The 334,453-nt window shown below is 55.3% G+C and carries 315 protein-coding genes, 4 tRNA genes, 1 rRNA gene, 1 other RNA gene, 3 pseudogenes and 1 other annotated feature; of the genes and pseudogenes, 193 read left to right on the forward strand and 131 right to left on the reverse strand.

The window, feature by feature from the left end:
• From rrf to dkgB, 3 genes are all read left to right on the forward strand, one after another.
• Positions 1 to 99 (forward strand): 5S ribosomal RNA (rrf, locus tag ACTJJA_RS00005); the annotation flags it as partial.
• Positions 100 to 155: 56 nt separating this feature from the next.
• Positions 156 to 232, forward strand: a tRNA-Asp gene (locus ACTJJA_RS00010).
• Positions 233 to 395: 163 nt separating this feature from the next.
• On the forward strand, positions 396 to 1,199 hold the full coding sequence (gene dkgB / locus ACTJJA_RS00015) for a 2,5-didehydrogluconate reductase DkgB (RefSeq protein ID WP_440665480.1): 804 nt from the start codon (positions 396 to 398) through the stop codon (positions 1,197 to 1,199).
• A gap of 22 nt (positions 1,200 to 1,221) precedes the next feature.
• On the opposite strand, the gene yafC is transcribed toward dkgB, so the two are convergent.
• The gene (yafC, locus tag ACTJJA_RS00020; protein WP_089600674.1) at positions 1,222 to 2,136 is read right to left on the reverse strand and encodes a DNA-binding transcriptional regulator YafC; all 915 of its coding nucleotides are present in this window, start codon (positions 2,134 to 2,136) and stop codon (positions 1,222 to 1,224) included.
• A gap of 104 nt (positions 2,137 to 2,240) precedes the next feature.
• Here yafC and ACTJJA_RS00025 point away from each other — a divergent pair, with 104 nt between their 5' ends.
• The 3 genes from ACTJJA_RS00025 to ACTJJA_RS00035 all read left to right on the forward strand — a co-directional run bounded on the left by ACTJJA_RS00025 (position 2,241) and on the right by ACTJJA_RS00035 (position 5,209).
• Positions 2,241 to 3,416: an MFS transporter gene (locus ACTJJA_RS00025; RefSeq protein ID WP_089600675.1), complete on the forward strand. Its 1,176-nt coding sequence runs from the start codon at positions 2,241 to 2,243 to the stop codon at positions 3,414 to 3,416.
• Between the two features lie 138 nt (positions 3,417 to 3,554).
• A complete protein-coding gene (locus tag ACTJJA_RS00030; RefSeq protein WP_042717509.1) occupies positions 3,555 to 4,355 on the forward strand; it encodes an endonuclease/exonuclease/phosphatase family protein in 801 nt (266 codons plus the stop codon).
• 77 nt (positions 4,356 to 4,432) lie between these two features.
• Positions 4,433 to 5,209: a class I SAM-dependent methyltransferase gene (locus tag ACTJJA_RS00035; RefSeq protein WP_440665483.1), complete on the forward strand. Its 777-nt coding sequence runs from the start codon at positions 4,433 to 4,435 to the stop codon at positions 5,207 to 5,209.
• A 53-nt stretch (positions 5,210 to 5,262) separates the two neighbouring features.
• Here the strand turns inward: ACTJJA_RS00035 and mltD are convergent, their stop codons facing one another.
• Complete coding sequence (gene mltD, locus ACTJJA_RS00040) at positions 5,263 to 6,627, reverse strand: murein transglycosylase D (RefSeq protein WP_089600679.1); 1,365 nt, start codon at positions 6,625 to 6,627, stop codon at positions 5,263 to 5,265.
• A 68-nt stretch (positions 6,628 to 6,695) separates the two neighbouring features.
• Positions 6,696 to 7,454 (reverse strand): hydroxyacylglutathione hydrolase, encoded by a 759-nt coding sequence (gloB, locus tag ACTJJA_RS00045; RefSeq protein WP_440665485.1) that lies wholly within the window; start codon positions 7,452 to 7,454, stop codon positions 6,696 to 6,698.
• A gap of 32 nt (positions 7,455 to 7,486) precedes the next feature.
• Between gloB and ACTJJA_RS00050 the strand changes: the two genes are divergently transcribed.
• Entirely contained in the window at positions 7,487 to 8,203 is a 717-nt protein-coding gene (locus ACTJJA_RS00050) for a class I SAM-dependent methyltransferase (protein WP_010426636.1), read from the forward strand.
• Here the strand turns inward: ACTJJA_RS00050 and rnhA are convergent, their stop codons facing one another.
• Complete coding sequence (gene rnhA / locus ACTJJA_RS00055; RefSeq protein WP_010426635.1) at positions 8,204 to 8,671, reverse strand: ribonuclease HI; 468 nt, start codon at positions 8,669 to 8,671, stop codon at positions 8,204 to 8,206.
• A gap of 64 nt (positions 8,672 to 8,735) precedes the next feature.
• Here rnhA and dnaQ point away from each other — a divergent pair, with 64 nt between their 5' ends.
• The 9 genes from dnaQ (at position 8,736) to ACTJJA_RS00100 (ending at position 17,831) form a co-directional block, all read left to right on the forward strand.
• Complete coding sequence (gene dnaQ / locus ACTJJA_RS00060; RefSeq protein WP_172411142.1) at positions 8,736 to 9,467, forward strand: DNA polymerase III subunit epsilon; 732 nt, start codon at positions 8,736 to 8,738, stop codon at positions 9,465 to 9,467.
• 132 nt (positions 9,468 to 9,599) lie between these two features.
• A tRNA-Asp gene (locus tag ACTJJA_RS00065) sits at positions 9,600 to 9,676 on the forward strand.
• 380 nt (positions 9,677 to 10,056) lie between these two features.
• A complete protein-coding gene (locus tag ACTJJA_RS00070; RefSeq protein ID WP_010427872.1) occupies positions 10,057 to 10,776 on the forward strand; it encodes a FadR/GntR family transcriptional regulator in 720 nt (239 codons plus the stop codon).
• The gene (locus ACTJJA_RS00075) at positions 10,773 to 11,786 is read left to right on the forward strand and encodes an ABC transporter ATP-binding protein (protein ID WP_440665488.1); all 1,014 of its coding nucleotides are present in this window, start codon (positions 10,773 to 10,775) and stop codon (positions 11,784 to 11,786) included. Before ACTJJA_RS00070 ends, ACTJJA_RS00075 begins: the two co-directional genes overlap by 4 nt.
• Entirely contained in the window at positions 11,783 to 12,865 is a 1,083-nt protein-coding gene (locus ACTJJA_RS00080) for an ABC transporter ATP-binding protein (protein WP_440665490.1), read from the forward strand. The genes ACTJJA_RS00075 and ACTJJA_RS00080 overlap by 4 nt, the downstream gene beginning before the upstream one ends.
• Before the next feature lie 2 nt (positions 12,866 to 12,867).
• Positions 12,868 to 14,382, forward strand: coding sequence for an ABC transporter substrate-binding protein (locus ACTJJA_RS00085; RefSeq protein ID WP_440665492.1), 1,515 nt, complete (start codon positions 12,868 to 12,870; stop codon positions 14,380 to 14,382).
• A gap of 18 nt (positions 14,383 to 14,400) precedes the next feature.
• Complete coding sequence (locus ACTJJA_RS00090; RefSeq protein WP_008500268.1) at positions 14,401 to 15,342, forward strand: ABC transporter permease; 942 nt, start codon at positions 14,401 to 14,403, stop codon at positions 15,340 to 15,342.
• Positions 15,343 to 15,344: 2 nt separating this feature from the next.
• Positions 15,345 to 16,220 (forward strand): ABC transporter permease, encoded by an 876-nt coding sequence (locus tag ACTJJA_RS00095; RefSeq protein WP_440665494.1) that lies wholly within the window; start codon positions 15,345 to 15,347, stop codon positions 16,218 to 16,220.
• A 9-nt stretch (positions 16,221 to 16,229) separates the two neighbouring features.
• Positions 16,230 to 17,831, forward strand: coding sequence for a gamma-glutamyltransferase family protein (locus tag ACTJJA_RS00100; protein ID WP_440665496.1), 1,602 nt, complete (start codon positions 16,230 to 16,232; stop codon positions 17,829 to 17,831).
• A gap of 474 nt (positions 17,832 to 18,305) precedes the next feature.
• On the opposite strand, the gene ACTJJA_RS00105 is transcribed toward ACTJJA_RS00100, so the two are convergent.
• Together ACTJJA_RS00105 and fadE are read right to left on the reverse strand one after the other, a co-directional pair.
• Positions 18,306 to 19,076, reverse strand: coding sequence for an amidohydrolase (locus ACTJJA_RS00105; protein ID WP_010427882.1), 771 nt, complete (start codon positions 19,074 to 19,076; stop codon positions 18,306 to 18,308).
• Between the two features lie 108 nt (positions 19,077 to 19,184).
• The gene (gene fadE, locus ACTJJA_RS00110) at positions 19,185 to 21,629 is read right to left on the reverse strand and encodes an acyl-CoA dehydrogenase FadE (protein WP_440665499.1); all 2,445 of its coding nucleotides are present in this window, start codon (positions 21,627 to 21,629) and stop codon (positions 19,185 to 19,187) included.
• 239 nt (positions 21,630 to 21,868) lie between these two features.
• Here fadE and lpcA point away from each other — a divergent pair, with 239 nt between their 5' ends.
• Positions 21,869 to 22,447, forward strand: a complete 579-nt coding sequence (lpcA, locus tag ACTJJA_RS00115; RefSeq protein WP_010427884.1) for a D-sedoheptulose 7-phosphate isomerase — start codon at positions 21,869 to 21,871, stop codon at positions 22,445 to 22,447.
• Positions 22,448 to 22,493: 46 nt separating this feature from the next.
• Entirely contained in the window at positions 22,494 to 23,261 is a 768-nt protein-coding gene (locus tag ACTJJA_RS00120; RefSeq protein WP_010427885.1) for a class II glutamine amidotransferase, read from the forward strand.
• Here ACTJJA_RS00120 and dpaA read toward each other — a convergent pair.
• Positions 23,232 to 23,972, reverse strand: a complete 741-nt coding sequence (gene dpaA, locus ACTJJA_RS00125; protein ID WP_174340776.1) for a peptidoglycan meso-diaminopimelic acid protein amidase — start codon at positions 23,970 to 23,972, stop codon at positions 23,232 to 23,234. The genes ACTJJA_RS00120 and dpaA overlap by 30 nt on opposite strands.
• 299 nt (positions 23,973 to 24,271) lie before the next feature.
• On the opposite strand from dpaA, the gene ACTJJA_RS00130 reads away from it, so the two are divergent.
• The 8 genes from ACTJJA_RS00130 (at position 24,272) to dinB (ending at position 31,478) form a co-directional block, all read left to right on the forward strand.
• Positions 24,272 to 25,615, forward strand: a complete 1,344-nt coding sequence (locus ACTJJA_RS00130; RefSeq protein WP_440665502.1) for a Na(+)-translocating NADH-quinone reductase subunit A — start codon at positions 24,272 to 24,274, stop codon at positions 25,613 to 25,615.
• A 2-nt stretch (positions 25,616 to 25,617) separates the two neighbouring features.
• Complete coding sequence (locus tag ACTJJA_RS00135; RefSeq protein WP_440665504.1) at positions 25,618 to 26,853, forward strand: NADH:ubiquinone reductase (Na(+)-transporting) subunit B; 1,236 nt, start codon at positions 25,618 to 25,620, stop codon at positions 26,851 to 26,853.
• Positions 26,846 to 27,640, forward strand: a complete 795-nt coding sequence (locus ACTJJA_RS00140) for a Na(+)-translocating NADH-quinone reductase subunit C (RefSeq protein WP_440665506.1) — start codon at positions 26,846 to 26,848, stop codon at positions 27,638 to 27,640. The genes ACTJJA_RS00135 and ACTJJA_RS00140 overlap by 8 nt, the downstream gene beginning before the upstream one ends.
• Positions 27,633 to 28,271 (forward strand): NADH:ubiquinone reductase (Na(+)-transporting) subunit D, encoded by a 639-nt coding sequence (locus ACTJJA_RS00145; RefSeq protein ID WP_014882676.1) that lies wholly within the window; start codon positions 27,633 to 27,635, stop codon positions 28,269 to 28,271. Before ACTJJA_RS00140 ends, ACTJJA_RS00145 begins: the two co-directional genes overlap by 8 nt.
• Positions 28,272 to 28,277: 6 nt before the next feature.
• A complete protein-coding gene (gene nqrE, locus ACTJJA_RS00150) occupies positions 28,278 to 28,874 on the forward strand; it encodes an NADH:ubiquinone reductase (Na(+)-transporting) subunit E (protein WP_003863217.1) in 597 nt (198 codons plus the stop codon).
• A gap of 10 nt (positions 28,875 to 28,884) precedes the next feature.
• Positions 28,885 to 30,108, forward strand: a complete 1,224-nt coding sequence (nqrF, locus tag ACTJJA_RS00155) for an NADH:ubiquinone reductase (Na(+)-transporting) subunit F (protein ID WP_440665508.1) — start codon at positions 28,885 to 28,887, stop codon at positions 30,106 to 30,108.
• 2 nt (positions 30,109 to 30,110) lie between these two features.
• Complete coding sequence (gene nqrM, locus ACTJJA_RS00160; protein ID WP_029484987.1) at positions 30,111 to 30,311, forward strand: (Na+)-NQR maturation NqrM; 201 nt, start codon at positions 30,111 to 30,113, stop codon at positions 30,309 to 30,311.
• A 108-nt stretch (positions 30,312 to 30,419) separates the two neighbouring features.
• Complete coding sequence (dinB, locus tag ACTJJA_RS00165) at positions 30,420 to 31,478, forward strand: DNA polymerase IV (RefSeq protein ID WP_440665510.1); 1,059 nt, start codon at positions 30,420 to 30,422, stop codon at positions 31,476 to 31,478.
• A gap of 60 nt (positions 31,479 to 31,538) precedes the next feature.
• Here dinB and pepD read toward each other — a convergent pair whose 3' ends face one another.
• Positions 31,539 to 32,996 carry a cytosol nonspecific dipeptidase gene (pepD, locus tag ACTJJA_RS00170; RefSeq protein ID WP_440665512.1) on the reverse strand — a complete coding sequence of 486 codons (1,458 nt, stop codon included), beginning with the start codon at positions 32,994 to 32,996 and terminating at the stop codon, positions 31,539 to 31,541.
• Positions 32,997 to 33,256: 260 nt separating this feature from the next.
• On the opposite strand from pepD, the gene gpt reads away from it, so the two are divergent.
• The 3 genes from gpt to crl all read left to right on the forward strand — a co-directional run bounded on the left by gpt (position 33,257) and on the right by crl (position 35,523).
• Positions 33,257 to 33,715, forward strand: coding sequence for a xanthine phosphoribosyltransferase (gene gpt / locus ACTJJA_RS00175; RefSeq protein ID WP_010427903.1), 459 nt, complete (start codon positions 33,257 to 33,259; stop codon positions 33,713 to 33,715).
• A 104-nt stretch (positions 33,716 to 33,819) separates the two neighbouring features.
• Positions 33,820 to 35,064 (forward strand): esterase FrsA, encoded by a 1,245-nt coding sequence (gene frsA, locus ACTJJA_RS00180; protein WP_212474074.1) that lies wholly within the window; start codon positions 33,820 to 33,822, stop codon positions 35,062 to 35,064.
• Positions 35,065 to 35,121: 57 nt separating this feature from the next.
• Positions 35,122 to 35,523 (forward strand): sigma factor-binding protein Crl, encoded by a 402-nt coding sequence (crl, locus tag ACTJJA_RS00185; RefSeq protein ID WP_010427905.1) that lies wholly within the window; start codon positions 35,122 to 35,124, stop codon positions 35,521 to 35,523.
• Positions 35,524 to 35,620: 97 nt separating this feature from the next.
• Here crl and phoE read toward each other — a convergent pair whose 3' ends face one another.
• Complete coding sequence (gene phoE, locus ACTJJA_RS00190) at positions 35,621 to 36,673, reverse strand: phosphoporin PhoE (protein ID WP_010427906.1); 1,053 nt, start codon at positions 36,671 to 36,673, stop codon at positions 35,621 to 35,623.
• 304 nt (positions 36,674 to 36,977) lie between these two features.
• Between phoE and proB the strand changes: the two genes are divergently transcribed.
• From proB to ACTJJA_RS00225, 7 genes are all read left to right on the forward strand, one after another.
• On the forward strand, positions 36,978 to 38,081 hold the full coding sequence (gene proB, locus ACTJJA_RS00195) for a glutamate 5-kinase (RefSeq protein WP_089598125.1): 1,104 nt from the start codon (positions 36,978 to 36,980) through the stop codon (positions 38,079 to 38,081).
• A gap of 11 nt (positions 38,082 to 38,092) precedes the next feature.
• Positions 38,093 to 39,346 (forward strand): glutamate-5-semialdehyde dehydrogenase, encoded by a 1,254-nt coding sequence (gene proA, locus ACTJJA_RS00200; RefSeq protein WP_237845826.1) that lies wholly within the window; start codon positions 38,093 to 38,095, stop codon positions 39,344 to 39,346.
• 111 nt (positions 39,347 to 39,457) lie between these two features.
• A tRNA-Thr gene (locus tag ACTJJA_RS00205) sits at positions 39,458 to 39,533 on the forward strand.
• Between the two features lie 166 nt (positions 39,534 to 39,699).
• Positions 39,700 to 40,914, forward strand: a complete 1,215-nt coding sequence (locus ACTJJA_RS00210; RefSeq protein WP_440665516.1) for a tyrosine-type recombinase/integrase — start codon at positions 39,700 to 39,702, stop codon at positions 40,912 to 40,914.
• 146 nt (positions 40,915 to 41,060) lie between these two features.
• Entirely contained in the window at positions 41,061 to 41,726 is a 666-nt protein-coding gene (locus ACTJJA_RS00215; protein ID WP_320723117.1) for a hypothetical protein, read from the forward strand.
• Between the two features lie 180 nt (positions 41,727 to 41,906).
• A complete protein-coding gene (locus ACTJJA_RS00220; RefSeq protein ID WP_071891605.1) occupies positions 41,907 to 42,119 on the forward strand; it encodes a helix-turn-helix transcriptional regulator in 213 nt (70 codons plus the stop codon).
• A 20-nt stretch (positions 42,120 to 42,139) separates the two neighbouring features.
• On the forward strand, positions 42,140 to 42,712 hold the full coding sequence (locus ACTJJA_RS00225; RefSeq protein ID WP_047363604.1) for a BRO-N domain-containing protein: 573 nt from the start codon (positions 42,140 to 42,142) through the stop codon (positions 42,710 to 42,712).
• A gap of 48 nt (positions 42,713 to 42,760) precedes the next feature.
• Here ACTJJA_RS00225 and ACTJJA_RS00230 read toward each other — a convergent pair whose 3' ends face one another.
• Positions 42,761 to 42,940, reverse strand: coding sequence for a hypothetical protein (locus ACTJJA_RS00230; protein WP_086519776.1), 180 nt, complete (start codon positions 42,938 to 42,940; stop codon positions 42,761 to 42,763).
• A 129-nt stretch (positions 42,941 to 43,069) separates the two neighbouring features.
• Between ACTJJA_RS00230 and ACTJJA_RS00235 the strand changes: the two genes are divergently transcribed.
• From ACTJJA_RS00235 to ACTJJA_RS00280, 10 genes are all read left to right on the forward strand, one after another.
• Positions 43,070 to 43,258, forward strand: a complete 189-nt coding sequence (locus tag ACTJJA_RS00235; RefSeq protein ID WP_071531908.1) for a host cell division inhibitor Icd-like protein — start codon at positions 43,070 to 43,072, stop codon at positions 43,256 to 43,258.
• The gene (locus ACTJJA_RS00240) at positions 43,251 to 44,126 is read left to right on the forward strand and encodes a tyrosine-type recombinase/integrase (protein ID WP_440665520.1); all 876 of its coding nucleotides are present in this window, start codon (positions 43,251 to 43,253) and stop codon (positions 44,124 to 44,126) included. Before ACTJJA_RS00235 ends, ACTJJA_RS00240 begins: the two co-directional genes overlap by 8 nt.
• Positions 44,127 to 44,241: 115 nt before the next feature.
• The gene (locus ACTJJA_RS00245) at positions 44,242 to 44,445 is read left to right on the forward strand and encodes a hypothetical protein (protein ID WP_014830796.1); all 204 of its coding nucleotides are present in this window, start codon (positions 44,242 to 44,244) and stop codon (positions 44,443 to 44,445) included.
• An 11-nt stretch (positions 44,446 to 44,456) separates the two neighbouring features.
• The gene (locus ACTJJA_RS00250) at positions 44,457 to 44,771 is read left to right on the forward strand and encodes a DUF4222 domain-containing protein (protein WP_023325055.1); all 315 of its coding nucleotides are present in this window, start codon (positions 44,457 to 44,459) and stop codon (positions 44,769 to 44,771) included.
• Positions 44,768 to 46,531, forward strand: coding sequence for a DNA primase family protein (locus tag ACTJJA_RS00255; RefSeq protein WP_440665522.1), 1,764 nt, complete (start codon positions 44,768 to 44,770; stop codon positions 46,529 to 46,531). Before ACTJJA_RS00250 ends, ACTJJA_RS00255 begins: the two co-directional genes overlap by 4 nt.
• Before the next feature lie 411 nt (positions 46,532 to 46,942).
• Positions 46,943 to 47,116: a hypothetical protein gene (locus ACTJJA_RS00260; RefSeq protein WP_214598054.1), complete on the forward strand. Its 174-nt coding sequence runs from the start codon at positions 46,943 to 46,945 to the stop codon at positions 47,114 to 47,116.
• Positions 47,113 to 47,898 (forward strand): hypothetical protein, encoded by a 786-nt coding sequence (locus ACTJJA_RS00265; protein WP_440665524.1) that lies wholly within the window; start codon positions 47,113 to 47,115, stop codon positions 47,896 to 47,898. The genes ACTJJA_RS00260 and ACTJJA_RS00265 overlap by 4 nt, the downstream gene beginning before the upstream one ends.
• A gap of 35 nt (positions 47,899 to 47,933) precedes the next feature.
• Complete coding sequence (locus tag ACTJJA_RS00270; RefSeq protein ID WP_440665526.1) at positions 47,934 to 48,425, forward strand: DNA-binding protein; 492 nt, start codon at positions 47,934 to 47,936, stop codon at positions 48,423 to 48,425.
• Positions 48,426 to 48,940: 515 nt separating this feature from the next.
• Entirely contained in the window at positions 48,941 to 50,416 is a 1,476-nt protein-coding gene (locus tag ACTJJA_RS00275; protein ID WP_252000261.1) for a hypothetical protein, read from the forward strand.
• 99 nt (positions 50,417 to 50,515) lie between these two features.
• On the forward strand, positions 50,516 to 51,511 hold the full coding sequence (locus ACTJJA_RS00280) for a hypothetical protein (RefSeq protein WP_440665528.1): 996 nt from the start codon (positions 50,516 to 50,518) through the stop codon (positions 51,509 to 51,511).
• A 319-nt stretch (positions 51,512 to 51,830) separates the two neighbouring features.
• On the opposite strand, the gene catA is transcribed toward ACTJJA_RS00280, so the two are convergent.
• The 5 genes from catA to ACTJJA_RS00305 form a co-directional block, all read right to left on the reverse strand.
• A complete protein-coding gene (gene catA / locus ACTJJA_RS00285) occupies positions 51,831 to 52,490 on the reverse strand; it encodes a type A chloramphenicol O-acetyltransferase (protein WP_440665530.1) in 660 nt (219 codons plus the stop codon).
• Between the two features lie 55 nt (positions 52,491 to 52,545).
• A complete protein-coding gene (locus tag ACTJJA_RS00290; RefSeq protein WP_440665532.1) occupies positions 52,546 to 54,477 on the reverse strand; it encodes a putative bifunctional diguanylate cyclase/phosphodiesterase in 1,932 nt (643 codons plus the stop codon).
• Between the two features lie 17 nt (positions 54,478 to 54,494).
• Complete coding sequence (locus ACTJJA_RS00295; protein WP_440665534.1) at positions 54,495 to 54,989, reverse strand: molybdopterin-dependent oxidoreductase; 495 nt, start codon at positions 54,987 to 54,989, stop codon at positions 54,495 to 54,497.
• 409 nt (positions 54,990 to 55,398) lie between these two features.
• Positions 55,399 to 55,980: a cytochrome b gene (locus tag ACTJJA_RS00300; RefSeq protein ID WP_440665535.1), complete on the reverse strand. Its 582-nt coding sequence runs from the start codon at positions 55,978 to 55,980 to the stop codon at positions 55,399 to 55,401.
• Entirely contained in the window at positions 55,977 to 57,050 is a 1,074-nt protein-coding gene (locus tag ACTJJA_RS00305; RefSeq protein WP_440665536.1) for a catalase family peroxidase, read from the reverse strand. Before ACTJJA_RS00305 ends, ACTJJA_RS00300 begins: the two co-directional genes overlap by 4 nt.
• A 304-nt stretch (positions 57,051 to 57,354) precedes the next feature.
• Here ACTJJA_RS00305 and ACTJJA_RS00310 point away from each other — a divergent pair, with 304 nt between their 5' ends.
• Positions 57,355 to 57,648: a hypothetical protein gene (locus tag ACTJJA_RS00310; protein ID WP_320386257.1), complete on the forward strand. Its 294-nt coding sequence runs from the start codon at positions 57,355 to 57,357 to the stop codon at positions 57,646 to 57,648.
• Here ACTJJA_RS00310 and ACTJJA_RS00315 read toward each other — a convergent pair.
• Positions 57,645 to 59,429: a diguanylate cyclase gene (locus tag ACTJJA_RS00315; RefSeq protein WP_440665538.1), complete on the reverse strand. Its 1,785-nt coding sequence runs from the start codon at positions 59,427 to 59,429 to the stop codon at positions 57,645 to 57,647. The two genes, ACTJJA_RS00310 and ACTJJA_RS00315, sit on opposite strands and share 4 nt — an antisense overlap.
• A 111-nt stretch (positions 59,430 to 59,540) precedes the next feature.
• Positions 59,541 to 60,650, reverse strand: a complete 1,110-nt coding sequence (locus ACTJJA_RS00320) for an AI-2E family transporter (protein ID WP_010427927.1) — start codon at positions 60,648 to 60,650, stop codon at positions 59,541 to 59,543.
• A 167-nt stretch (positions 60,651 to 60,817) separates the two neighbouring features.
• Between ACTJJA_RS00320 and ACTJJA_RS00325 the strand changes: the two genes are divergently transcribed.
• The 3 genes from ACTJJA_RS00325 to mmuM all read left to right on the forward strand — a co-directional run bounded on the left by ACTJJA_RS00325 (position 60,818) and on the right by mmuM (position 63,774).
• A complete protein-coding gene (locus ACTJJA_RS00325; protein ID WP_440665541.1) occupies positions 60,818 to 61,201 on the forward strand; it encodes a GFA family protein in 384 nt (127 codons plus the stop codon).
• A gap of 253 nt (positions 61,202 to 61,454) precedes the next feature.
• Positions 61,455 to 62,855, forward strand: a complete 1,401-nt coding sequence (mmuP, locus tag ACTJJA_RS00330) for an S-methylmethionine permease (protein ID WP_440665542.1) — start codon at positions 61,455 to 61,457, stop codon at positions 62,853 to 62,855.
• Positions 62,842 to 63,774 (forward strand): homocysteine S-methyltransferase, encoded by a 933-nt coding sequence (gene mmuM, locus ACTJJA_RS00335; RefSeq protein ID WP_440665544.1) that lies wholly within the window; start codon positions 62,842 to 62,844, stop codon positions 63,772 to 63,774. The genes mmuP and mmuM overlap by 14 nt, the downstream gene beginning before the upstream one ends.
• A 40-nt stretch (positions 63,775 to 63,814) precedes the next feature.
• Here mmuM and fbpC read toward each other — a convergent pair whose 3' ends face one another.
• The 6 genes from fbpC to ACTJJA_RS00365 all read right to left on the reverse strand — a co-directional run bounded on the left by fbpC (position 63,815) and on the right by ACTJJA_RS00365 (position 71,612).
• The gene (gene fbpC / locus ACTJJA_RS00340; RefSeq protein ID WP_100167153.1) at positions 63,815 to 64,861 is read right to left on the reverse strand and encodes a ferric ABC transporter ATP-binding protein; all 1,047 of its coding nucleotides are present in this window, start codon (positions 64,859 to 64,861) and stop codon (positions 63,815 to 63,817) included.
• A 4-nt stretch (positions 64,862 to 64,865) separates the two neighbouring features.
• The gene (locus tag ACTJJA_RS00345; protein WP_440665547.1) at positions 64,866 to 66,944 is read right to left on the reverse strand and encodes an ABC transporter permease; all 2,079 of its coding nucleotides are present in this window, start codon (positions 66,942 to 66,944) and stop codon (positions 64,866 to 64,868) included.
• A 65-nt stretch (positions 66,945 to 67,009) separates the two neighbouring features.
• On the reverse strand, positions 67,010 to 68,041 hold the full coding sequence (locus ACTJJA_RS00350; protein ID WP_033487712.1) for an ABC transporter substrate-binding protein: 1,032 nt from the start codon (positions 68,039 to 68,041) through the stop codon (positions 67,010 to 67,012).
• 13 nt (positions 68,042 to 68,054) lie between these two features.
• Entirely contained in the window at positions 68,055 to 69,356 is a 1,302-nt protein-coding gene (gene uhpC / locus ACTJJA_RS00355; RefSeq protein WP_089598093.1) for an MFS transporter family glucose-6-phosphate receptor UhpC, read from the reverse strand.
• An 85-nt stretch (positions 69,357 to 69,441) separates the two neighbouring features.
• Entirely contained in the window at positions 69,442 to 70,983 is a 1,542-nt protein-coding gene (locus ACTJJA_RS00360) for an MASE1 domain-containing sensor histidine kinase (RefSeq protein ID WP_089598092.1), read from the reverse strand.
• Positions 70,983 to 71,612: a response regulator gene (locus ACTJJA_RS00365; protein WP_440665550.1), complete on the reverse strand. Its 630-nt coding sequence runs from the start codon at positions 71,610 to 71,612 to the stop codon at positions 70,983 to 70,985. Before ACTJJA_RS00365 ends, ACTJJA_RS00360 begins: the two co-directional genes overlap by 1 nt.
• Before the next feature lie 240 nt (positions 71,613 to 71,852).
• On the opposite strand from ACTJJA_RS00365, the gene tauA reads away from it, so the two are divergent.
• The 4 genes from tauA to tauD are packed head-to-tail and all read left to right on the forward strand — an operon-like array spanning position 71,853 to position 75,262.
• The gene (gene tauA, locus ACTJJA_RS00370; protein ID WP_042716721.1) at positions 71,853 to 72,815 is read left to right on the forward strand and encodes a taurine ABC transporter substrate-binding protein; all 963 of its coding nucleotides are present in this window, start codon (positions 71,853 to 71,855) and stop codon (positions 72,813 to 72,815) included.
• 10 nt (positions 72,816 to 72,825) lie between these two features.
• Positions 72,826 to 73,593 (forward strand): taurine ABC transporter ATP-binding subunit, encoded by a 768-nt coding sequence (gene tauB, locus ACTJJA_RS00375; protein ID WP_440665552.1) that lies wholly within the window; start codon positions 72,826 to 72,828, stop codon positions 73,591 to 73,593.
• A complete protein-coding gene (gene tauC, locus ACTJJA_RS00380; RefSeq protein WP_010427972.1) occupies positions 73,590 to 74,417 on the forward strand; it encodes a taurine ABC transporter permease TauC in 828 nt (275 codons plus the stop codon). Before tauB ends, tauC begins: the two co-directional genes overlap by 4 nt.
• Entirely contained in the window at positions 74,414 to 75,262 is an 849-nt protein-coding gene (gene tauD / locus ACTJJA_RS00385; RefSeq protein ID WP_219323616.1) for a taurine dioxygenase, read from the forward strand. Before tauC ends, tauD begins: the two co-directional genes overlap by 4 nt.
• Positions 75,263 to 75,368: 106 nt before the next feature.
• Here tauD and ACTJJA_RS00390 read toward each other — a convergent pair whose 3' ends face one another.
• Positions 75,369 to 77,069, reverse strand: a complete 1,701-nt coding sequence (locus ACTJJA_RS00390; protein WP_440665555.1) for a lysophospholipid acyltransferase family protein — start codon at positions 77,067 to 77,069, stop codon at positions 75,369 to 75,371.
• Positions 77,070 to 77,141: 72 nt separating this feature from the next.
• Complete coding sequence (hemB, locus tag ACTJJA_RS00395) at positions 77,142 to 78,116, reverse strand: porphobilinogen synthase (protein WP_010427978.1); 975 nt, start codon at positions 78,114 to 78,116, stop codon at positions 77,142 to 77,144.
• A 452-nt stretch (positions 78,117 to 78,568) separates the two neighbouring features.
• Between hemB and ACTJJA_RS00400 the strand changes: the two genes are divergently transcribed.
• Entirely contained in the window at positions 78,569 to 81,343 is a 2,775-nt protein-coding gene (locus ACTJJA_RS00400; protein ID WP_440665557.1) for an autotransporter outer membrane beta-barrel domain-containing protein, read from the forward strand.
• 92 nt (positions 81,344 to 81,435) lie between these two features.
• Positions 81,436 to 82,065: a helix-turn-helix domain-containing protein gene (locus tag ACTJJA_RS00405; protein ID WP_440665559.1), complete on the forward strand. Its 630-nt coding sequence runs from the start codon at positions 81,436 to 81,438 to the stop codon at positions 82,063 to 82,065.
• Between the two features lies 1 nt (position 82,066).
• Here ACTJJA_RS00405 and ampH read toward each other — a convergent pair whose 3' ends face one another.
• Positions 82,067 to 83,227 carry a D-alanyl-D-alanine-carboxypeptidase/endopeptidase AmpH gene (gene ampH, locus ACTJJA_RS00410; RefSeq protein ID WP_089599247.1) on the reverse strand — a complete coding sequence of 387 codons (1,161 nt, stop codon included), beginning with the start codon at positions 83,225 to 83,227 and terminating at the stop codon, positions 82,067 to 82,069.
• Positions 83,228 to 83,431: 204 nt separating this feature from the next.
• On the opposite strand from ampH, the gene ACTJJA_RS00415 reads away from it, so the two are divergent.
• The 3 genes from ACTJJA_RS00415 (at position 83,432) to ACTJJA_RS00425 (ending at position 86,412) form a co-directional block, all read left to right on the forward strand.
• A complete protein-coding gene (locus ACTJJA_RS00415; RefSeq protein ID WP_440665561.1) occupies positions 83,432 to 83,965 on the forward strand; it encodes an isochorismatase family protein in 534 nt (177 codons plus the stop codon).
• A 114-nt stretch (positions 83,966 to 84,079) separates the two neighbouring features.
• A complete protein-coding gene (gene sbmA, locus ACTJJA_RS00420; RefSeq protein WP_089599248.1) occupies positions 84,080 to 85,300 on the forward strand; it encodes a peptide antibiotic transporter SbmA in 1,221 nt (406 codons plus the stop codon).
• Between the two features lie 14 nt (positions 85,301 to 85,314).
• Positions 85,315 to 86,412: a DUF1615 domain-containing protein gene (locus tag ACTJJA_RS00425; RefSeq protein ID WP_042716710.1), complete on the forward strand. Its 1,098-nt coding sequence runs from the start codon at positions 85,315 to 85,317 to the stop codon at positions 86,410 to 86,412.
• Here the strand turns inward: ACTJJA_RS00425 and ACTJJA_RS00430 are convergent.
• The gene (locus ACTJJA_RS00430) at positions 86,409 to 86,711 is read right to left on the reverse strand and encodes a DUF2755 family protein (protein ID WP_108415685.1); all 303 of its coding nucleotides are present in this window, start codon (positions 86,709 to 86,711) and stop codon (positions 86,409 to 86,411) included. The genes ACTJJA_RS00425 and ACTJJA_RS00430 overlap by 4 nt on opposite strands.
• 248 nt (positions 86,712 to 86,959) lie before the next feature.
• Between ACTJJA_RS00430 and ACTJJA_RS00435 the strand changes: the two genes are divergently transcribed.
• Entirely contained in the window at positions 86,960 to 87,196 is a 237-nt protein-coding gene (locus tag ACTJJA_RS00435; protein ID WP_010427988.1) for a DUF2754 family protein, read from the forward strand.
• Here the strand turns inward: ACTJJA_RS00435 and ddlA are convergent.
• A complete protein-coding gene (gene ddlA / locus ACTJJA_RS00440; RefSeq protein ID WP_440665564.1) occupies positions 87,193 to 88,293 on the reverse strand; it encodes a D-alanine--D-alanine ligase in 1,101 nt (366 codons plus the stop codon). The genes ACTJJA_RS00435 and ddlA overlap by 4 nt on opposite strands.
• Before the next feature lie 102 nt (positions 88,294 to 88,395).
• Between ddlA and ACTJJA_RS00445 the strand changes: the two genes are divergently transcribed.
• The 6 genes from ACTJJA_RS00445 to adrA all read left to right on the forward strand — a co-directional run bounded on the left by ACTJJA_RS00445 (position 88,396) and on the right by adrA (position 94,064).
• A complete protein-coding gene (locus ACTJJA_RS00445) occupies positions 88,396 to 89,079 on the forward strand; it encodes an extensin-like domain-containing protein (RefSeq protein ID WP_440665566.1) in 684 nt (227 codons plus the stop codon).
• Between the two features lie 169 nt (positions 89,080 to 89,248).
• On the forward strand, positions 89,249 to 90,463 hold the full coding sequence (locus ACTJJA_RS00450; RefSeq protein WP_440665568.1) for a multidrug efflux MFS transporter: 1,215 nt from the start codon (positions 89,249 to 89,251) through the stop codon (positions 90,461 to 90,463).
• Between the two features lie 206 nt (positions 90,464 to 90,669).
• On the forward strand, positions 90,670 to 90,930 hold the full coding sequence (gene iraP / locus ACTJJA_RS00455) for an anti-adapter protein IraP (RefSeq protein WP_042716702.1): 261 nt from the start codon (positions 90,670 to 90,672) through the stop codon (positions 90,928 to 90,930).
• A gap of 99 nt (positions 90,931 to 91,029) precedes the next feature.
• Positions 91,030 to 92,445: an alkaline phosphatase gene (gene phoA, locus ACTJJA_RS00460; protein ID WP_440665571.1), complete on the forward strand. Its 1,416-nt coding sequence runs from the start codon at positions 91,030 to 91,032 to the stop codon at positions 92,443 to 92,445.
• A 92-nt stretch (positions 92,446 to 92,537) separates the two neighbouring features.
• Complete coding sequence (gene psiF, locus ACTJJA_RS00465; protein WP_010427999.1) at positions 92,538 to 92,858, forward strand: phosphate starvation-inducible protein PsiF; 321 nt, start codon at positions 92,538 to 92,540, stop codon at positions 92,856 to 92,858.
• A 102-nt stretch (positions 92,859 to 92,960) separates the two neighbouring features.
• Positions 92,961 to 94,064, forward strand: a complete 1,104-nt coding sequence (gene adrA, locus ACTJJA_RS00470) for a diguanylate cyclase AdrA (RefSeq protein WP_108415690.1) — start codon at positions 92,961 to 92,963, stop codon at positions 94,062 to 94,064.
• A gap of 16 nt (positions 94,065 to 94,080) precedes the next feature.
• On the opposite strand, the gene proC is transcribed toward adrA, so the two are convergent.
• Positions 94,081 to 94,890 (reverse strand): pyrroline-5-carboxylate reductase, encoded by an 810-nt coding sequence (proC, locus tag ACTJJA_RS00475; protein WP_440665573.1) that lies wholly within the window; start codon positions 94,888 to 94,890, stop codon positions 94,081 to 94,083.
• 105 nt (positions 94,891 to 94,995) lie between these two features.
• Between proC and ACTJJA_RS00480 the strand changes: the two genes are divergently transcribed.
• The 5 genes from ACTJJA_RS00480 to ppnP all read left to right on the forward strand — a co-directional run bounded on the left by ACTJJA_RS00480 (position 94,996) and on the right by ppnP (position 97,634).
• The gene (locus ACTJJA_RS00480; RefSeq protein ID WP_010428006.1) at positions 94,996 to 95,454 is read left to right on the forward strand and encodes a YaiI/YqxD family protein; all 459 of its coding nucleotides are present in this window, start codon (positions 94,996 to 94,998) and stop codon (positions 95,452 to 95,454) included.
• Positions 95,455 to 95,599: 145 nt separating this feature from the next.
• Positions 95,600 to 96,124, forward strand: coding sequence for a shikimate kinase AroL (aroL, locus tag ACTJJA_RS00485; protein ID WP_100167140.1), 525 nt, complete (start codon positions 95,600 to 95,602; stop codon positions 96,122 to 96,124).
• A gap of 44 nt (positions 96,125 to 96,168) precedes the next feature.
• Positions 96,169 to 96,360 (forward strand): protein YaiA, encoded by a 192-nt coding sequence (yaiA, locus tag ACTJJA_RS00490; protein ID WP_010428011.1) that lies wholly within the window; start codon positions 96,169 to 96,171, stop codon positions 96,358 to 96,360.
• 237 nt (positions 96,361 to 96,597) lie between these two features.
• Positions 96,598 to 97,275 carry an AroM family protein gene (locus ACTJJA_RS00495; protein ID WP_440665576.1) on the forward strand — a complete coding sequence of 226 codons (678 nt, stop codon included), beginning with the start codon at positions 96,598 to 96,600 and terminating at the stop codon, positions 97,273 to 97,275.
• Positions 97,276 to 97,346: 71 nt separating this feature from the next.
• Positions 97,347 to 97,634 (forward strand): pyrimidine/purine nucleoside phosphorylase, encoded by a 288-nt coding sequence (gene ppnP / locus ACTJJA_RS00500; protein WP_042716688.1) that lies wholly within the window; start codon positions 97,347 to 97,349, stop codon positions 97,632 to 97,634.
• Between the two features lie 48 nt (positions 97,635 to 97,682).
• Here ppnP and rdgC read toward each other — a convergent pair whose 3' ends face one another.
• Complete coding sequence (rdgC, locus tag ACTJJA_RS00505) at positions 97,683 to 98,597, reverse strand: recombination-associated protein RdgC (protein ID WP_010428018.1); 915 nt, start codon at positions 98,595 to 98,597, stop codon at positions 97,683 to 97,685.
• Between the two features lie 123 nt (positions 98,598 to 98,720).
• Between rdgC and mak the strand changes: the two genes are divergently transcribed.
• A complete protein-coding gene (mak, locus tag ACTJJA_RS00510) occupies positions 98,721 to 99,626 on the forward strand; it encodes a fructokinase (RefSeq protein WP_440665578.1) in 906 nt (301 codons plus the stop codon).
• A gap of 66 nt (positions 99,627 to 99,692) precedes the next feature.
• Here the strand turns inward: mak and sbcC are convergent, their stop codons facing one another.
• Together sbcC and sbcD are read right to left on the reverse strand one after the other, a co-directional pair.
• Positions 99,693 to 102,824, reverse strand: a complete 3,132-nt coding sequence (gene sbcC, locus ACTJJA_RS00515; protein ID WP_440665580.1) for an exonuclease subunit SbcC — start codon at positions 102,822 to 102,824, stop codon at positions 99,693 to 99,695.
• Positions 102,821 to 104,026 carry an exonuclease subunit SbcD gene (sbcD, locus tag ACTJJA_RS00520; RefSeq protein WP_440665581.1) on the reverse strand — a complete coding sequence of 402 codons (1,206 nt, stop codon included), beginning with the start codon at positions 104,024 to 104,026 and terminating at the stop codon, positions 102,821 to 102,823. Before sbcD ends, sbcC begins: the two co-directional genes overlap by 4 nt.
• Positions 104,027 to 104,212: 186 nt before the next feature.
• Here sbcD and phoB point away from each other — a divergent pair, with 186 nt between their 5' ends.
• From phoB to ACTJJA_RS00555, 7 genes are all read left to right on the forward strand, one after another.
• The gene (gene phoB, locus ACTJJA_RS00525) at positions 104,213 to 104,902 is read left to right on the forward strand and encodes a phosphate response regulator transcription factor PhoB (RefSeq protein WP_010428026.1); all 690 of its coding nucleotides are present in this window, start codon (positions 104,213 to 104,215) and stop codon (positions 104,900 to 104,902) included.
• Between the two features lie 21 nt (positions 104,903 to 104,923).
• On the forward strand, positions 104,924 to 106,219 hold the full coding sequence (gene phoR, locus ACTJJA_RS00530; protein WP_440665584.1) for a phosphate regulon sensor histidine kinase PhoR: 1,296 nt from the start codon (positions 104,924 to 104,926) through the stop codon (positions 106,217 to 106,219).
• Between the two features lie 409 nt (positions 106,220 to 106,628).
• Positions 106,629 to 107,948: a branched-chain amino acid transporter carrier protein BrnQ gene (brnQ, locus tag ACTJJA_RS00535; RefSeq protein ID WP_010428030.1), complete on the forward strand. Its 1,320-nt coding sequence runs from the start codon at positions 106,629 to 106,631 to the stop codon at positions 107,946 to 107,948.
• Positions 107,949 to 108,029: 81 nt separating this feature from the next.
• Positions 108,030 to 109,403, forward strand: a complete 1,374-nt coding sequence (gene proY, locus ACTJJA_RS00540; protein WP_440665586.1) for a proline-specific permease ProY — start codon at positions 108,030 to 108,032, stop codon at positions 109,401 to 109,403.
• A gap of 164 nt (positions 109,404 to 109,567) precedes the next feature.
• Entirely contained in the window at positions 109,568 to 111,385 is a 1,818-nt protein-coding gene (malZ, locus tag ACTJJA_RS00545; protein ID WP_440665588.1) for a maltodextrin glucosidase, read from the forward strand.
• An 88-nt stretch (positions 111,386 to 111,473) separates the two neighbouring features.
• On the forward strand, positions 111,474 to 114,089 hold the full coding sequence (locus ACTJJA_RS00550; RefSeq protein WP_440665590.1) for a DUF2339 domain-containing protein: 2,616 nt from the start codon (positions 111,474 to 111,476) through the stop codon (positions 114,087 to 114,089).
• Entirely contained in the window at positions 114,086 to 115,471 is a 1,386-nt protein-coding gene (locus tag ACTJJA_RS00555; protein ID WP_440665592.1) for a DUF3999 domain-containing protein, read from the forward strand. Before ACTJJA_RS00550 ends, ACTJJA_RS00555 begins: the two co-directional genes overlap by 4 nt.
• A gap of 42 nt (positions 115,472 to 115,513) precedes the next feature.
• Here the strand turns inward: ACTJJA_RS00555 and ACTJJA_RS00560 are convergent, their stop codons facing one another.
• Together ACTJJA_RS00560 and acpH are read right to left on the reverse strand one after the other, a co-directional pair.
• Positions 115,514 to 116,116 (reverse strand): peroxiredoxin C, encoded by a 603-nt coding sequence (locus tag ACTJJA_RS00560; protein WP_010428037.1) that lies wholly within the window; start codon positions 116,114 to 116,116, stop codon positions 115,514 to 115,516.
• A 127-nt stretch (positions 116,117 to 116,243) separates the two neighbouring features.
• Positions 116,244 to 116,825, reverse strand: coding sequence for an ACP phosphodiesterase (acpH, locus tag ACTJJA_RS00565; RefSeq protein ID WP_337280090.1), 582 nt, complete (start codon positions 116,823 to 116,825; stop codon positions 116,244 to 116,246).
• Between the two features lie 92 nt (positions 116,826 to 116,917).
• Between acpH and queA the strand changes: the two genes are divergently transcribed.
• The 7 genes from queA (at position 116,918) to ACTJJA_RS00600 (ending at position 123,585) form a co-directional block, all read left to right on the forward strand.
• On the forward strand, positions 116,918 to 117,988 hold the full coding sequence (queA, locus tag ACTJJA_RS00570) for a tRNA preQ1(34) S-adenosylmethionine ribosyltransferase-isomerase QueA (RefSeq protein WP_089599265.1): 1,071 nt from the start codon (positions 116,918 to 116,920) through the stop codon (positions 117,986 to 117,988).
• Between the two features lie 55 nt (positions 117,989 to 118,043).
• Positions 118,044 to 119,171, forward strand: coding sequence for a tRNA guanosine(34) transglycosylase Tgt (tgt, locus tag ACTJJA_RS00575; RefSeq protein WP_089599266.1), 1,128 nt, complete (start codon positions 118,044 to 118,046; stop codon positions 119,169 to 119,171).
• Between the two features lie 22 nt (positions 119,172 to 119,193).
• Positions 119,194 to 119,526 carry a preprotein translocase subunit YajC gene (gene yajC, locus ACTJJA_RS00580; protein ID WP_003021544.1) on the forward strand — a complete coding sequence of 111 codons (333 nt, stop codon included), beginning with the start codon at positions 119,194 to 119,196 and terminating at the stop codon, positions 119,524 to 119,526.
• Between the two features lie 27 nt (positions 119,527 to 119,553).
• Complete coding sequence (gene secD, locus ACTJJA_RS00585; protein WP_126816837.1) at positions 119,554 to 121,401, forward strand: protein translocase subunit SecD; 1,848 nt, start codon at positions 119,554 to 119,556, stop codon at positions 121,399 to 121,401.
• A gap of 10 nt (positions 121,402 to 121,411) precedes the next feature.
• The gene (gene secF / locus ACTJJA_RS00590; protein ID WP_042713670.1) at positions 121,412 to 122,383 is read left to right on the forward strand and encodes a protein translocase subunit SecF; all 972 of its coding nucleotides are present in this window, start codon (positions 121,412 to 121,414) and stop codon (positions 122,381 to 122,383) included.
• A gap of 141 nt (positions 122,384 to 122,524) precedes the next feature.
• Entirely contained in the window at positions 122,525 to 122,890 is a 366-nt protein-coding gene (locus tag ACTJJA_RS00595) for a VOC family protein (RefSeq protein ID WP_440665596.1), read from the forward strand.
• Positions 122,891 to 122,904: 14 nt separating this feature from the next.
• Positions 122,905 to 123,585, forward strand: coding sequence for a helix-turn-helix transcriptional regulator (locus tag ACTJJA_RS00600; RefSeq protein WP_440665597.1), 681 nt, complete (start codon positions 122,905 to 122,907; stop codon positions 123,583 to 123,585).
• Between the two features lie 110 nt (positions 123,586 to 123,695).
• On the opposite strand, the gene ACTJJA_RS00605 is transcribed toward ACTJJA_RS00600, so the two are convergent.
• The gene (locus ACTJJA_RS00605) at positions 123,696 to 124,580 is read right to left on the reverse strand and encodes a nucleoside-specific channel-forming protein Tsx (protein ID WP_440665598.1); all 885 of its coding nucleotides are present in this window, start codon (positions 124,578 to 124,580) and stop codon (positions 123,696 to 123,698) included.
• 268 nt (positions 124,581 to 124,848) lie between these two features.
• Complete coding sequence (locus ACTJJA_RS00610) at positions 124,849 to 125,388, reverse strand: DUF3251 domain-containing protein (RefSeq protein ID WP_010428067.1); 540 nt, start codon at positions 125,386 to 125,388, stop codon at positions 124,849 to 124,851.
• 152 nt (positions 125,389 to 125,540) lie between these two features.
• Here ACTJJA_RS00610 and nrdR point away from each other — a divergent pair, with 152 nt between their 5' ends.
• The 5 genes from nrdR to thiL all read left to right on the forward strand — a co-directional run bounded on the left by nrdR (position 125,541) and on the right by thiL (position 129,146).
• Positions 125,541 to 125,990 (forward strand): transcriptional regulator NrdR, encoded by a 450-nt coding sequence (nrdR, locus tag ACTJJA_RS00615; protein WP_006176872.1) that lies wholly within the window; start codon positions 125,541 to 125,543, stop codon positions 125,988 to 125,990.
• Between the two features lie 4 nt (positions 125,991 to 125,994).
• Positions 125,995 to 127,098, forward strand: a complete 1,104-nt coding sequence (gene ribD / locus ACTJJA_RS00620; RefSeq protein ID WP_440665601.1) for a bifunctional diaminohydroxyphosphoribosylaminopyrimidine deaminase/5-amino-6-(5-phosphoribosylamino)uracil reductase RibD — start codon at positions 125,995 to 125,997, stop codon at positions 127,096 to 127,098.
• Positions 127,099 to 127,185: 87 nt separating this feature from the next.
• A complete protein-coding gene (ribH, locus tag ACTJJA_RS00625) occupies positions 127,186 to 127,656 on the forward strand; it encodes a 6,7-dimethyl-8-ribityllumazine synthase (RefSeq protein WP_006176874.1) in 471 nt (156 codons plus the stop codon).
• A 21-nt stretch (positions 127,657 to 127,677) separates the two neighbouring features.
• On the forward strand, positions 127,678 to 128,097 hold the full coding sequence (nusB, locus tag ACTJJA_RS00630; protein ID WP_006809908.1) for a transcription antitermination factor NusB: 420 nt from the start codon (positions 127,678 to 127,680) through the stop codon (positions 128,095 to 128,097).
• A gap of 77 nt (positions 128,098 to 128,174) precedes the next feature.
• Complete coding sequence (thiL, locus tag ACTJJA_RS00635; protein ID WP_148400299.1) at positions 128,175 to 129,146, forward strand: thiamine-phosphate kinase; 972 nt, start codon at positions 128,175 to 128,177, stop codon at positions 129,144 to 129,146.
• Positions 129,147 to 129,247: 101 nt separating this feature from the next.
• Here the strand turns inward: thiL and ACTJJA_RS00640 are convergent, their stop codons facing one another.
• The 4 genes from ACTJJA_RS00640 to xseB all read right to left on the reverse strand — a co-directional run bounded on the left by ACTJJA_RS00640 (position 129,248) and on the right by xseB (position 133,315).
• The gene (locus ACTJJA_RS00640) at positions 129,248 to 130,222 is read right to left on the reverse strand and encodes an aldo/keto reductase (RefSeq protein WP_089600900.1); all 975 of its coding nucleotides are present in this window, start codon (positions 130,220 to 130,222) and stop codon (positions 129,248 to 129,250) included.
• A 63-nt stretch (positions 130,223 to 130,285) separates the two neighbouring features.
• Positions 130,286 to 132,148, reverse strand: a complete 1,863-nt coding sequence (dxs, locus tag ACTJJA_RS00645) for a 1-deoxy-D-xylulose-5-phosphate synthase (RefSeq protein ID WP_440665603.1) — start codon at positions 132,146 to 132,148, stop codon at positions 130,286 to 130,288.
• A 24-nt stretch (positions 132,149 to 132,172) separates the two neighbouring features.
• Positions 132,173 to 133,072: a (2E,6E)-farnesyl diphosphate synthase gene (gene ispA / locus ACTJJA_RS00650; RefSeq protein ID WP_440665604.1), complete on the reverse strand. Its 900-nt coding sequence runs from the start codon at positions 133,070 to 133,072 to the stop codon at positions 132,173 to 132,175.
• A complete protein-coding gene (gene xseB / locus ACTJJA_RS00655; protein WP_003859094.1) occupies positions 133,073 to 133,315 on the reverse strand; it encodes an exodeoxyribonuclease VII small subunit in 243 nt (80 codons plus the stop codon).
• Between the two features lie 178 nt (positions 133,316 to 133,493).
• Between xseB and thiI the strand changes: the two genes are divergently transcribed.
• Positions 133,494 to 134,942, forward strand: a complete 1,449-nt coding sequence (gene thiI / locus ACTJJA_RS00660) for a tRNA uracil 4-sulfurtransferase ThiI (protein ID WP_089600902.1) — start codon at positions 133,494 to 133,496, stop codon at positions 134,940 to 134,942.
• 116 nt (positions 134,943 to 135,058) lie between these two features.
• Here thiI and yajL read toward each other — a convergent pair whose 3' ends face one another.
• The gene (gene yajL, locus ACTJJA_RS00665) at positions 135,059 to 135,649 is read right to left on the reverse strand and encodes a protein deglycase YajL (RefSeq protein ID WP_440665606.1); all 591 of its coding nucleotides are present in this window, start codon (positions 135,647 to 135,649) and stop codon (positions 135,059 to 135,061) included.
• A complete protein-coding gene (gene panE / locus ACTJJA_RS00670) occupies positions 135,612 to 136,523 on the reverse strand; it encodes a 2-dehydropantoate 2-reductase (protein WP_411778604.1) in 912 nt (303 codons plus the stop codon). The genes yajL and panE overlap by 38 nt, the downstream gene beginning before the upstream one ends.
• Positions 136,524 to 136,648: 125 nt before the next feature.
• Between panE and ACTJJA_RS00675 the strand changes: the two genes are divergently transcribed.
• On the forward strand, positions 136,649 to 137,140 hold the full coding sequence (locus tag ACTJJA_RS00675; RefSeq protein WP_042320808.1) for a YajQ family cyclic di-GMP-binding protein: 492 nt from the start codon (positions 136,649 to 136,651) through the stop codon (positions 137,138 to 137,140).
• A gap of 32 nt (positions 137,141 to 137,172) precedes the next feature.
• On the opposite strand, the gene ACTJJA_RS00680 is transcribed toward ACTJJA_RS00675, so the two are convergent.
• The 8 genes from ACTJJA_RS00680 to ACTJJA_RS00715 form a co-directional block, all read right to left on the reverse strand.
• The gene (locus ACTJJA_RS00680; protein WP_440665609.1) at positions 137,173 to 138,534 is read right to left on the reverse strand and encodes an MFS transporter; all 1,362 of its coding nucleotides are present in this window, start codon (positions 138,532 to 138,534) and stop codon (positions 137,173 to 137,175) included.
• Between the two features lie 213 nt (positions 138,535 to 138,747).
• Positions 138,748 to 139,635, reverse strand: coding sequence for a heme o synthase (gene cyoE, locus ACTJJA_RS00685; RefSeq protein WP_010428092.1), 888 nt, complete (start codon positions 139,633 to 139,635; stop codon positions 138,748 to 138,750).
• 11 nt (positions 139,636 to 139,646) lie between these two features.
• Positions 139,647 to 139,973 (reverse strand): cytochrome o ubiquinol oxidase subunit IV, encoded by a 327-nt coding sequence (locus ACTJJA_RS00690; RefSeq protein ID WP_006809888.1) that lies wholly within the window; start codon positions 139,971 to 139,973, stop codon positions 139,647 to 139,649.
• Positions 139,973 to 140,590 (reverse strand): cytochrome o ubiquinol oxidase subunit III, encoded by a 618-nt coding sequence (locus ACTJJA_RS00695; RefSeq protein ID WP_100167123.1) that lies wholly within the window; start codon positions 140,588 to 140,590, stop codon positions 139,973 to 139,975. The genes ACTJJA_RS00690 and ACTJJA_RS00695 overlap by 1 nt, the downstream gene beginning before the upstream one ends.
• Positions 140,580 to 142,571, reverse strand: a complete 1,992-nt coding sequence (gene cyoB, locus ACTJJA_RS00700) for a cytochrome o ubiquinol oxidase subunit I (protein WP_089600909.1) — start codon at positions 142,569 to 142,571, stop codon at positions 140,580 to 140,582. Before cyoB ends, ACTJJA_RS00695 begins: the two co-directional genes overlap by 11 nt.
• 16 nt (positions 142,572 to 142,587) lie before the next feature.
• The gene (gene cyoA / locus ACTJJA_RS00705; protein ID WP_089600911.1) at positions 142,588 to 143,535 is read right to left on the reverse strand and encodes a cytochrome o ubiquinol oxidase subunit II; all 948 of its coding nucleotides are present in this window, start codon (positions 143,533 to 143,535) and stop codon (positions 142,588 to 142,590) included.
• A gap of 478 nt (positions 143,536 to 144,013) precedes the next feature.
• A complete protein-coding gene (gene ampG / locus ACTJJA_RS00710; protein ID WP_440665613.1) occupies positions 144,014 to 145,489 on the reverse strand; it encodes a muropeptide MFS transporter AmpG in 1,476 nt (491 codons plus the stop codon).
• Between the two features lie 47 nt (positions 145,490 to 145,536).
• Positions 145,537 to 146,115, reverse strand: coding sequence for a lipoprotein (locus tag ACTJJA_RS00715; RefSeq protein WP_010428101.1), 579 nt, complete (start codon positions 146,113 to 146,115; stop codon positions 145,537 to 145,539).
• 305 nt (positions 146,116 to 146,420) lie between these two features.
• Here ACTJJA_RS00715 and bolA point away from each other — a divergent pair, with 305 nt between their 5' ends.
• From bolA to ACTJJA_RS00770, 11 genes are all read left to right on the forward strand, one after another.
• A complete protein-coding gene (gene bolA / locus ACTJJA_RS00720; RefSeq protein WP_010428102.1) occupies positions 146,421 to 146,738 on the forward strand; it encodes a transcriptional regulator BolA in 318 nt (105 codons plus the stop codon).
• Between the two features lie 330 nt (positions 146,739 to 147,068).
• A complete protein-coding gene (gene tig, locus ACTJJA_RS00725; RefSeq protein ID WP_211446192.1) occupies positions 147,069 to 148,367 on the forward strand; it encodes a trigger factor in 1,299 nt (432 codons plus the stop codon).
• Between the two features lie 259 nt (positions 148,368 to 148,626).
• Complete coding sequence (gene clpP / locus ACTJJA_RS00730) at positions 148,627 to 149,250, forward strand: ATP-dependent Clp endopeptidase proteolytic subunit ClpP (protein WP_440665616.1); 624 nt, start codon at positions 148,627 to 148,629, stop codon at positions 149,248 to 149,250.
• 126 nt (positions 149,251 to 149,376) lie between these two features.
• Positions 149,377 to 150,651 (forward strand): ATP-dependent protease ATP-binding subunit ClpX, encoded by a 1,275-nt coding sequence (clpX, locus tag ACTJJA_RS00735; protein WP_010428107.1) that lies wholly within the window; start codon positions 149,377 to 149,379, stop codon positions 150,649 to 150,651.
• Between the two features lie 183 nt (positions 150,652 to 150,834).
• Positions 150,835 to 153,189, forward strand: a complete 2,355-nt coding sequence (gene lon, locus ACTJJA_RS00740) for an endopeptidase La (RefSeq protein ID WP_089599338.1) — start codon at positions 150,835 to 150,837, stop codon at positions 153,187 to 153,189.
• A 211-nt stretch (positions 153,190 to 153,400) separates the two neighbouring features.
• Positions 153,401 to 153,673 carry a nucleoid-associated protein HU-beta gene (hupB, locus tag ACTJJA_RS00745; RefSeq protein WP_010428111.1) on the forward strand — a complete coding sequence of 91 codons (273 nt, stop codon included), beginning with the start codon at positions 153,401 to 153,403 and terminating at the stop codon, positions 153,671 to 153,673.
• Between the two features lie 212 nt (positions 153,674 to 153,885).
• Entirely contained in the window at positions 153,886 to 155,757 is a 1,872-nt protein-coding gene (gene ppiD, locus ACTJJA_RS00750) for a peptidylprolyl isomerase (RefSeq protein WP_440665618.1), read from the forward strand.
• Between the two features lie 148 nt (positions 155,758 to 155,905).
• Positions 155,906 to 156,286 carry a helix-hairpin-helix domain-containing protein gene (locus ACTJJA_RS00755; protein ID WP_108415716.1) on the forward strand — a complete coding sequence of 127 codons (381 nt, stop codon included), beginning with the start codon at positions 155,906 to 155,908 and terminating at the stop codon, positions 156,284 to 156,286.
• A 99-nt stretch (positions 156,287 to 156,385) separates the two neighbouring features.
• Positions 156,386 to 156,784, forward strand: a complete 399-nt coding sequence (locus ACTJJA_RS00760) for a YbgC/FadM family acyl-CoA thioesterase (protein ID WP_025756175.1) — start codon at positions 156,386 to 156,388, stop codon at positions 156,782 to 156,784.
• A gap of 48 nt (positions 156,785 to 156,832) precedes the next feature.
• Complete coding sequence (locus tag ACTJJA_RS00765; RefSeq protein ID WP_440665621.1) at positions 156,833 to 157,198, forward strand: type II toxin-antitoxin system RelE/ParE family toxin; 366 nt, start codon at positions 156,833 to 156,835, stop codon at positions 157,196 to 157,198.
• Positions 157,170 to 157,499, forward strand: a complete 330-nt coding sequence (locus tag ACTJJA_RS00770; protein ID WP_063144765.1) for an addiction module antidote protein — start codon at positions 157,170 to 157,172, stop codon at positions 157,497 to 157,499. Before ACTJJA_RS00765 ends, ACTJJA_RS00770 begins: the two co-directional genes overlap by 29 nt.
• A 2-nt stretch (positions 157,500 to 157,501) precedes the next feature.
• Here the strand turns inward: ACTJJA_RS00770 and queC are convergent, their stop codons facing one another.
• Complete coding sequence (gene queC / locus ACTJJA_RS00775) at positions 157,502 to 158,197, reverse strand: 7-cyano-7-deazaguanine synthase QueC (protein ID WP_089599334.1); 696 nt, start codon at positions 158,195 to 158,197, stop codon at positions 157,502 to 157,504.
• Positions 158,198 to 158,263: 66 nt separating this feature from the next.
• Positions 158,264 to 159,964: an SgrR family transcriptional regulator gene (locus tag ACTJJA_RS00780; RefSeq protein ID WP_440665623.1), complete on the reverse strand. Its 1,701-nt coding sequence runs from the start codon at positions 159,962 to 159,964 to the stop codon at positions 158,264 to 158,266.
• A gap of 102 nt (positions 159,965 to 160,066) precedes the next feature.
• Between ACTJJA_RS00780 and cof the strand changes: the two genes are divergently transcribed.
• Positions 160,067 to 160,885: an HMP-PP phosphatase gene (gene cof / locus ACTJJA_RS00785; RefSeq protein ID WP_440665625.1), complete on the forward strand. Its 819-nt coding sequence runs from the start codon at positions 160,067 to 160,069 to the stop codon at positions 160,883 to 160,885.
• Positions 160,886 to 160,925: 40 nt separating this feature from the next.
• On the opposite strand, the gene ACTJJA_RS00790 is transcribed toward cof, so the two are convergent.
• The gene (locus tag ACTJJA_RS00790; protein ID WP_440665627.1) at positions 160,926 to 161,972 is read right to left on the reverse strand and encodes a PLP-dependent cysteine synthase family protein; all 1,047 of its coding nucleotides are present in this window, start codon (positions 161,970 to 161,972) and stop codon (positions 160,926 to 160,928) included.
• A gap of 115 nt (positions 161,973 to 162,087) precedes the next feature.
• Here ACTJJA_RS00790 and ACTJJA_RS00795 point away from each other — a divergent pair, with 115 nt between their 5' ends.
• The 5 genes from ACTJJA_RS00795 to amtB all read left to right on the forward strand — a co-directional run bounded on the left by ACTJJA_RS00795 (position 162,088) and on the right by amtB (position 167,988).
• Entirely contained in the window at positions 162,088 to 162,546 is a 459-nt protein-coding gene (locus tag ACTJJA_RS00795) for an Lrp/AsnC family transcriptional regulator (protein WP_010428130.1), read from the forward strand.
• Between the two features lie 30 nt (positions 162,547 to 162,576).
• A complete protein-coding gene (locus tag ACTJJA_RS00800) occupies positions 162,577 to 164,331 on the forward strand; it encodes a SmdA family multidrug ABC transporter permease/ATP-binding protein (RefSeq protein WP_440665630.1) in 1,755 nt (584 codons plus the stop codon).
• On the forward strand, positions 164,324 to 166,105 hold the full coding sequence (locus tag ACTJJA_RS00805; protein ID WP_212474110.1) for a SmdB family multidrug efflux ABC transporter permease/ATP-binding protein: 1,782 nt from the start codon (positions 164,324 to 164,326) through the stop codon (positions 166,103 to 166,105). The genes ACTJJA_RS00800 and ACTJJA_RS00805 overlap by 8 nt, the downstream gene beginning before the upstream one ends.
• A 222-nt stretch (positions 166,106 to 166,327) precedes the next feature.
• The gene (gene glnK, locus ACTJJA_RS00810) at positions 166,328 to 166,666 is read left to right on the forward strand and encodes a P-II family nitrogen regulator (protein ID WP_008503304.1); all 339 of its coding nucleotides are present in this window, start codon (positions 166,328 to 166,330) and stop codon (positions 166,664 to 166,666) included.
• 35 nt (positions 166,667 to 166,701) lie between these two features.
• Positions 166,702 to 167,988, forward strand: a complete 1,287-nt coding sequence (amtB, locus tag ACTJJA_RS00815; RefSeq protein WP_042714776.1) for an ammonium transporter AmtB — start codon at positions 166,702 to 166,704, stop codon at positions 167,986 to 167,988.
• A 189-nt stretch (positions 167,989 to 168,177) separates the two neighbouring features.
• On the opposite strand, the gene tesB is transcribed toward amtB, so the two are convergent.
• Positions 168,178 to 169,038 carry an acyl-CoA thioesterase II gene (gene tesB / locus ACTJJA_RS00820; protein ID WP_089599328.1) on the reverse strand — a complete coding sequence of 287 codons (861 nt, stop codon included), beginning with the start codon at positions 169,036 to 169,038 and terminating at the stop codon, positions 168,178 to 168,180.
• Positions 169,039 to 169,241: 203 nt separating this feature from the next.
• On the opposite strand from tesB, the gene ACTJJA_RS00825 reads away from it, so the two are divergent.
• Positions 169,242 to 169,769 (forward strand): YbaY family lipoprotein, encoded by a 528-nt coding sequence (locus tag ACTJJA_RS00825; RefSeq protein WP_010428141.1) that lies wholly within the window; start codon positions 169,242 to 169,244, stop codon positions 169,767 to 169,769.
• A gap of 33 nt (positions 169,770 to 169,802) precedes the next feature.
• On the opposite strand, the gene ACTJJA_RS00830 is transcribed toward ACTJJA_RS00825, so the two are convergent.
• Positions 169,803 to 170,114, reverse strand: a complete 312-nt coding sequence (locus ACTJJA_RS00830) for an MGMT family protein (RefSeq protein WP_010428142.1) — start codon at positions 170,112 to 170,114, stop codon at positions 169,803 to 169,805.
• Between the two features lie 170 nt (positions 170,115 to 170,284).
• On the opposite strand from ACTJJA_RS00830, the gene ffs reads away from it, so the two are divergent.
• From ffs to ACTJJA_RS00845, 3 genes are all read left to right on the forward strand, one after another.
• Positions 170,285 to 170,381, forward strand: an RNA gene (ffs, locus tag ACTJJA_RS00835) — signal recognition particle sRNA small type.
• Positions 170,382 to 170,648: 267 nt separating this feature from the next.
• The gene (locus ACTJJA_RS00840; protein ID WP_006176926.1) at positions 170,649 to 170,900 is read left to right on the forward strand and encodes a hypothetical protein; all 252 of its coding nucleotides are present in this window, start codon (positions 170,649 to 170,651) and stop codon (positions 170,898 to 170,900) included.
• Entirely contained in the window at positions 170,897 to 171,112 is a 216-nt protein-coding gene (locus tag ACTJJA_RS00845) for a hypothetical protein (RefSeq protein WP_010428144.1), read from the forward strand. The genes ACTJJA_RS00840 and ACTJJA_RS00845 overlap by 4 nt, the downstream gene beginning before the upstream one ends.
• Positions 171,113 to 171,181: 69 nt before the next feature.
• Here the strand turns inward: ACTJJA_RS00845 and yczR are convergent, their stop codons facing one another.
• On the reverse strand, positions 171,182 to 172,603 hold the full coding sequence (gene yczR, locus ACTJJA_RS00850) for a MocR-like transcription factor YczR (protein ID WP_440665634.1): 1,422 nt from the start codon (positions 172,601 to 172,603) through the stop codon (positions 171,182 to 171,184).
• An 87-nt stretch (positions 172,604 to 172,690) separates the two neighbouring features.
• On the opposite strand from yczR, the gene yczE reads away from it, so the two are divergent.
• The 3 genes from yczE (at position 172,691) to ACTJJA_RS00865 (ending at position 177,646) form a co-directional block, all read left to right on the forward strand.
• Positions 172,691 to 173,302, forward strand: coding sequence for a membrane protein YczE (yczE, locus tag ACTJJA_RS00855; protein ID WP_010428145.1), 612 nt, complete (start codon positions 172,691 to 172,693; stop codon positions 173,300 to 173,302).
• A 77-nt stretch (positions 173,303 to 173,379) separates the two neighbouring features.
• Positions 173,380 to 174,450 carry a LacI family DNA-binding transcriptional regulator gene (locus ACTJJA_RS00860; protein ID WP_421511675.1) on the forward strand — a complete coding sequence of 357 codons (1,071 nt, stop codon included), beginning with the start codon at positions 173,380 to 173,382 and terminating at the stop codon, positions 174,448 to 174,450.
• 103 nt (positions 174,451 to 174,553) lie between these two features.
• On the forward strand, positions 174,554 to 177,646 hold the full coding sequence (locus tag ACTJJA_RS00865) for a beta-galactosidase (protein ID WP_440665637.1): 3,093 nt from the start codon (positions 174,554 to 174,556) through the stop codon (positions 177,644 to 177,646).
• 36 nt (positions 177,647 to 177,682) lie between these two features.
• Here ACTJJA_RS00865 and ACTJJA_RS00870 read toward each other — a convergent pair whose 3' ends face one another.
• Positions 177,683 to 178,528 carry a nickel/cobalt efflux protein RcnA gene (locus ACTJJA_RS00870; RefSeq protein ID WP_440665639.1) on the reverse strand — a complete coding sequence of 282 codons (846 nt, stop codon included), beginning with the start codon at positions 178,526 to 178,528 and terminating at the stop codon, positions 177,683 to 177,685.
• A gap of 132 nt (positions 178,529 to 178,660) precedes the next feature.
• Here ACTJJA_RS00870 and ACTJJA_RS00875 point away from each other — a divergent pair, with 132 nt between their 5' ends.
• Entirely contained in the window at positions 178,661 to 178,933 is a 273-nt protein-coding gene (locus ACTJJA_RS00875) for a metal/formaldehyde-sensitive transcriptional repressor (protein WP_010428149.1), read from the forward strand.
• Here the strand turns inward: ACTJJA_RS00875 and ACTJJA_RS00880 are convergent.
• Entirely contained in the window at positions 178,926 to 180,491 is a 1,566-nt protein-coding gene (locus tag ACTJJA_RS00880) for an EAL domain-containing protein (protein ID WP_421511678.1), read from the reverse strand. The genes ACTJJA_RS00875 and ACTJJA_RS00880 overlap by 8 nt on opposite strands.
• 231 nt (positions 180,492 to 180,722) lie before the next feature.
• Between ACTJJA_RS00880 and ACTJJA_RS00885 the strand changes: the two genes are divergently transcribed.
• Both ACTJJA_RS00885 and ykgO read left to right on the forward strand, forming a co-directional pair.
• Positions 180,723 to 180,983 (forward strand): type B 50S ribosomal protein L31, encoded by a 261-nt coding sequence (locus ACTJJA_RS00885; RefSeq protein WP_010428154.1) that lies wholly within the window; start codon positions 180,723 to 180,725, stop codon positions 180,981 to 180,983.
• A 2-nt stretch (positions 180,984 to 180,985) separates the two neighbouring features.
• On the forward strand, positions 180,986 to 181,126 hold the full coding sequence (ykgO, locus tag ACTJJA_RS00890) for a type B 50S ribosomal protein L36 (RefSeq protein WP_003859006.1): 141 nt from the start codon (positions 180,986 to 180,988) through the stop codon (positions 181,124 to 181,126).
• Here ykgO and ACTJJA_RS00895 read toward each other — a convergent pair.
• Entirely contained in the window at positions 181,123 to 181,833 is a 711-nt protein-coding gene (locus tag ACTJJA_RS00895; protein ID WP_440665641.1) for a GNAT family N-acetyltransferase, read from the reverse strand. The two genes, ykgO and ACTJJA_RS00895, sit on opposite strands and share 4 nt — an antisense overlap.
• A 101-nt stretch (positions 181,834 to 181,934) precedes the next feature.
• Between ACTJJA_RS00895 and pdxR the strand changes: the two genes are divergently transcribed.
• On the forward strand, positions 181,935 to 183,395 hold the full coding sequence (gene pdxR, locus ACTJJA_RS00900; protein WP_440665643.1) for a MocR-like pyridoxine biosynthesis transcription factor PdxR: 1,461 nt from the start codon (positions 181,935 to 181,937) through the stop codon (positions 183,393 to 183,395).
• Here pdxR and ACTJJA_RS00905 read toward each other — a convergent pair.
• From ACTJJA_RS00905 to acrA, 6 genes are all read right to left on the reverse strand, one after another.
• Complete coding sequence (locus ACTJJA_RS00905) at positions 183,367 to 183,834, reverse strand: YlaC family protein (RefSeq protein ID WP_042714806.1); 468 nt, start codon at positions 183,832 to 183,834, stop codon at positions 183,367 to 183,369. The genes pdxR and ACTJJA_RS00905 overlap by 29 nt on opposite strands.
• Positions 183,835 to 183,951: 117 nt before the next feature.
• Positions 183,952 to 184,503 (reverse strand): maltose O-acetyltransferase, encoded by a 552-nt coding sequence (gene maa, locus ACTJJA_RS00910; protein ID WP_010428173.1) that lies wholly within the window; start codon positions 184,501 to 184,503, stop codon positions 183,952 to 183,954.
• Between the two features lie 209 nt (positions 184,504 to 184,712).
• Positions 184,713 to 184,931: an HHA domain-containing protein gene (locus ACTJJA_RS00915; protein ID WP_010428174.1), complete on the reverse strand. Its 219-nt coding sequence runs from the start codon at positions 184,929 to 184,931 to the stop codon at positions 184,713 to 184,715.
• A 27-nt stretch (positions 184,932 to 184,958) separates the two neighbouring features.
• The gene (gene tomB / locus ACTJJA_RS00920) at positions 184,959 to 185,333 is read right to left on the reverse strand and encodes an Hha toxicity modulator TomB (RefSeq protein ID WP_008499288.1); all 375 of its coding nucleotides are present in this window, start codon (positions 185,331 to 185,333) and stop codon (positions 184,959 to 184,961) included.
• A gap of 509 nt (positions 185,334 to 185,842) precedes the next feature.
• Positions 185,843 to 188,989 carry a multidrug efflux RND transporter permease subunit AcrB gene (gene acrB, locus ACTJJA_RS00925; RefSeq protein WP_172701375.1) on the reverse strand — a complete coding sequence of 1,049 codons (3,147 nt, stop codon included), beginning with the start codon at positions 188,987 to 188,989 and terminating at the stop codon, positions 185,843 to 185,845.
• Between the two features lie 22 nt (positions 188,990 to 189,011).
• Positions 189,012 to 190,205, reverse strand: coding sequence for a multidrug efflux RND transporter periplasmic adaptor subunit AcrA (gene acrA / locus ACTJJA_RS00930; protein WP_042716154.1), 1,194 nt, complete (start codon positions 190,203 to 190,205; stop codon positions 189,012 to 189,014).
• Positions 190,206 to 190,346: 141 nt separating this feature from the next.
• Here acrA and acrR point away from each other — a divergent pair, with 141 nt between their 5' ends.
• Entirely contained in the window at positions 190,347 to 191,000 is a 654-nt protein-coding gene (gene acrR / locus ACTJJA_RS00935; RefSeq protein ID WP_010428179.1) for a multidrug efflux transporter transcriptional repressor AcrR, read from the forward strand.
• 113 nt (positions 191,001 to 191,113) lie between these two features.
• On the forward strand, positions 191,114 to 194,461 hold the full coding sequence (gene mscK, locus ACTJJA_RS00940) for a mechanosensitive channel MscK (RefSeq protein ID WP_440665646.1): 3,348 nt from the start codon (positions 191,114 to 191,116) through the stop codon (positions 194,459 to 194,461).
• Between the two features lies 1 nt (position 194,462).
• On the opposite strand, the gene rsmS is transcribed toward mscK, so the two are convergent.
• Both rsmS and priC read right to left on the reverse strand, forming a co-directional pair.
• The gene (gene rsmS, locus ACTJJA_RS00945; protein WP_058841189.1) at positions 194,463 to 194,648 is read right to left on the reverse strand and encodes a pleiotropic regulatory protein RsmS; all 186 of its coding nucleotides are present in this window, start codon (positions 194,646 to 194,648) and stop codon (positions 194,463 to 194,465) included.
• 14 nt (positions 194,649 to 194,662) lie between these two features.
• Complete coding sequence (priC, locus tag ACTJJA_RS00950) at positions 194,663 to 195,190, reverse strand: primosomal replication protein N'' (RefSeq protein ID WP_172701377.1); 528 nt, start codon at positions 195,188 to 195,190, stop codon at positions 194,663 to 194,665.
• 50 nt (positions 195,191 to 195,240) lie between these two features.
• Between priC and ACTJJA_RS00955 the strand changes: the two genes are divergently transcribed.
• The 9 genes from ACTJJA_RS00955 (at position 195,241) to ACTJJA_RS00995 (ending at position 204,630) form a co-directional block, all read left to right on the forward strand.
• On the forward strand, positions 195,241 to 195,618 hold the full coding sequence (locus tag ACTJJA_RS00955; protein ID WP_010428184.1) for a DUF454 family protein: 378 nt from the start codon (positions 195,241 to 195,243) through the stop codon (positions 195,616 to 195,618).
• Between the two features lie 151 nt (positions 195,619 to 195,769).
• Positions 195,770 to 196,321, forward strand: a complete 552-nt coding sequence (gene apt / locus ACTJJA_RS00960; protein ID WP_010428187.1) for an adenine phosphoribosyltransferase — start codon at positions 195,770 to 195,772, stop codon at positions 196,319 to 196,321.
• A gap of 88 nt (positions 196,322 to 196,409) precedes the next feature.
• A complete protein-coding gene (gene dnaX / locus ACTJJA_RS00965) occupies positions 196,410 to 198,326 on the forward strand; it encodes a DNA polymerase III subunit gamma/tau (protein WP_440665649.1) in 1,917 nt (638 codons plus the stop codon).
• Positions 197,656 to 197,720 (forward strand) — a sequence feature (DnaX frameshifting element). (Overlaps the previous gene by 65 nt.)
• Positions 198,327 to 198,379: 53 nt before the next feature.
• Positions 198,380 to 198,712, forward strand: coding sequence for a YbaB/EbfC family nucleoid-associated protein (locus ACTJJA_RS00970; protein ID WP_010428194.1), 333 nt, complete (start codon positions 198,380 to 198,382; stop codon positions 198,710 to 198,712).
• The gene (gene recR / locus ACTJJA_RS00975; RefSeq protein WP_008499298.1) at positions 198,712 to 199,317 is read left to right on the forward strand and encodes a recombination mediator RecR; all 606 of its coding nucleotides are present in this window, start codon (positions 198,712 to 198,714) and stop codon (positions 199,315 to 199,317) included. Before ACTJJA_RS00970 ends, recR begins: the two co-directional genes overlap by 1 nt.
• Positions 199,318 to 199,427: 110 nt before the next feature.
• Positions 199,428 to 201,302 carry a molecular chaperone HtpG gene (gene htpG / locus ACTJJA_RS00980; protein WP_010428198.1) on the forward strand — a complete coding sequence of 625 codons (1,875 nt, stop codon included), beginning with the start codon at positions 199,428 to 199,430 and terminating at the stop codon, positions 201,300 to 201,302.
• A gap of 229 nt (positions 201,303 to 201,531) precedes the next feature.
• Positions 201,532 to 202,176, forward strand: a complete 645-nt coding sequence (gene adk, locus ACTJJA_RS00985; RefSeq protein ID WP_010428200.1) for an adenylate kinase — start codon at positions 201,532 to 201,534, stop codon at positions 202,174 to 202,176.
• A 124-nt stretch (positions 202,177 to 202,300) separates the two neighbouring features.
• Positions 202,301 to 203,263: a ferrochelatase gene (gene hemH / locus ACTJJA_RS00990; RefSeq protein WP_010428201.1), complete on the forward strand. Its 963-nt coding sequence runs from the start codon at positions 202,301 to 202,303 to the stop codon at positions 203,261 to 203,263.
• 62 nt (positions 203,264 to 203,325) lie between these two features.
• Positions 203,326 to 204,630 carry an inosine/guanosine kinase gene (locus ACTJJA_RS00995; RefSeq protein WP_089598006.1) on the forward strand — a complete coding sequence of 435 codons (1,305 nt, stop codon included), beginning with the start codon at positions 203,326 to 203,328 and terminating at the stop codon, positions 204,628 to 204,630.
• A 184-nt stretch (positions 204,631 to 204,814) separates the two neighbouring features.
• Here ACTJJA_RS00995 and ybaL read toward each other — a convergent pair whose 3' ends face one another.
• Positions 204,815 to 206,491 (reverse strand): YbaL family putative K(+) efflux transporter, encoded by a 1,677-nt coding sequence (gene ybaL, locus ACTJJA_RS01000; RefSeq protein ID WP_010428204.1) that lies wholly within the window; start codon positions 206,489 to 206,491, stop codon positions 204,815 to 204,817.
• A gap of 232 nt (positions 206,492 to 206,723) precedes the next feature.
• Entirely contained in the window at positions 206,724 to 207,944 is a 1,221-nt protein-coding gene (locus tag ACTJJA_RS01005; protein ID WP_440665653.1) for an MFS transporter, read from the reverse strand.
• 164 nt (positions 207,945 to 208,108) lie between these two features.
• Here ACTJJA_RS01005 and ushA point away from each other — a divergent pair, with 164 nt between their 5' ends.
• Positions 208,109 to 209,761 carry a bifunctional UDP-sugar hydrolase/5'-nucleotidase UshA gene (gene ushA, locus ACTJJA_RS01010; RefSeq protein ID WP_440666552.1) on the forward strand — a complete coding sequence of 551 codons (1,653 nt, stop codon included), beginning with the start codon at positions 208,109 to 208,111 and terminating at the stop codon, positions 209,759 to 209,761.
• 94 nt (positions 209,762 to 209,855) lie between these two features.
• Here ushA and ybaK read toward each other — a convergent pair whose 3' ends face one another.
• The 3 genes from ybaK to copA form a co-directional block, all read right to left on the reverse strand.
• A complete protein-coding gene (gene ybaK / locus ACTJJA_RS01015; protein ID WP_440665655.1) occupies positions 209,856 to 210,335 on the reverse strand; it encodes a Cys-tRNA(Pro)/Cys-tRNA(Cys) deacylase YbaK in 480 nt (159 codons plus the stop codon).
• 199 nt (positions 210,336 to 210,534) lie between these two features.
• Positions 210,535 to 211,329 carry a TraB/GumN family protein gene (locus ACTJJA_RS01020; protein WP_010428208.1) on the reverse strand — a complete coding sequence of 265 codons (795 nt, stop codon included), beginning with the start codon at positions 211,327 to 211,329 and terminating at the stop codon, positions 210,535 to 210,537.
• Between the two features lie 49 nt (positions 211,330 to 211,378).
• Positions 211,379 to 213,877, reverse strand: coding sequence for a copper-exporting P-type ATPase CopA (copA, locus tag ACTJJA_RS01025; protein WP_440665658.1), 2,499 nt, complete (start codon positions 213,875 to 213,877; stop codon positions 211,379 to 211,381).
• Between the two features lie 108 nt (positions 213,878 to 213,985).
• On the opposite strand from copA, the gene cueR reads away from it, so the two are divergent.
• Complete coding sequence (gene cueR, locus ACTJJA_RS01030; RefSeq protein ID WP_010428217.1) at positions 213,986 to 214,396, forward strand: Cu(I)-responsive transcriptional regulator; 411 nt, start codon at positions 213,986 to 213,988, stop codon at positions 214,394 to 214,396.
• On the opposite strand, the gene ACTJJA_RS01035 is transcribed toward cueR, so the two are convergent.
• From ACTJJA_RS01035 to ACTJJA_RS01045, 3 genes are read right to left on the reverse strand one after another with little or no spacing between them, the layout of a single operon-like run.
• Entirely contained in the window at positions 214,393 to 214,845 is a 453-nt protein-coding gene (locus ACTJJA_RS01035; protein ID WP_042715721.1) for an NfeD family protein, read from the reverse strand. The two genes, cueR and ACTJJA_RS01035, sit on opposite strands and share 4 nt — an antisense overlap.
• Positions 214,842 to 215,756 (reverse strand): SPFH domain-containing protein, encoded by a 915-nt coding sequence (locus ACTJJA_RS01040; RefSeq protein WP_042715719.1) that lies wholly within the window; start codon positions 215,754 to 215,756, stop codon positions 214,842 to 214,844. Before ACTJJA_RS01040 ends, ACTJJA_RS01035 begins: the two co-directional genes overlap by 4 nt.
• A 42-nt stretch (positions 215,757 to 215,798) precedes the next feature.
• Positions 215,799 to 216,650 carry a hypothetical protein gene (locus ACTJJA_RS01045; protein ID WP_010428223.1) on the reverse strand — a complete coding sequence of 284 codons (852 nt, stop codon included), beginning with the start codon at positions 216,648 to 216,650 and terminating at the stop codon, positions 215,799 to 215,801.
• 142 nt (positions 216,651 to 216,792) lie between these two features.
• On the opposite strand from ACTJJA_RS01045, the gene fetA reads away from it, so the two are divergent.
• Both fetA and fetB read left to right on the forward strand, forming a co-directional pair.
• Positions 216,793 to 217,464, forward strand: coding sequence for an iron efflux ABC transporter ATP-binding subunit FetA (gene fetA, locus ACTJJA_RS01050; protein WP_440665661.1), 672 nt, complete (start codon positions 216,793 to 216,795; stop codon positions 217,462 to 217,464).
• Complete coding sequence (gene fetB, locus ACTJJA_RS01055; protein ID WP_010428226.1) at positions 217,457 to 218,239, forward strand: iron efflux ABC transporter permease subunit FetB; 783 nt, start codon at positions 217,457 to 217,459, stop codon at positions 218,237 to 218,239. The genes fetA and fetB overlap by 8 nt, the downstream gene beginning before the upstream one ends.
• Before the next feature lie 50 nt (positions 218,240 to 218,289).
• On the opposite strand, the gene ACTJJA_RS01060 is transcribed toward fetB, so the two are convergent.
• The 3 genes from ACTJJA_RS01060 to tesA are packed head-to-tail and all read right to left on the reverse strand — an operon-like array spanning position 218,290 to position 220,625.
• The gene (locus ACTJJA_RS01060; RefSeq protein ID WP_440665663.1) at positions 218,290 to 219,144 is read right to left on the reverse strand and encodes a co-chaperone YbbN; all 855 of its coding nucleotides are present in this window, start codon (positions 219,142 to 219,144) and stop codon (positions 218,290 to 218,292) included.
• A 58-nt stretch (positions 219,145 to 219,202) separates the two neighbouring features.
• Positions 219,203 to 220,012 (reverse strand): SDR family oxidoreductase, encoded by an 810-nt coding sequence (locus tag ACTJJA_RS01065; RefSeq protein ID WP_085928900.1) that lies wholly within the window; start codon positions 220,010 to 220,012, stop codon positions 219,203 to 219,205.
• On the reverse strand, positions 220,002 to 220,625 hold the full coding sequence (gene tesA, locus ACTJJA_RS01070; RefSeq protein WP_440665666.1) for a multifunctional acyl-CoA thioesterase I/protease I/lysophospholipase L1: 624 nt from the start codon (positions 220,623 to 220,625) through the stop codon (positions 220,002 to 220,004). Before tesA ends, ACTJJA_RS01065 begins: the two co-directional genes overlap by 11 nt.
• Between tesA and ybbA the strand changes: the two genes are divergently transcribed.
• From ybbA to ACTJJA_RS01085, 3 genes are all read left to right on the forward strand, one after another.
• Positions 220,596 to 221,282, forward strand: coding sequence for a putative ABC transporter ATP-binding protein YbbA (ybbA, locus tag ACTJJA_RS01075; protein WP_440665668.1), 687 nt, complete (start codon positions 220,596 to 220,598; stop codon positions 221,280 to 221,282). The genes tesA and ybbA overlap by 30 nt on opposite strands.
• Positions 221,279 to 223,693, forward strand: a complete 2,415-nt coding sequence (gene ybbP, locus ACTJJA_RS01080) for a putative ABC transporter permease subunit YbbP (RefSeq protein ID WP_440665670.1) — start codon at positions 221,279 to 221,281, stop codon at positions 223,691 to 223,693. Before ybbA ends, ybbP begins: the two co-directional genes overlap by 4 nt.
• A gap of 182 nt (positions 223,694 to 223,875) precedes the next feature.
• Positions 223,876 to 225,021 carry a porin gene (locus ACTJJA_RS01085; RefSeq protein ID WP_440665672.1) on the forward strand — a complete coding sequence of 382 codons (1,146 nt, stop codon included), beginning with the start codon at positions 223,876 to 223,878 and terminating at the stop codon, positions 225,019 to 225,021.
• A gap of 93 nt (positions 225,022 to 225,114) precedes the next feature.
• Here the strand turns inward: ACTJJA_RS01085 and mnmH are convergent, their stop codons facing one another.
• The 6 genes from mnmH to ppiB all read right to left on the reverse strand — a co-directional run bounded on the left by mnmH (position 225,115) and on the right by ppiB (position 229,583).
• Entirely contained in the window at positions 225,115 to 226,185 is a 1,071-nt protein-coding gene (mnmH, locus tag ACTJJA_RS01090) for a tRNA 2-selenouridine(34) synthase MnmH (RefSeq protein WP_440665674.1), read from the reverse strand.
• 84 nt (positions 226,186 to 226,269) lie between these two features.
• Positions 226,270 to 227,337 carry a 5-(carboxyamino)imidazole ribonucleotide synthase gene (gene purK, locus ACTJJA_RS01095; RefSeq protein ID WP_440665676.1) on the reverse strand — a complete coding sequence of 356 codons (1,068 nt, stop codon included), beginning with the start codon at positions 227,335 to 227,337 and terminating at the stop codon, positions 226,270 to 226,272.
• Positions 227,334 to 227,843, reverse strand: coding sequence for a 5-(carboxyamino)imidazole ribonucleotide mutase (purE, locus tag ACTJJA_RS01100; protein WP_006809824.1), 510 nt, complete (start codon positions 227,841 to 227,843; stop codon positions 227,334 to 227,336). The genes purK and purE overlap by 4 nt, the downstream gene beginning before the upstream one ends.
• Before the next feature lie 171 nt (positions 227,844 to 228,014).
• On the reverse strand, positions 228,015 to 228,224 hold the full coding sequence (locus tag ACTJJA_RS01105; RefSeq protein ID WP_010428245.1) for a YdgH/BhsA/McbA-like domain containing protein: 210 nt from the start codon (positions 228,222 to 228,224) through the stop codon (positions 228,015 to 228,017).
• A gap of 138 nt (positions 228,225 to 228,362) precedes the next feature.
• Positions 228,363 to 229,085, reverse strand: a complete 723-nt coding sequence (gene lpxH, locus ACTJJA_RS01110) for a UDP-2,3-diacylglucosamine diphosphatase (protein WP_440665678.1) — start codon at positions 229,083 to 229,085, stop codon at positions 228,363 to 228,365.
• A gap of 3 nt (positions 229,086 to 229,088) precedes the next feature.
• Positions 229,089 to 229,583, reverse strand: coding sequence for a peptidylprolyl isomerase B (ppiB, locus tag ACTJJA_RS01115; RefSeq protein ID WP_010428247.1), 495 nt, complete (start codon positions 229,581 to 229,583; stop codon positions 229,089 to 229,091).
• A gap of 174 nt (positions 229,584 to 229,757) precedes the next feature.
• Here ppiB and cysS point away from each other — a divergent pair, with 174 nt between their 5' ends.
• Entirely contained in the window at positions 229,758 to 231,143 is a 1,386-nt protein-coding gene (gene cysS, locus ACTJJA_RS01120) for a cysteine--tRNA ligase (protein WP_010428248.1), read from the forward strand.
• A gap of 90 nt (positions 231,144 to 231,233) precedes the next feature.
• On the opposite strand, the gene ACTJJA_RS01125 is transcribed toward cysS, so the two are convergent.
• The 5 genes from ACTJJA_RS01125 to folD form a co-directional block, all read right to left on the reverse strand.
• Positions 231,234 to 231,755 (reverse strand): metal-dependent hydrolase, encoded by a 522-nt coding sequence (locus tag ACTJJA_RS01125; RefSeq protein ID WP_109492443.1) that lies wholly within the window; start codon positions 231,753 to 231,755, stop codon positions 231,234 to 231,236.
• A 73-nt stretch (positions 231,756 to 231,828) separates the two neighbouring features.
• Entirely contained in the window at positions 231,829 to 232,845 is a 1,017-nt protein-coding gene (gene malI / locus ACTJJA_RS01130) for a Mal regulon transcriptional regulator MalI (RefSeq protein WP_010428250.1), read from the reverse strand.
• A gap of 83 nt (positions 232,846 to 232,928) precedes the next feature.
• Complete coding sequence (locus ACTJJA_RS01135; protein ID WP_089599406.1) at positions 232,929 to 234,428, reverse strand: PTS transporter subunit EIIC; 1,500 nt, start codon at positions 234,426 to 234,428, stop codon at positions 232,929 to 232,931.
• 282 nt (positions 234,429 to 234,710) lie between these two features.
• Positions 234,711 to 234,923, reverse strand: coding sequence for a ribosome-associated protein YbcJ (gene ybcJ, locus ACTJJA_RS01140; RefSeq protein ID WP_010428256.1), 213 nt, complete (start codon positions 234,921 to 234,923; stop codon positions 234,711 to 234,713).
• Position 234,924: 1 nt separating this feature from the next.
• Entirely contained in the window at positions 234,925 to 235,791 is an 867-nt protein-coding gene (gene folD / locus ACTJJA_RS01145) for a bifunctional methylenetetrahydrofolate dehydrogenase/methenyltetrahydrofolate cyclohydrolase FolD (protein ID WP_010428257.1), read from the reverse strand.
• Between the two features lie 309 nt (positions 235,792 to 236,100).
• On the opposite strand from folD, the gene fimA reads away from it, so the two are divergent.
• From fimA to sfmF, 6 genes are all read left to right on the forward strand, one after another.
• Complete coding sequence (gene fimA, locus ACTJJA_RS01150) at positions 236,101 to 236,664, forward strand: type 1 fimbrial major subunit FimA (protein ID WP_089599404.1); 564 nt, start codon at positions 236,101 to 236,103, stop codon at positions 236,662 to 236,664.
• Positions 236,665 to 236,733: 69 nt separating this feature from the next.
• The gene (gene fimI / locus ACTJJA_RS01155; RefSeq protein WP_440665683.1) at positions 236,734 to 237,276 is read left to right on the forward strand and encodes a type 1 fimbrial protein subunit FimI; all 543 of its coding nucleotides are present in this window, start codon (positions 236,734 to 236,736) and stop codon (positions 237,274 to 237,276) included.
• A gap of 34 nt (positions 237,277 to 237,310) precedes the next feature.
• Positions 237,311 to 238,003 (forward strand): type 1 fimbria chaperone FimC, encoded by a 693-nt coding sequence (gene fimC / locus ACTJJA_RS01160; protein WP_440665685.1) that lies wholly within the window; start codon positions 237,311 to 237,313, stop codon positions 238,001 to 238,003.
• A 14-nt stretch (positions 238,004 to 238,017) separates the two neighbouring features.
• Positions 238,018 to 240,579, forward strand: a complete 2,562-nt coding sequence (locus ACTJJA_RS01165) for a fimbrial biogenesis usher protein (protein ID WP_440665687.1) — start codon at positions 238,018 to 238,020, stop codon at positions 240,577 to 240,579.
• Between the two features lie 13 nt (positions 240,580 to 240,592).
• Entirely contained in the window at positions 240,593 to 241,597 is a 1,005-nt protein-coding gene (gene fimH / locus ACTJJA_RS01170) for a type 1 fimbria D-mannose specific adhesin FimH (protein ID WP_440665689.1), read from the forward strand.
• 9 nt (positions 241,598 to 241,606) lie between these two features.
• Complete coding sequence (sfmF, locus tag ACTJJA_RS01175; RefSeq protein ID WP_010428269.1) at positions 241,607 to 242,131, forward strand: fimbria assembly protein; 525 nt, start codon at positions 241,607 to 241,609, stop codon at positions 242,129 to 242,131.
• Positions 242,132 to 242,182: 51 nt separating this feature from the next.
• Here sfmF and fimZ read toward each other — a convergent pair whose 3' ends face one another.
• From fimZ to ACTJJA_RS01190, 3 genes are all read right to left on the reverse strand, one after another.
• On the reverse strand, positions 242,183 to 242,815 hold the full coding sequence (gene fimZ, locus ACTJJA_RS01180; RefSeq protein ID WP_010428271.1) for a fimbria biosynthesis transcriptional regulator FimZ: 633 nt from the start codon (positions 242,813 to 242,815) through the stop codon (positions 242,183 to 242,185).
• A gap of 809 nt (positions 242,816 to 243,624) precedes the next feature.
• A complete protein-coding gene (locus ACTJJA_RS01185; RefSeq protein WP_440665691.1) occupies positions 243,625 to 244,341 on the reverse strand; it encodes a helix-turn-helix transcriptional regulator in 717 nt (238 codons plus the stop codon).
• Positions 244,342 to 244,365: 24 nt separating this feature from the next.
• Positions 244,366 to 245,064 carry an EAL domain-containing protein gene (locus ACTJJA_RS01190; RefSeq protein WP_042718708.1) on the reverse strand — a complete coding sequence of 233 codons (699 nt, stop codon included), beginning with the start codon at positions 245,062 to 245,064 and terminating at the stop codon, positions 244,366 to 244,368.
• A gap of 278 nt (positions 245,065 to 245,342) precedes the next feature.
• Between ACTJJA_RS01190 and ACTJJA_RS01195 the strand changes: the two genes are divergently transcribed.
• The 8 genes from ACTJJA_RS01195 (at position 245,343) to pheP (ending at position 255,845) form a co-directional block, all read left to right on the forward strand.
• Positions 245,343 to 245,419 (forward strand) — tRNA-Arg (locus ACTJJA_RS01195).
• A 359-nt stretch (positions 245,420 to 245,778) separates the two neighbouring features.
• Positions 245,779 to 246,795: an iron ABC transporter substrate-binding protein gene (locus ACTJJA_RS01200; protein WP_440665693.1), complete on the forward strand. Its 1,017-nt coding sequence runs from the start codon at positions 245,779 to 245,781 to the stop codon at positions 246,793 to 246,795.
• A 24-nt stretch (positions 246,796 to 246,819) separates the two neighbouring features.
• The gene (locus ACTJJA_RS01205) at positions 246,820 to 248,394 is read left to right on the forward strand and encodes an ABC transporter permease (protein ID WP_440665695.1); all 1,575 of its coding nucleotides are present in this window, start codon (positions 246,820 to 246,822) and stop codon (positions 248,392 to 248,394) included.
• 1 nt (position 248,395) lies between these two features.
• Positions 248,396 to 249,427, forward strand: coding sequence for an ABC transporter ATP-binding protein (locus ACTJJA_RS01210; protein ID WP_440665697.1), 1,032 nt, complete (start codon positions 248,396 to 248,398; stop codon positions 249,425 to 249,427).
• Between the two features lie 150 nt (positions 249,428 to 249,577).
• Positions 249,578 to 249,853: a DUF1471 family periplasmic protein YahO gene (gene yahO, locus ACTJJA_RS01215; RefSeq protein ID WP_440665699.1), complete on the forward strand. Its 276-nt coding sequence runs from the start codon at positions 249,578 to 249,580 to the stop codon at positions 249,851 to 249,853.
• Positions 249,854 to 250,070: 217 nt separating this feature from the next.
• Positions 250,071 to 252,254: a TonB-dependent receptor gene (locus ACTJJA_RS01220; protein ID WP_421511733.1), complete on the forward strand. Its 2,184-nt coding sequence runs from the start codon at positions 250,071 to 250,073 to the stop codon at positions 252,252 to 252,254.
• A 126-nt stretch (positions 252,255 to 252,380) separates the two neighbouring features.
• Positions 252,381 to 254,354, forward strand: coding sequence for a PhoX family protein (locus tag ACTJJA_RS01225; protein ID WP_440665702.1), 1,974 nt, complete (start codon positions 252,381 to 252,383; stop codon positions 254,352 to 254,354).
• A gap of 102 nt (positions 254,355 to 254,456) precedes the next feature.
• A complete protein-coding gene (gene pheP, locus ACTJJA_RS01230; protein ID WP_089599394.1) occupies positions 254,457 to 255,845 on the forward strand; it encodes a phenylalanine transporter in 1,389 nt (462 codons plus the stop codon).
• A gap of 156 nt (positions 255,846 to 256,001) precedes the next feature.
• Here pheP and ACTJJA_RS01235 read toward each other — a convergent pair whose 3' ends face one another.
• Both ACTJJA_RS01235 and ACTJJA_RS01240 read right to left on the reverse strand, forming a co-directional pair.
• Positions 256,002 to 256,301 carry a helix-turn-helix domain-containing protein gene (locus tag ACTJJA_RS01235; protein ID WP_211446115.1) on the reverse strand — a complete coding sequence of 100 codons (300 nt, stop codon included), beginning with the start codon at positions 256,299 to 256,301 and terminating at the stop codon, positions 256,002 to 256,004.
• Entirely contained in the window at positions 256,289 to 256,651 is a 363-nt protein-coding gene (locus tag ACTJJA_RS01240) for a type II toxin-antitoxin system RelE/ParE family toxin (protein ID WP_320386180.1), read from the reverse strand. Before ACTJJA_RS01240 ends, ACTJJA_RS01235 begins: the two co-directional genes overlap by 13 nt.
• 206 nt (positions 256,652 to 256,857) lie before the next feature.
• Here ACTJJA_RS01240 and ACTJJA_RS01245 point away from each other — a divergent pair, with 206 nt between their 5' ends.
• The 4 genes from ACTJJA_RS01245 to ACTJJA_RS01260 all read left to right on the forward strand — a co-directional run bounded on the left by ACTJJA_RS01245 (position 256,858) and on the right by ACTJJA_RS01260 (position 261,320).
• Positions 256,858 to 258,096: an MFS transporter gene (locus ACTJJA_RS01245; RefSeq protein WP_440665705.1), complete on the forward strand. Its 1,239-nt coding sequence runs from the start codon at positions 256,858 to 256,860 to the stop codon at positions 258,094 to 258,096.
• Between the two features lie 16 nt (positions 258,097 to 258,112).
• Positions 258,113 to 259,138 carry a sugar phosphate isomerase/epimerase family protein gene (locus ACTJJA_RS01250; protein ID WP_440665707.1) on the forward strand — a complete coding sequence of 342 codons (1,026 nt, stop codon included), beginning with the start codon at positions 258,113 to 258,115 and terminating at the stop codon, positions 259,136 to 259,138.
• Positions 259,131 to 260,273 (forward strand): Gfo/Idh/MocA family protein, encoded by a 1,143-nt coding sequence (locus ACTJJA_RS01255; protein WP_440665709.1) that lies wholly within the window; start codon positions 259,131 to 259,133, stop codon positions 260,271 to 260,273. The genes ACTJJA_RS01250 and ACTJJA_RS01255 overlap by 8 nt, the downstream gene beginning before the upstream one ends.
• A gap of 75 nt (positions 260,274 to 260,348) precedes the next feature.
• The gene (locus ACTJJA_RS01260; RefSeq protein ID WP_440665711.1) at positions 260,349 to 261,320 is read left to right on the forward strand and encodes a LacI family DNA-binding transcriptional regulator; all 972 of its coding nucleotides are present in this window, start codon (positions 260,349 to 260,351) and stop codon (positions 261,318 to 261,320) included.
• Here ACTJJA_RS01260 and ACTJJA_RS01265 read toward each other — a convergent pair whose 3' ends face one another.
• Positions 261,321 to 262,565, reverse strand: a complete 1,245-nt coding sequence (locus ACTJJA_RS01265; protein ID WP_260660726.1) for a mechanosensitive ion channel family protein — start codon at positions 262,563 to 262,565, stop codon at positions 261,321 to 261,323.
• A gap of 65 nt (positions 262,566 to 262,630) precedes the next feature.
• Positions 262,631 to 264,067 (reverse strand): MFS transporter, encoded by a 1,437-nt coding sequence (locus ACTJJA_RS01270; protein WP_440665714.1) that lies wholly within the window; start codon positions 264,065 to 264,067, stop codon positions 262,631 to 262,633.
• A 107-nt stretch (positions 264,068 to 264,174) separates the two neighbouring features.
• On the opposite strand from ACTJJA_RS01270, the gene ACTJJA_RS01275 reads away from it, so the two are divergent.
• On the forward strand, positions 264,175 to 265,044 hold the full coding sequence (locus ACTJJA_RS01275) for a helix-turn-helix transcriptional regulator (RefSeq protein WP_440665716.1): 870 nt from the start codon (positions 264,175 to 264,177) through the stop codon (positions 265,042 to 265,044).
• A 16-nt stretch (positions 265,045 to 265,060) separates the two neighbouring features.
• Here ACTJJA_RS01275 and ACTJJA_RS01280 read toward each other — a convergent pair whose 3' ends face one another.
• The 3 genes from ACTJJA_RS01280 to ACTJJA_RS01290 all read right to left on the reverse strand — a co-directional run bounded on the left by ACTJJA_RS01280 (position 265,061) and on the right by ACTJJA_RS01290 (position 267,185).
• Positions 265,061 to 265,669, reverse strand: a complete 609-nt coding sequence (locus tag ACTJJA_RS01280; RefSeq protein ID WP_440665718.1) for a helix-turn-helix domain-containing protein — start codon at positions 265,667 to 265,669, stop codon at positions 265,061 to 265,063.
• A gap of 275 nt (positions 265,670 to 265,944) precedes the next feature.
• The gene (locus ACTJJA_RS01285) at positions 265,945 to 266,499 is read right to left on the reverse strand and encodes a fimbrial protein (protein ID WP_440665720.1); all 555 of its coding nucleotides are present in this window, start codon (positions 266,497 to 266,499) and stop codon (positions 265,945 to 265,947) included.
• An 86-nt stretch (positions 266,500 to 266,585) separates the two neighbouring features.
• The gene (locus ACTJJA_RS01290) at positions 266,586 to 267,185 is read right to left on the reverse strand and encodes a fimbrial biogenesis chaperone (protein WP_440665722.1); all 600 of its coding nucleotides are present in this window, start codon (positions 267,183 to 267,185) and stop codon (positions 266,586 to 266,588) included.
• Positions 267,186 to 267,440: 255 nt separating this feature from the next.
• Between ACTJJA_RS01290 and ACTJJA_RS01295 the strand changes: the two genes are divergently transcribed.
• From ACTJJA_RS01295 to ACTJJA_RS01330, 8 genes are all read left to right on the forward strand, one after another.
• Entirely contained in the window at positions 267,441 to 267,986 is a 546-nt protein-coding gene (locus tag ACTJJA_RS01295; protein ID WP_440665724.1) for a fimbrial protein, read from the forward strand.
• A 64-nt stretch (positions 267,987 to 268,050) separates the two neighbouring features.
• Positions 268,051 to 268,587, forward strand: a complete 537-nt coding sequence (locus ACTJJA_RS01300; RefSeq protein WP_440665726.1) for a fimbrial protein — start codon at positions 268,051 to 268,053, stop codon at positions 268,585 to 268,587.
• Positions 268,588 to 268,648: 61 nt separating this feature from the next.
• Positions 268,649 to 269,353, forward strand: coding sequence for a fimbria/pilus periplasmic chaperone (locus tag ACTJJA_RS01305; RefSeq protein WP_440665727.1), 705 nt, complete (start codon positions 268,649 to 268,651; stop codon positions 269,351 to 269,353).
• Positions 269,354 to 269,371: 18 nt separating this feature from the next.
• Positions 269,372 to 272,005: a fimbrial biogenesis usher protein gene (locus ACTJJA_RS01310; protein ID WP_440665729.1), complete on the forward strand. Its 2,634-nt coding sequence runs from the start codon at positions 269,372 to 269,374 to the stop codon at positions 272,003 to 272,005.
• A gap of 15 nt (positions 272,006 to 272,020) precedes the next feature.
• Complete coding sequence (locus tag ACTJJA_RS01315; RefSeq protein WP_440665731.1) at positions 272,021 to 272,539, forward strand: fimbrial protein; 519 nt, start codon at positions 272,021 to 272,023, stop codon at positions 272,537 to 272,539.
• 17 nt (positions 272,540 to 272,556) lie between these two features.
• Positions 272,557 to 273,081 carry a fimbrial protein gene (locus tag ACTJJA_RS01320; RefSeq protein ID WP_440665733.1) on the forward strand — a complete coding sequence of 175 codons (525 nt, stop codon included), beginning with the start codon at positions 272,557 to 272,559 and terminating at the stop codon, positions 273,079 to 273,081.
• Positions 273,082 to 273,138: 57 nt separating this feature from the next.
• Entirely contained in the window at positions 273,139 to 273,441 is a 303-nt protein-coding gene (locus ACTJJA_RS01325) for a fimbrial protein (RefSeq protein ID WP_440666554.1), read from the forward strand.
• 113 nt (positions 273,442 to 273,554) lie between these two features.
• Positions 273,555 to 274,541, forward strand: a complete 987-nt coding sequence (locus ACTJJA_RS01330) for a fimbrial protein (protein ID WP_440665735.1) — start codon at positions 273,555 to 273,557, stop codon at positions 274,539 to 274,541.
• Between the two features lie 43 nt (positions 274,542 to 274,584).
• Here the strand turns inward: ACTJJA_RS01330 and ACTJJA_RS01335 are convergent, their stop codons facing one another.
• From ACTJJA_RS01335 to ACTJJA_RS01350, 4 genes are all read right to left on the reverse strand, one after another.
• Positions 274,585 to 274,908: a SymE family type I addiction module toxin gene (locus ACTJJA_RS01335; protein WP_440665737.1), complete on the reverse strand. Its 324-nt coding sequence runs from the start codon at positions 274,906 to 274,908 to the stop codon at positions 274,585 to 274,587.
• A 209-nt stretch (positions 274,909 to 275,117) separates the two neighbouring features.
• Positions 275,118 to 276,725 (reverse strand): Wzy polymerase domain-containing protein, encoded by a 1,608-nt coding sequence (locus tag ACTJJA_RS01340; protein WP_440665739.1) that lies wholly within the window; start codon positions 276,723 to 276,725, stop codon positions 275,118 to 275,120.
• 181 nt (positions 276,726 to 276,906) lie between these two features.
• Complete coding sequence (locus ACTJJA_RS01345) at positions 276,907 to 278,571, reverse strand: ShlB/FhaC/HecB family hemolysin secretion/activation protein (RefSeq protein ID WP_440665741.1); 1,665 nt, start codon at positions 278,569 to 278,571, stop codon at positions 276,907 to 276,909.
• A 90-nt stretch (positions 278,572 to 278,661) separates the two neighbouring features.
• Positions 278,662 to 281,280, reverse strand: a complete 2,619-nt coding sequence (locus ACTJJA_RS01350; protein ID WP_440665743.1) for a two-partner secretion domain-containing protein — start codon at positions 281,278 to 281,280, stop codon at positions 278,662 to 278,664.
• A gap of 419 nt (positions 281,281 to 281,699) precedes the next feature.
• On the opposite strand from ACTJJA_RS01350, the pseudogene ACTJJA_RS01355 reads away from it, so the two are divergent.
• Positions 281,700 to 281,855 (forward strand): annotated as a pseudogene (locus tag ACTJJA_RS01355) (helix-turn-helix domain-containing protein); the annotation flags it as partial.
• Positions 281,856 to 281,891: 36 nt separating this feature from the next.
• Here ACTJJA_RS01355 and nfsB read toward each other — a convergent pair.
• The 3 genes from nfsB to ACTJJA_RS01370 form a co-directional block, all read right to left on the reverse strand.
• Positions 281,892 to 282,545: an oxygen-insensitive NAD(P)H nitroreductase gene (gene nfsB, locus ACTJJA_RS01360; RefSeq protein ID WP_108415769.1), complete on the reverse strand. Its 654-nt coding sequence runs from the start codon at positions 282,543 to 282,545 to the stop codon at positions 281,892 to 281,894.
• A 120-nt stretch (positions 282,546 to 282,665) separates the two neighbouring features.
• Entirely contained in the window at positions 282,666 to 283,034 is a 369-nt protein-coding gene (locus ACTJJA_RS01365; protein WP_440665746.1) for an MmcQ/YjbR family DNA-binding protein, read from the reverse strand.
• The gene (locus ACTJJA_RS01370; protein WP_421511744.1) at positions 283,024 to 283,614 is read right to left on the reverse strand and encodes a TetR/AcrR family transcriptional regulator; all 591 of its coding nucleotides are present in this window, start codon (positions 283,612 to 283,614) and stop codon (positions 283,024 to 283,026) included. The genes ACTJJA_RS01365 and ACTJJA_RS01370 overlap by 11 nt, the downstream gene beginning before the upstream one ends.
• A gap of 191 nt (positions 283,615 to 283,805) precedes the next feature.
• On the opposite strand from ACTJJA_RS01370, the gene ACTJJA_RS01375 reads away from it, so the two are divergent.
• Together ACTJJA_RS01375 and ACTJJA_RS01380 are read left to right on the forward strand one after the other, a co-directional pair.
• Positions 283,806 to 284,909, forward strand: coding sequence for an MBL fold metallo-hydrolase (locus ACTJJA_RS01375; RefSeq protein ID WP_440665748.1), 1,104 nt, complete (start codon positions 283,806 to 283,808; stop codon positions 284,907 to 284,909).
• 32 nt (positions 284,910 to 284,941) lie between these two features.
• A complete protein-coding gene (locus ACTJJA_RS01380) occupies positions 284,942 to 285,283 on the forward strand; it encodes a RamA family antibiotic efflux transcriptional regulator (RefSeq protein WP_010428317.1) in 342 nt (113 codons plus the stop codon).
• A gap of 89 nt (positions 285,284 to 285,372) precedes the next feature.
• Here the strand turns inward: ACTJJA_RS01380 and ACTJJA_RS01385 are convergent, their stop codons facing one another.
• The gene (locus tag ACTJJA_RS01385; protein WP_440665751.1) at positions 285,373 to 287,517 is read right to left on the reverse strand and encodes a TonB-dependent siderophore receptor; all 2,145 of its coding nucleotides are present in this window, start codon (positions 287,515 to 287,517) and stop codon (positions 285,373 to 285,375) included.
• Positions 287,518 to 287,640: 123 nt separating this feature from the next.
• Between ACTJJA_RS01385 and ACTJJA_RS01390 the strand changes: the two genes are divergently transcribed.
• The gene (locus tag ACTJJA_RS01390) at positions 287,641 to 289,209 is read left to right on the forward strand and encodes an alpha/beta hydrolase-fold protein (protein ID WP_440665753.1); all 1,569 of its coding nucleotides are present in this window, start codon (positions 287,641 to 287,643) and stop codon (positions 289,207 to 289,209) included.
• Here the strand turns inward: ACTJJA_RS01390 and ACTJJA_RS01395 are convergent.
• Positions 289,195 to 289,443 carry a DUF1158 domain-containing protein gene (locus ACTJJA_RS01395; RefSeq protein WP_010428319.1) on the reverse strand — a complete coding sequence of 83 codons (249 nt, stop codon included), beginning with the start codon at positions 289,441 to 289,443 and terminating at the stop codon, positions 289,195 to 289,197. The two genes, ACTJJA_RS01390 and ACTJJA_RS01395, sit on opposite strands and share 15 nt — an antisense overlap.
• Positions 289,444 to 289,922: 479 nt before the next feature.
• Here ACTJJA_RS01395 and ACTJJA_RS01400 point away from each other — a divergent pair, with 479 nt between their 5' ends.
• The 3 genes from ACTJJA_RS01400 (at position 289,923) to ACTJJA_RS01410 (ending at position 296,924) form a co-directional block, all read left to right on the forward strand.
• Positions 289,923 to 292,631, forward strand: coding sequence for a cation-transporting P-type ATPase (locus tag ACTJJA_RS01400; RefSeq protein ID WP_440665755.1), 2,709 nt, complete (start codon positions 289,923 to 289,925; stop codon positions 292,629 to 292,631).
• Between the two features lie 111 nt (positions 292,632 to 292,742).
• Entirely contained in the window at positions 292,743 to 293,807 is a 1,065-nt protein-coding gene (locus ACTJJA_RS01405; protein WP_440665757.1) for an efflux RND transporter periplasmic adaptor subunit, read from the forward strand.
• Between the two features lie 9 nt (positions 293,808 to 293,816).
• Positions 293,817 to 296,924, forward strand: coding sequence for an efflux RND transporter permease subunit (locus tag ACTJJA_RS01410; RefSeq protein ID WP_440665759.1), 3,108 nt, complete (start codon positions 293,817 to 293,819; stop codon positions 296,922 to 296,924).
• Here the strand turns inward: ACTJJA_RS01410 and ACTJJA_RS01415 are convergent.
• Positions 296,875 to 297,996, reverse strand: coding sequence for a YbdK family carboxylate-amine ligase (locus tag ACTJJA_RS01415; RefSeq protein WP_440665761.1), 1,122 nt, complete (start codon positions 297,994 to 297,996; stop codon positions 296,875 to 296,877). The two genes, ACTJJA_RS01410 and ACTJJA_RS01415, sit on opposite strands and share 50 nt — an antisense overlap.
• Before the next feature lie 105 nt (positions 297,997 to 298,101).
• On the opposite strand from ACTJJA_RS01415, the gene ACTJJA_RS01420 reads away from it, so the two are divergent.
• Positions 298,102 to 298,992, forward strand: a complete 891-nt coding sequence (locus tag ACTJJA_RS01420) for an oxidoreductase (protein ID WP_440665763.1) — start codon at positions 298,102 to 298,104, stop codon at positions 298,990 to 298,992.
• Between the two features lie 53 nt (positions 298,993 to 299,045).
• Here ACTJJA_RS01420 and ACTJJA_RS01425 read toward each other — a convergent pair whose 3' ends face one another.
• The 4 genes from ACTJJA_RS01425 to ACTJJA_RS01440 all read right to left on the reverse strand — a co-directional run bounded on the left by ACTJJA_RS01425 (position 299,046) and on the right by ACTJJA_RS01440 (position 301,586).
• Complete coding sequence (locus tag ACTJJA_RS01425) at positions 299,046 to 299,480, reverse strand: hypothetical protein (protein ID WP_440665765.1); 435 nt, start codon at positions 299,478 to 299,480, stop codon at positions 299,046 to 299,048.
• A complete protein-coding gene (locus ACTJJA_RS01430) occupies positions 299,477 to 299,833 on the reverse strand; it encodes a tlde1 domain-containing protein (protein ID WP_440665767.1) in 357 nt (118 codons plus the stop codon). Before ACTJJA_RS01430 ends, ACTJJA_RS01425 begins: the two co-directional genes overlap by 4 nt.
• A 10-nt stretch (positions 299,834 to 299,843) precedes the next feature.
• Positions 299,844 to 300,335: an Hcp family type VI secretion system effector gene (locus ACTJJA_RS01435; protein ID WP_440665769.1), complete on the reverse strand. Its 492-nt coding sequence runs from the start codon at positions 300,333 to 300,335 to the stop codon at positions 299,844 to 299,846.
• Positions 300,336 to 300,791: 456 nt separating this feature from the next.
• The gene (locus ACTJJA_RS01440) at positions 300,792 to 301,586 is read right to left on the reverse strand and encodes an AraC family transcriptional regulator (RefSeq protein ID WP_440665771.1); all 795 of its coding nucleotides are present in this window, start codon (positions 301,584 to 301,586) and stop codon (positions 300,792 to 300,794) included.
• Positions 301,587 to 301,662: 76 nt separating this feature from the next.
• Here ACTJJA_RS01440 and ACTJJA_RS01445 point away from each other — a divergent pair, with 76 nt between their 5' ends.
• The 13 genes from ACTJJA_RS01445 to ACTJJA_RS01505 all read left to right on the forward strand — a co-directional run bounded on the left by ACTJJA_RS01445 (position 301,663) and on the right by ACTJJA_RS01505 (position 314,827).
• Entirely contained in the window at positions 301,663 to 303,633 is a 1,971-nt protein-coding gene (locus tag ACTJJA_RS01445) for an FUSC family protein (RefSeq protein WP_440665773.1), read from the forward strand.
• The gene (locus tag ACTJJA_RS01450) at positions 303,623 to 303,838 is read left to right on the forward strand and encodes a DUF1656 domain-containing protein (protein WP_134348530.1); all 216 of its coding nucleotides are present in this window, start codon (positions 303,623 to 303,625) and stop codon (positions 303,836 to 303,838) included. Before ACTJJA_RS01445 ends, ACTJJA_RS01450 begins: the two co-directional genes overlap by 11 nt.
• On the forward strand, positions 303,835 to 304,698 hold the full coding sequence (locus ACTJJA_RS01455; protein WP_440665775.1) for an efflux RND transporter periplasmic adaptor subunit: 864 nt from the start codon (positions 303,835 to 303,837) through the stop codon (positions 304,696 to 304,698). Before ACTJJA_RS01450 ends, ACTJJA_RS01455 begins: the two co-directional genes overlap by 4 nt.
• Before the next feature lie 72 nt (positions 304,699 to 304,770).
• Entirely contained in the window at positions 304,771 to 305,208 is a 438-nt protein-coding gene (locus tag ACTJJA_RS01460; protein WP_440665777.1) for a DcrB-related protein, read from the forward strand.
• A 17-nt stretch (positions 305,209 to 305,225) separates the two neighbouring features.
• Positions 305,226 to 309,341 (forward strand): RHS repeat-associated core domain-containing protein, encoded by a 4,116-nt coding sequence (locus ACTJJA_RS01465; protein ID WP_440665779.1) that lies wholly within the window; start codon positions 305,226 to 305,228, stop codon positions 309,339 to 309,341.
• Between the two features lie 87 nt (positions 309,342 to 309,428).
• The gene (locus ACTJJA_RS01470; protein ID WP_440665781.1) at positions 309,429 to 309,872 is read left to right on the forward strand and encodes an SMI1/KNR4 family protein; all 444 of its coding nucleotides are present in this window, start codon (positions 309,429 to 309,431) and stop codon (positions 309,870 to 309,872) included.
• 612 nt (positions 309,873 to 310,484) lie between these two features.
• Positions 310,485 to 310,991 carry a hypothetical protein gene (locus ACTJJA_RS01475; RefSeq protein WP_440665783.1) on the forward strand — a complete coding sequence of 169 codons (507 nt, stop codon included), beginning with the start codon at positions 310,485 to 310,487 and terminating at the stop codon, positions 310,989 to 310,991.
• Positions 310,992 to 311,178: 187 nt separating this feature from the next.
• Positions 311,179 to 311,745 carry a hypothetical protein gene (locus ACTJJA_RS01480; protein ID WP_063429392.1) on the forward strand — a complete coding sequence of 189 codons (567 nt, stop codon included), beginning with the start codon at positions 311,179 to 311,181 and terminating at the stop codon, positions 311,743 to 311,745.
• A gap of 294 nt (positions 311,746 to 312,039) precedes the next feature.
• Positions 312,040 to 312,396 carry a hypothetical protein gene (locus ACTJJA_RS01485; RefSeq protein WP_440665785.1) on the forward strand — a complete coding sequence of 119 codons (357 nt, stop codon included), beginning with the start codon at positions 312,040 to 312,042 and terminating at the stop codon, positions 312,394 to 312,396.
• Between the two features lie 134 nt (positions 312,397 to 312,530).
• A complete protein-coding gene (locus tag ACTJJA_RS01490; RefSeq protein WP_440665787.1) occupies positions 312,531 to 313,088 on the forward strand; it encodes an imm11 family protein in 558 nt (185 codons plus the stop codon).
• Positions 313,089 to 313,240: 152 nt separating this feature from the next.
• On the forward strand, positions 313,241 to 313,585 hold the full coding sequence (locus ACTJJA_RS01495) for a DUF7716 domain-containing protein (RefSeq protein ID WP_440665789.1): 345 nt from the start codon (positions 313,241 to 313,243) through the stop codon (positions 313,583 to 313,585).
• 109 nt (positions 313,586 to 313,694) lie between these two features.
• Entirely contained in the window at positions 313,695 to 314,279 is a 585-nt protein-coding gene (locus tag ACTJJA_RS01500) for a hypothetical protein (RefSeq protein WP_440665791.1), read from the forward strand.
• A gap of 161 nt (positions 314,280 to 314,440) precedes the next feature.
• Positions 314,441 to 314,827, forward strand: coding sequence for a hypothetical protein (locus tag ACTJJA_RS01505; protein WP_440665793.1), 387 nt, complete (start codon positions 314,441 to 314,443; stop codon positions 314,825 to 314,827).
• Positions 314,828 to 315,118: 291 nt separating this feature from the next.
• Here ACTJJA_RS01505 and ACTJJA_RS01510 read toward each other — a convergent pair whose 3' ends face one another.
• From ACTJJA_RS01510 to ACTJJA_RS01525, 4 genes and pseudogenes are all read right to left on the reverse strand, one after another.
• Positions 315,119 to 315,355 (reverse strand): hypothetical protein, encoded by a 237-nt coding sequence (locus ACTJJA_RS01510; protein WP_440665795.1) that lies wholly within the window; start codon positions 315,353 to 315,355, stop codon positions 315,119 to 315,121.
• Positions 315,356 to 315,437: 82 nt separating this feature from the next.
• Positions 315,438 to 316,028, reverse strand: a pseudogene (locus ACTJJA_RS01515) (hypothetical protein).
• A 139-nt stretch (positions 316,029 to 316,167) separates the two neighbouring features.
• On the reverse strand, positions 316,168 to 316,623 hold the full coding sequence (locus ACTJJA_RS01520) for a hypothetical protein (protein WP_440665797.1): 456 nt from the start codon (positions 316,621 to 316,623) through the stop codon (positions 316,168 to 316,170).
• Positions 316,624 to 316,887: 264 nt separating this feature from the next.
• The gene (locus tag ACTJJA_RS01525; RefSeq protein WP_440665799.1) at positions 316,888 to 317,772 is read right to left on the reverse strand and encodes a LysR family transcriptional regulator; all 885 of its coding nucleotides are present in this window, start codon (positions 317,770 to 317,772) and stop codon (positions 316,888 to 316,890) included.
• Positions 317,773 to 317,892: 120 nt separating this feature from the next.
• Between ACTJJA_RS01525 and gstA the strand changes: the two genes are divergently transcribed.
• On the forward strand, positions 317,893 to 318,498 hold the full coding sequence (gstA, locus tag ACTJJA_RS01530; protein WP_440665801.1) for a glutathione transferase GstA: 606 nt from the start codon (positions 317,893 to 317,895) through the stop codon (positions 318,496 to 318,498).
• On the opposite strand, the gene ACTJJA_RS01535 is transcribed toward gstA, so the two are convergent.
• From ACTJJA_RS01535 to ACTJJA_RS01580, 10 genes and pseudogenes are all read right to left on the reverse strand, one after another.
• Positions 318,492 to 319,505, reverse strand: a complete 1,014-nt coding sequence (locus ACTJJA_RS01535) for a C45 family autoproteolytic acyltransferase/hydolase (protein ID WP_440665803.1) — start codon at positions 319,503 to 319,505, stop codon at positions 318,492 to 318,494. The genes gstA and ACTJJA_RS01535 overlap by 7 nt on opposite strands.
• Before the next feature lie 21 nt (positions 319,506 to 319,526).
• Positions 319,527 to 320,249, reverse strand: a complete 723-nt coding sequence (glnQ, locus tag ACTJJA_RS01540) for a glutamine ABC transporter ATP-binding protein GlnQ (protein WP_126797013.1) — start codon at positions 320,247 to 320,249, stop codon at positions 319,527 to 319,529.
• A gap of 2 nt (positions 320,250 to 320,251) precedes the next feature.
• Positions 320,252 to 320,908, reverse strand: coding sequence for a glutamine ABC transporter permease GlnP (gene glnP, locus ACTJJA_RS01545; protein ID WP_125364836.1), 657 nt, complete (start codon positions 320,906 to 320,908; stop codon positions 320,252 to 320,254).
• 51 nt (positions 320,909 to 320,959) lie between these two features.
• A pseudogene (gene glnH, locus ACTJJA_RS01550) lies at positions 320,960 to 321,713 on the reverse strand (glutamine ABC transporter substrate-binding protein GlnH).
• 123 nt (positions 321,714 to 321,836) lie between these two features.
• Entirely contained in the window at positions 321,837 to 322,391 is a 555-nt protein-coding gene (locus ACTJJA_RS01555; RefSeq protein WP_440665805.1) for a carboxymuconolactone decarboxylase family protein, read from the reverse strand.
• Positions 322,388 to 323,716 carry an aspartate aminotransferase family protein gene (locus tag ACTJJA_RS01560; RefSeq protein ID WP_440665807.1) on the reverse strand — a complete coding sequence of 443 codons (1,329 nt, stop codon included), beginning with the start codon at positions 323,714 to 323,716 and terminating at the stop codon, positions 322,388 to 322,390. The genes ACTJJA_RS01555 and ACTJJA_RS01560 overlap by 4 nt, the downstream gene beginning before the upstream one ends.
• Positions 323,717 to 323,843: 127 nt before the next feature.
• On the reverse strand, positions 323,844 to 324,701 hold the full coding sequence (locus ACTJJA_RS01565; RefSeq protein WP_440665809.1) for a MurR/RpiR family transcriptional regulator: 858 nt from the start codon (positions 324,699 to 324,701) through the stop codon (positions 323,844 to 323,846).
• 153 nt (positions 324,702 to 324,854) lie between these two features.
• A complete protein-coding gene (locus tag ACTJJA_RS01570; protein ID WP_440665811.1) occupies positions 324,855 to 325,331 on the reverse strand; it encodes a GNAT family N-acetyltransferase in 477 nt (158 codons plus the stop codon).
• A 15-nt stretch (positions 325,332 to 325,346) separates the two neighbouring features.
• Positions 325,347 to 325,937, reverse strand: a complete 591-nt coding sequence (locus ACTJJA_RS01575) for a hypothetical protein (RefSeq protein WP_440665813.1) — start codon at positions 325,935 to 325,937, stop codon at positions 325,347 to 325,349.
• Between the two features lie 197 nt (positions 325,938 to 326,134).
• Positions 326,135 to 327,016, reverse strand: coding sequence for a LysR family transcriptional regulator (locus tag ACTJJA_RS01580; RefSeq protein ID WP_440665815.1), 882 nt, complete (start codon positions 327,014 to 327,016; stop codon positions 326,135 to 326,137).
• 105 nt (positions 327,017 to 327,121) lie between these two features.
• Here ACTJJA_RS01580 and budA point away from each other — a divergent pair, with 105 nt between their 5' ends.
• The 4 genes from budA (at position 327,122) to ACTJJA_RS01600 (ending at position 330,990) form a co-directional block, all read left to right on the forward strand.
• Positions 327,122 to 327,901 carry an acetolactate decarboxylase gene (gene budA / locus ACTJJA_RS01585; protein WP_440665817.1) on the forward strand — a complete coding sequence of 260 codons (780 nt, stop codon included), beginning with the start codon at positions 327,122 to 327,124 and terminating at the stop codon, positions 327,899 to 327,901.
• Positions 327,873 to 329,594 (forward strand): acetolactate synthase AlsS, encoded by a 1,722-nt coding sequence (gene alsS / locus ACTJJA_RS01590; protein ID WP_440665819.1) that lies wholly within the window; start codon positions 327,873 to 327,875, stop codon positions 329,592 to 329,594. The genes budA and alsS overlap by 29 nt, the downstream gene beginning before the upstream one ends.
• A 20-nt stretch (positions 329,595 to 329,614) precedes the next feature.
• Positions 329,615 to 330,385 (forward strand): (S)-acetoin forming diacetyl reductase, encoded by a 771-nt coding sequence (locus ACTJJA_RS01595; protein WP_440665821.1) that lies wholly within the window; start codon positions 329,615 to 329,617, stop codon positions 330,383 to 330,385.
• A gap of 131 nt (positions 330,386 to 330,516) precedes the next feature.
• On the forward strand, positions 330,517 to 330,990 hold the full coding sequence (locus ACTJJA_RS01600; RefSeq protein ID WP_010428355.1) for a cold-shock protein: 474 nt from the start codon (positions 330,517 to 330,519) through the stop codon (positions 330,988 to 330,990).
• Between the two features lie 69 nt (positions 330,991 to 331,059).
• On the opposite strand, the gene ACTJJA_RS01605 is transcribed toward ACTJJA_RS01600, so the two are convergent.
• Genes ACTJJA_RS01605 through ACTJJA_RS01620 form a run of 4 tightly spaced genes read right to left on the reverse strand, consistent with a single transcriptional unit; the run spans position 331,060 to position 334,426 of the window.
• Entirely contained in the window at positions 331,060 to 331,764 is a 705-nt protein-coding gene (locus ACTJJA_RS01605) for an ABC transporter ATP-binding protein (RefSeq protein ID WP_440665823.1), read from the reverse strand.
• Positions 331,751 to 332,587, reverse strand: a complete 837-nt coding sequence (locus tag ACTJJA_RS01610; protein WP_440665825.1) for an ABC transporter ATP-binding protein — start codon at positions 332,585 to 332,587, stop codon at positions 331,751 to 331,753. Before ACTJJA_RS01610 ends, ACTJJA_RS01605 begins: the two co-directional genes overlap by 14 nt.
• Positions 332,580 to 333,413, reverse strand: coding sequence for an ABC transporter permease (locus ACTJJA_RS01615; RefSeq protein ID WP_440665827.1), 834 nt, complete (start codon positions 333,411 to 333,413; stop codon positions 332,580 to 332,582). Before ACTJJA_RS01615 ends, ACTJJA_RS01610 begins: the two co-directional genes overlap by 8 nt.
• Complete coding sequence (locus tag ACTJJA_RS01620; RefSeq protein ID WP_440665829.1) at positions 333,413 to 334,426, reverse strand: ABC transporter permease; 1,014 nt, start codon at positions 334,424 to 334,426, stop codon at positions 333,413 to 333,415. Before ACTJJA_RS01620 ends, ACTJJA_RS01615 begins: the two co-directional genes overlap by 1 nt.
• Positions 334,427 to 334,453: the final 27 nt, after the last annotated feature.

The following is a 334,453-nucleotide window of genomic DNA, read 5'->3' on the forward strand; positions in this document are numbered from 1 at the left end:
GGTGGTCCCACCTGACCCCATGCCGAACTCAGAAGTGAAACGCCGTAGCGCCGATGGTAGTGTGGGGTCTCCCCATGTGAGAGTAGGGAACTGCCAGGCATCAAATTTAGTAGTAAGCCGGTGCATTAATCCGGTGGTTACAAGCAGTCTTCGGTGGAGCGGTAGTTCAGTCGGTTAGAATACCTGCCTGTCACGCAGGGGGTCGCGGGTTCGAGTCCCGTCCGTTCCGCCACTTATTAAAAGCCCTGAGCTAACGCTCAGAGCTTTTTTCTTATCTGCCGTTTAATTATTGCGGAATTAGCAAAAATCCTCTGCTTTCTGCGCTCTTTTTCTTCATAACACGACCCGCCATAATCTTCCTCAGTTTACGAACATAATGATTAACGAGGAATAAGATGACTATCCCTGCATTTGGTCTGGGCACTTTCCGCCTGAAAGACGACGTAGTAATTGCATCTGTAAAAACTGCACTTGAACTTGGCTATCGTACCGTTGATACGGCGCAGATTTATGAAAACGAAGCGGCTGTAGGCCAGGCGCTCGAAGAGAGCGGCGTACCGCGCAGCGACCTTTTCATCACCACCAAAATCTGGATTGAGAATCTCAGTAAAGATAAGCTGATCCCAAGCCTGAAAGAGAGCCTGAAAAAACTGCGTACTGACTATGTGGACCTGACGCTGGTTCACTGGCCATCACCGAATGATGCCGTCTCGGTGGAAGAATTCATGCAGGCGCTGCTGGAAGCGAAAAAGCAGCGCTTAACGCGTGAAATTGGTATCTCCAACTTTACTATCCCGCTGATGGAAAAAGCGATTGCTGCTGTTGGCGCAGAAAATATTGCGACCAACCAAATTGAACTGTCCCCATACCTGCAAAACCGCAAAGTGGTGGACTGGGCAAAACAGCACGATATCCATATTACTTCTTACATGACGCTGGCCTACGGTAAAGCGCTGAAAGATGAGGTGATTACCCGTATCGCGGAGAAACACAACGCGACAGCGGCCCAGGTGATCCTGGCATGGGCAATGGGTGAAGGTTATGCCGTGATCCCGTCCTCAACCAAGCGTGAAAACCTGGCAAGCAACCTGTTAGCACTGGATCTCAAGCTGGACGAAGATGATAAAAAAGCGATCGCGGCACTGGATTGCAACGATCGTCTGGTGAGCCCGGAAGGGTTAGCGCCGAACTGGGATTAATATTGACCCAACCCTCTGTATTCTAAAACCCTCGCACAGCTCCTTCGGGAGCTGTTTTTATATGTTCGCTCAGGAAGTCGATAAAGGCACGAATACGTGTACTGACGGCTCTGTCGCTGTAATAAACCGCGCTAAAAGGCATCTCTACCGGCAGACGTTTATCTGCCATCAGCTCCACAAGCTCTCCGCGTGCGATCTCTTTATCAATCATGTAATCAGACAAACAGGCGATACCATTTCCGGTAAGGCACAGCTGTTTTAGCGTTTCCCCACTGTTTGAGGATAATCCGCAGGTAATTTCATGAAGCTGACCATCATGACAGGCGACAGGCCAGGTATTTAGCGACACCGGTTCCGTAAAGCCCAGACACAGGTGTTGCGCCAGCTCTTCTACCGTTTCGGGCTTTCCATGCTCAGCAATATACTGCGGCGACGCGATGATTTTACGGTAGCTGGCAAAGAGGGGGCGAGCACGTAAGCTTGAATCAGTCAGGGTTCCCGCCCGGATCGCGACATCAACTTTGCGTTCAATAAGATTGATAAAGGTTTCGGAGGAGACCAGCGATAACGTCATCTCTGGATAACGTTCGCGGAAGGGCTTAATCAGCGGCATCAGAAAATGCAGAACCACAGGTGTTGCCGCATCGATACGCAGCAATCCACGCGGTGTGCTGCGCGATTCCATAATCTCTGTCTCCGCTGCGGCCATCTCCTGCAGGACGGACTGCACGCGGCGGAAATAACGCTCACCTTCTTCCGTGAGGCTCAGCTGTCGTGTTGTTCGGTTGAGCAAGCTCACCCCAAGCTTCATCTCCAGCTTTTTCACCGAGCGACTGATCGCGGAATTTGCCTGACCCAGCTGTTCCGCTGCGCGGCTAAAGCTACCGCTCTCGACGACGGCGACAAAGATTGTCAGCTCTTCCGAGGTTGCTTTCATTGTTGCACCACCTGCAAAATTCAATTGATATTTTGACCATTTTTGTTATTTAAGCACTGGCGCATACTTCCTGTCATCTTAATCCTGTAAAGACGGAGTATTTTATGCCACTGGCGCTACTTGCCCTCACGATCAGTGCCTTTGCGATAGGCACGACCGAGTTCGTTATTGTCGGACTGGTTCCTACCATCGCTAATCAACTTGCCATCTCGCTCCCTTCAGCGGGCTTGCTGGTGTCAATCTATGCGTTGGGTGTTGCTGTTGGTGCACCTGTACTGACCGCGCTGACAGGGCGTTTTCCGCGTAAACAGCTGTTAGTTGCCCTGATGGTGCTCTTCACCGCTGGCAACCTGCTGGCCTGGCAGGCGCCGGACTACACCACGCTGGTGATTGCCCGCCTTCTGACCGGCCTCGCGCATGGCGTGTTCTTCTCCATCGGTTCAACCATTGCAACCAGCCTGGTGCCTAAAGAGAAAGCCGCATCCGCTATCGCCATCATGTTTGGTGGATTAACCGTTGCGTTGGTCACTGGGGTGCCGTTAGGTACCTTTATTGGCCAACATTTTGGCTGGCGTGAAACTTTCCTGGCCGTATCACTGCTGGGCGTGATTGCCCTGGTCGCCAGTATGCTGTTGGTGCCATCTAATATCCCTGGCCGGGCGAGCGCAAGCCTGAGCGATCAGTTGAAGGTGCTCACGCATCCGCGTTTGCTGATCATTTACGCCGTTACGGCTCTTGGCTATGGCGGCGTGTTCACTGCTTTCACTTTCCTGGCACCCATGATGCAGGATCTAGCGGGCTTCTCCCCAACGGCGGTAAGCTGGATTTTGCTGGGCTACGGTATTTCTGTCGCGATTGGTAACATCTGGGGCGGCAAACTTGCGGATAAGCATGGTGCGGTACCGGCTCTTAAATTTATCTTCGCAGCGTTGGTTGTTCTGCTGATGATTTTCCAGTTCACCGCATCGATTCAGTACGCCGCGCTGATCACCGTGCTGGTTATGGGGATCTTCGCCTTTGGTAACGTGCCGGGCCTGCAGGTGTACGTGGTGCAAAAGGCCGAACTGTATACGCCAAATGCGGTAGATGTTGCATCGGGCCTGAATATTGCCGCATTCAATATTGGTATCGCGATCGGTTCCATCGTAGGCGGACAAACCGTAGAACACTTCGGGTTAACCCAAACGCCGTGGATTGGTGCGGTCATTGTACTTGTCGCTTTCCTGCTGATTGGCCTCAGTGGACGGCTTGATAAACCGGCTCGCGTGGCGCTTGGGTAAGTAGCAGTAAGTGCTTGCTTACAAAACTGGAAAGCGGTTTCTCAGTAATTGCGTTGAAAGTATGACCTAAAATCCCTATAACATTAGAACCAGTCCGTTTTTCCGGGCTGGTTCACGTTATAGAGGCCGTTTCCAAAAGTGCGAAAAAATACCTATGCCATGCGTTATGTTGCCGGAATGCCCGCGGAGAGGATCTTGCCTCCGGGGTCGTTTGCGAGCCTTAGCCAGGCATTGCCAGCCGGTACACCCTTAAGCAGTGACGAAAAAATCCGGGTACTGGTCTGGAACATCTTCAAGCAGCAGCGCGCGGAGTGGTTGTCCGTCCTGAAGAATTTCGGTAAAGATGCGCATCTGGTTCTCTTGCAAGAGGCACAAACCACGCCGGAGCTGGTCAGGTTTGCAACGACTAACTATCTTGCCGCCGATCAGGTCCCTGCGTTCGTCTTACCGCAGCACCCCTCTGGGGTGATGACTCTGTCAGCCGCGCATCCGGTCTATTGCTGCCCGCTGCGTGAACGTGAGCCGATTTTGCGCCTGGCCAAGTCGGCGCTGGTGACGGTCTATCCGTTACCGGATACGCGCCTGTTGATGGTGGTAAACATCCATGCGGTAAACTTTAGCCTGGGGGTGGATGTGTATAGTAAGCAGTTACTCCCAATTGGTGATCAGATAGCTCATCACAGCGGGCCGATCATTATGGCCGGGGACTTTAATGCCTGGAGCCGCCCGCGCATGAATGCGTTGTACCGCTTTGCGCGCGAAATGTCGCTGCGTGAGGTCCGTTTTAGCGACGATCAGCGCAAGAAAGCGTTTGGTCGTCCTCTCGATTTTGTCTTCTATCGTGGTTTGAATGTGCATGATGCCTCCGTTCTGGTGACGCGCGCTTCCGATCACAATCCTCTACTCGTTGAATTCAGTCCCGGCAAACCTGATAAATAATGGTGCGTCAGGTCTGCCGTGGGGCAGGCCTCTGCGGGTACTGCCCTTTATTTTTTAACCAACAAAAGGACAGTACGATGACAACAACAACACACACCCATCATGACCACGTAGAAAAACAGTTTGGTTCTCAGGCAAGTGCTTATCTGAGCAGCGCCGTGCATGCGTCTGGGCGCGATCTGGTGCGTCTCGGGGAGCGTCTGGCAGCATTCCCACAGGCACACGTGCTGGATTTAGGGTGTGGAGCAGGGCATGCCAGCTTTACGGCCGCACAGCAGGTGGCACAGGTGACCGCGTATGATTTATCCAGCCAGATGCTCGAGGTGGTCGCAGAAGCTGCAAAAGCCAAAGGGCTGAACAACGTGGCTACGCGCCAGGGCTACGCCGAATCTTTGCCTTTCGACGATGCGTCGTTTGATGTGGTCATTAGCCGCTACTCCGCCCACCACTGGCATGATGTCGGCCAGGCCTTACGGGAAGTGAAGCGTGTATTGAAGCCGGGAGGCGTCTTCATCATTATGGACGTCATGTCCCCGGGTCATCCGGTGCGGGATATCTGGCTGCAAACGGTTGAAGCGCTGCGCGACACTTCCCACGTGCAGAACTACTCCAGCGGTCAATGGTTATCGCTGATAACGGAGGCCGGGTTGATTTCCCGCTCACTGATAACAGACCGCTTGCCGCTGGAATACAGCTCCTGGATCGCTCGTATGCGCACGCCTGAAGCGCTGAGCCGGGCGATTCGTATATATCAGGAAAGCGCATCTGCGGAAGTGAAGGCTTACTTTGAACTGCAGGAAGATGGCTCGTTCACCAGCGACACCATTATGGCTGAAGCGCAAAAGGCGGGTTAAAACAAAAAAGGCACCGAGGGGAATCGGTGCCTTTTTATCTCAGGAATGTCTCATCAGGAATCTGGCGTCGCGCTGTTTTTCACAAACAGCGTTAGCTGGTCACCCGGTTGCAGATTGTCAGTATCATTATTCCAGCGCATCACATCTTTGATGTTCACGCCGTGACGTTTTGCGATACTGGACAGCGAATCACCCTTACGAACGCGATAGGTAATACTGTCGCTGTTCCTGGCAAGACGCTGTGCGCTGCTACCCGCACCCACCGTCAGAGTTTGGCCCACTTTCAGACCGGAGCTGCGCAGGTTATTCCACTGCTGCAGATCTTTCGCATTCACGCCAAGACGTGATGCAATGCCCGAAAGCGTATCACCTGAACGCACCTTATAGCTGCGGCTGGAAACGGGAGACGTATCGGCGATCAGCGTAGACTGAACGGCGGCAATCTCACCAGAAGCCAGAGACTCACGTAATTGTTCAGCATGCTTCTGCGGAACCATCACATACCGTGGGCCATTTGCTCCCAGGGTTGAGCCTTTAACGCCTGCGTTAAAGGTTTTCAGTTTACTGACCGACATACCCGTCATATCGGCAACCTGTTGAATATCAACCGGGCTGCTGAGGCGAACGCGCGCCAGTGCACGACTTTCGTCTGGTGTTGGCAGTTGCACACCGTAACGCTTGCTGTTCTTGAGAATATCGCTCAGGGCCAGCATCTTCGGTACGTAAACCTTGGTTTCCTGTGGCAGTGAGAGCGACCAGAAATCGGTAGATTTACCACGCGCTCTGTTCGCTTTCATTGCCTTCAGTACACGACCTTCGCCGCTGTTATACGCTGCGACCGTTAACAACCAGTCACCGTCAAACATCTTGTTCAGACGTTCCATCATGTCGAGAGCGGCTGTCGTTGAAGCGACAACATCACGACGCGCATCATAGCTGCGGGTCTGTTTCAAACCATAATTGCGCCCAGTGCTCGGAATGATCTGCCAAATGCCTGCGGCATTGGCGCCAGACGTTGCGTGTGGGTCAAAAGCGCTCTCCACTATGGGTAGGAGTACCAGCTCCATAGGCATGTTACGTTTCTTAACTTGCCCGGCTATCCAGTACATATACGGCTCTGCCCGTAACGTTACATCGTGGAGATAGCTCTTATTTCTTAAATACTTCTGCTTCTGTTCGCGAATCCGGCTGTTTTCCGGAATTCCCATCTTTAGCTCGTCGCCAATAGAGGCCCACAAGTCTTGTTCCTGCGCGAAAGTTGTCCCATCGTCCAACCAGCGCGCCTGACTTGTAAACTTCCCTGCTTCCCCTTGACCAGCTGCAGAAAGGCTCTGTGCGTGCTGTTGTACGTTGCTGCCATTTTGCGACTGGCAACCTACAAGCAGGACAGAGGCGAGTAATATCGCTTTTGCCTTCATGTGTGTGTCAATAGTTGCTTAAAAGACGAGCGATGATAACGGCGAAATTTTGAAAAGGCAACCCGCAATTATCTGAAGTTATCTTTCTTTGACCTTAACCATGCAAAACGCTGCTCTGGTTGTTGCAACTTTGTTTCTTGGTTAATTTTATTAATTAAATCAATATCATCAGTTCGTAAAAATAAATTTATTTCTCGCTCGTTTTTCAGAATAACGGGTAGTGTTTTTTGGTTTTTTGCACGTAACTCCTTCACTTTCTGGTAATAATCTAAAATCGCCAGATCGTCCGGCAAAACGCTCGCGGCAAACTTCATATTTCCTAATGTATACTCATGCGCACAACAAATGAGGGTATCGTCAGGCAATGCGTTAATCTTCTGTAATGACTGATACATCTGGGCTGGCGTCCCTTCGAACAGCCTTCCACAGCCGCCTGAAAAGAGTGTGTCACCGCAAAATAGATAAGGTTTGCTGTAGAAACACAGATGTCCAGAAGTGTGACCTGGCGTAGCAAATACGGAAAATTCGTATCCCAGTATGAGGATATTTTCGCCTTCTTCGACTACTTGCGTCGTACCTTTATCTTGTGTTTCAACCGGTCCATACACCACAAGATGCGGGAAGGTCGCCACAAGATCGGGAACGCCGCCCACGTGATCGTTATGGTGATGAGTAAGAAGGATGGCCTGGGGATGCCAGCCATTTTCTTCGATTGCCTGCAAAACCGGCGCGGATTCACCCGGATCGACAATGATACATCTGCGATCGTCATCGACTAATACCCAGATGTAATTGTCCTGAAAGGCTGGAATACTGATAAGATTCATACATTACCTCTAACTGCGTGGCGGATGTGTTGATGAAACCGGCAAGGATACCTCAGACTGTCGCAGCACCGGAACGTTGGGCTGACCTGCCCTGGGGTGAGTACTATCGCGAGGCGTTAGAACAGCAGCTTAAGCCGTGGCTCGCGAAAATGTATGGCTTTCACCTGCTTAAGATTGGCAATCTCAGCGCGGAAATCAATACCGAAAGCTGCGCTATCTCGCATCAGGTCAACGTTTCGCTCGCGGGATTGCCTGTTCAGGTGAAAGCAGACCCGCTGCATTTACCCTTTGCCGAAAAATCCGTTGATGCTTGTCTGCTGGCGCATACGTTGCCCTGGTGCAGCGATCCCCATCGCCTGCTGCGCGAAGCTGACCGTGTGCTGATTGATGATGGCTGGCTAATACTCAGCGGTTTCAATCCACTGAGCCTGATGGGGCTGCGCAAGCTCGTCCCGGTTTTACGTCGCACCCCGCCGTATAACAGCCGCATGTTCACGATGATGCGCCAGCTGGACTGGCTTTCACTGCTTAACTTTGAGGTGCTCGGCTACGGGGGGTTTCAGGTACTGCCCTGGTCACGGCAGGGGGGCGTTGTGCTGAGTACCCATTTGCCCGCCCTGGGCTGTATGCAGTTTATCGTGGCGCGTAAGCGAACAATCCCTTTGACGCTGAATCCGATGAAGCAAAGCAAATCGAAAACGCAAATTCGTCAGACCGTCGGCGCAACGCGGCAGTACCGGAAGCCCTGATCAGGATTCAGGCTGGTAGCCCGCATCCTCATGTGCGGGATTGGACGCAGCCGCACGAGCCAGTTCGTCGCAGCGTTCGTTCTCTGGGTGACCTGCGTGGCCTTTTACCCATTCCCACTTGATTTGGTGCTGGCCTAAGGCCGCATCCAGACGCTTCCAGAGGTCGACATTCTTGACCGGTTTTTTATCTGCCGTTTTCCAGCCGCGCTTTTTCCAGTTATGGATCCACTGGGTGATGCCCTGGCGCACGTATTGGCTGTCGGTGCTCAGCACCACGTCGCAATGTTCCTTTAAGGCTTCCAGCGCCACAATGGCCGCCATCAACTCCATGCGGTTGTTGGTGGTGAGAAAATAGCCTTCACTAAAAGTTTTTTCGTGCTGGCGATAACGCATAATCGCGCCATAACCGCCCGGGCCCGGATTGCCGAGACAAGATCCATCGGTGAAAATTTCTACCTGTTTACGCATCTCTGGTAGACTTCCTGTATTCGAAACGTTCAGTTAAACGATAAGTCTGACATAAATGACCGCTATGAGCACTGCAATTACTCGCCAGATTGTTCTTGATACCGAAACCACCGGTATGAACCAGATCGGCGCACACTATGAAGGGCACAAGATCATCGAGATCGGTGCTGTTGAAGTGGTGAACCGTCGTCTAACGGGCAACAACTTTCATGTTTACCTCAAACCTGACCGGCTGGTGGACCCGGAAGCGTTCGGCGTTCACGGTATTGCGGATGAGTTCTTGCTGGATAAACCGACCTTTGCAGACGTCGCGGATGAATTCCTTGAGTACATCAAAGGTGCAGAACTCGTCATCCATAACGCATCGTTCGATATAGGCTTTATGGATTATGAATTCAGCAAGCTTAATCGTGATATTCCGAAGACCAACACGTTCTGTAAAGTGACGGACAGTCTGGCGCTGGCGAGGAAGATGTTTCCCGGCAAGCGTAACAGCCTCGATGCACTCTGCTCGCGCTATGAAATAGACAACACTAAGCGAACGCTGCACGGCGCATTGCTCGATGCCCAGATCCTGGCGGATGTTTATCTGACGATGACCGGCGGTCAGACGTCGATGAAATTCAGTATGGAAAATGAGTCCCAGCAGACGCGGGACGCAGGGGGCATTCAGCGCGTTGTGCGTCAGGCGAGTCGTTTGCGGGTTGTTTTAGCCAGCGATGAAGAGCTGCTTAACCATGAATCCCGTCTCGATCTTGTGCAGAAGAAGGGCGGAAGCTGCATGTGGCGCGCCTGAAAAGGGGCCGGAACGTTTGTTAAATCACCGTTTGGGTGATTTTTGCAGCAAACGATTCAAAACGTGAGAAAAAGCGTTGACGAGTCCAGAGGCAAACCGTAATATGCGCCTCGTTCCCCAAGCGGGAACAGTGGAGCGGTAGTTCAGTCGGTTAGAATACCTGCCTGTCACGCAGGGGGTCGCGGGTTCGAGTCCCGTCCGTTCCGCCACTATTCAGAAGGCCTGAATCAGAAATGATTCAGGCCTTCGTCGTTTCAGCTTTTTAAATTCCCCCCCCCCCTCATTTTTATTAACGAAAAGTTAAATTACATTGTGCAATTAATTAACATATGCACAACATTAGTGCGTTATCTGCACTGTTCTTGTGCATTTAATCTGCTTGTGCCGCTTCTGACGTCAGTCAGGGTGTTTCTTTTTGTAAATATAAATCACGAAAAATCATCCTCTTACCTCCTGCTTTCTAAAAACTTTTCGAACCAATTATGTATTGGTTCGTTTGTTGCTTAATCATTAGCACGATAAGCGTCATTTCATATCAATAACTTATCGTTAATAAAAATAAAGTCATGATGAAAGCGAGCGAACCAATATGGAAAAACCGTCACGGTTTCTGGCCAATTCCAGCACCGCGCTTGAGCAGCTGCGCGGGCTGATCAACCAGCACGAGTCAACACCAGGCATTCCGCTGCCCACGGAACGTGAGCTGTCGGATACTCTCGGCGTAGGGCGACGTGAAGTCCGTCGTGCGCTGGACGTGCTGGAAGAAGAGGGGCGTATCTGGCGAAAGCAGGGGAAAGGGACCTTTATTGGCCCGGCAGCCCCTGTAGAACCTCTGGCCCTTCAGGGATTGGTTCAGCAGACTAACCTGCTGGAAGTGATGGAAGCTCGTCTACAGCTTGAACCCGGCTTAGCCCGGCTTGCGGCACTGCGTGCCACCAGGGAAAACCTCGCGCTCATGCAGCGCATGCTGGAACGCATTGATAAGGTCAGCCCGGATGACCGCGATCTCAACGAACTGTGGGATAGCGCCTTTCATCGCGCCATTGCCGAAGCCGCAGGCAACCGCCTGATGCTCGGGCTTTTTGATGCGATTGATGCCGTCCGCCGGGAACCCGGCTGGCAGCATCTGCGTGAACTTGCCCGCACGCCTGAACGTGTCGACAGCTACAACGACCACCATCACAAGATCATGTCCGCGATTATCCATCGTCAGCCTAATGAAGCAGCCGCCGCGATGCGCGAGCACCTGCTCAGCCTGCAGGCCGCGCTAATTCAGGCGATCCACCTTGAGGACGATTTCACGCTATGACGACCATACCCTTTAAGGACGCCACGCCCGTACTACGGCTGAATGATCTCAACGTCAGGTTTTCCGGCTCGCCGGTGAGCGTGCTTGACGGCATTTCCCTGACGGTCAAAGCGGGCGAAACGCTGGCGCTGGTAGGGGAGTCCGGCTGCGGAAAAAGTATCACCTCATTAGCGCTGATGGGGTTACTGCCCGCCAGCGCGCAGATTGTCAGCGGTGAGATGCAGTTTCGCCGTCATGACCTGCGCAAGCTCTCGCCGCGGGAATATGCCGATCTGCGCGGCAGCGAGCTGGCGATGATTTTCCAGGAGCCCATGACCTCGCTCAATCCGGCGTTTACGCTGGGCGATCAGCTCAGCGAAGCGGTCATACGCCACCAGAACGTTTCGCGCGCCGAGGCGATGAAGGTCGCGCTGCAGATCCTCGAGAAGGTGCAGATCCCGGCGGCAGAGATGCGCCTCAGAGCCTATCCGCATCAGCTCTCCGGCGGCATGCGCCAGCGGGTGATGATTGCGATGGCGCTGATCAACCACCCTAAACTGCTGATTGCTGATGAACCCACCACTGCGCTCGACGTCACCATCCAGGCGCAAATCCTCGCCTTGCTCAACACCCTGAAAGCGGAAACCGGCACGGCGGTGCTGATGATCACCCACGATTTAGGCGTGGTGGCGGAAGTCGCCCAGCAGGTCGCGGTGATGTATGCCGGGCAGGTGGTGGAGCAGGGCAGCGTTGAGGCGATATTCGCCGACCCGCAGCATCCGTACACCATCGGCCTGATGGGCTCGATTCCTTCTCTTGGGGCGCGTAAAGGGCAACTCTCCACCATTCCCGGCGCGGTACCGCTGCCGGAATCCATGCCTGAAGGCTGCCGTTTCGCAACGCGCTGCCCGTTTGCACAGACGCGCTGCCACGCTGAAAAACCGCAGCTTACTACGCTCGGCGCGGGCCACCAGGTTGCCTGCTTCCGCGTGCCGCTCGAACAGCACATTGCCCTGGGAGAAATCGCATGACCATCCCCATTCTTGAAGCCCGCGACCTGAGTAAACGCTTTCCCGGTCCGAAAAAGCTCTTTACCCCGGCACGCTTTGTCACGGCGGTCGATCGCGTCTCACTTTCGGTGATGCCGGGCGAAACGCTGGCGATTGTCGGCGAGTCCGGCTCCGGGAAATCTACCCTCGGACGTCTGCTGCTGCGCCTGCTGGCCGCCAGCGAAGGGCGCGTGTTTTATCAAGGGGAGGAGATCACCGACGCCTCCGGTGCCCGTCTTAACCAGCTCCGGCGCGAGCTGCAGATTATCTTTCAGGATCCTTTCGCCTCGCTGAACCCGCGCATGACGGTGGAGCAGATTGTCGGTGAGCCGCTGTGGCTGCATCAGAACATGATAAAAGCGGACCGCCAGTACCGCGTCGCCGAACTGCTTAAAACCGTTGGTCTGCCTGCCGCCTGGGCCGGGCGCTACCCGCACGAGTTTTCCGGCGGGCAGCGCCAGCGTATCGGCATTGCGCGCGCGCTGGCCTCGGGACCGAAGCTGCTGCTGGGCGATGAGCCGGTATCCGCGCTGGACGTCTCCGTTCAGGCGCAGGTGGTCAACCTGCTGGAAAGCCTGAAGCACCAGCTGGGGCTGACGATGGTGATTGTCGCCCACGGTCTGGCGGTGATCCGCCATATGAGCGATCGCGTGGCGGTCATGTACCTTGGGCAAATCGTCGAGCTTGCCAGCGTCGATGAGATCTTCGACGCACCGCTGCACCCCTATACCCAGGCGCTGATTGCCTCTGCACCGCAAATGCAGCCGGGCGTTGAGCGCGATGCGCCGCTGCTGCAGGGGGATCTGCCCAACCCGGCCAGTCCGCCGTCCGGCTGCCGTTTCCACACCCGCTGCCCGTACGTTACCGATGAATGCCGCCAGGTCGAGCCGATTAATCAGGTGCTCGACGGGGGGCGTCAGGTTGCCTGCCACCGCTGGCAGGAGATCAACCGCGATCGCAGCGTTATCCAGATTGCTCCGCCATCCGCCGCTTTCCTGCGCCGCCGCGCGCTGTTTGAACACGCGGCCACTCACTCGTCCCTTCCTTCAAGGAACTCATGATAATGACAATGCCTAATTCTCTTTTGACCGTACTGGGAAGTGTTATGTTGCTTGGCGCGGCGCTGCCCGCCCATTCTGAAAGCGTGCTGCGAATCGGTCTGGGCGCTGACCCGGACATGCTCGACCCGCACCTGGCGCGCACCTACTATGGCCGCTTCGTGTTTGCCTCCCTGTGCGACAGGCTGGTGGACGTGGATGAAAACCTGAAGGTCGTCCCCGGTCTGGCTAAAGACTGGGCGTGGAGTGAGGACGGTAAAACCCTGACGCTCAATCTGCGCGACGGGGTCACCTTCCACGACGGTGAGAAATTCGATGCCGCCGCTGCAAAATACAACCTCGACCGCGCCCTGACCCTGAAAGGCTCCCTGCGTAAAAGCGAGATCTCCTCCGTTGAATCTGTCGAGGTCACCGGCCCGATGCAGATTGCGCTGCACCTGAAAACGCCGGATGCCGCGCTGCTGATGCAGCTCACCGACCGCGCCGGGGCAATGATGGCACCTGAAGCGGCGAAAAAGCCTGACTTTGCCGCCCACCCGGTCTGCTCCGGCCCGTATAAATTCGACAGCCGTGTGTCCCAGGACCGCATCGTTCTGACCCGCTTCGACAACTACTGGAACAAAGGCGCTTACCACTTCGACAAAATTATCTATCTGCCGATCCCGGATGCCTCCGTGCGCCTCGCGAACCTCCGCGCGGGCGATCTTGATCTGACCGAAGGCATCGCCGCCAGCGACGTTAAAACCGTCGAAGCCGACAGCAAGCTGGCGCTGGCGAAGGTGACCGGTCTGGGCTATCAGGGCATCACCTTTAACATCAACAACGGCAAGGTACCGGCGAACGATCCGTTCAAGGACGCTCGCGTGCGCGAGGCGTTTTCTCAGGCCATCGACCGCGATGCGTTAAACCAGGTGGTCTTTGAGGGGCTCTACACCCCGGCCAACCAGGCGTTTTCACCGGTCAGCCCATATCACGTTAACCTGCCGGTCCCGCCGCGTGACGTCGACAAAGCCAAAGCGCTGCTGAAAGCTGCAGGCGTCACCACGCCGCTGACCGTCAACCTGCTGGTGCCGAACAACCCAACCTCGCAGCAGGTGGGTCAGGTATTGCAGGCGATGGTCGCCGAGGCCGGTTTCACCCTGAACCTGCAAATGACCGAATTTGCCACGCTGCTGGATCGCCAGCAGAGCGGTGACTATCAGCTGAGCTTCTCCGGCTGGTCGGGACGCCCGGATCCGGACGGCAGCATCTACGGCTTTATCAACAGCAAAGGCACCCTGAACGACGGCCGCTACAGCAATGCGCAGGTGGATGAGTGGCTGACCCAGGCGCGCCAGAGCACCGACCAGGCCGCACGCCAGCCGCTGTACGACAAGGTGGTTAAGCAGCTGCAGACCGATATGCCGATTGCCTACCTCTACTTCGAGCCGCGCATTTTTGGCCTGAACAAAAGCGTGCAGGGCTTTAAGCCGTACCCGGACGGCATCGTGCGTCTGGCCGGTTTGACGCTGGCGAAATAAACGTCCTGAGGAGAACCCATGCTGGAACTGATTTGCAAACGTCTGCTGCTGGCCGTCCCGACGCTATTGCTGGTGAGCATGATGGTGTTCGGGCTGCAAAAGCTGCTGCCCGGCGACCCGCTGATCGCCATGGCCGGGGAGGAGCGCGATCCGGCCGTCATCGCCCAGCTGCGCGCGGAACTGAACCTCGATGCGCCGATCCCCGTGCAGTATTTCCACTGGCTGACGCGGGCGCTGCAGGGCGATCTGGGCGTCTCCTTACGCACGCATGAACCGGTGACGCAGCTCATCGCCAGCAAGCTGCCGGTTACGCTGGAGCTGTCGCTGCTGGCGATGATTATCGCGCTGGTGTTTGGCATCAGCATGGGGATCCTTGCGGCGGTGAACAAAAACAGCTGGGTCGATCACGGGGCGAACTTCGTGGCGATCTCGGGGATCTCGATCCCGCACTTCTGGCTGGGGATCCTGCTGATTCTGGTCTTTTCGGTAAACCTGCAGTGGCTACCCGCGTCCGGCTACGTGCCGTTCAGTGAAGATCCGCTCCAGAACCTGCGCACGCTGCTGCTGCCCGCGTCAGTGCTCGGAACGGGGCTCGCGGCAACGCTGATGCGCCACACCCGCGCCTCGATGATTGCGGTACTGAAGGCGGACTACATCCGCACCGCGCGGGCGAAAGGGCTGCTGCCGAAGGCGGTGATCCTGAAGCACGCGTTCCGCAACGCGCTGGTGCCGGTGATCACCCTCACCACGCTGCTGTTCGGCGAGCTGCTGGGCGGCGCGGTGCTGACCGAGCAGGTCTTCACCATTCCGGGCTTTGGCAAGATGATCGTCGACTCGGTTTTCAACCGTGACTACGCGGTGGTGCAGGGCGTGGTGCTGATCGTGGCGATTGGCTTCCTGATGCTCAACCTGCTGGCCGACGTGCTCTACGTCCTTATCAACCCGAAAATGCGAGGTTAACCATGGCGGAACTGACAACGCAAACCGTTGCCCCCGCGCTGCCGCGCGCGCAGAACCGGGTGCTGAAGAAATTCCTCGGCAATAAAAGCGCGGTCATTGGCGCGGTGGTGGTGGGGTTCTTTGTGCTGCTGGCGCTGCTGGCGCCGTGGATTGCCCCGTTCGACCCGGTTAAAGCCAATTTCCTGGCGGTGCGCAAAGCGCCGTCGGCGATGTACTGGTTCGGCACCGACGAGCTGGGGCGCGACATTTTATCCCGCATTATCTGGGGGGCGCGCACCTCGCTGATGGCGGGCTGTATGTCGGTGGTGATTGCGGTGGTTATTGGCGTGCCGCTGGGGCTGGTGGCGGGCTACTTCCAGAAGATGTGGGACGGGGTGATCTCGCGCTTTATCGAGGCGCTGCTGGCCTGTCCGTTCCTGATCATGGCGATCGCGCTGGGGGCATTTTTGGGCCCGAGCCTGACCAACGCGATGATCGCCATCGGTCTTTCGGCGATGCCGATCTTCGCCCGCCTGACGCGCGGACAGGTGATCGCCATTCGCAACGAAGAGTACATCGACGGCGCGCGGGCGATTGGCCTGCCGGATCGCTGGATCATCATTAAATACGTCCTGCCAAACGTGATGTCGCCGATCCTGGTGCAGGCCACGCTGGCGATTGCCTCGGCGATTATCGCCGAAGCCAGCCTGTCGTTTTTAGGGCTGGGACAGCAGCCGCCCAATCCGTCCTGGGGCTCCATGCTCAACACCGCGAAAGGGTTTCTTGAGCAGGCGCCGTGGATGTCCGTGTTCCCCGGCGTGGCGATTTTCCTTGCCGTGCAGGGCTTTAATTTACTCGGCGACGGGCTGCGCGATGCGCTCGATCCGCGCCACGACTAAGGAGTCATGATGACCAAAGCGCTTGATTTTACGTCCGGTTACGCTTCACGACGCCCGCCGATGCTGGGCCATAACGCGGTTGCGACATCGCAGCCGCTGGCGGCACAGGCAGGCATGAAGATGCTGCAGCTGGGCGGGAATGCCGTCGATGCGGCCATTGCCACCGCGATGGCGCTGACGGTGGTTGAGCCGACCGGCAACGGGATCGGCAGCGACGCCTTTGCCATCGTCTGGGACGGTGAAAAGCTGCACGGTCTGAACGCGTCCGGTCGTTCGCCTGCGAGCTGGCATGCGGATCTGTTTGCCGGTAAAACCGCGGTGCCGGAAATCGGCTGGGACGCGGTGACCGTGCCGGGTGCGGTATCCGGCTGGGTCGCGCTGGCGGAACGCTTCGGCACGCTGCCGCTGACTACGCTGGCGCAGCCCGCCATTGACTATGCGCGCAACGGCTTCCCGGTCTCCCCGCTGATTGGCCATCTCTGGCAGCGTGGCTATAACAAGCTGAAAGATCAGCCGGGCTTCAGCGCCTGCTTCGCGCCGGAGGGCCGCGCCCCGCGCGTGGGGGAAATCTTCCGTAACCCGGCGCAGGCGAACTCGCTGGAGCTGATTGCGAAAACCAACGGCGACGCCTTTTACCGCGGCGAGTTGGCGCAGAAAATCGCCGCTTTTGCCAAAGAGCACGGCGCGCACCTGACGGCTGAGGATCTGGCAAACCATCGCGTGGACTGGGTTGAGCTGCTGTCGCGCGACTTCGCGGGCGGCTCGGTGCAGGAGCTGCCGCCAAACGGCCAGGGGATCGCCACGCTGATTGCGCTCGGCATTCTGGAGCAATGCGGCATTGAGAAGCATCATCCGGATTCCGTGCAGTCTCTGCATCTCTCCATCGAGGCGATGAAGCTCGCGCTGGCGGATCTCGACCGCTACGTGGCGGATGAAGAACACATGGCGTTCGCGGCAAAAGAGCTGCTGAGCGACCATTATCTGAAGTCGCGCGCGGCGCTTATCGACCACGATAAAGCCTCTGATTTTGTCTACGGTTCCCCGACGCAGAGCGGCACGGTCTACATCAGCACCGCCGACGCCAGCGGGATGATGGTCTCGTTTATTCAGTCCAACTATATGGGCTTTGGATCAGGCATCGTGGTGCCGGACACCGGGATCAGCCTGCAAAACCGGGGCTGCGGGTTTGTGCTGGATCCAAATCACCCGAACGCGCTGGCGGGCTGCAAGCGTCCGTTCCACACCATCATTCCGGGCTTTGCGATGGACGGCAACGGCCAGCCGCTGATGTCCTTTGGCGTGATGGGCGGCCCGATGCAGGCGCAAGGGCATATGCAGATGGCGCTGCGCATTATGCTGCACGGACAAAACCCGCAGGCGGCGATTGACGCTCCGCGCTGGCGCGTGGTGCAGGGCAGGGAGGTGATCGTTGAATCAACGTTCGATCGCAATACGATTGCCGCGCTGCGCGAACGCGGGCATCAGATCGTGGTGGAAGATCCGCTGCAGGATTACAACTTTGGCGGGGCGCAGGTGATCTATCGCCTGCCGGAAGGGCACTACGTGGCCGCGACGGAAAGCCGTAAAGACGGGCAGGCGTTGGTGAGTTAATGTTTTATTCTCCCTCTCCTTTAGGCTGAGGGATCCCCGGTAATTTTTTAACCGGAAGCGGTTAATGTTGCTTCTGGAAAATTAATGACTTACAGCGACTCCCTGGTCCGGCTGTAAATCGCTGAGGCGTTTCCTGCAGGCCGGGGCGAGGCGCAGGGATGCGCCGAGAGGGCGGGCTTTACAGGGATGTTACCTCCGCCCGTACCCGATAAGCCGGAAGGAATAAGCCGAGGGCACCGCGAAGCGGCGATTTACCGCCGGGAGCCCGGGTCGCCAGGGTGGTGGCGACTGAGCCACCCTGGCACGTTCACCGGTTATGTCCTTGCAGAGTAGCAAGGAACATAAAGTGAACGGAATAACCTCCACAGCCGTATGTTCCCCCTCACCCCAGCCCTCTCCCTCAAGGGAGAGGGAGTCGTCTTTGCTGGCATTATTTTATGGGGATCCCTCAACCCTTTGGGTAAGGGGAAAATTTCACCCAATGCTAAACGGATCCGCATCCTGCCACGCCGGAAACTTCTCGCGATACTCCTTCAGCGCCGTCAACGACAGCTCCGCATCAATCCGCGTCGCCTGATGCGGCTCGGCGGTGGCAATAATTTCTCCCTGCGGATTGACCACCCGGCTGTCGCCGCGATAGTGATGCCCGTTGCCGTCCGTGCCCACGCGGTTACAGCCCACCACGTACGCCTGGTTCTCAATCGCGCGCGCCGCCAGCAGCGTTTGCCAGTGCAGGGAGCGCGGCGCAGGCCAGTTGGCGACATACAGCGCCAGGTCGTAATCGTTGCGGTTGCGCGACCACACCGGGAAACGCAGGTCGTAGCAGACCAGCGGCAGAATACGCCAGCCGCGCCACTCGAACACCACGCGTTCGTTACCCGCTTCATAGTGATGGTGCTCATCCGCCATGCGGAACAGGTGGCGCTTATCGTAGAAGTGCACCTTTCCTTCCGGCTCAACCAGCAGGAAGCGGTTCACCGGTCCGCGTTCGGTTTGTAGCGCGGCGCTACCGGCAATGAGCGCGTTGGTCTCCTGCGCTTTGGTCTGCATCCAGGCGACCACCTCGTCCTGAGGCATCGACTGTTTCGCCGCTTCCATGGCAAAACCCGTAGTGAACATCTCCGGCAGGACAATCACATCACGCCCGGTAATCTCTTCCAGTTGACGATCAAAGTGGCGCAGGTTGGCGGGGCCATCCATCCACACTAAAGGTTGCTGCAAAATCGAAATCTTCAAACCAGGCACGATACAGACTCCTCAAAAGACCGCTTTTTGACACTGTAGCACGTCATTACGAGAAAATGTGGCAATAAAAAACCCCGCGCGAGGCGGGGTTTGTACAAGCGAAACGCGTTACGCCGCTTCAGGTTTGCGGTGCTTCTCCGGGAGCTTTACCGGCTGCGTCGCCAGCTCGTCCGGTTCGAAATCATCCACGTTAATACTGCGCAGACGGCTCTCTTCGGCTTTCACCAGCAGAGCGGCTTCATCTTTATTGATAATGCCACCGGCAAGAGCCTGTTTTGCGAGTTCGTCCAGACGGGTAAACGGCAGGTTTTTGCCCAGCTGTTTACAGATCTTCTGGTGAATCGGATCGGCGGCCATCACGTCCAGCAGCGCCTCTTCCAGCAGCCCCACCGGGTTATGCGGCGTCGGCTCAAGATACTGACCACGACCGATACGGGAGCGGGTTGCGCTCGGTACCTGCAGGATCTTCGCCACCTTGTGGTCCAGCTTGTCGGACGGTGCCAGATGGTGACGACCGGTCGGGAAGATCACCGCGCGCAGGGCGCCCGCCACGAAGCGGTTAGGGAAGTTCGCCAGCAGGTCGTCAATCGCCTGTTCAGCCTGATACATCGCATCCTGCACGCCCCAGTGCACCAGCGGCAGATCCGCTTCCTGACGGCCTTCGTCGTCGTAGCGCTTCAGGACCGCCGAGGCCAGGAAGATCTGGCTCAGCACATCCCCCAGACGAGCGGAGATACGTTCGCGACGCTTCAGGCTACCGCCCAGCACCGCCATGGAGACGTCAGACAGCAGAGCCAGGTTGGCACTCAGTCGGTTCAGATGCTGGTAGTAACGTTTGGTCGCATCGCCGGTTGGCGTTGCGCTGGTGAGGCCGCGCGTCAGGCCCAGCCAGAAGCTGCGTACCTTGTTGCTGCCCACGTGACCGATATGTTTGAACAGCAGCTTATCGAAGGCATCCACGTCGTTGTTCTGCGCGGCAGCCATCTCTTCCAGCACGTACGGATGGCAGCGAATTGCGCCCTGACCGAAGATCATCATGCTGCGGGTCAGGATGTTTGCCCCTTCCACGGTGATGGCAATCGGTGCGCCCTGATAGCCGCGCGCCAGGAAGTTGCCTTCGCCGAGCATAATGCCTTTACCGCCTGCAATATCCATCGCGTCAATGATCGACTGCTGCGCGCGGTGGGTACAGTGGTACTTCACAATCGCGGACAGCACGGCCGGTTTTTCACCCAGCATAATGCCGTAGGTAATCAGAGAAGCAGCGGCATCCATCACGTAGGCGTTGCCTGCAATACGCGCCAGCGGCTCTTCGATACCTTCCATCTTGCCGATAGAGATTTTGAACTGACGGCGGATGTGCGCGTACGCACCAATCCCCATCGCGACCGACTTCAGACCGCCGGTTGAGTTCGACGGCAGGGTAATGCCGCGACCCACAGACAGACATTCCACCAGCATACGCCAGCCCTGACCGGCCATTTTCGGACCGCCGATGATGAAGTCAATCGGCACAAAGATGTCCTGACCGCGGGTTGGACCGTTCTGGAACGGCACGTTCAGCGGGAAGTGACGACGACCAATTTCAACGCCTGGGGTAGAGGTTGGGATCAGCGCACAGGTAATGCCCAGATCTTCTTCACCGCCCAGCAGTTTTTCCGGGTCTGAGAGCTTAAAGGCCAGACCCAGCACGGTGGCGATAGGCGCCAGGGTGATATAACGCTTGTTCCAGGTCAGGCGCATGCCCAGCACCTGCTCGCCCTGCCACTCGCCCATGCAGACCACGCCGGTATCCGGGATCGCGCCTGCATCGGAGCCCGCTTCCGGGCTGGTCAGCGCGAAGCAAGGGATTTCCTGACCGCGTGCCAGACGCGGCAGGTAGTGATCTTTCTGCTCTTCAGTACCGTAGTGCTGCAGCAGTTCGCCCGGGCCTAAGGAGTTAGGCACGCCAACGGTAATCGCCAGGATCCCGGAAACGCCCGCCAGCTTTTGCAGGACGCGAGCCTGAGCGTAAGCGGAAAACTCCAGACCGCCGTACTCTTTCTTGATAATCATCGCGAAGAAGCGGTGTTCTTTCAGATATGCCCACAGCTCTGGCGGTAGATCGGCCATTTCATGGGTGATGGCAAAGTCGTTTGCCATGCGGCACGCTTCTTCCACCGGCCCGTCAATAAAGGCCTGCTCTTCAGCGGTCAGACGCGGCTGCGGATAGTTGTGCAGCTTTTTCCAGTCAGGATTGCCCTGGAACAGATCGCCTTCCCACCAGGTGGTGCCCGCATCAATCGCTTCTTTCTCAGTGCGTGACATTGGCGGCATCACTTTGCGGAAGCCTTTAAACACCGGCGCGGAGATCATCGACTTACGCATCGGTGCCAGGTTAAACGGCAGAAGAATGATGGCAAGAGGGACTAAAAGCCAGATATTCCAGAGGCCTGCGACGCCAAGCGCAGCCGTCCAGGCCAGAAGAATCAGGCTGCTCAGGAATAAACTTACGCGGTGATAGAACAGCACACCGAGCAGTACAACGGTTGCGAGAATGCTCAAAATCATCATAAAGAAAAGCTCCCTTGCTTGTAGGAGGTCTGACCACTTGTGATGATATGGTTGTAGTTGATGTAAATTCCTTTAGCAATGTGTTTACAAAATAATTACAACCTGGTTCACATTGTTCGCGTTTTCGTCGGCACGAAAAAACAAAACGCCGGACGATTCGCATGGCTTTAGCTTCTCGCTTTTGACGCTATCCGGTACACTCCACTGTGTTATTTCATCAATACTGAAGGATTATCCTCATGTACCAGGATCTTATTCGTAACGAACTGAACGAAGCGGCGGAAACGCTGGCGAACTTTCTGAAAGATGATGCCAATATTCACGCTATTCAGCGCGCAGCGGTCCTGCTGGCCGACAGCTTTAAAGCCGGTGGCAAAGTGCTCTCCTGCGGTAACGGTGGCTCCCACTGTGACGCCATGCACTTCGCCGAAGAGCTGACCGGACGCTATCGCGAAAACCGTCCGGGCTACCCGGCGATTGCGATTTCCGACGTGAGCCACATCTCCTGCGTAGGCAACGACTTCGGTTACGACCACATCTTCTCCCGCTACGTTGAAGCGGTAGGCCGTGAAGGCGACGTGCTGCTGGGGATTTCGACCTCTGGCAACTCCGGCAACGTGATCAAAGCGATCGCCGCCGCGCGTGAAAAAGGGATGAAAGTCATCACCCTGACGGGTAAAGATGGCGGTAAGATGGACGGTACAGCGGACGTTGAAATCCGCGTTCCGCACTTCGGTTATGCTGACCGTATTCAGGAAATTCACATCAAAGTGATCCATATCCTGATTCAACTGATCGAAAAAGAGATGGTTAAGTAAGACTTCGCTGGGGGCACCGGTGCCCCCGCTGTTGTGGAGGTGTTGTATGTGCGAACTGCTCGGGATGAGCGCCAATGTGCCAACCGATATCTGCTTTAGTTTCACCGGGCTGGTTCAGCGCGGTGGAGGAACCGGGCCGCATAAAGACGGCTGGGGCATCACCTTCTACGAAGGCAAAGGATGTCGCACGTTCAAAGATCCACAGCCCAGCTTTAACTCACCGATTGCCAAACTGGTGCAGGACTACCCCATCAAGTCCCGCTCGGTGATCGCCCACATCCGTCAGGCAAACCGCGGCGAAGTGGCGCTGGAAAATACCCATCCGTTTACCCGTGAACTGTGGGGCCGTAACTGGACCTACGCGCACAACGGGCAGCTTACGGGCTATAAGTCGCTGGAGACGGGCAACTTCCGCCCGGTCGGCGAAACGGACAGCGAAAAAGCCTTCTGCTGGCTGCTGCACAAGCTGACGGAGCGCTATCCCCGCACCCCCGGCAACATGGCCGCCGTATTCAAATACATCGCGACGCTGGCGTCTGAACTGCGTGAAAAAGGCGTGTTCAACATGCTGCTCTCTGACGGGCGCTACGTGATGGCGTTCTGCTCAACGAATCTGTTCTGGATCACCCGCCGCGCGCCGTTTGGCGTTGCGACGCTGCTCGATCAGGATGTGGAGATAGACTTTCAGAAGGAGACCACACCGAACGATGTGGTCACCGTCATTGCTACGCAGCCGCTCACGGGCAACGAAACCTGGCAAAAGATTATGCCAGGCGAGTGGGTACTATTTTGTCTCGGGGACCGTGTAATTTGACGCCAGCTGCGGGTGGACGACTTCGTGGCTCAGCGGCTTGCTGACCACGTAACGGCCATCGACGATAGAGACTACCGGTGGCTTGCGGGTCTGCTCAAAGTAGTCGTAGCCTGGCTTCAGCTGTTTCCAGAAATCCGCGTAGTATGAGTACTTGTGACGCGCCATGTTGGCGTCCGTCATGCGGAACGGATAGATGCTGACCTGTACGTTAGGCTGCCCAAAGACCAGCGCGCCCGTGACGAACTGGAAAATCTCATCAATGCCGGAGTCGGTCATCGCATAACAGCCGACAGACACGCAGGCACCGTGGATCATCAGGTATTTACCTTCATAACCGTGTGCACGGTCATAGGCATTCGGGAAGCCGATGTTAATGGCCTTATAGAAGCGGCTGTCAGGTTTTAGCTGACTACGCTGAACGTTGTAAAACCCTTCCGGACTTTTGAAATCGCCCTGACGCTGTTTTGGCCCCAGACCGCCGGAGTAGTTACAAATTTTGTAACTATCAAGCAGTTGATATGTCTCGCCCATTTTCACAAACAGATCGAGAGTGCGTTCTTCCTTGAAGATTTGAATATAAACCGGGGATCCCATCAGCTGTTGTTTATATTCTTTGCTAACCGGTGTCGTTGAGCTATTACTGCTGAGCAGTCCGGCAAACGACATGCACGGCATCAGAAGCATCGCAATGAACAATGCGATTTTACGCATACTACTAGTTCCTTGATAAAACCATGACCAAATTGCCAGGACGGCAAAAGAGACCCGAAATCAGATTAATCTGGACAGGAGCGCTCACATTAGCACCGATAAAGATTTTCGCAAGAGCCAACCTTTGTGTTTACAAATTAGTTTTACTTTATAACCCATTCAAATCGCCCTGACTCCAGGAACTTTGCGTAATAGCTCGCATTTTGGCGCGTCAGGAGGCGGATCCTCTGCCCCCTTTGGGACGAAAATGGTACACTTCACCCCCTCTGGATTGTTGTTCATGGATACCTGCTAACTACATGTTTAGAATAAGAAAAGGACTTGATCTGCCTATTTCCGGTGTGCCCGATCAGCACGTCGCGCAAGGGGCCAGCATTCGTCATGTCGCTATTTTGGGCGACGATTATGTGGGGATGCGCCCGGCGATGCTGGTGCAAGAGGGCGATCGCGTCATCAAAGGCCAGGCGCTCTTCGAGGATAAAAAAAATCCGGGCGTCTTGTTTACGGCCCCGGCCAGCGGCACGGTTGTGGCGATTCATCGCGGTGAACGCCGCGTGCTGCAATCCGTTGTGATCCGTCTTGAAGGTGATGAGCAGCGCGAGTTTGCGCGTTTTGATGTGGCCGACCTCGCGACACTCAGCCGCGAATCCGTGCAGGCGCAGCTGCTGGCGTCGGGGTTGTGGACGTCACTTCGCACCCGCCCTTTTAGCAAGTCACCGGTTCCGGGAACCGTACCGGCGGCTATTTTCGTTACCGCCATCGACACCAATCCGCTCAGTGCGGATCCGCAGCCTATTATCCTGGCGCAGCGCAAGGCGTTTGATGCCGGGTTGACCCTTTTAACGCGCCTGACGCCCGGGAAGGTTCATGTCTGCCAGGCGAGCGGCGGCAAGCTTGGCGGCCATCCGCAGGGGCAGGTAACGTTTAATGAATTTGCTGGCCCGCATCCGGCGGGGCTGGTTGGCACACACATCCATTTCCTTGAACCGGTGAGTCTGGCAAAACAGGTCTGGCATCTGAATTATCAGGACGTGATTGCCATAGGTACGCTCTTTACCACGGGTGAGCTGTGTGCAGAACGCACGATCGCCATTGGTGGACCGCAGGCGACAAACCCACGTCTGGTGAAGACGCTACAAGGTGCAGATATCAATGAACTGCTGACCGATGAAACAAAAGCGGGTGAAAACCGCCTGATTTCCGGTTCGGTACTCAGTGGCCGTCATGCCGTTGGCGCGCAGGCTTATCTGGGGCGCTTCCATCTGCAGGTGAGCATCGTTCAGGAAGGGCGTGAGAAAGAGCTGTTCGGCTGGGTTCTGCCTGGTGCAGAAAAATACTCCGTAACCCGCACCACGCTGGGTCACTTCCTGCGCCATAAGCTTTTCAACTTCTCCACCAGCACCCACGGCGGTGAGCGTGCGATGGTACCCATTGGTAACTACGAGCGCGTGATGCCGCTGGATATTCTGCCTACCGTGCTGCTGCGCGATCTCCTTGCTGGCGATACCGACGGCGCGCAGGCGCTGGGCTGCCTGGAGCTGGACGAAGAAGATCTGGCGCTCTGTACCTATGTGTGTCCAGGCAAATACGAATACGGACCCGTATTGCGCGAGGTGTTAACCCGCATTGAGCAGGAAGGATAACGATGGGCTTAAAACACCTCTTTGAAAAAATTGAGCCGCACTTTACCGAAGGGAAGCTCAAAAAGTACTACCCGCTGTATGAAGCGACAACGACCATTTTCTACACGCCGGGGCTGGTGACGAAAGGGGCGGCGCACGTGCGCGATGCCATCGATCTCAAGCGAATGATGATCCTGGTCTGGTTTGCCGTCTTCCCGGCCATGTTCTGGGGCATGTACAACGTCGGCTTGCAGACCATTCCGGCACTGCACCACATGTACGATGCACAGCAGCTGGCGCAGGTGATCCAGTCCGACTGGCATTACCGTCTGGCGCAGTCGCTGGGGGTAAGCTTTGCGGCCGACGCGGGCTGGCTGAGTATGATGACGCTGGGGGCGGTCTTCTTCCTGCCAATCTATATCACGGTCTTTATCGTGGGCGGCTTCTGGGAAGTGCTGTTTGCCATTATTCGCAAACATGAGATCAACGAAGGCTTCTTTGTTACTTCCATTCTGTTTGCTCTGATTGTTCCGCCAACGCTGCCGCTCTGGCAGGCGGCGATGGGGATCACCTTTGGCGTGGTGATTGCCAAAGAGATCTTCGGCGGGACCGGACGCAACTTCCTCAACCCGGCGCTGGCGGGGCGTGCGTTCCTGTTCTTTGCTTACCCGGCGCAGATCTCCGGAGACCTGGTGTGGACGGCAGCCGACGGTTTCTCCGGCGCGACGCCACTTTCACAGTGGGCGGCAGGCGGCGGCGAAACGTTGGTTAACAATGCTACCGGCCAGCCGGTCACCTGGTTCGATGCCTTTATAGGCAACATTCCGGGTTCCATCGGGGAAGTCTCTACGCTGATGATTTTGCTTGGTGGCGCGATCATTCTGTTTGGGCGCGTGGCCTCCTGGCGCATCGTCGCAGGCGTCATGCTCGGCATGGTGCTTACCGCAACGCTGTTCAATCTCATTGGTTCAAGCACTAACCCGATGTTCTCCATGCCGTGGTACTGGCACCTTGTGCTGGGAGGCTTTGCGTTTGGCATGATGTTCATGGCGACCGATCCCGTCTCTGCATCGTTTACCGATAAGGGTAAATGGAGCTACGGCGTGCTGATCGGCGTGATGTGTGTCCTGATTCGCGTGGTCAACCCGGCCTATCCGGAAGGGATGATGTTGGCCATTCTGTTTGCCAACCTGTTTGCACCGCTGTTCGACTATCTGGTCGTGCGTGCCAACATTAAGCGGAGGAAGGCGCGTGGCTGAGGTTAAAAATAACGACAGCATCAGCAAAACGCTGCTGGTGGTGCTGGTACTGTGTCTGGTCTGTTCCATTGTGGTTGCGGGGTCTGCCGTGGGGTTAAAACCGCTACAGCAGGAGCAACGCGCGCTGGATAAACAGCGTAACATTCTCGCCGTGGCCGGGCTGATGCAGGAAGGCATGACCAAGGACGACGTCGCAGACGTGTTTGCCGAACGTATTACCGCGCGGCTAGTGGATTTAAAAACCGGTGAGCTGATGGATAAAGACCCGGCGAAGTATAACCAGGCGCTGGCGTTGAAAGATCCGCAGATGAGCACCGTGCTTGACGCATCGCAGGATCCGGCAGGTATAAAGCGCCGCAGCAACATCGCGGAGATCTACCTGGTGCGTGACGAGCAAAAACGCGTACAGGAAGTGGTTTTGCCAATCTACGGCAACGGGCTGTGGTCAATGATGTACGCCTTTGTAGCACTGGATACCGATGGCCGCACGGTCAAAGGCATTACCTATTACGATCAGGGCGAAACGCCGGGGTTGGGCGGTGAGGTTGAAAACCCTAACTGGCGCGCACAGTTTATTGGCAAGAAAGTGCTCGACGATAGCGGTCAGCCCGCGCTGAAGGTGATGAAAGGGGCGGCACGTCCGGGTGACGACTACGCCGTTGACGGCCTTTCAGGGGCGACGCTCACCTCTAACGGGGTGCAGCACAGTTTTGATTTCTGGATGGGCGAGCTTGGCTTTGGTCCTTTCCTGAAAAACGTACGTGAAGGAGCGCTGAATAATGGCTGATACGGGTGAACTGAAAGAAGTCAAAAAGGTGCTCATTGGCCCGCTGCTCGCCAATAACCCGATCACGCTGCAGGTGCTGGGTGTCTGCTCAGCCCTGGCGGTGACGACCAAGCTGGAAACGGCGGTGGTGATGACGCTGGCGGTCACGCTGGTTACGGCGTTTTCCAGCATGTTTATCTCGATGATCCGCCACCACATTCCCAACAGCGTGAGGATCATCGTGCAGATGGCGATCATCGCCTCGCTGGTGATCGTGGTCGATCAGCTGCTGCGCGCTTTTGCCTACGAAACATCAAAACAGCTTTCGGTGTTTGTCGGGTTGATTATCACCAACTGTATCGTGATGGGCCGCGCAGAGGCTTACGCCATGAAGATGCCGCCGCTCGCGAGCTTTATGGACGGTATCGGCAACGGCCTCGGCTACGGCGTGATCCTCCTGACGGTAGGGTTCCTGCGTGAGCTGATTGGCAGCGGCAAGCTGTTTGGCATCACGGTGCTGGACACCGTGCAGAACGGCGGCTGGTATCTGCCGAACGGCCTGTTCCTGCTCGCGCCAAGCGCATTTTTCATTATCGGTTTGCTGATCTGGCTGATTCGTACGTTGAAGCCTGAACAGCAGGAAAAGGAGTAACCGACAATGGCTCATTACCTGAGTTTATTTGTGCGCGCGGTGTTTGTTGAAAACATGGCGCTCGCGTTTTTCCTCGGCATGTGTACATTTCTTGCCGTGTCTAAAAAGGTCTCCACGGCATTTGGCCTGGGCGTGGCGGTCACCGTTGTGTTGGGGCTTTCGGTTCCGATTAACAACCTGGTGTTCAACTTCGTGCTGCGGGACGGCGCGCTGGTGGAAGGGGTCGATCTCAGCTTCCTCAACTTCATCACCTTTATCGGTGTGATCGCGGCGCTGGTGCAAATCCTTGAGATGATCCTCGATAAGTATTTCCCGTCGCTGTACAACGCGCTGGGGATCTTCCTGCCGCTGATCGCGGTGAACTGTGCCATCTTCGGTGGCGTCTCGTTTATGGTTCAGCGCGATTATAACTTCAGCGAATCCGTGGTCTATGGCTTCGGTTCCGGCATCGGCTGGATGCTGGCGATTGTGACCATGGCGGGGATCCGCGAAAAAATGAAATATGCCAACGTGCCTGCGGGTCTGCGCGGCTTAGGGATCACCTTTATCACCACCGGCCTGATGGCGTTGGGCTTTATGTCCTTCTCCGGTGTGCAGCTATAAGGGCTAACAGATGGAAATTATTCTTGGCGTGGTAATGTTCACGCTGATTGTTCTGGTGCTGTCAGGGCTGATTCTGGCGGCGCGTGCGAAGCTGGTGAACGCCGGTGATGTCATTATTGATATCAACGATGACCCGCAAAATCAGATCCGTACCCCGGCAGGGGACAAACTGCTCAATACGCTCTCGGGCAATGGGATCTTTGTCTCGTCAGCCTGCGGCGGCGGTGGCTCATGCGGGCAGTGCCGTGTGACGGTGAAAGAGGGCGGCGGTGATATCCTGCCTACTGAACTGTCGCATATCACGAAGCGTGAAGCGAAAGAGGGCTGCCGTCTGGCCTGCCAGGTCGCGGTGCGCCAGAACATGAAGATTGAGCTGCCGGAAGAGATCTTCGGCGTCAAAAAATGGGAGTGCGAAGTTATCTCTAACGATAACAAAGCCACCTTTATTAAAGAGCTTAAGCTGCGTGTTCCTGAAGGGGAGAGCGTTCCGTTCCGCGCGGGCGGGTATATCCAGATTGAATGCCCGGCGCACACCGTGGCGTATGCCGACTTCGACGTGCCCGAGGAGTATCGGACCGACTGGGACAAATTCAATCTCTTCCGCTTTGTTTCCGAAGTAAAAGAGCCGACGTTGCGCGCTTACTCCATGGCTAACTATCCGGAAGAGAAGGGCATTATCATGCTCAACGTGCGTATCGCCACGCCGCCGCCGAATGTGCCGAATGCACCGCCGGGCGTGATGTCGTCGTATATCTGGTCCCTTAAGCCAGGCGACAAAGTGACGATCTCCGGTCCGTTTGGGGAGTTTTTCGCCAAAGATACCGACGCGGAAATGGTCTTTATCGGCGGCGGTGCCGGTATGGCCCCGATGCGCTCGCACATCTTTGACCAGCTCAAACGCCTGGGCAGCAAGCGTAAAATCAGCTTCTGGTACGGGGCACGCTCCCTGCGCGAGATGTTCTACGACGACGAGTTTGAACAGCTGGCGCGTGAGAACCCTAACTTTACCTTCCACGTGGCGCTTTCCGATCCCCAGCCGGAAGATAACTGGACGGGCTATACGGGCTTCATCCACAACGTGCTGTACGAAAACTACCTCAAACAGCACCCGGCACCGGAAGACTGCGAGTTCTATATGTGTGGTCCGCCGATGATGAACGCCGCCGTGATTAAGATGCTTAAAGATCTTGGCGTCGAAGATGAGAACATCATGCTTGATGATTTTGGAGGCTGATGATGCTGACGTTTCTGGCAACATTCGCGGTGTTTGTGCTGGTGGTGCTCGGCATGTCGTTAGGCTGGATCATTAAGCGTAAAAGCATTCAGGGCAGCTGTGGCGGTATTTCATCCCTTGGGATGGAAAAGGTGTGCGACTGCCCGGAACCGTGCGATGCGCGGAAAAAAAGAATGGCCCGCGAGCAGCAGCGCATCATTTAAGTGTATGCAGGCCGGGTAAGGCAAAGCCGCCACCCTGCGTTTTCACATCTGCTTCTCAATCCTCATTTGTTTACTGTATACTTATCCAGTAATGAGTGAGGGCTTACTATGCGCAAAATAATCCATGTCGATATGGACTGCTTTTTTGCCGCAGTGGAGATGCGTGACAACCCGGCGCTGCGGGATATTCCCATCGCCATTGGCGGCAGCCGCGTGCAGCGCGGTGTGATCAGCACCGCCAACTATCCCGCGCGCAAATTTGGCGTGCGCAGCGCCATGCCGACTGCGATGGCCTTAAAGCTTTGCCCTCATCTCACGCTCCTGCCCGGTCGGTTTGATGCTTATAAAGAGGCCTCAATTCATATTCGTGAAATCTTCTCCCGCTACACCTCACTGATAGAACCGCTGTCGCTGGACGAAGCCTATCTGGATGTGACCGACAGCGTGCATTGCCACGGCTCCGCCACGCTGATGGCCCAGGAGATCCGCCAGACGATATTCAACGAACTGAACCTGACCGCATCGGCGGGCGTGGCACCCGTGAAATTCCTCGCTAAAATCGCTTCCGATTTAAATAAACCCAACGGTCAGTACGTCATCACCCCTGAAGAGGTGCCTGCGTTTTTGAAAACCCTACCGCTTGGCAAAATACCCGGCGTGGGGAAAGTCTCCGCCGCAAAGCTTGAAAGCATGGGGCTACGGACCTGCGAAGATGTACAGCGAAGCGATCTCGCCTTGCTGCTGAAGCGCTTTGGGAAGTTTGGTCGCGTGCTGTGGGAGCGCAGTCAGGGCATTGACGATCGCGATGTGAACAGCGAACGGCTACGGAAATCCGTCGGCGTTGAGCGCACCCTCATTGAAGATATTCATGACTGGTCCGAGTGCGAGGCCATTATCACGGAACAGCTTTACCCTGAGCTGGAGCGACGTTTAACCAAGGTGAAGCCGGACCTGCTGATCGCCCGTCAGGGCATCAAGCTAAAATTCAACGATTTCCAGCAGACCACGCAGGAACACGTTTGGCCGCGTCTGAATAAAGACGATCTGATTGCGACCGCAAAAAAGGCATGGGAAGAGCGCCGGGGCGGGCGAGGGGTGAGGCTGGTGGGATTGCACGCCACGCTGCTGGACCCGCAGCTGGAACGACAGCTGGTATTGGGACTGTAAAAAAAACGGTGGCTCGACGTTGTTCACCCTCTCCCTTTGGGAGAGGGCTGGGGTGGGGTATTACTTAGCAGGAATCGCTTTCAGCAGCTCAGTCAGCAGCGTCCAGTAATGGCCGACGCTTTCGATATGAACCTGCTCATCCGGTGAATGCGGACCGGTGATGGTTGGCCCGATAGACACCATGTCCATGTCCGGATACGGCTTCTTGAACAGACCGCATTCCAGACCGGCGTGGATAACCTGAATGTTCGGGGTGCTGTTGAACAGACGCTGGTATGTTTCACGCACCAGTGCCATGACCGGAGAGCTTGCGTCCGGCTGCCAGCCCGGGTAGCTGCCTTTCGCGGAGGTTTTTGCGCCCGCCAGCGTGCCCAGAGACTCCAGCATGCTCACCACGTACTCTTTACCGCTGTCGATCAGGGAACGGATCAGGCAGATGATCTCTGCGCTGTCGTCGCCCATGGTCACCACGCCCACGTTCAGGGAGGTTTCTACCACGCCTTTCGCGACGTCAGAGTTGCGGATCACGCCGTTTGGCGTCGCATTCAGCAGCTGAACGAAGGTGTCACGAGACTGTACGGTCAGCGCGGCTTTATCCGTGGTCACGGATTCCAGCACTACGGTCAGGTTCTTCTCTTTCTCAGAAAGTTCGTTTTTCAGGATATCAAGATAAACGCTGGAGAGTTTTTTCAGCTCGTCTGCTTTTGCCGCAGGTACTGCTACGGTGGCGAAGGCTTCACGTGGGATCGCGTTACGCAGCGTACCGCCGTTGAAATCGACCAGACGCAGATCCAGCTCAGCCGCGTGACCCGCCAGGAAGCGTGCCAGCAGTTTATTGGCATTACCGAGACCCAGGTGAATATCGCCACCGGAGTGGCCGCCTTTCAGCCCTTTCAGCGTCAGCTTGAAGGTCTGGTAGCCCGCAGGAATCGCTTCACGAGACAGCGGCAGGGTAGAAATGAAATCAATCCCGCCCGCGCAGCCCATGTAGATCTCGCCTTCTTCTTCGGAGTCGGTGTTGATCAGTATGTCCGCCTGCAGCCAGTTGGCCTGCAGACCGAACGCGCCGTCCATGCCTGCTTCTTCGGTCATGGTCAGCAGCACTTCCAGCGGGCCGTGCTCAACGCTGTCGTCAGCCAGCACCGCCAGCGCAGAGGCCATACCGATGCCGTTATCCGCGCCCAGGGTGGTGCCGCGCGCTTTCACCCACTCGCCGTCGATGTACGGTTGAATCGGGTCTTTAGTGAAGTCGTGAACGGTGTCGTTGTTTTTCTGCGGAACCATGTCCAGGTGCGCCTGCAGCACAACCGGTTTACGGTTTTCCATGCCTGCAGTGGCGGGCTTGCGGATCAGAATGTTGCCAACCTGGTCGCGCTCGGCGTGCAGACCTTTTTCCTTCGCCCAGCCCATAATGTGTTCGGCAAGCTGTTCTTCATGGTAGGAAGGGTGTGGAATGGAACAGATTTTGGCAAAAATATCCCACAGCGGTTGTGGAGATAATTGAGACAGTTCAGACACGATAAGTCTCCTTGTCGATGCGCTGCAAACGGGGTTGCAGGTCACAGGGTTAGCAGGTTAATAGTTACCACAAGACAGGCTTGCGAGATGCATCTGAGAATACCACTTTCTCCGACGGCGGGTAGCATAAAGCATGTAAAAACTCAGGCTCGGGGCGCTAAACACTGGTTTTTAGTGCGTCAGATCTCTATAATCTCGCGCAACCTATTTCCCCCTCGAACACTTTTTAAGCCGTATATAAACAGGCTGGGACACTTCACATGAGCGAAAAATACGTCGTCACCTGGGACATGTTGCAGATTCACGCACGCAAACTGGCTGCGCGTCTGATGCCTTCCGAGCAGTGGAAAGGCATTATTGCCGTTAGCCGCGGCGGTCTGGTACCGGGGGCGCTGTTGGCACGTGAGCTGGGTATTCGTCATGTCGATACCGTATGTATCTCCAGCTATGACCACGACAACCAGCGCGAGCTGACCGTGCTGAAACGCGCGGAAGGCGACGGTGAAGGCTTCATCGTTATTGACGATCTGGTCGATACCGGTGGTACCGCGGTGGCTATCCGTGAAATGTATCCAAAAGCGCACTTCGTCACGATCTTCGCAAAACCGGCGGGTCGCCCACTGGTTGACGATTACGTGATTGATATCCCGCAGGATACCTGGATTGAACAGCCATGGGATATGGGCGTGGTATTCGTACCGCCTATTTCAGGCCGTTAATCCCAGTACGTAACTTTACACGCCCGGCAATGCCGGGCGTTGTTCTTTTTATCCTGCCACGCGTTACAATGGACGTTATATGACGTATCCATGGAGGCAACGCAATGACGCAGGCGAATCTCACCGAAACTCTCTTTAAACCCCGTTTCAAACACCCTGAAACGTCGACGCTGGTGCGTCGGTTTAATCCGGGGACCATGCCTGCCGTCCAGTCTGCGTTAGACGGTAAAAACGTGCCCCACTGGTATCGCATGATTAACCGCCTGATGTGGATCTGGCGTGGTATCGATCCGCGTGAAATCCTTGACGTGCAGGCGCGTATCGTCATGAGCGAATCTGAACGGACCGACAGCGAGCTTTACGATACGGTGGTGGGCTATCGCGGCGGCAACTGGATCTATGAATGGTCGAAGCAGGCGATGCTCTGGCAGCAAAAAGCCAGCCAGGAAGAGGATGCCACGCGCAGCGGCAAGCACTGGCTACATGCGGCCAATCTTTATGCCATTGCCGCGTATCCACATCTGAAAGGTGATGAACTGGCGGAGCAGGCCCAGGCGCTGGCGAACCGTGCTTATGAAGAGGCGGCGCAGCGTTTGCCGGGCCAGATGCGCGAGCTTGAGTTCAGCATTCCTGGTGGCGCACCCGTCACCGGGTTCCTGCATATGCCGGAAGGCGAAGGCCCGTTCCCGACCGTACTGATGTGCGGTGGGCTGGATTCCCTGCAAATCGATTATTACAGCCTGTTTGAGCGCTACTTTGCACCAAAAGGGATTGCGATGCTGACGCTCGACATGCCTTCTATTGGCTTCTCGTCGAAGTGGAAATTGACTCAGGATTCGAGCCTGTTGCACCAGCATGCGCTTAAAGCACTGGAGAATATTCCCTGGGTTGACCATACCCGCGTGGCGGCTTTTGGCTTCAGATTTGGGGCGAACGTTGCGGTGCGTCTGGCCTACCTTGAATCTTCGCGCCTGAAGGCTGTGGCCTGTCTGGGCCCGGTGGTTCACGCGTTGCTCAGCGATCCTGCCCGTCAGGGCAGCGTGCCGGAGATGTACCTTGATGTGCTGGCCAGTCGACTTGGCATGCATGATGCATCAGACGAAGCGCTGCGCATTGAGCTCAATCGTTACTCGTTAAAAACGCAGGGGTTGCTGGGACGCCGCTGCCCAACGCCGATGCTGTCAGGTTTCTGGAAAAACGATCCGTTCAGTCCGGAAGAAGAGTCGCGCTTAATCACGTCGTCATCTTCGGATGGCAAGTTGCTTGAAGTGCCATTCAGCCCGGTGTATCAGAATTTTGACAAGGCGTTAAAAGAGATTACACGCTGGATCGCGCAGAGATTGTGTTAATAGATTGCTAAATTTTGATGGTTTGGTAAAACAGTGGCTTCACAAAAGGAGATCGCAATGACGTTACCGAGTGGACATCCGAAAAGTAGACTGATCAAGAAGTTCATGGCTCTTGGCCCGTATATTCGAGAAGAGCAGTGTGAAGAGAATCGCTTTTTTTTCGACTGCCTGGCTGTTTGCGTCAACGTGAAGCCTGCACCCGAAAAACGTGAATTCTGGGGCTGGTGGATGGAAATGGAAGCAGAGGAAAAACGCTTTACCTACAGCTACCAGTTTGGCCTGTTTAACAAAGACGGTTACTGGCAAGCGGCACCTATTAAAGATCAGGAAGTGATCGACCGCCTGGAGCATACGCTGAAAGAGTATCTCGGCAAGGCTAGCGCGCTGCTGGCAACGCTGGATCTGAAGCTGGAGCCTGCGGATGATTTTTCCAGCGAGGCGGTTAAGCTGACTGCCTGATAGTCTTCTCCCTCTCCCTGTGGGAGAGGGCACCAGACCGCATTAATCCCCGACAAAAAAAAACCGGCATCAAGCCGGTTTTTTTATTTCCACAAAATCAGAACTGGTAGGTCATACCCAGGGCGACGATATCATCGCTGCTTACACCCAGTTTATTGTCGTCATCAATCTGGTTGATTTTATAATCAACAAACGCGGACATGTTTTTGTTGAAATAATAGGTTGCGCCCACGTCGATATATTTCACGATATCTTCGTCACCAATGCCTTCGATGTCTTTGCCTTTAGATTGAACATAGCCAACGGATGGACGCAGACCAAAATCAAACTGATATTGCGCAACCACTTCGAAGTTTTGCGCTTTATTCGCGAAACCACCGGAGATTGGGGCCATATTGCGGGTTTCGGAATAGATAGTAGCCAGATAAATATCATTGGCATCATATTTCAGACCGGTTGCCCAGCCTTCGGCTTTTTTACCTTCACCGCGCGTCAGCAGGTTCTGCTCGTTGGTGCGATCGGAGTTAGCATAAGCACCAATGACAGAGAAATCGCTGCCGCCGAAGTCATAGCTCAGAGACGTACCGAAGCCATCCCCGTTCTGCTTTTTCACGTCGCGGTTTTCATTTTTGCCCTGGTATTGCAGGGTCATATCCAGACCGTCCACCACGCCAAAGAAGTCAGTGTTACGATAGGTGGCGAGACCGGAGGCACGCTTGGTCATGAAGTTGTCGGTTTGCGCCAGACCGTCGCCGCCGAACTCAGGGAACATATCGGTGTAGGATGCGACGTCATACAGCGCCCCGAGGTTACGACCGTAATCCAGAGAACCAAAGTCTTTTAATTTAAGACCGGCAAACGCCAGACGCGTTTTCTGAGAAGAGTCGCTCTCTGCTTTGTTTCCGGCAAATTCTGCTTCCCAACGGCCATAGCCTGTCAGCTGATCGTTAATCTGCGTTTCACCTTTAAAGCCGAAACGCACGTACGTCTGGTCACCGTCTTTAGCGTCATCATCACTGAGGTAGTGCATTGCTTTTACTTTGCCGTACACGTCCAGTTTATTACCGTTCTTATTATAAACCTCTGCTGCGTGAACAGATGCGGAAGCCACAACGCCCATAACCACTAATGCCAGAGTGCTCTTTTTCATTTTCAATCCTGAGTTTTATATACGCGCTAATATTCGCTGAACGATAAGCCGACGCTTATGTTCCGTGAAAAAACAGGAAGGGTTTTATCGTCCGCGGGTGAACGTTTTATGACAATTTAAGAATATGTTTAAAAAAGTATGTTTTAATTTTTCAGTAATAAATTTGTCAAAATCAGCCGCTACGCTTCCTGATCCCGCGCAACAAAGTGTTTTGCTTTGTGCTAAGGCAGTTGGCAACGGGGCTGAGTCCTGTTAAAACGTTCGTTCGACATCATTTTCCCTTATCGTTGAACGGCAGAGAATCATGAGTGACAGCCAGACGCTGGTGGTAAAACTCGGTACCAGTGTGTTAACAGGCGGATCGCGCCGCCTTAATCGCGCCCACATTGTTGAGCTTGTACGTCAGTGCGCTCAGCTGCATGCCGCAGGGCATCGTATTGTTATCGTGACCTCCGGGGCGATTGCCGCCGGGCGTGAACATCTGGGTTACCCCGAACTCCCCGCGACGATAGCCTCTAAACAGCTGCTGGCCGCCGTGGGACAAAGCCGACTCATTCAACTCTGGGAACAGTTGTTCTCTATCTACGGTATTCACGTCGGGCAGATGCTGCTGACGCGTGCGGATATGGAAGACAGAGAGCGTTTCCTGAACGCGCGCGATACGCTGCGTGCGCTGCTGGACAACAATATTGTTCCGGTCATTAATGAAAACGACGCCGTGGCCACCGCAGAAATTAAAGTGGGTGATAACGATAACCTCTCTGCGCTGGCGGCGATTCTGGCCGGTGCCGATAAACTCCTGCTTCTGACCGATCAGCAGGGGCTGTTCACCGCCGACCCGCGTTCTAACCCGGAAGCCGAACTGATTACCGATGTTCACGGCATTGACGATGCCCTGCGCGCCATCGCCGGTGACAGCGTTTCAGGCCTCGGAACCGGCGGAATGGGCACCAAGCTGCAGGCCGCCGACGTCGCGTGCCGTGCCGGTATCGATACCATCATTGCTGCGGGCAGCCGCCCGGGCGTGATTGGCGACGTGATGGAAGGCATCTCTGTCGGCACCCGCTTCCACGCTCAGGAATCCCCGCTGGAAAACCGCAAACGCTGGATATTTGGCGCGCCTCCTGCGGGTGAACTCGTCGTCGATGAAGGGGCCACTGCCGCGATTCTGGAACGAGGGAGTTCATTACTTCCTAAAGGAATTAAAAGCGTGACAGGCAACTTCTCCCGTGGTGAAGTGATCCGCATCCGTAGCCTTGAAGGCCGCGACATCGCCCACGGCGTAAGCCGCTATAACAGCGACGCGCTGCGCCGTATTGCGGGCCACCATTCGCAGCAAATCGATGCCATTCTGGGCTACGAGTATGGTCCGGTTGCCGTACATCGCGATGACATGATTATTCGTTAAGGAGCCAGAATATGCTGGAACAAATGGGCGCAGCCGCGAAGGCCGCCTCTTACAAACTGGCGCTCCTTTCCAGCCGCGAGAAAAACCGTGTGCTGGAAAAAATCGCTGATTATCTGGAATCACAGTCCCAGGAAATTTTGCTCGCCAACGAGCAGGATCTGCTGGAAGCCCGTCGCAACGGTTTGAGCGAAGCGATGCTTGACCGTCTGGCGCTGACGCCGGCACGCCTGAAAGGCATCGCCGACGATGTCCGTCAGGTCTGTAATCTGGCCGATCCGGTAGGGCAGGTCATTGATGGTGGGCTGCTCGACAGCGGTTTACGTCTTGAGCGCCGCCGCGTGCCGCTCGGCGTTATCGGCGTCATTTACGAAGCCCGCCCAAACGTCACCGTTGACGTCGCCTCTCTGTGCCTGAAAACCGGTAACGCCGCTATTCTGCGCGGTGGAAAAGAGACCTGGCGCACCAATGCCGCGACGGTGAAAGTCATTCAGCAGGCGCTGGAAGAGTGTGGCTTACCGGCGGGGGCCGTACAGGCAATCGAGAGCCCAGACCGCGCGCTGGTCAACGAAATGCTGCGCATGGACAAATACATCGACATGCTGATCCCACGCGGTGGCGCAGGCCTGCACAAACTCTGCCGCGAGCAGTCGACGATTCCGGTGATCACTGGCGGTATCGGCGTGTGCCATATCGTGGTCGACGACAGCGCTGAGATTGAACCGGCGCTGAAGATTATCGTTAACGCGAAAACCCAGCGTCCAAGCACCTGTAACACCGTAGAAACGCTGCTGGTGCATCAGGATATTGCGAACACCTTCCTGCCGGCCCTGAGCAAACAGATGGCAGAGAGTGGCGTGACGCTGCATGCTGACGCCAGCGCGCTCGCCCTGCTTAAGGATGGCCCGGCTAACGTCGTTCCCGTCAACGCGGAGCAGTACGACGACGAATTTCTGTCGCTGGATCTGAACGTGAAAGTGGTTGCGGATCTCGACGACGCCATTGCGCACATTCGTGAACACGGCACGCAGCATTCTGACGCCATCCTGACGCGCACCCTGCGCAATGCCGATCGCTTTGTGAACGAAGTGGATTCATCCGCGGTGTATGTGAATGCCTCCACCCGCTTCACCGACGGTGGACAGTTTGGTTTGGGCGCAGAAGTGGCGGTCAGTACGCAAAAACTGCACGCGCGCGGTCCGATGGGGCTGGAAGCGCTGACCACCTACAAGTGGATCGGCTTCGGTGACGATACGATTCGTGCGTAAATAATCACGGGTGATGCAAAAGTAGCCGTTTGATTCAAAAGGGCATTGACGCATCACCCGGATAGATCTAACCTTTTGCCCCGTGGTTACGCTCGTAACCGGCCTCTCAGGGCCGATATAGCTCAGTTGGTAGAGCAGCGCATTCGTAATGCGAAGGTCGTAGGTTCGACTCCTATTATCGGCACCATTCTAACGTCTCCCCAAGTCTACTAAAGTTCACTGAAACCCCTTATACTCTGCGACTTGCAGCCCCTTTTAGTATTTCTACGTCTACTAAAGTTCCCTGAAATCTACGGTCGTTTGGGGGTACTTATGGGGGTATTTGCTGTTCGGTCTAGAGGAGGTACCCCCAAGTGAAACTAAACGCCCGGCAGGTGGACACCGCCAAACCTAAAGATAAGCCTTACAAGCTGGCTGATGGTGGTGGTTTGTATCTCCTGATTAAACCTAATGGCGGCAAATACTGGCGGCTCAAGTATCGTGTAGCCGGCAAAGAGAAGCTGTTAGCGCTGGGTGTGTATCCGGAAGTCACATTGGCCGATGCTCGGGCAAAACGTGTAGAAGCCAAAAGGGGTATCGCTGGGGGTATCGATCCTATGGAAGCGAAACGGGAAGAGAAGATCGCCCGTGAAACGCAGTTAAACAACACCTTCAAAGATATTGCTCTTGAGTGGCACAGCAGCAAACTAAAAAAATGGTCTGCTGGGTATGCTTCAGACATCCTGGAGGCTTTCAACAAAGATGTGTTCCCTTACATCGGCAAAAAACCAATAGCCGATATCAAACCGCTTGAACTGTTGAATGTGCTGCGGCGCATTGAGGGGCGTGGCGCTACAGAAAAGGCCAAAAAAGTTAGGCAGCGCTGCGGGGAAGTTTTCCGTTACGCAATAGTCACCGGTCGTGCTGAGTATAACCCCGCTCCGGATCTCACCAGCGCCATGCAAGGGCATGAGTCCAATCATTATCCTTTCCTCACACCGAAAGAATTGCCTGATTTCTTTAAGGCCTTGTCAGGATATACAGGGAGCGCGTTAGTAGTTTTGGCAGCTCGTCTGCTGATTATCACCGGCTTGCGAACCGGCGAACTCCGCGGGGCTTTTTGGGATGAAATCAAAATAAGTAAGGCGGTCTGGGAAATACCAGCCTCACGCATGAAAATGCGTCGTCCTCACGTGGTGCCGTTGTCCAGGCAAGCTCTTACGCTTATTGGCCAGCTCCAAGAGCTAACAGGCAATTATCCGCTTATGTTCCCTGGCCGTAACGATCCGCGAAAAACAATGAGTGAAGCCAGCATAAACCAAGTCTTTAAGCGGATTGGCTATGACGGAAAAGTCACCGGGCACGGTTTCAGGCACACCATGAGTACCATCCTGCACGAACAGGGCTACAACACCGCGTGGATAGAAACGCAGCTGGCACACGTCGACAAAAACTCTATTCGAGGAACGTACAACCACGCCCAGTATCTGGATGGCCGCCGCGAAATGCTCCAGTGGTATGCCGACTATATGGAGGCGTTGGAAAACGGCGAAAATGTAGTGCATGGAACGTTTGGGAAAAGCGCTTAACTGTATGTATAGACAGTGCTAATTGACAGTAGTAGACTTCGGTAGACGAACAAAGAATAGGCTATGTCTAGGCTGATCCCCGAAAACCCGTACACCTCTGCGGGCTGGCATAGCCGCTCAATTAATAGAGGGCGTGAGGTGACGTAATGTTCGATTTACCGGTGCATATTGGACGCTTGCGAATTGTATCTTTGGATCAGGCAGCCTTAGTTATGGCTGGAATATCTGAAAAGGTTGATAGCGTCCAAAAAGCAGTAGAAGGGAATTATATAGGACATGAACAGGCATCTATTTACAAGGAAACCATCATACAAGCCATTCAGCTAAAGGAATTAAAGCCACTTCAAGCTTTCAAGTTAGCTGATTATAAATATGGTCTACCTGAGGCCGTCAGATTAAAAGTAGATGTTGAATCTATAACTCTGGATACTCCGATTGTTAATGCAACCTTCCTCGCAAAGGATATCTGGCCTTGGGTTGCTAACGAAATTGAGAGTGGTTTAAGGATGATTGATAGCCACTCCCCTGATTTAGATTCCGAGCAGTGCAATGAAGATTTACACGAACCCACCCAGTGGGGCAACTTCGCTGGCAAAGACACAGCACTCAAATTGATAGCCGGAATGGCAATTGCTCTTGAGAAAAGCCAGGGGAAATATCTGCGTGGTGGCAAATTAAACAAATCTGAGGTGGCAAGGACTGCGACTAAACTGATTAATGACCATGGAGACGGTATCGAAGTAACTAGTAAGGCACTGATTATGTTGATAGATGAAGCTCTTGAGCTTCACGCTTCCAAAATTTCGAAGTAAAGACTTCCAAAACTGACGCCGCACTTCCAAACCTTGTTTTACAGGTTCTAAAAAAACCTGTAAAACTGATCCATTCTCGCAGTTGTCACTTCCAATTAAAATCATACCGACTTCCACACAGCTAATCTGATATCTGGTTGAATTTATCTCGTACACCACAATAGACGTTATGAGGTAAATATGTCCCACTCTTTAATCAGATTGGCTGAAGTACAAAAACGCACTGGATATAGCAAGGCCTGGATCTATCGTCTTCTTAAAGACAATCGCTTTCCTAAATCGGTCAAGATTGGTTCTCGAGCCATAGCATTTGTTGAAAGTGAAGTTGATGATTGGATAAGCCAGCGTATCGAAGAACGTGATGCATTAATTTCCACAAAACCTCAACTGTAACTTAGCCCGGGAAATTTATTATGACTAACAAAAATGCCCTAGCCGGGCAGGGTTTCGCTCAACCTGAAAACAGCAGCGATGATATTTCGGTCATTAAATTTGAGGCCGCGAAAGTCCGTATTGTTAAGATCAACGGTGAACCGTGGTTCGTTGCAAAAGATGTTTGCGCGGCGCTGGAACTATCCAATTCACGCATGGCGTTGCAGGCTCTGGATGATGACGAGAGAAATACCGTAACTTTAACTTACGGTATTCGCGGGAACCCAAATCATAGCGCTGTCTCTGAATCTGGTTTCTACAAGCTGATCGCCCGCAGCCGTAAAGCTATTACGCCGGGCACATTCGCCCATCGTTTCAGTAATTGGGTATTTCGCGAGGTTATCCCTTCTATCCGCAAGACTGGCTCTTATGGTGTGCCGTTCGCGTTCCTGAACGACTTTAGCCGGCGCATGGCGGCTTATCAGCAGGAGGCCAGCAAACGCGGGTATAAGTTGCAGCAGTGTAAGGGGGCAAAAGAAGCTCTTGAACAAGAGGAGATTCAGCTGTGGCGTAAGTATCAACCCGAGTTACTGAAGGAAAATAGCGATGATTAAAAAGGCAGGAAGAAGCCGGGATTATTACCCGGCAGAGAGCATGCTTAATCAGCCCTTTGGCTCGATACCACGCTGCTGGAGTTCCTTGCGAATAATTCTCTTAAGCCATGCGGCTAGAGACTCATCACCATCTTGCTGTTGCGCTCGTTCCATCATCTCTCGAAGCTCTGGATCAAGCCGAAATTGGAATGGAGGATTGCCTCGTCTCTCGTTTTTGTGTGTTGACACGTCAATTACACCCGATGTAATGTGTTTATGTGTAATGACACATTACACACAGGAATTGAAAAAGACAACGCCCCGAAGTGCGGGAACACTTTCAGGGCGTCTAACCAAAACGTTAGTTGAGGTAACATTATGGCTTGCACTAAGTCTACCCAAACACGCCCTGAATTTACATGGCGTTTTCTCACCTTGGGTGAATTCACAAATCAGATCGTCAATGTTACTGCTTCCACCGAGCGCGAAGCCCGCGAAAAAACGCCAGAAGGATGTGTCTGTATCCTGGCGTGTAGATTTCGTGTTGAGGAGGTGCAGCATGTTTAACCTCCAGACCCTTACAGCTAAAGCCCGCGAGCTGCGCGGTAACGTGGTAAAAGCCACTACCACGAAGGGCACCCGCACCATGACCCCTGTTTACGAACGGGAAGAGCAGCGCAAACTGCGTGAACGCATACAGCAGACCCAGCCGGACTGGATATTACTCTGGTGGGATATTGCGACCGTTACCGGCTGGCGTACCAGCGACGTGTGCAACTTCCGTTACTCCTGCATCAACTGGGAAACCGGCATTGCCACAATCATCGTAGCGAAGCAGACCAAAGCAGCAGAAGCCAGGGCGACCCGGAAGGGGCTTGAGATTGTTCGCCAGCAGCGCAAGGACGCTGCCCGGCTTGCTGGCGATCACATTGGGTACATGCACTGGGATAGCGTGAGCTGCGACGAACTGGCCGCCGGCATGACGGAAGAAGAACAGGCGATCGTGTTTGAGCTGGTGGCAAAGGCTGAAGTGAAGCACGACACCAAACAGCTGCCGCCGGGCATCATCAAACGACTGCGCGAACGCATGGAGCGCAATCTTATCGGTGACGACCTGGTATTTTCCCGCAGCCAGATTGAAAGTAACCGTTGCCAGTCTCTGGAAGGTAGCGTGAGCCGCCAGACAATCTGGAAGAAACTGCACAATGTAATGCTGTGGTTTACCCGCGTGGTAAACACACGTCTGCGCCTGAGCGCCTATTCCAGCCGCAAAATTGCCGCCTTTAATCTCATGTCAGCCGGCGGCGAACAGGGATTGCTGGTCGCCTCTGAAATGCTCGGGCACAGTAACCCGGCAATCACCCGAACTTACCTCCAGTTGGGCAGTAAGGCCTCCGCCATTCAATCCCGTCTGGCCATGGAGGTATCTGTATGAAAATGGTTATCCAATTTTGCCGTCTCGGCGCTTTTGCCGCTCGCGTATCGGAGCAATTAAATAGCGCGCGATATTGTTTTGCCAGCCAGTCATTAAGGGACGGGGAGGGGAAATTATGACTCCTGTTTACGATCTGGTTCGCCGGGCCGACGGCAAAAACGTTTTCAGTTTTCCGGCTGGCGGCCGCTATCTGGTGGACACGTCAAATGGTCTTCAGTCGATGCGCCCCCTTATGGACGACGAAATCATTTTCACGGTGGAGAGTGCCGCGCGCTTTCTGAAGAAAATTGGTTATCAGGTAATCCCGCCAGCGGCGTGAGGTAAAAAATTATGACGATTAAAAATTCCGGCTTAGCTGCTGGTGGCCGCGCTCACCCTGAAATCAGGCCGGGCGATAAATGGAAGGACGGTCGGGGCAACATCGTAATTATCGAAAGTTACCGATTCGACAGAGTGACATATTGCCGCGAGGGGTACAGCTCACCGTGTTTTTGCACGCCAGAAAGACTGGTGCGGGAATTTGAATTTGTTTCTTCCGCACCGGTCGCCGGCGAAAAAGATATCGATCGGATTATGCGGGTACAGGGCATCGAGCGAATTCGTGTCATGCGGGAAATCATCAGGGAGCGAGGGAACAGAAAATGAAGAATGCACCAAACCTTAAAAAGCAGCCGGCGGATCTCATGGAGGAGTCAATCATCTTTGCCGGCGCCGATGCCTGGACGTTCGCCAAAGCATGGCAGGAAATGAACCCGATTGGCGATACGGTACCGCCGGTTGTGCTGGATAAAAAGCAGCTGGCGGAGCTGGAGAATATCCGCATTGTTGATGATGGCCGTGTCTATGCCCGGGTTTGCCGCGGCGGGCATCTGACCGAACGGCAGATAACCATTCTCGCGACAAAGCTGGCGGTGGCCGGCGTGGAGCGCGCGCAATTCTACTCTGAGGGTTATCAGCTTCTGGAGGACTGGACGCCACAGCTGCCGCGCCTGAAAGCCGATGCGGAAGCTGGCAAAAGCATGGTGATTGGCAAACCGCTGACGGATGTAAACCTTCGCGACCTGGCTGATAACGAAAAGGCGCTCATACTGGCCGCGCGTTACACCGGCATTGCGATCCATGAAAACAGCGAAGGCGTGTACGTCTACCGTGCCGGCATCTGGGAGAAAACGTCTTTGCTCGAGCTGAGCCGCGAAATGGTGGCTATCTACAACGAGAACAAAACTAACTTCAGCAAGCGCGCGATCAACAACGTTATCGACGCCCTGAAAATCGTTATCCCGGTAATGGGGGAGCCGCGGCGCAGCCTGATCCCCTTTGCAAACGGCGTCTACGATATGGAAACCGGCGTTTTCTCCGAACACAGCCAGGATAACTGGCTGACCAACCATAACGGCGTGACCTACACGCCGGCGGTGCCGGGCGAAAACCTCCGCGACCACGCGCCGAACTTCCATAAATGGCTAAGTTACGCATCAGATAGAGACGCAATTAAGATGCAGCGCATCGCTGCAGCGCTCTTTATGGTGCTGGCGAACCGGTACGACTGGCAACTGTTCCTCGAGATAACCGGGGAGGGCGGCAGCGGGAAAAGCGTCTTTACCCATATCGCCACGATGCTGGCCGGCGCGCATAACACCGCCAGCGGGAATATGGCGGCGCTCGATAGCGCGCGCGGGCGGGCGCAGTTCGTCGGCAAGAGCATGATAACGCTTCCTGACCAGCCTAAATATTCAGGAGAGGGCACCGGGATAAAAGCGATAACCGGCGGGGATGCCGTGGAGATAGACCCGAAACACGAGCATCAGTACACCGCCGTTCTGCGGGCGGTGGTTGTGGCCACGAACAACACGCCGATGATTTTCACCGAACGTGCCGGCGGCGTTTCCCGGCGCCGCGTAATTTTCCAGTTTAACCGGCGCGTCAGCGAAGAGGATAAAGATCCCGACCTGGCAGAAAAGATATCCGCTGAAATTCCGGTAGTTGTTCGCCGGCTGCTGGCGAACTTTGCGAACCCGGAAAAAGCGCGGGCGCTTCTGCTGGAGCAACGGAACAGCGAAGAGGCATTAGAGGTGAAACAGAAAACGGATCCGCTGTACGCCTTCTGTGCGCATCTGGAGCGCCTGGCTGATTGTGCGGGAATGATGGTAGGAAACCGCAATCCGCCTCACTATCCGCGGATTTATCTCTATCACGCTTATCTGGCATTCCTGGAGGCCAACGGTTTCGACAAGCCGCTGACGCTGAATAAATTCGCAGAGGGGATGGAAAGTGCGATGAGGGAGTTTAATCACGAGTACCGTAAGGAACGTAGAGCCCGTGGCATGGTGACTAACGTTGAACTTTCGGAAAGTGCGGAAGACTGGTTACCTCAGACGCATCCTGTAGCCGGTCATAAAGAATGAAGTTCAGATAGATATGGATAAAGGTATACATGGTATACATCGAGAAAATAATCTATTTATAAATCAGTGAAATAAGCCATGTATACCTTGTTTTCAGGTATACACAGGGTGTACATGGTGTTCATTCTCTCACTAATCATCTGATGGTTTATTAAACAGAATGATGTATACCGTGTAGACCTGAAATCCCAAAATGTAGGCTGGTATTCATAGGTTAATATCATGTTTTATAAGCAATTTATTGCCTTTATGAACACCATGTATACCTTGAGGACAAATTCTTTAAAACGCATCCACTCTTTTCACGTTGTAGACCCCTGCTATTTCATTAATATCGTTTCATAAATCGCAATTCATTATTGTATTGTTGCGATTAATGAAACTTTAACGATCGCTATAACAGAGGGCATCATGAGCAAGGTTAACGTTAAGCCCGTTCTGCTGAACGGGGAGCAGATTCAGGCTCTGAAAACCATCCAGGAGAGGGAGCGCCAGAAGTCGGGCATAGGGATCGCGCCGTCAATCCATGCTGTTGCGCGCAAGGTATTTGATGCGGGGCTATCAAAAATGGAGGCAGGGCAATGAGCTACTCAATCAAAATTGGGAAACACAGCATCGAGCTGGCGGGTTATGCCGGTAAGGTTGTTGCGCCAAATACTCAGATGGCCGCTTTATTCCGTGGTATGGCGGGCGAACTCACCACCCTGAGGACAACGGCGCAGCAGGCCGAAGCTGAGGCGGATTTGCTGGACGTTATCCGCAACGATCCAGATCTGAACGAACAGGCAAAAAATCGCAGGGCAGGTGAAGCCCGGAACCCGGACACGCTCAAAGACTTTACCCGCGGGGTGGCAGCCGTAAGCGAGCAGGCCGCAAACATTCTCGATTACCTGAAGAACAGGCTCGCTCCGGTTAATCCACTGGCATCTGATGATGTTCAGGGATTCATGCGTGACAGTGAAATGCGCCAGGCATTCGCCCGGCTGGATCGCCGCAGCCAGGAAAAAATGCTGCTGTCGATGCACAGTGGAAAGCATCAGGAGCTGGCGGACGCCTTACTGAGGGCGCACGCTGTGTGTTCGGGACTCGATACGGAACAGCTAAAACGTCTCGGCTTCTCCCGTATTGCATCAGAGAACGGGCAGGTGATTAACGCGGTTGCCGATCTGGTCGACGCGGTAAGGAAGGACGTCGCACAAATTACAGCTGTCCGAACCTGGTATAACAATCTCGTTTACGGGAAGAACGACGATCCATCAGAAGTTCTGCCCCGCATGACCGGCCTTGATCAGTTAAGCGAACATGTCAGCGCGATGCTCAAAGGCAGCCAGCGGCAGACACATTCAGAAGAGAAGCAGGCCGCCTGAGGGCGGCTTTTTTCTGCCCGGAGGGAAACATCACGATGCTATTAAGTAAATCAGCCTACGCCAGGCATATGGGCGTCAGCCGGCAAACTGTTTACGGCTGGATAGCCCGCGGTGAAATTGTAATTTCAGGCGATAAAGTGGATGTCGAAGCATCGCAGGCTAAACAAAATTCTGCTGGTGCTGGCGAACACCTGACTGAAATGACGTGGGTGCAGGCCGCCGCATGGGTATGGAAGCATGACAGCGGTAAAGAGCTGCCGGCTGATATTGATGCTGGTCAGCGGATAGAGGCAGCAGCCGCTGAGCTGGGTTTTGATGTTCAGCACGAACCCGAAGAGCAACTGCTGATTCTCTTCCGGCTGGATGAAGAAACCCACAGCTTCTATGGCAAAGACCGTGCAGCAGGCGCTTTACGGTTTCTTCGTTCTGAGCTGGCTTACGTTGCCACAATGCACCCCGATACGCTGGATGACTGGAGCAAAACAGGATTAAGTGCACTGTGTCTGCTGGCAGGTGAAAAACTGTAACCCCCCCAGCCCCTCAAACTTGACACTTTTTCGCGAGAAACTGGGAAAAGTGTCAACCCAACCTAACGGATCCTGACGCCTACGAACAGCAGCTACAGCAGAAGTGTAAAGGGCTGGCGTTGAGATTTGTTGAGCCTTGGCTGTTAACTTTTGTTAATCCTGATGCGAAGCAGGGCAGGTGTCAGCCTGTTATGGTTTGTTATGCCTTACCAGGGAAAACTAGGGGTAAAGTGTCAACCGCTACCGCTTCAGAAAACTTCAGGTACACGAACTCGGGAAGGGGAGGTGCTAAGCACTCCCCCTTTGCAACCATCCTCGAGCTTCTTTCAGATCGCTGTTCTGGTTTGCCCGGACGCTGGCGTTCAGATTGAGTTGTCAAAAGTTGTCACCCACCGCCAGCGCCAGTGGGGATTTTTGGCAGAACGCGCTCTAAGTTACAGTTGCTTCATAGAGTCACTATTGCCGAAAAAAATAAAAAACAATAAACTTATTGTATAACCCAAAGAGAAAAAATCATGAATGACTGCTATTTGGTAGAAAATAAAATAATAAGAAATGCAGAAGATATTTTTGCAGGGCTAACCACAGAATCTAAAATTTTAATTGTTAATTGTACAATATTAACTGAAGAGCTACGATTTTCGCCGCAGTTGTCTACTATCTTTTTTGTCTCTTGCTCTAGTAATTCGGAATTGTTAATTCATTCCTACAATAAAAAAGCTGTGCTTGGGTTTGAATATGGTAATTCGTTTAAGAGTATCAAGCTTTCAGGGTATTACGAAAATATTCATTTTAATTCATCCCCAGTGTTTAGTAGGGTTCCATATCCTGAAGAGTTCAAGCAAAGTCTATTCGGTGTTATTTATTTCCTTAAAGAGGTTAATGCTAAAGTTGTCTATTTCTCAACTGTTTCATGTGGTTCAGTAAAATATGTTGGTAGTGCAACTAATTTCTACATTGATGATGTAAATATTAGCAATGATATGACTTTTATATCTAATGGAGATGTATCTGTATCCATTATATCTACCGAATGCAAGGAGCTAAACTTTGAAGGAGGATTCAAATATGTAAATCTTAACTCTGAGTTCAAAATAGGTACTGTTTATTTTAATCTTAGAGAAGGGACGATGAAGAATGTTAGCATCGACCTGCAAAATTCAACTATATATGAAAAGTTGATGTTTGCTAATGCTTCAGATAGTAAAGCATGTCAATTTATTTTAAAAAATGCGAGTTTTGCATCCATCAAACGCCTCGTACTTCACCAATCAGTTTTAAGCTGTTTTGTAATGTCAAATTGTGATTTGACGAAAACAGAAGTGGAGTTTATCAATTGTAGAATAGACGATCTATTAACAGAAGGCGTGACTTGGCCATTCGATATAGAAGTAAGTCATAGTAATTATAGGAAAGTACCTCCATTAGAATTTGAGCAAAAACAATCAGTATATAGACAGCTCAAAAGTATCAGCCAAAAAAATAAAGATGTAGATAATTTTCTGTTCTTCAGGAGGAAAGAGTACGATATTACCCTATGTGTTTTGAGTTTAAGATTGACCGCATACATAAGCTATTTTTTGACTGTGTTATGTGATTTATTAGGGGTTTGTAGGTCCAGAAATTTACCAGTAATTGAAAAAATGAATCACAATAATAAATTCGCTGGTTTCGTAATGACTCTTTCTAATTGGTTTGTTTTGAAATTATCATCTTTAGTATCTGTACATGGAACCAGTCTTTTCAGACCCATTGCTATTCTCATTCTCGGCATTCCTTTTCTGCTTTGCATTTTTGGATATTATGAATCAATCGAACAACTTGTTTCATTAAGTGCATATGTTATTGATCCTACGCATAAGTTAGAGGCAACAATTTTAGGCTCTAAATTAATAATTAATCCTGTACATAGTTTGATTTTTAAGATTTTCTCATCAACTCTACTATTTAAGATTGTAATGGTATTCCGCAAGTACAGTTTGTCTATTTAAAAAACCACTAAAAATTAACGATTGTGGTATCGTTAAAAGCAACTCTAATTATGCTATATGTAAGTTTAGATACGTAGTTTATCCATATTGGAGAACGTTATGGTAGGAAAAAGAAAGTTTGTCTCAGAGTTTTCTGTGGGATTAACGTCAAATGGTTGGTTAATGTTTACCCCTGACCAACTGCATTCTGATGGTAAAATGAAAGCGGCTCAGCAAGATATAGCAGATAATAGCCACATATACATCATATGTAAAAAACCAAAAGCTAACTGTAGCAGTGAAGAACCGATTATAAGGGAAGAACAAGCTACTGGTAAGGTTATTAGCCGTATAGATGGAGTGGAGGTAGTATCGGAGTACTCATTTCCATTTGATTTTATTGATGATGAGATTGATTTAAGAGTTTCCAGTTATCCGCATAGAAAAATTGAAACTGTTGATGCTGAAGGAAAATGGAACAGATATTGGCCAAGCGAACTTCTAGCGTTGTTTACAAGAAATCCAATATATTATGATTTAGAAGTATTATATGTCGGTCAAGCATATGCGGATGGAAAGAGAACAGCAATTGATCGTTTAAGAAGTCACTCAACACTTCAGAAAATCCTAGCTGATACAATGAATGAATTTCCTGATGATCAAATATATATTATTACTCTAGTATACAATGAATATAATCTTATAAGTTCATTTAATGGAGTAGACAAAACATGTATAAGTGGTCAGGAAGATGATGCCCGTCTTAATAGCATAATAGGAAACCCTCTTTCGAAGAAAGAAATTGTCTGCCTTGCTGAGGCCAGCCTTATTCGTTACTTCAATCCTAGATATAACATAACTTATAAAAGTAGTTTCCCTGCATCTGATCAAAAAATACTTTCAGGCTGCTTTGACTTGGATTTTTCTGGTTTATCGGTAGAAATAGAATTAGATGACTCAAGTTTTAGACTATATTCTAAAGATGTCAGTGTAAAACACCATCATTTAGCGATGTTTAACTTAGTAGATGAAGAAGAAAGGTTGGGCTTCTTTTCGTTAAGTGACGGAGACTCTGATCCAATTACGATGACAGGAGTAATTCCTCTGACAAAGTGACATTCTAGGCTATAGAATCTCTTACTCAACCCAAGCACGAATGCTGTTCTGTCCGCGTTTAGAACAGCATTGTTCATTTTCAGTGCTGATTGTAATTACTTTCTGAAACTATCCAAACATGAAGAGCAGATAGTGGGGGTACTTATGGGGGTATCTAAGAAAATAGAATCAAGCAAAATTCAATATAATCATGTGGTTATGATTATTAGTTTTGTTCCTATTATCGCACCATCTTTTTAACGCAGCCTTCTGACAATCAAATAAGCAACATCTACTCGTTGTTAATGAAGCTTTTCGCACATCAGCCATTACATCCCTCTTACAGCTCCGGCAAACCATCACACATCTCCTGCAACTCATTAAACATCCTTGCCACATGGAAACCATCGCACACGGAATGATGGACCTGCACCGCCATAGGCAACAACACTTTCCCATCCTGCTCGTAGTATTTTCCAAACGTGAACATAGGGGAGAAGAAGTTCTTCATGTGCGCAATGTTCATCGTAAAGTTAGTAAACGTTACCCAGGGAATCGACGATACGAAAAAGACATTTTCCCGCGACTCTTCTTTCGGCCAGTAAGAAAAGTTATTGCCATAGCGTGCAACATCTTCTGCATAGGTGTTCTGGAAGTGATGCATATTGCCGTCGAAGTGGCTCCACAGTGACGAAAAGGTCTCCGTTTCGGGATGGAAAATGGTATAGCTTGGATGGATTTCATTCCATATAACCAGCTCATTGTCCTTCATGGCCATACGGAATTCCGTATGCCGGTTCATAATTTTAGAAAGGAGGAAAATAATCGTCGGGTAAAACTTCCAGCCGACCTCTTTGATATGTTTTCGCAGCACGGTAATATCGATCAGAACCGTTTGGTTAATTGTACATTCGGCAAATGACTGGAATACTTCAAAATGTTCTCTCCTTGCCCAACGAGATAAATCAACAGGCGTATATTCCGGCATTGTCTTTTTCATTTTTAAACCTTTGATTATCAAAATGGTGTTAGATCATAATAGTTCTAACACCCATTCAACTGCACCTGATTACCTTGTTTACCTCAGGCTGAGGTTTTCCGAACAGGTATCCCTGCACGAGATCGCAGCCAAGCAACTGAAGACGCTCAAGCTGCTCTTCGGTTTCAACGCCTTCAGCAATGACCCGCATATTGAGGCTCTTGGCCATGCCGGTAATCAATTTAACGATATTCAGTGCTTCATTTTGCGTGGATATAGAATTCACAAAGGATTTGTCTATTTTGATTTTGTCAAAATTCAGTTCACTCAGTCTTGAGAGTGAAGAATATCCCGTCCCGAAATCATCGATAGAAATTTTTACGCCCAACGATCTCAGCTTTTTAAGAATGCTGATCGGCATGTTGCTGTCACTGAAGAGCGAAGACTCGGTAACCTCTAGCTCAAGGCGGTTAGCCGGTAGTCCTGTCTCTTTTAGAATGGACTGCACCATCGTCGTAAACGATTTGCTGCCCAGCTGAATCGGTGAGACATTCACAGAAATTCTCGCCGGAACGGCCCAGGAAACCGCTTCACGGCAGGCAATCTCAAGCACAATTTTGCCAATTTCATTGATCTTGCCGGTTTTTTCGGCGACAGAGATGAAGCTATCCGGCGATAGAATTCCCCTCACAGGGTGTTTCCAGCGAATAAGCGCTTCATAGCCGTAAATTTCATTACTGAAAGAATCGACAATCGGCTGGTAATAAACAACAAATTCATTGTTATCGAGCGCCAGCGCCATATCATGCTCAAGGGTTCTGCTTTCCTGTAATTTTTGCAGCATCCACTGACGGAAGACTTTTATCTGCTGTGAACCCTCTTTTTTGGCCTCGTAGAGTGCCAGATCGGCAAATTTATAAAGATAATCAGAGCGTCGTTCATTATCAGATAAAACGATACCCACGCAGGTGGCAATTTTTATCAGTTGGTTATTAATGGTATAGGGCTGGCTAATATGATTACTGATTTCTTTTGCGCGCGAAACGGCTGCCGTTTCGGTGAGGCCACTCGACAGAAGGGCAAATTCGTCTCCGCCCAAACGGTAAAACGTATCAGTGGCGCTGCTCATTGAGGTGAGCCGTCTGGATACCTGATTCAACAGTAAATCACCGGCATCATGGCCATAGGTATCGTTGACCTCTTTGAACCGATCTAAATCAAATAACATCACCGTGACAGGGATGTGGTTTTTGTCTGCCTGAAGATTAATTTTGCTGAGATCGTCCCAGAAGAAAAGGCGGTTTTTCATGCCGGTCAGGGAGTCATGATAAACATCATACTCCAGCTTCGCGTTCTGAATTTGCAGCTTTTCTTTTGATATCTGAAGTTCGTCAGCAAGGCTTTTAACCTGCATGTGTGCTTTGAGAATGTTTTTATTCTGGTAGATCATTAAGAACCCCAAAATAAAGCTTAATATCACCAGAAGTAACGAAAGTGCGGAATAGATATAATAGAGTATTTGTATTTTTCTATTGGATTCATTAATCGTATTAATATCTTTTGTTAACGCACTTGAAGAGAGTTGGCTTAGTGGTGCGTCGAGCAGATGCATATCAGTCAAATATTTTTTTAACTCTGCATGGCTCATTTTTTCCAGATGACTATCCAGATAAGAAAGCATTTCTTCCAGGCGTGCAGCGAGCGCCTGATGCGTTTTATCGCTTTCAATATAGCGACCTAAATCTCCCCCCTTCATTAACTCAGCCTGGCTGAGCATAATTTCGAGGCGCATGCGGGCCTGGTCTATCGTAACCTCATCGGTATCGGTTGCGTACAGACCAAGCCATGATTCAAATCGGTAATACTCTGATACCAGTTGAGCCACGGACCAGGACTCAGTGTAGTGAGTCAGTTTTTGCAACTCTTGCTGACGATCGTAAACAAGAAATGCAATATATCCTGTCGTGATAAAAAGAGAAAAAATGATACCAACCAGTATCCTGTTCATTATGTTCTCCTGAACTGCTATTCAATCTTCATTTTGCTAACCTGCCATGCCGAGCGCGAGTAATAAATCTGATTATTCAATTCAGGAAGACTGTCATAAGGGTAAACAATGAATGATGGGCCTTTATCGCGAATGCGCATATATTCGCCATTGATCTTTAAGGCAAGTATGGCGTTGTATTTTTTAAAGTCGCTGAGAGGGATCTCGGTAGCGTAATCATTGAGCGCAATAACATTAACGACAGAACCCTTCGCGCCAACATAATCCATGAGTTTGCCCATTGGGACACCCTCAAATTTTGTACGGCCAGTGTACCAGGGAGATGTCGTCTCAAAACTCACCATACCCAGTTTTTCAAGGCTGGCGAGATCAAACACTGCTTTTCCCTCTTCATTGGTATTTTCTATATTACCGTAAATCGTCAAAATGGGTTTTCCAACGGGTTTTGGCAGTTCGCCAGCCCAGGTTACACTTTGTACCAGACAGCATAACAGCAGTAGGGTTAATCGCATTTTGGCCTCTACTTTTTTTCACAGAAGTATAAGAATTATAATTTAGATATCACACGAGTTGATATATTTTGTTGTGGAGCAAGGATTTTTATCGTTTTTATTGATGTAATATGATTTTTATCAATGGGTTAGGTGTTTTTAGTGGCAGGGTGTTTGATGGTCGAACGACGCTTAACTTTTTGATAAAAGCTAAAATTGCGGGCATAAATGCACTTGTGTTTAAAAAATGTGCGCTTTAATTGATTGATATTATCTTCCACCACCATAGTGGGGCTTCCGTGGCTTTTTGGGGGGCGCGAGTTTTAAGACAAATTACGCGCCCCGGCTGTGTCCGTTGTTTCAGGATGACGACGATAAGCGAGGCCACGAACATTCCTATTACGGTATACCCAATACCGCTATCCTGACTTCAGCTTCTCTTGGGCGCTGACGTCGACTTACCCCCTTTCGCCATACTGGCAAAAACAGCGTCCCGGTAGATCCACGCATGAACTAATGCAGCAGAGAGATGGACCAGCACCACCGCAAAAAGTAACTTTGCCAGAAGGCTGTGGGCGTCGTGGCACCATGCATACAGTGCCGGGCTGGTAGGGGCAATCGGAGGCAGGTTGATACCGTCAAACATCACAATCGGCACGCCCGCCGCCGACAGCTGTGCCCAGCCCAACAATGGCATTGCCAGCATTAACGCATACAGCACCCAGTGTGATGCCTTTGCAGCAAGCACCTGCCAGACGGGCAAGTCGGCAGGAAGAGGGGCCGTTCGGCTAATGAGCCGGTTGGCCAGACGAACCAGTGCCAGCAGTAAAATGGCGATACCCAATGGCCGGTGCAGGTCGATTAACCAAATCCGGTGATGTAATGACGTCATCATGGCGGCGCCGATGAACAGCATGGCCAGGATCATCACCGCCATCAGCCAGTGAAGGCTTCGTGCCAGGGTATTGAAATGCTGAGGAGCGTGCTCACGCATGCGTTTATTCGAGCTCATTTTACCTCCTGCTTTTGCACGGCTTCGGTGGCCTTGCCGTAACCGATTTCCCGCTCGCGGCGACTGAAGGAGTGCGAGTAAGCTGCAGAACGGGCATTTAAGATGGGATCACCCGATACCGCAACGCCCGCCGGAACGATTGAGGGATCGAAGTTAACGTCGCGGCACGCGCCCACGGATTGCGCTTCGACACGCGTCACTTCCAGCGTGCCGGCCACCAATTGCTTGCGATCTTCCGGCCAGGGCTGTGAAGGGTCATCCACCGGATCGCCCGGCTGTGCGAGCTGCAAAACGTAATCCCAGTAGAGTGGCTTCTGTTCGAGACGCTGGCGCAGGTTTTCGAACAGGAAATTATCATCCGCTTTCTGGCGTTGTTCATCGCTCAGCGAGAAGAAAGGATCGTGCGGATGCATCATCCAGCGAACGGGTTGTCGATCCCCCTGCGCGTTCACAAGGTAGAAGGCGTTGATGCTGTAAAACGTCGCGCCGGCGAAGCTGCCGGGTACGGGTTTTTGCGCCGCCCATTTAAGGTATTTCCCTGCCTCCGGGTACGCTTTCAAAAAGTCTGCGATACGCTGCGGATCCGGCTTGCCGGTGGCTGCATCAACAGCAGTGGCTTTGCGCAAGGCCAGAAACCCTTCCGGGTTGTGTGTGGCGAAGTAAGGCTCGCTGTTCATCGCCATCCGCCATTGTTGCTTGTCATCCGTCTTCAGCAACAGTGCCATGCTCAGGGTTTTGGTCGTGCTATCCGGGGCATGTGGATCGCCAGTACCAATAGAGAATCGGCCCACCACGGGGATTTCCGGCTGCGAGAAGAGGCGGGAGGTTGACAGAGAAACCGCTGAGCCGTTTGGCACAAAGGTTCCGGTAAAGCAGATGCCTTTACCATGCGCACGGCGAAAGCCAGGCGGGAAAGGTTTTGGTGTTTCACCTACCAGCGTCTGGCTGACGGTGCGTGACCCAAGCCAGCCCGCCGTCCACGCAAAAGCGGATGCCAACGTACCCGCGATCACAGCGATCGACGCCAGGGCGCCCCAGGTTTTTTTGGACCTCAAATCCAGTTTCGACATAGACGTTTTTCCATAAAAAATATCATCACATGCCGGGCACAACGTATTGTGTGCGGTACGTGTTAATACAGTAGCGAATATGACTCGATTATATGAGGCCTGGGAAATAAAGAGAGAATATCACGAAAAGTTTAACACTCTCCGTCGTCACGAAGGCGGGGCTACTTATCACAACGGGAATTGTGACCGGGACAGGTCCCCACTGAGAAATAGTGACGAAATAGATCCATTGACTTAAATCATGATATTTCTTTCATTCGCCACTTATCGTGTGCATATCCCTTCCGTAAAACGAGTCAAGAAAATGAAAAAAAGGCCATCCTTGATGGTGCTTTGCGCTGTGTGCTGCTTATTTGCTGCGGACATTGCTATGGCAAAAAACAGTTCAGTTTCCAGTGAACAGGTTAAAGAGAACGTTATTGCAGAGTCGATTGCATCTTATCCCGGAGTATGCGCCTGCCCTTTTAACCAGGCCAGAAACGGAAGCGCCTGTGGAAGACGCAGCGCATGGAGCAAAGCAGGAGGCTATGCTCCGATTTGTTATAAAAACGAAGTGACGGATGAGATGGTAAAGCAGTGGCGTGAAAATAATAGCTAGCCCGCCTCCAGCATCCCAAAGCTCACAATCCGCGAGCGGCCCAGCTCTTTCGCCCGATACAAGGCCACGTCCGCGGCGCGCAGCAGGCTGTCACTTTGGGCATGTTGCGGGTAGCTGGCGATACCAATGGATACATCCACCGGACCAATCTCGGTCAGCCCATAGCGAAGCGACAGCTCATGCACGCCGTTGTAAATTTTCTGCGCACAGGCATGCGCTTCTTCTTCATCGGCACCGGAAAGCAGAACCAGGAACTCTTCGCCACCGTAGCGGAAGGCCATACCCGTATTATGCGTGGCGCGCTGTACAATTGACGCCACGCTTTTAATGACCTGGTCACCCGCTTCATGACCAAAGCGGTCATTAATGCTCTTGAAGTGATCGATGTCGATCATCAGACAGCTTACCGGTTGCTCGCTTCGCATGGCCTGCGCCATTTGCGTCCGCAACGTATCTTCCAGGTGATGACGGTTACGCAGACCCGTGAGCGGATCGAACAGCGCTTTTTCCAGTAAAGCATCGCGTAGCTTCTGGTTGGCCAGTGCCAGCCCCAGCGCTTCAGCCATAAGTTCAAGATAAGCGCGGGAGGGCGCGGTTTCAGGCGTGATGTTCTGGAAAGAGAGCAGGCCGATGGCTTCGCCCTGCGCAATGAGCGGAACGCACAGGGACGAGTGTGCTTGCGATTCTGGCAGGTGATAACAACCAATGTCAGGTTCACCGTTCACCGGGGGATGGCTCTGCCCGCGCCGGACGGCCCAGCATTCATCCGGATGGAATGCGGGTGTGTCACCCTCCGGGGACAACCATTCTGCTGCGCAGCGCATCTGCCAGGGTTCGCGATCAAAAATATATAACCGCCCGGAAACACCCGGCGCAATATTGGGCGCAAACAGCTCTGCCACATTAATAACGTCGGCGAGGTTTTCACAGCCCTGCAACCGCTGGGTCATACGAGCCAGCAGCTCGCGGATCGCCCAGTCGGCATCGCGCTCTTTTTCCAGCTGCTGTCGCACCAGCCCGTTCTCGCGGAAGATGCGGATGGCCTGGGCCATATCGCCTATTTCATCAATCTGGGTAAAGTTTGGCGTTTCAACGGCATAGTCCTGCGAAGCCAGCCGGTGTACGACGTCGCTCAGCCGAACCACCGGGTGAAGCACACGACGCTTGAGAATAAAGCCCATCACGAACAGGAAGAGCAGGGCCGTGAGGCCGACCATCACTTCCGACGCCGTGCGCAGTGCTTTCGATGTTTTGGTGGCCGCCTGTACGTCGGCAATGATGCGCTTATCCAGTATCTGGCGGAAATGATCAATCTGGCTCTGCGCGCGCTCCATCTCTTGTTCGTAGACAGGGCCATAAAGCAGGGCAACGGCCTGCTGTTGCTCGCCACGGGCTATGCTGTCGAGTGCGGTCTGCTGCTCGTCCTGCAGTTCATCAATGATTTTTAATCCTTCCTGAAGCAGCATGAGCTCTTCGCCGGAGGCGCCGTTATCTTTTAACTGCACCAAATGATGCTCTATGCTTTTTAATTCGCTCTCTTTTTGCCGATATTCTTCCCGAATAGAGGGTTCTTTTTTGATGACGAACAGGCGCGCTAAATCAGAGAGCATCCAGGTATTTGTCTCGATCTCTTCCGTAAGCCGATCAAACACCTGCCGTTGCTTAACGGCCTGACGTTCAACGTTATCAGCGTTGGATGCCATGAGCATAACGATGCCAGAAGCGAGGGTCAGGCACACCGTGGCACCGTAGGCCCAGTTTGTGATCGTGGCGATTCGCACCTGTGGGATCCTTCTACGACAAGAGTGGGGAAGCGTTTTTCAAATTATAGAAAATGTTTGATTTAGCGTGAAAAGAAAGGCGGCAAAGAGCCGCCTGGAATGAAGGAAACATCATAAATCTGGCCGGTTTTTTCCTTCTTCGATGAAGTCTGCGTCCAGCTCTTCGGCGTTACCTTCGTGATCGCGCCCTGAGAACAGGTTCCAGCAGGCGATAAACAGCGCGGCAATCAGCGGCCCGATGACAAAGCCGTTAATACCGTACAGCTCCATGCCGCCGAGGGTGGAGATCAGGATCAGGTAGTCCGGCATTTTGGTGTCTTTGCCTACCAGCAGCGGGCGCAGAATATTGTCCACCAGCCCGACGATAATCACGAAGAAGCCGACAATAAACAGCCCTTGCCACAGCTGGTGGGTGGCGAACAGGAAGATGGCCGCAGGCACCCAGACAATCGCCGAGCCGACGGCTGGCACCAGCGAGAGGAAGGCCATCAGCGCGCCCCAAAGTATGCTGCCATCAATGCCTGCAATGGCAAACGCAATCCCGCCGAGCGTACCCTGCACCACGGCGACCACCGCCGTGCCTTTTACCGTTGCCCGCGAGACGCCGACGAATTTGGCGAACAGGTGCTGTTTAGCGAAATCAGACAGCGGCAGGGAATCAAGGATTTGGCGCACCAGATAGGGGCCGTCTTTCAGCAGGAAGAACAGCAGATAGAGCATGATGCCGAAGCTGATGGCAAAACCGAACGTCCCCTTACCGATCAGGAACGCGCTGCCTGCCAGATACTGACCACCCTGCAACGCCACGTCAGAGAGTTTTTTCTGAATTTGCGCGGCGTTAGTCAGGTTGTGGTCCGCCAGAAAACCGCTGGCCCAGTCCGGCAGGCGGTTAAAGATGCTCGCGATAACTTCCGGGAATTGCGTGTTGTTCGCTTGCAGCTTGGTGTACACCACGTTCAGCTCAATGGCGAGCGAGGAGAGGATCACCATCAGCGGGATAAAGACGATCAGGCAGATAATGCACAGCGTCAGGAACGAAGCCAGCCCGTTGCGATCGCCAAGCGCAGCGCGCAGTTTGTTTTTCACCGGGTTAAAGATGATGGTCAGGATGGCGGCCCACAAAATCGCGGAGAAGTAGGGCGACAGCACGTCGAAGAAGGCCCAGGTGACGAGGGCGAGAATAAAAATGAAGAAACCTTTGGTCAGTCCATTAAAGCGCATAGTGATTCCTGGTAACGAATAAGCAGTGTCGACTATAGAACTGATTTGAGGATTTACCAATAATTCTGCGGCTGGCGTGTCGGGCGATGGCTTCGCCTGACCCGGCCTATCAAACCTCAATAATGTGTTATGTTTTGACGAGATTTTAAACAGCTCAGGACGACAGCATGGAAAAGATCTTATCAGGCGGGTGCTTATGCGGCGCGGTTCGCTTTACCGCTGCCAACGGCGGGAATGTGCATACCTGTTCGTGCGATATTTGTCAGAAACACACTGGCGCACAAACCGTCGTATGGATTGAGTTCCCGGCGGAAAACGTGCAGTGGACCGGTCCGGGCGGACGTCCGGCGACATGGCGATCGTCGGACTACTCCAGCCGGGCGTTTTGCCCCACCTGCGGCAGTTCAATCGGCGCGATTGATGATTCACCCACCGTTGCCTTATTTACTGGCGTGTTTGACGATCCGGACCAGCCGGAATTTGCCCCGGAAAATCACGCCTTCGACGACATGATGCCTGCCTGGTGGCGACATACCATGAGGGAAGCGTAAAAGTATGATCCGAGGGTGCGTCGATACCACTTTCGCCTGACCGAGAATCTCAGTTATTCACGCCATGCTGTAAGCATCTGCTTGCGGAGGTGCTTATGGCCTGGCGTCCGATTCTCTATGTGATCCTCACAACCCATCCCCGACTCAGCGCGCGGCGTGCCCGTCTGCGTCTGGTCATCTAGCTTTTTAGTAACAATCGCGGTATAACACACCTTCTTTGGGTGTTTAGATGTCCATACGTTTAGAAGGTAATATGCAAACACAACAAGAAAATGGGCAGCTTAAGCGCACCATGAAAACACGCCACCTGATTATGCTTTCGCTGGGTGGCGTGATTGGCACAGGGTTATTTTTCAATACGGGTTATATCATTTCGACGACCGGGGCGGCGGGGACGCTGCTGGCGTACCTGATTGGCGCGCTGGTGGTCTGGCTGGTGATGCAGTGTCTGGGTGAGCTTTCCGTGGCGATGCCGGAAACCGGCGCGTTCCACGTCTACGCCGCCCGCTACCTTGGCCCGGCGACCGGCTACACCGTGGCGTGGCTCTACTGGCTCACCTGGACGGTGGCGCTTGGGTCGAGCTTTACCGCCGCCGGGTTCTGCATGCAGTACTGGTTCCCGCAGGTGCCCGTCTGGGCCTGGTGCATGGTCTTTTGCGCGGTGATTTTCGGCCTTAACGTCATCTCGACGCGCTTCTTTGCTGAAGGTGAGTTCTGGTTCTCGCTGGTGAAAGTGATTACTATCATCGCCTTTATTATCCTCGGCGGCGCGGCGATCTTCGGGTTTATTCCGATGCAGGACGGCTCACCCGCGCCGGGCCTGAGTAATATCACTGCCGAGGGCTGGTTCCCGCACGGCGGCCTGCCGATCCTGATGACCATGGTGGCGGTGAACTTTGCCTTCTCCGGCACCGAGCTTATCGGCATCGCGGCGGGTGAAACCGAAAACCCGCACAAGGTGATTCCGGTGGCGATCCGCACGACCATAGCGCGCCTGATTATCTTCTTTATCGGTACCGTGTTTGTGCTGGCAGCGCTAATCCCGATGCAGCAGGCAGGGGTAGAAAAAAGCCCGTTCGTGCTGGTGTTCGAAAAGGTCGGTATTCCTTATGCGGCTGATATCTTTAACTTTGTGATCCTGACGGCGATCCTCTCGGCGGCGAACTCCGGTCTGTACGCGTCTGGACGCATGCTGTGGTCGCTCTCGAATGAGAAAACGCTGCCGCGCTGCTTTGCCCGCGTCAACAAAAACGGCGTGCCGCTGACGGCGCTGTCGGTTTCCATGCTCGGCGGCGTGCTGGCGCTGTTCTCAAGCGTGATTGCGCCGGACACGGTGTTTGTGGCGCTGTCTGCAATTTCCGGATTTGCGGTGGTGGCGGTGTGGATCAGCATCTGCGCGTCGCACTTCGTTTTCCGTCGTCGTCATTTGCAGTCCGGTCAGCCGCTCTCTGCGCTGCAGTACCGTGCGCCGTGGTATCCACTGGTGCCGGTGCTCGGCTTTGTCCTCTGCGTGGTGGCCTGTGTCGGCCTGTGGTTTGATCCGAGCCAGCGCATTGCGCTTTACTGCGGGCTGCCGTTTGTCGCCCTGTGTTATGGTGCGTACTATCTGACCCGAAATCTGACATCGCAGGAGCCTGAACATGTCGCAGAATAATCCGCTTACCGCCCTCCTTGAAAAGCAGCCCTTCGTGGTGCTGGATGGCGCGATGGCAACGGAGCTGGAAGCGCGCGGCTGTAACCTGGCAGACAGCCTCTGGTCTGCCAAAGTGTTGGTTGAAAACCCGGATCTTATCCGCGAAGTGCATCTTGATTACTACCGCGCGGGTGCGCAGGTGGCGATCACCGCCAGCTATCAGGCCACGCCTGCGGGCTTTTCCGCGCGCGGTCTGGACGAGGCACAGTCCCGCGCGCTGATTGGTAAAAGCGTGGAGCTGGCGCGTAAGGCGCGCGAAGCGTATCTGGCCGAAAATCCGCATGCGGGCACGCTGCTGGTGGCGGGATCTGTCGGGCCATACGGAGCCTATCTGGCGGATGGCTCAGAGTATCGCGGCGACTACGTGCGCAGTGCGGAAGAATTCACCACCTTCCATCGTCCTCGAGTGGAAGCGCTGCTGGATGCGGGTGCCGATCTGCTGGCGTGTGAAACGCTGCCGTCCTTTGCGGAAATCAAGGCGCTGGCGGCACTTCTGGCCGAGTATCCTCGCGCCCGGGCGTGGTTCTCGTTTACCCTGCGAGACAGTGAACACCTGAGCGACGGCACGCCGCTGCGTGAGGTGGTCAGCGTACTGGCGAATTCTCCGCACATTGTTGCCCTGGGCATTAACTGCATCGCTCTGGAAAACACCACCGCGGCGCTGAAGCATCTGCAAGGCCTGACCGCGCTGCCGCTGGTGGTCTATCCGAATTCGGGCGAGCATTATGATGCGGTAACCAAAACCTGGCACCACCACGGTGAAGCGTGCGAGACGCTGGCAGGGTATCTGCCGCAGTGGCTGGCTGCCGGGGCGAAGCTGATTGGCGGATGCTGTCGCACCACGCCGAAAGATATTGCTGAGCTGAACGCGCAGCGCTGAGTCTTTTGCCGGGTGGCGGCTACGCCCCACCCGGCACACATCATGCCGCCTCCGCCAATACAAACATCCCGTACGGGTGGATCTCAAGATAGTACGCATCGCCCACGTCCGGCTGCAGGCGCGTGGCGTTCACCTGCAGTAAAATCTCCTGTCCGTGCCAGTCGACAATCACCTCATACTGCGGACCCATATAGGCGACGTGGCGGATAGTGCAGCGCTGGCTCGCCTCGCCGTGCTGGCTGAGCGTAATCGCCTCCGGACGCACGCCGACGGTGCCTTCGCCCTGGGTAGCAAAGTGCAGCGGACGCGGCAGACGATAGCCGTGGATTTCCACGACATCCTCGCTGAAGCGGGCCGGGAAGAGGTTGGCATCACCCATAAAGCTCGCCATAAAGCGAGACGCCGGTTGTCGATAGAGATCCTGAGGCGAGCCAATCTGCATAATGTTGCCCTTGTTCATCACCAGCACGGTGTCGGAGACCGCAAACGCCTCGCTTTGATCGTGCGTCACGTACAGCGAGGTGATGTTGAACTGCTTTTGCAGCTCGCGGATTTTGTCCCGCATGCTGCGCCTGAGATTCGCATCGAGGTTGCTCAGCGGTTCATCGAAAAGCAACACTTTAGGTTTGAGGATCAGAGCGCGGGCCAGCGCCACGCGCTGCTGCTGGCCGCCGGAAATCTGATCCACGTAACGATCTTCAAACCCCTCCAGATCAACCATCGCCAGGGCTTCTTTGACCCGCGTTTTTATCTCTGCGCGCGAAACGCCCAGCATCTTCAGACCGTAGCCCACGTTCTCGCCCAGCGACATATGCGGGAAGAGCGCGTAGGACTGGAACACCATACAGATATCGCGCTGCTGAATGGAGCGGTGGGTCACATCCTCACCATCGATGTAAATCTGCCCTTCGGTCGGTTTTTCCAGCCCGGCAACCAGGCGCAGCACGGTGGTTTTACCGCAGCCGGACGGGCCGAGCAGCGTTACCATTTGTCCCTGCGGGATCGCCAGGTTGATGTTTTCAATTACCGTGTTTGCGCCAAAGCGTTTGGTCACGTTGCGCAGTTCAACAAAATGTTTCTCAGTCATAGTGTTACGCCTGGTTTTTGGCTTTTGAACGGGAGATACGCGCCTCGCCGATCAGCCAGTCAAAGAGGAAAATGATCGCCAGCATGACCACAATCAGGATCGAGCCGTAGGCAATCGCCACGCCGTATTCGCCGTCTTCCACGCGGTTCAGAATGTAGGCCGTTGCCACGCGGGTGTCCGGCGTGACGAGGAACACAATGGCGCTGACGGTGGTAATGGCGCGCACAAAGCTGTAAATCAGCGCTGATAAAATGGCCGGACGCAGCAGCGGCAGCAGGATGTGGGTGATGGTGCGCAGGCTTCCGGCACGCAGGCTCAGCGAGGCCTCGTCCAGCGACTTGTCGATCTGCCCTAATCCCGCGATCCCGGCGCGAATCCCCACCGGCACGTTACGCATCACCATGGAGATGATCACGATGGCGGCGGTGCCCGTGAGGTACACCGGCGCGCTGTTAAAGGCCAGAATGTACGACACGCCCGCCACGGTACCCGGCACGGCAAAGCACAGCATGGTGGTGAACTCGATGGTCTTTTTACCCCGGAACTGCTGGCGTACCACAACCCAGGCAATCAGCAGTCCGAAGGCGGCGGTGATCGGCGCGGCAATCCCGGCGTAGAGCAGAGTATCGAGCAGCGAAGGCCACGCGCCGTCGCTCATCCCCTGGCCGAACAGCTTGATAAAGTTATCCAGCGTCAGGGTGTAATCCACGCCCCAGTTGACGGTAAAGCTGCCGTAGAAAATGCTGCCGTAGAGCAGGGCGTTAAAGGCGATCCACACCGTCAGCAGGGCGATCACGCTCCACACCAGCGTCACCGGCAGCGGCTGCACGTCGCCGCGGTACGATTTACCGGACACGGTGACGTAGGAGCGCTTGCCGATCCACATGTACTGGATGCAGAAAACCAGCAGCGAGAACAGCAGCAGGAAGGCCCCAAGGGTACTCGCTGCCTGATAATCCAGCTGTGAGCCGGTAATGTAGAAGTAGATCTGCGTGGCCAGCACGTCGAAGTTCCCGCCCAGCACCAGCGGGTTACTGAAGTCGGCCAGCGACTGCACAATCACGATTAAGAACGCATTCGCCAGCGCCGGTTTCAGCAGCGGCACGAAGACGCCGTTAAAGGTCTGCCAGCGGCTGGCGCGCAGGGTGTACGAGGCCTCTTCCAGCGACGGGTGGATGGTTTTGATCGCGCCGTCGAGGATCATAAAGGCCATCGGCGTGAAGGCCAGCACCTGCGCCAGCCAGATGCCGGTGAAGCCGTACAGCCAGTTGGTATTGGTTAACCCAAACCAGTCCACCATCAGCTCCGTCATATAGCCAGAGCGCCCCATCATCAGCGTAACGCCCAACCCCACCACAAACGGCGGGGTCACGATGGGGAGAATCGAGAAGATACGTCCAATGATGGCGCTGCGTTTAGCGATGCGCGTGGTGTAGATCGCCAGCACCAGGCCAAAGAAGGTGCAGCCGACCCCGACGGCTATCGACAGCAGAATCGAGTTGATGATGACCTGGATAATGTGCGCCTGCGACAGCACGTTCATAAAGGCCAGCGGGGCGAATTCACCTGCGTCGTTGGTGAACATCGGAATGAAAATGGCGATGCTCGGCCAGACGATAAAAATGCCGATCAGCGCCACGATGGTAATCAGCGAGCCGATGACAAAGCGATCGCCGCCCAGCCACTCCAGGCGGGTAAGGGCCAGCGTCATGATGGCGCCCAGGGCAACAAACAGCACGATGGTGGCATAGCCTAAACCGCGTCCTTCCACGGTGGCGCTAATGACCACGAACGCCATACACAGCAGTGCCCAGCCCGCGTCAAGATAGTGGCGGCTGCGCTGCTCACGCTTTGCTTCGTTAAACGGGCGCACCAGCAGCAGGCTCGGCAGCAGGTACCACAGCCAGCTGACGTTGACATGGGACCAGCCGTAGGCGTCGAGGATCTCATCCCCGGTAGACTCCAGCAGGCCGTAATCAAGGCTCCAGCTCGGCAGCAGGGCAAAGGCCAGCCAGCCGAGTAAAACCCACAGGAATACCGCATCCCGCTTTGTGGCGGAATGAAGAGCAAGTGTTTGTGACATAAGTTTTCCGGGTGTTGGATGCCCGGCAAAGGAATGCTGCCGGGCGATGACCACTGTTCGCGGGCTTATTTACCCATCTTCACGTCGCTGACCCATTTATTGATCAGCGCTTTACGCACGTCCGTGGAGCCGTACTTGTCCATGTCATAGCTGATGAGCTTCAAATCATCGAGTTTGAGCGAGTTCGGCGAGGTTTCCGCCGTGGTGTTGGTCAGGATTTGGTAGGACTTGCCCTTTTTCCACGCCAGCTCCTGCGCTTCTTTGGAGAGCACCCAGTCCACGAACAGCTTCGCGTTCTCTTCGTTGCGCGCGCCCTTCAGAATGCTCACGCCGCCAATTTCATACCCGGTGCCTTCGCACGGAGAGATCAGCTCCAGCGGCGCACCCTGCTCTTTTTCCAGGGAGTAGTCGTGCAGGAAGCCGATGCCGATGGCGGTTTCACCGCGCGCGGCGTTACGTGCCGGGGCAATGCCGGATTTGGTGTACTGAGACACGTTGCCGTTCAGCTGTTTCAGGTAGTCGAAGGCCTGGTCTTCCCCCCACAGCTGGACGAAGGTTGCCAGCGCGGTATAGGCGGTGCCGGAGCTTTGCGGATCGGCGATCTGGATCTCGCCCTTGTATTCCGGTTTGGTCAGATCCTTCCAGCATTTGGGGACCGGCAGGTTTTTCTCTTTCAGGCGCTGGGTGTTGACGCCAAAGCCTAAGATCCCGACGTAGACCGCCGAGGAGAGGTTGCCCTTCACCTTGGCCGGATCGCGGAATTTCTCCATGATCTGTTCCAGGTTTTTCGATTTATAGGGCTGGAGTAGCCCCATTTCACCGGCCTGGGACTGCGGATCCAGCGTGCCGCCGTACCAGACATCGGCCTGCGGGTTTTTCTTCTCGGCATCCACCTTCGCCAGCGTGCTGCCGGAGCCGTTGCGGATAAACGAGGTTTTAACATCGTACTTTTCACCGAACGCTTTGGTTTCGACTTCGCACATTTCGTTGGTGGCGCTGCAGTACACCACCAGACGGCCTTTGGCCTGTGCGGCACCGGTTAAGGTAGCCAGCGCGATCCCGGAAGCAATGAGGGTAGAGAGAAGCGTTGTTTTCATTATTCAGCCCTTTTTATGACGTTATGTGACTGCGAGAAGCGGTGATGCCCGCCATCAGCAAGGGCATCAGTAATAAACCCATCAGGACGGCGGCAATCGAGAGCAAACTGAACATCCCCGACCAGCCGTAGCGTTCAATCACCTGCGACAGCGGCCATCCGGCCAGCGAGGCGCCCAGATAGGCAAATACGCCGAGAAAGCCGGTAATCGAGCCTGCCGCCTGTTTATGTCCACACTCAACGGCGGCAAGGCCAATGAGCATCTGCGGACCGAAGACGAAAAATCCGACCGTAAAAAAGCACATCGCCAGCAGGGCGTAGTGATGCACCGGTGCCAGCCACAGTGCGGCGACAGACACCATCAGCCCCAGCGTGAACAGCAAAATCATCGGTGCACGCTGGCCGCTGAACAGCAGGTCTGACCCCCATCCGGCAAACAATGCGCCCAGTAAGCCGCCCACTTCGAAGAGCATCACCGTGGCGTTGGCGCTGAGCAGGTTCACGCCGTGGCTTTCTGCCAGCCAGATGTTGCCCCAGTCGTTCAGGGCGATACGGATGAGATACACCAGCACATACGACGCCCCGAGCAGCCAGATCATCGGATTTTGCAGCATGGTGGTGCGCAACATCTGCCATAGCCCCATCGGCGGGCTTTGCTGCTGCTGGCGCAGCTCCAGCGGATCGCTCCGCCACTCCCCGACCGTGGGCAGACCCTCTTCCTGCGGTGTGCCCCGCAGCTGTGTGGTCAGCCACAGGCCGAGCACGATGCTGATGATCCCCGGTGTCAGCATCGCCGCCTGCCAGCCCCATCGGTGGGCGGCAACGGCGCAAATCAACGGAATAATCGCGCCACCGATATTGATGGAGGTATTCCAGCAGCCCCACCAGAAGCCGCGCTCGTTACGCGAATACCAGTGGGTCAGCAGCCTGGCGCAGGGCGGCCAGCCCCAGCCCTGAAAGAAGCCGTTCAGCGTCCAGATAAACAGCAGCAGCGGGAACGCATCGCTAAAGCTGAACAGCACGTTCAGCACGCCCGTTGCCAGCAGTCCGATGCCCATAAAGGCGCGCTGTCCGTGGCTGTCGTGCCAGAGCCCGGCGGCGAATTTGGACAGCCCGTAGCTGAGATAAAACAGCGAGCCGATAAGCCCGATATCGCCCTTGCTGAGCCCCAAATCCAGCTGCAGCGCGGGTAAAACATAATTCAGACTTTTTCGCGTCAGGTAAAACGCGGCGTAGCCAATCACCATACAAAGGAGCAGCCTGGGGCGCAGCGCCCGGTAACGTTGTGAAACCTCTTCAGCAGACAGTGCGTGCATGGCGTTCTCCGTTTGAGATGACTGTAGGGAAGTGCGGCATAAATGGGATGAGACAAAGTCTGGAGTGACTAAGACTTTTTCCTGGTCAGAGCGGCGTTTGTTGCAAATTTGTGGGCAGGTTAACAATTACGCGCGTCCCGAGACGGGATTCCAGCGTCAGTTCGCCGCCGAGCGCCGAGACGCGTTCGCGCATGCCCTGAATGCCGAAGCCGGGCTGCTGCTGCGGGCTGATGCCGCTGCCGTTATCGTGCACCTCGAGGTAGAGCCGCGCGTGACGCTGGCAGAGCAGAATCGTGACTTCGCTGGCGTTGGCGTGTTTGCAGACGTTGTTGAGCAGCTCCTGGAGCAGGCGATACAGGGTAAAGACCAGCGTTTCGCTTTCCGGCGGCGTGGGAAGCCGGTAGTCAAAACGGCAGCGGATCCCGCGTTCAGCAAAGGCGAACTCGTTGACCAGATGGTGCAGAGCCTCCTGGAGCGACAGCTCGTCCAGCACGGGTGGGCGGAGCTGGCGCAGCAGCTGGCGCGTAGAGTGGTGAATACGCCGCGCGAGGTCGTTGATCTGTCCGGCGGCCTCAATGGCGAGCGGCGTATCGCTCGCCCGCTTCACCAGCTGAGACTGGATCTGGATAGCGGTGATGTTCTGGCCGATTTCGTCGTGAAGCTCGCGCGCCAGCTGCTTGCGGGTGTCCTCTTCGGAATGGATCAGTTTTTCCGCCAGCGCCCGTCTGGCCTGAAGTTCACTCTCAAGCCGATGGCGATAGCGTTCGAGGTTCATCGCCAAATGCTGCTGGCGGCTGATGGCGATGCCCAGGCCAATCCCCAGCAGCGACTGGGTTGAGAGAAAAATTTCCAGTTCGAGAAGGTCGCTAAACCCGACGCCCACCTGGCGGGCAATGGTGATCATCATGCTGCCGAGCAGCCCGGAAAGGACACCGCCCTGCCAGCCGAATTTCCACGCCATCACCACGTTGGGCAGGAACACGACAATCAGCAGCAGTCGCTCCAGCGCCGGGGAGAGCACCATCTGCGTGCCGATGCCGATAATGAAAAACAGGCTGCACCAGATAATCAGCGAGGTGCGCAGCGGCGGATTGCTGGTGTCCAGCCCCAGCAGATGGTAACGATGCTGCTGGCGTAAAAATTCGAAGACCAGATAGACGAACGGCGTAAGCAGTACGCCACCGGTAAAGGAGCCGAGCAAAAGCAGCGTGGCTGGGCTGTCCAGAAAGGGCGACAGGAGTAAGGTTTGCAGCAGGGCATTCACCGTCACCGCCGCAATCAGCGTCGACAGCCGCTGCCAGTAGAGCGGGAAACGGTGCCAGTACCGCTGCGCCAGCCAGGCGCTGACGATGCCGATAAGCGGCACGGCCAGCATCAGATAACGCGTGAGGAGCTGCTCACCGTGCAGCCACAGAATGGCGGCAAGGGGCGGAAGAATTAATGCAGGCCAGTAGCGGCGTGAAAGTAAAATCATCAGCGCCAGCCACACGCCCTGCGGCAGAAACAGCACCGCCTGCTGGCCGTTGTGGGTAAGGTAGAAGCTCAGCGTCCACAGCATCAGCCAGCCGGTTCCCCAGGCCAGCATAATGAACAGGGACAGGATCAGATGCCGGACAGCGCGCCGCATCAGTGGCCCGTGAGCAGTTGGTTATCAAGCGCGAAGTGCACCAGGTCGATGGTGCTGCTGCACTGAAGCTTGCCCAGCACGTTGGCACGATGGACATGAACGGTTTTATGGCTCAGCGAAAGCGTATAGGCAATCTCCTTGACGCTTTCGCCTTTCACCAGCAGCTCAAACACTTCGCGCTCGCGCGGAGTGAGCGCCTCAAGCGCTTTTGGCATCGGCTCGCCGCCGCGTAGCGCTTTTATCGCATCGGCGCACAGGTAATGCCCGCCCATGCCGACGGCGCGTACGGCCTGCACCAGCTCCTCCGGACCGCAGCGCTTGGTCAGGTAGCCGTTTGCACCCGCGTCGAGGGCGCTTTGCACAAAGGCCGGAGTGTCGTAGATACTCAGGATGATGGCGCGAAACGTCGGCCGCTGCTGGCGCAGGCGCTTGAGCAGGCTAAGGCCGTTTTCGTCCGGCATCGCGACGTCCATCACCGCCACGTCGATATCGTTGCGCGACAGGGCGGGCCACGCCTCCGCCGCGCTGCTAAACTGGCCCTCAACGATCACATCCTCTTCCAGATTTAACAGTTGGGCGAAACCGGAACGCACCACCACGTGATCGTCCACCAGCACCACTTTAATCATCTCGACACCTTTTGCTCATTCGTTGACCTATGATGCCCGTTGCCGGCAGGCTGGCAATCCTGCGGCTGCGGTTATGTAACCGATGTAACAAAATTGCAATAAAGCCACCGCCCACTTTTTAACTATCCTTTGCCGGTTTTTTTCTAAAAACGATTCGGAATGAGCGATATCTTTTTATTCCTTTATCAAAATTCCCGTGCCGGAAATACTGCCCTCATAACAACAAGGGGAGCAGGCACTATGGCAATTTCATCGCGAATCACATTACTCGGCGCATTGGCGCTGTGGGCTTTTCAGGCGCAGGCGGTGGACGTCACCGTTGCGTATCAGACCTCTGCGGAACCGGCGAAAGTCGCGCAGGCGGACAACACCTTTGCCAAAGAGAGCGGCGCGAAAGTCGACTGGCGCAAGTTCGACAGTGGGGCATCCGTCGTACGTGCGTTAGCCTCCGGCGACGTGCAGATCGGCAATATTGGATCCAGCCCGCTGGCGGTGGCGGCCAGCCAGCAGGTACCGATTGAGGTGTTCCTGCTTGCCTCACAGCTCGGTAACTCTGAAGCGCTGGTGGTAAAGAAAAACATCACCAAACCGGAAGATCTGATCGGCAAACGCATCGCCGTGCCGTTCATTTCAACTACGCACTACAGCCTGCTGGCGGCGCTGAAACACTGGGGCATCAAGCCGGGCCAGGTACAAATTCTCAACCTGCAGCCGCCGGCGATTATCGCCGCCTGGCAGCGCGGCGATATTGACGGTGCCTACGTCTGGGCACCGGCGGTGAACGAACTGGAAAAAGACGGCACCGTGCTGACCGACTCTGAAAAAGTGGGCCAGTGGGGCGCGCCAACCCTCGACGTGTGGGTCGTGCGCAAAGACTTTGCCGAGAAACATCCTGAGGTGGTGAAAGCCTTTGCGAAAAGCGCGATTGACGCCCAGCAGCCGTACATCAGTAACCCGGATGAATGGCTGAAGCAGCCCGCCAACCTGGAAAAACTCTCCCGCCTGAGCGGCGTGCCGGAAGCGGACGTGCCGGGACTGGTGAAAGGCAATACCTATCTGACCCCCGCGCAGCAGGTGCAGCAGCTGACCGGGCCGGTGAACAAAGCGATTGTGGATACCGCCACCTTCCTGAAAGAGCAGGGCAAAGTGCCTGCGGTGGCAGCGGATTACAGCCAGTACGTGACCGATCGTTTTGTGAAATAAGGAGTTTGCCATGCTGAATATTACGAACCTGTATGCCGATTACGGTGGTAAACCCGCGCTGGAGGAGATCAACCTGACGCTGGACAGCGGTGAGCTGCTGGTGGTGCTGGGCCCGTCAGGGTGCGGAAAAACCACGCTGCTGAATCTGATCGCCGGGTTTGTCCCTTATCAGCATGGCACCATTCAACTGGAAGGCAAAAAGGTGGAAGGCCCGGGTGCCGAGCGCGGCGTGGTCTTCCAGAACGAAGGGCTGCTCCCCTGGCGCAACGTGCAGGAAAACGTGGCGTTTGGGCTACAGCTGGCGGGTGTTAATCGTGAATTGCGGCTGGAAACGGCGCGGGTGATGCTGAAAAAAGTGGGGCTGGAAGGGGCGGAAAAACGCTTTATCTGGCAGCTTTCCGGCGGCCAGCGGCAGCGCGTAGGTATTGCCCGCGCGCTGGCCGCAAATCCGCAGCTGTTGCTGCTGGACGAGCCGTTCGGGGCGCTGGATGCCTTCACCCGCGAACAGATGCAAACCCTGCTGCTGCGCCTGTGGCATGAGACGGGCAAGCAGGTGCTGTTGATTACCCACGATATCGAAGAGGCGGTGTTTATGGCGACCGAGCTGGTGCTGCTCTCGCCGGGGCCGGGCCGCGTGCTGGAGCGTTTGCCGCTGGATTTCGCCCGCCGCTACGTCGCGGGAGAACCCGTGCGCAGCATCAAATCCGATCCGCTGTTTATCGAACAGCGTGAATACGTCTTAAGCCGCGTGTTTGAACAACGGGAGGCTTTCTCATGAGCATCGTCTTCAGTGAAAAAACGCGCCGCACGCGTCTGGCGCTGCGCTGGCCTTTCTCGCGCCAAATCACCTTGAGCGTCGGTACGCTGCTGGTCTTACTGGCGGTGTGGTGGGCGGTTGCTGCCCAGCAGTGGGTTAGCCCGCTGTTTCTGCCGCCGCCGGGACAGGTGCTGGCCAAACTCATTACCATCGCCGGGCCGCAGGGCTTTATGGATGCCACGCTCTGGCAGCACCTGGGTGCAAGTCTGGCGCGTATTCTGGTGGCGCTGCTGGCGGCGGTAATTATCGGGATACCGGTCGGGATCGCGATGGGCTTAAGCCCGACGGTGCGCGGCATCCTCGACCCGCTGATTGAGCTTTACCGTCCGGTGCCGCCGCTGGCCTATCTGCCGCTGATGGTGATCTGGTTCGGCATCGGTGAAACGTCAAAAATCCTGCTGATTTATCTGGCGATTTTCGCCCCGGTCGCCATGTCGGCGCTGGCGGGCGTGAAGAGCGCCCAGCAGGTGCGGATCCGCGCGGCGCAGTCGCTGGGAGCCAGCCGCACGCAGGTGCTGCTGTTCGTGATTTTACCGGGCGCACTGCCGGAGATTTTAACCGGGCTGCGCATCGGCCTCGGCGTGGGCTGGTCCACGCTGGTGGCGGCAGAGCTGATTGCAGCCACGCGCGGCCTTGGGTTTATGGTGCAGTCGGCGGGAGAGTTCCTGGCGACTGACGTGGTACTGGCAGGGATCGCGGTGATCGCCGCAATCGCCTTTGGATTAGAACTGGGGCTGCGCGCGTTACAGCGCCGCCTGACGCCCTGGCATGGAGAAATACAATGAGTGAACGTCTGACCATTACCCCGCTGGGGCCGTACATTGGCGCGCAGGTGTCGGGCCTGGATGTGACCCGTCCGCTGAGCGATAACCAGTTTGAGCAGCTGTACCACGCGGTTCTGCGCCATCAGGTGGTGTTCCTGCGCGAACAGGCGATCACCCCGCAGCAGCAGCGCGCGCTGGCCCTGCGCTTCGGCGATCTGCATATCCATCCCGTCTATCCGCATGCGGAAGGCGTGGAGGAGATTATCGTTCTGGACACCCACAACGATAACCCGCCGGATAACGACAATTGGCACACCGACGTGACCTTTATCGAGACGCCGCCCGCCGGGGCGATTCTGGCGGCGAAGCTGCTGCCAGAAACCGGCGGCGATACCCTGTGGACCAGCGGCATTGCGGCGTATGAGGCGCTCTCCGCGCCGTTCCGGACGCTGCTGAGCGGGCTGCGTGCGGAGCACGACTTCAAAAAATCGTTCCAGGAGTACAAGTACCGCAAGAGTGAAGAGGAGCATCAGCGATGGCAGGAGGCGGTTGCGAAGCATCCTCCGCTGCTGCATCCGGTGGTGCGTACCCATCCGGTCACGGGCAAGCAGGCGCTGTTCGTGAACGAAGGGTTCACAACGCGCATTGTGGACGTATCCGAGAAAGAGAGTGAGGCGCTGCTGGGGTTCCTGTTCGCGCATATTACTAAGCCGGAGTTTCAGGTGCGCTGGCGCTGGCAGGAGAACGACCTGGCGATCTGGGATAACCGCGTAACGCAGCACTATGCCAATGCGGACTATCTTCCGCAGCGCAGGATTATGCAGCGGGCGACGATTTTGGGGGATAAGCCGTTTTACCGTCCTTGAACCGTCGCACCCGTAGGCCGGGTAAGGCGTAGCCGCCACCCGGCAATTGTGCACCGTTCTTGCCGGGTGGCGCTGCGCTTGCCCGGCCTACTAAAAAACCGCACATTTAAAGGTGCGCCTCAATGTACCGTTGATAGCGGTTCGCCTTCAGGTAACACAAATCCACCAGCACCAGCCCGTCGACGCAGTCGTTAAATGCCGGGTCGCTGCCAAAATCAATAAACTGCACGCCGCCGGGTTCGCAGAGCTCGGAATATTGCTTGTAGAGCGGCGGAATGCCGCAGCCCAGATTGCCGAGCAGGGATTTCAGCTTCGTCAGATCGTCCACATAATCCACGCCGCCAAACTGCGCGAGCACGTCCGGCAGCGAGGCGGGATACGGCTGACGTGAGGCGGCTAGCGGATGGCTTGCCGGGAACCACAGGCGGTAAAATGCCACCAGCAGATCCCGCGCAGCAGGCGGTAAGCCGCCGGAGATGGAGACCGGGCCAAACAGGTAGCGGTAGTGCGGATAACGCGCCAGATAAGCCCCAATCCCGGACCATAAATAATCCAGGCCGCGGCGTCCCCAGTAGCGCGGCTGAATGAAGCTGCGCCCCAGTTCAATACCGTGTTCCAGCACGTCCTGCATTTTGTCGTCGTAGTGGAACAGGCTATAGCTGTACAACCCTTCCAGACCGCGACGTTCAACCTGTTTTGCGGTCGGCATAAAGCGATACGCGCCGACGATCTCCAGATCCTCTTCATCCCAGAGGATCAGGTGCAGATAATCGTCATCATAGCTGTCCGTGTCCCGGCGTTTGCCGCTCCCTTCCTCCACGGCGCGAAAGGCAATCTCGCGCAGGCGGCCCAGCTCGCGCAGCAGAGGAGCCTCTTCTTGCCCGTTGCGCTGCCACAGGTAGATGGTTTTGCCGTCGCTGGTTTTCCCCAGGCACTCGGCCTGCGCCAGTTCACGCCTCAGCGTAGCCCGGTCTTCAGGACGGGCAATGGCGCACTGGGTTTTAAAGACGCCAGGCACTCCCTTGCCAAGACGCATCACGTGCTGACGACACTGCTCGGCCATCTCACGCGACGAAAGGGTGGCGCTATGCCAGTGATGCCACGCAATCTGCTGGCCGATTTTAATCGGCAGCTGGCTATGGCGTCGGCGGAACATCTGCTGCATCAGCAGCAGCAAGGACAGCGTTGGCGACACCAGCGTGCTGGCATAAAAGAGCAGGCTGTTATGCGCCTGAATATGCACCGGCAGCAGCGGGGCGCGCAGCTTGCTGGCGAGTTTGATAAAGCCTGAGTGCCACTTTTTATCGCGAACGCCTTTTCGCGTCGGGCGGGAAACTTCTCCCGCCGGGAAGAAGATCAGCACGCCTGCGTTTTGCAGATGCTGTTCCATCTGAACCAGGGATGTTTTCGCCGTCCTGCCGCCCATATTGTCCACCGGAATAAACAGCGAACTGAGGGGCTCAAGGTGAGTCAGCATCCGGTTGGTCACGACTTTAACATCGCGTCGCACGCGGGAGACGGCGTACATCAGCGCCAGCCCGTCCAGCGTACCCGTCGGGTGGTTGGCAATAATGACCAGCGGGCCATGTTCGGGGATTTGTTCGAGATCGCGGGCGGAAACGGTGCAGAGAATATCAAGGTGTTCCAGAACTTGCTCCACCATATCCAGCCCTTTCAGGTGGCGGTGGGATGCGGCAAATTGCTGAAATTCGTCTTCGTAAAACAGTCTTTTTAACAGACTTTTTTGCCAGGGTGCTGGCCTCGCCTGAGGCCAAAGATCGTCGAGAACGTTATCGAGGCTAAACATGGTTACTCCTCCTGCCGTCTTGCGAAGACAGTAGAAGGAGCAGATGTCGGTTGTATTGCAGTTTGGTGAAGATTAGCGGAGGATTTTCTTCTCAGCCAGATCCAGCGCGAAGTAGCTGAAGATCAGGTCCGCACCCGCGCGTTTGATCGCGCCCAGGCTTTCGAGGACCACTTTCTCTTCGTCAATCGCACCTGCCCGCGCGGCGAATTTGATCATCGCGTACTCGCCGCTCACCTGGTAAGCGCCCAGCGGCAGCTCGGTGCGCTCGCGGATGTCGCGCAGGATGTCGAGGTACGCGCCAGCGGGTTTCACCATCAGGCAGTCTGCGCCCTGGGCTTCATCCAGCAGGGATTCACGAATCGCTTCGCGGCGGTTCAGCGGGTTCATCTGATAGGTTTTACGATCGCCTTTCAGCGCCGTGCCCGCCGCTTCACGGAACGGGCCGTAGAAGGAGGAGGCGAATTTGGTGGAGTAAGACATGATGGCGGTATCGGTAAAGCCCGCCGCGTCCAGTGCCTGACGAATCGCCTGTACCTGTCCGTCCATCGCTGCAGATGGCGCGATGAAGTCAGCACCAGCAGCGGCAGCGACGACCGCCTGTTTGCCAAGATTCAGCAGGGTGGCATCGTTGTCCACGCCGTGATCGCACAGCACGCCGCAGTGGCCGTGAGACGTGTATTCGCAGAAGCAGGTGTCGGACATTACCACCATTTCCGGCACGGTCTCTTTGCAGATGCGGGACATGCGGGCGACGAGGCCATCTTCTTTCCATGCATCGCTGCCGGTGGCGTCGGTATGGTGAGAGATGCCGAAGGTCATCACCGAGCGGATCCCCGCGTTGGCGATGCGTTCAATCTCACGCGCCAGATGTTTTTCCGGAATGCGCATCACGCCCGGCATCGCCTCGATGGCTTTGTAGTCATCGATCTCTTCTTCGACAAAAATCGGCAACACCAGATCGTTTAAGGTCAGGGTTGTCTCTTCAAACATAGCGCGCAGTGCAGGTGACTTGCGCAGGCGGCGGGGACGTGCAATTAAATCGGTCATGGTATGCCTGATGTTTGTGGAACAAAGAAGACTAGTGTACATGAAAGTGAAGAGGGGTGTTTTACGAAATTGGGCATTTTGATTTTGCGAAATGCGCCAAAACAAGCCGCATCAAATGTCTATATTATAGAATGAATGATGGTTTTGTAGGGGGCGTGAAATATTGGCGGCAGTTTTGAATTGAATCGAAGGTATAATTATAAATGATCTATTATTTTTTATTATATTATCACAATCAATAAAATAAGTTTGTAATTTGCTGATTTTATAATATTTATTCACAATAATTGTTATTGTTCCGTTTTTTTAGATGTGAGTTGTCTGGATACGGACTTAATTGAATCATTCATTGAACCTTTTAGAAATGAAATTGCATAATTCCCTCCGCAATTAAACATTGCAAAATGATTTGACGGACAAACTTGCTTACGTCCCTGAGGAGGGATGACCCAATGCAAACATGGAAAAAGAAACTGGTTGTATCTCAACTTGCATTAGCCTGCACCCTGGCTATCGCTTCTCAGGCTAATGCGAAGGATATTTCCGGCACGACGTATAATACGTTTGGATATGATAATACCGCCTCTACCCCCTGGTATTATGGTTATGCAGACTGGGATTACTCGGATGCCACCCATGATGGTGATATTTATCCGGTGATTAACAAATCCACGGTAAACGGTGTTATTTCAACATACTATCTGGATGATGGCGTTAATGGCCGGGCGAATGCGTTAAGTATTTCCAACAGCACCATCAACGGCATGATCACGTCTGAGTGTATGACCACGACGTGTGCCGATGGCACGGAGACGGATGGTACTGCACATACGCAGTATGACCGTTTCAGCCTGACGGTAGATAACAGCACCATCAATGACACCTACGAGCATTATGCTTATGACGTTGTGAATGGTGACACCACCGAAACCCATTATCTGGACACCTACGGTCTGGGTAACGCCATTACGCTGGATGTAGAGTCTGATATTGTTATTCAGAATAACTCCCACGTTGCCGGTATCACGCTGACGCAGGGTTACCAGGAGCTGGATAATACCCCGTATGACGGTGTGGAAGGCGTTGCCAATAGCAGCAACATCTTTACCGATACCCTGGTGGTGAAAGACTCCGTGCTGACCTCCGGCGCATACAGCGATCTGGGCACCAGCGGTTTCTATGGTCAAACGGCCAAGCCGAGCGACTACGGTGAAACCAACGCGACGGCGGCGGATGACGCGGCGTTGATCGTGGCTGCCAGCGCGTCTGACAACGCGATGCAGACGACAGCGACGTTCGATCACTCCACCGTTACAGGTGACATCCTGTTCTCCAGTACCTTCGATAACAACTTCTACGAGAATGGCGACCCGGCAACCGATACCACCGATGACGGTGTGTATAACCCAACCACCAACGGCTGGGATGGCACCGATACACTGGATGTCACTCTGACTAACGGCAGTAAGTGGGTGGGTGCAGCGCAGTCCAGCGTTGAAGCCATCGGCACCGCGCAAATGTACGGTCAGGGCTATAGCGATGTCGACTGGCATACGCTCTCGCCAAACAGCATCTGGCCTGATTCTACCTTCGACACCAACGGTCACGTTGCGGGTGAAGAGGTTTATCAAAGCGGTCTGTTCAACGTGGCGCTGGATAACGGTTCCGAGTGGGATACCCGTAAAGTCTCCAACATCGACGGGCTGACAGTGAATAATCAGTCGCAGGTCAATGTTGAAAACTCTGGCCTGCTGGCGGACACCATCACGCTGACCAATGCTTCAACGCTGAATATCGGCGACAGCGGCGCCGTCGCGACCGACAGCCTGTACCTGGACAGCTACAGCCGTGCAGCGCTGACTGAAGAGACCGCTGAGCTGTATGCCAACACCATTACCGTAGACAACGGTGCCGAGCTGGCGCTGGGTATGGGTCAGGTTGATACGCACAACATGGTGCTGACCGACGGCGGCGTGCTGAACGTGGCCAGCCGCGATTATGTGCTGAACAGCGATCTGAACAACGCGCGCTATATCACCAATGACAATAGCAAAGCGGACTACGACTATGGTGTCGTCGCACTGAACTCTGACGGTCATCTGTCGGTAAACGGTGATGTGGCGGGTAACTACAAAGTGCGCATCGATGATGCGACCGGTGCCGGTTCCGTTGCCGATTACAAAAATAAAGAGATCGTCCGCATCTATGACAATAACGCGGATACCACAGCCAGCTTTACTGCCGCGAACAAAGCTGATTTAGGTGCCTACACCTATCAGGCGCAGCAGAAAGGTGACACCGTTGTTCTGCAGCAGAAAGAGCTGACTGACTATGCCAACATGGCGCTGAGCATTCCGTCTGCTAACAGCAACATCTGGAACCTGCAGCAGGATACCGTCGGCACGCGTCTGACCAACAGCCGCCACGGCCTGGCGGATAACGGCGGAGCGTGGGTGAGCTACTTCGGTGGTAACTTCGACGCTGATAATGGCAACGTTAGCTACGATCAGGACGTGAGCGGCATTATGGTCGGTCTGGATACCCAGATTGACGGTAACAATGCGAAATGGATCGTCGGTGGTGCTGCAGGCTTCGCGAAGGGCGATATCAGCGATCGTACCGGTCAGGTTGATCAGGACAGTCAGACTGCGATGGTCTACGCGTCAGCGAAGTTCATGAACGATCTGTTCCTCGACAGCTCCCTGAGCTACACCCGCTTCAACAACGATCTCTCCGCTACCATGAGCAACGGTCAGTATGTTGACGGTGACACCACGACCGATGCGGTCGGCTTTGGGATGAAACTGGGCTACGACTGGAAGCCAAACCTGTCTGGCTATATCACGCCTTACGCGGCGGTATCCGGCCTGTTCCAGTCTGGGGATGACTACCAGCTGAGCAACGACATGCGAATTGATGGGCAGTCATACGACAGCCTGCGTTATGAGCTTGGCGTAGATGCGGGTTATACCTTCAATTACGGCGGAGAGCAGGCGTTGACGCCTTACTTCAAGCTGGCTTACGTGTATGACGATGCCGACAACAATGCTGATGTGAACGACGACAGCATCGACAACGGTGTTGAAGGTTCCGCGGTTCGTGTGGGTCTGGGCACGCAGTTCAGCTTCACAAAGAACTTCAGTGCATATACTGATGCAACTTATCTCGGTGGCGGCGACGTTGACCAGAACTGGGGTGCAAATCTGGGTGTGAAATATACCTGGTAAAATATAAAAAGCGGGGGAATATTTCCCCCGCTTTTTTATATAACAATTAAAAATAATCGAGAACCGACAGATACAGATGACTTGAGGTCTGCATGAATGTTAATGCGAAGCCACTTTCTGAATTAAGCCGGATCGTACAGTGCCTGGAAGTCGCCAGCACCCCTTTTAAGACCGCGCCACAGAAATTAATTTCAACCGCTAATAATGAGGATGATGTTCCATACACATTTGTAATACAAACCGGCGTCGTTGCCATCCACAGAAAATCAGATGAACTTCTCGTGGGTATTGCAAAGGCACCTTATATTTATGGTTTAAGCGCGTGGGTAAATGATAGCCATCAAGAATATGTGATGATGGCGCATTCACATTGCTCAGGTTTTTATTTACCGGCCTCTTCACTGTACCAACGGCTTCAGCAAGCCTCACTCTGGCAAGACGCATTTTGTTGGCTGTCGTGGATCAACCATCATCTGGGTAAACGTGACATGCAACTGGTGGGGAATAACTCTTACAGCCAGATCCGGGCCATGCTCATTAATATGGCCGAGTGGGATGAAACGCTGCGCTCAAAAATTGGCGTTATGAATCATATTCAGCGTAGCACAGGGATCTCACGCTCTGTGGTCGCGGAAGTTCTGGCAGCGCTGCGGCAGGGTAATTATATTACGATGAGCCGGGGCAAACTGGTTAGCATCAACCGTCTGCCCGCGGACTATTAGGTCAGTTAGACGCCGTCAGCACCTGCGCTTTATTCGCGCTCAGCTCAGCAACCAGATTATTGATGCCATCGCTCATGTTAACGAAGCGCGTGTTTGGCGAGCGGGTGACGACCACAAACGCCCCTACGTTGGACTGCGGGATCATCGCCATATAGGTGATGAATCCGCCACCGCCGCCGGTTTTCTGAATAATGCCCGGGCGGCCGTCTTTCGGCGCCATATACACCCAGCCCAAACCGAGGGCGTCGGCTTTACCCGGTACGTCCATGCCGATAACGCGGGTCAGTTGGGTACGCTGATAAATCAGCGTTTGCATGCGGTCGGCCTGGTGGGTGCGAGAGTAGAAATCCGAAGAGAGGAACTGTTGCATCCAGCGCATCATGTCGCCAGGCGTTGAATACACACCACCGCTGCCGATCGCCGCCAGGGTGTTATTGCACGGGCTGGCACCTTTTTCAGCGACCATCAGGCGACGGCACTGGTCCGGGGAGGGGGTAAAGGTGGTGTCCTTCATCCCCAACGGACGGGTAATCTGCTCTTCAAACAGCTGAGGATAGGGTTTACCCGAAGCGGTCGATAACGCATCGGCCAGCAGATCAAACGCGAGGTTTGAATAGGCGGCCTGCGAACCCGGCGTGGTTTTCAGCGTCGCAGTGCTCAGGTAATTCCAGCGCTGTTCGCGCGTCGGCCAGACAAAGACGGGACGATGTGCCGCGCCGCCAGGTTGCTCTCGTGGCAGGGCACTGGTGTGGGTCGCCAGGTTGACCAGTCTGATGGGTGCACCCTGATAAGTCGGGACGCGAGCGCCGGGTGGTGCGTATTTGCTGAGCGGGTCGTCGAGTTTAACCACGCCCTGGTCGAGAAGCTTCACCAGCATTTCGCTGGTCATCAGCTTGGTGATGGAGGCAATACGGATCACCGAATCCAGCTGCGGGTGAATGTTATTCCCCGGGCGCGTTTCACCAAAGCTGCGAAACACGCGCTGGTTACCGTCAATGACCACCAGCGCCATTCCCGTCCCGCCGCTACCGTAATAGATCAGGTTCGCGTAGCGATCGGCGATATCAGAGGCTAAAACCGGGGCCGTCAGCGGCTGCGCTGCCTGGGCGGTGGAAAAGCTCACCGCACATAGCGCGGCGAAAGAGAGCAGACAACGTTTCAACGAAAAGCATCCATCAAGTAAATAAGGAAAGTTAGGGGTATTTATACTACTAATCGGTAAGCTGCAAAGGCCCGAATTGCATAACGATAGCGAGAAAAACGTAACCATGGGTAAATATGAACAATTTACTTGCGGCCTGGATCCCATTTTGTGACATCGGGCTTATGATAGGCACCAGTGCGACTCAATCTTGCGGAGAACGGTATGTCTGATAAGCGTGTGGTTATGGTGGTTGATATGCAGAACGGGGTATTCGAGACGCCGCGTCATCAGCGCGAGAAATGTGTCTCTCTGATCAACCAGCTTACGCAGGCAGCCGACAGGGTGGTTTTTATCCAGCATGCCGAAGCCGGGGGACTGGAAGAGGGAAGTGAAGGGTTTGCGTTGCTTCCTGAGCTCAATCAGCCAGCAGGTGCGTTGTACGTCACCAAAACCGCCTGTGATGCCTTCTATAACACCGCGCTTGAGACGCTGCTGCGTGAACAGGGCATTCGCGAGTTTGTCATTTGCGGCTGTGCCACCGATTACTGTGTCGATGCCACCCTCAAAAACGGCGTCAGCCGGGGCTACCACATCACGGTTGCTGAAGATGCCCACACTACGGCCAATCGCCCGGCGGCGGAAGCCCAGGTTCTGATTGCGCACTACAACGATGTCTGGCGTAACTTCATCGCCCCTGCCAATCCACCTTCGGTGAAACGCACCGAAACAATTCTCGAAAACTGGAAAGCGAACTAATAATAAACCCACGGGTCTGACCTTTTTGCCTGCGCCGCTGGTGGGCTCAGGTCAGATTTTCGTGTGGCGATGTGTTGAGCACAGCAACAGCCAGAACAACAAAAAGGAAGCACAATGTTTAAGTCTTTTTTCCCAAAGCCGGGGCCTTTTTTCCTGTCGGCATTTATTTGGGCACTGATTGCTGTCATTTTCTGGCAGGCGGGCGGCGGCGCATGGCTGACGCGTATCACGGGGGCAACGGGTGAGGTGCCAATTAGCGCCGCGCGCTTCTGGTCGCTCAGCTACCTGCTGTTTTACGCCTACTACACGGTCTGCGTGGGGCTGTTTGCGGTTTTCTGGTTTATCTACTCTCCACACCGCTGGCAATACTGGTCGATTCTGGGCACCTCGCTGATCATCTTTGTGACCTGGTTCCTGGTCGAAGTCGGCGTGGCGGTCAACGCCTGGTATGCCCCCTTCTACGATCTGATCCAGACGGCGCTGAGTTCCCCGCATAAGGTGACGATTAACCAGTTTTACCATGAGGTGGGTATCTTCCTCGGCATCGCCCTGATTGCGGTCATCATTGGCGTGATGAACAATTTCTTCGTTAGCCACTATGTCTTCCGCTGGCGTACCGCCATGAACGAACACTATATGGCGCACTGGCAGCACCTGCGTCATATCGAAGGTGCCGCGCAGCGTGTGCAGGAAGACACCATGCGTTTTGCCTCTACGCTTGAAGACATGGGTGTCAGTTTTATCAACGCCATTATGACGCTGATCGCCTTCCTGCCGGTGCTGGTGACGCTTTCCGCGCACGTGCCGGAGCTGCCGATTATTGGTCACCTGCCGTATGGTCTGGTTATCGCCGCGATTGTCTGGTCGTTGATGGGCACGGGGCTGCTGGCGGTGGTCGGCATCAAGCTGCCGGGTCTGGAGTTTAAAAATCAGCGTGTCGAAGCGGCCTACCGTAAAGAACTGGTTTACGGCGAAGATGATGCTAACCGCGCCTCGCCACCGACCGTTCGCGAGCTGTTTGGCGCCGTGCGTCGCAACTATTTCCGCCTCTATTTCCACTATATGTATTTCAACATTGCGCGCATTCTTTATCTGCAGGTTGATAACGTTTTCGGTTTGTTCCTGCTGTTCCCGTCGATTGTTGCGGGTACGATTACGCTGGGCCTGATGACGCAGATCACCAACGTCTTTGGTCAGGTGCGCGGTTCGTTCCAGTATCTGATCAGCTCCTGGACCACGCTGGTGGAACTGATGTCCATCTATAAACGTTTACGCAGTTTCGAGCGCGAGCTGGACGATAAAGATCTGCAGGAAGTCACCAACACATTGAGCTAATACAGGGAGTTGCTATGTCTTTTGCCGTACCGCGTACGTTATCGCTGTCCTTACTTGCTGCCCTGGTACTGGCGGGGTGTGCCGAGAAAGGGGCCACGCCACTCAAAAAAGGGGAAAAGCCCGTGGACGTGGCGAGCGTTGTCCGGCAAAAAATGCCCTCCAGCGTGAAGGATCGCAATGCGTGGGCGGACGCGCTGGCAAAGACCTTTGAAAGCCAGAAAATTGCCCCTACCGAGGAGAATATCTGCTCGGTACTGGCGGTGGCGCAGCAGGAATCCATGTACCAGTCAGACCCGGTCGTGCCGGGTCTGAACAAAATTGCCTGGAAAGAGATCGACCGCCGCGCGGAATCGATGCATATCCCGGTGTTCCTGGTCCATACCGCGCTTAAAATCACCTCGCCAAACGGCAAAAGCTATAGCGATAGGCTGGATACGGTGAAAACTGAGAAACAGCTAAGCGCCATTTTTGATGACTTCATCAACATGGTGCCGATGGGGCAAAAACTGTTTGGCTCGCTTAACCCGGTACACACCGGCGGTCCGATGCAGGTCAGCATCGCGTTTGCAGAAAAACATACCGACGGTTATCCGTGGAAAATTGACGGAACGGTGCGTCAGGAGGTCTTCTCCCTGCGCGGCGGGCTCTGGTTTGGCACTTATCACCTTCTTAACTACCCGGCGAATTACAGCGAGCCGCTGTACCGCTTTGCAGACTTTAACGCGGGCTGGTATGCCAGCAGGAATGCAGCGTTCCAGAATGCCGTGAGCCGGGCATCCGGGGTGAAGCTGGCGCTGGATGGCGATCTGATTGCCTACGGCAGCAGCGAAGCGGGTACGACCGAACGTGCAGTGCGCAAACTGGCGACAAAGCTGGATATGAGCAACAGCGATATTCGCCGTCAGCTGGAGAAGGGTGACAGTCTGGCGTTTGAGAAAACGGATTTGTATCAGCAGGTCTTTGCGCTGGCAGAGAAGAAAAGTGGAAAAGCGTTACCGAGGGCTATCCTGCCCGGTATTCAGCTCGAGAGCCCGAAGATCACGCGTAACCTGACTACTGCATGGTTTGCGAAACGCGTCGATGACCGCCGGGCTCGCTGTATGGGGCTTTAGAAACGACGGCGCAGGCGAAGCACTAAGGCAATGACGCCAAGAATCATGCACCCGACGAGGAACGGGACCAGGCCAAACAGGGTGCTTACCCCGAAACCGATCTCAACGCGTGGGCGCCCGCTATCCTGAACCTGCATCAGATGTTCATAAACGCCAGGTGCATGCACCAGCATGTTGAGAAGCTGTGAGCCTGCCCAGAAGCAGAACAGCACAAACAGGGCATAGGCGATATTACCCGCCGTAGAGGTTTTTGGTTGTTTGCCGCCAAAAATCGGTTTCGACAATGTAAAATCAGCCATAAAGACCTCCCGAAATGTCACTCTGTTTTATACGTTTCGTATAGGGTGAGTTTGACAGGTCATCGCATTTGTCAATATCAGAATCGTGGTAATTTACCCTCAGGAATGCTCCTGGATTGATGATTTCTGCATCACATCACAATTTGATCACTTAAGTGAAATTGCGTCGCGTTTCAGAATTTCCGCATTCGCCACAGACCCGGTCATAAAACTGTGAGAGGATGTCTTTTTTTCCTGCCGGAGTTGTTATGAAGCTCACGTCCAAACTACGCCGTGACTGGCATTACTACGCCTTTGCTATTGGGCTGATCTTTATTCTTAACGGTGTTGTGGGGCTATTGGGGTTTGAGGCAAAAGGCTGGCAAACCTATGCCGTGGGGCTGGTCACCTGGGTCATCAGTTTCTGGCTGGCGGGGTTGATTATCCGCCGCCGCCCTGAAGAGACGACAGCGGAAGAGACGGAAACGGTGAAGAAAACCGATTAACCGTTTACGGAGCTTTTAAGGGCGCTGTCAGCGGCGTGACGCTCCAGCGCCAGTTCGATCAGGCGAGTGATGAGTTCCGGATAGCTCATTCCGCTGGCCTGCCACAGTTTCGGATACATGCTGATGTTGGTGAAGCCTGGCAGCGTGTTGATCTCGTTGATGACCACGTCGTTTTCCGGCGTCAGGAACACATCAACGCGAGCCATACCGCAGCAGCCCAGCGCCTGATAAGCTTCTACGGCGATCGCGCGGATCTTATCGTTGATGACCGGATCGATAACCGCAGGTACCACAACTTTCGCGCCTTTATCATCAATGTATTTGGTATCGTAAGAGTAGAAATCGCTGTTCAACACCACTTCACCGCAGGTGCTCGCCTGTGGGAAATCATTCCCCAGCACGGCGCACTCAATTTCGCGGCCTTTGATACCCTGTTCAACCACCACTTTGTGGTCAAACTCAAACGCCAGACGCACGGCGTCGGTAAATTGCGCTTCGGTGGTGACTTTGCTGACGCCAACGGAGGAGCCCTGATTCGCCGGTTTGACGAACAGCGGCAGGCCGAGCTGGCTGGAAAGCTGCGCGAAATCGAATTTCTCGCGGTTGGCGCGGGTGAGCGTGACGAACGGCGCAATATTCAGCCCGGCATCGCGCAGCAGACGCTTGGTGACGTCTTTGTCCATACAGGCGGCGGAGCCCAGCACGTCGGAGCCGACAAACGGCAGGTTCGCCATGCGCAACATCCCCTGCAAAGAGCCGTCTTCGCCCAGCGTGCCGTGCACGATAGGGAAAATAACGTCAATCTGAGCCAGCGCCTGCGCATTACCGGCGTTGATAAATTGCCCCTGAACCAGGCCTGGTACGGTCGCGACGCTGGTTTCTGAAGGATTAAGGGCGATGTGCGCCGGATCGTTAGCATTGATCAGATACTGGCTGGCATCGTTAACATGCCACTGACCCTGTTTATCAATACCCAGCAGCACCACGTCGAAACGGCTTTTATCGATCGCATCGACAATATTTTTGGCCGATTGCAATGACACCTCGTGCTCTGCTGATTTTCCCCCAAAGACAATCCCTACGCGCTGCTTTGCCATCTCACTCTCTTCCAGTCTGTCGAAAAGCCAATAACATACCACGATGCCCTGCGGGTTTCGCGGCCTTCTGCCATAATGTTTTGGGGTTATCGTGGGGGGCGCGTGAAAGGAAAAAGTCTGCTAACCGTTTTGATTATTGTGGCTGTCGCAACGGCGGGTTACCGCTGGTTGCCGTCTCATTACAACCCTTTTTCGCCGCTTACCCTTGACGATCCTCCCGGAAAAATCACCCAGTTTAAGCTTCGGCGCTTAACGCCGGAGGCCTGCGAAAGCCTGTTAACCGAGGCAAATCAAAGAGCGCTTATTCGCACGCAGCCGGTGGCTGACAGCGCGGGAGCATGCCCGCTCAATAACGTGGTGCGCGTGAGTAACTTCGGTCCGGTCAGCCTGAACAGCAGTTTTCTGGCCAGCTGTCCTCTGGCATTAAGCTCTGCGCTGTTTGTCAGTCAGCAGGCCCGGCCGCTGACGAAAAGCTGGATGGGCAGCGAGCTTACGCGCATCGACCATCTGGGAAGTTATGCCTGTCGTAATATTTACGGCCGCCCGGATGCGCGTCGCAGTGAACATGCCACGGCAGAGGCGCTGGACATCAGCGCATTTCGGCTGGCAAACGGTGAGCGGATCACCATTCTGAGGGGCTGGACGTCGGCTAAAACCCAGCCATGGCTTCAGGCTCTGCTGGCAGCGAGCTGTGGGTATTACGGTAACGGTCTGGGGCCTGAATATAACGCGGCCCACGCTAATCATTTCCATCTTGGGATGCGTGGCTTTGGCCTGTGTCGCTGAAGCATAATCTTTCGTCAGAAAGTGGATAATTTGTGACTTATTTCACAAATATGATGACTGGGAAGATAAAACACCAAAGTCAGCAAGGCCGCATCTCTGGTGCGACGTCAACGCGCGTAACTTGCTAATCTGTCGGCGAATTCGCCTAAAAATGAAGACTATTTCTGTTATGGAATCCTGGAAAGTTAACCTCATCTCGGTCTGGTTCGGCTGTTTCTTTACCGGACTGGCCATTAGCCAGATTTTACCCTTTCTGCCGCTCTACGTGTCTCAGCTGGGGGTGACCTCCCATGAAGCGCTCTCTATGTGGTCAGGGTTGACGTTCAGCGTCACGTTTCTGGTTTCGGCCATCGTCTCGCCGATGTGGGGGAGCCTGGCGGACAGAAAAGGCCGCAAGCTGATGCTGTTGCGTGCATCCCTCGGCATGGCGATCGCCATTTTGCTTCAGGCCTTTGCCACCAACGTCTGGCAGCTGTTTATCCTGCGGGCCATCATGGGGCTGACTTCCGGGTATATTCCCAACGCGATGGCGCTGGTGGCCTCGCAGGTGCCGCGTGAACGTAGCGGCTGGGCGCTGAGTACGCTCTCTACCGCGCAGATCAGCGGGGTCATCGGCGGTCCGCTGCTGGGGGGCTTCCTCGCGGATCACGTGGGGCTGCGAGCGGTATTTTTCATCACCGCGATACTGCTGGTGATCAGTTTTCTGGTGACGCTTTTCCTGATTAAAGAAGGGGGCCGCCCCGCTGTCAGCAAATCAGAACGGCTGAGCGGCAGGGCGGTCTTTGCCTCGCTGCCTTATCCCGGCCTGATGATCAGCCTTTTTGTCACCACCATGGTGATCCAGCTGTGTAATGGTTCCGTCGGGCCTATTCTGGCGCTGTTTATCAAGTCGATGGAGCCAGACAGCAACAATATCGCCTTTCTCGCGGGGTTGATTGCGGCGGTGCCTGGCGTGTCGGCGCTGATCTCTGCACCGCGGCTTGGCAAACTGGGCGACAGGATTGGCACGGCGCGCATCCTGATGGCCACGCTGATATTTGCGGTCATACTCTTTTTCGCTATGTCGTTCGTAACGACCCCGTTTCAGCTTGGCGTTCTGCGCTTCTTGCTTGGTTTTGCCGATGGAGCCATGTTGCCCGCCGTGCAAACACTGCTGGTGAAATATTCCAGTGACCAGGTCACCGGACGTATTTTTGGTTATAACCAGTCGTTTATGTATTTGGGCAACGTCGCCGGTCCGCTTATTGGTGCATCCGTTTCCGCGATGGCCGGTTTCCGTTGGGTATTCGCCGCGACGGCAGTAGTGGTGTTGATAAATATTATCCAGCTGGCTATTGCACTGCGTCGTCGCCGACAATTAGCGGAGGCAAAAGGAGCCCGTTAACCCTGGGGATGTATTATATATTTTTATGGCTGCCGCTTTTTTATATAACAAAAAGCGGCCTGTTGTTATAGAAAAACGTTTCGCTGCGGTGCGCGCTACGCTATTTTTGACGTAACGTCACTTTTGCATAAGATAATACTTTTCTCCTCTTTGCATAAATCATTGAGAGTGCTAATTTCAGGAAAAACCCATAAGGAAATAGCACCATGAAGAATCTCATTACTGAGTTGTTGGTTAAGCTTGCACAAAAGGAAGAAGAGTCGAAAGAATTGGTCGCCCAGGTTGAGGCGCTGGAAATAGTCGTCACCGCGCTACTCAGACATATGGCTGCCCAGGATCAACAGGCGTTAATTGACAGCATTGAAAGCGCGCTGGACAACGCCAAACCGGATTCACAGGTTCCACCTGAGGACGCCGAGATGCTCCATCAATACATAAAAAAGCTGTTAAGGCATCCGCGCAGCTAAACTGTCACAATGCGTGACGGGCTGTCATAGAAATGTCATGCCGGTTGCCTATAGTCGCTCTGTTTTTATTTTTATGTATTTGTACATGGAGAAAATAAAGTGAAACAGAGCGCGCTTTTTATCGCATTAATCCCACTGTTATTTGCCCCCGCTATTCACGCTGAAACCGCGAATATGAACGTCCTCGAACATCGTGCTGCGCAGGGGGATATCACCCAGCCCGGTGGTGCGCGCCGTCTCTCAGAAGATCAGACTGCCGCCATTCGAGCTTCTCTGAATGAAAACCCCGCTAAAAATATTATTTTGCTGATTGGCGACGGAATGGGTGATTCCGAAATTACGGCGGCGAGAAATTATGCCGAAGGGGCGGGCGGCTATTTTAAAGGCATCGATGCGCTGCCTCTGACGGGACAATATACCCATTACTCGCTGGATAAAAAAACCGGTAAACCGGATTACGTCACGGATTCAGCCGCATCAGCAACGGCGTGGGCAACCGGTGTGAAAACCTATAATGGCGCGCTGGGCGTCGATATTCACGAGAAAGATCATCAAACTATTCTGGAAATGGCGAAAGCGGCGGGGCTGGCAACCGGCAACGTCTCTACCGCTGAGCTTCAGGATGCCACACCGGCCGCGTTGATGTCGCACGTGACCTCGCGTAAATGCTATGGCCCGTCGGTGACCAGTGAAAAATGTCCGACCAATGCGCTGGAAAAAGGCGGTAAAGGCTCGATTACAGAACAGATGCTGAACGCGCGCCCTGACGTGACGCTGGGCGGTGGGGCGAAAACCTTTGCCGAAACGGCGACAGCCGGCGAGTGGCAGGGTAAAACGCTGCGCGAGCAGGCGCAGGCGCGCGGCTATGAGCTGGTAAGCGATGCGGCTTCTCTGGCGGCGATTACCGAAGCAAACCAGGATAAACCGCTGCTGGGATTGTTCTCTGACGGCAACATGCCGGTGCGCTGGGAAGGGCCAAAAGCCTCGTACCACGGCAATATCGATAAACCAGCGGTGACCTGTACGCCAAACCCGAAACGCAATGACAGCGTTCCTACGCTGGCGGCGATGACGGACAAAGCCATCTCTCTGCTGAGCAAGAGCGAAAAAGGCTTCTTCCTGCAGGTAGAAGGGGCGTCAATCGATAAGCAAGACCACGCGGCGAACCCGTGCGGGCAGATTGGCGAAACGGTGGATCTCGACGAAGCGGTGCAAAAAGCGCTCGAGTTTGCGAAGAAAGACGGTAACACGCTGGTGGTGGTCACCGCTGACCACGCGCATTCCAGCCAGATTATCCCTCCCGATACCAAAGCTCCGGGTCTGACGCAGGCGCTGACGACCAAAGACGGTGCTGTGATGGTAATGAGCTATGGCAATTCTGAAGAAGAGTCTATGGAACATACCGGCACACAGCTGCGCATCGCGGCGTACGGTCCACATGCTGCGAACGTGGTGGGTTTGACTGACCAGACCGATCTGTTCTACACCATGAAGTCCGCGCTGGGGCTGAAATAAGTTCGTCACCCGGCGGAAATCGTGGCTGCCGGGTGGTATTTTCCCCGTCACGAACCAGACTTAGAGTGGAAATTCACATAAAGGATAGTGCAATGAAAACGACAATACTGGTTACCTTACTCTCAGGCGTGTTCTTAATGGCTTCTGCGAATGCGGAAGAAAAGACCTTAACGCCCCAGCAGCAGCGTATGACAACCTGTAATCAGCAGGCGACCTCGCAATCTCTGAAGGGCGATGCCCGTAAGACCTACATGAGCGACTGCCTTAAAAACGGTGCCTCAAAACCGGATGAAAAAAGCCTGACGCCGCAGCAGCAAAAAATGCGCGAGTGTAATGCGAAGGCAACCGAGCAGTCCCTGAAAGGGGATGACCGCAGTAAGTTCATGAGCGCCTGTCTGAAGAAAAAAGTGTAGTTCTAACGGGTGAGTTGCCGTCGCGGCTCACCCGAAATTTCATACTTTCCCCGAAATCCCCCTCTCTATAATTTGGGAAAATGTTTCAGAATATTCCCAAAAATGATGAATGATGAAATCTATTACAACAAAGAGAGCATTCAGGAAGAGTGGAATAAACATCTTTCTCAGGATGACTCACACCGCTCCGGGATACGATTCTGCCGGCGGATCCGGCTGGCGCGCGTGGTGGGGCTGGCAGCCATGTTTTTCCCGATTGCGGGTGTGCTGGTTACCCATTTTCTCCCAGGCGGCTGGTGGTTATTACTGGTAGGGTGGGCCTTCGTCTGGCCACATCTCGCCTGGCAACTTGCCTGCCGCTCATCCAAACCATTTTGCAGTGAAATCGTTAACCTGAAGGTAGACGCAATCATCGCCGGTGTCTGGATTGGCCTGATGGGCCTGAATGCGCTGCCCACGGCGGCGCTGATCATGATGATCGGCATGAATATGATGGGATCAGGCGGTTTTCGGCTGTTTATTGCCGGTATTATCATTATCCTGTTTTCCGCTTTGGTCACGCTGCAGCTGAACGGCAGCATGATTACGCTTTATTCTGAGCCGCTGGAGTGGTGGCTGACGCTACCGGTTCTGATGCTGTACCCGATGCTGTTTGCCTGGGTCAGTCACCGGACGGCGGTTCGGCTGGCTGAGCATAAACGGCGGCTTGAGCTGATGAGCACGCGCGACGGGATGACGGGGGTGTTCAATCGCCGCCACTGGGAAACGCTATTGCGCAATGAATATGAGCAATGCCGTCGCAGCCATCAAACGGCGACAATATTGCTCATCGACATTGATCACTTTAAGAGCATTAACGATACATGGGGCCATGACGTCGGCGATGAAGCGATAGTGGCTATCACCCGCCAGCTGCAGTTGACGCTACGCTCGTGTGATTTTATTGGCCGTTTTGGTGGGGATGAATTTGCCGTGATTATGTCCGGCACGCCTGCGGAAAGTGCGATTGCCGCGATGTCCCGCGTACACGAACGTCTGGTCAACATGCCGCTACCCGGAGCACCTTCAGAAAGGATCCGTATTAGCGTCGGGGTTGCCCCCTGGGGACCGCAATTCGGACACTACCGCGAATGGTTAAAAGCAGCAGATGTTGCCCTCTATAAAGCTAAAAATGCCGGACGGGGTCGCACCGAAGTGGCAGCCTGACGCCCGGCTCTGTTTATCAGGATTTACTCAGCTTCTCTGATTTTTCCATGCATTTTGCCATCGCCTCGATGACGGCAGCACGGAATCCGCGCTCTTCCAGCACGCGTACGGCTTCAATCGTTGTGCCGCCCGGAGAGCAGACCATATCCTTCAGTTCACCCGGATGTTTACCCGTCTCCAGCACCATTTTGGCAGAGCCCATGACGGCCTGCGCGGCAAATTTATACGCCTGCGCGCGCGGCATACCGCCCAGCACCGCAGCATCCGCCATCGCTTCAATAAACATAAAGACATACGCGGGGGCCGAACCGCTTACGCCGACAACCGGATGGATCATCGCTTCAGAAATGACTTCTGCCTCACCGAAGCAGCGGAAAATGTTCAGGACATCCGCCACGTCTTCGGCGGTGACCAGTGCGTTAGGGGTGATAGATGTCATCCCGGCGTTGACCAGAGAAGGGGTATTTGGCATTGCGCGGACGATTTTACGGTCGTGACCGAGCGCGCGAGCCAGCTGGTCGAGCGTCACACCGGCGGCAATGGACACCACCAGCGTCTCTTTATTCAGACTGGAGGTGATATCGCTCAGCACTTTGATCATGATGTTCGGCTTCACGGCACCAAAGACGATATCCGCGATCTGGGCGACGTCCTGTGCGCTTTCGGCGGCGTTGATACCGTACTCATCACGCAACGCCGCGACTTTATCCGGTGACGGGGTGTAGACCCAAATCTGTCCCGGCAGTACCTGCCCGCTGGCGATCAGGCCACCCAGGATGGCTTTGCCCATGTTACCGCAGCCGATAAACCCGATTTTCTTGTCCATCACGTCTCTCCGTTATTATGCGTTGTTATCTCTGATTGATAGGCTTATAGCTTAACAACGAAAAGCAGGCGACAATAGCCGTCAATGCGATACAAGGGTGACAATATGGCGATTTGGGTTGATGCGGATGCCTGTCCGAATGTGATTAAAGAGATTTTGTTCCGCGCCGCCGAGCGCGTACAGATGCCATTAACGCTGGTGGCGAACCAGAATATCCGCGTGCCGCCTTCCCGGTTCATCCGCTCTTTGCGCGTACCGGCCGGGTTCGATGTGGCGGATAACGAGATTGTGCGTCTGTGCAGCGCCGAGGATTTAGTGATCACGGCGGATATTCCCCTGGCCGCAGAAGTGCTGGAGAAAGGGGCGGCAGCGCTGAACCCGCGTGGTGAACGTTATTCGCCGTCGACCATTCGCGAAAAGCTCACCATGCGCGATTTTATGGACACCATGCGCGCCAGCGGCGTGCAGACTGGCGGGCCTGATAGCCTGTCTCAGCGTGACCGTCAGCAGTTTGCTGCCGAGCTGGATAAATGGCTGCTGGAAGTGAAGCGCCGCACGGCGTAATGATAACCATTGTCAAAATGTGGTACAGTGTGGCCTCCACAGGGTTGTCATCCCGTACCGCTTTGCAGTAAAGTAAACGCAACATCTTCTGCAATCATTTCTTTACAGTCTTCAGCCTTCCGGCATCAAGGGGAAACACCTGGTTATGAACCCACCCATCTTTTTAGTTGGCCCTCGCGGCTGTGGGAAAACCACCGTTGGCCTGGAACTGGCGCGCGTGTGCCAGAGTCAATTTGTTGATACCGATCACTGGCTTCAGGAACATGCTGCTCAAACCATCGCAGAGATTGTCGAAAAAGAGGGCTGGGAGAGCTTTCGCGCGCGTGAAACCGCCGCGCTGGAAGCGGTAACGTCACCTGCGACTATCATTGCAACCGGCGGGGGCATTATTCTGGCGGAGTACAACCGGCAGTTTATGCGCGATAAAGGGATTGTGATTTATCTCTGCGCGGCGGTCTCTACCCTGGTTGGACGTCTTGAAGCGTTTCCGGAAGAGGGGCAGCGTCCTGCGCTGACCGCGAAGCCACTCAGCGAAGAAGTGAGTGAGGTACTTGCGGAACGCGATGCGTTATACCGCGAGGCGGCACACCACGTTGTGGATGCCTCAGCTTCACCTGAAGAGGTTGTTATTCAGATTATTACCGCCCTTCGTTTGGCCTGCGCCAGCTAACTGCCGTCTATACTCATAGCTCAGACATAAAAAAAGGATGAGCTATGCCAACCAGACCTCCCTATCCGCGTGAAGCACGCATTGTCACCGTCGAAAAAGGTCATGCCGACCATACCGTGACCTGGTATCAGCTGCGTGCCGATCACCCCAAACCCGATTCGCTGATCAGCGAACATGAAACTGAACAAGAAGCGCTGGATGCGAAACGGCGCTACGAAGATCCCGATAAGTCCTGATTAAATTCCTAAACCACGCAAAACCGTGCCTGAATCACACTTTTAACGCATCGTGAATGTTAAGCACGGGTTAATATTTAGTTATTACAGGGTGATTCGGCATGGGCCTGGGATCTTTACATTTCGGTGCAGAGATCCCCTGCTACGCTTGGTGCTGTTTTGTTGAAAAAACGAACGGTGCAGCGTAGTGAGCCTGTACCTGTGTAACGGTTGTGGTAGTAATGGAAGGCGATCAAAATGAAGGCGACATTGGCGATCCTCACTATTGGTGTGGTCCCTGTAAGCGAAGTATTACCGCTCTTAACCGAGCATGTCTCTGAGCAACAGATCGCTCATCTTAGCCTGTTGGGTAAGATGAGTCGTGAAGAGGTCATGGAAGACTACGCGGTGGAGGAAGGGGAAGATCCCCTCGCGACGTTATTAAGTGACGGTAAACTGGCGCATGTGTCACGCCAGAAAATCGAGCGCGCGCTTCAGGGTGTTATTGAAGTGCTCGATAATCAGGGTTATGACGTCATTTTATTAATGAGCACCGCACCGATAACAGGACTGGTTGCGCGTAATGCGATTTTGCTGGAACCGATGAGAATTATTCCGCCGCTGGTGGCCTCGATTGTCGACGGTCACCAGGTGGGGGTCATTGTTCCCATCGAGGAACTGATGGATAACCAGGAGGCAAAATGGCACGTGCTGGAAAAAGTCCCGCTCTATGCGCTGGCTAATCCGTTCTGGGACAGTGAAGCGGCGCTCATTGCCGCAGGGCGAGAGCTTATGGAAAGAGGCGCGGATGTGTTGATTCTGGACTGTCTCGGCTTCCATCAGCACCATCGCGATTTACTGCAAAAAGCACTCGATATACCGGTGCTGTTGTCCAATGTTCTGATGGCGCGTCTGGCGTCCGAATTACTGGTGTAATGATTTTGCGTGACAGGCCATGAGCATGGCCCCTATAGTGGATTTTTATCTATAAATATAAGGGCCAGTTCATGCTTCAAAGTAACGAATACTTTTCCGGTAAAGTGAAATCCATCGGTTTTACCAGCAGCAGCACTGGCCGCGCCAGTGTTGGCGTTATGGCGGAAGGGGAATATACCTTTGGCACTGCGGAAGCAGAAGAGATGACGGTTGTTAGCGGCGCGCTGAACGTCTTACTGCCGGGTGAAACGGAATGGAAAGTTTACGCTGCCGGGCAAGTGTTCAACGTCCCTGCCCACAGTGAATTCCATCTGCAGGTTGCTGAGCCTACCTCTTATCTGTGCCGCTATCTGAAATAAAAAATAAGCCGGGTGGCGCTAACGCTTACCCGGCCTACGTTTTGTCTGTTATCTTTGCGCTTCGCCGCCGAGACCTTCCACCAGATTCTGAATCAACGCGGCCAGCTCGCCGGTCATCAGGATGAAGTCCGCGTCAAAACGCTGGGCATAATCTTCCCGGTCGATATCTTCGTTCTGATCGCGCAGCTCGTCGCAGAATTTCAAACGCTTCACCGAGCCGTCATCGCACATCATGAACTGAATGCGCTGCTGCCAGTCGAGTGCCAGCTTGGTCACGACTTTGCCCGCTTCAATGTGTACGGCGATCTCGTCGCTCACCAGATCCTGCTTCTTCGCGCGGATCACTCCGCCATCTTCCAGCAGGGCTTTCAGCTCTGCTTCATCCAGGATCTGGAAACCTTGCGCGGCAGTCCCGCTGCGTACCCACTCGGTCAGGGTCAGCTCAATCGGCGTTTCCAGCGCCAGCGGAACGACCGGTAAAGAGCCGATGCTTTTGCGCAGCAGGGCCAGCGTGTCTTCTGCTTTCTTGGCGCTGGCGCAGTCCACCATGATCAGCCCGTTTACGGTGTCGATCCACATCATGGTCTGGCTGAAGCGGCTGAACGCGCGAGGCAGCAGGGAATGCAGCACTTCGTCTTTCAGCGAATCTTTTTCGGTCTTTTTCAGCTTGCGGCCCTGTTCGGCTTCCAGCTTGAAAATTTTCGCTTCGAGCGCCTGCTTGACGACCGGCGTAGGGAGGATTTTTTCCTCTTTACGCGCACAAACGATGATTTGACCGGTGCTGCTGGCGTGGGTCAGGGCATCGCTTTGCGAACCCATTGGCGGAACCCAACCGGTTTTTGCCATATCCTGGCTACCGCAAGGGGAAAAGGTGTAAGCGGCTAACTGTTTTTCCATCTCTTCTGCACGCAGCGAAACGTCGCGGCTGAGACGGTAAACCATCAAATTTTTGAACCACAGCATGATAATTTCCACGGCCTTGTCGTTAAATCAGCGGGCATGATAACGAATTGTCGCATCGCTTGCATTGCTAATCGGGTAGGCGGCTTCTACTCTGTTGATAATCAAAATAATGAGGAGTCTCTTGTGCGTATTGGGATCGATTTAGGCGGCACCAAAACTGAAGTGATAGCGTTGAGCGAGCAGGGGGAACAGCTGTTTCGCCACCGCTTGCCTACGCCGCGTGATGATTATCACCAGACTATCGAGACGATTGCCCGGCTGGTCGAGATGGCCGAGCAGGCAACAGGGCAGACGGGCAGCGTGGGAATGGGGATCCCCGGGTCGATCTCGCCATACACCGGCGTGGTGAAAAACGCCAACTCTACGTGGCTCAACGGCCAGCCGTTTGATAAAGATTTGAGCGCGCGTCTTAAACGCGATGTTCGTCTGGCTAACGATGCCAACTGTCTGGCGGTATCGGAAGCTATCGACGGTGCAGCTGCAGGCGCCCAGACCGTTTTTGCGGTCATTATCGGTACCGGCTGCGGCGCGGGTGTGGCCTTCGGCGGTCGCGCCCACATTGGTGGCAACGGCACGGCGGGCGAGTGGGGGCATAATCCGTTGCCGTGGATGGACGAAGACGAACTTAAATATCGCGCGGAAGTGCCGTGCTACTGCGGAAAGCAGGGCTGTATCGAGACCTTTATTTCCGGTACGGGGTTTGCTACGGACTACCATCGCCTGAGCGGGCAGCCGCTGAAGGGGAATGAGATTATGCGTCTGGTTGAAGAACAGGATCCGGTCGCGGAACTGGCGCTTAGCCGCTATGAAATGCGGCTGGCGAAATCGCTGGCGCACGTGGTTAACATTCTCGACCCGGATGTGATTGTGCTTGGCGGTGGGATGAGCAACATTGACCGGCTGTACGCCACGGTGCCAAATCTGGTCAGGCAATGGGTCTTCGGCGGCGAGTGTGAAACCCCGATCCGCAAAGCGGTGCACGGGGATTCCAGCGGCGTGCGCGGTGCGGCGTGGCTGTGGCCAGAATAAACGTTTTTTCCCCTCTCCCTATGGGAGAGGGCCAGGGTGAGGGCACCAGACCGCACCATCCCCCATTTATTCCACCGCAAACACCTTATCCAGCCTGCTATACCCCAACCCGTTAATCTTCTTCACCTTGATCTGCACCGGAATGCGCTCCTTCATCGCCTCAACGTGGCTGATCACGCCGATGGTTTTGCCGGTGGCGTTCAGCGCGTCGAGCGCATCCAGCGCGGTATCCAGCGTTTCGCTGTCCAGCGTGCCGAATCCTTCGTCGAGGAACAGGGAATCGATCCGCGTCTTGTGACTCACTAAATCCGACAGTGCCAGGGCCAGCGCCAGGCTCACCAGAAAGCTTTCGCCGCCCGAGAGCGTACGGGTATCGCGCACCGCGTCCGCCTGCCAGGTATCGACCACTTCCAGCTCCAGCGCATCGCTGACTTTCCGCTGAAGCAGATAGCGTCCGTGCAGGCGATTAAGCTGTTGATTAGCGAGCCAGACCAGATTATCCAGCGTCAGCCCCTGAGCGAATTTACGGAATCGGTCGCCGGTGCTGGAGCCAATCAGGGAATTCAGATAGCCCCAGTCGTCCGCCAGGCGCGCGGCCTCTTCTATTTGCTGCATAAGCGCCTGCTGGTGCAGACGGTTATCGCTGTCCTGCTTGAGCTGCTGGCGGATCTCACCCTGATGCGTGGTGTTCTCACGAAGTTGATGTGCCAGTTGCTGCAATTGCGTTTGTAATGTTTGAACATCGGCGTCCAGCCCTTCCGGGCGCAGCGCCTGATGGTCCTCTCGCTGTCGGGTCGCTTGCGCGGAGAGCGCGGTCGCCTGCTGTACCTGGTTTTCCAGCGTCTGCTTTAGCTGCTCCAGGCGTCGAACGGTGTCGGCATCCAGCAGCGCAGAAAGGAACGCGTCTTGATCCTCAAAACAACTTGCCGCCAGTGCCGCGGCGAATTGCGCCTGTGACTGCTGCAAACGTTCGTTCTCCAGCGCCTCCTGCTGTTGCTGCGCGGTAAGCTGACTTTGCAGCGACACGCATTCGTCGTGAATTTCGCGCCAGTTCGCGGGGATCGCCGTTTCGGCTTCAGTGGCTTCCGTTGCCGGAAGGGTGTCGAGCAGCGGCGTCAGGGCGTTAATACGTTCCAGCATCGCGCCATGCCGGGTCTGTTTCTCCTGCCACTGCGCGTATTCGCTTTCACGTGAGGCGAGCCAGACGGATTCAGTGCCTGCATCCGGAATACCCAGCGACAGCGTATGCAGGGACGTTTCCACTGCCTGATGCGTTGCCGCCAGCTGTTGCTGGTACTGACGTTCCTGTTCTTCCTGCTCGCTAAGCTGGCTTTGTAGGGTCAAACGCTGGCTGAGCTGATAAAGCTGCTGCTCGTAGTGCTCCTGCTCGCTCATCCACGGGGCAATATCCTCCTGAATATTCAGCGTAATATTCAGAGAAGCACACACTTCCAGCCACTCTTTAGTGAGCGCTTGCTCTTCCTGAGAGAGCGCCTGCGCTTCGTCTGTCTCGCGTTGGATCTGCTGTGACAGGGCGTTAACCTGGCCGAGAACTAACAAACCTTCGTCTTTAAGTGCGGCGACCTCTTTAGCTAATTGATCGCGGCGGCGTTGATTTTCACTGAGTTCCAGAGCCTGGTATGCCGTCACGGCCGGATGGGTCGTGGAGCCGCACAGCGGGCAAGGTAGCCCGGCCTGGAGTTGAGCACGCTCCGCCTCAAGGCTTTTGATTTTCTCTTCCTGCCTGCAGAGTGTTTCAACGTCCAGATAGTGCTGGTTTTTTTCTTTATACTGCTGGCGGCGCTGTGCCAGCGTTTCGTTAAGCGCGACCAGCCCGGTCTGTGCTTTTTGCACGCTTTCGGCGTTCTGACGCTGACGTTTTTGCAGCGGTTGATAGCGGGCATGGAGAGCGGTCAGGCGCTGGCGCGCAGACCGGGTTTGCGCCCGTTGCTCCATCGCCATTGCGACCTCGTCAGCCGTCAGCGTGAGGGAACTTTCTGGCAGACCCGTCAGCTTATGGCGTAATTCAGTGATGCGCGCAGCAAGCGTAGTGAGCTGATTTTTATCGCGATTGAGCTGAGAGAAGTGAGCCCGCCAGCCTGCAATCTCCTGGCCCCACAGGCGGTACCGATCGTGATCTGTCAGCCATTGTGCCAGTGCTGCCAGTTCTGTCTGTAGCTGCGTATGAGTATGTAAAGCGCCGTTGCGGATCCGCGAGCGCAAGGCGGTTTTTTCCAGTAAGCGAGTATTTACTTCAACAATATGCTGCTTCGTTTGCGCCAGGCGTGATGCCTGTTCTTGCTGATGTTCCCACAGCGGGCGGAGCTGGGACGCGGGTTGCGCGAGCTGGAGCTTTGCCAGATCGGACGCTGCATCCGTCAGCGCCTGTTGCGTCTGCTGCTGTAAGGTCGCGGTGCGCTGCTGTTCGCGGATAAGCTCTTCGCTGCGCGTAAGCCACTGAAATTCTTTCTGATGGTTCTGCTGCTGCGCCAGCAGGGTTTTCTCTTCGTCAGTAAGTGCCTGCAAACTTTGCTGCAACTGCTGCTGCTGTTCTTCACTCAACAGGACAACGCCCGCCGCTTGCGCTTCGCACATCTCAAGCGCATTGCGCGCGGCTTTGTGTTTTTCAAACACCATGGCGGAAATCTGGCCGTAAATCTCGGTGCCGGTAAGTTCCTCCAGCAGCTCCGCGCGATCGCTCGGTTTGGCGTTCAGGAAGGCGGCAAACTGTCCCTGAGAGAGCAGCATCGAGCGGGTAAAACGGCCGTAGTCCAGCCCGGTAAGTGCTGCCGTTTGTTCCAGTTTATCCGTCACCTTGTCGGCGAGGATTTTTCCGTCCTCGCAGCGTGCCAGTTCCACGCGCGGGGCCTGCAGGTTCCCGTCAGGCTGATTGCGCGCACGGTTCTGGCTCCAGAACGCGCGATAGGCGATTCCCTTTACCTCGAACTCCACTTCCGCCAGACACTCGGCGGTGTCGCGCGTCATCAGGTCGTTTTGCGCCTGAGAGACCTTTTGCAGTCGTGGCGTTTCGTGGTAAAGCGCCAGGCAGATGGCGTCAAGCAGGGTGGTTTTCCCGGCACCGGTGGCACCGGTAATGGCAAACAGCCCGTTGCTGGCAAACGGCTCAGCGGTAAAGTCGATTTTCCACTCGCCCTTGAGCGAGTTCAGGTTTTTCAGGCGCAGGCTGAGAATTTTCATGCGTTTTCTCCCTCATCGTTAAGCGCATGCAGGGTATGCATGAACAGCTCGTTGAGCCTTACTCGCTTCGCGTCGTCAATCTCTTCCTGAGACAACCGGCGCTCAAACACCTCTTCGACCCGCAGTTCACTGAGTGTTTCACGCTGCGCACCTGACAGAATTTTCTCGCGCTGCTCCCGGCTGCGGCGAACCAGTAAGACCTCGACGGGCAGCTCTTCCGTTAGCACCTGAATTTTTCTTTGCATATCATGCAGGTAGTCATCGGTGGTGATTTCGATATCCAGCCAGACGGGCGGAACCTGCTCGACACCACGCCACTGCTCAAGCCGTTCAGTGATGGCCGCCAGATCGCCTTTTAGCACCGCCAGCGGCTGGGTGACGGGCACGTCCAGCGTCTCGACAGCGCTAAGTTTACCGTCGGTAAAACTGACCAGATGCACGGATTTGGCTTTGCCTGTTTCATCGAAGCTGAGCGAAATGGGCGAGCCGCAATAGCAGATATGCTCGCAGCCGCCGACGATCTGCGCGCGGTGAATGTGCCCGAGCGCGATGTAGTCGGCAGGGGGGAAGTTCTGCGCCGGGAAGGCATCCAGCGTGCCGATATAGATGTCACGTACGGCGTCACTTTTACTGGCGCCAACGGTGGTGAGATGCCCGGTCGCAATCACCGGGATTGCCGCTTCGCCGCGCAGTGCGCAGGCATCGGTATGCTGCTGGTGATAATAATCAGTGATAGCCTGTAATAAATGCTGTTGCTTTTCGCCGCCGGAAAGTCCCGCCTGGCTTTGTACGATATCGCGCGGACGCAAAAACGGAATGGGACACAGCACCGCTCCCGGCGTGCCGTCACGTTTTTTCAGGATCTGCGGGGCATGTCCGGCACTGGCCACCACGGTGGTATTGAGAAACGCCAGAATATCGCGGGATTCATTCAGCGTGGCCACAGAATCGTGGTTTCCGGCGACAATCACCAGATGACAGCCGGTCTGCTGCAGATTCACCACGAAACGGTTATAGAGCTCACGCGCATAGCTCGGTGGGGAACCGGTATCGAAGATGTCACCCGCGACAATAATCGCATCGACGTCATGCGATTGTGCCGTCTCCAGCAGCCAGTTCAGGAAGGCTTCGTGCTCCGCCGCCCGGCTTTTGCTGTAAAAGTTTTGACCCAGATGCCAGTCTGAAGTGTGAAGTATGCGCATAGCTGATCCGTGGCGAAAAGAGTTGATGGCGATTATAAACTCTCAGGGGATGAAAATAACCGCTGTAATAAAACAACAGTTTGCCATTTATGGTGGTAATGTTTTTCATAAATCTGTCATAAATCTGACGCATAATGACGCCGCATTACAAACTTGTAACTTAAATAAGATAAGACAGGGCAAAGTATGGCGAGACGTATTCTGGTCGTAGAAGATGAAGCTCCAATTCGTGAAATGGTGTGCTTCGTGCTCGAACAAAATGGCTTCCAGCCGGTTGAAGCGGAGGATTATGACAGCGCGGTGAACCAGCTGAATGAACCCTGGCCCGATCTGATTCTGCTTGACTGGATGTTGCCTGGCGGCTCTGGACTGCAGTTTATCAAACATCTTAAACGTGAAGCGATGACCCGCGATATTCCGGTGGTCATGCTGACTGCGCGCGGTGAAGAAGAGGATCGCGTGCGCGGTCTGGAAACTGGCGCGGACGATTACATCACCAAGCCTTTCTCCCCCAAAGAGCTGGTTGCTCGCATCAAAGCTGTGATGCGCCGCATTTCGCCGATGGCGGTAGAAGAGGTGATTGAGATGCAGGGCCTGAGCCTTGACCCTACCTCACACCGCGTGATGACGGGCGAAAACCCCCTCGACATGGGGCCTACCGAATTCAAACTCCTGCACTTCTTTATGACCCACCCGGAACGTGTCTACAGCCGCGAGCAGTTGCTGAATAACGTCTGGGGAACTAACGTGTATGTGGAAGACCGGACGGTTGATGTGCATATTCGCCGCCTGCGTAAAGCGCTGGAGTTGAGCGGTCACGATCGCATGGTGCAGACGGTCCGCGGTACGGGTTATCGTTTTTCGACCCGTTTCTGAACAGTGACAGGAGTGTGACGCGTGCTGGAACGTCTGTCATGGAAAAGGCTCGTCTTTGAACTGATCTTATGCTGTATTCCGGCCTTCATTCTGGGGGCCATCGTTGGGCATCTGCCGTGGTTTTTGCTGGCGGCAGTGACCGGGTTACTCGTCTGGCATTTCTGGAACTTACTGCGCCTCTCCTGGTGGCTGTGGGTGGACAGAAGCATGACCCCTCCGCCGGGAAGCGGTAGCTGGGAACCGCTGCTGTATGGCCTGCACCAGATGCAGATGCGTAATAAAAAACGTCGTCGCGAGCTGGGAAGCTTAATCAAACGCTTTCGCAGCGGCGCAGAGTCGCTGCCGGATGCCGTCATTCTGACCACTGAAGAAGGCACAATTTTCTGGTGTAACGGCCTGGCGCAACAGCTGCTGGGCCTGCGCTGGCCGGACGATAATGGGCAAAATATCCTTAACCTGCTGCGTTACCCGGAGTTCACGCTGTATCTGAAAAAGCGTGATTTTACAGGGCCGCACAATCTGAGGCTCAACAACGGGCGTCATCTGGAAATCCGCGTGATGCCTTACAGCGATCGGCAGTGGCTGATGGTGGCGCGGGATGTCACCCAGATGCACCAGCTGGAAGGGGCGAGACGCAACTTCTTCGCGAACGTGAGCCACGAATTACGCACCCCGTTGACCGTGCTTCAGGGCTACCTGGAGATGATGCAGGAGCAAACGCTCGAAGGTGCGCCGCGTGAAAAAGCGCTGCACACCATGCGCGAGCAAACGCACCGTATGGAAGGCCTGGTCAAGCAGCTGCTGACGCTCTCGAAAATTGAAGCCGCGCCTTCACTGGCACTGAATGACACCATCGATGTGCCGATGATGCTGCGGGTGGTGGAGCGGGAAGCGCAAACGTTAAGCCACAAAAAACATCAAATTAGCTTCGAGGTCGACAGCACCCTGAAGGTGCTCGGCAGTGAAGATGAACTGCGCAGCGCCATCTCCAACCTGGTGTATAACGCGGTGAATCATACGCCGGAAGGGACCCATATCGTGGTGCACTGGCAGCGTGTTACCGCGGGCGCTGAGTTTAGCGTTGAGGACAACGGGCCGGGGATTGCCCCTGAGCACATACCGCGTCTGACCGAGCGATTCTACCGTGTGGATAAAGCGCGCTCGCGGCAGACCGGGGGAAGCGGCCTGGGGCTGGCGATTGTGAAACACGCGGTGAATCACCATGAAAGCCGTCTCGATATCCAGAGTACGCTGGGTAAAGGAACCCGCTTCAGCTTTGTTATTCCGGAACGATTAATTGCCAAAAAGATCGCCTGACGGCAGGCGTGTCATTTTACCTTTCCACGGGCCGGCATTTGCTGGCCCATTTGCTTTGCAGTCAAGCGAAACGCGTGTGAATATTATACGGTTGATGCTTTTTTGTTCGCATGATTAGCCATGGGTTTTTCTTATAATTAGTGCATTGTGCTGGTCTGTTTTTTCATACTGGCATATTGTTCTGGTTTTACGATCCCTCCTTGCCTTTAAACGTTATAAGCGTTTAAATTGCCCCCCAGATACTGTCAGACCGACTGTATTTGCGTGGTAAATCGAAAAACTATTCTTCTCCACGCCAGGACGGGAGCATTTCCCGCTGAAATTGAGCAAATTTTCCGCTGTATCGTCCCGTCAGGGATAGCGAAAATCTCAACGTTTTCAACACCACATCCACAGGCAGTAAGGTTTTATGACCCATCACTTAAAATCGCGTGACATCATCGCGCTGGGCTTTATGACATTTGCGCTGTTCGTTGGCGCAGGTAACATCATTTTCCCTCCAATGGTTGGCTTACAGGCGGGTGAACACGTCTGGACAGCTGCGTTTGGTTTCCTGATTACTGCCGTGGGTCTACCGGTCCTCACCGTTGTCGCGCTGGCGAAAGTCGGTGGCGGCGTGGACAGCCTCAGCACCCCGATTGGCAAAGTGGCTGGCGTTCTGCTGGCGACCGTCTGCTATCTGGCCGTTGGTCCGCTGTTTGCGACCCCGCGTACGGCGACCGTTTCCTTTGAAGTGGGGATTGCTCCGCTGACGGGTGACGGCGCGATGCCGCTGTTTATCTACAGCCTGATCTACTTCGCGATTGTGATTCTGGTTTCCCTCTATCCGGGCAAATTGCTGGATACCGTGGGTAACTTCCTGGCGCCGCTGAAAATTGTGGCCCTGATCGTGCTGGCGGTAGCCGCTATCGTCTGGCCTGCAGGCCCGATTAGCGACGCGATGGACGCCTATAAAAATGCTGCGTTCTCCAACGGCTTTGTGAACGGCTATCTGACGATGGATACGCTGGGCGCGATGGTGTTTGGTATAGTTATCGTCAATGCCGCGCGTTCCCGCGGCGTGACTGAAGCGCGCCTGCTGACTCGCTATACCATCTGGGCTGGCCTGATGGCGGGTGTGGGTCTGACGCTGCTGTATCTGGCACTGTTCCGCCTGGGTTCCGACAGCGCCATGCTGGTCGATCAGAACGCCAACGGTGCAGCTATCCTGCACGCTTACGTTCAGCACACCTTCGGTGGTGCGGGCAGCATGCTGCTGGCGGCGCTGATTTTCCTGGCGTGTCTGGTGACGGCGGTTGGCCTGACCTGTGCCTGCGCAGAGTTCTTTGCACAGTATCTGCCGCTCTCTTACCGCACCCTGGTGTTTATCCTCGGCATCTTCTCTATGGCGGTGTCCAACCTCGGTCTGAGCCACCTGATTCAGGTCTCTATTCCGGTACTGACGGCGATTTATCCGCCGTGTATCGTGCTGGTGGTGCTGAGCTTTACTCGCCCGTGGTGGAACAACTCGTCGCGAATTATCGCGCCAGCCATGTTTATCAGCCTGATTTTTGGTATCCTTGACGGGATTAAAGCATCAGCTTTCGCAGACATTCTGCCTGCGTGGACACAGCGTCTGCCGCTGTCTGAGCAAGGCCTGGCCTGGCTGATGCCTACCGTTGTTGCACTGGTTCTGGCGATTATCTGGGACCGTGCTGCAGGGCGTCAGGTCGCATCGAACGCCCATTAATCAACGGCAACAAACTGTTTAACCACGGGGCTTAAGGCCCCGTGGTTTTTTGTTTTTTTCGTGTTGAATGGCAAGATTTAAATGGAAAGCACTAACAAACTTAAACGTGGATTGAGCACGCGCCACATCCGCTTTATGGCGCTGGGCTCGGCTATCGGCACCGGTCTTTTTTATGGCTCGGCAGATGCCATCAAAATGGCCGGTCCAAGCGTTCTGCTGGCGTACATCATCGGCGGCGTGGCGGCCTATATCATCATGCGCGCGCTGGGTGAGATGTCGGTTCACAACCCGTCTGCCAGCTCCTTCTCGCGCTACGCGCAGGAAAACTTAGGCCCGCTGGCCGGGTTTATCACCGGCTGGACCTACTGCTTTGAAATCCTGATAGTGGCGATTGCCGACGTGACCGCGTTTGGCATTTATATGGGCGTCTGGTTCCCGGCGGTGCCGCACTGGATATGGGTGCTGAGCGTGGTGCTGATTATCTGCGCCGTCAACCTGATGAGCGTGAAGGTGTTTGGTGAGCTGGAGTTCTGGTTCTCCTTCTTTAAAGTCGCGACCATTATCATCATGATCCTCGCCGGTTTCGGCATCATCATCTGGGGTATTGGTAACGGCGGCCAGCCGACCGGCATCCATAACCTGTGGAGCAACGGCGGCTTCTTCAGTAACGGCTGGCTCGGCATGGTGATGTCGCTCCAGATGGTCATGTTTGCCTACGGCGGTATCGAGATTATCGGTATTACCGCTGGTGAAGCGAAAGACCCGGAGAAATCCATTCCGCGCGCCATCAACTCGGTGCCGATGCGTATTCTGGTGTTCTATGTGGGTACGCTGTTCGTGATCATGTCCATCTACCCATGGAACCAGGTGGGCACCAACGGCAGCCCATTTGTACTGACCTTCCAGCACATGGGCATCGCCTTTGCCGCCAGCATTCTCAACTTTGTGGTGCTGACCGCGTCGCTGTCGGCAATCAACAGTGACGTCTTTGGTGTGGGCCGTATGCTGCACGGCATGGCGGAGCAGGGCAGCGCGCCGAAGGTGTTCGCCAAAACCTCACGCCGCGGCACGCCGTGGGTGACCGTCGTGGTCATGACCGTGGCGCTGCTGTTCTCGGTTTACCTGAACTACATCATGCCGGAAAACGTCTTCCTGGTGATTGCATCGCTGGCGACCTTCGCGACGGTGTGGGTGTGGATCATGATCCTGCTGTCGCAGATTGCGTTCCGCCGTCGTCTGTCGCCGGATGAGGCGAAAGCGCTGAAGTTCAAAGTACCGGGCGGCGTCGCAACCACCGTCGTTGGGCTGATCTTCCTGGTGTTCATTATTGCCCTGATTGGCTACCACCCGGATACCCGTATTTCCCTCTACGTGGGCTGTGCGTGGATCGTGCTGCTGCTGGTGGGCTGGATGTTCAAATGCCGCCGCGACCGTCAGCTGGCGGAAGCACAGTAAGGTAAAAATGCCGGGTGGCGCTGCGCTTACCCGGCCTACACTCCCTTTTGCCCCGGAAAAAAATCTCCTCCTCCTTTCTCCTCCCCCAATAATCCCGATCGTGATGAGCTATCCTTAACCACCCTGTGGCAAGGTGACGTCAATTTCATCAAAGGGGATTCGTGATGTTAAACGCCTGGCACCTACCGGTTGCCCCATTTGTTAAGCAAAACAAAGACAACCTTGTGATTACGCTCTGGCTGGCGGGGGAAAACCAGCCTGAACGCGTGACGCTCCGCGCCGAAATAGATAACGAAGAGACCGCGCTGAAAATGCACAAGCAGCGCAGCCAGCCGCAGCCGGGGATCACGGCGTGGCGAGCGAATATTGACCTGAATACTGGGCAGCCGCGTCGCCGTTACAGCTTCAAGCTGCTGTGGAACAACCGTCAGCTGTGGTTTACCCCGCAGGGGTTTAGCCGTTTCCCGCCCGCACGGCTGGAGCAGTTTGCGGTCGATTATCCGGATAACGGCCCGCAGTGGGTTAACGATCAGGTCTTTTACCAGATCTTCCCGGACCGCTTTGCGCGCAGCGAAAAGCGCACCGCGCAGCAGGATAAGGTTTATTACCACCACGCGGCGGGTCACGACGTCATTATGAAAGCGTGGGATGACCCGGTGACGGCGCAGGCTGGCGGCTCGACCTTTTACGGCGGCGATCTGGACGGTATCAGCGAGAAGCTTCCGTATCTGAAAAAACTGGGCGTGACGGCGCTGTATCTGAATCCGGTGTTTAACGCGCCTAGCGTACACAAATACGATACTGAAGATTATCGCCACGTTGACGAACAGTTTGGCGGTGACGAGGCGCTGCTGCGTCTGCGTCACAACACGCAAAAAGAAGGCATGCGCCTGATTCTGGACGGCGTGTTCAACCACAGCGGAGATTCGCACGCCTGGTTTGACCGTCATAACCAGTCGATGGGCGGGGCATGCCATAACCCGGATTCGCCCCAGCGCGACTGGTATAGCTTTAGCGAAGATGGACGCGCCCTGGACTGGCTGGGTTACGCCAGCCTGCCGAAGCTCGATTTCCAGTCGCCAACGCTCGTGAATGAAATCTACGGCGGCGAAGACAGCATCGTGCGCCACTGGCTGAAAGCGCCGTGGAACATGGATGGCTGGCGTCTGGACGTGGTGCATATGCTCGGTGAAGCGGGCGGGGCGCGGAATAACCTTCAGCACGTCGCGGGGATCACGCGCTCGGCGAAAGCGGCCCAGCCTGAAGCGTTTGTCTTCGGTGAGCATTTTGGCGACGCGCGCCAGTGGCTGCAGAACGATGCGGAAGATGCGGCGATGAACTATCGCGGCTTTACCTTCCCGCTGTGGGGATTCCTCGCTAACACCGATATCTCCTACGATCCGAACCATATCGACGCGGAAACCTGCATGGCGTGGATGGAGAACTATCGCGCCGGTCTGTCTCATCAGCAGCAGCTACGGATGTTTAACCAGCTCGATAGCCACGACACAGCGCGCTTTAAATCCCTGCTCGGCAAGGATGTGGCGCGTCTGCCGCTGGCGGTGACCTGGCTCTTCACCTGGCCTGGGGTGCCGTGTATTTATTACGGCGACGAAGTAGGGCTGGACGGCAACAACGATCCGTTCTGCCGCAAAACCTTCCCGTGGGAGCCGGCGAAACAGGACAAGGTGCTGTTCAGCCTGTATCAGCGGCTGGCGAAGCTGCGTAAACAGAATCAGGCTCTGCGCTACGGTGGCTGTCAGGTGGTTTATGCGCACGATAACGTGGTGGTGTTTGCCCGCGTCTATAACCAGCAACGCGTGCTGATCGCCATCAACCGGGGCGAGGCCTGCGAAGTGGTGCTGGATGATTCACCGCTGCTGAAGGTGGCGACGTGGAAGATTAAAGAGGGCAAGGCGACGATACAGGACGGCGTGCTGGCGCTGCCTGCGGTATCCGCGACTATCTGGTTCGGCAGCTAAGACCTGTTAATGTTTCCACCTTTTAAGATGGCGCAAATGCAACTATTTGTGTCAATCTTAACGGATCGTTTACGGTGAAGGTGGAAACATGGACGAGCTTTACATCCTTGGCTGTTTGTTCCTGGTTTTTGCGCTGGTGGTGGCACCCGTACTGGCGGTTATAGGCTTTAATCGCAGCACGGCGGCGCGCCAGGAGATCGCCCGGCTACGCCAGCGCATTGAGGCGCTTGAGCAGCGCGGCGTGCCTGAAAGCGCGCCGGAGCCGGTGCAAGTCACCGCACCGGTGGCTTCGACCGCGCCGGTGGTTGAGGACGCGCCCGCGCCTGTCGACCCCTGGCGCCCCGATACTCCCGCTGCCGTGGCAAAACCCGCGCCGGCCCCGGCGCCTGCGGCAAAACAGCCTTCTGCCTTTGGCGGCATACTGACGTCGCTGGTGCGCTGGTTCATGCAGGGTAATCCGCTGGCGAAGCTTGGGATCCTGCTGCTCTTCCTCGGTCTTTCATTCCTGCTGCGCTATACCGTTGAACATTCCCTGTTCCCGCTTGAGCTGCGCCTCGTGGCAACGGCGCTGTTTGCCATCGTTCTGCTGGCGATTGGGTGGCGGCTGCGGCACAGGCAGCGTGTCTATGCGCTGATCCTCCAGGGCGGGGCAACCGGCGTGCTCTACCTGACGGTGTTTGGCGCATTCCGGCTCTGGCAAATGCTGCCGATGACGCTGGCCTTTGCGCTTCTGGTGGTGATATGCGCCGCGAGCGTCGGGCTGGCGGTGCTGCAGAAGGCGCTGAGCCTCGCCATGCTGGCGAGCCTCGGCGGGTATCTTGCGCCGCTGCTGTTGTCCACCGGGGGCGGCAGCTTTGTCGCGCTGTTCTCTTTCTATCTTCTGCTTTCTATCGGCATTCTCGTTATCAGCATCTGGCAGCACTGGCGCGAGCTGAATCTGCTCGGGCTGCTGTTTACGTTCGGCGTGGGCGGCCTGTGGGGGCTGAATGACTACCAGCCTGAAAACTACTGGGTCTGCCAGCTGTTCCTGATTGCCAATACGCTGATATTCGGCGTCCTGAGCGTGGCGCTGTCGCTGCGGGCGCAGGAGAAAGGGAAGCAAATTATTGACGGCGTGCTGCTGTTTGCCCCGCCGCTCATCGGTTTTGGAATGCAGTACGGCATGACCCGGCACTGGGAATATGGCCCGGCCCTGAGCGCGCTGGGATACGGCGCATTTTATCTTACCCTCGCGTTCCTTGCGCTGCGGCGCTATCCCGCCATCGGACGACCGCTGGTCATGGCGGCGCTGGCCATCGGCGGCGGGTTCGCGACGCTCGCGATTCCGCTGGCGCTGTCGGCGCGCTGGACGGCGATGGCCTGGGCGCTGGAAGGGCTGGGTATCCTCTGGCTGGGCGTGCAGCAGCATCAGCGTCGCATGAGCTATAGCGGGACGGCGCTGTTGGTGCTGGCGCTCGGCAGCGCGCTGTGGGCGCAAACGAACGGCGTTTCGTCGCTGAGCCTGCTGCTGATCTTCACCATCCTCAGCCTTTGCTGGCTGGCTGCGGCCTGGCTGTGGCGGACTCTCTTTATGCCGGTCAGCTGGGGGCTGCTGGCCGGTGGGCTGCTGTTCTGGCTCGTGGCGCTATTGGGCGCATCGGGGCTGGTGATGACGCAGGAATTACCGATTCTGGCGGGCGTGCTGGCGCTGACGGCGGCGTCGGTCTGGGGATGGCGGCAGGTGGCTGCGCGTTTAGCGTGGCGGGAGCTGGATGCCAGCAAATGGCTGCTGTGGCCGGTTATGCTGCTGATGGTGGGGTATCAGCTCTGGCACCAGCAGATCGTTGCCGCCGGTTGGTCGAATCTCGCCTGGTGCGTTGCGCTTCCTGCCGCGCTGATGCTGTTGAGGCGCGACGGTAAAAGACTCCTGCCGCGCATCGCGATGGGGCTGCATTTGTCGCTGTTCTGGATGATTTTGCTGGCGCTGGCCGCTGAGCTTTACTGGTTTGCCCGGTCGTTGCCGTGGGGCACGGCGGCCTGGGGCAGCGGATTAGCGATGGCTGCAGGCGGCGGGGTGATTATGGGGCTCTCTGCAGCCGTAAGGCGTCGCGGGTGGCCGTTCCGGGAGTGGCCTGCGCTCTATGCCTGCCTGGCACCGATCCCCGTGGTTGTGGCGCTGCTGGTCTTACTGGTGGTGACCAATTTCCAGGACGGTGTGGTCTATCGTCAGACCTGGCTGCCGCTGATAAACCCACTTGAGGAAGGCGCGGCGTTCGCGTTGCTGGGGCTGGTGGTCTTTTATCGGGCTGTGGATCGCTACTACCCGGCGTGGCTCTCGCAGGCCCGCCCGTGGCCTGCCGTCGCGATGATGGCCTTTGGTTTCTGGTGGCTGAACGGTGCCCTGATGCGCGCGCTGGCCTGGTACGGCGATGTGGCCTGGAATATGGCATCGCTGTGGGATTCGCGGCTTATCCAGACCAGTTTTGCCCTGTTCTGGATGCTGAGCGCGCTGGTGGTCATGATCCATGCCACCCGTCGGGCTTCCCGGCAGGAGTGGCTTTGCGGTGCCGCGCTGCTGGGTGTGGTAATGGTTAAACTGATGCTGGTGGACAGCGCGGGCGGAGGCGGTTTGTCGCGTGCGGTGGCGTTTATCGGCGTGGCGATACTGGTTCTGATTGTGGGGTATTTCTCACCGCTACCGCCCAAAACAGGAGATGAAAAATGAAATGGATGAAAGCGGTAGCCTGTACCGCGCTGCTGGCGCTTTCCGGCCCGGCGTTCTGCGACGAGGGACAAACGGAAGCGCCCCGGGACTATGCCTTCGGTCTTTCACTCGATACGTCTGTTCCTTCCCAGTGGTATCGGGTGATGCTGCCGCTGGCCGTCTATGAGCAAAGCACGTCGCCGGATCTGCAGGATGTCCGCGTCTTTAACCAGTCGGGTGAGCCGGTTCCCTTCAGCCTGGTCAGCGCGACGCGTCCGCAGTCGCCAGTGCAATCCACGGCGCTGCGCCTCTTCCCGCTGGACGCCTCGCCGCTTGCGGCTTCGCGAGGTTCCGGTGATAGCGATAAGATCCTGCTTCGTTCCGGAAGCGGCGTTGAGATTGTGCTGGAGGGGCAAAAAGCCGCCGCTGCCGGGCAACATTATCTGCTGACCCTGCCGGAGCAGGCGACGGGGGAGATGACCTTATCCCAGCTGCAGCTGCTCTGGAATTCCCCTCAGACGCCGTGGCAGGGAACGGCGTCGGTCTATTACAGCGAGGATCTTAAGCGCTGGTATACCCTGCGCGAGGATATGCCCTTGCTGGACGTCGTCAGCGGCCAGGATCGTCTTAAACTCGATCGGATCGATACCGATACGGTTTTATCTCCCGATGCGAATCGCTATCTCATGGTGGTGCTGAACGCGCAGAGCCAGGGGATAACCCTGACCGGCGTAAACGCAATTAGCGCACCTGCTCAGGCGGCCCCGGAAGCGGTCGACCTGCAGGGGGAAGGGGAGATGTTATCGACAAGCGAAGCGATGTGGCACTGGGCGCGCCCGCAGCCGCTGAGTGCTGTGAGCATCTCACTGAATGGCGATGGCGTCCTTCCCGTGGAAATCGCGTGGCGGAGTACGGAAAAAGACACATGGCACCCCCTGAAGAAAGAGGTCCTGTACCGTCTGGAGGGGAAAACGTCGCCACCGGTTTCGCTTCACGGGGGCCTGGTGCAGGCAGTGAAAATCACGACGCTGAACGCTCGTCTGCCAGAATACCTGCCGAGCGTGACGGGACATCGCGACCGCTACGATCTGGTGTTCAACGCGCAGGGGAAAGCGCCGTACGTCCTCGCCTGGGGCAACGGCGCCGCGAAGCCTGCCAGCGTGGAGCCCGGCATGCTGATCCCAGCCGATCTGCGCAAGACCTACGATATGGCGAACCTGCCGCAGGCTGACATTCGAGATGATGTCGCGTTAGGCGGCGAGGGGCGTCTGACCGCCACCTCTGCGGCCGAGCGGGAGAGCAGGATGAACACGCTGCTGGTATGGGGCGTGCTGATTGCAGGGGTGATTCTGCTGGCGGGCATGGCCTGGCGCATCTGGCGAGAGACGCAGCGTAAGGCATAAAAAAGGCCCGCATAAGCGGGCCTTCGTCGTAAACCGTGCCGATTACAGGCTGGATACGTTCTCGGACAGGTATTTAGCCACGCCGTCTGGAGACGCGTTCATACCTTCTTTTCCTTTTTCCCACTGAGCCGGGCACACTTCACCGTGCTCTTCGTGGAACTGCAGCGCGTCAACCATGCGCAGCATTTCGTCGATGTTACGACCCAGCGGCAGATCGTTCACAACCTGGTGACGAACGATGCCGTTTGCGTCGATCAGGAAAGAACCACGCAGAGCAACGCCAGCGTCCGGATGTTCGATACCGTAAGCCTGCTGGATTTCGCGTTTGATGTCCGCAACCATTGCGTATTTCACCGCACCGATGCCGCCATTTTCGACAGGGGTGTTACGCCATGCGTTGTGTACAAATTCAGAGTCGAAGGAGACGCCAACCACTTCCACGCCACGCTTCTGGAATTCTTCATAACGTTTGTCGAACGCGATCAGCTCAGACGGGCAAACGAAAGTGAAGTCCATTGGCCAGAAGAACAGAACGGTCGCTTTACCGTTGGTGTGCTGTTTGAAGTTGAAGTTTTCAACGATTTCACCGTTGCCCAGAACTGCTGCAGCTGTAAAATCCGGAGCCGGACGAGTTACCAGAACCATATGATTCTCCTGTAGATACTAAGGTTATTTGGAACGCAACGCGGGCCAGTATAGAGAGTGTTCATGGATAAGACAAAGAGGTGGTGACAATCGTTCCGCCAGCTTTTACCTATCAATGTGAATTCTGTTACAGCTGTTTGTTTTTCGCCTGCGCCATCATGCGCGGGTAAAACTGCCAGAAACGCGTTTCCAGCGCGTCGTAATGTTCGTCCAGGTCATACCAGGAGTCGCGGAGCGCATCCAGACGCGGGCGGCGGCTCGCCATCCCATTCAGCACATTCTGGATGAAATCCATCTCGCGATAGCGCTCCAGCCAGCGTTCCGACCACAGATAGTTATTCAGATTCACAAAGCGCGGCGGTGAGTCCGGTAAAATAATCGACACCTGCTGGTGGGCATAGCGCACAAATTCGGGCAGCGGCATCTCCGGCGACAGCTGTTCCCAGTGGCGCGACAGGAAGTGATCCCACATCACATCAAGCGTGATCGGCGCAACGCGGCGCGTCTCAGGGCGAAACCACGCTTTGGCTTCCGTCACTTCCGGCAGGTTATCGGTCAGCACGTCGATGCGGCGGTGCATAAAAATTCCGTCGACAACCTCAGGGGAATACGCTTCTGCGGGGTTGCCGCGCACGAAATCGGCCAGCAAATTGCCGGAAAGGGAGCTGTCAGCGAGGTGTGCCAGATGCAGGTGAGCGAGAAAATTCATGCGTTTTATTTTTCCGGGGGCGGCTAGTTGTTGCAGCAAAAGGGTGTGAGCACTAGACTATGCCGCCTGTTTTTAAGTCACGAGTATACGTCATGCGCGTCGCCGATTTCTCCTTTGAACTACCTGAATCCCTGATTGCTCACTATCCCATGCCTGAGCGCAGCAGCTGTCGTTTGCTGTCACTGGATGGGCCAACGGGCGAGCTGACGCACGGTACTTTCACCGATTTGCTCGACAAGCTCAACCCTGGCGATCTGCTGGTCTTTAACAACACCCGCGTGATCCCGGCGCGCCTGTTTGGCCGTAAAGCCAGCGGCGGCAAGATTGAAGTGCTGGTCGAACGTATGCTCGATGATAAACGTATTCTGGCACATATTCGCGCCTCCAAAGCGCCGAAGCCGGGCGCTGAACTGCTGCTGGGCGATGACGAGAGCATCAAAGCGACCATGACCGCGCGTCACGATGCGTTGTTTGAGGTGGCGTTTGACGACGAGCGCACGGTGCTCGATATCCTGAACGCCATCGGCCATATGCCGCTGCCGCCGTACATTGAGCGTCCGGACGAAGAGGCCGACCGCGAGCTGTATCAGACCGTCTACAGCCAGAAGCCGGGTGCCGTAGCCGCACCAACCGCGGGCCTGCACTTTGATGAGCCGCTGCTGGAGAAACTGCGCGCGAAGGGCGTAGAGATGGCGTTCGTGACGCTGCACGTCGGTGCAGGCACCTTCCAGCCAGTGCGCGTGGACAGCATTGAAGACCACATCATGCACTCTGAATACGCCGAAGTACCGCAAGAGGTTGTGGATGCGGTGCTGGCGGCGAAAGGCCGCGGTAGCCGCGTGATTGCTGTGGGCACAACTTCCGTGCGTTCGCTTGAGAGCGCCGCGCAGGCCGCGAAAAGCGATCTTATCGAGCCGTTCTTTGGCGATACGCAGATCTTTATCTACCCGGGCTATCAGTACAAAGTGATTGATGCGCTGGTGACCAACTTCCATCTGCCTGAATCGACGCTGATTATGCTGGTTTCCGCGTTTGCCGGTTATCAGCACACGATGAACGCCTACAAGTCTGCGGTAGAACAAAAATATCGCTTTTTTAGCTACGGGGACGCGATGTTTATCACGTACAATCCGCTGGCTTTGAATGAGCGTGTCGGGGAATAAGTCCGCGGCACCAGAATAATGTGTTGGACTGTTTTTCTGGCACAGAGGAATAAAAATGAAATTTGAACTCGATACCACCGATGGCCGCGCGCGTCGCGGTCGCCTGGTGTTTGATCGCGGCGTGGTGGAAACCCCCGCGTTTATGCCTGTGGGCACGTACGGCACCGTAAAAGGGATGACGCCGGAAGAAGTTGAAGCCACTGGCGCACAGATTATCCTCGGTAACACCTTCCACCTGTGGCTGCGTCCTGGTCAGGAGATCATGAAGCTGCACGGCGACCTGCATGACTTCATGCAGTGGAAAGGCCCAATCCTGACCGACTCCGGCGGCTTCCAGGTATTCAGCCTGGGCGATATCCGCAAGATCACCGAAAAGGGCGTTCACTTCCGTAACCCAATCAACGGCGATCCGATTTTCCTCGATCCCGAAAAATCGATGGAGATTCAGTACGATCTCGGCTCCGACATCGTAATGATCTTCGACGAATGTACGCCGTACCCGGCGGACTGGGACTACGCCAAGCGCTCCATGGAAATGTCTCTGCGCTGGGCGCAGCGCAGCCGCGACCGTTTTGACTCCTTACAGAACAAAAATGCGCTGTTCGGCATCATCCAGGGCAGCGTTTACGAAGATTTACGCGATATCTCCGTTAAAGGTCTGGTAGAGATAGGTTTTGATGGCTACGCTGTCGGCGGTTTGGCTGTGGGTGAGCCGAAGGAAGACATGCACCGCATTCTGGAACATGTCTGCCCGCAAATCCCGGCGGATAAACCACGATACCTGATGGGTGTGGGTAAACCAGAAGACCTGGTTGAAGGCGTTCGTCGCGGCATTGATATGTTCGACTGCGTCATGCCAACCCGCAACGCGCGTAACGGCCATCTGTTCGTGACCGATGGCGTGGTGAAAATCCGTAACGCGAAGCATAAGAGTGACACCAGCCCGCTCGATTCCGAGTGCGATTGCTATACCTGTCGCAATTATTCTCGCGCGTATCTGCATCATCTCGATCGTTGTAACGAGATTTTGGGCGCGCGTCTCAATACCATTCATAATCTTCGTTATTATCAGCGCTTAATGGCTGGTTTACGTAAGGCTATCGAAGAGGGTAAATTAGAGAGCTTCGTGACCGATTTCTACCAACGTCAGGGCCGGGATGTCCCACCTTTGAACGTTGATTAATTTTAATAATGAGGGAATTTGAATGAGCTTTTTTATTTCTGATGCGGTAGCAGCAACAGGTGCTCCAGCGCAGGGCAGCCCGATGTCTCTGATTCTGATGCTGGTTGTGTTTGGTCTGATCTTCTACTTCATGATCCTGCGTCCACAGCAGAAGCGCACCAAAGAGCACAAAAATCTGATGAACTCCATTGCGAAAGGCGATGAAGTGCTGACCAACGGTGGCCTGGTCGGTCGTGTGACCAAAGTAGCGGAAAGCGGCTACATTGCAATCGCGCTGAACGACACCACTGAAGTGGTTATCAAACGTGACTTCGTAGCTGCCGTTCTGCCGAAAGGCACCATGAAGGCGCTGTAATCCCAACTTTTCCCAAAGGGAACTGCCGTGTTAAACCGTTATCCTTTGTGGAAGTACATCATGCTGGTCGTCGTGATTATCGTCGGCCTGCTGTACGCGCTTCCCAACCTGTATGGTGAGGATCCGGCCGTTCAAATCACTGGCGCGCGCGGTGTCGCCGCCAGTGAGCAAACGCTGATCCAGGTCCAGAAAACGTTACAAGAAGAAAAAATTACCGCTAAGTCTGTGGCACTGGAAGAGGGCGCAATTCTTGCTCGCTTCGACACCACCGACACGCAGCTCCGCGCCCGTGAAGCGCTGATGGGCGTGCTGGGTGATAAGTATGTCGTGGCGCTTAACCTTGCTCCTGCAACCCCGCGTTGGCTGGCTGCGCTGAACGCAGAGCCAATGAAACTCGGTCTTGACCTGCGTGGCGGCGTTCACTTCCTGATGGAAGTGGATATGGATACCGCGCTTGGCAAGCTGCAGGAACAGAACATCGACAGCCTGCGCAGCGATCTGCGTGAGAAAGGCATTGCGTACACTACCGTGCGTAAAGAAGATAACTACGGCATGAGCATCACGTTCCGCGACAGCGCGGCGCGCGACCAGGCTGTAACTTACCTGTCTCAACGTCACCGCGATCTGGTCATCACCTCTCAGGGCAGCAACCAGCTGCGTGCGGTGATGACGGATGCGCGTCTGAGCGAAGCGCGTGAATACGCCGTTCAGCAGAACATCAACATTCTGCGTAACCGTGTAAACCAACTGGGCGTGGCCGAGCCGCTGGTACAGCGTCAGGGTGCTGACCGTATCGTGGTGGAACTGCCGGGTATCCAGGATACCGCGCGTGCGAAAGAGATTCTGGGTGCGACTGCAACCCTGGAATTCCGCCTGGTTAACTCCAACGTCGATCAGTCTGCTGCCGCCTCTGGCCGTATCCCTGGCGACTCCGAAGTGAAAGAGACCCGCGAAGGTCAGCCGGTTGTGCTGTACAAACGCGTGATCCTGACCGGTGACCACATCACCGACTCCACTTCAAGCCAGGATGAATACAACCAGCCGCAGGTTAACATCTCGCTGGATAGCGCGGGTGGTAACATCATGTCTAACTTCACCAAGGACAACATCGGTAAACCGATGGCGACCCTGTTCGTGGAGTACAAAGACAGCGGTAAGAAAGACGCCAACGGTCGTGCGGTGCTGGTGAAAGAGGAAGAGGTGATTAACATCGCCAACATCCAGTCTCGCCTGGGTAACAGCTTCCGTATCACCGGTATCAACAACCCGAACGAAGCTCGCCAGCTGTCACTGCTGCTGCGTGCCGGTGCGCTGATTGCGCCAATTCAGATTGTTGAAGAACGTACCATTGGTCCAACCCTGGGTATGCAGAACATCAAACAGGGTCTGGAAGCGTGTCTGGCCGGTCTGGTGGTCTCTATTCTCTTCATGATCTTCTTCTATAAGAAGTTTGGTCTGATCGCGACGTCCGCGCTGCTGGCAAACCTTGTGATGATCATCGGCATTATGTCCCTGCTGCCGGGGGCGACGCTGACCATGCCGGGTATTGCAGGTATCGTTCTGACTCTTGCGGTGGCGGTCGACGCCAACGTACTGATAAACGAACGTATCAAAGAAGAGTTGAGTAACGGTCGCTCTGTGCAACAGGCGATTGAAGAAGGCTATAAAGGGGCGTTCAGCTCCATCTTCGATGCGAACGTAACAACACTGATTAAGGTTCTTATCCTGTATGCAGTGGGTACTGGCGCGATCAAAGGCTTTGCTATTACAACCGGTATCGGTGTTGCAACGTCGATGTTTACCGCTATTGTCGGCACCCGTGCCATCGTGAACCTGCTGTACGGCGGCAAGCGCGTCAAAAAGCTGTCTATCTGAGGAGTGCGTTGTGGCACAGGAATATACTGTTGAACAATTGAACCACGGCCGTAAAGTCTGGGACTTTATGCGCTGGGACTACTGGGCCTTCGGCATTTCAGGTTTTCTGCTGATTCTGTCCATCGTCATTATGGGCGTGAAAGGCTTTAACTGGGGTCTCGATTTTACCGGTGGTACGGTAATTGAGATCTCCCTGGAAAAACCGGTCGATATGGACCAGATGCGCGAATCGTTGCAGAAAGCGGGCTTTGAAGAGCCGCTGCTGCAGAACTTCGGCAGCAGCCGCGACATCATGGTGCGTATGCCTCCGGTACACGACGCCAACGGCAGCCAGGAGCTGGGCAGCAAGGTTCTGAACGTAATCAACGAATCGACCAGCCAGAATGCGGCGGTGAAGCGTATTGAGTTCGTTGGCCCGAGCGTGGGTGCGGACCTGGCGCAAACTGGCGCGATGGCGCTGATGGTGGCGCTGATTTCCATCCTGATCTACGTTGGCTTCCGCTTCGAGTGGCGACTGGCGGCAGGTGTGGTTATCGCGCTGGCGCACGACGTGGTCATCACCATGGGCGTACTGTCTCTGTTCCACATTGAGATTGACCTGACGATTGTGGCATCCCTGATGTCCGTTATCGGTTACTCACTGAACGACAGTATCGTGGTATCTGACCGTATTCGTGAAAACTTCCGTAAGATCCGTCGCGGTACGCCGTACGAAATCTTCAACGTGTCGTTGACCCAGACGCTGCACCGTACCTTGATCACATCCGGAACGACCTTAATGGTTATCCTGATGCTGTATCTCTTCGGTGGTCCGGTGCTGGAAGGCTTCTCGCTGACCATGCTGATCGGTGTGTCTATCGGTACGGCGTCGTCTATCTACGTCGCGTCCGCACTGGCACTGAAACTCGGCATGAAGCGCGAGCACCTGCTCCAGCAGAAAGTCGAAAAAGAAGGGGCGGATCAGCCGTCAATTCTACCGTAAGACAGTGTCTTAAGCGTTATCGAAATCCCGGTCTGTTGGCCGGGATTTTTTTTATCTGCTCCTGACAAACACTCCTGACAGTATGCTGTCAGGAGCCCTGTCGTAGACTCCTTCTGAACCCAACAACAGTCAGGAGGAAGTATGAAAAGTGTGATTAACTGGTTTGAAATTCCGGTCGCCGATATGGATCGCGCCATCAAATTTTATGAACCGGTAATGCAGGTTACGCTGAAGCGCGAGAAAATGGACGTGGCAGAGCTGGCGATTTTCCCGCACGATGACCCGGCAACCGGCGGCGCGCTGGCGAAATTTGACGGCGTTACGCCGTCGCAGCAGGGCGCTATTATTTATCTGCATACTGACAATCTGGCGGCCACGCTCGATCGTATTGCCTCTGCGGGCGGTGCGTGCGTCTTTGGTCCGCTGGAATTGCCGCGAGGCATTGGCAGCATTGCCTTGTTCACCGACAGCGAAGGTAACCGCGTCGGCCTTCATCAACCGGCCTGAGAGCAAAAGAGACGATGACCCGACGCGCTGACCGTTTGTTTCAGATTGTGCAGATCCTGCGGGGCAGGCGTCTGACAACGGCAGCGCATCTGGCGGAGAGGCTCGGCGTCTCCGAGCGCACGGTTTATCGCGATATCCGCGACCTGTCGCTCTCTGGCGTGCCGGTAGAGGGAGAGGCGGGAAGCGGATACCGGCTTCTGTCGGGCTTTGACCTGCCTCCGCTGATGCTGACCAATAAAGAGTCCGAGGCGCTGATGGTGGCAATTCGCCTGCTGAAAACCTGGGGCGGAGAGTCGTTGTCTCGCGAGCTGGAGTCGGCTCAGGAGAAGGTGCTGGCGATCCTGCCCGAGGAGAGCCGACGCAAGGCGGAGCAGACGCGTATATATGCGCCGGATATTGCGCTTCAGCCCCATTCCCGCAGCGGATTTGATGTGATTCATCAGGCGATATCTGCGCAGCGCGTGCTGGCGCTGCATTACCGTGATGAGGCCGGGCAGTTAACCTGGCGTGAGGTGCAGCCGCTTGGGCTGTTCTTCTGGGGGGAGCACTGGCTGTTGGCTGCGTGGTGCGAGCGGCGCGATGACTACCGCTGTTTCCGGCTCGACCGATGTCTCAATATTGTGCAGACGGAGAGGCGGTTTAGCGAGAGTACGGACAGGTCTCTGGCGGATTTTTTGCGCAAGGTGAGGCAGTAAAAAGCCAGCTCTTGAGCTGGCTTTTTTGCCCGGCGGCGCTGCGCTTGCACGGGCCTACAGGTTTTGTAGGCCGGGTAAGGCGTAGCCGCCACCCGGCACCAACCACCAGGTTAGAAGTTATAACCTACAACCAGGTAACCACCCCAACCGGTAGAACGGACGCTGAAATCGCCGTTACCGAAGTTCAGGCTCGCGTCGTCGTTCCACTGACCACCGTTATGCCAGTAACGCGCAACAACAGAGTAGTGCCAGTGATCGTAGTTCAGCGCCAGGATGTGGCTGGAAGCGATGGAGTCGTTGGTGCGCGCTTTCTTACCGTTCAGATCGCGGAAGTCGTTGTCGCCCAGGTCTGAGCCCCAGTCAAAGTTGGTGAAGCCGATGTAGCTCAGGTTGCCGCCCCACAGTTGGGTGATTGGCACAAAGTATTTCACTTTGAAGCGGTAGCCGTCCCACTCGTTTTCGTTCGCGGCGCCGTAGTTCTGCCACTGGTACTTCGCGTACACGTTCATGGACAGGCTCATTGGCAGACCGGTATCGATGTCCGTACCCAGACCCATGTACCAGGTGCTCTGACGACCGGACTTGTTACGGCCCATGTCGTAGATATAGTTGTTTGCGAAGTACCACTCTTTGAACGGGCCAAACGCCAGGCTGGTGCCAGTTAGCTTATCAATAGAGAAGCGTGGTTCGATCTCCATGAACAGCGGGGAACCGTGGTTCCAGATACCTTTCGCGTCGGTGTTACCACCGAAGAATACCGGTGCATCCATATAACCATAGAAATCAAACCAGTCTTTCTTGGCGAACGCTTCGTATTCCAGGTAGGTATCGTTGCGGATCTGAGGTCCGAAACGGGTGTGGTAGCTGCCAACCACGTTAACGCTCTGGTGCCACCAGTCGGAGAGGTATTGTGGTGTATCGTTTTCCGCTGCGTTAACAGTGAAAGAGGAGGAGAGTGCCAGTACAGCACCGGCTGCGAGTAATGTTTTTTTCATAATCATGCCACTGATTGAAATTCCCTTCCGGGAGTGAAAAATGCGCGATTTGCGTATCAAAATATTTCGTGTTTCTGCGGAGCCTATTATAGGAATCCTTGCTCACAAAAATATGTGTTGTTTCACATATCTCTCACATGCGTAATCGATTGCGTTCACGTTTGCGTACTTTAAACGGCCGGGATTGTAACGGCAAACATTTATGTTGCCAATCCATACGAAATGTAAATGTTAGCGGAGTGACATTTCACTCCGCTAAAAGAGGAGGTTATTGCGCGGCAGGTTGAATGTCGTGAATGCGGATAAAGCCCAGCTGTTCTGGGGTGAGCCCACTCAGCTGTAGCGGGATATCAACATCGCTCGGGGCCAGCGTGCTGGCGGGGGCGGTGAAGAGCTGGTTCTTCACGTTCACTTCCTGGTAGCTTTCCGTGGTGCCCTGAATCTGGCCCCACTCTACGGTGCCGCTGAACGCGGGAAGCGGATCGTTGGATTCACCCTGAATGCGTAATGTTGCGCGAGTACCATCGGCATTCGCTGCAACATTCACCAGAGACATCTTTAACGTACCAATCTGGCTGTTCAGGCGGGCAGGCGTGTTGGCACCCGGCAGCAGATAAACGCCGCTGCTGGACTTCGCATTCAGCGCATTTTGCTGGGTGATCTTCACGGTCTCTTTGTTCAGCTTGTCCATGGCCGCATTGAGCGTGTTCACGCTTTGTTTCATTTCGCGGACTTCAGTTTGCTGTGCACAGGCGCTAAGGGTAAAGAGGCTCCCCACTAGCAGAATTCTCAGGTAACGTCTTGTCATTGCGTTTATTTCCTTGAAATAACGGATCTCCTTTATGGTAGCCAGCTTCATTGTGTCTGACATAGATCCTTTGTCTCAAAAAGCTCTTCCTTTGTTGTCAGGCCAGATCAGGGTAAAATGAAAATCAGTTAACCGGATTACAGGGATACCGTATGCATTGCCCATTCTGCTCCGCTGTGGATACCAAAGTCATCGACTCTCGCCTGGTGGGCGAAGGGTCTTCCGTACGCCGTCGCCGACAGTGTCTGGTGTGCAACGAGCGTTTCACGACCTTTGAAGTTGCAGAGCTGGTAATGCCGCGCGTGGTGAAAAGTAACGATGTGCGCGAGCCGTTCAATGAAGAAAAGCTGCGCAGCGGAATGCTGAAAGCCCTCGAAAAACGGCCCGTCAGCGCAGACGATGTCGAAATGGCGTTAAACCACATCAAGTCTCATCTCCGTGGCTTGGGTGAGCGCGAGGTGCCGAGCAAAATGATCGGCAACCTGGTGATGGAACAGCTGAAAAAGCTCGATAAAGTCGCCTATATCCGCTTCGCCTCTGTCTACCGCAGTTTCGAAGATATCAAAGAGTTCGGCGAAGAGATCGCCCGCCTACAGGATTAAGCCCATGCAGGACGAGATGTACATGGCACGAGCCATGAAGTTGGCGCAGCGTGGTCGTTTTACTACCCACCCGAACCCAAACGTGGGGTGCGTGATTGTCAAAGAGGGCGAGATCGTGGGCGAAGGTTATCATCTTCGCGCGGGCGAGCCCCACGCCGAGGTGCATGCATTGCGCATGGCGGGCGAGAAGGCGCGCGGCGCAACGGCCTACGTTACGCTCGAGCCCTGCAGCCATCACGGGCGTACGCCGCCGTGCTGTGAGGCGCTGATTGCAGCGGGTGTGTCGCGCGTGGTTGCATCAATGCAGGATCCGAATCCGCAGGTGGCCGGACGCGGGCTGTATCGACTCCAGCAGGAAGGCATTGACGTCAGCCACGGGCTGATGATGCAGGACGCGGAAGCGATTAACAAAGGCTTCCTGAAGCGTATGCGTACCGGGTTCCCGTACATTCAGCTCAAGCTGGGCGCCTCGCTGGACGGTCGTACGGCGATGGCAAACGGCGAAAGCCAGTGGATCACCTCGCCGCAGGCAAGGCGCGATGTGCAACGTCTGCGTGCGCAAAGCCATGCTATTCTCACCAGCAGTGAAACCGTTTTGGCTGACGATCCGGCCATGACCGTGCGCTGGGAGGAACTGAGTGCCGATACCCAGGCGCTTTACCCGCAGGAGAACCTGCGTCAGCCGCTGCGCATTATTATTGATAGCCAGAACCGCGTGACGCCGGATCACCGCATCGTGCAGCAGCCGGGTGAAACCTGGATTGCCCGCACGAAGGAAGATACGCGTGAATGGCCAGAAGGCGTGCGCAGCATCATGGTGCCGGAGCATAACGGGCATCTGGATTTAGTCGTGCTGATGATGTTGCTCGGCAAGCAGCAGGTCAACAGCATCTGGGTCGAAGCCGGGCCTACGCTCGCCGGTGCGCTCTTACAGGCTGGACTGGTAGATGAACTGATTGTCTACGTTGCGCCTAAACTGTTAGGGCACGACGCGCGCGGCCTGTTTGTGCTGCCTGGCCTTGAAAAACTGGCCGACGCACCACAACTCAGATTCAGCGAGATTCGTCCGGTGGGTCCGGATGTCTGCCTCCATTTAACGACAGCGTAATTGCTCCCGAAATAGGGAAGCAGTGCGCAAAGTATTATGATAAAATCCGCCCCCCTGCGGGGCCAAATGAACCCGTAAAGGAAGAGTATGAACATTATTGAAGCTGCTGTAGCTACCCCGGACGCTCGCGTCGCCATCACCATTGCGCGTTTCAACAACTTCATCAACGACAGCCTGCTGGAAGGTGCGATTGACGCCCTGAAACGTATCGGCCAGGTTAAAGATGACAACATTACCGTTGTTTGGGTTCCAGGCGCTTACGAACTGCCACTGGCGGCGGGCGCGCTGGCGAAAACCGGTAAATACGATGCGGTGATTGCGCTGGGTACTGTTATTCGTGGCGGCACTGCGCACTTCGAATACGTTGCAGGCGGTGCAAGCAATGGTCTGGCTCACGTTGCACAGGATGCTGAAATTCCTGTCGCATTCGGCGTGCTGACTACCGAAAGTATTGAACAAGCCATCGAACGTGCTGGCACCAAAGCCGGTAACAAAGGTGCAGAAGCTGCACTGACCGCGCTTGAAATGATCAATGTATTGAAAGCCATCAAGGCCTGATTTTTTTGTAAGGGGAATTCCGTGAAACCTGCTGCTCGTCGCCGCGCCCGTGAATGTGCCGTTCAGGCGCTTTACTCCTGGCAGTTGTCCCAGAACGACATCGCTGATGTTGAATACCAGTTCCTGTCAGAACAGGACGTGAAAGATGTTGACGTTCTGTACTTCCGTGAACTGCTGTCGGGAGTGGCGACTAATAGCGCGTATCTCGATGGCCTGATGAAGCCATACCTGTCTCGCCTGCTCGAAGAGCTGGGCCAGGTGGAAAAAGCAGTGTTGCGTATCGCGCTGTTTGAGCTGTCTAAACGTGATGATGTGCCGTACAAAGTGGCCATCAACGAAGCGATCGAACTGGCGAAAACCTTCGGCGCTGAAGACAGCCACAAGTTTGTAAACGGCGTACTTGATAAAGCAGCACCTGCGATCCGTCCCCACAAAAAGTGATCCGCAAACCGGAGTTCTGCATTGCCTGACGGGCAGTGCGGCTCCGGTTTTTTCTTTTATTTGCTGAGGCATAACGTATGGCATGCGGCGAATTCTCCCTGATTGCCCGTTATTTCGACCGTGTCAGAACCTCTCGTCTTGATGTTGAAACCGGCATTGGCGATGACTGTGCACTTCTCAATATTCCCGAAAAACAGACGCTGGCAATCAGCACCGACACCCTGGTGTGCGGGCGTCATTTCCTGCCCGATATCGATCCTGCCGATCTGGCGTATAAAGCGCTGGCGGTGAACGTTAGCGATCTGGCGGCGATGGGTGCCGATCCAGCCTGGCTGACGCTGGCTCTGACGCTGCCAGAGGTCGATGAAGCCTGGCTGGAAGCGTTTAGCGACGCGCTGTTTGAACAGCTGAATTATTACGATATGCAGTTGATTGGCGGTGATACCACTGCCGGGCCGCTGTCGATGACGCTGGCGATCCACGGCTATGTGCCGCTCGGCCGTGCACTGAAGCGCTCGGGCGCAAAACCAGGCGACTGGATCTACGTGACCGGTACGCCGGGTGACAGCGCGGCAGGGCTGGCGATCCTGCAGAACCGTTTAACGGTTGGAGATGCTGACGATGCGGCGTATCTGGTGAAGCGCCATCTGCGGCCAACGCCGCGTATTCTGCATGGCCAGGCGCTGCGCGAGCGAGCAAGCTCGGCTATCGATCTCTCTGACGGGCTGATCTCGGACCTCGGGCATATCCTGAAGGCCAGCGGCGTGGGTGCGCGCGTTGACCTGGATCTGTTCCCGCTGTCGGAGCAACTGCTTCGCCATGTCGAACCTGAACAGGCGCTGCGCTGGGCGCTGTCCGGGGGTGAAGACTACGAACTGTGCTTCACCGTGCCGGAGCTGAACCGCGGAACGCTGGACGTGGCGTTAGCGCATCTCGGCGCGAAATTTACCTGCATCGGGCAGATTATGCCGGAGAGCGAAGGGCTGAAGTTTGTGAAAGACGGTGCGCCCGTTACGCTGGACTGGAAAGGGTACGATCACTTCGCGTAAGTTTGTGCGCTCTGTATTGTCGGGTGGCGCTGTGCTTACCCGGCCTACAAATAGGGTGCGATCGTAAGCCGGGTAAGGCGAAGCCGCCACCCGGCAAGTGTTTACTTAAACCCCACCACCGGATGCTGCTGATACGGCGTCTCAAGCTCGGCAATCTGCTCCGGCGTCAGCGTAATGTCCACCGCATTCAGCAGTTCATCCAGCTGTTCTTCCCGCGACGTGCCGATAATCGGTGCCGCAACCCCGCGTTTGCTCAGCAGCCATGCAAGCGCCACCTGGGCGCGGGTTGCACCGGTATCGTCGGCAATGCCTGCCAGACGCTCGGCAATCAGCGCATCGCTGGCTTCTGTACCGCCATAGAGATTTTTTCCCACTTCATCCGATACCAGGCGAGCCGTGGTTTCGCCCCACGGACGGGTCAGTCGACCGCGCGCCAGCGGGCTCCACGGGATCACCGCCACGCCCTCCTGATGGCACAGCGGCAACATCTCGCGCTCTTCTTCACGATAGATCAGGTTGTAGTGATCCTGCATGGTGACAAAGCGTGCCCAGCCGTGCTGTGCCTGGAGATCCAGCGCCTGGGCAAACTGCGACGCGTGCATAGACGATGCGCCGATGTAGCGTGCTTTACCGGCTTTCACCACGTCGTTCAGCGCTTCAAGGGTCTCTTCAATGGGGGTGTTGTAATCCCAGCGGTGGATCTGCAGCAGGTCGACGTAATCCATGTTCAGGCGTCTGAGACTGTCATCAATGGAGCGAAGGATTTGCGCGCGAGAAAGGCCTTCGGGCAGATCGCCTGTCTGGTGATAAACCTTGGTGGCGACGACGATCTCATCCCGCCGGGAAAAGTCGCGCAGAGCGCGGCCAACGATCTCCTCGCTGCTGCCGTCGGAGTAGCTGTTGGCGGTGTCAAAGAAGTTAATGCCGCCTTCAATGGCGCGTTTGATAATCGGACGACTACTCTCTTCCGGCAGCGTCCAGGCGTGGTTTCCCCGATCCGGCTCGCCAAAGGTCATGCAGCCCAGGCAAAGTCGGGAAACCTTAAGGTCCGTTTTTCCTAACGTAGTGTATTGCACGGTTCCGCTCCTGCTGTTTTAAACATGAGGTTTAAGCATAGCAGGAGCAGAAAAGGGGAGGGGTTATGCCAGCCAGCTGCGGATTTTGGCTTCGATACCTGCGGCATCCAGACCAATCGCCGCGCGGGCTTCGTCCTGAGTACCTTGCGGAATGAAATGATCCGGCAGGCCGAGGTTCAGCACCGGAGCGGCTTTACGGTTTGCCATCAGCACCTCGTTTACGCCGCTGCCCGCGCCGCCCATGATGGCGTTTTCTTCCAGCGTCACCAGCACGTCGTGGCTTTCCGCCATGCTCAGGATCAGGGACTCATCAAGCGGCTTAACGAAGCGCATATCCACCAGCGTGGCATTCAGCGTTTCGGCTACTTTTGACGCTTCCGGCATCAGCGTGCCGAAGTTCAGGATCGCCACTTTCTCACCGCGACGCTTCACCAGGCCTTTACCGATCGCCAGTTTTTCCAGCGGCTGAAGTTCAACGCCCAGGGCATTGCCGCGCGGGTAGCGAACCGCGCTCGGACCGTCCTGATAGTGGTAGCCGGTAAACAGCATCTGGCGACATTCGTTCTCGTCGCTCGGCGTCATGATCACCATGTCCGGGATGCAGCGCAGGAAAGAGAGATCAAATGCGCCCTGGTGCGTCTGACCGTCGGCACCCACGATGCCCGCGCGGTCGATAGCAAACAGCACCGGCAGCTTCTGGATGGCAACGTCGTGAATAACCTGATCGTAGGCGCGTTGCAGGAAGGTGGAGTAAATTGCCACCACCGGCTTGTAGCCACCGATCGCCAGACCCGCCGCAAACGTCACCGCATGTTGCTCGGCGATGGCGACGTCAAAATACTGGTCAGGGTATTTTTTGGAAAACTCGACCATGCCGGAGCCTTCACGCATGGCGGGCGTCACAGCCATCAGCTTGTTGTCTTTGGCCGCGGTTTCACACAGCCAGTCGCCGAAGATTTTCGAATAGCTCGGCATACCGCCGCTGCTTTTTGGCAGACAGCCGCTGGTATGGTCAAATTTTGGCACCGCGTGGAAGGTGATCGGATCTTTTTCCGCCGGTTCGTAGCCACGCCCTTTTTTGGTCATGATGTGCAGGAACTGCGGGCCTTTCAGGTCGCGCATGTTCTTGAGCGTGGTCACCAGCCCCAGTACGTCGTGACCGTCAACCGGGCCGATGTAGTTAAAGCCCAGCTCCTCAAACAGCGTGCCCGGCACCACCATACCTTTGATGTGTTCTTCGGTACGCTTGAGCAGCTCTTTAATCGGCGGTACGCCGGAAAAGACTTTTTTGCCGCCTTCGCGCAGCGAGGAGTAAAGCTTGCCGGAAAGCAGCTGTGCCAGATGGTTATTCAGCGCACCCACGTTCTCGGAGATCGACATTTCGTTATCGTTAAGGATAACCAGCATGTCCGGCTTGATATCACCCGCGTGGTTCATTGCCTCGAAGGCCATACCCGCAGTGATCGCCCCGTCGCCAATCACGCAGACGGTACGGCGCTGTTTGTTCTCTTTTTCTGCGGCAACGGCAATACCGATACCCGCTGAAATGGAGGTGGAGGAGTGACCGACGCTCAGCACGTCATACTCGCTCTCGCCGCGCCACGGGAACGGGTGCAGGCCGCCTTTCTGGCGAATAGTGCCAATTTTATCACGACGACCGGTCAGAATTTTGTGCGGATAGGCCTGATGGCCTACATCCCAGATGAGCTGATCGAACGGCGTGTTATAGACGTAATGCAGCGCCACGGTCAGCTCAACCGTGCCAAGCCCGGAGGCGAAATGGCCGCTGGAGCGGCTAACGCTGTCGAGCAGGTAGCGACGCAGTTCGTCGCACAGCTTCGGCAGGCTCTCTTTCGGCAACAGGCGTAACTCCTGGGTGGAGTCAACTAACGCCAGTGTCGGGTATTTGGCAATATCAAAACTCATCAAAGGCTCATCGAGATAGGTTGTTTATTTATCACGCTGGATTATGTAGTCCGCTAGCGCTTCCAGTGCCGAGGTATCCAGCGATTGCGCGGCCAGCTGATTCAGCGACTGGCGGGCATCCTCTATCAGGTCCCGGGCTTTACGTTGGGCTTGCTCAAGACCCAGCAGGGCGGGGTAGGTACTTTTGCCAAGCTGCTGGTCCGCACCCTGACGTTTACCCAATGTTGCAGTATCGCCCACCACATCCAGAATGTCATCCTGAACCTGGAATGCCAGACCGATACTTTCTGCGTATCTGTCCAGAATCGGCAGGGCTTTGCGCCCGCGTTCACCCGCGCTCAGCGCGCCCAGGCGAACGGCTGCACGAATGAGCGCACCCGTCTTATGACGGTGAATGCGCTCCAGCTGTTCCAGATTAACCTGACGACCTTCCGCCTCTAAATCCAGCGCCTGACCGCCGCACATCCCGGCGACGCCGCTGGCCATTGCCAGTTCGGAGACCATCGCCAGACGGTCGCGATCGGCCACTTCCGCCATGGGGGCATCGCTTAAAATCGAGAATGCCAGCGTTTGCAGGGCATCCCCCGCCAGAATGGCATTCGCCTCGCCAAACTTAATGTGGCAGGTTGGCTGACCGCGACGCAGATCGTCGTCGTCCATGGCCGGGAGATCGTCGTGGATCAGCGAATAGGCGTGGATGCACTCCACGGCGGCTGCCGGGGCGTCCAGCATGTTATCGCTGATACCGAACATATTCCCCGTGGCGTACACCAGGAACGGGCGCAGGCGCTTTCCACCCAAGAGTGCGCCATAGTGCATGGCTTCAACCAGTGGAGTGTTCTGAAAAGGCTGCGGTTCAATGAAACGGCGCAGGGCATCATTGGCGCGAACAACGCGCGCCTGAAGCGCGTTAGCAAAATCCATTTACTCGGCGTCCGGTGTGAAAGGCGTGGTTTTCGCGTCTTCGCTGTCGGAAAGCAGGATCTGCACGCGCTGCTCGGCCTGCTGCAGTTTAACCTGCCCCTGGCGCGCCAGCTGCACGCCGCGTTCGAATTCGTTGAGCGCGTCTTCCAGCGGTAAATCACCGCTCTCAAGACGGGTAACGATCTGCTCCAGCTCACTCAGCGCAGTTTCAAAACTGGCCGGTGCGTCGTTCTTCTTCGGCATAGTGAATTGACTCTTATATTCTTCGCCCCATCATGGTAACGGACTCGGGGCAATTATCAAATAACGCGAGCGGCGCGATGGTGGTATACTTGCGCGCCTGGATGCAGCCACGGGTGTGGGCTGCTGTATCATTTTCCATTACAAGCCGTAATACGCTTGCCTAAGAAACATTGCCGCCATGAAGTTTATCATTAAATTGTTCCCTGAAATCACCATCAAAAGCCAATCTGTGCGTTTGCGCTTTATTAAAATTCTCACCGGGAACATTCGTAACGTATTAAAGCACTACGACGAAACCCTCGCCGTGGTGCGTCACTGGGACCACGTGGAAGTGCGCGCCAAAGACGAAAACAAACGTCTTGATATCCGCGACGCGCTGACCCGTATTCCGGGTATTCACCATATTCTGGAAGTGGAAGACGTCCCTTTCACCTCTATGCACGACATCTTCGAAAAAGCGCTGGTGCAGTATCGCGATCAGATCGAAGGCAAAACCTTCTGCGTGCGCGTGAAGCGTCGCGGCAAGCACGAGTTTAGCTCTATTGAAGTTGAACGCTACGTGGGCGGCGGTCTGAACCAGCATGTCGAAACGGCGCGCGTGCGTCTGACCAACCCGGACGTGACCGTGAACCTGGAGATCGAAAACGATCGCCTGCTGCTGGTAAAAGGGCGCTATGAAGGCATCGGCGGCTTCCCAATCGGCACTCAGGAAGACGTATTGTCGCTGATCTCCGGCGGCTTCGACTCCGGCGTCTCCAGCTATATGCTGATGCGTCGCGGCTGTCGCGTACATTATTGTTTCTTCAACCTGGGCGGCGCGGCGCATGAAATCGGCGTTCGTCAGGTGGCGCATTACCTGTGGAACCGCTTCGGCAGCTCCCACCGCGTGCGTTTTGTGGCGATCAACTTCGAACCCGTGGTCGGCGAAATCCTCGAAAAAGTGGACGACGGCCAGATGGGCGTGGTGCTGAAGCGCATGATGGTACGTGCGGCGTCTAAAGTGGCTGAACGCTACGGCGTGCAGGCGCTGGTGACCGGTGAAGCGCTGGGCCAGGTTTCCAGCCAGACGCTGACCAACCTGCGTCTGATCGACAACGTGTCTGATACGCTGATCCTGCGTCCGCTGATCTCCCATGATAAAGAGCACATCATCGATCTGGCGCGCGAAATCGGCACCGAAGATTTTGCCCGCACCATGCCGGAATACTGCGGCGTGATCTCAAAAAGCCCAACCGTGAAAGCGGTGAAGGCGAAGATCGAAGCGGAAGAAGAGCACTTCGATTTCAGCATTCTGGAAAAAGTGGTGGCGGAAGCGTCCAACATTGATATCCGCGAGATTGCCCAGCAGACCGAGCAGGAAGTGGTTGAAGTTGAAACCGTGAGCGGTTTCGGTGCTAACGATGCGATTCTGGATATCCGCTCTATCGACGAGCAGGATGACAAGCCGTTGAAGGTTGAAGGCGTGGACGTGGTTTCTCTGCCGTTCTACAAGCTGAGCACCAAGTTTGGCGATCTCGACCAGAGCAAAACGTATCTGCTGTGGTGTGAGCGCGGGGTGATGAGCCGCCTGCAGGCGCTGTATCTGCGCGAGCAGGGCTTTGCCAATGTGAAGGTGTATCGCCCGTAGTTTCTCGCCGGGGAGTGCGGCCTGATGCCCTCACCCCGACCCTCTCCCACGGGAGAGGGAGAAAAGATAGATGAGCACGTGTAGGCCGGGTAAGGCGCAGCCGCCACCCGGCTTTTTTATTCGTAATAATTATAAATCCCCGCCGGCATCACCAGCGACGATGCCACTTCGTACGCTTTCTCGCGTCCGACAAGCAGGTCAATAATCTTCAGTGCAAAATCAATCGCGGTGCCTGGCCCCTGGCTGGTGAGCAGGTTGACGCGCGGATCCCAGACCACGCGTTTATCTACCCAATGCTCTTCCGGGATCGTATCCTTAAGCCCCGGGAAGCCGGTCATGTTGCCGATGGGAAAGATATCGTGCGACACCAGAACCGTTCCTGCTGCGGCACAGATAGCCGCGACGATACGGCCGGATAAATGAAACTGACGCACGGTTTCAACCAGCAGCGGGCTGTCGCGAAAACATTCCGCGCCTTTCAGACCACCAGGCAGCACAATGATGTCGTAATCTCCGTCAGCCACCTGTACCAGCGGTGCATCCGCCAGGATTTTCACCCCGCGTGAACAGGTGATTGCCAGATTACCGTCGCTGGCGACGCTGGCGGTGGTGACCTTAATGCCGCCACGCACCATCAAATCGATAGTGGTGACGGCTTCCATCTCTTCGCTACCAGGGGCGAGGCAAATCAGTGCCGACGCGCTCATATTCACTCTCCTTACGTTTAACCAGGTCATACAGTCGGGCATTTTCCGGCACCGCGATGCCGTGCGCGCGGGCGCGTTTTAGCAGATAGCCAGTGATGTAGTCGATCTCCGTGTGGCGTAACGCCCGAACATCCTGCAGCATCGAGGAGATATTTTCTGCCGTACTATCAATAACCTGCTCGACATAATAGCGTAAATCATCCGCCGAGGTATGCAGGCCTTCACGTTCAATCACCGAGGCGACTTCTTCACACAGCGCGGCAATCTCCTGAGGATGGTTTTTCAGCTCACCGTTCGGGCAGTCCCACAGCGCCGTCAGCGGGTTGATCACGCAATTCACCGCCAGTTTGCGCCACAGCTGAGGGCGGATGTTGTTGTGCCAGGCGACGTCTGGCAGTACTTTCTGTAACACGTCCGCCAGATAACTGTAGTCGCCGTCCTGCTCGCGGGCCGGACCGATATGGGTCACGCCGCTCGCAACATGCACGATGATATTGCCATCGCGCCGCGCCGCCTGAGTCGTGGTAGCCATTAGCAGCGGCTGCGTGATGCTCTTGAGTTCATCAATGGTTCCCATGCCATTATGCAGCAGCAAAATGGGTGCTGTGGGGGGGAGCTGCGCGGCCAGCGCTTTTACCGCATCGGAAACCTGCCACGCCTTGAGCGTCACCAGCAGCAGGTCGCTTTGCGCAAGGAAATCAGGATCATTGGCGGTAAGGGATTCGTTAAAGATACTTCCGTCTTCATCAATCAGGTTTACACTGCAATAGGGCTGAGGCACGCGCAGCCAGCCCTGTACCTCATGTCCGTGCTTACATAGCGCGGTCAGCCATAGCTGACCCAGGGCTCCGCAACCGAGCACTGTAATTTTCATTGTTCCTCCTCACCTGCAACTGCGCCAGGTGCTACGGCCTAAGTATAGCGCCGTCGACTATGCTTTTGAGTTATGCCTTGTTGCGGGTATTATGCAACGCAACAAAAATGAAGGGAGAAGAAAAGATGCCATCTTTCGATATTGTTTCCGAAGTTGATATCCAGGAAGTGCGTAACGGCGTGGATAACGCAAGCCGTGAAGTTGAGTCACGTTTCGATTTCCGTGGCGTTGAGGCGACGTTTGAACTGAACGACGCAAATAAGACCATTAAGGTGCTGAGCGAGTCTGATTTCCAGGTCAATCAGCTGCTCGACATTCTGCGCGCCAAGCTGTTAAAGCGCGGCATTGAAGGTACCTCGCTGGACGTGCCGGAAGAGTTTGTCCACAGCGGCAAAACCTGGTTCGTGGAAGCGAAGCTGAAGCAGGGCATTGAGAGCGCGGTGCAGAAGAAGATCGTGAAGCTCATCAAAGACAGCAAGCTGAAGGTGCAGGCGCAAATCCAGGGCGAAGAGATTCGCGTGACCGGGAAATCTCGCGACGACCTGCAGGGCGTGATGGCGCTGATCCGCGGCGGCGATCTGGGACAGCCGTTCCAGTTCAAAAACTTCCGCGATTAAGACAAAAATGCCCGGTTCAACCGGGCATTTTTTTAAGCTTTCAGGGCCTGCTCCACCTCGAAGCGGTTGGTCACCTTGCTGTCTATTTTAACGTAAGCGCTACGTTCCTCCGGGACTATCAGCACTTCAGTCACGCCTTCTTTTGCTTCCAGACGCTGTTTGAGCGCATCACCGACGTCGACCTCTTCCGGAATTTCCACGCGCAGGCTGCTCACGTAGCGCGGCTCTTTCATGGTGCTGGCAACCAGCAGCCAGACCATCGCCAGCAGTGCACCGGCGAGAAACACGGTTTGCGAATCAAACAGGCCGTCCACCCAGCCGCCAAGCGAGCCGCCAATGGCCACCCCGAGGAACTGGCTGGTGGAGTAAATGCCCATTGCCGTACCCTTATAGCCCGCCGGAGATTCTTTACTGATAAGCGACGGCAGCAGCGCTTCCATCAGGTTAAACGCCAGGAAGAACAGCTGTACGCCAGCAACCAGTTCCCAGAAGTGCGGGCCGGAGCCCCAGAGCACGATCTCGGCAACCAGCAGCAACGCCACGCAGCCCACGAAAACGCGCTTCATCTTGCGCTTCACTTCGGCGTAGATAATAAACGGCACCACGGAGACAAATGAGATCAGCATCGTCACCAGATAGATTTTCCAGTGCTCGGCGGCAGGGAAGCCCGCAGCGGCAAGCTGGCCGGGCAGGGCGACGAAGGTGGACATCAGCAGAATGTGCAGGCACATAATACCGAAGTTCAGCTTGAGCAGGCGCGGCTCGACAATCACCTTGCTGAAGCAGCCTTTCACCATTCCGGATTCACGGTTCAGAACGTGGTTTTTGCTGTCCGGCACCACCCACAGCGTAAGCGCGATCCCGATGGTCGCCAGCAAGGCAATCATCCAGAACAGCGCGTGCAGCCCCAGTTTGTGGGTGATGATAGGGCCGAGCACCATCGCAATCGCAAACGTCACGCCAAAGCTGACGCCGATAAAGGCCATTGCCTTGGTGCGGTTCTGCTCGCGGGTGAGATCTGACAGCAGCGCCATCACGGCGGCGGCAATCGCGCCGGAGCCCTGCAGGGCGCGGCCAAGAATAATTCCCCAGATAGAGTGGGAGAGGGCGGCAATTACGCTACCGAGTACAAAGACTAGCAGACCGCCGACAATCAGTGGTTTACGACCAACGCGGTCTGAGAGCAGACCAAAGGGGATCTGAAATACCGCCTGCGCCAGTCCGTAGATGCCAATGGCCAGACCAATCAGCGCTTCGCTGGCTCCCTGCAGCGCCATGCCGTACGTGGTCAGAACAGGCAGGACCATAAACATGCCAAGCATCCGTAGCGAGAAAACAGTCCCTAAACCCCAGGTCGCGCGTAGCTCGCCCGGCGTCATTTTATAATCGTTCATTGCCACCTCAATTCAAAAGCAGGCACTAGTTTAGGCGGGGTGTTAATTGCGGTAAATAGGTGTTTGTTTAAGAGATATTACCATCGTGCAAAACCGCGTCGGGTGGCGGCGATGCTTTACCCGACCTACCTATCCCGTAGGCCCGTGCAAGCGTAGCGCCGCCGGGCAAAAAAAAAGCCAGGTGATTAACCTGGCTTTTTCAATTCAGCACACTTACCAGACGTAAGTGAGCAGGTTGTGTGAATCCGGCACCATAAAATCTACGGACATCATCACGGAAAGCGAGGTGATGGCCACAATCGAGAACACAAACAGCTTGCGCGCCCAGACTTTGTCATCTTCTACTTTGTAACCGCGCAGCGCCATGCCGAGCCACCAGACGCTCACCGCAGCCGCCACCACCAGATATTTATACCCGGCGTAGCCGCCCAGAGAAAGCATCAGCGTTGCCACAGCAAAGGCGATGATGTAGAGCGTGATGTGGTTCTTGGCAACGGAAATGCCCTTCACGACCGGCAGAACCGGAATGTTCGCTGCCTGATAATCCTTAAAGCGGAAAATCGCGATGGCATAGGAGTGCGGCATCTGCCACAGGCTAAAGATAGCCAGCAGGATCAGCGCACCGCTGTCGAACTCGTTCGTGACTGCGCAGTAGCCAATCACCGGCGGCGCAGCGCCGGAGAGAGAACCAATCAGCGTGCCGTAGACGGAGTGACGCTTCATATACAGGCTGTAGACGCCCACATAGACCACGAACCCCATCACCCCCAGCCAGCAGGCCAGCGGGTTAGCACCAAACCACAGCAGCATAAAGCCAGCAATACCCAGCAAGGTGGCGTACACCAGCGAGACGGAAGGGGCGATCAGGCCTTTCACCAGCACCCGATTTTTGGTCCTTTCCATCTTCTTGTCGATATCCATGTCGATGTAGTTGTTAAATACACAACCGGACGCAACAACCAGTGACACACCGACCAGCGTGTAGATAAAGAGGGTGTAATCAATGCTGCCCTTAGAGGCCAGCAGGAACCCTCCGATCACGGAGATCAGGTTGCCAAAGATGATGCCTGGTTTCGTTACTTGCAGGTATTGCTTAAACATACTCGCCGCTCTTAGTGAACCATCATGTTGTAGTTAAGGTTCCACATAATCCAGATGGAACCGACTACCAGGATAGCGATGATAATCACGGTAAAGATAAAGGCCGTCATATTCCAGCCTTCATCGGACTTGGTGTTCATGTGCAGGAAGCAAACCAGATGCACCAGAATCTGAATCACAGCGGTTACCAGGATTGCGCCCAGGATAACCGGCTTAGACGCAGAACCGTTCATCACCATCCAGAACGGGATCACCGTCAGGATGATCGACAGGATGAAACCTGTCATGTAGGTTTTTACGCTGCCGTGGGAAGCGCCATGATCGTTTGAATGACTCATTACATCGCCCCCATCAGATAGACAACAGAGAACACACAGATCCATACCACGTCCAGGAAGTGCCAGAACAGGCTCAGGCACATGATACGGGTACGGTTAGTGCTGGTCAGGCCGCGACGGGATACCTGGAACATCAGTACCGCCATCCAGATCAGACCAGAGGTCACGTGCAGACCGTGAGTACCGACCAGCGCGAAGAACGCGGACAGGAAGCCACTGCGATCCGGACCGAAACCTTCCATGATCAGGTGATGGAATTCATAGATTTCCATCCCGATAAATCCAGCACCAAACAACCAGGTCAACGCCAGCCAGGAGACAACCTGGCTCTTGTTGTTTTTGTACATGGCGATAGCCGCCATGCCGTAGGTGATGGAGCTGAATAACAGCAGTGCGGTTTCAACCAGAACGAACGGCAGTTCAAAGATGTCCTTACCGGTCGGGCCGCCCGCTGTGCCGTTCACCAGAACGGCATAGGTTGCGAACAGACAGCAGAACAGAATGCAGTCGCTCATCAGGTAGATCCAGAAACCGAAGACTTTCATCGGTCCTGTATCGTGGTGCGCATGGTCAGCATGCGCGTGGGCAGTTGAGTGCGCCAGAGTATCAGTTGCCATTTTTCAGCCCCGCTTTAGAAATCTCGTCGAAATGCTGATTTTCCAGCTTTTCAACTTCACGGACTGGTACGTAGTAGTCCACGTCCTCGTCAAAGCTCTTCACAATCCAGCTGATTACGATGCCGGCGAAGCCAACAATCGCCATCCACCAGATGTGCCAGATCATTGCGAAACCAAATACCGTTGCGAATGCGGCAATCACGATGCCCGCGCCGCTGTTTTTCGGCATGTGGATCTCTTCGTAATGAGCAGGTTGCTTGTACGCTTCACCTTTTTCTTTCATTTCCCAGAATGCGTCGCGTTCATGGATCTGCGGCACAACGGCAAAGTTATAGAACGGCGGTGGAGAAGAGGTCGCCCACTCCAGCGTACGGCCACCCCATGGGTCACCGGTCAGGTCACGGTTCTGGTCGCGGTCGCGAATAGACACGTAGAACTGAATCAGCTGAGACGCGATACCACAGGCAATCAGCACTGCGCCGCCCGCTGCAACCATCAGCATTGGGTGGAACTGCGGATCGATCTGCTGGCTCAGACGACGGGTCATACCCATGAAGCCCAGCACGTACAGCGGCATAAATGCTACGAAGAAGCCGATGATCCAGAACCAGAACGCACGTTTACCCCATTTTTCGTTCAGCGTGAAGCCGAACGCTTTTGGCCACCAGTAGGTTACGCCAGCGAAGCAGCCGAAGACCACGCCACCGATGATAACGTTATGGAAGTGCGCAATCAGGAACAGACTGTTGTGCAGCACGAAGTCAGCACCCGGTACCGCCAGCAGTACGCCGGTCATCCCACCTACGGAGAAGGTCACGATGAAGCCGATGGTCCACAGCATTGCTGAGTGGAACACGATACGGCCCTGGTACATGGTGAACAGCCAGTTGAAGATCTTCACCCCGGTAGGGATGGCGATAATCATGGTCGTAATACCGAAGAAGGCGTTTACGTTCGCGCCCGCACCCATGGTGAAGAAGTGGTGCAGCCAAACGATGAACGACAGAACGGTAATACAGACGGTTGCCCACACCAGAGAGGTGTAACCAAACAGACGTTTACGCGAGAAGGTTGCAGCGATTTCGGAGAACACACCGAAGACCGGCAGAACCAGGATGTACACTTCCGGGTGACCCCAGGCCCAAATCAGGTTGATGTACATCATCATGTTGCCACCCATATCATTCGTGAAGAAATGGGTGCCCAGGTAGCGGTCCAGGGTCAGCAGCGCGATGGTGACGGTCAGGATTGGGAAGGACGCAATGATCAGGATGTTGGCGCACAGAGATGCCCAGGTAAATACCGGCATCTTGAACATGGTCATGCCAGGGGCACGCATCTTGATAATGGTCACGAAGAAGTTGATACCGGTCAGGGTCGTACCGACACCGGAGAGCTGAAGCGCCCAAATCCAGTAGTCGACGCCAACGCCCGGACTGTACTCAATTCCCGACAGCGGCGGGTACGCCAGCCAGCCGGTCTGAGCAAATTCGCCCACACCCAGTGACAGGTTAACCAGGATAACGCCGACAACCGTGAACCAGAAGCTCAGGTTGTTCAGGAACGGGAACGCCACGTCGCGCGCGCCGATTTGCAGCGGAACGACAACGTTCATCAGACCGATAACCAGCGGCATCGCCACGAAGAAGATCATGATAACGCCGTGGGCGGTAAAGATCTGATCGTAGTGGTGCGGCGGCAGGAAGCCGGCTTCACCCGCCGAGGCGAGTGCCTGCTGGCTACGCATCATGATCGCATCCGCAAAGCCACGAATTAACATGACGATACCGACGATGCAGTACATGATGCCGAGTTTTTTGTGGTCAACCGAAGTCAGCCACTCATTCCACAGGTAGCTCCACTTACCGAAGTAAGTGATCAAGCCCAGTAAGGCTGCGCCACCGATGATAATTGCAGCCACCGTAACCACGATAATGGGTTCGTGGTAGGGCACTGCATCCAGTGTCAATTTTCCGAACATTTTCTTCCTCGGCCCCTTAGTGAGCGGTTTCCGCGTGGCTCATGTCCATGCCTTCCATACCTTCGTGCGCGCTGTGCTCGCCTTCAGGCTGGGTCATGTCCATGCTCTTGCCGTGATCCATAAATTTGCCAATGACGTCTTTAAACAAATCAGGTTTCACGTTAGAGAAGTACTCCACCTTGTTGTATTCGCTAGGCGTAGCCACTTTTTCGAACGCCGCCATGTCAGACATGGTGTTAGTAGACTGCTTCGCTTTTTCAACCCACTGGTCGAAAGCGGCACGGTCTGGCGTTGCGATAGCTTTGAACTTCATACCTGAGAAGCCCGGGCCGCTATAGCTGGCGGAGATACCATCATAGGTGCCTGCTTCATTCGCGATCAGGTGCAGGTTAGTCTGCATACCGGCCATCGCGTAAATCTGGCTACCCAGACGCGGGATGAAGAAGGAGTTCATTACGGAGTTGGAGGTCACTTTGAACTGAACCGGAGTGTTCGCCGGGAAGGCGATTTCATTCACGGTAGCAATGCCCTGCTCTGGATAGATGAAGAACCATTTCCAGTCCATGGAGACCACTTCAATGGTAATAGGTTTCTCATCGTGAACCAGCGGTTTGCTTGGCTCAAGTGCGTGAGTGGTTTTCCAGGTCAGAACGGCAAGGAACAGGATGATCAGAATAGGTACCGTCCAGACCACAGCTTCCACTTTATTGGAGTGTGACCAGTTAGGGCTATACTTCGCATCTTTATTGCTCGCACGATACTTCCAGGCGAAACCAACTGCCATCAAAATGGCTGGAATAACCACAATCATCATCAGGCCAAATGCCGTCAGAATCAGTGAACGTTGTTCCAGTCCAATCTGTCCTTTGGGGTCTAGTAGTGCAGAATCGCAGCCACTGAGTAATACAGTGCCCGCGAATAATGACAACCATCCCAAACTTTTATTGTATTTCCCGAGTCTCATTTAACGACCTCAATTCCACGGAGTCTGGTGGCGTTTAAAGTGTGGGGGCATTTTACGGGAAGGTTACATTACTGTAAACATCATTAGGCCTGTGTCAGGAAGGTGTTACTGGGTTCTGCCGCACATGTCACAAGTGTTGCAAATTATGTCGCTTTTTAAGACATAAGCCGCATGGCGCGGGCTTTATAACGAAAGGACCCCCAAGCATACCCTAAAAGGGGCAATTGGTATAACCATTGTTAAAAATACACAAAAAATTAACAATTAATTATCAATAAAAAGACAACTAAAAAACGAAAATTCAATGTTTCAAATGCTGAATCGTTTAATGAGAAAATAGAGTTTGGAATTGACTCCAATAATTTCCAGAAGCTATCCCGCACAAAACAACAAATATTTTTTTTCGCGATTGTCGGTTATTTCACCGTTATAATTTCACTTCGTGATTACAACGGGAAATAACCTTTCGTTTTTTTCTTCAGCTCATCTGCGTTTTGCGCAATGCCAGAAAATCGAGAAGTCCCCCGATCAGGATCCCGGCGATGGCGAGCAGGGCACCCACATCCAGCAGGAGCGTTTCGAGCGGGAGCGTCAGAGAGGTGGTTGCATTAATGATGAGTACGACAAGCCACAATCCCAGCGCAAGGCACCCCACCGTTAACAACCGTAAGGCAAAACGGTAGGCGCGGTGATACTCGGTACGCGGCATAAAGTGTTCAGTACGCTGGGTATATTCCAGCGTCTGACGACACACCAGCAGCAATAAAATCCCCGGCACGGCGGCAACCACCGAGAAGAGATAGAATGTCGGCCAGCCGTGGGCTTCAACGAACCAGCCTGCAATGGGGCCGACGTATACGCGGCCCACGGCGGAAAGTGCTGAAAGCAGGGCAAACTGCGTGGCGGAAAATGATTTGTTGCACAGGGTCATCAGCAGGGCGACAAAGGCTGCCGTCCCCATTCCGCCGCAGAGGTTTTCAAAGAACACGGCTGCCGCCATGCTGATCGTATGCTTATCGGTAATCGACAGCAGCCAGTAGCCCGCGTTCGATGCCCCTTGCAGGATGCCGAAGATCAGCAGGGCGCGAAACAGCGTCAGCCGCTGCATCAACACGCCGCCGTACAAGGCGCCGACGATAGTTGCAAACAGTCCCAGCGTTTTATTCACCACGCCAACTTCCCCGGCATCAAAACCGACGCCGCGTATGAGGAAGGTGGTGGTCAGACTCATGGCAAAGGCATCGCCGAGCTTATACAGGACAATCAGCAGCAAAATCAGCCAGGCATTGTTGCGGCCAAAAAAATCACGCAATGGTTCAGCGACGGCCTGCTCCAGCGAGCGTGGAACCGGGATCACATCGCTCGGTTCAGGCGCGAACAGGGTGGCAATAATGCAGGGGATCAGCAGTGCGGCCATCAGCCAGTACATGCCCTGCCAGCCGAGATAGCGGTCAGCAAGCCACAGTGCGAGTCCACCGGAAACCAGCATGCCCAGTCGATAGCCCAGCACGCTGATGGCGGCACCCGCACCACGCTCTTCCGCTGGCAACACGTCCGTTTTCCAGGCATCGAACACGATATCCTGCGACGCGGAACAGAAGGCAATCACCACCGCAAGCGCTGCCATCCAGCGCAATTGCGTGGAAGGTTCGAGGAAGCCCATGGCGGCAATGGCCAGCAGTAACAGCACCTGCGTCATGACCAGCCAACCGCGACGCCGCCCGAGGAACGGCGGCGTATAACGGTCCATCACCGGAGACCAGAGGAACTTAAAGACGTAAGCCTGGCCGACAAGCGAGAAGAAGCCGATGGTTTTGAGATCGATATTCTCGACGGTCATCCACGCCTGTAAGGTGCCGGAGGTGAGCGCGAGGGGTAAACCGGAGGCGAAACCGAGGATCAGCAGAATGGCTGATTTCGGTTGCTGGAAAATGCGTAAGTAGTGACTGGACATGTTTTTATTGAAACTGACCCGGCTAAGCGCCGGGTCAGTGCGCAGAATTAACGAGCGTTCTGCTTGATGAAGTCATGAATGCTGGTGTCCTGCGCCATATCGGCGATGGTATCAGTCAGCACGCTGTTTACCGCGTTAGCAATGTTCTGGTTGGATGCCTGGAACGCACCTTCAACAGAGTAGCTGGCGCGGTAATTTTTGGTCATCTTGTTGCCGTTTTTCGCGGTAGCAATGATGGCGATATCCGCTTTGGTCGCGATGTTATAGCGCACGTTACCCTGGGAGACGTCAGCGTACAGGTTGTTCACGATGATCTGCAGATCAACCGCGCCGCTTGGCCCAATCATATAACCGCGTGAGGTCATCTGCTTCTCGAGCACTTCCTGCAGCAGGAAGCGCAGGTCGCGGGAGGCGGTCAGCGTAACCTGCTGGTTATCGCGGGTCACTTTTGCCAGCGCCTGGTCCTGACGCTGATCGGCACCGTTAATGCTCACGGTCACACCCATCAGGCTTGGATCCTGCTGAGGCAGGGTAATTTTTGGTGACACATCAATAGTCGTTGGCGGGGTTGCGCAGCCTGCCAGCATAAAAAGTGCTACCAACGGAAAGAAGAGTTTTTTTAACATTTTCAGGTTCTCAACGAATCGTAAGCATATAAAGAGAAAAATTGTCGCCATCATAACATCGCTAACGGCGAGGGGAAGTGGTCAACGCATGTAAATTCATCGCCTTGTCCGAAAACTGACCAGTTCACCGTTTTTCTCAATCCGTGTATGACAAAACGTATGAGCCTCACAGTGAACTTCATTCGTTTGAATGAGAAAATCAGACGAAAGCTAAATATTTGTTGTCAAGGTGTAATGGAAACGGTAAAAGCGGCTAACATTTAAAGGGATGGGTGACATCCTGGCGTTGTCGGAGGAGTAATTTCATGATGATACGTGAGCAGATAGAAGATAAATTAAGGGCAGCTTTTAACCCTGTGTTTCTCGAAGTTGTCGACGAAAGCTATCGTCATAACGTACCGGCGGGTTCTGAAAGCCACTTTAAAGTGGTTCTGGTCAGCGATCGTTTCCTGGGAGAGCGTTTCCTGAACCGACATCGCTTGATCTACAGTACCCTGACGGAAGAACTCTCCACAACCGTACATGCCCTGGCGCTGCATACCTACACCATTAAGGAATGGGAAGGCTTGCAGGATACGGTATTCGCATCACCGCCTTGCCGCGGTGCAGGCACCATAGCCTGATAAATCGGATTTGCAACCGCTGGAGCTTTTCCAGTATGTTGCTTGCAGATTTCCTCAAAACGGCCTCCGGGCCGTTTTGTTTTGTCTGAGTTTTGAGCGGATGGTGCGTTTTTAAGGCTAAAAATAGCCTTAAAGTGTGAAAAAAGCCGCAGCAACATGCCCCAACCGTTCTCGACTCACCTAAGTGATGCCGCTATAATGCCGCGTCTTATTGAATGTCTTCGGGATGATTCTGGCGACAGGGAATGTGAATCTGCACTAAGAGAGCATCCCGGTAAAACAGACAGATTCAGAGTTGACCGAGCACTGTGATTTTTTTGAGGTAACAAGATGCAAGTTTCAGTTGAAACCACTCAAGGCCTTGGCCGCCGTGTAACGATTACTATCGCTGCTGACAGCATCGAAACTGCTGTGAAAAGCGAGCTGGTCAACGTAGCAAAAAAAGTACGTATTGACGGCTTCCGCAAGGGCAAAGTACCAATGAATGTTGTTGCTCAGCGTTATGGCGCTTCCGTGCGTCAGGATGTGCTGGGTGAACTGATGAGCCGTAACTTTATTGATGCGATCATCAAAGAAAAAATCAATCCAGCCGGCGCGCCGAACTACGTTCCAGGCGAATACAAACAGGGCGAAGACTTCACCTACTCCGTAGAGTTCGAAGTGTACCCAGAAGTTGAGCTGAAAGGTCTGGAGTCTATCGAAGTTGAGAAACCTGTTGTTTCCGTGACTGACGAAGACGTTGACGGCATGCTGGACACCCTGCGCAAGCAGCAGGCGAACTGGAAAGAGAAAGAAGGCGCTGTTGACGCTGAAGACCGCGTTACCATCGACTTCACCGGTTCTGTAGACGGCGAAGAGTTCGAAGGCGGCAAAGCGTCTGACTTCGTACTGGCAATGGGCCAGGGCCGTATGATCCCAGGCTTCGAAGACGGTATCAAAGGCCACAAGGCTGGCGAAGAGTTCACCATCGACGTGACCTTCCCGGAAGAATACCACGCTGAAAACCTGAAAGGTAAAGCAGCGAAGTTCGTCATCAACCTGAAGAAAGTGGAAGAGCGCGAACTGCCAGAACTGACTGAAGAATTCATCAAGCGTTTCGGCGTGGAAGATGGTTCTGTTGCTGGCCTGCGTACCGAAGTGCGTAAGAACATGGAGCGCGAGCTGAACGGCGCTGTGCGTAACCGTGTGAAATCTCAGGCGATTGACGGTCTGGTGAAAGCGAACGACATCGACGTTCCTGCTGCCCTGATCGACAGCGAAATCGACGTACTGCGCCGTCAGGCTGCACAGCGTTTCGGTGGCAACCAGCAGCAAGCGATGGAACTGCCACGCGAGCTGTTCGAAGAGCAAGCGAAACGTCGCGTTGTTGTTGGCCTGCTGCTGGGCGAAGTCATTCGTACCCACGAGCTGAAAGCTGACGAAGAGCGTGTGAAAGGCCTGATCGAAGAGATGGCTTCTGCATACGAAGATCCATCAGAAGTGATCGAGTTCTACGGTAAGAACAAAGAGCTGATGGACAACATGCGCAACGTCGCACTGGAAGAGCAGGCTGTTGAAGCGGTACTGGCGAAAGCTAAAGTGTCCGAAAAAGCGACCTCTTTCAACGAACTGATGAACCAGCAGGCGTAATTTCGCCCCAACGGTTTAAAGTTTGAACAAAAACCCGTTGCCTTTTGGCGACGGGTTTTTTTTATCACACCAATAGCCCAGGAAGAGTGCTAAAACGCCCTTTCAGTGTTAGCGTAACAACAAAAGGTTGTTATGCTTGAAATAGGGCAATGTGAACCCCATAAGTATGGAATCACGATGAATGAGACTGGCTGATAATCCGTCCATAAGGTTACAATCAGTACAGCAGGTGTTTTCAATTTAGATCCAGGAGACGGAAATGTCATACAGTGGCGAACGAGATAACTTTGCACCCCATATGGCTCTGGTGCCAATGGTTATTGAACAGACCTCACGTGGTGAGCGTTCTTTTGATATCTATTCCCGTCTGCTCAAGGAACGCGTTATCTTTCTGACCGGCCAGGTGGAAGACCACATGGCTAACCTGATCGTGGCGCAGATGCTGTTTCTGGAAGCGGAAAACCCGGAAAAAGACATTTACCTGTACATTAACTCCCCTGGTGGCGTGATTACCGCAGGTATGTCCATTTATGACACCATGCAATTCATCAAGCCTAATGTAAGCACTATCTGTATGGGTCAGGCTGCATCTATGGGCGCGTTCCTGTTAACTGCAGGGGCGAAGGGTAAGCGTTTCTGCCTGCCTAATTCCCGCGTGATGATTCACCAGCCACTGGGTGGTTACCAGGGCCAGGCGACGGATATCGAAATCCACGCCCGAGAAATTCTGAAAGTTAAAGCGCGCATGAATGAACTTATGGCGCAGCATACGGGTCAACCCCTCGAGCAGATCGAGCGCGATACCGAGCGCGATCGCTTCCTCTCTGCTCCAGAGGCAGTTGAGTACGGCTTAGTCGACTCCGTGTTAACCCATCGTAATTGATGCCCGCGACGCGAGTGTGCCGCTATACTAAAGTAGGGCGGCACGCTGCTTTAAGCAGCTTGCGTCTGAGATTGGCATTTGCGTCGTCATGTGCGGCACAAAGAACTTAAAAAGAGGTTTGGACTCATGACAGATAAACGCAAAGATGGTTCGGGCAAACTGCTGTACTGCTCTTTTTGCGGCAAAAGCCAGCATGAAGTGCGTAAACTGATTGCCGGGCCGTCCGTGTATATCTGCGATGAATGTGTCGACTTATGTAACGACATCATTCGCGAAGAGATTAAAGAAGTTGCGCCACACCGTGAGCGTAGCGCGTTGCCAACGCCGCATGAAATTCGTCATCACCTTGACGACTACGTCATCGGGCAGGAGCAGGCCAAGAAAGTGCTGGCAGTGGCGGTATACAACCACTACAAACGTCTGCGTAACGGCGATACCAGTAACGGTGTGGAACTGGGCAAAAGTAACATTCTGCTGATTGGCCCAACAGGCTCCGGTAAAACGCTGCTGGCCGAAACGCTGGCGCGTCTGCTGGATGTTCCGTTTACTATGGCTGATGCCACCACCCTGACCGAAGCCGGTTATGTGGGTGAAGACGTTGAAAACATCATCCAGAAACTGCTGCAGAAGTGCGACTACGACGTACAGAAAGCGCAGCGCGGGATTGTCTACATCGATGAGATTGACAAGATCTCCCGTAAGTCTGACAACCCGTCCATCACCCGTGACGTGTCGGGCGAAGGCGTGCAGCAGGCGCTGTTGAAATTGATCGAAGGTACGGTTGCCGCCGTTCCACCGCAGGGCGGTCGTAAACATCCGCAGCAGGAGTTCCTGCAGGTTGATACTTCCAAAATTCTGTTTATCTGCGGCGGTGCGTTTGCAGGCCTTGATAAAGTGATCTCTCACCGTGTTGAAACCGGCTCCGGCATTGGTTTTGGCGCGACGGTGAAATCCACCTCCGAAAAACCAAACGAAGGTGAGCTGCTGTCACAGGTTGAGCCGGAAGATCTGATCAAATTTGGTCTGATCCCTGAGTTCATTGGTCGTCTGCCGGTTGTGGCAACGCTGAATGAACTGAGCGAAGACGCGCTGATCCAGATCCTGAAAGAGCCGAAAAACGCGCTGACCAAGCAGTATCAGGCGCTGTTCAATCTGGAAGGCGTTGAGCTGGAATTCCGTGACGAAGCGCTGGACGCGATCGCCAAGAAAGCAATGGTCCGTAAAACCGGCGCGCGTGGTCTGCGTTCTATCGTTGAAGCAGCACTGCTCGACACCATGTACGATCTGCCGTCCATGGAAGATGTCGAAAAAGTGGTTATCGACGAGTCCGTTATCGGCGGGCAGACCAAGCCGCTGCTGATTTATGGCAAACCGGAAGCTCAGCAGGCATCTGGCGAATAATTCACCAAATCATACAAGCAGTTATTCAAAAAGGGGGGATTTTATCTCCCCTTTACTTTTTCCGTATTCATGGCGTTGAATGTGTGGGAAACATCCCCATATACTGGTTACATGTTAATGGTTGTGTGAAGCACAGTGACATAACCAGTTTACCTGGCGGACACTAAACTAAGAGAGAGCTCTATGAATCCTGAGCGTTCTGAACGCATTGAAATCCCCGTATTGCCGTTGCGCGATGTGGTGGTTTATCCGCACATGGTCATACCCTTATTTGTAGGGCGGGAAAAATCTATCCGTTGCCTCGAAGCCGCCATGGATCATGATAAAAAAATCATGCTGGTGGCGCAGAAAGAAGCATCAACGGATGAGCCGGGTGTAAACGATCTTTTCACCGTCGGGACCGTGGCCTCTATTTTGCAGATGCTGAAGCTGCCTGACGGCACCGTGAAGGTGCTGGTAGAAGGCCTGCAGCGTGCGCGTATTACCACTTTGTCAGACGATGGCGAACACTTCTCTGCCAAGGCAGAGTATCTTGATTCGCCTGAGCTTGATGAGCGCGAGCAGGAAGTGCTGGTGCGCACCGCGATTAGCCAGTTTGAAGGCTATATCAAGCTGAACAAGAAAATCCCACCAGAAGTGCTAACGTCGCTGAACAGCATCGACGATCCTGCGCGTCTGGCGGACACCATCGCTGCACACATGCCGCTGAAGCTGGCTGACAAACAGTCCGTGCTGGAAATGTCCGACGTTAATGAACGTCTGGAATACCTGATGGCGATGATGGAATCTGAAATCGATCTGCTGCAGGTTGAGAAGCGTATTCGCAACCGCGTGAAAAAGCAGATGGAAAAATCTCAGCGTGAGTACTATCTGAATGAGCAAATGAAGGCCATTCAGAAAGAACTGGGCGAGATGGACGACGCGCCGGACGAAAACGAAGCGCTGAAGCGTAAGATCGACGCGGCGAAGATGCCGAAAGAGGCGAAAGAGAAAGCGGAAGCCGAGCTGCAGAAGCTGAAAATGATGTCTCCAATGTCGGCTGAAGCGACCGTCGTGCGCGGCTACATTGAGTGGATGGTGCAGGTTCCGTGGAACGCCCGCAGCAAGGTCAAAAAAGATCTGCGTCAGGCTCAGGAGATCCTGGATACCGACCACTACGGCCTGGAGCGCGTGAAAGACCGCATTCTTGAGTACCTCGCGGTACAAAGCCGTGTGAACAAAATCAAAGGCCCAATTCTGTGTCTGGTAGGGCCGCCAGGGGTAGGTAAAACCTCTCTGGGTCAGTCCATCGCCAAAGCGACCGGACGTAAGTATATCCGCATGGCGCTGGGTGGCGTACGCGATGAAGCGGAAATCCGCGGTCACCGCCGTACCTACATCGGTTCAATGCCGGGTAAACTGATCCAGAAGATGGCGAAAGTGGGCGTTAAAAACCCGCTGTTCCTGCTCGATGAGATCGACAAAATGTCGTCAGACATGCGTGGCGATCCGGCGTCTGCGCTGCTGGAAGTGCTTGATCCAGAACAGAACGTGGCGTTCAGCGATCACTACCTGGAAGTGGACTACGATCTGAGCGATGTGATGTTCGTGGCGACGTCCAACTCCATGAACATTCCGGCCCCGCTGCTGGACCGTATGGAAGTGATCCGTCTCTCCGGCTATACCGAAGACGAGAAGCTGAACATTGCGAAACAGCACCTGTTGCCGAAGCAGATTGAGCGTAACGCGCTGAAAGCGAACGAGCTGACCGTTGAGGACAGCGCGATTGTTGGCATCATCCGCTACTACACCCGTGAAGCGGGCGTGCGTAGCCTTGAGCGTGAAATTTCTAAACTGTGCCGTAAGGCGGTGAAACAGCTGCTGCTGGATAAGAGCCTGAAACACATCGTGATTAACGGCGACAATCTGCACGCCTACCTGGGCGTACAGCGCTTTGATTACGGTCGCGCAGACAATGAAAACCGCGTTGGTCAGGTGACCGGTCTGGCATGGACGGAAGTGGGTGGCGATCTGCTGACCATCGAAACCGCCTGCGTGCCGGGCAAAGGCAAGCTGACCTACACCGGCTCGCTGGGTGAAGTGATGCAGGAGTCCATTCAGGCGGCATTGACCGTGGTGCGCGCGCGCGCGGAAAAACTGGGCATTAACGCGGATTTCTACGAAAAACGCGACATCCACGTTCACGTTCCGGAAGGGGCGACGCCGAAAGATGGCCCAAGTGCGGGTATTGCTATGTGTACCGCGCTGGTTTCCTGTCTGACGGGCAACCCGGTGCGTGCCGACGTGGCGATGACCGGTGAAATTACCCTGCGTGGTCAGGTACTGCCAATCGGTGGATTGAAAGAAAAACTGCTGGCGGCACATCGCGGTGGGATCAAAACCGTATTGATTCCTTATGAAAATAAACGCGATCTGGAAGAGATTCCGGACAACGTGATTGCCGATCTGCAGATCCATCCGGTGAAACGCATTGAGGAAGTTCTTAGTCTCGCACTGCAGAATGAACCCTCCGGAATGCAGGTTGTAACCGCAAAATAGTGACCTCGCGCAAAGAGCGTCAATAAAAACAAGGCTGGTAAGTCATTTCGCACTTGCCAGCCTTTTTTTGTATAGCTAATTTAGATTGCTGATTGGGTTAGCCATCAACAACGGGTGTTGTAAGGTCATGGCAGGCCTGATATAACTGCTGCGCGGTCGCGCTGTGAAGGATTCAGGTGCGATATAAATTATAAAAGAGAGGAAGAGAACAGTGAATAAATCTCAACTGATTGACAAAATTGCTGCTGGTGCTGATATTTCTAAAGCTGCAGCTGGACGTGCGTTAGATGCATTAATTGCTTCTGTTACTGAATCTCTGCAGTCTGGGGACGACGTTGCGCTGGTAGGCTTCGGTACTTTTGCTGTTAAAGAGCGTGCTGCCCGTACTGGCCGCAACCCTCAAACCGGTAAAGAGATCACCATTGCTGCCGCTAAAGTGCCGGGTTTCCGTGCAGGTAAAGCGCTGAAAGACGCAGTAAACTGATTGCTTTCCCGCTTCAGGGAAGCCGAAAAGTACAAGGGCGCATCAATTGATGTGCCTTTTTTGTTTGTCCAGACCTGGTTTGTGCGAGTTTATGCGAGTTGTGGGCTGACAATCGCACCGTTTTCTTGTCACAATACGCCTTTACGCGCGACGGTAAGGATTTTCCGTCAGCGTCAGGTAACCAGTCACCTACAGCGGAGTGTTGTTACACCATGATGGACAGCTTACGCACGGCTGCTAACAGTCTCGTGCTCAAGATTATTTTCGGTATCATTATCGTGTCGTTCATTTTGACCGGCGTGAGCAGTTACCTTATCGGCGGTGGCGCGAACTATGCCGCAAAAGTGAACGGCCAGGAGATCAGCCGTGGGCAGTTCGAGAACGCTTTCGCCGGTGAACGTAACCGTATGCAGCAACAGCTGGGCGATCAATTCTCTGAACTGGCAGCGAACGAAGGCTATATGAAAACCTTGCGTCAGCAGACGCTTAATCGCCTTATCGATGAAGCGTTGCTGGACCAGTATGCGAAGGGACTGGGTCTTGGCATTAGCGATGAGCAGGTCAAAAAAGCCATCTTCTCAACTCCGGCATTCCAGTCTAACGGCAAATTCGACAACGCCCGTTACAACAGCATCGTAAACCAGATGGGAATGACTGCCGATCAGTACGCGCAGGCGCTGCGTAACCAGCTGACCACTCAGCAACTCATCAATGCCGTTGTAGGCACCGATTTCATGCTCAAAGGTGAAACCGACGAACTGGCTGCGCTGGTGGCTCAGCAGCGTGTCGTGCGTGAAGCGACAATTGATGTGAATGCACTGGCGGCAAAGCAGCAGGTGAGCGACGCAGAAGTTAACGCTTACTACGAGCAGAACAAGAACACTTTCGTTGCGCCTGAGCAGTTCCGCGTGAGCTACATCAAACTGGATGCGGCTGCGCTGCAGGAAACCGCGTCTGACGCGGAAATCCAGTCTTACTACGACCAGCATCAGGATCAGTTCACTCAGCCGCAGCGTAACCGCTACAGCGTGATTCAGACTAAGACCGAGGCAGATGCCAAAGCCGTGCTGGATGAGCTGAACAAAGGCGCTGATTTCGCGACCGTCGCGAAAGCAAAATCCACCGACATTATCTCTGCGAAAAACGGCGGTGATATGGGCTGGCTGGAAGACGCGACCACGCCGGACGAGCTGAAAAATGCCGGCCTGAAAGAGAAAGGCCAGCTGTCAGGCGTCGTTAAGTCTTCCGTTGGTTTCCTGGTCGTGCGTCTGGACGACATCACCGCGGCAAAAACCAAGCCGCTGGCTGACGTTCGCGATGATATCGCGGCGAAAGTGAAACAGGAAAAAGCGCTGGATGCTTATTACGCACTGCAGCAGAAAGTGAGCGATGCGGCGAGCAACGACAATGAATCTCTGGCGGGTGCAGAGCAGGCGGCGGGTGTCAAAGCGGTTGAAACAGGCTGGTTTGGACGCGACAACCTGCCGGAAGAGCTGAACTTCAAGCCGGTTTCTGACGCCATCTTCAACGGTGGTCTGGTAGGCGAGAACGGCACGCCGGGCAGCAACTCTGACATCATTACCGTTGACGGTGACCGTGCATTCGTTCTGCGTGTCAGTGAGCACAAAGCGGAAGCCGTTAAGCCGCTGGCGGAAGTGAAAGATCAGGTTATTGCGCAGGTTAAGCACAACAAAGCTGAGCAGCAGGCAAAACTGGATGCTGAGAAGATCCTGGTTGACCTGAAAGCAGGTAAAGAGGACGCGCTGAAAGCCGCTGGCCTGAGCTTCGGTGAGGCGAAAACGCTGAGCCGTACCGGTCAGGACCCAATCAGCCAGGCCGCGTTTGGTCTGACGCTGCCAGCGAAGGATAAACCAAGCTTCGGCACCACAACCGATATGCAGGGTAACGTTGTTCTGCTGGCGCTGGATGAAGTGAAAGCGGGCACGCTGCCAGAAGCACAGAAGAAAGCGATGGTTCAGGGGATTACCCAGAACAATGCCCAGATTGCCTTCGAAGCCATGATGAGCAACCTGCGTAAAGAAGCAAAAATCAAGCTGGGTGATGTGATGACTCAGCAGCAGTAATTACGAGTCTGCTCGCAGATTTTCGTAACGCTCTGCAAAAACTAAAGGCCGCTTTCGCGGCCTTTTCCATTTCTGCAATCTGCTGTTTGTGCCCGTTTTACCCGGCGGCTATCGTGACGTGGCTGTCAACAAACAAGGAGAAAACAGCATGAAACGTGGAATCAAAGCACTGTTAATTACGCTGGCTATTGCCACCACCGGGATGAGCGCGGGCGCGCTGGCGGTGACGCCCGCCGCTAAACCACAGGCTACGCAGAGCAAGTCTGACGCGGCAGCGCCGGTGCAGGGGCAAACCAAAGCGACTGATGTCGGTAAAAATACCGATGATGACGGTACGCGGGTCAGCATCAATTCGGCCTCTGCGGAAGATCTCGCTCGCGTCATGAATGGCGTTGGCCTGAAAAAAGCGCAGGCTATCGTCAGCTACCGCGAAGAATATGGTCCTTTCAAAACGGTCGACGATCTCAAGCAGGTACCGGGAATGGGGAGTGCGCTGGTTGAGCGCAACCTCTCACACCTGACGTTGTAATTACGCAATTTCTTGCACTGCGGCCAAATTTTGCCAGGATAAAGAGGTCATACCAGTTATGACCTCTCATCCTACAATAACAGTAAAGGCTATTGCGCTATGCAGACAAAAATCAAAGTACGCGGTTTCCATCTCGACGTTTACCAGCACGTGAACAACGCCCGCTATCTTGAGTTTCTTGAAGAGGCGCGCTGGGACGGGCTGGAAAACAGCGAAAGCTTTCAGTGGCTGACCGCGCACAACATCGCGTTCGTGGTCGTCAATATCAACATCAACTACCGCCGTCCGGCCGTGCTGGGGGATGTGCTGACCGTCACCAGTCAGGTTCAGCAGCTAAACGGTAAAAGCGGGGTGTTGAGCCAGGTGGTGACGCTGGATCCTGAAGGGCAGGTCGTGGCTGATGCTCTGATCACCTTTGTCTGTATCGATCTGAAAACGCAGAAAGCGCTGCCGCTGGAAGGGGAGTTGCGAGAAAAGCTGGAGCTGATGATCGCGTAGAAAGTTTGTCTTTTATAAAAGACAAAAGGAATTTTCAGGGATAGAATAATGGACAGGGACTACGTTGTTGAACGTTACCGGACCCGTGACGGAAAAGTGCCGTTTGAAGAGTGGGTAGCGAAGATGAAGCGAAAGGATCCGGAGTTAGCGTTTCGGATCCTTCTGCGAATTGACCGTGCTGAGAAAGGGAATTTCGGCGATTACCGATATCTCAGAGAGGGGATCTGGGAACTGAAAATTGATTGTGGTCCCGGCTATCGAATCTATTTTTCGGTACAACATCGCAAGATCCTGTTGTTGCTGATCGGCGGTGACAAAAAGAGTCAAAAGACTGATGTGAAACTGGCAATAGATTACTGGAGAGAACATCAAAAGGATAAACCGGATGAGCAAGAGCCAACGAAAATTTTCTAGTTCCGTCAGCCACGATGAAGCCGTCGTAAAAATGCTTCGTGAAAACCCTTCCTACGCTCAGCTATATCTGCAGGTTGCATTGGATGAGATTTATGAAGACCAGGGGATCCCAGCATACTTAATCGCGTTAAGACGTGTTATCGAATCCCGCGGCGGCATAGGTGAAATCGCTGCCAAAGCAGGTCTGTCCCGTCAGCAGCTATACCGAACCCTGTCAGACAACGGCAACCCAACGCTGACAACGCTGATGAAGGTTACCCGTGCTGCCGGTGTGAAACTGTTCGACAGCACGGTCAAGTAGGCCTATTTAAGCCCGGTTTTTTTCTGCATCGCGGTCATCACGCCGACTTTATCGGCAAGATAATGGTTCAACCCATTCGCACGCAGATTACAGGCCGCGCACTGGCCACAACCGTCGCCTTTGATGCCGTTATAGCAGGTGAGCGTCTCGCTGCGAACCAGGTCCAGCTTGCCCCAGTAGTCGGCCAGCGCCCAGGTTTCGGCCTTATCCAGCCACATCAGCGGAGTTTCAAAGCGCGTCTCTTTTGCCATGCCAAGATTAACGGCGTGGTTGAGCGCTTTCACGAACTCATCACGACAGTCCGGGTAGCCGGAGAAGTCGGTCTCGCACACGCCCGTGATCACCGCTTCGGCTTGCACCTGGTAGGCGTAGATTGCGGTCAGCGTCAGGAACAGAATATTGCGGCCCGGCACAAAGGTATTCGGAATACCGCTGGCATCGGGTTCGTAGTCAGGTACCGGGATACTGTCCCGGGTGAGGCTACTGACGGCCAGTTCATTTAACAGCGTAACGTCCAGCACCTTGTGCGCGCGTGCGCCCAGTTTCAAAGCCAGTTCACGGGCCACGTCGATTTCAGCGCGGTGGCGCTGACCATAATCGAAAGTCACGCAGTGAACTTCATCGTACTGATGAAGAGCCTGAACCAGGCAGGTAGTGGAATCTTGTCCTCCGCTGAACACGACGACGGCACGTTTCATAAATCATCTCGACAGTTACGGTAAAAACAGTATGTTAACGCCTGACTTCAGCGCCGACCAGCTTCTTCACGATTTGGGGGCAGGAAGCCAGGCTTCGGTGAAATCAAACCAGCCACGGGTATTAAGCCGGATACCGTTAACGCCCGGTGGGGCGCTGATTTGATACTGGTAGTTAAATAGCGGTGTAATCACCGCATTTTCCATAAGCTGGCTAAAAATGGCTTTCAGGCCTGCATGCCGCGCCAGTTCGTCGGCCTGGGTCTGAACCGCATCCAGCGTGGCTTGTAGATGAGCAAACTGCGGCGCGCTTAACAGGTGCGGCCAAAGCGCATCACAGCGTAGCCACTGCTCAAGCGTGTACTCTGGCGCTTCCCCAATCAGCCTGTCACCCATCATGATATCCGCCTCTGCCAGTCGCTGGCATCCGTCCCATGTTTTGGCATTGTGAAAAATGACCCTAAGCTCACAGCCTTGTTGGGCAAGGTACTGTTTCAGCTGGTTTGCCATGGTGTGGAGTTCAACCGGCAGATGATAAATCAGCGTCAATGTTTCAGGCAGACGAACATCCGTTAAATCAGGCCACTGCGGTATATCCCAGCCGGGCAGGAGTTCTTCCGTAGGCGTGATTAAACCCTCATTCAACGGCAGCGTGTGCAGCAGCGTCGAGAGATGGATGATATTGATCAGCCGTCGTGCCTGCATTTTGTTCAGGCGTGGGCTGTGCTTCAGCGTGAGATAACAAAACCCCAGGCTGGTACTGCTGCTTACCAGCCGCAGGTTTTCCAGTTCATCAAGCTCGCCAATGGCGATTTGTACCGGATGACGACAGCTGGTGCCAAGCCCGTAGTCAAACAGCGTCGGCGTGATCCAGTATTCAATCGCTTTCAGTAGCGGGTGGCTAAGATGGTACTGCTCGTGGCTTTCCAGACGAACCAATTCAGGATCGAACACGCTCAGTTTGAAAGGACCGCTGCCCGTCATGGGCTGGTCGGGATGGGCGAGGCGACTGCAGTATGTCGCCAGGCGGTGCGCAAGCCAGTGGTCCGGCTGATGGAGGGTAAATGTCAGACACTGCGGGTGGGTGACGTCAATGCGTAATACGCTCTGAAACAGCTTACGCAGGGCTGGCAGCGCCAGCAGCGCCGTCAGGCTTCGCTGAAGCTGTGCCGTCTCGATTTTATCGCCGTTATGCCAGTGCAGGGTGGAACGGATGTAAAAGTGCCACCGCAGGCCGTCCGCCGAGACCTCCCAATGGTGCGCCAGATCCCCCGTTGGTTCGCTGCCGCTGCCGTGAAAGCGCGTCAGCCCGGAGAAAACGTGCCCGGCCAGATGTTGCTCCGCCCGACCGGGCAAAAATCCGGGATGAAGGGGATCCAGCGAGCGGTAGTAGGGGATACGCAGCGTCGGCGTATCGTTTTGCCAGTGGCCGCCCAGAAATGGATGCAGCAGCGCACGTAAATCCTCAGGCGCAAGCTGTGCCAGTTCGAGGGCGTTATGTTGCTGCCCGCTTTTCAGCGCCTCTTCCATCATCACATTGCGCAGCGATTCCGGGGTGACGTGAAACGTCAGCTCACCTCGCTTTCCGCGACCAGACTGCGCTTGCCAGCTGAGCCACCCAGCCTCCTGAGCCTGACGCAGCAGCGTTCGGACATGCCGCTCGCTACAAAAACAGCGGGCGGCCAACTCGCTGATAGTGACCTGCTGCGTTGCACCCTCGGAAGGTTGCCACAGTCGCTGATACTGATTAAGACGATTAAGCTGGCGCATAAGAAACCCGGAACAATAATTATCATCTATTCACTATTACTTCCGTATATCTCACACGATACTGATACACAAGTTAATCGCATCACATTTTCAGGAGTAATCATGGCCAGGCTTGCGGCATTTGATATGGACGGCACGCTGTTAATGCCGGATCACCGTCTGGGGAAGAAAACCCTGAGTACCCTGAAGCGCCTGCGCGAGCGAGATGTCACCCTGACGTTTGCCACCGGTCGTCATGTGCTGGAAATGCGCCATTTGCTGGGCGCGTTTTCCCTCGACGCCTTTCTGATCACCGGCAACGGGACGCGAATTCACTCCGTGGAAGGCGATGTGCTGCACCGACAGGATCTCAACCCGGAAGTGGCGGATATCGTGCTGCACAGTACCTGGGACACGCAGGCCAGCATCCACGTCTTTAACGATGGGGGCTGGTTTACCGGCAGCGAAATCCCGGAATTATTGCATGCGCATGTTTACAGCGGCTTTAAATATCAGCTGATCGATCTGCGGCGGATCCCCGCCCATGCGGTCACCAAGATCTGCTTTTGCGGCGATCATGACGATCTCTGTCGCTTACGGATTCAGCTGAATGAGGCGCTGGGCGACCGGGCGCACCTGACCTTCTCGGCGGTGGATTGTCTGGAAGTGCTGCCGGTGGGCTGTAACAAAGGTTCAGCCCTGGCGGTTCTGAGCGACCACCTGGGCTTAACGATGCAGGATTGTATGGCGTTTGGCGACGCCATGAACGACCGCGAGATGCTGGGCAGCGTCGGTCGCGGTCTGATTATGGGGAACGCGATGGCGCAGCTAAAAGCGGAACTTCCCCATCTGCCGGTTATCGGACACTGCGGCAATGAAGCGGTGTCCCATTTTTTGACGCATTGGCTGGACAACAACAACCTCCCGTATTCCCCCGAATAGTGAGACCCTTCCAGCAAGCCAGACTTCGGTCTGGCTTTTTTTATTTCACCAGCTCTGCAATCTGCGCTTTCCACGGGGCGATATTGCCGATGTTGGCCTGCACCCACTCCGCGTTGTAGTAGGTCTCGAGATAACGCTCGCCGCTGTCGCAGAGCAGCGTGACGATGGAACCGGTGCGGCCCTCTTCGCGCATGCGTGCGGCAAGCTGCAGTGCGCCCCACATGTTAGTGCCCGTTGAGGCGCCCACTTTGCGGCCAAGCTGCGTCTCCAGCCAGTGCGCCGTTGCCACGCTTGCGGCATCCGGCACGCGCATCATCTCATCCACGACGTCGGGAATGAAAGAGGGCTCCACGCGCGGGCGACCAATCCCTTCAATTTTACTGCCTACCGGGCTACGCAGTTCGGCGTTACGGTTTTGCCAGTAGTCGAGGAACACGGAGTTCTGGGGGTCAACCACCATCAGCTGGGTATCGTAGCCCTGACAGCGGATGTAGCGGCCGATAGTGGCAGACGTGCCCCCCGTACCGGCGCTCATTACAATGTACGACGGAACCGGGTGCGGCTCGTGGGTCATCTGGCGGAAAATACTGTCGGCAATGTTGTTATTGCCGCGCCAGTCGGTGGCTCGCTCGGCGAAGGTGAACTGGTCCATATAGTGGCCGTTCAGCTCGCGCGCCAGCATTTCAGAGGCGGCGTAGATTTCGCAGGCGCTTTCCACAAAGTGGCAGCGTCCGCCGTAAAATTCGATCTGTTCGATTTTGCGTTTTGCAGTGCAGGACGGCATGACGGCGATAAACGGCAGGCCCAGCAGTCGGGCGAAATAGGCTTCGGACACCGCTGTGGAACCGGACGAGGATTCAATAATCGTCGTGCCTTCTTTAATCCAGCCGTTACATAAACCGTATAAAAACAGGGAACGTGCCAGACGATGCTTCAGGCTACCGGTAGGATGAGTGCTTTCGTCTTTCAGATAGAGCTGAATGCCGTCAAATCCCGGCAGGGAAAGGCGAATCAGGTGCGTATCCGCCGAGCGCTGATAGTCGGCATTGATTTCGCTGATCGCATGTTTAACCCAGGTGCTATTCATCGTAGTTATCCGTTTGTCATTTTGTGCCTAGCATAGCGAAAAGCACAGAAAAAATTGTTGCTATCTGGCCTTTAAAATAGAATGTAGGGAGAAAAATTTTCTCTGCGAGGTGGGTATGCTAGATAAAATTGACCGCAAGCTGCTTTCATTGTTGCAAACGGACTGCACCCTCTCTTTGCAGGCGTTAGCAGATGCCGTTAATCTGACCACCACACCGTGCTGGAAACGCCTCAAGAAGCTGGAAGATGACGGCGTGCTGCTGGGCCGTGTGGCGTTATTAGATCCCGAAAAACTGGGGCTTGGACTGACGGCCTTTGTCCTGATAAAAACGCAGCACCACAGCAGCGAATGGTATTGCCGCTTTGTCACTCAGGTTTCTGAGATGCCTGAGGTGCTCGGCTTCTGGCGTATGGCGGGAGAATACGATTACCTGATGCGCGTCCAGGTGGCCGACATGAAGCGCTATGATGATTTCTACAAGCGGCTGGTCAACAGCGTACCGGGCTTGTCGGATGTCACCTCAAGCTTCGCGATGGAACAGATAAAATACACCACAGCATTACCCATTGAATAACTTCGAAAAATACCTTCAGGAACAAACCGCGTGCGATTATTTGCCCAATTAAGCTGGTACTTTCGTCGGGAGTGGCAACGCTACCTCGGCGCGGTATGCCTGCTTATTATCATTGCCATTCTGCAGCTGATCCCGCCAAAAGTGGTGGGGTACGTCGTGGATGGCGTCACCGAACAGCATTACACCACCGCACGGGTGTTGATGTGGGTCGGCACGCTGGTGCTGACCGCGGTGATTGTATACCTGCTGCGCTACGTCTGGCGCGTGCTCTTATTCGGTGCGTCCTATCAGCTGGCCGTTGAGCTGCGTGAAGATTTTTACCGCCAGCTGAGCCGCCAGCATCCTGAATTTTATCTCCGCCACCGGACCGGTGACCTCATTGCCCGCGCCACCAACGACGTGGACCGCGTGGTCTTTGCCGCCGGGGAAGGGGTGCTGACGCTGGTGGATTCACTGGTCATGGGCTGCGCGGTGTTGATTGTGATGTCGACCCAGATTAGCTGGCAACTGACCCTGCTGGCGCTGCTGCCAATGCCGCTGATGGCGCTGGCGATCAACCGCTACGGTGAAAAGCTCCACGAGCGTTTCAAGCTGGCGCAGGCGGCGTTTTCATCGCTCAACGATCGCACCCAGGAGAGTATGACCAGCATCCGCATGATCAAAGCGTTTGGCCTGGAAGACAGACAATCTGCTCTGTTTGCAGCCGATGCCGCAGACACGGGGGCGAAGAACATGCGCGTCGCGCGTATTGACGCCCGTTTTGACCCGACAATTTATATCGCGATTGGCATGGCGAATATGCTGGCGATTGGCGGCGGGAGCTGGATGGTGGTGCAGGGTTCCATGACCCTCGGTCAGTTGACCAGCTTTGCCATGTATTTGGGGCTGATGATCTGGCCGATGCTGGCGCTGGCGTGGATGTTTAACATCGTTGAGCGCGGCAGCGCCGCGTACAGCCGTATTCGCGCGATGCTGGCGGAAGCGCCGGTGGTGAAGGACGGCAGCGAAGCCGTTCCCGATGGGCGCGGGACCGTGAAAGTCGATATTCAATCATTTAGCTATCCGCAGACGACGCATCCGGTGCTCGAAAACGTAAACTTCACCCTGCAGCCCGGACAGATGCTGGGAATTTGCGGCCCAACGGGAGCCGGAAAAAGCACCGTTCTCTCTCTGCTGCAGCGCCACTTCGACGTGACGCAGGGCGATATTCGTTTTCATGACATTCCCTTGTCGAACCTGCTGCTGGACGGCTGGCGTAGCCGCCTGGCGGTGGTGAGTCAGACGCCGTTTTTATTCTCCGATACCATCGCGAACAATATCGCCCTCGGTCATCCTTCGGCAACACAGGACGAGATTGAACATGTGGCGCGCTTAGCCAGCGTTCATGACGATATTTTGCGTCTGCCGCAGGGCTATGAAACGGAAGTCGGCGAGCGCGGGGTGATGCTCTCCGGCGGACAAAAGCAGCGAATTTCGATCGCGCGTGCGCTGCTGCTGAATGCTGAAATCCTGATCCTGGACGATGCGCTTTCCGCCGTTGATGGCCGTACTGAGCATCAGATCCTGCACAATCTTCGTCAGTGGGGAGAAGGACGCACGGTGATCATCAGCGCCCACCGCCTGTCGGCGCTGACGGAAGCCAGTGAAATTCTGGTGTTGCAGCACGGGCATATCGCCCAGCGCGGGCAGCACGAGCAGTTGGCGGAACAGCCGGGCTGGTATCGCGACATGTATCGTTATCAGCAGCTGGAAGCGGCGCTGGATGAGGAGGCGACCCATGCGTAAGCTCGGAACAATGTGGCCGACGCTCAAACGCCTTCTGGCCTACGGTTCGCCATGGCGTAAACCGCTTTCGGTTGCCGTGCTTCTGCTGTGGATTGCGGCGATTGCCGAAGTCAGCGGCCCACTGCTTATCAGCTATTTCATCGACAATATGGTGGCGAAAAGCTATCTGCCGTGGGGGCTGGTCGCAGGCTTAGGCGTGGCCTACGTTGGGCTACAGTTAACGGCGGCAGGGCTGCACTATGCCCAGTCGCTGCTCTTTAACCGGGCAGCCGTGGGCGTGGTACAGCAGCTGCGTACGGATGTCATGGATGCCGCGCTGCGCCAGCCGCTGAGCGAGTTTGACACCCAGCCGGTCGGGCAGGTGATTTCGCGCGTGACCAACGATACTGAAGTGATCCGCGATCTCTACGTCACCGTAGTGGCAACCGTGTTGCGCAGCGCCGCGCTGATCGGTGCGATGCTGGTCGCCATGTTCAGCCTCGACTGGCGTATGGCGCTGGTGGCGATCACTATCTTCCCGGCGGTGCTGATCGTGATGGTGATCTACCAGCGCTACAGCACGCCGATTGTTCGCCGGGTGCGCGCTTATCTGGCCGACATCAATGATGGCTTCAACGAAGTGATCAACGGCATGAGCGTCATCCAGCAGTTCCGCCAGCAGGCGCGCTTTGGTGAGCGCATGGGCGAAGCCAGCCGTTCGCACTATATGGCGCGTATGCAGACGTTGCGTCTGGACGGCTTCCTGCTGCGTCCATTGCTTAGCCTGTTCTCGGCGCTGGTCCTCTGTGGCCTGCTGATGCTGTTTGGGCTGACAACGCGTGGAACCATTGAGGTGGGGGTGCTATATGCCTTCATCAGCTATCTGGGGCGCCTTAACGAACCCCTGATTGAGCTCACTACCCAGCAATCGATGCTGCAACAGGCGGTGGTCGCCGGTGAGCGCGTGTTCGAGCTGATGGACAGACCGCGTCAGACCTATGGCGATGATGAACGTCCTCTGCAAAGCGGTTCGATTACCTTTGATAAGGTCTCGTTTGCTTACCGCGATGACCAGCTTGTCTTACAGGACATTAATCTTGAGGTACCGTCGCGCGGCTTCGTGGCGCTGGTGGGGCATACCGGCAGCGGCAAGAGTACGCTCGCCAGTCTGTTAATGGGCTACTATCCGTTAACGCAAGGTGAGATCCGCCTCGATGGACGCCCGCTTGCATCACTCAGCCACAATGTGCTGCGTAAGGGCGTCGCCATGGTGCAACAGGACCCGGTCGTACTGGCCGATACCTTCTACGCTAACGTCACGCTGGGTCGGCCTTTTACCCAGGAACAGGTCTGGGAGGTGCTGGAGAAAGTGCAGCTGGCCGATCTGGCGCGCGGGTTCAGTGAGGGTATCAATACGAAACTAGGCGAGCAGGGGAATAACCTCTCCGTAGGGCAGAAACAGCTGCTGGCCCTGGCGCGCGTGCTGATTGAAACGCCGCAGGTGCTGATTCTTGATGAAGCGACGGCCAGCATTGACTCCGGTACCGAGCAGGCCATCCAGCAGGCGCTGGCCGCTGTTCGGGATCACACCACGCTGGTGGTCATCGCGCATCGCCTCTCAACCATTGTCGATGCCGATACCATCCTGGTGCTGCATCGTGGACAGGCCGTTGAACGAGGTACGCACAGACAACTGCTGGAAGAGAAAGGACGCTACTGGCAGATGTACCAGCTGCAGCTGGCAGGTGAAGAGCTGGCAGCCAGCGCGCGCGAAGAAGAGTCGCTGAGCGCCTGATGCACCAAAAACAGGCAAGCTGCTAACAGTCATTCCTGTTGGTGCAAAACTGAAACGCACTGTGCACTGCCATGGTGCGTTTTTTTTCACCCATTCGGTATTGAACCCCATTCCTGGCTCATCGCCCGCCGTTTTCTCGCTGTTTTCAATTCTGGCACACCCCTTGCAATGTCCCTTACGTGTTAGCTGCGGCCATTACCGAATTCTGACTGGAGGGGATTTATGAAGCTGGTTACGGTTGTAATCAAACCATTCAAACTCGAAGACGTACGTGAAGCGTTGTCTTCAATGGGTATTCAGGGACTGACTGTCACCGAAGTGAAAGGCTTTGGTCGTCAGAAGGGTCATGCCGAGCTTTATCGCGGTGCGGAATACAGCGTGAATTTCCTGCCAAAAGTAAAAATCGATGTCGCGATTGCGGATGACCAGCTTGATGAGGTCATTGATGTCATCAGCAAAGCGGCCTACACCGGCAAAATTGGCGACGGCAAAATTTTCGTTGCCGAACTGCAGCGCGTCATTCGCATTCGTACCGGCGAATCTGACGAAGCGGCTCTGTAAGTAACTCCTGGCACACAGTGATAGGGATCGAGAAAATGAAGATAGCAACACTCAAAACGGCTCTGGGGTCGCTGGCACTGCTGCCGGGCCTGGCACTGGCTGCGCCTGCCGTGGCAGACAAAGCCGATAACGCCTTTATGATGATTAGCACCGCGCTGGTGCTGTTCATGTCAATTCCGGGCATTGCGCTGTTCTATGGCGGCCTGATCCGCGGCAAGAACGTGCTCTCCATGCTGACGCAGGTTGCGGTAACGTTCGCGCTGGTCTGCGTGCTGTGGGTAGTTTACGGATACTCGCTGGCGTTCGGCACCGGCAATGCGTTCTTTGGTAACTTCGACTGGGTGATGCTGAAAAATATCGAGCTGACCGCGCTGATGGGCAGCTTCTATCAGTACATCCACGTTGCTTTCCAGGGATCGTTTGCCTGCATCACCGTCGGGCTGATTGTGGGTGCGCTTGCTGAGCGTATTCGTTTCTCTGCCGTCCTGATCTTCGTGGTGGTCTGGCTGACGCTCTCCTATGTGCCTATCGCGCATATGGTATGGGGCGGTGGTCTGCTGGCGAGCCATGGTGCGCTGGACTTTGCGGGCGGCACCGTTGTACACATCAACGCCGCAGTCGCGGGCCTGGTGGGTGCCTACCTGATTGGCAAACGTGTGGGCTTCGGGAAAGAAGCGTTCAAGCCGCACAACCTGCCGATGGTGTTTACCGGTACGGCGATTCTCTACTTTGGCTGGTTTGGCTTCAACGCAGGCTCTGCAAGTGCCGCTAACGAAATCGCCGCGCTGGCCTTCGTGAACACCGTTGTCGCAACGGCGGGTGCAATCCTCTCCTGGGTCTTTGGCGAGTGGGCCGTTCGCGGTAAACCGTCTCTGCTGGGTGCCTGTTCGGGTGCTATTGCCGGTCTGGTCGGTATCACGCCAGCCTGTGGTTACGTGGGGGTAGGTGGTGCGCTGCTGGTGGGTTTGGTTGCAGGCCTTGCGGGTCTGTGGGGCGTTACCGCTCTGAAACGTGTTCTGCGCGTTGACGACCCTTGCGATGTATTTGGCGTCCACGGCGTCTGCGGCATCGTCGGCTGTATCATGACCGGGATCTTTGCTGCCAAATCACTGGGCGGCGTGGGTTATGCGGAAGGCGTCACCATGGTTCACCAGGTGCTGGTACAGCTGGAAAGTATTGCCATCACCGTTGTGTGGTCTGCTGTAGTGGCCTTTATTGGCTATAAGCTGGCGGACATGACTGTCGGCCTGCGCGTACCGGAAGAGCAGGAACGCGAGGGTCTGGACGTCAACAGCCACGGCGAGAATGCGTATAACGCATAATAAACAGCAAAACGGCAACTTCGGTTGCCGTTTTTAGTATGTATTCCCTCTCCCTGTGGGAGAGGGTCAGGGTGAGGGCATCAGGCCGCATAAGGTTAAAGCAAAACGGCAACTTCGGTTGCCGTTTTTAGTGTGTATTCCCTCTCCCTGTGGGAGAGGGTCAGGGTGAGGGCATCAGGCCCCACAACATCACCCTCTGTTACGCATCACCCCTTCCTGCACCGTCGAGGCGACCAGCACGCCATCCTGCGTATAAAACTCTCCACGCACAAAGCCGCGCGCGCTTGATGCCGACGTACTTTCCACGCTGTAGAGCAACCACTCATTCATGTTGAATGGACGGTGGAACCACATCGAGTGGTCGATGGTGGCGACCTGCATCCCTTTTTCCAGGAATCCCACGCCGTGCGGCTGCAGCGCCACAGGCAGGAAGTTAAAGTCAGACGCATAGCCCAGCAGGTACTGATGAACGCGGAGATCTTCCGGCACTGTACCGTTGGCACGCATCCAGACCTGACGTTTCGGTTCTGCAGTGTGGCCTTTCATCGGGTTATGGAATTCAACGGGGCGGATCTCAAGCGGCTTATCGCAGAGGAACTTCTCCTTTACCTGCGGCGGAAGCAGATGCGCCAGCGCGCGGGCGATATCGGTTTCCGATTTGAGATCGTCAGGCGAAGGGGCTGGCGGCATCACTTTTTGATGCTCATAGCCCGGTTCAGGCGCCTGGAAAGAGGCGGTCATGTAAAAGATCGGTTTGCCATGTTGAATGGCTGCCACGCGGCGAGCACTAAAACTGTTGCCATCTCTCAGCACTTCAACGTCATAGACAATGGGTTTTGCGCTATCGCCAGGGCGCAGGAAGTAACTGTGAAAGGAGTGCACCAGACGGTCGGTCGGGACGGTTTCCTTGGCTGCGTACAGCGCTTGTCCCACGACCTGCCCACCGAAGACCTGGCGTAAACCCAAATCTTCGCTCTGTCCGCGAAAGAGTCCTTCCTCAATTTTTTCCAGATTCAGTAATGTCAGCAGATTGTTCAGTGCCTGACTCATAGTCGTCCTCAATAAACGCCGTGGCGAAAGATACGCAGAGTATAACGCAGAAATGAAAGTGGTCCGATGGGTAGATTAGTCTGAATATCGGGGAGAATTCAGGCGTTAATCATTGATTTGTGCCACACTTGAATACGTTATGTGAATGAAACGACATCGGATGGGATCGATCCCGCTGGTGCATTGATGATAAGGAGACTTCAATGAAACTCGTGCCTATGCTAAGTGGTATAGCTATTGCGGTGGCGTTGTCCGCCTGTGCAGGTAAGAGCGCTCAGGTGCCGGTGCCAGCAGCTGACCCGAACGGGATTAATACACTTTCACAGCAGTCAATTCAGCAGCCAAATGTATCCGGTACAATCTGGATCAAGCAAAGAGTGGCTCTGCCGCCGGATGCGGTATTAACGGTAACGCTGTCTGATGCTTCACTGGCCGATGCACCGTCGAAAGTGCTGGCGCAGCGTGCGGTTCGTACCGAGGGTAAACAGGCGCCATTTAGCTTCGTACTGCCTTACAATCCAGCAGATGTGCAGCCAAATGCGCGTATCCTGCTGAGTGCGGCGGTAACGATCAACGATAAACTGGTCTTTATTACCGACACGGTGCACGAAGCGATTAACAACGGTGGAACAAAAGTTGACCTGAATCTGGTCCCGGTGCAGCAAACGGAAGTTCCGCTTGCGCCTCAGACTAACCAGCCGGCTGTCGCAACCCCGCCTACGCAGCTGTAATTCCTGCCTTTACCCTCTCCTGCGGGAGAGGGTTCAGTACACCCAACGGTATTTCTGCAAATCGATCTGTCCCGAACCTGACACCTGCACACCTTCTGACAATAACGCCTGACGCTGGCGCTGCAAATCCGGCCCGGTAAGCGAAATGGCACCGTGACGATTCACCACACGATGCCACGGCAAAGCACTTCCTTCCGGAAGCCGCTTCAGAACGCCACCCACCTGACGCGCCGCGCGCGGAGAGCCTGCAAGACGCGCTACCTCACCGTAGGTGGTGACAACCCCTTCCGGGATGGAGGCCACGATTTGCCACACGCGTTGCGGAAAAGAGTCATGTTCGTCCATTTATCACTCCAGTGGGTCGTAATGAAGTGTGATGGTAAACGAAGATGAAGGCGATTGCCGCTTAAGTTTGCGCAATAAACCAGCATCCAGATGCCCATGGCTTGCAATTGACGGGCGGCATAGGGATAATGCGCCAGCGCGTTGGTTAACAACGCTCTCAATGGGGGCTCTGTTGGTTCTCCCGCAACGCTACTCTGTTCACCAGGTCAGGTCCGGAAGGAAGCAGCCAGGGCAGACGACGTGTGTGCCGGGATGTAGCTGGCAGGGCCCCCACCCATTTCTCCCCCTAAAAAATCTTCTTCTTTAGATACCCTTGCTCTCAGGCTATTAATCCTTATAGATAAAGTGGTCTTTATAAGCCCGGAAATATATCTTTCATTTAACTGAAATAATATTGTCATAAACCTGTAATAATAGACTGTCATTTTATTATCGGGTGTCTTTTTTCCGTCATAAGCAAAAAATATATATCTGGATTAGAAAGTTAACTTCGTGTATTAAATTAAACACGTATTCCGAAGGGAAGTGACAATTATGGCTACTGCGGTTTTAAATGTTAAAATTGATGAAGCGCTAAAAGAAAGACTTCGCCACTATGCCGAAGTTAATAATGAGAATTTAAGCGTGACCACAGAGAAACTGCTGCTGCTGGCGTTTGAAGCAGTAGAAGAGGCGGGAGTATCGGAAGAGGATATTGATAATCAGCATACGGAAGAAGAGAGTGTTTCTCCATTTACTCCTAAAGAAATCAAAGCACTACGTAAACTTCTGAAGAAGAGAAAATGAAACAACAACTGTCGACCGCCCACGACTACAAAGAGGCCTGCGATCTGTTGCGCTCAGGCTATGTTAAACATGTACGTCTTGGCTGGAATGTAGGAAGTGATGAGTTCTTTCGTATTGCGTCTGACTGGTGTGATACCGGCGCAAAAATAAAGAAAGAGGGTGAAGATTTTGTTATTTCACTGAAAGGTTTCCCGATTCCTCCTCAGCACTAATTCCTGATCGGTGAAAACAGCTGACTGCCTCTAAGACAGTCAGCTGTTTTTATTATTTACGAAAAAATTTTACACCAGGCTCCGTTTAATCGAGGGCGTGGTGTTGTTCAGGGCGAGCCACAACGGCTTGATTCTCAATAACGCTTGCTCGAGTTCTTCCGGTTCAAGTGAGAAAGGCATACGCAAATAGCGATCAAATGCCCCTGAAAGACCGAACCGCGTACCGGCCCCCATGTTGATCCCAATCGTCTCAGCCCGTGCGGCGAGCTGCGTTGCCAGCATCCCAGGCAGTTCAATCCAGTACGAAAGCCCGCCTTCGGCTTCATGGAAGGTCCAGTCCGGGAAATGCTCGCGCAGGAGTTCCCCGCATCTGTTCCGTCGTTCCACCAGCATTTTCCGGCGAGCGGGCAAAAATGTGTCGCTGTTTTCGATAAGCCACAGCGTTGCCAGCTGTTCCAGCAGAGGGGAACCGAGATCCAGCGTATCGCGCGCCTGAGCGAGCGCTGCGATGGTGCGTGAAGAGGCGCGGATCCAGCCGAGGCGTAGTCCACCCCAGAAGCTTTTCCCGGCAGAGCCCAGCGTTATCACCGCCGCACCAGGATTAAACGCTGCCAGAGGGGGAGGCGGCGGCGCATCAAACCAGAGATCGAGCATGGTTTCGTCCACGACCAGCGTGGTACGAGTCCGCGCGGCGATGTCGGCTATCGTCTGACGCGTTGCAGCGTCCATACAGCGTCCCGTTGGATTATGAAAATCCGGCATCAGGTAGGCCAGGCGCGGGGCCGTTTGGGCAAGCGTTGCCGCGAAACCGTCGGTATCCCAGCCGCTTTCAGGCAGTGATACGCCTACCGGTCGGCAGAGTGCCCCCTGAATAGCGGCGATCGCCAGCGGGTAGGTTGGATGATCGACGACGATACGATCGCCTGGCCCGGTCATCATGCGTAATACCAGCGCAAAGCCGCTGACGGCACCATTTACGACCATCACTTCGTCTGCCCGCGTGGGCAGCCCGCGCGCGGTATAGCGTGCGGCAATGGCTTCCCGCAGCGCAGGCAACCCGAGCTGGTCATAGCCCGTCAGCGCAAGGTGCTGGGTAATCGCCGTCAGCGCATGGGTATACGCCTGATGGATTTCGGGCCCGGCGTTGAGTGCGGCGGTGGACAGGTCCAGCGCCGCGCTGGCCGCAGAAAGCGTCGGTATCGCGCGGGTATCCGGCAGAATCACGCGTGAGCCGCTGCCGTGGCGACTTTCCAGATAACCCTCTTCCCGCAGATGGGCGAGCGCGCTGCCAACGGTGGTGCGGCTGACGTTTAGCGTACTGGCTAATTCCCTCTCACCCGGTAGCCGCGTATTCAGCGCCAGTCTGCCATCCAGAATAAGCAGACGTAACGCATCGGCCAGCTGACGCCAGAGCGGCGTACGCGACGAGGATTGTTGCCAGTGGCCTAAAAGGCGTGCCAGAGACTGGCTTCCGAAACGACGAGATGACATATGCAGTCCACTATTTAGAAACTGGACATTAATCATAGAGCCATTTTGACCCAATATAAAACTCTGGTTCACTGGAGAAGATAAAAAATGGTACGTCGTCTGCTACAGCTTTATGTCGGTTTAGGGCTTTATGGCCTTTCCACCGCAATGTTTATTCGTGCGGATCTGGGCGTCGATCCGTGGGACGTCTTTCACCTTGGGGTGGCCTTACAAACGGGGATGACCATTGGTACGGTCATCATTGTGACCGGTGCGGCGGTGCTTCTGCTGTGGATCCCGCTGCGTCAGATGCCCGGGCTGGGCACCCTCAGTAACGTTATTTGTATTGGGCTGGCGGCAGATGCTTCAATGGCCTTAATCCCTGAGTTGAGTTCGTTGCCTGTCCGTATCGCGCTGCTGGTGTCCGGGATCGTCGCGAACGCCATAGCAACCGGGATGTACATCGGTGCAGGTTTTGGGTCAGGTCCGCGCGACGGCCTGATGACCGGGATCCACGCCCGGCTAGGCTGGTCAATCCGCAGCGTGCGCACCTCCATTGAAGTCTCCGTCCTGATTATCGGTTGCCTGCTTGGCGGTTCATTTGGTGTGGGGACAGTGATTTACGCCCTCACCATCGGCCCGCTTATCCAGCTCTGTTTGCCGTGGTTCCGTCAAAAGCCGCGTATCGAGACGGTTCCTCAGCCAGAGCGGGTTGTTTAATTTTGCGAAGCGCTCACATGTTTTAATGGCGTCGCTGTGCCAGAATAGCGGCTTGTTATCAAGCGATGCCGGACTGCATGAAAGCGATCACACTCTATGACGTTGCCCTCCTCGCGGGGGTGTCTTACCAGACCGTGTCCCGCGTGATTAATGACGCGGAGCACGTCTCCACCCGTACGCGGGAAAAGGTGCAGCAGGCGATGGCCGAACTGCACTACGTGCCTAATCGGGGCGCACAGCAGCTGGCGGGGAAACGGACCCGCACCTTGGGGCTGATCACCACCGATCTGGCTCTGCATGCGCCCTCGCAAATTGTCTCAGCGGTAAAATCCCGGGCGGCAGAGCAGGGGGCGAGCGTCTTAATTTCAATGGTGGAGCATGCTCAGCAATGCCAGGCTGCGGTGCAGGAACTGCTGGCTCAGCGTGTGGAAGCCTTACTGGTCAATGTCCCGCTGGACGATCCTGACGCAGAGCAGCTTCAGAAAATGGCTTTGCCTGTGCCTGTTCTGTTCCTCGATGTTTCCCCTTCGGCGCAGGTCAACAGTCTGGTATTTAATGCCGGGCAGGGGGCCGCGCTGGGCGCGGAACATCTGATTTCTCTGGGGCATCAGCGCATCGCTCTTCTCAGTGGACCAGAGAGTTCCGTTTCAGCGCGTGCGCGTCTGACGGGATGGAAAACGACCCTGGCACAAGCCGGTCTTGAAGCCGCTGACGAGGTTCATGGCGACTGGAGCGCCGCCTCCGGATATGAAAAAGGCCACCAGCTTTTATCCGGGTCGCAACTACCTGACGCCATTCTGGTCGCGAACGATCAAATGGCACTGGGCGTGATGCGCGCCTGCGTTGAGAAGGGCATTGCTATACCGGGCCAGATATCGATTGTCGGGTTTGATGACACGGCTGACAGCGCCTGGTTTTCACCACCGCTGACCACCGTTCGGCAGGCTTTTCGTGAGGCGGGCGAGCGCAGCGTGGAATGGCTGCTGACGCCGACGAGGAGTGAAAAATGCTGGCAAGAGCAGCTTCCCGTCACGCTGATCGCGCGTCATTCGAGCGCCCCTCGCGCAGCCGATCGGGTTGATCGGGAAGAGCTTGCCCATCAACTGAGAAATCTGGCATTGCTGGCTGAAAAAATCGCGCGGGGATAAATCTTTTGTGATCCGGCTCGCTACGTGAGGATCGCACACTTTACCCTTCTCTGTTGCCAGGGCATGTTGACTAAAATTGTGAGCGCTTCGCAAAGAGGTTATTATGTCTGACACATCATCGCTGACCCTCAGCGCACTTCTGGCTCGTCGGGACTGGGAAAACCCCGGGGTGACGCAGTGGAATCGCCTGGCGGCCCACGCGCCGTTTCACGGCTGGCGTGACGAAGCCTCTGCCAGAGAAGAGGCGAAAACCCCGAATAAACGTTCTCTCAACGGGGTGTGGCAGTTTAGCTTTTTTGCTGCGCCAGAACAGGTTACGCAGGCATGGGTAGAAGAGGATTATACCGATGCCGTCGCTATGCCCGTTCCTTCGAACTGGCAAATGCAGGGCTTTGATACGCCGATCTATACCAATGTGACCTATCCGATCCCCGTCAATCCGCCCTGTGTTCCGACAGAGAATCCTACCGCTTGTTACTCGCTCACATTTGAGATGGACGACGCCTGGCTGCACGGCGGGCAAACCCGCATTATCTTCGACGGGGTAAACTCAGCATTCCACCTCTGGTGCAACGGCCAGTGGATTGGCTATTCCCAGGACAGCCGCCTGCCCGCCGAGTTTGATCTCACTGCAGCGCTGCGTTCAGGCCAGAACCGTCTGGCGGTCATGGTGCTGCGCTGGTGCGACGGGAGCTATCTTGAAGATCAGGATATGTGGCGCATGAGCGGTATTTTCCGTGACGTATCGCTGCTGCATAAGCCTGAGACGCAGATTGCGGATTACCACGTTGTGACCGATCTCAACGCGGAGTGTGACCGCGCAATGCTTAACGTCGACGTCGCGCTGGCCGGGTCCTGCTATTCAGCCTGCGAAGTGGCCATCACCCTGTGGCGAAACGGCGAAAAATGTGCCAGCGTCACGCAACGCCCCGGCTCTGCGGTGGTTGACGAGCGAGGGCGTTGGGCGGAGCGGTTAGCGGTGGCGATCCCCGTCAAAGAGCCCGCACTGTGGAGTGCGGAAACGCCAGAACTTTACCGGCTGACAATTGCGCTTAGGGACGCACAGGGTAATGTGCTGGACGTCGAGGCATGCGACGTCGGCTTTCGCCGGGTTGAAATCAGCAATGGCCTGCTGAAGCTCAACGGTAAACCGCTGCTGATTCGGGGCGTGAACCGCCATGAGCATCATCCGGAAAACGGGCAGGTAATGGATGAAGCGACGATGCGCCGCGATATCGAGCTGATGAAGCAGCACAACTTTAACGCCGTCCGTTGCTCGCATTATCCGAATCATCCGCTGTGGTACAGGCTTTGCGATCGCTACGGTCTGTACGTTGTGGACGAGGCCAATATCGAAACCCACGGCATGGTGCCAATGAGCCGTCTTGCTGACGATCCCCGCTGGCTGCCAGCCATGAGTGAACGCGTGACCCGCATGGTGCAGCGCGATCGTAACCATCCGTCCATTATCATCTGGTCGCTGGGGAATGAGTCCGGACACGGTGCTAACCATGATGCGCTTTACCGCTGGCTGAAAACCACCGATCCAACGCGCCCTGTGCAGTACGAAGGCGGTGGGGCGAATACGGCGGCAACCGATATTGTCTGTCCGATGTATGCTCGTGTTGATCAGGACCAGCCGTTCCCGGCGGTGCCAAAATGGGCGATCAAAAAATGGATCGGCATGCCGGATGAAACTCGCCCGCTGATCCTCTGTGAATATGCCCACGCGATGGGCAACAGCTTTGGCGGGTTCGCCAGGTACTGGCAGGCATTTCGCAGTCATCCGCGCCTGCAGGGCGGGTTCGTCTGGGACTGGGTCGACCAGGCGCTGACGAAGAAAGACGAAAACGGCAAACCCTTCTGGGCTTACGGCGGTGACTTCGGCGATAAACCGAATGACCGACAGTTCTGCCTGAATGGTCTGGTATTCCCGGATCGCACGCCGCATCCGGCGCTGTATGAAGCGCAGCGCGCGCAGCAGTTTTTCACCTTTACGTGCGTGAGTACCTCTCCGCTGGTGGTTGAGGTGAAAAGTGATTACCTGTTCCGCCATACCGACAACGACGTGGCAAGATGGTCGGTTACCCGCGACGGGGAGGTGCTGGCTCAGGGTGAGGTAGCGCTTTCCATTGCCCCTCAGCGGCAGCAGCGTCTGGAAATCGCGCTGCCGACGCTGACGGCCGAGCCGGGGAAGGTCTGGCTTAATGTGGAGGTTATCCAGCCGCAGGCAACAGCCTGGTCACCGGCGAATCATCGCTGCGCGTGGGATCAGTGGCTGCTTCCGACGCCGTTGTACGTTTCGCCACCGCGGGCAGTCGGGAGCCCACCGGCATTCACAGAGCGGGATGATGTGCTGGACATTACCCATGGAGAGCAACGCTGGCGGTTCGATCGCGCCTCGGGAAATCTGACGCAGTGGTGGAACAAGGGTGTTGAAACGCTGCGCTCGCCGCTGACGGATAACTTTACCCGTGCGCCGCTGGATAATGACATTGGCGTGAGCGAAGCCACGCAAATCGATCCGAATGCCTGGGTTGAACGCTGGAAAGCGGCCGGAATGATTGAGATGTCTGCGCGCCTGCTTATGTGTGAAGCGGAACCGCATGCCAATGACGTGGTCGTGACCACGCGACACGTCTGGGAGTATCGCGGTAAGGCGCTGTTTTTGAGCCACAAGGTCTGGCGGATTGACGATTGCGGCGTGCTGCATGGCGATGTGCAGGTGCAGGTGGCGTCCGATATTCCCGAGCCCGCGCGTATCGGCCTGAGCGTCCAGTTTGCTCAGGTACCGGATACGGTGCGCTGGCTGGGGCTAGGGCCGTTCGAGAACTATCCGGACAGGAAGCTGGCGGCGCAGCAGGGGCGCTGGACTTTGCCGCTCGATGCGATGCAGACCCCCTACATTTTCCCGACAGAAAATGGTCTGCGCTGTGACACCCGAGAACTCGTCTGCGGGGCGCACGTGCTACAGGGAAATTTCCATTTCTCTGTCAGCCGCCACAGCCAACAGCAGCTTCGTGAGACAACGCATCAGCACTTGCTGCGCGATGAGCCGGGCTGCTGGCTCAATCTGGATGCATTCCATATGGGCGTTGGCGGTGATGATTCCTGGAGCCCAAGCGTTTCACCTGAATTTATCCTGCAACATCGTCAGCTTCGCTACACCTTTAGCTGGCATCAGAACGCACTGTAGCGCGCGAGTCGCGGCCACCGCGGGTGGCCGCGTCGCTCAGGATAAAATTCCGCTCAGCCCGTGAAGACTCATAGCGATCCCGACGAGGGTAATCAGTGCCGCAGATATCCAGGGGGCTTTTCGCGAAAACTCGCTGAAACCCGGCCAGCGCTTCGTCGCGTGCTTAAGGCTTAAGGCGGCAATCGCGCCTGAAGCGACCAGCGTCAGTGCGAGGCCAATACTGAAGCTGAACACCAGCGTTGCGCCGAGCGCGAAGTGTTTGAGCTGCAGGCAAATCAGCAGTACCGTGATGGACGCCGGGCAGGGAATAAGCCCGCCCGTCAGGCCAAACAGGGCGATCTGCCCGGTAGTGACGTTTTGTCCGTTGAAACGACGGTTAATATCCTGGGCATGCGCGCGCTGGTGGGCGTCTTGCCACTCTTCTTCAACCAGTTGATGACCAGGGTTGTGATGATCATGATGATGGTCGTGGTCGTGGTCGTGGTCGTGGTCGTGGTCGTGGTCGTGGTCATGAGCATGGTGATGATGATGCTCGTGCGGCTGGCTCTCTTTCCAGGTGCGCCAGGCCATCCAGAGCGCGATCGCAATGATCAACACGCCAGAGAACAGCTGGAACCAGGGTTCAGACGTATGTGCATCCCAGCCTCGACCAAACCATAATCCCGCCATCGCCACGATCCAGACCACCGCAGTATGAGACAGGGTTGCGGCAAGCCCGAGAAGGATCGCCTGCTTAAGCGTCCCGCGGATCGCCACGATAAAAGCGGCCATCATCGTTTTTGAGTGGCCCGGCTCAAGCCCATGCAGCGCACCGAGCAAAATAGCGCTGGGCACAAACAGCCAGGCGTTGCCCTGTTGAAGGAGAGAAGCAAAATCGTTCATTGAACATTCCGGGAGAAAAATTGTGCTCTGATACTACTCCCCCCCAGTAGCCTAATACTACCCCCCAGTAGAAAAATACTCAGGGGGAGTAGGGCGTGATATGCTTAAAACGTCAAAATTAGGGGGAAAGAGATGTCACATACGGTTCGCGACAAGAAGATGTTATTAACCCGCCTGAAAAAAATTCAGGGGCAGAGCAACGCGCTGGAAAAAATGCTTAATAGCGACCACGAATGCGCCGATGTTCTCCAGCAGCTGGCAGCGATCCGCGGGGCGGTCAACGGCATGATGATGCAGGTGATCGAGGGCCATTTAACCGATCACGTGGTGAAAGAGCCCGAAGAAGAGCAGCGTGAAGCCGATCTTGGCGTGGTTTTAAAGGTGATCAAATCCTACCTTAAGTAGAATGTGTCTTGAGGTTTATTTCCGCCCAGAGAATAAATTCCTCCCTTGGCAGCGCCTTACTGTAGTACCACCCCTGGCCATACTGCACCCCGTGAAGGTGCAGCCAGCGGAGCTGCCCGTCGGTCTCTATACCCTCCGCCACCATGGCCAGATTCAGCGATTTCGCCATTTCTATAATGTGCGGGGTGACGTTTTTATACTCCAGCGCGTCCACAAACGACTTATCAATCTTTAACGTGTCGACGTCCAGATCCTGAAGGTAGCTCAGACTGGAATAACCGGTACCAAAATCATCGATATAGATGGCATGACCCGAACGGCGGAATGCCGCGATGGCCGGTGCGCTAATTTTAGGATCGGCAAAGCCGCGCTCGGTTAACTCAAGGGCGATCTGCCTGGGATGGACTTTCCACTTATTGAGCAACTGGCTCAGCAGAGGCGGCAATTTGCCGGAGAGTAAATCGGCAGGCGCAAGGTTAATGGAAATATGCTGATCGCCATGCAGATGTAGCCAGTGACCCATATCCTCAAACAGTTTTTCGATGACTAGCTGCGTCAGTTGCGAAATAAGGCCCGTCTGTTCCGCTAGCGGAACGAAAATTTCCGGTGAGAGATAGCTCCCGTCAGGCTGAGGCCAGCGGGCAAGCGCCTCTGCACCGACAATTTTCCCACTGCAGAGCGCCACAATGGGCTGGTAGTTAACCACAAATTCGCGGTTATTAATCGCATCAAGCAGCCTGTAGCGTGGGGATTGTATACGCCGCAGGATGCGCAGAACAAAAAGCGCGGCAAGCAGGCTTATCAACACGCCAAACGGCAGCCAGAAAAGAAGTTGCCGATGCCAGGTTTCAGCCAGCGGTTTTAACGCCGCCCAGGCGACGATATTAAACCCCAGTTCAGGAACAGGCTTAATAATATACATTGAGCCGTTGTACTGAACGCGGGTCATTTCCCGATCGACAATCATGTTGCGGATATGAGGAGCAAGCGCGTTGCTGCTGGCAAAAACGAGGTGTGTTGAGCTGCCTACCAGCGCGGCATCAATTGCGATCTCACCGAAAGGGATCACATCCACCAACGAGGCTGGATCGATCAGCACAAGGTAATGGCCTTTGCCCAGAGCGGCCATATAGCGGTTAAAACCAAGATCGTTTTGCGTGGTCAGCCAGGCACTGTAACCATCTGCAGTAATACGCATCGGGGGCGGGAAAGCGGCTGCGTCGCTGTCTTGTTCCAGCGAGGAGCAGAGGGGCTTCAGGCTGTCGATGTAGATCACTTCCTGAACATAACGCCATGAGAAAGCAACCCGACGCATTTCCCGTAAATGCAGATAACTACAGGGAGGCCCCTCAAAGGCCTGAAGCCGGGTCAGCGCTTCTTTTGCCTGATCAACAACCCTGTCTGTACGAAGCAGCACGCGGGAGGCGTAACTATCAAGCATATCGACAAATTTATCCTCCGCCTGGCGATGCGCCAGCCAGATACTCAGGCAAATCGGTACCAGCACAGAGATGATCAGTATGCCTGTGACCAGGCTGACCAGATGTCGGGTTTTCATGCTGCTGTTTCCTTTCTCATATGCCCATTTCCGGGCACAGAGTCGCTTGTCGGAGGCGAAAGATTTTACCGCGAAATGATATAGTTATAGCACGCAGGTGTCATGATTTTCATTTTGTCGCAGACCTTTAAGGAAGTTTTGCGAGGAAGGGGGGGAATTTTCAGGGGTTGTTTTTTCAACTGAGCCTGGATATTATTTTGTTATGTTATAACAAAACATGAAGAGCGTATGATGAAACCTGATATCCATCCAGCCTATCGCACCGTGGTGTTTCACGACACCAGTGCCAACGAATACTTTAAAGTCGGATCGACCATCAAGACCGACCGTGAAATTGAGCTCGACGGTGAAACGTATCCGTACATCACCATCGAAGTCTCTTCAAAATCACACCCGTTTTATACCGGCAAGCAGAAAACGTTCTCGACGGATGGCAGCGCTGCGCGCTTCCGCAAACGTTTTGGCGGCTTTCTTAATGCGAAGCGGGGTTAACCATGCAGGTACTTAACTCGCTGCGCAGTGCGAAACAGCGTCACCCGGATTGCCAGATCGTAAAACGCAAGGGACGCTTGTACGTCATTTGCAAATCGAACCCGCGCTTTAAAGCCGTTCAGGGACGTAAAAAAAGACGCTAAACGCGCGTTTCACGCCAGCTTTCCAGGGATCTGATCTGTTTGCCATCGACGGTAAAATTGTCGGTGGCAAGCCAGTTTTCAAACGCTTTCGCCAGCATCGGCCACTCGCTGTCGATGATTGAGAACCAGTCCGTATCCCGGTTGTGTCCTTTCGTCACCAGAGCCTGACGAAAGCGCCCCTCAAACTGAAATCCCAGACGGAGCGCCGCCTTGCGGGAAGGTTCGTTCAGGCTGTTACATTTCCATTCATAGCGGCGGTATCCCAGCACGTCGAACGCATACTGCATCAGAAGATATTGCGCTTCTGTGGACATCGGCGTGCGGCTAAGAAGGGGGGAGAAATGAACGTGTCCCACCTCCATAACACCGTTTGTCGGATCGATACGCATCAGCGCCAGCGTACCGACCGGTGCCTGAGTCTGATTATCAATGACGGTGAAATGTACCGGATCCGGTAATTCGCACACGCTTGCCACCCACGCGGCAAATTCGCCTGCGGTGGCATCAGGTTCACGCAGCAGCCATGTCCAGCTGCGGGTATCTTCTGCCAGTAGATAGGCGGAAAAGAGGGCATCGGCATGTTCCACACGCAGCGGCTCCAGCCGACAGTAGCGGCCATGAAGATGCACGCGGGAGGGAGGCTGGCGGGGTTGCCAGTCGATAAGTTCATCGCCAACAGGTTGTCCAAACTGATTGAATGTGCTCATGTTATTTTCCGCTCTGCTGTAAGTGATCCCAGAGTAAATAAATGCTGGTTCCTTAAAAAGTACCAGTGAGGTATGTTCTGGTGGTACCACGGAGAGAGAAAATGAATATACCTGGCGATGAATTTTATACCCTGATTACTGCTGCGCTGAAAAAGCGCGGTGAAGAGACCTTGCAGCGCACGCTGTATCTTGCCATGCGTGAAGCTGTCCTGCAGGGAAGGCTACAGGCTGAAAGCCGCTTACCGGGCTCCCGGGTGATTGCGCAGCAGCTTTCCGTGTCCCGTAACACCGTCAATGCGGCGCTTGAGCAACTCTCGCTTGAAGGGTATCTGCTGCGCAGTCGTCAGGGTACACGCGTGGCGCAACTGGCGCAGCGCGGAAATCGACAGGATTTTCCCGAGCCGACCGTCACGCTGGCTAAGCGGGCGACGCAGCTGCCAGAGCCGACGCCGCGGGAGACGCCGGTACTCGCTTTTACGCCCGGCACGCCAGCCATCAATTATTTTCCTCTTCCGCTCTGGCGGCGCTTGTACGATCGCGTTTTACGCGAGGAAGGGAGTGCATTGCTTGGCTATGGCGATCCGGCTGGGGAATCCTCATTACGTGAGGCGATTGCCCGCCATCTTGCCCTGTCGCGGGGGATTGATTGCGATGCCAGCCAGATTGTTATTACCGAGGGGGCTTTGGAAGGGGTGAATCTCTGCACGCAGCTATTGAGCGAGCCGGGAGATGTCGCGTGGATTGAAGATCCCGGCTATGCGGGGGCAAAAAGCGCGTTTGCGAAATCGGGATTAACGATGACAGGCATGCCCGTGGACGACGAGGGAATGGACTGGGAAGGGCAACATGCAGCGCGTCCTACACTTATCTTTACTTCGCCTTCACATCAGTTTCCCTACGGGAGCGTGCTGAGCGCGCGTCGGCGCTTGTCATTGCTGGCTTTGGCGCTCCAGCATAAGGCCTGGATTATCGAGGACGACTACGACAGCGAGTTTCGGTATTCCGGAGAGCCGGTGCCAGCAATGCTGGGAATGGTCAACAACGCGCCGGTGGTTTATCTGGGAACATTCAGTAAAACGCTGTTCCCGTCGCTCAGAATCGGTTTTATGGTCATCCCACCGTCGCTGGCAGACGCGGCGCGTCCGGCCATTGCTGCGTTATTGCGTGGGGGGCATCGTGCGGAACAGCGTACGCTGGCGCTGTTTATTGAAGAGGGCCATTACGCTCGTCATCTTGCCGCCATGCGTCGGCTCTATCGGAAACGCTACCGGCAGCTGCGCGACGTGCTCAACGCTGAGCTACATGTCGCGCATCGTGTGCTGGCGGCGGAGGGCGGCATGCACCTGACGGTGGCAATTGACGGGATTAATGACAAGGCGATTGTTCAGCAGGCGAGGGCATTTCAGTTGGCCCCCGCGGCGTTAAGCGGGTACTACCTGACGCCGAAGCAGGGGCAAACCGGTCTGGTACTGGGGTACGGTAATACCTCTGCTTCTCAGTTTGCGTCAGGTATCCGACGCCTACAGACGCTGATTACGCAGCAGCAGGGCGGGAAAGCGTAAAGACGTCATAGAAAGAGAGCTGGCCTTTGGTTGAAACCATTTTCTGCAGCTTCTCTTTCTGCCCGGTCTCCACAGCAGGGGAGTGTAAAATGCTGTCGATTAATTCTGTCGGCACAAAGCGCGTGTTGTACCACTCGCCGTTATAGCAGACCCGGAAATCAAGCACGTCGATATCTTCGTAGCGGTAGCGGGGATTAACGTCGAAAAAGAAGAACGCGTTAAATACCACAAACAGCACAACGAGCAGCCAGACGGAGTCCACCAGGGTTTCGGATGTCAGCATCACCACAAGCGTTGCCAGCCAGGCAGCGTACATGGCGACAAACAGTCCAGGATGCTTGCGGATGAAGCTAATGCTAAAACGCGGGCGATTGTCGCGCTTTTCGCGGTGGTTAAGATCGTCGATGGTGGCGGTGAGCAGGCGCTGTATCTCGGTCATTTTCTGCCTTCATGATTGTTGAAAATACAGGGGATCTGCCTATTTTAGGGGAGCAACCAGGCTGAAAAAAGTAACAGTCAGGCGCTAAAAGACCATAACAGTTGGCTCCCCGATACCTTAGAGCATCTTGATGATTTTTGCCGGATTGCCGCCAACGACAGCATTGGCCGGTACATCTTTTGTCACAACCGCGCCGGAAGCCACCACCACATTATCACCCAGCGTGACGCCAGGATTAATGACGGCGCGCCCGCCAATCCAGACGTTATTGCCAATGGTCACGGGCTTGCCAAACTCGACGCCGCTGTTGCGTTCATCGGGATCCAGCGGATGAGTTGCCGTATAGATATGCACACCCGGTGCCAGCATGCAGTTGTCGCCAATATGAATAGGGCAGACATCCAGCATCACGCAATCGAAGTTAGCGTAAAATTCTTTACCCAGGTAAATGTTGTAGCCGTAGTCACACCGGAAACTCGGCTCGATATACGCGCCTGCGCTTTGTCCTAAAAGTTCCGCCAGAATGTTCTGGCGTTCAGTTTTCGCGTCGGGGGCGGTGTGGTTATAGCGGTGAATCAGATGGCGGGCTCGCAGTCGATCGCCCCGTAACGTCTCATCACCAGGGCAGTAATGTTCACCTGCAATCATCTTCTGTTTTTCTGTGCTCATTTAGGAACCTCTCTGGATATCATTACTGCAGAGTAATAGGGATAAGCCAGTAAGGGAACGTTCCCGGAAAGCCTGTGTGATAAGAGTCACAACAATGTTGCGGATGAGCGCGTTTTACACGGAGACCTGCTTTCGCACAGGGGGCGTAAGTCGAAAGGTGTATACAAACCAGAACGTGACGTAGAACCTCTACAGACACACGTAAAAGATTAACGAACAAACTTCCATACGGACGTTGGGATTTTGTCATACAGCTTATTCATGGTCAGCTCAGCAAGCCGATGGTCAGCGGCTGAATAAAATACAGCCAGTTCATTATCAGACAGCTCGTATTTATTTTTTTCGATGACACGTTCGAGCGTGTCTATTGACTGACAACGTCGCAAGCGCATCAAATAATCGACTTTTGTTAATGGTTTATCAGACATAAATTCACCTTAGTAATTGTAATAATTTTAACAGGAAAGACTAACCGGGTTTGCTCTGCTCACGTTGACGAAGCAGCGGAATAGCCGATTTCCCGATTTACGCCATTTTTGCAAATCCTGGGCGTTAATGCCGTAGCTACTGAACAACATAAAGGTGTCGTCCAGGTATTCGTCAATTTGCTCAATGAGCTTATTATCTTCATTGTACTTAATTTTATAATTAAGTGCGAAGGTTGCAATATGCTCTATCAGCTCGTTCAACTGTAAATTGATCGCAGACGTTGGGTCATTCACCCAGCCATGGTTACTTTCATCAAGATTGGCAAGGCAGTCATGGTACAAGGATTCGCAGAGAAATTTCAACTGCGCGATATCATGCCTTTTTGGCGAGTACTCGTCCATAGCGCATCCCCTTCTGAGTGATTTCTTACTCACCGAACATCATGTCGGGATGGATACAACATACTTAGCCGCACGGGTGCTGTGTTCCTGATAACTCTAACTATAAGCCACTCTGATCGAGATTTCACCGCGCTATTACGAAAAATTACAATTAAAACCTGATACTGCGAGCGTTTACGCAATTGCCCGGCCTGAACAGAACGATTTTATCCGAATTAACACTGATTTTTTATCGCGTCCTTACGTTTCATTGATTTAGCGTAAACTGTCAAACGAAGACCAGATTCGGACTTTTCTTTGTTCGATAGTGGTGCTAGGAATATTCCTAATAATTTACGCGGCGAAATGAAATTAAAAAAATCATGAATTCGCCGATTAAGTTTTCAGTTAATTATGATATGTCTTATTAAGATGACAGAAAATAAATAGCACCACAATAAGCGTAATTTATGATTTTTTTGAAATGAAAAAGGCCGCAAATGCGGCCTTTTTATCATATGAAACCGGTATCAGTGAGGTTCTACCGAATGACTATGCTCAACGTCTTCATTCTTACGGCTGAAGCGGCGGCGAACCACCACGAAGAACACCGGTACGAAGAAGATCGCAAGAACGGTCGCGGTTACCATCCCACCCATTACGCCGGTACCTACTGCGTTCTGCGCGCCGGAGCCCGCACCGGAGCTGATAACCAGCGGCATTACACCGAGGATAAATGCCAGAGACGTCATCAGGATTGGACGCAGACGCATACGAACGGCTTCGAGCGTCGCCTCAATCAGACCTTTGCCTTCTTTCTCCATCAGATCTTTGGCGAATTCCACGATAAGTATCGCGTTCTTCGCCGACAAGCCAATGGTTGTCAGCAGGCCCACCTGGAAGTAAACGTCGTTGGTCAACCCACGGAACGTTGCGGCAAGCAGTGCACCGATAACCCCCAGTGGAACAACCAGCATAACGGAGAACGGAATCGACCAGCTCTCATACAGTGCCGCCAGACACAGGAAGACCACGATCAGTGAAATGGCGTACAGGGCAGGGGCCTGGTTCCCGGACAGACGTTCCTGATAGGACATACCGGTCCAGTCATAGCCGATACCTGCAGGCAGTTTACTGGCGAGTTCTTCCATCAGGTTCATCGCTTCACCGGTGCTTCGACCCGGCGCAGCCTGACCCAGGATTTCCATCGATGGCAAGCCGTTATAGCGTTCCAGACGCGGTGAACCGTATTCCCAACGCGAGGTTGAGAAGGCGGAGAACGGTACCATCTGTCCATCGCTGCCGCGAACGTACCAGTTGTTGATGTCGTTCGGCAACATACGGTACTGCGCCTCTGACATCACGTACACTTTCTTCACACGACCGCGGTCGATGAAGTCGTTGACGTAGCTACCGCCCCAGGCCGCGCCCAGTGTGGTATTGATGTCGCTGATGGACACACCCAGCGCCTGGGCTTTTTCCTGGTCGATGTCGATTTTATACTGCGGTGTATCTTCCAGACCGTTTGGACGCACGCCGACCAGCAGGTCAGGGTGTTTAGCCACTTCACCAAACAGCTGGTTACGCGCCTGAGTCAGTTTCTCGTGACCCAAACCACCCTGGTCAATCAGCTGGAAGTCGAAACCGGTCGCCGTACCCAGTTCAACAATCGCTGGCAGGTTAAAGGCGAAGACCATCGCATCTTTAATCTGCGAGAAGGTGCCCATGGCGCGGCCGGTGATCGCTTCAACTTTGTTCTCTTCGCCCGGACGTTCAGACCAGTCTTTCAGAGAAACGAAGGCGATACCGGTGTTCTGACCACGACCCGCAAAGCCAAAGCCGTTAACCGCAAACACGGATTCAACGTTGTCTTTCTCTTTGGTGAGATAGTAGTCCGTCACTTCGTCCAGCACTTTCTGGGTACGCTCTTGCGATGCACCCGCCGGGAGCTGTGCCATCGTCAGGAACACGCCCTGGTCTTCATCCGGCAGGAACGAGCTTGGCAGACGAACGAACAGGAAAGCCATGCCCACCACGATGATGATATAGAGCAGCAGATAACGACCGGTGCTGCGCAGGATGTTGCCCACGCTGTCGGTGTAATGGTGCGTGCTCTTATCAAACATGCGGTTAAACCAGCCGAAGAACCCTTTGTGCTCGCCGTGACCGCCTTTCTGAATCGGCTTCAGCATGGTGGCACACAGGGCAGGCGTCAGGATCAACGCCACCAGCACGGACAGCGCCATCGCAGAAACGATGGTAATAGAGAACTGGCGGTAAATCGCACCGGTTGAACCCCCGAAGAAGGCCATCGGGATAAATACCGCAGACAGCACCATCGCAATACCGACCAGCGCGCCCTGGATTTGCCCCATCGATTTACGGGTGGCTTCCTTCGGCGGCAGGCCTTCCTCCGCCATCACACGCTCGACGTTCTCTACCACAACGATGGCGTCATCCACCAGCAGGCCGATAGCGAGCACCATCCCGAACATTGTCAGGGTGTTTATCGAGTAGCCGAATATCGACAGGATTGCGAAGGTCCCGAGCAGTACGACCGGAACGGCGATGGTTGGGATCAACGTCGCACGGAAGTTTTGCAGGAACAGGTACATGACCAGGAAGACGAGGATGATCGCCTCAACCAGGGTTTTTACCACTTCGTGAATCGAGATTTTAACGAACGGCGTGGTGTCATACGGATATACGATTTTCAGACCTGACGGGAAGAAAGGTTCCATCTTCTTCAGCTCTGCACGGATAGCCGTGGCGGTGTCCAGGGCGTTAGCGCCTGTCGCCAGTTTGATACCCAGACCGGAAGCCGGTTTGCCGTTGAACTTCGCGATGATGTCGTAGTTCTCACCGCCCAGCTCAACTTTCGCCACGTCGCGCAGGCGAACCTGAGAACCGTCCTGATTCACTTTCAGCAGAATTTTGCTGAACTCATCGGCGGAGGTCAGACGCGTCTGTGCGATGATCGAGGCGTTAAGCTGCTGGCCTTTCACCGGCGGCGTACCGCCTAGCTGACCGGCTGCCACCTGGGCGTTCTGTGCTTTGATCGCGCTGATTACGTCAACCGGCGTCAGCTGGAAGTTGTTCAGCTTGTTCGGATCCATCCAGATACGCATCGCGTACTGGGAACCAAACAGCTGAACGTCACCCACACCGGAAGTACGGCTGATGGCGTCCTTCATGTTGGCGCCCACGTAGTCGGAAATATCCTCCTGCGTCATGGTACCGTTGGTGTTGATAACGCCGACAACCATCAGGAAGCTGCTGGACGATTTCTCGACGCTCACACCCTGCTGTTGTACTTCCTGCGGCAGCAGCGGCATCGCCAGCTGCAGTTTGTTCTGCACCTGAACCTGCGCGATGTCAGCATCGGTACCTGACTCGAAGGTCAGGGTGATCTGAACTGTACCGGTTGAGTCACTGTTAGAGGACATGTACATCAGGTTATCGATACCGTTCATGTTCTGTTCGATAACCTGAGTCACGGTGTCCTGCACCGTTTTTGCATCAGCCCCTGGGTAGGTTGCGGAGATCGTCACCGCCGGTGGCGCAATCGTTGGATATTGCGCGACGGGCAGCTTCAGGATCGCAAGTCCCCCAGCTAGCATGATGATTATGGCGATCACCCACGCAAATATGGGGCGATCGATAAAGAAATTAGGCATGTCTTAACGGCTCCTGTTTAAGTTAAGACTTGGTTTGTTCTGACTGACCAGCGGCTGAAGCTTGTTGTTTATCGTCAGACTTCACTTCCTGTGCTTTAACCTGCGCGCCAGGACGAACTTTTTGCAAACCAGTGATAATCACGCGATCGCCATCTTTCAGACCTTCCGTCACCAGCCATTTATCGCCAATCGCCTGCGTAGCAGTGATATTGCGGGTTTCGACTTTGTCATCAGCCCCGACAACCAGTGCGCTCGCATCGCCGCGTGGCGTACGGGTCACACCCTGCTGTGGAACCAGAAGTGCGGTAGGATTCGTCCCTTCTTCCAGACGCGCGCGAACGAACATACCAGGCAACAGCGTGTTGTCCGGGTTCGGGAAAATCGCACGTAAGGTGATGGAACCGGTGGTCTGGTCGACCGTCACATCAGAGAATTCCAGTGTGCCTGACTGTGGGTATTTGATACCGTCATTGGTCACAAGCTCCACTTTGGCTTTGCCGTTTTCCTGTTGCAGCTTGCCGCTTGCGAGCTCTTGCTTCAGACGCAGGAAATCATTGCTGGACTGTGTGACGTCAACGTAGATCGGATCAAGCTGCTGCACGGTGGCCAGCGCCGTGGCCTGACCGTTCTGCACCAGCGCCCCTTCCGTCACGGAAGATTTACCAATACGACCGCTGATAGGGGAGGTCACTTTGGTGTAGGCCAGGTTAATACGCGCGGTTTCGACGGCGGCTTTCGCGGCAACGACGGCAGCGTTGGTCTGCTGTGCATCCGCCAGCGCAGTATCGTAATCCTGTTGACTGATGTACTGCGTACCGAGCAGTTTTTTATAGCGGCTCAGCGTGAGCTGGGAGATTTTGGCTGCAGCTTCAGCTTTCGCCAGATCGCCTTTCGCGCTTTCATAAGACGCCTGATAGGTTGCTGGATCAATCTGATACAGAGACTCACCGGCTTTCACATCACCGCCTTCCGTGAAGTTACGTTTCAGGATAATACCGCTCACCTGAGGACGCACTTCCGCAATGCGGTAAGCACTCGTACGGCCTGGTAATTCTGTGGTGATTTGTAGAGGTTCAGATTTGAGCGTCACAACGCCTACTTCTGGCGCCTGCTGAGCTCCTTGTTGAGCCGGTTTGTCGTCACATCCTGTTAGCGCTAAGCTGCCTGAGAGCATCAGAACGACCGCCAGAGGCGTTAACCCTCTGTTTTTGTTCATATGTAAACCTCGAGTGTCCGATTTCAAATTGATCAAGGGTCCTGAGTCTAAAAACCCATTGCTGCGTTTATATTATCGTCATGCTATGGTACATACATTCACAAATGTATGTAAATCTGACTCCTGTAAATTCACTGACATATGGCACGAAAAACCAAACAACAAGCGCTGGAAACCCGACAACACATTCTGGATGTGGCGATTCGTTTGTTCTCTCAGCAGGGTGTGTCATCAACCTCGCTGGCGCAGATTGCTCAGGCCGCGGGCGTCACGCGGGGAGCGATTTACTGGCATTTTAAAGACAAGTCAGATCTGTTTGGTGAAATCTGGGAGCTTTCAGAATCCAACATTAGCGATCTAGAGACTGAGTATCGGGCAAAATTCCCCGACGATCCACTCTCAGTATTAAGAGAAATTCTAGTATATATCCTTGAAGCAACGGTAGTTGAAGAACGTCGCAGGCTAATGATGGAAATTATTTTTCATAAATGCGAGTTCGTGGGCGAAATGGCGGTCGTCCAGCAGGCGCAGCGTAGCCTGTGTCTGGAGAGTTATGACCGTATCGAACAGACGCTAACGCAATGTATTCAGGCAAAAACGTTACCGGCCAACCTGCTGACGCGACGCGCCGCCATCCTGTTACGTAGCTATGTCTCCGGGCTGATGGAGAACTGGCTATTTGCGCCACAATCTTTTGATCTTAAAAACGAAGCTCGTAGCTACGTCGCCATTTTGCTGGAGATGTTGCAATTTTGCCCGACGCTGCGTGACGAAACCCACTCCGTTCCTGCCTGACCGACGCCAGGATTTATCCTGGAGGTTCATGTTCTTGCTATTCTGCTTTCAGCGGGCGTGATATTCTTCACGCCGGACTATTTTCGGTCATTTCTCACATCATACTCACGACTATGCTGCACACCAAACGCTCGCAACATCCTGTTCTTGCATTATTTTTTGCTATGCTGTTTTTCCTGGCTTCCGCGCCGCTTTCGTTTGCTCGCGCAGATAACGCCAGCGATATCCCTTCGCGTGCCGATGTTCAGGCGCAGCTGGATACGCTGAATAAACAAAAAGAGCTGTCGCCTCAGGAGAAACTCGTCCAACAGGATCTGACGGAAACGCTGGAAACGCTGGATAAAATTGAACGCGTAAAAGCAGAAACGGCTCAGCTTCGCCAGAAGGTCGCGCAGGCCCCGGACAACATGCGCAAGGCGACCGAGGCGCTGAGCGCGCTGAGCGACGTCGATAACGATGACGAAACCCGCAAAACGCTTGCGACGCTCTCGCTGCGTCAGCTGGAGTCGCGTGTGGCGCAGTTGCTGGACGATCTCCAGACCGCGCAGTCCGATCTCGCCACCTATAACAGCCAGCTTGTCTCGCTGCAAACGCAGCCTGAGCGCGTGCAAAACGCAATGTACACCGCGTCTCAGCAGCTTCAGCAGATCCGCAACCGCCTGAATGGGACGGCTGTGGGAGATGGCGCGTTACGCGCTACGCAGCAAACGTTGTTGTTGATTCAGCAAACGTTGCTTAATGCGGAAATTGAACAGCAGCGCAAGAGCCTTGAAGGCAATACGGTGCTGCAGGATACGCTGCAAAAACAGCGTGATTACGTCACCGCCAACATTAATCGTCTTGAGCACCAGCTCCAGCTGCTGCAGGAGGCGGTAAACAGTAAACGCCTGACGCTGACGGAAAAAACCGCTCAGGAAGCCGTATCGCCAGACGAAACCGCCCGCATTCAGGCCAACCCGCTGGTGAAGCAGGAGCTCGAGCTTAACCATCAGTTAAGTGAGCGTCTGATTCAGGCCACCGAAAGCGGTAACTCGCTGGTGCAGCAGAATATTAAAGTTAAAAACTGGCTGGATCGCGCGCTGCAGGCGGAACGTAACATTAAAGAGCAGATTGCGGTTCTGAAAGGGAGCCTTCTGCTGTCGCGAATTTTGTACCAGCAACAGCAGACGCTGCCGTCCGCCGACGAGCTGGAGGACATGACCAACCGCATTGCGGATTTACGTCTGGAGCAGTTTGACATCAACCAGCAGCGCGATGCGCTTTTCCAGAGCGATAACTTTGTCGCGAAAGTGGAAGAGGGCCATTCCAGCGAGGTGAACCCGGAGGTTCACGACGCGTTGCTGCAGGTCGTCGATATGCGTCGCGAGCTGCTCGACCAGCTCAACAAACAGCTGGGCAATCAGCTGATGATGGCCATTAACCTGCAGATCAACCAGCAGCAGCTGGTGAGCGTCTCGAAAAGCCTGCAGGAGATTTTGACCCAGCAGATTTTCTGGGTGAACAGCAACAAGCCGATGGACTGGGACTGGGTCAAATCCTTCCCTGAGACGCTGAAATCGCAAATCAAGAGCATGAAAATCACCGTCAACTGGGAAAAGGCCTGGCCTGCGGTGATGATTGCCTTCCTCGCAGGCCTGCCGCTGTTGCTGATTGCGGGCCTGATCCGCTGGCGTTTGAAATGGCTGAAACAGTATCAGGCCAGGCTGGCGTCGGAAGTGGGACAACTGCGTAACGACAGCCAGCTGCACACGCCGAAAGCGATCCTGATTGACCTGATCCGCGCGCTGCCGGTCTGCCTGCTGATTCTGGCCGCGGGGCTGATTCTGCTCACGATGCAGCTCAACATCAGCGACCTGCTCTGGGCATTCAGCAAAAAGCTGGCGCTGTTCTGGCTGGTGTTTGGTCTCTGTTGGAAAGTGCTGGAAAAAGACGGGGTGGCGGTGCGCCACTTCAACATGCCTGAACAACTTACCAGCCACTGGCGTCGCCAGATTGTGCGCATCAGCCTCGCGCTGCTGCCGCTGCACTTCTGGTCTGTCGTGTCTGAACTCTCACCGCTGCATTTGATGGACGACGTGCTGGGGCAGCTGGTTATTCTGCTGAACCTGCTGCTGATTGCCGTTCTGATGTGGCCGATGTGCCGCGACAGCTGGCGTGATAAAGAGTCCCACAACCTTCGTCTGGCGACCGTAACGGTGCTGGCGATCATTCCGCTGGCGCTGATGGTGCTGACGGCAACGGGCTACTTCTATACCACGCTGCGCCTGTCAGGCCGCTGGATCGAAACGGTTTATCTGGTGATTGTCTGGAATCTGCTGTTCCAGACCGTGCTGCGCGGGTTGAGCGTGGCGGCGCGACGTATCGCCTATCGCCGCGCGATTGCGCGCCGTCAGCATCAGGTGAAAGAGGGGGCAGAAGGCGCGGAGCCGCAGGAAGAGCCAACCATCGCGCTGGAGCAGGTCAACCAGCAAACCATGCGTATCACGATGCTGGTGATGGTGGCGCTGTTTGGGGTGATGTTCTGGGCCATCTGGTCTGATTTAATCACCGTCTTTGCGTACCTCGACAGCGTCAAGCTCTGGCAGTACAGCGGCACCGAGGCAGGTGTGACGGTGATGAAAAGCGTGACCATGGGCAGCCTGCTCTTTGCGCTGGTGTCGCTGGTGGTCGCCTGGGCGCTTATCCGCAACCTGCCGGGCCTGCTGGAAGTGCTGGTTCTGTCCCGCCTGAACCTGCGTCAGGGGGCGTCTTACGCCATCACCACTATCCTGAACTACGTGATCATTATCGCGGGTGCGATGACGGTCTTTGGTTCGCTGGGTGTTTCATGGGACAAACTGCAGTGGCTGGCGGCAGCGCTCTCGGTCGGTCTTGGTTTCGGCCTGCAGGAGATCTTCGGGAACTTCGTATCCGGCCTGATCATCCTGTTCGAACGTCCGGTGCGTATCGGCGATACCGTCACCATCGGCACCTTCTCCGGCACCGTCAGCAAGATCCGTATCCGTGCGACCACCATTACCGACTTTGACCGTAAAGAGGTGATCATCCCGAACAAAGCGTTCGTGACCGAGCGCCTGATCAACTGGTCGCTCTCCGATACGACCACTCGCGTGGTGATCCGCCTCGGCGTGGCCTACGGTTCCGATCTGGACAAGGTGAAAGAGGTGCTGTTAAAGGCGGCGTCTGAACATCCGAAAGTCATGCACGACCCGGCTCCTGCGGTGTTCTTCACCACTTTCGGTCCGAGTACGCTGGATCACGAGCTGCGCCTGTACGTGCGTGAGCTGCGCGATCGCAGCTACACCGTCGACGAACTGAACCGCGCGATCGACCGCCTGTGCCGTGAAAATGACATTAACATCGCCTTCAACCAGCTTGAGGTTCACCTGCGTAACGAAAAAGGTGAAGAGCATACGGAAGTGAAGCGCGAGATTAAGGGTGACGATCCGACTCCGGCATAATCTATTTTCCCTCTCCCTGTGGGAGAGGGTTAGGGTGAGGGCAACAGGCCTTCACCTTTCCTTCAAAATCCCGCCGCACAATCTCCAGCGCTTTCAGCACCGTCTCCGCCGGGATCTCATGATTCTCCAGCAGCATAATCAAATCGACGGCCAGCTTGACCTCGTCGGGTGCATTTTCCAGTGACATCTTTGTGGCTCCTGTTAACGGGTCAAACGTTCAATGACGCGCTCGATCTCATCCAGCGCCTGTCGGCAGCGGGCAATACGGCCTTCGAGGGCGCTTATCTCGCGCATCAATAGCTGCTGCTCTTCCAGCGTTTCGCTGTTGTTCAGTCGGGCTTCGCGTTCGCGTTTCATCTCAAACAGCCGGCGTTCAAACTCCTGGTTCTCCAGCCGCTTGCGCTGCCATTTACCGAGTCCCGGCGAGGCGCTGTCCCAGGCGCGCAGCGGCCAGGCGGCGATTTCGCGATGTAAAGCAGTAATCTGCTCGGCGAGATGCTCCGCCAGCCAGGCCACCTGTTCCTGCTGTTCGTTCTCTACCGCATGGCGCAACTCATCAAGATTCGTTTGCGCCTCCGCAAGATAATCCTGAATTAACGTGCTGCGGGTACGAAAAAGCTGTCGGTCAAAGCGCGGCTTCAGCGTGGCGTGTCCCATCAGCGGCGTGGCCTGCGCGCGCAAGGCGATCAGTTGATTTTGTAGCGTCTCAAGAAGCAAGGCTGTTTTCAAAACGCTCTCCAGTGGTAAAGTAGCCGTTCAGTTTGATAACGATTCGCATTATGCAGCGTACTATTTTAATCATCATTGGCTGGCTCGCGGTAGTACTGGGCACGCTGGGCGTTGTTTTACCCCTATTACCGACCACGCCGTTTATTCTGCTGGCGGCCTGGTGCTTCGCCCGTTCATCGCCGCGCTTTCACCACTGGCTGCTCTACCGCTCATGGTTTGGCGGCTATCTGCGGTACTGGCAAAAACACCGGGCCATGCCGCCCGGCGCGAAGCCGCGCGCGATCGCGGTGATCCTCATCACCTTCGCCATTTCATTATGGCTGGTGAAAATGATGTGGGTACGCATTCTGCTGCTGGCGATCCTGACCTGTCTGCTTATCTTTATGTGGCGGATCCCCGTGGTTGATGAAAAGCAACAAAAGCACTGAAGCCTCATCATGGCTGTTGCAATTATTGCGTACAGCCAGTAAATTCGACCGTTTTCGAGCACAGGTGCGCTTGGTTAAAGGTTAAGCAATTGTTACCTTTACCGACTCGTTGCGCGCCGTGAGTAACACTGTTTCACTTAGGCACAAACCGATGACCGCAACTGCACAGCAGCTTGAATTTCTGAAAAACAGCATCAAAAGCATCCAGGACTATCCAAAGCCTGGCATTCTTTTCCGTGATGTCACCAGCTTGCTGGAAGACCCGAAAGCGTACGCGCTCAGCATTGAACTGCTGGTGGAGCGTTATAAAAACGCAGGGATCACCAAAGTAGTAGGTACCGAAGCCCGTGGCTTCCTGTTTGGCGCACCGGTTGCGCTGGCAATGGGCGTGGGTTTTGTGCCGGTGCGTAAGCCGCGCAAGCTGCCGCGTGAAACCATTGCTGAGAGCTACGAGCTGGAGTACGGCACCGATCAGCTGGAAATCCACGTGGATGCCATCAAGCCAGGCGACAAAGTGCTGGTGGTGGACGATCTGCTGGCAACCGGCGGCACCATCGAAGCGACCGTGAAGCTGATCCGCCGTCTGGGTGGAGAAGTGACCGACGCGGCATTCATCATCAACCTGTTCGATCTGGGCGGCGAACAGCGCCTGGAAAAACAAGGTATTACCAGCTACAGCCTGGTGCCATTCCCGGGTCATTAATCCCGTTCCTCACAACCTCGCTCAATGAGTGAGGTTGTGATAGCATTCCCCTCCATAAATTCACCTTCCAGCGTTGCAGAGCCTGCCCATGAGTTATCAGGTGTTAGCCCGTAAATGGCGACCACAAACCTTTGCTGACGTTGTCGGTCAGGAACATGTGCTGACGGCCCTGGCGAACGGCTTGTCGCTAGGTCGCATCCATCACGCCTATCTTTTTTCCGGCACCCGCGGCGTCGGTAAGACATCTATTGCCCGTCTGCTGGCGAAAGGTCTCAACTGTGAAACCGGGATCACCGCCACCCCGTGCGGCGTGTGCGATAACTGCAGGGAAATCGAGCAGGGGCGTTTTGTCGATCTGATTGAGATTGACGCCGCCTCGCGCACCAAAGTGGAAGACACCCGCGATCTGCTCGATAACGTGCAGTACGCCCCGGCGCGCGGTCGCTTCAAGGTCTACCTGATCGATGAAGTGCACATGCTGTCGCGCCACAGCTTCAACGCCCTGCTGAAAACGCTGGAAGAGCCGCCCGCGCACGTGAAGTTCCTGCTGGCGACCACCGATCCGCAAAAGTTGCCGGTTACCATTCTGTCGCGCTGCCTGCAGTTCCACCTGAAGGCGCTGGACGTTGAGCAGATCCGCGCGCAGCTTGAACACATTCTCGATGAAGAGAAAATTGTCCACGAACCGCGCGCCCTGCAACTGCTGGCCCGCGCGGCGGACGGTAGCCTGCGTGATGCGTTAAGCCTGACCGATCAGGCGATTGCCAGCGGTGACGGCAAGCTCTCGACCGACGCGGTCAGCACCATGCTCGGTACGCTGGATGACGATCAGGCGCTCTCGCTTATCGAAGCGATGATTGCCGCCAACGGCGAACGCGTGATGTCGCTGGTAAACGCGGCTGCCGCCCGAGGCGTGGAGTGGGAAGGTCTGCTGGTTGAAATGCTCAGCCTGCTGCACCGCGTGGCGATGCTGCAGCTCTCTCCATCGGCAATCGGCGCGGATATGGCCGCCATTGAGCAGCGGATGCGTGAACTCGCCCGCACCGTGCCGCCTGCCGACGTTCAGCTTTACTACCAGACGCTGCTAATTGGCCGCAAAGAGCTGCCGTTCGCGCCGGATCGCCGGATGGGCGTTGAAATGACGCTGCTGCGCGCGCTGGCGTTCCAGCCGCGCATGCCATTGCCGGAGCCGGAAGTGCCGCGAGAGTCCTTCGCGCCGGTCGCCCCGACCGCGGTGATGTCGCCGCAGCAGGTGCCGCCGCAGCCGACACAAAACGTGCCGCTGTCGGATGCCACCAGTTCGGTACTTGCCGCACGCAGTCAGTTGCAGCGTGCGCAGGGAGTAACCAAACCAAAAAAGAGTGAACCGGCAGCGCCAGCAAGAGCGCGGCCGGTGAACAACGCCGCGCTTGAACGACTGGCCTCGGTAACGGAGCGCGTTCAGTCGCGTCCGGCACCGTCCGCGCTCGAGCAGAAAGCCCCGGCGAAAGAAGAGGCTTACCGCTGGAAGGCGACCACCATCACCGAAACGGTGAAGGAAGAGGTCGCCACGCCAAAAGCGCTGAAGAAAGCGCTGGAGCATGAGAAAACCCCGGAGCTTGCCGCGAAGCTCGCCGAAGAGTCAATCGAGCGGGACGCCTGGGCCGCTGAGGTCAGCAAACTGCAGCTGCCGAAGCTGGTAGAGCAGGTCGCGCTCAACGCCTGGAAAGAGCAAGAGGGCAACCAGGTGCGTCTGCACCTGCGTCCGGGCCAGCGACATCTGAATTCCCCTGGTGCGCAAAAGGCGCTGGCGGAGGCGCTCACCGCATTGCAGGGTGCGCCGGTTGAATTGACTATCATTGAAGATGATAATCCCGCAGTGCGAACGCCGCTGGAGTGGCGCCAGGCCATTTATGAAGAGAAGCTCGCGCAGGCGCGCGAGTCAATTATCGCGGATAACAACATTCAGACCCTGCGCCGGTTCTTCGACGCCGATCTGGATGAAGAGAGTATTCGCCCCATTTGATCGTGAGTCTGACTTACGGTTGTAATCCTTAAACGTGAAAGAGAGAGAAGCCTATGTTCGGTGGAAAAGGCGGTCTGGGTGGCCTGATGAAGCAGGCTCAGCAGATGCAGGAAAAAATGCAGAAGATGCAGGAAGAGATCGCTCAGCTGGAAGTCACGGGTGAATCCGGTGCCGGTCTGGTAAAAGTGACCATCAACGGTGCGCACAACTGCCGCCGCGTGGAAATCGACCCAAGCCTGCTCGAAGACGACAAAGATATGCTGGAAGATCTGGTTGCCGCCGCGTTTAACGATGCCGCGCGCCGTATCGACGAAACCCAGAAAGAGAAAATGGCCTCTGTTTCCAGCGGTATGCAACTGCCGCCGGGCTTCAAGATGCCATTCTGATGCAAACCAGTCCGCTGCTCACGCAGTTAATGGAAGCACTGCGCTGCCTGCCGGGCGTTGGCCCGAAGTCGGCGCAGCGCATGGCGTTCACGCTTTTGCAGCGCGACCGCAGCGGCGGGATGCGCCTGGCGCAGGCTCTGACCCGCGCCATGTCAGAAATTGGTCACTGTGCGGATTGTCGCACCTTTACCGAGCAGGACGTGTGTAACATCTGTACGAACCCGCGTCGTCAGGAAAACGGTCAGATTTGCGTGGTGGAGAGTCCGGCGGACATCTACGCCATCGAACAAACCGGGCAGTTTTCTGGTCGCTACTTCGTGCTGATGGGGCATCTCTCCCCGCTTGACGGTATTGGCCCGGATGATATCGGTCTCGACCGCCTTGAACAGCGTCTTGAGTCCGAAACCATCAAAGAGGTGATCCTCGCCACCAACCCGACGGTGGAAGGGGAGGCAACCGCTAACTACATCGCCGAACTGTGCTCGCAGTACGGCGTTGACGCCAGCCGCATCGCCCACGGCGTGCCGGTGGGTGGCGAGCTGGAAATGGTCGACGGCACCACGCTGTCGCACTCTCTGGCCGGGCGTCACAAGATTATTTTCTGACCAAACGGAGGCTGCGCGCGTGGCCTCCGCTTGAAATTTTCCTCCCTTATCCCCATCTCTCACTCAACGTTTTACAACCCCATTAAATGGCATTGTTGAGGTCGACTTAGATGAAAGGACAAGAAACCCGTGGTTTCCAGTCAGAAGTAAAACAGCTTCTGCACCTGATGATCCATTCCCTGTATTCCAACAAAGAAATCTTCCTGCGTGAGCTGATTTCCAACGCATCCGATGCGGCGGACAAGCTGCGCTTCCGCGCGCTGTCCAACCCGGACCTGTACGAAGGCGACGGCGAGCTGCGCGTGCGCGTCTCTTTCAATAAAGAGAACCGCACCCTGACCATTGCCGATAACGGCATCGGGATGAATCGCGACGAGGTGATCGACCATCTCGGCACCATTGCCAAATCCGGCACCAAAGCGTTCCTCGAGTCCATGGGCTCTGACCAGGCGAAAGACAGCCAGCTGATCGGCCAGTTCGGTGTGGGCTTCTACTCGGCGTTTATCGTTGCCGACAAAGTCACCGTGCGCACCCGCGCGGCAGGCGAAAGCGCAGAAAATGGTGTGTTCTGGGAATCCAAAGGGGAAGGCGAATACACCGTTGATGACATCACCAAAGCGGATCGCGGCACCGAAATCACCCTCCACCTGCGTGAAGGCGAAGACGATTTCCTGAACGACTGGCGTGTACGCTCCATCATCAGCAAATATTCCGACCACATCGCGCTGCCGGTTGAGATTGAGAAACAGGAAGAGCAGGACGGTGAAACCGTTGTCTCCTGGGAGAAGATCAACAAGGCGCAGGCGCTGTGGACGCGCAACAAGTCTGAAATTAAAGACGACGAGTACAACGAGTTCTACAAGCACATCGCTCACGACTTTACCGACCCGCTGACCTGGAGCCACAACCGCGTGGAAGGTAAGCAGGAGTACACCAGCCTGCTGTACATTCCGGCGCAGGCACCGTGGGACATGTGGAACCGCGATCACAAGCACGGCCTGAAGCTCTACGTGCAGCGCGTGTTCATCATGGACGACGCCGAGCAGTTCATGCCGAACTACCTGCGCTTTACGCGCGGCCTGATTGACTCCAACGATCTGCCGCTGAACGTCTCCCGTGAAATCCTGCAGGACAGCACCGTCACCCGCAACCTGCGTAACGCGCTGACCAAACGTACGCTGCAGATGCTGGAAAAACTGGCGAAAGACGATGCGGAAAAATATCAGACCTTCTGGAAACAGTTCGGTCTGGTGCTGAAAGAAGGCCCGGCGGAAGACACCGCGAACGTCGAAACGATCGCCAAACTGCTGCGCTTCGCCTCTACGCATACCGACTCCTCCGCACAGACCGTGTCGCTGGAAGAGTACGTCTCCCGCATGAAAGAAGGGCAGGAGAAGATCTACTACATCACCGCCGACAGCTACGCAGCGGCGAAGAGCAGCCCGCACCTGGAGCTGCTGCGCAAGAAAGGCATCGAAGTGCTGCTGCTTTCTGACCGCATCGACGAGTGGATGATGAACTACCTGACCGAGTTCGACGGTAAATCCTTCCAGTCCGTGGCCAAAGCCGACGAGTCCATCGACAAGCTGGCGGATGAAGTGGACGAAAGTGCGAAAGAAGCCGAGAAGGCGCTGGAGCCGTTCGTTGAGCGCGTGAAAACGCTGCTGGGCGATCGCGTGAAAGAGGTGCGCTTCACGCACCGTCTGACTGATACTCCGGCGATTGTTACCACCGATGCCGACGAAATGGGCACCCAGATGGCGAAGCTGTTCGCTGCGGCGGGCCAGGCGATGCCGGAAGTGAAATATATCTTTGAGCTTAATCCGGATCACCCGCTGGTGAAACGCGCGGCAGACACCCAGGACGACGCCCGCTTTGCCGAGTGGGTTGAACTGCTGCTGGATCAGTCCCTGCTGGCCGAGCGCGGCACGCTGGAAGATCCTAACCTGTTCATTAAACGTGTGAATGCGCTGCTGCTGGCGTAATTAAACACCTACCCCTCACCCTGCCCTCTCCCCAAAGGGGAGAGGGTGTTCAAGTTCCCTCTCCCCTTTGGGGAGAGGGCTAGGGTGAGGGGGAATCAATCGCACGAACCCAAATAATCTCCCCCCGTTAACCGTTTCAGCCTTCCCGCCTTCCTTGAGCCACGCCCGTTCTGGTGGTATTGTTTAGCGCTTTTGAAAAATTGAAACGACATTTGAGGGGATTTTCGCAATGCGTATTATTCTGCTTGGCGCTCCGGGCGCGGGTAAAGGAACTCAGGCTCAGTTCATCATGGAGAAATACGGTATTCCGCAAATCTCCACCGGTGACATGCTGCGCGCCGCTGTTAAATCTGGCTCCGAGCTGGGTAAACAAGCGAAAGACATCATGGACGCAGGCAAGCTGGTGACCGACGAGCTGGTTATTGCTCTGGTCAAAGAGCGCATTGCTCAGGAAGACTGCCGTAACGGTTTCCTGCTGGACGGCTTCCCACGCACCATTCCTCAGGCTGACGCCATGAAGGAAGCGGGCATCAATGTAGACTACGTTCTGGAGTTCGACGTACCGGACGAGCTGATCGTTGACCGTATCGTTGGCCGTCGCGTACACGCTGCTTCTGGCCGCGTTTACCACATCAAATTCAACCCACCTAAGGTTGAAGGCAAAGACGACGTGACCGGCGAAGAGCTGACCACCCGTAAAGACGATCAGGAAGAGACCGTGCGTAAACGCCTGGTGGAATACCATCAGATGACTGCACCGCTGATCGGCTACTACACCAAAGAAGCGCAGGCGGGTAACACCCAATACGCCAAAGTCGACGGTACCAAAGCCGTGGCTGACGTACGTGCAGAGCTGGAAAAAATCCTCGGCTAATTGCCTGTCTCTCACCCGGATCCCCGGGTGAGAAAAATTCTCATCTCACCTATTACAGCAATGGGTTTCGTTTAAACGCATTTCCGCTACAATTGACAACCTATCAAATGGTTAAGAGGCGTGAATGAGTCAGGCGAAAACCGGCATCCTGCTTGCCAATCTGGGCACCCCAGAAGCACCCACTCCAGCAGCGGTAAAACGCTATCTGCGACAGTTTTTAAGCGACACGCGCGTCGTGGATACCCCAAGATTGCTGTGGTGGCCCCTGCTGCGTGGCGTCATTCTGCCGATTCGTTCTCCGCGCGTGGCAAAGCTTTATCAGTCCGTCTGGATGGAAGAGGGCTCGCCGCTGATGGTGTACAGCCGCCGTCAGGAGAAAGCGCTGGCCGCCCGCCTGCCGGATATGCCCGTCGCGCTCGGCATGAGCTATGGAACACCTTCGCTGGAAAGCGCAGTGGAAAACCTGCTCGCGCAGGGCGTTGACCATATCGTCGTGCTGGCGCTCTATCCACAGTATTCATGTTCGACGGTAGCTGCCGTCTGGGACGAGCTGGCGCGCATTCTGAAGACGCGTCGTCGCATTCCTGCGGTGACCTTTATTCGCGACTACGCGGATAACGATCTGTACATCAAGGCGCTTGCCAGCAGCGCGCGCGCGTCGTTTGAAAAGCACGGCGAGCCGGATCTGCTGCTGCTTTCCTATCACGGCATTCCGCAGCGTTTCGCCAATGAAGGGGATGATTATCCGCAGCGCTGCCGCGATACCACCCGCGAGCTGGTCTCCGCCCTTGGCCTGCCGCCGGAGAAGGTGATGATGACCTTCCAGTCGCGCTTCGGCCGCGAGCCGTGGCTGACGCCGTACACCGATGAAACCCTCAAAATGCTGGGCGAGAAGGGCGTGAAGCACATTCAGGTGATGTCGCCGGGCTTCTCGGCCGACTGTCTGGAAACGCTGGAGGAGATTGCGGTACAAAACCGGGAATTTTTCCTTGAAGCTGGCGGTGTGAAGTACGAGTACATTCCGGCACTTAACGACTCTCCTGAGCATATCGACATGATGGTCTCGCTGGTGACGAACAGCCGCTGATCGCGCTTGAGGCCGGGTTTGTGCTACCATTCCCGGCTTCTATTCCTTGCACAGTTCAGACCATGAAATTTCCCGGTAAACGTAAATCAAAACACTACTTCCCCGTTAACGCTCGCGATCCGCTCCTGCAGCAAATCCAGCCTGAAAATGAAACCAGCGCCGCATGGGTGGTGGGTATCGATCAGACGCTGGTGGATATTGAAGCCAAAGTGGATGATGCGTTTGTTGCGCGTTACGGTCTGAGCGCCGGGCATTCGCTGGTGATCGAGGACGACGTTGCCGAAGCGTTGTACCAGGAGCTGGTGCGTGAAAATCTGATCACCCATCAGTTTGCCGGTGGCACCATTGGCAACACCATGCACAACTACTCCGTGCTGGCGGACGACCGTTCGGTGCTGCTCGGCGTGATGTGCAGCAATATCGAAATCGGCGGCTACGCCTATCGCTACCTGTGCAACACCTCCAGCCGTACCGACCTGAACTATTTGCAGGGCGTAGACGGCCCGATTGGCCGCTGCTTTACCCTCATTGGTGAGTCCGGCGAGCGTACCTTTGCCATCAGCCCTGGCCACATGAACAAGCTGCGCGCAGAGAGTATTCCTGAAGAGGTCATTGCGGGCGCCTCTGCGCTGGTGCTCACGTCGTATCTGGTGCGCTGCAAGCCGGGCGAGCCGATGCCGGACGCGACCATGAAGGCGATCGAGTACGCGAAGAAGTACGATGTCCCGGTCGTCCTGACGCTGGGGACCAAATTCGTTATCGCCGACAACCCAGAGTGGTGGCAGGCCTTCCTGAAAGAACACGTTTCGATTCTGGCGATGAACGAAGAAGAGGCCGAAGCGCTGACCGGCGAAAGCGATCCGCTGCTGGCGTCTGACAAAGCGCTGGACTGGGTAGATCTGGTGCTCTGCACCGCCGGACCTGTCGGGCTGTACATGGCGGGCTTCACGGAAGAAGAGAGCAAACGCAAAACCCAGCATCCGCTGCTGCCTGGCGCGATTGCCGAATTCAACCAGTTCGAATTCAGCCGCGGTATGCGCCATAAAGACTGCACCAACCCGCTGCGTATCTACTCCCACATCGCGCCGTACATGGGCGGGCCAGAGAAGATCATGAACACCAACGGCGCGGGCGATGGCGCGCTGGCCGCGCTGCTGCACGACATCACCGCTAACGCTTACCACAAAACCAACGTGCCGAACTCCAGCAAGCATAAGTTTAGCTGGCTGACCTATTCGTCGCTGGCGCAGGTGTGTAAATACGCGAACCGCGTGAGCTATCAGGTGCTGAATCAGCACTCCCCACGCTTAACGCGTGGCCTCCCGGAACGGGAAGACAGCCTCGAAGAGGCGTATTGGGATCGGTAAAAGCAAAACGGCAACCAGGTTGCCGTTTTTAGTGTTTATTCCCTCTCCCTGTGGGAGAGGGCCAGGGTGAGGGCATCAGGCCGCACAAGGTAAAAGCAAAACGGCAACCAGGTTGCCGTTTTTAGTGTTTATTCCCTCTCCTTGTGGGAGAGGGCTAGGGTGAGGGCATCAGGCCGCACAACACTCAGCCCGTAACAGCCTCTTCAACCGGCGCTTTCTCAAGCAGCGTCAGCATCGTGTTCGCAATCTCACGCTCACCCATGACGACCTTATTCGCGCCGCGCTCGGTGATGTATTCCACCTCATCGTCATAATGTGCGCGGGCAATAATCTCGATAGTCGGACACTTCGCGCGCGCGGACGCGACAATCTCACCTGCCTCGTAGCCGTTCGGAATGGTCAGCAGCAGCCAGCGGGCGCAGTCCAGATGCGCCAGATTCATGATCTCTTCGTTTGCCGCATTACCCAGCACCGCGCGAATGCCGCGCTCGCGCAGTTCGTCAACGCGTGTGCGTGAGGTTTCAATCACCACCAGCGGAATGCCCTGCGCCATCAGCTTCTCACCGAGCAGGCTGCCCACGCGGCCAAAGCCAACCAGCAGCGCGTGATTGCAGATATCCACCGGGATCTGCTTCTCTTCTTCGATAGCCTCTTCCAGCGTCTGCTCTTCCAGGGTTTCCGTTTTATCGAGGTATTTTTCCAGCAGGGCAAACAGCACCGGGTTCAGCATGATGGAGAGGATCGCCCCCGCCAGCACCAGATTCTGACCGGCCTGCGGGAGAAGATTAAGCGCCATGCCGAGACCGGCCAGAATAAACGCGAACTCACCAATCTGCGCCAGGCTGGCGGCAATGGTCAGCGCCGTACGCGGCGAGTGGCCAAACATCCGCACCAGGAAGAAGGCGGCAACGGACTTACCAAAGATAATGATCGCCAGCGTGCCCAGCACCGCCAGCGGCTGCTGGATCAGAACCAACGGGTCAAACAGCATCCCGACGGAGACGAAGAACAGCACGGCGAAAGCATCACGCAGCGGCAGCGTGTCGTGCGCCGCGCGGTGGCTTAATTCAGATTCGTTCAACACCATCCCGGCGAAGAACGCGCCCAGCGCAAACGAGACGTCGAACAGCTCAACGGCACCAAAGGCGATACCCAGCGCCAGAGCGAGTACCGAAAGGGTGAACAGCTCGCGGGAACCTGTCGCCGCAGTGCGGGACATGATCCACGGTACCAGACGGCGGCCCACCAGCATCATGATGGCGATAAAGGCCACAACCTTACCGATGGTGATACTCATATCCAACGCCAGCGAGGCGAAGCCGACGTTGTCTTTTTCCATCATCCCGGCGACGGCGGGCAGCAGCACCAGCGTTAACACCATCACCAGATCTTCAACGATCAGCCAGCCTATTGCGATTTGCCCGCGCTGGCTGTCTATCAGCTGTCTCTCTTCAAGCGCGCGCAGCAGCACCACGGTACTGGCGGTTGAAAGACACAGCCCAAACACGATGCCGGTCATCAGCGACCAGCCCAGTACCGCTGAAAGCGCCATTCCCAGCAGCGTCGCCACCCCTATCTGGGCGATCGCTCCCGGTATGGCGATAGACTTTACCGCCATCAGGTCCTTCAGTGAAAAATGCAGACCGACGCCAAACATCAGCAGAATCACGCCTAATTCCGCCAGTTCAGGAGCCAGTTTGGTATCCGCCACGAAACCCGGCGTAAAAGGACCCGCCAGTACACCCGCTAACAGATAGCCGACAAGAGGAGAAATACGCAGTTTATTGGCAATCATGCCAAGGATAAAAGCGAGCACAAGTCCACCAACAATGGTGGTGATAAGCGGTGTGGCGTGGTGCATTCCGTCTCCTTTCGTGGTGAGTGTTCCATTTTTGGCATGAATACCAAAAGACCAGGTAATAGTTTATGACAATTTTTACCCTTATGTTTATGAATAATTGTTGAAGTTTGAATAAAAGAGCAATAAGCGTGAAAAAAAGCCCTTTTGGACAAGTTTGATAGGGAAGGTGAGAAGAAACCCTTATGGCATAAGGGGGAAAGGTCGCCAGAGTTTAACTTTGGCGACCCATAAATTACGCTTTATGACGGTTATCAGGCAGGAATATGGTCAATATCCCCAGAAGTGGCAGGAAAGCACAGATTTTGTAGACCAGGAAGATGCTGGTGTGATCTGCAACCATGCCCAACACCGCCGCACCAAGGCCGCCCATGCCGAAGGCAAATCCGAAAAAGAGCCCGGAAACCATACCGATACGCCCCGGTAACAGCTCCTGTGCGTAGACCAGAATGGCCGAGAAGGCAGAGGCCAGAATAAAACCAATAATGACGGTCAAAATCCCCGTCCACTCCAGGCATGCGTAGGGCAAAATAAGCGTGAAGGGTGCAACACCGAGGATTGAGCCCCAAATCACATATTTACGCCCGATTTTGTCGCCTACAGGCCCGCCAATCACCGTTCCTGCTGCCACCGCAAACAGGAAGGCAAACAGGTGGAACTGCGCGTTTTGTACCGATAATCCGAATTTTTGCATCAGATAAAAGGTGTAATAGCTGCTGATGCTCGCCATATAGAAGTATTTCGAGAAAATCAGCACCAGCAGCACGCTTACGGCCAGGATAACCTTGTTACGGGGAAGGGGATTGATAACCTTTGCTACAGGTTTGCCCTTGTTCACGCGATGCTGAGCGGCATACCAGCGGCTGATTTGCGCCAGTACCACAATCGCCAGCAGCGCGGCCAGCACAAACCACGCCACGTTGCCTTTGCCGTACGGGGCGATGATCACCGCGGCCAGCAGCGGGCCGAGGGAACTGCCAAAGTTACCGCCTACCTGGAACAGGGACTGCGCCAGCCCGTGACGACCACCGGAGGCCATACGCGCCACGCGGGAGGATTCCGGATGGAAGACGGACGAGCCTGTCCCCACCAGCGCGGCGGCGATAAGCACCGCTTCAAAGCTGCCCGCCATTGCCAGCAGCACCAGCCCGCTCAAGGTAAAGCACATGCCAATGGGGAGCGACCACGGCATTGGGTATTTATCCGTCCAGTAACCGACCACCGGCTGCAGCAGCGAGGAGGCCATCTGGAAGGTGAGGGTAATCATCCCGATCTGTACGAAGGTTAACGAGAACTCGGACTGCAGCAGCGGGTAGATTGCCAGGATCAGCGACTGGATCATGTCGTTGAGCAGGTGCGAGAGACTGATTGCGCCTAAAACTTTAAAGGAAGTGCGCGATTTTGGCGGCGACGCCGGAGCGCCCGGGACGGGCTGGGTTGATTCACTGATTGCCATAAATACCACGTCGATTTGTTGTGAGAAATGCAGGGTGTAATTATTATCCGACTAACATACCCGTCCGTGACATTTGAAGAAAGTCGCAATTCTGAAAACTTATTTGTCTATTCTTGTGAGTCACTGTAATTTTTGCGTTTGTCTATTGGTCAGGGAGAGAGATGATGAAGTTAATGAAGCGTGGCGTCGCGCTGGCGTTGATAGCGGCCTGGGGGCTGACAAGCCTGCCCGCACAGGCATATGAAAAAGACAAAACCTATAAAATTACCATTCTGCATACCAACGATCACCACGGTCATTTCTGGCGCAGTGAATACGGGGAATATGGCCTGTCGGCGCAAAAAACACTGGTTGACGGTATTCGTAAAGAGGTCGCCGCAGAAGGCGGTAGCGTGCTGCTGCTCTCGGGCGGGGATATTAATACCGGCGTGCCGGAATCTGATTTACAGGATGCCGAGCCTGACTTTCGCGGCATGAATCTGATTGGCTACGACGCGATGGCCGTGGGTAACCATGAATTCGATAACCCGCTGAGCGTGCTGCGCCAGCAGGAGAAGTGGTCTAAATTCCCGTTCCTCTCTGCCAATATTTATCAGAAAAGCACCGGCGAACGCCTGTTTAAACCCTGGGCGCTGTTTAAGCGTCAAGACTTAAAAATTGCGGTCATTGGCCTCACTACCGACGACACGGCCAAAATTGGTAACCCTGAGTTCTTCACCGATATCGAATTCCGTAAACCGGCAGACGAAGCGAAGCTGGTGATTCAGGAATTGCAGCAGAACGAAAAACCGGACGTGATTATCGCCACCACTCACATGGGTCACTACGACAACGGCGCGCACGGCTCCAATGCGCCGGGCGACGTCGAGATGGCGCGCAGCCTGCCTGCGGGCTCGCTGGCAATGATTGTGGGCGGTCACTCACAGGATCCGGTGTGTATGGCGTCCGAGAATAAAAAGCAGGTGGACTACGTGCCGGGCACGCCGTGCGCGCCGGACCGTCAGAACGGTATCTGGATCGTACAGGCGCACGAGTGGGGTAAATACGTAGGGCGTGCAGATTTCGAGTTCCGTAACGGCGAGATGAAGCTGGTCCACTATCAGCTCATTCCGGTCAACCTGAAGAAGAAGGTGACCTACCCGGACGGGAAAAGTGAGCGCGTACTTTACACGCCTGAAATTGCAGAAAACCAGCAGATGCTCTCCCTGCTGACGCCGTTCCAGAACAAAGGCAAGGCGCAGCTGGAGGTGAAGATTGGTACGCTCAATGGCCGCCTGGAAGGGGACCGCAGCAAAGTCCGCTTCGTGCAGACCAACATGGGCCATCTGGTGCTGGCGGCGCAAATAGCGCGCACTGGCGCTGACTTTGGCGTAATGAGCGGCGGCGGCATTCGTGATTCCATCGAAGGTGGAAACATCACCTATAAAGATGTGCTGAAGGTACAGCCGTTCGGCAACGTGGTGGTGTATGCGGATATGAGCGGGAAAGAGGTGATTGACTACCTCACCGCCGTGGCGCAGATGAAGCCGGACTCGGGTGCCTACCCGCAGTTTGCTAACGTGAGTTTCGTCGCGAAAGACGGCAAGCTTAACGATCTGAAGATCAAGGGCGAACCGGTTGACCCGGCGAAAACGTACCGTCTGGCAACGTTAAGCTTTAACGCCACGGGCGGCGACGGCTATCCGCATATTGATAATAAACCGGGCTATGTGAATACCGGCTTTATCGACGCGGAAGTGCTGAAGCAGTTCATCGAGCAGAATTCACCGATTGACGTGAATGCGTATGAGCCGAAAGGTGAGGTGAGCTGGCAGTAGTGCGGGGCGTTTTTGCCCGGTGGCGCTGCGCTTACCGGGCCTACGGGCGCAAAATGTAGGCCGGGTAAGGCGTAGCCGCCACCCGGCTTTTCTTTTAATCCCGGCGCGCTATATCGGCAAACTTCGCGTCCAGCATTTTCGCCAGATCGCTCGCGGCCAGTTCGATATCCAGCCCGCGCTTGCCGCCCGAAATATAGATCGTCTCAAATTCCTGCGAAGGTGCATCGATCAGCGTCGGCAGCCGTTTTTTCTGCCCGAGCGGGCTGATCCCGCCCACCAGATAGCCGGTAGTGCGTTGCGCAACCATCGGATCCGCCATATCGACCTTTTTTGCCCCCAGCGCTTTGGCGACCTTTTTCAGATCCAGCTGCCCGGCGACGGGCGTTACCGCCACGGCGAGATGTTTCATATCGCCGTTCACCGCGACCAGCAGCGTTTTATAGACCTGGTCAGCGTTCAGCCCCAGCTTGCGCACCACTTCATCACCAAAATTGGTTTCATTCGGATCGTGATCGTAAGTATGGATCCGGAAAGAGATTTTGTTTTTTTCGAGTAATTTAACGGCGGGAGTCATAGCTATCCTTCTTACGACAGACATTTTATGCCAACAGCATACGCCTGACGTTTGTCTAAAAAATAGCACCATCTTGCGCAATAGTATTGGCAGTGATGGTCACTTTGAGCGACAATCGGCTCAGCCGAAGGTCTCCTTCGGTATAATAAAAACGATGAAATTCCTCTTTGACGGGCCAATAGAAATATTGGCCATTTTTTTATTTCAGCAGCGACGGCAGGTTCCCTTCCCCATACAAATGCAGCGCGCCGACCGCGACGACATATCGCCCGGCAGGCAGGGCATGCAGCGTTTCTCGCCACGCCTGATTGCGCGCGTTCATCAGCACATCATACAGCGATTCACTGAAGGTAGACGGCAGCACTAGCTTACTGTCCGTCGGCGGCGCATCCAGCCACCAGCCAATCATGGTTTGCAGCAGACGGGCATTGGTGTGCCAGTGGGTCAGGGTGTCATCCAGCAGGATCAGACCGTCATCGGGAAGCTGCCGCAGCAGCCCGATCTGGCTGTCCGTGCCTTCCAGTTCAATGATCGGGAGATTGCGCGCTCTTGCCGTATTCAGCAGCTGATAATCAATGCCGTAATCACCGCGCAAGCCCAGACGCTGCGCCTGCGTCGCCTGCAGCACCATGGCAATCTGCCAGAGTGGAAGGGTGTCCAGCATGGCGAGCGATACACCGGTTTCATCCGCGAGCCGCGTCAGTTCGGTAAGCTGGGCTTCGCTGAGACGTTCCGCAAGAGGACGATCGCTCTCCAGACCCGCAAAGGGGGATTCATGGCCCGAAATATCCGCCTCGACGACCAGCGCGTCGGCATTCTTCAGCAGTTTTATCAGGCCAGCGGGCAGCGGGGACATATCCTGCGTGCCCATATGGATGCTTCCTACAAGGTGCAGGTGTTGCCCGCCCGGAAGTGAGATATCCATACCGGGCCAGGCATAACGTCGGGGAAAGAGGGCGCGAAACGATGCTTTTATACGATTAAACAGACTCATACGCGCTCCATGACCGAAAGGATCATGCTAGCGCGTACGAGAACAAGGTTCAATCTTTCGGTTTAAACCGCAGCAGACGGTTGGCGTTGCTCACCACGGTAATGGAGGAGAGCGCCATTGCCGCCCCGGCAACCACCGGGTTCAGCAGCGCGCCCGTCAGCGGCCATAAAATCCCGGCGGCAATCGGAATGCCGAAGACGTTATAAATAAATGCCCCGAGCAGGTTCTGCTTCATGTTGCGCAACGTGGCTTTCGAAATCGCCAGCGCATCCGCAACGCCCATCAGGCTGTGGCGCATCAGGGTAATGGCCGCCGTTTCAATCGCGACATCGCTCCCGCCGCCCATGGCAATACCCACTTCTGCCTGCGCCAGCGCCGGTGCGTCGTTAATACCGTCACCGATCATGGCCACCTGACGGCCCTGACTTTGCAGGTTCTTGATGGCATCCGCTTTACCATCCGGCAGTACGCCCGCAATGACGTCATCAATACCCGCCTCTTTGGCGATGGCGTTGGCCGTTGTTGGGTTATCCCCGGTCAGCATCACCAGACGATAGCCCGCACGGTGCAGACGTTTTAATGCATCCACGCTGTCCTGGCGCAGGGGATCGCGCACCGACAACATGGCGACGGCTTTACCGTCTACAGCGAGCAGTACGGGCGTTGCGCCCTGTGATGCCTGAGCAATCAGTTCGCCTTCCAGCGATGAAGTATCAATACCGTTTTCATTGAGCAGCGCCTGATTCCCCAGCAGCAGCGTGTGGCCGTCGGCTTCGCCGCTCACCCCGAGCCCGCGCAGGGTGCGGAAGTTACTAACCTGCGGCAGGGTAGCGTCACTGGCTTTATCGAGAATGGCGCGGGCCAGCGGATGGCTGGACCCTTGCTCCAGCGCGGCGGCGAGACGCAGTGCGTCAGCCTCTGAGAAGCCAGGAGTATGCACCGCCACGACCTGCGGTTTCCCTTCGGTCAGCGTACCGGTTTTGTCAAAGACCAGCGTGTCCAGGGTGCTTGCACGCTGCAGGGCATCGGCATCACGCACCAGCACGCCAAACTCGGCGGCACGTCCGACGCCGGAGATGATCGACATCGGCGTCGCCAGGCCAAGGGCACACGGACAGGCGATGATCAGCACCGTGGTGGCAATCACCAGGGTATAGACGATTTGCGGTGCTGGCCCAAAGAAATACCAGATTGCCGCGCTCAGCAGGGCAATACAGACCACCACCGGAACAAAAACGGCGGAGATCCTGTCGGCAAGTTTGCCGATTTCGGGCTTACTGCTCTGTGCCTGGCGCACCATGCGGATAATACGCGACAGCGTGGTGTGGCTGCCGACCGCGCTGGCGCGGAACAGCACGCTACCGTCCTGGACGACCGTGCCTGCGTGCACGTTATCGTCCTGGGATTTTTGCTGCGGGATCGGTTCCCCGGTCAGCATGGCTTCATCGAACCAGGCTTCGCCCTGGAGAATTGCGCCGTCAACCGGAACGCGATCGCCCGTCGTCAGGCGCAGCGTCATGCCGGGCTGCACGTCAGCCAGCGGGACGCTTTTTTCACCCTCGTCGGTCACCACGCGTGCCGTCGGCGGGGTTAAATCAAGCAATCTTTCCAGCGCCTTCGAGGAGCGCTGACGGGCGCGGGCTTCGAGCATATGGCCTAAGTTAATCAGGCCGATAATCATCGCGCTCGCTTCATAATAGAGATGCCGCGCTTCCATCGGGAACCACTGTGGCCAGACGTTCACGCTCATGGAATAGAGCCACGCTGCGCCGGTCCCGAGCGCTACCAGCGTATCCATCGTCGCGGTGCGGTTTTTCAGGCTCTTCCAGGCGCTGGTATAGAAATGTCCGCCTGCAAAGACCATCACGGCGAGCGTGATCGCACCAACCCCCAGCCACAGCGTGCGGTTGTCGTCAGTGACCATCATGTTGTCACCGATCATGCCCCACACCATCACCGGGATACCCACCAGCAGCGCAACGATGGCCTGCCAGCGGAAGCGTTTCATGGTGGCGACAGCCGTTTCCTGCTGGCGCTCGCGGCGTTTGATGTCATCTTCAATCGCTTCCGCGCCGTAGCCCGCTTTCTCTACGGCCTGGACTAAATCTGCGGCGGAGGCGCTGCCCATCACCAGCGCAGTGCGCTCCGCGAGGTTTACCCGTGCCTGCGCGACGCCCGGTACGGCCTGCAATGCATTTTGTACCCGGGAGACGCAGCTGGCGCAGCTCATGCCGTTGATCAGCAGCTGTTGGCTGTCATCAATATCATCCGCTACCGGAAGCTCAGGAGTGGCCGCTGTCAGTGCTTCCGACGGGGATGATGACTCTGCCAGCGGTTTAGCCTTTGGGTGGCTTAACTCCGCCCCGTACCCGGCCTGCTTGATGGTATCGATCAGCGCATCCGCGCTGGCGCTGCCGATCACGGCGGCATGATCGATAGTCACGTCAGCGCTTTCAACGTCAGGACGCTGTTCCAGGCTTTCTTTAACGCGTTTGACACAGTGGCCGCAGGAGAGGCCGTCCAGCGTCAGGTCGATAGTGTGAGACATAACAAAACTCCCGTATAATGTTCTGGTCAATTGTTGACCTTCACTCTGCTTTTCGCTAACTGTTATGAAGGTTAAACCTTCCATCAAGGGGAAGGTCAAGGGGGAAATGTGAATATCAGTGACGTTGCGAAAAAAACCGGCTTAACCAGCAAAGCGATTCGCTTTTACGAAGAGAAAGGGCTGGTCACGCCGCCGCTGCGCAGTGAAAACGGCTACCGCAGCTACACGCAGCTGCATCTTGATGAACTGACGCTGCTGCGCCAGGCAAGACAGGTGGGGTTTAATCTGGAAGAGTGCGGCGAGCTGGTTAACCTGTTTAACGATCCGAAGCGCCACAGCGCCGATGTGAAAAAGCGCACGCTGGAAAAAGTGGCGGAGATTGAACGCCACATTGTAGAACTGCAGGCGATGCGCGAACAGCTTCTGGGGCTGGCGGACTCATGCCCGGGCGATGACAGCGCCGATTGCCCGATTATCGACAACCTTGCTGGCTGCTGTCACCGTAAGGCGCATGCTTAACAGGCTTTCACCCGCAGGGTAATGCCTTCCACCGCAATGACCTCGACCTGGGTACCGGCGCTGAGGTCATCGTCGGCCACCACCGGCCACGAGCTGTCGCCCACCCGCATGTGCCCGCGCCCGTTCACCAGTGCGCTGTCGAGCGTAAAACGCTTGCCGACAATCTGCTGTCCGCGCTGATTAAGGTGGGCGTCTGCCGGTTTCTGATCTTTCACCTGTCGGTTCAGCCAGCGCCACCACAGCCACGCGGCCACCAGCGTGAGTACCGCAAACAGTGCACCCTGCCACTCCCAGCCGACAGGCAGCAGCCAGACGACCAGCCCGGTAATGACTGCGGCAACGCCGCTCCAGAGCAGGTAGCCGTTGCCGCCCAGCATCTCCGCCGCCAGCAGTAAGCCACCGAGGCTTAGCCAGAAGGCATGGGGATGTGCAACGATCAGCTCAATCATTTTTTACGCTCGTTTCCACTGTCTTTGATCAGCTCGGCTATACCGGCAATCGACCCCATCAGGCTGCTGGCATCCAGCGGCATCATCACCACTTTACTGTTGTTCGCGGAGCCGATCTCTTTCAGCGCATCGGTATATTTTTGCGCGACGAAGTAGTTCACGGCCTGGATATCACCGGCGGCAATCGCCTCGGATACCATCTGCGTCGCACGGGCTTCCGCTTCTGCCGAACGTTCGCGCGCTTCCGCCTGTAAAAATGCGGACTGACGATCGCCCTCGGCTTTCAGGATCTGCGACTGTTTTTCCCCTTCCGCTTTGAGGATCTCGGCCTGACGCACCCCTTCTGCTTCCAGAATGTAGGCTCGCTTGGTTCGTTCGGCTTTCATCTGGGCGTTCATGGAGGCGATCAGTTCAGCCGGTGGGCGCACGTCGCGGATCTCAATACGGGTGACTTTGATCCCCCACGGATTCGTCGCTTCATCGACAATATGCAGCAGGCGGGTATTGATGCTGTCGCGCTGGGAGAGCATTTCGTCCAGCTCCATGGAGCCGAGTACGGTACGGATGTTGGTCATCGTCAGGTTGACGATCGCCAGCTCCAGGTTGCTCACTTCATAGGCCGCTTTAGGCGCATCAATCACCTGAATAAAGCAGACGGCATCAATGGTGACGTTGGCGTTGTCTTTAGAGATGATCTCCTGAGAAGGAATATCCAGCACCTGCTCCATCATGTTGATCTTACGACCAATGCGATCCATGAAGGGGACAATCAGGCTCAGGCCCGGCTGCAGCGTGTTGGTATAGCGGCCGAAGCGCTCTACGGTCCACTGATAACCCTGAGGAACAATTTTGACGCCTGCGCCCACAATGACCAGCGCAACAAAAATAAGGACGGGAACAACGATGAGCATAAAACCTCCTGTTTTGAATGCTGTGATGAGTAAACTGCGTGTTTATTGTTCGTAAGTATAGGTAAAGTCAGAAATGAAGCCATCACCCGCAGCGGCAATCGCTTTGGATAATCCCTGGTAGTAATTCGCCAGCCCAACCGTCTCTATCTGCTGAATGTGTTCGCGGATCGGGGCGCAGAATAAAACCGCATTTCCCGCTTCAACACGCTTGTTGTTTGGCGGGAGATCCCCGGTAATTGCTTTAAACCAGGTTCGGATACCTTGCTTTAAGTTATGTGGCGCTTTTGCCATGTTATCCATTCCGGTCAGAACCTGCAGGGTTGGGAACTCATCGGCCAGTACGGCGGTTTTCATCCGCGCAAAGAACTGGCTAAACAATTCAAACGATCCCAGGTCGGTCACGCGCGGTTTGGTGGTTTTGCCGTTTTTATTACCGATTTTACCCGCCTTTGACGCTGCTGCCGGAACCGCATTCACCTTTTCCAGTTCCAGCCCGAATAACAAATTACAGTGTGCGCGGCGCTCTTTCAGCGGGTAGGACATCAGCACGTCAATAAACTGGGTTGCCTTTACATCAGCAAGATCGTGGTTAATAAGCCACTGGGTTCGAGAAAATTCAGCCGGAGAGACGAACCAGCTCGGCACGTCGTTGAAGCGTTTCGATTTTCCCTTGCCATCAAATTCAAGGAAGTGGGTGCCATTGTCGAAGGCGAAATAGCAATTTTTGAAACTGCCAATCGTGGTATTCACGATGAGAGCCTTTTTAACAAAATCGACAACCTCTGCACCGATGACAAAACTTGTGAGTTCCGAAGATTTGATGACTTCCATTAATGTTTCGACATCGGGAACACCAGGCTTCAGGGAAGGGAACTCATAAAAGATATGTGTCATGCTGCTTACTTCCTGTAGTGATGGGGTGACAATTAGCGTGCGAAAAGTTTAACACTCGCCATAGATTAAGGCTATTCGCACTGTGCAGGTGAAAGGATTATGCTACAGGCAGTGATGACAAAAATCTGTTAACGGAAGCGAAATGAACGATCAAAAAAAACTTTTGCATATCAGGGATGTTGGGTTCGGCGTGGGGGGAAATACGATCCTTCGACATGTCGATTTTTGTCTTTCACCAGGCGAATTCAAACTGATCGCCGGTCCGTCAGGCTGTGGTAAAAGTACGTTGCTGAAAATAGTGGCTTCGCTGTTGAGCCCAACGGAGGGAGCAATACTTTTTGAAGGGAAGGATATTGCCACACTTTCACCAGAACGCTATCGCCAGCAAGTCTCTTATTGCGTGCAAACGCCAACGCTGTTTGGCGATACGGTTTACGATAACCTGATTTTCCCGTGGCAAATCCGCAGCAAAACCCCAGAGCCTGAAAAATTTATCGCCGATTTGGCGCAATTTGGGCTGCCGCAGGACACCCTGACGAAATCCATTAGCACCTTGTCCGGCGGGGAAAAGCAGCGCGTGTCGCTGATCCGCAATCTGCAGTTCTTGCCGAAGGTGTTGCTGCTCGACGAGATCACCAGCGCGCTGGATGACGCGAACAAACGCAACGTCAACGACATTATTCATCGCTACGCCCGCGAGCAGAATATTGCCGTGCTGTGGGTAACGCATGATTCAAACGAAATAACCCATGCGGATGATGTCATTACCCTTCAACCACAGGGCGGAAAAATGCAGGAGGCAAACCGTGGGTGAACATAATATTACCAATGAATCCCTGGCGTTTTCGATGGTGCTGGTATTGATTGCGATTGTGGTCAGCTACCGGGAAAAGCTAGGGCTGGAAAAAGACATTCTGTGGAGTATCTGCCGCGCGGTGATTCAGCTCATCATCGTTGGCTATGTGCTGAAGTACATTTTCAACGTCAACCATGCGGTACTGACCCTGCTGATGGTGCTGTTTATCTGCTTCAATGCCGCGTGGAATGCGCAAAAGCGCAGCAAGTATATCGATAAAGCGTTCGTCTCTTCGTTTATCGCCATCACGACCGGTACGGCGCTCACGCTGGCGGTTCTGGTGCTGTCGGGTTCCATTGAATTCACTCCAATGCAGGTGATCCCGATTTCCGGCATGATCGCGGGGAACGCCATGGTTGCCGTGGGGCTGTGTTACAACAACCTCGGACAGCGTTTCAGCAGTGAACAGCAGCAGCTACAGGAGAAATTAAGCCTGGGGGCGACGCCTAAAGTCGCCTCGGCGCGGCTGATTCGTGAGAGCATTCGCTCATCGCTGATCCCAACGGTAGATTCAGCCAAAACCGTGGGGCTGGTGAGTCTGCCGGGGATGATGTCGGGGCTGATATTTGCGGGGATCGATCCGGTAAAAGCGATTAAGTATCAGATTATGGTGACTTTTATGCTGCTCTCTACGGCAAGCCTGTCGACCATTATTGCCTGCTATTTAACCTACCGGAAGTTTTACAACTCGCGTCACCAGCTGGTGGTGACGCAGTTGAAAAGGTCGGAATAAACCGTCTTTTGTAGGCCCGGTAAGCGTTAGCGCCACCGGGCATTTTTTTGTTAGTAGAGCAACGCGTACAGCTGACGACGATACTTCGACGCCAGTGCGTCACCGGTGCCGAGCGCGGACAGGATCTCCTGGAACATCTTACGCGCCTGACCGTCTGCGGCGGCCAGATCTTTTTGCAGATGGCTGAACAGCAGCTCCAGCGCCTCTTCGTTACGCCCCACCTGGTGCAGCTGCAGCGCCAGCTGGCTTGCCAGCGCGGCATCGGCCGGGTTGTCGGCAACCTGCTGCTGCAGCTGCTGAATTTCCGGGGTGTCCGCCGCCTGTTTCAGCAGTTCGATCTGCGCAACCAGTCCCTGATAGCGGGTGTCCTGATCCTGCATCGGGATAGTCTTCAGCACGGCTTCCGCGTCTTCTGAACGGTGCAGGGCAATCTGCGTTTCCGCCAGCAGCAGGCCGATCTGGCTGTTCTGATTCGACAGCTGCCACGCGTCTTTGAGCAGCGGCAGCGCCTCGTCGTATTTGCCTTCCTGCATCAGCGCCATACCTTCCTGCGCTTTCAGCTCTTCTTCGCGCGGCAGCACTTTATCCAGCAGGGCGCGGATCGCCTCTTCCGGCTGCGGCCCCTGGAAGCCATCAACAGGCTGTCCGTTCTGGAACAGATAGACGGTTGGAATGGCGCGCAGGCCAAACTGAGACGCCACCATCGGCTCGGCGTCACAGTCCAGCTTAGCGAGAATGAACTGACCATTGTATTGCGCGGCAAGGCTCTCCAGTACCGGCGTCAGCTGCAGGCAGTGTTGGCTGCGTTCAGACCAGAAGTAGAACAGCACCGGTTTGGTCATCGACTGTTCCAGCGTCTGTTGCAGGTTTGCTTCAGTAATATTGACGATATTCTGTACGGACATGCGGCTTTCTCTTTTGTCGGTTTGTTCTTTACATGGGGATGAGCGGCGACGCTTCAACTCAGCCGTGTAAAATTTTGTCCATCATCCGGCCCGGCAGAAGGCGTTTTAGCCAGCCAACGGCATGGGTCACCAGCGTGACCGGATAACGCAGTTTGGGATTATCGCTCTCAAAAGCATGGCGCACTTTGGCGACAACCGCTTCAGGACCTAACGTAAAGCGTGCGGCAATGCCGGGGTTTTCGACCGGTTTGTCCGACTGGGTCTGGTTGACGTTTTCGGTGAAGCGGGTGCGGATCGGGCCGGGTTCAATCAGGCTGACCTTGATGCCGCTGTGGCGCAGCTCCATGCGCAGGGCATCGGACCAGGCCTCCAGCGCATATTTGCTGGCAGCGTAGGCACCCCGGCCCGGGGTGGAAATCAGCCCCATTACCGAGGAGGTCATGACGATGCGTCCTTCACCGTGCGGTAGCATGGCGGGAAGCAGGCGCATGGTGAGCTGATGTACGCCGAAAAAGTTCGCGGAAAACTGTTGTTCAAGCTGTTCGCGCGTGATGGTCTCCAGCGGGCCGTACACGCCGAAGCCAGCATTATTGAACAGGCCGAACAGACGGTTATCGGTCAGGGCGATGACCTCATCCGCCGCGCGTTCAACGCTTTCCGGTGAGTCCAGATCCAGCAACACGCCGGTGAAGCCCATGCCGTTCATGCGTTCAACATCTTCAGGTTTGCGGCAGGCCGCCAGCACCCGAAATCCCTGACGCTTCAACTCGAGCGCGCTTTCAAAGCCAATTCCGCTGGAACATCCTGTTATTAAGACCGATTTTTGCATAACTTTACCTGTCAGGAACTCCGCTGAATTACGAGTCATGTTTAACTAAAGGAGCCAGCCGGGTTGCCATCCAGTCGGCAATAAACGGCTGTGCATCGCGATTGGGATGAATACCGTCGTCTTGCATCCATTGGGGTTTCAGATAGACCTCTTCCATGAAAAATGGCAGCAGGGGAATATCAAACTCTTTGGCAAGCTTAGGGTAGATCGCGCTAAAGGCTTCATTATACCGACGGCCGTAGTTAGCCGGCAGGCGAATTTGCATCAGCAGCGGCTGGGCGTTCGCTGCTTTGATCTCCTGCAAAATGGTACGCAGGGTTTGCTCGGTTTGCTGAGGCTGGAAGCCGCGCAGGCCATCATTACCCCCCAGTTCGACCAGCACCCAGCGCGGCTGATGCTGTTTGAGCAGTGCGGGAAGGCGCGAAAGCCCCTGCTGTGAGGTATCACCGCTGATGCTGCCGTTGACGACGGACGTTTGGGTCTGCCATTTGTCATTGAGTAATGCAGGCCAGGCCGCGCCGGCCGCCATGCGATAGCCTGCGCTCAGGCTGTCGCCCAGAATCAGTAACGTGTCCGCAGCCGCCGCGCGGAAGGTCATCAGAATCAAAAAAAGGAAGGGCAAATGCCAGCGGAAAAGAGTGTTGAAGTTCATCGTCTTAAGAAGTCCGTCGGTCAAGGAGAACACGAGTTGTCCATCCTCACCGGAGTTGAACTCGTTGTCAAACGCGCCGAAACCATCGCGCTGATCGGTGAATCCGGCTCCGGGAAGTCCACGCTGCTGGCGATTCTGGCCGGGCTGGACGACGGCAGCAGTGGGGAGGTCCACCTGGTCGGGCAGCCGCTGCACCAGCTGGATGAAGAGGCGCGTGCCGCGCTGCGCGCTCGCCATATCGGCTTTGTCTTCCAGTCCTTCATGCTGATCCCGACGCTGAACGCACTGGAAAACGTGGAACTGCCGGGGCTGCTACGCGGTGAAAATACGCGTGAAAGTCGCGAACACGCCAAAGCCCTGCTGGAACAGCTGGGGCTGGGCAAACGCCTTGACCACCTTCCGGCGCAGCTTTCGGGCGGCGAGCAGCAGCGCGTGGCGCTGGCGCGCGCGTTTAACGGTCGCCCGGAAGTGCTGTTTGCCGATGAACCCACCGGTAACCTTGACCGTAAAACCGGGGACAAGATTGCCGATCTGCTGTTTTCGCTCAACCGCGAGCACGGCACCACGCTGATTCTGGTGACGCACGATCCGCAGCTGGCCGCCCGCTGCGACCGCCGCCTGCGCCTGGTGAACGGTATTCTTCAGGAGGAAGCATGATTGCCCGCTGGTTCTGGCGCGAGTGGCGCTCACCCTCGCTGCTGATTGTCTGGCTGGCGTTAAGCCTGGCGGTGGCCTGCGTGCTGGCGCTCGGCAGCGTCAGTGACCGGATGGAAAAAGGGCTCAGCCAGCAAAGCCGGGAATTTATGGCGGGGGACAGGGCGTTGCAAAGTTCGCGTGCCGTTCCGCCCGGCTGGATTGAGGAAGCACGCAAGACCGGGCTGAAGGTGGGCGAGCAGATAAGCTTCCAGACCATGACCTTCGCAGGCGACACGCCGCAGCTGGCCAGCGTTAAAGCCGTCGATGATATCTACCCGATGTACGGTGAACTGGAGACCCGCCCGGCGGGATTAAAACCCGCGCCTGGCACGGTCCTGCTGGCACCGCGTCTGATGGCGCTGCTGAACCTGAAAACGGGTGACAGCATCGACGTCGGCGACGCGACGTTCAGGATTGCGGGAGAAGTGGTGCAGGAGCCGGACTCCGGCTTTAACCCGTTCCAGCTTGCGCCACGTTTGATGATGAATACCGCTGACGTGGCGAAAACCAACGCCGTGCAGCCGGGCAGCCGCGTCACCTGGCGCTACAAGTTTGGCGGCACGCCTGCGCAGCTTGATACGTATGAAAAATGGCTCCTGCCGCAGCTCAAGCCGGAGCATCGCTGGTACGGGCTGGAGCAGGACGAAGGGGCGCTCGGCAAATCTCTTGAACGTTCTCAGCAGTTCCTGTTGCTCTCGGCGCTGTTAACCCTGCTGCTGGCCATTGCCGCGGTTGCCGTGGCGATGGGGCACTACTGCCGCAGCCGCTACGACCTGGTGGCGATCCTCAAAACCCTCGGCGCAGGCCGGGCGCAGCTGCGCAAGCTGATCGTCGGCCAGTGGCTGATGGTGCTGGCGCTGTCGGCCATCACCGGCGGGGCCATCGGGCTACTGTTTGAGAAGCTGCTGATGGTGCTGCTAAAGCCGGTACTCCCTGCCGCGCTGCCGCCCGCCAGCCTCTGGCCGTGGCTATGGGCAGTCGGCGCGATGACGGTGATTTCGCTGCTGGTAGGGCTACGCCCGTACCGGCTGCTGCTCGCGACGCAGCCGCTGCGGGTGCTGCGTCAGGACGTGGTTGCCAGCGTCTGGCCGCTGAAGTTTTATCTGCCGATCATTTTTGCCGTGGCGGTTGGGCTGCTGGCCTGGCTGATGGGGGGCAGCACGCTGCTGTGGGCCGTACTGGCGGGGGCCGTGGTGCTGGCGCTACTGTGCGGCGTGCTCGGCTGGCTGTTGCTCAACGTGCTGAGAAAGCTGACGGTGAAATCGCTGCCCGTGCGGCTGGCGGTCAACCGTCTGCTGCATCAGCCGTGGTCCACGCTCAGCCAGCTGTCGGCGTTTTCGCTGTCGTTTATGCTTCTTGCGCTGCTTTTAGTGCTGCGTGGCGATCTGCTGGATCGCTGGCAGCAGCAGCTTCCGCCAGAAAGCCCGAACTATTTCCTGATCAACATTGCCCCGGAACAGGTGACGCCGCTGAAGGGCTTCCTGTCGGAGCACCACATTATTCCTGAGTCGTTCTATCCCATCGTTCGCGCGCGCCTGACGCAGATCAACGGCCAGCCGACGGAGGGAAATAAAGATGAGTCGCTTAACCGCGAGCTGAACCTAACCTGGCAGGATAAACGTCCTGATCATAACCCGATTACCGCCGGAACCTGGCCGCCAAAAGCGGGGGAGGTATCGATGGAAGAGGGGCTGGCGACGCGCCTGAACGTGAAGCTCGGGGACCGCGTGACGTTTACCGGCGATACGCAGGACTTCAGCGCCAAAGTCACCAGCCTGCGCAAGGTGGACTGGGAGAGCCTGCGGCCAAACTTCTTCTTCATCTTCCCGGCAGGTGCGCTGGACGGCCAGCCGCAGAGCTGGCTCACCAGCTTCCGCTGGGAGAACGGTAACGGCATGCTGACCCAGCTTAACCGGGAATTCCCGACGGTCAGCCTGCTGGATATCGGCGCGATCCTGAAGCAAGTGGGGCAGGTGCTGGAGCAGGTGAGCCGCGCGCTTGAGGTGATGGTGGTGCTGGTGACGATCTGCGGCGTGCTGCTGTTGCTGGCGCAGGTGCAGGTGGGCATGCGCCAGCGGCATCAGGAGCTGGTGGTTTACCGCACGCTGGGGGCAAGCAAGCGGCTGCTGCGCGCCACGCTCTGGAGTGAATTTGCTCTGCTGGGGCTGGTGGCCGGTCTGGTGGCGGCAATAGGCGCGGAGACCGCGCTGGCGATGCTGCAGACAAAGGTGTTCGACTTCCCGTGGGAGCCTGACTGGCGGCTGTGGCTGACGCTGCCCCTCTGCGGCGCGGTGCTGCTTTCACTTTGTGGCGGCTGGCTTGGCACGCGGTTATTAAAAGGCAAGGCGCTGTTCCGCCAGTTTGCCAGTTAGTTCACTTCCGTGATGATTGCGCACCGGTTTATATGCTGGTGCGTAATCACTTAATAGCACAAAGCGATAATAACTATCTGTTTAGTAGCACAAAACATTAAAAACCCGCCGACACAGCCCGTTTATTTCCAGTTAATATTCACCCGCTAAATATTTAGCAGCGTGTCTATTAAGGAAAAATAATGACTATAAAAAAATCAGCACTGGCGGCAACGATCGGCGCGGCAGTGGCATTGACTACCTTCGCTTCTCAGGCGGAAATCACCGTTCTTAAGCAAGACCCACAGGCAGGCAATCCGCTGAGCCGTCTGAACTTCACCGTTGGCGGCAGTATTCGTCCTCAGTTCCAGAACATGACCGGCGACGACGGTAAAAACAGCTACAAGCGTAACGGTTTTGACGGCGGCACCCGTTTCCGTTTCGCAACAGATTACTATCTGTTTGATGACATCAGCTGGATCAGCTACTACGAGCTGGGTGTGAACATTCCAGCGCAGTTCAACTGGGATAACCACTACGCCGAGGGTGCGCACGACACGTCCCGTCGTATGCTCTATACCGGTCTGAAGAGCGACACCTGGGGTACGCTGACCTTCGGTCAACAGAACAGCGTTTACTATGATGTGGTGGGCGCGAAAACCGATATCTGGGACTACGACATGATCGGCCAGGCACCGGGTAACGGTATCAACGGCGATTACGACGGTTCTTATCGTTCACGCCAGATGCTGAAATATAAGAAAACCGTGGGCGATGCCGACATCTACGCATCTTACCTGTTTGAAGACAGCGAATACCTGCCGGGTAACGGCCTGCGCTACAAGCGTAAAGGCGGCGGCTCGCTCGGTCTGGATTATCACCTGACTACCGATCTGACCTGGGGCGCCGCGTGGAACTACACCCGCGCGGACATGCGTAACCCGGACAACGGCGACAGCAAAACCTACGACCAGAACATTCTCGGTACCGCGCTGAGCTGGACGCCGGACAACTGGACCTTCTCCGCAGGCGGCGGCTGGTATCAGAACTTCCTGACCACCAAAAAAGTATCTGTTAACGATTACTTTGCGGGCGACGCGTGGGGTATTGAATACTTCGCAGGGTACAAATTCCCAATCGGTCAGTACGCGGTTAAATCCATCCAGCCTTACTTCATGGGCGACCGCATTGAGTACGTGAACGGTCGTAACTACCAGCGCATCGATAACGGCGTGGGTATCAGCTTCCAGCTGGACTACGGTTTCCGCGTGGATTACGAACACGTGTTCACCTCCAGCACCGACAACCTGGGCGACATGAACCTGGTGCGTCTGCGTTACGACTTCTAACCCTCACCCTAACCCTCTCCCTGAAAGGGAGAGGGAACAGACGGGTAGAACACGTAGGCCGGGTAAGGCGTAGCCGCCACCCGGCTTTATTATTCAGCGATCAAGCCACTCAGCAATTTCTTCGTACGTCCCGCGATAGACAATCTTCTCCGCTTTCTTCTCCAGCTGATAGCCGTACATCGGGTCGTAATAGTCCTTCAGCAGCGGCGCAAGCCAGCTGAAGTGCGCGTCCGTGCTGCCAGAGCGTTGCTGTTCCAACAGCGCGGAATCTAACAGCGCGGTGAATTCTGCATACCGCTGCAGCCCCAGACGGCGGCGAATAGCGAACAGGCCGTGATGCAGATACTCGCTGTACTCTTTCCAGCCCGCTTCTTCACCGTAGGCAGCAGAAAAATCCGCCCACATATGGTCGAAATACTCTTCGCGCAGGCGTTCAAGACGAATTTCAAACGGGTCTTCGACGACAACGATAGGGGCTTCAACCATGCGGTCGCGCAGGCACTCCGGCAGGTGGTTGGAGCCAATCATCCGGCCCTCGTCTTCCAGCACCCAGCGAGAGGCGTCTTTTTTCAACAGCTCAACCGCAAGGTGGTTTTCAAAGCTGGCCTGGGAAAGCTGCGGCGTGAGCGTGCGGCCAAACGACGAACCGCGGTGGTGCGCCAGCCCTTCCAGATCGATACCCTGCGCGTGCTGCTTCACCAGCAGGGTTTTACCGTTTCCGGTGCAGCCGCCGATAAGCACCATCGGCTTTTGTGACTGCTCGATGGTCACCCGAATTGCCGTCTGGCGCAGGGCCTTATAGCCGCCGCGGATCAGCGGGTAGTCGACACCCGCCTCTTTCAGCCAGGCCTGCGAGATATGCGAGCGCTGGCCGCCGCGCGCGCAGCAGAGAAAGCCCTCTGGATGGGCAAGGCTGGCCTCGCGCCAGGCGTTGATACGTGCCTCACGCGTCTCGCCGTTCACCAGGCTATGGCCGAGCGCCAGTGCGGCGTCCGGTCCCTGACGTTTATAACAGGTGCCGACGGCGGCGCGCTCGTCATCGTTCATTAAAGGCAGGTTAAACGCCGCAGGCATCGCGCCCTGGGCGAATTCGATCGGCGCGCGAACGTCGATTAAAGGGGTATCAGACGCGAGGATCGCGCGATAGTCCGTTTCATCGTTCATGGTTATTCCAGAAGAAAACTCAGCAGCAATGGGCGGGGATTGTACGCCGGGGAAGGGGAAGGTCAACTCCCCGGCGTAGATGTCTTACTTGAGCTTTGACTGTGCCCAGACAATTCCGCTCGCGTATTCCGGCGGCAGGAGAGGGATCATCGCTTCCAGCGTGGCGCTCAGGCGATCGGTATCACTGTCGTTCAGGTTCAGGTGACCGACCTTACGACCCGCGCGAACCTCTTTGTCATACCAGTGCAGATGCACCAGCGGCAGCTTCAGCCAGTCGTAGTTCAGATCGGTGCCGATCAGGTTGATCATCACCGACGGGTTGTTCACCACCGGCTGCGGCAGCGGCAGGTCGGTGATCGCGCGCAGGTGCAGCTCGAACTGGCTGATGGACGCGCCGTTTTGCGTCCAGTGGCCGCTGTTGTGCACGCGCGGTGCCAGCTCGTTAATCAGCAGGCCGGATGGGGTGATAAAGCACTCCATCGCCATCACGCCGACATAGCCCAGTTCGTGCATGATGGCTGAGAGCATCTCTTCCGCCTGCGCCTGCTGGTCAGCATTGGCGTGCGGGAAGGCGACGCTGGTGCGCAGAATGCCGTCCTGATGCAGGTTATGCGTTAGCGGGTAAAAAACGGTGTGCCCGTCATGCCCGCGCGCGCCCACCAGGGACACTTCACCGCTGAAGTTAATGCCCTGCTCAACGATGCACTCGCCGTAGCAGTCGTCCGGCAGCTCGGCGGTGTCGTCTGCGCGTAAACGCCACTGGCCGCGGCCGTCGTAACCGCCCACGCGGCGCTTCACGATTGCCAGCTCGCCCAGCATCGCGAAGACGTCATTCCACTCGCTTTTATCTGACAGGAGCTGCCACGGTGCGGTTGCCAGACCGAGCTTGTCGAACAGCTGCTTTTGCGTCAGACGGTCGGCGATGACAGGGAACACGTCGCGGTTAACGAAGGCGTTATGACGCGCCAGCTCGCGGGTCAGCGCGGTTTCCGGCCAGCGTTCGATCTCGGCGGTGATCACGCTCTGGTGGAACGGTACGGCTTCAGGTTCAGCATCCAGCCCGACGGGCCAGACGGCAATACCCAGCGGTTCACCGGCCTGACGCAGCATGCGGCCTAACTGGCCGTTACCGAGGACGCAAACCTGCTTCATGCCGCACCCCGCGGGTCCGGGTTATCCAGCACCTCGTCGGTCTGGGCTTTACGCCATTCGGCCAGACGCTGGTGCAGGTCTTTATCGTGAGTCGCCAGGATTTGGGCTGCAAGCAGGGCTGCGTTTGCCGCACCCGCTTTGCCAATTGCCAGCGTGCCGACCGGAATACCGCGCGGCATCTGGACGATGGAGTAGAGGCTATCCACGCCGCTTAACGCGGCGCTTTGTACCGGGACGCCCAGAACCGGCACCAGGGTTTTGGCGGCAATCATGCCCGGCAGATGTGCTGCGCCGCCCGCACCGGCAATAATCACCTCGTAGCCGTTCTCTTCGGCGCTTTCGGCGAAGCTGAACAGTTTATCCGGGGTACGGTGCGCGGAGACCACTTCGACGTGGTGCGGAACATTCAGGATTTCAAAGATTTCGGCGGCGAACTGCATGGTAGCCCAGTCGCTTTTGGACCCCATCACGATGGCGACACGCGCCGGATTATTGCGGGAAGACATGCGTCTTAAAACTCCTGTGGTGCGAAACACACTGCTTTCGAGGGCACAGAGAATAGCATGTTATACGGGCAAGGAAAACGGTTGCGCGGTTAAATCTTGAGCCGTTGTTGCCATCAATTCATAACAAAACAGACCGCGTTCTGGCGGTCTGTTTTCATCAATCGGCAATGATTATTTAGTCAGTTGTGCGGTCATGTAAACGCGGTTGTCGACCTTCGCGCTCGTAATTTTATATGAGGCACCCTGTTCGGCGGCCTGCGCGGCAATTTTCGCTTCTGCGCGGTCAAGGGTAGAGGCGGTTGCGCTCACGCTCTGCGCGAAAGAACCGAAAGAAACCAGGGAGAGGGCAGCAACTGCAACGAAAGTTTTGATGGATTTCATGGTCGTATTCCTTAAGTAATTTATCTGGGATAGGGCGTTTTGCCCTGATGTGATAAATAATAGGCCGACCACGGGCTGATTAAAATCGAAACAATTTGCCAATATTGTTCAAAAAAATAGAATGAATTGTGAGGGGGATTAAAACGGAAACGCGATCAGCTCTACGCCCTCAGGCGTGACTTTGACCATGGATCCTTCGCTGTGCCAGGCACCCAATACCACGCGGTGGGCAGGTTCGCCGTTGGCGACCAGCGTGTGGACATCAGGACGATGGGTATGGCCGTGGATAAGCCACTGGACGCGATGCTTCTCCATCACGTTCACGACCGCCTGCGGGTTCACGTCCATGATGGTCATGGATTTGCTGCTGTTGGCGGCCTTGCTGCCCGCGCGCATTCTTGCGGCGATGCGGTTGCGGATAAACAGCGGCAGGGCGAGGAACAACGTCTGGATCCACGGGGTGTGGACCTTAGCGCGAAACGCCAGGTAACCGGTATCGTCAGTGCAGAGCGTGTCGCCGTGCATGATCAGGACGTTGCGGCCATAGAGGTCGAGCACCTGCTCTTCCGGCAGCAGCGTCATGCCGCTTTCGCGGGCGTAGCGCTGGCCTATCAGGAAATCACGGTTGCCGTGAATGAAGTAGCAGGGGACGCCGGAATCCACCAGCGTTTTAATGGCGGAAGCCATTTCACGGTGCAGCGGGTTCGGATCGTCGTCGCCAATCCAGGCTTCAAACAGATCGCCCAGGATGTACAGCGCGTCTGCGCTTTTCGCTTCACCGCGTAAAAAACGCAGAAAACCGGCGGTGATCGCCGGTTCTTCCGTTTGCAGATGCAGATCCGCAATAAAGAGTGTCGCCACGAATTACTCGCTGACGGTCACGCTTGTAATCACAACGTCTTCTTTAGGAACGTCCTGGTGCATACCGCTGCGGCCAGTAGAGACGGCTTTGATCTTGTCAACCACGTCCATACCTTCAACCACTTCTGCGAAGACGCAGTAGCCCCAACCCTGCAGGCTTTCGCCGGAGAAGTTCAGGAAGTCGTTGTCAGCCACGTTGATGAAGAACTGCGCGGTTGCAGAGTGTGGTGCCTGAGTACGGGCCATCGCCAGCGTACCGCGGGTGTTTTTCAGACCGTTGTTCGCTTCGTTTTTGATCGCTTCTTTGGTCTCTTTCTGGTTCATGCCAGGTTCAAAACCGCCGCCCTGGATCATAAAGCCGTTGATCACGCGGTGGAAAATGGTGTTGTTGTAGAAACCTTCGCGGCAGTAGTCCAGGAAGTTTTTAACTGTTTCAGGCGCTTTGTCATCAAAGGTCTTGATTACGATATCGCCATGATTAGTGTGGAAAGTAACCATTTTTGCATCCTGTTCCGTTATTGTGGTACGTCGACCCGCGTTCGGGTCATCTATAGGGGCTTGTTATAGCATAACCACAGGATGCGATCACCTTGCATTGTGTGCTGCTTCGGGTTTGAATTACGGGTAGAATACCCGGTTTTCGTCCACACACGTGTTTACATGGAATCTTCGATGTTAAAAATCTTTAATACAATGACGCGCCAAAAAGAGGAATTTAAACCTATCCATGCCGGGGAAGTCGGCATGTACGTGTGTGGTATTACGGTTTACGATCTCTGTCACATTGGCCATGGCCGTACCTTTGTCTCTTTCGACGTGGTTTCGCGCTACCTGCGCTTTCTGGGCTATACCCTGAAGTACGTGCGTAACATTACCGATATAGACGACAAAATCATCAAGCGCGCTAATGAAAACGGCGAAAGCTTTGTGGCGCTGGTGGACCGTATGATCGTTGAAATGCACAAAGATTTCGACGCCTTAAACATTCTGCGTCCGGACAGCGAGCCGCGCGCGACCCACCATATTCATGAAATTATCGACATCACCGAGAAGCTGATCGCGCGCGGTCACGCCTATGTGGCAGAAAACGGCGACGTGATGTTCTCCGTGCCGACGGATCCAACCTACGGCGCGCTTTCCCGTCAGGATCTGGACCAGCTCCAGGCCGGCGCGCGCGTTGACGTGGTTGACGTGAAGCGTAACCCGATGGACTTCGTACTGTGGAAAATGTCCAAAGAGGGTGAACCAAGCTGGCCATCCCCGTGGGGCGAAGGCCGTCCGGGCTGGCACATTGAATGTTCGGCAATGAACTGTAAACAGCTGGGCAAACATTTCGACATTCACGGCGGCGGTTCAGACCTGATGTTCCCGCACCACGAAAACGAAATCGCGCAGTCCACCTGCGCCCACGGCGGCGAGTACGTTAACTACTGGATGCACTCCGGGATGGTCATGGTTGACCGCGAGAAGATGTCGAAATCGCTGGGCAACTTCTTCACCGTGCGCGACGTGCTGAAGTATTACGACGCGGAAACCGTGCGCTACTTCCTGATGTCCGGCCACTATCGCAGCCAGCTGAACTACAGCGAAGAGAACCTGAAGCAGGCGCGCTCGGCGCTGGAGCGTCTGTACACCGCACTGCGCGGTACCGACAGATCTGTTCCTGCGGCAGGCGGTGAGGCGTTCGAAGCACGCTTCGTTGAGGTGATGAACGACGACTTCAACACCCCGGAAGCCTACTCCGTGCTGTTCGACATGGCGCGCGAAGTGAACCGCCTGAAGTCAGAAGACATGGCTGCGGCGAATGCGCTGGCGTCCCATCTGCGTAAGCTCTCTTCCGTGCTCGGCCTGCTGGAGCAGGAGCCGGACGCGTTCCTGCAGAGCGGCGCGCAGGCGGACGACGGCGAAGTGGCGGAGATTGAAGCGTTGATCAAAGCGCGTCTGGAAGCGCGTCAGGCGAAAGACTGGGCGGCGGCGGATGCGGCGCGCAACCGTCTGACCGAGATGGGCATCATTCTGGAAGATGGCCCGCAGGGCACGACCTGGCGCCGTAAGTAAGTCTGTCATGCCCGGTGGCGCTTCGCTTACCGGGCCTACAAAAGCACGACCGTAGGCCGGGTAAGGCGAAGCCGCCACCCGGCTTTTCTTTTATCTCCGTTTCCACCATAGCAACCCCATCAGCACCACACCCGGTAGCCACACCCACAGCAGTTCCGAGATAATGACCTGATGCCCGTACGGCGTGGTGTAGCGAGACAGCGCAAACGGCGCGACCTTGATCACCTGCCACGGCGCAAAGAAACGTTCATCCGACCACGGCCACAGCCAGCCGACGCCTTTCCCGCCGGTGGTGATCGAATCCAGCAGGCTGTGCGACAGCAATGACACCGTTAAAAACAGCCAGCAGCGCGTCAGGCTGGCCCGGAACCATCGTCGGCCAATCAGCACGCAAAGTATTGGCACCACAAAGGCGAACAGCAGGGAGTGGGTAAAGCCGCGATGGCCAAAAATATTCCCGTAGGCGACGCCGAATTTAAACGCCAGCACGTCAGCGTCGGGCAGCATGGCGAGCACGATACCGGCAAACAGCAGGCGGGGAGGGATGACTTTAGTTCCCAGACCTAAGCCCAGGCAAAGCGGAACAGCGGCGTGCGTAATAACGGTAGGCATTGCGATTATCCATGGTAAATCATGGAAATATAGCAGCGAATTCGCTTTTGCAAACCTGTGCTACATTCTGATTTTACGCCGATTCGCGCGCGATAAGCTGCCCGGAGAGGGTAATGCGCTGGGTTTGCAAGTCCGGCTCTTTCAGCTTGCGGATTATCAGCCCCGCTGCCTGACGCCCGGTTTCGTCACTGGCCGAGGAGACGTAGGTGAATGACGGTGATGTGAGGTTAACGTGAAGCATATCTTCAAAACCAATCAGCGCCACCTGCTGAGTTAAGAACACATCTTTCCCCACGGTGCGACCCACCTGATGAATGCCGGAGATAGAGCCGATCATGGCATCTGGCGAATGGCAGAGCAGGGCGGTGATGGCGTTATTTTTTTCCAGCAGTTGGCGAGTCGCCATCGCGGCGGCCTGCGTGTCGTCGCTGCAGGCCGGAGAATAGTCATCGCGCCAGACCAGTCCGCTTTGCGTCATCGCGCTGCGAAAACCGAGCAGGCGCTGCTCGCGGATAAGGCAGCCCTCGCGCCCGCCAATATAGGCGATCGTGCGGTGTCCGCGCTCGATAAGATAGCGCGCGGCCAGGTTTGCCGCCTGGCGGTTGTCGCGCATCACCAGATTGCATTTTTCATCGAGCAGGGACTGCGAGACCACCACCAGCGGCAGCGGACACTGGCGGATCTGCTCCGGCAGAGCAGAGGTGCGGGTGTCAGACGCGAGATAAATGACGCCTGCGACACCCTGCTGCTTAAACGACAGCAGGGTACGTTCCAGATGTTCCCGGTCGTTCAGCGGCTGACCGAGAAAAACCATGTATCCCTGCTTCTCCAGTTCCTGAACAATGCTTGCCATCACCTTGATGGAAAAGCTGTCGCTGAAGTCGCGCAGGATCAGGCCGATAAGATTAGAGGTGTTGGCGCGAAGGTTGGCAGCGGCGACGTTATGAACATAGCCGAGCGTCGTGATGGCGGCATTGACCTTCCCGATCGTCGCCTCTGAGATTTTCCCTTTCTGGCGTAGCACCAGCGAGACGGTAGAGACCGACACGCCTGCGTGCTTTGCGACATCAATGATGCTGACTTTCTTCAAAACCGCTCCCTGAAATTTACCGATAATCAGCCAGATAAGACACGTCTCCCAGCGTACAGGAGACGTGTCTTTCAGGCATCTTATTATTTGCCGATCATGGTGGACATGGTCTGGGCGATAAACTGTGCTCTGGCACCGAAAATCACCTGTATACCGTTGTCGCCGACGAAGACCACGCCGCGCGCACCGAGACCGTTGAGACCATCTTTATCTACCGCGTCGCTTTTTGCCACTTCCAGACGCAGGCGGGTGATACAGGAGCCAACCGAATCGATATTCTGCGCGCCTCCGAGCAGGCTGATGATTTCGGTGGCAAGTTCGGAATCGGACTTGTCATTCGCACTGGCGGTCACTTCGGTACGGCCCGGCGTTTTCACGTCGAAACGGCGGATCACAAAGCGGAAGGTAAAGTAGTAAATCAGCCCCATTGGGATACCGATGATAACGGCGCTCAGGAAGTTGGTCTGGTAGCCGTTAAACGACGGCAGGATCCCGAAAGACAGGTAGTCGATAAAGCCTGCCGAGAACGACTTGGCGATGTGCGCATGCAGCAGGTACATGGTCATGTACGCCAGGCCCGCCATGATGGCGTTGAAGACGTACAGGATCGGTGCCACGAAGATAAAGGTGAACTCAACCGGTTCGGTAATACCCGTCAGGAAGCAGGTCAGCGCCGCAGAGAACAGAATACCGGCCGCGATTTTCTTATTCTTCGTGTGCGCTTCGTGGTACATCGCCAGGCACGCCGCAGGCAGCGCAAACAGCATCAGCGGGAACTCGCCCTGCATGAACTTACCGGCGTTCTGGTAGGTGTCGCTGCTGAAGGATTTCACCCCTTCTTCCAGCATCTTGAACCAGATGGTCTGGTCGCCGTGGATCACCTGGCCCGCCTGAGTGGTGTAATCCCCGAACGAATACCAGAAGGACGGGTACCAGATGTGGTGCAGGCCGAGCGGGATCAGCGCGCGCTCTACCAGACCGAAGATAAAGGTCGAGGCCGCCTGGTTGTCGCCGTTCACCACCACGGAAAGGGCGTCGATACCGGCCTGAATATGCTGCCAGACGTACGGCAGCAGCAGACCGAGCAGGAACGACAGTAACGCTGTCGCAATTGCCACAAAACGCTTACCGGAGAAGAAGCCGAGGAACTCCGGCAGCTGCATGGTGTGGAAGCGGTTATAGCACCAGGCCGCGAGAATACCGCAGATCAGGCCGCCGAAGACGCCCATCTGCAGCGTCGGGATCCCGACCACCATGGCGTATTTCCCGCCCTGAGAGGCCATTTCCGGCGTGATGCTTAGCACGGTGCTGATGGTGATATTGGTGACAAACACCGAGACCGCCGCAGAGAGCGCCGCGATGCCGGACTCCGACGCCAGACCCACGGCAGAGCCGATAGCAAACAGCATCGGCAGGTTATCAAAGATAACCCCGCCCGCGTTCATCATCAGCGGCAGGTGGAACTTATCGCCGAAGGCCAGCAGCAGGCCCGCAGCGGGAAGCAGTGAAATTGGCAGCATTAAGGCGCGACCAATCATCGATAACTTAGACAACGATTTAACAAACCCTGATATCAGACTCATGCTGATTTCCCCCGAGTAGCGCTTTTTTGGCGCTGTTATTGTAAGTAGAACGTTTTAGTAGAACGTTCTACTTATCGTGGGGAAAGAGTGAAAAACGCGCAACTGAAATCTCACCTTTCAACAGATGAAATAGTGATTATTTGAAGTTGATCGATAAATAACCGTGATGGGTGTGAGGGGATTGTGAGAGAAATTGCCGGGTGGCGGCTTCGCCTTACCCGGCCTACAAACGGAGACAGTATGTAGGCCCGGTAAGCGCAGCGCCACCGGGCATCAAACGGCTCAGGCCGTCACGGTCACGCTCTGACCTTCAAAGCTCACGGTCTGACCCGCGACAATCTTGCAGCGCTTGCGGGTTTCCACCGCACCGTCGACTTTCACTCGCCCGTCGGCGATAACGATTTTGGCCTGCGCACCGCTTTCGCTCCAGCCTTCCAGCTTGAGCAGATCGCACAGCTCTACGTGCGGGTGTTTGCCTAATGAAAATGTGGCCATCTTATGCTTCCTCTACGTCGTGGTACTCTTCGCATGCCTGCAAAGTATTCTGAATCAGTGTTGCAACGGTCATCGGGCCCACGCCGCCCGGAACCGGCGTAATGTATGAGGCACGCGCCGCGGCATCTTCGTACACCACGTCGCCGACCACTTTGCCGCTTTCCAGACGGTTGATGCCCACGTCCACAACAATCGCACCCTCTTTAATCCACTCGCCCGGAATAAAGCCCGGCTTGCCGACCGCGACGATCAGCAGATCGGCATTTTCGACGTGGTGACGCAGGTTTTTGGTGAAGCGGTGGGTCACGGTGGTGGTGCAGCCCGCCAGCAGCAGCTCCATGCTCATCGGACGGCCCACGATGTTAGAGGCGCCAATCACCACGGCGTTCAGGCCGTAGGTGTCGATGTTATAGCGCTCCAGCAGCGTCACAATGCCGCGTGGCGTGCACGGGCGCAGACGCGGCGCGCGCTGGCACAGGCGGCCCACGTTGTACGGATGGAAACCGTCCACGTCTTTGTCCGGTGCGATACGTTCCAGCACCTTCACGTTGTCGATGCCCGCAGGCAGCGGCAGCTGTACCAAAATGCCGTCGATCTCGTTATCGGCATTCAGGGTGTCAATAAGTTCCAGCAGTTCCGCTTCGCTGGTGGTTTCAGGCAAATCGTAAGAGCGGGAGACGAACCCCACCTCTTCACACGCTTTGCGTTTGCTGCCGACATAAATCTGCGATGCCGGGTTGCTGCCAACCAGCACAACGGCCAGCCCGGGGGCGCGTTTTCCGGCGGCTTTACGCGCCTTCACTTTTTCAGCGACCTCAGAGCGCACCTGCTGCGCAATCGTTTTACCGTCAATAATCTTTGCTGCCATCAGAGAGAAGATTCCGTCTGTAACGTTTGAAAGGGGGGATTGCCTATATTTTGTCAGAAGCGAGCGCCGCTGTCAGTCACCCTTTGCGAGATTTCATCACGGGGTCGCAAAACCTTGTGGAAGGTATGGTCAATTTCCTAGGCGGGAATAGGATGTGACCTGGTAAAATGGCAGTGTTTTGACATATTTTAAAATAGTTTCCTGAGCTACTTTGTCTCCTCCGAAATAAGCTTTCAATTAATCAATTGAACGTATTTCTTATTCCCGATTATCCGCGGGAAGGGTTATTTACATTTTAAAGGAATAGACATGAAACTCAGCAACATTGCTTCTACTGTTATTGCAACTTTGGCCCTGGTCGCGGGTGCCGCTCATGCAGAAGATACCACAACGCCTGTTTCCGTTAATGGCGGTACCGTGCATTTCAAAGGTGAATTAGTGAATGCTGCGTGTTCAGTAAATACTGATTCTTCCGAGCAGACGGTTAATCTCGGTCAGTACCGTACCGCGAAATTCACCAAAGTGGGTGACACCACCTCCAATATTCCGTTCACCATCGAACTGAACGATTGCGATCCGCTGGTTGCGAAAACCGCTGCGGTGGCATTCACCGGTCAGATCGACGCGACGGATAAAACCCTGCTGGCGGTCACCTCTGGCAACAACGACAACACCGCGAAAGGCGTGGGTATCGAGATCCTCGACAGCAAATCCAGCGTCCTGACCCCAGACGGTGCCACCTTCTCTGCCGCGCAGAACCTGATTGAAGGCACGAACACCCTGAACTTCACCGCGCGTTATAAAGCCACTGCTGCGACCACCGAGCCAGGCCAGGCGAACGCTGACGCAACCTTCGTGATGAAATACGAGTAATGCCTGAGTACAGGGATGTGGTCGACCTCAGGGAGGAGGTCTTTTAATCGCTAATGCCGGGAACGAAGGATGACAAGGACTGGGATACTGTTTTTTGCCCTTGCGATTGCCCCAGCGGTAAACGCACATACCGTGGTAATCGACGGCGGCAAGGTTCACCTCAGAGGGGAACTGGTCAACGGCGGCTGCGCCGTGGCGCCTGATAGCCAGAATATGCGAGTGGATATGGGGCAGTACCGCACCAACTCATTTTCCGGCGTCGGCAGTTTTTCCACGGTAAACGTGCCTTTCACCGTACGGCTGCTCGACTGCAGCGTGGACGTTTCTCGTACCGTGGGGATCCAGTTTCAGGGCGCTACCCCTGCAGAAGATCCGCAGGTTTTTCTGGCGACATCGCGGCCAGGTGAAGCTCCTGTCAGCAGCGGCGTTGGGCTGGCGCTTTTCGACGAACAACAACGTCAGATTATCCCGAACGCCACGGCGGTCAGCTGGTTGCCCATTGATACCCGCGAGCTGGCGTTTCATTTCAGCGCTCGCTACCGGGCGATTTCCGAACACCTCGTGCCAGGCAATATTCAGTCGGATGTCTGGTTTACGTTGATTTATCCCTGACGCCTGCGAACACATTATTAAAGGTACGGTTGTGATGAACACCCTGATTAAACCCGGACTGTTTTTATCTTTTATTTTGATGATGGTTTCTGCCTGTGCAAATGCATCCGGCGGAATTGCGCTGGGCGCGACGCGCGTGATTTATCCGGCAGATGCAAAACAGACATCGCTGGCGATCACCAACAGTAACAAGCAGGAGCGTTATTTAATTAACGCGTGGATTGAAAACGCCAGCGGGCAAAAAGAAAAAACCTTTGCCGTCACGCCGCCGCTGTTTGTGAGCGAGCCGGACAGCGAAAACACGCTGCGCATTATTTATGCCGGGCCGACCCTGCCCGCCGATCGCGAATCGCTTTTTTACATGAACGTGAAGGCTATCCCGTCAGTGAGTAAGGCGAAAACAGAGAACAATAACGTGCTGCAGCTCGCCATTCTGTCACGCATCAAGCTGTTTGTGCGCCCGGCTAACCTGTCGATGCCGCCGGAAGAGGCGCTCTCCCAACTGCGCTTTGAACGCGTCGGGAACCACCTGAAGGTGAGCAATGCTTCACCCTACTACGTCACGCTGGTCAACCTGAAGCTTGGCGGTCAGACGCTGGAAAACCTGATGGTCGCGCCGAAAAACTCCGCACAGCAGGTGTTGCCAACCGCAGCCGGCGGCACGCTCTCCTGGCAGAGCGTCAATGATTACGGCGCTATTACTCCGGCGCGTAGCGTTAATCTGTGAGCAGAGTCAGGGCGATGAACACTCAATGGCGTTACTGCCCGGTTGCACTGGCATTGATGACAACGCTCTGGCCGCACACCGGCTGGAGCGAAAGCTACTTCAACCCGGCCTTTTTGTCCGACGACGCCGCCAGCGTGGCGGATTTGTCGCGTTTTGAACAAGGACACCAGCAGGCGACGGGCGTCTATCGCGTGGACATCTGGCGCAACGATGAGTTTATCGGCACGCAGGACGTGCGTTTTGAACAAGCCGAAAACACGCCACCCGTCGCGGGCGGGTTAGCGCCGTGCATTACGCGCGCGATGCTCGACCGTTTCGGCGTCAACATCGCGGCGTTCCCGGATCTGGCAAACGTGCAGGGAGAGACCTGCGTTCCGCTGACGACGGCTATTCCCGGCAGCGAAACGGCCTTCAACTTTACGTCACTGCGCCTGAACGTGAGCCTGCCGCAGGTAGCCATGCAAAACAGCGCCCGGGGCTACATTCCGCCTGAACAGTGGGATGAAGGCATTCCCGCCGCCCTGTTGAATTACAGCTTTACCGGCAACCGCGGCAGCGATGACGACAGCTATTACCTGAACCTGCAGAGCGGGCTGAACTATGGTGCCTGGCGATTACGCAATAACGGCGCGTGGCGTTACACCCAAAGTAACGGTCAGCGTCACAGCAACTGGCAGAATATTGGCACCTGGGCTCAGCGCACCGTCATTCCGCTGAAAAGCGAGCTGGTGCTGGGCGACAGCAATACCGGTAACGATGTTTTCGACAGCGTCGGCTTTCGGGGCGGGCGGCTCTTTTCCTCCGACAGCATGTACCCGGACAGCATGCAGGGCTACGCGCCAACCGTGCGCGGTATTGCCCGCACGCCAGCCAAGGTAGCGATCCGCCAGAACGGTTATGTCATTTACCAGAGCTATGTCCAGCCTGGGGCGTTTGCCATTACCGACCTTAACCCAACCTCATCAAGCGGCGATCTTGAGGTAACGGTAGAAGAGAAGGACGGTAGCCAGCAGCGTTACACCGTGCCTTACTCCACCGTGCCGTTGCTGCAGCGTGAAGGACGCTGGAAATATGACCTGGTGGCGGGGGATTACCGCAGCGGCAACAGCGAGCAGGACACGCCGTTCTTCGCTCAGGGAACGCTCATTACCGGCCTGGCCGACGGCTATACGCTGTACGGCGGCACGCAGCTGGCGTCACGCTATACCGCGATTGCCCTCGGGGCCGGGAAAAACCTCGGGGACTGGGGGGCGGTCTCGCTCGATCTCACCCATGCCCGCAGCCAGCTCGCGGATGACAGCCGCCATGAAGGGCAGTCCCTGCGCTTCCTCTACGCAAAATCCCTTAACGGCTTCGGCACCAACTTCCAGCTGCTGGGCTATCGCTACTCGACCAAAGGGTTCTACACACTGGACGATGTGGCGTGGCGCTCAATGGAAGGCTATCAGTATGGCGAAGGCCAGGACGATGACGGCGTGCCGGATGTGCAGAGTTATCACAACCTGACGTGGAACAAAAAGGGGCGCTTCCAGCTCAACATTTCCCAGTCGCTGGGGGATTACGGCTCGGTTTACCTCTCCGGTAGCCAGCAGAGCTATTGGGGCACCAGTGAATCTAACGTCTGGTATCAGCTGGGCTATGCGGGCGGCGTGAAGGGGATCAACTACTCCGTGTCCTGGTCGTGGAACAAGGCCGTTGGGATCGACGGTACCGACCGGATTGCGTCGTTTAACGTCTCCGTGCCGTTCAGCCTGTTTACCCGTCACGGCTATCGCCGCGATAGCGCCATCGACAGAGCCTACGCTACCGCTTCTGCCAGCCGTAACAGCGACGGCGATACCAGCTGGCAGACCGGCGTGAGCGGAACACTGCTCGAAGACCGTAACCTGAACTACAGCGTCACGCAGGGGCACGCCAGCAATAACGGTGCAAGCGGCAGCGCCAGCGCCAACTGGCAGGCGACCTACGGCACGCTGGGCGTGGGCTACAACTACGCCCGCGACCAGCACGATCTCAACTGGCAGCTTTCCGGCGGCGTGGTGGGGCATTCAGACGGGGTGACCTTCAGCCAGCCGCTGGGCGACACCAACGTGCTGATCAAAGCGCCGGGAGCATCAGGCGTCAGTATTGAAAACCAGACCGGGGTGAAAACCGACTGGCGAGGCTACGCGGTGATGCCGTATGCCACCGTCTACCGCTACAACCGCGTGGCGTTGGACACCAATACCATGAGCAACAACACCGACATCGAAAATAACGTGAGCAGCGTGGTGCCGACCAAAGGGGCGCTGGTGCGCGCCAGCTTCGATACCCGTATTGGCGTGCGCGCTCTGCTGACCGTCAAGCTCGGCGACCAGCCCGTGCCGTTTGGTGCGGTAGTGCGTGAAACGCAAAGCGGCGTCACCAGCATGGTGGGGGATGACGGGCAGATTTACCTCAGCGGGCTGCCGCTGGAAGGTGAGCTGCTTATCCAGTGGGGCGACGGAAAACAGTCCCAGTGCCGTGCAAGCTATCACTTACCACCGGAAAGCCTGAACCAGGCCATTACGCTGGCGGGGGCACGCTGTGAACGCTAACAGGAACCCAATCATGACCCTTATCCGTAGCATATTTGGCGCGGCAGTGTTGTGCAGCGCACTGCCCGCATGGGCCACGGTGTGCCAGAACTCCACCGGCGTGGCGAAGGATATTTCTTACGATCTCTCCAACGTGTTTAACAGCTCTAACAACAGGCCGGGGGAGATTGTCACCCTGGCGCAAAAATCTGGACTGGTGGGGGTGAATGCCATTTGTCCCCGCGGGACAACCGGTAAATCCACCATGCGCAGCTATGTCACCGACTTGCCCATTACCACGGTGATCGACAGCTATAAATATGTGAAGCTGAATGAGTACCTCGACGGCGCCATGCAGATCCACGATGACTTTGCGGGCACGTTCTACCCTCCCGCGAACTATATCCAGATGGGGCAGCACCCCAACGTACCGAATAACAAGGCTTTTCCGGTGACCGATTCCAAGCTGGTTTTCCGTCTGAGGGTAACGCGGCGCTTTATCAATATGGTGGTGATCCCGCAGCAGACCATGTTCAGGGTCTATGTCACGACGACAACCGCCGATCCGCTTAATACGCCGGTCTATACCATCAGCTACAGCGGAACGATTCAGGTGCCGCAAAGCTGTGCGATCAACGCAGGCCAGGTCGTGGAGTTTGATTTTGGCGATATTGGTGCGTCGTTGTTTAGCCAGGCCGGTGCCGGCAATCGACCGCAGAAGGTTACGCCTCAAAGCAAAACCATTGCCATTAAATGCACAAACGTTGAAGCCAATGCGTATCTGACGATGCGTATCGAAGCGGAGAAAGTGTCCGGTAATGCGCTGGTTTCTAATAATCCCGATCTGGGGTTTGTGGTCGCTAACGAAAGCGGCACGCCGCTGACGCCTAACACGCTCACCAGCAAAATTCCGTTCCGCCTGGATGACAGCGCTCAGGCACAGGTCGGCATTCGTGTCTGGCCTGTGAGCGTGACGGGCAACAAGCCTGCCGAGGGCCGTTTCACCTCGCGCGGCTATCTTCGCGTGGATTACGATTAAGGAGGAGCAATGGGACACTGGAGCAGGTACATTGCTGCGGGAGTACTGATGATGCTTCACGCTGGCGCTCAGGCGGCCACGGCGCTGGGGGAAATCAATATTGAGATGTCCGGCAACATCGTCGATTTCACCTGCGTGGCCGAAGGCAATGACAGCGATAAGGTCGTCACGCTCGGCACCTGGCCGACGAAACAGCTTAGAACTACGGGGAGCCGCACGCAGCCCATGCCGTTTACGCTGAAGCTGACCGGCTGTCCTCCTGGCGCAGCCTCCATTACGTTTTCAGGAAAAGCAGACGGCAGCGACAGCGGTTTGCTGGCGCTCAATGATGGCAGTACGGCGGGTCAGGTTGCCGTGGAGATCCGCGATGCGGATAAAACACGGCTGGATCTTCAGCAGGCCAGCCAGCCGGTGACGGTCGATGCAGAAGGTAATGCGGTACTGTCGTTTTATGCCAATTATATTGCCACAGCGGATAACCCTCAGCCGGGACGGGCCGATGCGGATGCCACGTTTATGATCAATTATAATTAGCGCTGACCGCACTCCCTGCAACTCACTTAAGTTGCGGGGAGTGAATTCAGTTTATAGCAGTTCGTGTGCTTTCGCGTAATCTATTAATTCCACAATGCTCTGTACGCCGAGCTTGGAATAAATATTGGATTTGTGCGCGCTAATGGTTTTGTTGCTTAATAGCAACTGCTCCGCAATCTCCTTATTGGATAATCCATTCGCCAGATAGCGTAACACCGTGACTTCGCGATTCGATAATGGCATATCCGGCGTGATACCTTTCCCGGAGCCCAGATGATTTATAAAGTTCAGCGTTTCTGACGGGAAAAAAGAATAGCCCATCAGTATCATTTCCACCGCGTTGTAGATCTCACCCAAATCTTTTCGCTTGCTGACAAAGCCATTGGCCCCTGCGCGAATGGCACGTCCCGCGTAAAACGACTCTGATTTTGACGAGAGGAACAGAACCTTGATGTCTTTGTTTAGGTTTCTGATTCTCTTAAGTAATGAAAACCCATCGGTTCCCGTCAGTTCGATGTCCAGGATAACCAGATCGATGGGGTGGTTGCGAATACAATCAAGCACTTCATGGCTATCGCCAGACTTGAGTTTGACTATGATATTTTTATTTTTCTGTAGCAGGACTTCTATCGACATTCTGACAATAGGGTGTTCGTCCATAATGATAACGGATGCCGGTTTCATTTTTAATGCCTCAGATTGTTAAAAGCGTTATGCGGAGTTTTGTTCAAACTCTCGAAATGCCGGAAGGATATAGATGGTGATCCTTATACGGTAGTAATTCCCTGGAAAGAGCGAAAGCATCCTTGTTAACGTAGCGAGTAATTAATGCCTCAGCGCGGTTATCTCATTTGGCTGGTGTGGCAAAAAGGTTTTTCTTATTCATATTTGCAACGCATCTTATTATACCGTGTAAGTTTTCTCCGAAAACCCTGTAAATTAATCCTGGTCCATTGCTTTGTATTATCTTCTGGATCTGAATCACTATTATTTTAAATTTAGCGCAAATGTCCTGCTATTCCATTTACCACATTTTTTCATCTTTATGTAATAACAAAAAATGACATATATCACTTTGTGTTAATTGATTGTTAACAAAACGAGGTGGGGAAAGTGATGTGGTGCTTTCACGGCAAGCGCAAAAAAACGGCGCAACAGGGGGTAAAACCTTCATCTGAAAGCGCGTGACGACCGGCGGAAAAAAGCGAAACTGAACAGCAGGATATGCTGCAGTATGCTGCTCTCGCGACTGGCCGGTACAGATAAACTGCTTGTTTTTACATCATTATCATATTTTTAACGGACTCCTGGAGAGCTTAACGGATGGAGGAAAGTGCTGCTATTACCGTTTTCTGTAATATTTCGCGTGGTTTAAGTGGATGAATTAGGAATAGTTGTAATTTTGAACGAAATGTTAAATTGAAACGAAAATTTAACACAAATAGTAGGTTGTTTCTTAAAGGTCTTTAGGAATGAACGGGTTAATGCCTAAGTCAAAACGTGCAGTCTGAGAGATTATTAAGAAGGTGCAGCAATTCCTGGCGGTGGTTTAACCCCAGCTTGGTCAAAATGCAGCCGAGACGATAGATAATGCGGCTATAGGGGTGGTTTTGAATCAGGGCAATCTGACGCAGCGTTTTGCCGCGAGAAAGTTCCTGCAGTATGGGCCATTCGCTGCGCGTGAACCATTCTTTCGACGATCCCTGCGGCGGCCTTGTCTCCAGCAGGCAATGCTGCAGGGCTGTAGCCGTCAGCTGGCGTTCAAGTACATGAAAGGGTCCTGCCGCTTTGCAGAACAGGCGAGTATCGTAATCATCTGCTCTGATAAGGAGGTGGGGGATCAAGAAGGGCGGGTAGAGACAATAGCGTCTCAACCTGTCCAGCTTTTCGATGAGCGGCGTCGCGCGGCTGTCGATATCTACCACCAGACGGGCGGAGGGCCACTGATTGACGGCGGCTAAGGCGTCTTCCAGCAACGGATAGTCGGCGCAGCAGTTCAGCGGAAAACTCCCTTTCATCAATCCGGTGCGCAGGTAATGATCTTCCGTGACCAGAATAATAAACGGGGCGTCAGTTTTATGGGTCAGGTTGGTGGGCTGGCTCAAAAATTCGAGTCGGTCAAAGAAGGGGGGAGCAAAAGGCGAGCGTGTAAATCCCAGTGCGTCACTTCCTGTACGACGCCGACGGTAACGGCGCACTGTCATTCCCATGGCCTCCCTCCTGGAGATGGCTGTTTAATCCTCCGGCCATGTCCAGGATGGCCAGTAATACCCCTGGCCGAGTTGTGCCCCTGCCTGGCGTGCGCAGGAACGATCCCGTTCAGTCTCAATACCTTCGATAAGCACCTTCCCGGCAAGCCGAAAACAGCGGGAAACCAGTTCCCCCAGCGCAGGGGTGGCGCGCATACGCCAGAAGGTTTCTTTGTCGATTTTTATGCCGCTGAGTGGCAGTGGCCAGGATAAGAAGGGCTGGACAACGCTATCGTCAACGTCATCCAGCCAGATGCGGTGACCCTTTATGGTCAGCTGCTTCAGGCGCTGGGCCACGACTTGCCGCTGTGTATCGGAGAGTGTGAAAAAGTCGACAGGGTCGACAATTTCAATATTCAGCGGCGGGCTTCGCAGTTGCAGCAGACGCTGAAAAAGTTCTGGCACCATGAGTACGGTTATCGGCAGATTGATGAAAATATTGTTACAGGCGAGCGCGTTTTTTAGCACACGGAGCTGCACTTCCAGCAGCATAAGCGACTGTTCTGCCGATTGTTCGCGGAAAAAATCTTCACTTTGCAGCGTGGGTGACAGAACGCTGAGCACCTCAACGCCGATCCTGTGCGAAGAGGCGAGGGCAACGATGGGCTCAAGTTTGATACCGGTGATATCATGAGAAATGTGCTTTAGCCGGGGAGGCGTATAGGTCAGGTTTTGCGCTGTCACTCCATTGTCCTGTTGTCTGTCAGCCTCCAGGCGGCCGGGATACCTTGCACCAGTGTGACGAGGTGGCCTACAGGAAAACAGCAGGCGTTACTTAAAAGCAGCTAAGCCTTTTCGCAGCGGTAAATTCTACGTGGGATGTAGTGAAAATGTTGAAAAAACAGCCGTATTTACAATCAGCTAGCCGTTATCGATACAGATCGGGGAAAAGGCATTGACTCACCTGCCATTGACCGTATAATTCCACGCGTTTCACCACCGCGAAGTTCACGCTTCTCCGTGCGCCCTTAGCTCAGTTGGATAGAGCAACGGCCTTCTAAGCCGTAGGTCGTAGGTTCGAATCCTACAGGGCGTACCATTCCGCATTACTGTCTTTCCAGCATGTTCATTTTCGTCTGTTTTCGCGCTCAACCCTCTTCTCTTTCCTGAGCCCTGTACCTATTGTTTCTTACCCCTGATGCGTTCCTTTAAATAACGGAATAATAAATAGAAGGCTAATTAAAACCTGATATTTCTCGTCTTAAGGTTTTCTTAATCTTATAACCAGCTCACTTTCTAAATTAGGTTTTTATCACCTTAAACCCCGGCGTGAAGATATTTTCCACTTTTACGACTAAACTGGATTGATACTAATTATCATTAGCGTTTTTGTATGCTTTAATCCTGTCGCACAACCCCTTCAGGGGTGAATCTCGTCGGTCTATTAAGGATATGTTCATGAATTCTCGCCTGCTGTCATGCTTCTCGCTTGCCTTGTTGTCTTCATCACTTTTCCTTTCTACACAATCATTTGCTGCTGATAATAATCAGGGTATCGTTGTGTATAACGCACAGCATGAAAACCTGGTGCAGTCATGGGTTGATGGCTTTACGAAAGAAACGGGAATTAAGGTCACTCTGCGAAACGGCGGTGACAGCGAGCTGGGCAACCAGCTGGTTCAGGAAGGCAGCGCATCGCCTGCGGACGTATTTCTGACGGAAAACTCGCCGTCCATGGTATTGGTTGATAACGCTAAATTATTTGCGCCTTTAGATGCCGATACGTTAAAGCAGGTACCAGCGGAATTTCGTCCAGCGCACGGTCGCTGGATAGGCATCGCCGCGCGTAGCACCGTGTTTGTCTATAACCCGCAAAAATTAAATGAGACACAGCTGCCAGCATCGCTGATGGATCTGGCGAAACCTGAGTGGAAAGGGCGCTGGGCCGCGTCTCCGTCAGGCGCGGATTTCCAGGCGATCGTTAGCGCAATGCTGGCGCTGAAGGGCGAGCAGGCCACGCTGGACTGGCTCAAGGCGATGAAAACCAATTTCGTTGCTTACAAAGGTAACAGCACCGTGATGAAAGCGGTTAACGCGGGCCAGATTGATGGCGGCGTGATCTATCACTACTACCGTTTCGTCGATCAGTCCAAAACGGGTGAAAACAGCAAAAATACCCAGCTCTACTATTTCAAACACCAGGATCCGGGCGCATTTGTCAGCCTCTCTGGCGGTGGCGTGCTGGCATCCAGCAAGCATAAAGCGCAGGCGCAGGCCTTCATCAAATACATCACCGGCAAAGAAGGTCAGGAAAGCCTGCGTACCAACAACGCCTTTGAATATGCCGTCGGCGTGAATGCCGCGTCCAACCCGAAACTGGTTCCGCTGAAGGATCTGGATGCGCCAAAAGTGGAACCTTCCACGCTCAACAGTAAGAAAGTTATCGAGCTGATGACGCAAGCTGGCCTGCTGTGATCCTGAACGCAAAGTGAATGTCTTATGTCTGGTTTGAGTCTCGACATCGGTAAAAACCGCGTGCGGAAGCCTGTTCGCAGGCGTCCCGCGCTGCCGATGGTTGCGTTAGCTGTTTTGTTTTCATTACTGGCGCTGCTGCCTTTGGGCTTTATCATTGCCATCGGCATTGAGACCGGCTGGGAAACGATTAAGGCGCTGGTGTTCCGCCCGCGGGTGGCTGAGCTCCTCAGCAACACGCTGTGGCTCATGGCGTTAGCGGTTCCGCTGTGTATTGTGTTGGGCGTGGCGATAGCCTGGCTGACGGAGCGCACAATGCTTGCGGGACGAGGCGTATGGTCGGCGCTGGCGGTGGCACCGCTGGCGATCCCCGCGTTTGTGCAAAGCTACGCCTGGGTAAGCGTGGTACCGGGCATGCACGGCCTTTCTGCGGGGGTGTTCCTCTCTGTACTGGCCTACTATCCGTTTATCTACATGCCGGTTGCGGCGGTGCTGCGCCGTCTCGATCCCACGCTTGAAGATGTCGCCGCTTCGCTCGGATCGCCTCCCTGGCGGGTCTTTTTCCGCGTGGTGCTGCCTCAGCTTAAACTGGCGATCTGCGGCGGCGCGCTGCTGGTGGCGCTGCACCTGCTGGCGGAGTATGGCCTGTACGTCATGATCCGCTTCGACACCTTCACCACGGCCATTTATGACCAGTTCCAGTCTACGTTCAGCGGCCCGGCCGCGAACATGCTGGCGGGCGTACTGGCCTTATGCTGTCTGGCTATCCTGATGCTTGAAGGGGTCACGCGCGGAAAAACACGCTATGCGCGGATTGGTGCAGGCGCCGCGCGCGAGCAGAAGCGCTGGCCGCTTGAGCCTGCTATGGCGTGGCTGGGACAGCTGCTTTTTCTGACGCTGGTGCTGCTGGCGCTGGGCGTACCCTTAATCGTGTTGTGTCGCTGGATCTGGCTGGGCGGCGTGGAAAACTGGATGAGCGCGGATCTCTGGCACTCGCTGCGCCAGACGCTGATGCTCGGCGTGGGCGGCGCGCTGCTGACGACGGCGTGCGTGATCCCCATCGCGTGGCTTGGGATCCGTTATCCACACCGTATTTTCCGTATGCTGGAAGGATGCATTTATATCACCAGCTCGCTGCCGGGTATTGTGACCGCGCTGGCGCTGGTCACGGTGACTATCCACTATGCCCGTCCGATTTATCAGACGGAAGTGACGCTGTTCCTCGCCTACCTGCTGCTGTTTATGCCCCGCGCGCTCATTAACCTCCGGGCTGGCATTGCGCAGGCGCCGGTTGAGCTGGAAAACGTGGCGCGCAGCCTTGGCAGCACGCCCGCTGAAGCATTATGGCGCGTCACCCTGCGGCTGGCCGCACCGGGCGCGGCGGCGGGCGCGGCGCTGGTTTTCCTCGGCGTCAGCAATGAACTGACCGCGACGCTGCTGCTGTCGCCATTGGGAACGCGTACGCTCTCCACCGGCTTCTGGGCTCTCACCAGCGAGATTGATTATGTGGCTGCGGCCCCTTACGCCATGCTGATGATCCTTATCTCACTGCCGCTAACCGCCATTCTTTATATGCAGTCTAAAAAAATTGCAGGGCTATGACATGCTTGAATTAACGTCCATTTCGAAATCGTTTTCTGATGCGCGGGTGCTTGATAATGTGAATCTGAGCGTTTCACCGGGGAGCCGAACGGCGATTGTCGGGCCGTCAGGGTCGGGAAAAACCACGCTGCTGCGTATTCTTGCCGGATTCGAAACCCCGGACAGCGGGCGCATTGTCATGCAGGGACGCACGCTGTTTGATGAACACAATTTTGTGCCCGCCCATCTGCGTGGGATCGGTTTTGTCCCGCAGGAAGGGGCGCTGTTCCCGCACCTTAATGTGGCTGACAACATCGCCTGGGGGTTGGACGGCACGCGGGATGAAAAACGTCAGCGGGTGGACGCGCTGATGGAGAAAGTCTCTCTGGACAGGCAGCTGGCAACGCACTGGCCGCATGAGATTTCAGGTGGACAGCAGCAGCGCGTTGCGCTGGCCCGCGCGCTGGCCCAGCGTCCGTCAGTCATGCTGCTCGACGAACCCTTTTCGGCGCTGGATACCGGGCTGCGCGCCATGACGCGCAAAGCGACCGCCGACCTGCTGGCGGAAGCTGGCGTGGCTTCGATTCTGGTGACGCACGACCAAAACGAAGCCTTGTCCTTTGCCACCCAGGTTGCTGTGATGCGCGGCGGACGCTTCAGTCAGGTGGGTACGCCTTACGAGGTCTACTCCCGGCCCGTTGATGAAGAGACGGCTCTGTTTCTTGGCGATGCGGTGATCCTGCCTGCTCAGCTCTCCAGCGGGTACGCGATGTGCGCGCTGGGTGAAGTGCCCACGGACAATGCCCGTGCGACAGGAGAGGGCAGAGTGATGATGCGCCCGGAACAGCTGCGCGTAACGGCATGCGCCCCGCATGAAAGCCCGGTCTCGATTATTGAGGTCGATTTCACGGGCCATTTGTCCACGCTCACCCTTGCCTTAGGCGGGCAACAGGAGCATGTTGTTCTGAAAACGGTCAGTCAGGCCGCCTGGAACCCCGGCACGGCGGTGCGCATTGATATCGCGGGTGTCGCACGCGTTTTTGAATATTCTTAATATTCGTTAGTTATTTCATGCAATGGGTTGTTATAGAAGAATTTTCCTGAACGTGTGGAATTTCCTGAGATTCTCTACCATGCTCAATACACCTCATCATCGTGTGTGAGGCTTTTCGTAGTTGCTGATTAATCTCAAGGAAAAAAGGTTATGAAAAAAACGACTGCTATTTTGTTGGGATCCGCGTTTCTGTTTACCACTAATGCCTTTGCTGCAGAACTGCTGACGAAAAATGAATTTGAGAAAGTAGAATCACAGTATGAAAAAATCGGTACTGTTAATACTTCAAATGAAGTATCGATTGATGATGCGAAAAAAGAGCTGATTGAGAAAGCAGACAAACAAGGCGCTGATGTGCTGGTACTGACGTCCGGTAATACCAACAACAAAATTCACGGCACCGCCGATATCTACAAGAAAAAATAATGTTATTGCGGCCACCCCCATAATGCGGGGTGGCTGTTCTCGTCCTGCTCCTCGTCATCATCCCTCCATTCTGATTAACCTCTTTTCGCGACCAGAAATGCGCGGTTACACTTGATAACGCATAGATAATGCGTATAGTTCTCATTTGCATTGCATTTACACCATTCTAAGGCCCGACCACGGGTCATTTTTGCGCGCACATTTAAACGAGTTAATTATGAACAACACCACAATGCATAAAACGCTGCTGGCGCTTGCCATTGGCGCAGTGACGCATTCCGCTCTGGCGGCGGATGAGAAAAAAGAGGACACCCTCGTCGTCCAGGCTGCGGCGGAGAGTGATTTCACCCCCGGCGGTGACCAGCTGGTACCCGCCTTCCTCGACGGGCAGGTGGCAAATGGCGGTCGCATGGGGATGCTCGGTCAGCAGAACGCCATGGACGTGCCGTTCAATATCATCAGCTATACCTCGAAGCTGGTGGAAGATCAGCAGGCGAAAACCATTGCCGATGTCGTCGCTAACGACGCGGGCGTGCAGTATGTACAGGGTTACGGCAACAGCGCTGAAACGTTCCGTATTCGTGGCCTGAAGTTCGACGGCGATGACATGACCTTTGGCGGCCTGTCCGGCGTGCTGCCGCGTCAGGTGGTGGATGCCCAGATGGTCGACCGCATTGAGATCTTCAAAGGGGCCAACTCGCTGATGAACGGTGCGGCAAGCTCCGGCGTGGGCGGGATGATCAACCTTGAGCCGAAACATGCGGGCGAAACACCGCAGGCAAAAGTGGGCGTCGACTACACCTCGGATTCCCAGATTGGCACCACGCTGGACGCGGGCCGTCGCTTTGGTGATAACGACCAGTTTGGCGCGCGAGTGAACCTCGTCCATCGGGAAGGGGAAACCGGCGTACCGAATGACCGCCGCCGCACCACGCTGCTTTCCACCGGCCTGGACTACAAAGGCGACCGCTTCCGCACCTCGCTTGACATGGGCTATCAGAAGAAAACCTTCCACGGCAGCCCTACCAGCGTCAATATTTCAGCGGTGGATTTCGTCCCTGAGCCGCCGAAAAATGACCGCAATTTCTCGCAGAAGTGGGCCTACAGCAATATCGAAAACGAATTCGGGATGTGGCGCAGCGAGTACGACATCACCGATGGCTGGACTGCCTATACCGGTCTGGGCGCGCAGCACGCGCATGAGGAAGGGATCTACAGCGCGCCGAAGCTGGTGGACAAGAGCGGCAAGGCCACGGTCAGCCGCCTCGACACCAACCGCATCAGCGATTCCGTCAGCGGGATGGCGGGCATTCGCGGTAACTTTGACACCGGTTTTGTCTCGCACAAGGTCAACGTCGGGTATTCAGCGATGACCAAAAACGAAAAAATCGCGTGGAAAATGTCGGCGGCGGCGGATAACCCGACCACCAACATCTACCACAACACCGGCGTCGATATGCCGGACAGCACTAACTTCAACGGCTCTGGCGGGAAATACAGCGATCCGCTGACCAGCGGGCGTACCCGTACCCAGGGCTGGCTGCTGAGCGATACCCTTGGCGTACTGGATGATAAGCTGCTGTTCACCGCCGGGGCGCGCCATCAGAAGGTGGTCATCCGCGGCTACAACAAAATCACCGGTGCGGAAAACGCGGCGGACGGTTTCGACGGCAGCCGCTGGATGCCCACCTATGGTGTGGTCTACAAGCCGTGGGAGGAAATTTCCCTCTACGCCAACCACACCGAAGCGCTGCAGCCGGGCGAAACCGCACCTAACACCGCCACCAACTACGGCCAGAGCACCGGTATCATTCACTCTAAACAGAACGAAGTGGGCGTGAAGGCGGACTTCGGCCGCGTGGGCGGATCGCTTGCGCTGTTCGAAATCAAAATGCCGTCGGCAATCCTCGATGACAGCGGCCACTACGGCCTGGACGCCGAGCAGCGTAACCGTGGCGTTGAGCTGAACGTCTTCGGCGAGCCGATGCTGGGTATGCGTCTGAACGCCAGCGCCACCTGGCTGCAGGCCGAGCTGACCAAAACCAAAAACGGCGTCAATCAGGGTAACGATGCGATCGGTATTCCGAATTTCTACGCCGTTCTGGGTGCGGAATATGACATCAAGCCCGTTGACGGTTTGACGGCGACCGCCCGCGTGAACCACTCCGGCACGCAGTACGCTGATCTGGCAAACACCAAAAAGCTGGACAGCTACACCACGCTGGATCTGGGCATGCGCTATCGCTTCGCGGTGAACCACAATGCAAACCAGATGACCGTGCGCGCAGGCATCGACAACGTGACCAACGAGAACTACTGGGCCAGCGTAGACGATTCCGGCACCTACATCACTCAGGGCGAACCGCGGACTTTTAAGGTCTCGGTTGGCTACGAGTTCTAAGCGTTCCACCTCGTTATCCGGGGCAGGGATGCCCCATCCTTCCGTTATCGTGTTATAAAATTGTAACAAAAGCTTCTTACACTGGTCGCCACATTCTTACCTCTTGGCCAATGACAGGAAGCCGCTATGGGCAGACCCCTCAAATCCGTTTTCAAAAAAGAACATCGCGACGAGATCGCTAACCGCAGCGCCAACCCGGTTTTCTCCGAGGTTGCCGAGGTGTTCCTTTCCCGCCGCCGTTTTCTGCAGATGGGCGCCGTCGCGGGGGCTGCCGTTTCATTCCCCTTTCTGATCAAACCCGAAAGCGCCATTGCCGCGGTATCGAAGCCTTCCACGCTGGCGAAAGCGGTGTCGCTTGGGTTTAGCAGCATCCCTGTTTCCACGGAAGATACGGTAAGGGTGCCGGAAGGCTATATTGCTCGCCCGTTTTATCGCTGGGGTGACCCGACGGGAATTAAAAACAATATGCCAGCCTTTAAGCCGGACGCCAGCAACACCACGGACGAGCAGGCGGTGCAGGCGGGCATGCACCACGACGGTATGGCGTGGTTTAGCCTGCCGCAGGGAGCGCAAAACCCGGAGCATGGGCTGCTGGCGCTGAACCATGAATACATCGACAACGGAATGCTGTTTACGGACGGCACCGCGAACTGGAGCCTCGACAAAGTCCGCAAGGGGCAGAACGCGATGGGCGTGTCGGTGGTGGAAGTGAAAAAAACGGGCAGTGAGTGGCAGGTGGTTCGCCCGTCCTCTCTCGCCCGCCGTATAACCGTCAATACGCCGATGCAGCTTACCGGCCCGGCGCGGCATCAGCCCTTAGTCAAAACCGCCGCCGACCCGCAGGGGGAACGCGTGCTGGGCACCATGCAGAACTGCGCTAACGGCCATACGCCGTGGGGCACCTATCTCACCTGCGAGGAGAACTGGTCGGATATTTTTGTCAAAAAAGCCGATCTTAACCCGCTGGAAAAACGCTACGGCATCAGCGACAGCGACGAGTCCTACCGCTGGAACGAAGTGGATGACCGGTTCAGCGTCGATAAAACCCCTAACGAACCTAACCGCTTTGGCTGGGTCGTGGAGATTGATCCCTACGACCCGACCTCCACGCCACGCAAACACACCGCTCTTGGCCGCTTCAAGCATGAGGGGGCGGCCGTCACGCTCGCCGCCGATAAACGCGTGGTGGTGTATATGGGTGACGATCAGAAGTTTGAGTACATCTACAAATTTGTCTCGGAAAACAAATACGATCCTGAGAACCGTGAAGCCAATATGCAGCTGCTGACGTCCGGCACGCTGTACGTCGCCAGGTTCAACGAGGAGGGGAGCGGCGACTGGCTGCCGCTGATCTTCGGGCAAAACGGCCTGGATAAAAGCAACGGATTTGAAAGCCAGGGCGACCTGCTGATTAAAACCCGCCTGGCGGCTGATGTGGTGGGGGCGACGAAAATGGATCGCCCCGAGTGGATAGCCGTCGATCCGCACGCCAGCGGCAGCGTCTACTGTACGCTTACCAACAACAGCGATCGCGGCAAGGAGGGCAAGGCGCCGGTCGATGCTGCCAACCCGCGCGCCAACAACGTGTTTGGTCATATTATGCACTGGCATGAAGACGGGGCCGATCCTGCCGCCGCACGCTTTAAATGGGATATTCTGGTCATGGCCGGGCGTACCGACGGCGACGATCCTAAGGCCAAAGGCTCCATGCAGGGTGCGGAATTCGGCAGCCCGGATGGCCTGTCGTTCGATCACCAGGGCGTACTGTGGATCCAAACCGACGTCTCTTCCAGCACCATCAATAAGAAAGCGTACGAGGGGATGGGCAATAACCAGATGGTCGCCACCATTCCGGGCACCAATGAATACCGCCGTTTCCTGACCGGACCGCGCGGGTGTGAAATCACCGGCATTGCGTTTACGCCGGACAACCGAACGCTGTTTATCAATATCCAGCATCCGGGGGAGGGCGGGGATGATATTACCGATCCGGCCAATCCGCGCGCCGTCTCCAACTGGCCAGACGCCAGCCCGAACGGACGTCCGCGATCGTCAACGGTGGTGATCGTCAAAGCGGACGGTGGGATCATCGGGTCGTGACCTTTATCTGCCGGGTGCATGCAGTGGCCCGGCGTTAAACTTGCTACCTCCAGCATGAAGTGTTAAAACGTGCCCCTTCTAAAAAAGAGACAGGGGTAGGGCGTGAAAGACGCGTCATCCGCTTCAGGCCATGGTAGCGCTGAAGCTTCGTCGGATCAGAATCCGACGCTGCAACGTGGTTTGCAAAATCGACATATTCAGTTAATTGCCCTTGGCGGCGCGATCGGTACCGGGCTGTTTCTCGGCATCGGCCCCGCCATTCAGATGGCTGGCCCGGCGGTTCTGCTGGGTTACGCTATCGCCGGGATTATCGCCTTCCTGATCATGCGCCAGCTTGGCGAGATGGTCGTTGAAGAGCCGGTTTCAGGCTCCTTCGCGCACTTTGCTTATAAATACTGGGGCCCGTTTGCAGGCTTCCTGTCCGGCTGGAACTACTGGGTCATGTTCGTGCTGGTCGGGATGGCAGAGCTGACCGCCGCGGGCATCTACATGCAGTACTGGCTGCCGGACGTGCCGACGTGGATCTGGGCAGCAGCCTTCTTCATCATTATCAACGCCGTTAACCTCGTCAACGTGCGCCTGTATGGCGAAACCGAGTTCTGGTTTGCGCTGATCAAGGTGCTGGCGATTATCGGCATGATCGGCTTTGGCCTGTGGCTGCTGTTCTCCGGTCACGGCGGCGAGCGGGCCACAATCGACAACCTGTGGCAGCACGGCGGCTTCCTGGCAACCGGCTGGAAAGGGCTGATCCTCTCGCTGGCGGTGATCATGTTCTCCTTCGGCGGGCTGGAGCTGATTGGCATCACCGCGGCTGAAGCGCGCGACCCGCAAAAAAGCATTCCGAAAGCGGTCAACCAGGTGGTGTACCGTATTCTCCTGTTCTATATCGGTTCGCTGGTGGTGTTGCTGGCGCTCTATCCGTGGGTGGAGGTGAAATCCGATAGCAGTCCGTTCGTGATGATTTTCCACGATCTGAACAGCAACGTGGTGGCTTCGGCGCTGAACTTCGTCATTCTCGTGGCGTCGCTGTCGGTCTATAACAGCGGGGTTTACTCCAACAGCCGTATGCTGTTTGGCCTCTCGGTGCAGGGCAACGCGCCGAAATTCCTCACCCGCGTCAGCCGTCGCGGCGTGCCGGTCAACTCGCTGTTCCTTTCCGGCGCGATTACCTCTCTGGTGGTGCTGATCAACTACCTGTTGCCGAAACAGGCCTTTGGCCTGCTGATGGCGCTGGTGGTCGCGACGCTGTTGCTGAACTGGATCATGATCTGCCTGGCGCACCTGCGCTTCCGCGCGGCGATGCGCCGTAAGGGACGCGAGACGCAGTTTAAAGCGCTGCTCTACCCGGCGGGGAACTACATCTGCATCGCGTTCCTGGGGCTGATTCTGGTGCTGATGTGCACCATGGATGAGATGCGCCTGTCAGCGATGCTGCTGCCGGTGTGGGTGGTGTTTCTGTTTATCGCGTTTAAGCTTTCGCGCAAAAAGTAGCACGGTTTTCTCCCTCTCCCTGTGGGAGAGGGCCGGGGTGAGGGCACCAGACCGCACCAAACCAGACCGCACCTGCCCTCACGCCCGGTGGCGCTACGCTTACCGGGCCTACAAAACCAGAGTAGGCCGGGTCAGGCGAAGCAACCACCTGCAGTATCAAATCTGAAACGCTATCCGTTTCCCATTCGGTAACGTCACATCAATGCTCATTTCACCGCCGAGCGCACTAACGTAGCGTTTGAGCGTTGAAAGCCGGGGATCGTTTCCCGGTTGTTCGATTTTCGCTACAGTGGGTTGTTTTACCCCCATTGCCTCGGCGAGTTCTGTCTGAGAAACCTTGAGCTCTTCCCGCAGTTGGTTCAGGGCAACAATTCTGCGCATCACGTCAACTTTAGCCGCAATACGCTCCTGACTTTCCGCGCTCTGTTGCGCCATGAGTTCTTTTAGCGTTGCCATATGGCCTCCTTATCCGCCAGATGTCTGCTGTACTCAACGTCAGCCAGCGTAATCATTTCTTTATAAAACCGTTTTTGATTGCAACCGGTTTTGTCTCCAGCACAGAGCACAATTGCTTTACGTTCAGGATCAAAAGCAAAAAAGGCTCTGATGGGATTTCCCGCATGCTGAATACGTAACTCTTTCATGTTCGCATAGGCTGAAGCCTTCACGGTGTCTACGAATGGCCGCCCAAGCGTTGGGCCAAACTCGGCAAGGATATGCATCGCCGCCAGCACATCTTCTTTCAATGCCGTTGTTTGTTCAAAGAACCATTTGTCAAATTTGTCCGTTGTCTCGACGTTCCACATCGTTTCTCCTGTCGCTTCCTCGCAGCTTTAATTTATAGCCTATTGGCTATAATGACAATCAGAACATCTCGTTTTGTCATCCAGCGATCTTTATCGTGACCCCCCTCCCAAATCTGTTTCGATCCACAGGATCTTTATTTTGTAATCGATTACTTTTTATTTTGAACGGTTTTGTAATCGATTACTTTTTCTGGGTGAGGCTCATCATGGTGTCAACAACTGAAAGTAGTGGAAAGGCGATAGCGCAGCACCGGCTGCTGGTGCCGCGTCTGTCGTTAATGATGTTTCTGCAGTTTTTTATCTGGGGTAGCTGGTCGGTCACGCTCGGCCTGGTGATGACCCAGCACAACATGTCTTTGCTGATTGGCGATGCGTTCTCCGCCGGGCCAATTGCGTCTATTCTCTCGCCGTTCGTGCTCGGGATGCTGGTGGACCGTTTCTTCGCCTCGCAGAAGGTGATGGCGGTGATGCATCTGGCGGGGGCGGCCATCCTCTGGTTCGTGCCGGGCGCGCTGATTGCCGAGAACGGCGCACTGCTGATCGGCCTGCTGTTTGGCTACACGCTCTGCTACATGCCGACGCTGGCGTTGACCAACAACATCGCGTTTCACAGCCTGGCGAACGTGGATAAAACCTTCCCGGTGGTGCGCGTGTTCGGCACCATCGGCTGGATCGTCGCGGGCATTTTCATCGGCGTGACCGGCGTGGCATCCAGCGTGACCATCTTCCAGGTGGCGGCGGCAAGTTCCGTCCTGCTGGCGCTTTACAGCCTGACGCTGCCGCACACGCCAGCCCCGGCGAAAGGCCTGCCGGTTAAGGTGCGCGACCTCTTCTGCGCGGATGCCTTTGCGCTGCTCAAAACCCGCCACTTCTTCGTCTTCTCCGTCTGCGCGATGCTGATCTCCGTCCCGTTGGGCACCTACTACGCCTATACCGCCTCATACCTGGCGGATGCCGGGATTGCCGACGTCAGCACCGCCATGTCCTTCGGGCAGATGTCCGAGATCTTCTTCATGCTGGTGATCCCGCTGCTGTTCCGCCGACTGGGTGTGAAATATATGCTGCTGATCGGCATGCTGGCGTGGTTTGTGCGTTACGCCATGTTCGCGCTGGGCGTGAGCGAGGAGGGGCGCTTCCTGCTCTATATTGGCATCCTGCTCCACGGCGTGTGCTATGACTTTTTCTTTGTGGTGGGCTTTATCTATACCGACCGCGTGGCGGGCGAGAAGGTAAAAGGCCAGGCGCAGAGCATGATTGTAATGTTCACCTACGGCATCGGCATGCTGCTCGGCTCGCAGATTTCCGGCGCGCTCTATAACCGTCTGGTGGCGGGGCAAACCGTGCCGCAGGCGTGGGTAACATTCTGGTGGATCCCGGCGGTGGCAGCCGCGGCGATCGCGATGATTTTCCTTCTCACGTTTAAGTATGACGATGACAAGGCGTAACGTTCAGGAGGGGAGTATGAGGACGATGAAAGGACCCGGCATTTTTCTGTCGCAGTTTATTGGCGGGGAAGCGCCGTTCAACTCGCTCGACGGGCTGGCCGGGTGGGCAGCCGGGAAGGGCTATAAAGCGGTGCAGATCCCCTGCAATCATCCGCACATTTTTGATGTCGAAAAAGCGGCAAAGAGCCAGATCTACTGCGATGACATTACCGGCAAGCTGGCCGCGCACGGGCTGGTCATCAGCGAGCTGTCGACCCATCTTGAAGGGCAGCTTGTGGCGGTAAACCCGGCTTACAGCGACGCGTTTGACCATTTCGCGCCCGCGTCAGTGCGCGGTAACGATGCGGCCCGCCGGGCGTGGGCGACGGAGAAGCTGAAGCAGGCGGCGGTGGCCTCGGCCAGGTTAGGCCTGAACGCGCACGCGACCTTCTCAGGCTCGCTGGCATGGCCGTTTTTCTATCCGTGGCCGCCGCATAACGAGCAGCGTTTTCAGGATGCGTTCGAGGCGCTGGCAAACCGCTGGCGGCCGATTCTGGATGCGTTCGACGAGCAGGGCGTGGACGTTTGCTTTGAGCTGCATCCGGGGGAAGATCTGCACGATGGTGTGACCTTTGAGCGTTTTCTGGCGCTGGTGGATAACCACCCGCGCTGCAACATTCTCTACGACCCGAGCCATATGCTGCTGCAGCAGATGGACTACCTGGCTTTTATCGACATCTATCATTCGCGCATCAAGGCGTTTCACGTGAAGGATGCCGAGTTCCGCCCCAGCGGACGCAGCGGCATCTACGGCGGCTACCAGCCGTGGATCAACCGTGCCGGTCGCTTCCGCTCGCTCGGTGACGGGCAGATCGACTTTAAGGGCATTTTCAGCAAGCTGACCCAGTACGACTATGACGGCTGGGCGGTGCTGGAGTGGGAGTGCTGCCTGAAGGACGGCGAAACCGGCGCGAGGGAAGGCAGCGAGTTTATCCGCCGCCACATTATCCCGGTCTCCGGGCGCGCGTTTGATGATTTCGCGGCAGGAGGCAAGCATGATTAACGTCGGGATTATCGGCAGCGGGTTTATCGGCCCGGCGCATATCGAGGCGCTCAGGCGGCTGGGGTTTGTGCAGGTGGTTGCCCTGTGCGACGGCACGCCTGCGCAGGCGCAGGAAAAGGCGCGAGCCTTGAATGTGCCGCATGCCTACGGCAGCGTTGAGGAACTGCTCGCGCACCCCGATCTGCACGTGGTGCACAACTGCACGCCGAACCACCTGCACGCGGAGATTAACCGCCAGATCCTGCGGGCGGGCAAGCACGTGTTTTCCGAAAAGCCGCTGTGCATGACCCCGGACGAGGCGCGCGAGCTGGTGGCGCTGGCGGAGCAGGCGGGCGTGGTGCACGGCGTGAGCTTTGTCTATCGCCAGTTTGCGATGGTGCGCCAGGCGGCGAGCATGATGCACGCGGGCGATATCGGACGGCTGTTCGCCGCGCACGGCAGCTATCTGCAGGACTGGATGCTGCTGGAAACCGACTACAACTGGCGGGTGGATGCGGCGCTCGGCGGCGCATCGCGCGCGGTGGCGGACATCGGCTCCCACTGGTGCGACACGGTGCAGTTCGTCACCGGGCGACGCATCACCGAGGTGATGGCCGATCTCGCCATCGTCTGGCCGACGCGCAAAGCCAGTGTGTCGGGCAATCAGACCTTTACCCACGATGCGCACGCGCAGTATGAAGACAAACCGGTCACCACCGAAGACTTCGGCTCGGTGCTGTTCCGCTTCGACGACGGCAGCAAGGGCAGCTTCAGCGTCTCGCAGGTGAGCGCGGGGCGCAAAAATCGCCTGACGTTTGAGATCAACGGCAGCGAGCGGTCGGTGGCGTGGGATCAGGAGAACCCGCAGCGGCTGTGGGTCGGCCATCGCGCACAGGCTAACCAGACGCTCACCGACGATCCGGGCCTGATGAACCCTGACGTGGCCGACAGCGCCCACTTCCCCGGCGGGCATATCGAAGGCTGGCCGGACGCCTTCAAAAATATGATGGCGCAGTTCTACCGTGCCGTGCAGGCGGGCGCGATGCCGGATCGGCCCGCGTTTGCAACCTTCTACGACGGCGCAAACGTGATGTATATCATTGATGCGATAGTGAAAAGCCATCAGCAGCAGCGCTGGGTGCGCGTGGCGCAGTAACGCGTTGCCCGGTTCGCCGGGCAACGGTTTTATGGTAGCCTGCACAAAACGCTAACCGCAGGATGTGTCGTCGCTATGTCAATTCAGAAAATCGCTCAGCTCGCCGGGGTCTCCGTGGCGACGGTCTCCCGCGTGCTCAACAACAGCGATACCGTGAAGGCGAAAAACCGCGAGCGCGTTCTGCAGGCGATCCAGGAGAGCAACTACCAGCCGAACCTGCTGGCGCGCCAGCTGCGCACTGCCCGCAGCTATATGATCCTGGTGATGGTATCGAACATCGCCAACCCGTTCTGCGCCGAGGTGGTGAAGGGCATTGAAGAAGAGGCGGAGAAAAACGGCTACCGCATTCTGCTGTGCAATTCCGGCTCGGACATCGAACGTTCCCGCTCGGGCTTAAGCCTGCTCTCCGGCAAAATTGTCGACGGCATTATCACCATGGACGCCTTCTCGAAGCTGCCGGAACTTGCCGCGCTGATTGGTGCCGCGCCGTGGGTGCAGTGCGCCGAATACGCCGATGCGGGCGCGGTCTCCTGCGTGGGAATTAACGACGTCGATGCCTCCCAGCATGCCGTAAGCCAGCTGGCCGAGAGCGGCCGTACGCGTATCGCGATGATCAACCACGACCTCAGCTATAAATATGCCCGCCTGCGCGAGCGCGGCTACAAGAGCGTGATCCACCTGAAAAATCTGGACTATCAGGCGGTGGAATACGCCAGCGATCTCAGCTCTCACGCCGGGATGGCCGCGATGCAAAACCTGCTGAAGGAAAACCCGCCGGACGCGGTGTTTGCGGTATCGGACACCCTGGCCGCAGGCGCGCTGCGCGCGATTCAGCAGGCGGGGCTGCGGGTGCCGGAGGATATCGCGGTCGTGGGTTTTGACGGCACAGAGCTGGCGGACATGATTTCGCTCACCACCATCGAGCAGCCGTCGCGGGATATCGGGCGCAAGGCGGTCGATCTGTTACTGAACAAAATCGACAACCCGGATGCGCCCACGGAAAGGGTGATGATGGACTGGCGCTTTATTTCCCGCGCCAGTACCTGATTATTTCGCGATAACGCCCGCCAGGGAGCGAATATCGTTCCCGGTTGGCGACTGGTGAATACGCAGACCGAATTCATCCACCACCGCAAAAATATGGTCGAAGATGTCGGCCTGAATTTCCTCATATTCTGCCCAGATCACCGTGTTGGTGAAGGCGTATATTTCAATCGGCAGGCCGTTGGCATCCGGCGCGAGCTGGCGCACCATCAGCGTCATATCTTTGCGAATGCGCGGGTGGTTGCGCAGATATTCATTCAGGTAGGCGCGGAAGGTGCCGATATTGGTCATCTTGCGCAGGTTTAATACCGATTCCCCTTCACCGTTCTGCTGATTCCACAGGTTAATCTCCTCATGACGCGCGGCCAGATAAGGCTTCAGCAGCTTCGCCTGAATCAGCTTCTGCTGCTCCTGCTCGTCGAGAAAATGAATGCTGGTAGTATCGATATTCAGGCTGCGCTTAATGCGTCGACCGCCGGACGCCGACATGCCGCTCCAGTTGATAAAGGCGTCGGAGACCAGCGCCCACGTCGGAATGGTGGTGATGGTGTTATCAAAATTGCGCACTTTTACGGTGGTCAGGCCGATGTCCGTCACCGTGCCGTTGGCACCGTATTTCGGCATTTCCAGCCAGTCGCCGAGCTTCAGCATGTCGTTGGCGGAAAGCTGAATGCCCGCCACCAGTCCGAGTATCGGGTCTTTAAATACCAGCATCAGAACGGCGGCCATGGCACCCAGACCGCTGATCAGAATCGCCGGAGACTGGCCGATCAGCAGGGAGATAATCAAAATCCCCACCAGGATAGCGCTCACCAACTTGATGCCCTGGAAAATCCCTTTCAGCGGCAGCTGCGACGCGGTGGCCATTTTCTGGGACAGATTGAAAATCACGTCCAGCAGCGAGAAGAAGGAGAGCAGGGCATACACCATCACCCACAGCTTCGCGCAGGTGGTGAGCATTTCCGCCGCTTCGCTGCCTTTTTGCAGCCACAGTACCGCCTGAACGTTGACGATTATCCCCTGTAGGGTAAAGGCCAGACGGTGAAATAACTTATTCTGGGTAATGATCTGCAGCCACAAATGGCTGCTGGCCTGCGCGCGTTTTTCGAAAGCGCGAAGCACCAGCTTGTGCAGAATAAAATGAACCACGATGGCGGTAAGAAAAATAATACCAAAGATAATCACTAACGAGGTGGTGTGATTAATTTCAATCCCTAACTCTTCAACCTGAGCAATTAATTCCTGCATAACGTCTCCTGTATTGATGCAGCCCCATAATGGCGGCTGCGGATCTATTATGCAAATTCACAGGCTTATTTGGCGGCCTGACAGACCTTCACCACGGGTAAGCAGAGGCGATGGCGCATGCGCAGCGTCGCCAGCGCCAGCACCACCATCATGGCGGTTTCTACCGTCAGGAAGACGTTAACCGCCTGGGTGTAGTCCCCGTGATGGTTTTGCAGCGCATGCAGCAAGATTGCGCCAAAAATGGCCGGACCCAGCCCCAGCGCGGCCTGCTGCAGCGTGCTGAGAATGGCGCTCGCGGCACCTGCGTCGTCGGGCTGAATATCACGCATCCCGATGCGATAGAAGCTGTTCACGATCAGCGCCTGCCCGTAGCCCACCAGCCCGGTCGCGGGTGCCAGCGTCAGGGCGGTGTTATCCATTCCCCACACCCGGAACGTAACAATCAGCGCCAGCAGACCGGTAATCTGGATCGCCAGACCTGTCAGCAGAATGGTGCTGGTGCTGTAGCGGGCGATCAGCCGAGGGGCAAACCACGCGGAGATAAAGTAGGTCACCCCAAGGGCAATAAAGCTGTTACCGGACTGCCACGGCGCCATGCCAAGGCCGGTCTGCATGGTCAGCGCCATGCAGAACATAAACCCGGACCAGACGCTGAAAAAGAGCAGCGCGATCAGCACGCCAAAACGGATGCTGCTGAGCTGCATCAGACGCGGCGGGATCAGCGGGTGCGCATCCTCACGCTCTTTTTTACGCGCGTTCAGCACCATTAAATATGCCAGTGGAATAATGGCTATCAGCGCGGCCTTCAGCGGCCACGACCAGTGCCACTGCGGGCCGAGCGCCATCGGGAACAGGAGGCAGCAGAGGATCATCGCCAGCAGCACGGTGCCGGTCCAGTCAATGCGGGACGGCGTCTCACGACGGGTTTCCGGCACGTAGCGGCGGCTCAGCGCCAGCACTATCAGACAAATCGGCACGTTGATGAAGAAGGCATTACGCCAGCCCAGCCCGGCGATATCCGCCGACACCAGCCAGCCGCCGCCCATCTGGCCGACGATAAACGCAATCCCGCCGATGCCGCCGAACAGGCTAATCGCTTTCGCGTGGGCGGTGCCTTTTAGCGTCACGTGCAGCGTCGCAAGAATTTGCGGCATGATCAGCGCCGCACCTGCGCCCTGAACGATGCGCGCGGCCAGCAGCTGTTCGATGTTTCCCGCCATGCCGCAAAGCAGCGAGGCCAGGCCAAAGCTCGCCACGCCCCACATAAACAGGCGACGGCGGCCAAGGTTATCCCCCAGCTTGCTGCCGAGTGCCAGGCAGACGGCGAAGGCCACGCCGTAGAGCGCGACGATCAGCTCCAGTTCGGTAGCGGTGGCGTGCAGTGAGTGAGTGATGGAGTCCAGCGCGACGTTGGTGATTGAGGTATCAATCAGCGGCAGCATCTGGCCGGTTAACAGCAATATCAGGCCAGCGCGGCCCGGTGAAACAACTGACGTATTCATGGGATCTCCATTGCGTCATTCATCAGATGGTCGTAGCATCTACCATCTGATAAACGGGTACCAGTTCTTGCTTATACTGGTACTGGCACTACCATGCAGAGGGATTTATGGCCTTGATGTCTGAACCCGTCGTCTCACTTCAGGATGACACCCGAAAACAGCTGGGTGCTTTTTTACGCGCACGACGCGAAAGCCTCGATCCGCAGCGTCTCGGCTTGCCGCGCAGCGGTCGTCGCCGCACGCCGGGCCTGCGCCGGGAAGAGGTGGCGATGCTCGCGGATGTGGGCGTGACCTGGTACACCTGGCTTGAGCAGGGCAGGGACGTCAACCCGTCGAGCGCGGTGATGGCCGCTGTCGCAAAAGCACTGCAGTGCACGCCGACCGAAGCCCGGCACCTGTTTGTTTTAGCTGGTTTGCCGCCGGGCGAAGCGCCGCAGGCGGTGTGCTGCGAGGGGATCAGCGAAGGCACGCGCCGCCTGCTGGATACGCTGATGCCAAAACCTGCCAGCATTCAGAAACCTAACTTCGATATCGTGGCGTGGAACGACAGCTTTGGGCACCTGATGGGCGTGGATTTCAATGAAATTCCACCCGAAGACCGCAACTGTATTTACCTGTTCCTCACCCATCCGGCGTGGCGAGCGCGTCTCGGCAGACGCGACGATGTGCTGCCGATCTTTGTCTCCTATTTCCGGGCGGCGATGGCCGAGCACCGGGGCGACCCGCTGTGGGAAGCGAAGCTGGCGCGTTTCTTTGCGGTGTCTGAGGAGTTTAAGACCCTGTGGCATCAGCGCAACGACGTGCGCGGCGTGGAGAACCAGCTCAAGCTGTTTACCCATCCCGAGCTGGGGGATTTTACGCTGCAGCAGATGTACTGGTACTCCGCGCCGCGAAACGGCTCGCGGCTGCTGGTCTATTTACCGGTGGATGAAGCGGGGGAAAAGGCGCTGGAATGGCTGGCGGACAGACATGAATAAACCCAGGCTCGTTGGGTCAGTAGTTTTCCGGGAGCCTGTGTATTTTAGTCAAGACCCCTCTGTGAATTTCAATGTAATCACCAGTCTTTAGATCGCTCAGGATCTTCATCACCCGACTGCGTGACAGGTGGGTTTTTTCCTGAATATAGTCACAGGCATTAACGTTCAGACGTATATCTTCCTTCTCGGTCATCAATGCTACCAGGTTGAGGCGAATCAACTCATACGTGGATAAACCGACAGAGGTCTCATGTGCTTCCAGTAATCTCTTGATGGCATACATATACGAGTATGCCGCTTCCTGCCATAAATTCCGCGTGTCGATTATTTCCAGAGTGGACGCTAATGGCCGTATCTCATATTTTATCTCACCGCATGCAAGCATATAAATGCCAGCGTTGGTGTCGATGAGATCGTTCATACCGATAATCATCGGGGCTTGAATAAACTTCAGCAGGAGCTGATCCCGCGTCCGGTAGACTGCAACAATGCCCGAATGCAGAAGGAATGTCATAGGTTCATCATAGTTATCCAATGAGATAAGCTGTCTTTCCCGCCCTGTACGTATACGTGCCGTGTCAGAGAGTTCTTTCATTAATTTTGTTATGTAATTTTCAGGTTTCATAGCGCACAACATTCCCAGAGAAATATCACTACGAGTATATCAGAGGCTGATAAAAGTGTTGGTAGTCCGAAAGGGGTTATAACCGAAGCCATGGAATGTGTTCAACAGATAAAATGTTGTTAAACACACACAAGAAGGATTAACAGGGTTTTACGTAGAGGTTGTCGCAACCACAGCCATCAGACGAGACAACATCGTCGATGTTGAACACGGTAAAATGCCCAGAAACAGCCATCCTTGACTGTTTCTGAGCGTCTAACGCAATAAAAAATAGGTTAGTTATAAGTGAAAGACATTGTGATGACAGAGCTTATTTTACCGGGCGTTGCACCACCGTCCTTGCTGAATGCGCGTGTTTGCAACTTAAACGTTGGCGTTGTGCCAGCGGAGGCAATATCAATGGTCGCTGTTTTACCGTCACCGTAAGGTTCTCCGGCAAGACCTTCAAGCTGAACAGCAATGTGGGTTGCGGCTTTGTCTGGTCCCTCATCTACCGCTGTATTGCTATACAGTGTGGCAACATCTCCGGCATCAGATGTGCCGTGGAAAGTTGCGGTGATACTTGATGTCCCCGCCGGGCAACTTTCGAATTTAACGCTAATCGGAACCCACGCGGAGCTGCTACCCGCTGCGTTCAGGTCAGCGCTTTGCAGGTCGCCCAGAGGAACAGTAAATACCTCATTATTTGTATCAATGACACAAGGTGATGCGACAATGTTGCCCGTTACGGTAATTTGCACCGGGTCAGCCGCAAATGCAGAGTGAACCATACCAGCAGCGATAAAGAGACACGCGGCTGATGACAAAACAATTTTATTCAGATTAAACATAGTGATTACCATTTATGCAGATTTTGTATGCAGTTTGCCTACAGCACCGAAGTCGCTGATGACGCTAAACTGGATGTTTCCTGAGTTCACGCCAGCCGGAAGCGTGAAAGACGTCGTTTTGCCTGGGGGGCATAGGAAACGTTTGTCAATTTTTTACCGGCAACAATGATCTCATTGAAATTTATAAAGCAAGGCGTTGGGTTATTAATTTCCAGGTTATTCCCGGAGATATGCCAGCTAAGCTTGTCGCTCTCTTTTTCAACGTCGATATTTTCCAGTGACTCCGGGCGGTAAATAAGTTTTATGCTGGTAGATACCGCAATTTGCAGCGTATTCTTTTCACGCGGTGCGGAAGGGATTGCTTTAACGCGCAGCCAGTACATTGACTCTTTATCCTGCGGCAGCGTGCCTGCAAGGATAATGCGCATCAGATTCTCCTTGCCCCCATTCAGACGATAAAGCGGCGGAGTGATGACAAAAGGCGGTTTTTGCACATCGTCGTTGAGGTTACTCACCGCCGTCTGGATTAAATAGGGCGTGCTATCCGGGTTGCGCACGCTCAACGATACTTCTTTTTTTGCACCGTCGTATAAAACCCGGGTGCCGCCAATACTCACCGTAGCGCAGGCATTATGGACAACGGCAAGCGCAATGCAGCCGGTTAACAGGCGTAATAAGGTATTCAATTGTTAACTCCAAAATAATGTAAGAGGTTCACACTCCGTAATATTTATTTCTCAGAGTTCCTTGCTGATGTGCTTAATTTATCGGCAGGGGCAGGAGATGTCTTTCTTTATATTGTCCTGTTTAATGTCCTGGATAGGATCGCATTTTAATTGTTACTTCAGATGTGGATTGTAAAAATAAACACAGCAATAAAACGCTGTATCGCGGTTTTGTTGGACTTTGGCAAGGAACATTTCTTTTATCAGGAGTTATTAATGAACAAGCACATTCTTTCCGTTGTGGTCGCATCCGTTATGGCAAGCGCCGCATTTACCGCTCAGGCGGCAAGCACTACCGTTAGCGGTGGCACCATTCAGTTTATCGGTTCTGTTGCTGATGCACCGTGTTCCGTGAGTGCGGATTCCGAAAACGGCATCGTTATGCTGGATCAGGTTACCCTGGAGAGTTTGGGTGACCCAGGCGAAGCATCTGGCCAGGCCAAGGCGTTCAATATTGAGTTGGAAGATTGCGCAGTAACCACAACGTTAAATGCGACGGTGACATTTAACGGTCAATCGACTACTGACCAGCCGGGTGCACTGGCAAACAACGCAGGGTCGGGCGCAGCGACCGGCGTCGCGCTGCAGTTGTACGGGCCGGATGGCAAAGCAATGGCACTGGGTGACGCATCTGCGCCTCAGGAACTGTCGAACGGTACGAATAAGATCCCTCTGAGTGTGGATTACGTGAGAACAAGCGCAACAACTGCGACTGCCGGTGCGGTTGAATCTGTAGCGACCTTCCAGATCACCTATTCCTGATGTACCGGTTCACGCCAGGCAATGCCTGGCGTGACGTTGAATTCACATGATGAGCAATTAAAAAATGCGTTTACGTTCAACAGTTTTTATATTGCAGTGTTTAATTATTGCCCAGGCGTCAGCTGAGACGGATAAAACCGTGAGTGGTGGTAGCGTTCATTTTTATGGTGCTGCGGTAAATGCTTCCTGCGCGATTGATGCACAAAGCCTTCATCAGAGCGTCATGATGGACCAGGTCAAAGTCGCGGCTTTTTCTGCCCCAGGCACCTGGGCGTCACCCACAGCATTCTGGATAAAGCTTGAAAACTGCAATGACACGATCAGTCAGTTCGTCAGCGTTGCGTTTACCGGCGAAACCGACCCGCACGATCCTCAGGTATTTCAGGCTGGATTTGGTGCCGATGCCGCAAAAGGCATTGGGATTGGTATTTTTGATGACAAAGATAACGTCATTATTCCAAATACTACTCCGTTAGCGAAGGCGACATTAAACAGCGGGGAAAATACGCTGATTTTTAATGCGAAATATCGCTCTGTATCCTCAATCGTCAAAGCGGGCGATGCCAGCGCTGCCGTAAACTTTGCTGTTATTTATCAGTAAATACTACTGAAAAGGAAATTTTTTCATAAAGGAATCTTATCTGTTAATCTGGAAATCTTAAATGAAATCTGTAATGACTTTTTCTATTTCTCGTCTCTCTTTAGTGATGTTTACTTTTTTATCTGTGGGAGGTATTAACGGTTCGTTTGCTGCAGGTGTAGCGCTTAGTTCAACGCGCATTATTTATCCTGAGGGTGCAAAGCAAGCTAACATCAACGTCACGAATTCTGATAATAAACAGTCGTTCCTGGTTCAGTCCTGGATATCGGGTCTTAACGGTGGAAAAGTATCGAGCTTTATTGTTACACCGCCATTGTTTGTGCTTAAGCCGGGCAAAACGAATGTCTTGCGCATAATGTACACCGGTCCGGAATTGCCAACGGACAAAGAGAGCGTTTTTTATCTCAATAACAAAGCGATCCCTTCCGTTGAGAAAACGACGCAACAGGCAAATACCCTGCAGATTGCCACCCAGTCGGTGATTAAACTTTTTGTGCGCCCACAGCATCTGTCCATTAAACCGGTTGATGCCCCGGCAATGCTGCGCTGCCAGTTTGAGAATAACGGACTGATGCTCTCTAACCCGTCCCCTTATTACCTCACCTTGGTCAATTTCACCGTCGGGGGTAAAAAGCAGCCTAATACCATGGTTCCGCCACTTGGCAGTGAGACGGTGCATCTGGTGAGTGCTTCTGCAGGCGCCATTTCATATCAGACGTTGAATGATTACGGAGCAATAACGCCTGCTCTGGCCTGTAAAGCCTGAGCGCTGTAGGGGAACGTGATGAAATTCAGAAAAAATATGCGTGCTGTATCCGCGGTGACATGGCGTTTGTCACCGCTGGCGTTGACCATCGCCACCTGCCTGTTCAGCAGCACTGTGCTGGCGGACGAGTATTTTAACCCGGCATTTTTGACCGATGGTAAAGGCCAGGTGGCCGATCTGTCGAGCTTCGAAAGCAATGGTGGACAGGCACCCGGCACCTATCGTGTCGATATTTTTCTGAACAATGATTTTGTCACCAGTCACGATGTGGAATTCAAAACCCTCAATGCAGGGGATGTAAAAGCAACCGCCCCGGATGATACGGGGCTGGTGGCCTGCCTGTCCGCAAAAACGCTGAGCGATCTGGGTATCGACCTCAGCATTCCGGAAGAGAAAAAACAGACGGCTGACGGGGCGTGCATCAACATCGCCTCGCTGATTGACGGGGCCAAAGCCAGCTTTGATTTTAGTCACCAGCGGCTGGATATCAGCGTGCCGCAGGTAGCGCTGAAAAATACTGCGCGCGGCTATATCCCGCCGGAAAAATGGGACGAAGGGATTAATGCCCTCCTGCTGAACTACAGCTTTAACGGGTCTAACAGCAAAGACAGCGGCGGAAAAAGCAGCAGCAACTTTCTGGGACTCAACAGCGGAGTTAACCTGGGACCGTGGCGGTATCGCGACTACTCCACGTTTAACCGTACCACCAGCAGCAGCGGTACGACCGCTAACCAGTGGCAGCACGTCAGTGGTTTTATTGAGCGCACCATTATTCCGCTAAAAGCCGAGCTGACGGTGGGCGACAGCTACACCTCTGGCGAGATTTTTGACAGCGTCAGCTTTCGCGGCGTTCAGCTGGCCTCGGATGACAATATGCTGCCGGACAGCCTGAAAGGCTTTGCTCCGACGGTGCGCGGTATCGCGAAGAGCAATGCACAGGTGACCATCAAGCAGAACGGCTACGTGGTCTATCAGACCTACGTTGCGCCGGGCGCGTTTGCGATTGACGACCTCTTTCCTACGTCTTCCAGTGGCGATCTGGTGGTTGAAATCAAAGAGCAGGATGGCTCAGTGAATACCTACTCTGTGCCCTATTCAGCGGTGCCTCTGTTGCAGCGTGAAGGTCGGGTGAAGTACGCGCTTACTGCTGCCAACTACCGTACCAGTAACGACCAGCAGGATGAGACGGCGTTTGGCCAGGGTACCCTGACGTTAGGTTTAGCCCATGGCGTTACGCTCTATGGCGGCACGCAGTTTTCTGACAATTATCGCGCGCTGGCGATGGGGGCCGGGCTGAATATGGGGAACTGGGGCGCCGTCTCTGCTGACATCACCCATGCCCGCAGCACCCTTATTGATGACACTGAACATGCCGGGCAATCCCTGCGTATGCTGTACGCAAAATCGCTCAACGATTTAGGTACCAACTTCCAGCTGCTGGGCTACCGTTACTCCACGTCCGGGTATTACACCTTTGCGGATACCACCTATAAGCATATGGATGGGTATAACAGTGACCCGGAAAATGAGGATAACGATCCGAATAACGACCACCCGCACTGGTTTGATTATTACAACCTGTACTACACCAAACGCGGCAAGATGCAGGTCAACATCTCCCAACAGTTGGGCAGTCTGGGGTCGATGTACGTGAGCGGAAGCCAGCAAACTTACTGGCACACCGACGGGAAGGACACGCTGGTACAGGTGGGGTACAACACCACCTGGCACGATATCAATATGGGCGTGAGCTACAACTACAGTAAATCCTCCGGTCAACCGCAGGCCGACCAGGTAATCGCCTTCAACGTGTCGTTGCCGCTGGGCAAATGGCTCTCGCCGGAAGGAAGCGCGTCTTCACACAACGCGTTTGCGACATGGAGCATGAGTAAAGATAACCATGGCAGCACCAACCAGAATGCCGGCGTCAGCGGCACGCTGCTTGAAGACAACAACCTGAGCTACAGCGTTCAGCAGGGGTATGCGAATCAGGGCACAGGCAACAGCGGCAGCGCCAGCCTGGCGCATCAGGGCGGCTACGGCAGCGCAAACCTTGGTTACAACTACAGCGATAACGGGGATTCTCAGCAGGTGACCTATGGCGTGTCGGGCGGTGTGGTCGCACATCGCCACGGCATTACCTTCAGCCAGCCTCTGGGCGAAACCAACGTGCTGGTTGAGGCACCGGGAGCGGATCGCGTCAAAGTGGATAACGCAACAGGTGTGAAGACTGACTGGCGTGGTTACGCGGTCGTGCCCTATGCCACCACCTACCGTAAAAATCGTATCGCACTTGATACCACGTCACTTGGTGACAAGGTTGACCTTGAAAATGCCGTGGTTGATGTGGTGCCCACCAAAGGGGCGCTGGTACGGGCAAAATTTGACGCACATGTCGGGATCCGCGCGTTGCTGACGCTGCTGCACAACAACGAGCCGGTACCGTTTGGGGCAACCGTCACGCGTGATGACGAAGGTACGAGCAGTATTGTGGGCGATGAGGGGCAGGTCTATCTTTCCGGCCTCGCACCCAAAGGTACGCTGAAAGTGCAGTGGGGCGAGGGGGCCGATCAGAACTGTAGCGCAGATTATCAGCTGCCAGCAGATGCAGAGAATGCGCCAATTACTCAGGTCAAAGTGATCTGCCGTTAATAAGGAGAGTGACGAATGAAATTCTGGACGCTATGGCCGATTGTTGCGGGAGGAATGTTTGCTTCTGGCGTATCGCTAGCCGACACGTCTCTTTCCGTGTCGGGCACTTTGGTCGCAAGCACCTGTACGGTTAATTACCCCCCGAAAATCACGATTGGTACATTCTCAGGCAAGGACTTTCCCTCGGTTGGCAGTACCTCGTCGTTTAAGGCGATAAGTATCAATTTAATGGATTGCTACAGCAGATTAAGGGCGGTGACCGTCACCTTTAGCGGTATGGCAGATGCAGATAATCCCGTGCTCCTGGCCGTAACAGACCCGGGAACGGGCAGCGAAATAGCGACGGGGGTCGGCATTGAGCTGATGGATAACGGGGGAAGAACAATTCCGTTTGATACCGTCAAACCCCTCAATTTTACGCTGGATGAAGGTATGACAACGCTCTCTTTTTTGCTCCGTTATAAGTCAACTCAATATCCGGTGACCTCCGGGGAAGCTCCCGCCGTCCTGAATTTTGATTTGACCTATCAGTGAGTGATGTGGTGACAGTTATGAAAATAGTTCTACCGCTGATGTTGACAGTAATGTTCAACATCTCTTTTTCTGAAGCGCATGATGGCTCGGTAATTATTACCGGCACCATTCAGGACAACACCTGTGAAGTGGCTCCGGACTCACAGAATAAAAAGGTTGAAATGGGCGATTATGCACGAGGGCAGTTCAGACAAAAAGGGCACAGTTCCCCGATGAAACCCTTTACCATCAATCTTGACAACTGTGGGCCTGCCGCCAATGGGGCGAAAGTCACCTTTTCGGGTACCCCTGATACCACTGACAATACCCTTTTTGCCCTTGAGAGCGGTGCGGAAGATGAGGCGGCTTCCGGCCTGGCGCTGGGGATATATGAGAATAACGGGCAAAAGATTCCGCCAAACAGCACGAGTAGTGGCGTGCCTCTTAAGTCCGGGCAGGCATCCGTCGCATTAGATTTTATGGCACGTTACGTCGCTGTAAATGACAGTGTAACGGTCGGTAGCGCACTGACGATTGTGACATTTTCCGTATTGTACGATTAATAATCCCTGAAAGGACTTGATATCTTTTGGTCATGTAGAAGAGGGGGGGGGAATAATATTAACTACTGTGGTCCTGCAGCAAGTGAGGCGACGGTGACATTTTCAGGAACACCAGACAAAGCAAATAATCATTTCTTTGCAATAGAAAGTGGAGGGGAAGCCGCCAGTGGAATCGCGTTAGGGATTTATGACATCAATGATAAAAATCTGCAGCCCGATCAAAGTAGTGAAGGTTATGAGTTAGAGCCGGGGAAGAAGTTGAAGGAACTGCAATTTTTTGCACGCTACGTATCAGTTTTAAATAACGTTACTGAAGGTAGCTCTGATGCGTTCATCACTTTCGAAATTAACTATAGTTGATTGTTTAGATTCGGATTTTTATCTTTGTCCTGTTCAGGATTTTAAAGGTTTTGCATAGCTTAATGGTATGCAGCAAAATAATTGTAATGTTTTTATATTGAGAACGAGGTGTCATGAGATTTCTTTATTCTATACTGCTTTTCATTTTACTTCAGGTTACTTTTCAATGTGTCGCAAGTTGTCAGGCTTACGATACGTATGGTTCGGATAATACAGTAACGCTAAATAATGCTACTGTTCAACGTGACGCCCCTGTAGGAACTGTCATAGCAACAGCAAAAGGTACCATGCTTAACGGTGGGTACTGGTATATGGTCTACGGCGAATGTGATATTTACGCTAACATGCTTTACGGTGGTATGGTCCCATCAGGGGTCGAACATGTATACAACACCAATGTTCCGGGAGTAGGTATCAGGGCTTATGTGAGTACCTGGAGTCATGGTGCGGTTTACGCTTCAGCTTCACCGGGAACCCTGGTTGATCATTATGCTTCAAGCGGTGGTTTTTATGGCAATTCTTTTAACGCACCTGAGATTGCTTTAGTTAAGACCGGTAACATTACACCAGGGGTGGTTACTCCCGGACCCGTATTGTCTATTAAGGCAGCTAATAATATATATACCGGTTCGGAGCCGCCGTATTCCACCTGGACGCTGAACTCTTCTGTTACTATAACGCAAGTTGCCTGTTCCGTGACATCAGGAGAGGGCTTGTCATTTCCAATCGGAAATGTGCCCGCGGATCAGTTCAAAGGCAAAGGGAGTGTATCAAGTCAAACCAGTGCCGTTAATTTGAAATTAGATTGTGATCCTGCTGCGAATATTAACGTTACGCTGAGCGGAACACAAAACCCAGACAGTTCAGATGATAGTGTTTTAACGCTGACGGGTCAGGGGGAAGACGGTATTGCTGAAGGCGTGGGCGTACAGCTTGTTTATAATGACAAGCCTCTTGAAATAAATAAAATGCTCAACTTGAAAACGTCCGCAGGAGGGATGGAATCGTTTACTCTCGTTGCTCGCTATATTCAGACCAAAGATAACGTTGTCGCGGGTACAGCCAATGCTACCGCTACGCTAAATTTGACCTATCAGTAAGCTCTTATGAGATCGACCGGGCCTTTGGCCCGGCCTCATTAATTCATCCAAGCTTCATTTCAATTCGTCCCTTAAAGCGTTGTAAATCGCGAGATTTCCGTTTGGCTAATGCAGAAATTTCAACGACTTTTTCTGGTTTTTCCTCCACTGCCAGTGCCGTCACCACCATTCGACCGTCTTCCACCACCACCTCCACCGGCGTGCCGATGGGAAAACCTGCTGCCTCCAGCCACTTTCCTTTGATGCGCAATGACGCAAACGCCTTATATTCTGGATAGTCCATCGCAGAACTCACCGTTAATCGACGGGTTTTATGCTTCTTCACTTCCGCTGCACAACGCGCTGCTTTACACTTCTGCTCAGCCATAATAACTACTCCGATTAGTTGTTTGGTTAGCGGTGCGGAGGTGCTGGTTACACTTCCGTACCGCGCTCAATACTGATTTAATCTACAGGTGTAATTATATTCAGGTGGATGGGTTGGGTCTGTTTAAAAATACTTAAACCTGCATTTAGAACTTATCTGAAGATATAAAAAAGCCGCGTCAGAAAACGCGGCTTTAATATTGGTAAGAGTTACGGATTAAATCGTTCATCCCACGGCATTAACCGGTGCGCTCGCGCCTGTAGCGCGGCTGCTTCTTCAGCACGATGTAAGAAAGTCAGAATGTTGATTTGATCGAAATACGCATTTTCCTCCATATGCAACGCTATCCACTGCCTATTTTCCTGAGCGTAGATCGCAAGCGCCGCAATATCACCCTGCTGGTTAAAGGCATTTAAATGCAGCAACGAGATATCTCGCTGGTAACGCATCTGCATCAGCCAGGGAACCGACAGCTGGCGAATGCTTTCCAGACGTACAAGCGAGCCCGTTTCAAATCTCCCCAGCGTCAGGCTGGCATAAAACAGCTGTGCTGAAAGAATGACGCCATAGAGCGCAACGGCCGCCAGCGCGAAACCCAGTTTTTTAGACGACAGTGTCAGCACGCGTCTTTCCCCTTCTGACGCAGCCATCAGTAGCAGCAGGGCGAAGAAGTGCGCCACGGAATAATAGAGCGGAAACTCAAGCTGGGTGTGCAGCAGAATGGGCAGGGTGGTCAGCAGCGCCGCCCACTGCCACAGGCTTTTACGCCGCAACACTAATACGACCCAGCCTGAGAGCAAACACAGCCCGCCAGCCAGCGCCAGCGCACCGCCTTCCGCCCAGATAAACAGCGTTTCGTTGTGCGGGTGCTGCATCATCTCCCGGCTCGGATTATCGTACGGCAGCGCGGCCATAAAATTCTGAAAGGCAGGCTCAAACATCCCCAGCCCCCAGCCCTGCCAGGGGTGGGCGAGGATCATGCGAAACGTGTAATAAAGCGTTAGCCATCGCTGATGGCTGGAGCTTTCATGCGCCAGCGACGCGGCCACAGACCTGTCGAGCAGCAGCGCGCCGATCGTCCCGCCGAGAACAGGGAGCACAACAATCATCATGCGGCGAAGGCGCGTGGTTCTAAGGCGAAACCGTGGCTGGCTGAACAGCAGCGATACGCACAACATACCGATAATCGCCCCGAGCCAGCCCGTACGCGACTGGAAAAGCACCAGCGTCGCGGACACCATCATGATGCTCAGGCCGATAAATACCCGACGCCAGGTTTCAGCGCGCGCGCGGCGGCTGGCACAGCGAACATCCGCCATCAAAAAAAGCAGGGCGGTAAGCCCCGTTGCAAGGAACGACGCCGCCACGTTCACCTGCTGGAAATTACCCGGCGCGCGGCCAGAATAGCGTTCGGAGAGGATATCGAGCGGGAAGGGCAAATAGTCAGGGCAGAAAATACCCACCAGCGACATCCCGCACTCTACCACGGTGGCGACTGCCAGCAGGTTAAACAGCCCGACGGTTTCGCGCTCCTGGATCCGGCACTGCAGAAGCGTGAAATAGCACAGCACGCCGCCCCAAATCCCGACCAGCCTTGGCAGGGCTCCCGGCAGACCTTCCCGTGGGGACCATAACAACGGCAGCGTGAACAGCACGGCGCTGACCAGCATCAGCAGAGCGGTGCGGGTGAGGCGCAAAGTACCCGTCCGCAGCGAGAGCCAGACGATCAGCATCATCAGGGAGATAACGGCCCAGCTCAGCAGGTTAGACGGCAGGTTCATGCCGTAATCACCGCTGTTCGGCCAGGGAATATGCATCAATACTAGCCAGTAAAGGCCCAGCAGGAATAACACCGATAAACGGGCAGGGCGCGCGGCACTTGCCGGAAGCGATAAGGAGTAAGCAAAAAGGTTCATGGTATATAGAGGGTAAATCACGATTGTATTTGCCCTCTACAGGTGGCGCTAACGTTCTCGGATCCGTTATGAGACTGACGCTTTAATACTGCCACTGAACTGAAAATCCCAGCGTCACAGGGCTACTGTGCATATCGCTCGGTTTAGCAAGGGACGTACCCGCAAAAATATCATAACCCAGTTGACCCTTTACCCCGCGAACGCCAATAACGGCACCCGCGATATGCGCTCCGCTCCAGTAATCATTCTCAGACCCGCTGACCTCGCCATAATCCGCGCCAATGTAAGGCTGCATGCCCCATTTGGGCAGGTTGAGGTTCACGTCGTTACGCAGGTACCAGCCCTTGTCGGCATAAATGGACGATTCGCCGTCGAAGCCGCGTACCGTCCAGCGGTTGCCAAGGGTGAATTTATCGGGCTGGGTCAGGCGGTCAGGTGAGGTTTGCTGCTTAAAATGCGGCTCGTAGCTCAGGGACTGCGTGCCCACGCTGAAGGGAAACGTTCCGTCGATGCTCAGGGTGATAATACGCGCCTGCGCGTCAGCAGTGCCCACCATTTCCTCGGCATCTGCCTGTTCGCCAAACCACGGCGCGGCATGCTGATAACCGAGGCTGGAGGTGAGCTGCCCCAGGGGGAAGTACGCCACGTTGTCCAGGCTCAGCTGCCAGCTGCTGGTATCCCGGTGCTGGACTTCAACCTCCACGTCGTTCAGGTCATAGCGTGAATCACGTTTGATCCCTTTAAAGCCGAGCGTGGTTTTCTGGCTGGCGCTGCGGTAGACCACGTGCTTCAGGGCGGCGGTCATCAACTTTTCATCACTGCTGTAGTGATACTGAAAATCGCCACTATGGATGGTCTGGGTGGTACGGTATTGGCTGGCATAAAGTTCAAACGCCCAGTACCCCCAGGGAACGGAGTAAAATGCCGAGCTATTATCGTTGCGGTGCCCGTTCTCATTTTTGAAGCCACCGCCATAGGCGACATAAAACATATCGTTTAACGAGGTGGGGTTATCCAGATATAACGCCAGACCGCCCTGATAGCGCCCGGTGTATTTACTGCCAGAATCATCAAGCCAGGAGCCCAGACGCCAGGCTTTTCGCTGATGACGTGTTACCTCAACGCGGGTATCGCCAGGATTTCTCCCCGGCACCAGGTGGATCGTGGCCTGCGTTCCCGGTATGCGCTGAAGGTTTTCCAGCCCCTGTTCCAGCCCGCGTAAATCGAGAATATCGTCCTGCGCTTCGGGGAAATTATTCCACTGCTGGACCGGATGCCCGTTTTCATCCCGAATAGTCATCTCACTGATACGGCCAGGCAGAATGCGCAGAGTCAGCGTTTGCGTATGTAAATTCTGCTCCGGTATTAACACCCGGGTGGTAATAAATCCATGGGAAATTAAACGGTTCTGCACAGCCGTGTGTAGGGCTTTAATTCCTTTTACACCAATGCAATGTTTCTCAGCCTGACGAATAAAATCGCGAAACGTGAGCCAGTGAGGAAGCGACTGCACGTTGTCAATTTTTACCTGTTGAATATCGTAGCACGCAGACTCTTTTGGCAGGATAAGTGCGTCATCGGCCGGCGCGCTTTCTGCTGCGAGTAATGTCTTCCCCGGCGGCGCAAGCTGGTCGTGCCTGGCCTGATCCTGCTGTTGGGTGGGGCCGGGTTCGGCGTTTACGCAGGTCGGTTGCGCCACCAGTGTGAAAAATAGAATGAGACAGAGGCGAATGCGATAAATAATCATGTTTTGGCTTTAGAAAATACGGGGATCCGGAATGTCAAAAAACGCAGAAAAGCCCCATTTCAGAATGGGGCTTTGGTATGTGGCAAAATATCAGGCGGTGTAAATGGAATATCCGCCAGGATAATAAACGATATCCTGAATCACATAGCCGTAATAAATATCGCCCGGATAATAGACGACACCATTTTCCCAGACGCCATTGCCTTCAGGTGTACCGTTTGCTTTGATCGTGGTATTTCCACTATTATCCGCCGTGGTATCGGCGTCTGTATTGGTATTGCTGTTATCAGGCGTGTTTGCACCATTGTCCTGCGCGGCAGCCCCCGTCTCATTAATCACGCCCATGTTATTGACATACCCGGTCGTGTAAACGTGGTTGCCAGAGATATTACCGCTGGCTTCGTTGTTAATCCCGTTAGCGGTATTCAGCGTGATATCACTTGCACTGGTAATGTTACCGTCGTTGATCAGGTAGTTACCGACCAGGGTAATACCGTTATCTGCGGACAGTGTGCCGCCATTGGTGAAGGTGACGCGATCCATCTGAACGTTCAGCTTGTTACCCGCTACCATTCTGCCGTAGTTATACGCGTTGCTCTGTGACCAGCCGTAGCTACCCTCCATATTGAGATTAATATCATGGGCTGCACGGATATCACCGCTGTTGTCCAGATTGGTCATCACATACAGCATGGCATCAGAACCCGCGGTAATCTGGCTACCCGCGTCCGTCATCAGATAAGATGCGGTGATGTTGATGTTATGGGCAGCATTGATCGTGCCGTTACCCCGGTTTTCCAGGTTATTGGTATTCAGACTGAGATCATTTTGACTGGTGATTAAACCGCTGTTTGACAGGTCTGCCAGCTGAAGATCCATCTGGTGAGCGGTGATGATTCCACTGTTGTTCAGCATACTGCTGTTCATCTGCACCGCCAGATGACCGTTGGCCGTGATAGATCCGCTGTTCTCCGCCGGGCCGCCATAGCTGTTCCAGCCATTAGAACCCAGCGTTAACGCCATATCCTGACCAGCAGTCATCGCGCCTGCGTTCTGGAAGGTACCGGTCACGGACATGTCGATATTGTTGCCCGCCTCTACCTTACTGGCGAGATCTGAATAGTAGGCAGTGCCATACATAAAGAGATCGGTGCCAGCAGAAACCGTGCCTGACATATTGTCCAGCGCACCATTGATGGAAACAGAGCCGTTGCTATGAATCAGTCCATTATGGTTAGACAGCATGTTGGTGCCGCTCACCTGCAGCTGGCTGTCATGCCCCAGGGACTGGATGACTCCGTTATCGTTACTTAGCATGGAGGCGTTGATCATGTTCCAGCCATTTCCAGCGGAAATAAGGCCCATGTTGTTCGTCAACGTATCGACGTTAACGCTCATTGAGCCGGTGCTTTCAAGGATACCGGAAGTGTTAGTCAGGTTGGCAGCGTCAACGTTCAGGGTACCTTTAGCGCTAATATGGCCATGGGTGTTATTCACACCCTGTGCATCCCAGGTGTTATAACCGTAGGTTGCACGGCTAATATTCACATCGCCATTGCTGAGGATTTCACCGTTGGTATTATCCAGTGAGTCTGCCATCACAAAGGTGCTCTGGTTACCCAGAATGGTACCCTGGGCGTTGACGGTATTTTTGCCGGAAAGGTTAACCATATCGCCTTTAATAACACCGTGAGTATTATCGAACGTATCGGCTGCCGCAACGGACACCATTCTTTCAGAGGTAATCTGACCGTTATTGTTCAGGACATTGCTACCCATCACGGTTGCCGCATTTTTACCACTAATACGCCCGCCGTTGTTTTCGACTACCCCGTCAACATCAATTGACAGGGTATCATTTGCCGTCAGATCGGCATGGTCGATACGTACGCCAACACCGGAGTCGGTACCTTCCATGTAGATTTTATTAGCGTACATGGAACCCAGCGCAGACACATCCAGCGCCACGTCCGGGGTTGCGCTGTTGTCATATTTCTTCTGCACGCGACCATTTTTATCAATATGGTTATTGCCGGTCACGATCTTGAGCTCGTTAGCCTGAAGCTTCGCGTTAACCTTCACGGAGCGGGCAATAATGTCGGTGTACTGGCTGGAACGGGTATCCATTCCTTTACCGGTGATGGTCACCTGGCCTTTGCTGACATCCAGACCGGTCACATTACCCTGACCGTTGAACGTTGCGGTGCCGGTGGTCAGCGTCGCGTGGTTGGTATTAATAAAACCGCAGCCGTCACAGGTGATGCCTGACGGGTTAGCGATAATCACCTGGGCAGATTGACCCGCCACTTCAACCATACCGTTCAGCTGGCTGGGATCGGAAGAACGCACTTCGTTCAGGATCACTTTGGCGCTACCGCTGGCCATGTTGGCGTTACCGTCGATCTGGCCTGCTAACTGGGTGTTGGTTGCGGTGCCGCTGTTATTCAGGATCACACCGTTGCTGTCGACGTTGAACTCGGAATAGACGTTGTGAGACACACCGCCTGCGCTGGCTTTGTTGATATCGACAATGGTTGCGCCGTTGGTATTGGTGTGAATGGCTGGGCTGTTGGTATTCCCGCCCACAACCGCGGCCTGAACGGGGATAACCATTCCCAGCGCCAGCATGGTGGCAAAGCAGGTTGGGGCTAGTTTTGCGTGCAGGACCTGACGGTTACGCTGAGTGCCGACTGCTGTTTTATTTTTCATTAATCTATCCTTGTATTTCCTTGAAAGTGTTAAACCCCATTTAGGTTCTGAAAATGGGGCGCATATAAAAACACGCAGATCGCTTTATCCTGGAAAAGACTTGTAACGATATTTTAGAATTATTTCTGAAATGGAATTTTGCATACTTAAGTGATATTCACATCACCCAGTAGAATGTCTTGCATTTATTGTTAGGGTGTATGGATTTGAATGAATTACACCCCACTTAACGACGTGACAGAAAAAGAAGAAATAATCATTAAAAATACGTATGCGAAATGTCTGAATGAAATATTTCTGTGTTGTTACAAATTCTACGGCGGACACAATATAATTCGTACATATTGTTTAACTCGGGGAGCGAACATGAACGTCACATGCAAACAAAAATGCCTTCTGGACGCCGCTGGCGGTGACAGGCTGGTCTGACGCGCGCACAGGTGGCGGAGCGAATGGGCGTCAGCGCACCCACCGTATCAAGAATGGAAGCGAATATAACCCGGGCGAGTCTTGATACCTTAACGCGTTTTGCACTGGTGTGTGGGGTTAAACACCCGCAGATTACGCTCTATTGAAAACAGGCACGCCGGTAACGGGCGCGCCTGTAGCGATCAGCACTCGGTCACAATCGTGCTCAGCGGCAGACGGGACTTCGGCAGCGTGGCGTTGAAATCTTCCACGCTGTGATGCCCAACCGGCACCACCACCAGGCTGGTGAAGCCTTTCTCTTTCAGACCAAACTCTTCGTCGAGGATCGCCGCGTCAAAGCCTTCAATCGGCACCGCGTCCAGACCCAGCGCGCCCACGCCCAGCAGGAAGTTGCCGACGTTCAGGTAAACCTGTTTCGCCATCCACTGGTCGTCATCTTTCAGATCCACGCGGTGCATGTCGGCGAAGTAGTGACGGCCTTTATTGTTGGCGGCTTTGGCTTCCGGCGTGTTGAAACGGCCATCGGCCTCTTCCTGATCGACAACGCGCTCAAGCCAGGCATCGTCCATCGCGGTTTTCGCGCAGAACACCACCACGTGAGAAGCATCCAGCATTTTACGTTCGTTGAACACATAGGTGCCCGCAGCGGATTTCGCCACGCGCGCTTTACCTTCCTCGGTGCTGGCAACAATAAAGTGCCACGGCTGGGAGTTGGTGCTGGAAGGGCTGTACTGCAGCAGGGTTTTGATTTTTTCCGCTTCTTCAGCGGTCAGTTTTTTGGCTGGGTCGAACGCCTTGGTGGAGTGGCGTTTCAGGGCGACAGAAATGATATCCATAACAACTCCTGGTGATGAAATTCGCCCGCGTGCGGGCGCGAAAGAGGAGCAGATTACAGCGGGACGCGGAAAAAGATAAGTGCAATTCGAGCGTTTACTCTGTTCGTCTCAGACGAACAATCAGACCGGCCTGATCCACTTCTGGTCTTTTTTGGGCAGTTTATCCACCACCAGATTCCAGGAATCATTGATGAGGTCGGTCACCAGTTCCGGCGTTACATCGTCAGTGCCGTAGAGTGAGATCCAGTGCTTTTTATTCAGGTGATAGCCCGGTTCAACGCCGCGATAAATTTGCTGATTCAACAGCGATTTTTCCGGATCGGATTTCAGGCTGACGTGAGGGCGTCCGCGTACAACCGCCATCAGCATAAAAATCTTTCCACCTACTTTAAACACGTCGTACTCAGGGCCGAACGGCCAGCAGTGTTCGGTGAAAGGCATCTCCAGCGCCACGCGTTTCGCGTGCTCCTGCAAGGACTTACCGTCCATCGCTATCCTCCTGAGCCAGCCCGCGCCACATGGCCTCAAAACCGAGCGCTTTAAAATCGGCAGCGCGGGACGGATCGCGGGTAGCAAATTCCATGGTGGTTTCGGCCAACGACAGGAACATCGCATCGCCGAACGTTTTAAATTCATCCGACATAAACACCTGACGAACCGAACGGCGGCAGAGTTCATGCAGCTCGGGGAACATCTCTTTCACGGCCTGCTCGGTCTCGGCGTTGATCTTCTCACTGACGCCAAGCTGGCGAATCGCGGCGTGCGAGAGAGGGTTTTTGATCCCCCAGTCCACATAGCTGTTCCAGATGTTTCGCGTATGCTCTTTCGGCGTGGTGAGGCTGCGATCCAGGTTGGACAACATCGCCTGGCAGAGATCCTGCTTCAGGTGCAGGTAGAGGGCATTCAGCAGATCGTCTTTCGTAGCAAAGTAGCGAAACAGAGTCCCTTCGGCGACGCCCGCGTTACGGGCGATTAACGCCGTTGAGGCGGCAATACCTGACTGTGCAAATGCCACCGTTGCGGCTTCCAGTAAGGCCTGTTTTTTATCTTCACTCTTCGGACGTGCCACTCAATTCTCCCCTTTGTCAAATGTAAAAAAACGTATTGAAGCATGCGGTTCATACCGCTGCAACGCGGAATGTCAAAGATCGAAAACGTCTTGACGATATATTCATCATATCTAATAATGAGTGCTTACTCACTCATAATCAAGCTTAACCCGCGTAAACCATCGGATGGGGCGCGTATTCGGGTCAGGAAATGAAAAAGCCTCTATTCATCTGCGTGGTGTTTGTCATGATTGTTGCTTCAGCTGCGAGTTTACCTTTTGTTCTGAACGCCGGATTCGGCCAGCCACCGCAGGGTGAGCAGCTCTCCGAAGTGGAAGCCTCCCCGCAGTATCGCGAGGGGAAATTCCACAATACGCTGCCGACGCCGGGTTATAACGGCGACAAAAACATGCTGGTTGCGACGTGGGAATTTCTGACCAAAAAAACCGAAAACGCACGACCGGCGCAGCCGCTGCCGCTGGTGAAAACCGAGCTTGCGAGCCTGCCGCTGGAGCAGGACACCCTGGTGTGGCTCGGTCACTCCTCGTGGTACCTGCAGCTTGCGGGTAAACGCATCCTGATCGATCCGGTCCTCGGTAACTATGCCGCGCCGTTCTCGTTCCTCAATAAGGCCTTTGCCGGTGAGTATCCGTGGCGCGCTGAAAGCATGCCGGAGATCGACCTGCTGATTATCTCGCACGATCACTACGATCATCTGGATTACGCCACCATCAGGGCGCTACTGCCAAAGGTGAAGCGCGTGGTGACGCCGCTGGGCGTGGGATCCCACCTGCGCTACTGGGGAATGAAGCCTGAGATTATTGACGAGCGCGACTGGAACCAGTCGGTGCGCATCAGCGATGAATTGACGGTGCATGTTCTTCCGGCGCGTCACTTCTCCGGGCGCGGCATCAAGCGCGACCAGACCTTGTGGGGCAGCTTTATGTTCGTCACGCCAGAGCAGAAGGTTTATTACAGCGGGGATTCCGGCTACGGCCCGCACTTTAAGGCCATCGGCGAGCAGTTTGGCGAGGTGGATTTAGCCATTATGGAAAATGGCCAGTACGACCAGGACTGGAAGTACATCCACATGCTGCCGGATGAAACGGCGCAGGCCTCGGCGGATCTCAACGCCAAAGCGGTGGTGCCGGGGCATAACGGACGCTTCGTGCTGGCGAAACACACGTGGAACGATCCGCTGATCCAGCTGGCGCGCGCCAGCAAGGACAAAAATTATCGGCTGCTGACGCCGGAACTGGGTGAGCCCGTGCGGGTGAGTGATACCACTCAGGCATTTCGCGAGTGGTGGGAATAATGTTTAAGCGAGAAGCAGAGGGGGAGAGCAGCATGACGATTTCCGCTCAGGTCATTGATACGATTGTTGAATGGATCGATGACAACCTACACCAGCCGTTACGTATCGAAGAGATCGCCCGCCACGCGGGGTATTCGAAGTGGCACCTGCAGCGGCTGTTTATGCAGTATAAAGGGGAGAGCCTTGGGCGCTATATTCGCGAGCGCAAGCTGCTGCTGGCGGCGCGCGACCTGCGTGAATCCGACGCTCGCGTGTATGATATCTGCCTGCGCTACGGGTTTGACTCGCAGCAGACGTTTACCCGTATATTTACCCGCACCTTCAACCAGCCGCCGGGTGCGTACCGTAAAGAGAACCATAGCCAGACACATTAACATGTCGCGTGTAGGCCGGGTAAGGCGTAGCCGCCACCCGGCTTTTTTGTGGGCCCGGTGGCGCTACGCTTACCGGACCTACAAATCACTTACCAGCGATAATTCACCGTTGCTGTCACCGTACGGCCAATCCCGTAGAAGCACGCCGTATCACTTGCGCACGACGCCACATATTTCGTGTCCGCCACGTTATTGACGTTGAACTGCACGCTCGCTCCTTTCAGGCTGCGGTTCATCTCGCCCAGATCGTAGCTCAGCATCGCGTCATACAGATCCACCGACGGCACCTTGAAGGTATTCTTCGCATCGCCGTAGCTGGTACCGATGTAGCGCATCCCCACGCCAGCGGTCAGACTTTTCAGCGCGCCGCCCGGAACGGTATAGCTGGCAAACGCCGATGCCATATGCGCCGGAATGCGCGCCGGCGTTTTGCCTTCTGTTCCCGCCACCGTCGTGCTTTTGGTTTTCGCGTCGGTGTAGGTGTATGAGCCAATCAGGTTGATGTTGTCCATCAGCGTGGAGTGGATTTCCGCCTCAACGCCTTTCGAACGCACTTTACCCGCGTTCTCGAACCAGCCTTCGGCGCTGTTGTAGGTCGCCACGTTGTCCTGGGTTAAATCGTACAGCGCGAGGGTCATCAGCGTGCTGTCGACCGGCTGATACTTAAGGCCAATCTCGGTCTGCTCCCCGGTGGTTGGCTTGAAGGGGGCAACGCCCGGCGCGCGGTTGGTTTGCAGGTTCGGTTCAAACGAGGTGCTGTAGCTGACGTACGGCGACAGGCCAGAATCGAACGCGTACAGCAGGCCGGTTCGCCAGGTGAACTTGCTGTCGTTCTGCTGGGTTAAGCTGCCGTCGGTGAAGTCGTGAGTTCGCACTTCGCTCCAGTCGTAGCGCCCGGAGACCAGCCATTCCCAACTGTTCCAGCTCATTTGATCCTGCAAATACAGCCCCATCTGGTCGAGATTTTGCTGCTCGTCGCTGGCGGTTTTGAAGGTGCTTTCATCCACGTTCACGCCGTACACCGGGTTCGTCCAGTCGAGGTCATACTGTGAACCGCTCCCGCGTTCCAGCAGCTGTTTATCTTTGCTGGTCTTGTAGTCGAATCCGCCGAGCAGGGTGTGGCTGACGCTGCCGGTCTCCAGCAGATACTCAAGCTGGTTATCCAGGCCAAATTCGTTGGTGGTGCGCTCTTCATGCTGCGCGCGTCGCGTCAATACCGTGCTGTTGGCCGCGCTGCTGGCGTAAACGAGGTAACGGTATTTTTGTTTGATGCTCGCGTAACGCGCGTTCTGGCGGAAGGTGAGGTCGTCGGCGAACTGATGTTCCAGCTCGTAGCCGATCGTCGTCTGCTCGCGCCAGGACTGATTGTAATTCGGATCGCTGACGTTAAAGTCGCGCGGGATGTATTTCCCGTCGACGCTTTTGACCGTGCCGTAGGCGGGCAGGAAGTTGCGGTAGCCTGCATCCGGATCCTTCTGGTAGCTGGTCAACAGCGTAAAGCGGGTCTGGTCGTTCGGGTACCAGGTGATGGCAGGCGCGATCGCCATCCGCGTCTCTTTATAATCATCCACCTGATTATGCTGGGTACGGGCGATACCGTTGACGCGATACAGCACGCGGCCGTCGTCGCTCAGCTTGCCGCCGAAATCAAACGCGCCTTCTGCCAGATCGTTATTGCCGGTGCGGAACTGCACGTTATGGATGGATTCCGCGGTCGGCCGTTTGCTGGTCATGCTGATTAACCCGCCAGGGTTGACCTGACCAAACAGCACCGATGCCGGGCCACGCACCAGCTCCACGCGCTCCAGTAACCACGGGTCAATCGTACCCGTCTGGGACGAGGCTGTCGCGCCGAAGCTCAGGCCGTCGAGGAATTTCGGCACATAGCTAAAGCCGCGCACGAACACCTCGTCGTTACGGTTCGACGAGCCGCGGTACTCGGTAAACACGCCCGCCGAGTAGCGCAGCGCCTGCGATACGGACGTCACGTCCTGCATGTTCATCTGATCGCGGGTGATCACCGATACCGACTGTGGCGTTTTCACGATCTCCGCGCGGGTCTTGGTTGCGGAGAGCGTTTGGGTTGCCACAATCCCTTTTACCGGGGCGGTGGGTTCTTCACTCACGCTCTGCGTCACCGTTATGGTTTCTTCTCTATTTTCAGCCTGAGCCGCCACGCTGGTCGTCGCCAGACTCAGCAGCCACAGTTGCATTATCTTATTATTGTTAAACATTTTTTTTACTCATCCTTGGTTGCTATCGCCATAAAAACACCGTTAAAACGCGTTAGATGATATTGCAAATTATTACCATTTGCATTAGCGTTGATAGCAAATTTCGTCAGGGAACAAGCGGTAATGAAGAGGGTATGGAGCGGATTATTACTCGGGGTAGGTGTGCTGCCTGCGGTGGCGGCAACCTGCGAACACTCTTCCCGGCAGGGAGACGTCCAGGGGAAGTTTGATGCCAGCGGTGAAGTCTGTTTTATGCTGCCAGAGCTTGCTGAAAATTATGTCTCCGCCACGCTGCATGGCGTAACGGATGCCCGCCTGCTGGACGGGCAAAACCGCCGCATTCGTACGCTGGTTGAAAATGGGCCCGCCGATGGCGAACACACGCTGCTTTTTGCCCTGCCGGTAAAGCAGAGCACCTCGCTGGTCCTGCACGGCGAAGCGGGTAAGCCCTGGCGTTTTCAGTGGCGGATGAAAGAGACATCTGCGCTACCGCGCGTACAGATGCTGGCACCTGAAAGCCCGACGCTTCAGGCGCTGGCAAAAGAGATTGCTGCCGGAGGGAGCACCGACGCGTTCTGGCAGACGCAGATTCGGCAGGGAACGCCGATGGTGGAGCCGGTAGACGCAGAACATAAGCGCGTCACCTTCCTGTGGCGCGGCGCGCGGGATAACGTCTTTATTCTCGGCTCACCGGCGGGGGATCACGACCCGCTGTTCCGCCTGGGCAACAGCGACGTCTGGTTCCGCAGCTATGTGGTGCCCGCCGACACGGTGATGCAGTACAAGCTCGCGCCCGATGTGCCGATCGTCGAGGGTTCCTCACGCGATCAACGTCGCGCGATCCTGGTGAGCGCCCAGGCCGATCCGCTCAACCCGAATACCTTTGGTGAACAAAAGACGGATCGCTGGAACCGCTATTCGCTTCTCGATCTCAGCCCGGCACGCTATTGCTCCGTGCAGGCCACGGCCCAGCCGCTGGTCCACGGGTCATTAAGCCGCCAGAGCATCACGAGCAATATCCTCGGTAATTCCCGCGAGGTGATGATCTATAAACCGCGCGGCGCGCAGCCTGCACGCTGGACGCTCATCCTCTTCGACGGGCAGATTTATCAGGACGAGTACCATTTCACTAACGTGCTGGACGGTCTGTTCGCCCGCCATCATCTTCCGCCGATTAACGTGGTGTTTATCGACAGCCTCGATCACGCCCGACGCGGCAACGAGCTGCCGCCGAACCCGGACTTCGCCGACTTTATGGCGCACGAGCTGTTGCCCTGGCTGCGCGGGCAGGGCATCGCGATGCAGCGGCAGAAAACGGTGCTGGCGGGGTCGAGCTACGGGGGAATCGCGTCGTCATGGGTAGCGCTGCGCTATCCGCGCCTGTTTGGGAACGTGCTGAGTCTTTCAGGCTCGTACTGGTGGGCACCGAAAGGGGAGGCTCCCGGCTGGCTGACGCGGCAATATCAGCAGTCGCCGCCGTATCCGGTGCGCTTCTGGCTGCAGGCCGGAAAGTTTGAAACCACGGGGCCGGGCGGGGGAATTTATCGCACTACGCAGGATTTCGAACAGGCGTTGAGGGAGAAAGGGTATCGCGTCAGCTTCCACTCCTCATCCAGCGGCCACGACTACGCGGCCTGGTGTGAAGCGCTGATCCACGGCATGCGCGATTTCACCGGCTTACGACGCCAGTGAAAACCAGCGGCGCCAGACGAAACGCAGGATGAAGAATTCGATGGCGCCGAGCGCTAAAAACCACAGGCAGAACAGAATGGTGTAGAGCTGGTTCAGATCGACCATATGGAAGGTCGTCATCAGCTTCTGCGCCAGCACCAGACCCAGCGACGGCGCGGGTAACAGCAGGCAGGAGATCAGGGCCAGCAATAAAATGCCTCCCGCCGTAAGCAGCGATTCTAACGGGTGTTTCATCGTAATGTTAATCGTCAGTTAAAAATGTCATTGTCCGGCATTCTGTAACGTAAAGCAATATCAGCCCCGCTGGCCTTTTTGAATAAAATAAAGACATTATTACTGCGAATAAATAACACTATACGACCCGGTGTTCATATTAATATCGCGTTATGTAAATAAATGTCCGTATCAGGAAAGTAATTTTACAAATGTATAGGTGCTATAACCAATTAACGTGGCAATAACAATGGCTGCGACAATGTATAACGCCAGGCGTCGTCCGCGATAAATACCAAACATGGTTCCCCCTCGTTTAGCGTTGGTTTAGAAATATTTTGTAAAAATCAGGTCATCGAAATAGTTTTAATCAGTTTTGAATAACCGAGAAGTCATTATATTGCGGTAGATCAATTTTACCCGCAAGACTTAAAAATGAATTTATTTAAGCCAGAAAGGAATTCAGGCTTCTGTTCACCGGATATTGAAGGAAAAATACGATGACCGAAAAAAAATTGTCCCCAAACATGCCGCCTTCCGGCGGGCTGGCATACCAGCAGACCGCAGAGCAGGTGCTTGCGCACCTGCAGAGCCAGGCCAGCGGTCTGGATCGTGCAGAGGCGCAGGCGCGTCTGCAAAAATCAGGTCCGAACGCGCTGCCGGAGAAAAAAGGTAAACCCGCCTGGCTGCGTTTTTTGGCCCATTTTAATGATGTGCTGATTTATGTCCTGCTGGCCGCCGCCGTATTAACGGCAGTAATGGGCCACTGGGTTGATACGCTGGTTATTCTGGGCGTCGCGGTAATCAATGCCTTAATTGGCCATATTCAGGAAAGCAACGCGGAAAAATCCCTGAAGAGTATTCGCAATATGCTCTCCAGCGAGGCGCGCGTTATTCGTAACGGCAACCACGAAACGATACCCACAACTGAAATAGTTCCGGGCGATATTATCGTATTACGCGCGGGGGATCGTATTCCGGCGGATATGCGTTTAATCGAAGCGCATAATTTACGTGTGGAAGAGGCGATTCTGACCGGTGAATCCACCGTGGTGGATAAGCACACGAATCCGCTGAGCGGCGAACTGCCGCTGGGCGACCGCACCAATATGGTCTTCTCCGGGACGACCGTAAGCGCGGGTGGCGGCGTCGGCCTGGTCACCGCGACCGGCAAGGATACCGAACTCGGCCACATCAACCAGATGATGGCGGGCATCGAAAAGCACCGCACGCCGCTGCTGGTGCAGATGGACAAGCTGGGTAAAGCGATCTTCGCCATTATCCTGGCGATGATGGCGGCGCTGTTTGTCTTCAGCCTGGTGTTCCGCGAGATCCCGATGGGCGAGCTGCTGCTCTCCCTGATTAGCCTGGCGGTGGCCTCCGTGCCGGAAGGTCTGCCAGCGATTATCTCCATCATCCTCTCGCTGGGCGTGCAGGCGATGGCGCGAAAGCGGGCGATTATCCGCAAGCTGCCAACGGTTGAAACCCTGGGCGCGATGACCGTGGTCTGCTCGGATAAAACCGGCACCCTGACCATGAACGAGATGACGGTCAAAGCCATCATCACCGCTGACGCCTGCTACCGCGTGGACGGCAACAGCTACGAACCGGTGGGCAACATCTACCTGGAAGGCAGCGACGAGCCGGTCCACATCCAGCCGGGCACCGTGCTGGAGCAGTACCTGCGCACCATCGACCTGTGCAACGACAGCCAGATGATTCAGGACGAGCGCGGCCTGTGGGGCATCACCGGTGGGCCGACCGAGGGCGCGCTGAAGGTGCTGGCGGCGAAGGCCAGCCTTGAGCCGGTCATGACCACGCTGGTTAACAAGATCCCGTTCGACTCGCAGTACAAGTACATGAGCACCCACTACCAGATTGGCGGTGAGGAGCAGATCCTGATCACCGGTGCGCCGGACGTGATTTTCGCCCTGTGCGCCGAGCAGCAGACCCGTCACGGGGCGGAAGCCTTCAACCGCGCGTACTGGGAAACCGAGATGGAGCGCTATGCGCGTCAGGGGCTGCGTATGGTCGCCGCGGCGTTTAAGCCAGCGAACGGCGAGCAGGAGCTGACGCACGACGACCTGAGCCACGGTCTGATCTTCCTCGGCATCGCCGGGATGATGGATCCGCCGCGTCCGGAAGCGATTGATGCGATTCACGCCTGCCAGCAGGCGGGGATCCGCGTGAAGATGATCACCGGGGATCACCCGCAGACGGCGATGAGCATCGGCCAGATGCTGGGGATCACCAACAGCGAGCAGGCGGTCACCGGCTACCAGCTGGAGAAAATGGACGACGCCGAGCTGGCGGAAGCCGCTGTGAAATATGACATCTTCGCCCGTACCAGCCCGGAGCATAAGCTGCGCCTGGTGAAAGCGCTGCAGGATAAAGGTGAAATCGTCGGCATGACCGGTGACGGCGTGAACGACGCCCCGGCGCTGCGTCAGGCTGACGTGGGCATCGCGATGGGCATCAAAGGCACGGAAGTGACCAAAGAGGCGGCGGACATGGTCCTGACGGACGATAACTTCGCCACCATCGCCAGCGCGGTGAAAGAGGGGCGTCGCGTTTACGACAACCTGAAGAAGACCATCCTGTTCATCATGCCGACCAACCTCGCGCAGGGGCTGCTGATTGTGATTGCGCTGCTGGCGGGGAACATCATTCCGCTGACGCCGGTGCTGATTTTGTGGATGAACATGGCCACCTCCGCCACGCTCTCCTTTGGTCTGGCCTTTGAGGCCGCCGAGCGCAACATCATGCGCCGTCCGCCGCGCCAGACCGGGCAGCACGTGATGGACGCCTACGCCGTCTGGCGCGTGGCCTTCGTCGGCACCATGATTGCCATCGCCGCCTTTGCGCTGGAAGCCTGGCTGGCCCCGCGCGGCCACAGCGCGGAGTTCATCCGCACCGTGCTGCTGCAGATGCTGGTCTGCGCCCAGTGGGTGTACATGATTAACTGCCGCAACACCGAAGGGTTCTCCCTGAACCGTGGCCTGCTGGCAAACAAAGGGATCTGGCTGGTGACGGGCGTGCTGTTCCTGCTGCAGGCGGCGATTATCTACCTGCCGTTTATGCAGATGCTGTTCGGCACCGAAGCGCTGCCGCTGCGCTACTGGTTCGTGACTCTGGCGGTGGCGGGCGTGATGTTCTTCGTCGTCGAAATCGAGAAGCGACTGACCCGCAGGTTCCGTAAGGCTGCATAACGAAAACCTTACCCCTCACCCTGCCCTCTCCCCAAAGGGGAGAGGGTGTTCAAGTTCCCTCTCCCCTTTGGGGAGAGGGTTAGGGTGAGGGGAAAATACTGAGGTACTCCCATGAAACTCCCACTCCTGTTCGCGCTCCTCGTCTGCACCCTGCAACCCGCATTCGCTGCCGCCATTCCCGTTCGCGTCGCCGCCGTTGAGCAGACCGCCCACGCCGCCGAGCGCCAGATCCCGGGCCGCATCGAAGCTATCCACACCGTTGAGCTGCGCGCCCGCACGGAAGGCGTGATAACGAAAATCCACTTCCGCGACGGGCAGTACGTGAAAAAAGGCGACGTGCTGTTCGAGCTGGACGACGCCGAGCCGCGCGCCGCCCTGCGCCTGGCGCAGGCCGAAGTGAGAAGCGCCGAAGCCACGCTGCGTCAGGCGCAGCAGCAGCTTTCCCGCTTTGAAAGCCTGGGCAGCAGTAACGCCATCAGCCGTCACGACGTGGATAACGCCCGCATGCAGCGGGACGTCGCCAGCGCCGCGCTGGAGCAGGCGAAAGCCCGGCTCGACACCCGCAGCGTCACCCTGAACTACACCCGCATCGCCTCGCCGATTGACGGACGCGTGGGGCACAGCCAGTTCCACGTCGGCAGCCTGGTCAACCCTGCCAGCGGCGTGCTGGTGGAGGTCGTGCAGCTCGATCCCATCCGCATCGCCTTTGCGCTGGAAGAGGGCGCATTTGCCACCAAAGCCGGTCAGCATGCGGATATCAGCGCCATGAAGCAGGCCTGGCAGGCGTTAATCGACAGCAACGGCCAGCGCGTCAGCGGCGAGCTGACCTCCGTGGACAATCGCATCGACCCGCGCACCGCCAGCGTGATGCTACGCGCCGAATTTGCCAACCCGCGCCATCAGCTCTTGCCCGGCGGCAACGTGAACGTGACCCTGCGTCCGGCCAGCGAGCAGACTGTCCTGACCCTGCCAGCCGCCGCGGTACAGCAGAACGGCGACGGGTTCTTTGCCTGGGTGGTTAACGCCGACGGCAAAGCCGAAATGCGCCCGCTGAAGGTCGCCGGACAGATTGGCCAGCAGTTCCAGATTTCATCTGGCGTGAAGCCCGGTGAGCGAGCAATCACTGACGGCGCGCAGCGCGTGCAGCCCGGCGCTGCCGTCCAGATACTGAATTAAGGAGCCATCATGCTGACGTTTTTCATCAAACGCCCGCGCTTTGCGATGGTGATTGCGCTGGTCATCACCCTGCTCGGGGCCATCGCGCTGAGGATTATTCCGGTAGAGCAGTACCCGCAGATCACGCCGCCGGTCGTGAATGTGTCAGCGTCATGGCCGGGCGCGAGCTCGGCTGACGTGGCGGAAGCTATCGCCACGCCGCTGGAGACCCAGCTGAACGGCGTGGATCACATGCTCTATATGGAGTCCACCAGCTCGGACGAAGGCACGTATAGCCTGAACATCACCTTTGCGGCGGGCACCGATCCGGACCTCGCCGCCATCGACGTGCAGAACCGCGTGGCGCAGGCCGTGGCGCAGCTTCCCGCCGAGGCGCAGCAAAACGGCGTGCAGGTGCGCAAGCGGGCCACCAACCTGATGATGGGGGTAAGTCTTTACTCACCGAATAACACCCACACGCCGCTGTTCGTCAGCAACTACGCCAGTACCCAGGTGCGCGAGGCGCTGTCTCGCCTGCCGGGCGTCGGGCAGGTGCAGATGTTTGGCGCGCGCGACTACAGCATGCGCATCTGGCTGCGTCCGGACCGTATGAGCGCTCTGAACGTGACGACCGACGACGTGGCGCAGGCGCTGCGCGAGCAGAACGTGCAGGGGGCGGCAGGCCAGGTCGGCACGCCGCCGGTGTTTAACGGCCAGCAGCAGACCCTGACCATCAACGGGCTGGGACGTTTAAACCAGGCCGACGACTTTGCCAACATCATTATTCGCGCCGGGGAGATGGGCCAGCTGGTGCGCCTGAAGGACGTCGCCACCATCGAGCTTGGCTCGCGCAGCTACAGCTCCGGCGCGCAGCTGAACGGGCACGACTCCGCCTACCTCGGCATCTACCCGACGCCGTCCGCCAACGCTCTGCGCGTGGCCGACGCGGTGCGCGCGGAGCTGGAGCGCCTCTCGACGCGCTTCCCGGACGACCTGGTCTATGAGGTGAAATTCGACACCACCTCCTTTGTTGCCGCCACCATCAAGGAGATCGGCGTTTCGCTGGCGCTGACCATGCTGGCGGTAGTGGTGGTCGTTTCCCTGTTCCTGCAAAGCTGGCGTGCGACGCTGATTGTCGCGCTTGCCATTCCGGTGTCGCTGGTGGGCACCTTCGCGGTGCTCTACACGCTCGGCTACTCCGCCAACACCCTCAGCCTGTTCGCCATTATTCTGGCGCTGACCATGGTGGTGGATGATGCCATCGTGGTGGTGGAGAGCGTCGAAACGCTGATGGCGGAAGGGCAGAGCCGCACGGCGGCGACCGCGCTTGCGCTGCGCCAGATTGCCGGGCCGGTGATTGCGACGACGCTGGTGCTGCTGGCGGTGTTTGTGCCGGTGGCGCTGCTGCCGGGGATTGTCGGCGAGCTTTATCGCCAGTTCGCGGTGACGCTCTCCACCGCCGTGACGCTTTCAAGCCTGGTGGCACTGACCCTGACGCCCGCGCTGTGCGCGATGCTGCTGCGTCCGCGCCCGGAGAAACCTGCGGCACTCTATCGCGCCTTTAATCGCGGGCTGGACGCTACGCGCGGTTTCTACACCCGCATCGTGAACGTTTTAAACCTACGCCCGTGGCTGGCGCTGCTGGCTACCGCGGGTGCTGCGGCCGTGGTGGCATTCAGCTTTACGTCGATGCCAAAAGGCTTCCTGCCGCAGGAGGATCAGGGCTACTTCTTCGCCAGCGTCCAGCTGCCGGAAGCGGCATCGCTGGAGCGGACCGAAGCGGTGATGACCACCGCGCGCGCGCTGATCGCCAAAAACCCGGCGGTGGAGGACGTGATTCAGGTCTCCGGGTTTAACATTCTCAACGGCACCAGCGCCTCCAACGGCGGGTTTATCTCCATCATGCTCAAAGACTGGAGCGAACGGCCGCCGCTGGATGAGGTGATGGGCACCCTGCAGCGCCAGCTGCTGGCCCTGCCGGAAGCGACCATTATGACCTTCGCGCCGCCGACGCTGCCGGGGCTGGGCAACGCCTCCGGCTTCGACCTGCGCATTCAGGCGCAGGCGGGGCAGAGCCCGGCGGAGCTGGAGCGCGTGACGCGTGAGGTGCTGGCGAAAGCCAACCAGCACCCGCAGCTGAGCCGCGTGTTTACCACCTGGAGCAGCAACGTGCCGCAGCTGACGCTGACCGTTGACCGCGAGCGCGCCGCCCGTCTTGACGTGCCGGTGTCGCGCATCTTCAGCAGCCTGCAAACCGCCTTCGGCGGCACGCGCGCCGGGGATTTCAGCGTGAATAATCGCGTTTACCACGTGGTCATGCAGAACGAGATGCAGTGGCGCGAGCGCGCCGGGCAGATCAGCGAGCTGTTCGTGCGCAGCAACAGCGGCGAGCGGGTGCGCCTGAGCAACCTCGTGACCATTACGCCGACCGTCGGCGCGCCGTTCCTGCAGCAGTACAACCAGTTCCCGTCGGTCTCGGTGAGCGGCTCGGCGGCGGACGGTGTGAGCAGCAGCACCGCGATGGCGGCGATGGGCGAGATTCTGGCGGAAAACCTGCCAGCCGGGTACGACTATGCCTGGAGCGGCATGTCATATCAGGAGCAGCAGACCGGCAACCAGGCGATGTGGATCGTGCTGGCGGCGGTGGTCATGGCGTGGCTGTTCCTCGTCGCCCAGTACGAGAGCTGGACGCTCCCGGCGAGCGTGATGCTCTCGGTGCTGTTCGCCATCGGTGGGGCGCTGGTCTGGCTGTGGTTGGCGGGATACGCCAACGACGTGTACGTGCAGATAGGTCTGGTGCTATTGATAGCCCTCGCCGCCAAGAACGCGATCCTGATCGTGGAGTTTGCCCGCGCGCGGCGCATGGACGGGATGGCGATTGTCGATGCCGCGCGCGAAGGGGCCTCGCGCCGCTTCCGCGCGGTGATGATGACCGCCGTGTCGTTCATTATCGGCGTATTGCCGATGATGCTGGCGACCGGGNGCACCACGGTGTTCAGCGGCATGCTGGTGGCGACCGTGGTAGGGATCCTGTTTATCCCGGCGCTGTTCGTGCTCTTCCAGCGCCTGCGCGAGTGGGGCCACGGCCTTACGGACTCGTCGCCCACAGCTCGCAGTGCTTCTGAACCAGAGAAATAAGCGAGCCGCCGTCGGCAATAAAGTCCCGCATGCGCTGCGCCTCGCTCTTGCCCTGCTTTAACAGCAGGGCAATTTCATTGATTGCGCTCGTCGCGCCGAGCTTCTCGGCCGACGGCGCAACCTGCTCCAGCAGCCAGGTGATATCCTCCGCCACGGTCTTGTGCTCACCGGTATGCACGTCCGTCAGAATGCCCTCTAATCCATAGCGACACGCCTGAAAACGGTTAAAGCGGTACAGCAGAAAATCCTTTTCCTGATGCTTATACGGCCGCGTGGTCAGCAGCCAGTGCGACGTCGCCTGGATCAGCCCGGCGATGTTTATTGCGTGGCCGAGCGTTAGCGGCGTATCCATCACCCGCACCTCCACGGTGCCGAAGTGCGGGCTGGGGCGGATGTCCCAGTGCAGATCTTTAATGCTGTCGATCATGCTGGTCGAACTCAGGCGGCGGAACAGCCCCTCGAACTCCTGCCAGCTGTTGACCCACGGCATCTGGCCGTTATCCGGGAACCCTGAAAAAATGTTAAGCCGTGACGAGGAGAACTTCGTGTCCGTACCCTGCATGTACGGCGATGCCGCCGCCAGGGCGATAAAGTGCGGGACAAAGCGCGACAGGCCGTGCAGCAGGTAGATGGCGTCATCCCCGGTCCGACAGCCGACGTGGACGTGTTGGCCGAACACCGTTGCCTGCAAAATCAGATAGCCAAAGCGCTCCAGCGTGACGTTATAGCGCTCGTCGTCACACACCTCCTGACGCTGCCACTTCTGGAACGGGTGCGTCCCGCCGCCGCAGATCTGGATATGCTGCTCCGCCGCTGCGCGCAGGATGCTCTGCTGCATCACCGAGAACTGCGCGGCCGCCTGGTCGATGTTCTGGCACACGCCGGTGGCGATTTCGAGCATGCTTTCGGTGATGTCGTGTTTGACCTCGCCGCCTTTGATGTCGTCCTTGACGGCGGCGATAAGCGCGGAGGAGTCCTGGCTGAGATCGTACCCCGGCGGGTTAACCACCTGCAGTTCGAGTTCGATGCCGAGGGTAAAAGGTTCAGAGGATTTGAAATCAGGTAAAGGCATGGCGCACTCCGTTGTCTGTTGTGTGTTGAGTATAGACAACGACGTGGCGCTCACTTTTCAGGGTGGTATAACTGTTAGCAGGCTTAGCGAAAAGGGGAGTTAACCATGTCTGACAATCCAGTGATTGCGCTGATTGGGCCTGGCGCAATTGGAACCACCATTGCCGCGGTGCTGCACGACGCGGGCCGCACGCCGCAGTTGTGCGGACGCACCGCGCATCCTGAACTGCGTTTGCGCCACGATGAGGGTGAAACGGTGGTGCCGGGTCCGGTATTAACCGATCCGGGCGTCATCACGCGCCCCGCCGATCTGGTTTTTGTGGCGGTAAAAACGACGCAAAATGCCGATAGCGCCGGGTGGCTGCGCGCGCTGTGCGATGAAAACACGGTGGTCTGCGCCCTGCAAAACGGCGTGGAGCAGAAAGCCCAGCTGGAGCCGTGGGTCAACGGCGCGACGGTGCTGCCGTCGGTGGTCTGGTTCCCGGCGCAGCGCGAGCCGGATGCCTCCGTGTGGCTGCGCGCCAAACCGCGCCTGACGCTGCCGGACGTGCCGCAGGCGCAGCGGGTGGTTGAGGCGCTTCGCGGCACGCGCTGCGCGGTTGAGCTCTCGGCAGATTTCGCGAGCGTCGCCTGGCGCAAGCTGCTGCAAAACGCGGTTGCCGGGCTGATGGTGCTGGCCAACCGCCGCGCCGGGATGTTCAGGCGCGAGGATATCAGCGAGCTTGCGCTGGCCTATCTGCGCGAGGGGCTTGCCGTCGCACGCGCCGAAGGGGCGAAGCTGGACGATGCTGTGGCCCAGGAGATTCTGGCGAACTTCCAGCGCGCACCTGAGGACCTGGGCACGTCGATCCTTGCCGACCGTCAGGCCGATCGCCCGATGGAGTGGGATATCCGCAACGGCGTGATCCAGCGCTACGGCCGCAAACACGGTATTGCGGTGCCCATCAGCGACGTGGTGGTACCGCTGCTGGCGGCGGGGAGCGAAGGGCCGGGGTGAGATACGGTCTGGAACAAGTGAAATACCCGGCCGTAGTGCGCCGGGTTACTCTCTTACTTAGCCCGACTGGCTTTCTCTGCTTTTAACTCTTCCATTGTTGCCTCCAGGATCCAGAGGCAATGAGCACCGTCTATGTTTTCCAGTAGCGCCTGGCGTGTGAGTTGATAGAACGCGTCGATTTCTGCGGATGATTTCTCTAAAGGTGGGGTGCAGACGATATCGCTACCTACCATGTGCGGCCATTTTCCAGCGTCAATGGTGCGGAGCGCTTTCAGCGTGGCGTCCGTATTTGTTGTGAGCGCAGCGGCCAGGGCATCCTCTAGCCGCTGCGCCTGATTACCATCAGCCACGGCAGCCAGCGCTGGGGCTTGCTCAATCCAGTGTGCATCACCCGAGGCGATTCCCTTAAGTGCAGAAGACCAGTCAGTTACGCCAGCGAATGCCGGGGCTATAAAAGCAGATAGCAGCAGTACGATCGGGTATTTCATCGTACAACCTCTAGCTCGCCGCCGTCGCGAAGGATCTTACGCCTCGTTGACGGTGAGAGAATGATGCATCCCTCGGATGCAAAACCGGCGGGACCATACTTGTGGTCACCATGAATGCGAAATTCTGAGCGACCAAAACTTTCGCCCGAGGTTTGCTCAAGAATGATGGTTATCGGTCCTTTAGAATTCGAATGACCCGCGATTTTATACGTACCGCGAGGCAGTGGCCCCAGTCCCTTCACATGCTGACGGTCCGGGTTGTTTGTATTTGTAAGAGCACCGGAATATCCGGTCTCAATTAATTTACCGTCTTTATACATCTTGCCGGTAGACTGCTCATACTTCCATCCCATAACACTCTCCTTATGCCGTCTTGCGGTCGTTCCAACTGTCTGAATGCATGATGTTACCGTCCACATAGCGCCAGGTAATTTTTTCATACAGCAGTTCTACCAGCTCAAGATGGTTATGTTTCTCATAGTCAAGATCTTTGACGTCAAGCATCATTGGACAGACGCTGACGATTGACACGCCTTCCATGCAGGTGGAAAAATATTCTACTTCCTGTCCTGCATCATTGATGTGATAAAATTTTACCTCTGCAGATTTAAACTTCTGGCCTGTGCTGACAGCCTTGTACAAATAGGGGCTGGAGGCATCAATCTCTTTATCGAAAGAATAGGGGGAATGGACGCGAAGACTGGTTGCCTTGCCGTTATGCTTATCGGTTGGTTGCGCCACGCCGTGATTCAGTCCGATTATCTCGATACTTCCTTCACGACCATATATATCGACAGAGCCTTTGATATCGGCACCGCCGTCATCTTTAAGCCATAAATAAGCGGGAATAGCCATTTGTATAAACTCCATTTAAGGAAATTCTGAAAAATCCTTTTGGTTTAGTGGGTTATGTAACTATGGCAACGCTAGCGCTTACAAGATGACCAGTCAATTTTTGTACGGCATGGATATAAGACGATCTGCGGTTTCGTTGATGAAAATTAAGAAATGATGGGATCTTACGGTTTGGATCTGGATAAAGGGTTAATGATTAATATCGTTGTTTAACTTAAAATTTAATTAAGTGAATAATGATTGTAAGTGTAATAAATAGTTGATCTGTTATTAGTGTGACATCAATTTGACGATTTATGTATTGATCAATAGTTCCTGATTGCTCGTCAGAATACCCGCCAGCCAGTAGGGACAGGTCTGAAAACGGTTAAAGCGGGAGAGCAGAAATACTTTTCCTGGTGTTTAAATGGCCACAATAAGCGCGGAGGAATCCTGGCTCAGATCGTACCCGCCGGGCTAACGGCCGCTGTTTTTCCGTTCGGCAAAGTAATGCGCGGGCGTGCTGCCCATCGCTTTTCTGAACATGGTGATAAACGCATGCACGGATTCGTACCCGAGCGTTGTCGCCACGTTCTGGACGGGCACGCCGCTTGCCAGCTCCCGCAGGGCAATAATCAAATGCAGCTGCTGACGCCATCGCCCGAAGCTCAGCCCGGTCTCGCGCTGCATCAGGCGGGCAAACGAGCGTTCGCTGAGGGCCAGCCGTTTCGCCCACGCCTTCAGGGTGCTTCTGTCCTCCGGGCGGCTGACCAGCGCGTCAGCCATGGCGCGAATTTTCGGGTCGGATGAGACCGGCAGGCTCAGCTTCTGCTGCGGCATGCTGGCGAGCTCGTCCAGCGTCACCCGGGTCAGCCTGGCGACATGTCCGTCGGGCGGATAATTAACGTCCTCGTGCGTAAGACGATCCACTAATTCCTTAATCAACGGCGAGATTGCCAGCGTGCAACACTTCTCCGGCAGCGCCGCCGCGCCGGGCTCAATAAACAGATAGTTCAGGTGCGCGTTCCATGTCGCTTTCGCGCTGTGCGGGATCCCGCCAGGGATCCAGACGGCGCAGTCCGGCGGCACGATCCAGATATCGTTTTCCGCATAACAGCTGACCGCGCCGTAGCGGGCAATAATCAGCTGCCCCTTGCGGTGGGTGTGTACCGGCACTTCCGCGGCGTAATCCACGAAGTCCAGATGACGCGCCACGGCAGGGGAGGCGCTAGAGTCAGGGTCGTACAGCGTATGAGCGAGTTGAGGCTTCACGATTCTGGCAGCTTTTAGGTATTTTTTGACAGAATAGAGTATTTAAGCGCATCTGCAAGCCGGTAATAATCCCGGCATGAAAAACATTTTCTCTCATCCCGCGCTGCGAAACGACGCGGGGGCGCTGATCTACGCCGCGAAGAGTTTTGCCGCGGCGATGCTCGCGTATTACCTCGCGCTGTCTATCGGCCTCGAGCGTCCCTCATGGGCGATTATTACGGTTTACATCGTATCGCAGACGTCGGTGGGGGCATCGCTCAGCAGAAGCCTCTATCGGCTGGCCGGTACGGTTGTCGGAGCCTGCGCGACCGTTCTGATTGTGCCCACCTTCGCCAATACGCCGATCCTGTGCAGCGCGGTGCTGACGGGCTGGATCGCGTTCTGCCTGTGGCTCTCCCTGCTGGAGCGCACGCCGCGGGCGTACGCCTTCGTGCTGGCGGGCTATACCGCGAGCCTGATTGGCTTTCCGGCGGTGTCCGATCCCGGCGGCATCTTCAACGTCGCCATTGTCCGCGTGCAGGAGATCGCGATTGGGATTCTCTGCGCGGCGCTGATCCACCGCTACGTGCTGCCCACGCGGGTATCGGGCCAGTTCAACGCTAAGCTATCCCAGACGCTACGGGCCGCGGGCGGGCGTGTGGCGGATACCTTAGCGGGCAAACCCGACGCCGCTTCCGGCCCCCTGCATCTGGCCCTGGCGCTGCAGTTCCTGCAGGGCATCAGCCACCATATTCCGTACGATTTTGCCCTCTCAGCCCCGGTGCGGCAGGCCAGAAAAGCGATTCACGATCGGCTGGCGCGGCTGGTTATCGTCAACTGTGAATTACACGACCGCCTGCCGGCTATCGGAACCCTGCCCGCCGACGTGCAGGCATTGCTGGAGGACGTTCAGGCCTGGCTTGCCGCTGAAGACGCCAGCCGCAGCGGCACGGCGGAGGCGTTGCGACACCGCAGCGCGCATCTTATCGCGCGGTATGCTGTGCAGGCGCAGACGTTTGAAGACGCGCTGCAGGTTAGTTTTATCCGCTATCTCTCGGAGGCAGTCACCCTTCTGCAACAGTGCGAGCGCCTTTCAGGGGCCATCCACCATGCGAAGCCTGTCTTCGGGGAGATACAAACCCGTGCGGCAACAGGCTACGTGTTCCACCGAGACCCCTTTACCGCAGCCCGCACGGCGCTGGGGGCTTTCGCCATTATCCTGAGCGGCTGCCTGGCCTGGATCTTCTCAGCGTGGCCGGACGGCGGAACGGCGGTGTCGATACTCGGCGTCTGCTGCACGCTGTTTGGCAGCTTCGACACCCCGGCGCCGCACATCGTGAAGTACATCGTTGGCTCGTTCTGGGGCGTGGTGATGAGCCTGCTCTACAGCTTTGCGCTGCTGCCGCAGGTGAGCGATTTCCCGGTGCTGGTGGCGGTGCTTGCCCCGGCGTATCTGCTGGCCGGGTCGCTTCAGGCGCGCCCGCCCACCACGTTTATGGCGATGGGGATCACCCTGACGCTGCCCATTCTGTGCGAGCTGGGCGCGCGCTACAGCGGAGACTTCGCCGTCGCGGCCAACACCGCCATTGCGCTCTTTGCCGCCACCGGTTTTGCCGTCGTCACTATGAGCCTGCTGCAAACCGTGCAGGCGGACGCCGCCATCGCGCGCCTGCTGAGCCTGTGCCAGCGCGACATTCGTCGTAGCGTGAAAGGTACGCTGCGGGTTGATGAAACGCACTGGATCAACCTGATGATGGACCGCACCGCCCTGTTGCTGCCGCGTTTGCAGCGGAGTGAACATGCGCCAGATCTGGCGCTCGATCGGCTGCTGCACGCGCTGCGCCTGGGGCTTTCGGTTATGCATTTACGCCGCGGTGACATACCGCCTGGCGGCGAAATGGACGGGCTTTTTCATCAGATCAATACCGCAGACCGCAGTCCCTTACGCGAACGCATCGCCGACATCATCGAACACCATCTGCCTGCGGCAGATGAACGCTCGCGCGAGTTTGTCGGCAGGCTGCTGGATCTGCACTGTGCATTAGAGGGGCCAGAACGTGGTGAATGATTTCAATATTGGGGGGGTATTTATCCCCGGACTGCTGACGGTCGCCCTCGCGGCGCTGGTCTGCACGCTGGGCCTCGTGGCGCTTTTCTCTCTCAGCAGGGTTTACCGGCGCTTGCCGTATCGCCCGCTGCTGGATGTTTCAACCTGGATTGTCACTTTTTTCCTGCTGATGCAGGGCCTGACCGCGTTGGGGTTATTGTCATGAAATCACTGCTCTCTTTACTGGCTCGCTATGCGTTGACGCTCGGTTCCGCCGCCGCCGCAGCGCTACTGGCGTTTATGATGTGGAAACACTATGCCCAAACGCCGTGGACCCGCGACGGCCGCGTGCGGGCGGACGTGGTGCAGATTGCGCCGGACGTCTCCGGGCCGGTCATCAGCGTGGCCGTGCGGGATAATCAGTGGGTGAACCGGGGTGATGTGCTCTACGCCATCGATCCGCGCTGGCTCAAGCTGGCGGTGGTCAGCGCGCAGGCTGACGTGGAGTCGAAACGCCATGAGATGCTGATGCGCCAGGATGCGGCCCACCGACGCACGCTGATTAAAAACGCCATCTCCAGCGAAGATCTGCAGCAAACTGGCAGCGCGGCGAACGTCGCGGCGGCCAACTATCACGGTGCACTGGCCGCGCTGGCGCTGGCCGAGCTTAATCTGGCGCACGCCACCGTTCGCTCGCCGGTCTCGGGGTACGTCACGCACCTGCGGCTTCGCCCCGGAGACTATGCGACGGCGGGGGAGACAAAGGTCGCCATCGTTGATGCCCACAGCTTCTGGGTGGTGGGGTATTTCGAGGAGACCAAACTGCGCCATATTCGCGTTGGGGATCGCGCGCGGGTCTCGCTGATGGGCTTCGGGCCTGAGATTGCCGGGCACGTGGAGAGCATCGGGCATGGGATCGGGGACAGCAACGATGAGACGGGCGGGCTGGGTCTGCCCGACGTCGAGCCTACCTTCAGCTGGGTGCGGCTGGCGCAGCGCGTGCCGGTGCGCATTCATATCGACACGCTGCCGCAGGGGATTGAGCTGGTGGCGGGGCTGTCGGCGAGCGTGGCGGTGGGGCAATAATCTGGGGATAGTCAGCCTTAAACACATATGCGAAACTTACCGCTTCTGAAAATATGTGGTGGGACCCGCTCAATGTCAGAACAACATTCGCAGTGCCTGTTCAGTGAAGGACTGATCAACGTTCCTGAGGGTTATCAGGACCGTACCGTCAACGTATTCGCGCCGCCCGCTGCGGATGCGCCGGCGTTCAACATCTCCCGCGATGCCCTCAACCCCGGCGAAGCGCTTGCCGCGTATATCGATCGCCAGCTCGCCCTGATGGCAAAACACATCAAGGGCTGGAAGCAGGGTGAGCGCAGCGCCGCGACGCTGGGCGATGGCCTTTCACAGGGTGAAACCGTCCATGCCAGCTACCTGCGCGACGGGAAACGCATCTGGCAGCAGCAGGCCGTGTTTAACGTCGACGGCGATAACATTCTGGTATTCACCATGACCTGCACCCGCGCGCTGGGCGATGCCGACGGCGCGCTGTTTGGCGAACTTCTCAGGAGCTTCCGCTTCCACCATTAACTTCAGGGACCGTTGTTATGTTTGAAGCAGCACGCGTTGGTGATGATATCGGCCACTCCGGTGCGCTGGCCGGGATGATTGCCGGAACGATTGTCGGTGGCCTGATTGCCGCCGCCGGGGGCATTCTGGCGGGGGCCATGTTTATAGCGGGCCTCGGCGCATCCTGTCTTGGTGTGGGCGTCCTGCTCGTCGGCGCCAGCCTGGCCGTGGGGTATTACACCGGGGAGCTGGCAACCGCCGCCCGGGATAGCATCGCGGACGCCGGGGCATCCAGCATGACGAAGAAAGGCGTCATCACCTCCGGCTCGCCCAACGTGTTTATCAACGGTAAACCCGCCGCGCTTGCCACCGATAGCACCGTCGATTGTTCTGACGACGGCTCGCAGCAGATGGCCGAAGGCTCTAAGCGCGTCTCCATTAACAGCCAGCCTGCCTCCCGCATCGGGGATCGCACCACCTGCGACGCGAAGGTGATGACCGGTTCGGACAACGTCATTATCGGCGGCGACCCGCAGCAAACCCTGCCCATTCAGTCTGAAGTGCCCGAGTGGCTCTATAAGGTTTCCGATCTTACCCTGCTGTTTGCCGGTCTGCTCGGCGGGTGGGGCGGTGCCGCTGGCAAAGTTGGGGCGCTGTCTAAGCTGCTGGGCAAAATTCCCGGGATCAACAAGCTGGCCCGTATCGCGTGCCGCGCCGGCACGCTGATGACCGGCGTGGCGGCCGCGGGGATCATCGCCCGCCCGGTGGATATCGTCAGCGGACAGAAGTTTCTCAGCGGGGATGATGAGCTGGACTTCGTCCTGCCTTCCCGTCTGCCGGTGCGCTGGCAGCGCTACTGGCGCAGCGGCAACCCCGGCGACAGCGTGCTGGGCCGCGGCTGGAGCCTGTTCTGGGAAAGCCGCCTGGAATCTTATCAGGATGGCCTGGTATGGCGCGCGCCGTCCGGTGATTTCGTCGCCTTCCCGAAAGTGCCGAAAGGGCTGCGTACCTACTGCGAAAGCGAAAAAAACTGGCTTGAACATCACCAGGACGACAGCTGGTCGGTGTATGACGTCAGCGGCGAGCGCTGGCACTATGCGCCGCTGCGGGATGATGCCCCGTCGCTGCTCCAGCGCATCTCTGAACCCTGCGGCAACGATATTTTCTTCGAGTGGAATGCGGATAATACCCTGCATGCCCTGACCGACAGCGCGGGCCAGCGGGTAGTCTGCCGCTACGACCGTGACAGGCTCGTCGGCGCCTGGCTGGATGACGAGATCTGCCTGGTCAGTTACGCTTATGATGAACAGCGCCAGCTGGTCTCCGTGACCGGCCGGGGCGGTAGCGTGCGCCGACGCTTCAGCTGGCAGGACGGGCTGATGAGCGCCCACGAGGACGCCAACGGCCTGCTGAGCGAATACCGCTGGCGGGAGATTGACGGCCTGCCGCGCGTGGTCGGCTTCCGCCACAGCGGCGGCGAACAGCTGACGTTCGAATACGATTTTGATAACGGCCTTCGCCGCGCGACCCGAGAAGACGGCGCACAGGCGCACTGGCTGGTGGATGACGACGACAACGTCGCGCGCTTCACGGATTACGACGGTCGCCAGACGACGTTTGTTTACCGCGACGGCGAGCTCTGCGACGTCATCCTGCCCGGCGGCGCAATGCGCCGCAGCACGTGGGACAAATACGGCCGCATGACCAGCGAGACGGACCCGGCGGGCCGCCGCACGGAGTATCACTGGCATCGCCTGACCGACCGCATTACCCGCACGGTGTACCCGGACGGCACCTCAGCGCAGGCCATGTATGACCTTCGCGGTCGCCTGCTGTCGGAAACGGATCCAGCCGGTAGCACCACCGCGTATCGCTATCCCGACGATGAAGAAAACCTGCCGGAGAGCATTACCGACGCCATTGGCGGCGTGGTGCGTCTGGTCTGGAACCACCAGGGGCTGCTGACGCAGCGCACCGACTGCTCCGGCAGCGTCACCCGCTTTACCTACGACCGATTCGGGCAGCTGATTGCCAGCGAGGATGCGGAAGGGAATATCACGCGGCGGGAGTGGAGCCGTGCCGGGCTGCTGAGCGTCGTGATCCATCCGGACGGCAGCCGCGAGTCGCTGGTGTGGAACGAACGCGGCCAGCTCACGGGCTGGCGCGACCCGCTGGAAAGCGAGGTGAGCTGGGCCTATAACGCGCTCGGCCTCCCGGTCAGCCTTACCGACCGTATTGGCCGCGTGCGCCAGTGGCGCTACGACCCGCGCGGTAACCTGCTGCGACTCGATAACGGCAACGGGGCGGAATACCGCTTCACCTACGACGCCGTGGGTCGCCCGCTCAGCGAAACGCGCCCGGACGAGACCGTGCGCCATATGGAATGGGACGCGCGAGGGTTCCTCTGCGCGCTCGAAGAAAACGGACGGCCTGCCGCCGACGGCGGTATCGCCCGTCGCGTCCAGCAGTTCAGCTATGACGACAGCGGGCTGCTGATCGGGCGCACTCAGCGCCACGCGGAGTACCGCTACTTCCGCGACCTGAGCGGCCAGATTACCCGCATCCGCCGCACGCCAACCGCCGAAGGCGTTGCCCTGGGTATCGAAAGCGATGAGATCGCTTACCGCCACGACGCCGCCGGGCGCGTGCTGAGCGAGTCCGGCATTAACGGCGCGGTGGGCTACGAATGGGATGCCCTGAGCAACCTGACCGGCCTGACGCTGCCCGGCGAGCAAAAGCTGGCCTGGCTGCACTACGGCTCCGGCCACGTCAGCGCCATCCGCTTCGGGCAGCAGCTGGTGACCGAGTTCACCCGCGACCGCCTGCACCGCGAGGTGCGCCGCACCCAGGGCGAGCGCGAGCAGCTCCGCCAGTATGACAGCCTCGGCAGACGCACCCTGCAGCGCAGCGAGCTGAGTATGGACGTGACCCTGCCGGAGCAGGCGCTACTGGAACGCCTGTATCGCTACACCGCGCGCGGTGAGCTTTCCGGCGTCAGCGACACTCTGCGCGGTGAGGTGGACTACGGCTACGACGCCGAAGGGCGCCTGCTGAAGCACTACGAGGCCCGGCAGGGGCACAGCCGCGCGCAGTTCAGCTACGACGCCGCGGATAACCTCGCCGCCAATGACGATCCGGTACCGGTCACGGATAACCGCCTGCAGCACTGGCAGGCGCTGTTCATGAAATACGACCACTGGGGCAACCTGGTCAGCCGTCGCAACGGGCTGTATGAGCAGCATTATGCGTATGACGCCGAGAACCGTCTGGTGTCCGCTCGGGGAACCGGGCCGGAAGGGCGGTTTGAGGCGCGCTATCACTACGACGCGCTGGGCCGCCGCACGCGTAAAATCGTCACCACGACGCACGGCACCACCGACACCCGCTTCCTGTGGCAGGGCTACCGGCTGCTGCAGGAGCAGCAGGAGAGCGGGCTGTGCAGCACGTATATTTACGACCCGAATGAAGCCTGGAGCCCGCTGGCGCGGGTGGATCACCTTCGTGACCAGAGCAGCGGTGAGATTTACTGGTTCAACACCGACCTGAACGGCGCGCCGCTGGAAGTGACCGACGAGCGCGGCGCGGTGCGCTGGAGCGGCCAGTACGGCAGCTTTGGCGAGGTACGCCACCAGAGCGAAGGGTTCTCAAGGCTTGTGCATCGCTCGGCAATGGCACACCAGCCGCTTCGCTATGCCGGGCAGTACGCTGACGGTGAAACGGGGCTGCACTATAACCTGTTCCGCTACTACGACCCGCAGGTCGGGCGGTTTATTGTGCAGGATCCGATTGGTCTAGCTGGTGGAAACTTAAATTTATATAACTATGCCCCTAACCCACTGTTATGGATAGACCCTATGGGTCTGGCATTGAGCGGCGTTGACTTTAGTGGAAGCCCATCACTTTATCCTGTTACTGGGACACAACGAAATATCGTTGAAATTACCCTTCAAGGATCAAGGGGGAGGGATTTCACAGAAGCCTACAAACTTGCAGGCATAAGTGAAGCTGATGCAAGCGAATATACATGGCATCACCTTGATGATTTTGATCCAAAAACAGGTAAGTCAACTATGCAGTTGGTCACGACTGAGGCGCACAAAGCATCTTTCCCACATAGAGGGTCTGTATCTCAGTTCGTAAACATTTTGGAGTGAAGTATGGCTCTCCTGAAGCTATAAAAATATCTCATAGTAAAGGATGGCTGAGAGGTCGTATTCCTAAACATTGTCAATAGGAGAGAAATGATGATTAAACTTATAGATTCTTCCCCTGCTGTATCTGCTGATGAGCTAGGCAAGATCGAAGTTTCGCTGGGCGTAACTTTTCCTAATGCCTTAAAATCTTTATGGCTTATAAGTAATGGTGGCATACTGGACGAAGGTCGCCGTGTTTATCAAAGTGAACACTACGAGAATGATATAAAATATTTCTTACCAATATTACATACTAAAAGATCGGGCATATTAACTGTTGATGATTACTATAAGGATTTAGTAGTTAACAAAAAAATTCTTGCAGAAAATTTTATACCATTCGCCATTGATGGAGGTGGGTTCCCCTATTGTGTTGGGATAAATGATGGTGCAGTATATTTTTGTGATTTGGAAAATCAGGAGGAGATCTATCTTGAGCCAAATTTTGAAAGTTTTATTGGAAAAATAATTCCTGAAGATGAAGCATGGTGATACAGGCTCTTACCCTCGTAAGAGGGGGGCTTTGTTGATCACTACTTTTTACAGGGGGCTTCATTGATGCAATGATGAAGTGCCCAATTATTTCATTAATAACATATTTCCTTTTCTGCTATACGCAGATCTGTAAGGTTATTGTGCAGGCTTCGAGAGGGTTAAATGGTGGGTTAAACTTATACTCATATGTTCCCAACCAACTTACTTGAATAAATCTGTTAGGGTTAATGCCATGGGCATTGAACCCAAATTGAATCGAATGCCATTTAATGCCACGAAAAATAGCCAACAGCATTGGACCAACCGATCTTGGTACTATGAAAATACACCAACGTTTTTCCCGGATCCTTATAGCGCTGGAATGCATGAAGAGCTACATAGAGCTATTAAAAATGATACCGGAAAAAATCAGGGGCCGTGGCAAGGATCCGCGGACGATCCATTCAATGTGACTAGCCGTAATTTAGATTCCGTTTCACATATTACAAACGATTTAAGGATTCCTTCGACGGCTGGAATCTTAGTCAAAATGTCACTCCTAAAGAAGCACATTGAAAATTGCTTGCGTTGTTCATAATAAAGAAACAGGTAAGGCATCAGGAGGTAGATGTGGTTAAAACAATTGACATTGATGTGGATTTTAACGGGATAATAATTTTCGATTATCCAGGAATACTGGCCCCATTTGGTGGAAAGATAGATGATGGAGATAACATTCTCCAGGAATTCACTACCACAGACAAAGGGGATCTTGTTCTTAATGAAGGTATTGCCTTACCTATTATGGGCCTTGATGATGGTGGCTATGTTGTTAGGCTTTTTTTAAATGAATTTCCCGACAATAAAGATAGGAAAGTTATATTCACAGATAAATATTTCTATCTTAATGTAACTGGTGATTTATACGTTGCTGATATGGCCGTATTTTGGGAATGGGAAGATTATACTGGTTGGATTAACGCTGATATTCCTAAAGGAATATATAAAGTGAGCCTTGAAGGGGTTCATTTGTTAAAGGGTGGGGAGACTGTTTATTGCTATGATTTAATTTTTGAAAAAACGAATCAACTTGGGATAAGAGATGTTGAACCACGCTCAGACTCCAGGCTTTATTAAATCCATTAGCCGGCGAAGAAAATAAACTTTTCCGGCTTTTACTAATGTATTTTTCAATTATACCTAAAGAGACGTATATTGAAGTTAATCATAAATGTGACTTAAAGATGCTAAGAATTTGTTCGTTGAAATGGTTATGGGGATTAGGAAAGAGAAAATGTATTTTTTATGGGTTCGAGTTTAAGAAATGATTAAATATAATCTGATCTCTAAAATAAGTATCTTTTCTGATGGTAATGTAATTGGGCGGATTGGTGGAAATATCCCTGAATTATTTTTAGATAAACTAGATGAGATTCAGGGGTATAAGTTTTATTTGACAGTTCAGAATCCTGATGATGGACATGAGTATATTACGATACTTACTCCTGAACGATATGATGATATGATTGATAAAAAAATCTACCCTAATTGTTCAGTAAAAGTTTTTACGCACACGCATTCTGATGAAAGCAATAATGATGCATTTACGATAAAACACATTAACAAGGCAGTTATTGTTGGTTATGATAAGGTTGAAGATGAAGAGTTTGATTTTATCACTAAAACCGAAGAAGCAAGGTTAATACAAACGGAAGCTTATTATTTTGATGCTTTGCAGAAGGATGATTATAAATTTTTCATGCAGATAGATGAAGATTATTATCCAGATGCATTGCTTGATGGTGATTACATCTTTGGTTATGGTGCTTTGTATTTGTATAAAAATATATCCGACGGAAATATTATAGCTGGTTTTTGGCAGTGCTCGTAAAGATAAGTGATTAATAAAGGCTGGATTAATATTAATTATTCAGGCTTATATAATACAGATGATGTTTTTATTCATGATGCATTTACTTTCTTATTTTTTTAATTGCTTTTATAAAATTTTTCTAATTGATTATGGTATTAATACCAGGCCTCAGAAAATATATGTTTGTATAATTTAATAATAATTATTCACCCGTGTTGAAACTCTATCTCCGCCAAAATGTTAGTGTTTTAAAATGCATAATTTCAACTGGTTAAGATTGTAATTCGATAAGCACGACAGGATATCGTTGACATGAATGTAAAGGCACTAGAAACAAAATATGGTCTGATTTACGGTCGTGATGCTTTAATAGTATCTGGCACCGAGCTAAAACTTTACCCCTTTAATTTTTTGGTAAAAGCTTCTTTAAGTTTATCTTCTTGTGAGCCAAGTATAAAAGATGCTCCTGATGTTCGTATTGAGTTTTCATTCAGTAATATCGAAATGATGTCTGTATATAAAATAGATGATTATCCTTATGATGGGAATTTACAGTCGAGCTTTGATTTAATCGAAACTGAAAGGGAAGATGATCTGCAACGACTAGTGCTAAGCACATACGACCACGTTTTCGATATTATTGGAAAATGTGAGGTTAATTATCTTTAAATAAAGTCGCGGGGTGTATCATACTCACCCCGCTTAGTAAAGTGAGTGCAAAAGCTATACAGTTATAATTAAAGAAATTCCAATAAATTAATATAGCATTCATAATATATGTTTTGAAACACAGGGTGTTAAATATGTATTGGTTAAGAATTGCTTCAGATTACCCCAATAGTTATTGGTTTGAATACCAGCACCCTGACATATCTAGAAGTGCTTTTTCTCAATGTAAATCAATTGAAACTAACGAGGGGTATTTTTTTACATTAAAATCTAAGGTGAGTGAGAAGGCACTGCTTACATATGATTTCTATTATAGTGATGGGCCTATATTCATATCACCCAGACTAGCATCGCTAATTTCTTGTCGCGATGTTTTTCGGACTGATGTTCAACTTATTGATGCAACTGTATCTGTAAATGAAACCAAGCATCAAGGGTATAAAATAATTAATATACTAAGGGAGGTTTCATGCATCAATATGGAAGCTTCGGAAAGTCAACCTATATTAAGTTATTTACCTAATGGTCCAAGGAAGTTTAGTGAAATAGTCTTCAAAGGAAATGTTATTGAAGATTTTAGTATGGCAAGATGTAGTGAGTATAAATCTTGCATAATTATTTCAAATGAATTTAAAGAGTTCCTTTCTAAGAATAATGTGAAAGGAATAGATTTTGCTGACCCTATTTATTAATATGGATATGATTTAAATTAGCCAAAATGGTCCGGGGAATAATTTTCCCGGATTATAAAAGCCATTTAAATTACAATTAAATGGAATATATGATCTTATCATTAACTACTTTCTTTGCAAAGTATAAAAGATAACCCTCAAGGATTGTGCGTATGAATCGATTAGAATACAGAAAAGCGTACGGGTTAGATGGATTAATATATAAAATTATGGGTGGGTGTACATTAGATAATTTTTGTGTGTATACAAAAGAATATGAAGCATTGGCTAAAGAAGAGCTTGTTTGTTATTTAGATAACTATCCTGTCATTAGTGATGACGATGAGGAATTATATCCTGATTTTGTTGTCGAAAATTCGCTAGAGCTCTTTTTCTATGGAGAGCAATTTATAGATGTATTACATAATATCTCTATCCAAAGAGAAAAGCCATCTGTAGAAGATTTCATATCAGGTTTAAATTTTTATATCGAGAACGATAACTTCATTGAGCTTTGATTTAAAAAATGGGAGGCTAATTAAAAATTTATTTACTTAGCTTGTTTCAAGGTAATATATACTGAAAGTGTTATTCTAAATTAATTGGTTATTACTGGGGGCTATATTTATGGATGCGTCTGAGACCATGGTGAATGAGATTGAAAAAGCATTAAAACAATTTATTGTCATTTGCAATAAATACTCGCTGTCAGGGAGTTTCAGCACCGTCAATGATCTGGACAATGCCTTCCCGTCCAACTTACCTCGCTCGACAGAGGTGGAATTTTTATATAAAAATTATAATCCTGAAAAATTAAAGATTGAAACAGGCTTCACTTCAATTAAACTTCACTCAGTCAGTGAACTCTTGAAGGCTAATAGTGGTTATGAATACTTACCAGATAATTATCTTGTTATTGGTGATGATTTAGGTGGAGGTAAACCGATAATTGCGGTTATCGATGAAGGGAGTTCCTCTGTTTATGCAGGTTATGATGTAATTGAACCGTTTCAGATAGCTAATAGTCTCTCTGGGTTCATATATTCTTTAGCTAAGCTTATTGATTTGGTATATGGCCAATACGATATCTTTGATATAGCAGATGATAATGACGAAGTAAAAGATGATTTTATTGATGAGTTACGGGAAAGGATTGTGCCAATTATCGGTAATGAAAATTTTAATGCGTTTTATAATTATTTTTATGGGTAAATTGTTTTCTTTCAAAGAAAGCCAGCACAGCGATAATATTATTTTTTAGCTAAGTGATGTTCTCTGCGATTCTTGCGGGTATTTTAAGCAAAATTTAAAAGAGTAATGCTGTGTTTTTATTTAAGTTGAATTAATCTAATGCATGAAAGAAGAGGGATTATATGCATGCTACGCGAGTAATGGGAGAAGGATATGAACCTTACGTTGAGCAATTAGGTGACAAACTGATTTATTCATTACCTGTTGAATCGGGATTTGTCAGTTTTCATTTTGAGTTTGATATTCGTCAGACCGATCTTGACGTCCTGCTGTCCGATCATTACCGGCGGGCCGTCCTGGAAGTATCCGTACACACTGTGCTCCAGAGTTCGACGTTGAAGGGACATAAACGATTTACTCAGAACGATTTTGATAACCTTATTGCCACTACCCTTCATGCATCACAAGAGCATCTTAGCGCATTCATTTCTCAGATTAATCGGGAGCACAATATTTCGATTGAACATTATGTTAATGACATAGTGAATAGACGCTTAACTAAAGGATGAATATACCGATCCCAGATAAGGTCGATATTATTGTCAAAATCACGCTGGATCGATAGCTCTTTTCAATCTCGTGTTGCCCAAAGTGGTCAAAATCGATTTTTCGTGAGAAGCGCTCAGGTGGTTCTGTTTATTTTCATGGCGAAGCTTTCCATAAACGCTTATCTGTCGGTGTTGTCGTGATGCCTATCTTTTACCTTGCTAAACATTTTGCCGGGAGCAGGAGGCAGGTAAGGAAACAGAATCAGGATGAGCTAGCGTATTGTCACGCTTTATCTCATTGCCTGGCGCTTTTCATTGCATCCTGCTTCCCCGGGTTGCATTGCTGTTTTGTACCGGGAAGATAAAATGCCCAGATGGATCCGGATCTGTTCCGCCCGGACAACCCGCTCGGCCATTAGATGAGGCGGTGACATCAGAACCGTTTCCGCCATCAGAGCCATTTCCTCCATCACCACCCTTACCGCCATCAGCAGCATTTACAGCGAATGCACTGAGTAAGACCAAACAGGCAATAGCGCGCTTATTCATCAAAACCTCCATTGTTCAACCCATAAACATTCAGGAAAATATTCCCGCGAGGTTCCCTTTCGGAACATTTCACAGGTACACCTCACGTCTGACTTTCAATATTCTCTCTGACCGCCTTCAGCGTCCTTTTACGGATCCAGCCGCTGCCCGCCCGGATTATCAGCCAGTAAGCTGTCATCCTTAGCCGAGTGCTTCTGTCCGGACAATAGACGAACGTTTCCGTACAGAGTTCATGTTGCCCTGGCGCCAGTTCCGTTATCCGATAGCGAAGTAACAGTTTCGCACTGCCCGGAGCGGCTGGCGTCTGAAAAGCACTAGCATCCGGCACGTCTTCCAGACCGAAATCTGTTCGACAGAATTGCCCGATTAAGCCATAGCACAGCTCAGATGCTGAGCTTTTCAAAAGGGTAAAGCTGTGCAAACCAAAGTCGCCGATCGCGTTAGACTGCGGGTTGCGCAGAAATTTCTGCGGTATTTGACGTAATGACATTAGCCGCCGAATCACGGGGTCTTACCGGACGTCAAAGTTAGCAATCAATGGCAGAATAGTTTCAGGATGACCAGTATGAATAACCGTTCGATGTTTCTCATGAAATTGAAACTGGGGTAGAAAAGCGGGAACGTCCCGCCAGTGAGTAAGCGCTTTGCGGGTAACGAAACCTGGATTCAGCATCTATCATCCCTGTCATCCTTTGAGCCCAGCCAGAGTAACAGATGCTTTGATATAGACAATTACCAGGAAAAGAGAGGGGTATCTGGCCGAAATCCTCGCCCGTCCGCAGTAGCAGAACCCCGGCCTCCCATCACCCGCCTCAGTGCGCCGAAATATACGGCTCCTTCACAAACTCCGCCAGCAGCCAGACCATGTCATGCAGCAGTCCGGTCAGGTCTTTCGCCACGCTCGCAGGCAGTGTCCCTCCCATCACCGCCAGCGTTAACGCCACAGCATAATCCACCTGCAACGCCGTTTCCTGCCAGCAGTCCGGTACGCAGGAAACGATCTTCTCCCCCGTGATGAGCCGTTCAACCAGATGCGGGGGAAGTTCCGTATCGCAATGTTCACGCAGGCGTTTAAGCAGTTCCAGCAAGCGCTCGCAAAGTATGGAAAACGTCACGGGATCATCAGTTTCAACCAGCACGCTCACACAGGCGGCGCAGGTATCAGCCAGTTCGAAGAGATCTGCGGAATCGCAAAGCTGAAGATTGATGAGGTGTTGAACAGCGCTTTCTTCAGAGAGCGCATAAGAAAACTTAGGGGTAGTAGCCATTTAGCATCCTCTTTGTGAAAAAAATGTCATGTTATGCTAACGGGTTCCTACGCCCGGTTACGGATGTGCCGCAACGCAGGCACTTTACGGCGGCGAAAAAAGGAAGGAAAGGGATGCCCATGAATTACATAAGGTTGTTTGCAGGTTTGCGAGGCGGCTTCCAGAAGGGCATTGCCGGGTGGCGGCTACGCCTTACCCAGCCTACGAAAACACCAAACCTCCTCACGCCATGGGGTATTAATGTGGGATCATCAATAACTTCCTTCACGCAGACATTTTCATTTTGCTCAACCCTTCTAATAACATCTGCGTCGCGCGGGAAGATTTTCCCGCCGCCGAACAAACCACCCCAAACTCCCGGCACAGCGAAGGCGTCACGGGCGCGACGCACAAACCGCGTAATTCACCCGGCAGGGCGGATTCCGGTATCAGCGCGACGCCCATGCCTTCGCGTACCAGCAGGCAGGCGCTGATCCAGTCGCGGACGGTCACGCGTACGTCAGACAACTGCAAGCCTGCCTGTTCCATCAGGCTTTTTCCATTAACAGCACAACCGCCTGTAGCGAGTACAAAAGGCTGGTCTGCCAGTTCCTCAAGGGTGATGCCGCGCGCACGCGCATCACGAGCCTGACGGTGGCTGGCCGGCAGCACCGCGACCCACGCATCTTGCCCCAGGATCGCACCCGCGCGTCCGGGAACAGGGTTCATGACCACGCCCAGATCAACCGTATCTGCCGCCAGCCACTCTTCGACTTCCTGGTCCGTCCCTTCCAGTACAACCACCTCGATTTCAGGATGCAGGCGCTTTAATTCCCGCAGCAGTCCTGGCAAAAAAGTGGATGTCACCGAAGGAAAGCTGGCTAGACGAATGCGCCCGCCATTCAGCCCCCGGCTCTCATCCGCCAGGACGCGGATGGCGTCCAGCCGCGCCAGCATACTTCTTGCTTCTTTAACAACCCGCTCACCCAGGGCAGTCACGCCGATGTGCCGACGCTCACGCGTGAATACTGCAAATCCTAATGAGGCCTCTAACTGGGCGATCGCCTGGCTGGCACCAGACTGCGTCATGCCAACCTCTTCAGCGGCACGCGAAATATTACTGGCATCGGCCACTGCAACCAGTAAGCGCCAGTGCAAAAGATTCATCATGGGTATCAGTAGCTCAGCTAATAGTTAATTTATTAATCATTAATTTTACAGTGATAAAGGCTTTAAGCACAGTGTAGGCAAACCGAATCTTTATCACTTAGCCGCTTTAACGGAGAGATTATGAAACTCTATTACGCCCCGGACACCTGTTCACTCTCACCCCATATCGTGCTTCGCGAACTGGCGATTGAGTTTGAACTGGTTAAAGTGGACAACAGGAGCAAGCTTACCGCTGACGGGCGCGACTTCCTGACCATTAACCCTAAAGGGTATGTCGCTGCGCTTGAGTTGAATGACGGGAAAATACTGACCGAAGGGCCAGCGATTTTGCAGTACCTCGCGGACCTCAAGCCGGAGAGGGGGCTGGCACCGCGAGCAGATAGCTGGGAGCGGGTGCGGCTTCAGGAATGGCTTAACTTTATCACCAGTGAAATACACGCCGGATCGGCACCTCTTTTCAACCGCGCGCTGCCCGAAGAGGCCAAATCGATTTTTCGCGAGAAGCTGTTCAGGCGGTTCAGTTTTCTTCAGGAAACGCTCTCCACAAGCGCTTATCTGACGGGAGCGTCATTCAGCGTGGCAGATGCCTATCTTTTCACCGTGCTGGGGTGGGCCAGGTTCTTCGCCATTGAGCTGAGCCCCTGGCCTGCGTTGCTGGAATACAGGGAAAAAATCAGTGCCCGTCCAGCGGTGCAGGCCGCATTAGTTGCGGAAGCGACTCAGTAAGACGCTAAAGCGGGTTTTTGCCGATCGTGAGTGAATATCTGCCATTTTATGTCCGACGTGCTCAGGGTAAAGACGGCAGTGGCCAGCGTGTTCTCTTCATCCGGGTCCTGTGGCGAGAGACGATAAATCGGGAGCGCGGGATCATGCTGGTCTGAAAGAATACCCAGTGCTGCCGCACCATCAAGGTGAGATTGCGTCTCCAGCCAGGCGTTTAGCCGCTGCTGGCGTGACCGGGAGCTGTCAGTGATCACCTGCTCAACCGCATCAAGCTGAGGGTGGATAAGGTGATTAGCATGGGCGAAAACCTCCCGCAGCGGCATAACGGAACAGCCTGTTCCCGTAGCCTCCACGCTAAACAGTCGGCTGTCTCCCATTTGTCCCACCGTATGGTGAAATGCACCGGCGCGTGGCTCGGTAGTCAGGATGGAGATGGCTTCAGCTAGCGTGGCGGCATTCAGCGCGGCGCGGGCTAATACCTGACGCGGTATGCCGCGTGGACGGTGCAAAGCGCGTATGTTATTCACCGTATTCACCACGCCCTTTTCGTTTACGGCGAAGGTATGTCCGCAAATCGATCCCGGGTAGGCAAAACTGGTAAATGCCAGGCCGTCATCCGGGGTAATGCTGACGATGGCGCAGTCATGTCGAAGCTGTGGGAAACCGTCTTCATTATGCGCAATAATCAGCTCTCCCTCAGCGGTGCTTCCCGCGACCGTGGTACAGCCATCAGAGGTCGAGCGCACCAGATCGCCGCGGCAGTTCCAGGCAAACACCTCATCAAACGATGCTTCCAGCCCCTCGGCTAATCCCTCCAGCTCCTGCCAGATAAGGGGATACTGAGACTGGACCAGCGAGCGCATGCTCCGGGTCTGTTCTGCGTCTTTCATGGCAGTAACGGTTTGCCACAACGCCGTTTGCGTCAGTTTTGCATGCCAGGCCTCGCGTCCGAACGCGCCGAGCGCCTGACCTACTGCAAAAGCGGAACCACGAATGTCGATTTTTTTCATAGTGTTATCATTCACTTCTGTTCAGGATACATGTTGCAAAAATTCTTTCAGGCGTGGATTGCGACTGCTATTCAGCAGCATATCAGGTGGACCATCTTCGGCAATGGTGCCGCCATCAATAAAGATTAGCCGCGATGCCACATCGCGGGCGAAGCCGATTTCATGGGTCACAATCACCATGGTCATGCCTTCTTCGGCCAGCGAGCGCATGACTTTCAGCACCTCATGCCGTAATTCGGGGTCCAGCGCTGAGGTCGGCTCATCGAATAGCATCATTTTCGGTTTCACCGCCAGGGCTCTGGCAATGGCCACGCGTTGCTGCTGACCGCCAGAGAGTTCTGATGGGTAGTGACTGGCGCGTTCGCGTAAGCCAACGCGGTCCAGTAACGCGAGTGCCTGTTCCCGCGCGGCGGCTTTGCTCTGTTTGCGTACGCGAACCGGACCAAACATCACATTCTCCAGCGCCGTCAGATGGGGAAACAGATGGAACTGCTGAAACACCATCCCGGCTTCACGGCGGATATCACACTCGTTAGCGTGAGGATCGGTAAGATGCATTCCCGCTACCAGCAGCGTGCCGGAGGAAATTTCCTCCAGTTTGTTAATGCAGCGCAGCAGCGTCGACTTACCCGATCCGGAAGGGCCGATGATCACCACCACTTCGCCGGCGTCAATTTTTAAATTGATGTCGTGCAGCACCTGAGTGGCGCCGAAATTTTTCGACACTGCGCTAAACTCAACCATGCTCATAAAATATGGATCCTTTTCTCCAGTTGCTTCAGCAGGAAACTCAGGCACAGCGTCACCAGCAGGTAGATCATTGCCACGGCAGTCCAAACTTCCAGCGCGCGAAAATTACCGGCAATAATTTCTTGCCCTTGACGAGTCAATTCCGCCACACCAATTACAATAAACAGCGAGGTGTCTTTAATACTGATAATCCACTGATTACCCAACGCCGGGATCATACGGCGTAATGCCAGCGGCATAATGACATGCCATAGCGTGCTGCGTTGGGATAATCCCATTGCCAGGCTGGCCTCTCTAAATCCTTTATTAATTGAGAGGATTGCCCCTCGGGTGATTTCTGCAATATAGGCACCCGAGTTAATCACAATAGTCGTAATGGCTGCCGTCACCGGATCAATATGAATCGGTAGCACCATGGGGAGTGCGAAGTAAATAAACATCACTTGCACCATAATCGGCGTGCCGCGGATTAACTCGACAAAGACTAACGAGACGGTTTTTGATATCTTTCCCCCAAGCGCACGGCAGGTTCCCGCCAGCAGGCCAATAATAAAACCACCCAATAAACCTGATAATGAAATAATCAGGGTCAACTGTAGTCCTTGCAACAACAACGGCAGGGACTCCCAAATATATTTACTGTCGAAATTCATCATTCTACCCGTTAAGATGCAACGAGGTCGGATCGCTCCGACCTGGCGGGATTATTTTGGCTGTTTAGCAAACCACTTCACGTAGATCTTGCTGTACGTTCCGTCCGCGCGTAGCGCCTCCAGTGCAGCGTTGATCTTTGGCGTCAGGCAGCTGTTTTTCTGCATCGCAAAGCCGTAGTGCTGTGGCAGAATGCTGTCAGTTTCGCCGGTAGATTTCACTTTGCCATCACCTGCCGTTTTAACGTAATAGAGCACGTTGGGTGAGTCATGTACCACGGCATCAAGATTACCTGCCTGCAAATCTAGATAGGCGTTATCGATATTCGGGAATTCGACATAGTTCGCCTTATATTTGCTTTTCATAAAACTGGCCGCCGCCGTTCCCTGCTTTAATCCCACTTTTTTCCCTGCTAAATCGCTGAATTTAGTAATGGTATTGTCGCTGCTTTTAACCGCCATTAATAAATCAGCATTATAATAACCCTCGCTGAAATCGACGACCTGTTTACGCGCGTCGGTTATCGTAATGCCCGCCATGGCGACATCCAGATTCCGTGATTGCAACCCCGGGATTAGCCCGCCGAAGTCCATCGGGCGTAATTCGTAGCTGACATTCATCTTTTTTAGCGATGGCATCCCACAAATCAATATCAAAGCCGACGTATTTATCGCCTTGTTTAAATTCAAAGGGGACAAACGCGGTATCAACGCCAACCGTTAATTTATCCTGCGCTTGTGCCACAAAACTGGCGGAGCAAGCGACCAGCGCTAACGTAACTTTTAATTTAGTCAATAATCCGGACATAATTACCCTCGGAGTCAGTGAAGTAGCGTGCATGAATGTCACCTGACGAAATAAATCGAAAGGGGAAATAAAAAACGTTGATATATAGGGCGCACTCTCATGCGCCAAAATTAAAACAGTAGCTTATGCGGGGATAATCTCATCCCGAGTGTCGGGTACCGGCGTCTGTGCGCCGTTCATAATCATTGAGAGAAAACTGTAATAACCATTGATTCCGATCAGATCTACCACGCCTTTCTCGCCCCACAGCGCGATAGCGTGCTGCCAGGTGGTATCGCTGACCTTCTGCTGCTCGTGTAACTCCTTACAAAAGTGATAAATCACCAATTCATCCGACTGCAGATCTTCTGGAAGACGTTTTTCATTAATCGCCTGTACCGCCGCAGCAGAAATACCCTTCTCGCGCGCTATCGGCGCATGAATCGCCCACTCTACAGGCTGTGACCAGTGCCGCGCGGTCATCAAAATCGCCAGTTCCGACAGGCGCTGTCCCAGCGCGCTGCGATAACGCAGGTATTCTCCCATGCGTTGTGCATGGGCCATCAGCTCTGGGCTGCGCAGCAGCGGCTCGAAAGGAGGCAGCAGCGCACCGCGGGGTCCGTTGATTATCTCTTCGGCTAAAGCACGCTGTTGGTCGTCCCACGCATGCTCCGCCAGCGGCGGTAAACGATTGATCATAATCTGCTGGTCTCTTCGCGAATCACGGTGTTCAGCGTATCCACCACAAAGTCGAGCTGGCCAGGCGTGACAATAAACGGTGGTGCGATCAGGATATGGTCGCCATACTGCCCGTCAATTGTTCCACCCATTGGATAGACCATCAGCCCACGTGACATACAGTTTGCTTTGATTGCTGCGTTAAGTTTCAGGGCAGGATCGAAGGGGGTTTTGCTGGCTTTATCGCGTACCAGCTCAACACCCGCAAATAAGCCGCGTCCACGCGTATCACCGACGTGCGGTAATTCCCCCAGTACCTCGCGCAATGCGTTGTGCAGGTAAGCCCCCTGTTGCTGGACCGCCTGCAGCAAATTATCGCGCGCAATCACCTGCTGCACGGCCAGGGCTGCGGAAGCGGCGGTCGCGTGACAAATGTAGGTGTGCCCGTGCTGGAACAGACCGCTACCGGCCTGCAGGGCTGAGACAATCTTCTCGCTCGCTAATACTGCGCCAATCGGCTGATAGCCGCCTCCCAGCCCCTTCGCGATGGTCACCAAATCCGGCACCACATCATCCTGTTCAAACGCATGCAATGTGCCGGTGCGTCCCATGCCACACATGACTTCATCCGCGATATAGAGGATGCCGTATTTATCACACAGGTTGCGTACACCTTTAAGATAGCCCGGGGTAGGGGGAGTGGCGCCGGTGGTGGCCCCCACCACGGTTTCTGCACAGAAACCAATAATGGTGTCGGGACCGGCCTCAATAATGGCCTGCTCCAGCTCGTTGAGCAGACGCGTGGTGTATTGCTGCTGGGTTTCGTCTGCGCGGCGGTCGCGATACTCATTGCAGGCCGAAACGCGGATCACGTCGATCAACAAGGGAGCAAACTGGCGGCGGCGCCATTCATTGCCTCCCACCGCGAGCGCCCCAAGGGTATTGCCATGATAGCTCTGTTTGCGGGCGATAAATTTGGTGCGCGACGGCTGACCGATCTCAACAAAATACTGACGCGCCAGCTTGAGCGCGGTTTCGACCGCTTCCGAACCGCCCGAAACGAAATAAGCATAGTTAAGATCGCCTGGCGCCGTACGCGTCAACTGTTCAGCAAGCTGTTCAACGGTGTCGCTGGTAAAAAAACTGGTATGGGCGTAGGCCAGTTGATCGATCTGGCGATGCATCGCCGCCAGCACGTCAGGATGCGCATGACCTAAACAGGAAACGGCGGCACCACCGCAGGCATCCAGATACTGCTTTCCCTGTGCATCAAAAATGTATGCCCCTTGAGCACGCGCCGCCACGGCGGGCGTACTGCGTAGACTGCGGTGAATGATATGGCTCATGCTGGTCCTGCTCCTGAATACGCTGTGTTAATAAAGCGCATCTTGCAGGATTCATTTGTATCACGTCAATGTTATTTAGATTCAAATGTATTCTGTTTTCTTATGCCAAATGCAAATGAATCATTTTTCAGGGTTTACCGGGCACGACATAGGCACCCGAGTCGATAAGATAGCGTTCAGCATTTTCGATTTTACTCACTGCTTCCCGGCCATGGCGAGCCACCAGCATCGCCAGTAAACACTCAGCCAGCCCCATGCCAGACACCACGGAAGGGAAAAACGACGGGCTGTCGATAGAGAACAGCAGCGTGCAGTCGGCAGCCTGGGCTAATGGTGAGACGGGTGAATCCGTGATGGCGACGATTGTCGCGCCCGCCTGCTGAGCCGCGCGTAAAACATCCAGTGACTCACGGGAATAGGGGGCAAAACTGGTGAGTAACAGGCAATCTTGTGCTGTTATTTCGCGGGTGAATACCTCAATGTTGCTCGCCAAACCATCAATGAGCGACACCTGCCGATTGAACAATCGATAGACATAAAACAGCGACCAGGCAATAGGAAAGCTGGCACGGAAGCCGCAAATATAGACATTCTCAGCCGCGTCCAACAGCGATACAGCCTGCTCCATGGCCTGATGGTTTTCATTTTGTGTAAACGCCAGATTGGCCTGATGTGCCTGAAACACCTCTTCATACAGCTGGGGTTGAGTGCCTTTGGCGATCAGTTTCTCAGCTTTGGATACATATGTATCATTTCGTAGCCCGAGTTCATCAATGAAAGCGTCCTTGAGTTCACCCCAGCCGTTGTAACCCAATCGCTGCGCCAACCGCAGCAACGTGGCGGGTTTTACACCGGCTTCACTGGCGAAGGCACGCATTGATAGCACAACTAGTTGATTGGTATTCTGTAGCGAGAACTCGGCAGCACGCTGTAATTCTGCAGACAACTCGCTGAATGTACTGACAATATTTTCCCTTGGATTCATAGCAAATAGTCCCGCTCTTTAAAGTTAGCGCTGCTGTCGTTAGCGTACGTTCGATCTTCCCAGACCGAACGGGTTCGCGTTGTCCCGGAAACGGATGATGAAAACACAGAGTCAATAAGTCAACGGGGAGCAGAACAGGGATTATCAGCCAGGCTATTTTTCATTCAAATAGATATCAGGCCGCGTAATCGTCCATGCATAGTTTTTTCTGTTTACGGGCTCGTAGCCAAATTTTTCATAAAGCCAGGGTGCAGTTGTGGTAAATAACATGATCCTGCGAAGCTGCTCAAACACAGGGTGATGATGTATGCATTCCATAACCCATCTTCCAAGCCCTTTGCCCTGATGTTCTTCAAGGATATAGACATCGCAAAGGTAGGCGAAGGTCGCATAATCTGTTATCAGACGCGCGAAACCAATCTGGTGTTCATTATGATAAAGGCCAAAGTTAAGACTGTTTTCTATTGAGGCAGAAACAATGTCCAGGGGAATGCCTTTTGCCCAGGTTGACCTCGTCAGATATTGATGAATAGCCTGCACATCAAGCTTTTCTCTGTCTGTACTCACCAGATAGTTATTCTTATAGCATTCGTATTTCTCTAAAACCTGATAGGGTTTTCTATGAAGCATAGCTTCGCTCCTCGCTCATTCCAGCCCTTCAATATTCGACTTAACCGCTTTCAGCGTCCTTTTACGGATCCAGCCGCTCCCGGCCCGTATTGCGAGCCAGTAAGCTGCCATTTTGAGTTGAGTACGTTTGTCCAGACAATAGACGAAGGTTTCCGTACAGAGTTCATGTTGACCTGGGGCCAGTTCCGTTACCTGGTAGCGCAGCAGCAATGTCGCGCTACCCGGCGCGGCTGGCGACTGAAAAGCCATGGCGTCCGGGGCGTTTTCCAGACCGAAATTAGTCCGCCAGAATTGTCCTTTTAAGCCATAGCAGAGCTCAGATGCAGAGTTTTTCAACAGGGTAAAACTGTGCAGGCCAAAGTTGCTGATTGAGTCAGCACGCTGATTACGTAGTAATTTCTGCGGTAATTGCCGTAAAGCCATCAGTCGACGAATCACGGCATCTTGCCGGACGTCAAAGTTTGCAATCAACGGCAGAATATTTTCAGGATGCGCGGTATGAATGACCGCTCGGTGTTTTTCATGAAACTGGAACTGGGGGAGAAAAGGGGGAACATCCTGCCACTGAGCAAGCGCTTTGCGGGTAACGAATCCGGGGTTCAGCATTCCTCTTCCTTGTCATCCTTTGAGTCCTGCCAGAGTAACAGATGGTTTGCGGCAGACAATTACCAGGAAAGCGTAGTACCGAAGCGTGCATTAGTAAGACCTTTACCGTTCCAGGATCCCGTGATTTGACAACAAAGGCTGACTTGCCGGGTGGCGGCTACGCCTTACCCGGCCTACAAACCAGAAGTGCTGCGCCGCTACCCCTCGCTCATCATCGCCAGAAACCGCTTCACCGTCCGCGAGCGTTCAAAACGCCGCCAGCAGAGCGCGATATCGGTATAAAGCTCCGGTGAGCTCAGCGTGTGATAGGTAACATTCGGCGGAGAAATGGCCGCCATTGATTTCGGTACCAGCGCGAAGCCGCCGCCCGCGGAAACCATGCTCAGGGAGGATGAAAGCTGTGACGACTGCAGCGCGTGCTGCACATCGATCCCGGCCCGTTCGCAGCAGCCGTAAACCCGGTCGTACAGGCCGGGCGCGACCTCCTGCGGGAACAGCACCACTGGCGTATCACGCAGCTGATCCAGCGCCAGATCGCCGCTTGCTGCCAGCGGATGGTCGCGATGCAGCGCCACCACCATCGGCTCCCGGTCGAGAATTGTTAACTCGAACGCTTTGCTGCTCTCGCAGGGCAGGCGCACGAAGGCGATATCCAGCTCACCCTCCGCCAGCTTCGTCGTCAGCGAAGACATATTGGCTTCTACCTGGTGAACCTGCACCGCCATGTTCTGCACCTGAAACTGACGGATCAGCGCGAAAATTTTGGGGTGAAAAGCGTCGGAGCTGGTGATGCCAATCGACAGGCTGCCGTTCAGCCCGCGCGCGATGCCGCGGGCTTTCTCCAGCGCGGCGTCGCTCAGCGCCAGGATCTTGCAGGCGTCCTCGTAAAAGGCTTCTCCCGCTTCGGTCAGCTCCACGCCCCGCGTCAGACGTCTGAACAGCGGCGTGCCCACTTCCTCTTCGAGCCGTTTGATCTGCTGACTCAGAGGAGGCTGTGAAATACCCAGCGCTTCGGCCGCCCTGGTGAAGTGTCGCTCGCGTGCAACCGCGACAAAATACCGCAGATAACGAAGTTCCATATCAAAAACGTCTCAAACCACCATGGTTTCTATATTGGAACTCTCTGCTGAATCGGGTCAACATTTATTTAACCTTTCTAAATAAAGTTGAAGAGGACGAGCGTGATGATGCATTCATCTGCCTGCGACTGTGAGGCCAGCTTGTGCGAGACCCTGCGCGGGTTCTCCGCCCAGCATCCTGACAGCGTGATCTTTCAGACATCGCTAATGAGCGCCCTGCTAAGCGGCGTGTACGAGGGGGAGACCACCATCGCCGATCTGCTGGCGCACGGTGATTTTGGTCTGGGCACCTTCAACGAGCTGGACGGTGAAATGATTGCCTTCAGCAGCAAAGTGTACCAGCTGCGCGCCGACGGCAGCGCCCGGGCCGCGAAGCCAGAGCAGAAAACGCCGTTCGCGGTGATGACCTGGTTCCAGCCGCAGTACAGGATAACCTTTAATGCGCCGGTCAGCCGTCAGCAGATCCACGACGCGATCGACCAGCAAATCCCCTCCGATAACCTGTTCTGCGCGCTGCGCATCGACGGCAATTTCCGCCATGCCCACACCCGCACTGTACCGCGCCAGACGCCGCCGTACCGCGCGATGACCGATGTGCTGGACGACCAGCCGGTGTTCCGCTTTAACCAGCGCGAAGGGGTGCTGGTCGGGTTCCGCACGCCGCAGCATATGCAGGGCATCAACGTGGCCGGCTATCACGAGCATTTCATCACCGATGACCGTCAGGGCGGGGGACATCTGCTCGACTACCAGCTGGAGAGCGGCGTGCTCACCTTCGGTGAAATTCACAAGCTAATGATTGATCTGCCCGCCGACAGCGCGTTTTTACAGGCCAACCTTCACCCCAGCAATCTTGATGCAGCGATCCGTTCCGTCGAAAACTAACAGGAGAACTACCGTGAACAGTGAGAAACAGTCACGTCAGTGGGCGCACGGCGCCGATATGGTTGTCGGCCAACTGGAAGCGCAGGGCGTGAAGCAGGTGTTTGGCATTCCGGGCGCGAAAATCGACAAGGTCTTTGACTCCCTGCTGGACTCCTCCATCGAGATTATTCCCGTCCGCCACGAGGCCAACGCGGCGTTTATGGCGGCGGCGGTAGGGCGGCTGACCGGCAAGGCCGGGGTCGCGCTGGTCACCTCCGGGCCGGGCTGTTCCAACCTGATCACCGGCATCGCCACCGCCAACAGCGAAGGCGATCCGGTGGTGGCGCTGGGCGGGGCGGTGAAGCGGGCGGATAAAGCCAAGCTGGTGCACCAGAGCATGGACACCGTTGCCATGTTCAGCCCGGTCACCAAATACGCTGTAGAAGTCAGTTCACCGGATGCGATTGCCGAAGTGGTATCGAACGCGTTTCGCGCCGCCGAGCACGGCAGGCCGGGGGGCGCGTTCGTCAGCCTGCCGCAGGATATTGTCGACCAGCCCGCCACGGGGGCAATTTTACCCGCCAGCGGCCCTGCGCTGATGGGCCCGGCGCCGGAATCCGCCATTAACGACGTGGCGAAGCTTATCGAGAACGCCAAAAATCCGGTCATCCTGCTCGGCCTCATGGCTAGCCAGCCGGCCAACAGTAACGCGCTGCGTAAGCTGCTGGAGAAAAGCCGCATTCCGGTCACCAGCACCTATCAGGCTGCCGGGGCGGTGAACCAGGAGCACTTCACCCGCTTTGCCGGACGCGTCGGCCTCTTTAACAACCAGGCAGGCGACAGGCTGCTGCACCTGGCGGACCTGATTATCTGCATCGGCTACAGCCCGGTGGAGTACGAGCCGTCCATGTGGAACAGCGGCGACGCCACGCTGGTGCACATTGACGTGCTGCCCGCCTATGAAGAACGTAACTACGTGCCGGATCTGGAGCTGGTGGGGGACATCGCCGAAACGCTGAACCTGCTCGCTAACCGCATCGAGCACAAGCTGGAACTCAGCCAGCGGGCGTCGGAAATTCTGGTCGATCGCCAGCATCAGCGCGATCTGCTCGACCGCCGCGGCGCCTCGCTCAACCAGTTTGCTCTGCATCCGCTGCGCATCGTGCGGGCCATGCAGGACATCGTGAATAACGACGTCACGCTCACCGTGGACATGGGCAGCTTCCACATCTGGATCGCCCGCTATCTCTACAGCTTCCGGGCGCGTCAGGTGATGATCTCCAACGGTCAGCAGACCATGGGCGTCGCGCTGCCGTGGGCGATCGGCGCGTGGCTGGTGAATCCGGGGCGCAAAGTGGTGTCCGTGTCCGGCGACGGCGGCTTCCTGCAGTCGAGCATGGAGCTGGAAACCGCGGTGCGCCTTAACGCCAACGTGCTGCACATCATCTGGGTGGATAACGGCTACAACATGGTGGCAATCCAGGAAGAGAAAAAATACCAGCGGCTTTCCGGCGTCGAGTTCGGCCCGGTCGATTTCAAAGCCTATGCCGACGCCTTCGGTGCGAAGGGCTTTGCCGTGGAGAGCGCGGACGCGCTTGAGCCGACGCTGCGCGCGGCAATGGATGTCGACGGCCCCGCCGTGGTGGCCATTCCCGTCGACTACAGCGATAACCCGCTGCTGATGGGCCAGCTCCATCTCAGCCAGATTTTGTGAATCAATATAAGGACAGAGAAATGCAAAAAGTTGCTCTCGTAACAGGCTCAGGCCAGGGGATTGGTAAAGCGATTGCGCTGCGCCTGGTGAAAGATGGTTTTGCCGTCGCCATCGCGGATTACAACGAGGAGACGGCGAACGCCGTAGCCGACGAAATCATCCGCAACGGCGGAAAAGCCGTCGCCGTGAAGGTGGACGTATCCAACCGCGAGCAGATGTTTGCGGCGGTGGAGAAAGCCCGCACCGCGCTGGGCGGCTTTAACGTCATCGTCAACAACGCCGGGATTGCGCCGTCTACCCCTATCGAATCCATCACCCCGGAGATTGTCGACAAGGTCTACAACATCAACGTGAAAGGGGTGATCTGGGGCATTCAGGCCGCGATCGACGCGTTTCGTAAAGAGGGGCACGGTGGGAAAATCATCAACGCCTGCTCCCAGGCGGGCCATACCGGCAACCCGGAACTGGCCGTCTACAGTTCCAGTAAATTCGCGGTGCGCGGTTTAACCCAGACCGCCGCACGGGATCTCGCTCCGCTGGGGATCACCGTAAACGCCTACTGCCCGGGCATCGTCAAAACGCCGATGTGGGCGGAGATCGACCGTCAGGTCTCCGAGGCGGCGGGTAAACCGCTCGGCTACGGCACCGAAACCTTTGCCAAACGCATCACGCTTGGCCGCCTGTCCGAGCCGGAAGACGTGGCCGCCTGCGTTTCATACCTCGCCGGGCCAGACTCTGACTACATGACCGGCCAGTCGCTGCTGATTGATGGTGGGATGGTGTTCAACTAAATTCTAATAAGCTCTGACATGAGTTTTCCCCTGCCCCCGTGCAGGGGCTTTTTTTTGTCTCCTCCGCCATTGTGCATTACACTGCGCGCTGCAAAACTTTAGTCATTACGATCTGACAGGCGGTAACAGCGATGAACGGTACAATCACAACGTGGTTTAAAGATAAAGGCTTTGGATTTATCAAAGATGAAAACGGCGATAACCGCTATTTTCATGTGATTAAGGTCGCGAACCCCGATCTGATTAAAAAAGATGCCGCGGTGACCTTTGAGCCAACCACCAATAACAAAGGCCTCTCCGCCTATGCGGTGAAGGTGATCCCCGAAAGTAAGCACCTCTATATTGCGGGCGAGCGCGTGAAGCTCACCTCGATCAAATCCTTCGTAGTGTTCAGCGAAGAAGAGCCGGTTGATGCCAAAATCGACAAAGAGAACGCGGTGCTGTCGGTAGGACTGCTGATGAACAGCATCAAGCCGAAGTCCGATAAAAAGCCGGGCGAAACGCGTTCGGTGAAGAAGCTGGCGATCACCACCTTCCAGAATACGACGATGATTTTCACCGAAGATGAGATCGACATCGATGCCACGGTGAAGCTGCTGAAGTGATTTTTTGCCGGGTGGCGGCTACGCCTTACCCGGCCTACGAAACCCGTGCGGCGCTCGCCGCCGCACGGTTTACCCCATCCTGTGTTCACCCCTCAACATTGCCTCCCGGTCAAACACCTTCTGGATCTCACCGTGCGCCATAAACGCCGCCCGGTCGGACATATGCGCAACCACGTCCGCGTCGTGGCTCACCAGCAGGTAGGTCATGCCGTGCTCGGCCTTCAGGCGGTTGAGCAGGTTCAGGATTTCCGCCTGCACCGACATATCCAGCGCCGAAGTGGGCTCGTCCAGTAGCAGAAGCTGTGGCCGCAGCAGCAGCGCCCGGGCAATGGCAACGCGCTGGCGCTGGCCGCCGGAAAGCTGATGCGGATAACGTTTACCCGCGTCGGCGGAAAACCCCACCTGCTGTAGCGCATCCGCCACCTTTTCGGCAACCTGCGTTTCACCGTGGATGTTTAACGGCTCTGACAGGGTACGCGCAACGGTGTGGTTCGGGTGCAAAGAGGCCCACGGATCCTGAAACACCATCTGCACGTTGCGGCGAAGCTCGCCTTCAAAACGTCGTCCTGGCCGTAACGCTTCTCCCAGGATCGCAATGCGGCCGTTCCACTCGCGCTGCAGCCCCGCCAGCACGCGCAGAATAGTCGATTTCCCGCAGCCGGATTCACCGATCAGGCTGAAGGTCTCGCCTTTCTCAATAGCAAAGCTGGCGGCGGACACCGCCGTTTTCTCCCCGAAGCTCACCTGGAGCTGGTTTACGTCAACGAGAGCCATTGTTCACCTCCTTCCACGGCTGCGAGCGGTCCAGCGTCGGCAGCATCTGGCCGAAGGTACTGGCGTTCGGACGGCAGGTCCACAGGGTGCGCGTGTACGGATGCGTCGCCTGCGGGAGCTGGCTTGCCGCCATCTCATCGACCTTTTCGCCCTGATACATCACCAGCACGCGGTCGCAGTGTTCCGCCACCAGCGGCAGATCGTGGCTGATGAGCAGCATCGCCATCTGGCGCTCTTCAGACTGCTCCACCAGCAGCTCGAGGATCTGGTTGCGCAGGCGGGCGTCCAGTGCGGAAGTGGGTTCGTCGGCAATCAGCACCTGCGGGTTGTTGATCAGCGCCATCGCAATCATCACCCGCTGGCCCATGCCGCCGGAGAGTTCGCCGGGGTAGCGCTGGAGGACATGTTCGTTAAGTCCGACGGCGCGGATGATGTCGTGAATGCGTGCCAGACGTTCAGCGCGGGGCAGGCGCTGATGCAGGGTCAGCGCCTCATCAAGCTGAGCGGCGACGTTTTTCGCCGGATTCAGCGCGTAGCGCGGGTCCTGCAGGACCATTGCAATCCCGTTACCGCGCAGCGCCTGCCAGCGGCGGGTGCTCAGGGTCAGCAGGTCGTTGCCAAGCACGTTAAGCCGGTTCGCGCTCACGATGCCGGGTTGACGCACCAGCCCCATCAGGGCGCGGGCGGACATCGACTTGCCCGAGCCGGATTCCCCCACCAGCGCCAGCCGCTCGTTGCCTAACGTAAAGCTCAGGCCGTTGACCACGCGCGCGGCGGGGTAGTCGATATTCAGCGCATCGACGATGACGCGTTGTTCAGTCATGCTGTGGCTCCAGTACGTCGCGCAGGCCATCGCCCAGCAGGTTAAAGGCCAGGCTGGCAAACAGAATCGCCCCGCCTGGAATGGCAGCAATCCACCACTGGTCGAAAATCACCTGCATGCCGTCGGCAATCATCGCGCCCCATTCGGCCATTGGCGGACGTGCGCCAAGGCCGAGGAAGCCGAGACCGGCGGCGGCCAGAATAATGCCTGCCAGATCCAGCGCCAGCCGCACAATCGCGGATGGAAGACACAGGGGCAGAATATGGCCGACCAGCAGGCGCGGGCCGCGAATGCCCATCATCTCGGCGGCGGCCAGGTAGTCGCTGTGGCGCAGACGCTGGATTTCACTCCGGGCCTGACGCGCGTAGGCGGGCCAGGTGGTTAAGGCCAGCGCCAGCGCGCCGTTGACCAGCCCCGGGCCAAGCATCGCCACAAACGCGAAGGCGAGGATCAGGCGCGGCATCGACATCACCACGTCGGTAAAGCGCATCAGGATGCGCTCCAGCCAGCCGCCGTAGTAGCCGGACAAAATCCCCACCAGCAGCCCGGCGGGCAGGGTGATAACGGTGACTAAAGCCACCAGCCCGAGCGCCGGTCGCGTGCCGTAAATCAGGCGCGAAAGCAGGTCGCGCCCGTAGCTGTCGGTGCCCAGCCAGTGCTGGCTGTTCGGTGCCTGCAGGCGCGCGGCCGCGTCCTGCCAGTTCGGGTCAAGCGGCGCGAGCCAGGTTGCGAACACGGCGATAAACACCAGCAGCGCGATGGCGATCAATCCGCAAAAGGCGGCAGGGGAGCGGCGCAGGCGGCGTAAGAAAAGATAAAACGGCATCAGCGCACCCTGGGATCGGTTGCCCGCACGAGCAGGTCGGTAAGGTTATTGATCAGTACAAAGCAGACGCCAATCAGCAGCGTGCCGCCCATGATGGCGGTGGTGTCTCCGGCGAACAGGGCGGTGGTGAGATAGCGCCCGATGCCCGGCCACGAGAAGACGGTTTCGGTCAGTACCGCACCTTCCAGCATGCTGGTGTAGGCCAGCGCAATCACCGTCAGCAGGGTGCCGCGAATGTTCGGCAGCACGTGGCGCAGCAGGATGGTCATCTCCCCGGCACCCTTGGCGCGGGCGAGCAGAATGTACTCTTTGTTCATTTCGCTCAGGCAGGCGGAGCGCGTCAGGCGGGTGATGCTCGCCAGCGAGTAATAGGCCAGCAGCAGTACCGGCAGCACCAGGTGGCTGAGGGCGTTGCGGAACGCCTCTCGGTCGCCGGAAAGCCAGGTATCAATGAGCGCAAAGCCTGTGCGCGGCTCGACGGTGAACTGCCAGATATCGTCCAGCCTGCCGGGGCCCGCGCTCCACTGCAGCTTCGCGTAGAACAGGGCCAGCATCAGCAGGCCGAGCCAGAAGATCGGCACCGAGTTGCCGAGCAGGGTGAGGGTTCTGATGGCGAGATCGAGCGGCGAACCGGCGTAGCGGGCGCACAGCACCCCGGCAATTACGCCGAGCACGGACCCGATGATTAACGCCAACGTCGCCAGCTCCAGCGTGGCGGGGAAGGCGTGCAGCAGATCCTGCAGCACCGGCTGTCCGGTGGCGCTGGCGGTGCCTAAATCACCGTGGGCGAGGTTTTGCAGATAGTGCCAGAACTGCACGGGCAGGGGCCGATCCAGCCCGAGCTGGTGGCGAACCTGATCGTAGGTTGACTGGCTGGCGTGATCGCCGACGATCTGCAGCACGCGATCGACAGGTGAAAACGCCGAAAGCGCAAACGTGACGAGCAGCAGCCCGAAAAGCGTGAGCAGCAGGGTCAGCAGACCCTGGAGCACGCGGGTGGAAAGATGTGGCATGGGAAATCTCTTCATGCCGGGTGGCGG

This window comes from Enterobacter sp. 22452 (assembly GCF_052045065.1).
Classification (GTDB): domain Bacteria; phylum Pseudomonadota; class Gammaproteobacteria; order Enterobacterales; family Enterobacteriaceae; genus Enterobacter; species Enterobacter mori.

Coding starts and splice junctions, on each gene's coding strand:
- dkgB (WP_440665480.1), top strand. CDS start 396: ATGACTATCCCTGCATTTGGTCTGGGCACTTTCCGCCTGAAAGACGAC.
- yafC (WP_089600674.1), bottom strand. CDS start 2,136: ATGAAAGCAACCTCGGAAGAGCTGACAATCTTTGTCGCCGTCGTCGAG.
- ACTJJA_RS00025 (WP_089600675.1), top strand. CDS start 2,241: ATGCCACTGGCGCTACTTGCCCTCACGATCAGTGCCTTTGCGATAGGC.
- ACTJJA_RS00035 (WP_440665483.1), top strand. CDS start 4,433: ATGACAACAACAACACACACCCATCATGACCACGTAGAAAAACAGTTT.
- mltD (WP_089600679.1), bottom strand. CDS start 6,627: ATGAAGGCAAAAGCGATATTACTCGCCTCTGTCCTGCTTGTAGGTTGC.
- gloB (WP_440665485.1), bottom strand. CDS start 7,454: ATGAATCTTATCAGTATTCCAGCCTTTCAGGACAATTACATCTGGGTA.
- ACTJJA_RS00050 (WP_010426636.1), top strand. CDS start 7,487: ATGAAACCGGCAAGGATACCTCAGACTGTCGCAGCACCGGAACGTTGG.
- rnhA (WP_010426635.1), bottom strand. CDS start 8,671: ATGCGTAAACAGGTAGAAATTTTCACCGATGGATCTTGTCTCGGCAAT.
- dnaQ (WP_172411142.1), top strand. CDS start 8,736: ATGAGCACTGCAATTACTCGCCAGATTGTTCTTGATACCGAAACCACC.
- ACTJJA_RS00070 (WP_010427872.1), top strand. CDS start 10,057: ATGGAAAAACCGTCACGGTTTCTGGCCAATTCCAGCACCGCGCTTGAG.
- ACTJJA_RS00075 (WP_440665488.1), top strand. CDS start 10,773: ATGACGACCATACCCTTTAAGGACGCCACGCCCGTACTACGGCTGAAT.
- ACTJJA_RS00080 (WP_440665490.1), top strand. CDS start 11,783: ATGACCATCCCCATTCTTGAAGCCCGCGACCTGAGTAAACGCTTTCCC.
- ACTJJA_RS00085 (WP_440665492.1), top strand. CDS start 12,868: ATGACAATGCCTAATTCTCTTTTGACCGTACTGGGAAGTGTTATGTTG.
- ACTJJA_RS00090 (WP_008500268.1), top strand. CDS start 14,401: ATGCTGGAACTGATTTGCAAACGTCTGCTGCTGGCCGTCCCGACGCTA.
- ACTJJA_RS00095 (WP_440665494.1), top strand. CDS start 15,345: ATGGCGGAACTGACAACGCAAACCGTTGCCCCCGCGCTGCCGCGCGCG.
- ACTJJA_RS00100 (WP_440665496.1), top strand. CDS start 16,230: ATGACCAAAGCGCTTGATTTTACGTCCGGTTACGCTTCACGACGCCCG.
- fadE (WP_440665499.1), bottom strand. CDS start 21,629: ATGATGATTTTGAGCATTCTCGCAACCGTTGTACTGCTCGGTGTGCTG.
- lpcA (WP_010427884.1), top strand. CDS start 21,869: ATGTACCAGGATCTTATTCGTAACGAACTGAACGAAGCGGCGGAAACG.
- ACTJJA_RS00120 (WP_010427885.1), top strand. CDS start 22,494: ATGTGCGAACTGCTCGGGATGAGCGCCAATGTGCCAACCGATATCTGC.
- dpaA (WP_174340776.1), bottom strand. CDS start 23,972: ATGCGTAAAATCGCATTGTTCATTGCGATGCTTCTGATGCCGTGCATG.
- ACTJJA_RS00130 (WP_440665502.1), top strand. CDS start 24,272: ATGTTTAGAATAAGAAAAGGACTTGATCTGCCTATTTCCGGTGTGCCC.
- ACTJJA_RS00135 (WP_440665504.1), top strand. CDS start 25,618: ATGGGCTTAAAACACCTCTTTGAAAAAATTGAGCCGCACTTTACCGAA.
- ACTJJA_RS00145 (WP_014882676.1), top strand. CDS start 27,633: ATGGCTGATACGGGTGAACTGAAAGAAGTCAAAAAGGTGCTCATTGGC.
- nqrE (WP_003863217.1), top strand. CDS start 28,278: ATGGCTCATTACCTGAGTTTATTTGTGCGCGCGGTGTTTGTTGAAAAC.
- nqrF (WP_440665508.1), top strand. CDS start 28,885: ATGGAAATTATTCTTGGCGTGGTAATGTTCACGCTGATTGTTCTGGTG.
- nqrM (WP_029484987.1), top strand. CDS start 30,111: ATGCTGACGTTTCTGGCAACATTCGCGGTGTTTGTGCTGGTGGTGCTC.
- dinB (WP_440665510.1), top strand. CDS start 30,420: ATGCGCAAAATAATCCATGTCGATATGGACTGCTTTTTTGCCGCAGTG.
- gpt (WP_010427903.1), top strand. CDS start 33,257: ATGAGCGAAAAATACGTCGTCACCTGGGACATGTTGCAGATTCACGCA.
- frsA (WP_212474074.1), top strand. CDS start 33,820: ATGACGCAGGCGAATCTCACCGAAACTCTCTTTAAACCCCGTTTCAAA.
- crl (WP_010427905.1), top strand. CDS start 35,122: ATGACGTTACCGAGTGGACATCCGAAAAGTAGACTGATCAAGAAGTTC.
- phoE (WP_010427906.1), bottom strand. CDS start 36,673: ATGAAAAAGAGCACTCTGGCATTAGTGGTTATGGGCGTTGTGGCTTCC.
- proB (WP_089598125.1), top strand. CDS start 36,978: ATGAGTGACAGCCAGACGCTGGTGGTAAAACTCGGTACCAGTGTGTTA.
- proA (WP_237845826.1), top strand. CDS start 38,093: ATGCTGGAACAAATGGGCGCAGCCGCGAAGGCCGCCTCTTACAAACTG.
- ACTJJA_RS00215 (WP_320723117.1), top strand. CDS start 41,061: ATGTTCGATTTACCGGTGCATATTGGACGCTTGCGAATTGTATCTTTG.
- ACTJJA_RS00220 (WP_071891605.1), top strand. CDS start 41,907: ATGTCCCACTCTTTAATCAGATTGGCTGAAGTACAAAAACGCACTGGA.
- ACTJJA_RS00225 (WP_047363604.1), top strand. CDS start 42,140: ATGACTAACAAAAATGCCCTAGCCGGGCAGGGTTTCGCTCAACCTGAA.
- ACTJJA_RS00235 (WP_071531908.1), top strand. CDS start 43,070: ATGGCTTGCACTAAGTCTACCCAAACACGCCCTGAATTTACATGGCGT.
- ACTJJA_RS00240 (WP_440665520.1), top strand. CDS start 43,251: ATGTTTAACCTCCAGACCCTTACAGCTAAAGCCCGCGAGCTGCGCGGT.
- ACTJJA_RS00245 (WP_014830796.1), top strand. CDS start 44,242: ATGACTCCTGTTTACGATCTGGTTCGCCGGGCCGACGGCAAAAACGTT.
- ACTJJA_RS00250 (WP_023325055.1), top strand. CDS start 44,457: ATGACGATTAAAAATTCCGGCTTAGCTGCTGGTGGCCGCGCTCACCCT.
- ACTJJA_RS00255 (WP_440665522.1), top strand. CDS start 44,768: ATGAAGAATGCACCAAACCTTAAAAAGCAGCCGGCGGATCTCATGGAG.
- ACTJJA_RS00260 (WP_214598054.1), top strand. CDS start 46,943: ATGAGCAAGGTTAACGTTAAGCCCGTTCTGCTGAACGGGGAGCAGATT.
- ACTJJA_RS00265 (WP_440665524.1), top strand. CDS start 47,113: ATGAGCTACTCAATCAAAATTGGGAAACACAGCATCGAGCTGGCGGGT.
- ACTJJA_RS00270 (WP_440665526.1), top strand. CDS start 47,934: ATGCTATTAAGTAAATCAGCCTACGCCAGGCATATGGGCGTCAGCCGG.
- ACTJJA_RS00275 (WP_252000261.1), top strand. CDS start 48,941: ATGAATGACTGCTATTTGGTAGAAAATAAAATAATAAGAAATGCAGAA.
- ACTJJA_RS00280 (WP_440665528.1), top strand. CDS start 50,516: ATGGTAGGAAAAAGAAAGTTTGTCTCAGAGTTTTCTGTGGGATTAACG.
- catA (WP_440665530.1), bottom strand. CDS start 52,490: ATGAAAAAGACAATGCCGGAATATACGCCTGTTGATTTATCTCGTTGG.
- ACTJJA_RS00290 (WP_440665532.1), bottom strand. CDS start 54,477: ATGAACAGGATACTGGTTGGTATCATTTTTTCTCTTTTTATCACGACA.
- ACTJJA_RS00295 (WP_440665534.1), bottom strand. CDS start 54,989: ATGCGATTAACCCTACTGCTGTTATGCTGTCTGGTACAAAGTGTAACC.
- ACTJJA_RS00300 (WP_440665535.1), bottom strand. CDS start 55,980: ATGAGCTCGAATAAACGCATGCGTGAGCACGCTCCTCAGCATTTCAAT.
- ACTJJA_RS00305 (WP_440665536.1), bottom strand. CDS start 57,050: ATGTCGAAACTGGATTTGAGGTCCAAAAAAACCTGGGGCGCCCTGGCG.
- ACTJJA_RS00310 (WP_320386257.1), top strand. CDS start 57,355: ATGAAAAAAAGGCCATCCTTGATGGTGCTTTGCGCTGTGTGCTGCTTA.
- ACTJJA_RS00320 (WP_010427927.1), bottom strand. CDS start 60,650: ATGCGCTTTAATGGACTGACCAAAGGTTTCTTCATTTTTATTCTCGCC.
- ACTJJA_RS00325 (WP_440665541.1), top strand. CDS start 60,818: ATGGAAAAGATCTTATCAGGCGGGTGCTTATGCGGCGCGGTTCGCTTT.
- mmuP (WP_440665542.1), top strand. CDS start 61,455: ATGCAAACACAACAAGAAAATGGGCAGCTTAAGCGCACCATGAAAACA.
- mmuM (WP_440665544.1), top strand. CDS start 62,842: ATGTCGCAGAATAATCCGCTTACCGCCCTCCTTGAAAAGCAGCCCTTC.
- fbpC (WP_100167153.1), bottom strand. CDS start 64,861: ATGACTGAGAAACATTTTGTTGAACTGCGCAACGTGACCAAACGCTTT.
- ACTJJA_RS00345 (WP_440665547.1), bottom strand. CDS start 66,944: ATGTCACAAACACTTGCTCTTCATTCCGCCACAAAGCGGGATGCGGTA.
- ACTJJA_RS00350 (WP_033487712.1), bottom strand. CDS start 68,041: ATGAAAACAACGCTTCTCTCTACCCTCATTGCTTCCGGGATCGCGCTG.
- uhpC (WP_089598093.1), bottom strand. CDS start 69,356: ATGCACGCACTGTCTGCTGAAGAGGTTTCACAACGTTACCGGGCGCTG.
- ACTJJA_RS00360 (WP_089598092.1), bottom strand. CDS start 70,983: ATGCGGCGCGCTGTCCGGCATCTGATCCTGTCCCTGTTCATTATGCTG.
- ACTJJA_RS00365 (WP_440665550.1), bottom strand. CDS start 71,612: ATGATTAAAGTGGTGCTGGTGGACGATCACGTGGTGGTGCGTTCCGGT.
- tauA (WP_042716721.1), top strand. CDS start 71,853: ATGGCAATTTCATCGCGAATCACATTACTCGGCGCATTGGCGCTGTGG.
- tauB (WP_440665552.1), top strand. CDS start 72,826: ATGCTGAATATTACGAACCTGTATGCCGATTACGGTGGTAAACCCGCG.
- tauC (WP_010427972.1), top strand. CDS start 73,590: ATGAGCATCGTCTTCAGTGAAAAAACGCGCCGCACGCGTCTGGCGCTG.
- tauD (WP_219323616.1), top strand. CDS start 74,414: ATGAGTGAACGTCTGACCATTACCCCGCTGGGGCCGTACATTGGCGCG.
- ACTJJA_RS00390 (WP_440665555.1), bottom strand. CDS start 77,069: ATGTTTAGCCTCGATAACGTTCTCGACGATCTTTGGCCTCAGGCGAGG.
- hemB (WP_010427978.1), bottom strand. CDS start 78,116: ATGACCGATTTAATTGCACGTCCCCGCCGCCTGCGCAAGTCACCTGCA.
- ACTJJA_RS00400 (WP_440665557.1), top strand. CDS start 78,569: ATGCAAACATGGAAAAAGAAACTGGTTGTATCTCAACTTGCATTAGCC.
- ACTJJA_RS00405 (WP_440665559.1), top strand. CDS start 81,436: ATGAATGTTAATGCGAAGCCACTTTCTGAATTAAGCCGGATCGTACAG.
- ACTJJA_RS00415 (WP_440665561.1), top strand. CDS start 83,432: ATGTCTGATAAGCGTGTGGTTATGGTGGTTGATATGCAGAACGGGGTA.
- sbmA (WP_089599248.1), top strand. CDS start 84,080: ATGTTTAAGTCTTTTTTCCCAAAGCCGGGGCCTTTTTTCCTGTCGGCA.
- ACTJJA_RS00425 (WP_042716710.1), top strand. CDS start 85,315: ATGTCTTTTGCCGTACCGCGTACGTTATCGCTGTCCTTACTTGCTGCC.
- ACTJJA_RS00430 (WP_108415685.1), bottom strand. CDS start 86,711: ATGGCTGATTTTACATTGTCGAAACCGATTTTTGGCGGCAAACAACCA.
- ACTJJA_RS00435 (WP_010427988.1), top strand. CDS start 86,960: ATGAAGCTCACGTCCAAACTACGCCGTGACTGGCATTACTACGCCTTT.
- ddlA (WP_440665564.1), bottom strand. CDS start 88,293: ATGGCAAAGCAGCGCGTAGGGATTGTCTTTGGGGGAAAATCAGCAGAG.
- ACTJJA_RS00450 (WP_440665568.1), top strand. CDS start 89,249: ATGGAATCCTGGAAAGTTAACCTCATCTCGGTCTGGTTCGGCTGTTTC.
- iraP (WP_042716702.1), top strand. CDS start 90,670: ATGAAGAATCTCATTACTGAGTTGTTGGTTAAGCTTGCACAAAAGGAA.
- psiF (WP_010427999.1), top strand. CDS start 92,538: ATGAAAACGACAATACTGGTTACCTTACTCTCAGGCGTGTTCTTAATG.
- adrA (WP_108415690.1), top strand. CDS start 92,961: ATGATGAATGATGAAATCTATTACAACAAAGAGAGCATTCAGGAAGAG.
- proC (WP_440665573.1), bottom strand. CDS start 94,890: ATGGACAAGAAAATCGGGTTTATCGGCTGCGGTAACATGGGCAAAGCC.
- ACTJJA_RS00480 (WP_010428006.1), top strand. CDS start 94,996: ATGGCGATTTGGGTTGATGCGGATGCCTGTCCGAATGTGATTAAAGAG.
- aroL (WP_100167140.1), top strand. CDS start 95,600: ATGAACCCACCCATCTTTTTAGTTGGCCCTCGCGGCTGTGGGAAAACC.
- yaiA (WP_010428011.1), top strand. CDS start 96,169: ATGCCAACCAGACCTCCCTATCCGCGTGAAGCACGCATTGTCACCGTC.
- ACTJJA_RS00495 (WP_440665576.1), top strand. CDS start 96,598: ATGAAGGCGACATTGGCGATCCTCACTATTGGTGTGGTCCCTGTAAGC.
- ppnP (WP_042716688.1), top strand. CDS start 97,347: ATGCTTCAAAGTAACGAATACTTTTCCGGTAAAGTGAAATCCATCGGT.
- rdgC (WP_010428018.1), bottom strand. CDS start 98,597: ATGCTGTGGTTCAAAAATTTGATGGTTTACCGTCTCAGCCGCGACGTT.
- sbcC (WP_440665580.1), bottom strand. CDS start 102,824: ATGAAAATTCTCAGCCTGCGCCTGAAAAACCTGAACTCGCTCAAGGGC.
- sbcD (WP_440665581.1), bottom strand. CDS start 104,026: ATGCGCATACTTCACACTTCAGACTGGCATCTGGGTCAAAACTTTTAC.
- phoB (WP_010428026.1), top strand. CDS start 104,213: ATGGCGAGACGTATTCTGGTCGTAGAAGATGAAGCTCCAATTCGTGAA.
- brnQ (WP_010428030.1), top strand. CDS start 106,629: ATGACCCATCACTTAAAATCGCGTGACATCATCGCGCTGGGCTTTATG.
- proY (WP_440665586.1), top strand. CDS start 108,030: ATGGAAAGCACTAACAAACTTAAACGTGGATTGAGCACGCGCCACATC.
- malZ (WP_440665588.1), top strand. CDS start 109,568: ATGTTAAACGCCTGGCACCTACCGGTTGCCCCATTTGTTAAGCAAAAC.
- ACTJJA_RS00550 (WP_440665590.1), top strand. CDS start 111,474: ATGGACGAGCTTTACATCCTTGGCTGTTTGTTCCTGGTTTTTGCGCTG.
- ACTJJA_RS00555 (WP_440665592.1), top strand. CDS start 114,086: ATGAAATGGATGAAAGCGGTAGCCTGTACCGCGCTGCTGGCGCTTTCC.
- ACTJJA_RS00560 (WP_010428037.1), bottom strand. CDS start 116,116: ATGGTTCTGGTAACTCGTCCGGCTCCGGATTTTACAGCTGCAGCAGTT.
- acpH (WP_337280090.1), bottom strand. CDS start 116,825: ATGAATTTTCTCGCTCACCTGCATCTGGCACACCTCGCTGACAGCTCC.
- queA (WP_089599265.1), top strand. CDS start 116,918: ATGCGCGTCGCCGATTTCTCCTTTGAACTACCTGAATCCCTGATTGCT.
- tgt (WP_089599266.1), top strand. CDS start 118,044: ATGAAATTTGAACTCGATACCACCGATGGCCGCGCGCGTCGCGGTCGC.
- yajC (WP_003021544.1), top strand. CDS start 119,194: ATGAGCTTTTTTATTTCTGATGCGGTAGCAGCAACAGGTGCTCCAGCG.
- ACTJJA_RS00595 (WP_440665596.1), top strand. CDS start 122,525: ATGAAAAGTGTGATTAACTGGTTTGAAATTCCGGTCGCCGATATGGAT.
- ACTJJA_RS00600 (WP_440665597.1), top strand. CDS start 122,905: ATGACCCGACGCGCTGACCGTTTGTTTCAGATTGTGCAGATCCTGCGG.
- ACTJJA_RS00605 (WP_440665598.1), bottom strand. CDS start 124,580: ATGAAAAAAACATTACTCGCAGCCGGTGCTGTACTGGCACTCTCCTCC.
- ACTJJA_RS00610 (WP_010428067.1), bottom strand. CDS start 125,388: ATGACAAGACGTTACCTGAGAATTCTGCTAGTGGGGAGCCTCTTTACC.
- nrdR (WP_006176872.1), top strand. CDS start 125,541: ATGCATTGCCCATTCTGCTCCGCTGTGGATACCAAAGTCATCGACTCT.
- ribD (WP_440665601.1), top strand. CDS start 125,995: ATGCAGGACGAGATGTACATGGCACGAGCCATGAAGTTGGCGCAGCGT.
- ribH (WP_006176874.1), top strand. CDS start 127,186: ATGAACATTATTGAAGCTGCTGTAGCTACCCCGGACGCTCGCGTCGCC.
- thiL (WP_148400299.1), top strand. CDS start 128,175: ATGGCATGCGGCGAATTCTCCCTGATTGCCCGTTATTTCGACCGTGTC.
- dxs (WP_440665603.1), bottom strand. CDS start 132,148: ATGAGTTTTGATATTGCCAAATACCCGACACTGGCGTTAGTTGACTCC.
- ispA (WP_440665604.1), bottom strand. CDS start 133,072: ATGGATTTTGCTAACGCGCTTCAGGCGCGCGTTGTTCGCGCCAATGAT.
- xseB (WP_003859094.1), bottom strand. CDS start 133,315: ATGCCGAAGAAGAACGACGCACCGGCCAGTTTTGAAACTGCGCTGAGT.
- thiI (WP_089600902.1), top strand. CDS start 133,494: ATGAAGTTTATCATTAAATTGTTCCCTGAAATCACCATCAAAAGCCAA.
- yajL (WP_440665606.1), bottom strand. CDS start 135,649: ATGAGCGCGTCGGCACTGATTTGCCTCGCCCCTGGTAGCGAAGAGATG.
- panE (WP_411778604.1), bottom strand. CDS start 136,523: ATGAAAATTACAGTGCTCGGTTGCGGAGCCCTGGGTCAGCTATGGCTG.
- ACTJJA_RS00675 (WP_042320808.1), top strand. CDS start 136,649: ATGCCATCTTTCGATATTGTTTCCGAAGTTGATATCCAGGAAGTGCGT.
- ACTJJA_RS00680 (WP_440665609.1), bottom strand. CDS start 138,534: ATGAACGATTATAAAATGACGCCGGGCGAGCTACGCGCGACCTGGGGT.
- cyoE (WP_010428092.1), bottom strand. CDS start 139,635: ATGTTTAAGCAATACCTGCAAGTAACGAAACCAGGCATCATCTTTGGC.
- ACTJJA_RS00690 (WP_006809888.1), bottom strand. CDS start 139,973: ATGAGTCATTCAAACGATCATGGCGCTTCCCACGGCAGCGTAAAAACC.
- ACTJJA_RS00695 (WP_100167123.1), bottom strand. CDS start 140,590: ATGGCAACTGATACTCTGGCGCACTCAACTGCCCACGCGCATGCTGAC.
- cyoB (WP_089600909.1), bottom strand. CDS start 142,571: ATGTTCGGAAAATTGACACTGGATGCAGTGCCCTACCACGAACCCATT.
- cyoA (WP_089600911.1), bottom strand. CDS start 143,535: ATGAGACTCGGGAAATACAATAAAAGTTTGGGATGGTTGTCATTATTC.
- ampG (WP_440665613.1), bottom strand. CDS start 145,489: ATGTCCAGTCACTACTTACGCATTTTCCAGCAACCGAAATCAGCCATT.
- ACTJJA_RS00715 (WP_010428101.1), bottom strand. CDS start 146,115: ATGTTAAAAAAACTCTTCTTTCCGTTGGTAGCACTTTTTATGCTGGCA.
- bolA (WP_010428102.1), top strand. CDS start 146,421: ATGATGATACGTGAGCAGATAGAAGATAAATTAAGGGCAGCTTTTAAC.
- tig (WP_211446192.1), top strand. CDS start 147,069: ATGCAAGTTTCAGTTGAAACCACTCAAGGCCTTGGCCGCCGTGTAACG.
- clpP (WP_440665616.1), top strand. CDS start 148,627: ATGTCATACAGTGGCGAACGAGATAACTTTGCACCCCATATGGCTCTG.
- clpX (WP_010428107.1), top strand. CDS start 149,377: ATGACAGATAAACGCAAAGATGGTTCGGGCAAACTGCTGTACTGCTCT.
- lon (WP_089599338.1), top strand. CDS start 150,835: ATGAATCCTGAGCGTTCTGAACGCATTGAAATCCCCGTATTGCCGTTG.
- ppiD (WP_440665618.1), top strand. CDS start 153,886: ATGATGGACAGCTTACGCACGGCTGCTAACAGTCTCGTGCTCAAGATT.
- ACTJJA_RS00755 (WP_108415716.1), top strand. CDS start 155,906: ATGAAACGTGGAATCAAAGCACTGTTAATTACGCTGGCTATTGCCACC.
- ACTJJA_RS00760 (WP_025756175.1), top strand. CDS start 156,386: ATGCAGACAAAAATCAAAGTACGCGGTTTCCATCTCGACGTTTACCAG.
- ACTJJA_RS00765 (WP_440665621.1), top strand. CDS start 156,833: ATGGACAGGGACTACGTTGTTGAACGTTACCGGACCCGTGACGGAAAA.
- ACTJJA_RS00770 (WP_063144765.1), top strand. CDS start 157,170: ATGAGCAAGAGCCAACGAAAATTTTCTAGTTCCGTCAGCCACGATGAA.
- queC (WP_089599334.1), bottom strand. CDS start 158,197: ATGAAACGTGCCGTCGTCGTGTTCAGCGGAGGACAAGATTCCACTACC.
- ACTJJA_RS00780 (WP_440665623.1), bottom strand. CDS start 159,964: ATGCGCCAGCTTAATCGTCTTAATCAGTATCAGCGACTGTGGCAACCT.
- cof (WP_440665625.1), top strand. CDS start 160,067: ATGGCCAGGCTTGCGGCATTTGATATGGACGGCACGCTGTTAATGCCG.
- ACTJJA_RS00790 (WP_440665627.1), bottom strand. CDS start 161,972: ATGAATAGCACCTGGGTTAAACATGCGATCAGCGAAATCAATGCCGAC.
- ACTJJA_RS00795 (WP_010428130.1), top strand. CDS start 162,088: ATGCTAGATAAAATTGACCGCAAGCTGCTTTCATTGTTGCAAACGGAC.
- ACTJJA_RS00805 (WP_212474110.1), top strand. CDS start 164,324: ATGCGTAAGCTCGGAACAATGTGGCCGACGCTCAAACGCCTTCTGGCC.
- glnK (WP_008503304.1), top strand. CDS start 166,328: ATGAAGCTGGTTACGGTTGTAATCAAACCATTCAAACTCGAAGACGTA.
- amtB (WP_042714776.1), top strand. CDS start 166,702: ATGAAGATAGCAACACTCAAAACGGCTCTGGGGTCGCTGGCACTGCTG.
- tesB (WP_089599328.1), bottom strand. CDS start 169,038: ATGAGTCAGGCACTGAACAATCTGCTGACATTACTGAATCTGGAAAAA.
- ACTJJA_RS00825 (WP_010428141.1), top strand. CDS start 169,242: ATGAAACTCGTGCCTATGCTAAGTGGTATAGCTATTGCGGTGGCGTTG.
- ACTJJA_RS00830 (WP_010428142.1), bottom strand. CDS start 170,114: ATGGACGAACATGACTCTTTTCCGCAACGCGTGTGGCAAATCGTGGCC.
- ACTJJA_RS00840 (WP_006176926.1), top strand. CDS start 170,649: ATGGCTACTGCGGTTTTAAATGTTAAAATTGATGAAGCGCTAAAAGAA.
- ACTJJA_RS00845 (WP_010428144.1), top strand. CDS start 170,897: ATGAAACAACAACTGTCGACCGCCCACGACTACAAAGAGGCCTGCGAT.
- yczR (WP_440665634.1), bottom strand. CDS start 172,603: ATGTCATCTCGTCGTTTCGGAAGCCAGTCTCTGGCACGCCTTTTAGGC.
- yczE (WP_010428145.1), top strand. CDS start 172,691: ATGGTACGTCGTCTGCTACAGCTTTATGTCGGTTTAGGGCTTTATGGC.
- ACTJJA_RS00860 (WP_421511675.1), top strand. CDS start 173,380: ATGAAAGCGATCACACTCTATGACGTTGCCCTCCTCGCGGGGGTGTCT.
- ACTJJA_RS00865 (WP_440665637.1), top strand. CDS start 174,554: ATGTCTGACACATCATCGCTGACCCTCAGCGCACTTCTGGCTCGTCGG.
- ACTJJA_RS00870 (WP_440665639.1), bottom strand. CDS start 178,528: ATGAACGATTTTGCTTCTCTCCTTCAACAGGGCAACGCCTGGCTGTTT.
- ACTJJA_RS00875 (WP_010428149.1), top strand. CDS start 178,661: ATGTCACATACGGTTCGCGACAAGAAGATGTTATTAACCCGCCTGAAA.
- ACTJJA_RS00880 (WP_421511678.1), bottom strand. CDS start 180,491: ATGAAAACCCGACATCTGGTCAGCCTGGTCACAGGCATACTGATCATC.
- ACTJJA_RS00885 (WP_010428154.1), top strand. CDS start 180,723: ATGAAACCTGATATCCATCCAGCCTATCGCACCGTGGTGTTTCACGAC.
- ykgO (WP_003859006.1), top strand. CDS start 180,986: ATGCAGGTACTTAACTCGCTGCGCAGTGCGAAACAGCGTCACCCGGAT.
- ACTJJA_RS00895 (WP_440665641.1), bottom strand. CDS start 181,833: ATGAGCACATTCAATCAGTTTGGACAACCTGTTGGCGATGAACTTATC.
- pdxR (WP_440665643.1), top strand. CDS start 181,935: ATGAATATACCTGGCGATGAATTTTATACCCTGATTACTGCTGCGCTG.
- ACTJJA_RS00905 (WP_042714806.1), bottom strand. CDS start 183,834: ATGACCGAGATACAGCGCCTGCTCACCGCCACCATCGACGATCTTAAC.
- maa (WP_010428173.1), bottom strand. CDS start 184,503: ATGAGCACAGAAAAACAGAAGATGATTGCAGGTGAACATTACTGCCCT.
- ACTJJA_RS00915 (WP_010428174.1), bottom strand. CDS start 184,931: ATGTCTGATAAACCATTAACAAAAGTCGATTATTTGATGCGCTTGCGA.
- tomB (WP_008499288.1), bottom strand. CDS start 185,333: ATGGACGAGTACTCGCCAAAAAGGCATGATATCGCGCAGTTGAAATTT.
- acrB (WP_172701375.1), bottom strand. CDS start 188,989: ATGCCTAATTTCTTTATCGATCGCCCCATATTTGCGTGGGTGATCGCC.
- acrA (WP_042716154.1), bottom strand. CDS start 190,205: ATGAACAAAAACAGAGGGTTAACGCCTCTGGCGGTCGTTCTGATGCTC.
- acrR (WP_010428179.1), top strand. CDS start 190,347: ATGGCACGAAAAACCAAACAACAAGCGCTGGAAACCCGACAACACATT.
- mscK (WP_440665646.1), top strand. CDS start 191,114: ATGCTGCACACCAAACGCTCGCAACATCCTGTTCTTGCATTATTTTTT.
- rsmS (WP_058841189.1), bottom strand. CDS start 194,648: ATGTCACTGGAAAATGCACCCGACGAGGTCAAGCTGGCCGTCGATTTG.
- ACTJJA_RS00955 (WP_010428184.1), top strand. CDS start 195,241: ATGCAGCGTACTATTTTAATCATCATTGGCTGGCTCGCGGTAGTACTG.
- apt (WP_010428187.1), top strand. CDS start 195,770: ATGACCGCAACTGCACAGCAGCTTGAATTTCTGAAAAACAGCATCAAA.
- dnaX (WP_440665649.1), top strand. CDS start 196,410: ATGAGTTATCAGGTGTTAGCCCGTAAATGGCGACCACAAACCTTTGCT.
- ACTJJA_RS00970 (WP_010428194.1), top strand. CDS start 198,380: ATGTTCGGTGGAAAAGGCGGTCTGGGTGGCCTGATGAAGCAGGCTCAG.
- recR (WP_008499298.1), top strand. CDS start 198,712: ATGCAAACCAGTCCGCTGCTCACGCAGTTAATGGAAGCACTGCGCTGC.
- htpG (WP_010428198.1), top strand. CDS start 199,428: ATGAAAGGACAAGAAACCCGTGGTTTCCAGTCAGAAGTAAAACAGCTT.
- adk (WP_010428200.1), top strand. CDS start 201,532: ATGCGTATTATTCTGCTTGGCGCTCCGGGCGCGGGTAAAGGAACTCAG.
- hemH (WP_010428201.1), top strand. CDS start 202,301: ATGAGTCAGGCGAAAACCGGCATCCTGCTTGCCAATCTGGGCACCCCA.
- ACTJJA_RS00995 (WP_089598006.1), top strand. CDS start 203,326: ATGAAATTTCCCGGTAAACGTAAATCAAAACACTACTTCCCCGTTAAC.
- ybaL (WP_010428204.1), bottom strand. CDS start 206,491: ATGCACCACGCCACACCGCTTATCACCACCATTGTTGGTGGACTTGTG.
- ACTJJA_RS01005 (WP_440665653.1), bottom strand. CDS start 207,944: ATGGCAATCAGTGAATCAACCCAGCCCGTCCCGGGCGCTCCGGCGTCG.
- ushA (WP_440666552.1), top strand. CDS start 208,109: ATGAAGTTAATGAAGCGTGGCGTCGCGCTGGCGTTGATAGCGGCCTGG.
- ybaK (WP_440665655.1), bottom strand. CDS start 210,335: ATGACTCCCGCCGTTAAATTACTCGAAAAAAACAAAATCTCTTTCCGG.
- ACTJJA_RS01020 (WP_010428208.1), bottom strand. CDS start 211,329: ATGAGTCTGTTTAATCGTATAAAAGCATCGTTTCGCGCCCTCTTTCCC.
- copA (WP_440665658.1), bottom strand. CDS start 213,877: ATGTCTCACACTATCGACCTGACGCTGGACGGCCTCTCCTGCGGCCAC.
- ACTJJA_RS01035 (WP_042715721.1), bottom strand. CDS start 214,845: ATGATTGAGCTGATCGTTGCACATCCCCATGCCTTCTGGCTAAGCCTC.
- ACTJJA_RS01040 (WP_042715719.1), bottom strand. CDS start 215,756: ATGCTCATCGTTGTTCCCGTCCTTATTTTTGTTGCGCTGGTCATTGTG.
- ACTJJA_RS01045 (WP_010428223.1), bottom strand. CDS start 216,650: ATGACACATATCTTTTATGAGTTCCCTTCCCTGAAGCCTGGTGTTCCC.
- fetA (WP_440665661.1), top strand. CDS start 216,793: ATGAACGATCAAAAAAAACTTTTGCATATCAGGGATGTTGGGTTCGGC.
- ACTJJA_RS01060 (WP_440665663.1), bottom strand. CDS start 219,144: ATGTCCGTACAGAATATCGTCAATATTACTGAAGCAAACCTGCAACAG.
- ACTJJA_RS01065 (WP_085928900.1), bottom strand. CDS start 220,012: ATGACTCGTAATTCAGCGGAGTTCCTGACAGGTAAAGTTATGCAAAAA.
- ybbA (WP_440665668.1), top strand. CDS start 220,596: ATGCCAGCGGAAAAGAGTGTTGAAGTTCATCGTCTTAAGAAGTCCGTC.
- tesA (WP_440665666.1), bottom strand. CDS start 220,625: ATGAACTTCAACACTCTTTTCCGCTGGCATTTGCCCTTCCTTTTTTTG.
- ybbP (WP_440665670.1), top strand. CDS start 221,279: ATGATTGCCCGCTGGTTCTGGCGCGAGTGGCGCTCACCCTCGCTGCTG.
- ACTJJA_RS01085 (WP_440665672.1), top strand. CDS start 223,876: ATGACTATAAAAAAATCAGCACTGGCGGCAACGATCGGCGCGGCAGTG.
- mnmH (WP_440665674.1), bottom strand. CDS start 226,185: ATGAACGATGAAACGGACTATCGCGCGATCCTCGCGTCTGATACCCCT.
- purK (WP_440665676.1), bottom strand. CDS start 227,337: ATGAAGCAGGTTTGCGTCCTCGGTAACGGCCAGTTAGGCCGCATGCTG.
- purE (WP_006809824.1), bottom strand. CDS start 227,843: ATGTCTTCCCGCAATAATCCGGCGCGTGTCGCCATCGTGATGGGGTCC.
- ACTJJA_RS01105 (WP_010428245.1), bottom strand. CDS start 228,224: ATGAAATCCATCAAAACTTTCGTTGCAGTTGCTGCCCTCTCCCTGGTT.
- ppiB (WP_010428247.1), bottom strand. CDS start 229,583: ATGGTTACTTTCCACACTAATCATGGCGATATCGTAATCAAGACCTTT.
- cysS (WP_010428248.1), top strand. CDS start 229,758: ATGTTAAAAATCTTTAATACAATGACGCGCCAAAAAGAGGAATTTAAA.
- ACTJJA_RS01125 (WP_109492443.1), bottom strand. CDS start 231,755: ATGCCTACCGTTATTACGCACGCCGCTGTTCCGCTTTGCCTGGGCTTA.
- ACTJJA_RS01135 (WP_089599406.1), bottom strand. CDS start 234,428: ATGAGTCTGATATCAGGGTTTGTTAAATCGTTGTCTAAGTTATCGATG.
- ybcJ (WP_010428256.1), bottom strand. CDS start 234,923: ATGGCCACATTTTCATTAGGCAAACACCCGCACGTAGAGCTGTGCGAT.
- folD (WP_010428257.1), bottom strand. CDS start 235,791: ATGGCAGCAAAGATTATTGACGGTAAAACGATTGCGCAGCAGGTGCGC.
- fimA (WP_089599404.1), top strand. CDS start 236,101: ATGAAACTCAGCAACATTGCTTCTACTGTTATTGCAACTTTGGCCCTG.
- fimI (WP_440665683.1), top strand. CDS start 236,734: ATGACAAGGACTGGGATACTGTTTTTTGCCCTTGCGATTGCCCCAGCG.
- fimC (WP_440665685.1), top strand. CDS start 237,311: ATGAACACCCTGATTAAACCCGGACTGTTTTTATCTTTTATTTTGATG.
- ACTJJA_RS01165 (WP_440665687.1), top strand. CDS start 238,018: ATGAACACTCAATGGCGTTACTGCCCGGTTGCACTGGCATTGATGACA.
- fimH (WP_440665689.1), top strand. CDS start 240,593: ATGACCCTTATCCGTAGCATATTTGGCGCGGCAGTGTTGTGCAGCGCA.
- sfmF (WP_010428269.1), top strand. CDS start 241,607: ATGGGACACTGGAGCAGGTACATTGCTGCGGGAGTACTGATGATGCTT.
- fimZ (WP_010428271.1), bottom strand. CDS start 242,815: ATGAAACCGGCATCCGTTATCATTATGGACGAACACCCTATTGTCAGA.
- ACTJJA_RS01185 (WP_440665691.1), bottom strand. CDS start 244,341: ATGGGAATGACAGTGCGCCGTTACCGTCGGCGTCGTACAGGAAGTGAC.
- ACTJJA_RS01200 (WP_440665693.1), top strand. CDS start 245,779: ATGAATTCTCGCCTGCTGTCATGCTTCTCGCTTGCCTTGTTGTCTTCA.
- ACTJJA_RS01205 (WP_440665695.1), top strand. CDS start 246,820: ATGTCTGGTTTGAGTCTCGACATCGGTAAAAACCGCGTGCGGAAGCCT.
- ACTJJA_RS01210 (WP_440665697.1), top strand. CDS start 248,396: ATGCTTGAATTAACGTCCATTTCGAAATCGTTTTCTGATGCGCGGGTG.
- yahO (WP_440665699.1), top strand. CDS start 249,578: ATGAAAAAAACGACTGCTATTTTGTTGGGATCCGCGTTTCTGTTTACC.
- ACTJJA_RS01220 (WP_421511733.1), top strand. CDS start 250,071: ATGAACAACACCACAATGCATAAAACGCTGCTGGCGCTTGCCATTGGC.
- ACTJJA_RS01225 (WP_440665702.1), top strand. CDS start 252,381: ATGGGCAGACCCCTCAAATCCGTTTTCAAAAAAGAACATCGCGACGAG.
- ACTJJA_RS01235 (WP_211446115.1), bottom strand. CDS start 256,301: ATGGCAACGCTAAAAGAACTCATGGCGCAACAGAGCGCGGAAAGTCAG.
- ACTJJA_RS01240 (WP_320386180.1), bottom strand. CDS start 256,651: ATGTGGAACGTCGAGACAACGGACAAATTTGACAAATGGTTCTTTGAA.
- ACTJJA_RS01245 (WP_440665705.1), top strand. CDS start 256,858: ATGGTGTCAACAACTGAAAGTAGTGGAAAGGCGATAGCGCAGCACCGG.
- ACTJJA_RS01250 (WP_440665707.1), top strand. CDS start 258,113: ATGAGGACGATGAAAGGACCCGGCATTTTTCTGTCGCAGTTTATTGGC.
- ACTJJA_RS01255 (WP_440665709.1), top strand. CDS start 259,131: ATGATTAACGTCGGGATTATCGGCAGCGGGTTTATCGGCCCGGCGCAT.
- ACTJJA_RS01260 (WP_440665711.1), top strand. CDS start 260,349: ATGTCAATTCAGAAAATCGCTCAGCTCGCCGGGGTCTCCGTGGCGACG.
- ACTJJA_RS01265 (WP_260660726.1), bottom strand. CDS start 262,565: ATGCAGGAATTAATTGCTCAGGTTGAAGAGTTAGGGATTGAAATTAAT.
- ACTJJA_RS01270 (WP_440665714.1), bottom strand. CDS start 264,067: ATGAATACGTCAGTTGTTTCACCGGGCCGCGCTGGCCTGATATTGCTG.
- ACTJJA_RS01275 (WP_440665716.1), top strand. CDS start 264,175: ATGGCCTTGATGTCTGAACCCGTCGTCTCACTTCAGGATGACACCCGA.
- ACTJJA_RS01280 (WP_440665718.1), bottom strand. CDS start 265,669: ATGAAACCTGAAAATTACATAACAAAATTAATGAAAGAACTCTCTGAC.
- ACTJJA_RS01285 (WP_440665720.1), bottom strand. CDS start 266,499: ATGTTTAATCTGAATAAAATTGTTTTGTCATCAGCCGCGTGTCTCTTT.
- ACTJJA_RS01295 (WP_440665724.1), top strand. CDS start 267,441: ATGAACAAGCACATTCTTTCCGTTGTGGTCGCATCCGTTATGGCAAGC.
- ACTJJA_RS01300 (WP_440665726.1), top strand. CDS start 268,051: ATGCGTTTACGTTCAACAGTTTTTATATTGCAGTGTTTAATTATTGCC.
- ACTJJA_RS01305 (WP_440665727.1), top strand. CDS start 268,649: ATGAAATCTGTAATGACTTTTTCTATTTCTCGTCTCTCTTTAGTGATG.
- ACTJJA_RS01310 (WP_440665729.1), top strand. CDS start 269,372: ATGAAATTCAGAAAAAATATGCGTGCTGTATCCGCGGTGACATGGCGT.
- ACTJJA_RS01315 (WP_440665731.1), top strand. CDS start 272,021: ATGAAATTCTGGACGCTATGGCCGATTGTTGCGGGAGGAATGTTTGCT.
- ACTJJA_RS01320 (WP_440665733.1), top strand. CDS start 272,557: ATGAAAATAGTTCTACCGCTGATGTTGACAGTAATGTTCAACATCTCT.
- ACTJJA_RS01330 (WP_440665735.1), top strand. CDS start 273,555: ATGAGATTTCTTTATTCTATACTGCTTTTCATTTTACTTCAGGTTACT.
- ACTJJA_RS01335 (WP_440665737.1), bottom strand. CDS start 274,908: ATGGCTGAGCAGAAGTGTAAAGCAGCGCGTTGTGCAGCGGAAGTGAAG.
- ACTJJA_RS01340 (WP_440665739.1), bottom strand. CDS start 276,725: ATGCATATTCCCTGGCCGAACAGCGGTGATTACGGCATGAACCTGCCG.
- ACTJJA_RS01345 (WP_440665741.1), bottom strand. CDS start 278,571: ATGATTATTTATCGCATTCGCCTCTGTCTCATTCTATTTTTCACACTG.
- ACTJJA_RS01350 (WP_440665743.1), bottom strand. CDS start 281,280: ATGAAAAATAAAACAGCAGTCGGCACTCAGCGTAACCGTCAGGTCCTG.
- nfsB (WP_108415769.1), bottom strand. CDS start 282,545: ATGGATATCATTTCTGTCGCCCTGAAACGCCACTCCACCAAGGCGTTC.
- ACTJJA_RS01365 (WP_440665746.1), bottom strand. CDS start 283,034: ATGGACGGTAAGTCCTTGCAGGAGCACGCGAAACGCGTGGCGCTGGAG.
- ACTJJA_RS01375 (WP_440665748.1), top strand. CDS start 283,806: ATGAAAAAGCCTCTATTCATCTGCGTGGTGTTTGTCATGATTGTTGCT.
- ACTJJA_RS01380 (WP_010428317.1), top strand. CDS start 284,942: ATGACGATTTCCGCTCAGGTCATTGATACGATTGTTGAATGGATCGAT.
- ACTJJA_RS01385 (WP_440665751.1), bottom strand. CDS start 287,517: ATGTTTAACAATAATAAGATAATGCAACTGTGGCTGCTGAGTCTGGCG.
- ACTJJA_RS01390 (WP_440665753.1), top strand. CDS start 287,641: ATGAAGAGGGTATGGAGCGGATTATTACTCGGGGTAGGTGTGCTGCCT.
- ACTJJA_RS01395 (WP_010428319.1), bottom strand. CDS start 289,443: ATGAAACACCCGTTAGAATCGCTGCTTACGGCGGGAGGCATTTTATTG.
- ACTJJA_RS01400 (WP_440665755.1), top strand. CDS start 289,923: ATGACCGAAAAAAAATTGTCCCCAAACATGCCGCCTTCCGGCGGGCTG.
- ACTJJA_RS01405 (WP_440665757.1), top strand. CDS start 292,743: ATGAAACTCCCACTCCTGTTCGCGCTCCTCGTCTGCACCCTGCAACCC.
- ACTJJA_RS01415 (WP_440665761.1), bottom strand. CDS start 297,996: ATGCCTTTACCTGATTTCAAATCCTCTGAACCTTTTACCCTCGGCATC.
- ACTJJA_RS01420 (WP_440665763.1), top strand. CDS start 298,102: ATGTCTGACAATCCAGTGATTGCGCTGATTGGGCCTGGCGCAATTGGA.
- ACTJJA_RS01425 (WP_440665765.1), bottom strand. CDS start 299,480: ATGAAATACCCGATCGTACTGCTGCTATCTGCTTTTATAGCCCCGGCA.
- ACTJJA_RS01430 (WP_440665767.1), bottom strand. CDS start 299,833: ATGGGATGGAAGTATGAGCAGTCTACCGGCAAGATGTATAAAGACGGT.
- ACTJJA_RS01435 (WP_440665769.1), bottom strand. CDS start 300,335: ATGGCTATTCCCGCTTATTTATGGCTTAAAGATGACGGCGGTGCCGAT.
- ACTJJA_RS01445 (WP_440665773.1), top strand. CDS start 301,663: ATGAAAAACATTTTCTCTCATCCCGCGCTGCGAAACGACGCGGGGGCG.
- ACTJJA_RS01455 (WP_440665775.1), top strand. CDS start 303,835: ATGAAATCACTGCTCTCTTTACTGGCTCGCTATGCGTTGACGCTCGGT.
- ACTJJA_RS01460 (WP_440665777.1), top strand. CDS start 304,771: ATGTCAGAACAACATTCGCAGTGCCTGTTCAGTGAAGGACTGATCAAC.
- ACTJJA_RS01465 (WP_440665779.1), top strand. CDS start 305,226: ATGTTTGAAGCAGCACGCGTTGGTGATGATATCGGCCACTCCGGTGCG.
- ACTJJA_RS01470 (WP_440665781.1), top strand. CDS start 309,429: ATGATGATTAAACTTATAGATTCTTCCCCTGCTGTATCTGCTGATGAG.
- ACTJJA_RS01480 (WP_063429392.1), top strand. CDS start 311,179: ATGATTAAATATAATCTGATCTCTAAAATAAGTATCTTTTCTGATGGT.
- ACTJJA_RS01485 (WP_440665785.1), top strand. CDS start 312,040: ATGAATGTAAAGGCACTAGAAACAAAATATGGTCTGATTTACGGTCGT.
- ACTJJA_RS01490 (WP_440665787.1), top strand. CDS start 312,531: ATGTATTGGTTAAGAATTGCTTCAGATTACCCCAATAGTTATTGGTTT.
- ACTJJA_RS01495 (WP_440665789.1), top strand. CDS start 313,241: ATGAATCGATTAGAATACAGAAAAGCGTACGGGTTAGATGGATTAATA.
- ACTJJA_RS01500 (WP_440665791.1), top strand. CDS start 313,695: ATGGATGCGTCTGAGACCATGGTGAATGAGATTGAAAAAGCATTAAAA.
- ACTJJA_RS01505 (WP_440665793.1), top strand. CDS start 314,441: ATGCATGCTACGCGAGTAATGGGAGAAGGATATGAACCTTACGTTGAG.
- ACTJJA_RS01510 (WP_440665795.1), bottom strand. CDS start 315,355: ATGAATAAGCGCGCTATTGCCTGTTTGGTCTTACTCAGTGCATTCGCT.
- ACTJJA_RS01520 (WP_440665797.1), bottom strand. CDS start 316,623: ATGGCTACTACCCCTAAGTTTTCTTATGCGCTCTCTGAAGAAAGCGCT.
- ACTJJA_RS01525 (WP_440665799.1), bottom strand. CDS start 317,772: ATGATGAATCTTTTGCACTGGCGCTTACTGGTTGCAGTGGCCGATGCC.
- gstA (WP_440665801.1), top strand. CDS start 317,893: ATGAAACTCTATTACGCCCCGGACACCTGTTCACTCTCACCCCATATC.
- ACTJJA_RS01535 (WP_440665803.1), bottom strand. CDS start 319,505: ATGAAAAAAATCGACATTCGTGGTTCCGCTTTTGCAGTAGGTCAGGCG.
- glnQ (WP_126797013.1), bottom strand. CDS start 320,249: ATGGTTGAGTTTAGCGCAGTGTCGAAAAATTTCGGCGCCACTCAGGTG.
- glnP (WP_125364836.1), bottom strand. CDS start 320,908: ATGAATTTCGACAGTAAATATATTTGGGAGTCCCTGCCGTTGTTGTTG.
- ACTJJA_RS01555 (WP_440665805.1), bottom strand. CDS start 322,391: ATGATCAATCGTTTACCGCCGCTGGCGGAGCATGCGTGGGACGACCAA.
- ACTJJA_RS01560 (WP_440665807.1), bottom strand. CDS start 323,716: ATGAGCCATATCATTCACCGCAGTCTACGCAGTACGCCCGCCGTGGCG.
- ACTJJA_RS01565 (WP_440665809.1), bottom strand. CDS start 324,701: ATGAATCCAAGGGAAAATATTGTCAGTACATTCAGCGAGTTGTCTGCA.
- ACTJJA_RS01570 (WP_440665811.1), bottom strand. CDS start 325,331: ATGCTTCATAGAAAACCCTATCAGGTTTTAGAGAAATACGAATGCTAT.
- ACTJJA_RS01575 (WP_440665813.1), bottom strand. CDS start 325,937: ATGCTGAACCCCGGATTCGTTACCCGCAAAGCGCTTGCTCAGTGGCAG.
- ACTJJA_RS01580 (WP_440665815.1), bottom strand. CDS start 327,016: ATGGAACTTCGTTATCTGCGGTATTTTGTCGCGGTTGCACGCGAGCGA.
- budA (WP_440665817.1), top strand. CDS start 327,122: ATGATGCATTCATCTGCCTGCGACTGTGAGGCCAGCTTGTGCGAGACC.
- alsS (WP_440665819.1), top strand. CDS start 327,873: ATGCAGCGATCCGTTCCGTCGAAAACTAACAGGAGAACTACCGTGAAC.
- ACTJJA_RS01595 (WP_440665821.1), top strand. CDS start 329,615: ATGCAAAAAGTTGCTCTCGTAACAGGCTCAGGCCAGGGGATTGGTAAA.
- ACTJJA_RS01600 (WP_010428355.1), top strand. CDS start 330,517: ATGAACGGTACAATCACAACGTGGTTTAAAGATAAAGGCTTTGGATTT.
- ACTJJA_RS01605 (WP_440665823.1), bottom strand. CDS start 331,764: ATGGCTCTCGTTGACGTAAACCAGCTCCAGGTGAGCTTCGGGGAGAAA.
- ACTJJA_RS01610 (WP_440665825.1), bottom strand. CDS start 332,587: ATGACTGAACAACGCGTCATCGTCGATGCGCTGAATATCGACTACCCC.
- ACTJJA_RS01615 (WP_440665827.1), bottom strand. CDS start 333,413: ATGCCGTTTTATCTTTTCTTACGCCGCCTGCGCCGCTCCCCTGCCGCC.
- ACTJJA_RS01620 (WP_440665829.1), bottom strand. CDS start 334,426: ATGCCACATCTTTCCACCCGCGTGCTCCAGGGTCTGCTGACCCTGCTG.